Source organism: Bradyrhizobium sp. 482_C4_N1_8 (assembly GCF_052075965.1).
Lineage (GTDB): Bacteria > Pseudomonadota > Alphaproteobacteria > Rhizobiales > Xanthobacteraceae > Bradyrhizobium > Bradyrhizobium barranii.
Genome location: NZ_CP197231.1, coordinates 902,725 through 1,352,427 on the forward strand (window position 1 = coordinate 902,725; position 449,703 = coordinate 1,352,427).

Here is a 449,703-nt window from a genome sequence, read left to right on the forward strand (position 1 = left end):
CGGCCTCGGTGGTCAGCACGCGCTTTGCGTGTTTGAGAAACGCGCGGCCGGAATTGTCGAGATTGTCCGAGTGCTGGTCGTGGCTGAGCAGGACGGCATCGATCGGGCCGATCGCGTCGGCCTTCAGTGCGGGGCCGATCGTCTTTTCCAGCGTCACATGCGGCAGCTGGTAGGCGCCGGGCGCATCGAAGGTCGGGTCAGTGAGCAGGCGGAAGCCGTCGATCTCGATCAGCGCGGTAGGGCCGCCGATCAGGGTGATGGAAATGGGCATCAGAAAGCTCCTCTTACGCAACGGGCTTTGCGGGGCGCGTCACCAGGTAAATTCCGAGCGCGACCGGGATGATGCCGAGCAGGTCGCGGGCCTCGACATGCTCACCGAGCACGATGTAGGCGAACAGCATGCCGAGCGGCGGCATCAGGAAATGATAGGCGCTCGCAGCCGTTGCGCCACACACTTTCAGGAGATGAAACCAGAGCCAGTAGGCGAGGATCGAGCCGCCGAGCACGAGGAACGCGAAGGCGCCGACCAGGCCCGGGGTGAAATCAATTGCGTGGACGTCGGCGAAGGTGAACGCGACCGGCGTCAGCACGATGCCGGCGGCGAGGTTCTGCACGCCGTTGCCGATCCACAGGCTTCCCTTCGGCGCGAGCAGCTTGAACAGAATCGTGCCGGCGACGATGGAGGCGAGCGAGGCCAGGGTGAAGACGATGCCGTGCAGGGAGTCTGTGCCGACCGACAGGCGATGCCAGACGATCAGGGTGACGCCGGTGATGCCGAGCAGGAGACCGCCCGCCTTGCGCCAAGTCATGCCTTCGCCAAGCAGCAACGCAGCGAGCGCCGCCGTGAATACTGGATTGGCCGAGACGATCAGGCCGCCGAGGCCGGCGGAGACCGATTGCAGGCCGGTGTAGCCGAGCCCGAGATAGAGTGCGTTGTTGGCGATGCCGAGCACGGCAAAGATCGCGGCATCGCGCCAGGACAATGACCAGCCATCACCGCGGATCAGCGTCGCACCGAGGATCAAAATGCCGGCAAGCGAGAAGCGCGCGGCGAGCAGGATCAGCGGCGGGCAATGGGTGACGCCGATCTTGCCGGCGACGAAGGCATAGCTCCAGAGCAGGCAAAACAGTCCGATGGCGAGCGGCAGCGTGTTGAACCGGCTGGGGGCTGCGGGAAGCGAGGTGGCGAGCGACATGAGGGCATTCTCCTGAGCCCTCGATCTAGGGAGACGGCTTGTCATTTGGAAATTAAATGATTAACTTCCAATCAGTGGATTTTCGAATGGAGGCGGCCATGCTCGACCTGGAGCTCCTGCGCAGCTTCGTCTCGGTGGTCGAGGCCGGCGGCTTCACCCGCGCCGGCGAGCGCGTCCACCGCACGCAATCGACCGTCAGCCAGCAGATCAAGCGGCTGGAGGAGGACGTCGGCCAGGTGCTCTTGCACCGTGACGGCAAGGACGTGCGCCCCACTGAGGCCGGCGAACGGCTGCTGTCCTACGCGCGACGGCTGCTCACGCTCGCCGAGGAGGCGCGCGACGTGCTGCGCGAGCCCGACAGCGAGGGCGCGATCCGGCTCGGCATCCCCGAGGATTTTGCGGCGTACCGGCTGGCAAAACTGCTCGGCGCCTTCTCGCGCTCACATCCGGGTCTGCGAATGGACGTGCGCGCCGACCAGAGCAAGAACCTGTCCCGCGACCTCGAACGCGGCGAGCTCGACCTCGCCTTGTTCAAGCGTGAGGCCGGCGCGAAAGGCGCTATCGCGGTGTGGCCGGAGCGGGTGCACTGGGTCACGAGCAAGAGCCATCCGGTCGACGTCAACGCCTCGTCCGTGCCGCTGATCGGATTTCCGCTCGGCTGTCTCTATCGCGCCGGCGCCATCCACGCGCTGGAAAGCGCGGGCCGCGCCTGGCACATGTCCTATTCGTCATCGAGTCTCGCGGGCATCCAGGCTGCGGTCGCAGCCGGCATGGGCTTAAGCATCCTGTCGGAGATGTCGATCCAGTCCGACCACCGCGTGCTGACCGCCAAGGACGGCTTTGAGCCGATCAACCGGACCGAAGTGGCGCTGATGGCCTCGCCCGGTGCCAGCCCCGCAACGCTGCGGCTGGCGGATCGGCTCGCGGAGTTCTGCGACAATGTACAGGCCAAGGCGGCGTGATCACGCCGCGGCAATCACCGTGAGCTCCGGCCACAACGCCTTCCATCGCGCGGCCTTCACCGCGTAACTCGCCGCAGAGAAGTTCGGGCCCGGATTGGGCCGCGCGATCAATCCGGCTATGTCGTCGAAGCCGCGCGGCGCGTAGACCTCGTAGCCGTCGCCTCCGTGCCTCACACCGACTTGCGTGTTCTGGGTGAGGAAACGGTCGATGCCGTCGGTCGAGCAGGTGAGAGGCGGATAGGGCAGGCCGTGCTTGCCGGGATACCAAAGGTGCACGCGCGCCTGGTTGCGGGTCTCGATCTTGACGCCGAGATGCGCGAGCCGCGCATGCAGCGTGCGGATCACGGTGTCCTCCGCCTCCCATGAGGTGTCTGGATCGAAATAGAACACGTCGTAATCGGCGATGCCATGATCGACCGCGCGGTCCGTGAGTACGTTCCACGCCGTCTGCACCAGGCACCCCGACACCAGCCACGCATCGGGAAGCGCGAGCGAGGCGAGCTCGCCGATGATTGCAACATTGACTGGGTTCTTCAGCGCCAGCGTGAGGAAGCGGTCGCGATCCATCGCGGCCATCATTCACGCGCCGGCATCGTACGCCGCTCGTGCGGTCTTCGAGGCGAGGCCGCGCCAGCGCCGCCGCAGGAACGGCTCGACGATCGCGCGCTTCGCCTTGGACAGGCGGATCAGCACGATCGGATAGTCGGCGTAGTGATCGGTGAAATAAAAGATTCTTGGCTGGCTCTCGACCAGCATGGCGCGCTCGTCGATTGGAACGTCGGGCACGACGAGGCTGTCGCCGTCCTCCTTCAGCCGCGCCAGCATCTTCTTGCGCACTTTCAGCGCGGGCGTGCCGTAGGAGGTGCCGTCCTCGACCTCCGGCCACGTCAGTGCAAATTTTCTGACGTCGTCGAAGGTCATTTGATCAAGACCTTGGGATCAGCTCAGTGCACGGCGGTGAAGAACCGCGCGAGCCGGAAGCCGGAGAGCCAGGTCCACACCGGCTGGCCGCGCATGCCGAGATCCCAGGAGCCGAGCACGGCATCCGCGCGTCCGACCAGATTGTCGATCGGCAGCAGACCGACGCCGCCGGAGCGCAGGGGCACGCGGCTGTCGGCGGAATTGTCGCGGTTATCGCCGAGCACGAAGAGGTGGCCGGGCGGCACCGTCACTTCAGGCGTGTTGTCGAGCGGACCGTTGTCGCGCATCTTGAAGATCAGATGCGACACGCCGTTCGGCAGGGTCTCGATGTAGCGGTAGGCCGGCTCGCTGCCGCCATTGTCGTCTTCGGCGGCGCCGACGCCATCCGGCTTCAGCTCGGCGGGACGGTCGTTGATGAAGAGCTGGCCCTGCCGCATCTGGATGCGGTCTCCGGGCAGACCCACGACGCGCTTGACCCAGGCCTGCGAGCGATCGCCGGGCCAGCGGAACACGACGACGTCGCCCTGCTTCGGCGTCTCCGCGAAGACGCGGCCGCTTTCGGGCAGGTTGATCTGGATCGGCAGCGACGAGGTGCCGTAGCCATAGGGGAATTTCGAGGCGAGCAGCGCATCGCCGATCAGGAGCGTCGGCTCCATCGAACCCGACGGTACATAGAACGGCTCGGCGAGTGCGCCCTTGGCGATGAACACGGCGGCGACGATGCCGGCGAGCTGCATCAGCTGACCAGCCCAGCCGCTGCTCTTCCGCTTGGCGGTGACAGTTACCTTCTCAACGCTCATGCGCCCGTTCCACCAACTGTAATACGTTCCATCAGAAGCGACGGCTGGCCGACGCCGACGGGCACGCCCTGACCGTTCTTGCCGCAGGTGCCGATGCCGGTATCCAGCGCGAGATCGTTGCCGATCATGCGGATGCGATGCAGGTCGGTCGGCCCGTTGCCGATCAGCATGGCGCCCTTCAGCGGCGCGCCAATCTTGCCGTTCTCGATCTTGTAGGCCTCGGTGCACTGGAACACGTATTTGCCCGAGGTGATGTCGACCTGGCCGCCGCCGAAATTCGCGGCGAAGACGCCGTTCTTCACGGAGGCGAGGATCTCGGCCGGATCGCGGTCGCCCGCGAGCATGTAGGTGTTGGTCATGCGCGGCATCGGCACATGGGCGTAGCCCTGGCGGCGGCCGTTGCCGGTCGGCTTCATGTTCATCAGGCGCGCGTTCTGGCGGTCCTGCATGTAGCCGACCAGAATGCCGTCCTCGATCAGCACGGTGCGGTTGGTCGGCGTGCCCTCGTCGTCGATCGACAGCGAGCCGCGGCGCGAGGCAATGGTGCCGTCGTCGATCACGGTGACGCCCTTGGCCGCAACCTGCTGGCCCATCAGGCCGGCAAAGGCCGACGTCTTCTTGCGGTTGAAATCGCCTTCGAGGCCATGGCCGACCGCCTCATGCAGCATCACGCCGGGCCAGCCGGCCCCAAGCACGACGTCCATCTCGCCGGCGGGGGCGGGAATCGATTCCAGATTGACCAGGGCTTCGCGCAGCGCGCCGTCGGCGGCGTCGCGCCAGTTCTTGCTCTCGATGAATTCGGCATAGCCGGCGCGGCCGCCATAACCCTTGCTGCCGCTCTCCTGGCGGTCGCCCTGACCGGCGACGACGGAGACGTTGACGCGCACCAGCGGGCGGATGTCGCGATAGCTCTCGCCATCGGGCCGCAGGATCTCGACGACCTGCCAGGTTGCGCCGAGGCTGACGCTGACCTGCCGCACCCGCGGATCCTTGTCGCGTAAGTAAGCGTCGATCTCGGCGAGCAGCTTCACCTTGGTCTCGAAGCCCGGCGCATCCAGCGGATTGTCGTCGGCGTAGAGCCGCACATTGGTATGCGCCGGCGGGGCCGCGAAGCTGCCCGAATAGCCGCCGCGCACGGCAGCGACCGCGTCGGCGGCGCGAATCAGCGCCGGCAGCGACACGTCGGAGGAATGGGCATAGCCGACCGCATCGTCCTTGACGGCGCGCAGGCCAAAGCCCTGCGAGGTGTCATAGGTCGCCTGCTTCAGCCGCCCATTGTCGAACATCAGCGCTTCGGTCTGGCTGTATTCCAGGAACAATTCGCCGTCGTCGGCACCGGCAAGCCCGCGTGCGACCTCGTTGCGGACCTGATCGCGGTCGAGATTGGCGCGGTCGAGCAGGGAGGTGGTGGCTGGATTGGTCATGCGTCCGTCCATTATCGGAAGATGTAGGGCAAGATAATGGTTTCCCGGCGGTTCCGCGAGGGTGCCAGGTGCCACATTACGAAACGATAGGATTCGCCGCGCGCGGACGCGCCTGCCGCCTTATGGCAGCTTGTCATAGCCCTCGCCGAGCCCGTTCAGGCTGAGCGGGAAGCCGATGCCTTCTTCCGGGGTCTCGAAGATGATGAAGGTCGCGGTCTTGGCGGTGCGGAGCTGGCCGAGCAGCTTGTCGTCCATGACGACCTCGGCGACGCAGCCATTGGGCAGACAGCGGACGAAGCCGGCGCGGCCGACGTCCTGGTTGTCGAGCTTCAACCCGAGGCCGGATGGCAGCAGCACGCCGAGTGGGGCGACCACCCGCATCAGCCGGCTCTTCTGGTCGGCGGTCTTGAGCACGATCACGGTGAGGCCGGCATTGGAGCGGTCTTCGGCCACCACGCTCTGGATCAGGGCGCATTGCTCGGTCTGGGCGCCGGGCGGGGTGTCGCAGCGGATCTGCCAGTCGCCATGGACGGAGCGCACCGCGCCCTGCGCATGGGCGAGGCCCGGCAGCGCCATGACGACAATCACCACCAGCAGGGCCGCCAGCATCGTGAGGCCGCTCGCCTGCCTTGCCATGCTTCTCGAAAACCCCATCGGGTCGGTCCCTCTGCTCGCCTGGGTCGCTCGCGCCTGGCGGACTGATACGGGAATGACGGCGTCTTGAAGGCGATTCGCAAGCAAATTCCGCGCCGCCCACACCGCCATCGCCCGCACGAATCAGGTTCCTGCGCGGCTGTCTGCCAGTGCCTACCGCGGGCAATGCCGCTGTCAAGCCGCGGCATCCCGGGAAACGGTATTTTTCTCTGATGTTACTAGGAAATATCTTGCGGGTGATGGCTGACAGGCGGGGCTCAAGACTGCATTGCGATAGATCAAGAATTATGGTTTGAGAGGCTTGATTTCGGCGTTCTAGCGATCTGGCCCCAATTCCTCTTAGAGGTATTCTTGCGCGGCGGTTTGTCAGACGGGCGGATCGAATAAGCGTTTCCCGGAAATAGGGGGATGCACTTGGGGTGATTTCGTTAGGGGAGCGCGAACGGCATGAGGATGTCGATGGGCCATGTGGGCCGGCACTTGCTGGGATTGGCCGTGGCGGGTCTGACGCTGGCGACGGGCGGTGCGGCATATGCCGAGCTCGGGCAGCCGGCGCCGTGGGAATGGACGCTCCAGCAATCCGCCTCGCCGGTGATGGACAACATCGTCTGGTTCCACAACTTTCTGTTCGTGCTGATCACGCTGATCACGCTGTTCGTTCTGGCGTTGCTGGTGATCGTGGTCATGAAGTTCAACGCGAAGGCCAATCCGGTGCCGTCGCGGACCACGCACAACACGCTGATCGAGGTGGCGTGGACGCTCGTTCCGGTGCTGATCCTGGTCGGTATCTCGGTGCCGTCGTTCCGCCTGCTGTTCCTCGAGCTCGACGTGCCGAAGGCGGATTTGACCATCAAGGCCACCGGCAAGCAGTGGTACTGGTCCTATGCCTATCCTGATAACGGCAAGTTCGAGTTCGACTCGCTGATGGCCCAGGACAAGCAGCCCCGCCTGCTCGGCGTCGACAACGAGATGGTGGTGCCGGTCAACAAGGTGATTCGTGTCCAGGTCACCGGCGCGGACGTCATCCACGCCTTTGCGCTGCCGGCTTTCGGCGTCAAGATCGACGCCATTCCGGGGCGGCTGAACGAGACCTGGTTCAAGGCCACCAAGACCGGCATGTTCTACGGCCAGTGCTCGGAGCTCTGCGGCAAGGACCACGCCTTCATGCCGATCGCGATTCGCGTCGTGGAGGACAAGGACTTCGCCTCCTGGGTCGAAACGGCGAAGAAGAAATATGCGAGCGGCGGCACCAGCACTTTCGCCTCGGCGGCCGGCCCGACGCAGTAAGCGCCGGGCGAAGGCTCGAGGGACAGAAAGCGACATAAAGGGCGGGACCGCAGAAGGTCCGAACGGGACGCAAGGCAGGATTTGAAAATGGCAACGAGCGCAGCGGCACACGGCGATCACGCGCAAGACCACGGACATGACGAGCACGCCCATCCGACCGGATGGCGGCGCTATGTCTATTCGACCAACCACAAGGACATCGGTACGATGTACCTGATCTTCGCGGTCATCGCCGGCGTCATCGGTGCCGCCATGTCGATCGCGATCCGTGCCGAGCTGATGTATCCGGGCGTGCAGATCTTCCACGAGACGCACACCTATAATGTGTTCGTGACCTCTCACGGCCTGATCATGATCTTCTTCATGGTCATGCCCGCAATGATCGGCGGCTTCGGCAACTGGTTCGTGCCGCTGATGATCGGCGCGCCCGACATGGCGTTCCCGCGCATGAACAACATCTCGTTCTGGCTGCTGCCGGCCTCCTTCGCGCTGCTGCTGATGTCGACCTTCGTCGAGGGCGAGCCGGGTGCCAACGGCGTCGGCGCCGGCTGGACCATGTATGTGCCGCTGTCGAGCTCCGGCCATCCGGGCCCGGCCGTCGACTTCGCGATCCTGTCGCTGCATCTGGCGGGCGCCTCGTCGATCCTCGGCGCCATCAACTTCATCACCACGATCTTCAACATGCGCGCGCCGGGCATGACCCTGCACAAGATGCCGCTGTTCGTGTGGTCGATCCTGGTGACGGTGTTCCTGCTGCTGTTGTCGCTGCCGGTGCTCGCCGGTGCGATCACCATGCTGCTCACCGACCGCAATTTCGGCACGACGTTCTTCGCGCCCGACGGCGGCGGCGACCCCGTGCTGTTCCAGCATCTGTTCTGGTTCTTCGGTCACCCCGAGGTGTACATCCTGATCCTGCCCGCCTTCGGCATGGTCAGCCAGATCGTCTCGACCTTCTCGCGCAAGCCCGTGTTCGGCTATCTCGGCATGGCCTACGCCATGGTCGCGATCGGCGGCATCGGCTTCGTGGTCTGGGCGCACCACATGTACACGGTCGGCATGTCCTCGGCGACGCAGGCCTATTTCGTCGCCGCGACGATGGTCATCGCGGTTCCGACCGGCGTGAAGATCTTCTCGTGGATCGCCACGATGTGGGGCGGCTCGATCGAGTTCCGTGCGCCGATGATCTGGGCGGTGGGCTTCATCTTCCTGTTCACTGTCGGCGGTGTCACCGGCGTCGTGCTGGCGAATGCCGGCGTCGACCGCGTGCTCCAGGAGACCTACTACGTCGTTGCGCACTTCCATTACGTGCTGTCGCTCGGTGCGGTGTTCGGGATCTTTGCCGGCTGGTACTACTGGTTCCCGAAGATGTCGGGCTACATGTACAATGAGACGCTGGCGAAGGCGCACTTCTGGGTCACCTTCATCGGTGTGAACCTTGTGTTCTTCCCGCAGCACTTCCTCGGCCTGTCGGGCATGCCGCGCCGCTACGTCGACTATCCCGACGCGTTCGCCGGCTGGAACCTGGTCTCCTCGGTCGGCTCCTACATCTCCGGCTTCGGCGTGCTGATCTTCCTCTACTGCGTGTTCGACGCCTTCGCGAAAAAGGTGCCGGCCGGCGACAATCCGTGGGGTGCGGGCGCGACCACGCTGGAATGGACGCTGCCTTCGCCGCCGCCCTTCCATCAGTTTGAAGTGCTGCCCCGCGTGCAGTAAACCAACGCTCGCGGCGCCCGTGACGGGCGCCGCGGCTCTTTAGCGAAGCGAGTCAAAACTAGTGTCCGTCCTCGACCATAACGCCATCGACATCGATCCCCGCATCTCGGAAGCGGAGGTGGGCGACTACATTGCGCTGCTCAAGCCGCGGGTGATGTCGCTGGTGATCTTCACCGCGCTGGTCGGACTGGCGATGGCGCCCGGGCATTTCCACCCGGTGCTGGCCATCACCTCGCTGCTCTGCATCGCAGTCGGTGCCGGCGCTTCCGGAGCGCTCAACATGGCGCTCGAGGGCGATATCGACGCCAAGATGTCGCGCACGGCAAACCGGCCGATTCCGCGCGGCCGCATCACCCGTCCCGAGGCGATGGCGTTCGGCATGACGCTCGCCTTCTTCTCGGTGATGACGCTCGGCATCCTCGTCAACTGGATCGCCGGCGCGCTGCTCGCCTTCACCATCTTCTTCTACGTCGTGATCTACACGATGATCCTGAAGCGCCGGACCGCACAGAACATCGTAATCGGAGGCGCCGCTGGTGCGCTACCGCCGGTGGTGGCGTGGGCCGCGGTCACGGGCACCGTCGACGTCGAGCCGCTGCTGCTGTTCGCCATCATCTTCTTCTGGACGCCGCCGCACTTCTGGGCGCTGGCGCTGTTCCGCTCCGACGACTATGCGCGTGCCGGCATTCCGATGCTGCCCAACGTCGCCGGTCCCGACGCGACGCGGCTTCAGATCCTGCTCTACACCATCGTGCTGATCGCGGTCGCCGCCGCCCCGTGGGCGCTCGGCTATTTCGACGCCATCTACGGCATCGTCTCGCTGATCCTCGGCGCCGGCATGCTTGTGCTCGCGATCAACGTCTATATGCGCCGCGAGCGCAGCCAATCGCTGCGCGCGACCCGCAAGCTGTTCGCCTTCTCCATCCTTTATCTGTTCGCACTGTTTGCGACCCTGCTGGCCGAAGTCGTGTTCCGGGCGCTTGCTCCGATGGTAGGGGGCGCATGATCGCTGGAATGGCCGACAAACCTGAGATGAATGGAATCGTCCTCACGGAGGCGCAGAAGAAGAGCCGCCGCCAGCGCTCGATCGCGATCGCGCTCGCGCTCGGCGTGCTCGTGGTGCTGTTCTTCGCCGTCACCATCGTCAAGGGACCGGCAGTACTCGTCCGGCCGATGTAGGAAACATGGATCGAGAGCCCACCATATCGCGGGATCAGAGCCGGACGGCCAAGCAGGGGCGTGGGCCTTCCAAGGGTCTTGGCCGCGACGTGCTGGTCGCCTCGATCTGCGGAGGCGTGGTGGCGCTGATGGTCGGTGCCTCCTACGCGGCGGTGCCGTTCTACAACTGGTTCTGCCGCGCCACCGGCTTCAACGGCACGACGCAGGTTGCGACCTCGGCGCCGGCCACCGGGCCGATCGCACGGAAGATCGCGGTGCGCTTCGATTCCAACGTCGCGCCCGGCCTGCCCTGGAAGTTCGAGCCGGAGCAGAGCGAGATCGAGGTCAATATCGGCCAGGTCGTGACGGTCTTTTACACCGTGACCAACCAGGCCGCGCGCACCACCGCGGGCCAGGCGGCCTACAACGTCGCGCCCCTGACGGTCGGCTCCTACTTCCAGAAGATCAACTGCTTCTGCTTCACCGAACAGACCATGGCGCCCGGCGAGAAGCGCGAGATGCCGGTCGTATTCTACGTCGATCCGTCGATCGCCGACGATCATGAGAACGACGGGCTGAACACGATCACGTTGTCCTACACGTTCTATCCGGTGCGCGATCCCGTGGTGAAGCCGCTGGCGTCGGGTGAAGACGACAAACGCAAGGGAAATCTCTGACCGCCGGGCTCACGTCGCGGGGGTTGGACACAAGGGGATAAGTGCCGGACAGGCACGGGATTGAGGAGAGAGACCGCAAATGGCAACGGCGCACACCAAGCATCACGACTACCACCTGGTGGATCCCTCCCCGTGGCCGGTCGTCGGCTCCATCTCGGCCTTCATCATGGCGGTCGGCGCGATCACCTGGATGCACCACATGTTCTCGGCCGCGCCGATCATCTTCGGTGCCGGCACCGTCGGCGTGATCTACACCATGGTGAGCTGGTGGGGCGATGTGATCAGGGAAGCCCAGTACAAGGGCGATCACACCCGCGTCGTGCAGCTGCATCACCGCTACGGCATGATCCTGTTCATCGCCTCCGAGGTGATGTTCTTCGTCGCCTGGTTCTGGGCCTATTTCAACGCGGCGCTGTTCCCGGCCGACGCCGTCCACGCCACACGCGACGCCGTGTTCGGCTGCGGTCTCGGCACCGCGGCTGGCGCCTGCGCCGTGCCCGGCACCTGGCCGCCGCATGGCATCGAGACCTTCGATCCCTGGCATCTGCCGCTCCTGAACACGCTGATCCTGCTGACGTCGGGCACCACCGTGACCTGGGCGCACCACGCGTTGCTCGAGAATGATCGCCAGGGCCTGAAATACGGCCTGATCCTCACCGTCGTGCTCGGCGCGCTCTTCACCTGCGTGCAGGCCTATGAGTACAGCCACGCGGCGTTCTCGTTCGGCGGCAATGTCTATGGCGCGACCTTCTTCATGGCGACCGGCTTCCACGGTTTTCATGTGCTGGTCGGCACCATCTTCCTGCTGGTCTGCCTGTTCCGCGCCTATGCCGGCCACTTCACCCCGACACAGCACCTCGGCTTCGAGTTCGCCGCCTGGTACTGGCACTTCGTCGACGTGGTCTGGCTGTTCCTGTTCCTCTGCATCTATGTGTGGGGACACGGCGCCGAGACCATGGCCCACGGCGCGCACTGAGCCGCATTGGACCGATCAGAAGGGGCGGCCGCAGGGCCGCCCTTTCGCTTTTGGGCCGCCGGAAGCTTCGGCGGAAACTGTGATTGAGCGTTTTCGAGCGAAGCGGATACCGGTTCGCGTGAAGAAAACGCGTCAAAACAAGAATCTAGAGCTTCGGTTCTGATTCAATCAGAACCGATAATGTTCTAGAGTCCGTGATCATGAACGATACCACCGGCCCATCCGAGCCCGAGACGACCGTCCTGCAAAGCGCGCTGCGCGGGCTTGCCTGCAAGTGCCCGCGCTGCGGCAAGGGCAAGCTCTATGCGGGCTTCCTGACGCTCGCGCCCAGCTGCGACCGCTGCGGCCTCGACTATGCCTTCATCGACACCGGCGACGGTCCTGCGATCTTCATCATCATGCTGGCCGGCGGGATCGTCGTTGCGTGCGCGCTGATCGTCGAGGTCAAATACCAGCCGCCGTACTGGCTGCATGCCGCGCTGTGGCTGCCGCTGATCCTCGCGACCACGCTCTTGCCGCTGCGCGCGATGAAGTCGCTGTTGATCGCGCTGCAATTCCACCACAAGGCGGCGCCGGGCCGGCTGGTCGACCGCGCGAAATGAACGAGACCGCGCGCAAGCCCCGCGTGGCCGGCTTCGCGCTGTTCACGCTTTTCCTGGCCGCCGTCTTGGTCGCGCTCGGCGTCTGGCAATTGCAGCGCCGCGTCGCGAAACATCAGTTGATCGCCGCATTGACCGAGCGTCTCGCGGCGGCACCTGTTGCGTTGCCGCCGCCGTCGCAATGGAGCACGCTGACGCCGGAGCGGGACGAATTCCGTCGGGTCACATTTTCGGCGACCTACGAGTCCCGTCTGGATGCGATGGTCTACAGTTCCGGCTCCGCCATCCGCTCCGACATTTCCGGCCCCGGCACCTGGGCTTTCCTTCCCGCACGGCTGCCTGGCGGCGATATGGTCGCGGTCAACGCGGGCTTCGTGCCGAACACCCAACAGGACCGCGCCCTGCAGGATCGGGCGGTCGCGCGACTCATTACCAACAAGCCGGCGATGTTGACCGGCTACGTCCGTTTCCCCGAAACAGCCAGCGTGCTGATGCCTGACGCTGAGCGTGACAAACGGCTGTGGTTCACCCGCGATCATCTCGCCATGTCCCGGGCGCTCGGCTGGGGCACGGTCGCGCCGTTCTACATCGACCTGGAGCGGCCGGTGCCGGAGAACGGCATTCCGCGTCCCGGCCCGCTCGACGTGCATCTGAAGGACGATCATCTGCAATACGCCATCACCTGGTTCGCGCTCGCCGGCGCGGTGCTGATCGCATTCGGCGTCTGGGCGAGGGGACGGCGGCACCCGACCTGAAATTTTTCGTAGGTTCCTGGAGGGAACCCGGTATCGCCCGGGGTTTATTATTCAGGACATATTCACGAGGGTGGTCCTAAGCCGCACGCAAATTTTTCGCGGCAGACAGGATTTTGGTGTGAGCGATTTCGACCAGATGGGAATTGTCGTCGACTGGGTGGACGCCTGCCGGAAGGGCGACCTCGCGACGCTCCTCGATCTCTATGCGGACGACGCCCGGGTCGAATGCATGTGCAACGGCAAGCGACATTATCGCGGGCGGCGCGAGCTCGAAACCTATTGGGGACCGCGGCTCAGCACCTTCTCGTCGGCAGGCTTCGGTCTTGAGGAGATCAATCCAGTGCCGCATGGCATCGATCTCGAATATTCCGTCGCGGGCTCGCTGCGTATCCACGCCTCGTTTCGCTTCAGTCCCGAAGGCAAGATCTACAGTACCCTGTGCGAGCCGGCGCGGCAGTCCCCGCATGCCGATGGTGTGTGCTAGCCGGCCGCCGGCACGTCTCGCGCCGTCTCGACCGGCAGGCGACAGCGCACATAGGTTCGCTGGTCCGCGCGCAGCAGCGACAGCGATCCGCTGAGCGCGCGCACGCGCTCGTGCATGCCCGTCAGGCCGCGGCCGAAGACGTTGTCGGCGGGAAAGCCGCCGCCGTCGTCGGAGATCTCAATCGTGAGCACCTCGCCGGCCATGGTCGCCAGCACATGGGCATTGTTCGCCCCGGCGTGGCGCAGCACGTTGGTCAGCGCCTCCTGGATCAGGCGATAGACGGTCTGCGCCAGCGGTCGGTCGATCTCGTTCAGACCCGGATCGATCGTGGCCGTCAGGCTGATATGCGGCGCCTGCCTGCGAAAGTTCTGGAGCAGCGTCTGCACGCTGGTCTCGAGCCCCAATTCCTCGATGTAGAGCGGCCGCAGCCGGTCGAGGATGCGGCGGTTGGTCTGCTGGAGCGCCTCGACAGAGCGCATCACCTCCTGCGCCGGGTTGCCGAGATTTCCCGAGGTCTCGCTCAGCGCGATCGTGCTGGCGCGGATGCCGAACAATAGCGGTCCGAGCTCGTCGTGCAGCTCGCGCGCGAGATCGCGCCGCTCGTCGTCCTGGAGCGACACCAGGCGGTGCAGCAGGTCGCGATTATCCTGACTCAATTGCGCGAGCGTCATCGCCAGCGCATTGGCTTCCTCGCAGCTCTGCCGGATCTCCTGCGGTCCTGCGACCGGGATAGGCGTTGCATAATCGCCGCGCCGGATTCGCGTGAGGCCTGCGCCGAGATCTTGCAGGGGACGCAGCACCGATCCCGCAAAGAGATAGGCAATGGTCCCAGTCAGCATCATCAGCACGGCGATGAGGCTCGTCAGCGCCAGGAAGCCGATCCATTTCTCGAACAGATCGGCTGACAGGTCCGGCATGAACACGATGTCGCCGACACGCCTGCCGTCGATGATGACGGGAGATGCGGCGTCCATCTCCGGGATGGCGATCAGGTCCACGAACCAATGCGGCACGCCATGCAGATCACGCAGGCTGTCCTTTGGAGAGGGGGCGGGACCTGCTTCCACTGAACGGAATTGAATATCCGAGGAGTTGTCCAAAGAATGGACAAATGCGTCGAGTATCTTCCGCGGGTCGTCCGAGGCCTTCAGGCTGTTGTTGAGTGCCTCGGCGACCGTCCGGGTCGAGCGTCGGCCCGGCTCATTCTCGTCGGCAAGCTGCCCCGCCGCGAAGCTCTGGAGCAGCACGCCGCCCATGACCAGCGCGGCAAGGAAGCTCAAGCCGAGCGGAAGAAACAATTGTGTTCTGAATGAGAGCCGCTGCCACATTAGGTCAATTCTAACGCGCATTGGCGGGATTTGCTCTTTCCATTTGTTCCCGTCGGTCTATGAGTCGAAAAACAAGAGAGCGCGCGATGCAAGATACCGCCAAGCCGGCGACCCGAGTTCTGATCGTCGACGACCATCCCGTGGTGCTGTCAGGATGCCGCACCCTTTTCGCGTCCGACCACTCGATCCGTATCGACGAGGCGACCGACGCCAAATCCGGGCATCGCGCCTATATCAGCAAGCGGCCCGACGTCACCGTCATCGACATCAGCCTGCCCGACGTCTCCGGCTTCGAGCTGATGCGGCGGATCCGCAAGGACGACCCTGATGCCAAGATCATCATGTTCAGCATGAACGACGATCCGGCCTTCGTGGTGCGGGCGGTCGAGCTTGGCGCGCAGGGATATGTCTCCAAGGGCGACGATCCCCGGATTCTGCTCAAGGCGGTGCGCAAGGTGGTCGCCGGCGACAATTTCATCTCGCCGCAACTCGCGGAGGCGGTCACGTTCTCCGGTGCAGCGATCAAGGCCAATCCGGCCTCGCAGATGACGCCGCGGGAGCTCGAAATTCTCCGCCTGCTCGGCCGTGGCGACAAGATCGTCGAGGTCGCCGAGGCGCTCGGCATCTCCTACAAGACGGTCGCCAACACCACGTCCCTGCTCAAGCAGAAGCTCGGCGCCAAGAACCATTCCGACCTGATCAGGATCGCGGTGGAAATCGGGATGAGCTGACGCCCGGGGCATTGGCGGCCCGGGGGCACCGGCGGCCCGCGCACTGGCGCCCGGCACCGAACCGGCTGCTCCAGGATGCAGCCGGTCCGGCCGGGCGGATCGGGTCTCGGCGCGTACCGGGCAATGCATGGACAGCGCCGACACCATCCGCCGACACAATGGGCCGGCGTGATATTCGTTCCTGAACCACCCGAAATTGCGGGAAAAAGAAGCAATGGCGTGCGGGCGCTCGCAGGAATGCCTTTGCGAAACGCGAACCGCGCCGGGAAAAATAGGAACATTTTCTTGCCCCCGCCGTTTTGGCTCTTGACGATTTCGTGACGGGCGCCGAGAACTTGGCCGACAGTTTTGGCGGGCCGGCAACCCGCACGAGGCAAACCGGGTCTGCACATATCAACGACAGACCTTCCAAGAGAGGGCTGCGGCATCGCCGCAGCCCTTTTTCGTTGAGCGGGGCACAGGCGGGAAGCGGTTTCCCGATGCCGCAAAACACTTTATGGTGGCCTAACGCCTCTGGCCGTTAACAAGTAGTTTCATGAAATCAAAGGCTTATGGATCTGGCTCAAGGCCGGCCGGCCTTTGGAGGGCAGTTTGACTCGCTATATCTCGACCCGGGGCGAGGCCCCAGAACTCGGCTTCTGCGACGTGATGCTGACTGGGCTTGCCCGTGACGGCGGCCTGTATGTGCCGGTGACGTGGCCGCAGCTCTCGACCGAGGCCATCGCTGGCTTCTTCGGCCGCCCCTATTGGGAGGTCGCGGTCGACGTGATCCGTCCGTTCGCCGGCGGCGAGATTTCGGATGCCGAGCTCGGCCGCATGGCGAACGAGGCCTATGCCACCTTCCGCCATCCGGCGGTGGTGCCGCTGCGCCAGATGACGCCGCATCAATTCGTGCTGGAGCTGTTCCACGGCCCGACGCTCGCCTTCAAGGACGTGGCGATGCAGCTGATCTCGCGGCTGATGGACCACGTGCTCGCCAAGCGCGGCCAGCGCACCACCATCGTGGTCGCGACCTCCGGCGACACCGGTGGCGCCGCGGTCGACGCGTTCGCGGGCCTGGAGAATGTCGATCTCATCGTGCTGTTCCCGCACGGCCGCATCTCCGAAGTGCAGCAGCGGATGATGACGACCACGGGCGCGGCCAACGTCCATGCGCTCGCCATCGAGGGCAATTTCGACGACTGCCAGGCGCTCGTGAAGGGGATGTTCAACAACCATCGCTTCCGCGATGCGACCTCGCTCTCCGGCGTCAACTCCATCAACTGGGCGCGTATCGTCGCCCAGGTGGTCTACTACTTCACCTCCGCCGTCGCCGCCGGCGCGCCGGCACGCACGGTGGATTTCGTCGTGCCGACCGGAAATTTCGGCGACATCTTTGCCGGTTATGTCGCCAAGCGGATGGGGCTGCCGGTGCGCACGCTGCGCATCGCCGCCAACGTCAACGACATCCTGGCGCGCACGCTCAAGACCGGGATCTACGAGGTGCGCGAGGTGCACGCCACCGCGTCGCCATCGATGGACATCCAGATCTCCTCGAATTTCGAGCGGCTGCTGTTCGAGGCCGGCCGGCGCGATGCGGCCGGCGTGCGCCGTCTGATGGACTCGCTGAAGCAGTCGGGGCGCTTCGTGTTGCCTGACGCGATGCTGGCCGCAATCCGTGAAGAATTCGACGCCGGCCGGGCCGACGAGACCGAAACCGCAGCCGCGATCCGCGCCGCCTGGCGCGAGGCGGGTGAGCTGGTCGATCCCCATACCGCGGTCGCACTCGCGGTCGCCGACCGCGACACCACCGACACGACGGTGCCCAGCATCGTGCTCTCCACCGCCCATCCGGCCAAATTCCCCGATGCGGTCGAGGCAGCCTGCGGCCAGCGGCCGCAATTGCCCGCCTGGCTCGACGGTCTCATGACCAAATCCGAACACATGAAGGTGATGAAGAACGATCAGGCCGAGGTCGAGCGGTTCGTGCTGTCCGTAAGCCGGGCCGCAAAACAGGGAGTTGCCGGATGAGTGTCGAGATGTCCAAGCTTGCCTCCGGCCTGACCGTCGTCACCGACGAGATGCCCCATCTCGAGACCGCGGCGCTCGGCGTCTGGGCCGGCGTTGGCGGGCGCGACGAGAAGCCGAACGAGCACGGCATCTCGCATCTGCTCGAGCACATGGCGTTCAAGGGCACGACCAAGCGCTCCTCGCGCGAGATCGTCGAGGAGATCGAGGCGGTCGGCGGCGACCTCAATGCCGGCACCTCGACCGAGACCACGTCCTATTATGCGCGGGTGCTGAAGGCCGACGTGCCGCTCGCGCTCGACGTGCTCGCCGACATCCTTGCCAATCCCGCATTCGAGCCCGACGAGCTCGAGCGCGAGAAGAACGTCATCGTGCAGGAAATCGGTGCCGCGCAGGACACGCCCGACGACGTCGTGTTCGAGCATCTCAACGAGCTCTGCTATCCCGACCAGCCGATGGGCCGCTCGCTGCTCGGCACCGCCAAGACCCTGCGCGCCTTCAACCGCGACATGCTGCGCGGTTATCTGTCGACGCATTATCGCGGCCCCGACATGGTGGTGGCGGCAGCCGGCGCGGTCAATCACAAGCAGGTCGTCGCCGAGGTCGAGAGGCGCTTTGCGAGTTTCGAGGGGACGCCGGGTCCGAAGCCGCAAGCCGCTCAGTTCGGCAAAGGCGGCGCCAAGGTGGTGCATCGCGAGCTCGAGCAGGCGCATCTGACGCTGGCGCTGGAAGGCGTGCCGCAGAGCGATCTGTCGTTGTTCTCGCTCCAGGTCTTCACCAACATCCTCGGCGGCGGGATGTCGTCGCGGCTGTTCCAGGAAGTGCGCGAGAAGCGCGGCCTCTGCTACTCCATCTACTCGTTCCACGCGCCCTATACCGACACGGGCTTCTTCGGCCTGTACACCGGCACCGATCCGGCCGACGCACCGGAGATGATGGAGGTCGTGGTCGACATCATGAATGATTCGGTGGAGACGCTGACCGAGGCCGAGATCGCGCGGGCCAAGGCGCAGATGAAGGCGGGCCTCCTGATGGCGCTGGAGAGCTGCTCGTCCCGCGCCGAGCAGCTGGCCCGGCATGTGCTGGCCTATGGCCGGCCGCAGACGGTCGAGGAGCTGGTGGCCCGGATCGACGCCGTCAGCGTCGAATCGACCCGGGATGCGGCGCGTGCGCTGCTTTCGCGGAGCCGCCCTGCAGTTGTCGCATTGGGCAGTGGCAGGGGTCTGGACACGGCGGTATCTTTTGCGGAAGGATTGACCCGGGCACGTGCCAAGGCGCGGCTGCACTAGGAGCCGCGCACGGGCTGATCTGCCCCGGGAAGCATCACCATGGCCCTGTTTCGCCTGCCATCCAGTGGACCCGCCGCCCTCGCGCCGCGCGGCAACGGCCTGTTGCTGCGCGCGCCGCAGATGTCGGACTTCATACAGTGGGCGCATTTGCGCGAGTCCAGCCGCGACTATCTCACGCCCTGGGAGCCGATCTGGCCGTCGGATGACCTGACCCGGTCCGGCTTCCGCCGCCGCCTGCGGCGCTATTCCGAGGACATCGCCGCGGACCGCTCCTATCCCTTCCTGATCTTCCGTGAGCTCGATGGCGCCATGGTCGGCGGCATCACGCTCGCCAATGTCCGCCGCGGTATCGTCCAAGCCGGCACCATCGGCTACTGGGTCGGCAAGCCTCATGCCCATCGCGGCTACATGACGGCGGCGCTGCGGGTGCTGCTGCCGACGCTGTTCGGCGAGCTCAATCTGCACCGGGTCGAGGCCGCCTGCATCCCAACCAATGCGCCGTCGATCCGGGTGCTGGAGAAGTGCGGCTTCTCCCGCGAGGGCCTGGCGCGCCGCTATCTCTGCATCAACGGGGTCTGGCAGGACCACCTGCTGTTCGGCCTGCTGCACGAGGATTTCCGCGGCTGAGCTGCCGCTCGTGCTGCCAAAGTCTCCTTGTTTGCTGCCTTGGGTTCGCCGATTTTGGCGATATAAACCGCTGGCCGGCCGGCGATCGGCTGGAGGATGGTCATGGAGTATGGGCGTTGATGGTGAAGAAGCTTCGGTCATCGCGGAATGCGTTGCGGCGGGGTACGGGGATCGCGCTGGCGTTGTCGGTTGCGCTCGCCGCCGTCTCGCCGGTGGCGGCCCAGTCGCTCACCGACCGCTTCAAGAGCCTGTTCGGCGGCAAGTCCGACGAGCCGGCCCAGCCCAAGCCGGCGCCCGCGCCCGGCCAGCCGGCGGCCGATGACGACGTCGATTGTCCGCAGGTCACGGTGCGCGCCGGGGCCTCGACCTACGCGGTCGGCGCCGCCGGCAAGCCGGCCGTCGGCAATGAGATCCGCTTCCAGGCCACGATCACCAAGATGGCGCGTGAATGTACCCGGAATGGCGGCGATATCACGGCCCGGATCGGCATCCAGGGCCGTGTCATCGCCGGTCCCGCCGGTGCGCCTGCGACCGTCGAGGTGCCCTTGCGCATTGCCGTGGTGCAGGGCGGCGTCGGCGAGAAGGTGATCGCCTCGAAGGCGTACCGGACCACGGTCGAGATGTCGGAGGGCGGCAGCGTGCCCTTCACCTTCATCGCCGAGGATCTGGCCTATCCCGTGCCCTCGGCCAAGATCGCCGATTCCTACATCTTCTATGTCGGCTTTGACCCGCAGGCGCTCTCGCCCGAGCCGAAGGCAAGGCCGAAGAAGAAATAGGGCAAGATCTCGCGGCAATCTCAACTGTCATTGCCCGCGAAGGCGGGCAATCCAGTATTCCGAGACAGCGAGGCTAGAATCGAGATGCCGCGGCGTACTGGATCACCCGCCTTCGCGGGTGATGACATCCGATGTGTTGCTACAGACATCGTCAAACAAAAAAGCCGGCGCTCGCGCGCCGGCTTTTTGATTGGTGAAAGGCAAAGCCCCTCAGTTCAGCTTCTGCCGAACCTCGTTGATGCCCTTGGCGAGCAGGTCGTCGGCGACCTGGCCCTTGACCGACTGCGACAGGATCGTGGAGGCGGCCTGGACGGCGGCTTCCGCGGCTGCGGCGCGGACATCGGCCACCGCCTGGGCCTCGGCGAGCGCGATCTTGCTCTCCGCGGTCTTGGTGCGGCGGGCGACGAAGTCTTCCATCTTCGCCTTGGCCTCGGTCGCGATGCGCTCGGCTTCGGACTTGGCGTTGGCGATGATGTCCGCAGCCTCGCGCTCGGCCGTGGCACTGCGCGCCTTGTAGTCGGCGAGCACCTTGGCCGCTTCCTGCTTGAGGCGCGTCGCGTCGTCGAGCTCGGCCTTGATGCGGTCGGCGCGGTGGTCGAGCGCAGTCGTCACCTTCTTGAAGACCCCGAGATAGCCGAACAGGACCATCAGGATCACGAAGGCGATGGCGACCCAGGTTTCAGGATCGAAGAACATATCGACTAACCCTTCAAGGACGCGTCAACGGCAGTGCTGACCGAGGCTGCGTCCGGAACGATACCGGTGAGCTGCTGCACGATCTGGCCTGCCGCATCGGCCGCGATGCCGCGGACGTTGCTCATGGCCGTCTTGCGGGTCGAGGCGATGGTCTTTTCCGCCTCGGCGAGCTTGACCGCCAGTTGCTCTTCAAGCGCCTTGCGCTCGGCTTCCGCCTGCGCATTCGCCTTGTCGCGGGATTCGTTGCCGATCGCCTGCGCGCGCGAACGTGCCGAAGCAAGCTCACCCTCATAGGCCTTCAGCGCCGCGTCGGACTGGTCCTTCAGCTTCTGCGCTTCGGCGAGGTCACCCTCGATCTTGTTTTGACGTGCCTCGATCGCACCGCCGACGCGCGGCAGAGCGAGCTTGGACACGATCACGTAAAGCGCGACGAAGAAGATCGCGAGCGACACCAGCTGTGAAGCGTAGTTGCTGCTCTCGAACGGCGGAAAACCGCCACCGTGACCGCCTTCGGACTCGGTGTGGGCGCCCGCCGCCGGACTTTTCGCCCCGCCATGACTCTCAGCCATGGATTACTCCTGTTGCCGTCATGCGCGCCGCTTCGGTCGAAGCGGCGCGAAACATCGTCCTCAGAGCGGAACGAACAGCAGCAGCAGCGCGATCAGCAGCGAGAAAATGCCAAGCGCTTCGGTCACGGCGAAGCCGAAGATCAGGTTGCCGAACTGGCCCTGAGCGGCCGACGGATTGCGAACGGCTGCGGCAAGGTAGTTGCCGAAGATCACGCCCACGCCGACGCCCGCGCCGCCCATGCCGATGCATGCGATGCCCGCGCCGATAAGTTTTGCTGCTGCCGGATCCATTTTAGACTCCTTGGAAGAAAGATTGGGTTGTGGGTGGAAATTCCCCGGACCGCTCAGTGTCCCGGATGAATGGCGTCGTTCAGGTAGATGCAGGTCAGGATCGCAAACACATAGGCCTGCAGGAACGCGACCAGAATCTCGAGAGCGTACAGCGCGACCGTGAGCGCCAGCGGCAGCACGCCGCCGACCCAGCCGAGCGCGCCGAGCGAGAAGCCGAGCATGGCGACGAAGCCCGCGAAAACCTTGAGCGCGATGTGGCCGGCCAGCATGTTGGCGAACAGACGGACGCTGTGGGAGACCGGCCGCAGGAAGAACGACAGGATCTCGATGAACATCACCAGCGGCAGGATGTAGCCGGGGACGCCGTGAGGCACGAAGATCGAGAAGAATTTCAGGCCGTTCTTGGCGACGCCGTAGATCAGCACGGTGAAGAAGACCAAAAGCGCGAGCGCGGCGGTCACGATCAGATGGCTCGAGATCGTGAAGGTATAGGGGATGATGCCGACCAGGTTCGAGACGCAGATGAACATGAACAGCGAGAAGATCAGCGGGAAGAACTTCATGCCTTCCGCGCCGGCCGTCGAACGGATGGTCGAGGCGACGAATTCGTAGGAGATCTCGGCGACCGACTGGAGGCGCCCGGGAACCAGCTGCGTGCCACTGGCAAGCATCAGGAACGAGATGATCGCCACCGCCACCAGCATGTAGAGCGACGAATTGGTGAAGGCGATCGTGTGATTGCCGATATGGCCGATCGTGAAGAGAGGCTCGATGTTGAACTGGTGGATCGGATCGATTTTCATCAGCGCGGCATCTCTTGGTCTGCCGGGCAATGCCGGCGGGTCTCGGTCTGCCGGCCGGGCCGGCCCGTACCGGCATGGCCGGCACGATCATTCCTCTGTTGGTGCGGATCGCTTAAGAATCACCGCGCCTGTTTTGACCCGCGCCTGCCGTTCTCACCACATTCACCACGCCGGCCACGAAGCCCAGCAGCAGGAACACGATAAATCCGAAAGGCGACGTCGACAGCAAGCGGTCGAAACCCCAGCCAATCCCCGCTCCGACAACGACCCCGGCGACCAACTCGGAGGATAACCGGAAACCAAGCGCCATCGCCGAAGCTCTGGCCGCTCTGTCTTCACCGTCACCTGCGGGTTGCTCGGTCTTGATTCGTCGGTCCCGGAATTCGGACAACCGCTGATCAAGATTTCCGAGCCGTTCGGAAAGCGCAGCTTCCTCGGACGATCTATCGCGATCCCCATTCTCGCCGTGTCCCGTGCCCTGTGTCATGCAACGAAGACCCGAAACGCCGCGGCTGAATGGAAATTACGCCCACCACCCTCAAAAGCCGCGCGGACCATACTGATGGCCCATAATCAAGTCAAGCCAAGTCACGATTGCGTCGCGTTCTATTATGTATCTGATTTACTTGATGATATTGGCACGCACGGCAACGCTGCACACAGCGTGACGCCGCACCGCAGCAGCTCTCTTCATGATCGGCGAATGCGACCACCATTTCGTCCTGCCGGCGGGATCAAAGGGATTGCCGCGATCGTTGATATCGGTGGCGCGTTTTGGGCGGCAGATCGCCTCGCCGGGGTGTAGAATTGAAGAGAAGCCACAGAAGCGCCATGGCGGAGAGCGCGATGAGACCAGCAAATTCATCCACAGCATCATGGCTTGCAGCGGCGGTATTCGCCGCGATGATGACCATCGGCGGCGGCCTCGTTGCCGCACAGTCCGCGCCCGACAGCGAAAACGGCCGCTACAGCATGACGCCCATCCCCGAAGGAGTGCTGCGGCTCGACACCCGCACCGGCACGGTATCGACCTGCACCAAGAACGGCGCGGGCTGGGCCTGTTACGCGGTGCCCGACGAACGCACCGCGCTCGACGCCGAGATCGGCCGGCTCCAGGCCGAAGTCGAGAAGCTGAAGGGGCAGATCGCGGCGGGGCCGACCGTGTCGGGCAAGATCGACGAGGCGATGCCGAAATCCGATCCGCTCAAGAAGGACCCGAAGGTCGCCGAGGGGGACCGCAAGATCGAGATTCCGCTGCCCAGCGACCAGGATGTCGATCGGGTGATGTCGTTCCTGGAAAAGGCCTGGCGCCGGCTGATCGACATGGCCAACCGCGTGCAGAAGGACGTCTCGGGGAAGATCTAGCGCATGACGAGATGCCGTAGGGTGGGCAAAGGTGCGAAGCGCCGTGCCCACCACCTTGACCTCGTTGCGTCGATTGGTGGGCACGCTTCGCTTTGCCCACCCTACGGTGGCATTCCGAGTTGAGAGATCTTTCATGACATCAGGCAAATCCGTCACGCGCTCGGCGCCATCGTCGGTGCAAGTCACCACCGTCGCATCGTCACTGCTGACCGTGCAGACGCCCGGCCGCGGCTTCACCGATCTCACCAGCGAAGCCGCGAAGTTCATCAATGAGGTTCAGGCGCGCGATGGCGCGCTGACGCTGTTCATCCGGCACACCTCGGCGTCGCTGACGATCCAGGAGAACGCCGATCCGTCCGTGCTCGTCGATCTCACCACGGCACTGTCGCGGCTCGCGCCTGAGAACGCCGGCTGGACCCACTACACCGAGGGACCGGACGACATGCCGGCGCACGTCAAGACCATGCTGACGCAGACCTCGCTTCAGGTCCCGGTCCTGAACGGCAAAGTCGCGCTCGGCACCTGGCAGGCGATCTACCTGATCGAGCATCGCAAGCGCCCGCACCGGCGCGAGGTCGTGCTGCAATTCATCGGTAGCAATCAGTAGGCCCCAAAACAAAACCGGCCGCGGAGACCGCGGCCGGTTCGTATTGTCGGTCGCTGCTGTCGATCAGGTCGCCTTGATGTCGACGTCCTTGGTCTCGGGCAGGAAGAAGAAGCCGATCACGACGGTAATCGATGCGAAGATGACCGGATACCAGAGACCCGCATAGATATCGCCGGTCGAGGCCACGATCGCGAACGCGGTCGCTGGCAGCAGGCCGCCGAACCAGCCGTTACCAATATGGTAGGGCAGCGACATCGAGGTGTAGCGAATGCGGGTCGGGAACAGTTCGACCAGCATCGCGGCGATCGGGCCGTACACCATGGTGACGAAGATCACCAGGATGAACAGCAGCCCGACGGTCGCGGCCACCTGCGGACGGAAGATGTCGAACGGATGCGACATCTTCACGATGCCCGCATCGCCCGGCTTCGGATAGCCGGCTGCCTGCACTGCGGCGAGCAGCGCGGGATTGCCGTCCTTGGCGTTGGCGTAGGCGATGTCCTTGCCGTTGACCACCACCTTCACGCCGGAGCCGGCCGGGCCGGAAGAGGTCGAGTACTTGACCGACGCGCCCGACAGGTAGGCGCGTGCGGTGTCGCAGGGCGCGCTGAAGACGCGGGTGCCGACCGGGTTGAACAGGTCGCCGCAACCCGCGGGATCCGCCACCACGTCGACCTTGACCGACTCGATCGCCTTTTCCAGCGCCGGGTTGGCGTTGGTGGTGATCATCTTGAAGATCGGGAAGAAGGTCAGCGCCGCGATCAGACAGCCGCCGAGGATAATCGGCTTGCGGCCGATCTTGTCGGAGAGCACGCCGAACACGATGAAGAAGCCGGTGCCGAGCAGCAGCGACCAGGCGATCAGCAGGTTGGCGGTATAGCCGTCGACCTTCAGGATCGATTGCAGGAAGAACAGCGCGTAGAACTGGCCGGTGTACCAGACCACGCCCTGGCCCATCACGCCGCCGAGCAGCGCGAGCAGAACGAGCTTGCCGTTCTGCCAGTTGCCGAAGGCTTCCGTCAGCGGCGCCTTCGAGCTCTTCCCCTCGTCCTTCATCTTCTGGAAGATCGGGGATTCGCTGAGGCGGAGCCGGATCCAGACCGAGATGCCGAGCAGCAGCACCGAGACCAGGAACGGGATGCGCCAGCCCCAGGCCGCGAAATCGGCTTCGCCGATCGCGCTGCGGGTGAACAGGATCACCAGCAGGGACAGGAACAGGCCGAGCGTGGCCGTCGTCTGAATGAACGAGGTGTAATAGCCGCGCTTGCCGTTCGGCGCGTGCTCCGCGACATAGGTCGCCGCACCGCCATATTCACCGCCGAGCGCCAGGCCCTGGGCGAGGCGCAGCGCGATCAGGATGATCGGGGCCGCGATGCCGATGGTCGCCGCATTGGGCAGCAGGCCGACGATGAAGGTCGACAGACCCATGATCAGGATGGTGACGAGGAAGGTGTATTTGCGGCCGACGATGTCGCCGACGCGCCCGAACACGATGGCGCCGAACGGACGGACGAGGAAGCCCGCGGCGAAGGCCAGCAGCGCGAAGATGTCGCGGGTTGCCGGCGGATAGGCCGAGAAGAACTGCGCGCCGATGATGCCGGCCAGCGAACCGTAGAGGTAGAAGTCGTACCACTCGAAGACGGTACCGAGCGAGGAGGCGAGAATGACGAACCGTTCGTCCTTCGTCATTCCTCCCGCGCCCGCTTGAGACACAGCCATTGTCGACATGTTGAGTCGCTCCCCGAAATGCGTTTCCTCGCGCCCCGGATACCCGGTCATGCCGGATCAACCCAGGTCTTGGCTCCAAGGTAACATCGGCGTGAAACCCGCCCCAATACGACTTTCGGCCTTGCGCACTGACGCGCACCTGACGCCGCGGACCTTTCAATCCGGCACGATCGTGCTCGACCATGGGTTAACCCCGTTCCCGCAAAGGGATAATGCCCACTTGCATGCCACGGCCGGTCGGGAAAGAATTGACCAAGGCCCCGGGCCGGCCTACTGGCCCGGTGTGAATGCCAGCAAGAGAACGATGAGCGCTCCTTCGACCCATCTTGTCATTGCCGATGACCATCCCCTGTTCCGCGACGCGTTGCGGCAAGCGGTGGCGGGCGTCCTGACCTCGGCCAGGATCGACGAGGCGGGATCGTTCGAGGATCTCACCAAGCTGCTGGAACAGACATCCGACGTCGATCTGGTCCTGCTCGACCTCTCGATGCCCGGGATCTCCGGCTTTTCCGGGCTGATCTATCTGCGCGCGCAGTACCCGGCCATCCCGGTGGTGATCGTCTCGGCCTCCGACGACAGCGCCACGATTCGCCGCTCGCTCGATTTCGGCGCCTCCGGCTTCATCCCGAAGCGATTCGGCGTCGAGACCTTGCGCGACGCGATCCTCAAGGTGATGGAGGGGGACGTCTGGGTTCCCACCGACACCGATCTATCGGCCGCCGCCGATCCCGACATGACGCGCCTGCGCGACCGCCTGGTGACGCTGACGCCGCAACAGGTCCGGGTCTTGATGATGCTGTCGGAAGGGCTGCTCAACAAGCAGATCGCCTACGAGCTCGGCGTCTCCGAAGCCACCATCAAGGCGCATGTCTCGGCGATCCTGCAAAAGCTCGGCGTCGAGAGCCGCACCCAGGCGGTAATTGCCGCGGCGAAGATCGCCGGCGGGCAGTGGAAGCAGGGCACCCCGACGGGATCGTAAACCGCGATCGGGTCAGTCGCCTTTTTCGCGCGTCGGCTTGGGCAGGATATCCGGCTGTACCGATTCCAAAATGCTCTTGACGTCGCCGTGCCTTGCAAGGGCGTCGAAGACGTCGGGTACGTCGGTCGACACCGAAAACGACTTGGCCAAGCGAAACACCTTGCCGAGCTTGATCGCATTGGCCGGCAGATCGAGGCTAGCGCTCATGTCAGTGACGATTTCCCTTGCCTTCTCCGGCAGGTCGCTCGCGGCAACGTCATCGTTCAGGAACACCTGAACTGACGAAGGCTGGCCGGGCTTGGTGGCTTGGCGCAATCGATTGACGACAGCCTTACCTTCCCATTCGGGCGAAGGCTTTGTCTTGTCGGTCATGGCCGGCTCCTGTGCGGGAATCCCTGGCGGCCTGGCCAATATAGCGCTTATTGCGGCCGGCTTTTAGCTGGCCGCAACAAGAATTGCCGTGGAGTCAGGCGGGACGGCGCTTCGAAGGGCTCTTCTTGCGCGCGGGGCGCCGCGATGCGGCAACCTTCGGCCGGCGTGCCATCTTCTTGGCGACGCTGCGCGGTGGATGCGACGACGAGCGCCCCCTCGCAGAGCGCTTTTTCGCGGGCGTGCGCCGCCGGGGCGCGACGCTCACCTGCGCGGCGGGGAGCTGCGACCCGGTCAGGAGCTCGTAGGCCCTGACGGCATCGGGCACCCCATGGTTCGCGCGGGCCTCTTCCATCGCCTCGGGGCGCGCGCAGGATCCGATGATGGCGGCTTCGAGCTGGTCCGCCGTTGCAGTCGGCCTCGCTTGCAGCAGAAGGGCTGCAAGACCCGCGACGTGGGGCGTCGCCATCGACGTCCCATTCATGGTCTCGTACTTTTTGCCGGGAACGCAGGACGTGATCGCGACCCCCGGTGCGACGATCGCCGGGCACAATGGGCTGATCGCGCGATTGAAGCTCTGGCTGCTGGAGAAATCAGGCACGACGTCGTGCACGTCGATCGCGCCGATCGACAACACGTTCGCGTAATTGCCCGGCGAGCGGCTGGTCCGGGGGCCCTCATTGCCGGACGCAATGACCGGCAGAACGTTGGCGGCGCGCAAGGCATCGATCACACTCTGGAATGCCGGCGTGAAGCCGCGTAGTCCGAGCGACATGCTCAGGACTCGGGCGCCTTCGCCGATCACCCAGTCCATGCCGGCCAGGATGCGTTCGATCACCTGCCCGCGCTCGATCACCATCGCGCTCGCGAGCTGGGCATCCGGTGCGACGCCGAAGCGACCCTTGCTGACCGGCCGGCCGACGATCGTGCCCGCGGTGTGAGTGCCGTGTACGCCGCTGTCGCGGGCCGGTGCGTTCGGAACCTGATCTCCCGCCAGGTCGAACTCGGCAAACTTCTTGATGGCTCCGGCCAATGCCGGATGCTTGCCGTCGACGCCGGTATCGAGGTGACCAACCACCACGCCTTGGCCGGTGAAACCCGCCTGCCAAAGGCGTTCCACGTTCAAGCGCTTGATGCCCCAGGTCGGACCGACCCCGGTCTTGATTGGACGGGCTTCGACCGGTTTGATCAGGCTGATCTCCGGAGCCTTGTCGACCTTGCCCACTTGCGGATCAGCCTGGAGCGAAACGAGGCCGCTGGCATCCACGCTGCCGACTGCGAGTCCAAGGTTGGGGTAGATGCGCACGCGGCGCTCGGCCAGGCTCTCCGCTCCTCTGATTTGGCGGCCGGCGGAGCGCGTTGCCGCCGCCACGAGACTCTGTGTCTGGGCAGTGTCCGGCGCGATGAAATGATCCTGCATCGCGATCTCGGACGTGGCGGCGGCCGACGCCCTGTCCTTCATTGTGACAATCACTTTGACATAGCCAATCGCGGCCAGTGTATCCTCGAGGCTGGACCCTGCCATTGTCGTGGCTCCGGATGATTGAAATGGACGTGCTAAAGGCAATCAACTGAATAGGTTCAACATGCGATAAAATGCTCGCAGTGGTTGATGCTAGTTCATTTCCCGGGAGTTGCAACGAGAGAGGATGTCGCAGGGACACGCGGCGCGACCCTCGAACATTGAGATACCGTTTCGGCCGGCGCCTGGCCGCCGGTGCGCTTCCTAGAGAGTCTCCAACAACTTGCTGGCGATCCCGATATCCGAGGTCCGTGACCCGTCGGAGAAACCTCCGAGCGCCGATCGAAGCAACCTCTTCGCGTCCGCGCGCTGGCCGCGCCCGGCGATCAATTTCGCGAGATCGATCGCCGCTCGCAACTCCCAGGCTTTCGCATCGGTGCGGCGGCTCAGGTCAAGCGATTGCCTGAAGTGGTTCTCAGCCTCATCGGTGGCCGGCTCCGGCAGTGTCAGCGACACATTACCCTTCATGCGCAACAGCTCGGGCATGTAGAGATGATCGCCGCCTTGCTCGACGAGGCCGATCGCGTCGTCGATCAGGCGCGCACTCCGCTCGATCTGCCCGAGCGCCAACAAGCCATGCACGAGCGCGATGTTGAACGTCGTGGTGAGCAGCTCGTAGCCGGCGTCGTGGAGCTCGCGCAGACAGGCCCGTATCGTCTCGACGCCGCCAGCGGCGTCGCCGCGCCGGATCGCCAGCTCGCCTTTGACGCCGCGGCCGACCGCGAGATAAGGGCCCATCGAGCGCGTTTCGGCATGTGCGATGAAGCGGTCGAGGTTCTCTTCCGCGCCGTCGAGATCCCCGCTCCAGAGATCGATCGAGACCGCCCAGATCAGTGCGATGCAGAGCGTGATCGGATGGTCCATCTGCGCGGCCTCGGTGACCGTCTGCTGCGCCAGTTGCCGCGCATCCGCCGGCCGGCCCTGCAACCAAAGCTCGCGCGCGAGCGAGATGCCGGCCCGGTTGCGGTGATCGAAGCCGTGGACAGTGCTGATCCGCTCCGTACCCGGCCCGTGCCAGGCGGCCTCCAGCATGCTCAGGGCGTCGCGATGCTCGCCGGCCAGATGCAAGGAGACACCCAGCAGCGAATGGGCGAGGGCGATGGAGGCGGCGTCGCCGAGCGTCTCGGCGACCGTGAGGCTCTGCTGCGCATAACCGAGCGCGGCGTCGAACTGTCCCATCCGCTCGTGGAAGATGTGCATGCGGCCGAGCAGCTGGAGCTGGTTCGCCGCGTCGCCGCGAGCCTCGGCGATCGCCAGGCTCCTGCTCAGGGCGCCACGCGCAGCTTCGCTGCCGCCACGCGTGAACATCAAGGTCAATCCGAGGGCGGCCTGGATGTGCATTTCCTCAGCGCTGCCGCGCGAGGACGGATCGATCGCAAGCAGCGCCCGTTCCGACCAGCGCCGGCATTCGATCAGCAGCGACATCGCGAGAAAGATCGGAGCCGCCGCGGCGGCGAGCGCAATGCCGATGCCGACATCGCCGTCCGTGCCGAAGCACCAGTCCAGCGCGGCGCGCACGTTGTGAAGCGCGGAGAAATGGATCGCGCGTTCGTCGGCGCTCGGCACCGTCGCCCATGTCGTGCCGGCCTGCTCCAGCCATCGCCGGTAGTGGGTTGCGTGGCGGGCGGCAAGCGCGGTCTCGTTCGGCTCGATCTCGAGCAGATAGGCGCGCGTCGTGTCGAGCAGACGGTAGCGCATCATGGCGCCGACCGGTCGCGGCGCGACCATCGACTTGGCGACCAGGCTGTCGATGGCATCGAACAGGCGCGAGCGGTCGACGCGCTCGTCCGGCACGATTTCGAGCGCGGCGTCGATGGTGAAGTGACCGGCGAAGACGGCAAGCCGGCGCAGCACGAGGCGCTCGGTGTCGGACAGGAGCCCGTAGCTCCAGTCCAGCGTCGCTTGCAACGTCTTCTGCCGCGGCGGCGCGGTGCGCTGGCCCTGCCAGAGCAGATTGAGGCGTTCGTCGAGCAGTGCGGCCGTCTGCTCCAGTCCGTAGGCCTCGATCCGGCCGGCGGCGAGCTCGATCGCCAGCGCCATGCCGTCGAGCTTGCGGCAGATCCCTGCGACGATCGCGGCATTGACGTCATCGAGCGCGATCTGCGCGCCGCCGGCCATGGCACGTTCGAGGAAGAGCTGAAGCGCGGGATAGGTCTGCGCGGCAGCCGCGGTCAGCCCGGGATTGTCAGGCGGAACGGCGAGCGGCGCCAACCGGTAGACCTGCTCGCCCTCGACACGCAGGGCCTCGCGGCTCGTGGCGAGGATATGGACATGGGGTGCGGCGTGAAAGATTTCGGCTGCCAGCGGCGCCGCGGCGGCGATGACATGCTCGCAATTATCCAGGATCAGCAGCATCCGCTTGTCGCCGAGATGCGCGAGCAGTGCCGGCAGCGGATCGTCGGTCTGCGCCGGCAAGCCCAGCATCAGCAGGATCGAGGTGATCACGAGATCGGGATCGCTGAGCGCGGCGAGGTCGACGAAATGCGCGGCATCGGAGAAAGTCTCGAGCAGGTCGTGCGCGATCGCCACCGCAACGGCGGTCTTGCCGACGCCGCCCGGGCCGACGATCGTGACGAAGTGCGAGCCGATGAGCTTGTCGGAGACGGCGGCGACCGCATCGTCGCGCCCGACCATCCGTTGCAGCCGGTTCGGCAGCTTGACGGGCGGTAATTCCGTTCGCTGCGCGGGACGCCGCTCTGCCGCGATTTCCGCCTTGGAGATCGGCGCCACGAAGCAATAGCCGCGGCCAGAGAGCGTGGTGATGTAGCGGGCGCCGTCCTTGCCGTCGCCGAGCGCCTTGCGCAGGGCTGCGACGTGAAAGCGCAGATTGGCTTCCTCGACGGTCAGGCCGGGCCACACCAGCGCCATCAGGTCCCATTTGCTGACGACCTCGTTCGGCCGCGACATCAGCGCGATCAGCGTGTCGAAGGCCTTCGCGCCGAGCGGCAGCGCGACGCCGTCGCGCATCACGAGCCTTTCATGCGATGTCACGGTGAATGGCCCGAACGATTGGGTTCCCGTTGCGGTGCCGGCCGGCTCGGTCATGGCGAAATGTTGTCCTTTCAAACGGACCGGATAGCCAGATGATCGCAATCGGGCAAGGCCGCACCTGCATCGGCATCAGACCGCTGATGCAGGCCTCGTGGCGGGGCTGCGCGCCGGGGCCTCACAACTTCTCACAAGTCCAAACGGGTGTCCTGCCGCGGCCGCTGCTAGTCAGTTTCCCGACGGCAAGGAGACCTTCATGACGCAGGCGGCAAAACTGCTCTACACGGCCAGCACCCACACCAGCGGCGGACGACACGACGGCATATCGCGCAGTTCCGACGGCCGCCTCGACGTCAAGCTGTCGCCGCCGGGCGGCACTGGCATCGGCACCAATCCCGAGCAATTGTTCGCGGCCGGCTGGTCGGCCTGCTTCGAAGGCGCGATGGAGATCGCGGCGCGCAAGCGCAAGATCGAGCTTCCCCGGAAATGCGCGATCGATGCGGAGATCGATCTCGTGCTCGACGAGGGCGCCTATTCGCTCAGCGCACGCCTCAACGTCAGCCTGCCGGGCCTCGATCGCGAGATCGCGCGCGGCATCGTCGATGAGGCGCACCAGACCTGCCCCTATTCCAAGGCCGTCCGCGGCAATATCGACGTCACGGTCGCGCTGATCTGACGGACATCACCAACCATCCACAAGGTAGCACCACCATGAAACAGATCATCGACCAGCACCGCCGCAAATTTTTCGGCGTCGCCGCGGGAACCGTCGCCGTCGGTTTCGGCGTGATCGACCTCGCCCGTGCCGAAACGGACGCGCCGAAGTCGTCCGCATCGAATGCGTCGTTCGGTCCGATCAAGCAGATCGACGCCGGCGTCCTCAATGTCGGCTATGCGGAAGCAGGTCCCTCGAACGGCCCCGTGGCGATCCTGCTGCACGGCTGGCCTTACGACATTCACGCGTTCGTCGATGTCGCGCCGATCCTGGCAAAGGCCGGCTATCGCGTGATCATCCCTTACTTGCGCGGTTATGGCACCACGCACTTCCTCTCCAGCGAGACGCTGCGCAACGGCGAGCCCGCCGCCATGGCCGTCGACATCATCGCGCTGATGGACAAGCTCGACATCAAGAAGGCTGTTATCGCCGGCTTCGACTGGGGCGCGCGCACCGCCGATATCATCGCTGCGTTGTGGCCGGATCGCTGCCGCGCGCTGGTGTCGGTCAGCGGCTATCTGATCTCCAGCCAGGCCGCGGGCAACGCGCCGCTGCCGCCGTCGGCCGAGCTGCAATGGTGGTACCAGTTCTATTTCGCGACCGAGCGCGGCCGCGCCGGATACGAGAAGTACACGCATGATTTCGCAAAACTGATCTGGAAGCTCGCCTCGCCGCAATGGAAGTTCGATGACACGACCTTTAACCGGAGCGCGGCGGCGCTGGACAACAAGGATCATGTCGCCATCACGATCCACAATTACCGCTGGCGGCTCGGGCTCGCCCAGGGCGAAGCCAAATACGAGGAGCTCGAGAAGAAGCTCGCCGCAGCTCCGGTGATCAGCGTCCCGACGATCACGATGGAGGGCGACGCCAACGGTGCGCCGCATCCCGACCCCAGCGCCTATGCCAAGAGGTTCTCAGGCCGGTACGACTTCCGCCTGATCACCGGCGGCATCGGCCACAATCTGCCGCAGGAAGCGCCGCAAGCCTTCGCCAAGGCCGTCATCGACGCCGACGGCGCCTGAGCGTTCATTCGATGCCTCGGTCCAGCGCGGCTGGACCGAGGCTATGCCGCGATCCCAGCATGAAGGAACGTCATGACGTCCATCAAACCCGACAAGAAAAAGCGCTCTTATGCGACGGCTATCACGCTTGCCGCGCTCCTTCTCGTCGTTCTCCTGACTTGCGTGCCCTATCTGGTCTCGATTGCCCTTGCCGAGGGGCCGACACAAGGCAACACGGCAGACGCTTCCCCGATCTTCGGCGTCACGATTCCTGCGGGTTACAAGCAGTGGGAGCTGATTGCGCCGGCCGAAGAGGCGGCACCGCTCGACGAGCTTCGCGCCGTTGTCGGCAACCAGACCGCGATCGATGCTTATCAGGCCGGAAAACTTCCGTTCCCGGATGGCACCATTCTGGTCAAGCGCGCCTGGAAACGGAAACAGTCGCCGGAATTCGCATCCGCAACGATCCCCGGCGCGGCCACCACGGTGCAGGTGATGGTCAAGGATTCCAGGAAATATGCGTCCACCGGCGGTTGGGGCTTTGGCCGTTTCATCAATGGCAAGCCGGTCGACGAGGCACAGCACCGCACCTGCTTCGGCTGTCACGACGCCCGCGCCAAGAGCCACGATTACGTTTTCACCCGGCTTGCGCCTTGAGCGGTCAGGAGCCCACCGTGTCAAAGATCTGGTTCATCAGCGGCAGCTCGCGCGGGCTCGGACGCGCCATCACGGAAGCCGCGCTTGCGGCGGGCGACCGGGTGGTTGCCACTGCCAGGAATCTCGGTCCGCTCGAACCGCTGCGGGAACGCTTTGAGGAAAGACTGCGGCTCGCAACGCTCGACGTGACTGACGAGGCGGCCGCGCAAGGGGCCATCGGCCTCGCCGTGGAGGCGTTCGGCGGCGTCGATGTGGTCGTGAACAATGCCGGCTATGGCGATCTCGGATCGGTCGAGGACACGAGCCTGGCCTCGTTCCGTCAGCAGATCGAGGTCAATCTGCTCGGCACCATCATCGTCACCAAGGCGGCGATTCCCGTGCTGCGCCGGCAGCGCCGCGGGCATATCGTGCAATTCTCATCCGTCGGCGGACGGATCGGAGCTCCCGCACGCGCGGCCTATTCGGCCGCGAAATGGGGCATCGAGGGCTTTTCGGAATCGCTGGCGCGCGAGATGGCGTTGATCGGCGTGCACGTGACGATCGTCGAACCCGGCGGCTTCCGTACGGGCTTTGCGCAGTCAGCGCATGCGACCGGCGAAGGGCGTGCGGAGTACGATGCCGTCGTTGGCGCGGCCGTCAGGATGCAGCGCGATTATGATGGCCGCCAGCCGGGCGATCCGGCGAAAGCCGCCGCCGCCGTGCTGGAGCTGGTCGACATGGACAGCCCACCGCTGCGGATCGCGCTCGGCAGCGACGCCGTGAACGCCATCGCTGCGACGGACCGGCAACGGCTCGACGAGCTCGAGAGGTGGCGCGCGCTCAGCGTCTCGACCGACTACTGACCGCGTCTTACTCCGCCGCCACCATCTGCTGCGTGCGCCACTGTCCCAGCAGGGCGCGGAGCGAGGCCGGCTTCACCGGCTTGTTGAGCACCGCGACATTTTCCTCGCGCGCGGCGACCTGCACTGCGGGGCTGCGGTCGGCGGTGATCAGGATCGCAGGGATGCCGTCGCCGAAGCGGCGGCGGATGTCGCGGATGGCGGCAATGCCGTTGCCGCGGTCGAGGTGATAATCGACCAGCAGGCCGGTGACGCGGCGTCCCGCGCCTTCGATCGCGGCGATCGCGCCCTCGGGGTCGGCGACCGCGATGACCTCGGCGTCCCAGGCCTTGAGCAGCGTGCGCATGCCGTCGAGGATCGCTGCGTCGTTCTCGATGCAGACGATGAGGGCGCCCGAGATCGGCCTCCGCGCCAGCGGCGTCGCGCTGGTGACGGCAGCGGTGTGGGTGATCGCCTTGGCTGTCGGCACCGTCACGGAGAAGACCGAGCCGCCGCTCTTGTTGCCGTCGATGGCGATGCCGTGCTTGAGCACGCGTGCAAGACGCTCGACGATCGAGAGGCCGAGTCCAAGGCCGCGGGCGATCCGCGCGCCCTGTTCGAGGCGGTGGAATTCCTTGAAGATCTCGCCGCGCTTGACCGGCGGGATGCCGACGCCGGTGTCGTAGACGCAGATTTTCAGCGAAGGGCCCTGGCGGCGGCAGCCGACCAGCACGCGTCCGCGCGGGGTGTATTTGATCGCGTTGGAGATCAGGTTCTGGAGCAGGCGCCGCAGCAACAGCCGATCGGACTCGACCGGCAGCGAGCAGGGCACGAAGGCGAGCTCGAGGTTCTTGGCGCGTGCGATCGGCGCAAACTCGATCTCCAGCGAGCGCATCAAATCGGCCATCTTGAAGCTCGAGATCGAGGTCGTCATCGCGCCGGCGTCCAGCCGCGATATGTCGAGCAGTGCGCCGAGGATCTCCTCGATCGCCTGGAGCGATTCGTCGATGTTCTCGACCAGCCGCGTCTCCTCGCCGTTGTGCTGGCGCTCGACCAGGCTGGTGACATAGAGCCGCGCCGCGTTCAGCGGCTGGAGGATGTCGTGGCTGGCTGCCGCCAGGAAGCGCGTCTTGGAGATGCTGGCGTCCTCGGCCGCGCTCTTGGCCAGCGCCAGCTCGGAATTCAGCCGGGTCAGCTCCTCGGTGCGGTCGCGCACCCGCTTTTCGAGCGTCGCGTTGGCGCGCTCCAGCGCTTCGGCGGCCTCGAACGTGGGGGTGACATCGGTGAAGGTGATGACGAAGCCGCCGCCGGGCATGCGGTTGGTCAAGATCTCGATCACCATGTGGCGGTCGGGCAGGCGCTCGAGATAAGGCTCGCTGTCGGTGGTGTAAGCCGCGAGCCGCCGCTCCAGCATGGCTTCGCGCTCGACCGGATTGTCCGGCTCGCTCACACCCATGAATTCCAGGATTTCACGCAATGGCGTGCCGAACTGGATGAAATGCGGCGGCACGTTCAGGAGATCGCCGAACTGCCGGTTGGAGCAGATCAGCTGCAGATCGGCGTCGAACACGGCGATGCCCTGGCGGACATGGTTGAGCGCGGTCTGGAGGATCTCGCGATTGAAATGCAGCGCCGCGTGGGAATCGTCGAGCAGTTTCAGCGCCGCTTTCGCCGAGACCGTCCGCTTGCGCAGCAGCAGCGACATCACGAGCCGCGAGGAGGCCGCGCCGATCGAAGAGGCGATCAGGTGCTCGGCGTGCTGCAGCAGCTCGAAATCGGCGGGCGCACCGGATTCCAGGCGCGCATTGCGCCGCACCGAAAATGCCTCGAAGGAGTGCCGGGCGCGGTCGGGCCCGAGATATTGCGCGACCGTGGTCTGGATGTCCTGCACCGTGACGGTGGTGCGCCAGCGGCGGAAGTTCGGGGAGATCGGCGCGAGCGTGTTGGGTACGAACAGATCGGCTTGCACCAGCTCGATCGAGGACGGCCGCCGCGCCAGCGACAGCAGCACATAGGTCAGGATGTTGAGCGACAGCGACCAGATTACGCCGTGCATCAGCGGCGGCAGGTCGGCGCCGAACAGCGCCTGCGGCCGCAGTGCCTCGATGCCGAACGGGCCGTGCTGGAGCAGCAGGATGCCCGCCGTCGAGGAATCCATGAAGCTCGGGATGAACAGGGTGTAGAGCCACACCGCGAAGCCGACCAGCATGCCGCCGATGGCGCCGCGCGCGGTGGCGCGCCGCCACAACAGCCCGCCGAAGAAGCTCGGCGCGAGCTGGGCGATGGCGGCAAAGGAGAGCAGGCCGATCGCCGCAAGCTGGGTGTTGCCGAGCGCGCGGTAGTAGAAATAGGCCATCACCATGATGGCGAAGATCGCAAGCCGGCGCGAGCGCAGCAGGAAGTCGCTGAAATCGGCGCCGCCGGTGCGCCCCTCCGGCCGCCGCTGCAGCACCAGGGGCACCACGAGGTCGTTCGAGACCATGATGGAGAGCGCGACGCATTCGACGATCACCATCGCGGTCGCCGCCGACAGCCCCCCGACGAAGACGGCGACGCTGAGAAGTCCCGCGCCGCCCTCCATCGGCAGCGCCAGCACATACATGTCCGGTTCGACCGCGCCGAACGGAAAGGTGACGAGGCCGGCGAGCGCGATCGGGATCACGAACAAATTGATGGCGACGAGATAGAACGGGAACAGCCAGCGCGCGCGGCTGACCTCGGCATCCGAGGAGTTTTCGACCACGCTGACGTGGAACTGGCGGGGCAGCAGCATGATCGCGCAGAGCGACAGCAGCGTCATGGTGAGGAAGTTGCCGATCGACGGCGAATAGTTGATGGCGCGCACCGCCTCCGGCGTCCTCATCGCGCGCTCGATCAATTCGTGTGGCGAGAACATCCAGAAGGTGACGAAGATGCCGGCGGCGAGGAAGGCGATCAGCTTGATGATGGATTCGGTTGCGACCGCCAGCATCAGGCCGTGCTGATGCTCGGTGGCGTCGGTCTGCCGCGTGCCGAACAGCACGGCGAAGGCGGCCATCGCCAGCGTCACCATCAGCGCCATGTCGCCGAGGATCGGGATGTGGGAGAACGCCTGGTCCTCGCTCAGGATCGTTTCGAGCGAGGAGGCGACCGCCTTGAGCTGGAGCGCGATGTAGGGCACCGAGCCGATGATCGCGATCAGCGCCACCGTTGCCGCCACCGCCTGGCTCTTGCCGTAGCGCGCGCCGATGAAGTCGGCGATCGAGGTGATGTTGTGCGCCTTCGCGAGCTGGATCACGCGGCGCAGGACGCCCGCGCCGAGCCCGATCATCAGGATCGGGCCGACATAGATGGCGAGGAAGTCGGTCGAGGCGCGGGTGGCGAAGCCGACCGAGCCGAAGAAGGTCCAGGAGGTGCAATAGATCGCGAGCGACAGCGGATAGATCAGCCCGGACGCGCGGCCGCGCCCGGCCGGCGAGCGGCGGTCGCCGTGGCTCGCCACCAGGAACAGGAAGCCGATATAGCCGAAGGCGGCAGCGATCACGCCCCAGTCGTGCAGCATGGCGAGCGCGCTTCTCCCTGGGCGCGAGGGCGCCCGTACTCATTTTCCCTGCAAATCTAGCGCGTTGGGCGGGCGCAAGCGACAGCGAAATGCCCTACCGGGGCGGGAATTGGGGTTGTCGTTAAGGTGCGGGCGAACGCGGATCCCGCTTACCCTCCCCTGGAGGGGGAGGGTCGATCGCGCGCAGCGCGAGCGGGGTGGGGTGATCTTTCCACACGAGCAGCGTCAGAGGTGGAGAGACTGTCACCCCACCCCGTCTCCCATTTCGCTGCGCTCAATGTGAGCCGACCCTCCCCCTCCAGGGGAGGGTGGAGAAACGCCTACTCCGCCGCCAGCGACTTTTGCTTGAGCGGCAGACCGAGGCGGTCCCACACCTGCAGGAGCGCTTCGGCGAGCTGATCGATCAAGCCGTCGTCGTGATAGGGCGAGGGCGTGATGCGCAGGCGTTCGGTGCCCTTGGCCACCGTCGGATAGTTGATCGGCTGAATGTAGATGCCGTGCTGTTCCAGCAGCAGGTCGGATGCCTGTTTGCACTTCTCGGCATCGCCGATGAACAGCGGCACGATATGGGTGTCGCTCGACATCACAGGCAGGCCGGCGGCGTTGAGGATCGCCTTGACGCGGGCGGCGCGGTCCTGGTGGCGCTCGCGCTCCCAGTTCGAGGTCTTCAGATGCTTGATCGCGGCGGTCGCGGCCGAGCAGATCGCCGGCGGCAGCGCGGTGGTGAAGATGAAGCCCGGCGCGTAGGAGCGCACGGCGTCGATGATCTGGCCGTTGGCGGCGATATAGCCGCCGAGGCAGCCGAACGCCTTGGCCAGCGTACCTTCGAGAATGTCGATGCGATGCATGACGCCGTCACGCTCGGCGATGCCGCCGCCGCGCGGGCCGTACATGCCGACGGCATGGACCTCGTCGACATAGGTCATCGCGCCATATTTCTCGGCGAGATCGCAGATCTTGGCGAGCGGGGCGACGTCGCCGTCCATCGAATAGAGGCTTTCGCAGGCGATCAGCTTCGGCCGGTTCGGACCTGCGGCCTTCAACTTCTCTTCGAGGTCGGCGAGGTCGTTGTGGCGGAACACGACGCGCTCGCAGCCGGACTGGCGGATGCCCTCGATCATCGAATTGTGGTTGAGCTCGTCCGACAGGATCAGGCAGTTCGGAATGAGCTTCGCGATGGTCGCGATGCCGGTCTGGTTCGAGACATAGCCCGAGGTGAACAGCAGCGACGCTTCCTTGCCGTGGAGATCGGCGAGCTCGGCCTCGAGCTGCACCAGCGGATGATGGGTGCCGGCGATGTTGCGGGTGCCGCCTGCGCCGGTGCCGACGCGGGTCGCGGTTTCGACCATGGCGCCGACCACCTTCGGGTGCTGGCCCATGCCGAGATAATCGTTGGAGCACCAGATCACGACGTCGCGTTTGCCCTTCGGCGAGTGCCAGAGCGCATGCGGGAACCGGCCGGCGATGCGTTCGAGATCGGCGAACACGCGGTAGCGCCGCTCGGTGTGGAGACGATCGAGGGCGGTATTGAAGAACTGGGCGTAATCCATCGGCAAAACCTAAGACGGAACTGACCAAAAAGGGCGCATCTTCTTAGAGCTTTTCCAGCTCTAGAGTCTATGCGCTATCCCACATTTGGGCATGGGGAGCATTTGGGCAAAATGCCCTATCGTGCGATTTGAAACTTGATCCCGATCAAGTTCGCGCGAGAGGCAATGTTGCTTTGCACCATTGGCGGCGGTGCGGGTCTACCCGGCCTTGGCCTTCCTGCGCGGCTCGCTCCGCGCGTCCTTGACGGCGGCCACCGGCTTTAACCAATCCGAATTGCGCAAGGCATGCGCCACACAATCATGGATGTGGGTGTGCAGCACCTTGTTCGCGCCCTTGGCGTCGCGCTTCAGCGCCAGCTCTTTCAGCTCGCGATGCTCGGAAGCCGCCATCTCGCCGCGGAACACCACGGCGATCATCTGGTAGCGCAGATAGCGGTCATAGACCGCGGCATGCGCATCGAGCAGCACCTTCGAGCCGCAGGCCGCGACGAGCGCGCGATGAAACTGGAAATCGCACTGTTTCCAGCTCTCCGCATCGGATCGCTCGCCTGACAGTAGCAACCGCTCCATCGCCGCGAGCTTGTGATGCGCCGAGACGATGTGCGCTTCCCAGTCGAGATCGCCGGCCGCGAACGACTTCTCGATCATGTGGCTCTCGAGCAGCTCGCGCAGCTCCGCGATCTCCTGGAATTCGGTCGCCGAGATCGGCGCGACCTCGAAGCCGCGCTGGCCTTCGGCGACGACAAAACCTTCCGAGCACAGCCGGTTCAGCGTCTCGCGCAGCGTCGAGATGCTGGTGCCATAGGCGCCGCTCATCCGCTCGAGCTTCAGCTTCTGCCCCGGCGTCAGCTTGCCGAAGATCAGGTCGGTGCGGATGCGGCGATAGGCGCTGTCGCCCACCGTCTCGGCGGTCGTGTCGGGAAGGGTGTCCATGCCTCATCCTAGCGCTTTGGACTTGCGTTTTGCCAAATTTCGTAACTTTATCAAGCGTTTCTTGTAACATCATATAAAATCAAAAATATAGGTTGATTTATAATTCGTCATATAAGACGTTCCCGCCCCTAAGAACGAGATCAACAGGGGAGGGGGCGATGCCCGTTCGGTTCAAAGGTCTGGCTTTGGTGGCGGCGATCGGCGCGGTCGCCTTGGGCACGATGGGGCCGGCCTCGGCGCAGGCCATTCAGGAGCGCACCATCCGCTGGGGGCACCTCAACAACACCGACCATCCCGTCAGCAAAGGCGTGCAGAAATTCGCCGAGATCGTCGCGGCCAAGAGCGGCGGCAAGCTCAGGGTGCGCGAATATCCGGCCAACCAGCTGGGGAGCGAGATGCAGCAGCAATCGGCGCTGCGCGCCGGCACCCAGGAGATGCAGTCGCCGGCGACGACGTCGCTGGTCGGCATCGTCAAGGATTACGGCCTGATCGATTTCCCCTTCATCGTCTCGACGCCGCAGCAGGCCGACGCCCTGCTCGATGGTCCGCTCGGCGCGGCGCTGCTGGCAAAGCTGCCCGAGAAGGGGCTGGTTGGTCTCGCTTATTGGGATCTCGGCTTCCGCAACGTCACCAACAGCAAGCGTGCCATCACCAAGGGCGAGGACCTCGGCGGCATCAAGATCCGTGTGATCCCGAACCCGGTCTATCTGGAGACCTTCAAGGCCTTCAACGCCAACCCGGTGCCGATGAGTTTCTCGGAGCTCTACAGCGCGCTGGAGACGGGCACCGTCGACGGCCAGGAGAACCCGTTCTCCGTGATCCTGTCGAACAAGTTCTTCGAGGTGCAGAAATATCTCAGCGTCACCAATCATACCTATTCGACCAATATCATCCTGATCAGCAAGAAATTCTGGGACGGTCTTTCGCCCGACGAGCAGAAGATTTTGCAGGACGCGGCGATCGAGGCACGCGACTACCAGCGCAAGGTCAGCCGCGAGCAGGCCGCTGCCGCGATCGACGAGCTCAAGGCCAAGGGCATGGCCGTCAACGAGATCGCACCCGCCGAGCTCGATCGCATGCGCGAGAAGACCAAGCCGATCGCGGAAAAATTCTCGGCCGACTACGACCCCGCCATCGTCAAGCTGTTCAACAGTGAACTCGACCGCGTGCACGCGCTGAAGCCGTAAGCCGACGCGCAGCAGGACGGACATGATGAAAACGATGGTCGACGCCTATTTCTGGCTGCTCCGCGCGGTGATCGCGGTGCTGCTCGCCGCCATGGTGGTGCTGGTGTTCGGCAACGTCGTGCTGCGCTACGGCTTCAATTCCGGGATTGCGATCTCGGAAGAGCTGTCGCGCTGGCTGTTCGTGTGGATGGTGTTTCTGGGTGCGATCATCGGCCTGAAGGAGCATGCCCATCTCGGCGTCGATAGCCTCGTCAAGGTGCTGTCGCCGTTCGGCCGCAAGGTCTGCTACGGCCTCAGCCACGCGCTGATGCTCTATGCCTCCGTGCTGCTGACGGAGGGCTCCTGGAAGCAGACGGTGCTGAACTGGGATACGGTGGCGCCCGCCTCGGGGCTCTCGGTCGGCCTGTTCTACGCTGCCGGGATCGTGTTCGGCGCCTCCTCCTGCGTGATCATCGTGCACGAGCTCTATCGGCTCGTGACCGGGCAGGTCGCCGATGCCGATCTGATCGCCATCAGCGAGTCCGAGGAGCTCCCGCATTCTCCTGGCGCCGCGAGCGGAAAGCAGCAGGCATGACTGTCGCCGTCTTCACCTTCTCGCTGCTCGGCGCCATGGCGATCGGGATGCCGATTGCGTTTGCGCTGATCATCTGTGGCATCGCGCTGATGACCTATCTGGCGATGTTCGATTCCCAGATCATCGCGCAGAACGTTATCAACGGCGTCGATTCCTTCCCGCTGATGGCGGTGCCGTTCTTCATCCTCGCCGGCGAAGTCATGAACACCGGCGGGCTGGCGCGCCGCATCCTCAACTTCGCGATCGCGCTGGTCGGCCATTTCCGCGGCGGGCTCGGCTATGTCGCGATCCTGACGTCATGCATTCTGGCCTCACTCTCGGGCTCGGCGGTCGCGGACGCCGCGGCGCTCGGTGCGCTCCTGGTGCCGATGATGGCCGCCGCCGGCCACAATCGCGCCAGTGCGGCTGGCCTCGTCGCTGCCGGCGGGATCATCGCGCCCGTCATTCCTCCGTCGATCGGTTTCGTCATTTTCGGCGTCGCCGCCAATGTCTCGATCTCGAAGCTGTTTCTGGCCGGCATCGTGCCGGGCCTGCTGCTCGGCGTCGGCCTGTGCTTTGCCTGGTGGTGGGTGGTGCGCAAGGAGAATCCGGCGCGCCTGCCGCGCAAGAGTTTCACTGAGATCTGGCGCGCGCTGATCGACGGCTTCTGGGCCCTGATGCTGCCGATGATCATCATTTTCGGCCTGCGCTTCGGCATCTTCACGCCGACGGAAGCGGCCGTCGTCGTCGCCGTCTACTCGCTGGTGGTGGCGATGGGCGTCTATCGCGAGCTCAGGCCGGCACAATTGCCGGCGCTGCTGGTCTCGACCGCGCAGACCACGGCTGTCGTGATGTTCCTCGTCGCCGCGGCGCTGGTATCGTCCTGGCTGATCACGGTTGCCGAGATCTCCGACCAGATCGTGGCGCTCGTGCAACCGTTCGCGGGCAACAAGACCCTCCTCACCTTCGTTCTGATGATCATCGTCGTCATCGTCGGCACCGCGCTGGACATGACGCCGACGATCCTGATCCTGACGCCGATCCTGATGCCGATCGTCAAGCAGGCCGGCATCGACCCCGTCTATTTCGGCGTGCTCTTCATCATCAACAACGCGATCGGCCTGATCACGCCGCCGGTCGGCGTCGTGCTCAACGTCGTCTGTGGCGTTGCCCGCGTCTCGATGGATGATCTGATCCGGGGCGTCTGGCCCTTCATGATCGCGCAGCTCGTCGTGCTAGCCTTGCTGACGCTGTTTCCCGTTCTCGTCACCGGCCCGGCCAAATGGTTCGGTGGCTAACTTCTAGAAGGACCTGTCCATGAAGCGCGTGATGATCCTCAACGGTCCCAACCTCAACATGCTCGGCATCCGCGAGCCGCACATCTACGGCACGACCACGCTCGACCAGGTCAACGCAAGCTGCGAGGAAGCGGCTGCCAAGCTCGGGCTCAAGCTCGCCTTCCACCAGTCCAACCATGAAGGCGTGCTGGTCGATCTGATCCAGTCGGCGCGGCAGGATGCCGATGCGATCGTCATCAATCCGGCCGGTCTTTCCTTCACCTCGGTCTCGATCATGGACGCGATCAAGACATTCGAAGGCCCGGTGCTGGAGGTCCACATCTCCAACATCCATGCCCGCGACGAATATCACCGGCATTCGAAGATCTCGTTCGTGGCAACCGGTGTGATCTGCGGGCTCGGCCCGTTCGGCTACGTCGCGGCGATGCACGCGATCGCAAATATGAAGTGAGCCGCTTCCACAAACTCGTCATGCCCGGGCTTGTCCCGGGCATCCGCGAACTCGTTTCTTCTCGAAAGAACGTGGATGGCCGGGACAAGCCCGGCCATGACGCCGTGGCTCACGTCGTCCGGAACTGGAGCACGCCGTCTTTCGTCTCCGCCGTCAGCCGGCCCTCGACGATCATGTAATTGACGTGCGCAACGAGTTCGCCGGCGGCAAAGCCCATCTGGTGCTCGTCAAGCACGTGCTTGTTGAACACGACAGGCACCAGGGCGCGCGAGGTCTGCGGCACCTCGCTGCAGGCTTCCGCGATCAGGCGGCAGCGCTCCTCGTGGTGATCGGCGAGCTGCTTGATGCGGGTCTTCAGACCATAGAACGGCACGCCGTGGCCGGGCAGCACCAGCAGATCGTAGGGCAGGGTGGTGGTGAGGCTCGCGAGCGAGGCCAGATATTCGCCGAGCGAGTTCTGGTCGGGCTCGACCGCCCAGACGCTGACATTGGGCGAGATCTTGCTCAGCACCTGGTCGGCGGAGAGGAACAGCTTGTCGTCGGCGCAATACAGCATCGCCTGGTCGAGCGCGTGCCCGCCGCCGGTGATCACCTTGAAGCGGCGCGTGCCGATCACGACCTCGTCGCCATGCGAGATGCGGCGGTAGGACGGCGGCAGCACCGAGACGCGCTTGAGATAATCCTGGCCGCGGCCGAGCAGCTTTTCGGTGAGCGACTCGTCCATGCCGTGGCGGCGGAAGAACAGCCGCTGGGCTTCGCGCCGCTCCTCGGTGCCGCGGTTCTGGTGGTAGACCGATTGCAGATATTCGACCTGCGTCATCACCAGCGGGCAGTTGAACCGCTCGACGATCCAGCCCGCGAGGCCGACGTGATCGGGGTGCGAATGCGTGACGATCAGGCGCGTGATGTTGACGCCCTTCAGCGGCCCCTCGAACAGTCTGGTCCAGGCCTCGATCGTCTCCTCGTTGCCGAAGCCGGCATCGATCATGGCATAGCCGTCGCCGTCGGCGAGCAGGTAGATGTTCACGTGGTTGAGGCGGAACGGCAGTTTCAGCCGCGCCCACAACACGCCGGGACGCACCTCGACGATCTCTTCGGGGCCGGGATGCTGTTCCCAGGGATAGCGCAGGGCCTCGGCCGAGGACTGCACGGTGTCGGTTTTCGGGTTCATGCTACCGGCTTAAACCCGCCGGGCGCGGGGCGCCAGCCGAAAAAGGCCGGGCCGTGGTCTCCGCATGGCGGTCATACCAGCAGTTTTCCGTAACCCGGATTACGCCGCGCGCCATCCGGGCTACGGGCCGGCGGCTTACGCCGCCCGCATGTTGTTGAGGAACGCGTCGATCTCTCCGCGCAGCATGTCGGCTTCGCGGCGGAGCGCGTCGGAGGCGCCAAGCACTTGGCTCGCCGCCGCGCCGGCTTCCGCGGACGCCGTGGAGACGCCGATGATGTTGCTCGAGACCTCGCTGGTGCCGCCGGCGGCATGCTGGATGTTGCGGGCGATTTCGCGGGTGGCTGCGCCCTGTTCCTCGACCGCGGCGGCGATCGTCGTCGTCACGTCGTTGATCTCGCCGATGATCCGGCCGATGCCCTGGATGGCGCCGACCGCCGAGGTGGTGACTTGTTGCATGCTGGCGATCTGGGTGCGGATCTCTTCCGTCGCCTTGGCGGTCTGGCTCGCGAGGCTCTTCACCTCGGAGGCGACCACTGCGAAGCCGCGGCCGGCTTCGCCCGCGCGCGCCGCCTCGATGGTGGCGTTGAGCGCGAGCAGGTTGGTCTGAGACGCAATCGTCTGGATCAGGTCGACCACGACGCTGATGCGGCTCGCACTGTCGGCAAGGCTCTGCACCGTGGTGTCGGTGGCGCCGGCCTCGTCGACCGCCTTCCTGGCGATCGCGGCCGAGGTGACGACCTGCTTGCTGATCTCCTCGATCGAGGACGACAGCTGCTCGGTGCCTGATGACACGGTCTGCACGTTGACCGAGGTTTCCTCCGCGGCGGAGGCAACCGCGTTCACCAGTGCGTTGGACTGGTCGGCGGTGTTCGACATGCTCTGCGCGGTGGACTGCATCGAATTGGCCGACTGCGCGAGATTGTCGAGCGCGTTGCGTACCGCGCCCTCGAACTCGGCGATCTTCGCTTCCATGCGCGCGGCACGCTCGGCCTTGGCGACACGGTCCTTGTCCTGCTCGCTCGACATCGCGCGGGCCTCGATCATGCTCTCGCGGAACACCTGCAGCGTGTTCGCCATCACCGAGATTTCGTCATTGTGGTGCTTCGAGCGGTAGATCTCGGTCTCGAGGTCGCCGTTCGCGAGCAGCTGCATCGACTGATGCAGCGCGCCGATCCGCCGCAGGATGTTGCGGCCGACATAGAGCCAGACGAACAGCGCCGAGCCGACCAGCATCAGCGCGCCCAGCGCCAGCATCGCGGTGGTGGCGAGCGAGATCTCCTGGCGCGCCTGGAAGGTCGACGCGTTGGTCTCCTTCTGCACGCCGTCGACGAGCTGCTGCACGCTGATGCCGAGACCGACATTGAGCTTGCGGGTCTCGTCCAGAATGGTCTGGCCGTAGTCGATGGCGTCGAGCTCCTTCTGGCGGATCTTGAACACGCCGGTCTTGCCCTCGCCGAAGGCGAACAGCTTCTGCACGGCGTCGCGCACCGTCTGCATCGAGGGCATGTTCGGGAGATCCTCGAGGTTCGACTTGACGCGGTCGCGCGTCGCCTTGAACTCCTTCTCGATCGCTTCCAGCGTGTCGCTATTGTTGGCCGACAGCGCCGCCATCATGTCGGCGGCCATGAGATTGCCGTTGGCGGAGATTGTCGCGACCTGGGAGACGGTGCGGGCGGCCTCAGTCGCATCATCGGCGGAAACTTCCGCCGCGCCGAGGATCGCGTTCAAGCGTGTCTGTGCGTCCAGCATCGCAGGACCGGCCGCGCCGACGAAGGTGAGCTGCGCGTTGCGCAGCGCCTCATACTGCTTGTCATGCAGCGCGCCGGTCTCGAGCCGCTCGCGCGCGGCCGACACCAGGCTCTGGGTCGCCTCGTCGATGCTCTTGGCGGTGTCGCGCAGCGCGGTTGCGATCTGCTTGTCGGCGCCGAGCTCGATGATCTCGCCGAGCTTGGCCATGGCGAGCTGCTGGATGTCCTTCACGCTCTTGGTGCGTTCCTTCAGCGCCTCGTCGGAGGGCGATGCCAGCAGGCCCGGGCCTTGCGCCGCGAGCGTCGCGCTTTGCGAGGCAAGCTGCAGGCTGGCGGAGAGGCGCGGGATGTCGCGGCCGCTCAGATCCATCATGGTCGCGCCGAGGTGATTGAACACGAAGCCGGCGCCGGCTGCGATGACGAGGCCCATGCCGGCGATCAATGCGAAGGCGGCGAACAGGCTGCCGCGCACGCCCCACCTTGGCATCTTGAAACGAGGCTTGAGACGGCCAAGGACACGGCCAGGACCCAGACGGATCGCCATCGAAATTCCCCCACGCGTGATCTTTATATTTTCGCCGCGGAGTATCCCTGGGTCGGGTTAAAAAATCGCAAGTTGCACAATCGGTTGCGCCTGTTCCGCACAGCGAAAAAAGAAAGGGCCGGCAGAATTGCCGGCCCTTGATTGCGAAGAGATTTTTGAGGCGCGATCAGTAGCGCGCGACCGCCGAATTGGCCCAGTTGAAGCGGTAGTTGACGCCCGCCTTGAAGGTGTGGTCGTCGGTCGTGAAGTTGCCGGTGCCCACCAGCGGGCCCGCGGTGAAGTGTGCGTCGCCGAAATTGTAGTACTGGTACTCGGCCTTGGCCGACCAGTTCGGGGCGAACATGTATTCGAGGCCGGCGCCGACGGTGTAGCCGTTGCGGTGATCGCCATCGATGATGAAGCCGGTCGGCACGCCGCCAATCGTCACCTTCTCGTTGTTGTCCGAATAGGCGTAGCCGCCCTTCACGTAGAGCAGGCCCGGACCCCAGGTGTAGCCGACGCGGCCGGTGATCGAGCCGAGGCCACGCTGGTCGTTGCTGTAGGCGACGCCGCCCGGGAACGCCGCACCGACGCTGCCGGAGAGCCAGGAATACTGGCCTTCGACGCCGACCAGGAAGTTCGGGTTGAACTGCCAGTCAGCACCGACCTGCACGCCGCCGAGGAAACGGCCGTTGCCGTTGTTGCCGGTGGAGAGGCCGTTGAAATTGTTGTCGCTGGAGAACGCGCCGCCGACATGGCCGCCGACATAGAAGCCCGTCCAGTTGTAGATCGGCGCGGCATAGGCCGGCGCAGGCGCCTTGTAATAGTTGCGGTTGCCGAGATCGGCGCCGACGGCCGGCGCGGCAGCGCCCACCACGAGCAGCCCAACGGTCGCAAACAAAATCTTCTTCATCGTCTTGAACTCCAGCACTTTGGTCCCCGGCAGACGCGCTGTCCGCGCCGTCGTTGGTTTTGCAGATAGCTCGCTTTTGACGAAAATGCTGTCACATCCGTGGCACAGCGACAGCCAACCTAACTTATTGGGCTGTAAATGATTTTCGTGCTTAATGGCGGCTTAAGAAGTGGTGAAGGAAGGCTTAACGTCGCACGTCTCGGGTAACTTGCGCATGTCTCTCGTTAACCAAGCCGCCGCCGTACCTCATCGCGCATCTGCGCGCGGAAGGCCGCGCGCCTTGCAGGCCGGTCTTCCTCGCGGACGTCGTGGCGATCGAAGACGTCGAACTTCTCCATGATCGGATAGCGCTCGCTCGCCATCGCCAGCACGCGCAGCACCTTGGTTGCGGACGGCGTCGGCCCGCTCACTTCCCAGCGCCGGATGGTGTCGGCGCCGCCCTTCTCCGGCAGTCCGCAAAGCTTGGCCATGTCGGCCGCGGTGAGCTTGCGCTCGAGGGCATCGGAAAGGTCGTTGCGGAGCTGCTTCAGTTCGGGGCCGGTCATGCTGCTTGCGTCCAGGGAAGTCACTGAAGGCAATGCACTAGCGCTGATTCGGGTCCATCCGAAGGCGAGTGGTCGTGATAGTGTGTCCATGCCGGTCGAGCGTCAGCGAGGCGAAATCGCATGCCTGTGTTCAAGCTGCCCCTGTCGGGGGATGTCGTCCAGTCCATTTATCCGTCGTTCTTCAGTCCCACCGGCGGCCAGTTCGGTCTCGTCAACATCACGGTGGGGCAATCCTCGGCGCCAGATGTCGAGAAGGACGTGCTGTCGGATGTCGCCGGTTACGGCAAGCAGATCGGACAGATCGCGGACGCGCTGCTGGCCGTGGTCGAGCATCTGGAGTCGCGGCCCGACCACGCGCTCGCTGACGATCCGGCGATCGTCGCCTTCAAGGCGCTGATGCACTCCGTCGCGACAGTCAAGGAGCGACATGGCCGCAAGGCATGTCGTCCGAAGCGACGATGACCACGGCAGCGGTGTCCGGGTCAGGCACATTCGGGCGTGCACGAAGTTATGAACGGGTACCCATGGAAATTCCGCGTTGAATGAACACATGGCACAATGGGCTCGCAGCCAATGAAGGGAACCGCCATGACAAGCATCAAACCCGCCATTGCCGCACTCATCACTGTCGGACTGCTTGCCGCGCCTTTTGCAGCCGAAGCGAAGAAGGCCCGGCCGAGCCGGCATCACTACAGCACGAGCGTGGTGGCCCCGACCTATGGCGCCGCCGCATTGCCGGTCGCGCAGCCCAGGACCTCTTACGGGTCGTCCGGACAGACGGTCGGGACAGTCACGGCGCCCTCGATCGGATCGTACAATTGGCCGTCGGTCGGCGTGACCAATTCGGTGCCGACCTGGAGCAACACCACGAGATAGAGAACACGCCGCCAGGCGCGCCGGCGACTGTCAACGCACACCCGGCGCGAGGCCTGAGAGCAGGCAGAGCGCGACCAGCAATGTCGCGACCGACAGCATCGTCGTGACCGAGACGGTGGCCGCGACCAGCTTCTCCTCGACCTTGTGCTCGTGCGCCAGCACATAGACGGTCTTCGCCGTCGGCACGGCCGCGCATATGACGGCGGCGACCGTGTAGAGCGGGTTGAGGCCAGTGACCACGCAAAGTCCGTAGACGATCAGCGGCATCACCACCAGCTTCACGGTCGCGAGCGCGAACGATGCTTTCAGGTTGGATCGCAGGCCGTCGACCGACAGGCCAAGCCCGATGGCAAACAGTGCGCAGGGCGTGAGCGCGGCGGCAATGATGTTCAGATAGGCCGCGACGGGCGCCGGAATCGGCAAGCCCGTGATCGCCCAGACGAGACCGATCAGCGTCGACAGCACCATCGGATTGAGCAGGATCTGCTTCACCAGCCCGGCGGAATGGGCAGGGCTGCGCACGTCCCTTTCCAGCAGGATGACCGTGAGCGGAAACATCACGCCGGCGACGAACACCGTCGCCACCGCGGCGGGCAAGACGGCGGGCTGGCCGTAGATCGCGTGCAGGATCGGGAGCGCCACGAAGCCGGTATTGGTCATGGCCGCCGCCATGCCATGGATCGTGCTGCTGGCGAGGTCGTGCTTGCCGTCCGCACGGACCGCCAGGAAGACCAGCGCGAAGCAGAGGAGGGAGCCGCCGCCGAACGCGAGCAGGAAGCGCCATTCCAGCAGGTTGCGCGCCGGCTCCTGGGCGATCGTGACGATCAGCAGCGCCGGCATCGCCACGTTGTAGGCAAAATGCACCAGCGCGTCCGCAAGCGAGCGGGAGAGATAACCGAGTTCGCCGGCAAGCCAGCCGGTGACGATGATTGCGAACACGGGAAGAACGAGGCTGGCGACCTCCATCCGGCGTCCCCCTCTGCCAAGCAGCGTCGCCATTCTAGCCTGGCGATGCATGCTCGTCACGGTTCAACTGGATGGCGCCGTCCTCGACCAGACGGCCTGTGGCCTCAGGCGCCCCTGCCGGTCTGTTGACCGAACACGCAGCGCCATCCAGCCAGGCGTTCGGCCGGATGCTGGTTCATCCATTCGGCGAGCTGCGGCGCGCCCATCAGGCAGGACTGCATCGAGACGTTGGCGAAGTCCGAGGTGGTGACGATCTGCTCGTGACAATTTGCCGGAGAGGAGAGGCTGCAGAGCACAGCGATGATCTTGATCACGCCAGATTTCCTGCGTCGCCGTTGGCCGCGCGACCGATCGTCGCCTTGCCCTGCGGCTCGCCGCTCGGATCAGCCGGCGGAAAAATGCTGTCGTAGATCGCGCGTGCCTCCTGAATGAGGCGAACGCGCTCGCGCTCGGATTTCGAGATAAACTGAATAACCTGGCCCATATCGGCTCCAATGGATCGGAAGTCCATCATCAGATGATGGAAATCATTCCATGCGAATCTGGGGTGTCGGCCTCTGTTTCGCATCTGTGCGGCCGGTCACGAGGGATAAAAAGCCCGTGAGTGTTCCGTCGCCCGAAGAGGAGCGGAATACCTTGGCTGATGCGCTGGCCTGACGTTGCCGGCGCGCGCTGCTTGCGTCCCGGGACCGCTGCAAGCAAGGCACGACATGCGAGCATCCTCCGTGCGGCGGCGAGCCAATGCGCCGGGAGTGCGCCCGTGCGCCCCTGTTCGGCTGGAGCTGCTCGTCGCGCTATCGTGATGGAGCGCCAGGCCCTGCAGTGTGATCGTATTGCGGCACATTTTCACGCGCGTGGAGTTGTAAGATTGCTCAGTGCACGAGTGGTTCGACGAGCGAACGGCCGACGCGACTGAGACACCGCGCCCGAAAGGATTAGCCATGACAGGAACGAGACGCTCGATTGCGGTACTTATCGCGGTCGGATTTGCGGCATCGCCATTCGCTGCAGGCGCGCAGACGTCTGCGGCGGGCACCCAAGGCAACACGGGCGGTCTTTCCGGAGCGCCAGCAACGCAAGGCACGACCTATGGAAGCTCCGGACAGACCGTCGGGACCGTCACGGCGCCGTCGGTCGGAACGTCTAATCAACCATCGGTCGGCGTGACCAACTCAGTCCCCACCTGGAAGAACACCAACCCTCCGGGCAAGTAGCAACCGCGATCGGCCGACTCACGCCGCCGGCGCGGGCTCTTTCCGCCCGGGCACCGCCGCCAGCAGTTCGCGCGTATAGGCGTGCTCCGGCGCGGCGAACAGTTGTGCGGTCGGCTTCAATTCGACGATGGCGCCGCGCTGCATCACCGCGATGCGGTCGCAGATTTGCGCCGCGACGCGCAGATCGTGGGTGATGAACAGCATCGAGAGGCCAAGGCGCGCCTTGAGGTCTTCGAGCAGTCGCAACACCTGCGCCTGCACGGAGACGTCGAGCGCGGAGACGGCTTCGTCGGCGACGATGATCTCGGGTTCGAGCGCGAGCGCGCGCGCAATGCCGATGCGCTGACGCTGGCCGCCGGAGAATTCATGCGGGTAGCGGTCGAGCGCGCCGGCGTCCAGTCCGACCATCTTGAGGAGATCGCGGGCGCGGTCGAACGCCACTTTCGGATCGATGCCGGCTGCGATCGGACCGTCGGCGATGATGTGCCCGACCTTGCGGCGCGGATTGAGCGAGGCGAACGGATCCTGAAAGATCATCTGGATGCGATGGCGCTCGGCGCGGAGCGCCTTGCCCGACAGCGAGGTGAGATCGGTCTCGCCGATCCGCACCGTGCCGCGGTCGGCTTCGATCAGTCGCATCACCAGACGCGCTACCGACGATTTGCCGGAGCCGGATTCGCCGACGAGGCCGAGCGTCTCGCCCTTGAGGATGTTGAAGTTGACTTCGCGCGCGGCATCGACGCGGCGGTCGTCGCGAAACCAACCGCCTGATGTGACGTAGGTCTTGTCCAGCCCGATCACCTCGACGGCCCTGGCCTGGTCATCGAGCGGCTCGCGCGCCGGCGGGTCCATCGACGGCACGGCGGCGAGCAGCGCCTTGGTGTAGTCATGCTGCGGATTGTTGAAGACGGAGCTAGCGGGGCCTTCCTCGACGACCTTGCCATGCCTGAGCACCACGACCTGGTCGGCGATGTCGGCGACCACGCCGAAATCATGGGTGATGAACATCACCGCCATGTTGCGGTTGCGCTGGAGGTTGCGGATCAGTTTCAGGATCTGCGCCTGCGTGGTGACGTCGAGCGCGGTGGTGGGCTCGTCCGCGACCAGCACTGCGGGCTCGAGCGCGAGCGCCATCGCGATCATGGCGCGCTGGCGCTGGCCGCCGGAGAGTTGGTGCGGATAGGCGCGGACAATGCGCTCGGGGTCGGGCAGGCCGACCTCGCGCGCCAGCGATAGGGCCTTGGCGCGCCGCTCCTTCGGCGTCAGCAGGCCGTGGGCCTCGAACATCTCCGCCATCTGGTCGCCGATCCGCATCAACGGATTGAGCGCGGTCATCGGCTCCTGAAAAATCATCGCGAGGCGGCGGCCGCGCAGATCGCGCCAGCCGTCGTCGTCGAGCTTGAGCAGGTCGCGGCCTTCGAACTGGATCTCGCCGGAGGTGACGGTGACCGTATCAGGCAGAAGGCCCATCAGCGCATGCGCGCACATCGACTTGCCGGAGCCGGATTCGCCGACGACGCAGACGATCTTGCCGGGCCGCAAATCCAGCGAAACGCCGTCGACCGCGAACGGACGCTCGGCGCCCTTGGGCAGCGCGATCCGCAGATTCTTGATCGAGACGGCGGGCGGGGCGGTCATCATCAGCGGCCCTCCCGCGACAGGCGCGGATTGAGCGCGTCGTTGAGGCCTTCGCCGATCAGGTTCAGCCCGAGCACCGAGATCAGAATGGCGACGCCGGGAAACACGGTGATCCACCAGGCCTGGCGGATCACGGTGCGGCCGGCGCCGACCATGTAGCCCCAGGAAATCAGATTGGGATCGCCGAGCCCGAGGAACGCCAGCGAGGATTCCAGCAGGATGGCGGTCGCCACCATCAGCGAGGCCAGCACGATCACCGGCGACAGCGCGTTGGGCAGGATCTCGCGCAGGATGATCCAGGTGTTGCTCTGGCCCGTGACCACCGCGGCCTGGACATATTCGCGCGTGCGCAGCGACAGCACCTCGCCGCGCACGAGGCGGGCGACCGGCGGCCAGCTCACCACCGCGATCGAGGCCACGATCGAATAGATCGAGGGCCGGAGGATCGCGACCAGCACGATCGCGAGCGCAAAGCTCGGAATGGTCTGGAAGAACTCGGTGAAGCGCATCAGGGCGTCGTCGACCTTGCCGCCGAAATAGCCGGCCATGGCGCCAATGGGAACGCCGACGACCAGCGCGACCAGCGTTGAGACGAGACCCACCAGCAGCGAGACGCGCGCGCCAAAGATCATGCCGGCGAACACGTCGCGGCCGAGCGCGTCGGTGCCGAGTGGCACGGTCGAGAGCGTGAAGGGCGGCAGGAACGGCCGCTGCACCATGCGCCAGGGTGAATTCGGGAACAGCATCGGCCCGAACACCGCGATCGAGATCGCAAGGACAAGGATGACGAGCCCGACGACGCCGCTCGGGCTCTTCAGCATCGATTTCCAGAACTGTTTCATGAAGCGAATTCGATGCGCGGGTCGACCAGGCGGTAGACGAGGTCGGTGATGAGGTTGAAGATCAGCACCATGGCGGAGCAGATCACGAAGACGCCGAGCAGGAGGTTGTAGTCGCGCTGGAGCAGCGCGTCGTACATCAGACGCCCGATGCCGGGCCAGGCGAATACGGTCTCGGTGATGACGGCGCCGCCGATCAGCGTGCCGGAATGCACACCGGCCAGCGTCACGACCGGCAGCAGCGCGTTGCGCAGCACGTGGCGACGCTGGATCACGGCATCGGAAAGGCCCTTGGCGCGCGCGGTCTTGACGAAGTCGAGGCGCTTCACCTCCAGCATCGAAGCGCGCGTCATGCGGGTATAGGTCGCCATGAAGAACAGGCCGAGCGTCATCGCCGGCATGATCAGGTGCTTTGCGACGTCGACTGCGTGGGCAATGCCGGTGAGGTTGGCGCCGACGGTCTCGTAGCCGAAGCTCGGCAGCCAATCCATGGTGACCGAGAACAGGAGGATTCCCATCAGCGCCACCCAGAAGATCGGCATGGCGTAGAAGATCAGCGCGAACACGGTGATGGCCGTGTCGAGGAAGGTTCCGGCAAAGCGCGCGGCGAAGGTGCCGAAGAGAACGCCGAGCATGAGCGAGATCGCGAATGCGGTCAGTGTCAGCAGCAGCGTCGCCGGCAGCCGCTCGCCGATCAGCTTCACGACCGGCGCCTGCTGGCGGAAGGAGAAGCCGAGGTCGAGCGTGACGACGCCCTTGACGTAGATGAAGAGCTGCTCGGGCAGCGGCTTGTCGAGGCCGAACTTTTCCCGGAGCTGCTTGACGAAGACCTGGTCACTGGCACCGGCCTCGCCCGCCATCACGACCGCGGGGTCGCCGGGCGCAAGCCGGATCAGGCAGAAATTGAGAACGACGATCGCGAGCAGGACGATCACGCCCTTCACGATACGCTGAGCGACGAAGGAGAGCATATTAGAGAGTCATCTCTTGTAGCGTGACCTGGAGCCACGGAGACACTGGGCTCCCTCGCCCCGCTCTTGTCCGCCGAAGCCTCGACGAAGGCGGATGCGGGGAGAGGGTTGGGGTGAGGGGGACTCTCCGCGGGGACGGTGATAGTTGGACTCGCGGAGACTCCCCCTCACCCGAATGTGCGCTATGCGCACATTCGACCTCTCCCCGCGAGCGGGGAGAGGTGAAGAGGGCAGTCATCACTTGTCCAGCCATGCGTCCTTGAAGCCGTCATTGACGCCGATCCCCGTGGTGATCAGGTTCTTGACCTTGCAGCGGGTGATGGTCGGGAATTGCAGTTCGAGCATCCAGGCCACCGGCACGTCCTCGACCAGGATTTTTTGCGCCTTCTCGTAGATCTCCTTGCGCTTCGAGTCCGGCGTCGCGGTCGCGCCGTCGGCGAACAGCTTGTCGATCTCCGGGTTGGAGTAGCCCTCGACGTTGTTGAAGACCTGCCCCTTGGCGATGTTGCTGGAGATATAATTGCGGCCGACGCCGAGCGCGGGATCGCCATACTGGTAGAGATAGGTGAAGGCGATGTCGTAGTCCCAGTCGCCGATCTTCTGGTTGCCGCCGGCAACGTCGGTGGCGATCGTCTCGATGTTCATGCCGACGTCCTGGAGGTTCTGCTTCACGGCTTCACCCCAGCGCTGCCAGGTTTCGCCATAGGCGAGCGGCAGCAGGCGGATCTTCTCGCCCTTGTAGCCGGCTTCCTTCAGCAGCGCCTTGGCCTTGGCCGGATCGTAAGGGTATTTCGGCACGTCGTCGGTGTAGAACCTTATGGTCGAGGCGGACGGGCCTGTCGCCACCTTGCCGAGCCCGTTCCAGATCACGTCCTTGGCGAAATCGCGGTCGATCGCGAACATGATCGCCTGCCGCACCCGCTTGTCGGCGAGCGGACCCTGGCGGTTGTTGAGCCATAGCCAGGCGAGCGGCGAGAAGAACTCCCAGCCGGCGCCGGTGACGCAGGTGTCCTTCAGCTTGGACAGCCGCGGCACGTCGAAATTCTCGACCGAGCCGCCGGGCAGCACGTCGACCTTGCCGGTCTCGTACGCCACCGAGCGCGCGGCGGCGTCGGGAATGATCTGCCAGTAGATCTCGTCGAGATAGGGCTTGCCCTTTTCGTGGTAGTTCGGGTTCTTGACCAGGCGGATGAACGAGCCCTTCTGCCACTCCTTGAACATGAAGGGGCCGGTGCCGACCGGCGCGTTGTTGTAGGGGTTGGTCTTCCAGTCGGTGCCTTCATAGAGATGCTTCGGCACCATCGGCATCGAGCCGACCTCGAAGATGCCGAGGAACGGTCCGAACGGCTGCTTCAGCGTGAACACCACCGTATAGTCGTCCGGCGTCTCGATCTTGTCGACCTGCGCCAGATTGGTGCGGGCACGCGCATGCGTCTGCTTCAGCATCTCCATCGAGAACAGGACGTCGGCGGCGGTGAAGGGCTTGCCGTCATGCCAGGTCACGCCCTTCTTGAGCTTGAAGGTGTAGGTCTTGGCGTCCTCGCTGACGCTCCAGCTTTCGGCAAGCTCCGGCAGCGGCTCGAGCTTGGGGCTGTAGCGCAGCAGGCCCTCGAAGATGTTGCCCGAGACCATTTGAGTCGGGCCGTTCTGGACCTGCGCAAGCATCAGGCCGGGCGGCTCGGGCTGGATCACGGCGTTGATCACGCCCCCCGTCCTCGGCTCTTGCGCCAGCGCCGAGGCCGTGAGGCCGCAAGCCAGGAGGGCACCAAGCAACACTCGTTTTGGCATGTCGTATCTTTCTCAAGCGAGACCGGCCGAGAACGCTTCGCACGTCATGGCGCGCAAAGCTCCGGCCGGCCCATCCCAGTCCCCATCCGGTATCGAGGCTCACACAGTCTCATTCGGGGCCGCAAGATGAAAGTCTCGACAGTGTTCGCACAAAAAATGTACAGCGCGTCCTGTTTTCACTTGATTCATTGTCTTGTCACGGAGACAAGTCGGCCATGGACAATGCCAGCCGCTCCGAACGATCCCGTAACGCCGCACTCGAAGCGGCCATCGCGATCATCGCGCGCGCCGGGCCGGGCCGGCTGACGCTGGATGCGATCGCGCGCGAGAGCGGACTCAGCAAGGGCGGCGTGATGCATCAGTTCCGCACCAAAGAAGCGGTGCTGAAGGCGTTGCTCGACCGGCAGATGGCGCATTTCGAGGAGTTCGCCACCAGCACCATGGCAAAGGTGAGCGCGACCTCCGCGAATCCCAATCTGGCGACCCAGCTCGCGACCGTGCGCGAAGCGGCCACCTCGCCGAATTCTGCCGCGCTGGCGCTGGTTGCGGCCATGGTCGAGAATCCGAGCCTGATGGCGCTGCCGCGCGAGCGCGAGATGGAGAGGATGGCGGCGATCAGGGAAGAGGCCACTGATCCTGATCTCGCGATGCTGCGCTGGGCCGGCGCGATGGGACTCCTGCTGAGCTCGTTGTTCGGCATGTCACCGCTCAGCAAGGACGAGCACCAGCGGCTGTTCGCGCGTCTGCTCGACGACGCGCAGTGGACCGGCCTCGCGCAGCCGGGCGCCAAGCGCACCGCCAAATCCGGCGCGCCTTCGGCGGCAAAGGCCGCAACGCCGCGCAAGCGCGCCTGATTCATCGTTAACGATTTCCCGCCGATCGCTGCCCAAAGCCGCGCCTGCGGCCAAATGTGCCATGCCCGCGTTTTTGAACTTTACAAACCGTCTAGTCGGTTTTATAAATCGACACACTGAGACGACTCAAGGCTTCCGAGATGGCCCCGGACGAAGCCTTGGGTTGGCACTGGTGAGCGCCGCAGCCGCGTCTGGTCCCGTACGCGGCTGCGGTCGCCACTGCCTGGGCAGCAAGCCGCTAGAGGAGTCTGGAATGAATCGCTCGATCGCCCTGCGCGGTCTGGGAACGCTGCTGCTCGGCGCAGCCGTCGCGGGCTGCGCCACCGTCGCGCCCGTGCCGTATTCCGGGATGGCGTCCTCAGCCTACATGGCTCCGGACAAGTCGGACGCCTCCGGCCGCGTGCCCTACCGCTATTCCACGCCGGTCGACTGGCGCGCTTATAACAAAGTCATCCTCGAACCGGTCGTGGTCTATCGCGGCAGGGATCACCAGTTCGGCGACATGTCCGACAAGGACAAGGCGACGCTTGCCGCCTACATGCAGAACCGTTTCGCCGAGGGTCTGCGCGGCCGCTTCGCGCTGGTGCGCGAGCGTGGGCCGGAGACGCTGCGGATCAGGCTGACACTCACCGGCGCCGTCGCCAACACGCCGGTGCTCGGCACGCTCTCCCGCTTCGACGTCGCCGGCGCCGTCTACAACGGCGTGCAGGCCGCGCGCGACGGCGAAGGCACCATGACCGGCTCGGTCATCTACGGCGTCGAGATCTTCGACGCCGCCGCCGCGCGCCTGCTCTCCGCCTACGTCACCAAGCAATACCCGGCTGCCTACGACATCAAGGCCACCGCCGGCGCGCTCGCCGCCGCCACCGCTGGCCTCGACAAGGGCGCCGACGCGCTGATGGCGCAATTGAACTGACGCCGCGACCCATCCAACGAAAGGTGCCGCAGATGAACATTGTCCTTCGCTTCGTGCTGCGCGTTGCGATCACGATCCTGATGATGGTGTTTGGCGGCCGCGCCGGCGCCGCGGCGCCGCCCGACCCCAGCGGCACCTGGCTCGTCCAGGACGGCCGCGCGCGCATCAGGCTCGAGCGCTGCGGGCCGTCGCGCGACCGCATCTGCGGCTTCATCGTCTGGATGAAGGAACCGGCCGACAAGCGCGGCCAGCCCTATCGCGACAAGGAGAATCCCGATCCCGACAAACGCGCCCGCGCGCTGCTCGGCCATCAGCTCATCATGGGTTTGCAGGCGACGCCGGAGGGACAGTTTGCCGGCGAGATCTACAATGCCGAGGACGGCAAATCCTATTCGGTCTCGCTGTGGCGCGACTCCGCCGATCGCCTCAAGCTCAGGGGTTGCCTGATCAAGTTCCTGTGCCAGACCCAGACCTGGCAGCAGACCCTCGACGTGCTGCCCGGCCAGCTCGTCGGCCTCACCGGCGATCTCAACGGCCCCCGCGCCGACAAGGAATGGGCCGCCGTGCCGGCACCGAAGCCGATACAGGCCAAAGCCAAGTAGCGGATTGCTTCTCTAACCATTCACGTGGTTTCCGGTACGCCGACGGCTGCACTCGCAATGACGACGTGATGGCGGTCGCATATTGCGCGCCTTCGAGATTTGACCGGTTGTTCGCCAAAAGCTATCCTTCCGTCCCGCTGGGTCGTCCAATCTGAATTTGCACGCGCGAATTCCTCGTTCCGGGGGCGCACCTATGGAATGGTCAGCCAAGCCCTCTCGTGCCGATCGGCCCTTCGGCAGTTGGGCCGACGATCTCGCTGCGGCCTTTGTCCGGCTCGAGCCGCGTAAAATCGCCGACCGTCCCTTCGAAGGTTCGATCGCGCGTACCGACGCTGCGTCGGTCCAGATTTCGCTGGTGAAAGCCACAGGGCACTGCGTTCTCCGGCTGCGGCCCCATATTGCGCGAAGCACGGACGATCTCTGCTTCGTCAATCTCCAGCTCGAGGGTCTGGGCCGCACGACGCAGCGGGGACACGAGCAGGTCTGTGCGCCCGGCGACCTCGCGGTCGCCGATACGACCGAGCCGTTCGAGATTGCCAACGGCCGCGACTTCCGCCTCTTTTGCTTTGCCGTGCCGCGGCGGCACCTGCCAAAGAGCTTTACGGATTCTCCGCGGCTTGCGTTGTCGAGGACGGAAAATGGCCGCGCGTTGTCGCGCACGCTCGCGGGCTATGCCGAGCTTTGCCTGGCAGCACCCGCCGTTGCGGCAAGCAGCGGCACGCATGTGGTCGAGCTGATCGCGCATGCACCGGAGATGCTGGGTGAAATGCCGGTTGCGCGCGTGAATGCGCCCGTGCTGCTGTCGATGATGCTCGACCATATCGACCGCCACAGCGACGATCCCGGTCTCGATGCCGAATTGCTTGCCCGGAAGTTCCGCTGCTCGGAGCGCTATGTGCACCGGTTGTTCGTCGCGACCGGCCGCTCCGTCGGCGAGCATGTCGGCGATCGGCGGATCCTGATCTGCGCCCGCGACCTGCTCGACGCGCAGCATCGTCACAAGACCATCTCCACGATCGCGTATGAGGCCGGCTTTTCCGACATCTCGCACTTCAACCGCCTCTTCAAGCGCAGCCACGGCCTCGCCCCGCGCGAATTTCGCAGGACGAAGGGGAAGGGCGAGTAGTTCACCTCCAGCCAAGAATTAGGTCGCTGCCGACCAAGATTTTCCGCCCTCGCTCGGCTCACCCTGGTGACCTGCCGGAGCGAGGGAGATGTTCGATGGCGATTGATTTCACGCTTTCACCTGCGCAGCGCGCGTTGCAGCTTCAATCGCGAAAATTCGCGGCGGAGGTCTTGGCCGGCGCCGGCAAGGCCGAGTTGCTGGCGACGCCGGAAGAGCGCTTCCTCGCGACGAAGCCGACCTATGAGGCGATGGTCGCTGCCGGTTATCTGCGCAAATGCATTCCGGCGCCGGCGGGCGGCGACAATGCCGGACTCATCGACATGGCGATCCTGGCGGAAGAATTCTACGCCGTGAATCCGAGCGTGACGCTGACCATGCTCGGCACGGTGCTCGGTCTGCTGCCAATTCTGCTTGGTGGCACCGCGGAGCAATGCGCCCGCCTGCTTGCACCGTTCCTGAAGACGAGCGGCGCTCCGCTTGCGGGCTTCTGCTCCTCGGAACCCGGCGGCAGCGCCAATGCTGCCGCACCGCCGCCGGGCGAGGGCGTGCGCACCACCGCAAAACGCGAGCTCGGCAATTGGATCATCAACGGCCGCAAGAAATGGGTGTCGTCCGCCACCGGGTGGGATCGCAATGGCGCCGACGTGTTGTGCGTGGTGTGCCGGACCAATCCCGCCGCGCCACCGGAGCAGGGTGTCTCCATCATTGCGGTCGAAGGCCCGGTGCATGGCATCGTGTTCGAACGCGCCATTGATTCGATCGGCCACCGCGCTCACCTCGTGCCGGAATTCAGCCTGCGTGCCGTCACCGCGCCGCACGGCAATCTGCTCGGGCAGGAGGGGGGCGGCTTGATGCTGGCGTCCGCCGCCTTCACCGGCACGGCGGCGCTGGTCGGCATCTTCGGCGTCGCCATGATGCGGGCCGCCTTCGACTTCGCACTGCATTTTGCCCGCACCGAGAAACGCGGCGGGGTACAGGCGATCATCGAGCATCAGGCGGTCGGCTATGCACTCGCCGATGCCAAGACCACTATCGAAGCCGCGCGCTACCTGAGCTGGCGGGCCTGCCATGCGCTCGATACGCAATCACCGGGCGCCGACGAGCTCGCGATCCAGGCCAAAATCTTCGGCTCCGAAGCCGCGGTGCGGGTCATCACCGACCTGATGCGCGTGGTCGGCATCGACAGCTATGATCACGCGGCGCCGTTCGGCCGCTTGTTGCAGGACGCGTTGGCGCTGCCGATCTTCGACGGTGGCAACATGGGCATTCGGCGGCGCCAGCTCCACGCGATGCTGATGCGGCCCGATTACGATCCACTGACCGCGTGCGGAGGAGCCTGAGACGACGCGTCGTATCTGCATCCGCCCTTTGCCCATTTGCGGGGAGAGGGAGTTCTCTACCCCAACCCCGCGCGCCGGAACCCTTCCAGATAGTGCTCGCGATCGGCGTCACTGGCCCAGGGCAGCTGCGTTGCGATCCAGTGCAGCGAGATGTTGGGCTGGGTACGGCGGAGTTCGCCCAGCGCCATCTCGGCCAGCGCGCCGTCGCCGGTCATGCCGGCGGACACCGCGAGCACGCGGTAGGCACCGGTGAGGTCGCCGCGATGGCGGATCGCCTCGCGCGCCAGCGCGATCGCTTCGTCGTAATGCCGTTCGGTGAAGCGCGCATAGCCGGCAATGCCGTAATAGATCGCCAGCGACGGATCGCGCGGCGAGAGCCGGATCGCCCTCTGCGCCGCATCGAACGATTCCCCGGAACGACCGGCGTAGGACAGCGCCAGGGCGTAATAGCCCTGCGCCAGCGAGAAGTTCGGGTTGAGCGCGAGCGCCTGCTCGAACTCGGACAGCGCGTCGGAAAGCCTGCGCGTCGAGAAGAAGACGCTGCCGAGCGCGGCATGGGCCCAGGCATCCTCGTGGTCATGACGCACCGCGGCGAGCGCGGCGGCCTCCGCGATCGGCACCGTCGTGGCAAGCTCCGCCCAGCCGAGATGGACGCCGAACATGTGGCTTGCCGCCAGCACCGACAGCGCCTGACCGTAGTTCGAGTCGATCGAAATGGCGCGTTCGAGCAATGCCTGCGCAGCCTTGTGGTCCTGCTGCGTCACTCGCCAGTAATGCGACAGCGCGCGCATCAGCAGGTCCCAGGCATCGAGGCTCGCGGGCGGCTTGCGGTCGGCGCGAAAATTCTCGGCCGCATGGATCTGCGGCTCGATCGCCGCGACGATCGCGTTGGTGATGTCGTCCTGCACGGCGAAGACGTCGACAAGCTCGCGGTCGTAGCGCTCGGCCCAGAGATGGCTGCCGGTGGTGGCGTCGTTGAGCTGCGCGGTGATGCGCACACGGTTGTCGACCTTGCGCACGCTGCCTTCGACGATGTAGCGGACGCCGAGCTCCTCGGCGATCTGCCTGATATGAACCGAGCGCCCTTTGTAGGTGAAGGACGAATTGCGGGCGATCACCATGAACCAGCGCTGCTTCGACAGCGCGGTGAGAATGTCCTCGCTGATCCCGTCGCCGAAATATTCCTGCGCGGGATCGCCGCTCATGTTCTCGAAGGCGAGCACTGCGATCGCCGGGCGGTCCGTCACGGCGCGCACCGGGGCAGGGCCGGGTTCCACCGGCGCAAGCGTCGCTGCCACATCTTCCCGGACTTCGCCGACGAAGCGAAAGCCCTTGCGCGGGATCGTCTTGATCAGCCGCTGCGTCGCGCCGTCGTCGCCAAGCGCCTTGCGCGCGGCATTGATTCGGCTGTTCAGGGCGGAATCCGAGACGATGCGGTCGCTCCAGATCTGGCTGATCAGGTCATCCTTGCTGACCACACGGGCGCGTTGCGCGACCAGATAGAGCAGCAGATCGAACACCTGCGGCTGCAGCGGCACGGCTGCGCCGCTGCACGTCAGTTCCCGCAGGTCGCCGTCGAGCACGTTGTTTTCAAAGAGAAATCGCACGTTTCTGTCGTCTCAAGCAAAAATCAAAGTGGTCTCAGGCGAAAATCAACCGTCCGTGAAAGTCAGGGGGTGTCCGATCCGGCATGGTGCGAACACTAAACAGTGCCGATGCCTCGGCACAACGGAGCGTTCTATGACCCAACTTGATCACCAGCTTCATTCCATCGGCCCGGAGGTTGCGGGCTCACGCATTTTCAAATTCATCGGCTTTCTGTACGGAATTGCGGCATATCTCGTGTTTTTCGTCACCATTCTCTACGCCATCGGCTTCGTCATGGGGCTGGTGGTGCCGAAGACCATCGACACCGGAACCGACACGCCGACGGCCGAAGCCGTCATCATCAATCTACTGCTGATGACGCTGTTCGCCGTTCAGCACAGCGTGATGGCGCGCAAGCAGTTCAAGGCGTGGTGGACGCAGTTCGTCCCCAAGCCGGTCGAGCGCTCGACCTACGTGCTGTTCGCGAGCCTGTCATTGCTGCTCCTGTTCTGGCAGTGGCGTCCAATGCCTGCGGTCGTATGGGATGTCGGAAACCCGGATCTCGCCGTGACGCTGGTCACGCTGTCCCTCGCGGGCTGGGTGCTGGTGTTCGCCTCGACCTTCATCATCAATCACTTCGAATTGTTCGGATTGCACCAGGTGACCAACCATCTCGTGGGCAATGAGGCGGCGCCGCCGCGCTTCAAGACGCCGTTGTTCTACAAGTTCGTTCGTCATCCGATCTATCTCGGCTTCATCATCGCGTTCTGGGCGGCGCCGGTCATGACGGCGGGCCATCTGCTGTTCGCGGCCGTGACCACGCTCTACATCTTCGTCGGCATCGCGCTGGAGGAGCACGACCTCGTCGATCTCTTCGGCGACGAATACCGGCAGTACAAACAACGGGTGTCGATGCTTATTCCCTGGCGCAGATCGGTATAGCCGTAGCATCTTTCCGCCGCGTCCACCGAAAGGAGGACGCGCGGCGGAACCGAAGCGCGTAACGGACGTTGCCGGCCTCCAGCCCTCAACGTCCCTCGGGGTGATTCCCTCCGCTCCGACGCCTCTCCCCGCATCCGCCTTTGCCGGTTTATCGGCGAGCCGGAGCGGGGAGAGGAATTTCAACCTTCATCCAACGGAGACGACCCAATGAAACATGTCGGAAACTGCTTCTGTGGCGCGGTCACAATCGAGGTCACAGGCGAGCCGGCGGCGATGGGCTATTGTCATTGCCGCTCCTGCCGCTCGTGGTCGGGCGGACCGGTGAATGCCTTCAGCCTGTGGAAGCCGGAAGCCGTGCGCATCACCGAAGGCGCCCAGAACGTCGAGACCTTTGCCAAGACGCCGCTCAGCCAGCGCAAATATTGCAAGAAGTGCGGCGGTCATCTCATGACCAACCACCCGCCGCTCGACCTGATCGACGTCTTCACCGCCACCATCCCCACGCTCGCATTCACACCCGGTGTTCACGTCAACTACGCCGAGACGGTGCTGCCGATGCGCGATGGCCTGCCGAAACTGAAGGACTTTCCGGCCGAGTTCGGCGGCAGCGGCGAGATGATGCAGGAGTAGGGTGCACTTACCCTCCCCTGGAGGGGGAGGGTCGATCGCGCGAAGCGCGAGCGGGGTGGGGGATCTCTCCACGCAGGCAGTGTTCATTGTGGAGAGACCGTCACCCCACCCCGTCTCTCATCTTCGCTGCGCTCAGATGCGAGCCGACCCACGGGCGAGCTACGCTCGTCCCGGACCCCTCCAGGGGAGGGTAAACAGCATCACCTCATTCCCGCGCGCCGAAACCCCTGCAGATAGTGCTCGCGATCCTCTGCCCGCCGCATCGGCAGCTCGCGCGTGAGCCAGGCCAGCGAGATGCCGGGCTGGGTGCGTTGCAGGCCCCGCAGCGCGTACGCCGCGAGTTGAGGATCGCCCAACATGCCGGCGGCGGCCGTCAGCACGCGATGGGCGCCGACGAAATCGGCGCGCTGCCGCATCGATTCCCGCGCCATCTGCACGGCGCCCTCATAGTTGCGGCCGATGAACTGGGCATAGGCGGCTACGCCGCAATAGATCGCCGCGAGCGGATCGCGCGGGCTCAGCCGCAGCGCGCGGCGAGCGGCGGCATCGCCGTCTCGCCATCTCCCGGCGTAGCACAGCGTCACGCCGTAGAAAGCGTGCGCCATCGCAAAATTCGGATTGAGTTGCAGCGTCAGCTCGAACTCAGCCAGCGCGTCGTCGAAGCGGCGGCGGAACAAATAAGTATAAGCCAGACCGTGATGGGCCCAGGCGTCCTCGCGATCGGCTTCCACCGCCGCGAGCGCCGCGCGTTCGGCGACCGGCACGGTCATGGCCATGTCGGCCCAGCCCATATGCGCGCCGAAGATATGGCTGGTCGCGAGCAGGCCCAGCGCCTTGCCATAGGCGGGATCGATCGCGGTCGCCTGTTCCAGCAGTCCTTGTGCGGCGGCGTTGTCCTCGCGCGTGATGCGCCAATAATGCGACAGCGCACGCATCACGAGGTCCCAGGCGTCGAGGCTGCCCGGTGGCTTCTGCTGGGCACGAAAGCTTTCGGCGGTATAGAGCTGCGGCTCGATCGCGGCGACGATCGCCTCGGTGATCTCGTCCTGCACGGCGAAGATGTCGGCAAGCTCGCGGTCGTAGCGCTCGGCCCAGAGATGGCTGCCGGTCGAGACGTCGTTGAGCTGCGCCGAGATGCGCAGGCGATCGCCGCTGCGCCGCACGCTGCCTTCGAGCACATAGCGTACGCCGAGCTCGCGCGCGACTTCGTGCATGTGAACGGCGCGGCCCTTGTAGACGAAGGAAGAGTTGCGGGCGACGACGAAGAACCAGCGCAGCTTCGACAGCGCCGTGATGATGTCCTCGCTGATGCCGTCGGAGAAATAGTCCTGCTCGCGGTCGCCGCTCATATTGGTGAAGGGCAGCACGGCGATCGCGGGACGGTCGGGCAGCGCGAGCGCCGCCTGCGGCGCCTGGGCGACACGGCCCGGCTCCGGCAAGGCCGCGCCGCGCTGCGTCTGGACAGCGCCGACGAAACGAAAGCCCTTGCGCGCGATGGTGCGGATCAGCGCCTGGTTGGCTCCGCTGTCGCCGATCGCCTTGCGCGCCGCGTTGATCCGGCTGGTCAGGGTGGATTCGGAGACGCTGCGCCCGTGCCAGATCTTGTCGATCAGCTCATCCTTGCTGACCACCCGGTCGCGGTTCTCCATGAGGTGGACGACGAGGTCGAAGACCTGCGGCTCCACGGCCACGGGAACCTGCTCGCGGCTCAGCTCGCGCCGGTCGGTGTCGAGAAGGTGGTCCCGGAACATAAACTGCACGTCGAAAACTCAACCCTCGCAATGACATCAGGCAATGATGAAATCAGAATGGATTTCGACTCTAAGACTGTGAGTCCGCTGAGCGGCCTGCCGGGTTCACCACGATCGCGTGATGGCTGCTATGCCGTTTTCGGATAGGAATGCAACTTGAATGAGAATGTGGCGGGTCTGGTGCGCGGGCTGCGCACATAGCCCGATCTTGCCGCGCTCACAATTTATCCCGTCCCCCTGAAGTGGCCGCCTTGTCACGGCCCTCGAAGGGCGACGGCCCGGCTGCATCGCGGCCGCTCATCACTTCGAGGCGCTTCGTGCGCCGCCGCGCGTCGCACGCTTCGCATCTCAGGATGACGGGGTGATGGAGCGATGCGCCGTCGTAATGTCGTCGTACGGCATCGAATGTGTGGCGAGCCATGAATGTCCATTGCCGAACAGCGCGGCCCGCGTAAGCTGCTCTCACACAAACGCAAACCATAAAGAAACGCCCATGCCCGCTTTTCCCGCCTCGACGACCGTGCTCGATTCCATGCTGTTCCGCGACGCCTTCGGCACGCCCGAGATGCGCGAAGTGTTTTCCGATGTCGCGCTGGTCGGACGCTATGCCGAGGTCGAGGTGGCGCTGGCGAAGGCGGAGGCGAAGTGCGGCGTGATCCCGCAGGAAGCCGCCGACCAGATCGCGGCGCGGACCGACGTCGCCGCATTCGATTTCGATCTGCTGCGACAGGAGACCGACATCGTCGGCTATCCGATCCTGCCGCTGGTGCATCAGATGGTGAAACAGTGCGGCGAGGCCGGCCGCTACGTGCATTGGGGCGCAACCACGCAGGACATCATGGATACCGCGGTGGTGCTGCAATTGCGCGCCGCGCTCGGGATCGTCGAGCGCGACATCGCCGAGCTGCGAAACATCCTCGCGGACCTCTCGAAGCGCTACCGCGACACGCCGATGGCCGGCCGCACCCATCTCCAGCAGGCGCTGCCGGTGACGTTCGGCTACAAGACCGCGATCTGGCTCGCGATGTTCGACCGCCACGCCGAGCGGCTCGTGCAATTGAAGCCGCGCGTGCTGGTCGGACAGTTCGCCGGCGCCGCCGGAACGCTGGCCTCGCTCGGCGGCAAGGGGTTCGAGGTGCAGGAGGCGCTCTGCGTCGAGCTCGAGCTCGGCGTTCCCGCCTCGACCTGGCACGTCGCGCGCGACGGCTTTGCCGAGGCCGTGAACTTCCTCGCGCTCGTCACAGGCTCGCTCGGCAAGATCGCGCTCGACATCATGATCATGGCCTCGACCGAGTTCGCCGAGGTCTACGAGCCCTTCGTCAAGGGCCGCGGCGCCTCCTCGACCATGCCGCAGAAGCGCAACCCGATCTCCTCGGAGCTGATGCTCGCGGCGTCCAAGGCGGTGCGCCAGCATGCCGGTCTGATGCTGGATGCGATGGTGCAGGATTTCGAGCGCGCCACCGGGCCCTGGCATGCCGAATGGATGGCGATCCCGGAAAGCTTCGTGCTGACCGCCGGCGCGCTGCACCAGGCGAAGTTCGCGCTCGCAGGCCTCATCGTCGATGAAAGGAAGATGAACGACAATCTCGCCATCAGCCGCGGCCAGATCGTGGCCGAAGCGGTCATGATGGGGCTGGCGCCGCAGATCGGGCGGCAGGAGGCGCATGACGTGGTCTATGATGCCTGCCGGCTCGCCAATGAGAAGGGTCTGACATTGGCGGACGCGCTCTCGTCCGACCCCCGCGTCTCCGTCAGGATCGACCGTGCCACGATCGAAGCGCTGACTTCACCGAAAAATTACCTCGGCCTTGCGCCTGCCATGGTCGACCGGGTGCTGAAATCGGCAACGCGTTGAAAACCAAAATGCGCGAAACTCCGTATCTCTCCGTGTCGCAAGGCGCTCGCGCACTTGCGCCTTGCGATGCTAGACTTAGATTGAACGAGAGAGCTTCGGCAGAGGACCCCGCATGATTGATCACCGCAATTCCGCCGTTCCCATCGATCCCGTGAAACTCGACCGGTTGGCCGAGGTGGCGGTGAAGGTGGGCCTGGGCTTGCGGCCGGGACAGGATCTGCTCTTGACGGCGCCCGCGATCGCGCTGCCGCTGGTGCGGCGGATCGCCGTGCACGCCTACAAGGCCGGCGCCGGTATCGTGACGCCGATCCTGTCGGATGAGGAGATGACGCTGGCGCGCTACCGCCACGGCCAGGACAACAGCTTCGATCGTGCCGCCAACTGGCTCTATGAGGGCATGGCCAAGGCGTTCTCCGACAACACCGCGCGGCTCGCCATCGTCGGCGACAATCCGATGCTGCTGTCCGGCGAAGATCCTTCCAAGGTGGCGCGCGCCAGCAAGGCCAATTCGATAGCCTATCAGCCGGCGCTGGAAAAAATCGTCAATTTCGACACCAACTGGAACATCATCGCCTATCCGAGCCCGTCATGGGCCAAGCAGGTCTTCCCTGATGATCCCGAGGACATTGCGATCGGCAAGCTGGCAGACGCGATCTTCGCGGCCTCCCGCGTCGACCGCGAGGATGCGATGGGCAATTGGGCGAGCCACAACGCGGTGCTGCGCGAGCGCACCAACTGGCTCAACGGCCAGCGCTTTCGCGCGCTGCAATATTCAGGTCCCGGCATCGACCTCTCCATCGGGCTGGCCGACGGACATGAATGGGAGGGCGGCGCCTCGCTGTCCAAGAACGGCATCAGTTGCAACGCCAATATCCCGACCGAAGAGGTTTTCACAACGCCGCATTGCCGGCGCGTCTTTGGCCATGTCGTGAGCTCGAAGCCGCTGTCCTACCAGGGCACGCTGATCGACAACATCGCGGTGCGCTTCGAGGACGGCAGGATCGTCGACGCAAAGGCCTCGCGCGGCGCGGAGGTGCTGAACAAGGTGCTCGACACCGACGAAGGCGCGCGGCGTCTCGGCGAGGTGGCGCTGGTGCCGCATTCCTCGCCGATCTCGCAGAGCGGGCTGTTGTTCTACAACACGCTGTTCGACGAGAACGCGGCCTCGCACATCGCGCTCGGCCAGTGCTATTCGAAGTGCTTCGTCAACGGCGCGCAGCTGACGCCGCAGCAGATCGCCGCGCAAGGCGGCAACCAGAGCCTGATCCATATCGACTGGATGATCGGTTCTGCCGAGACCGACATCGACGGCATTCTCGCCGACGGCAGCAAGGTGCCGGTGTTCCGCAAGGGCGAGTGGGCGAAGTAGTCCGCCGCTGCTCGTCATGCCCGGGCTTGTCCCGGGCATCCACGTTCTTTGTGCCGCTAGGCGTGGATGGCCGGGACAAGCCCGGCCATGACGATGATGGTGGAAGGTTCAAGCCCCAGCGCTGGCGTCACGCGCTCTCACGCCGCCGCGTTGCGCAGCATCCGGTTGTTGTCGATGCTGAAGCGGTTGAACAGCGTCGTGAACGGGCTGCCGTCGGTGGCCCGCACGATGACGTCGGACGTGGCGACCGCCTCGTAAAGCGCTTCGATGGGATCGTCCGCATCGGGCAGGTCGAGGCTGCCGCGAATTTCCTCGCGGGCCGCGTTGACGTCATCCTCCTGGTCGAGTGTCGCCTCAAGCGCATCCGCCGCGCGCCGCATCTCTGCGAGATCGCCGCCGGCGGAGAATTTGAGGATGTCCAGCCAGTAGGGGTGGGCGACAAAGAGCTGGATGAAGGCCTCGAACGTGCCGGCGATAATTCCTGCGCGGCCCTCCGATGAGACGTAGAGCACATTCCGCGATGGCAGCAGCACGAAGGTGCCGCCGCAGCCGTCGCTGCCGATCTGCCGGGGGTTTTCGACGCCGTCGATGGTGAACCAGGGCTCATCTTCGGTTGCGAAGGAAACATCGAGGCTGCCGAGCCAGGCGACGACCTCGCCTTGGGCTGTCAGAACCTCCGGGGTGAGGGGCATCGGTGCGGGCTCCTTCGCTGGTCACTTTCGCGCACTTTGTCGCACCCCAGAAAAGATGGGTTCATGTGCGCGAATTTGCAGGCAAATCCCGACGTTAACCTCGTCGCGCCTGCAACTTGCGGCTGATTGTCGGCGCCTGCGTAAGAAAGAATTAAAAACCGGCTACTAGCGTTCCAACATCTTTGGAAACAATCCGGGCCCAGACCCGGCCATACATATTTTATTCCCTGGGGAAGCAGATGTCGCCGTCATTGATTGAAATCAGTAGTTGCAACGTGGATCTCGAGCTGCGGCCGATCGAGCCGTCCTGGATTATCGAAGGCAATCCGGTGTCGCGCTCGCACATCCTGTCGACCAGCGCCGACGGCACCGCCTCGACCATCATCTGGCACTGCACCGAAGGGCGCTTCAACTGGTACTACGACATCGACGAGACGATCATGATCATGGAAGGATCGATCGTGCTCGAAAGCGACGGCATGCCGCCGAAGCGTTACGGCCCGGGCGACGTCATTTTCTTCCGCGACGGCGCGCATGCCAAATGGCATGTCGAAGGCCACGTCAAGAAGATCGCCTTCTGCCGCAAGACCAATCCCGTGATGATCGGATTCCTGATCCGCGTCGTCAACAAGCTCAAGCGGATGTTCGTCTCCGCCGGCGAGCGCCGCCCCGCCTCGCTGTTGGGGGCTGGCTAGAGTTCAAGCATTTTCAAGGACGCTTCCCAGCGGCCACGACGGAAGAGGGGCCGGGACCAACATCCCGGCCCCTCTTCTCGTCATGACGGCAGTTCGAGCCGGTAGACATCGCTCGCCGTCTGCGAGAACAGCGCCGTCTTCTCGGCCTCGCTCAAGGGCGCCGCGATACGCTTGAACGCGTTGAAGATCACCTGGTAGCTGCACTGGCCCTTGTCCGGCGGGAAATTGCTCTCGAACATCGCGCGCTTGGGGCCGAACGCCTCGATGCAGGTCTCGACATAGGGCCGCCAGGCCGCGGCAAGCTCCTCGGATGACGGGGGCTTCGCGCGCAGATGGAAGTCATAGCCGAGCAGGCACATCGCGAGCCCGCCGAGCTTCACCGAGACGTTCTCGCACTTCGCGATCTCCTGGATCGAGGCGCGCCATTGCGGAAACACCTCTTCGCGCCGCCCGGCGAAGCGACCGACGCCGGCCGGGCCGCCGCAATGGTCGAGCACGATCCTGGTGTCGGGAAAGGCGCGCGCGAGCTCGGTCAGCTCGCCGATCTGCGGGTGAAACAGCCAGGCATCGAAGCTCAGGTTCAGCGGTGCGAGGCAGGCAAAGCCTTTGCGGAAAGTAGGATCCCGCAACAACCCCTTCGGCCGATTGGCATACATGCCGGCGACGACAGGGTCTTCGTCCCAGGCCGAGGAATGCCTGATGCCGCGGAAGCGGCCGTTGCCCGCCGCGATCTCGGCTTCCAGCACCGGCTTGGCGGCATCGCCGAGCAACAGGTTCACGTGGCTGACGATGCCGGCGCAGATCGCGGCCGTGCCGTAGCCGCCGCTTGCGCTCATGGCGGCGACGCCGTTGGCGAACTCGACTTCGCCGACCGGCCGGAATGCCTCGGGCCCGTGCGCGCGATACATCGAACGGCAGTCGACATAGACGGTGGCGATGATGTTGTGCCCGGAGGCGATATCGGCCGCCATCTCCTCGATCAGATAGCGCTGCCCGCGATCCCAGAGATGGTGATGAGGATCGACGATCGGCCGCAAGGGATCGATGATCTCCTCCTGATATTGCGCGAGCCAGTCCTCGCGCGGCTCGACGAATAGCCCGCTCGTGTTGGCGGGCACACCGCTTGCAGCCATCGGCATTCGCTCCCTTTATTTTTTGTGGGGGGAGCCTAGCACCTCGTCTTCGCATCCAGCTGCGCGTGCTGCGCAACCGCACCCGTCATCGCGAGCACAGCGGCGCCGTCGTTAGCCCTTGCGCCGCTTCGCCCTCACATCGACCACAAGCCGCCAATCGGCGGCGGCTGCCGGCTTCACTTCGCCGAGCCAATGGAAGGAATCATCGGTAATCTTTGTGAAACTCCAGCGTGTCAGGTCGCCCGCATCGGTCGTACCTTCCTGCACGATGTCCGCGCCGCGCGGGCGGCCGATCTGCTGGCGGAACACGCTACGACCGGGATCGAACCAGGAAATCCGCCATGCGGAAATGGAGGGGTCGTAGACCCGTAGCGTCGTGCCGTACCAATTGCCGGCGATCGGAAACGCCGGCGCAGCCGCTGGGCGAGGGATAATCCAGACATCCTGAACGGCGCGGCCTTCCAGCACCCAGCCGAAATGGATTTCGCCGGGCGCGGTGTGCGTGGTTCCATCGGGGCCATGAGCGGTGATCCCGGCATCCCAGTCGCCGACGAAGCGGCCATAGAGCTGGAGCGCCGCCGCGTGCTCGGGGTTCGGTCCGTCCGCGTACAAAAGTCTGGCAAAGTCTGTCATGTCGATCTCCCGTCGCGAGGAGATCAGCACGACCGAACGGCAATCGACTTGGAGAAAATTGCGCGTCACACGCCGTCGAGGATGATCACCGTCGGCGTCGTCGGCAGCGCGTCCCGCGACATCCGGAAGGAGCGCTCGCTGCGCCGGTCGATCTCGAACTGCCGGCCGATGAGGTGCATGAACTCGTCGAGCGGGGTGGCGAAGCGATGCATCGGCAGCACCACAGAGGCGCGCAGCCGCTTGGTGATCTCGGAGACGCCGTCGAGCGACATGGTGTAGGTGCCGTCGATCGGCACCATCACGATGTCGAGCCGCCCGATCTGGGCGAAATGGGTTTCGTCGAGCTTGTGGTGGAGATGGCCGAGATGGCCGATGCAGAGGCCGGCGACCTCGAAGATGAAGATCGAATTGCCGTCGCGGATCATGTCGGTGCCGGAATCGTCACCGAAATAGCGGCGGATGTCGGTTGTGACGTTGCGGATGAAGGTGTCGCCGATGCGCTCCGACACGACGGCCGGCTTGCCGTCCTCGCCCCAGCCATGCAGCACATGGGGAATGCGCTTGTCGGGAAGTAAAGAGTAGTGGGTGCTGTGCGCCCGGTTCATGGTGACGATATCGGGCAGACGTCCGACCTGGTAGGCGCCGCTGTAGTCGGTCGCGATGCGCAGGCCGCCCGGCGTGTCGATGAAATAGGTGGAATGGCCGGCATAGGTGATCTGGACTTCAGCCGAGCCTGCGGCCTGCCGGAAGGCGGCCGGTATTGCGCGGGGCGCGCCGTTTGCCATCGCCAGGCATTCGCTCCGCTGAGGTGGCTGCTGGGCGAGAGCAGGAGAGAGGAATGCGCCGAACAGCGCCAGAGCCGCTGAAACCAGTCGCCGCATGAATCCGTCCCCGATGACTTCGGAAGAAGTCTAGCGTGCAATGCAGCGCGTGGCCAATAGGCCGCGATCAACAGCGCGTCAGTGTCGCAGCCCTACTCACGGCGTTTAGTTGCGCCTTGGGCTGAACTTCCAGGTGATGGCGATGAGGCCCGCGGTGATCAGGCCGCTGATGAGGCCGGCAAGCGGCAGCGCGAGCAGCAGCGCCGCGCTGGCGGCCCAGCCGATCGAGGAGAAGGCTTCGGCAAAGGTTGCGAGCCGCGACGAGGTCTGGCGGCGGCGGAATTGGCTGCGCCGGGCCTGCACCCGGAACCAGAGCTGGATCGCAGTCGCGGACGCCGCGCTGATGATGACAGCCGCGGCACTGACCGCGGCCTGGAACGGTGAGGCGAAAGCGAGTGCCGCGATCAGCGGGCAGAAGATGGCGGCGATGGCGATCAGCACGACCTCGATCTTGGCGCGGATGACGCTGGACGGCGTCAGCGGTGCGGTCGCAACCAGGTCGGGCGCGTCCTCGCCCGAGATCGTCAGCCAGGCGAGCCCGCCCGCGAGCTGTCCTGCCGCCATCACGATGACGGGTGTGATCAGCGTCAGCGCAGCGGAGCTGTCGGCAAAGTTGCGCCAGAGCAGCAGCGCCGGCGGCACCAGATAGAGCAGCTGCATCAGCGTCTGCGAGATCAGCCAGGGATCGCGCCAGAGCAGCGAAAATTCCTTGCGCCGCAGCGCCTGTTGCCGCGATCCGCCGCGGAACGGGCGCTGTTTCGCGGCCTTGCTGCCGGAGGCGCCGTAAGCGGCGGCATCGATCGCGGTGTCGGCAAAGCGGTGCGAGAACATCGCCATGACGCTGCCGAGCAGCACGAGCCCGAGCGCCAGGAGCAGCAGCAGCGCCTCGCTGTCGCCCATGGTCGCCCGCGCCGGCCACCACCAGATGCTGTCGACGTCGGGCGCGTAGGCGGCGAAGCTGCTCGAGGTCAGGATGGTGAAGCGCGACAGCGTGCCATAGGACATGATCGCGGCGACCTGGAGCGCGATCACGAAGCCGGCGCCGATCATCGCGGCGAGGACCTGGGCGACGAAGCGCGTGCGCGCCGGGCCGATCAGGCGGAACAGCAGGATGGTGACGGCGATCGCGATCGCCGCGGCCGAGAGGCCCATGGCGATGACGACGCCGAACGCCGCAAGCCAGCGCGCGCCGCCGCCGATCACCAGCACGTCGATGAACGGCGTCGAGAACAGCAGCGCCATCACGGTGACGGCCAGTGCGATCGCGGCGATGCGCACCGAGAACAGATTGGCCAGCGTCGCGGGCGAGGACATCATCAGGTCGAGATCGGCGCGGGCGTAAAACACCCGCGTCACCGATTCGATCGCCTGAGACAGCATCAGCGTCCAGGCCAGAAAGATCGTCGCCGAGATCACGATCAGCGAGGATTTGTCGAGCGGCAGCTGCAGGTCGGCGAAACGGCCGATCACAGCCCAGGCCGGTACGTGTAGGAGGGCCGCGAAGAACAGCAGGCCGATCATTGCAGCGCGCGCCCGCTTGCGCCGCCCGCCGGTCATCATGGCGAACCATTCGCGCCAGGCGAGCCGGAGCTCGTGGCGGGCAAACCAGGAGAGCGCGGTTGCCGAGCTCATGCGGCTTCCGGAAGCGTCACCAGCGCGATGAAGAGATCTTCCAGGCTGGTGTCGGCATGGCCGTTCTGCTGGCGCAGCTCGGTCAGCGTGCCCTCGGCGACCAGACGGCCCGAGGCGATCACGCCGATGCGGTCGGCCATGCGTTCGGCCACCTCGAGAATATGCGTGGTCATGATGACCGTGCAGCCGGCGCGGACGCGCTCGCTCAGCAGCCCCTTCACGTGGCGGGCGGAAACGGCGTCGAGGCCGGTCAGCGGTTCGTCGAGGATGATGAGGCGGGGATCGTGCACCAGCGCGCCGGCGAGAGCGACCTTCTGGCGCATGCCCTTGGAAAAGCCTTCGCAGCGTTCGTGCCGGTGCGGCTCGAGCCCGAGCGAGGTCAGTAGGTCCTGCGCGACCGGTTCCGAGGCCGACGGCGCGATGCCCCAGAGCCCGGCGACGAATTCGAGGTACTCAAGCGGCGTCAGCTTGTCGTAGATCATGGGCTCGTCGGAGACCCACGCCATCAGCTGCTTGGCGGCGACGGGATTTGCGAGCGCATCGATGCCGAAGATCGAGACCGCGCCGGCATCGGGCCGCAACAGGCCCGCAACCATGCGCAAAGTGGTGGTCTTGCCGGCGCCGTTGGGGCCGACCAGCGCATAGAATTCGCCGGCGTGAATGGTGAGATCGAGGCTGTCGACCGCCAGACGGTCAAAACGCTTCGTTAACCCCAGGACTTCCAGCGCCGATCTGTCCGGCTTCATGACGGCCACACCATCCGGTTTTGCATCGCTCGCGACCATGATCCCAAGATGTTTCGGCACCGTGAATATACGGCCCCCAAATTCCGCCATCCGGTTGCTACTAATGGCAAGTCACCGTTTGTTGACAGCGCTGGACGGTTCAGGCTGAATTGCTGCCGGGACAAATGGCGCTAACGCGGCGAAACGACCGCGTAGCGACTGGACACAAGATGCAGCAAGGCGGTCGCGAAGAGCCGCTGTTGTATCGGGAGGTTGCGCGGCGATGCTGGATTTCGTTCAGCAGCTGGTCAGCGGTGTTGCGCTCGGTTGCGTCTACGGCCTGATCGCGCTCGGCTTCGTGCTCGTCTACAAGGCCACCGAGGTCGTCAATTTCGCCCAGGGCGATTTGATGATGCTGGGCGGCTTCTTCGCCTTCACCTTCATCGGCATGATGGGACTGAACTACTGGATCGGCTTTGCCGGTGCGGTGGCGGCCATGGCGCTGTTCGGCATGCTGGCGGAGCGCGTGGTGGTGCGGCCGATCCTCGGCTATCCGCAATTCTCCATCATCATGGCCACCATCGGCCTCGGCTATTTCCTGCGCTCGGTCGCCGGGATGATCTGGGGTACCGACGATCTGAAGATCGAGACGCCGTTCAGCCACGGCGTGCTGCGCGTCGGCTCGCTGGTGCTGGCCTATGACAAGCTCTCGGTGATCGCCGCGACGATGATCCTGTGCGCGCTGCTCTGGCTGTTTTTCAACAAGACCACGCTCGGCACCGCGATGCGCGCCAGTTCCGAGAACATGCTGGCGGCCTATTACATGGGCATCCCGGTCAAGCGCGTGGTGTCGGTCGTCTGGGCGATCAGCGCGGCGGTCGCGACCTGCGCCGGCGTGCTGCTGGCGCCGATCACGTTCATCCATTCCAATGTCGGCCTCGTGCTCGGCCTCAAGGCGTTTCCCGCCGCAGTCCTCGGCGGCTTTGGCTCGATCCCCGGCGCGGTCGTCGGCGGCGTGCTGATCGGCGTGATCGAGAGCATGGCCGGCTTCTATCTGGCGGAGGGCTGGAAGGACGTCGCGCCCTATCTCGTGCTGCTCGCCGTACTTCTCTTGAAGCCTGAAGGCCTGTTCGGCCTTCACGTCCGCAAGAAGGTCTGAACGCCATGCGCTTCCTGTTCAAGACCGACTATGAGGACGACATCAAGCTGTTCCCGCATTCCGGCTACGTCGTCTCCTACGGCATCCTGCTCGCGCTGCTGCTGATCGCGCCCTATGTGCTCTCCAGCTATCTGATGAGCCAGCTCGTCTTCGTCTGCATCTACGCGACGGTTGGCGTCGGCCTTCTGATCCTGACCGGTTTTACCGGGCAAGCCTCGCTCGGCCACGCCGCGTTCCTCGCGATCGGCGCTTACACGGCGGCATACTTGCAGAAATATAACGTGCCGTTCCCGGTCTATTTCCTCGCTGCCGGTGCCCTGACCGGGTTGATCGGCGCGATGGTCGGCTTTCCCGCCCTGCGTCTGACCGGCATCTACCTCGTCATCGCCACCATCTCCTTTGCCCTGATCGTCGAGGAGATCCTGGCCCGCTGGGAGAGCGTCACCAACGGCAACGAGGGCATGCGGGTCAAGACCCTGTCGCTGCTCGGCGTCACGGTCCCGCGCGACAGCCCGACTTTCTATTTCCTCTGCCTGGCCGTGCTGGTGTTGACCATCGTCGGCACGCTCAATCTGCTGCGCTCGCCGACGGGGCGCGCCTTCGTCGCGATCCGCGACAGCGAGACCGCGGCGCGCAGCATGGGCGTCAACGTCGCGCTGTACAAGGTGAAGTCCTTTGCGATCTCGGCGGCGATCACCGGCTTTGCCGGCGTGCTGTTCGCGCACAAGCTCTCCTTCATCTCGCCGGAGATGTTCACGCTCCAGCTCTCGATCGAGTTCATCATCGTGATCCTGATCGGCGGCACCTTCAGCCTGCACGGCGCGGTGCTGGGCGCGATCTTCATCGTGATGATCGACCCGTTCCTGACCTATCTGAAGGACGACCTGCCCGGCATCATCGCCGGCATTGCCGCGACGTTCGGGGCGGGTCCGGCGACTGCGGGCAATATCCAGTCGAAAGTCGCGGCGTTCGCCTCGCTCAACGGATTGAAGGGTGCGATCTACGGCATCATCATCGTGCTGTTCGTGCTGTTCGAGCCGCTCGGGCTCTACGGCCGCTGGCTCAAGATCAAGCTCTTCTTCCAGCTGTTTCCGCTCTACAAGCGCGCCACCTTCAAGCGTCAGAAGATCTACGTGAAGTCGGAGCGCAACCGATGAGCTACTTTCGCGCGGAGAACCTGTCGCTGCATTTCGGAGGGCTGAAGGCGGTCGATGCGGTATCCTTCGCGGTCGAGAAGGGCGAGATCCTCTCGATCATCGGACCGAACGGTGCCGGCAAGAGCTCGATCTTCAACCTGATCTCGCGGATCTACCGGCCGACCACGGGCCGCATCTTCTTCGAAGACCAGGACATCACGGAGCAGCCGCCCTACGACATCGCCAGGCTCGGCATCGCGCGAACCTTCCAGAACATCGAGCTGTTCGAGAACGCGACCGTGCTCTCCAACCTCCTGGTCGGCCGCCACCGTCACTCGACCACCCGGCTCTGGCAGGAGCTGCTGTTCCTGCCGAGCGTGCGGGCGAACGAGAAGGTGCATCGCCGCAGGGTCGAGCAGGTGATCGAGTTCCTCGATCTCGAACCCTATCGCGACAAGCTGATCTCCGGCCTGCCCTATGGCGTGCGCAAGGTGATCGAGCTCGCACGCGCGCTGTGCTCGGAGCCGAAACTGATCCTGCTCGACGAGCCGTCCTCCGGCCTGAATGTCGAGGAGACCGGCGACATGTCTTTCTGGATCCGCGACATGAAGAACGAGCTCGGCGTCACCGTGCTGATGGTCGAGCACGACATGTCGCTGGTCAACCGCGTCTCCGATCGCGTCATCGCGCTGAACTATGGCCGGGTGCTGGCGATGGGGTCGCCCGCCGAGGTGCAGCAGCATCCCGATGTCGTCGCCGCGTATCTGGGAGCCTGACGCATGGACGCCGCCGTCACGCCCGACATCATCCTGAAGCTATCCAACATCGAGAGCTATTACGGGCCGATCATGGCGATCCGCGGCATCTCGCTGGAGGTGCCGCGCGGCCGCATCGTCACCCTGCTAGGCGCCAACGGCGCCGGCAAGACCACGGTGCTGAAGACGATCTCGGGCATTCTGGATCCGCAGAAGGGCACGATCGAATTCATGGGCAGGTCGATCCAGCGCATGGAGGCGGACCGGATCGTGCGGCTCGGCCTCAGCCATGTGCCGGAGGGGCGCGAGGTATTCCCGTTCCTCTCGGTGCGCGAGAACCTGATGATGGGGGCGTATCCGCGCCGGGATCGTGATGGCGTCGCGGAGGATCTGGAGCGCGTCTACGGCTATTTCCCGCGGCTGAAGGAGCGCATCAACCAGCCGGCCGGCCAGCTTTCCGGCGGCGAGCAGCAGATGCTCGCGATCGGGCGCGCGCTGATGAACCGGCCGACCTTGCTGCTGCTCGACGAGCCCTCGCTCGGCCTGTCGCCGCTGCTGGTGAAGGAGATTTTCACCATCATCCGCCGCGTCAACGAGGAGCAGGGCATGTCGATCCTGCTGGTCGAGCAGAATGCCAAGGTGGCGCTGGAGACGGCGCATTACGGCTACGTGCTGGAGATCGGCCGCGTCGTGATGAACGACACCTGCGACCGCTTGATGCATTCCCAGGACATTCAGGAATTCTACCTTGGTGCCAAGGAGGCGGGCGCACGAGGCGAGCGGCGCTGGAAAAAGAAGAAGACTTGGCGCTGAAGATTTGGCGCTAGGAGAAGGCGTTAAATGGATTGGCCCATCCGCAACAACAGACCGCCGGCAAGGCAGGCAGCGGAGGGGAGAGCGACAAGGAGGAGACGCGCATGGCCCGACCGGCGGTGCTGACGGTCGCTGATACGATCGCGAAGAGCTTCTTGCGCGCCGCCGAGACGCGGGGCGACAGGCCGGCTATTCGCGAGAAGAAATTCGGCATCTGGCAGCCGACCAGCTGGCGCGAGTGGCTGGAGATCTCGAAGGAGATCGCCTACGCGCTTCGCGCCTCCGGCTTTCTGCCCGGCGACGTCGCCTCCATCATCGCCAATGCCGTGCCGGAATGGGTTCATGCCGACATGGGGATTTTGTGCGCCGGCGGTGTTTCCTCTGGAATCTATCCGACCGATGCATCGTCCCAGGTCGAATATCTGGTCAACGATTCCCGGACCAGGGTGATCTTTGCAGAGGACGAGGAGCAGCTCGACAAGGTGCTCGCCTGCCGCGCGCGCTGTCCGTCCCTGCAAAAGATCATCGTGTTCGACATGGAGGGCCTCAGCGGCTTCTCCGACGACATGGTGATGTCGCTCGACGAGTTCCGTGCGCTCGGCCGCAACCACATGGTCGGCCGCGAGGAGCTGTGGCAGGAGATGATCGACAGCCGCAGCGCGGACGACCTTGTCATCCTCGTCTACACCTCGGGCACCACCGGTCCGCCCAAGGGCGCGATGCACGCGAACCGCAGCGTCACGCATCAGATGCGGCATGCCAACGATTTCATCTCGGCGCGGGAGGACGAAGACCGGCTGATCTTCCTTCCGCTCTGCCACGTCGCCGAGCGGGTCGCCGGCTACTACATCTCGGTCGCACTCGGCTCGGTGATGAATTTCGCCGAGAGCCCGGAGACGGTGCCGGACAATCTGCGCGAGGTGCAGCCGACCGTCTTCTTTGCGGTGCCTCGCGTCTGGGAGAAGTTCTATTCCGCGATCACCATCGCGCTGAAGGACGCGACGCCGCTGCAGCAATGGGTCTATCGCCGCGCCATCAAGGTCGGCTATCGCATGGTCGATTGCCGGATCGAGGGCAGGGCGCCGCCGCTCTCGCTGCGCATCGCCAACGGCATCGCCTACCGGCTCGCGTTCCGCAACATCCGCCGCATGATCGGGCTCGACCGCTGCCGCATCGCGTTCACCGGCGCTGCGCCGATCGCGCCGGAGTTGATCCGCTGGTATCTCGCGCTCGGCATCGACATGCACGAGGTCTACGGCCAGACCGAGAATTGCGGCGTCGCGACCATGATGCCGGCGGAACGCATCAAGTTCGGCTCGGTCGGCACTGCCGTGTCCTGGGGCGAGGTCGCGCTGTCGCCCGATGGCGAGATCCTGATCAAGGGCGACTTCCTGTTCATGGGCTATCTGAATCAGCCCGAGAAGACCGCCGAGACCATCGACCATCGCGGCTGGCTGCACACCGGCGACGTCGGCACCATCGACAACGAAGGCTTTGTCCGCATCACCGACCGGATGAAGGACATCATCATCACCTCCGGCGGAAAGAACGTTACGCCGTCCGAGATCGAGAACCAGCTCAAATTCTCGCCCTACATCTCGGATGCCGTGGTGATCGGCGACAAGCGGCCCTATCTGACCTGCCTCGTGATGATCGACCAGGAGAATGTCGAGAAATTCGCCCAGGACCACGACATCCCCTTCACCAATTATGCGAGCCTGTGCCGCGCGGCGGAGATCCAGGACCTGATCTGGCGCGAGATCGAACGGGTCAACGGCAATTTCGCCCGCGTCGAGACCATCAAGAGATTTTACCTGATCGAGCGCCAGCTGACCCCGGAGGACGAGGAGCTGACGCCGACCATGAAGCTGAAGCGCGGCTTCGTGAACAAGCGCTACGCTGCCGAGATCGAGGCGATGTATCGCCAGCGCGCGGTGGCGTGACGAGCCTGCCAGTTCGAGAAAGCGAAGGAGCTGTGGCCCCCGCCCTTCGCACCATACGGGCCCAAAGGAGAGGAGACGTCAATGTCGAAATCGTTCAGTACGTTCGGCCTTGCTGTGAGCGCCGTGGTGCTCACCTGTCTGCCGGCCGCGGCGCAAACCAAGGTCACCAACGATGGCATCTCGGCATCCGAGATCGTCATCGGCACCCATCAGGACCTGTCGGGGCCGATCAAGGGCTGGGGCGTGCCGGTCTCGAACGGCATGAAGATGGCGGTCGAGGAGATCAACGCGGCGGGCGGTGTCCAGGGCCGCAAGATCAAGCTGGTCGTCGAGGACTCGGGCTACGATCCGAAGAAAGCGGTGCTGGCTTCGCAAAAGCTGATCGAGCGCGACAAGATTTTCGCGATGGTGGGTCCAATGGGATCGCCGACCGTGCTCGCTGCGCAGGATATCTTGCTCGACGCCGGCGTGCTTCAGCTCTTCCCGCTGACGGCGGCCGAGTTCACCTTCAAGTTCGATCCGGCCAAGCCGCAGGAGAGGCTGAAGTTCAACAACCTCCTGCCCTATGTCGAGAGCACGCGCGCAGCGCTCAAATACATGATAGAGGCAAAGAATTTCAAGAAGCCGTGCATCCTGCATCAGGACGACGAGTACGGCAAAAACGTGCTCGACGGCTTCAACCAGCAGCTCACCGCCATGAAGCTGCAGCCGGCCTCGATCACGAGCTACAAGCGCGGCGCCTCCGATTTCAGCGCGCAGGTCGCCAAGATGAAGTCCGACGGTTGCGACCTCGTCGTGCTCGGCGCGGTCCTCCGTGAGCCGATCGGCACGATGGGTGAAGCGAAGAAGCTCGGATGGGACGTCACCTTCCTCGGCGCCACGCCCGTTAACGTGCTCGAAGTGCCGGCGCTCGGCAAGGAAGTGGTGGAAGGCTTGTATTCCGCCTCGAACTTCGAAATTCCCTACGAAGACACCGCGAAGGGAAAGGTGAAGGACTGGCTCGTCAATTACAAGAAGATGTTCAACGCCGACGCCAACACCCAGGCGATCATCGGCTACAATGCGGTGATGACGTTCGCGCATTATGCCAACAAGGCTGGCAAGGATCTCACTGGCCAGAAGATGCTCGACGCGCTGGAGTCCGGCGACAAGTTCCAGGATATCTTTAATTCGCCGCCGACGGTGTTCTCGAAGACCAACCATCTCGCCACCACCGTCACCCAGGTGCAGCAAGTGAAGAACGGCCGCTGGGTGCTGGTGAAGGATAATCTGATGTTTTGATGGCTTCGCTCTTGCGGCGCTGACGGTGCACCCTCTCCCCTTGTGGGAGAGGCTGGCTTCGCGTGAGCGAAGCCGGGTTCGGGGTCTCTATCCTCATGAATGGTCGTGCGAGTGGAGAGAACCCCTCATCCGGCGCGCACGATGTGCGCGCCACCTTCTCCCACAAGGGGAGAAGGAAGAAAGCACGCCACGGGGAGAACCTACGATCCCCCGCCCGCCGTCCCCGAATTCACCGGCGCGAGCTCGTCTTCCCGGCAGCGCCAGCCGTCGGCGGCTTTGACGAAAGCGAAGGTCCGCTGGATTCTCAGGCGGCGCGTGACGTTGAAGGCTTCGCCGGATCGCTCCTTGCTGCCGAGGCCGGGCTGTGGACGGCCCGTCCTGGGGTCCCAGCAGGTGCCGGTGCAGGTGGATGCGACCTTGCTGCACATGGTGAAGGGCGCCAGCACGACCATCTCGATCTCGCCCGTGACCTGCGCCTCCTGGTCGGTCACCTGGCTGTCGAGCGCGTAGACGCGGTTGATGCGGAGGAAATTGCCGCACGAATTGGCGGCGTGAATCCGGGCGGCGCAGAAATCGACGGCATCGGTGTCGGGCGAGCGGGCCGCGACCTGCCGGCCGAACACTTTCTTCGGATCGCCCTTGGCGGCGGCGATCTCCTCGGTCTTGCGCTTCAGATGGTCGGCGAGACAATCTTCCGCGGACGAAAGCTCGGCAAGCGGCACGTTCTCCTTGCCGACGAGATTGCACTTGCGATCGCGCTCCCTCGTCCATCGGCCGTATTCGGCGAAGGCAAAGCGGGCCGCGGTCGGATCCAGCCTGCCGATCAGGCCCAGCACCTGGCTGTTGAGCTCGGTTTCGGTGAGCGCCAGCGACGGGTCCGCGCAGATCAGCGCGCCCGCGGCCGTGTTGGCCGCGAGACAGTCGAAATCGGGATCACGCACGATTGCGGCGCGCTCTTCGGTGACCTTGAGAAGGCACGCCTTCACGCGGTCGAAATCGTCGGTGCGGATTGCGGTCTGGCCGACGATGCCGCAGCCGAGGTTGCGCTGTCGGATCCAAATCGCATTCTCCTCGATCGCGGGCAGGCGATCGGGCAGGCGGGCGAGCCGCGCCTCGATCGCCGTGCCGAGCTTCTCGGCGGCGGCGGCCAGCTCGGCGTCACCGCAGATCAATTGATTGCCGGGATCGCGGATCTGCTGGCAGTTGTTTCGGGCAAATAGCGGCAGCCTGTCGGCGATGGAGCGGTCGGACGGGCCCGATTGCGCGGAGCCTGGTGCCGCCGGCAACACCAGCAGCGCAAGCACAGACAGCACGATGAACCGCATTCCAGTCGCCCCCGCAAAGGCGCCATGCTAGCGCCCCGGATCGCGCGGCGAAACGGCTTTGTGGCGTGACGGTTTACGTGAGACCCGTAGCCCGGATGGAGCGAAGCGTAATCCGGGAGCGGTGCGCGTCGTGAAAGTCCCGGATTTCGCTTCGCTCCATCCGGGCTACAAGAAAATCAGTGCGCCTCGGGTGCGGCCATCGACAACCGCACCGGTTCGTCGACATATTTCATCACGGCGGATTGGTAGAGCACGAACAGCGGCTGGTAGGTCTGGGCCGCGTCGTCCTCGACCATCGCCATGCGGCGGTTGTCGAGCATCAGCCAGTGGCCGCCGAGCTTTGCTGCGGCAACCGCATGCTCTTCGCCGGCCCTGACGTCACGCACCACGACGATGCGGAGGTCCTCATTGGCAACGCCGGCGAGCCGCAGCGCGGCCAGCTTGGCGATGGCATAGTCTTCGCAATCGCCGGCGCCCCGCGCGAAGGTCGCGAGCGGCGAGCTCCAGACGTCGTCGGCGCCGTCATTGGCGGCCCGGATGGCAAGATTGATGGCGCGATTGGTCTCACCCAGCTTCGCGCGGCCGTCGCGGCTGCGGGCCTGGTCGACGATGGCGATCAGCTTGAGCGCCGCGGGCGACGCGCAATTGTCCCGGTCGCCGTCGCACAGCGCGAGCTGCACCATGTCGTCGTCGAGCTTCTGCTTCAGCGCGAACCATTTCTGCTGGAGGCTGCCGGACGAGATGGCGAAGGCGAACACGCCGAACGGCTCGGCGGATCTGCGCACGAGGACGCCGGCTCCAGGCGACAGCAGCGTGCCGGCGCGGAGCTCGGCGGCCGATCCGAGCAGGATCAATCCGCACAGCACAAGGACAGCGCGCCAGGCGCGCGAGCGAGCAGCGGTCTCCATCTGACATCCCCTTCCGGCTTCGCCAGGTCCCCCTCGACCTGGTCGTGCCGGGCTTTGTTGCTTTCGCGGAGATAGTGCGAGACGGGCCGTTTTGTTCTGCTTAACGCGCCCGGCAGGGGTCCCAAAACCGTGGGACAGGCTGAAACGGGCCTGTGCAAATTGCGTAAAATTTTACGATTCGCCGGCTAGGAGGGCTCCGTCGCCGCGAAATGGAACCAATTGCAGGGAGAAGTTGCGGGAGGGCTGATTCTACCGCTTATGGCTAACAGCCCGTTATTTCACGGGTTCTGTTAGTTGGGTCACAGATTCTGCCCCGTATTTGTCGCAGGATGCTGCGGGGTACTACGAACAAAAGATGACACAAGTATCCGTCGTTCGATAGGGGCGACTGATTACTTTGGATGACTGGGAATGCGTGAAAATAAGCCGAAAACCGACCTCGGAATATTTGAAGAATTACTTCGGCTTCTCTGTGAAGGCGCCGCTATTGGGGACTCCTCCAGCCAAGTGATGGGAATCACACAAGCAATAGATGGTTTCGCTAAGGACTTGGTAATGCTATTCAAGCTTAGGCGGTCGTTACTTACTTAGATTTTAACTCTTTTTTGCGGTGCCCCCCGGTTGAATTACGCTGGCAAATTTGACGCCACGATTCCCCTTGATGGCGAGGGTTCCCGCTCGGCCGCGGACGTTCATATCGATTCCTTTACGGCCAAGACTTTTATCGCCAAGCCTTTTGTCGCGAAGGCGCACGGTCACGTGCCCGACGGCACGTTCGTTGTTCCCGATGCTAACCTGATCTTCAATGGCGAGTTCAAGCGCGCAGGTCTCGACCTCGTGCTGTCCCACGAGGGGCATGAGTTCGTCATTCACGATTATTTCAAGGGCGACAAGCGCGCAGCGATCGCCTCGCCCGATGGCGCCCATCTCACCGGCGACGTCGTCAACGCGCTCACGGGCCATGTGCAGGTTGCGCAGGCCGCGCCCGGCATCGCCGCCGCGCAGGTCATCGGCCACGTCACAAAACTCTCCGGCAGCGCGACCGCGGTTCGCAACGGCGTCTCGGTCACGCTGAACAACGGCGATAACGTCGAGAAGGGCGATGTGGTCTCGACCGGCGCGGATTCGACGCTCGGCATCACCTTCATCGACGGCACCGTGTTCGGCCTGTCCTCCAATGCGCGGATGGTGCTGAACGAGATGGTCTACGACCCCAACGGGTCGAGCAATTCCTCGCTGCTGAGCCTGGTTGCGGGCACCATCACCTTCGTCGCGGGCGAGACCGCCAAGCACGGCGACATGAAGATCGACACGCCGGTCGCCACCATGGGCATCCGCGGCACGGCGGTGCTGACCCAGATCAACTTCGTCGTTCCCGCCGGCGGCGGCGATCCGCAGCCGCAGGCGAGCTTCCAGGTGCTGGTCGAGCCGAACGGCACGACCGGCTCCTACATCCTGTTCGACAAGGTCACGCTGCTGCCGATCGCGACGGTCAACCAGGCCGGCCAGATGATCCAGATCAGCGGCGGCAACGTCTCGATCACCAACGGGCTGCTGTCGCCGGACGTCCAGAGGCTGATCACAGACGTGTTCACGCTGAAGTTCACCGACAACAACACCAACACCAAGCTGACCACGAACTTCACCGACACGATCACGCAGACCAGCGACGGCCTGGTCATCAAGACGCCGGCCGGCTACATCGCGACCGCGCTCTTCACCAACCTCGGTCAGCAGGGACCGCAGGGGCCCAGCGATCACACGACGCCTTTCAACCGTTACCCCGGCAAGCCTCTGTCTCAGAGCCTCGATCTCAACGGCAATGTGAAGACGGCGTTTGTGCTGACCGAGCGCGCGGACACGACCGGCGACACCACGCATTCCGACACGATCTCCGGCCGCATCACCTTCATCGACCAGAACCTGGGCGACAGGCCCACGGTGAGCGTGAACCTCGCCGACGCGCCGAACTACGTCTACAAGAGCGCCGGCCAGGACGTCACCGGCTCGCTCACCGCGCTCCAGAAGCAGGACATCGCGGCGACGCAGATCCAGATCAACGTCGTCGCCGACGGCGGCAACAACAACAACGGCTCGGCGGTCTGGACCTACACGATCCCCGACCACGTCTTCGACTTCCTCGCGGCCGGCGAAACGTTGACGCTGACCTACATGGTCCGCGTCGACAACAATTTCTCGGTCAGCCCCGAGACCGCCTTCATCCCCATCACGATCACGATCACCGGCACCAACGACAAGCCGGTGATCACCACCAGCGTTCCGGTCATCATCTTTGAAGGCGGCACCAGCGTGCCGGGTGGCCCGCTCACCAGCGATGTGCCGACGACGGGCACGCTGAACTTCGGCGACGTCGATCTCACCGACAAGCATACGGTGTCGGTGGCGCTGACCAGCGCGACCCTGCCTGATGGCACCGTTCCGCCGGGCCCGCTCGCGGCGTTCCAGAGCGCGATGTCGGTCGCGATCGCGGCGGGCGCCGACAGCACCGGAGACGGCACCGGCACCATCAACTGGTCGCTGGCCGATCTGCCGGTCTATCTCGCCGACTTCATCCCGAAAGGTGAGGTCCTGACGCTGGTCTACACCGTGACGCTGACGGATTCGCAAGGCGCGACCTCGAAGCAGACCATCACCGTCACGATCACCGGCACCGATGCGCCCGCGGTGGTGTGGATCGCGACCGACAAGGCCGGCGCTCCCTCCGGCGGCTTCTGGAAGGACGCGGCGAACTGGGCAACCGGCACGGTCCCGACCATCAATGACGATGTCATCGTCATCACCGATCAGCTGCACGGCCTGACGCCGTCCTATCCGGTGACGATCGACACTGCGGCCTACGCCAAGTCGCTGACGATGAACGATTTCGGTGGCCCGCCGCCGAAAGTGATCGTCCAGAGCTCGCTGACGATATCAGGCGCGCTCAACATGGGTGCCGATTCGATCCTCACGACCGCCGCGACCGGAACGATGTCGGTCGGCGGCAAGGCCGAGATTCTGGGCACGAGCGTGCTCACCAATGCCGGCTATCTGACGCTCGCGGGCGGCGGCGATTTCGCCAGCGGCACCAAGATCACCAATTCCGGCACGATCGAGCTGTCCGGCGGCACGCTGAAGACGCTCGCCACGATCCACAACGCCAGCGGCTTGCTGAGGGCCGATGCCGGCTCGACGCTGATCGTCGACACCGCGACGGTCGATGGCGGCACCGTCAGCATTTTGGGCACGCTGGAGCTCGACGGCACCAGCCTGATCGAGAACGGCACGCTGAACAATTCCGGCACAGTCAACGTCAAGGGCACGGTCGAGTTCGCCCACGAGACCGTGTCCAACACCGCGACCGGTGTGATCGAGGTGCTGGCCAACGGCTGGCTGACGATCCATCAGGGCTCCAGCGTTACCAATGCCGGCCAGATCACGGTCGACGCCAGCGGCAAGCTGATCGTCAGCAATGCGACCATCGGAGGAGCTGGTGCGGTGATCGACACCGGTGGCGGTGATGACGAGGGAGGCCCCGTCCTCAACGCCGGCATTCGCGGCGCCGGCACGATTACCAACAACGGTGAGATTGATCTGACCGGCGATGCCGTCCTGAGCGGCGGCATTCTGAAAAACAATACCGTCTTCAAGGTGAGCGGTGCGCGCAATGCGCTCAGCGATGAGACCGTCACCAATGCCGGCATCATCGAAGTGCTCGCCAACGGCGCGCTCGCGATCGAGCAGGGCTCGACCGTCGACAATTCGAGCGGCGACGTCATCGTCGACGGCAGTGCCGCACTGACGCTGGACTATGCCACGATCAGCGGCGGCGCCATCAGGGGCGCCGGCACGATCGACGTCACCGGCGCCAGCAAGATCGACAACGCCGCCACGCTCAGCGTCAGCGCGGTGACGGTCGAGAGCGGCGCCACGCTGACGCTGGACGACGCGACCGTTTCGGGCACCGCGATCGTCAATCACGGCACCGTCAATGTCGATGCGAGCAAGAATCTGACGTTGAACGGTGCGAGCCTGGCCGGCGGCACGCTCACCATCGCCGGCACGCTGGAATCGACCGGCGCGAGCGCGATCGACAACGCCGACGTCGGCAATACCGGCACGATCTCGGTCACCAGCGGCACGCTGACGATCGATCCCGGCATCCTTCACGGCATCACCAATCACGGTCTAATCGAGGCAGTGACCGGCGGCACGCTGAAGCTGACGACCGTCACCGTCGCCAACACCGGCGGCACGATCTCGGTCGACGGGACCTCGAAGCTCTATCTGTCCGACGTCTCGATCAACGGCGGCAGCCTCGGCAATGCCGGCAATCTCTACAGCGTCTCCGGCCTCAACACGATCACGGGTGGCGTCACCAACACCGGCACCATCGAAGTCCAGAGCGGCACGCTCAACCTGTCCGGCGGCATCACCGGTGTCGGCGCGCTGATCATCGACAATAACACGACGCTGGAGCTCGGTGGTGCGGATGCGCAGACCGTCAGCTTCGCCGGCGGCACCAATACGCTCAAGCTCGACAAGACGAGCCATGCCTTTACCGGCACTATCGCCGGTCAGGCGACGACCGGCGGTACTTTCACGGTCACCGGCGATGCCGGCATCAATTCGGGCAAGGGCGACGCGCTCGACTTCACCGCTTCGGGCGGGACGATCGGCAGTCGCGGCAACATCGTCCTGGCCCCGAGCGGTACGCTGACCGGTGCGACCAACGGCATTGTCGTCACTCAGAACGGCATCGGCGACATCTCGCTGACGACATCGGGCGACATCACCGGCCAGACCGGCAACGGCATCGTGCTGCACGACGGTGCGAACGGTGCAGGCGATATCACGGCGACCATCGGCGGCGGCGTTTCCGGTGCGGTCGGCCTCGACATCGTCTCCCATGGCAACGGCGCAGTCACCGTCACCAACAACGGGCACATCTCCGGCACGACCTCGTTCGGCATCAATGTCGACCAGGACGATGCGGGCGCGGTCGGCTCGACGCACATCACCAATACCGGCTCCGTGGTCGGCGCCGATGGTTTTGCTGCGATCTCCATCCAGGAGAACGGCACCGGCGCTGCATTTATCACCAACTCCGGCACCATCGGGCCAGCCGATGCCGGCAGCGTGACCTCATCGACCTATGCGATCGTCGAGACTGGCGGCGAGATCACGATCAACAACGCCGGCCACATCAACGGCAACATCTCGGTCGCCACCGCCACGTTCAATAACGAGACGGGCGGTACCTGGACGGTCGCCGGCAGCGGCGTGTTCGGCGATGCGTCCTCGATCGTCAACCACGGCGACATCGATCTGCACGGGGCCTCCATTTCCGGGGCCGATCTGACCATCGAAAATTATGGCGACATCGACAGCTGGGGCACTGCGTCGATCACGGGCGACATCACCAACACCGGCACCGGCTCGATCGAGGTTCACACCGGGACGCTGACGCTGTTTGGCTCGCTGTCGGGCTCGGCCACGGGCGCGGTCGTCGTCGATGCCGGCGCGACGCTCGAGGTCAAGGGTGCGGTATCGCAAACGATCACGCTTGCCGGTGACGGCGCCGAGCTGGAGATCGATACGAAGGATTTCGGCGGCTCGATCGCGGAGCTGTCCGCGAACGACAAGATCGACCTGACGATGATCAAGTGGGGGCCTGGCACCAGCGCGGTTTATGTCCCGGATGCCGACCACCCCGCGAACGGCGGCGTGCTGACGGTCACCGGCGACGATGGCAAGAGCATCAGCCTCACCCTGATCGGAGACTATCGCGACGCGCACTTCGCGGGCAGCGATGAGGGTGGCCACACGCTGATCACGATCCATGCGGACGACGATGCGCCGACATTCACCACCACGGATGTGGCGCAGCTGACCGCAAGCTTCTCCGAGCAGCCCGATACCACCGGTTCGTCCTCGACGATCGACCCGTCGCCGGCCGCAACCGGCTCGATCGACTTCAAGGACATCGACCTGACCGACCGTCCGACGGTGACGAAGGTCGACCAGGACGTGACCTGGCTCGACGGCGCCACCGACCTCACCGCGTCGCTCACGCCCGACGAGACCGCCGCGTTGAAGAACGCGCTGACGTATCAGCTGACCGGCAAGAACAACGGTACCGTCACCTGGCACTATTCGATCGCCGACAACGCGCTCGATTTCCTCGGCCAGGACCAGACGGCGAAGGTCGTGTCCACCATCACGCTCGATGATGGCCGGGGCGAGACCACCACGACCGACGTCACCATCACGATCACCGGCAAGAACGACGCGCCGACGCTCGACAGCGCGACGCTGGCCGCCGTCGCCGGCAACGACAGCGATCCGGCTGGCAGCAAGATCCGCGATCTCTTCACGAACAAGTTCCATGACGCCGACACTGGCGCGACCTTCAAGGCCATCGCGGTGACGTCGGACGCCGCGACCGTTGACCAGGGCGTCTGGCAGTACAAGGTTGGCGGCTGCTGGGTCGATGTCGACTCGGTCGGTGATGCGAATGCGCTCGTGCTGAGCTCCGCTACGCTGATCCGGTTTGTGCCTGCAGACGGATTCAGCGGCGAGCCTGGCGCGCTGGGCGTCCACGCTCTCGACGACACCTATACAGGCGCCATCACCACCGCTGGCTCGACGGCGACGATCGATCTCACGGCGACGGGCACCGGCGGCACCGCGTCGATCTCGCACGACATCACCACCATCGGCACGAGCGTGACGCCTGCCATCGGTCCAGTCATCAATACCGAGAGCTTCCACGTCGAGCACATCCGCGAGAACAGCAACGATATCATCACCGATCTGGTGGTCACCGATACCGATTCTGGCGCGGCGACGGACATTTTCACCGTCACGGTGTCGACCTCGCATCCGGATACCAGCAGCGTCAGTGCATATCCGACGACGGGCTCGCTCGAGCAGATCAACACCGGCCTCGCAGAAGGTGCCGGCATCACCTACGACCCGACAGGCGCCAGCACCGAGCAGTATCCGCAGCCGCCCGCGACGGACAAGATCAAGGTGACCGTTGCCGACTCGACCGGTCATTCCGACACCGTGAACTTCATCTTCGTCGAGGGCGCCAGCAGCCAGGGCATCCGCCTGGAGGGCACCGACGGCAAGGACGTGATCTTCGCCACCGAGTCGAGCGACACGCTTATCGGCGGCGGCGCCAAGGACCAGTTCGTGTTCGCGCCGACGTCGTCGCAGTCCGCGGTCCAGCACAGCGTCGACGATTTCGAGGTCGGCCTCGACAAGATCGACCTGCGGCAGTTCGGCAGCATCAGCTCGCTGCACGACGTCAATATCGCTCCGCAATCGGGCGACGCCCTGATCACGCTGGACAACCACGAGACGATCCTGCTGAAGAACGTGATCGCGGCAAATCTGAAGGCCAGCGATTTCATCTTCCACATCACCTGATCGCCGCCCGGGCCTCCTGGCGGCCGGCTCGCAGCTTGACCGCGGCAAAAAATCCTTAATCCTCGACCGCCGGGGAATAGCCAATCGCTCGCGGACGCTCCATGATCGGTGCGCCGGGCGCGATACAGGTCAGGAAGTCCGACTGAAATGAAGCGTCTCAAGATCCTGCGGCGGTGGTTTGCGCGGAAGCTCGGCTTCGCGCGGCTGATGTGCCTTGCGCTGCTGGTCGTCTTTGCCGGCGCTCGTGTCTGGGATCCGCCGCCGATCCAGGAATTGCGGCTGCGCACCTTCGACATGTTCCAGCTGATCGATCCCCGCCACAAGGCGGCGCGGCCGGTCACCATCGTCGACATCGACGACAAGAGCCTCGCCAAGCTCGGCCAGTGGCCATGGCCGCGCACGCGGATCGCGGACCTGATCCAGAACCTCACCGGTAACGGCGCGGTGACGATCGGCTTCGACATGGTGTTCTCCGAAGCCGACCGGCTCAACCCGGATCTGGTCGCGAGCCAGATGCGCGATCTCGACGACGCCACCCGCGCCAGGCTGCGCGAGCTCCCGACCAACGACCAGATCCTCGCCGACGCGATCAAGCGCTCGCACGTGGTGCTGGGCGAAACCGGGCAGCCGGCGATCTCGTCCGAGATCGACAAGTCGTTGCCCTTCACCGGCGTCGCGACGGTCGGCGAAGCGGATGCCGAACGTTTCCTGTTCGAATTCCCCGGCCTGTTGCGTAACGTGTCCGTCATCGAGAAGGTCGCGGCCGGCCGCGGCCTGTTCTCGATCAAGACCGAGCGCGACGGCCTGATCCGCCGCGTGCCGTTGATCATGCGCGCCCAGGGCAACATCATGCCCTCGCTCAGCCTCGAGATTTTACGCGTCGTCACGGGAACGCCGACGCTGCTGGTCCGGACCGACAAGACCGGCATCAGGGCCGTGCGCCTCAAGGGCGTGGAGATTCCGACCGACAAGAACGGCCAGCTCTGGGTGCACTACGCCCGCCAGGATCCCTCGATCTACATCTCGGCGGCCGACGTGCTCGACAACACCGCGCCGCCGAACAAGATCGCCGGCAAGCTGGTGCTGGTCGGCACCTCGGCGGTCGGGCTGAACGACATCAAGACCACGCCGGTGTCATCGACCATGCCGGGTGTCGAGATCCATGCCCAGGTGCTGGAGAGCGTGCTCAGCGGCGCGGTGATCTCGCAGCCGAACTATGCGCTCGGCGTCGAGCTGATCGCCGCGCTCGTGATCGGCCTGCTCGTCATCATCTTCACGCCCAATCTCGGCCCTGTCCGTCTGGGGCTCGCGGGCGCGATGTTCGCCGCCATCCTGGTCGGCGTGTCCTGGTTCTTCTACGCGCAGTACCGCTACCTCATCGACTTCACCTATCCGCTGCTCTCGACCACCGCGATCTATCTGACACTGATCTTCGCGAGCTTCGTGCGCGAGCAGCGTCAGCGCGTGCAGATCCGCGGCATGTTCGCGCAATACATGTCGCCCGTCCTGGTCGAGCAGCTCGCGCAGTCGCCCGAAAAGCTGGTGCTCGGCGGCGAGGAGCGCGAGATGACGATCATGTTTTCCGATGTGCGCGGCTTCACCACGATCTCGGAGAGCTACAAGCAGGATCCGCAAGGCCTGATCGCGCTGATGAACCGCTTCCTGACGCCGTTGACAGACGTCATCATCGATCAGAAGGGCTACATCGACAAGTACATGGGCGACGCCATCATGGCGTTCTGGAACGCGCCGCTCGACGATGCCGAGCACGAGGTCAACGCCTGCGAGGCCGCGATCCAGATGCTGGAGCAGATCGACGCGGTCAACAAGGAGCGCGAGCAGGAGGCCGCCGACGGCGGTCACGTCTACATCCCGCTCAATGTCGGCATCGGCCTCAACACCGGCATCGGCGTCGTCGGCAACATGGGCTCCGACCTAAAGAAGAACTATTCGGTGCTCGGCGACAGCGTGAACCTCGCCTCGCGCCTGGAAGGCCAGTCGAAGGAATACGGCTTTCCCATCATCGTCGGCTCCAGGACCGCGCTCGCCGCCAAGGACAAGTTCGCGATCCTCGAGCTCGACTTCATCATGGTCAAGGGCAAGACCGAGCCCGAGGTGATCTACGCCATCGCCGGCCGCGAGGACGTGATGCATTCGGGCGCTTTCCAGCGCCTGCGCAACGTCACCATCGAGATGCTCGGCTGCTACCGCGGCCGCGACTGGCAGGGCGCGCTGGAAGCGATCGAGCGCGGCCGCCGCAGCGAGGATGCCGACACGCTGGAAAAGCTGTTCAAGCTGTACGAGGCGCGAATCAAGGAATTCCAGATCAATCCGCCGGCGGAAGGATGGAACGGCGCGTATGCGCTGCTGACGAAGTAGCGGTGTGAGTGCGTGGCCATCGCTGGTGCTGCACTGAAAGTGTCGTCCCCGCGTACGCGGGGACCCATACCCCCAGGGAGATGTTATCGCGCGAGCCGGTAACTCCGAGTCTTCGCCAAACCACTCCCTGCGGTTATGGGTCCCGGGCTCGCGACTACGTCGCGCCCCGGGACGACAGCGGTGTTTGGCGCGGTAGCGTCCGTCTGCTCTTCGCCACCAACATCAACTCCCGTAGGGTGGGCAAAGGCGCGCTAGCGCCGTGCCCACCATCTTACTCCGCGTATAGAGGTGGTGGGCACGCTTACGCTTTGCCCACCCTACGACACCGGCGTTTGCCGCCTTCACTCCGTCCCGATCGTCGTCAGATCCTGGAACCAGTGCTGCGCCTGCACGAACTGCTTGATCTTCGGCGACAGCGCGTGCGGGTTGGTGTCGTGGACGACCCAGACCAGCACGGCATCGTCGACGATCAGCGCGTGGGCCTGCGCGATCAGATCGTCCTGCTTGGCGGTGTCGAACGTCTGCTTGGCCTCGCTGATCAGCGCGTCAACCTTCGGGTTCTTGTAGCCGCCCCAGTTCACGCCGACCGGCGCGATCTGGTCGGAGGCGAAGAAGCGGACGATGGCGTAGAGCGGGTCCGAGGTGACATAGGCGATGTTGTTGGCGGTGATGCCGGCGTTCATCTCGTCGGCCGCGCCCTTGCGCCAATGCGTATATAATGTCTCGAGCTCGACCACCTTGAAGTCGATGTCGATGCCGATTTCCTTGAAGCTTTGCTGCAGGAATTCGTTCATCGGCAGGGACAGCATCTGGCCGGTGCCGCCCTGGGCGATGATGAAGGTGGCCTTCAGCGGCTTCGCCTTGGAGTAGCCGGCCTCTTCGACCAGCTTCTTGGCCGCGGCCAGATCATATTTCAGCTCGAAGGTCGGTTTGCCGAACCACGGGCTCGACGGGTCGACCTGGCCCTTGGCGGGTTTTGCAAGCCCGTTCATCAGACCAACGACTTCGTCACGGTTGATCGCGAGATTCAGCGCCTTGCGCAGGCGGATGTCGGTCCAGGGCGAGCCCGGCAGCACGCTGAGGTGATAGTTCCAGACGTGCGGCGTGACGTTGTCGACGATCTTCATGCCGGCGGCTTTCAGCTGCGGTACGGCGTCCGGCGCCGGCGTCTCGATCAGGTCGACTTGGCCTGCGAGCAGCGCATTGGTGCGCGTCAGCGCTTCCGGCATCGGCACCAGCACGATCTTGTCGGCCTTTGGAATGCGCTTCTTGTTCCAGTAGTCCGGATTCTTCGTGAGCTCGGCAAGCTCGCGCGGCACCAGCTTGGTCAATTTGAACGGACCGGTGCCGGAAGGCTGGCTCGCGAACTTGTCCCAATCCTTGCCGAGCTTCTCGTACTGCGCCGGGCTCGAGACCAGGAACCACAGCATCTGATAGGGGAAGAAGGAATCGACCGTCTTGGTCGTGATCTCCACCGTGAAATCGTCGATCTTGGCGTAGCTCGCGACCGAAGGCAGGCGGGTCTTCACCTGCGCGCTCTGCCGCTTGTCGAATTGCGGCGCCTTGTCGTTGAGCACCTTGTCCAGATTCCAGATCACCGCGTCGGCGTTGAACTCGCTGCCGTCGTGAAACTTCACGCCCTTGCGCAAAGCAAACCGCCATTTGGTCTTGTCGGCATCATCCACCTTCCATTCGGTGGCGAGCCCGGGCACCAGCTTGCCGGGGCGGTCGGCGACGTCCATCTCCCAGGCGACCAGCGGATCGTAGATGGTGTACGCCGTGAACTGATAGGCGCCGGCGCCGCGATCGGGCTGGCCCGTCGTCAGCGGGATGTCCGCCATCGAGATGCCGTAGCGCACCACCGTTTCGGCGCGTGCCGTGATCGCGGATAACGCCAGCGCAAGCACGGCGAGACAGGTCGATAGTCGGATACGCATGGCCCAAGGCTCCCAGGAGATTTCAGAGCCAAACTTGCAATCTTGATGCCAGAATAGGCAGGACGGTGGCTTTGCCGACACGTGATCACACAGACTTGTCGTCGCAGGGGCAATTTGCAGAAAAAGTTTCCCCATTGGCATAGCCATTGCATACGTTTGCATCAAAATTAGTCATTGAAAGCCGGAAGAGGACTGAGACGATGCTTATGAAGACAACCACCCGCGCGGCGCTGATTGCTGCGCTGGCTCTGACGACTGCGGCCGCGTGGCCGAGCGTGGCAAGCGCCGAAACCGTGCTGCGCATCGGCATGACCGCTGCCGATATTCCGCGCACATTGGGCCAGCCCGATCAGGGTTTTGAAGGCAACCGCTTCACCGGCCTCACCATGTACGACGCGCTCACGGGCTGGGACCTGTCCTCGGCCGACAAGGCGAGCGTGGTAATCCCGGGCCTTGCCACCGAGTGGAAGGTCGACGATGCCGACAAGACCAAGTGGATCTTCAAGCTGCGCCCCGGCGTCACCTTCCATGACGGCTCGCCGTTCAACGCCGATGCCGTGGTGTGGAACGTCGAGAAGGTGCTGAAGCAGGATGCGCCGCAGTTCGACGCCAGCCAGGTCGGCGTGACCGCGTCGCGCATGCCGACGCTGGCCTCCGCGAAGAAGATCGACGACATGACGGTCGAGCTCACCACCAAGGAGCCCGACAGCTTCCTGCCGATCAACCTCACCAACCTGTTCATGGCGAGCCCGGCGAAGTGGCAGCATTTCTACGACAAGGCGGAAGGCGCCGACGCCAAGGCGAAGTCGCAGGCCGCGTGGACCGCGTTCGCCAAGGACGCCGCGGGCACCGGCCCGTGGAAGATGGCGAGCTTCACGCCGCGCGAGCGCCTCGAGCTGGTGAAGAACGCGGCCTATTGGGACAAGGCGCGCGTGCCCAAGGTCGACAAGATGGTGCTCCTGCCGATGCCGGAAGCAAACGCGCGCACCGCGGCGCTGCTCTCGGGGCAGGTCGATTGGGTCGAGGCGCCGGCGCCCGACGCGTTGCCCGAGCTCAAGCAGCGCGGTTTCAAGCTCTACGCCAACGAGCAGCCGCATGTCTGGCCGTGGCAGTTCTCGCGCGTCGAAGGCTCGCCCTGGAATGACATCCGCGTCCGCAAGGCCGCCAACCTCTGCGTCGATCGCGAGGGTCTCAAGGACGGCCTGCTCGCGGGCCTGATGGTGCCGGCGACCGGCACCTTCGAGCCCGGCCATCCCTGGCGCGGCAAGCCGACCTTCGAGATCAAGTACGACAAGGCGGCTGCGCAAAAGTTGATGCAGGAGGCCGGCTTCGGTCCGTCAAAGAAGCTGACGGTGAAGATCCAGACCTCGGCGTCGGGCTCCGGCCAGATGCAGCCGCTGCCGATGAACGAATATCTCCAGCAGGCGCTCGCCGAATGCTATTTCGACGTGAAGCTCGACGTCATCGAGTGGAACACGCTGTTCACCAACTGGCGCCGCGGCGCCAAGGACCCCAGCGCCAACGGCTCGAACGCGACCAACGTCACCTACGCGGCGATGGACCCGTTCTTCGCGCTGGTGCGCTTCCTCCAGTCCGGCATGGCGCCGCCGGTCTCGAACAATTGGGGCTTCATCCACGAGCCCAAGTTCGACGAGCTGGTGAAGAAGGCACGGCAGACGTTTGATCCAGCCGCGCGCGACGCTGCGCTCGCCGAGCTGCACGCGGCCTCCGTCGACGATGCAGCCTTCCTCTACGTCGCCCACGACGTCGGCCCCCGCGCCATCAGCCCGAAGGTGACGGGCGTCGTGCAGCCCAAGAGCTGGTTCATCGACTTCTCGCTGGTGTCGATGCAGTAGTTCGCGCCACACGCTCAGTGCACCCTCTCCCCTTGTGGGAGAGGGCGGCTTCGCGGCAGCGAAGCCGGGTGAGGGGTCTCTCTCCGCGAGCGACCCTCTCTCTCATTCGATAACGCTGTATCTGCGGATAGATACCCCTCATCCGGCGCGCTGATCGCGCGCCACCTTCTCCCACAAGGGGAGAAGGAAGAAAGAAGACCAGTGCTCGCCTATATCGCTCGCCGCATCGTCTATGTCATTCCGATCGTCATCAGCGTGGCGCTGGTGTGCTTTCTGCTCGTGCACATCACGCCGGGCGATCCGCTGGTCGCCGTGCTGCCGGCCGACGCCTCGCAGGAGCTCGCGGCGCAGCTCCGCGCCGCCTATGGTTTCGACCGTCCGCTGCCGGTGCAGTTCGGCCTGTGGCTGCTGCGTGCCCTTCATGGCGATCTCGGCAATTCCATCGCGACGGGGCGTCCCGTGCTCGCCGAGGTCATGCGCGCGGTCAGCAACACCGTCACGCTCGCGATTGCGGCCGCCATCATCGGCTTCACGATGGGCATCCTGCTCGGCCTGATCGCCGGCTATTTCCGCGAGACCTGGATCGACAAGGTCGCGACCTCCTTCGCCATCGCCGGCGTCTCCGTGCCGCATTACTGGCTCGGCATGGTGCTCGTCATCATCTTCTCGGTGCAGCTGAACTGGCTGCCCGCGGTCGGCGCCGGGCCGAACGGCTCCAACTCCTGGGCCTGGGACTGGGCGCATCTGAAATATCTCGTGCTGCCGGCGATCACGACCTCGGTGATTCCGATGGGCATCGTCACCCGCACCGTGCGCGCGCTCACCGGCGACATCCTCAGCCAGGACTTTGTCGAGGCGCTGCGCGCAAAGGGCCTGCACGAAACCGGCGTGTTTCGCCACGTCATCAAGAACGCCGCGCCCACCGCGCTCGCGGTGATGGGGCTTCAGCTCGGCTACATGCTCGGCGGCTCGATCCTGATCGAGACCGTGTTCTCCTGGCCGGGGTCGGGCTTCCTGCTCAATTCGGCGATCTTCCAGCGCGACCTGCCGCTGCTGCAGGGCACGATCCTGATCCTGGCGCTGTTCTTCGTCTTCCTCAATCTGCTGGTCGACATCGCGCAAGCCGCGATCGACCCGCGCATCAAGCGGGGCTAGCCGATGAGCGAGCTTCCGTTGTCAGCGACCGCCGACGCCGCGCTCCAGGCCGCGCCCGCGACCAAGGCGCGCGGCTATTGGGCGACCGTCGGCCGCCGCATCGCCCGCGACAAGGTCAGCATGGCCTGCGCGCTGGTGCTGCTGCTGATTTTCCTCTCCGCGGTGCTCGCGCCGTGGCTCGGACTTGAAGATCCCTACAAGGGTTCGATGATCCGCCGCCTCCGCCACATCGGCACAGCAGGCTACCCGCTCGGCACCGACGAGCTCGGCCGCGACATGCTGGCGCGGCTGATCTATGGCGGCCGGCTGTCACTCGTTATCGGCATCCTGCCCGTGATCCTCGCCTTCTGCATCGGCACGTCGCTCGGCCTCGTCGCTGGCTATGTCGGCGGCAAGCTCAACACCGCGATCATGCGCACGATCGACGTGTTCTACGCCTTTCCCTCCGTGCTGCTCGCCATCGCGATCTCCGGCGCGCTCGGTGCCGGCATCCTCAATTCCATCGTGTCCCTGACCGTTGTGTTCGTGCCGCAGATCACACGTGTTGCCGAAAGCGTGACCACCGGCGTGCGCAACATGGACTTCGTCGAAGCGGCGCGTGCGTCCGGCGCGGGGCCCTTCACCATCATGCGTGTGCACATCCTCGGCAACGTCTTGGGCGCGATCTTCGTCTATGCGACCAGTCTCATTTCGGTCTCGATGATCCTGGCCGCAGGTCTCTCCTTCCTCGGCCTCGGCACAAAACCGCCGGAGCCGGAATGGGGACTGATGCTGAACACGCTCCGCACCGCGATCTACGTCAATCCCTGGGTCGCGGCATTGCCGGGCGCGATGATCTTTGCGGTCTCGATCTGCTTCAACCTGCTCTCGGACGGCCTGCGCAGCGCCATGGACATTAGGAACTAGGCCATGAGCGAGAGCAACACATCCGTTGAAATGCTGGAGCCGGTCGAGGACGTTGGCGGCGTCGCGCAACCGCTGCTCCAGGTCAACGGCCTGACCAAGCATTTCCCGGTGCGCGGCGGGCTGTTCGCCGCGAAACGCACCGTGCGCGCGGTCGACAACGTCTCCTTCTCGGTCGCGAAGGGCGAGACCGTCGGCATCGTCGGCGAATCCGGCTGCGGCAAGTCGACCACCGCGCGGCTGCTGATGCATCTGATGCCGCGCGATACCGGGGACATCATCTATGACGGCATGACCGTCGGCCAGGCGCTGTCGTTGCGCGAGCTGCGCCGCGGCATGCAGATGGTGTTCCAGGATTCCTATGCCTCGCTCAATCCGCGCCTGACGATCGAGGAATCGATCGCGTTCGGCCCGAAAGTGCACGGCATGGCCGATGGCACGGCGCGGGCGCTGGCGCGCGAGCTGCTCGGCAAGGTGGGCCTGCGGCCGGAAAACTTCGCCAACCGCTATCCGCACGAGATCTCCGGCGGCCAGCGCCAGCGCGTCAACATCGCGCGTGCGCTGGCGCTGTCGCCGCGGCTGGTGATCCTCGACGAAGCCGTTTCGGCGCTCGACAAATCCGTCGAGGCACAGGTGCTGAATTTGCTCGCCGATCTCAAGCGCGAGTTCGGCCTGACCTATCTCTTCATCAGCCACGACCTCAACGTCGTCCACTACATCAGCGATCGCGTGCTGGTGATGTATCTCGGCGAGGTCGTCGAGCTCGGCCCGGTCGACCAGGTCTGGGACAACCCTGCGCATCCCTATACGCGTGCGCTCCTTGCCGCGATGCCGTCGTCGGACCCGGATCGTCGCACCGAGAAGCCGCCGATCACCGGCGATCCGCCCAATCCGATCGATCCGCCGCCGGGTTGCCGCTTCCACACCCGCTGCGCGTTTGCGGAGCCGCTCTGCGCAAATGCAGCACCAAAGCTCACCGCGCTCGATACAATGGGCCACGAAGCCGCGTGCTACATGGCGATACCGGGATCAGGCCATAGCCGCGCGCCCGCAGAGGAAACAGCATGACAAGACCGACACCCAAAGAGATCAAGCCGATCGCGCAGATCGCCGGCGTCCCTGTTGATGACGAGATCGCGACGCGTATCTCCAATTCCATCGGACCGGCCTTCGAAGGCTTTGCGGCCATCGCCGGCACGCTGCCGTTCGATCTCGAGCCCGCGCTCTATCCGATCGCGCAGACGCAGAAGGTGTCGAAATGAGCCGTGAGCCTGCATTGATGACGCTCACCGAGGTCGCGCGCGCGATCGCGATGAAGCAGGTGTCCTCGCATGAGGTGACGCGTGCGCTGCTGCACCGCATCGCGCAGTGGCAGCCGCATCTGAACGCCTTCATGTCGGTTGAAGCCGAGTCCGCGTTGAAGGCTGCCGATGCCGCGGATGCCGAGCTCGCCAAGGGCAATGTCCGCGGTCCGCTGCACGGCGTGCCGCTCGCGCACAAGGACATGTATTACGACGCAGGCCACGTCTCGACCTGCGGCTCGCTGATCCGCCGCGACTTCGTGCCGACCGTCACGTCCACGGCCTTGCAGCGGCTGAAGGATGCCGGCCAGGTCCGCCTCGGCACGCTGCATCTGGCCGAATTCGCCTATGGCCCGACCGGCCACAACGCCCATTATGGCCCGGTGCGCAATCCCTGGAACGTCGCGCACATCACCGGCGGCTCCTCGTCGGGCTCGGGCTCGTCGGTCGCGGCGCGCCTGACGTTTGCGGCGCTCGGCTCCGACACCGGTGGTTCGATCCGCATGCCCGCGCATTTCTGCGGCGTCACCGGGCTGAAGACCACCGTCGGTCGCGTCAGCCGCGCCGGCGCGATGCCGCTGTCGCAATCGCTCGACACCGTCGGTCCGCTCGCCCGCACCGCCGAGGATTGCGCGCTGCTGCTGGCGCTGATGGCCGGTCCCGATCCCGCGGATTCGACCACCAGTCATGAGCCGCTGTCCGACTATGTCGGCGCCACCAAGGGGTCGCTCAAGGGCCTGAAGATCGGCGTGCCCGCGTCCTTCTATGTCGACGATCTCGACGGCGAGGTCGCGCGCGTGCTGGACGAGACCATCGCGGTGCTCAAGCGCGAGGGCGCCGACATCGTCACAGTCGAGCTGCCGGACCAGCGGCAATTGTCTGCGGCAAGCCAGCTCGTGCTCGCGGCCGAAGCGGCCGCCTTCCACAAGCGCTGGATGATCGAGCGTCCGCAGGACTATGGCCCGCAGGTCCTGATGCGGCTTCAGAACGGTCTCGCCGTTCCCGCCATCACCTATCTCGAAGCCATGCGCTGGCGCGGCCCCGCACTCGCCGCGCACAATGCGGCCACCGCTGGTGTCGATGCGGTCATCGCGCCGGCATCGCCGGTGCCGGCGCCGACGATCGAGGAGAGCGACGTCGGCGGCGGCCCGAACGCGCCGGCGATGGTGCAGCGGCTGACGCTGTTCACCCGCCCGGTGAATTTTCTGGGCCTGCCGTCGCTCACCATTCCCTCCGGCTTCACGAAAAGCGGCCTGCCGGTTGGCATGCAGCTGATCGGCCGCTCCTTCGATGAAGCGACCTTGCTCACCATCGGCGCCGCCTTCCAGCGCGTCACCGACTATCACGATAGGTTGCCGAAACTGCCGTCATGACAAAGCTCGTCGACATCTCAGGCCTCAACATCCGCTTCACCGGGGAGCGCACGGTCTATGCCGTGAACGATCTCAGTCTCTCGCTCGGTGACGGCGAGGTGCTGGGCCTGCTCGGCGAGTCCGGTTCCGGCAAGAGCGTGACCCTGCGTGCGCTGATGCGGCTGCTGCCGAAGAAGCGCACGCAGATTTCGGGCAAGGTCAACGTGATGGGCCGCGACGTGCTCGCCATGAACGACGAGGAGCTGTCGTCGTTCCGCGGCCAGACCGTGTCGATGATCTTTCAGGAGCCCGCGCTCGCGCTCGATCCGGTCTACACCATCGGCGCGCAGATCGCCGAAAGCGTCGTGCGCCACGAAGGCAAGAGCCTTGCGGAAGGGCGGGCGAGGGCGCTCGAAATGCTCGAGGTCGTGCGCATTCCCTCGGCCAGGCGGCGGCTGGATGCCTATCCGCACGAGATGTCCGGCGGCATGCGCCAGCGCGCGATGATCGCGCTGGCGCTCGCCTGCCGTCCCAAGATCTTGCTGGCGGATGAGCCGACCACCGCGCTCGATGCCACCGTGCAGATCCAGATCCTGCTGTTGCTGCGCGAGCTTCAGCGCGAGTTCGGCATGTCCGTCATCTTCGTCACCCACGACATAGGTGTTGCGATCGAGATCTGCGACCGTGTCGCGGTGATGTATGCTGGCCAGATCGTGGAGCAGGGGACGCTCCGCGACATCGTCCGCACGCCGGTGCACCCCTACGCCAAGGGCTTGCTCGCCTCCACCATCCACGGCGCCAAGCGCGGCGCCCGGCTGGAGACCATCCCCGGCACCCCGCCCTCGCTGGCCGAAAAGCCGAACAACTGCTCCTTCGCCCCCCGCTGCACGGTCGCCCAGCCGCGGTGTCTGGAGCAATTGCCTGCGAATGTGGAGGTCGGACCGGGCCGGGCGGCGAGGTGCGTGCTGGCGGAGCCGGTGACGGCGTCGTAGTTCGTTCTCCAGCCGTACTACATCCCCGCGCAACACTGCGCTCCCTCCCCCTTGCGGGGGAGGGCGGGGGAGAGGGGTAGCCACAAACTCAGACCTCGCCCGTGGCCACCCCTCTCCCAGGCCCTCCTCCGCAAGGGGGAGGGAATGAGAGAGCGGCGCGTCCCTCACTTCAAATCGCGCACTTCTTCAGAATCCCTCTACGACAACACCGACTTGTCACAGTTCACCTCGCACCGCCGGCCAACTGCACTCCTACTGTGCATGGGGTTGTTTTCGACATTTTTATCCGAACCGACCATTCAGACCCCATTCATCCCGGTTCCGGTTCCATGCCCCCGTTCATGGAGAGGGACTTCAACTTATGTACATTTCTGGCCAAGGCCTCATCGTCATCCTGTTCGTCGGCCTCGTCGCCGGCTGGCTCGCCGGCAAGGTGGTGCGCGGCAGCGGGTTCGGCATCATTGGCGACATCGTGATCGGCATCGCCGGCGCGTTTGTCGCAAGCTTCCTGTTCCCGAAGCTCGGCATCCATCTCGGCACCGGCCTCGTGTCCGAGATCATCTATTCCGCCATCGGCGCCATCATCCTGCTCCTGGTGGTGCGGCTGGTGCGCGGCGGCGGCCGGCTCTAGCGTCACATTGGCTCGGTGAGCCAGAACTTTCGCCTCTCCCCCGCTGGGGAGAGGCCGCGATGTCTGCTATAAAAAGCCGCAAAGACTGTGAAATACCGGACTTGCGTGCGAGGCCGTCAGGGGTAGAGGTGGCCTATCAGGGACCTGGATTAATTCGGCCGCGTTCGTCGCGGGGGAATACGATGTTAATCCGGGTCGCGTACCCCTGAACGACCTAGGAAATCAGGGGCGTTGCCCCTTACCCGAAAGAGATCAGACTGATGGCAGCCGTACCCGGCGTCCGCCGTTCAGAGCTCGGTGACGCCTTGCGTGCGTGTCGCACGGCGTTCGTCGGCGTCGGCTTGATGAGCTGCATGATCAACCTGCTCTATCTGACTGGGTCGATCTTCATGCTGGAGGTCTACGACCGGGTTCTGCCGAGCCGCAGCGTTCCGACTCTCGTCGGCCTGATCATCATCGCCAGCTTCCTCTATATGGCGCAGGGCATGCTCGACATGATCCGAAACCGGATCCTGGGGCGGATCGGCACGGCGCTCGATGAAGCCCTCAACAAGCGCGTGTTCGACACCGTCGTGCGCCTGCCGCTCCTGGTCGGCAGCCGCAACGAGGGCCTGCAGCCGCTGCGCGACCTCGACAATGTCCGCTCGTTCCTCGGCGGCATGGGTCCGAGCGCGTTCTTCGACCTGCCCTGGCTGCCGCTGTACCTGGCCATCTGCTTCGCCTTCCACGTCATGATCGGCCTCACCGCTCTGGTCGGCGCCATCATCCTGGTCGGGCTGACGCTGGTCACCGAATTCATGTCCCGCCAGCCGGCCAAGGACGCGATGGGCCTTGCCGCCCAGCGCAACGATCTCGCCGCCTCCAGCCGACGCAACGCCGAAGTCATGGTGTCGATGGGCATGACCGGCCGGATGAACCAGCGCTGGAGCGAAGCCAACGAAAAATACCTCGACGGCAATCAGCGTGCGAGCGACGTCGCCGGCGGTCTCGGTGCGGTCGCAAAAGTGCTGCGCATGATGCTGCAATCGGCCGTGCTCGCGGTCGGCGCCTATCTCGTCATCCACCAGGAGGCGACCGCAGGCATCATCATCGCCGGCTCGATCCTCTCCGCCCGCGCCCTCGCGCCGGTCGATCTCGCCATTGCGCACTGGAAATCCTTTGTCGCGGCACGTCAGAGCTGGCAGCGCCTCACGCGCCTGCTGGAGCAGATGCCGCCGCAGACGATGCCGACCCAGTTGCAGGCGCCCACCAGTCGTCTGTCGGTCGAAGGCATCGCCATGGTGCCGCCAGGCGATCAGCGCCTCATCGTGCAGGACGTCACCTTCGCGCTCACCGCCGGCAATGGCCTCGGCGTGATCGGGCCGAGCGGCTCCGGCAAATCGTCGCTGATCCGCGCGCTGGTCGGCGTCTGGCATCCGGTCCGTGGCAAGGTGCGGCTCGACGGCGCGGCGCTCGACCAGTGGGCCTCCGACATGCTCGGCCGCCACATCGGCTATCTGCCGCAGGACGTCGAATTGTTCGGCGGCACCATCGCGCAGAACATCAGCCGTTTCGATCCCGAAGCGACCTCTGACGGCATCATTTCCGCGGCGAAGGAAGCCGGCGTGCACGAGATGATCATCAAGATGCGCGAGGGCTACAACACCCAGGTCGGTGAGCAGGGCACCGCGCTCTCCGCGGGCCAGGCGCAGCGCGTGGCGCTGGCGCGTGCGCTCTACGGCAGCCCGTTCCTGATCGTGCTCGACGAGCCCAATTCCAATCTCGACACCGAAGGCGACGAGGCGCTGACCCGCGCGATCCGCAGCGCGCGCGAGCGCGGCGCCATCGTCATCGTGGTGGCGCATCGCCCGATCGGCGTCGAGGCGGTCGACCAGATCCTGGTGCTGCGCGACGGCCGTATGCAGGCGTTTGGGCCGAAGGAGCAGGTGCTTGCCCAGGTGCTTCAGCCGCGCGTGACGCCGCCGGCACCGATCAAGATCGTCAGCGAAGGCGGAGTGCCCAAGTCATGAGCACGATGGCTATCGGCGGCGGAAAGCCCGCCGCGAAGAGGACCGTGCGGGATTCCATCAGGTTTCATCTGATGCTCGGGCTGGCCATCGTGCTGGCCCTCGTCATCGGTCTCGGCGGCTGGGCGTCGACGGTGCAGATCTCGGGGGCCCTGATCGCGCCGGGCCAGGTCGTGGTCGAATCCAACGTCAAGAAGGTGCAACATCCGACCGGCGGCGTGGTCGGCGAGCTGCGTGCCCGCGACGGCGACGTGGTCAAGGCCGGCGATATCGTGGTGCGGCTCGACGACACGGTCACCAAGGCGAACCTCGCCATCGTCACCAAGAATCTCGACGCCGCGCTGGCGCGCACGGCGCGGCTCCAGGCCGAGCAGCGCGGTGTCGACAAGATCGAGTTTCCGCAATCGCTCCTCGATCGCGGCAACGATCCCGACGTCAAGAACCTGCTCTCCGCCGAAACCAAGTTGTTCGACGTCCGCGTCAATGGCCGCGCCGGGCAGAAGGCGCAGCTCCGCGAGCGTGTCCAGCAGCTCAACGAGGAGATCGAAGGACTCTCCGCGCAGGAAAAGGCCAAGGACAGGGAGATCGTCCTGGTGCAGCAGGAGCTGGTCGGTGTCCGCGATCTCTATGAGAAGCACCTGGTGCAGATCTCCCGCCTCACCACGCTGGAACGCGACAGCGCCCGCCTCAACGGCGAGCGCGCGCAATACATCGCCTCGCGCGCGCAGGCCAAGGGCAAGATCACCGAGACCGAGCTACAGATCATCCAGGTCGACAAGGACATGGTGAGCGAGGTCTCCAAGGATCTGCGCGAGACCAACGACAAGATCGGTGAAATGATCGAGCGCAAGGTCGCCGCCGAAGACCAGCTCCGCCGTGTCGACATCCGCGCGCCGCAGGACGGCATGGTGCTGCAATCGACCGTGCATACCGTCGGTGGCGTCGTCACCGCCGGCGACGCGCTGATGCTGATCGTGCCGCAGGCCGACGATCTCCAGGTCGAGGCCAAGGTCAATCCTGTCGATATCGACAAGCTCCAGATCGGCCAGAAGACGCTGCTTCGCCTGTCTGCGTTCAACCAGCGCACCACGCCGGAGCTCAACGGCGTCGTCAGCCGCGTGTCGCCCGACGTCACCACCGACCAGCGCACCGGGCAGAGCTACTACACCATCCGCGTATCGATGCCCGCGGAAGAGGTCGCCAAGCTCGGCGACTCCAAGCTGATCCCCGGCATGCCGGCGGAAGCCTTCGTCCAGACCGGCGACCGCACCATGCTGTCCTATCTGATGAAGCCGCTGCACGACCAGCTGATGCGGGCCTTCCGCGAGAAGTGACGCGCGAAAGCGCGTCGTCCCGGAGCGCGCCGCACACTCGCTGTCATCGCCCGGCTTGACCGGGCGATCCAGTATTCCAGAGGCGGCTGTGATCGAACCGGGACGCCGCGGCGTACTGGATGCCCCGGTCAAGCCGGGGCATGACAGTGGAGCGTGTGGTCCGCAAACCGCCCTTCGCTGACGATTGCCATCGTTCTTTGCTATAGTTCGACTCATGCCCAGCAACCCGGCGGTCGAACAATGCAGTCCCCACCCTCCATCGCCACCAAATCCTTCACCGACGCCGTCCTCGCCGTCGCCCGCCTCGAGGAAATCTACGAGCGCAACACGAAATTCCTGCGCGACCGGTTCGAGGCCTATGTCAACGGCGAGGCGATCACGACGCGGGTGCGGGCCTATTATCCCTTCGTCCGCGTCACCACCGCGACGTATGCGCGGCTGGACTCGCGTCTCGCCTACGGCTTCGTCGCCGGCCCCGGCGTGCACGAGACCAGCGTCACGCGGCCGGATCTGTTCCGCGCCTATCTCACCGAGCAGATCGGATTGTTGATCCAGAACCACGGCGTTCCCGTCGAGATCGGCGAATCCGCCGAGTCGATCCCGATCCACTTCGCCTATCGCCGCGACATCAATATCGAAGCCGCAATCACCACCAGCGAGAATTCCCTTGTGACGCGATCGCTGCGCGATGCGTTCGACGTGCCTGATCTCGCCACCATGGACGATTCGATCGCCGACGGCACTTTCGAGCTTCAGCCGGGCGCGCCCGAGCCGTTGTCATTGTTTCGCGCCGCCCGTGTCGATTATTCGTTGCGGCGGCTCTACCACTACACCGGAACCGATCCGGAGCATTTCCAGAATTTCGTGATCTTCACCAACTACCAGTTCTATGTCGATGCCTTCGCGCAGCTCTGCCAGCAGCGGCTGCAGTCCGGCGAGGCCGGCCTCGAAGCCTTCGTCGCGCCCGGCAATGTGAGCACGGGCAGCGGCGGCGCAACCAGCGGGGTGGCGCCTGCCCGCGCGCCGCAGATGCCGGCTTTCCATCTGGTCGCGCCTGGCTATCGCGGCATCACCCTGATCAACATCGGCACCGGCCCGTCGAACGCGCGCAACGTCACCGACCACGTTGCTGTGCTGCGCCCGCATGCCTGGCTGATGCTCGGCCATTGCGCAGGCCTGCGCAACACGCAGCGGCTCGGCGACTATGTGCTCGCCCACGGCTATGTGCGCGAGGACCACGTGCTCGACCGCGAGCTGCCGCTCTGGGTGCCGATCCCGGCATTGGCCGAGATGCAGGTCGCGCTCGAACAGGCGGTCGAGGACGTCACCGGGCTCGAAGGTTTCGAGCTGAAGCGCCTGATGCGCACGGGCACCGTCGCGAGCGTCGACAACCGCAACTGGGAGATCTCGGGGCCCGAGGTGATCCGCCGCATGTCGCAGTCGCGCGCGGTCGCGCTCGACATGGAATCGGCCGCGATCGCCGCCAACGGCTACCGCTTCCGCGTTCCCTACGGCACGCTGCTGTGCGTCTCCGACAAGCCGCTGCATGGCGAGATCAAGCTCGCGGGCATGGCCAGCGAATTCTACCGCCGCCGCGTCGGCCAGCATCTCGAGATCGGCCTGAAGGCGCTGGAGCGGCTCAAGCAGCAGGAATCGGAACGGCTGCATTCGCGAAAGCTGCGAAGCTTCGCCGAGGTCGCGTTCCAGTAAAGGACAACGTGACTGTCGTACGAACGCTGACGTCTCTGTGAGCACAGTGTCCCGGAATATCGCGGCCGACGCAGGGTTATCACGTCGTCCGGGGTCGCTTGAACAGGACAGGAGGCAGACATGATCACAGCGATGATCAGGCTCGTCACGCTCGGTACATTTGCGGCAGTACTGTTGAGCTCGCCGGCCTTTGCCGCCGGCGGCGGCGGTGGTGGTGGTGGCGGGGGCGGCATCAGCTCCACTGATCCCTATGCCGGAGCCTACGCGGATCAGAGGCTGCAGCCGCAGCCAGTCTACCCGAAGCGCTGGGGCACCAAGGCAACACACAAAGGCAGGAAGCCGAACAACCAGTCCAGTATCGGCGATCCCGCCTTCGCGGCCGGCTACCGCGTGGCTTATGACACCATCTACGAGCGAAACGACTATGCGACCGCGATCGAGCAACTAAAATCGCTCGGCCATGACGACCATCCGAACGTCGCCAACCTCATCGGTTATTCCTACCGCAAGCTCGGCGACTACGAGCAGTCGCAGGTCTGGTACGAGCGCGCGTTGAAGGCAGATCCGAACCACGTATTGACGTGGCAGTATTACGGGTTGTGGCAGCTCGAGCGGGGTAACCGCGAGCAGGCGCTCTATCATCTCAACCGGATCGCTGCCATCTGCGGGACGGATTGTGAGGAGTATCGATCGCTGGCCGCGGCACTCGACAAGCCGACCGGCACGGCGCTCGCCTACTGACGTCGGAGCCGGGCCGACCGACGGAAGCTCGCTGTTGATGAACATCGCATGACAGCGATGCCTCCTGGCGCGGGTGGTGACAAAGCGTCAGATTTTCAGCATTGTCCCGTTCGGGGGCGCGAACGGGACAATTGGATGCCGCTGTCGCGCGACAGGATCATCGGCCACGACCTCGAACGGTTGGCCTTCCGCTTCACGATGATGCGTGAGGATGAGGTCGTGCATTGCCAGATCAGCGATGCCGCGATGGACGAGCTCGCGGGCATGCAGGGCACCGAGAGCAGCGCGCGCCAGGCGCAATTCCTATCCCTGCGTGAGACCATCGAGCGGCTCGCGTCGGATATCTATGACGAAGCGCCGCGGGTCCAGGGATATGTGGTGCGGATCTTCATGCGGCATCTGGCAAGATAGCAGGGCATGCGTGCAACTCGCCACGGCTGCGAAAGGATTCATTAAGGGCAGCCTGTAGTTGCAATGGATGACGGTGACCCGGCGTGAGATGATCTCTCGCGGTAGCCCACACCAAAACTCTCACATGACCAGAAGATCAATCCTGCTGCTCCTCGTCGTCGCCCTGCTGGCCGGAAACCTGGCATATGCGAGCCTCTCCGGGCCGAGCGCGTTTGCGCGCGATTTCGATCAGAACATCGCGCGCTTCCCTTTGGCCGCGTCGATTGCCCGCAGCGATCCCGCGCTCAGGGCGGTCTTCCTTCGGGAGACCGAAGAGGCCTTCAACGAGGGCGGATGGCCCGCCGCCAATGGTGCACTCAACATGATCCTGGCGAGCGAGATGGAAGTCTATGCCGACGACGAGCACATCAATGCCCTGGACCGGGCGGAGCTGGCGACCCTCCTGAAGCTCGCGAGCAACCCGTTGGCTTGCAAGTCCTATCTGTTGGCCGGTTCCCAGCGCGGTGAGTTTACGGACGCAGCGCAAGAGGTTGCGGATCTTGGTGCGGCACATGGGGCGGCGATCGCAAACGGCTTCGAACGCAGGATGAAGGGTGTTGCCCGGACGCAGGCGAGCGACGCTGAAATCGCAGCGGTCGAAACGCAATTGCGTCTGGGGCCATTCGCGGAGCTCACCCGGCAGGAGCTTGGCGCCCAGTCGAGATACCTCGGCGGCAACGCTGCTCTGATGTGCAGCGCGGCGACCAAGAAGCAGCTCAATCTGCTTTCAATGGACAGTGCCGACTCGGCCTCCGCCTCGCGCAAGCGGAGAGCCGGGGAGTACGATATCGATATCGTAGAGGTTCGCGCGAAGCTCTGCCGCGAGCCCGGCAACGGCTTGTCCTGCTCTTAGACCGGCGCGGCGCCGGGCCGAGGGCCGCGTTACGGCTTGGCGCTTTCGGCGAAATGCTTGCGAAAGAACGCGACGACATCTGCGTGAAGCCGTCGGTGGAAATCGACGCGATCGAAATCCGGCGCATCGGTGCAGACGGCGGGCGCCTCCCGGGCGTCCTTTGGGGTGCAGGTCGCGAGGAAGGAAAAATGCCGGGCATTGTCCACGAAATGGTAGTCCGGCTTGATCGGAAGCCTTTGATTGATCGCTGCCGCACAGCATCCGGATAGACCATCGGCATTCTGCGCGGGGTCAGAACTCCACAATTGAACCGGCACTGCTATTGCTTTCAGATTCTCCTCGGGGAAGACGAACACCGGATAGGGATCGATGATGACCGCGGCCTTGACGCGCTTATCATGGGTCGTCGGCTGATCAGGAAGCTCGCCGCTTTCGAGTTGCTTGCACGCCCTCAGGCTGGAGGTCTCGCAATTCGGCAATCCCTTGCGCAGATCGGGATCGCCGCCGATGACGACAAGGCCGGTGTAGCCGCCAAACGAAAACCCGTAGAGCCCGATGCGCTGAGGATCGATGCGGGATGTGTCCGACCACCCGTCGAGCATATAGTCGATCAGCCGGCTCATGTCCGTGGGGCGCTCGACGAGAACCGAAAGACTGTCGGTGCGGCTGGTGTCACGCATGGTGTCGCCGGGATGATTGAGCGCCGCCACGACGAACCCGGCATCGGCCAAAGCCGCGGCGGTGTCATGGTGACCGCCGAACCATCCACGGCGGCCGTGCGACATCACGATGAGTGGAAGCTTTTCTCCGGTGACCGGACATGCGGGCACGGCGAAGAAGGTGGCGCCACGCGCATCCATCTCGCGAGGTGGCTCTGCACACGGAGTCCAGACCAGCAATCGGATTGCCGGTCCCGCCGGACCGGCAGGAATGTCGAAGTTTCTGACCCCGGCGGCTTGCGCCGTCGTTATCCCAAGGACGAGCAGGGTCGCGAAGACGAACGCAGGAAGTTGCATCATTGCTCCTATCGCGCCTGGGCGGTGACGCGCTTGCTCATGCGCCGGCACGACGGTCAGTCCGGCTGGAGATCGGGAGCGCGTGCGGTTCCCATGTGAGGGCGTTCACCCCTCCAGCTTCCTCAGCAACAGCTTCAGCGCCGTGGCAGCAAACATCTGCATGTTCGCAAACCGGTCGTTGTTGCCCGTCTCCAGCGTGATCACCTCCGCCGCGGGTCCCGAAACCGCCATGCAGCTGTGGCCGGCGGCATCGCCATAGCGGTTGCCGGTGGGGCCGGCGGCGCCGGTTTCGGACAGGCCCCAGTCGCAGCCGAAGCGGCTGCGCATCTGTTCGGCCAGCAGCTTTGCATAAGGCTCCGACGAGGAACGAAAGCCCTTCATTCCTTCGTCCGAAATATCCATCAGCACGCGCCTGGCATCGCGGGTGTAGACCACCGCGCCGCCGAGGAAATAGGCGGAGGCGCCGGGCACCGCGAGCAGGCTGGCCGAGATCAGGCCGCCGGTCGAGGATTCAGCCACTGCAATGGTCTGTTTGCGCGCGATTAGTCGGGCCGCAACCTGTTCCGCAATGCCGACGAGCTCTTTCATCCCTTTAACCTCTCAGTCCTCGCAACGGAGCTGTGCCTTCCTAGCATATGACAGCGGCCTTGGCCGAGTTGCGGACGACAGGCAGGCCTGCTTGAATGGTGGACAAGACAAAACGTGACGAGGAAACGTGAAGGAGACGTGATGGCGTCCCTGATCGCCGGCGGGGTGGACTGCGACGTGCATCCGGCCGTGCCGCATCTGACCAGCCTGCTGCCGTACCTCAACGACTATTGGCGCGATCAGGTGACGACGCGCGGCATGGTCGACCTTGTCTCACAATCCTATCCGCAGAACTCGCCGATCGTGGCGCGTCCCGATTGGCGGCCGGAAACCGGCAAGCCCGGCGCAAGCCTGGAGGACATGCAGCGCCATCTGCTCGATCCCTTCCAGCTTACGCACGCCATCTGCAATCCACTCTACGGCGTGCAGATGGTGTTTTCGGAAGATTTGCAGGCCGCCTTCTGCCGCGCGTTGAACGAGTGGCTGGTGAAGGAATGGCTCGATCGCGATTCACGGCTGCGTGGTTCGATCGTGATCCCCACGCAAAATGTCGAGAAAGCCGTCGCCGAGATCGAGCGCTGCGCACAGGACCGCCGCTTCGTACAGGTGCTGATGCTGGTCATGGGCGACACGCCGCTCGGCAAGCGCGCGCTGTGGCCGATCTACGAAGCGGCGGAACGGCTCCAGCTGCCCGTCGGGATTCACGCCGGTTCCGCCTATCACAATCCGCCGACTGCCGTGGGCTGGGGTTCCTATCACATCGAGGATTATGTCGGTCAGGCCCAAGCGTTCCAGACTCAGCTCACCAGTCTGATCGTCGAGGGCGTGTTCGCCAAATATCCGCGGCTGAAAATGGTGATGCTCGAATCCGGCGTCTCCTGGATCTCCCCTTTTCTCTGGCGCCTGCACAAGTTCTGGCGCGGGGTGCGAATGGAGACGCCATGGGTCGATCGCGCGCCGCTCGACATTGTGCGCAGCAACATCCGGTTCTCTTTACAGCCATTTGATGCGCCGCCGGAACCTGAGACATTAATTCGCCTGTTTGATCATATGCAGTCCGACGAATTGGTTCTATTCTCCACGGACTATCCGCACTGGCAATTCGACGGCCAGGACGCGCTGCCCGAGGGCCTCACCCCCGATCTCGTGCGCAAGATCATGATCGAAAATCCGCATGCGACCTATCCCCGCCTGACTTAGCCCGCTGCCAAAGGAGGCAAGGCGATGAATGTCCAATTCCGCGAGAGCACCGAAGCCGCTTCCCCACTGACCGTCAAAACCGCAATCGCGGACTGCGACATCCATCCGGCACGCGCCACCCGCACCGAGCTCTATCCTTATCTGGCGAAACGCTGGCAGCATCATCTCGAAGTCTACGGCGTCCATGCCTATCAGGGCATGATGGAAGGCCCGCCCTATCCGAAGGCCCAGCCCAACGCATCGCGTCGCGACGCCTATCCGCCGGAAGGCGGGCCGCAGGGCTCTTCGTTGTCCTTCATGCGGAAGCAGCTGCTCGATCCCAACAACGTGGAACTCGGCGTGCTCAATCCGCTCAACACCGGGCAGGGCATCCGCAATCACGAGCTCTCGGCGGCGCTGTGCTCGGCGATCAACGACTGGCAGATCGACAAATGGACCAGCAAGGACAAGCGTCTGAAGGCGTCCATTGTCGTCGGCAATGAGGACGGCCTGTCGGCCGCCGCCGAAATCCGCGAGCGCGCCGGCGACAAGAATTTCGTGCAGGTCCTCCTGCTCAGCCGCAATGTCGAGCCGCTCGGTCAACGCCGTTACTGGCCGATCTATCAGGCCGCGGAAGAGGCGGGGCTTCCCGTCGGCGTGCACGCTTTCGGCTTCGGCGGCAATCCGATCACGCCGTCCGGCTGGCCTTCCTATTACATCGAGGAGATGGTGGGCCACTCGCAGTGCCAGCAATCGGCGCTGGCGAGCCTTGTCTTGGAAGGTGTGTTCGAGCGCTTTCCGAAGCTGAAGATGGTGATGATCGAGGCCGGCTTCGGCTGGGCCCCGTCGCTCGCCTGGCGGCTCGACAAGGTCTGGCACCGGCTGCGCAGCGAAGTGCCGCATGTGAAGCGGCCGCCGTCGGAATATATCCGCGAGCAGGTGTGGTGGACCACGCAGCCGATGGAGGACCCGGAGCGGCGCGAGGATCTGTTCGACGTCATCAAATGGATCGGCTGGGACCGACTGCTGTTCGCGACCGACTATCCGCATTGGGACTATGACGAGCCGTCGCGCGTGCTGCCGGCGGGCGTCAGCGACGCCAACCGCGAAGCGTTCTATCTCGGCAATGCGCGCAAGCTCTATGGGATAGCCGCATGATCCGGAAAAGTGTGAAGCGGTTTTCCGATCAGATCATGCGGAAGACATAAGCATGGCGCGGCACGTGATTGCGGCGGTGGATGAGCTTCCGCCGGGCACGCGAAAATTTCTGGAGATCGACGGACGGCCGATCGCGGTCTTCAACATCAAGGGCGAGTATTTCGGCCTGATGAACCGCTGCCCGCATCAGGGCGCCGCGCTGTGCGAGGGCCCGCTGATCGGGCTCGCGCAATCAAAGGATCCCGGCGAGATCGAATACACCAAGCTCGGCGAGATCATCCGCTGCCCCTGGCACGGTTGGGAGTTCGACATCCGCACCGGCCAGTCCTATTGCGACCCCCGCCGCTTCCGCGTGAAGGCCTATCCGGCGCATGTCGAGCCGGGTGCGAGCGTGGTGAAGGGCCCGTATGTCGCCGAGACCATCCCGGTGAAGGTCGAGAGCGATTACGTGGTGGTGGAGCTTTAGGTTACTGTCATTCCGGGGCGATGCGAAGCATCGAGCCCGGAATCCATCGTGCCGCAAGAATGTTGGGAGAAATGGATTCCGGGTTCGCCTCTTCGAGGCGCCCCGGAATGACCATCAGTGGCTCACCGCCGGCGCCGCTTCACCGGTCGCATCGTACGTCGTCACCGCTTGGCGGCCACCGCGATAGACGATGGATGCGGCAATGATGCCAAGCGCAGCGGCGAACATCAGCCAGAAGCCGGGTGAGGCTTTGTTGCCGGTGTAGTCGATCAGCAAGGTCGAGGCGAATGGCGTGAACGTGCCGAACAGCGCAGCGGCGAGCGCGAAGGCCAGCGAGAAGCAGGTGGTGCGGACATGCGCCGGCACGATCTCGACGAGAGCACCGAGCATGGTGCCGCTGTACATGCCGAAATAGAACGAGAACAACATCTCGACCGCGAGCAGTTTGCCGAAAGTCGGCGCGGCGACCAGCCAGGACAGTGCCGGGTAGGCGGTGACGAGCGCCAGGCCGGCGATGGCGAGCAGTACCGGCTTGCGGCCGATGCGATCGGACAGCGCGCCGCCGACGGGATTCCAGAAGAAGTTGGTCACGGCGACGAGCAGCGTCACCAGCAGTGCGTCCTGCGTCGAGAGCTTCAGCACCGTCTTGCCGAAGGTCGGCGTGTACACGGTGACGAAGTAGAATGTCGTCGTGGTCAGGACCGCGATCATCATGCCGAGGATGACGATGCGCCAGTTGGCGAGCGCGGAGGCGAACACCTCGTTTGCCGTCGGGTGCTTCTTCATGGCGAGGAAGGCCGGCGTTTCCTCGAGCGTCCGCCGCAGCATGAAGATCAGGGGAATGATGAGGCAACCGACGAAGAAGGGAATGCGCCAGCCCCAGGCGGTCACGACGTCCGCCGGCATCACCTCGGACAGGATGAAGCCGAGGATCGAGGCCACGAAGATCGCGACCTGCTGGCTCGACGACTGGAACGAGGTGTAGAAGCCGCGATTGCCGGGCGTGGAGATTTCCGCGAGATAGACCGAGACGCCGCCGAGCTCGACGCCGGCGGAGAAGCCCTGCAGCAGGCGGCCGATCAGCACGATGACGGGCGCGGCGATGCCGATGGTCGCATAGCTCGGGCAGAAAGCGATCACGACGGTGCCGATCGCCATGATGCCGAGCGTGACGATCAGGCCCTGGCGGCGGCCGATGCGGTCGATGTAGGCGCCGAGCACGATCGCGCCGACGGGGCGCATCAAGGCGCCGAGCCAGAACACGCCGAAAGTGTTGAGCAGCGACGCCGTCTCGTTGGTGGAGGGGAAGAACGCCTTGCCGATCGCGGCGGCATAGAAGCCGAACAGGAAGAAATCGAACTGCTCGAGAAAATTGCCTGATGTGGCGCGCAGGATCGCGCCGATGCGCGACTTGATCTCGGGCGGATTGGTTGCTGGTCCAGCCATGACGTTACTCCCCTGGAAGGCGCGGCCGGACCGGAACTCATTCCACGGCAAGGCAGCAGATTGCCTGCTGCGACAATCTGTCCTACCCCTCTCGCGCGGGGCGCGGCGAGTCAATCGATTTCACCGCGGAAGCTGATGATTTTTCAGGCTTTATTCTGCGTTGCAGCGATCATCCACTCGCGGAACGCGGCCAGCTTCGGCGCCTCGCGCCGGCCCTCCGGCGCGACCAGGTAGAAGCCCGCATCGGCCGGCAGCGCGATCTTGAAGGGCACCACGAGCCGGCCCTTGGCGATGTCGTCCTGGACGTAGGAGGTCCGGCCCATCGCCACGCCGATGCCGTCGATTGCGGCCTGGATGGTCATGAAGATCATGTCGAAGGTGATGCCGGGCTGCCTGGCGATGTCGCCCGGAAGGCCGGCCGCCGTCAGCCATAGCCGCCAGTCATCGCTGTTGGCATTGGAGGTGTGCAGCAGCGGATAGCCTTTGAGATCCTCAGGCTGGCGCAGCGGCTTGTCGCCGCGCAGCAGCGACGGACTGCACACCGGAAACAGCTCGTCCGCCATCAGCCAGTCGGCGCGCAGGCCCGGCCATTGACCGCGGCCATAGCGAATCGCGGCATCGACATTGTCGCGCTGGAAATCGACGAGGCTGGTCGAGGTGGTGATGCGGACGTCGATGCCGGGGTGCTGCTCCTGGAAATCGGTCAGCCGCGGCAGCAGCCATTTCGCAGCGAGCGATGCCAGCGTCGAGACGGTCAGCACCTTGTCGTCGTCCTTGCGCAGCAGCCGGTCGGTCGCAAGGCGGAGGTCATTGAAGGCGGCGCGGACGCCCGGCAAATAGTCGCGCGCTTCCGGCGTCAGCGCCAGCGCGCGGTTCTGCCGGACGAACAGGCGGATGCCGAGCTCCTCCTCGAGCCGCCGGATCTGATGGCTGATCGCGGTCTGGGTCACGTTCAGCTCGGACGCGGCCAGCGTGAAGCTGAGATGGCGCGCGGCGGCCTCAAAGGCCCGCAATCCGTTCAGGGAGGGCAATCTGGCAGTCATCTGGCAGCAGGATGCATGACGTTATTTCATGCGAAGGGGTACAAATTGTCGTTTGTCGCAACGCGGTAGCAAGCAGATATTAGCGGTCAAGTTAGCTCGAGGAGCTGAAAATGTCTACTTTGACCCACAATTCGATGACAAATCATCATGCACCCGGCCTGATCCAGCAGATCGGCGAGACGCTTCACGTCTGGCACGAGCGCTACCGGACCCGCCGCGAACTGACCCACTGGACGGCCCGCGATCTCCACGACGTCGGCCTGTCCTGGACCGACATCGCCTACGAGGCTGACAAACCCTTCTGGCGGGCCTGATTGGCCGCCAGGCCGGCGCCGCCTGATCACAGGGGCGCCGGCGGTCCCTCTTTCCGCAGGGCTCGTGTCATGAGCACTCTTCGCCTCGAAGATCTGAAGCAATATTCGGACGTGCTGCGCACCCGGCAGGGTGAGGCGATCAACATCCGCTTCGTCGAGCCGCGCGACACCGAGGAGCTTCAGCACTATTTCCGCTCGCTCTCGACCCGCTCCCGCTACAACCGCTTCTTCGGTGCGATCAGCGAATTGCCAAAGGGCCTGCTGAGCGAATTCCTCGATGTCGGCGCGCGCGAACGCTTCACTGTTGTCGCGACGAAGATGGTCGACGGCTTCGAGACCATCGTCGCCGAGGCGCGCTACGCCTTCCATGCCGAGACCTCCACACTCGAGTTCGGCCTGTCGGTCGACGACCGCTGGCAGGGCCACGGCATCGCCACTGCGCTGATGAAGAATCTCGAGTGCCGCGCGGCTGCGCTCGGTGCCGAGCACATGTTCGGCGACACGCTACGCTCCAACGAGACCATGATCTCGCTCGCCCGCAAATCCGGTTTCGCTTTCGTCAATCATCCCGACGACTGGAAGCTGGTGCGCTTCGATAAGGAGATCAACGTCGCACCGAAAGATATTCCCTGCGCGAGCTGGCGCCTCGCCGCCCTTTCCCGTCAGGCCGACAGCCCCTCAGCCTCGGCCTGACACCACTCCGAGCCCGGCCTGGTCATCCAGAGCCGGGCCTTTTTTTGCCTTCGCTCAAGCGCCGTCATTGGTGAAGTCGGTCGAGGTCGCGACCGATCGCCATCCCGCCAGCTCCCGCGCAACGAAGAGGTTCTTTGCCTCGATCCGCTCCACCGTGTCGCTGCCGAGCGGCAGGCGCAGCGGCGGGTTCTTGGCATCGACCAGCGTCAGGAAGGCCTGCGCCAGCTTGCGCGGATCGCCGCGCTGGCCGTGGTTGAATTCGGCGGCGTGAGCGCGGGTCTTGCCGACACTCTCGTGATAGTCGTCGATCACCTGCGCGGTGCGCGACAGCGAGGTGTCGTCGAGGAAGTCGGTGCGGAAGAAGCCCGGCTCGACCACGGTGACCTTGATGCCGAGCGGCGCCACTTCGCCGGCCAGCGCTTCGCTGATTCCCTCGACCGCGAACTTGGTCGCGCCATAGACGCCCCAGCCGGGATAACCGGTGTAACCGCCGACCGACGAGATGTTGATGACGTGGCCGGAACGCTGGCGGCGCATATGCGGCAGCACCGCGCGGGTGACGCCGAGCAGGCCGAATACATTCGTGCCGAACAGCTTTTGCGTCTCAGCGCCGCTGGCCTCCTCGATCGCGCCGAGCAGGCCGTAGCCGGCATTGTTGACCAGGATATCGATGCGCCCGAAGCGCTTCACAGCCTGGCCCGCCGCCTCATGCGCCTCGGCCTCGCTGGTGACGTCGAGCCGGGTCGCGAGCAGGCGCTCGTGGCTGCCGAGGCGCGCGGTGACAGTGGACGGATCGCGCGCGGTCGCGACCACCGCATCGCCGGCCTTCAAGGCGGCCTCGGCGATCAAAGCGCCAAATCCGCGGGATGCTCCTGTGATGAACCAGACACGCATGATGTTGCCCTTTCCATTTTGGCCCCGACGATGTGCGGAAGCCGATGGGCAAGGTGTAGCGGCTCGCCATAGCTGAGATAATCTGCTATATATTCCGCAAGCTCTTGAGCCAAATTCATTAATGCGGATTGACCCGTCCGACCTCGCGACCTTCCTCGCCATTGCCCGCCACCGCAGTTTTCGCGCGGCGGCGACCGAGCTCGGCGTGACGCCATCGGCGCTGTCCCACGCTTTGCGCAATGTCGAAGAGCGGCTCGGTCTGCGCCTCGTCAACCGCACCACCCGGAGCGTCGCGCTCACCGAGGCCGGCGAACGTCTGTTTGCCCGCATCACGCCGGCCTTTCGCGATATCGACGACGCGCTCGAGGACCTCAACAATTTCCGCGGCAAGCCCGCCGGCACGCTGCGCTTCACCGCCGCCCGCCAGTCCGCGCAGCTGGTACTGCTGCCGATCGTGACGCGTTTCCTGAAATCATTCCCCGACGTCAGCGTCGAAATCGTCATCAACGACGCCCTGATCGACATGGTCGCGGCCGGCTTCGATGCCGGCGTGCGTTTCGGCGAGACCATTGCCGCCGACATGATTGCGGTCCCGATCGGCCCGCGGCACCGTTTTGCCGTGGTCGGCACGCCCGGGTTCTTCAAATCGCGCAAGCCGCCCACCACGCCGCGCGACCTGAAAGGCCTGCCCTGCATCCGCTACCGTTTCACCTCAGGCGCGCTCTATCATTGGGAATTCGAGCGCGGCGGCATCGAGCTCGCGATCGACGTCGCGGGACCGCTGACGATGAACGACCAGGATCTGATGGTCGATGCGGCGCTCGACGGCGCTGGGCTTGCCTACGTGTTTGAGGCGCAGGTCGAAGCGCTGCTCGCCAAGCGTAAGCTGGTTCGCGTGCTCGCCGACTGGTGCCCGGCCTATCCCGGCTTCTTCCTGTACTATCCAAGCCGTCGCCAATTGCCCGCAGCGCTGCGCGCATTCGTGGATTTTGCGAGGGCGCCCGCCAAGTAGTGAGCTGCGTAGCCCGGATGGAGCGAAGCGCAATCCGGGATTCGTGCCACGTGCGCCAGCGGCCCCGGATTACGCTCCGCTCCATCCGGGCTACGGACCTACTACGAGGACGGAGGAGCGAACCTTACTCCTCCGCAATCCAGATACCCCGGTCGCTCAAAGCGGTCAGTACGGCCTCGATGTCTTCCGGTTCCAGCCTGGTGGACGGCATCAGTTCGTTCAGTTGATCGAACGTGACATACCCAGTCTTCTCCGCCAGCAGCGCGGCTTTCCGCACAATCTCAGACCAATCCATTCAGCCCTCCTGAAAATGGGGTACCTACTCTATGGAATGATCTGATGGTCTTGGCTGCGTAGCCCTACTTCCCCGTAAACACCGCCTTGCGCTTCTCGATGAAGGCCTGCACGGCTTCCCTGTGATCAGCAGTCGTGGTCAGGCGGATCAGCCGTCCGGCTTCGTGGTCGCGAGCGGTCTCGAAATCGAACAACAGCGCCTCGTCGAGATTGTCCTTCATGTAGCGCAGCGCCTGACGCGGGCCTTCGGCGAGCGACTTGGCCAGCGCAAAGGCCTCGTCTTGCAGCCTGTCGTCGGGTACGACGCGGTTGACGAGGCCGATGGCCTCTGCGCGCGCGGCGTCGACGCGATCACCGGTGAACAGCAGTTCGCGGGCCCGCGCGGTGCCGACCAGCCGGGTCAAGAGCCAGGCGATGCCGTAGTCGCCGCTCAGCGCGATGCGGGCGTAGCCGGTGGCGACGAAGGCCGATTGCGCGGCGATGCGGATGTCGCAGGCCATGGCAATGGCGAGCCCGGCGCCGACCGCGGGGCCGGGCAGGGCGGCGATGGTCGGCTTGCGTACCGACACCAGCGCGCCGGTGAGCAGCCGCTGCCGCTCCTGGAGGTCGGCGACCTTGTCGTCAAACGACATCTCGAGCTTCTTGGGATCGCGATGCGCGCCCATGCCCTTGACGTTGCCGCCGGCACAGAAGGCCGCGCCCGCGCCGGTGATCAGAAGCGCGCCGACTTCGGGGCTCTCGCCGCAGGTGCGGATCATCGTCCGCAGCGCCGGCGTCAAGGTGTCCGACAGCGCGTTGCGCGCCTCCGGCCGGTTCAGCGTGATCACCGCGACGCGGTCGCGGATGACGCAGAGGAGTTCGTTGGTGCCGGTATCGATGGTGGTTTCGGTGGTCATATTTCCCGCCCTTGTCGGGTGGGCAAAGCGTAGCGTGCCCACCATCTGTTTGTTCATTCATGGCGGTGGGCACGGCGCTATGCGCCTTTGCCCACCCTACGACAGCTCAACTCAAAACTTCTCCACCCAGGGCCGCAGCTCCAGCTCCCAGCTCCAGGCGCTGCGCGGCTGTTGCAGCACGTTCCAGTAGCTCTCCGCGATCGCGTCGGGATCGAGCATCGAATCCGGCTTGTCGGCGGGTTCGGTCCGCGCCGCGCTGCGGATGCCGCCGTCGATCACGAAATGCGCGATGTGGATGCCCTGCGGCGAGAGCTCGCGCGCCAGGCTCTGCGCCAGCCCTCGCAGCGCGAACTTGCCCATCGCGAACGAGGCCGACTGTGCATACCCCTTGACGCTCGCCGAGGCGCCGGTGAACAGGATCGCGCCGTGCTTGTTCGGCAGCATGCGCTTGGCCGCCTGCTGCGCCACCAGGAAGCCGCCATAGGCGCTGATCGCGATCGCCTGCGCGACATCGGCCGGAACGAGATCGACGAACGGCCCGCGCGTGCGGCCGCTGGCGTTGTAGACGACGAGCTCGGGCGTGCCGAGCTCGCGTTCGACCAGGCCGAACAGCCGCTCGACCTCCTCAGGTTCGGTGGCGTTGCAGGCATAGGCCTTGGCGCCGGTCTCGCTACAGAGCGCGCCTAATTTCTCGATCTTGCGCGCGGCCAGCGCGACGCGGATGCCTTGCGCAGACAGCAGCCGAGCAAGCGAGGCGCTCAGGCCTTCGCCCGCGCCAACGATGAGGGCGATCTTGTATTTCGGATGTTCCATGGCGTGATCTCTCGGAGACGGGAAGCCGCTGATCTATGCATCCGCCGCGCGGACAACCAGCCGGGTCGGTCATAATTCCGCAGAGCGAATTGCTCCTTCACGGCGATCATGCCTCCCTGACAATTTGCGGCTTTATCCGACTTTGCGACTGGAGCATGATCGACATCATCCCAAGCGGCAAGCGATAAGAATTGCCGTCGGGCGGGAACGAAGAGGACGATCATGCACAAGCCGGTCACAGGTGAGCCAAAAAGTGTCGCGGCCGCACCATCCGGTCTGCTGGCGCCCGATACATCAGGCATGAATTTCTATCGCGCCGATCCGGCGCTGACTGATCTGTTGCGTATCCATCTGCCGGATACGCTGTTCCGCCACATCGAGCCGCATCTCAATCGCCTCGGCGAGCTCGCCGGTGGCCATCTCGACGATTGCGCGCGGCTCGCCGACCGGCACACGCCGGTGCTGCACCAGCGCGACAAGTTCGGCCGCGACATGCAATGGATCGAATATCACCCGGCCTATCGCGAGCTGGAGAATGCCGCGTTCGGCGAGTTCGGCATCCACGCGCTTTCGATCCGCAAGGGCATCATGGGCTGGCCCGACAAATATCCCGTCGTGGCCAAGCACGCCTTCACCTTCCTGTTCAACCAGACCGAATTCGGCATGGGCTGCCCGATCAACGTCACCGACGGCTGCGCAAAGCTCTTGGCGAATTTCGGCAGCGAGGCGCTGAAGGCGAAATATCTCGACGGCCTGACCCAGACCGACATGAGCAAGCTGACCCAGGGCGGCCAGTTCATGACCGAGAAGGAGGGTGGCTCCGATGTCGGTACACTGACCACGCGCGCCGTGCAGGAGGGCGACCATTGGCGCCTCCATGGCGAAAAATGGTTCTGCTCGAACGCCGATGCCAAGGTCGTGATGCTGCTGGCGCGCCCCGAAGGCGCTGGCCCCGGCACGCGCGGCGTCGGCCTGTTCCTGATGCCGCGCTTCCTCGACGACGGTTCGCAGAACCATTACCGGATCGTGCGCCTGAAGGACAAGCTCGGCACGCGCTCGATGGCCTCGGGCGAGATCAAGCTCGAAGGCGCGATCGCCTATGCGGTCGGCAAGCTCGACCGCGGCTTCGTGCAGATGGCCGAGATGGTGAACTCGTCGCGGCTCTCCAATGGCGTCAAATCCACCGCGCTGATGCGCCGCGCCTATCATGATGCGATGACGGTCGCCAAGAACCGCGTGGTGTTCGGCAAGCGCATCATCGACCTGCCGCTGGGACGGCGGCAGATGCTGAAGATCATGCTGCCGGTCGAGCAGGCGCTGTCGATGAGTTTTCTGACCGCCGACGCACTCGACCGCGCCGAGGCTGGCAGTCAGGATGCTGCGGCGCTGCTGCGCATCCTCACGCCGACGCTGAAATTCCGTGCGACGCGCGATGCGCGCAAGGTTTGCGGCGATGCGCTCGAGATGCGCGGCGGTATCGGTTATATCGAGGAATTTGCCACGCCCCGCCTGCTGCGCGACGCCCATCTCGGCTCCGTCTGGGAAGGCACCGGCAACATCGTCGCCATCGATGCGCTCCGGCGCGCGGTCGGCCGCCACGGCGCCGAATCCGCGCTATCAGCCGATCTGCATGCGCGGCTCGATGATAGCGTGTCGGTCCCGCAGGCCTGGCGCGACAATTTGCGCGGTCTCGTCGATCGCGCCGTCGGCTTCGCGCGCGAGGTCGCGGGCAATTCCGAGAACGAGGCCGATGCGCGCCGCGCGACGAGCTTGCTCTATCACGTCGCGAGCGCGGTCGCGCTCGCCTGGGAAGCGCATCGCATCCACGAAATGCGCGGCGATGCGCGCCGGCTGCTGCTGTCGCGGCTGGTGATCGACCATCGCGTGGCGCCGAGCGATCCGTTCCGGCTGACGGAAAATGCCGCGCAAGCGAAGATCGCAGCGCTGCTGCTCGGGGATCGCGACGCCGGCATGAGCGAGGTTGGCGAACTGGTTCTGGCAGCGTAGGCTGCACTCCACGCTCAAACCAAAAGAAGCGATAGGGAGTGCTCGATGAAGGCCGCCGTCCTTTATGAAGTCAATCAGCCGCTGGTCATCGAGGATGTCAGCCTGCCGAAGCCGGGCCCACGCGAGGTTTTGATCCGCACGGCGGTCGCCGGCCTCTGTCACTCCGATCTGCACTTCATGGAAGGCCTGTATCCGCATCCGCTGCCCGCGGTGCTCGGGCACGAGTCCGCCGGCATCGTCGAGCAGGTCGGCTCCGACGTCACCTATGTGAAGCCGGGCGATCACGTCGTGACGTGCCTGTCGGTGTTCTGCGGCACCTGCGACAACTGTACCACGGGCCGCACCGTGCTCTGCACCGACACCACCGTAAAGCTGTTGCCGGGCGCCTCCAACCGGATGCAATGGTCGAAGCCCGAGAAGTTGCACCAGTTCCTCAACCTCTCGTCGTTCGCCGAGCAGATGCTGGTGCACGAGAACGCCATCGTCAAAATCCGCAAGGAGATGCCGCTCGATCTCGCCGCGCTGATCGGCTGCGGCGTCATCACCGGCTACGGCGCGGTCGTGAACACGGCGAAGGTGACGGCCGGCGAGACCGTGGCCGTGATCGGCTGTGGCGGTGTCGGCATGGCCGCGATCAACGGCGCGCAGATCGCCGGCGCCGGGCGCATCATCGCCATCGACACCAATCCGGCAAAGCTGCAGCTTGCGACCAAGCTGGGCGCGACCGACATCATCAATCCCACCGACGGCGACGTCGTGAAGCAGGTGCGCGACCTCACCAATGGCGGCGTGCATCATTCCTTCGAGGTGCTCGGCCGCAAGGAGACCGCGGAGCAGGCTTTTGGCATGCTGGCGTCCGGCGGCACGGCCACCATCGTCGGCATGATCCCGTTCGGTCAGAAGATCGAGCTGCACGGCTTCGACTTCCTGCGCGAGCGCAGGATCCAGGGCTCGTCGATGGGCTCCAACCATTTTCGCGTGGACATGCCGAGGCTGGTTGATTTCTACCTGCGCGGCCGGCTGCACCTCGAGGATTGGATCTCGGCCAAGCTGAAGCTCAGCGAGATCAACGAGGGCTTTGCCAACATGAAGGCCGGCAAGACGCTGCGCAGCGTGATTGTGTTTGATAGCTAGCAACCGCAATGACGGTGTCATCGCCCGCGAAAGCGGGCGATCCAGTACTCCGCGGCGGAAGCTGTGTGAACCGACTATTGCCGCGGCGTACTGGATGCCCCGGTCAAGCCGGGGCATGACAGCGGAGTGTGAGGATGGCTGACCTCAACTCACCGCGACACGTGCGCTGATACCGCGAGCCACGTCCCGTTCTTCTTCGTCCAGCAATCGGTGTACCGCCCCGTCGCCTGCCGGCCGTCGGCGGTGGTGTAGCTGGTGGCAGCGTGGATGATGGCAAAATCGCCCATGATGCGGATGATGACATCATGCGCATGCAGATTGCGGATTGCGATCGGCCGTGCCGTCTGCTCCAGGAAGGCGGCGCGGTCGACCAATGTCTTGTCGGGATTGGAGCAAAAGAACTCCGGCGCGAGGATTTCGTCGAAGCGTTTAACGTCGCAGTTTTGCACGGACGCGACATAGTCGTGGTTGAGCGCGGTGAGCTGGTCGAGGTCTTGGCTCATGACGTTTCTCTCCCTCTATGTTATTTTACTCCGTCATTGCGAGCGTAGCGAAGCAATCCAGAAATGTCTCCGCGGATGCAGTCTGGATTGCTTCGTCGCAAGGGCTCCTCGCAATGACGGGAGGCACTAGTCATTGAACAAAGGGGGCGGCACGAACCCGCCGAATTCGCGCTCGATCAGCTCGGCGAGCTTGAGCGGCGTGCGGTCTTCCAGCCACGGGCCGACGATCTGCACGCCGATGGGCAGTCCATCAGGCGCAAAGCCCGTCGGAATCGCGGTCGAGGGCAGACCGGGGAGCGTCGCGATGCCCGGCCAGGCGAGCTGGTCGGGATAGACGTGCTCCTTGCCGTCGATCTTGATCCGGCGCTTTTCCTGCTCTGGCGAATGGTCGTGCGGATAGGCCGCCGTCGGCATCACCGGGCAGATCACCGCGTCGAACGACTTGAACAGCTCGCGCCATTGCGCGCGAAGGCGGGTGCGCCCGCCGTTGGCCGCCTGCCAGTCGCGATGGTTGAGCGCGATACCGCGCAGCCGTTCCGCGGCCAAGCTGTTGTCACCCTCTGGCAACGCCGCTGCTGCCGCTTTCGCGCCAGCATAGATGTCGGGCGCGAAAGTCGAGCCGAGGAACGACATCAGCATGCGCATATAGAGCCGCGTGGAGGCCGCGAAATCCGGCAGCAGCGGGCTGTTGCGCTCGATTTTGACGCCAGCCTTGGCGAGATTGTCGGCCAGCCGGTTGATGGTGCCGCGCACCGCCGTGTCGGTCGGCATCACCGGATCGGTGTCGATCACCAGCACGCGGAAATCCCTGAACGCCGTGTGCCGCGCCGCCGGCAGCTCGAGCCGGTAGGCGAGGCCAGCGTCGATCGGATCGGGCCCGGCCATCACGTCGAGCACAAGCGAAAGATCGGCGGCGCTACGCGCCATCGGGCCGATCACCGAGAGGTCACGCTCGAACGGCAAAGGCGGCAGCGGCGGCGGCGTGTGGCCGCGCATGGCGACGAGACTGAAGGTCGGCTTGTGCGCATAGATGCCGCAATGGAAGGCCGGCACACGCAGCGAGCCGCCGATGTCGGAGCCGATCGACAGCGGGCCATAGCCCGCGGCGAGCGCGGCAGACGAGCCGCCAGACGAACCACCGGGTGTGCGGCCGAGATCGTAGGGGTTGTTGGTGGTGCCGTAGATGTCATTGTAGCTCTGCCAGTCGCCGAGCCCGAGCGGCACGTTGGTCTTGCCGACGATGACGGTGCCGGCGTCCTTCACCCGCGTGATTGGCAGTGCGTCTTCCTTCGCGACAAAATCCTTCTGCGCGGGAATGCCCCAGGTCGTGGGCAGGCCGGCGACGTTGTAGGATTCCTTCACGGTGATTGGGAGGCCGAGCAGCGGCTTCCGCTCGCCGCGCGCCCGCGCCGCGTCCGCGTCCCGCGCGGCGCTCAGCGCGCGGTCGAAATCCCGGACGCAGATCGCGTTGACCTTGCCGTCGTGACGTTCGATGCGATCAATCGCATCCTGCGTGAGCTCGACCGCGGAGACCTTCTTTGCGGTCAACGCGGCCGACAGCTCGACCGCGCTCTTGTAACTCCATTCCGTTTTCGCCACGACATGCTCCTGCGCTTCCCTGATGGGATGATGCGCAGTTTGACCGAATGCCGCAACCGCCGTTTGATCGCGATTGATATGTGGCTAGCTGTCATCGCGGGAAGGTCCAGCAACAAGTCGGCCGTCATCGCCCGCGAAGGCGGGCGATCCAGTATTCCAGAGACCCGCATTGGAGAACTCGCTCTCACCACATCCGCCGCGGCGTACTGGGCGGATTCAATCGGTCGTCGCAACACTCGGAGGTTTGAGGTTGCGATGAACATTGTAAGGCGCCGATCGGCGCAATCAGGACGAGCCCCATTGCCATCGCCAGGACGGCCGTCTGTTGCAGGACGCAATGAACAGAATAAATTTTGGCGGGCGATTGCCGCGGGGCTAAGTAGCGAAGATGCTGCGCTGGAAGCCGGATTGTCACAACCTGTCGGAGGCAGATTATTCCGAAAGGCGGGCGGCATGCCACCAGCGATGTTCAGATCTTCGGCAAATGCGCTCTCCGGGCGGTACCTCTCGTTGGTTGAGCGCGAGGAGATCGCACTGCTCAAGGTGCAGGGCCATTCCATACAGGAGATTGGACGTCGCCTGGGGCGGGCTGCTTCGACAGTCTCCCGTGAACTGCGGCGCAACGCGGCCACCCGCGGCGGCGGGTTGGAGTATCGGGCAACAACTGCCCAATGGCATGCGGATCGATCCGCCCGCCGGCCCAAGCCGACCAAGCTTGCGCTCAATGCAACCTTGCGCACTTATGTGCAGGAGAGACTTGCTGGCGACGTCGTAGCCCCGAGCGGCGCTCCCGTTCTTGGTCCCGTCGTTCCGTGGAAGGGGCGCCGGCATGGCCCGCGCAAGGATCGGCGATGGGCCAAAGCCTGGAGCCCCGAGCAGATTGCCCGACGCTTGCCGATCGACTTCCCGGACGACAAGACGATGCGCATCAGCCACGAAGCTATCTATCAAGCTCTCTTCGTCCAGGGCCGTGGGGCGCTACGCCGCGAGCTGACGGCCTGCTTGCGAACAGGGCGTGTATTACGGATGCCCAGAGCGCGCGTACGCAGGCGAGGCAAGGGTTTTGTCTCCCCGGAGATCATGATCAGTGAGCGCCCTGCTGAAGCTGCCGATCGAGCAGTGCCGGGACATTGGGAGGGAGACCTCATCCTCGGTCTTGGCAGCTCGGCAATCGGCACGCTGGTCGAGCGCACGACGCGCTTCACGATGCTATTGCACCTTCCCCGGTTGGCGGGGCATGGCGAAGCTCCGCGCGTGAAGAACGGACCTGCGCTCGCGGGACACGGGGCCGAAGCCGTGCGCGATGCGATCACGCGCACCGTCATCACCTTACCCGAAGAACTGCGTCGATCGCTGACTTGGGATCAGGGAGCCGAAATGGCTCAGCACGATCGTCTCAAGATCGATGCGGGTATCCAGGTCTACTTCTGCGACCCGCAAAGCCCTTGGCAGCGCGGCACTAACGAGAACACCAACGGATTGCTGCGGCAGTACTTTCCGAAAGGCACAGACCTGAGCATCCACAGCGCCGACGAAATATCCGCTGTGGCAGCGGCCCTCAATGCCCGACCGAGAAAGACACTAGGCTGGAAAACGCCAGCGGAGGCGCTTGACGAACTGCTGTCATGAGTGAAATTAATTGGTGTTGCGACGACCGATTGAATCCGCCCTGGATGCCCCACCTTCGCGGGGCATGACACCGAGGTAGCTACGCCGCCCCGATCAATATCCCCACCGCGAGCACGATGGCGCCGCCGAGCACGATTTGGAACACGGCCTGGAGGAACGGGGTGTCCATGTAGCGCGCGCGGATGAAGGCGATTGCCCACAATTCGAAGAACACGACGACGCCGGCGATTCCCGTCGCGATCCAGAATGCGTTCGGCCAGCTGTCTGGGACGAGATAAGGCAGGGTGTGGCCGAGCCCGCCGAGCGTCGTCATCGTGCCGCAGGTGATGCCGCGCAGCCATGGCGAGCCGCGTCCCGTGAGCGAGCCGTCATCGGACAGCGCCTCCGCAAAGCCCATGCTGATGCCGGCGCCGATCGAGGCGGCGAGGCCGACCAGAAACGTCTGCCAGTTCTGGTGGGTGGCGAAAGCCGCGGCGAACAGCGGCGCCAGCGTCGAGACCGATCCGTCCATCAGGCCGGCGAGGCCCGGCTGCACATATTGCAGCACGAACATGCGCCGTCGCGTGCGGTCTTCCTCGGCGCGCACGTCGGGCTTCAAAATCTCGTCGGTGAGCGCGACGGCGCGGTTCTCGTGATGCTTTTCCTCCTCGGCGAGATCGCCGAGCAGGCGGCGCACGCCGACATCCTCGGCCTGCTCGGCGGCCCGCGCGTAGAAGCGCTCGGCCTCGAGCTCCATGGTCTCGACCTCTTTCCGGATGGTGTCGAGCGGCAGGTTTTTCGTCAGCCAGATCGGCCGCCGGCGCAGAAAGCCTTTGACGTTCTCGCGGCGGATCGGCGGCAGGTGCTGGCCGAAGCGTTCCTCATAGAGTTTCAGCAGCCGATGCCGGTGGCCGCGTTCCTCCTCGGCCATCTCCTCGAAAATCTTCGACGTGTCCGGGTAACGCTCGCGCAAGTCCTCGGCGAAGGTCATGTAAATGCGGCTGTCCTCCTCCTCGGAGGAGATCGCGACCGCAAGCACCTCGCGCTCGGTCAGTTCGGCAAAAGTCTTCACGGCGGACCTGTTTAATAGTTTAGAATTATTCTAAACTATATAAGGCGCCGGGGTTCCCGGGTCAAATCAGGCGACTTTTGCGAGGAACTCGAGCAGCAAGCGGCTCACCTCGGCCGGCTGTTCCTGCTGCACCCAATGGCCGGCGCCGTCGACGAGATGGCAGCCGAGCATCTTCGTGCAGCCGCGCCCCTGCATCGCTTCGAACACGCCGGGGCGCTGATAGGTGCCCCAATCCTGCTTGCCCGAGATGAAGCAGGTGGGCACGTCAATGCTGCGGCCCGCAAACAGCTGCATCTCGCTGTTGAGCATGCCCGAGGTGCCGTAGCGGTACCATTGCAAGCCCCCCTGGAATCCGGTGCGGCCGTATTCGGCGCTGTAATAGGCGAGGTCGCTGTCCGGCAGCCATTGGTTGGCGGCGATCGCGGCCGGCGAGGGCATCTCCTTCGCAACCGTCTCCGCCATCGTCTCGCCGGCGTCCATCACGTAGTAGGTCGGCAGTTTTGCGAGTTCGCCCGCGGACCACGACGTCAGCGGATATGGCTTGTTGTCGGTCCAGTCCGCACTCTTCTGGTGATAGTAGGCGCGCAGGAAATCGTGCACGCCCTGCGGCGCGTGCTGCATGTCGGCGTTGGCCGGGCGCGTCGCGTAATACCATTGATAGTGTTTGCGCGGGCGCGGCAGCGCGGCGAGCTCGCGATGCACGGGGTCTTCTGCTGGCGGCTTTGCCGGACTGTCGACGGTGCCAAACGGCATCGGCGGCGCTCCGCCGAACGGCGCGCTCATCAGCGTCACCGAGCGAAACACGTCGGGCCGGATCAGGGCGCACCAGGCCGCAACCGGGCTGCCGAAATCATGCCCGGCGAGATCGACCTGCCTGTAGCCGAACGCCGACACCAGGGCGAGCGCGTCGCGCACGAGGTTGAGGAGCGAGAACGGCGTGAGATCGCCGTCGTAATCCGCGGTCCATCCCGTGGTGCGGCCATAGCCGCGCTGGTCCGGCGCGATCACGTGATAACCGGCCGAGGCCAGCGCCGGCATCACCTTGCGCCAGGAGAAGGCGAGCTCAGGAAAGCCGTGCAGCAAGAGGATGCAGGGCCGCCCCTTGGTCTCGAAGCCGGCTTCGAGCACGTGCATGCGCAAGCCGTTGATGCCGTCGACATAGCGCGAGCGGATGCCGGCGGGGAGAGGGACGTCGGGGAGGTCGGCCATTTTTTGTTTCCTCGTCATGGCCGGGCTTGTCCCGGCCATCCACGTTTTTGTTGCCGTTGATTGTAAGAACGTGGATGCCCGGGACAAGCCCGGGCATGACGGAAGCCGGGCGATTGCCGCGCGCTACACCGCCGCACACACGAACGCGCTGCCCTTGCGCCTGATCTTCCCGACCGACGGCGAGGGGAAATGCGCGGTGCAGCACAGCGTGTCGGTGTCGCAATAGCGCTCGAGAAAGCTGCGGCGCGTTTTCGCCGCCGCGGCCGGGTCGACGTCGAACTTGATCGACAGCTCCGGATAGAGCGTCTGCAGCGGCGAATGCATGAGGTCGCCGGAGAACACGGCGTCGTCCTTGCCGCGGCCCATCGTGATGGCGATATGGCCGGGCGTATGTCCCGGCGTCGGCAGGATGCGGACGTGATCGCCGATCTGGTGATCGTTGCCGACCAGCTCGTGGCGCCTGGCCTCGACCACCGGCAGCACGCTGTCAGCGAAAGGCGGGATCTCCGCCTTCGCGTTCTGCTCGGACCAGTGATCGAATTCCTGCTTGGCAAAGAGGTAGCGCGCCTTGGGGAAGGTCGGCACCCAGCGGCCGTTCTCGAGCCGCGTGTTCCAGCCGACGTGATCGACATGCAGATGCGTGCACATCACGAAATCGATGTCGTCGACCGCGAACCCGGCGGCGTTGAGTCCGCGCAAGTACGTATCGTCGGTCTTCATGTTCCATTTCGGCCGCTGCGGGCGCGGCTTGTCGTTGCCGATGCAGCTGTCGATCAGGATGGTGTGATGCGGCGTCTTCACAACATAGGACTGGAAGCACAGCAGCAGCACGTCCTGCTCGTCCAGCGCCTTGGCCTGCCGCATCCATGCCCGGTTCTCGGCTAGGACCTCAGGCGTCAGTCCCGGCAGCATCTCCAGCGCCGGCACGAACGAGGTTTCCTGCTCGATGACGCGATGGATGGTGAGATCGCCGACGGTGAATTTCAGGCTCATGCTCGCTTCCCTTGCACTCACCGTGCATCGCGCACGGATGGAATGACGATGTTGGAGAGGATGTCGATCGCGGCCAGCCCTTCCTTCGGCTGGCCGTATTGGGCAGCGGTGGTCATCATGACGAGATCAAGCTCGGGCACGATGAAGATGCGCTGGCCGCCCCAGCCGAAGGCAGCAACCCATTTGATTTCCTTGTCACCGGCGAGCGAGCGGCCCATCCACCATTGATAGCCGTAGAACATCGTGCTGCCGAAATAGCCGATCGCCTGGAAGCGCGGCGTGGTAGATTGTGCGATCCAGTCGGCCGAGACGATCTGCCGGCCGTTCCACTGGCCGCGATTGAGCACGAGCTGGCCGATCTTCGTCGCATCGCGCGGCCGCAAGCGAAGGCCCGCGGCCGCTGCAATCTTGCCGTTCTTATAGGCTTTCCACTCCAAATCGCTGATCCCGAGCGGCTGGAACAGCACCTCGCGAGCAAATGCCTCCAGCGGCTTGCCCGAGACGCGTTCGAGGATGTTGCCGAGCAGTTCAGTCCCGCCGCCATTATAAGTCCACAGCACGTCGGGCGGCGCAGCGACTGGCTTTGCGAGCACATAGCCGATCGGATCGGCCTCAAAGGTGAGATGCGGCTCGTCGTTTTTCGGATCGGTCCAGGACCGTGCCTCGTCCCATTCAATGCCGGAGGACATCGTTAGCAGATGGCGCAGCGTGATGGCCTCCCAGCCCGCCTGCTTCGCCGCCTGATGGTCGGGGAAGAATTTGAGCACGGGCTCGTCGACGCCTTCGATCAGCTTGCGATCGATCGCGATGCCGACGAGCAGCGAAGCGACACTCTTCGATGCCGAACGCATGTCATGCTTCGTCGTCGCGGTAAATTCGTGCTGGCCGTCCGGTTGTCCCCAGGGTTGGTCGTAGCCGGGAAAATACTGCTCGAAGACGAGCTTGCCGTGGCGCACGACGACAACCGAATGGACCGAGGTCGCGCGTTGATCGAGCCGTGCAGCGATGCTGCAGAGCCGCATGCCTTCCATGCCAACGCTGTCGGGCGACGCAGTCGTCCACCCGTCGTCGATTGACGACGGCGATCCACAGGCGAGGTTTTGTCGTCCAGTCGCCATGCCGTCGGCCTGCACGGAAGTGGCTGAGACGGTCAACGCGAGCACGAGGCTCGCGCCGAGAATGCTGAGGCGGGGGAAGCGATCGCGCATCGTCCTTCTCCCCGCAGCCTAGTTTACGCCGCTGGAGGCACCGAGATCTTGACCGAGGGGCGCTCCAGCATCTTCTGGTGGAAGGCGTCGAGTTTCGGATAGGCCTTGCGCCAGCCGCAATCGGCGAAGCGGAAGTCGGCATAGCCGAGCACGCAGACGAGGCCGATCTGCGAGATGTCGAACGGGCCGTTCAAAACTTCGGGCATGTTCTCGAAGCGCGCCATGCCGGTCCAGGCCCGGTTCCAATGGTCGTCCGACCATGCCTGCCATTGCAGGCCCTGCGGCCGCACCATCTTCTCGTAGCGGCACAGCAGCATGGAATCGAGCATGCCGTTGATCAGGGAGTGATCGGTCTTGGCCTTCCAGCGCCGCGGGCCGTAATCGGGGATCAGGCTGCCGCCGGCCATCTCGTTGAGATATTCGACGATCACGTAGGAATCCAGAATGACGTCGCCGTCATTGGTGATCAGCACCGGCAGCTTCTTCAGCGGCGTGATGCGCGAATAATCCTCATTGACCGTGCCCGGCGCGACGGTCGCGGGCGTGAGCTCGATCTTGTCGATCAGCCCGAGCTCGATCGCGGCGATACGCACCTTGCGGGCGAAGGGCGAGGCGGCAGAGAAGGAGAGTTTCATGGGAAAATGTCCTACGCGGTGACCGGCAGTTGGTTATCGTCATTGCGAGCGAAGCGAAGCAATCCAGCCTGTCTCCGTGGAAATAGTCTGGATTGCTTCGTCGCTTCGCTCCTCGCAATGACGGGGAGAGGGCGGAGGCCTTACGCCGCCACAATCTCCTGGCGCTGCTCGCCGAGGCCTTCGATGCCGAGCGTGACGACATCGCCGACATTGAGGAAGGTCGGCGGCTTCATGCCGAGACCGACGCCGGGCGGGGTGCCGGTGGTGATGATGTCGCCCGGCAGCAAGGTCATGAACTGTGACACGTAGGAGACGCATTTGGCCATGGAGAAGATCATGGTCTGGGTCGAGCCGGTCTGGCGGCGCTGGCCGTTGACGTCGAGCCACATCGACAGGTTCTGCACGTCCTTGATCTCGTCCTTGGTGGCGAGCCACGGGCCGACCGGGCCGAAGGTGTCGTGCGACTTGCCCTTGGTCCACTGGCCCAGGCGCTCGGTCTGGAAGGCGCGCTCGGAGACGTCGTTGCAGACGCAATAGCCGGCGACGTAGTTCAGCGCATCGGCTTCCGAGACATACTTGGCGCGGGTGCCGATGATGGCGGCGATCTCGACTTCCCAGTCGAGCTTGGTCGAGCCGCGCGGCTTTTCGACCGCATCGTTCGGGCCGGACAGCGAGGTGTTGGCCTTCATGAAGATGATCGGCTCGGTCGGGATCGCGGCGCCGGTTTCCTTGGCGTGGTCGCTGTAGTTGAGGCCGATGGCGACGAATTTCGAGATGCCGGTGACGGGCGCGCCGAAGCGCGGCTTGCCGGAGACGGCGGGCAGGGAGGCCGGGTCAAGGCCCGCCAGCTTCTTCAGGGATTCCGGCGAATAGGCCTCGCCGGTCAGGTCCTTCACATGCGCCGACAGGTCGCGCAATTGGCCGGATTTGTCGATCAGGCCGGGCTTTTCCACACCCTTTTCGCCATAACGAACAAGCTTCATTCTCGTTTCTCCCTGGAGATGGAACGATCGGTTAAATAGCTTCATGGAACAGGGCGGCGGGAAATTCAACCGCTCAAAACGGGGCGCATTGCAGCCCTTCCTTTGTAGGGTGGGCAAAGGCGCGGAGCGCCGTGCCCACCAATTCTTTTTGATGGCCCGGTATGGTGGGCACGCGGAGCCTGTCATCGGGCGCGCATTCGCGCGACCCGGTGGCTTTGCCCACCCTACGATTGCAGCGCCACAAATTTGAACGCATCCCCGTCCCGCTTGATGTGCCCGGCCGAGAAATGGCCGCCGATCACCAGCGTCGGGGTATCGGCAAAGCGCGAGAACACCTTGTGCCGCGACGCGGCCGATTGGGCGGTATCGGTGTCGACGACCGAGCACCAGTCGAGATGCGCCATCTGGCAGGGGTGATGGGCGACGTCGCCGCTGAGCAACCCTTGTTCGCCGCCGGACTCGATCAGGACGCTCATATGCCCGGGGCTGTGGCCGGGGGTCGGGATCACGCTGATCTCCTCGCAGAGCCGGTGATCGCTCGGGATCAACTCGGCCAGGCCCGCATCGACGACCGGCTTCACGGAATCGTTGAACACCGCGACCTTGTCCGGCTCGGCCGTATAGTCGCGCCAATATTCATACTCGGTCTTGCCGAACAGGTAGCGCGCCCTGGGGAAAGTCGGCACCCATTTGCCATCGACGAGCTTTGTATTCCAGCCGACATGGTCGACATGCAAATGCGTGCACAGCACGGTGTCGATGCTGTCAGGGGGAAAGCCCGCCGCCGTCATGGTCTCCAGAAACGGCGTGCTGCGGTTATTCCAGACCGGGACACCGCGGCCCTGCTTGTCGTTGCCAAGGCCAGTGTCGACCACGATGCGGCGCGTCGGCGTCTCCACCACCAGCGAGTGGATCGACATTTTCAGCCGGCCCTCCTCGGTGGCGAAATGCGGGATCAGCCAAGGCAGCTTCTGGATCTCGTCATTGGTCGCGGCCGGCAGGATGAAGCGGGTCGAGCCGACCGTCTCCATTTCCACGATCTTGGTGATTTTGACCTTGCCCACGGTCCACGGCATGCGGCGATCCCAATTTTCTTGCTTTCGCGAAAGATGCGGCCTTCCGCCGTCGAACGCAATGGATCATCTGTCGCGATGTTGCGTTATCGGGGGAACCCCGAGACAGCCAGAGAGAGCGACGATGCCAGAGCTTGCCATTTCCGCCGAGAAGGTCGCCTTCATCATCGAGAAGGCCCGCGAATTCGACGTCAAGGAGGCGGCGTCCGACCCCGACTCGGGGTCCAATCCCTCTGATGATGACGAGATCGACGTGCTCGAGGACACCAATTCCGACCCGGTCGCAGCCGAACTGTCCGGTTTCATCCGCGCGCTGAACGAGGACGAGCAGCTCGACCTCGTCACGCTGATGTGGCTTGGCCGCGGCGATGGCGAAGTGGAGGAGTGGGACGATCTGCGTGCCCGCGCCGCCGAGGCGCGCGGTGAATACAAGAACCCGCGTCGCGAAACGGTGCAATACCTGCTGGGTGAGCCGATGCTGGGCGATCTGCTCGCCGATGGCATGGACGAGCTCGGCATCGACTGGACCGACGAGCGGACCACGCCGGTATCCTAAGTCGTCACCGCGCGCAGTCGACGATCACGGTGCCGAGCTTGTCACCCTTCTCGACCGCGAGATGCGCCTGCGCAGTATCCGACAGCGCGAACTGCGCCGCGACGTTGTGAATGCGCGGCCCTGCCGCCAGCCATTTCGTGATATCGGCCTGGGCCGCCGCAAGCAGCGCGGGCGGTAGCGCGAACAAGACGAGCGAGCGGAGCGTGATGCACTTCTCCATCAGTTCGCGCATCGGCACCGTGGGTGTGCGGTTGCCGTTGGTGGCGTAGACGGCGATCGTCGAATTGAGCGCCATCAGCTTCAACGTCGTCGCGACGTTGCCGCCGAAATCGACATCGGCCACGCGATCGACACCACGTCCGCCGGTGAACGCCATAGCCTTGGCGACGACGTCCTCGTCCCTGTAATTGACCACGAGATCGGCGCCCGCGCGCCGGGCTTGCTCGCCCTTCATCGCCGAGCTGACTGTCGCGATCACCTGCGCGCCGCCCCATTTGGCGAGCTGCACGGCATAATGGCCAACCGCGCCGGCGCCGCCGGTGACAAGCACGGTCTTGCCGACGATCGGCCCATCCGCAAACAGGCTGCACCATGCGGTCATCGCGGGGATGCCGAGCGTTGCGCCTTCCGCAAAGGAAAGATGATCCGGCAGCGGCGTCACCAGCTGCTCGGCGAGCGCGATATATTCGGCCGCCGTGCCGAAGGCGCGGCCGTTGCGCTGGCCGTTGAACAGCCAGACCCGGTCGCCGACCCTGAAGCGCGTTACGCCGTCGCCGATCTGGTCGACGAAACCCGCGCCGTCGCTGTTCGGAATGAGGCGCGAAAATTCCATCGCGCGATAGCTGCCGCCGCGCCGGCCGACATCGGCCGGATTGACGCCGGAGGCCTCCAGGCGAATGCGAACTTCGCCTGGGCCAGCGACCGGCGTCGCCATCTCACCATAGGTGAGGACATCCGCCGCCGGTCCTGTTTGCTCGTACCAGACTGCTCTCACAGCGTTCCGGGGAAGGCGCCGCCGTCGAGCAAGATGTTCTGGCCCGTGATGAAGCCGGCCTTGGCGCCGCAGAGGAAGGCGCAGGCATAGCCGAACTCGTCGGGCTGGCCGAAGCGGCCGGCGGGGTTGAGCTTGGCGCGCTCGGCCAGGATCTGCTCCGGCGTCGTGCCGCGCTTGTCGGCCTCGGCCTTTGCGGTGCCGGTCAAGCGGTCGGTCTCGAACGGGCCCGGCAACAGGCCGTTGATGGTGACGTTGTTGATCACGGTCTTGCGCGACAGGCCGGCGATGAAGCCGGTGAGGCCGGCGCGCGCGCCGTTGGAGAGACCGAGGATGTCGATCGGCGCCTTCACCGCCGCCGAGGTGATGTTGACGATGCGGCCGAACTTGCGCGCCATCATGCCGTCGACGGTCGACTTGATCAGCTCGATGGGCGTGAGCATGTTGGCGTCGATCGCCTTGATCCAGTCGTCGCGGGTCCAGTTGCGGAAATCGCCGGGCGGCGGGCCGCCGGCATTGTTGATCAAGATGTCCGGCTCTGGGCAGGCCTTCAGCACGGCCTCGCGGCCGGCAGGCGTCGTGATGTCGCCGACGATTTCGGTGACCTTCACGCCCGGATAGGCCTTGCGGATGTCGTCGGCCGTCTTCTTCAGGGCTTCGGCGCCGCGCGCGGTCAGCGTGATGTCAACGCCGGCTTCCGCCAGCGAGATGGCGCAGGCGCGGCCGAGGCCCTTGCTGGATGCGCAGACGATGGCGCGGCGACCTTTGATCCCAAGATCCACTGTTTCACTCCCGTAATGTCAGGCAGGTTTTAGACGGGCCGCACTCTAGCCAATCGTGGCGCCGCTGATAAGGGAGGGGGCCGCGTCAAAATGCATGGCGCGGTCGCGCGGCGATGCAAATGTGCGGGCATGATCCCGAAAAGTGTGCAGCGGTTTTCCGAAAAGATCATGCCCAGACAATAAGCTAGATGCGCCGTTCCTGCTTGAGGCGGTCGATCGCGGCCGCGGCCTCCGGCGGCAATGTCTTGAAGCCCATCTTGCCGGCCGCCGAGAACAGCGGCCGCAGATGCGAACCGGCGAGGAACGGCGGCTGGCGGTTGGCCGGCACGATCTGGTCGAACACCAGCACCAGCGTGGTGGCGACGAGGCCGACCCTGACGGCGCCGAGTGCGGCGCCGGCGAGCCGGTCGCCGATCCCGGCTTCGCGTATCGTGTCGTTCAGCGCGAGGCGGCCGATATAACCAAGGAGCATGCCGACGACCACGAAGATGCCGAAGAACCAGATCCAGTTTTGCAGCAGCGGCGCGTTCGGATTGGTCGCGACCTGCGGCACGATCAACGGCATCAGCGCGACGGCGATGGGAGCGGCCAGGAGATAGGCGAGAATGGTCATTGCGCTGCCGAGCAGGCCGGTCCTGAAACCGAAGCCGATCGCGACGGCGAGTGCCGCATAGACCGCGAGATCGAAACTGTTCATGAGCGTCAGGCCTGCCTCGATGGAACGCTTGCGTCGTTGGAACGAATGAACGCCGGACCGATCATTCCGGTTTCAGATCGTTAAAATCGTCTGTATTGGTGGCTCCAAAGCTCAGGGAAAACACTCAAGGCAAGCGTCATGTCAGACTTATTCGACGTCAGTCAAGAAACCATCCTAGTGACGGGCGCGAGCCAGGGGCTGGGGCGGCAATTTGCCCGGGTTCTGGCGGACCATGGCGCGGCCGTCGCGCTCGCCGCGCGGCAGACCGACAAGCTGAAGAGCCTGGAGGAGGAGATCCGCGGCAAGGGCGGCCGCGCTGCCGCGGTCGCGCTCGACGTCACGGACATGTCATCGATCGCCAAGGCCGTGGATGCCACGGAAGCCGCGCTCGGTCCGATCACGGTGCTGATCAACAATGCCGGCATCGCCATCGAGAAGCTCGCGACCGAGCAGACCGAATCCGATTGGGACGCCGTGATCGGCGCCAATTTGAAAGGCGCTTATTTCCTCGCGACCGAAGTCGCGCGCCGCATGATCGCGCGCAAGCAGGAAGGCAACATCGTCAACATCGCTTCCGTGCTCGGCACCGGTGTGCTGAAGGCGGTGTCGCCCTATGCGATCTCCAAGGCCGGCATCCTCCAGGCGACCAGGGCGATGGCGCTGGAGCTCGCAGGCCAGAACATCCGCGTCAACGCGCTGGCGCCCGGCTATATCGACACGGAAATGAATCACGCCTTCTGGTCGACGCCCGCGGGCGAGCGATTGGCCAAACGCATCCCGCAGCGCCGCGTCGGCGCCGAGTCCGATCTCGATGGCGCGATCCTGCTGCTGGCCTCGAAGGCGTCGCGGTACATGACGGGGAGTGTCATCACCGTCGATGGTGGTTTCCTGCTGAATTGAGCCCCGCCGTCGTCCCGGGGCGCGCGTAGCGCGAGCCCGGGACCCATATCCCCAGGGAGATGTTTGGCGAAGACTCGGAGTTGCCATCTCGCCCCACAACATCTCCCTGTGATTATGGATCCCCTCGGTCGCGGGGACGACGGCGGAGAATTGGGTGGCGGCGTTGCGCTAACTCGCACGCACCTCCGCCCTGATCATATCCGCCGCCTTCTCCCCGATCATGATGGTCGGCGCGTTGGTGTTGCCACCGATCAAGGTCGGCATGATCGAGGCGTCGACGACGCGCAAGCCCTCGATGCCATGCACCTTCAGCTTCGGATCGACCACCGACATCGCATCGGTGCCCATCTTGCAGGTGCCGACGGGGTGATAGACGGTGTCGACGCGATTGCGCAGGATGGCGCGGATGTCGTCGTCCGTTCTCACATCGGACGTGAACATGTCCTTCTTCTGCAACGCGCGCAGCGCGGGCGTCTCCATCAGCCGCCGCGTGGTCTTGAAGCCCGCGACCATCGACTCGAGATCTTCCGCCTCGCCCAGAAAGTTCGGATCGATCATGGGTGCAGCGAGCGGATCGGCGCTTTTCAGCCATACGCTGCCGCGGCTCTTCGGTCTGAGCAGGCAGACATGGCACGAGAAGCCCGCTTCCTTGTGCTTCTTGCGGCCGTGGTCGTCGAGCATCGCGATGACGAAGTGCAGCTGGATGTCTGGCACGGCGAGGTCGGGCCTGGTCTTCAGGAAGCCGCCACACTCGGCGAAATTGGTGGTCATCAGGCCGCGTCGCTCCCGGCGATACCGCTGGATGGCGCGGAGCAGGGATGGCAACCGGCCGAGCGATGAATGAACGAAATGCGGATAGTCGGAGGCGTAGACGAACACGAAATCCGGATGGTCCTGCAGATTGCGCCCGACGCCCGGCAAATGATGTTCGGCGCCAATGCCGTGCGCGGCAAGCGCATCGCCATCGCCGACACCCGACAGCATCAATAGCTGCGGCGACTGGAAGGCGCCGCCGGCGAGGATCACCTCGCGGCGGGCGCGCAGCTGCTTGGTCTGCTTGCCCTGCACATATTCGATGCCGACCGCGCGCCCGCCTTCGAACAGGATCTTCGTGGCCTGCGCCCCGGTCTCGACGCGCAGATTCGCGCGCTTGTCCATGTAGGGCTGCACATAGGCGCGCGCCGCGCTCCAGCGCTCGCCCTTGTGCTGCGTCACCTGGTAGCTGCCGAGCCCTTCATGGTCCTCGGCGTTGAAGTCCTCGCGGATGCGGAACTGCGCCTCGCGCGCGGCCTGGTGGAAGACGTCATGGATCGGATTGTCCGAGCGCAGTCTGTTGACATGCAGCGGGCCGTCCTTGCCGTGATACTCGCCGTCGAAATCGGAATTGTTCTCCGAGCACTTGAAATAGGGCAGCACGTGGGCGTACGACCAGCCGGCATTGCCGAGCGAGGCCCAGTGGTCGTAGTCCGATTTGTGGCCGCGGATGTAGACCATGGCGTTGATCGCCGAGGAGCCGCCGAGGCCTTTGCCGCGCGGTTGATAGCCGATGCGGCCGTTCAATCCCTTCTGCGGCACGGTATCGAAGGCCCAGTTGGCCGCGCTGTATGGCAAAGCGAGCCCGAATGGCGTGGTGATCCGCCAATTGTCGTTCCGTCCGCCGGCATCGAGCAGCGCCACGGATGTCGCCGCATCCTCCGACAGCCGCCCCGCCACCGCGCAGCCGCCGGAGCCCGCGCCCACGACGACGAAGTCGAATGTGTCAGTCACTGATGTTCCCCCCTCTGCATTTTCTTCTCGTCATTGCGAGCGAAGCGAAGCAATCCAGACTGTCCCCGCGGCGGGATTCTGGATTGCTTCGCTTCGCTCGCAATGACTGAAAGCTACGACATGAACCGCATCAACTTCTCCAGCCGCGCGATCTTGCCGCCGTAGGGCGGATAGAGATCGGCGAGGCGGTTGAACTTGGAGCGATAAAACACCGGCTTCAGTTTGCTGAACGTGCGAAAACCCCATTCGCCGTGATAGGCGCCGGTGCCGGACGCGCCGACGCCGCCCATCGGCTGGTTGGCTTGCGCGAAGTGGAACAGGCAGTCGTTGACGGTGACGCCGCCGGAGATCGTGCGCGACAGCACCTCGTCGCGGGCGGCGCGATCCTTGCCGAACCAGTAGAGCGCGAGCGGCCGGTCGCGGGCGTTGACGAAAGCGATCGCCTCCGCCGGATCGCGATAGCCCAGCACCGGCAGAACGGGGCCGAAAATCTCTTCCTGCATCACCGCCATCGCCTCGGTCGCGCCGACGATCAGCGTCGGCGGGAACTTGCGGTGTGCTTTCCAGTTCGGATCGTCCGCTTTCGCCGGTTGCAGGATTTTTGCGCCGCGCTGCGCAGCATCTGCCACGAGTCCTTCAAGCCGCGCATAATGCCGGTCGGAGATGACGGAGGTGTAGTCCTTGTTGGCGGGATCGGTGCCGAACATGCGCCGCATCTGCGCGCGCACTTTTTCGGCGAAGGCCTGCAACGAGCGCTCGGGCACCAGCACATAGTCCGGCGCGATGCAGGTCTGCCCGGCATTGAGCAGCTTTCCGTAGGCAATGCGCTCGGCCGCCTCCTCGAGATCGGCGGAGGCGTCGATGATCGCCGGCGACTTGCCGCCAAGCTCGAGCGTTACGGGCGTGAGATTGCGCCCGGCGGCCTCCGCGACCAGCCGGCCGACCCGGGTCGAGCCGGTGAACACCAGATGATCGAAGGGGAGGTGTGCGAAGGCTTTTGCGATTTCGTCCTCGACGCCTGTCACCAGTAGCTCGGTGGCATCGAATTTCGCGGCCACCGACTCCTTCAGCAGCACTGAGAAGTGCGGCGAGAGTTCGCTCGGCTTGATCATGACACGGTTGCCGGCGGCGATCGCGCCGATCGCGGGCGCAAGCGTGAGCTGGAGCGGATAATTCCAGGGCGCGATGATGCCGACGACGCCGAGCGGCTGCGGGATCAGCCGGTTGCGCGCGGGCAGGAATTGCAGCGCGGTGGCCACTCGCTGCGGCGCCATCCAGCTCTTCAGGTGCTTGGTCGCATGCCGGATCTCGGAGAACACCAGCATCGTCTCGGCAATAGTGGTCTCGACGGCCGAGCGGTGGCCGAAATCGGCCGAGATTGCCTGCCGGAATCGCTCCTCGTTGTCGGCGACCACGGTGCGCAGCCGCGCCAGCCGGTCGAGCCGCTCGGCCAGGTCGGGCGCCGGCTCGGCCCGCGCCCGCGCGACCATGGCCTCGAAGGCATCCTTCAGCGCCGGGAGTGGCGCGCTCGCCAAGGGGCGGTCCAAGGTATGGTCCATGGGTGGTCTCCCCTGAAAACGACGTTTGCCCCCGGTTTTGTTGCCCGCAAGCTGGCCCTTTGTGGAACTTCTGGCAAGAGCGCACCAAACGGGCCGGAAATCGGCCCAACTCACTGTCATAAAGTCGAAAAAAACGTCCCCGCGGCCCTTTCCAAAGGCAGCCCGGGTTGGTACATACGCCTCGCACCCGAGGGGCTTTGCCCCGGGGTTGCCTTCCAAGGAAGCCTTTGGGACGCGAGAGCAAGCCACGCGAATAGCGCCGGCCCTCATTCATCGTCCCCGGCATTTCGGCGAAGGCGCGCAAAGGTTTAACGCGGGGTGGAGCAGCCCGGTAGCTCGTCAGGCTCATAACCTGAAGGTCATAGGTTCAAATCCTATCCCCGCAACCAAGTTCGGACTTTTACCGGTTCCGATACGAAAATGGCCCGCATCACGCGGGCCATTTTTGTTTTGGTGGGGCGGGCGCCTACCGTCTCAGGTCACGACGAGTCCCTCGGTCAGTGCGGCCTTCCTCAGATAGGTAAGCGAACCACGCCGAACTTCGCCGGTTGGGCCGGGCGTCGCGGCAATTGCGATCTCTATTCACCACTCAATTGAGTGCGCCATCACCAGAATTCTCATCAGTGCCTTCCAGGGGACCGGCCGCGAACGGAATGAGCAACAGTCCGAGCAGCGCCACGCAAGCGAGGAGGGCCCAGGCTTCGTTGGCGCTGAGCGCGAACGCGGCCTTTTCGACCATGGGACGCAGATAGGCTTCAACCGTGGCATCGGAGACCTGCGGAGGGCGGTGGGTAAACAGCGTGACGTCAAGCCCGATCGCCTGAGCCGCAGTCACATCGCCCGCAATCAGGCGCTCGCGCAAAGCGTCGGCGTGCCCGCCGGTGCGCCCGTAAAGGATCGTATCGATCAGCGCGATGCCGATTGCGCCCCCAAGGTTTCGCATCAGGTTGAACAGGCCGCTTGCGTCGGGTACCCGTGATGCGGTCAGCGAACCCAACGCCAGCCGGGTCGGAGGCAGCAGGCAAAACATGATCGCAACGCCGCGCAAGACTTGCGGCCAGAACATTTCTTGAAAGTCGGCGACACGGCTCTCGAATGCACTGCAACCCAGCCCGATCGCGAACAGACCAAACCCCGCCGCCGACAACCAGCGGGGATCAAACCTGCTTTCCAGCAGGCCCGCAATCGGCGCGGTGGCAAGCTGCGCAACGCCGGTGACGAGCATGATCGTGCCGATTTCAAATGCGTCATGATGTCGAACATAGGCGAGGAAGACCGGCATGAGATAGACCGAGCCGAACAATCCAACTCCGAGGAAGAAGCTCAATGCGCAACCGATTGCAAACGAGCGCGATCTAAAGGTTGACAGTTCGACCACCGGATGCGCGGCCCTGAGTGTTCGGATGGCGAAGACGGTTGCCGCGGCAGCACTCAAGACGATCAGGATGGAGCAGAATGGAGAAAGCCACCCGCGTTGCGGGCCTTCCTTCAGACCGATCTCCAGGCATGCAAGCGAAACCGCAAGAAGTCCGAGAGACGGCACGTCGAGTGTAGCCAGATCAGAAAGCCGGGGTCGTTCGCGCGGCAGCAGCATTGGCGTGGCGAGTGCGGCGACCACCCCAGGAGCGACATTGATCAGAAACAGCCAATGCCAGGACCAGGTGTCGGTGATCCAGCCACCGACCACCGGCCCGACCGTGGGCGCCAGCACGGCCATGATGCCGGCCATGGTGGTGGCAACGGGATGCAAACGGATCGGAAACAGCAGAAAGACAGCGGAAAAAACCGCCGGAATCAGCACGCCGCCAGCGAAACCCTGAAGCACGCGGAAGCTGACAAGCGTCGTAAAACTGCTGCTGAATGCGCAGCCGATGGAGGCAAGGGTAAAGAGGCTGATCGCAATAACGAACAGCCATCGCAGCGTCAGAACGCGCGTAAGCCACCCGGTCAGTGGAATGGCGATGATCTCGGCGATCAGATACGCGGTTTGAATCCAGCTCATCGCCTCTCGCGATATGGCGAGTGTACTCTGGATCGTGGGTAGCGAAGTGGCGACGACCTGAATGTCGAGGATCGCCATGAACATGCCGAGGCACATCAGGACGAAGCCAAGCCACGTAGCTGCACTCGGCTCGGTAACCCGTTCAGTCATTATGCGCCACGCATAATGTCTCACGGGATGCGGCGAGGGCGAGGTTTTCGGCCCGTATGCGGATCGCGAGAACCGCGGCGTTGAGGATGGTGAAGACGATGGCCAGCAGCGGCAAACCCAGAACCAAAGGGAGCACGGCGATCTCGCCGGCAACCACGGCATAGTTGGGATGCGACAGAAATCGATAGGGTCCCGCTGACACGAGCGGCTGTTCGGGCAGAACAATAATCCGCGTCGTCCATCGTGAGCCGAGCGTCCAGATGATCCAGAAGCGAAGGCACTGAAGGATAAGATAGCCGGCCAGGGCAACGACATTCACCGGTTGGTCGCGGCCGAACACCCACAGCGACAACAGCCAGACGGCATGAACCGTGATGATCAACGGATAATGCCGGGGTGCCACCTCGACGGCGCCGCGGGCCAGGAGCTTTCGAGTGTTCGCGCGCGAAATGACGAGTTCGCCGACGCGCTGCAGCGTGATGGCGCCGAGAATGAGTTCAGCAAACGTCACGCAGTGTGCCGTAGCGTGACACAGCTCGCGGTGAAGCCGGGTCCGAGCGCCGTCAACAGTGAGCGCGCCGGCAGCCCTTTCGCGCGAGCCTGCTCAAGCACGAACAATACAGTGGGTGACGACATGTTACCAAAGTCGGCGATAATCTGTCGTTCATGGGAGAGCGTTCCTTGGTCGAGCGCGAGCGCGCCTTCCAATGCGCAGATAACTTTCGCGCCGCCGGGATGGCAGATGAAGCGGTCAATGTCTTCCACCGAAAGACGCATTCTGGAGAGAATTTCGGTCACGGCGGAGTTGAAATGCCTCGTGACGAAGTCAGGTATGGTGCGGCGAAAGATGACGCCGAATCCTTCCGGATCGACACTCCATCCCATGATGCCAAGCGTATCCGGCCAAAGGTGTTCGCCGGCAGCCTCGATCTGCGTCGCACCGCCATCGCCCGCGCGCAACACGATTGCAGCAGCACCGTCGCCAAACAGGCTGACGGCGACGATGTTGGCTTTGGTAAGTTCGTCCAGGCGAAGTGCGAGTGAGCAGAGCTCGATCGTGACCAGCAGCACGTTGGTGCCAGGGCGCGCTTGGGCGAGGCGCGACGCAATCGATAGACCAGAAACCCCGCCCGCACAGCCAAGACCAAACACCGGTACACGCATCGTATCGGACCGGAAGCCCATCCGGCGAGCAACGCGCGCCTCGAGACTTGGTGTCGCGATTCCCGTGGAAGAGACGGTCACGACAGTGTCGACATCGCCGCCAGCAAGTTGTGCGCTCGCCAGCGCCTTCTCGGCGACATCGACAAATAGCGCTTCAGCTCCCTCGAGAAAGGCCTCGGTGCGTTCGGGCCAGCCTCGTCGTTCGAGATACCAGTCGAACGGCTTGACGCCGTGACGCTTGACTATGCCGGTATTCGAGAAAATGCTTGAGAACCGTTCGAATTCGGGAAAGCGGGCGCCGAAGACATCCCATGCCGCCGTTAGCACGTCCTCTTGCAAAAACACGTGGGGAGGCACCGACGTCGCCAGGGAGACCAGCGCAGCCGGGGGCATCGGGGATCCTGGTGTTGCTGTCATCAGCATAAGAAACATCGGCGCGGTGCAAATATTTCGACGCTTGTAAGAAATGATCTAGCCGGACATGTCACTAAAACTTGAATAGCGTTACGACTTCCCAGGTTTGGATTCGACATGCAGAGGTTGTCACTTCCGCCCAGCGAGGCATTCGAGCGCCATCAGAATCTGACCATGGTCCATCAAACTGTTGCCAACGCGATCGTTGACGCCGTCGCGCACTCCATGAAGCGAGCTGTCCAATGACCGAGGTCGAGCTTGTCAACGTGTTCACCCACACGGGGCGCGGCGGCAACCCCTGTCCAATTGTCATCGATGCATCGAACCTGACTGCTGCAGGGATGCAGTCGGTGGCCCGGCGCTTCGGGCATGAGTCGGGCTTCGTCCTGCCGGCTCCCAGCGGCGACGCCGACTATGCCTTCCGGTTCTGGGTTCCGCGACACGAGATGGAGATGTGCGGTCACGCGACCATCGGCGCGCTCTGGGTCCTCGCGACCAAGGGGCGCTTGCCGGGCGAACAGGTCCGCATCGAGACGCGCAGCGGATCGGTGACGGGTTATGTCGATCGTGTGGACTCGGGCGAACCGTCCGTCGAGATCAGCCAGCCCGTCGGCAAGGTCGTTGATCTCTCGCGTGCCGAAGAGGAGGACGTTCTGTCGACGCTCAAGCTGTCGCGCCGCGATCTGCTGGATATGCCGGTGCAGAACGCCGTCACGTCGCGCGTGAAGACGCTCATCCCGATCAAGGGCGTCCGCGAGCTCAACGAGCTGGTGCCGGACCCGGCGCGGATCGAGGCGTGCTGCGGGCGGATCGGGTCCACCGGACTTTACCCCTACGCCATCGAACATCAGGGCGAACGGCGCTTCGAGGCGCGACAGTTTCCGCAGTCATCAGGCTACCCGGAAGATGCTGCCACCGGCATTGCCGCCGCGGCGCTCGCGTTCGGACTGCTCAAGAACGGCCTGGTCGAGCGCAACAGCGCGCGGATCACCATCATGCAGGGCCGGGCGATGGGGTCGTTGTCCGAGATCCGGGTGCGGCTCGGCTTCGCCGACAGCCGGCCTGTGGGGTGCCTGCTTGGAGGCTCCGTCACGCGCGCGGAGCAACATGTCTTGCAGCCCTAGCAGGTCGGCGCAGAGACGGCGCGCTAGACCTGGGCCTTCAGCGCTGTAGCCAGAAGATCGATCATGGCGCGAACGCCGGGCAACACGCCGCGCCGGGACGGAAGCTCGGGCCATTTTTGTTTTGGGATACGCCCGGTGGAAACATCAGTGGATACCTTGCGCGCTCCACAAATCTGTCGTGCGCGAATGCCCTCAGTCCGGAAAGCTCAGGATCATTTTCAGCAGCTTTGGAAACCGCGCGTTGATATCCTCTTCGCGCAAAACGTTGCGGTGCTGGACGCCTTGCTTTGACGTCCGGATCAGGCCGGCCTCCCGCAGGATCCGAAAATGGTTCGACAGGGTCGACTTCGCCATGTCAGGGCAAGGCGCCGCCTCGGTGCACGACATGCAATCGTTTTGCGCGGCCAGGCTTTTGACGATGCGCAGCCGCATTGGATCCGCGAGAGCTCCAAGCACCCCGGCGAGTGTAATCTCGTCCCGCGATGGGTGAACGAACTGCACCATGCTCAAAATATAGCACGTCCCTTGAATTCATTCAATAGTTCACTAGTATTGAACTATTGAATATCGGCATCCCGCCGAACAACGGAAGACATGCGATGACCAAGAGACTCGAAGGCAAAGTTGCGCTCGTGACCGGCGCATCCAAAGGCATTGGCGCCGAAATCTCCGCCCGGCTTGCGGCTGAGGGTGCGGCGGTTGCCGTCAATTACAGCGCCAGCAAAGAGGCCGCCGACCGCGTGGTCGCCGCCATCATCGCCAAGGGTGGCAAAGCCGTCGCCGTGCACGGCAACCTGGCCGATGCCAAAAACGTGAAAAGCGTCGTCGCGGAGACCGTGAAGGCGTTCGGTGCGATCGACATCCTCGTCAACAATGCGGGCATCTACGAGTTCGCGCCGCTCGAGGCCATCACGCCTGAGCATTTCCACAAGCATTTCGACCTCAATGTGCTCGGGCTTCTGTTGATCTCGGGGGAAGCGGTGCAGCACTTCAATCCCAATGGGGGCAGCATCATCAACATCAGCTCGGGCGTATCGACCATCGCGCCGGCGAACACCGCCGTTTACACTGCGACCAAAGCCTCGGTGGATGCGATCTCCTCCGTGCTGTCGAAGGAACTCGCGCCGCGCAAGATCCGCGTCAACGCCGTCAATCCGGGCATGATCGCCACCGAAGGCGTCGTGTCCGCCGGCCTGCACGAGGGCGACATGCGCAACTGGATCGAATCCACCACCCCGCTTGGCCGCATCGGCAAGGTTGAGGAGATCGCTGCCGCGGTGGCTTTCTTCGCTTCGGACGAAGCGTCCTACGTCACGGGCGAGACACTCCACGTCACCGGCGGCCTTCGCTGACGCGTGACGTACCCTGGCGGCCCGACATCGCTGAAGGGCGTCGTCCCGGCATGGTCGGTGGTGGTGTATCCCGCAACCAGGTTCGGACTTTACCGGTCTCGATGAGAAAATGGCTCGCATCAAGCGAGCCATTTTTATTCTGCGGGTGAGAGTCCTGATGTCACCGCGAGCCACGCAGTGAGCCAGCGGTGCCGTCGGATCCGAGCTTTACGGCTTGTCGTCGGCCTCTTCGCTTTCCGAAAGCGCCCGATAGCGCACGAGATCGGGATCACCATCCATGTAGAGCCCAATGAAGCCCCGATAGCCGAAGTCGTCGCGGAGAAGCACGAGCAGCCGATCCAGATCCTTGTAGGTACGATCTTCCTTGTCGCCCCAGGTTCGCAGCGGCAGGAATTCGCGTCGCCAGCTCGGCCGAACATAGGCCAGGTGCTCCGCCATACCCTCGATCGTCTTGGTGATGATGAGGACATTGCGCAGGTGCCCGCCATTTTGCAGCTCCTGCTTGATTTCCCCTTCCTGTAACCCTTTCGCCAAGGGTCGCTCCCGCAAATTGATCGCCCAAAGGACGAAGACCACAACGGGGGCAGACTTCCTTGCACCGACCAATCCGCAGTCGCTTTCCGACGTGCGGTCCGGAAGATTCGGACCGAGTCGAACTGCTCCATGGCGAAAGCTGCCTCCGACCCTGTGTCTATCAGCGAAAGGGGTTGCCTTGCGAGCCGGCAATGAGGTGACGCGCACAGCAAGCGCTTCGATCGCTGCTGCATTCACACGTCGGCGGCATCGACGTTCTCCCGGCGATGCGAACGAAAAATCGATGTAACATCAGCTACATCGATAGGGTTGCGAACGCGACGAGATGCTCCAGGCTCGCGGTCGACCCCGATGCATCTTCCTCTAGGCCACTCCGCCACCCGGCTCTTGCAGGTGGCGGAAGGCGGCGGGCACGTTGACGGAGTTGTGCGCCCAATCGAACAGGCTGTACTCGCCGTAGTGCGCCATGGCGACCGCCTCGAGCGTGGCCTCGATCGATCGACCTTCTGCGATCGCCGTGCGCACGGCGCTGTCGAGCTCGCGAAGATAGCGAAGCGGGAATTCGATGTCCGCGGGACGCATCGGCCGGCCGTGGCCTGGAATGATGGTTGCGTCTTCCGGCAGGAAGTCGCGCACGCGCGCAAGGGTCGTCATCGTCTCCTTGTGCCGCCCTTCGAGGAGCCACGGAAGCGCCGGAGACGGTGCTTGGATCATGTTACCGACCCAAAGCACCTTCGCGTCTGGCGCCCATATGACCAAATCGCCTGGCGTCTGCGCGAACCCAAAGTGACGGACCTCGACGATGCGGCTGCCCAGATCGACGCTGATCATGTCGGGGACGGTGATGTCAGCGGCGCGTGCCTGCACGCGTTCGATGCCCTTCCCCTTACCCATGAGGCTGATCATGAAACGGCGATCGTCCTCGAAGCTTTCTTCCATGTAGCGCTTGGTCGCCGGATGCTGAATCACGACAGTGCTGTCGGGAAACAGGTAATTCCCGTAGGCGTGGTCGCCATGATAGCTGGTGTTGACGAGGAAGCGGATCGGCTTCGACGTCACTTGCCGTACGAGCCCGATAAGCTGCGAGGCGAGATCGCCATTCAGCATTGACTCGACGACGAGTACGCTGCGTTCGCCGATCACGAAGCCGGCCGTGGTGGCGACGTGGTCTTTCTCGAACACGTCGTCAGGCATGACCGCGAAAACGCCGGGGGCCAGTTCGTTCGATGTGAGGTTCACCCGAGCCGCATCCCAGGGCGGCGCTGCTTCTTGCTCACCGTCCTGCGTCATCGGATGGGCCTCCTGTTTGAATGATGCCAGACAACCGCCCTTTGCGGACGCCGTTACTTCGCTGCTGCGCGGGCGGCCTGTTCGATTGCGTCGGCCACGACTTCAGGGTTGGAGACGGGGACGGCGTGCGAAGCGTTCACCTCGATGACGGTGGAGTGGGCGCGATCGGCTTCGAACTTGTATTCATCGACCGGAATGGCGCGATCCTGCAGCGGCCTGACTTGCCAGCTCGGCTTGCTCGTCCATGCCGCGGATGTCAGCGGTTCGGTTAGGGCCGCCAGGTTCATGGGGCGTTGGCCGGCGAGCATCAGGGCGGCCACGCTCGCGGGCACGTCGGCGGCAACGTTGCTGTGAAACTTGTCGGGCTGGTAGAGGAGATACGTGCCGCTGGTACCGTCGGGCAGGGTGTAAGTGGTCGGCTCGACGGACGTGGGGAATGTGCTGCCGGGGTACCGTTCGAGCAAATGGGTTGCGGCCTCTCCGACCGCGGGCATGATGGAGGCCGCGTAGACAAGGCCCTTGACCTTGGGGTCGTCCCCGGCCTGCGTGATGACGGCCCCGCCATAGGAGTGGGCCGCCAGGATCACGGGCCCCTGGATCTTGTCCAACAGGCTGCGCAGGTACGCGGTGTCGATTGCCGGGCCCAGCAGCGGATTGCCGAAGGCGACGACCGGGTAGCCGTCGCGCTGCAGCCTCTCAATCACTCCATTCCAGATCGACGCGTCTTCGAAGGCCCCGTGCACAAGGACGACAGTGGGCTTGGGCGATTCCTGGTTCATCGTGAGTCCTTTTTCAGGAGAATTAGGGGGAGGTCGCTTCGCTGAAGTGTTCGTTAAGTCGCGTCGCCCAAGCTCATCATCTGCCTTGCAACGAAGAGCCTCGGTAAGACGCTCTATTTCTGGGCGATGACGTGAAGCCGGTGCACCTTGGGAGCTTCGGAAAACAGCTCGCCTGCCTTCGCGAACAGCGCCTTTGCAAGTTCGCCGTTCAAATGCGCGTCTCGTCCAACTTCGTCATTGAACGTGTCGATGATTCCGTAGCGTCCCGGCTCCTCTTCCTTGAGCCCGTACCACGCCGCTATTCCGGCCTCTGCCTTCGCCATCGCGGCGCCCTGCTTCAGGAAAGCTTCGACTTCCGCTTCCTTGCCCCGATTGGCTTTCAACTCGACGAAGAAGGCGAACTTGGCCATGCCATTGATCCTTTCGGTTGCATCCGACTATTGTGCGTCTCTATATAAAATGCGTTTTTATAAAAACACATCAAAGAACGCGTGGGATTGGTTCGCTTTGTCGTGATCGAAGAAAATAATATAGCCGCGTAATTTCAGATACTTGGTGCAAGTCATATTTTCGATAGCGAGTCGTCATCCAGAATGAATTTGAAAATTCATAAGAACTGTATCAGAAGTCTTTTTATGAAATCACCGGTGGTCTCGACCATCACGGCCTTGCCGTCTTCACGGGTCGTGCGGTGAGATGAGCGGTGCCGAAGCGATGATGAGATCGTTGCGGTCACACCCCCGACGACGACTTAGGACCTGCTCGGAGCCTTACCGAGAGGTGGAAGCAAGTGTTGCGCGGTGTGAGGCGATAGCTGCTCGATGGCCGCTCGAAGGTGGGCCGCAGCCTTCGAATGCTCGGGCCCATCGAGCATGCGCAATGCTTCCAGCATGAGCGACAACGCCACCGAGGCATCGGAGATCGCGTCCGTCATGATCGTTCCTTTCGATGCGTGCACGATCTTCAGAGCGTCGGCCCTCGGCATCGACGTCGCGGGACGCGCTCACATCATCAGTTCGGTGTCCTTGATGTCGGCGATGGGGCCGAGGATCGCAGGGTCAAATTCATCCAGAGAGCTGCGGTCCAACAGACGCTTGGGCAGGTCGGGGTTCGCCAAGGCCCCGCGGCCTATCGTGACGACATCGGCGCCATCGTCGAGCGCAGCCACCGCCTGCTCGATGTTGTGCAGGCTGCCATTGGCGAAAATCGTCGCTTTGGGGGCGTAGCGCTTGGCGAGGCGCATCAATGACGGGCCGTCCTCGGCGAAAGCAGGCTTCCACGCCTCAAACTCGGTCACATGGACGAAGTCGGCGCCGGCATCGCCGAGGCTGCCGAAGATGATTTCGGCGTCACGCTCCGCACCCGCCCATTTGTGATGATAGTCGTTCACCTTGCCTTGCGAGATACGGACGCCGACCGGCACCGCGCTCCCGACCTTCGCGCGCACCGCCTTGAAGGTTTCCACGATTAGCCGCACGCGGTTCTCCGTGGCGCCGCCCCAGCGATCGGTTCTGCTGTTGGCGTAGTCGGTCAGGAACTGGTCGAGCAAGTAGCCGTTGGCGCCGTGAATCTCGATGGCGTCGAACCCGGCGACCTGGATCGCTCGCGCAGCCGAGCCCGCGAAGCCGGCGATGGCGTCGGCGATCTGCTCTTCCGTGATGGCTGCCGGCAGTACGTAGCGGTCCTTTCCGTGATAGAATGTCATCTGCTCGCCCTTTGGCTGAATGGCAGACGGGCCCACCGTGCTGTCGCGAAAGCGATTGCCTTGACTGATCGCTCCCGCATGCATCATCTGGGCAATGGCCACCGCTCCGTGCGACTTGATGCCGTTGACGACCGGCTTCCAGGCCATGGCCTGCACTTCGTCGGTCATGCCGGGCTGATGGACGTAGCCCTGCGAGAACGCCTGGTCTGTGTAGATGCCTTCGGTGATGATCGTTCCAAACCCGCCTCGCGCGAACCGCTCGTAGTATCGCGTCATGGTTTCGGTGGCCCGGCCGTCCTGGGTCGCCGTGATGCGCGTCATTGGCGCAACAGCAAGACGGTTCTTCGCGGTACGGCCGTTTATATCGATCGGCGTGAAAAGCGCCTTCGCTTCGCTGTCCATCATTTTTGAATCTCCAGAGCCTTTACCTTCGGGAGTGGCCTCCCTTGCTGGAGATCGATTTAAATCTCGCCGTGAGCCGACAGAAGCCCGGCTGGAAGCTAAGCACTTTATCGATTATCGTTATAAAATGGATTTCGCGGATGTGGCCCTGTTTCGCAGCATCGTGACCGCCGGCAGCCTGTCCGCTGCGGCGCGAGAGATGGGCACGACGCCAATGTTGGTCAGTCGAAGGCTCGCAGCGCTCGAAGCCGAGCTGGGCGCACGCCTGTTTCATCGGACGACGCGCTCGCTATCGCTCACCCCTGAGGGCGAGGCCTTTTTGCCTCACGCCGCCGCCCTGATAGCCGCCCGCGATTCAGCATTCGAGTCCGTGTCGTCCGCCGGCTCGGGGCTCTCAGGTGTGCTCAAGGTCACCGCGCCGAACGTCATCGGCCATGCGGTCATCGTACCCGTCGTGGCCAAGCTGATCGCGGACAACCCGGCGCTTCGGGTCAATCTTGTCCTGAGCGACGATCGCGTCGACATCGCTTCGGTGGGTCTCGACGTTGCGATCCGCGTGGCGCCGATGAAGCCTTCCGACATGATCGCGACAAGACTCGCCGACAATCCCTACATCCTCTGCGCATCGCCAGCCTATATCGCTCGCTTCGGCGAGCCGGCAACGCTGGGCGATCTGGTGAGCCACCCCTGCATCAAGCTTCATGCGATGGAGACCTGGCCGTTCGTACGTGGAGGCGAATTGGAGCAGATCCGGATCGCCGGCCCGCTGTCGGCCAGCACAGTCGACGCTGTTCGAGCGGCTTGTCTTGCGGGCGTGGGGGTCGCCATGATGACCTATTGGGATGTTTACGAGCAGATTGAACGCGGAGAGTTGAAGCGCATCGTTCTGGCGGATGCCGCGCCGGTTGAGCTTGGGATATGGGCGGTTTTCCTGACTCGCGCGCAAATGCCCGTCCGGGTAAGAGCGTTCATTGATGCTCTGCGAAAACGGCTGCTTGCGGGCACACTGCCGTGATCGTCGCGACGTGCAATCGCCGGCGAGCGGGAAAGCTCGCCGGCGACGCGTCGCTGGGCAGAATGCCACCTGTTACCGCGTCAGGCGAACCAGATCCTGCCTTAGCAGATAGAAGGAGACCGCGAGCAGCACGACGTCCTTCATCAGGAAGGGCACGTTGCCCGTCATCGCGGGGAAGCCTCCCGCGGCGACGTCCCAGCCCTCCGGCATGAAGGGAATGATGGTGACGGTCGCGATGAAGGTGCCGGTCGAGCCGAGGGCGCCGAGCACACCAAGCCGGTGGCTCCAGAAGCCCGAGAGCAGCAGCGCGCCGAAGGTCCATTCAGAAACGCCGAGGAAATAGCTGGCGCCGGCATGGCCGAACACGGGATAGAGCCACCAGATCAACGGGCCGTTGCTGATGAACGGGACCAACCGTTCGAACTCGTACGGAAACCACTTCTGGTAACCGAAGAAGAAGAACATGATCACCATCGAGGCGCGGACGACATGGTAGTCGAGATCTTCCGCGAGCAGGCCGGATCCCTGCAGGGCGCGGACGAGAGGATTTTGGGCGGTGTGGGTGTTGGCAAGCGTGGTCATGGTCGTGATCCCTGATGTGAGATGAGCGACGTGGCGGCCGTCGCGTTAGGCGACCGCCGGGAAGTCGATCTCGGTATCGTTGATGCGGTTGAAGACGTTGGTGAACACGGTGGTGGCAAAGGCGAGGCTGATGTCGACGAGCTGCGCGTCGCTGTAGCCGGCGGCCTTAATCGCGACGAAATCCTTGTGGCTGACGGTGCCGCTGGTGCGCGCAAGCTTGTCGACGAAAGCGACCAGCGCATCGCGCTGGGCATCACCGGTGGGCCGGCCATCGCGGATCTGCTTCACAATCTCCGGCGCCAGGCCGACGAGCTTTGCGAGATGGCTGTGGGCGGCGACACAATAGTCACAGCCGGCGGCTTCGCTGATGACGAGCTTGATGATCTCCTTGTCGGACTTGGTCAGTCCGCCGGAGGCGAGCACAGTGTCGGCAGCGAGCACGGCCTTGAGCGCAGCGGGGCCATGGGCGGCGATGGCCGCAAAGGTGTTCGGCACGCTGCCGATCGCCTTCTTGATCTGGGCATAGACCTGGCCGGAGGGGCCGGCGTCAGTTTCGAGGTTCGGGACGGAAAGTCGGGACATGATGGCACTCCGTGTTGGGGTGGTGAACGATTGCGGAGTGACAGTAGGGTCGTGGCATGAGATGTTGAATGCTTGATATGCTTGTATATATGCTCAATCGTCTCAAATGACATACCGAGAGAGGAATACGATGGATTGGCTGAGCCGGCTGTTCGAGATGATGCCGGTGCGCGGCCGTCTGGACCTGCGCTGCTCCTACGGCGCGCCCTGGCGGATCGAGCAGGGGCCGGGCGAGGTCAACGAGATCCCGTACCATGCGGTGCTCGCAGGCTCGGCGGTGCTGGACGATCCGGCGGGAGGCCGGCCGTTGCTACTGGAGGCCGGCGACATTCTGCTGCTGCCGCGCAACCCCCGGCACGTGATGCACGACGGCAGCGGAGCTGCGCCGCTGAAGGCCCGCAACCGCGCCTCACTCAACTTCACGATCAGCGAGAATCCCGGCTCGGACGCGCGGCTCGATCTGCTGTGCGGACATTTTTCGATCGCCCCGCCGCACGACCGGCTGCTGCGCAACTATCTGCCGCCGGTGCTGATCGTGAGGGCCGGCGCGCAGGCCGGAGAGCGGGATACGGCGGGGCAGCTCGCAGGCCTCGTTGCCTTGATGCGCGGCGAGACCGCAGACGATCAGCTGGGTGGCCGCGCGATGCTGAACGCGTTGTCGACGGCGATGTTCGCGCTCGTACTGCGCCTCGCCAGCGAGACCGGGGACGCGCCACGCGGGCTGCTTGCGCTCGCAGGTCACCCGCGCCTCGCGCCGGTCGTCGCGGCCATGTTCAATGCGCCCGCGCGCGCATGGACGCTGCCCGAGCTCGCGCAGCTCGCCAACATGTCGCGTGCGACACTCGCCCGTCAATTCCAGGAGAAGGTCGGACGTTCGCCGAGCGAGCTGCTGACCGACATCCGCATGACGCTGGCAACGAACGAACTGAGGAAATCCTCGCTCTCGACCGGAGCGGTGGCTGAAGCGGTCGGATATCTGTCCGAGGCGGCATTCCAGCGGGCTTTCAAGAGCCACATGGGCATCACTCCCGCGCAATGGCGAAAGGCTGCGCAGTCGCCTGCGACGATTGACGAGCTGGAGCTGGCGAAGAGCGCCGAGGCGGCATCGGGTGTCGAGAATGCCTAGGCCGGCGCGCGTGAGGTGGCCGGGCTAGCTCAACATCCGCGGCAGATGATGAGCTTGCGATCCAGCATCTGATCGCGCTGCTGCTGCTCGCGCTCCCAGGCCGACAGGGCATCTGATTGAGGCGCGTCGGCCCGGCTCGGCTGACGGTGGCCGACCGGAGCGAGCCAGGGCAGGCGCGACGTCGGCTCGACCGAGGCGAAACGCGCGGCGGCCCGCGACGGCAGATCGGGGAGGACGTCGCGAGAGCTGTTCCGGTCGGAAGCATGTGCGGGCGACAGCAGGCCGATCAGGAGAAGGCCCGCAAAAGTGGAGCGGATCGAGCGTGTCTGGTTCGAACGATGGGACATTGTGGCGCTCCCGTAGCGGAGGCTCGGGATGAGCGGCTCCGTTGAGGGCCACAATAGTCGTGGACGCGAAAGGCTGAATGCTGCGCGATCTCGAAGATATGCTCGTTCGTCTCACGAGCGTCGATGGAGGGGACTGGTTGCAGCTTCAGCGGGCTGGCCACCAGGCGTTGGCTCGGCGACCACCTCGGCGATGTCAAGATTACGATCGGGGCCGTGTGGAACCACTAATTGGCCGGGTTCGAGACGCAGCTGCGTGCCATCGAGATGGACCGTCACGATGTCCGGCTCGAACGATACAAAACTGGAGATGCGCCGGACTTCGGGATAGGCGTCGGGATACGACCATGCCGCCTGGCGCGCGTCTCCGATGGAGTAATAGCTGCAGAGGCCCTTGTACGGGCAGAAGGTCTGGAGCTTGACCGGAGTGAGGGCAGACTCATCGATGTCGGCACGAGGAACATACCAACGCGGTGCAAAGCCGGACTCATAAAGGACCAGCGGCCGCCTTGTATCGGCTATGACCTGGCCCTGGTGGTTGACCACCAGGTTACGAGAGGTCTGGCGGATGTCGATGCGGTGATAGGGATCGGCGGCATGGCCCACGATGCGTTCGTCTTCCTCGTAGAAGGCATCCATGGCCCGCCAGGCAAAAGCGATCAGACCCTGCAAATCGCCTGCATGGGCGGGCAGGTCGGTGTGCCGCCATGCTCCGCGCGCCGCGATGTGTTGCTCGTCGACCCGAACGCTGTACCAGGACGTCGGCCCAAGATCGGCGTGTTGAGTGATGTGCTCGGTGGGTTCCAGCACATGTGGGGAAACATCGGCCTCCGGGAAATAGGCGACGGGATAACGGCCCGGTTCGAAAAGCAGGAGCACCCGCTCGCTATCGGCGATCCAGCTTCCCCCAAAGCGCACGCGGATGCGGCGGCGTAACGGTTCGACGTACAGGAGTCGCTTGGGCAGCGGCTCGGGGACGAGAAAGCGGCCGATTGCTCCCGTTGAAAGCGGGCCTTGTTGCCAGGACAGTCCCAATTGATCTCTCCCTGCAGCACGCCGTCGATGGCGGATCTGTTCCGGCCCGTGCTTGGCTTCGCCGGCGCGATCCGATGGCTATATTTCGTCCGCGGCCCGGCCTTGGTTACAGGTCATCCCACCAATTTTGCGGCGTGATGACGCCAGCCGAGATGATTCAACCAACCGTAAAGCCGTCATCGATCGGAACAGTGAACTGGAAGACGGCGCCGCGCGGTTCGTTTGCGGTCGCCCAGAGCCTGCCGCCATGCGCCACGATGATCGAACGGCATATCGACAGTCCGACACCGAGGCCGCCCGATTTGGTCGTGTAGAAGGGTTCGAACAGCCGCGCGAGGCTCTCCGCAGACAAGCCCGGTCCCGAATCCGTGATCGATACGCGTATGCTCTCGGCATCTGCTCTCGCGGTCTGGATCAACAGCTCGCGCTTGCCCCCCGTTGTCTCGCTCATGGCCTCGATGGCGTTCAGGATCAGGTTGAGCGTGACCTGCTGCAGCTCGACGCGATCCCCGATGACCTTGGGCAGACGATCGGCGAATATCGTCTGGATCGACACATCGTGCCGCGCTGCTTCAGCCTGCGTGAGTTCGATGACTTGGCCGATGACGCTGTTGATCGCCAGGGAATCCCGTTTGGGCGGTGATTTTTTGACGAGATCCCGGATTCGCTCAATGACCTCGCTGGAGCGGATGCCGTTCTCGATGGCGCGTGTCAGCGCCCTGCGCGTCTGCTCCAGTGCCGGTGGTTGGTGATCGAGCCAGCTCAAGGCCGCTTGCGCGCTGGCGATGACGGCGGTGTTCGGCTGATTGACCTCGTGGGCGATCGACGCCGTCAGCTGTCCCATCACCGCCACGCGGTTGGCGTGGGCCAGCTCCATCTGAGCCACGCGGTAACGCTGCTCGTTCTCGCGTGCCTCGGTTTCGGCGCGCTTGCGCTCGCTGAGATCCAGCACGAAGGCAACGCCTTGCTCCTGCTCGTCGTCGAACAAGGCTCCGCCGGTCAGCACCGGCACCCGGCTGCCGTCCTTGCGGAAGAACGCCTTTTCGAACGGGTGGACAACCCGCGTCGCCTTCAATTCGGCCCGGGCGCGGTCGGTGCGCTCCTGCCATTCGGGCGGCGTCAGATCTGCCCAGCGCAACCGGCCCGCGGCGAGATCCTCGCGATCATATCCCATGGTCTTCAGGAACGCGTCGTTGGCATCGAGGATGTCGGGGGTGTGATCGAAGATGAAGATCCCGATGATGTTGGCCTCGACCAGCCGGCGGATCCGCGACTCCCGCTCCTGAAGCTCCCGGTACAGACGGGCATTGTCGAGCGAGGTCGCAGCCTCGGATGCGAGAAACTTGAGGATCGCGATCCGGGCGGGTGTGAAGACGCGCGAGGCGAGATTGTTCTCCAGATACAGAAATGCCACCGCCCTGCCTTGCTTGACGAGCGGCACGCACAAGGCTGATCGGACGTGCTTCTTCTGGATGTATTCGTCGCCGCCGAACGCGCTGCTCGTCGAGGCATCGTCGAGCACGACGCTTTCCTGGGTGCGAGCCGTGTAAAGGACGATCGACATCGGGACTTCAGCGGCGGAGATCGGTGAATCGGCGAGATCGAGAGCGATCAAACCGCCGCCTGTCACCGCGTCCGCCCGAATTCTCAGCTCGGAACCCCTCGGTAAAATCAGCACGCCACGTTCCGCACCCGCGTGCTCGATGGCCGAACGAAGCAGGGTCTCCGTGAGCTTCTCCAGCACGATCTCGCCTGAAACAGCCTCCGACACCTTGAGAACCGTCGCAAGGTCCAGCTGCTCGACAGGTGCTCCGATCGTCCCTGCGGCGCTGAGCGCGGATCCTCTCTCCCGCAGGTTCGGATGGAGTTTCTCGAGCTGGCTCACCTTCGCCTCGGCGCCCCAGCGCGCGTAGCAATCGCGCGCTTTTGTCAGGTAGGACAAGACAACCGTTCGAATGCCGCGCGCCTCGTAGAACCCTGCTGCGCGTTCCGCAGCGATCGCCTCGATCTGCGCGAATCCGGATTCTTGCGCCAATCGGATCGATTCCTCGTAGAGCTGTTCCGCCTCGAGTTCGCGGCCTTCGATGCGCGCAAGTTCCGCCGCGACGAGCTTCTGCCGGGCAGCGTAATTCGCGGGGCAGCGGTTGGACCAGACTGTCAGCTTGCGGTGGTGTTCCCGGAGGTCGCCGAGGCGCCGCTCGCGATCCTCGGGGCGTGATGCGTGATAAGCCCCGGCATGAGCGAGTGCCGTGTAGAACCGGTATTCGGTGAAATCCGAATAAGAGCGGACGCACCATGAGAGCGCTTCTGCGCGTGCGGCGAGGGCAATCGCGACATCGTCACGTCCGGCAATGACTTCGATCTGAATTTGCGTCGCGTAGTAGAAGAAGGCGCTTATCGGTTCGCTCGCATCCGAGGGCTGAAGCGCCGCGGGGCTCTCGAAGTCATTCCGGCCATCGCGCCCCATAAGGCTCTGCGCCAGATCTCGTTGCCTGATGAGGCCCTCCGCAGCCAATCGGACGCCCAGACCCTCGGCGAATGCCAGGGACCGCTCGGCGCGCGAGCAGACGTCCGTGAGCGGATCGCCGCAGAAGAGATCCACCGATATCAGTCCGCGATGCGAATACGCCGCGAATGCCAGATCTCCGGTCGTCAAGCAGATCGCAAGAGCGCGCCGAATGAACGGCCGTCCCGATCGGATCGGGAGAATCCATGGGGTCACGTGAAGGCCGAATACCAAAAGCGCCCGGCCGCTCAGCCCTGTCTGCGGCTGCCTGTCAGCAAGGGCTGCGCCAAATTGCGATAGCCGGAATCCAAGTTCAGCATCGGTTGAATTGCTCGCGAGCACGCCGAATATGGCGGTCAGCGGGTAGCACGCTTCAGGGCTGGTCCCGTGCTGGAGCGTCAGTCGAGTGGCCTCCAAGAGCATGGTGTCGGAGAGGTTGCGATCGGTGAGAAACGCAGGCGTGAGGAGGTCGGCCAGGACGCCCATGGTCGCACGATGATCCGGATCGGTCATCGGCGGTAGCGCATGAAGCTGCTCGTCGGACAGCTTTTCGGTCAAGCTCCGCAGGCGTCGCCGATCCTCGTCCACCTCGCTGCGGCTGGGATGAGGAGACCAGTCAATCCCGGTTCTGCGCAAAAATGCGAGGCAAACGTCGACCGCGCGCTCGAGCTGTCCCGCGGTGGTGTATAGCTGCGCCTGGAGTCTGGCGACCTCGGCGCTCGCCTGAATGTCCGAACAGCTCTGCGACAGGACCGTCAATTCCGCTTCCGCCGTGTTCAGCTCGCCGAGCAGGAATTTGCATTCGGCGTGGAGCAGGCCGATCGCGAAGGCGTCCCGGCTGCACCGCGGATGCCCTTCCTCCCCGAGCAGTTCGCGGGCGATTTCAAGGTAGGTTGCCGCCGCGTGGTAGGCCGTTGCATTTCGCGCGCGCCGGCCCGCGGCGAGATTGACGGCAATGACCTGTTCGCGTTCAGCGCCGTTGGTCAGAGCGGCGATGCCGCGGTTCAGCTGGTTGGCAACGATATAGACGCGCTCGTTGGTTTCGTCGGGCGTCAGCTGCGCTGCCAGGACCAGACCGATCCGAAGGTGCAGGGCCGTTCGCCTGTCCTGGTCCGGTTGAAGCGCATAAGCGGCCTCTTGCACGCGATCGTGGACGAACGCGTAAGAGCTCTTGAGGCGTCGGACCAGTTCGAGACGCGTCGCGTCTCGCAGATCCGCGTGCAGCGTCTGCTCCGATGCTCCGTGCACGAGGCAGAGCGTTGCGATCTCGGCGCTGTTGCCCAGGCAGGCCAGCTCCAGCAGGGCCCGACGTGTCTCGTCGCGCAAACCGCTCAGCTTGCCGACCATGAGGCGCGCGACGTTTTCGGCGTAGCTTTTTTCCTTGATGCGTTCGAGATCCCAGCGCCACTGTCGCTTGTCATGATCGAAGGTCAGTAGGTTTTCTTCGGCCAGTGCCCGCAGAAACTGCGTGAGAAAGAACGGATTCCCGTTCGTCTTCTCGTATATCAGCTGCGCCAGGGGCATGGCGTATGCCGGCTCGCAGTGAAGTGCATCCGCGGTGAGTTCCTCGACGGCAGCGCGGGTGAGGGGTGCCAGGTCGATTTCCCGCACCCGTTTACGGGAGGCGCGAATTTCGACGAGCCGTTGTGCCAGCGGATGTTTGACGTCGACATCCTTGCGTCGAAAGGCGGCGATGAGAAGCAGATTTTGCAGGTCGGATCTGTTCAGAAGAAACGCGATCAGATCAAGTGTGGCCACGTCGAGCCACTGCAGGTCGTCGAAGAAAAGCACGAGCGGATGGTGAGGTTTGGCGAAGATGCCAATGAAGCGTCGAACGACGAGTTGGAAGCGTCGCTGTGCGTCTTGCGGGGGAGCCTCCGGGACAGGCGGTTGATCCCCGATCACCAGCCGCAGCTCCGGTACGAGATCCACCATCAGCTGACCGAGCTGGCCCAGCGCTTCGTGCAGTGCGTTACGCCAGGGTGCCAGATCGGCATCGCTCTTGGCGAGGAGGCCTCGGATAAGGCCTTGGAGCGCATGCGCGAGCGTCGCGTAAGGCATATCGCGCTTGTGCTGATCGAACTTGCCGGAGGCGAAGAACCCTCCCAACGGGACCAAGGCCTTGTGCATTTCGTCGACGAAAGCGGACTTGCCGATACCGGAGGGGCCGGACACCAGGATCAACTCGGGCGTGCCGCTCCGGGTGACGCGATCGAACGAGGTGAGCAACGCCTCGATCTCGTGCTCCCTGCCGTAGAGCCGTTCGGGAATCAGCAGGCGGTTCGGTGTATCGGTTTGGGCCAGGACGAAATCATCGATTCGTCCCTGCGCTTCCCATTCGGCGAGTGACCGTTCCAGGTCGCTCTTGAGACCGGCTGCGGTCTGGTAGCGGTCCTCGGCCGTCTTGGCGAGGAGCTTCATGATGATCGCCGACACGGCATAAGGCACGCCATTGACTCGTTCGGCGGGCGGAACGGCACGTCTCGCGATGTGGCTGTGCACCCATTCCATCGGACTGGCCGCGGTGAACGGCAGTGCGCCCGTCAGCATCCGGTAGAACGTCACGCCGATTGCGTACAGATCGCTGCGGGAATCGACGGACCGATTCATGCGGCCGGTCTGCTCGGGCGCCATGTAGGCCAGCGTGCCCGCCATGGTCTCCGGTGGTTCGAGCTGCTGTCGCTCGCGCGGCAGGCGAGATGCGAGGCCGAATCCGGTGATCCTGACCTCGTCTGCCCCGGTCACCAGAAGATTGGCCGGCTTCAAATCCTTGTGGACCAGGCCCTGCCGATGCAGCTGGTCGACGGCGGTGGTGATGCCGAGAGCCAATCGCAAGAAATGGTCCAGCTTCATCGGCGCGCCGAGCAACTGCTCGAGCGGCTCGCTGCCGGGATCTTCCAATATCAGCAAGGTTCGACCACCGTCGCGAATCAGCTCCAGCGGCCGTACGGCCCAGGTCCCATCGAGCTCGTCGCGCAAGGCGTATTCATGGGCGAGCCGGTCGAGGACCGCGGCCGGCGGATGTTCCGTCGCCGCCCTTACGGTCAGGACACTGTTGACATCGCCATCGGCGCCCCGGCGCCATTCGCGACAAAAGACGCGCTCGCCGTCGTCCCATGACGCTTTGAGACCGGCATTGCCGTTCGTGGATACCCGCGAGGATACGTGCATCTGCCGGACTCCGGAACTAGCCGGCCAGTCGATTGAAAAGGAGGGAAAGGTGCTCACCTGTCCCGTCCGGGAACGTACTCCCAACGCCAATCCCCAACAATAGCCGGGATCGGAGCCATGGCATGAGCCACATTCGGATTTCGGGGCGTGGCTCAACCAACCGCAAAGCCGTCATCGATCGGCACGGTGAACTGGAAGACGGCTCCGCGCTGCTGGCTTCAGGCTGTTCACTCTGCGAATAACCTGGCTGAAGTTCAGACCCTCCAGCTTTGAGCGTGGGGGAATTGCGGGATTCTTCGAAAGGTCATTCAGCGAGGACAGTTTCAAGATCTGTAAGCCGTCGCCGCAAACCTACGCTCAAATGGAGAATGAACTTGGCGTCCCCTCGCAGCTCTGCATGATCGCCTGCCACGCCTGGGATACGCGTAGCGCCGTGGCGGCCGGCTGGGAAGCTGCGTTCATCGGGCGGCCCGGCACGCTGATCCTGCTCTTCCAGTGCCAACCGGCACTATTGCATCGCTTCCTGTCGAACAATCCCGTTCTGAGCCGGTGACACGTCGGCTGCTGCCCGGAGGAGGTCACGCTTGAGCAGATAGACGGAAGCCGCAAGCAGTACGACATCCTTCATGAGGAAGAGGAACGGCAACGTGGCCGCAGGAAATCCGCCGGCCGGCGCGGGCCAGGCATCGGGGAAAAACGGAATGATCGTCACGGTGGCGACATAGGTCGCGCATGAACCCAGCGATCCCAAAATCGCCACTCTTCTGCTCCAGAAGCCGAGCAGAAGAAGCAATCCAAACAACAATTCCGCTGAACCCAGGAAGTAGGCCGCGCCGCGCACGCCAAACACCGGATACAGCCAGAAGATCAGCGGACCATTGCTGATGAACGGAATCAACGCGTGCGCTTCGTAGTCGAACCATTTCTGGCAGCTGAAGACGAAGAAGACGACGATCATCGCCACACGCGTGACATGGTAGTCAAAATCGCCTCTGACCAGATCGAGCTCGGACAGCTTCTTTATGAGATGGTCCATCTGATGTCGTCTCATCCTCGAGGTCGCGGATTGGCGCCAAGGGCGGCGTCGACGTCTGTCGCGATCTGAACGGTAGCCAAGCTTCGAAGGGCGCGCTGTGCGCGGGTTATTGTGCATTTCTCAAACTTGCGCTGTTCGGCCGCAGGCGACCGGGATCGGCGTGGCCTGACATCGCGTCGCCCTCGGTGGCTCGCTCTTGGCGCCGCAAACCCATACCAAAGTATGGGTCTGTGCATCACAATCGCGAGATTGTCGGAGGCACCCACCGAACGCATGCTCGAGGCCGACATGCGCAACCGATCCTGGCGCAGCTACTGGATTTTCCTCAGTTGGGGAGACCGAACATGTGCCTCTCGCGAACAAGCATCGAACGTCACGACAGCAGCCGCCTGGTCAACTGGAGAGCGGCTTGCGCTTCAATCGCCCGTGTTGCGATCGCGTTTCGATGATGATCGCGTCTTGCGAGGGTAAGTCAGGTGAAGGTCCCTTACGTAGGTGTCGTCGATGACGACGAGGCCCTGTGCCTGTCTTTGGTGGATCTGATGCGATCGATCGGCTACCGCTCCGAGCCGTTTGACAGGGCCGAAGCGCTGCTGAGCTACGCCGGCCGGTTCAGCTTCGACTGCATCATTGCCGACGTTCACATGCCTGGAATGGGTGGGCTCAACCTCGTTCGCGAGCTCCAGCAGCAGAAGGTCGGAGCGCCGGTGATTCTCATTACCGCGCTTCCTCACAAGCAGCTGGACGCCGAAGCGGCCTCGATCGGCGCATTCTGCCTTCTCAGAAAGCCGTTCGAAACGAGCGCGCTGCTTGAGTGTCTCGACAGGAGCCTTCGAAGATGAAAGCGCTCTCGGCTGACGACATCACGTCCTCTATGGCGACGCAATCGTCTGGCGGCGACGATCCGGGGCGTGCACGCCCCCGGGGGGATATGGATTCGCCGCGACATGATCGCCGGAGGGCGGCCCGTTGGGAGAGATGGAACGATTGTTCGGAGCGATGGGGCCGGCTTCTGCTTGCGGCGCGAGCAGGGGATGGAGACGCATATGAGCGATTGCTGCGGGAGCTGGATCTGTGGCTTCGGGCTTACTACGCGCGCCGGCTTCCCTATCCCGCCGCCGACGATGCGAGGCAGGAGGTGCTCCTGGCCATTCACGCGAAACGCCACACGTTCGCGGCCTCGAAGCCCTTCGGCGCCTGGGTTACGGCGATTGCCCGCTACAAATGGGTCGATCGCGTGCGCGATGCGTCTCGCTACAGCGCGCTCGCGCTCGACGAAGACATCGCAATCGAGGATCACGAAGGTGCCGCGATCAGCGCTGCTGCGCTGGACCAGCTGCTTGGCCGGTTGAAGCCTGCGCAAGAGACCGTGATCCGCCTCGTGAAGCTTAATGGTCTGAGCATCGCGCGAGCGGCCGGTGCGACCGGACAGTCGGCGGCCCTGGTCAAGATCAATATCCATCGCGGCCTGAAGAAATTGTCCACATTGGTATCCTGACGTCATTGCGGCCGCGGGCCGGGCCGACCGAGACGTCGTGCGAAGGAAAGCCGAAATTGCTTCAACTCCAGAACGAAATGCGATCTACGGTGGCCGACCTGACGGCGGCGTTCCGCTATGACATCATGGAAGGGCTGAGCCTCGCGCCAAAGGCAATTCCGGCGAGATGGCTTTATGACCGCCGCGGATCGGCTCTGTTTGAAGCCATCACGCTGCTGCCCGAATACTACCCGACACGAACCGAGCGATCGATCCTTGCGTCCGCAGCATCGGAAATCGCCGCGCTCGCGGGGCCGGGCCGCGCAGTCATAGAATTCGGCTCAGGCTCGTCGGCAAAGACGCGACTGTTGCTGGCAGAGACGGAGCCTTCTGCCTATGTGCCGATCGACATCTCGGGCGAATTCCTCCGGGAGGTTGCGGTAGGCTTGTCGCATGCATTCCCGGGACTGCCGATCTATCCAACCGAGGCCGATTTCACCTATCCCTTTGCGCTGCCGGACGAGATTGCCTCGACTGCGCGCCTCGGCTTCTTTCCGGGGTCGACGATCGGAAACCTCACTGTGCCTGCGGCGGTCGACCTGTTGCGGGCGATGGCGGTGACCCTGGGTGCCGGATCGATGCTGCTGATCGGCATCGACCGTATCAAGGATCAGGATGTTCTGCTGCCAGCATATGACGACGCGCAAGGGCTGACGGCCGCATTCAATCTCAACCTCTTGCACCGGATCAACCGCGAGCTGGGCGGCTCGATTCCCCTGGGCGCGTTTCGCCATTTGGCGCGCTGGAATGATGCGGAGGCGCGTATCGAGATGCATCTGGAAGCCACGCGCGACGTCCGCTTCGAGGTCGACGGTCGCGTCTTCTCGTTGTCGAAGGGCGAGACCATCCACACGGAGAACAGCCTCAAATACGGGCGGAGGGATGCCTTCGTCCTGCTGCAGGCCGGCGGATGGCATCCCGTCGCCGATTGGACTGACGACAGCGGGCTCTTCTCGGTCATTCTCGCGGAGCAAAGGCCCGCGCCGGCGGCACCCTAGGATGAATCGGGGCGCAGACGGAATCATTTCCAACAATATCGCCTCAATCGGCGCAATCCACGAACAGCGAGGCTCGTACACATGCTGCATAATGTGCGCGTCATCACGGCAATCAACTGCGTTGAGGCGCGACCATGCAACTCCGTTCATCCCTCATCCTGAGCTTCGCCGCCATTCCTCTAACCGCCCTGGCAGATCCGCTCCCGGCGCCGTCGCCGAAAGCGCCGAGCCCGGCTGAGACCGTCCAGGTGCAGCCGCGCGGCAATGAATTCATGCCGAATTCAGTCGCCGAGGATGCGTTGCAGAAGCGCATTACCGACTTCAACCGGAAACTGGAAGGTCTGGACGCAGATCTCGACAAGAAGCTGAAAATCTGCCGCGGATGTTGATCGAAATCCGGTTCAGCAAACAGCGATAGGTCTGCACATGAGGCACACTGTCACCGGTTCGTTCCACGACGGCGGAAGCGGGTGCGCGCACTTTGAGCGGATCGCCCCGATCCGGGATGACGAGCTCGAGCTTGTCGTCAGGGAATTGCAGCATCGCATGCGCAATATCCTCAGCATCGTTCTGTGCTTCGTGAACAACACCGATGCGAATACGACCGCCGATTTTCGCGAGGCGCTCTCGGCACGGATCGCGACCCTGTCCGACGCCTACAGGATGATCGAATCCGCGGGAGAGCAGCGCGTGTCTCTCGCGGCGATGCTGGAGCGAACGCTCAAGCCGCACGCGATGTTTCACAGAGGCCGCATTCTGCTCGCGGGGCCGGACCTCACACTGGAGCCGCACATCGCCTTGGCGCTGCACGTCATCATTCACGAGCTGGTTACCAACGCGAGCAAGTACGGCGCGCTGACATCGACGGCAGGAGCCGTCGAGGTGATCTGGGAAAGCCCGCCCTATCTCGGCGGACAAGGTCTTGCGATCCAGTGGCGCGAGCGCGGCGGACCGATTGTGACCAAGCCAGTACGCAAGGGCTTTGGCACGCAACTGATCGCAAGGGCCCTGCCGGGCGCGCAGGTCGATCTCGACTTCGCACCCGACGGCCTTGTCTGCCGGCTTCTGATCGATCTCGGTCAGGCGCTGACCGCGCAAGGGCCTGTCAGTTAGGATCAGGAGGATCGGCACCATGAGTACATTGGCGAGAGCCCAGCGCAAATCGTTCGCAAGCAGGCTGCCGATATCGGGGCTGCTTGCGGGAGACCTCGATTACCACATCGTCCGGGCGTCGATGGTGATCCTGTTCTTCTTCTTCGGCTACCAGAAATGGTGGGCGTACGAGGCGGACCGCCTGGACCCCTTCATCAGCAACGGTCCGCTGATCTGGTGGCTCTATCCCGCGTTCGGCCATCAAGGCGCCAGCTGGTTCCTCGGCGTCGCCGAATGGACCTTTGGTGCTTTGATATTCGCGGGCTTCTGGAGCAAGCGGCTCGGCATTCTGGGCGCCCTTGGATCGACCGGTACCTTCATCGCAACAGTCACGATCATTCCGTTTATGCCGGACGGTTGGGACGCTGCTGCAGGCGGCTTTCCGGCGATGACGGGTAACGTTCCGTTCCTGATGAAGGATGTCGTGCTGCTTGCGGTATCGTTGTATCTGCTGAAGCAAGATGCGGCCCGTGTCCTGAGACCTGAGGCTTGAGATACATGGCAAGGCAGATGCAGATCATGGCCAGCGCGAGAATGGGATAGTGCAACGAGACGGCCGCCGCGGCGAGGAAGCCGAACAGGGTGGTCAAGGATCGCATCCGCATCATCATGCGCGCCTTGTCCGGGATCGCCTCGATCGCCGGCCGGTCGACGGCTTCCCAGCACAGCAGCAGATAGGTCGCGTTCACCAGGGCGAATACGCCGGCGTAGACGGTGACGGGCAGCGGCGCCAGCTTTGAGCTCGCGATCCAGGCTGTCGAGAACGGCAGCAGCGATACGGAAAACAGATGAGCGAAGTTTCCCCAGATCAATCGGGGCGTCGCCGCGCTGGCATAGTGCAGAAGATGGTGATGGTTCACCCAGACGATGGCGATGAAGAGATAGCTGACTGCGTAGCCGATGACGGTCGGCCAGAGTTCGAACAGAGCATTGAGGCTCGGAGCGTGCGGCGGGCGCAGGTCCAGGGCGAGAATTGTAATAACGACTGCAAAAACCGCGTCCGAGAGGGCATTCAGGCGTTTTGTCTTCGGAGAGTCCGCGGTCATCATTCCTGTTTCCTTGCCGATGCAGGCCTGCGCGGCAGTGTCTCGACGCCCCGATCGGGCCTGAACAGCAGGCGAGTCATGCCGACGGCCAGCGGGGCGCACTGCCGCTGCTCCGCACTTTCGTAGACATTCGGAGCAAACGTCGCATCGGTTACAGCTGCTTCGAAAAAAATCGGGGCAATGCGCAACGACGTGCACGGCGCGGGCTCGTGAACCGCGGCTCTCGCGACCAAACTTGGCAACGTTCGCAAGTCCCGTTACATGTTGCGGCGTACTGACGCGCTCTCGTCCCACCCCTCGATACGCAAGCGGCGGGGTGATGCGTCGAGACGTCTGGAAATGATTTTCACGACGAGACATCTCAGTATGAGGCTTGATAACGAGACGCACGAACTCGATCTGGTCGCAAAGGCGTTTCAGATTATCTCGAGAGAAATCAGCTATCAGGGATTGGCCAAGGCTCTCCTCATGGAGGCGCTGAGCTACTCCGGGGCCAGTCGGGGGGCGATCCTGCTCAGCGGGCAAAGAGAGCTGCTTGCCAAGGCCGATGCGAGCTTCCCGCGCGAGAGGGCGAACTTCCTTGCCTCCTTCCCGCCGCACGCCGAATTCCGCCTGCCGAGCGACCTTGCCGAAGAGGTGCTCGATCGAAAGCAAACGGTCGTGAGGCAAGCCGGCGCGGAGAGCTCCGCACTGATCGATCCCGCGAACCCGCCGTCTGGAAAGATAGCGCAGCTGTGCCTGCCGTTGATTCACCAGCACTGGGCGATCGGCGTTCTCTATCTCGAAGCGGATGGAGATGCGGAGATCTTCACGCCGCGATGCGTCTGGGTGACATCCATGCTGGCCAATCAGGCCGCCGTCTCATTCGAATCCGTCCGCCTGTTCGAGGCGCTGCGCGAGACCAATATGTGGATGGTCAGAGGGCAGCAGATCGGCGGGATGGGCAGCTATCGCTGGAACACGCGGACCCTGCTCTCGCGCGGATCGCGCGAATGTTACCGCATCCTGGATATCGACCTGGACGTGAACCCCGTGCCCTTCGAGGTGTTCAGGAGCCGGGTCCATCCCGAGGATTATCCCGCGCTGGAGCAAGACCTCACCGAGGCGATCAGCACGAAGTCGCCATTCACCCACGAGTACCGCGTGATCCACCGGGACGGCAAGACGTTGCATGTCGTCGCCGTTGGGCAATTCGATGAGGGGCCCACGGGAGACCTCGAGCTGGAAGGCATCATCACGGATGTCTCGCAACGGAAGGCGGCGGAGCAGGCTCTCGCCGACGCGCGAAACGAGCTTGCGCGTGCGACGGGTCTGACGTCCCTTGGCGAGCTCGCCGGCTCGATCATTCACGAGATCGACCAGCCGCTGACGGGCATGATCATGAGCGCGGAAGCTTGCCTCCGGTGGCTCGCCCGGGATCCCGTTCAGGCCGCGGAGGCCCGCAAATCGGTCGCACGCATCATCAGACAGGCACGTCGAGCTGCGGAGGTTGTGACCGGGGTCCGCTCTCTCGTGCGGGGCACGCAGGTCCATTTTGCCGAGTTCGATATCAACGATGCGGTTGCGGAGGTTCTGCTTCTGTCGAACAGGGAAATCGAGCGAGCCGGGGTCATCGTCCGTACCGACTTCGATCGATCATCGCCGCGTGTCGAAGCAGACCGTGTTCAGGTCCAGCAGGTCGCCCTCAACCTCGTGCGCAACGCGATCGAGGCCATGGCCGGGGTCGAGGACGGGAACCGCATTTTGGCCCTCTCTTCGGGGGTCGCCGATGGTATGATTTCCGTGGCAATCGCGGATACGGGGGGCGGCATCAGCCCGGCTGATAGAGAGCGGGTCTTCGAGACGCTCTACACGACGAAGGGAGCGGGACTCGGTCTGGGACTGTCGATCTGCCGCAAGATAGTGAAACTCCACGGAGGACAGCTATGGGTGGAAGAAAACGGGAGGTGCGGAGCGAAGTTCACCTTCGCTCTCCCGCTTCGCCAGGCGGTTCAGACGTCGGAAAGCCGGTAGACATGCCTCCTTCCGGCGTTGTTCATATCGTCGACGATGACCGCGCGGTTCGCGAGTCCCTTGGCGATCTGCTCGAGTCCCTGCACTACAAGGTCGCCCTGTACGGATCAGCCTCGGATTTCCTCAAGGTCGAACTGTCGGATGCCCCTGCGTGCCTGGTGCTCGATGTCAGATTGCCCGGCACGAGTGGCTTGGAGCTGCAGGAGTACCTGACGAAAATCAATGTCGGAATCCCGGTGATCCTGATGACCGCCTTTGGCGACATTCCCATGTCGGTAAGAGGCATGAAGCTGGGGGCGGTCGATTTTCTCACCAAGCCGATACGGGATCAGGACCTTCTCGATGCGATCACGGCCGCGATCCGAAAGGACATCGATCGGCGCGACGACAGCGCGCACCTGACGCAGTTGCAGGAGAAGTTTGCACTCCTGACCACGCGCGAGCGGCAAGTGATGACGCTGGTGGCATCCGGTCTGATGAACAAGCAGGTCGCCAGCGAGCTCTCGATCAGCGAAGCGACAGTCAAGATGCATCGTGGCAGCGTGATGCGGAAGCTCGGGGCAAAAACCGCGGCAATGCTCGTCCGAATGGCAGAAGCGCTCCAACTCCAGGGCTGAAGCTTCGGGACTGGCATCTCGTGCTGAATCATCTCGGCGCCTTCAATGCACGCGACCCATACCTAAGTATGGGCCGGAACAGCACAAGCGTGAGATTGTCCGCGGGGGCGATGAAAAGCATGTTGCCCCTGTGCGGTGCTGTCAGCCGGCGTTGGCAGCGCGTCTTGACCGGAGAGGTAACGTCACGTGCAGCTTGCGGCTTCAACGCCCGTATCCAGGCGACCAGGGCATCTCCTCCGTGCAGAAATTCGTTGACGATTGGACGCGGCCATCCGGAGCACAGAACAGGGCGACGACGATGGGGATGTACGTATCAAATTCGAGTGAGAGCACGCCACGGATGGCGGTCTCCGCTTCGCCAATCCGGCCGGTGGACGAGACGCTGTCTTCTAGGCCGTCCGACGCAGCGCTTCATCCGACGGTCAGCATAACGCCTTCCGAGCCGGTGAAGCGCCTTGGGATAGGCTGGCGCTGGTGGTTTTCGGAGAGCGTTCACCTCCCGGTCGGCAACAGGATTGAATTTCGCTTTCAGGGGTCGAGACATCTCCTGGCGTTGTACAACGAGGGAGCGCGGAAAAGCGGTGAGACCTCCATCGATGGCCTCTGCTCGTCGAAGCTGCGCGGCTCCGAGCACAGGCTGACCTTTGTCCCGGCGGGACGCGCCTATCGGGAATGGCATGAGACTGCCTCGTCTGCGCAGGTGACCTTCCTCTACTTCGATCCCGCCGCGCTTCACAAGTCCGACGACAGCGCGGCCGGGCTCGCGCCGAGAATATACTTCGAGGATCCGCTGGTCTGGGAAACCGCCTCCAAATTGAAGAAGGCGATCGAGAGCGCCGAGACGAATTGCGCGCCCTACCTCGAAGCGCTCTGCGGCGTGCTCGCCCACGAGCTTTCCAGGTCTGATCACGATGTTGTTCGCGAACCGGCAGCGGTCAGTCGTGGAGGTCTCGCGGGTTGGCAGAAGCGTGTCGTGGTCGAGTACGTCGAGGGGCATCTGGGAGAACAGGTCTGCCTCCTCAAGCTCGCCGAGCTCGTCAGGCTCAGCGTTCACCACTTCTGCCGCGCTTTCAAGAAGTCGTTCGGAATCCCGGCCTACCAGTATCAGGTGCAGCGACGCATGGAGTTCGCCAAGCTGCGGCTGGCGGATCGCGCGGTATCGATTACGGACATCGCACTCAGCCTGGGCTATGCGCAAACGAGCTCCTTCAGCTCCGCCTTTCGCAAAGCGACGGGTTGGACTCCTACGGACTATCGCAGGGGGTTCGAATGAATAGATCCGAGGCACGATAGATCGGGCAGAGCAGGCGACAGGCAGCCTCGTACGGGCAGAAATCCCCGGGAAGTCTGTAACCGGATCGCCCCGAGCCACGAAATGTCCAGGTGAGACCGCCTCGGATCGGCTGCCATCGGAACATCGATTTCACCGGGCGCAACAGGTGTCGAGGGAGGGACCGCAGATGACGAGCATTCGATACCGCAAGGCGGACGTGGACGGACTGAACGTATTTTACCGGGAGGCTGGCCGGGCTGACGCGCCCGCCTTGCTGCTGCTGCACGGATTTCCGACGGCCGGCCACATGTTCCGCGAGTTGATCCCGGCACTCTCGGATCGCTTCCGACTGGTGGCGCCGGATCTGCCCGGGTTCGGCCAGTCCGACATGCCGGCTCGCGAAAGCTTTGCATATACGTTTGCCGCGTTGGCGCAGGTGATCGAACGGTTCACAGAAGTCATCGGACTCGCCCGTTTCTCGCTCTACGTCTTCGACTATGGCGCGCCGACGGGCTTTCGGATGGCTCTTCGGCATCCCGAGCGCATCGTTTCCATCATCTCGCAGAATGGCAATGCCTATGAGGAGGGATTGAGCGATGGCTGGAGCCCGATCCGGGCTTACTGGCAAGATGCATCGCAAGCGAATCGGGCGGTGCTGCGATCATTCCTTTCGCCGGAGACGACGGTCTGGCAATACACCTACGGGGTGCCTGACACCTCCCTGATCTCCCCTGATGGCTTCACGCTGGACAACCATTATCTCGAGCGCCCAGGCGCGGACGAGATCCAGCTCGATCTCTTCGGCGACTACAGGACCAACGTCGCCATGTATCCGGAATTCCAGGCCTACTTCCGCAAGCACAAGCCGCCCTTCCTGGCGGTCTGGGGCAAGAACGATCCCTTTTTCCTGCCGGCGGGCGCGACGGCGTTTCAGCGCGACATGCCGGGCGCCGAAGTGCGCTTCTTCGACACAGGGCACTTTGCGCTCGAGACTCACGCGCGGGAGATCGCAGCTTCGATCGGTGATTTTCTTGGCCAGCTGAATTCGAATGGGTAACCGCCGCTTCCCTCGCCGCGAGAAACGTCGGGAGAGCCATCATGCGCGCCATCGTTCTTGAAAAATTCGGTGGCTTGGACAGCCTCGTCTATCGAGACGTTCCGGAGCCGGAGCCGCAGCTCGGTCATGCCGTCATCGAGGTCAAGGGATTCGGCAAGTCGTGCCCGGGCGGAGAATTTCCGGTGGGCGCCAAGGTGGCCGCATTGATGGGCGGTCTCGGTCGAACCATCAACGGCAGCTACGCCGAATACACGCGTGCGCCGGTCTCGAACGTCGCATCGATCGATGCGGATTTGCCCTGGGCCGAGCTCGCAGCGATCCCCGAAACCTTCGCGACGGCATGGACCTGTCTCTTCCGAAATCTCGATCTCGCGAAAGGTCAGGTTCTCGTCATTCGCGGAGCGACGTCCTCGTTCGGTCAGGCCGCACTCAAGCTTGCGGTCAATGCCGGCGCGCGGGTCATCGCGACGACGCGCAGCCGGGAACGCTTTGCCCTGCTGGAGAAGCTCGGAGCCGCGCGCTGCGAAATCGAACGGCGCGATCTCTCGAAGCATCTGCCCGAGGCGAAGCAGGTCGACGCAGTCTTGGACCTCGTCGGCAACAGCGTCGTGCTCGACACTCTCGCCATGCTTCGCCGCGGCGGCCGCTCCTGTCTCGCCGGCTGGCTCGGCGGGCTTGATCCGATTCCGGATTTCAACCCGCTGCTGCAGATGCCGAGCGGCGTCTACCTGACCTTCTTCGGCAGCTTCGTGTTCGGCACGCCCGGGTTCCCGCTCTCCGACGTGCCGCTGCGGGAAATCGCCGCCGATGCGGCGGCCGGCCGGCTGGACGTCAAGCCGGCGCGGGTCTTTCGCTTCGACGAGATTCGCGAGGCGCATCGCGTCATGGAGGCGAACGAGGCAGTCGGAAAGATGGTCGTTGTTCGCGACTGATATTTGCAAGCTTGGTATTCGGGAGGGTTCATATGTCGAAATCAGTCGCCATCGTGACGGGGGCGAGCCAGGGAATCGGCCGGGCGACCGCGGTACGCCTGGCGCGCGATTTCTCGGCGCTTGCCCTGGTCGCGCGAAACCGCGCCAATCTCGAGGACACCGCAAGGGCGGTCCGGGCCGCCGGCGCCGGGGTGCTGGTGATCGATGCCGATCTGGCCGAACCTCGTGCCGCTCAATCTGTCGTCGACCAGACCTTGGCGGCGTTCGGCCGGATCGATGCCCTGCTCAATATCGCAGGCGCGGTACCTCAGGTCGATCTGTTCGAGACGACGGAAGCACAGTGGGACGCCGGACTGGCGTTGAAGCTGCATGGCGCCCGGCGGCTCACGATCGCCGCCTGGCCGTCGCTCATGGCCGCGCAGGGGGCGGTGGTGTTGATGTCGGGAAACTCGGCCTCTTTCCCCAAGGCGCCCTATGCCGCGGTCGGCACCATCAACGCTGCAATCGTCGCCTTGGCAAAGGCGTTCTCCGACAAGGGAATCAGCGATGGCGTCCAGGTCAACAGCGTCCTGCCGGGGCCGGTGATGACGGGCCGCCGCCGCTCCTACCTCGAGCACTGGGCGCCCCTGCACAACATGACCGTCGAGGAAGCCACGGCGAAGTTTCCCAAGGACGCCGGGATCGCGCGTTACGGTGAGCCGGAAGAGATTGCCGAGTTGATGGCGTTCCTCGTATCGCCCGGCGCGCGCTGGATGACCGGCTCGGCATTGCGGATGGACGGCGGCGAGGTGAAATCGATATAATCGGTTTTCACCCGAAGGCCGTCCGCGGAAGTGGCCCACTTGCAAAAGCGTTCGATGCGCGCAAGCATGGAGTAAGGGCTCTTTCGCTCTTCGCGAGCGCTGAGGAATAGCGGCAAAACCGTCATGCAGTTTGACACCAAGATCGCGGTCGTGGTCCGCACCGACCTTGAGCCGTGGCAGAAGCTGAACGTGGCCTCTTTCCTCGCCAGCGGGATCGCGGCGGCTTTTCCGGCCTGCATCGGCGACCCCTACGAAGACGGCTCCGGGACGAAATATCTGCCGTTGATCGGCCAGCCCATCCTGATCTATGGCGCCGACCGCGCGGCGCTATCTCGCGCGCTCGATCGCGCACTGACGCGCGGAGTGACGCCGGGGCTCTATACCGAGGACATGTTCAGGACCGCTCACGACGCCGCCAACCGCGAGGTCGTGAAGGCCGTTTCCCGCACAGACCTGAATCTGGTTGGAATTTCGATGCGCGCCGAGCGCAAGGTGATCGACAAGATCGTCGACGGGTTGAAATTTCACGGCTGACGCTTCCCGATCTGCCCCGGCCGTCCTTTTCAGTCTTCGCCAGATCTGGCTCTGAGGAGCTCGTCGCGGCGCCTGATCAGAATCTCGAGCCGCGCGGCCTGATCGTCAATTCGCTGGCCGACGAGCTCTTCGCTCATCGCGGCGACATGTGAGGCCGACTGTTCAATCAGCTCGCGAAGCTTCGCCGCCGTGGCGGCAATCTGGCGCTCGATTTCAGCGAGGTGGATGTCTTCACCGTGCATGGCGGGTCTTTGATTTCGGGGCTTGGCGGGCGATCGGGCGCGGCATTCAGAAGTACAGGTGCCGGGCACCGTGCATTTCAAGGACACATCCCCTCTGAGTGCGCGTCGCCTTCATCAGATCGCTTCCGCAATCGGCGCATTTGACGAGCGCCTCCAGCGGCCCGCCGTCGACGGCGAGAGAGCCAAGGCAGGACACGGTGTTGCATGCCGCGCACCGGATCTTCGTCAGGGTGATGTCAAAGGCAAAGGCTTCTTGAAGCAAATGTGTGCCGGGGTCACCGCCAAGAATGAGGTCGGCGATGTTGTCTGCCATGGCGATCATGCTCCTGTTGGCCCGAAACGCTCGGTTCTTATGGCGAGAGGGTCGAAGCCGAGCTTCACGAGCATGCTCGAGATGCCCTCGACAAACCCGGTGGGACCGCAAATGAAGAACGTGGGATTCTGCTCGCGCGTAAAGCTGTTCTCTGCGAGCAGCGCCTCGTTGACCCGTCCCCGATGTCCGTTCCAGTCGCTCGGATGCTCGCGGGTGAGCGCATAGACCAGGCGGAGGTCGCGATCGCCGCGAGCCATCGTAGCGAGTTCATCCCGATACACGATTTCGGCAAGGCTGCGTGCCGAATAGATCAATGATGCCGGTATGCGTGCGAGCGACCTCCTGCGGTGGCGCAACATGGCCATCAAAGGCGTAATCCCGGTACCGCCCGCGACCAGGCAAATCGGTCCACCGCGCGTTTGACTCCAGATGAAATGCAGCCCAATGGGCCCCCGAAATTCGAGAGCATCACCAACCTGCAATTCGTCGAGGAGATAGGACGACACCTCACCGTCCTCGACCCGTTCCACGGTGAGAGCGAGCAGCTTTTCTTCCGGAGGCGATGCGATCGAGTAACTTCGTTCGGCCTGATAGCCGTCATCGGCGGTGAGACGGATGTCGACGTGCTGGCCGGGCCAGTGCCCGGACCAGTTGGCCGGCTGCAGGATGATGCTCTTCACCCGGCTTGTCTCAGTCACGATGGCCTGCACGCGACCGGTCTGCCACGCGATGCTGGGCTGCTGCAGAGGCGCATCAGTCGCCGTCATAGCGCTGCTCCCGCCAGGGATCGCCATAATTGTGATAACCACGCGATTCCCAGAACCCGGGCTCGTCCTTGGGCATGAAGCGGAGCCTTCGCAGCCACTTTGCGCTCTTCCAGAAGTAGAGATGCGGCACCAGGAGTCGCGCGGGGCCGCCGTGCGCCGGGGCGAGCGGCAGGCCCTCATAGCGGGTCGCGATCATCGCCTTTCCCGCGACCAGGTCGGTCACCGGAAGGTTCGTCGTGTATCCGCCGTCGCAATGCGCCATGACATAGGCGTTCGGCGGCTCGCTCAGCCCGACCACCTTGAGAAGGTCGTCGAAGCTGACGCCCTGCCAGACCGTGCTGAGCTTGGTCCATTTGGTGACGCAGTGAATGTCGACCGCGATCGTGGTCTGGGGCAGTGCCTCGAATTCGTCCCAGGTCCATTTCCCCAGCAACGATCCGCCGAGTTGAAGCGCAATCTTCCAGTCGGCGACACGGATATCCGGCGTGGGTCCGGCGGACAGCACCGGGAAGTCGGTCGTCAGATACTGACCCGGCGGCAGCCGGGCGGCTTCGGGTGCCTGTCGCCTGGATTTGAAGCCGCGAGAAACGGGAGGTCGGTCCATGGAAGCGTGCCCTTGTGCGGTGACGCGCGGGATGTGCCAACGCGCGTCGGCGTAACCTGCAGCCCACGTCAGCGCACATGAACCCTGATCGATGCCTTGTCGATGGCCGTCGCGGTGAATGCATCAAGATTGCGAAAGACGAAGCAATCACGGCTGCGCAGGCAAGAACTGTTTCAATGTCAAATGCGGCTTCGTCCTGAAGTGGTTCAGAAGGAGGAGACGATGTCGAGCGTGAGCCGGTCCTTGCATTCCGACGAACTCGCTTACCTCACCGCGCACGAACTGGCAGCTCGCATCCGGCGACGTGATCTGTCGCCGGTTGACGTGGTCGATGCGTTCATCCGGCGCATCGAAGCGCGCAACCCGAGCCTGAATGCGCTGGTTTATCTCGATTTCGACGGCGCCCGCACGAGGGCGAAAGAGGCCGAGCGCGCGTTGGTCGCAGGCGAGTCGTGGGGCCCACTGCACGGCATTCCGTCGGCGCTCAAGGATCTGTTCGACTTCAAGCCGGGCTGGCCTGCGAGCCTGGGCGGCATCCGCGCGCTCAAGCACCACGTCGTGAACGGTTACTGCGTGTTCTGCGAGCGCATGGAGAAGCGTGGGGGGGCCGTGTTCCTCGGCAAGACCAACAGCCCTCTCATGGGATTCCGGGGCACCTGCGACAACTACCTGTTTGGTCCCACGCGCAACCCGTTCAATCTTGCCAAGAACACGGGCGGCTCATCCGGAGGAAGCGCCGCGGCGGTCGCCGATGGACTGCTACCCATTGCAGAAGGCACGGATGCCGGCGGCTCGATACGAATCCCATCGGCCTGGTGTGGGGTCTATGGCTACAAGGCGTCGTTCGGACGCGTGCCGTTCCTCGTGCGTCCCAACGCGTTCGGCGTGGCCGACTCTCCGTTCCTGTTCGAAGGGCCCATCACGCGGACGGTCGAAGATGCCGCAATTGCGTTGAACGTACTTGCCGGCCCTGATCCGCGAGATCCCTTCAGCCTGATCGAGCCGCCCGTCGACTTCACCGCGGCGACCCGTCGTTCGATCCGTGGCCTCAAGATTGCCTATAGTCCGGATCTGGACGTCTTTCCGGTCGACGGAAAAGTCGCGGCGACGGTCCGCCGCGCGGTACAGGCGTTCGAGGAAGCCGGCGCTCATGTGGAGGAAGTGAAGCTCGGCATCGTTCGCTCGCAACGGGAGCTGAGCGACGTCTGGTCGCGTCTCTACATGCTTCTGAACCTGCAGGCGATCGAGAACATGAAGCGCGACGGCATCGATCTGTTCGGCAAGCATCGCGACGACTTTCCGCCTGAATACATGGATTGGGTCGAGAAGACCAATCGCGTGTCGGGGCTCGATTTCTTCCGCGACCAGGCTGTCCGGTCGGAGGTCTACGATGCCTTCCAGAACGTCCTTGAAAGATTCGATCTATTGGTCACGCCGACCGTCGCGTGCCCGCCGGTCGACAACGCCAGCGACGGCAACACGGCTGGGCCGAAGTCGATCAATGGTGTCGAGATAGATCCTCTGATCGGATGGGCCCTGACCTACTTCGTCAACTTTACGGGCCATCCGGCAGCCTCAATTCCAGCAGGTCTGTCCGACGGGCTTCCGGTCGGGATGCAGATCATAGGTCGGCGAAACGCCGACTTCGACGTGCTGGCGGCGAGCGCGGCTTTCGAGCGGCTTCGTCCCTGGCAGGACAACTACCGGATCTGCCGCGAGCGCCCCCTGAGAACAGCCCCGCTTTCAGACCTCACCCGCTGACCTTGCACCCTCTCGGTCGCTTCCATGGCCGTCCGCGCCGCGATCGCGGCGCCGATTGGGGCCGCGCGTCCTGCTTCCGCAGCGTCAACCTCTTCACCGATCGCAGGTTCGGCACGGAATGCATCAAGATGGCCAAAGCGGAAGCAATCCCCAGCGCGCAGGATCCTCCGCGACTGGCTAAGTCATCTCTCGACAGGTCAATTGTGCCGGCGCCTCGCGCGTTCGGCCGCAGTCGCGGGAGAAGACAATGCGCGTGGGAGTCCAGGCAGCAGCGGCGGTCATCGTAGGCAGTGCGGTCGCAACGATTCTGTTCTTCGGATCGCTTAGGGATAGCAATGCCCAGAGCAATACGCGCTATCTGCCGGAATACACCGCGGACGGGCAGTTGCTCCTGCCGAAGAATTTCCACGAGTGGGTCTATGTCGGCTCGCCGCTGACGCCGAACGCCCTCAACGGCGGACAGGCGAACTTCCCGGAATTCCACAACGTCTATATCGAGCCGGGCTCGTACGCGATCTACAAGAAGACCAGCGAATTCCCCGAAGGGACGATCCTGTTCAAGGAGCTGCAGCTGACGTTGCCGCAGGAGAACGCCGACGGCTCGCGAACGGAAGCGTCGGGACGGGGCTACTTCCCGGGCAAGTGGAACGGCGCCGACGTGACCGTCAAGGATTCGAAGCGCTTCGCCGACACCAACGGGTGGGGCTATTTCAACTTCAATCACCACGAACCGAAGGCGCCGACGGCCAAGGTGAAGTCGAAGGACGAGTGCGCCTACTGCCATATCGCCAACGCCAAGAAGGATGAGGTCTGGACCCAGTTCTATCCGCTGCTGGACAACAAGGACGCGCGGTGACCGCGTAATCGGCGGAAGATCGGCATGAAAATCCTCAAAGCCGCCTGTGTCGCCGTCGTCGTGATCCTCGGGATCGCGGCCGCGGTCAGGCAGTCACAGCTGCCGGCGAACGCGGCGGATGGCGTTTCGACCGGTGCGAGTGTCGCCGACCGCGACGGGCATCTGCACGTGCCCGATGACTATCGTACGACCTATCAGCTCCTCGGAAGCTGGGCGATTGCGGCAGACGACACTCACGGCTCGAAGGAGCTTCACGTCGTGTACGCCTCGCCCGGAGTGATCGACGCCTATCGGAAGGACAAGCGCTTCCCGGACGGTGCGGTGCTGGTCAAGGAAGTGTTCAAGGCGGCAACCTCTGAAATGACGACCGGTACCGTCAGCCGCGCCGATGCTTTGAAGGGATGGTTCGTCATGGTGAAGGACACCGCGAACCGTCACCCGGAGAGCGCGTTGTGGGGCGACGGCTGGGGATGGTCCTGGTTCGACGCGGGCGATCACTCGAAAACGACGACGACGAATTACAGGGCGCAATGCCAGGCGTGCCATGTACCCGTGCGGGCGTCCGACTGGGTTTACGTCGATGGATACCCTCCGCTGAAGCCATAGCAATGGTGCAGGTCACCGAAAGTCATTCGATTTACCAAAGCCAATCATCAAAGGAGCGAGAGATGGCTAAAGAAGCGACGGCGAGCGAGATGGGAATGTCGAAGGGGCAGACTGGCCATCTCTATATCCAGACCAATGAGATCGATAACGCCATTATTCACTACACGCGGCAGGCGGACGGCAAGCTGGCCGAGGTCGCGCGTATCAAGACGGGCGGCGCCGGCTCCGGTGAATTCAAGCCGATCAGCGGCCAGGACAGCGCGCCCAACTCTTACGAGGGTGCAGGAAGCGTCATCATTACATCCGATCGGCGCTTTCTGTTTGCGACCAATGGCGGAGACAATTCCGTTTCGAGCTTCCGCCTGGAGAGCGACGGTCGTCTCACGCTGCTCGACGTGAAGTCGACCGGCAACCCGGTCGAGGGCAGGAGTGGCACGGCCAAATCGCTGGCTTTCGCTCCGTCGACGCGCACCCTCTTCGTGCTGCACGCGTTCGGACCGGATCATCTTCGGCTGATGTCGGTCGATGCCGAAGGCATGCTCAAGACGCGGCCCGAGCGATACACGGTGAATACGTACAGCAAGCGGAACCGTGTCTCCACCATGGTCGTGGTCTCGCCCAACGAGGAGCTCGTGCTTGTCGGCACCACTTTCGATGAGCCGATCGCGCTCACCGGCTTGTATCCCGACGGCTCGCCGATTCTCTGGGTCCAGCGCGCCGGCGGCGCGTTGCACTCGATTGCGTCGAATGCACCGGATCCGGACGGCCTTGCCGTGTTCGCCCTGCAAAAGGACGGCTCGCTCGGCACGGCCAGGTTCTACGATGCGAAGGGCGGTTCTCCGTTCTACATCGCGTTCCTGAATCAGCGTCCGAATACGTTCGTGATCGGCTATGCCGTCGGCGACGGATGCTCCATCTGCACCATCGAGAAGAACGGCTCGATCAAGATCGGCCCGCTCGTCAAGATCGACACCAGCGCGGGCCTGCCGTCCGAGCTGTGCTGGCTGGCCGTCGCTCCCGATGATCGCACGATCTACGCAACGAACTTCGGCTACAGCAACATCAGCAGCTACCGCATCAATGGTGGCGGCCTGGAGATTGCGTGCGATCCGGCGTGCCCGAAGGTTCCCGGCGACGGCACCGCGAGGGGATTGAACGGGACCGTGACGAGCGGTCCCAGCGATAGCTGGATCTCGCCGGACGGCGCCTATCTCTATCAGATCTACGGCAACGCCTCGAAGCTGGTCAGCTACAGCACCCAGCCGGACGGTTCGCTGAAGGAGATCGGCAGCGTCAAGATCCCGTACAACGGCTCCCAGGGTCTTGCGGGTTTCTGATCCCGGTTTCGCGACATGAGGTCCGGGCGTGGTCGGCATTGCCGTTCCACGCCCGGCCTCTCCCTCGCCGATATGCGAGACACACACGGTCAATCATGAGCCCCGAGACGGATGTTTGAAGCAATTCACGAGCGCTCTCGCGGGACATCCGCGGCTCATCCCGGCCAACCGGGAGAAGGGCAGAGCGCCACGGAAAAATTCGATCTGCAGCGCGCTGCCGGGGAAGCTCGCGTGGTGTTCTCCGGCGCCGCAAACGGCACGGAGATCATCAACGTCTATCAGAAGTTTCCGATGGCCGTTGCCTTCCCGAATGTCGACGATCGTCGGCGCAAGGAGGCGGTCCTCATCAATACCTCGGGCGGTGTCGCAGGCGGCGACGAGATCAGGATCGAGGTGGTCGCTCAAGGGAATGCGTCGGTCGCGGTGACCACGCAGGCCGCGGAGAAGGTCTATCGGGCGCTGGATCGGCCTGCGCGAATCCGGACGCGGTTAAGGGCTGAGGGAAATGCCCGGCTTGCGTGGCTTCCGCAAGAGACGATCGTCTTCAACCAGGCGCGCATCGCGCGGCAGACCGAGATCGATGTGAACTCGGGTACCGAATTGATTGCCCTCGAGTGGCTGGTTCTTGGCCGCATCGAAAGCGGCGAGGAGGTTCTTGCCGGACATATCCTGGACAGTTGGCGCGTCAGGGTCGACGGCCGTCTGGTGTGGGCGGATGGCTTCCTCGCCTCAGACCAGGCGCTCCCGCAGCTTCGGAAGACGGCGCTGCTCTCGAACTGGAAGGCGATCGCGACAATGATCTATTTCGGTCCGGGTCTCGAGGCCCGGCTCGAGAGATTGCGCGAGATCGGTGCTTCGCTGGAATGCGCGTGCGGCGTCACGATCGTGGGCGCGATCATCGTGGTCCGGGTCGCCGCGATTGCAAGCGTGGACCTCAGGCGAGGTCTGCGCCGCTTCCTCGATCAACTCGACCATGAGCTCGGATCCGGTCCCTTCGGAGTGCCGAAGATGTGGTCCTGTTAGCAGCGCGGCCAGGTGGGAGGAGCATCTTGAATCTGACGCCACGGGAACGAGACAAGCTGATGATAGCCCTCGCCGCGATCGTTGCGCGCGGCCGGCTCGCGCGAGGCGTCAAGCTGAATTATCCCGAAAGCATCGCATTGATTTCGGATGCCATCATGGAAGGCGCCCGCGACGGACGATCGGTCGCGGATCTGATGTCCGAAGGTGGCCGGCTGCTGCGCCGCGACCAGGTCATGGAGGGCATCCCGGAAATGATCCGCGAGATCCAGGTCGAGGCAACGTTTCCGGACGGGACCAAGCTTGTCCCGGTGCACAACCCGATCCGATAGGAGCCGATGATGCGCATCATCCCGATTTGCGTCGCTGCGTTGAGCCTGCTTGCGGCGCCGGCCTTCGCTCATCCCATTCCGGGCGCGGGCAGTTCGTTCGACGCCGGTCTCGTCCATCCGTTCAGCGGCGCCGATCATCTGATTGCGGTCACGTTGGTGGGAACGTGGAGCGCGCTCGTGGGCGGATCCGCGAGAGCCGTGTGGCCGCTGACCTTTCTGATCGCGATGCTGGGCGGCTTCGCCGCGGCAAGCGCAGGACTTGAGCTGGGATTTGTGGAGGCGGCGATCAGCCTCTCGGTGGTGGCGCTGGCAGCGTTCGTTGCGTTCGAATTCAGGATGCCCGTCATGCTGGGCGCGGCGGCCGTCGGCCTGTTCGCGTTCTTCCATGGTCACGCCCACGGAACTGAAGCCGCCGCGATGCTTGTCCCCTATGTGATCGGCTTCACGACGGCGACCGCCGCTCTTCTCCTGACCGGCATGGTCATCGGGTTCTCAGGAGGAAACGCGACCAGACGAAGCTTGCTTCGCGCGGCGGGCGTATGCGCTGGCCTTGTCGGGCTGCTGCTGCTTGGAGGCGTGGCATGATTCCCGGGGAGGTCATTCCGGCTGACGGCGACATCGTCCTGAACGGGGACCGGACCGGACCATCGATTGCCGTAGCCAACACCGGCGACCGGCCGGTCCAGGTGGGCAGCCATTATCACTTCGCCGAAGTGAACGCCGTACTCGCGTTCGATCGATCCCTTGCCCGTGGGTGCCGCCTCGATATCCCGGCCGGGACGGCCGTGCGATTCGAGCCGGGTCAGTCGCGCGAGGTCTCATTGATCCCGTTTGCCGGAGCGCGGCGCATCTACGGCTTCAGCGGCGGCGTGATGGGACCTCTGGAATCAGGAAACGATGCGTCCGGCGCCAACGAATAAGGTCAGGAAGACATGTCCCACACGATGAGCCGCGCTGCCTATGCGCAGATGTTCGGCCCCACGGTCGGCGACAGGGTGCGCCTGGCGGATACTGACCTGTTCATCGAGCCCGAGAGGGACCTCACCATCTATGGCGAGGAGGTCAAGTTCGGCGGCGGCAAGGTCATTCGCGACGGCATGGGACAATCGCAGCTCACGCGCGCGCAGGGCGCGGTCGATACGGTCATTACCAATGCGCTGATCCTCGATCACTGGGGAATCGTCAAGGCCGACATCGCGATCAGGGACGGGCTCATTGCCGCCATCGGCAAGGCGGGCAATCCCGACGTACAGCCGGGTGTATCGATCATCATTGGGCCGGGGACGGAAATCATCGCGGGCGAGGGCAAGATCATCACCGCCGGCGGAATGGATACGCACATTCATTTCATCTGCCCTCAGCAGATCGACGAGGCGCTTTTCTCGGGCGTCACGACCATGATGGGTGGCGGCACCGGACCTGCCGCTGGGACGACGGCGACGACCTGTACGCCGGGGCCATGGCACATCCATCGGATGCTCGAGGCGCTGGATGGGTTCCCGATGAACTTCGGCATTTTCGGCAAGGGCAATGCGAGCCTACCCGCGGGCCTGGTCGAGCAGATCGAAGCCGGCGCGTGTGGCCTGAAGCTGCACGAGGACTGGGGCGCAACGCCCGCATCGATCGACTGCTGCCTCTCTGTCGCGGACGACATGGACGTGCAAGTCATGATCCACACCGATTCCCTGAACGAAGGCGGGTTCGTCGAGCGCACGATCGCCGCGTTCAAGGGCAGGACGATCCATGCGGCCCATACGGAAGGGGCCGGCGGCGGGCACGCGCCTGATATCATCAAGGTCTGCGGCGAGAGCAACGTCATTCCGGCCTCGACAAATCCGACGCGTCCCTACACCGCGAACACGCTCGACGAAGCACTCGACATGCTGATGGTGACCCACCATCTGGACCGTCGCATTCCGGAGGATGTCGCCTTCGCGGAAAGCCGCATCCGAAAGGAGACGATTGCCGCAGAGGATATCCTGCACGATCTCGGCGCGTTCTCGATCGTGTCGTCGGATAGCCAGGCGATGGGGCGCGTCGGCGAGGTGATCACGCGGACGTGGCAGACCGCCGACAAGATGAAGAAGCAGTTCGGGCGGTTGCCGGAGGAGACCGGGCAGAACGATAATTTCAGGGCGCGGCGCTACGTCGCAAAATACACGATCAATCCGGCCATCGTGCAGGGAATGTCACGCCATGTCGGTTCGGTCGAGGTCGGGAAGCTCGCGGACATCGTCGTCTGGGATCCGGCGTTCTTCGGGATCAAGCCCGACATGGTCTTGAAATCCGGCATGATCGTCGCCGCGATCATGGGCGACCCCAATGCGTCGATACCGACGCCTCAGCCGGAATATTACCGGCCGATGTTCGGTGCCTTCGGCCGTTCTCCCGGCAGAAATTCTGTGACCTTCGTCAGTCAGGCCTCGCTCGAAACGACGAGACAATTGGGCCTGGCCAAGCAACTCCTGCCGGTCTCGAACACGCGATCGATCGGCAAGCATTCCATGATCCTCAACGACGCGCTGCCCCGCATGGAGGTCGATGCCGAAACCTACGAGGTGCGGGCCGACGGACGGCTGCTCACGTGTCCGCCGGTGAATGTGGTCCCGATGGCGCAGCGCTATTTCATGTACTGACGCGTTGCCGGCATGGTGGTGCGATGACAGACCAGAGTTATGGACATACGGCGCTGGCGTTCCTGAGGCTGCAGAGCTGGCTCTCGCCGTCGTTCCCGAACGGGGCCTACAGCTACTCGCACGGACTGGAGTGGGCGGTGGAGGCCGGCTATGTCTCCGATCGGCGCAGCCTGATCGATTGGCTCGAGGCCGACCTTTGCTACGGCTCGGGCCGGAACGAAGCCATCTTCTTCAGCGAAGCCTACCGATGCGTGGCCGAGGGCGCCGAGGACCAGCTCCCGGATCTGGCCGAACTCGCAGCCGCTTCCCGCGGCACATCCGAATTCGTGCTCGAATCCGCCCAGCAATCGTCTGCGTGCCTTACGACCCTTCGCAGTGTCTGGCCGGATCGAATTCTGGACATCTTCTCAGATCCGAAATGTCCGCCGGTGCTGGCCGTCCTGCTCGGAGCGCGAGCGGCGCGCGAGCGGATTGCCGTCGACATCGCGCTGCCGGCATTCCTGCACAGCTATGTCGCCAATCTGGTGAGCGCGGGCGTGCGATTGGTGCCTCTCGGTCAGACCGACGGTCAGCTTGCCATCGCGGCGCTCGAGCTGCCGATCCTGTCGCGCAGTGAAGTCGCAAGCCGTGAGACGGTCGACGATCTCGGTTCGGCGGGCCTGATGGTTGAGCTCGCGTCCATCGCACACGAGCTCCAATATACGAGGTTGTTTCGGTCATGAAGACGATTGAACACGAGAGCAGGTCTCTCCGCACACCCGGCATTGCGGCAACCAACGGGCCGCTGCGCGTCGGAATCGGCGGTCCGGTCGGTTCCGGAAAGACGGCGCTGGTCGAGGCGCTGTGCAAGCACCTGCGCGATTTCTATGAGATCTACGTCATCACCAACGACATCTACACCAAGGAGGATCAGCTCATTCTGACCCGCGCGCAGGCATTGGCGGCGGAGCGCATCATGGGGGTGGAGACGGGTGGCTGTCCGCATACGGCCATACGGGAGGACGCCTCGATGAACCTGGCGGCGATCCACGACATGAACCTGAAGTTTCCGGACGCGGAGCTTTGCTTCGTCGAGTCGGGTGGCGACAATCTCGCCGCCACCTTCAGCCCGGAGCTTGCGGACCTGACCGTCTACGTCATCGACGTCGCCGCCGGAGAGAAGATCCCGCGCAAGGGAGGGCCGGGGATCATGCGATCCGATCTGCTGGTGATCAACAAGATCGATCTGGCTCCCATGGTGGGCGCGAATCTGGAGATCATGGAAGCGGACGCGCGGCGGATGCGAGGCGCGCGACCGTTCATCTTCTCCAATCTGAAGAGTGGCCAAGGTGTCGATGAGATTGCGGGCTTCATTCTGCAGAAGGGCGGGTTGTCCGCCGCGGCGCTGTCTGGAGGTGCCGATCGATGACGGATGATGACCAGGAGTTTGCCGGCGATCTGGCCAGGCTGCGCCGCAGCATCGACAATCTGGATGCGGCGATGGTGCACCTGCTCGCAGAGCGCTTTCGCTGTACGGACGCGATCGGAGAGCTCAAGGCCAGGCATGGACTGGAATCCCGGGATCCCAGACGTGAAGCGGCGCAATTGAAACGGCTTCGCATCCTCGCCGCACAGAGCGGGCTCGATCCGGATTTTACCCGGAAGCTGCATGCCCTGGTCGTTCGAGAAGTCATCACCAATCATGAGGCGGTGAAGTTCGAGTCGGGAGCCGGCTAGAGCGACGAATATCATCGCAAGCCTGCTCCGGCGAAACGAGGTCCAGCCGAGAGCCGCCATCCCTGGGAGCCACATTTGTCGAATGATCTGCGCAGCTGCGCCGCCGCTCTGGCGATCGTAGCGAGCTTCTGGACGCACCCCGCGATCGCGGACGAACCCGGAAACGCCGACTATGCGGCGCTGAACAAGGCGATCGTCGATGGCAAGGAATTTCGCATGCTCGTCGACCTTTCAGCCTGTCAAGTTCACGGCACGGGCGCGGCGGGACCTCCGGTCAAGGCCAGCATGCGGTTTGACGGATACATGATCCAGCCTGACGGGACGATCGCTTTCGCAACGACCCATTTCACGGTGAGACCGGACAAGGCGGTCAGGGAATTCCTGTCGTTCAGGGTGCACCCAAACGGCAGGATCGAGGCGCGCACGATGGTCCTGGATGCCGTCAATGACGCCGTTCTCAAGGATACGGCATTCGATTGCGAGATTGGAAAAGGCGCGACATTCCACTGGTGATGCGCGGTCGTTACGCGGACTGGTCGACCAGGCTGCCGGGCTGCTGGCCCTTCTTCTCCAGCTGCTTTTCGATGGCGTCCCGGATCTTCTGCTCCACCGCCGCTTTCTGGTCCGGGGTCATGTTGGCGAGGTCGGCCTCGCTGAGATTCATGCTCTTCAGAATGGCAGCCCGCATACGGTCGAAGGGATTCATCTTCGCGTATTTCAGGAATTCCTGCACGACGCTGCTGTCGCCCGATGCGCCATCTTCGTTGGCTTGCGAGGGCCCACCATTGTCGGTCACCGGCGGCTTCGATGCACCGGTCGTTGAGCCGGCTTTTGCAGGCTGGTAGCCGAAGATTGATGCTCCTGGCGTGACTTGCATGTTCGGCCCCTCGAGACGATCGCGAAGGGCAAGCAACGTGCGTGCCAGATGTTTTCGTTGGATTTCCCGATGTTTCCGGGCTCGCGCTCATCGGCAGCTTGAAAAAATTGCCGGTGCGGCGGTGTCGCCGGCAAAGTTTGCCCGGTCGCCTGCGCGAATCGCGTCGTCGCGCGTGCCGTCGGCACCGATCAGGTTGCCTTCACTCCGGCGCTCTCCGTGCGTCGCCAAAGGCCGAGCCTGAACCATAGCAGCCTGGCAGCGGTCGATGGCCATCGCACCTCCCACGCCGGGCGCCGCGGTTTGTCCAGGCGCTCGGCAATCAGGAATGCACTGGTCGCGGCCATCGCCGCCAAATGCCCGCCTTGCGTCGCCAACGGAACGAGCATCAGCGCCCAGCAGGCTCCGCAACACCAGATACCCTGGGTGACGCCATATCCGAGAGCAGCCAGGTCGGCCCTGATCCCATACGCCGCCAGCGGCGGCTGGTCGTGGCAGTGGTTCAGGCAGATCTGTTTCACGGGGGAGAATTGCCAGACTAGGACGAGCGATCCCGCCAATGCGATCGTGACGATCGATGATGATTGCATCAGTTGCAGCGCCAGCACGGCCAGTACGATGGGAACGCCACAGGCAGCCCAGATGGACCAGTATCCGATCATGAAGAGCGCCATCGACCGCATGCGTCGACGCGGCAGGCTTCGCGCACGCACGTGCCCAAGAGCGCCCGCGAGCATCGGCGTCATCATCGCCGCTACCATCAGCATCCATTCGCCGGTGAGTGTTGTCGGCGAATAGAACGTCATGGCAAGGGCGAGCTGATCGAGCGACAGTGCCGGCCAGACATCGCTGTTGCAGAAGGCGACGAGCCTGCGCTGGTCCGACAACGCCACGACGGCCGCCCACGCGGCGGCTGCCGCGACGGTGAGCGGAATACGGATTTGCAGACGCTCGTAGGCCGCGGGCGTCATGAGCGGCCGTCAATCGCCCTGTCGGACGATGCTGATGCGGCCGACACTCACGTCGGCCGACTGCTGCACCGGCGCGACGGCCTGGAGACGAACGCCGACCTTTGCGAGATCGGCAGTGCCCGAACCGGCGAACTCCGAATAGGGCTTGGTGATGTTCAGCGCGTACGACAAGCCGTCTCCCGCGTGCCCGGTATCGCTCTCCGTCGCCTTGGTGATGCCGAAGAGCCCGATGCTCCCGACCTGCCGCTCGAAGGACGGCGCGCCGTCCTTCCCCGCAAACTGCAGATAGACCTGCAGCACGGTGGCGTCGGAATATCCGCGCACATTCTCCAGATTGAGAAAGACCTGCTCCGCGCGCGCCCCGGGCGCGGGGCCGGCAGCCAGCCTGGCGGCAACTTTCGTATGCGTACGCGCATCGAGTTGCACGGAGGTCTCGGCACCTTTCCCTGCGACGGGAAGCGATTGGGCATTGGCGCCAAGCACCTCAACTGTTGCTCCAGTCGATCTCGCCATCGCGACCGCTCCGGATGATGTCGCTGTCCTGCCGGCGACGGCCGCCAACGGCGCGCCTGCCGGCGAGAAATCGCTGTAAGTATAGCCCACCCCGGCAAAGTCCGACATCTGTTCCGGCGTGTACTCCCACGGCGAGCCGTCGGGGAGAGGAACGACAAATTTATGCTGGCCGAGGCTGGCAGGTCCCTTCTTCCAGCTGGCTTCTTCCGGATCCGTGTTCTGGGAATCGCTCTGCCTCCAGCTTTGCCACAGCCGATCGATATTCGCGTGGTGCAGCCAGAAGATGGGATCCAGGCCGGCCGTCACCGGTGACGACATCAGTCCCGGCAATGGCCTCGTGCTCGCCTCCGGGAACATCTTCTCGCCGCCGACAAGGCCGTGAACCTGGTCGTGCGGTTGACTTTCGATGTCGCCATGCTTGGTGCCGCCGTGCTCGAAGCCGGTGTCGATGCCACCGAAGCCGCGGTCGCCGCCACTTGCCACACCGGTGAACTCGTGAACGTCCATCGCGTCCAGGTTCACGGCGTCGAGCGGGACGAAGACCTTGCCGGGCTGCGAGGGATCGCCGGGTCCCCACCGCTGTTCAATGAAGAGGGGATTGTTGCCGGTGCCGTCCGGCCAGTCCGGGCTGCCGAATGCCGGCGGCAAGCCATCCTGACCGGGTTTGAAGTAGTTCCAGTAAGGCAAGGTCCAGTCAGGCGGCCCACCGAGCGTCACGACGGTCGAGCGAATGAGCTTCTCAAACCCGATCAGATAGCCGCGGTGCCATGGCAGAAAATACCAGCTGCCGTGCTGACATTGCTGCCAGAACTCGTCGAAGTCGGCCTGGGCAGGAACTTGCTCGGCAGGCGCCTTGTAGCCGTAGAACTCCCACAGGCCCTGATGATAGCCGTGCATGCCGGCCCAGAAGCGCCAGCTGGTTCGATCGTTGAGCGGCTTCGGCCTCAATGCGCCAACCGCGCGCGCGTACCAGAGAATCGGATCCGCCCAGTCGCCGCCAAGCTCCCACACGTTCTGTCGAACCAGCATGCCGTTCTCCTTGTCGCTTGACTGCGGCGCCGGCCGGCCGAGAGAACGGGCAGGCGGCTCCGCCGGATTGATCTTCCTCTCATCCACCAGCTCGCCTTGAGAGCCGGCATCTTGGGTCACTCGGACTTCGACCGAGGACGCCCTGCAATCGCCGCGGCCAGGAAAATAGACGAAAAATCTATGGTTGTGTAGTAGCGAATTCTAACCGTTAGCGCGAGCGGTCCTTGATCGGCCAGGCTCGGCCGCCGGAAATGCCTGCAACGACAGGAGAATAGCGGCGCATGAACGTGCGAGCTCACGGCCGGCAGCAATCTGCGACAAAACGCCGTTGATCCCGGTCGGCCGCGCGCGCATCCTCAGAACGTCGTGATCGGCTTGCCGTCCGCCCCCACGAGACTCGACGGCGCCTCGCCGAACACCAGCCCCTCCGGCTGAAACTTGATCGTCTTGCCGCCCTCGACGAAGTCGGCAAAATTGCGCGGCGTGGCCGAGTGCACGCCGTTGGTCAGGAAGTCGTCGATCTCGTAGCAGGTGTCGGGCTTGCCGCCGGAGCCTTCGCCCAAGAATTTCTGGAAGGTCTGGCTCGTCACCTTCGCCTTCTTGCGCGCCGACCAGTTGGTGTAGCGGCGATAGAGCTTCGGCAGGATCACGGGGCCCTTGTCGGTCGCGAGCACGTCGGTCTCGTTCTTCCTGGGTTCGCGCAGGTCGAAGTCGAAGGCGGGAATCGTCTTGGCGAGATGCTTCCAGACCGGCAGCTTCTGCGCGCGTGCGGGCTTCGCGAGCGCGAGGAAGGCCTTGATCTCGTCGTCGTTCATCGAAGAGTAGAAGGTTGGATAGGCAAAGCCCTGCTCGACCAGCCAGTGATTGATGTCGATGGTCTTGCCGGCGACCGTCACCTCGATGTCGCCGACCAGCCGGCCATAGGTGTCGAACACCTCGTTCGGCGCATCGACATGGGTGAACACCCGGCAGGCGAGCGTGGGCTCGCCGGCGCTGCTGAGGAAGTCATGCAGCGCCTTGCTCGTCGTCGCGCCAAGAAACTGCCGGTAGGGGTGTGTGACCTCGTGATAGGCCTGCCGCTTGGCGTCGCTCAGGCCCTTCTTCTCGGCGGCCGAGAGCGGCGAGGGCTGATAATGCAGCTCCGGCGCGTCGATGCCCTGAAGGCGAATGGTGAGCTTGCCGTTCTTGATCGGCGCCGTCGCGGTCCGGCCCTTGACCTTGGCGCCCTCGAAGACGTGGGTCGGCTGGAAAGGCACCGAGTCGTTGTTGCGGAAGCGGATCGCGTCTGGGGCGACATTCACCACGACCTTGGTGGTGTCGGCGTCCGACCGGCCCTCCGGCCAGAACTGGCCGACATCGATGGTGCCTAAGACCTCTAGCAGTCCAACGGGCATCGGGCGCTCCTGTCAAACGAACGCGGCGACTGCTTCAAGCAGGCGACTCGCACGCGCACGGCGGAAGCGGATCATTTTCGTGCGACAGGTCCATGACAGGGCGCGGCCGCGAGACAATGCAACGCGGCCTTCGAGCGGAGAGGGCGGGGCATGATTGGTCCGTCGTGCAACGCATGCTGTGGCGACGACGGACCATCTTCGATTGGTGCGGAAGCCTCCGCGCTGCTGCTCCCGCTCGGAATCAGGGGCGGTACGGACAGACCATCGTCAGGTGGAGCAGCGTCGGCGCCTGGTCCTCACCGTTGTCGTACTCCCACTCCAGCCGGATCTCGTGCCGGTCGGCATAGGCGTCGCTCGCCGCGTGAGTGATGATATTGGTCTTCATCGGGATCGGCGGCTCGGAATTGAAGCACTTCCGCACGCAGGCATCGAGCAGCGCGCATCGCGTCAGCGGGATCACGCCGGGCTCGTCCTTGGACAGCGGGACCGTATTCAACTGCGTGGTGAGGTCGACGCGAGCTCGTCCCTTCTCCTTGTGCCAGTACGCCGCGCTCCCGTCCGGCCATTTGTCCGCCGGCGTCAGGATCAGATGGTACTGGCCGTACTCCAGGGTCGGCACGTGGATGTCCGGCGACGCCTTGAGGATGTCCACGCTCCTCTGCATGTTTTCCAGAGGGAAATAATTGTCGTTCATCAAATCTTTGAATGAAGCCCCGGTGTAAGTTCTCGACCCCATCGTCTTTTCCCTCAATATGTCCTTGGCTTTGTGAAAATACATACAGCTCCGCGACGCCGGTTAGTTTTGCCACCCCGGCTTCGCCGAATATATGCCCCATCTTTGCTGGGATTGCATAGGCTACCACTCAGGACTGTGTTTCGTCCAGATCGCCAACCGCACCGTGCTCCGCTAACGGCGATGGGCAAGTCCGATTGCTAAGCGGTTCTTGATAGGTATTCTTACCACGAGTTGCTCGCGGGCGCTGGACGACAGCGACGCCGCGATCCTTGAAGGCGCAGGAATGCATTGCTTCGCGTGCCAGTCGGCGATTGATTCGGACGATAGCTGGTGCTCCAAGTGTGGGGCGGCGGTACGTCGGCGTGCTGATCCCGACAGCGAGCGGCGGTTTGTGACAATTCTCCGAGCCGACGTCATCGACTCCACGGGGCTTGTTGCCGAATTGGAGCCGGAGGAGGCCGTCTCACGCCTGGAGCCAGCGCTGGCGGCCATGAGGGGCGCGGTACGCCAGTTTGGCGGCATCGTCAGCAAGGAGTTGGGGGACGGCTTGGCCGCTGTCTTTGGTGCCCCGATCGCCGACGACAACCATGCTCCGCTGGCCTGCCATGCGGCCATCGAGCTTGTCCGGCGGGTCGGCAGTCTTGGCGATCCCGGACTTCAGGTTCGGGTCGGCCTCCATTCGGGGCACGTCGTCGCCTATATGGTCGCCAGCGAGTTTTCCAAGGTCTACGAGATCGGAGGAGCCGCTCAGCATCTTGCCGCGAGGCTGGAGGCCGCGGCCGAAGCCAATCAGATCTACGTGTCGGAAGCCTGCCAGAAACTCGCGGATGGACATGTCCGATTCGAAGCCTTGGGCCGCAAGGTGCTGCGCGGTTTCAACGAGCCGCTGCCGGTCTACCGTGTCGTCGGAGCGAGCGACCTTTCAAGCTGGCGGGTGCGACGAGCGCGGAGCGTTTCGCGGTTTGTCGATCGCACGACTGAGCGGGCCCTGTTGGGACGTGCCGCTGAGAGGTCCAGTGCAAGCCGGCAGACGGTCCTGCTGATCGGCGATGCAGGCATCGGAAAATCGCGGCTCGCGCATGAGTTCGCCCAGGAGCTCAAGGCCGATGGCTGGCGGCTGATTGACGCCGAGTGTAGTCCGAACCTTCAGGGCGTGCCGTTCAGCGCGCTCAAGCGCACCATACTTTCGATCATCGAAGTTGCCGCCAGAGATTCGGATAGTCTGGTCGACATCCGAAAGGAGTTGCCGGCAATCCATCAGCTCGCGATCGATTCCATATTGGATATTCCGGTCGCGGATCATCGCTGGAGTGAGCTGGAGCCTTACGCGCGCGCGCGTGCCATTTCCGATGCAAGTTGCGCCATCGTGCAAAGCCTGGCCTTTCAACAGCGTACGGTTCTTCTCATCGAGGACCTGCACTGGATCGACCGAGCCAGCGATGCGGTTGTTGCTGCAATTGCGTCGTTACAGAGTCCCAACCTGATAGTTTTTCTCACGAGCAGGCCGAACGGCATGCCCGAGTGGATCGCACGCTGCCATGCGGAAGTGATTGCAATGCGCCCTCTGGATGACGATTCGGGATTGGCCATGTTGGCCGATATGCTCGGACCGTCGGCGATGAACACCGATTTGAAGAACCGGATCATTTCTCATACTGCCAACGTTCCTCTATTTCTCGAGGAAGTCTGCCGTGGACTGAAAGATAGTGGCACGCTTCGCGGTCAGTGGGGTGACCTTGCGCTCGTTCGACCTATTGACGAGCTCGGCATCCCTACCAGCATTCAGGGGGTGATTGCGGCGCGGCTCGATCGTGTCTCGAGGCAGGAGCGCTCGGTTCTCCAAATAGCGGCGGCGCTGGGGCCGCGCTCAAGCGTGATGATGCTGCGGAACGTCGCCGCGCTGCCCGAAGACATTCTCCAGGATTGCCTCGGAGCGCTCGACCGAGCCGAGATCCTCGTCAGGATCGATAGTGAACTTGAGGACTCGATCGAGTTCCAGCACGAGATGGTCCGCCAAGTGACCTACGAGTCGATGGTCGAAAAGGTGCGCGAAAATATACATGGGCGAATACTTGCGGCCTTCGAAAGCGACGAGACATGGAGCGACGGTCCTGACACGCTTTGCTACCACGCAATGCGCGCGAAGGATTGGCTGAAAGCGTTCGGGTACGGGAGAGGTGCCGCGCAGAAATGTCTTGTGCGCTCGGCGTATGCCGATGCGGTCGACTATTTCGGGATCGCGATGAGTTCGCTCGACAAGATGCCGATGACTCTCTCGCGGGAGGCAGATGCAATTGACCTCCGGATGGAGGCGCGAATGGCATTCATCTGGTCCGGTCAGGTTGCCGAGTGGATCGATCTCGGAAAGGAGGCCGAACGCCGGGCTAGTGGAATTGACGACATCGGAAGAAAGGTCGCCGCCATGACCGTCATGGCGGGTGGACAGAATTTCTACGGAACGCCAACTGAAGCGGTTGCGCTCGGCCAGGAGGTCGTTGGCCTCGCCGAGAAGTCAGGCAACCCGGGTTGGCGCAACCTTGCACAATACAATCTGGGACAGGCCTATTTTCTCGCCGGTCGATATCGCGAAGCGGAGCAGACGTTGGCGCAAGGCCGCGCTAATCTCATGGGGCCGGACGCAAGCGCGCCCTTCGGAACTCCCCCAAAATACACGCTCCTCCTCTGCTGCATGATGAAGAGCTTCACGCACACCGTCATGGGCGAACTCGACACCGCCGGCCAGCTCCAGCAACAAGCCGCCGCGATCGCGGAGGAGACGGGCCGTCCCTACGACCGCGTCGCCGCCGCCTATAGCGGCGGCTGGCTGATGCTCGGCCGCAACGAGCCGGCCGCGGCCGCTGCCATTCTCGAAGACGGGTTCGTGCTGGCGCAGAAGCACGGCATCCGGCTGTTCGTGCCGGTGCTCGCCTGTCATCTCGGCATCGCCTATCTGGAGCAGGGGCTGTTCGACCGGGCGCGCGGCATGCTGGCCGAGGCGCGCGAGGAGGCGAAGGCGGTCGGCTATACCTCGGCGGTGCTGCGCAGCTCGATCTATCTTGCGCTCGCAACCTTCCGCCTCGGCGACGTCCAGGCCGCGCAGAACATGCTGCGCGAGGCGCGCAACACCGCTCGCCAGCAGGGGTTTTCCGGCCTCGAGGCCGAGGCCCTGCTCGGCGAGGCCGTGGTGACGCCGCCGACGGATGCGGCGAACAAGGCCGCGATCATCGTCGCCTTGCGCGCGGCCATCGCGATCGCCTCCGAGAGCGGCGCGCTGCCGCTCCAGCACAAGGCCGAGGCGATGCTGACCGAGATGCTTGCCCGGGGCGGCGAGCTGACCTGACCCTGCTCCCTCCCTGGCGTGCGATCGTACCGCCGGGCTGATTTTTTGCCCGACGGGCCGTTTGAGTTTCGCAGGCAAAGCAAGGACTTAAGAGACCGTCTCTACTGTGCATGGGGTTGTTTTCGACATTTTACAGGGAGGACCACCACCTCCAGCCGGCGCCGTTCAAGGTCTCATGACTTGCCGGACGCGGTCTGTGCGCCCCGATGACGAAGCCCCTTGCACGGACGCCAAGGTCGGCTACCGTCGGCACTAGCCGCAGGGCCAGGTGACTTTTGATTTACATTTTTTAGCATCCGATCTTTCGGCGCCGCGACGGCGCGACGCCCACCGGACGAGGCGGGGCCATGAGCACACGGGACCAGTCAGCTTTGTTGGCGCCGGTCGAGCGCGATTTGCGGCTCGATCTCTTCCGCGGCGTCGGGTTGTGGATGATCTTCCTCGATCACATCCCGCACGACGTCGTGGCCTGGCTGACCTTGCGCAACTACGGCTTCAGTGACGCCGCCGAGTTCTTCGTCTTCATCTCCGGCTATCTGGTCGGCTGGATCTACGGGCCGATCGTCGCCGGCGGCTGGTTTCTCGCCGCGCTGAAGCGGCTGTGGCGGCGCGCGGGCGAGATGTACGTTGCCCACATCATGCTGTTCCTGTTGTTCACGGCGCAGATCGCGCGCACGGTCAGGAGGTTCGACAACCCGATGTATGCAGACGAGTTCAACGTTCACAATTTTCTCGACCATCCGGACATCCTGATAGGTCAGGCGCTCTCGCTGCGCTACAAGCCGGTCAATCTCGACGTGCTGCCGCTCTACATCACGCTGGTGCTCGCCGCGCCCTTCATCGTGTGGGGCCTGGTGCGCCGGCCGAACCTGACGCTGGCTGCCTCCGTGGTGTTGTATGTGTTGGCGCGCCGGTTCGACTGGAACATCGCCTCCTATCCGCCGGGCACGACCTGGTACTTCAACCCGTTCTGCTGGCAGCTGATGTTCGTGTTCGCCGCCTGGTGTGGCGTCGGCCAGATCGACAAGATCGCAACATGGGTGTGGTCGAAGGCGGCGATGACGCTGGCGGCGGCCTGGCTCGCCTTCGCGCTCCTGATCGTGATGACCTGGCACATCCCTGCGCTCGAGGCGCTGATCCCGAAATGGATGATCAAGGCGATCTACCCGATCGACAAGACCGACCTCGACATGCTGCGCTTCACGCACTTTCTGGCGCTGGCGGTCTGGGTGATCTATTTTATCCCGCGCCACTGGAAGGCGTTGCATTCGAAATGGGTGCACCCGGTCATCCTCTGCGGCCAGCATTCGCTACCGATCTTTTGCCTCAGCGTGTTCCTGTCGTTCTCGGCGCATTGGATCCTGATGCAATTCACCAGGGGCGTCTGGGAGCAACTCGCCGTCTCGTTCGCCGGCTTCGTCATCATGTTCGGGGCGGCGTGGCTGCTCGACCGCGCCGAGCGGGTGCCGAGCCTCTTCGTCAAGGTGACGGATGTCGACGACGAGCGGGAGGCCGCCGCCGAAGGCGCGCCGGTAACGATCATCGGCGCGGCTCCGGCTCGCCGCTGAGAGCACATCGCGTCGCCGGGACGATTTTTCGGGAGAGATGCATGTCGAGATTTTTGTTGACGATTGCCGGCGCCCTCCTGCTCCTCGTCTGCAACGCGTCGGCGCAAGGGCCGTCGCCCGAGGCGATGGATGCTGCACGAAAACTCGTCGCCACGCTGAAGATCGCAGATCAGTATCGCGCGGCGCTCCCGCAGCTCCTGCTCAAGCTGAGACCCGTGGTCGCACAGGACCGGCCTGAGATCGAGCGCGATTATGACGCAATGACGGCGCCGGGCTCCGACATCTACGCGCCGTTCTTTGCCTCGATGATCGACCAGATCGCCGCGCTCTATGCCCAAAACTTCACCGTCGACGAGCTGCGCCAGATCGAAGCGTTCTATGCCCAGCCTGCTGGCCGGAAGTTTATGGAAAAGTCCGATGCGCTGGCGCAGGCGAGCGCGCAGATCGGCCAGGACGTCAACCAGAAGGCCGCAGATGAACTAAAGCTACGCCTCATCGAGGCGCTGCGCCAGAAAGCGCACAAGCCGTAGACCGTCATGCTCAGTGAATCGCGGCGTACATGATCCTCTCCTCCGTCGCCTCCAATGCGGAGAATTCCTCCACGACCTTGCCCTGGCGCGAGACCAGGATGCGGTCGGAGAGCGCCATGATCTCGGGCAGGTAGGATGAGATGACCACGACCGCCTTGCCCTCGTCGGCGAGCTGGTTGATCAACTCGTGGATCTCGACGATGGCGCCGACGTCGACGCCGCGCGTGGGTTCGTCGAAGATGATCAGATCGGGCTCCTGAACCAGCGATTTGGCGATCACGACCTTCTGCTGATTGCCGCCGGAAAGCTCGACCACCTTGCCGTCGTTGCCGATCGCGCGAACCTTGAGCCGTTCGATCCAGGTCCTGCCGATCGCCTCGTTCTCTCGCCGCGACAGCATCATGCGGCCCTTGGGAAATTTCGACAGAAGGCCGAGATAGATGTTGCGTGCGATCGAGGACGTCTCGAAGAAGCCTTCGACCTTGCGGTCTTCAGTCACATAGGCGATGCCGGCCTGCACCGCCGGCGCCGGCACCCGGTAGCGCACCGGCTTGTCGTGCAGCAGGATCTCGCCGCCATGGAAGAAGTCGCGCTTCAGCACGCCGGAGACGATCTTGAACGTTTCGGTGCGGCCGGCCCCGACGAGGCCGAACACGCCGGTGATCTGTCCCGCGAACACCGACAGCGAATTGTTCTTCACCATCGGTGCCATCTTCAGGTTCTGCACGGTGAGCACGCGCGCGCCGGGCGGCCGCACGCTGCTCTTTCGCGCACCGTAGAGCGTGTTGGAGAGGTCGCGCCCGACCATGGCCTGCACGATCGCCGCGCGGTCGAAGTTGGTGGCATCGTCGGTGACGACGTGCTTGCCGTCGCGCAGAACCGTGATGCGGTCGGCGAGCAACAAGGCTTCTTCCAGGGCGTGCGAGATGAAGACGATCGAGACCCCGCGCTTCTTGAGATCGCGGACGAGGTCAAAGAAGTATTTCTTCTCTTCCGGCGTCAGCGACGCCGTCGGCTCGTCGAAGATGATGACTTTGGCGCGGTGCAAAACCGCGCGCGCGATCTCCACCATCTGCTTCTTGGCGGCGCCGAGGCCGCCGACGGTGGCGGTCGGCGTGACGTCGAAATTGAGCGATTGCAGGAACTGCTGCGCAGCGATGTAGATGCCGCGCAGGCGGTTATAGAATTTCTCCTGCCCGAGAAACAGATTCTGCGCGACCGTCATGGTCGGTACCAGGCTGTTTTCCTGGAACACCATGGCGATGCCGAGATTGCGCGCCTCCAGCGGTGTCCGTGGTGCGACGTCGGCGCCGTCGACCGTCATGGTCCCTGACGTCAGCGTCACCACGCCGGCCATCACCTTGGTCAGTGTCGATTTGCCGGCGCCGTTCTCGCCGACCAGCGCGTGGATCTCGCCGCGGCGGAGGTCGAAGTCGACCCCGTCGATGGCGGGCACGCCGGCGTAAAGTTTTGTGGCCTTGCGCAGCGAGAGTGCGATGTCGCTCATGAGCGGAACTCCTCGGCAAGACCGGACAGCGGCAGTCGCAGCACGCGGCCCGGTCCCTTGGCGATCAGGACGAGATCGCCGCCCATCTCGATCGCCGCAACGATACCGTGATTGGCGCCGTCGACCCGGCTGTGCAGCGAATAGAGCGGCTGGCCATCTGCATCGAGTCGGATGACGAGGCCATAGGAGCGCGGCGGCGCCCACGGCTTGATCACGCCCATGGTCTTGATGTGTGCACCCTGCATCGGCTCCTTGAACGAGAAGCCCGAGCGCAGGCGCGGCGCAACCCAATACGCCGGATCGATCTCGGCCATCATTCGCTTACGGTAGGCTGGTTCGCGCAGCACGAACTCGATCAGCTGGGTGCGCGCGGTGAAGGCGGTGAGCCAGTAGCCGCCGCCCGCCGCCTTCGACAGCCGCGACGGATAGACGGGCAAGTGAGCAAGGACGGTTCGCGGCGATGTGCCCGGTGCCACAAGGACGAGGCGGTGGCGCCAACTCTCGCTGACCAGCACGCCATTGCCATACGCGCAGGCGCCGAAGGCGTGGCCCAGCCCTTGCGCGAGGGGCGTCACGCTCCTGCTGCCGGGATCGAGCCTGAACACCCGGCCGCTCCGATTGAGCTCCATCAAATCGCGTGCCCAGTCATCGACGCCGCATGTCGCCGAGCCGTCCGTCGCGATCAGCGTGTTGTCGCTCGCGAGCGTCAGTGCGTTGACGGCATTGAACGCGCTATCTGCAAACGTCACGCTTGGCTGCTCGGCCGAGGGGCTTGCGTAGAGCCGCACCTCGCGTCCCCCGAGCGCAACCGCAAGGCCGCCGCCGGGGAGGGCACACAATGCCGAGATCGGCCGCTCGAAGTTGCGGACCTCCGATGCCGTGCCGTCATTCAGAGACATCAGCCGCTGGCCCGCCGCGATGAAGAGGTTGCTTCCGTCGGTGGCGAGATCCTCCGGCGCCTCGCATGTCAGCAAGGTTTCGGCGGATTCCAGCTTCTGGTTGGGCTTCAATGCGCCGTCGAAGGACGGTACGGTGATGGTGGCGTCGCCGCGCCCGAGAAAGCGGTTGGCGAACTCCCTGACGGCCGCGATCACGATTGCTTCCCCCATCGCTTGTCGTACTGGACGAAGTTCGGATCGGCATTGTCGAGCTTGTAGCGGCCGATCCGGTTGTTGAGGATGCCGCCGAGATAGAGATAGCCGCGATGCTCGCGCATCGAGGTGATCATCGGATGGTTTTCGCCGCGCAGGTCCCAGAACGATTCGACGATCTTGCCCTGCTCGTTGAACTTGACCACGCAGCCGGTGTTGATGTTGGGGAACAGCCATTCGTCCACCGGCACGCGCTTGCCCATGCGGCGGCGGAAGCCGGGCATCTTCCAGGCGAGGTCGAGCGAGGGGCTGCGCATGCCGACCAGCGCCAGCCAGTAATTGCCGTCGGAGGCGAGGTTGATGTTATCGGGGTAGCCCGGCAGATTGTCCATGACGACCTCGACCTTGCCCTTCTTTGACCCTGCGAACCAATAGCGCTTGATCGAGCAGCCGAAGGTTTCGGCGAACAGGATCGACTGGCCGTCGCTGGCGACGCAGATGCCGTTGGGGAATTTGAGGCCGCGCAGCTCCGTGCGCGTCACGCCGGTCTTGGTGTCATAAGAGATGATGCGGCCGTTGCCGCGCGCTTCGAGACCGTCGATCGGCCATTCGTCCATCTCGTAGCGCACGGTGGCTTCCGAGAAGAAGATCAGGCCGTCGTCGGTGATGTCGAGATCGTCGGCGAGCCGCAGGCGGCTGTCGTCATTGACCGAACGCATGCTGCGATTGGTCTCGTCGGTCGCCTTTTCCACCGTGCCGTCAGGCTTGATGCGATAGAGCCCCATGCCGCCGATGCAGACGTAGAGATTGTCCTCGCGGTCGAAGGCCATGCCGAGTGGTTGGCCGCCGATATGGGCGAACACCTCCATCTTCTGATAGTCGGGCGCGAGGAAGCGCATGATGTCGCCGTGGCGCGAACCCGCATAGAGATTGTCGTGGCGGTCGAGGATGACGTCCTCCGGCGCCTCGATGCGGCCGAGGCCGATCGACTCGACATTGCGCAGCTTGTCGTTCTGCTCGAACGGGCCGCCTTGCCCGATCTCGGTCGGCGGCGGTGGCGGCAGCGCGTGATAGGTGGGGGCCACGTAGACCTTGCTGATGATGCGGGTTCGGTTCTTCTGCCAGCGGATGTCGACCATGGCAGCAACGAGCAGGATGCCGGCAAGCGCCATCCGGTTGACGCCACCGCGCGCGTTCATGGTGGTCAGACCATTGGTGATCAGGAGCACGATCAGCACCCCGACCGCCGATTTGGCGACCGAGCCCTTGCCGCCGCCGAGCGTGATGCCGCCGAGCACTGTCGCGGTCAGCACGATCACCTCCAGGCCAACGCCGATGTCGCCGCCGACGGTGCCAAGCCGGGACGCGAAGAACAGCGCGCCAATGCTGGTCAGCACGCCGCTTGCGACGTAGCAAAGCGCGATGGTGCGGCGGACGGGAATGCCGGAATTGTAAGCTGAACGACGCGAGCCGCCGATCGCGGTGATGTGCCAGCCCGGGCGCAGCCGGGTCATGAAGATATGGCCGAAGATGGCGATGACGATATAGACGAGCGCCACGGTCGGAATGCCGAAGATGCTGCCGCTGCCGATGAAATCCCAGGACGGAATGTCGGGGAAGGCCGACGCGATCGCGTTGGAGTAACGCTGGATCAGGAGATCGTAGGCCGAGCGGTAGATGATCAGGGTGATCAGCGTGGTGATGAAGGCCCGCAGTCGCAAATATCCGATCAGGATGCCGTTGACGGCGCCGAGCAGCGCACCGGAAAGCAGGGTGGCCGCCACCACCGCCGGGACCGGCCAGCCCAGGACGTCGAGAAGATAGAGGGCACAGAAATCGGTCAGCGCGAAGATCGAACCGACGGAGAGGTCGATGCCGCCGACGATGACCACCAGCGCCAGCCCGAGCGCAATGAAGCCGATCTCTCCAGCCTGGCGCGCGGTGTCGGCAAGGCTCGCCGGCGACAGGAAATTGTCGATGGACCGGCTGAGCGCGAGGCCGACGATCAGGAGGAGGATGACCGGGATAGCTGTCTCGGTCCATCGCTTGGACAGGATTTCACCGAGGAGATGATCGGGCCAGTAGCGGTAACGCAGGCTTGTCAGAGTGTCGCGCATCGGCATTCCGGGACCTTGCAAGTTTCGAGACTACGTCCCGGACGTGAGATCGTCCGGGACGCCAGGGTCTTGCGTCGCGACAATTATTTCTTGAGGTCGCTGAGATTCCAGCAGGCCATCTGGCTATCGGCGTTCTCCTTGGTGATCGGAATCAGCGTCGTGTATTCCGAGCCCTTGACGGAGCCGGGCTTGACGCCCGACGACAGCAGCCACTTGATGGTGCCGGCCATCTGCGCGGCCTGGGTCGGCACGTCGTAGCTCATGTTGAGATCGAACGCGCCCGACTTCACCAGTTCGCACGCGCCCTTGCGCTCGCCGCCGCCCGAAGTTGCCACGAACACCTTGCCGGTGAGGCCGGCCTCCTTGACGGCCGCTGCCGTGCCGATGTCCATGCCATCCCAGAAGCCGACGATGCCGCAGAGATCGGGATTCTGCTTCAGCACCGTTTGGGTGATCGCCTTGGCCTTGGCGGCGTCCCAATCGGCGGCCTGGCTCGACACCACCTTGATTTCAGGATGCTTGGCGAGCACGTTCTCGACGCCCTTCAGCGTATAGGCGCTCGCGGCGGCCGACAGCGCACCCTGGATGATCGCGATCTTGTTGGACTTGCCCTCGCAGGCCTTGACCACGCCTTCGGTTTGGCGTTCGCCGATCTCGACCCAATTGGCGCCGACGAAGGCCGAGCTGCGATAGGCAGAGCCCATGTTGATCTGGATGACGTAGATGCCTTCGTTCTCGGCGCGCTGCAGCAGCTTGGCGTAGGTCTGCACGTCCGGATTATGAACCACCATCACCGCCGGCTTCTCCGAGATCAGCGAGGTGACCGCCTGGGCGCCGGCGTTGGTATTCCAGTTGGCGTCGCGGATCACGAACTTGACGCCGAACGGCTCGAGCTCCTTCTTCAGTCCGGCATACCAGCCCTCCGTGAGGTCGAAGTTCATGGCGACCGGCACATAGGCCACGGTCTTGCCGGCCAGCGCCTCCTTGAACGGCTTCTGGAACGGCTCATCCAGACCCTGCTGGGCGAGGGCCGGCGCGGTCATTGCCGCAAGACCCAGTGCGGCAACAATTGCCTTTGTCGGGTTGCCGAAATGCTTCATTGCTTCCTCCTTGGTTGTGGTTGTCGTTATTGTTGGATCGCTCAGATGTCGCCCTGTTGTGCCGTTTCCTCGTTGCGCGGATTCAGGAAGGAATCCGTGATGACGGCGAGCAGCAGCACCACGCCCTTGATGAGATTCTGCCCGGCGTAGGAGATGTCCATGATGGTCATACCGTTGAGCATCGTTCCGATAACGAGCGTGCCGATGACGACGTTGAGCACGCCGCCACGGCCGCCTGATAGCCCGATGCCGCCAAGCACGACGACCAGGATGACGTCATAGATGAGCGTCGAGTTGAAGATGCGGGTCGGCATCGAGTTGACGGATGCCGCCATCACGAGGCCGGCAAAGCAGCCGATCAGGGCGGTGATCACATATTGCAGGACGATGATCGGGCGAGAGGGAATGCCGGTGACACGCGCGGCATAGGGGTTGTCACCGATCGCATAGATATAGGCGCCCCAGCGCGTCTGGCGCAGCAGGAACGCGACCACGATGCAGGCAATTGCGAACATCCAGATCGACGTCGGAATGCCGAGAATGGTGCCTTGTCCGAGCCGCTCGAAGCCGTCCATGCCCGGGCTCCATTGCACGACGTCGAGCTGGAACAGCGCGGTCTGCCCGAGCCCGGCCAGCAACAGGCCCGTTGCCAGCGTCGCAAACAGCGAAGGGACTTCGGCATAGGCGATCAGCCAGCCGTTGACGAGGCCAAAGGCAATCGTGAGCAGGACGGCGGTCAGCAGCGAGGCCGGTAGCGAATGACCGTTCTGCACCATCTGGAGCACCAGTCCCGGCGGCACCGCAAGGGCCGCGATCAGCGAGATGTCGATGCCGCGTCCGATCACGACGATTGCCATGGCAAGGCCGAGGATGCCGAGCACTGCCACGTTCTGGAGCAGCGTCAGCATGTTGTCCGGCGTCAGAAAGCCGCGCAGGAAGATCGAAAACACAAGGAACAGCAGCGCGAAGACTGCGAAGACGATCTCTTGCTGATTGAAACGAAAGCGCTTCATCCCCGTCTTGCCTTTCTTCGACCCGGCTGTTGCGCGACCGTCAGGACGATCGGTTCTCGATGCGATAGGTTTGTGGAAGCGTTGCAAGGCTTTCGACGAGCATCTTTGTTCGATCCAGATCACCGGAATGGACCGAGATGCTGACGACTGTGTTGAGCTTCTCGTCTTTCCCGACGACGATATCCGCCGCGGTGTCGGGGCCGAAGATGCGATCGATCTCGGTCCTGACCTTTTCCCGGACGGCGAGATCGCGAAGCGTGGGCTTGAAGATCTTCCCGACGGCGGTAACCGGAAGAGCTTCAAGCAGGACGACGCGCTTCGGCCTCGCAGGAGGCTCATTGACGTTGTGTTCGAGATGCTCGCGCAATTGCGCCAGATCGATTGTCTGTCCGGGGGAGGGCACCGCGAAGAGAACTGGAACCTCTCCCGCGTAGGCGTCGGGCATGCCGACGGCCGAGCTCATCTGGACACCGGGGAAGGCGTTCGCGACGTCCTCGATTGCGGCAGGGTCGATGTTGTGACCGCTTCGTACGATGAGGTCCTTCTCGCGCCCCGTCAGCACGAGGCGTTGATCCGGGGTGAGATAGCCGACGTCGCCGGTGACGATCCAGTGGTCGTCGGTGAGAACGCCCTTGTCGTGCTGGGGATCGACGTATCCGGGAAACACCTGCGGTCCCCTCACGAGGACAAGACCGCTGGTGAGAGGCGGACACTCTGTCTTCAGTTCGGCATCGGCCAGAGCGACGATTTTGGTCTTTGCGAACGGCGCCCTGAAGCCGACGCTGCCTTGCACAGGAGTGCCACGGCCGGGATTGAATGCGATCGCTGCCGCGGTTTCTGTCATCCCGTAGGTCTCGAACAAGGTAATCCCGGTCCGCGCCTGAAACCTGTCGCTGACAGCCTTGGGAGCCACGGCCCCGCCGGTGAGCGCCATGCGAACGGTGCTGACATCGGAGGACCCGATCGGCACCTCGGCAAGAGCGGCAATCGAAGTCGGCACTCCGCTCACGATGGTCGCGCGAAACCGCTCCACCGTGTGCCAGTAGTCGCGAATCGCATCGGGACTTCTGAGGCTGTACGGCGAGGGAATGATCACATGACCGCCGGCAGCGAGAATCGACAGGCCGAGCGTCATGGTGCCGCCGACGTGAAACAGCGGAAAACCGTTCACGGCGGCGTCCAGCTCATCCAGTCCGTGGACCTGCGCAAAGCTCCAGGCCGCATGGATCTGGTTGCCATGTGTCAGCCGAACCAGCTTAGGTCGTCCGGTGGTCCCGCCGGTGTGGAAGAGGGCGCAGATCGCATTGCGATCGGTCGAAGGTGCGAAGTCCAGTGTGCCGAGCGCGCTCGCGGCCGTCTCATTGAAGTTTAGAGATCCTCCAGGCAGCGGACCGTTCGCGCCCATCACAAAAATGGTCTTCAGCGACGGGACGCGTTTCGCGACGTTGGCCGCCTTGGCCCAGATCGCGCGATCGGCCGCTTCGGCCGGGATCACCAGCACAGTCGCGTTCTGCGCCTCGAGCAGGTCGGCGATTGCGTCTTCGTTCAGGAGATAGTTGATCGAGCTGGCGACGCCCGCGACCTGGGCGCCGAGCAATGCGGGAAACAGTGGCGGCAGGATCGGACAGAGGAACGCGGCGGTCCCGCCACTCTCGCCGATCCCGTGCGACCGGAACAGATTGGCCGCGCGGATGATCTCCGCAAGCAATTGCCGGTGCGTCAGCGTCGCGTCGCCCGGCTCGCGCGAGCCTTTGGTCAGCACCGTCAGTGCAGGCCGATCGGGATGCAGGTGCGCCGTGGCTTCGAAGAGATCGAGCAGATTGCGGGCAGGGATGAGCGAATCGTAAGGCCGCTGCTCCAACGCCTCGATATCGGCGATGGTTTTGACCGGTTGCGTGAACCGGGTTGTGACTTGCGATGACAAGGCGCTGCTCACGGGCATCGCCATTCGGGCGGCACGGCAAGCTGTGCAGCAGTTGACTGGACCTGACGCAAGCGAACGTTTCCCGCCTATTTTGTGGACTGCTTTTTGTTCTTCATAGGCCACATGCCGGAGCGCGGCTTGCTCCGGAGCGCAAAGCTTTTGCTTCTCCGCGCAAACGGTCTTGCGTGTAGGCGGCGGCCCTCTAGAATCTCGATGCGTGGCCAGCTTGTGCGATGCACAAACGACGTTCATCATGGCGGCGCAACGGATGGGCGGACGATGAACCTGGTGTTTTCGACAGACGATCTGGAGCCGTCCAAACGCTACGCCGCGTGGCAAGGCGCGATCTGCGACGTCTACGTCCATGTCGACGTGAATGCCGAGGAGCGGTCCGACTATCACGGCTTCATCCGCGAGGCACGGTTCGGCGCGGTGACGATGACCGACGTCCTGCTGTCGGAGCAGCGCATCTCGCGCCGCGAGCGGCATATCGCGAAGCTCGACAAGGATTGCTACTATGTCGAATTCGTCCAGCAGGGCCGGGTCAACGTGCTCCAGGCCGGCCAGACCCTGCTGTCGAATCCCGGCGTGAGCGCGATCTTCTCGGCCTCCGAAGCCTATGATCTCGAATGCGTCGGCAAGGTGCGATCGCTCTATCTCGAGATTCCGCGCGCGGAATTCTCGGCGCGCTTCAGCGAGGGGCGGCTGCCGGTCGTCACTACGATGGCCACGAGCCGCGGCCTTGGCCGGATTGCCGCCGAGTTCTGTGCGACGCTCGCCGCGGAAGGCGCGCCGCTGGACGAGACCGCGAGAACGCGACTGGGCGGTGAGCTGATGGACGTGCTGGCGCTCGCGCTCGACATGGGCGAGCGCGACGAATTCTCCGAGGATGCGAGCGCTGCGCAGGCCCGCCTGCGCTCGGTCAAGGCCTGGATCGAGGCGCACCTCACTGATGCGGATCTGTCGCTGGAGAAGATTGCGAAGAGCAATGGCGTCTCGCTCAGGCATCTGCATTATCTCTTTCGGCTGACCGATGTCTCGGTGTCCGAATGGATTTTGGATCGCCGGCTGCAGCGCTGCTACGACGTGCTGACGCGGCCGGAACTGCGGTCGCTGTCGATTACCGAAGTTGCCTATCAGCTGGGCTTCAGCAGCTCGTCCTATTTCAGCACGGCGTTCCGCAGGAAGTTCGGCCACAGCCCATCGGATTTGCGGCGCCGCTAGAGGACCTGCACCGCGCGAGGCGATGCAGGTCGGTCGTCAGCGTTACTTCACCAGCGGGCAGCCGCCGTCCTTCAGCGGCCGGAACGCCTGGTCGGCCGGCACTTCGGCGAGCAGCTTGTAATAGTCCCACGGGCCCTTGGATTCCTCGGGCTTCTTCACCTGGAACAGGAACATGCTGTGCACCATGCGGCCGTCCTCGCGCAGGATGCCGTTGTCGGTGAAGGCATCCTTCACCGGCAGCTCGCGCATCTTGGCCATCACGGTCTTGGTGTCCTTGGTGCCGGCGGCCTGCACGGCCTTGAGGTAGTGCAGCGTGGCGCTGTAGGTCGCGGCCTGGTTCATCGTCGGCATGCGCTTGATGCGCTCCTGGAAACGCTTGCCGAAGGCGCGGGTCTTGTCATTGAGGTCCCAGTAATAGGCCTCGGTGATGATCAGGCCCTGCGCGAGCTTGAGCCCCAGGCTGTGCACGTCGGAGATGAACATCACGATCGCAGCCAGGTTCTGGCCGCCGGCGACGATGCCGAACTCGCCGGCCTGCTTGATCGCGTTGATGGTGTCGCCGCCGCCGTTGGCGAGCCCGATGATCTTGGCCTTGGAGGCCTGGGCCTGAAGCAGGAAGGACGAGAAATCGGCCGTGTTGAGCGGATGCTTGACGCTGCCGAGCACCTTGCCGCCGGCTGCCTTCACCACATCGCCGGTGTCGCGCTCGATCGAATGACCGAACACGTAGTCCGCGGTGAGGAAGAACCAGCTGTCGCCGCCGTTCTTGACGATGGCGCTGCCGACGGTGTGGGCGTTGGAATAGGTGTCATAGGTCCAGTGCGCGGTGTAGGGCGAGCAGGATTTGCCGGTGATGTCGGAGCTTGCCGCATCGGTCACGATCATCACCTTCTCGTACTGCTTCGACAGCTCCATCACCGCGAGCGCGGTGGCGGAAGTGGGCAGGTCGATGATCATGTCGACGCCCTCGGTCTCCCACCACTTTCGCGCGATGGTGGAGGCGACGTCGGGCTTGTTGAGCACGTCGGCTGCGACCATCTCGATCGGCTTGCCGAACATCTGGCCGCCAAAATCCTCGATCGCCATCTTGGTGGCTTCGACATTCCCCTGGCCGCCGATGTCGGAATAGACCGAGGAGAAGTCGGAGAGCACGCCGATCTTGAGCGGGGTCTGCTGGGCGGAGGCGGGGACGATCAGGGCAGCCGACAGCAAGCCGGCCGCAGACACGAGTGCTGCGATAGGTCTCATGGATACGTTTCCTCTTGTACGGGACTATTCTGTCCCTTTGTCCGACAAAGTTAGAGCGAGGTTCCCAAGGAGTCAATTTGCTGCATCTGCGGCATGAATGACGCAGTTTGACGCGTCTTCGGGGCGATCCTATAGTTTGTCGGACAAACGCCATTGGGGGTTACCGTGCCGATTTCGCCGCTCTTCCGTCCGATCGATGTCGCGCCGGCCTATCAGAAAGTCGCCGACGCCATCGAGCGCGAGATCGTCAATGGGCGCATCAAGCCCGGCGATCCCATCGGCACCGAGCATGATCTGGTGCGCCAGTTCGGTGTCAACCGCTCGACCATTCGCGAAGGCATCCGCGTGCTTGAGGAGGGCGGCTTGATCAGCCGCGATTCCTCGCGCCGTCTGCACGCCTGCCTGCCGCGCTACACCAAGCTCGCAAGCCGCCTCAGCCGCGCACTGGTGCTGCACGAGGTCACGTTCCGCGAGCTCTACGAGGCCTCGATGACGCTGGAGGTGGCGAGCATCGAAGGCGCGGTGGAGCGCGCGACCGAAGAGAACCTCGCCGAGCTCACCGGCAATCTCGTGCGCAGCGAGGCCGTGGTCGGCGATCCCGCCACGCTTGCCGAATGCGATGCCGAATTCCACGTGCTGGTCGCCAAGGCCTCGCAGAACCGCGTGCTCCAGCTCGCACGCGAGCCGGCGGCGCAGCTGTTCTATCCGACCACAGAGATGATCGTGACCGGCGTTGCCGAAGGCGGCCCACGCCTCGTCGCCGCGCATCGCCATCTGATCGACGCAATCCGCCGCCGCGACCGCGAGGCGGGCGTGCTCTGGACGCGCCGGCACTTGCAGGACTGGCGGCGCGGTTTCGAGAAAATCGCCTCGCTCGATCGGTCGGTCGAGCACATGTACATGGAGCACGCCCAGGCGGCCCGGCGCAGATAGGCGCCTGATGAAGACGCAAGATTTCAGCCAAGAAATCCAACAAACAAAGACGTTACACGGAGGAACACATGACCGGCGACATCGCGGCTACCATCTCGAAAGCGCGCGAGCATTCCATCGGCGATCTCTTGCGCCGCTCGGCAGTCCGCGAGCCGAACAAGCTCGCAGTGAGCTGCGGCCATGTCAGCTGGACGTTTGCCGAGATGGACGCGATCTGCAACCGGCTCGGACGCGGCCTGCTCGGTCTCGGCGTCAGCAAGGGCGATCGCGTTGCCGTGCTCTCACGCAATTCGCACGCGTTTGCGGCGTTGCGCTTCGCGCTGGCGCGGATCGGTGCGGTGCTGGTGCCGATCAATTTCATGCTCAACCCGGATGAGATCAATTTCATCCTGAAAAGCTCCGGCGCGAAGCTGCTTGCGACCGGCCCCGATTTCGTCGAGCCGGCAAAGGCCGCAAGCGCCAGGGATTGCGAGGTCGAGAAGATGATCTGGCTGCCGGGCGAGGATCCGGCATCCGCGCCCGCGGGCCTCACCAATTTCGACGATCTCCTCAGCCCCGACGGGTCGTTCCTGGAGGCCTCCGTCGACAGCCGCGATCTCGCACAGATCGTCTACACCAGCGGCACGGAATCGCTGCCCAAGGGCGCGATGCTGACCCATGAAGCCGTGATGTGGCAGTACGTGAGCTGCATCATCGACGGCGGCATGAGCGCGGACGACAAGTTCCTGCACGCGCTGCCGCTCTATCACTGCGCCCAGCTCGACGTCTTCCTGGGGCCGCAGATCTATCTCGGTGCCTCCGGCGTGATCACGGGCAAACCGACCGCCGACAATATCCTGGCGCTGATCCAGGCGCACAAGATCACGTCCTTCTTCGCGCCGCCGACGATCTGGATCGCGATGCTGCGCTCGCCGAACTTCGACAAGACCGATCTGTCGACGCTTCAGAAGGGCTATTATGGCGCCTCGATCATGCCGGTGGAGGTGCTGCTCGAACTTCAGCGCCGCCTGCCCAATGTCAAATTCTGGAATTTCTACGGCCAGACCGAGATCGCGCCACTCGCGACCGTGCTGCGGCCCGAGGACCAGCTGCGCAAGGCCGGTTCGGCCGGCAAGCCCGTGCTCAACGTCGAGACGCGCGTGGTCAACACGGCGATGGAAGACGTGAAAGTCGCCGAGGTCGGGGAGATCGTGCACCGCTCGCCGCATCTTCTCTCCGGCTATTATAATGACCCCGTGAAGACCGCGGCGGCCTTCACCGGCGGCTGGTTTCACTCCGGCGATCTCGCCACCGTCGATGCCGAGGGCCACATCACTGTGGTCGACCGCGTCAAGGACATGATCAAGACCGGTGGCGAGAATGTCGCGAGTCGCGAGGTCGAGGAGATGGTCTACCGCATCCCTGCGGTCTCCGAGGTTGCCGTGGTTGGCCTGCCCGATCCGCGCTGGATCGAGGCGGTGACCGCGATCGTCGTGGTCAAGACCGGCGAGACGCTGGAGGAGGACGCCGTCATCAAGCACTGCGCCGGCCAGATGGCGCATTTCAAGGTGCCCAAGCGCGTCATCTTCGTCGACAGCCTGCCGAAGAACCCGAGCGGCAAGCTGCTCAAGCGCGAATTGCGCCAACGCTTCGTCGGCGGCGAGACGCTCGACAAGGCGATCCAGAAGAATTTTGGGGCGTAAGCACGGAGCGGTCGCCATGAAGGTCTGGCAGGTCGAGCGCGACTGGTCGATCGAGGGGCTGGAGCTGGTCGATCTGCCCGAGCCCACGCCTGGCCCCGGCCAGGTCGCGGTGCGGATGAAGGCGGCATCGCTCAACTATCGTGATCTGCTCACGGTGCAGGGCAAGGGCGGCGTCTCACGATTGCCGCTGATCCCGTTCTCGGATGGTGCCGGCGAAGTCATCGCGGTCGGCGACGGCGTTGCCCGCGTCGCGGTTGGCGATCGCGTCTGTCCGATGTTCTTCCAGTCCTGGATCGACGGAAAGGTATCGGCGACCAGCCGCCGCTATGCGCTCGGCGGCACGCGGCCGGGCGTGTTGCAGGAGGTGATGCTGCTCGATGCCGAGGGCGTCAGCCGCATTCCATCGCACCTTTCATTCCTGGAAGCGGCGACGCTGCCCTGCGCCGGCCTCACGGCGTGGCGCGCGCAGTTCGAAGAGGCCAAGGTGAAACCTGGTGACACCGTGCTGGTGCAGGGCACCGGCGGTGTCTCGATCTTCGCGCTGCAATTCGCAAAGCTCGCCGGCGCGAGCGTGATCGTGACGTCGTCGAGCGACGAGAAGCTCGAACGTGCCAAAACGCTCGGCGCCGACCACACCATCAATTATCGTACGGTGCCGGAATGGGGCAAGGCGGCGGCCGACTGGACCGGCGTCGGCGTCGACCACGTCGTCGAGGTCGGCGGCAAGGATACCTTTGCACAGTCGCTCGAGGCTATCAGGGTCGGTGGCAACATTCTGGTGATCGGCGTGCTCACCGGCTTCTCGCAGCAGATCGCGATACCGAGCCTGTTCTCCAAGAACCTGCACGTCATCGGCTTGTCAGTCGGCAGCCGTCGGATGTTCGAGGGGATGACGGCCGCGATCGGCCGCAATGGCATGAAGCCGGTCATCGACCGTGCGTTCGGCTTCGATGCCGTGCCGGACGCGTTGCGGCTGATGCAGCAGGGCGGTCACTTCGGCAAGATCGTGGTTGAGTTTCCTTAGCCCATCTCGCCAGAAAGCTTCCTGACGTCGTCGGGCGTCCGTCCGAAGCGGCGGCGGAATGCGCGATGGAAGTAGGAGACGTCGTGAAAGCCGGCGAGGTGCGCGATCTCGATGATCTTGCGCGCGCGCAGGTTTGGATTTCGAAGCAGCCGCTCGGCGCGCAGCAGCCGCTGCTCCAGCACGAAGCCGCTATAGGTGATGCCGGCCTGCTCGAACATCAACTGAATCGTGCGCGGGCTGATCCGGTGCGCGGCTGAAAGGACGGTGAGCGACAGCGCGGGGTTGTCGAGCTGGGCCAGGATGTCGGATTTGAGGGTTTCGAGACGCGCCGCCGCAAGGCCGCGCATGCGAGCTTGCTCGGCGACATCGCCGCGCGCTCCGATCATCAGCACGGAGAGGTCGAACAAATGCTGCGAGACCGCATCGAGCTCCGCGGGCGCGAGCTTGTCGGCATAAGTGTGCGCGAGATCATAATATCGCAGGAACATCGAGGTGATCGGATTGGCGCCGGGGATCGACTGCGCGATCAGGTCCTCGGCATTCGGGCACGCGCGCAGCAGCGCCTTGCGCGGCAGTAGCGCGGTCTGGAAGTTGCCGTGCGTCGTCTGGGTGATATGGGCGCCCTTGATCGAGGGGTCGCCGATCGTGACGTCGCCGGCGGCGACCTCCAGCGGACGTCGTCCCATGGCCCCGCTCAGCGCCGAATTCGGCGACATCGTGATCACCAATTCGTCGTTCGTCCCCAGCGATACGAAGGACATCGGCGTGCCGAACGAGGCCGAGAGTCGGAGGCGCGGAAGAATAGCCGGCGAAATGGTCCGGTGAACACGTCCTTCCCCGATCGGAACGAAATCGACGTCGGCGACCTGGCGGCAAAACTGCTCGCGCCATCTTTCATAGGCCTGGCCATTCGGGTCGCCATCGAATGAGAGTTGAGGCTGGATCATCGATCGGGAAGGGCAGGTTAGTTGGCGATTTACGGCAGGTTGTATCGTCGGGCCGGTGCTCCGCAACCGCAAAAGCGCCGGATTGCGTGATAAGCCACTCGCGATGACGCGCTGTGACCGCGACCTGGTGCCGCAGCCCGGTGTGCCGAGATGAAAAAGCGCGAGCGCGAGCGCCAGCACGAGCAGCGCCCGGTGCTTGAGCAGCATGGTGAACGCATCCGGCGCGCTGTCGGGATCATCCTCCTTGCAGCCGCGCGCGGCGCGATCGTCGATCGTCGATCGCCTTTGCGGGGATCATCAGCACGCAGGCGATCGCGATGGCGCCGAACATGGCCGCCAGCGCGAACACGGCGACATAGCCGAACGTGTAGTCGAGATAGCCCGACAGAGGCGGGGAGGGGAGCGCGATGCCATCGGGACGTTGAGCGACTGCCGGCGCAAATGGTCTTGCACAAGCAGGGCTGACAAGACGGGCTGACATGACCGGCCAATGGCGCCGGGGCGGACCGGAAAGTAACATGTGCTAGCCGGGTTGGTTCCTCCGCACTTGCGATGGGAGGGCCACGGCGTCATCTCGTGGGTGTCCCCTTCTTCTTCTGGATCACGGCCATGCCCCTCTGGACCTGCGAAACCTGCGGCGCGCAATTTTCAGACAGCGGAAATCCGCCCGCATCCTGTCCGATCTGCGAGGACGAGCGGCAGTTCGTGAACTGGAAGGGCCAAACCTTCCTCACACGCGAAGCGTTGGCGGAACGGCACCGCCTTGCCTGGCGGGACGATTTCGGCCTCACCGGCGTCGGGTCCGAGCCGAGCTTCGCCATCGGCCAGCGCGCGCTGTTGGTGCCGCTCGGCGACGGCTGTCTGATGTGGGACTGCGTCCCGCTAGCGACGTCGGAAGCTATCGCGCATGTGCGCTCGCTTGGCGGGCTGAAGGCGATCGCGATCTCGCATCCACACTTCTACGGCGCGTTTGCCGACTGGAGCGAGGCGTTCGGCGGCGTGCCGGTCTATCTCCATGCTGATGACCGCCAGTGGGTGATGCGGCCGCATCCCGCCATCGTGCACTGGACCGGCGATCAGCAGCGCATCTCCGACGATGTGCTGCTGCTGCGCACCGGCGGTCATTTCGCGGGCGCCACCATGCTGCACCATGCGCGCGGTGCGGATGCCGAGGGCGCGCTGCTCACGGGCGACATCGCGCAGGTGGCGATGGACCGCCGCTTCGTCAGCTTCATGTACTCCTATCCGAACTACATGCCACTCAACGCCGCCGCGGTGCGGCGGATCGCAGCCGCTGTGGAGCCGCTCGCCTTTGACCGCATCTACGGCGCCTGGTGGGGCCGCAACATCGCCTCCGGTGCCAAGGCCGCATTCGCGGCGTCCGTGCAGCGATACATTGCGGCCATCGCCTGACGCGCGACGACCAAACCCCCCTTGTTCTGATCTAATAACTGTACTATAAGTACAGATATTAAGCGCGACGCAACGATGCGTTTGCCGGTCCGGCACGAACAATGCATCGTTGTCTCGGCGGGCGCATGTTGCGGCCGCGTGAGCGGGAGTTGGACGCATGACCGGGCAGCGCGACTACGAGATTTTTGAGGCCGGCGACGTCATGCTTCAATCCGGCGCCGTCTTCCCCGCGATGAAGCTCGCCTACAAGACCTACGGCACCCTCAGCCCGGCCAGGGACAACGTTATCCTCTACCCGACCTCGTTCAGCGCCCAACACTACGACACGGAATGGCTGATCGGGCCCGATGGCGTGCTCGACCCTACGCGCTACTTCATCATCATCCCGAACCTGTTCGGCAACGGCCTGTCGTCCTCGCCGTCGAATTCCGGCGAGGCGCCATTCCCGCAAATCACCTATCACGACGCCATCGCGGTCCAGCACCGGCTGCTGACCGAGCGCTTCGGCATCACAAAGCTGGCGCTGGTCTATGGCTGGTCGATGGGCGGCATGCAGACCTATCATTGGGCGGCGCTGCATCCCGACATGGTCGCGCGGGCCGCGGTGGTCTGCGGCAGTGCGCGCTGCGCGCCCTATAATTACGTCTTCCTCGAAAGCGTGAAGGCTGCGCTGACCGGTGATCCCGCCTTCCGCGACGGCCGCTTCGTCGAGAAGCCCGTTGCCGGCTATCGCGCCATGGGGCGCGTCTATGCCGGCTGGGCGATGTCGCACGGCTTCTATCGCGACGAGCTCTGGCGCGAGGCGGGCTTCACCTCGCTGGAGGATTATCTGGTCCGGAATTGGGACGCGACCTTTGCCCGGCGTGATGCCAACGATCTCCTCGCGCAGGCCGGGATCTGGCAGCGCGGTGACATCAGTCGTTGCGCTTCATTCGGCGGCGACCTCGATCGGGCGCTGGCCGCGATCAAGGCGCACATGCTGCTGATGCCGGGTGCGACCGACCGCTATTTCGACGTCCGCGACAACGAGGACGAGCTGGGCAGGCTGGTCAACGCAAAATCGGCGGTGCTGCATCCGATCCCGTCGCTGCACGGCCATCGCGCCGGCAACCCCGTCAACAATCCGCGCGACCAGGCCTTCCTCAAGGCCGAGGTCGCAGAGCTTCTCAGCAAATAGGGCGAGTCCTCGATCATGACTGACGCGACCGTTTCAGAGCCCGGCCATCGTCTGAAGCCGCTGACACCGGCGATGCTGCGCGAATTGTCGGTGCGCTCGAACCTCAGGGGGGCCGCGAAAAGTCTCAGCCATTACGGTCTGGTAGTGCTGGTCGGCGCGCTGGTCTGGAAGGTCTCTTCAGCCTGGGGCGTGTTATGGGCGCTGCCGCTGATGGCGGTGCAGGGCTATTTCGTCGCCTTCCTGTTCATGGCGCTGCACGAGACCGCGCACAAGACCGCGTTCAGGAGCCGTGGCCTCAACCTTGCGGTCGGCTATCCCTCGGCCTTCATCATCGGACAACCTTACGAATATTACTGCCTGTTTCACTGGGACCATCATCGCTACACCCAGGATCCGGACAAGGACCCGGAGCTGATCGTCGGCGTGAAGCCGACATCCGACACGCAGCTCGCGCTCGCCTATAGCGGCCTGCTTCAGGTCGCCGGCCGCCTCCAGTTGATGCTCGGCCACGCCGTCACCGGCAAGGTCACCGTGCCCTGGATTCCCGAAAACAAGCGCGCCACCATCGTGCGCGAGGCGCGCGCCTATGCCGGGCTCTATGCGCTGTTGCTCGCGCTCTCGCTGTGGTTTTCCTCGGCGTTGCTGCTCTGGGTCTGGATTGTCCCGCTGATCATCGGGCAGTCCTTCCTGCGGCCCTATCTCTATGCCGAGCACACCGGCTGCGACCGCACCCGCAGCGCCTTCCAGAACACGCGCACCACCTACACCAGCGCGATCGTCAAATGGTTCGCGTGGAATATGCCCTACCACGTCGAGCACCACGCCTATCCCTCGATCCCGTTTCACGCGCTGCCGAAGCTGAACGAGATCGTCGACGACGAGATCGTCCATCGCGGCCGCGGCTACATCAGGACGACGCGCGAGACCTGGGCCTGGTTTCGCCGGCATCGGCAGATTGGTTAACCCAATGCAAAACTCCGGCCGCGATGCGACCGGAGCTTTGTCGAGGACGTCAGATATCAGTAGATCCCGTAGGCGCAGACATTCACGACGCGGACGCGCAGGCCATGGCGGGTCCGGACGACGCGCTCCTGGTAGCAATTGCTGACGCCGGTGTTGACGTAGACGCCGCCAAAGCCCCAGCCGGGACCCCAGTGATGATGGAAGCCGTGGGCCGAAGCCGCGGTGGGCGCGAGAGCGGCAGCACCGAGCGAACCAGCAGCGATCAGACCAAGAGCAAGCTTACGAAACATTTTCATTCTCCAGTGTGGCGCTAAGGCCGTTGTTGTGTCCCTGCTTCTCCGTCGGGCCGAGACGCGAACGCGTTCAGGGCGCGAGGCAGGAATCGTGTTTCAGGAATGTTTCGTGGGCTTCGGTGAAATGCGCCGCTGTCAGGCTTTTCGCGCCGCTGCGCGATAGCGCGCAGCCATCGCCTGCGTCATCTCCGCCATCTTCTCGCGAGATCGGCGGGCTCCAGCACTTCGGCCTCGGACCCAAGCCGCAGCAATTCGGATGCCGCGTGCCATGACGTCTTGCCGGTCGGCACGCGCGCGATGCGCCAGCCGTCCGCATCCGTGGTCTCTTCAAGTTGCGTGCGCGCCTTGACGTAAGGCTGGCTCAGCGCGTCGAGCAGTTTGACGCCGAACGGCGACAGCCGCACGATCGCGACATTGGGATGCATCTCGGCTTCGAGGCGAAGCGTCGCAGCCTGCCAATAGGCGGCGAGATCGAACGCGGCGGGACGATCGAAGCGATCGTCGAGCGCGGTGCAGTCCAGCACGCGCGCGATGCGATAGGTGCGCGTGCTGCCGTCGACGTGACCGGCGAGATACCAGCTGCCGCCCTTCAGCACGAGCCCGAGCGGTGCGACGCGGCGCTGCTTCTCCGCGCGCCAGCTCTGGTAGCGGATCCTGATCAGCGTCCCGCGCAGAGCCGCGCCGGCAATGGTGCGCAGATGTTTGGGTTCTTCCGTCTCGCCGAACCAGCCGGGGGCGTCCAGGTGAAAACGCTCCTGCATCCGCCCGGCATCTTCGCGAAGGTTGGCCGGGAGTGCCGCCATCAGCTTGTTCTGCGCGGCGATCATCGCCGCGTCCAGCCCGAGCGCCGCGGCCGGTCCCGGCAGTCCCGCAAGGAACAGGGCCTCCGCCTCGTTCTGCGACAGGCCGTTCAAACGCACGCGATAACCGTCGAGCAGGCGATAGCCGCCCTCCGCGCCGCGGTCGGCATAAACGGGGACGCCGGACGCCGCGAGCGCGTCGATGTCGCGATAGATCGTGCGCACCGAGACCTCGCAGGCTTCCGCAAGCTCGGGCGCAGTGACCTGCCCCCTGGCCTGGAGGGTGGTGAGGATCGACAGCATTCTGCTCGCGCGCATGATCCCTTAAACCATACCTGACACAGGATGTCAGGTATGGTCCGCTACAAGCGCCATCGCCAGCCGGCCAGATGGAGACCTGTTATGACCGATCAAAACCGCATCACCCTGTATTATTCGCCGCAAAGCCGCGCCACCGGCACGCGGGTGCTGCTGGAGGAGCTGGGCGCGCCCTACGATCTCCACGTCCTCAACATGAAGGCCGGCGAGCAGCGCCACGGCGCCTATCTCGCCATCAATCCGCTCGGCAAGGTGCCGGCGGTCCGCCACGGCGAGGCGCTGGTGACCGAGCAGGTCGCGATCACCATCTATCTCGCCGATCTGTTTCCGCAGGCGGGACTGACGCCCGCGCTGAACGATCCGCTGCGCGGTCCTTACCTGCGCTGGATCGCCTATTACGGCGCATCGTTCGAGCCGGCCCTGATCGACAAGTTCATGCAGCGCGAGCCGGCACCGATCATGCAGTCACCCTATGCCGATTACGACACCATGCTGGGCGCGCTCGAGGCGCAACTGTCGAAGGGTCCGTATCTGCTCGGCGAGCGCATGACGGCCGCCGATATCTTGTGGGGTGTCGCGTTCAGCTGGACGATGATGTTCGGCATCGTGCCGAAAAAAGATGTATTCGTTCGTTATGCCGAACGGATGACGAACCGGCCTGCGTTCCAGCGGATCAATGCCGCCGACGACGAGATGGCGGCGCAGCATGCCGCGGCTGCGGGTGGTTGAATGTTCCAGGGTTGCAGATGGCAAAGTCGATGCACACGACCAACTGCTTCAACACCTTCATCCGGGTGGCTGAAGACTGTCCCGCGCATACTGGCGAGGAGCCGCCGCTGCGCGCGGGAAAGCCGACGGTGGCGTGCCTGCAATACGAGATGATCGCCAAGGCACCCTACAAGCACACCTCCGACGACGTGATCTTCGCGACGTCTGCGCCGGGACGTGAGCTCGATGTGACGGCGACGAAGACGGAGAAGCATGCGGCCCGTGAAGCGTTTTTCTCCCGGGGCCAGGCGTGCATGAGGGCGTCGAGCCTGGGCAAGCGCTTCGGCTGGGGCGTTCATGCCGACAGTGAGGGCCGGATCGCGATTTACGCCGTCGACAGCAAACGCTACCAAGTGCTCGTCCGCGATCCCAAGCTCACGCAGGTGCGCGCGATGCGGTCGCAGCGGGCGTGATCAGAATTTTGGCGGCCGTTTTTTCGCGAACGCCTTGATGCCTTCCTTGATCTCGTCGCCGCGCATGCTGTCGCGGTGGCGCTGGTCGGCGGCGGCTTCATCCAGCTCTCCGCGGGCGAATTCATTGATGGCGCGCTTCATGCCGCGCATCGCCTGCGGGGCGTTGCCGGCGAGAACGCTCGCGAGCTTGTCAACCTCTTCATCGAGCGTTTCCTCCGGCACCATGGCCGTGAGGTATCCGATCCGCAGCATCTCCGGCGCGCTGATTTTCTGCGCGGTGAGGAACAGCTTCTTCGCATTGTCGACGCCGAGCCGCGTCACGTAACGCTTGATGCCGCTTCTGTAGTAGTGCAGCCCGAGCCGCGCCGCCGGCATGAACATCTCGGCGGTGTCGACGCCGATGCGGAAATCGCAGGCGAGCGCGAGGTCGGTCGAGCCGCCATAGACGCCGCCATTGAGCCGGCAGATCGTCGGCACGCCGAGATCCTCCAACCGGTTGACGACGACCTCGAACGCCGAGCCCGCGCTCTGCTGCTCGTTGGCGCTGACCGCGCGCTCGGCAACCGAGTTGAGGTCATAGCCCGCGGAGAAGGCCCGCCCCGTGCCGGTCAGCACCAGCACGCGGATATCAGGATCGGCCTCGATCCGGTCGAAAAGTCTGACCAGCTCGCCGAGATCCTCGGCCTGGAGCCGGTTGAGATGTTTGGGCCGGTTGAGGCGGATGGTGGCGCGTGCGCCGTCACGTTCGAGCACGGGGCCTGAGGCTGCGTCGGCTGTGTCCGACATTCTTGTCTCCATTTATTTGTTTTCGAGTGTGCGGCGCTTGGCTTCCGCATCGATGGTCTCGGCGAGATCGGGGTGCCGCGCCATCAGCACGCGGAAATCGACGAGGTCGAGCACCAGCAGCCGCGACACCTTCGTGGTCGAGACATTGGCGCCGCGCTTGTTGTTGCCGAGCAGCGCCATCTCGCCGAAGAACGCGCCCTCGCCGAGCTGGACCTTCTTGCCGGGCAGGTCGACCTCGACCTCGCCGGCGGCGATGAAATACATGCAGTCGCCCTGCGTGCCCTTGCGGATGATCATGGTCCGCGCGGGCAGCTCCATGGTGCGCAGCATGTGGGTGACGTCGGCGATGGCAGCAGGGCCGAGCGCTGCGAAAAACGGCACCTTGCTGACGGATTCCCAGGTCTTGAGGAAATTGTCGCGCCGGGTCTCGGCGGCAAAGCCGGTCGCCAGAATACCAGTCCACAGCCCGAACACGCCGAGGCCGGAGATCATCACCATGGCCGCCACGATGCGCCCGAGCGGCGTCACCGGCACGACGTCGCCATAGCCCGTCGTCGTCAGCGTGACGACAGCCCACCACAGCGCGGCGGGGACGCTGCCGAAAGTCTGCGGCTGCACGTCCCGCTCCAGGAAATATTCGGCGACGGAAGCGAGGAACACCACCATCAGGAAGATCACGAGCACGCTGACCAGCGGGCCCGATTCCAGCACCAGCACCCGGCGCAGCTGCCGCAGGCCCGGAATGCCCGGCACCACCTTCAACACCCAGAGCACGCTGAGCAGCCACGCCGTCTTCGGCTCGATGCCGATCAGGAGCGCGGCCGGCACCGCCAGCGCGCCCAGAGCATCGACCACTCCGGCCGAGGAGGTCATGTAGAGCGACAGGCGCCCCGTCTGTGCCATGTGGCGCAGCCGGACCACCCATTCGAACACGAAATAGACGAGGCAGGCCCACAGCAGGGCGTCGACCCAGCGGTGCGCCGTCTCATAGGCCGGGTTGACCGTCAGCAGCACCATGCTGACCACGCCGAGCCCGACCGCCACATAGGCCGCCTTGGTCATGTTGCGGCCGGCCGTGGCGGCCACGAACTGGGCCAATGCGGGGATCAGCGGCTTGGACATGCGGGAAGGCGGGCTCGGTCGTGTCTCTTGCGGTCCCGGCTGGGACGCCGCCGCCAAAGTGCCCGCCCGGGCAGGAGCCGTCAACGACGGGCAGGGGGCTGCCCGCAGCATCGTCGGACAGGCACGCGGCAAGCCCGATGCCGTGGTGGATCCGGGGCGCTACCTGAAATGCGGCGGCTCGTCGTAGCCGCGGCGGCTGCTGAAAAAAGCAACATCATCAGGCCGATGCCGACGACGATGGCGAAACCCGCTCCCAGCGCCAACGCCACATAGCCTTCCGTCGGGATCGGCTCGCCCTCGATCGCCATTGCGGAATAGGCGAAATATCCAGCCGCTACCAGCATGCCCAGAAGGATTATGACGAGGAGTGTACGCATCGCGCGTGCTCCGGTTGTATCCGGGAGCAAACGGTTGTGGATGGGGGACGGTTCCCGGTTTCAGCCCGGGGATTCGCGGCAAGGCGCCGCTGCGAGACCCGTCAAACCGATAGGTCAGGCACTCTGAGCTGTCTTCACCACGACGATCTTGCTCTCGTCCTGCTGGGGAGGGGCCGTATCCTGGGCGACCTTGTCGGCCTCGCCGCAGTGGCGTTTGAGATAGTCGCGGCGCATGCCGATCTCGTCGCGGACGAACTCGTAGCCGAGCTTGAACGTGTCGAGCCCGTCGGTACTGATCGTGCCGTCCCTGAGACCTATGACCGCGCCGCGCAGAATGCCCTCCAGCTCGTCCTGGAGACATTCGAGCTGGTCCAGCGAATGCGCGTGCTCGATGCGTTCGCCGATGTCGAGGACGGCGGTGGAAAGCTCGCCAGCCTTCTCCGGCGCGATGCGGGTGATCTTGGCGTAGATCGCGGCGAAGATCGAGCCGATCACGCTGAGCGCGGCGGCGCCCAGATACATCAGGTCGCTGTACTTATCCATGAACGACTTGGTGTCGTCGTTGATGTAGTCGGCCGCCCCCTGATGCGCCATCACGTAGGCATCCTTCTCGACGGAGGCCGGCTCGATTCTGCTGGCGAAGCCGTTGTCGAGCCCGAGCGCGGATTTGTTCTCATAGACGACGCGCGCGAGCTCGCCCGCCGTGCTCGCCGACATCCTTGATTGCGCGACCAGCAGCCATTCGAGCCCGATCGTGTCGAGGTCGTCGTCGGGAATTTCCGGCGATGCGGACAGCGTGCCCGCAGTCAGCGTTTCACTGGAAATGCCGGGAATCTTGCGCGCGAGCGCCTTGGCCTCGTCGATCGCGTTCAGCGTGAAGCCGCCGCGCTTGGCGACCTGCTCATAGGCCTTGTCCCGCACCGCCCTGGAGGCATGGACGATGGCGATCACCGCGCCGAAGCCGCTCGCCGGCGCAAACAGCTTGTCGAGCGTTGCACCCTGCGGCGCCATCTGGATCCTGGCGGCATCCGGACCGTCGGGGATGTCGAGGATGCTACGGACGAAGGCGAGCGAGGATTCGTTCTCGGCGAGGACGGCAACTTTCTTCTTCTTCAACTCGGCGAGCGACTTGATCTTCTTGTTGCCGGGACCGAGCAGCAGCACCAGATCGTGCTCGAGGATCGCGAGCGTGCGCGCCCGCAGCGGCACCTTGGTGTCGGTGCGAAGGACGGCGAGGTCGGCCTGCTTGCGGTCGAACTGTGCGAGCGCCTTGGCATTGTCTGCGTTGTTGACGATCTTGATCCGGAAGCGCGAGGCGTTGTTCTTCAGCAAAGTGGCGAGCTTGGCGGCGAACAGCGCTTCGTCGCTGTTGGGGGTGCCGACGGCAAAGGTCAGCGTCTCCGAATTGTGCAGCATGGCGCGGCCGCCCCAGACGGTGGCGAGCGACAGCAGCAGCGTCAGCACGACGTAGAGAAAGACCTGCTGCTGATTGGTTTTGATCACCTTGGGGCGCCGCGGCGGCGGTTCGGTCGGTGACGAGGTTGGGCCTTCAGTACTCATGGCAGCACTCCGGCCCTATTCCTGAGTGGCGGGCGGCTCGCGGATGCGATCGCGGCGGGCGCCCTGCAATTCCTAAACGTCTGAAAAAAGAACGATATTCTCTGCCGACAATGATAGCGCGCCGGTACCGGAATGCAAAATTCGAGCCGGAGGTAACCTTACTCGATCTGGCCGCGGCGATTGGTCATCCTATCACCAGTTAGCCACAGTTGGCGATTTTCCAGTTCCCCCCGGCTGCATTCCGTCGCGGGAGATGTCATAAATCACACGTCCCGGCGATTTGACCGGTCCAAAAAGAAGTTGCGCTGAACGCTCCGGTCTTTCTTGTCACGTCAATGAGGGCGTCAGCTTGTCGTTTCCACCCATGTCATCGGCGGTTCCGGTCGAAGCGCTCATTGGCTGGATGTTGCTGCTCACCTTCAAGCACATCATCGCCGATTTCGTGCTCCAGACCGCCTGGATGGCGCACGGCAAGGACCAGAAGCACGGCTGGGCTTTGCCGCTTCTGGTGCATTGCCTGATTCACCTCGCGGTTGCGCTGCCGCTGATCCTGTTGGTGGCGCCGCGATTCTGGTTCGTCGCGTTCATCGACTTCGCGATCCACATCACCATCGACCGCGCCAAGGGGTTCGTCTCCGCCAATTTCGGTGTCGACCTGGCGCATCCCTGGTTCTGGACCCTGATCGGCGTCGACCAGGCCCTGCATCATTTGACCGGCTTCGGCCTTTCCATCTTCATGGCGGCGAACTGAGGCCGGCGGGCCTGCGGATAGTCGTCGATCGGCATTCACAAGAGGTCGTCATGCCCGGGCTTGTCCCGCCTGCGCGGCCGAAGCCGCTTCGGCGCGGCGAAGGCCCGGGCATCCACGTTCTTCGTGCCGCGTGGCCAGCCGTGGATGGCCGGGACAAAGGCGAGCGGAAGCGACGCCGTCCTTCGGACGGCTATGCCCAGCCATGACGCCGTGGAGGCATTGGCGTCCCGACTTTTCGGCTCAGATGTGGTGGCCTGACCCCCATTCGGTCGCCTCCGATTCGCGACGAGGGCGCAAGGACCCCGGGTGACTACCGGGCGGCGTGGTTAACCTTTCATTAGAGAATTGCGCTGCATCTTCGGCAACGAGGAGAACCGCAATGTTTTCAAGCCGCGACGCCTATGAAAGCGATTTCTGCCCGGTCCGCGACGAGCTCCTTGGCGAGATGTATCGCGCCAGCGAGAGTGGCCTGCCGAGGCTGGTTGAGAGTGTTTCCCCTGACGCGCGCGCCAGGCTGGCGCTGTTCTGCTATCGCCGCAGCCATCTGCACTCGCTGGCGGTCGCGATCGCGGCCAGCTGCAACGAGCGTGACCTGATCGACAATGGCGGCCGCGTCGGCTCGACGCTCTACGCGCTGTCGCGCGAAAGCACGGTCAAATCGTCGCCGTCGCTGTCGGGGGGCCGCAAGCCGATCACGCTGTCGACCAAGCCGCTCTCGGTGCTTGCACCGCTTGAGGACGGGTTCGACGACGAGGTCAGCGAGGCCGTTCCAGCTGTAGCCGTTCCAGCCTAAGCGACCTCGATTACCGGCAGTCCGAATTTCCGCCGCGCCATCGCGCATTCGGCGTCTCCCGGCATGCAGGTGCGGCACACCTCCGGCCGGACCTCGTAAATGCCGCAGGCCGTCTGCTTTCCGATCTCCCCCCGCAACGCCGAACAGCGATCGCCCTCGCAGCGCATGCCGGATTGGCGCGCGTTGACGAGCGTCTCGGGGATTGCGGCAAGCTCCTCGTCGCTCTCGATCGAGAAGCGCGGCCAGTTCTCCGAATAGCCACAGCAGGCGCCGCAGCTCTGGCACCAGCTCGACAGATCGACGGGGGAATTCTCTTCCATCGCGCTCACGTGTCCTTTGGCGGGCCCCAGACCAGGCTCTGCCGCCATCTTGCGCGCAGCACGTCGCGCCGCTCCGGATATTTATCGTCGAGATAGTTCGCATCCACGACGCGGTCGGTGCGGAAGCTGCGGAAGTCGCCGCGCAGCTCGCACCAGGCCGCAAGCAGGCGCACGGCTTCGAGATAGCCGACCGAGATCGGCCAGATCATGCGCTCGCTGGGGCGGCCCTGCTCGTCGCGGTAGCGCAGCATGATCTTCCTGCCTTCGTGGATCTGGGTGCGCGTGCGCGCCATGTCGAGGCGATCCGGCTCCCTGTTCCAGCTCGGCCGCGCGCGGCTTGCCGGCTCCAGCACGAAGGGACGCAAGCGCTCAGGCACGGTGTCGGCGATCTTGGCCATCAAATCTTCGGCCGCGCGTGCCAGCGCGGAATCGGCATGGCCCGCGACCCATTGCGCGCCCAGCACCGCCGCCTCGATCTCGTCGGGTGTCAGCATCAAGGGCGGCAGGTCGAAACCCTTCTCCAGGATGTAGCCCATGCCGGCTTCGCCGCGGATCGGCACGCGCTGGCCGATCAAGGTTGCGATGTCGCGATAGATGGTGCGCTTCGAGGTCTCGAGCTCGGCCGCGATCGCGTCCGCGGTCAGCGGCTTACGCGTGCGCCTCAGCACCTGGATGATCTGAAACAGCCGGTCGGCGCGTCTCATGGCAATTCTCTTATCGGGGACGGATCAGAAAATGGCGCGCTGCTGCTGACAGGATGTTGGCAGCAGGGGGTGTCTATACCGGGACAACACATCGACTGAAGAGGATTTGTCCATGATCATTCCAACCCATTTTGGCCCGGCGATTCCGATGTCGCGGGCACAGGTCTGGTCCGCCAGGGCACTCGGCCGCCTCGTTTCGTTCGATCTCATGGCCGTCGACCTCCGATTTGCTCTTGCAAGCGTGATGGCACGCTTGCTGACCCAGGCTGCGGACGCGCTGGCCCGCCATGTCGTTCGTAGTGTCATGGCCCGCGCCTGGCGGGGGGCCCGTTTCGCAGAAGATATCACGGCTGCTGCCACCATGGTGGCAGCAGCCGGTCACTAGGTTCCCTCAAAGTTTCGCAAGTCCAAATTTCGCAAGCCCAAATTTCGCAGGTCCAGGAGAGAGTTCGCATGATCACGCTTTATGGCTTTGGCGCCGGCTTCGGCCTGCCGGAAATCAGCCCCTTCGTCACCAAGACCGAGGTCCAGCTCAAGATGGCGGGACTGCCCTACCGGAAGGAGCGGGCGATGCCGCCGGCCTCGCCCAAGGGGCAGCTGCCGTTCATCGACGATGGCGGCGAGGCGGTGGCCGATTCCACCTTCATCCGCGCCCATATCGAGCGCCGCTATGGTTTCGATTTCGATGCCGGGCTGTCGCTGGCCGAGCGGGCGCAGGCCTGGGCGTTCGAGCGCATGATCGAGCATCACGTCTACTGGGCGCTGGTCGGGGCGCGCTGGGTCGATCCGGTCAACTTCGCCAAGGGGCCCGCGCATTTCTTCGACGGCGCGCCGGAGCACAATCGCGAAAAGTTGCGCGAGGATGCGCAATTCCGTGTCGCCGAGAACTATCTGCTCTCCGGCCTCGGCCGCCACGCGCCCGATGACGATGTCGATCTCGCGGTACGTTCGCTGTTCGCGCTCTCGGTCCAGCTCGGCGACAAGGCCTACCTGATGGGCAACAAGCCCTGCGGTGTCGATGCCACCGCCTTCGGCGCGCTCGCCGGAATCCTGACGCCCTTCTTCGAATCCGGCCTGCGTCAGCGCGCCGAGGGATTTGCGAACCTCACCGCCTATGTCGACCGCATGATGGACGATTATTATCCGGAGTTCGCCTGGACCCCGCTGCGGCAGGCGGCCTGAGGCCTGATGAGATGAGACTCGCCTAGCGCCCCGACGGAGGTGCGTTCCCTCCCCCCTTGCGGGGGAGGGCTAGGGAGAGGGGTGGTCCAGGAAAAGGTACCCGTTGTTGATGATGCATCGAGGGCGGGTGCACGACGGAAAGAATTCCCGTGTGGCACCCCTCTCCCTGCCCCTCCCCCGCAAGGGGGGAGGGAACGGAGAGAGCGCTGCTGTAGGCCGACTCGATTCGACTTCGCACTCGCCAATCTCAAACCCAAAACAAAAGAGCCGGCCCAACGGGCCGGCTCTCGTCGTCTCAAAACTCTTGCCGCGCCTTACCTCACGAGCGTGTACTTGCCGTTCTTCACCGTGAGCAGGATGCGCGAGCGCTCGTCGAGGCCGTAGCGGTCCTTTTCGGTGAAGTTGTAGACGCCCTGGCTCGCCGCCAGCTCCTTCTCGGACAGCAGCGCCTGGCGGATCGCTTCGCGGAATTCCGGCGTGCCGGGCTTTGCGGTTTTCAGCGCCGTCGGAATGATGCGCTTGAGGATCTCGAACGCATCATAGGAATGACCGGCGAACTGGCTGCGGCTGTTCGGGCCGTACTTGGCCTCATAGGCGGTGTTGAGCGCGAGGCCCGGCTTCTTGGTGGCGGCTTCGTCGGGCTGGTCCTCGGGGTCCATGACGGGACCGGAGGCCATCAGCACGCCTTCCGCTGCTTTGCCGGCGATGCGGATGAAGTCCATGCTGGCGGCGCCATGGGTCTGGTAGATCAGGCCCTGATAGCCGCGCTCGCGCAGCTCGGTCTGCGGCAGCGCGGCCGCGGTACCGGAAGCGCCGACCAGGATCGCATCGGGGTTGGCGGCGACGAGCTTTAGCACCTGTCCGGTCACTGACGTATCAGGGCGGGCGAAGCGCTCCTCATCGGCGATGGTGATGCCCATCGGCACGGCCTGGGCCTTCAGGTCGTTGAACCAGAGGTCGCCATAGGAGTCGGAATAGCCGATATAGCCGACGGTCTTCACGCCCTTCGACTTCATGTGGTCGTACAGCACCTTGCCCACGATCGGGATCGGCTGCGGCATCGCCACCGACCACTTCATGCGCTCAGGCGTGATCGGGAACGGCGCCAGGCCGAAATGCGGAATGCCGGCCTCGTTGGCGACGTTGGAGACCGCGATGGTCGGCGGCGTCAGCGCCGAGCCCATGATGATGTCGGCCTTGGATTCGGTCACGAAGCGGCGGGCGTTGGTGGTCGCCGTGGTGGGATCGCCGCCGTCGTCGAGCACGATCACCTTCAGCGGCACGCCGCCGATCTCCTTCGGCACGAATTCCAGCGCGTTGCGCTCGGGAATGCCGAGCGCTGCGCCGGGGCCGGTCGTGGTGGTGGTGATGCCGATGGTGATTTCGCTGGTCTGGGCCAGCGCAGGCAGAGCCGGCAGGGCAAGCGTCGCCGCGGCGATGGCGGCGGTCAGGTAAAAGCGTTTCATCTATTCCTCCCTTGACGTGTTTCTTTGAAAGCAGAAATCGGGGGGTAATTCAGCCCCCTCTTTTGGTGATGCGGCGATTTAGCTCCAGACCCAGCTCCCCGTGAATTTGGCTACCATTTCCGCTGGAAACGGTGCCGATTTCAGCTTGTCGGGGTTAACGGGATCGCGGCCGACCAGGACGCGGGTCTCAAAACCCTCGAGCGCGAGCGCCTCGCCCTTGTAGACGCTGTGCTTCACCTCGAAGCTCGAGCGCTTGATGCTCTCGATCCTCGTTTCGATGGTGATCCAGTCGCCATAGGTCGAGGGGATGTAGAACTTGGCCCGCGTATCGACCATGGGGATACCCACTAGGCCGTATTTGCGGACCAGGTCCTGCTTGGAGAAGCCGGCGACCTCGAACAGGGTCGAGGTCGAATCGTCGAACATCGCGAAATAGCGCGGGTAATAGACGATGTTGGCGGGGTCGCAGTCGCCCCACTGGATCTGGACGTCGCGCCGGTTCACGAACATGCGATGACCCTGCTTTCGTTGCGCCTTACTTCGGCGCCATGCGCAGCGAGCCGTCGAGGCGCACCACTTCGCCGTTCAGGTACGAGTTCTCGACCATGTGCAGCGCGAGCGCGGCGAACTCGTCGGCGTGGCCGAGCCGGCGCGGGAACGGGATCGCGGCGGCGAGCGAGTCCTGGGCTTCCTGCGGCAGGTTGGCGAGCAGCGGCGTCAGGAACAGGCCGGGCGCGATGGTCAGCACGCGGACGCCGAACTGCGCGAGCTCGCGCGCGATCGGCAGCGTCATGCCGACGATGCCGCCCTTGGAGGCGGAATAGGCCGACTGGCCGATCTGGCCGTCATAGGCGGCAACGGACGCCGTATTGATGATGACGCCGCGCTCGCCGGTCGCCTGCGGCTCGAGCTTGGACATCTCGGTCGCGGCGAGGCGCAGCATGTTGAAGGTGCCGATGAGGTTGACCTTGATCACCTTGTCGAAATCGGCAAGGGCCATCGGCCCGTCGCGGCCGACCACGCGCTTGGCGACGCCGATGCCGGCGCAATTGACCAGCACGCGCGCGGGTCCATGCGCCTTGGTCGCCTGCGTGATCGCAGCCTCGGCCGAGGCGGCATCGGAGACGTCGCAGGTCACGGCGACGCCCTTGAGCTCGGCGGCGACGGTCTCCGCAAGCTTGGCATTGAGGTCGAACACCGCGACCTTGGCGCCCTGCGCCGCCAGCTTTCGCGCGGTCGCAGCGCCCAGTCCCGATGCACCGCCGGTAACGATGACTGCCTGATCCTTCAACAACATGGCGTTCTCCTGTAGCGATGGTTTCTTAGCCGACCGATATCACACGGTCCGATGGATTGGCAGCGTAGAGCTCCTCGATCAGCGCGTCGCGATGCTCGAGCACCGCGCGCTGGTTGATCGAGCCCTTGTCGGTGACCTCGCCCTTGTCGATCGACAGCGGCGTGTCCAGCAGGATCGCGCGCGTGATCCGCGTCGAGGAACCGGTGGCCGAAGCCAGAAAGCGTGTCAGGCGCTCGCGGAAGGCTTCACGCACCAGCCGGTCCCGGGCCGTGACGGTGAGATCGTCGGCCGGCAGCGTCGGGTTGATCAGCCGGCAGCCGTCGAGATCGAGCAGCACCAGCGCGGAGATTTCGTCGCGGTTGATGCCGGCGATGACGACGTCGCGCACCAGCGGCGCGCAGGCCGCGACGAAGCGCGCGCGCAGCGGGCCGACGCTGACCCAGGTTCCGCTGCCGAGCTTGAAGTCTTCGCTGACACGGCCGTCGAAATCGAAGCCGGCGTTGAGATCATCGGGGTCGACGGGCTTGAGCGCGTCGCCCATCTTGTAAAATCCTTCCTCGTCGAAGGATTTTGCGGTGATGTCGGGCTGGCGCCAATAGCCGGGCATTACGTTCGGCCCCTTGGCGCGCACTTCCATCTTGCCGTTGTTCGGCACCAGCTTGGCGTCATTGCCCGATACGGGCAACCCGACATGGCCGGAGCGGCTGGTGCGCGGATTGACCGACATGAAGAACGGCGCGGTCTCGGTGGCGCCAAGGCCCGTCAGCATCGGCACGCGGTAGCCCTTCTCCTTCACCGCGAGCTCGTCGAGGCTGTTCCAGACGAATGGCGACAGCGCGGCGCCCGAGAAGAACATCGCGTGCAGCCGGTCGAAGAACTTTGCGCGCAGGCCCTGGTCGTCGCGCAAATACGGCAGCAGCGATTCATAGCCCTTGGGGACGTTGAAATAGACCGTCGGCGAAATCTCCTGGAGATTGCGCACGGTCTCCTCGATGCCGCCCGGCACCGGCTTGCCGGCGTCGAGATACATCGAGCCGCCATTGTAGAGCGTCAGCCCGATATTGTGGTTGCCGCCAAAGGTGTGATTCCAGGGCAGCCAGTCGATGATGACCGGGGGCTCGTCCTTGAGGAAGGCGAGAGTCTCGCGCAGCATCACCTGGTTGGCGCAGATCATGCGCTGGGTGTTGATGACGGCCTTGGGGTTGCCGGTCGAGCCCGACGTCAGCAAAAACTTCGCGATCGTGTCGGGGCCGATTTTGTCGTGTATCGCGTCGAGATCGCCGTGGAGCGGCGTCGCCATGAGGTCGGCGAGCAGGGTGACGTCGCGGCCCGGCACGCTGCCCCAGGACGCGGCGATCTCGGTGCCGAGCGAGACATTGGCGGTGAGCGCGTCCGCGAACTTGCCGGCGTCCTCGGCGAAGACGAGGCCGGGCGTCAGCAGCTTCATCAGGTAAGAGAGCTTGCCGTAATCCTTCGACACCAGCGAATAGGCCGGCGACACCGGGCAGAACGGAATTCCGGCATAGAACGCGCCGAACGCCAGCAGCGCGTGGTCGATCGAATTGCCTGAGAGGATGACGACCGGCCGCTCCGCCGACAGGCCGCGCGCAATCAGGCCGGACGCAATGTGCCGGCTTGCGGCGAGCAGCTCGGCGTAAGTGATCTTGCGCCAGCCGCGACCGCCTTCGCGCTCGGCCATGAAGACGCGGTCCGGCGTCGTCGTCGCCCAGTGATGCAGGCGGTCGGTGAGGCGGACCGGATAGTCGCCGAGCGGCTGTTTGGGCCGCAGGTAAATCGTGCCGTCGTCGCGCCGCTCGATGTTGACGACGGGATCGCCGAACGAAATGGGCCGCAGCGGGGAAGTGCTCGCGCCGCGCTCCATGCTGGAAGAGGACGGCTGTCCGCTCATGACTTCGGCTTCACCTTTGCGGTCTTGTGTTCGAGGAATTCGCGGATCCTGCGTTTTGCCTCTTTGTCGCTCTGCGCAACTGTTGCCATCAGCGATTCCATCAACAGGCCGGCCTGCGGATTGGCCTCCGCGATCATCGGCAGCGCCTGGAGTACGGCGAAGTTCGTCAGCGGCGCGTTGGAGGCGACCTTGGTCGCAAGCTCCAGCGCCTTGCCGAGCCCGTTGCCGGCCTCCGTCACATATTGCGTAAAGCCGTAGGAGGCGCCTTCGGTCGCGCTATAGACGCGGCCGGTCAGCATCATGTCCATCATCCTGGCAACGCCGATCAGCCGCGGCAGCCGCACCGAGCCGCCGCCGCCGACGAAGATGCCGCGCTGCCCTTCCGGCAGGGCGAAATAGGTCGAGGGCTCGGCGACGCGGATATGGGCGGCGCAGGCCAGCTCCAGCCCGCCGCCGATCACCGCGCCCCGGAGCGCAGCGATCACGGGCACGCGGCTGTACTGGATGCGGTCGAACACCCGGTGCCACATCTGGGAATGGAGGAGGCCGCCGGTCGCGTCGTGGTCCTGAAGCTCGGAGAGGTCGAGGCCGGAGGAGAAATGATCGCCGATGCCGTGGATGACGACCGCGCCGATATCCTCGGGCAGGGAGGCAAAGCACTCGCCGATTTCGAGGATAATGCCGTCATTGAGCGCATTGCGCTTGGCCGGCCGGTTCAGGCCCACGGTCAGAACCCGGTCCGCCCGCTCGATCCTCAAAAGCCCGGAGGCGCCCGCGTCAGCGGTCTCGGCGTTTCCCTGTGTCATTTGCGTCCTTGTCAGAATAGTTATGTTGTATAACGAATTCTGGGGGAGTCAAGGAGGGACGGTGCGGTCCCTGAGGATGTAGCAAGTCAGGTGGGTAAGATCCCTACGCCAAACCCGGTGTCGTCCCTGCGCAGGCAGGGACCCATAACCCCAGGGAGTTGTTTGGCGAAGACTCGCCGTTCGGTACTCCTGCCGGTCGCAATTGATAGATCACGCGGTATGGGTCCCTGCGTTCGCAGGGACGACGGCGGAGCGTGTGGTCACACCACCTGATGCACGTCGATCACCACGCGGTCCGCATGGCGTGCGGCTGAGCCGACAAAAATGTGCTCCATCAGCCAGCGATATTTTTCGTGCCCCGTCTCGAACTTCGGGACCGTGCGGAAATAGATCAGTTTCGGATCGACCGGCTCACCGCGCTTGAGCTTTTGCAGCAGCTCGACCGGGCCGAAGCGCATGCCCTTGTTCTCGACATAGACGATAGCGCCGTCATCCGTCTCGAAGGCGTATTTCGCTTCGAGATCGATCAGCTCGTTGGGCCGGATGGTCTGGAAGTCGGCGCCGAACGGCAGCACCTTCCCGGTGATCGCGCCCGTCACCTCGCCGCCGATAATCGGGATGATGCGGCGAACGCCGATGCCGGTCTCGCCGGCCGTGATGACGTCGCCGATTTTTGCGGTGACGGTGAAGACGTATTTGGTCTCGAGCGCCGGTGTGGTCATCGCTTCTCTCCGATCTATTGCGCCAAGCGCAGTGCTCTTCCTTCTCCCCTTGTGGGAGAAGGTGGCGCGAAGCGCCGGATGAGGGGTTGTCTCCGCAAACGCAGGTGTGCGGGCGGAGAGATACCCCTCACCCGTCTCGCCGCTATCGCGGCGAGCCACCCTCTCCCACAAGGGGAGAGGGGACAACAGCGCGTCGCGCCGTAGGCGTTCACTAGTGCGCCATCATCCGTGTCGGCAGCCAGGTCGCCAGCAGCGGGAACGCGATCAAAATCACCAGCCGCACCAGATCCGTCGCCACGAACGGGATCACGCCCTTGAAGATGGTGGAGAAGGAGACGTCCTTCACCACGCTCTTGATGACAAAGACGTTCATCCCGACCGGCGGGTGGATCAGGCCGAGCTCGACGGTCATCACGATGATGACGCCGAACCAGATCGGATCAAACCCGAGATGCGTGATGACGGGGAAAATGATCGGCACGGTGAGGATGATCATCGCCATGGCGTCCATCAGGCAGCCGAGCACGAGATACATCACCATGATCAGCGCCAGCACGCCGTAGGGGCCGAGGCCGAGACCGGTGAGGAATTCGGTGACCTTCTGCGGCGTCTGCGTCACCGTGAGGAAGTAGCCGAAGATCAGCGCGCCGATCAGCACGGTGAACACCGCGGCCGCGGTGCGCGTCGCCTGCAGCAGCGAGGCCAAGATCTTCTCGCGATCGAGCCGTCCGGTGACAACGCCGATGATGAAGGCGCCCGCGGCGCCGACGCCGCCGGCTTCCGTCGGCGTGAAGCGCGGCAGGAAGGGCAGGCCGTAGAGGCCGCCGATCACGAAGACGAACAGCAAGACCGGCGCCCAGATGTCCTTCAGGCCCGCAAAGCGCTCGCGCCACGGCAGCACCTTGCCCTTGGGCAGGAAGTCCGGGCGGAAATGACCGATCAGGAAGATCGTGATCATGTACATGGTCATCGCCAGGAGGCCCGGAATGATGCCGGCGATGAAGAGCTTTCCGATGTCCTGCTCGGTGATGATGCCGTAGACCGCGAGCACGGTGGACGGCGGCAGCATCGCGCCGAGCGTGCCGCCGGCGGCGATCACGCCAGTGGCGAACGACTGCGGATAGCCGAAGCGGCGCATCTCGGGGTAGGCGACGGCGGAGAAGGTCGCGGCGGTCGCGACGGAGGAGCCGCAGATCGCGGCAAAGCCGCCGCAGGCGCCGACGGTGGCAATGCCGAGCCCGCCGCGCAGATGCCCGACGAAACCGTTGGCGGCGCGGAACAGCTCGCGGCTCATGCCGGAATTGCTGACGAAGGAGCCCATCAGCAGGAACATGGGGATGACGCCGAAGGTGTAGTCGGTGACCGTGCGCATCGAGGTCTGGCCGACCAGCTTCAGCGCCGCCGTCCCGTTGACGAGATAGGCGAAGCCGGACACGCCGACGAGGCCCATCGCCATGCCGACGGGCACGCGCAGCAGCATCAGGACAAACAGGGAAACGAAGCCGATTAAGGCGACGGCATCGGTGCTCATGATTACTCCGTCGCCTTCAATTTGGGATCGTGCATATCTTCGGGATGGAAGATCAGGCGGTAGGTGCGGATCGCGATCAGCAGCACGGCCGCGGCATCACCGATCCACGCGACCGCGAAGAACGGCCAGGTCGGCATGTGCATGTCGAAGGTCTGGACGTTGTCGTTGTAGGTGCCGCGCACCTTGTCGAACAGCGTCCAGGTCTGCACGGTGACGACGAACAGCAGCACCAGGGTCGCGAACACGTCGATCCAGCGCTGATAGCGCGGCCCGACATTGCCCCAGACGAGGTCGACCGTGATGTGGGTGCCGCGATAGGACGTCGCCGCGATGCCCCAGAAAATGAGAATGCCGAGCAGCATGCGGCCGATATCGAACGAGTCGGGGATCGAGTAGTTCAGCGTGTTGCGCAGCAGCACCGACAGGAAGATGTCGAGCGCGACGATGCCGACGAAGCCGGCCGCGATCCATTCGATCGTGTCGATGATGCGGTCCATCCAGGAGCGCTTCATGGGAGGTGTCACGTCGTGTGCTGTCATTGTTTGATCTCGGTCTCGCCGCGCACTTCACCTCGCCCCGCTTGCGGGGAGAGGTCGAATTCGAGCGCCGCTCGAATTCGGGTGAGGGGGACTCTCCGCGAATCGAGCTGTCACCGTCTCTGCGGAGGCAGCCCCCCAACCCTCTCCCCGTAAGAACGGGGAGAGGGGAAGAAGAGAGCCGGCCGCGGCCGCAGCTTGGCGCTACTCCGCCAGCGCGTTGTACTTCTTCAGCGACGCCTTCAGCTCGCTAAGCGCCGCGTCGGGATCGGCGCCGGCCTTCTTGGCGCCTTCGCCCCAGGTCTTGACCAAGGGATCGGCGGCCTTCTTCCAGGCGGCGGTCTGCTCCGGCGTCAGCTTGTAGACCTCGTGGCCGGCTTCCGCCTTCACCTTGTCGACGCCGGCGTCCTCGAACTTGCCCCAGTGCTCGCCGACCACGCCGGCCATCTCGGTCGAGCAGTTCTTGTCGATCGCGGCCTTCTGCTTGTCGGACATCGCGTTGTACTTGTCCTTGTTGATCACGAACACGAAGGTCGTGGTGTAGAGCGGCGCCTCCATGTCGTACTTGGTCACCTTGTCGATGCCGAACAGCACGAGGGAGCCCCAGGGGAAGGTGACGCCGTCGGCGACGCCGCGCTCGATGATGTCGCGCACTTCGGGCGCGGAGGACTGCACATTGGTGCCGCCGAGCGAGGTGACGAAATTCGCCATGGTGGCGTGCGCGGGGCGGATCTTCAGGCCCTTCACGTCCTCCGGCACCACGATCTTCTTCGTCTTGGAATGGAACGACGAAGGCGAGTGGACGAAGGCGAGGCAGTATTTGACGTCCTTCATCTCCTTCTCGGCATATTTGCGGTACCAGGCGTCCAGCCCCATCGAGCCGCCCTTGGCGTCCGAGATCAGGAACGGCAATTCGCCGGCGCCGACGATCGGGAAGCGGCCGGGCTGATAGCCGGGATTGACGTAGGTGACGTCGGCGATGCCGTCGCGTGCCATGTCGTAATGGTCAAACGCCTTGCCGAGCTGCTGGGCGGGAAACACCTTGCCCGTGATGGTGCCGCCGGAATCCTTATTCACCGCGGCCACCCAGTCTTCCAGGGACTTCTGCAGCGGATGCGAGGCCGGCACCCAGTGCGAGATCTTCAAATCGAAGGTCTTGTCCTGCGCGAACGCGGGGCTCACGCTTGCTGCCAGCAGCAACGCCAGACAGGCTTTCCTCATCGGTCGTCTCTCCCTGTTTCGACGGCGGGCTTCGATGGCCCGGTCTCATTAATTAACATGTTATCTAATTTGCCGGCGCGTTCAAGCCGGAACTGGCGCGGCGCGCCGCCGCGTCATCTACGTCAGCCATGTTGCATGGATTTGTCGCTGCCCGGGCGCACTCCCCTTTTGCCCAACGATTATATGATATAATTATCTTGCGCGGACCGACGCGACAAGCGAGCCGCGGCGAAAACCTACAGGATCGGGAGGAGCAAGTATTGCGGACAAAAGTCGCAATCATCGGGGCCGGGCCGGCCGGATTGTTGCTTGGGCAACTGCTGCACCAATACGGCATCGACAATGTGATTCTGGAGCGGCAGAGCCCGGACTACGTGCTCGGCCGCATCCGCGCGGGCCTCCTGGAGGAGGGAACCGTCGCGCTGCTCGACCAGATTGGCGCCAGCGCGCGGGCGCATGCCGAGGGCCTGGTGCATGAAGGCATCGAGCTCGCCTTTTCCGGGCGCCGTCACCGCATCGACATGAAGGCCGCGACCGGCAAGACGGTCATGATCTATGGCCAGACCGAGGTCACGCTCGACCTGATGAATGCGCGCAAGGCCGCGGGTCTCACCTCGGTCTACGAGGCCAAGGACGTGCAGCCGCATGATTTCGACGGCAGTCGGCCGCGCGTCACCTATGTCAAGGACGGGGTCACCCACACGATCGATTGCGACTTCGTCGCCGGCTGCGATGGCTTTCACGGCGTCAGCCGCGCCAGCGTCCCGGCCACAGCGATCGAGGAGTTCGAGCGGGTCTATCCGTTCGGCTGGCTCGGCATTCTGTCCGAGACGCCCCCTGTCAGCCACGAGCTGATCTATTCCAATCACGCTCGCGGCTTCGCGCTCTGCACCATGCGCTCGACACACCGTAGCCGCTACTATGTGCAGTGCTCGCTCGACGACCATGTCGACCAGTGGCCGGACGACCGCTTCTGGGACGAATTGAAGCGCCGGCTCGACCAGGAGGCGGCCGACAGTCTGGTCACGGGCCCCTCGATCGAGAAGAGCATTGCGCCGCTGCGCAGCTTCGTCGCCGAGCCGATGCGGTTCGGCAAGATGTTCCTGTGCGGCGACGCCGCCCACATCGTGCCGCCGACCGGCGCGAAGGGGCTGAACTTAGCTGCCAGCGATGCGCATTATCTGTCGAACGCACTCCGCGAATTCTACGACGAGAAATCCAACGCCGGCATCGACGCCTATTCCGCCACGGCGCTGGCGCGGGTCTGGAAAGCGGTGCGCTTCTCCTGGTGGATGACCTCGATGCTGCACAAATTCCCCGACACCGGCACCATCGGCGGGCGCATCCAGCTCGCCGAGCTCGACTACGTCACGCAGTCGCAGGCCGCGATGACGTCGCTGTCGGAGAACTATGTGGGGCTGCCGTTTTAGGAGGGTGGTCGATGCCGTAGATGCCGTAGGGTGGGCAAAGCGTAGCGTGCCCACCAGCTTTTGCGTTTGCTACGAGATGGTGGGCACGGCGCTATGCGCCTTTGCCCACCCTACGGCATCGCGTGCTTTCTCCACATCGTCATTGCGAGCGAAGCGAAGCAATCCAGACTGTTTCCGCGGAGAAAGTCTGGATTGCTTCGTCGCTTCGCTCCTCGCAATGACGGGAGTGCCCATTTCAAACACCCGCGCAAATTCCGTTTAAAACTTTGTAGGCAGTGAAACTGTCATCCACATCGCGTTCAATGGCGCCAACCAGCAACGCGAGACACGCTATGACCGACACCGACATCCCTGACGGCTTCGAGCCGCTTTCCCGCAAGAGTCCGCTCACCGAGCCGTGGGAGCCGCTCTACGCGAAGAAAACCGACAAGGCCGTGATCATCGGCCTGCGCCTCGCCAGGCCGCACACCAACGGCCGCGGCCTGATCCATGGCGGCCTCATCGCCGCACTCGCGGACAACGCCATGGGCTATAGCTGCGCGCAGATGACGAACTGGACCACCTCGTTCGTCACGATCTCGCTCACGGTCGATTTTGTCGGCTCTGCCGAGATCGGCCAGTGGCTTGCGATCGAGAGCGACGTGATCAGGACCGGCAAGACGATCTGTTTCGCGCAGAGTCTCGCAAAGGCCGATGACGTCGTGATCGCACGCGCCAGCGGGACGTTCCGCGTGGTGCCGAAGAAAGGGTAAGGCTCTCGTGCCCCGGACGCGGTGCGGCGCGAAGTGCCGCTCCGCAGAGCCGGGGCCCATCCACCCGCAGCCCTTGCTCTGGCCTTCTGGGTCCCGGCTCTGCGCAGCAACGCTACGCGTTGCAGCGCGTCCGGGACACGAGACCTCACCCAAACCGCCACTCCGCCGTCTCCACCACGAGATCGACGAACGCCCGCACCTTGGCCGAGAGCAGGCGCGAGGTCGGATAGACGATGTGGATCGGCAGCGCCGGCTGCTCGTATTTCGCCAGCACGATTTTGAGCCGCCCGCGCTTCAGGCCCTCCGCGGCCTGATAGGCCAGCACCCGCGTGATGCCCCCGCCGGCTTCTGCATATTGCAGGGCGGCGTCGGCGCTGTTGCTGGTAAAACGTGGCGTCGGCGTCCACTCGATATCGCGGCCGTCCTGCACGAAGTGCCAATTGGCGTAGGGGCCGAACGCGATGGTCTGGTGCGCGAGCAATTCCTGTGGCGTCTTCGGCTCGCCGTGGCGCTTCAGGTAGCCCGGCGTCGCCACCGTGATCCGCCGCATCTCGCCGACCTGGCGTGCGACCAGCCAAGAATCGGCGAGATGGCCGATCCGCACCGCGGCATCGACCGCGTCCTCGACGAGATTGACGAGGTTGTCCGAGAGCCTGAGCTCGGCCGTGACCTCCGGATAGCGCTTGAGATAATCGGTCATGACCGGCGAGACATGCAGCCGCCCGAAGCCGAGGGGCGCCGACACCACCAGACGGCCGCTCGGCCGGTTGCGCTCCTCGCGCGCGGAGCCGTCGGCCTCCTCGACATCGGCGAGGATGCGCCGCGCGCGCTCCAGATAGCGCGTGCCGACATCGGTCAATCTCACCTGCCGGGTGGTGCGCTGCAGCAGCCGCGCGCCGAGATGCTCCTCCAGCGCTGCGATCAACCGCGTTACCGCCGAAGGCGACAGCCGCAGCTTTCGCGCCGCCGGCGCAAAACCGCGCAGATCGGCGACGGTGACGAAGACGTGCATGGCTTCGAGGCGGTCCATGGTATTATTGCATATATTGCAATGATGAAGTGTCAAGCGGCCAGATTGTTTTGCCCGCCGGAAGGTCCACCTTAGACAGCGAAAGACGCAGGGATGCGCCGGGATTTCAGGAGATGTTCCGATGACGGCAACTCACACCTACGCCAGCGACGTGGCGTTCACGCCGGCGGTGAAATCGATCCAGACACGAAAGGGATCACGCGAAGGCTATGCTCATGCCGAGCAGCGCGGATGGCGCACCGAGGTCGACGAGAACCTTGCGGCGTTCCTGGCTGACGCCAACAGCTTTTATTTCGCGACCGCGTCGGGCGATGGCCAGCCCTACATCCAGCACCGCGGCGGCCCCAAGGGGTTTTTGAAGGTGCTGGACAAGCAGACGCTGGCTTTCACGGACTACGCCGGCAACCGGCAATACATTACGCAGGGAAACCTGTCCGAGAATCCCAAGGCCTATATCTTCGTGATGGACTACGCCCATCGCCGCCGCGTCAAGATCTGGGGCGAGGCGCGCGTCGTCGAGGACGACGAGGCGCTGACGACGTCGCTGATGCCCAAGGGGTACCGCGCGCGCCCTGAGCAGGTGATCCTGTTCAAGATCGCAGCGTGGGACACCAACTGCCCGCAGCACATTCCGCAGAAGTTCGATGCGCCGGATGTCGCGGCAGCGCTGGCGGCGAGGGATGCGAGGATCGCGGAGCTGGAAGCGGAGGTCGCGGCGTTGAAGGGAAAAGCGAGTCTGCCTTCAAGCGAAAGCTAGTGCGGCTCGCACGGTACACCCTCTCCCCCTGTGGGAGAGGGTGGCTCGCGGCGTAGCCGCGAGACGGGTGAGGGGTGCCTCTCCGCAGGCGATGGTCCCACGTTGTCATTCGTGGAGAGAACCCCTCATCCGGCGTGCTTACGCGCGCCACCTTCTCCAACGAGGGAAAAGGAAGAGGAGCCAGCCAAGAAATCAGATCACACTCGCGCCTTCGTGCTGGAAGCCGAGATAGCTTGCCGCGACGCGCTCGTTCGCCGCGACATCGCTCGCCTTGCCGCTGAGCACGAACTCGCCGAGCTCCATGACATAGGCCTGGTCCGCGATCTTCAGTGCGGCCTGTGCGTTCTGCTCGACCAGCAGTACGGAGACGCCGCTGGCGCGGAGCTCAGTGACGATGCGGAAGATGTCGGCGACGATGATCGGGGCGAGGCCGAGGCTCGGCTCGTCCAGCATCAAGAGCTTGGGCTCGCCCATCAGCGCACGGCCCATCGCGAGCATCTGCTGCTCGCCGCCGGAGAGGGTGCCCGCCAACTGCTTGCGCCGCTCCTTCAGCCGGGGAAACAGCGTGTAGACGCGCTCCATCGAGGTTTTCGCCTTGCTTCGCTCGATGCGGAAGGCACCCAGCTCCAGATTGTCCTCGACATTCATGGTCACGAACAATTCGCGGTGCTCGGGGACGAGGCCGAGCCCCATCGCGACGCGGTCCTCGATGTCGAGCCGTGACAGATCCTGCCCGGCGAAGGCGACGCGGCCCTTCAGCGGCAAGATGCCCATGATGGCGGAGAGCAGCGTGGTCTTGCCGGCGCCATTGGCCCCGACGATGGTGACGATCTGGTTGGCGCCGACCTCGAGCGAGACCGAACGCACGGCCTCGACCTTGCCATAGGCGACATGTGCGTCGGCGACGGACAACAGCGCGCTCATGCCGCCACTCCGAGATAGGCCTTGATCACTTCGGGATTGGTCTTGATCGTGGCGGGCGTGCCTTCCGCGATCTTGGTGCCGAAATCGAGCACCACGATGCGGTCGGCGAGATTCATCACGAAGCCCATGTCGTGCTCCACCAAGAGCACACTCATGCCGCCGTCGCGCAATTCGCGGAGCAGCGCGGCAAGGCGCTGCTTCTCCATGTGGCGCAGGCCGGCGGCAGGCTCGTCGAGCAGCAGCAGCATCGGATCGACGCACAGCGCCCTTGCGATCTCGACGATGCGCTGCTGGCCGAGCGAGAGCGAGCCTGCGAGCTGATGCATCTGCTCGGCGAGGCCCACGCGCTCGATCTGGCGGGCGGCCTCCGCGAGCAGCCTCGCCTCATCGGCGCGGTCGAGCCGCAGCATCGAGGAGATCGGTCCCGAATGGCCGCGCAGGTGCGCGCCGATCGCGACATTCTCCAGCACGGTCATATCAGGGACGAGCTTCACATGCTGGAAGGTGCGGGAGATGCCGAGCTTGACGATCTCCTGCGGTGGCGCCCTGTCGACCTTCTTGCCGAGCACCGAGATCGAGCCCGATGTCGCCGACAGCACGCCGGTGATCAGGTTGAACGTCGTGCTCTTGCCGGCGCCGTTCGGTCCGATCAACGCGACGATCTCGCGGGCCTGCACGTCGAAGGAGACGTTGTTGACCGCGATCACGCCACCGAACTGCTTTCGCGCCTTCTCGACCTGGAGCAGGACGCCGGACTGGCCGGCCGCGCGGGTGCGCTGCTCCAGTTTCAGCGAGGTGTCCGGCTTCTTGCCACTGGTGCGCTCGGGCAGGAACGACATCAGCCAGGGCCAGACGCCGCCGGGCGCAAGCTGGAGCAGCGCCACCAGCATGATGCCGAACACGATGGTCTCGACCTGTCCGGAGCCCGGCAGGATCAGCGGCAAATAGCTTTGCAGCACCTCCTTCAGGACCACGACGATCGCCGCGCCCAGCACGCCGCCCCAGACATAGCCGGCGCCGCCGACCACCGCGATGAAGAGATATTCGATGCCGGCCTGCGCGCCGAACGGCGTCGGGTTCACCGCGCGCTGGAGATGCGCGTAGAGCCAGCCGGAGAGGCCGGCGAGCACCGCGGCGTGGATGAACACCAGGAGCTTCGCGCGCGGCGTGTGCACGCCGAACGCTTCGGCTGCGACGTGTCCGCGGCGCAGCGCGCGGATGGCGCGGCCGGTGCGGGAATCCAGCAGGTTCATCGTGAGCAGGGCCGAGAGGATCACGGCAACCCAGATCGCGTAATAGATCGAGCCGGGCGAGAGCATCTTGAACGAGCCGATCGACAGCGGCGGGATCGCCGAGATGCCGTCGTTTCTTCCCAGGAATTCCAGCTTGCTGAAGAGATAGAACAGGCCCAGCCCCCAGGCGAGCGTGCCGAGCGGCAGATAGTGCCCGGAGAGACGGACGGTCACCAGCCCGAGCAGCACCGCCAACGATCCGCTGACCAACAGCGACAGCGGCAAGGTCAGCCACGGCGACAGGCCATAGGCCGTCGACAGCACCGCGGTGGTGTAGGCGCCGAACCCGACGAAAGCCGCCTGGCCAAACGAGGTCAGGCCGCCGACGCCGGTGAGCAGCACGAGGCCCATCGCGACGAGGGCGGCAAGGCCGATATTGTCGAGCAGCACGATCCAGAACGGCGGCATGCCCGGGAGATGCGGGATCGCCGCCATGAGAAGCGCGAAGAGGAGGATGGGAAGCCGGCTCTGCATGCGCGTCAGTCCTTCTCTTCCTCGACCGCGGGCGCGGCGAGCGAGCGCAGCAGCAGCACGGGGATCAGCAGCATGAAGACGATCACTTCCTTGTAGTTGGAGGCGTAGAAGGACGAGAACGCCTCGACGATGCCGACGACCAGCGCCGCGACGGCGGTGAGCGGATAGCTGACGAGGCCGCCGATGATCGCGGCAACGAAGCCCTTGAGGCCGATCAGGAACCCAGAGTCGTAATAGAGCGTCGTGATCGGCACGATCATGATGCCCGACAGCGCGCCGATGACGGAGGCCAGCAGGAAGGCGATCTGCCCTGACAGCGTGGTGCGGATGCCGGCAAGGCGGGCGCCGAGCCGGTTCACGGCGGTCGCGCGCAGCGCCTTGCCGTAGAGCGTCAGCCCGAAGAACAGCCAGAGCCCGATGATGAAGGCGACGGTGATACCGTAGACGGTGATGCTCTGGCCGGTGAAGCGCAGTGCGCCGGCCGTGAAGGAGCCGGACAGCACGGCAGGCCCGCGCTGGCCTTCGGCGCCGAAGAACAGCAGGCCCAGTCCCTGCAGCGCGAGGTGGACGCCCACCGATGCGATCAGCAGCACCAGCACGGAGGTGTGCGCCAGCGGCTGGAACGCGATGCGGTAGAGGTAGAGGCCGATCATCGCCACGATCACCAGCGACAGCGCGATGCAGACCGCCACCGGCGGCTTCTGGGCGGCGAAGTAGATGGTCAGCGCCAGCACGATGGCCGGCAGCACGACGTTGGTGACGAGGCTGCGCACGATCAGGCGGCCGTGCAGCGCCTTGCGCGCCACGAACAGGTCGAACACGAAGGCGCCGATGCCCAGCGCCAACGCGAGCTTTGCCGTGCCCGGCATCTGGCCCGCGGCCAGCGAGGCATAGGTCAGCGCGCCGTAGGTGACGAATTCGCCCTGGGGAATGAGGATGACGCGCGTGACGGCGAACACCAGCACCAGCGCCAGGCCGAGCAGCGCGTAGATCGCGCCATTGGTGATGCCGTCCTGTACCAGGAACAGCATGATGGTGGTATTCAAGACCGGACGCTCCCCCTCAAAGATCGGGACCGGGCTCCGCAATTGCGGTGGACGGTCCGCTCACAGCCATTGAAACGCTGACGATATTTGATATGGTCCATAACAATTATCAAATATAACTTCAAGGGTGGGGCGGACGACCCGCCCCGAATTTAGCGGGATCACGAGCACGAGGCGATGACCGTTTCCAAAACCGCTGAAAAGTCTTCTGAAAAGCCCGGCGACGCGGCCAAGGGCCGCAAGGACGCGGCCGAGGCCCAGCCTGAAGCCCTCCAGCTTGGCGAGCTCTCCGAACAGCTCGGCTACGTGCTGAAGCGGGCGCAGCTCAAGGTGTTCGAGAACTTTTTGCGCTGCATGGCCTCGCTCCAGCTCACGCCCGCGCAGTTCTCCGTGCTGCTGCTGGTCGAGAAGAATCCGGGCCGTAACCAGACCGAGATTGCCTCGACCCTCGGCATCCTGCGCCCGAACTTCGTGGCGATGCTCGACAATCTGGAGAGCCGCGACCTTTGCGCGCGGATCCGCTCCACCAACGACCGCCGCTCGCACATCCTGGTGCTGACCGACAAGGGTAAGGCCGTGCTGACCCGGGCGAAAAAGCTCGTCGCCACCAAGCACGAGTCCCGGCTGAACGAGCTGCTCGGGCAGGCCAATCGCGAAGCCCTGATCGGGATGCTCTCGAAGATCGCGAACGAGTTTTGAGGCCCGGCTGTCATCGCCCGGCTTGACCGGGCGATCCAGTACTCCGAGACGTTTGTGATCGAACCGATAGGCCGCGGCGTACTGGATTCCCCGCCTTCGCGGGGAATGACAGCGAGACCTGGGCAGGCGCCTCAATCCACCAAAATCACCCGGATATCGTTCACGTTCGTCAGTGTCGGTCCCGGCATCAGCAGATCGCCGGTCGCCTCGAAGAACGTCGTCGCGTCGTTGTTGTCCAGATACGCCTGCGGCTGAAGCGCCAGCGCCTTCATCTTCGCGAACGTTGCAGCATCAATCAGCGCGCCGGCGGGATCGGTGGGATGGCCGGCGCCTCCATCGGCGCCGTCGGTGTCGCCGGCGAGGGCGGAAATGTCAGGCGTGTCCTTCAGCAGGCCGGCGAGCGCCAGCGCATATTCCTGGTTGGGGCCGCCGCGCCCATTGCCGCGCACGGTAACGGTGAGTTCGCCGCCGGAGAGGATCGCGAGGCGCTTGCCTTGCGCGCGCGCCTGAAGCGCGAGCCTGGCGTGATCGGCGGCGACCTCGCGCGCCTCGCCTTCGAGATCGGCGCCGAGATCGATGGTCTCGTAGCCCGCTTCCTTGGCGAGCTTCACCGCGGCGTCGAGCGATTGCTTGGGCCGCGCGATCAGCTCGAAATGCGCGCGGGCAAAGGCGGCATCATCAGGCTTGGCACTTTCGTTGGCGGGGTCGTCGAGCGCGCGGCGGACGGCGTCGTCGATGGCGAGCTTGTACTTCGCGACGATCGCGCGCGCATCCGCCAGGGTGGTCGGATCGGGCACGGTGGGGCCGGAGGCGATGGCGGACGGATCGTCGTGCGGCACGTCGGAGATCGCGAGCGTCACGATCTCGGCGGCATTCTTGCCGGCGCGCGCCAGCCGGCCGCCCTTGATCCGCGACAAATGTTTCCGGACCGTGTTCATCTCGCCGATCGGCGCGCCCGAGCGGAGCAGCGCCTTGTTGACCGCCTGCTTCTGCGCGAAGCTGATGCCGTCCACCGGCGCGATCCAGTTCGCCGAGCCGCCGCCGGTGAGCAGCACCAGCAGCAGATCGTCGGGCCCGGCCTCGCTCGCGAGCGCGAGCGTATCGGCGGCGCCCTTCAGGCCGGCCTCGTCGGGCACGGGATGGCCGGCCTCGACCACGCGGATGCGGCGCGTCGGCACGCCGTAGCCGTGGCGCGTGGTGGCGATGCCGACGAGGCGCTCCGGCGCGAGCTTGAGCGTGTCGAGATAATGCCGTTCGGCGGCCGCGGCCATCGCACCCGCGCCCTTGCCGGCGGCGAGGCAGATCACGCGCCCTTTAGGTGCGGGCCGCAGATGCGGCGCCAGAATCGTGCTGGGATGGGCGGCGGCAACGGCGGCGTCGTAAAGCGCGCGGAGCAGGGGACGTCGGTCGGTCATGGCGAAGGCCTTCAGCGAACTGAAATGATGGCGACAAAATCGCCGGCTCCCTGCCTACCGCATCAGGCGCCAAAGCGTAAGCGGGCTTTACCATCATTCGATTGTGCAATCGCGTGATCATAATCCGCGCGCAAGCAAAAGCCCCCTGCGATGGCTGCGCAGGGGGCTCTCTGTCGTTTGGGGTTAGCCGCCGACGTCGGCGCTGATCACGTCTCCGAACAGCTCCCACTTCTCGCCCTTGAACTTCTCGAGTTGAAGCTGGCTGATCGGCGCGAAATCGGTCGGCGAGGTGTTGACCTTCACGCCCGGCAGCAGCGCCTCGGTGCGGAAGTCCTTCACGTTCGCCGCCTGCTTCATGATGTTCTCGCGCGTGAGATTGTCACCGCACTGCTTCAAGACCTGGACCAGTGTCTGCGCCACGGCATAGCCGACGATCGTGCCCTTATCGAGCTTGTCGCCCTCGGGGAAGTATTTGGTCATGAACGCCAGAAACTCCTTCATGCCGGGATCGTTGTTCCACGCGGGATCCGACACGTCCTTGAGATAGTCGGCCGAGATGATGTCCTGACCGTTCTCGAAGCCGGCCGGCTTCATCACGCTGCCGACGGAGGCCGAGACGTTGTTGAGGAAGTGCAGCGGCTTCCAGCCGATCTCGGCATTCTTCTTGATCGCTTGCGCGGCGAATTTCGGCGTCGTGATGTTCATGAAGACGTCGGCGCCGGTCGACTTCAGCTTGACGATGTGATTGTCGATGGTCGGCTCGGAGGTCTCGTAGCTCTCTTCGATGACGATCATCGAGGCGGCCTTGGACCCTAAGCCGTCCTTGAGGCCCTTGAGATAGTCCTTGCCGTAATCGTCGTTCTGGTAAAGCACCGCGATCTTGGCGTCCGGCTTGTTCTTGAGCAGCCACTTCGCATAGATCTGCGTCTCGCTCTGGTAATTGGGCTGCCAGCCCATCGTCCAGGGGAAGTTCTGCGGATCGTTCCACTTGGTGGCGCCGGTCGCGACGAACAGCTGCGGCACCTTCTTCGAGTTCATGTATTTGTGGATCGCCGAGTTCGGCGGCGTGCCGAGCGAGTTGAAGATGAACAGCACCTCGTCGCTCTCGACCAGCTTGCGGGCCTGCTCCACCGTCTTCGGCGGCGAGTAGGCGTCGTCATAGGAGATGTAATTGATCTTGCGGCCGTTGATGCCGCCCTCGTCGTTGATCTTCTTGAAATAGGCGGCTTCGGTCCGCCCGATGATGCCGTAGGCGGAGGCCGGTCCGCTGTAGGGCATGATGTTGCCGATCTTGATTTCGGTGTCGGTCGCGCCGGTATCGTATTTCTTCTGGGCCGATGCAGTGGAGGCCGAGGCCGCAATGAGCGCAAGCGCCAGTGACGCGGCCGCAAGTTTGCCGGTGACAGCGGGCATTCCTATCTCCCTATTTTCTTGGTGTGTGTGCGTCCCTTTTCTTGGCTTGATGATTTTTGGCGGCGCGGAGGCAATTCAATACGATTTACCGGGAGCCTTCAACAGAAAGCCCCCGCGGCTGTGTCGCAGGGGCTGCTCCTTTAGTAGTCAAGGACCGGCGCGCGCTGGTGTGCGACTGCGAGACGGCGCCGCTGTCTTGAGTTGATTAAACAGCCGGTGGCGATTTTGAGTTGCGCGACTTCAGTGGCCGAGCTCACTCGAGATGATGTCGCCGAACAGCTCCCATTTCCTGCCCTTGAACCGCATCATCTGGAGCTGCTCGATCGGGGCGAAATTATCGGCCGAGGTGTTGATCTTGATGCCGGGCAGCAGCGTGTCGGGCTCGAAATCCTTCAAGGAAGCGGCCTGCTTCATGACGTTCTCATGGGTGAGCTCGTCGCCGCACATCTGCAGCACCTTCACCATGGTCTGGGCCGCGGCATAGCCGAACACCACGCCGGCATCGAGCTTGTTGGCCTTGGGGTCGTACTGCGCGAGGAAATTATAGAACTTCTTCATGCCGTCATCGGCATTCCATTGCGGGTCGGAGCCGTCCTTGGTGTAGCTCGCCGACAGGATGCCTTGCGAGATCTCCAGGCCCGCGGGCTCGAGCACGCCGCCGACCGACGCCGAGACGTTGGAGATGATGTGGACCGGATGCCAGTTGATCTCGGCCGCCTTCTTGATCGCCTGCGCCGCGAATTTCGGCGTGGTGATGCTGAGGAAGACGTCGGCGCCCGAGGCCTTCAGCTTCACGACGTGCTCGTCGATCGCGGGCTCCGACGTGTCGTAGCCGTCTTCGAGCACGATCATCGACGCCTTGGCCCCTAAGCCGTCCTTCAGCCCTCTCAGATAGTCCTTGCCGAAATCGTCGTTCTGGTAGAGCACGCCGATCTTCGCGTCCGGCTTCTCCTTCATGATGTATTTGGCGTAGATGCGCGCCTCGCTGGCGTAGCTCGGCTGCCAGCCCATGGTCCACGGATATTGCTTCGGATCGTTCCACTTGGAGGCGCCGCTCGCCACGAACAGCTGCGGCACCTTCTTCTCGTTCATGTATTTGCGGATGGCGCCGTTGGTGGAGGTGCCGAGCGAGCCGAAGATCAGCAGCACGCCGTCGCTCTCGACCAGCTTGCGCGCCTGCTCCACCGTCTTCGGCGGCGAATAGCCGTCGTCGTAGGAGATGAACTTGATCTTGCGGCCGTTGATGCCGCCCTCGGCATTGATCTTGTTGAAATAGGCTTCCTCGGCCTTGCCGATCGCGGCGTAGGCGGACGCCGGCCCGCTATAGGGCATGATGTTGCCGATCTTGATCTCGGTATCGGAAGCGCCGCTGTCGTATTTCTTTTGCGCCAGTGCCGGGCTGCTCATCGCAGTGCACAACGCGAGCGCGGCCGAAACGGCCGCAACCTGAAATCGAACGACAGTCATCTTTCTCCACCCGGAATGGATCGGCGCCGCATTGAACAAGATTGACGCCTGACGTCAACAAAAAGCCCCCGCGGTCGCCCGCGGGGGCTTTGTCAGATTTGACTAGACTTGAACTGACCAGACTTGGACTATTGCGTCAGCGTCACTCGGAAGCGACGTCGCCGCTGATGATCTCGCCGAACAGTTCCCACTTCTCGCCCTTGAAGCGCTGCATCTGGAGCTGCGATATCGGGGCGAAGTCGGTGGCGCTGGTGTTGATCTTGACGCCGGGCAGCAGCGTGTCCGGTGCAAAATCCTTCAAGGAAGCGGCCTGCTTCATCAGGTTGGCGCGGGTGAGGTCGTCACCGCACATCTCCAGCGTCTTGACCAGGGTCGACGCCGCGCCATAGCCGTAGACCATGCCGGTGTCGGTCTTGTCGGCGCCGGGCATGTACTTGTCGACGAACTCGTTCCACTTCTTCATGCCGGGATCGTTGTTCCACTGCGGGTCGGTGGAATCCTTGGCATAGGCCGCCGACAGCACGTCCTGCGAGGCCTCGAAGCCGGCCGGCTTCATCACGCTGCCGACCGAGATCGACACGTTGGTGAGGATCTGGAGCGGCTTCCAGCTGAGCTCGGCGGTCTTCTTGATGGTCTGGGCCGCGAACTTCGGCGTCGCGTAGATCAGCAGCACGTCGGGATTGGCGGCCTTGATCTTGACGATGTGGCCGTCGATCGACGGCTCGGAGACCTCGTAGCTCTCTTCCATGATGATCATGGACGCGCCCTTGGCGCCGAGACCGTCCTTGGTGCCCTTGAGGTAGTCTTTGCCGAAATCGTCGTTCTGGTAGAGGATCGCGACCTTGGCGTTCGGCTTTTCCTTCATCAGCCATTTCGCGTAGATCTGCGCTTCGCTCTGGTAGGAGGGCTGCCAGCCGATGGTCCAGGGGAAGTTCTTCGCGTCGTTCCACTTGGTGGCGCCGGTGGCGACGAACAGCTGCGGGATCTTCTTGGCGTTCAGGTACTTCTGGATCGCGGTGTTCGAGGGCGTGCCGAGCGGATTGTACACGGCCAGCACTTCGTCGCTCTCGACCAGCTTGCGGACCTGCTCGACGGCCTTCGGCGGCGAATAGGCGTCGTCATAGGTGACGAAGTTGATCTTGCGGCCGTTGATGCCGCCCTTGTCGTTGATCATCTTGAAATAGGCTTCTTCGGTCTTGCCGATGATGCCATAGGCAGACGCCGGACCGCTGTACGGCATGATGTTGCCGATCTTGATCTCGGTATCGGACGCGCCGGTGTCGTATTTCTTCTGGGCAAGTGCTGCGCCGGAGGTGAGGGTCGCGACCGCCGTTACGAGTGCGGTGGTTCGCAGTATTCTTCCGAAAAGCAATTGGGTCTCCTTGGTTAAAACAACAGTCTGGATGGACGTTTCAGTTCTTCCTGAGCCGACCGGCGAGTTGCTGGCCCAGGATCGCGACTTGCCTTGCGCCATGCGGCACGAGGTAGATGACGAGGAACAGGAGCACGCCGAACACCGCGCCGGAGAGGCCCTTGGAGATGCCCTCCGCGATGTTCGGTACGAAAATGATGAAGGCAGCGCCGACGATCGAGCCGGGCAGCCAGCCGACGCCGCCGACGACCATGCCGAGGAACAGCGAGATTGCGAGCGTGATGGTGTAGCTGTCGGGCGCGACGAACTGCACCGCAATGGCGCCAAGCGAGCCGGCGATGCCGGTGATGGCGGCGGAGACGCCGAAGGCCAGCGTCTTGTACAGCGCGACGTCGACGCCCATCGCGGAGGCCGCGATCTCGTTGTCGCGGATCGCCATGAAGGCGCGGCCCGAGCGGGAGCGCAGCAGGTTCACCGAGAAGATGTAGATCGCAATCACGACCACGAGCGTGAAGTAGTACAGCCACATGTCCTGCGACATCGGCAGCCCGAACGGCGCATCCGGCTTGGTGACGACGAGGCCCTGCACGCCGCCGGTCCAGTGCTCGAGGAAGTTCAGCTTGAGGAGCTGCGGCATGGCGGTGGCGAGCGCGAAGGTCGCAAGCGCGAGGTAGACGCCGGAGAGCCGCAGCGCCGGCTGCCCGAACAGGAAGCCGAAGCCGAAACAGACGACGCCGGCGATCGGCAGCGTCAGCGCGTAATTGACGTTGAAGTGCTCCATCAGCACCGCTGTCGTATAGGCACCGACCGCGTAGAACGCGCTCTGGCCGAGCGAGAACTGGCCGCTTCCGCCGGTCAGGATGTTCAGCGCCAGCACCGCGAGCCCGTAGATCAGGAGCATCGTCATCTGGAAGATGATGAAGTTCTTGACGAAAACGGGTGCGATCAGCAGTGCCGCGAGCACCACCAGCGAGGTGCCGGTGCCCAGCGTCATGGCCCGCTTCGGAACAGCCTCGACCGCCTCGTGGCCTTCTGCAACGACTTCTTCTGCAGCGCTCATGATCAAACTCGCTTGACGATGTGCCGGCCGAACAGGCCAGCGGGTTTGACGACCAGGACGGAGATGATCAGCGCGAGCGCGATCGGGAGCTTCAGCTCATTGCCGACGCCGGGGATGTAGGTGCCGGCGAGGTTCTCGAAGATCCCGACCAGGAAGCCGCCGACCACGGCGCCGAACGGGCTGGTGAGACCGCCGAGCACCGCGGCGGCAAAGCCGTAGATCAGCACGCCGCCCATCATGTTGGGCTCGAGGAACACGACGGGGGCGATCAGCATGCCGGCGATCGCGCCGATCGCGGTCGCCATGCCCCAGCCGAGCGCGATCATCCAGCTCGTGTTGATGCCGACGAGGCGGGCCGATTCAGGCACCGAGGCGGCCGCGCGCATGGCCAGGCCGATGCGCGTGTACTGGAAGAAGAAGTAGAGGCCGAGCAGCAGCAGCACCGTGACGCCGATCATGCCGGCCTGGTGGGTCGAGATCAGCTGGCTGCCCAGGAACGGCGCGGAGCCGAACGGGGTCGGGTACTGCTTGATGGTGAAGTCCCAGATCAGGCCGGCCGAGGAGTTGATGATTGCGAACAGGGCGATGAAGCCGGCGACGTTGGTCAGCACCGGCGCTTTCGCCAGCGGCTTGAACAGGATGCGCTCGATCGCGATGCCGGCGACGAAGGAGAGCGCCAGCGTGAGGATGAAGGCGGCCCAGTAAGGCACGCCCCATTGCATCAGCTGCCAGGAGATGAAGGTCGAGAACATCGCCATCTCGCCCTGCGCGAAGTTGAGATGGTCGATCGCCTGGTAGATCATGACCACGGCGAGCGCCATGCAGGCGTAGATCGCGCCCGTGGCGATGCCGGCCAGCACTTGGTTGGTGAACAGCTCCATCGTGCCGGCTCCTCAGTAACCCAGATAGGATTTGCGGATTTCTTCGTTGTTCGCGATGTCCTTGGCATTGCCCGACATCACGATGCGTCCGGTCTCGATCACATAGGCCTGGTCGGCGAGCTCGAGCGCGAGCTGGGCGTTCTGCTCGACCACCAGGATCGACACCTTGTCCTCGCGGTTGATCTTGCCGAGGATGCCGAACAGGTCGCGCACGACCAGCGGCGCCAGTCCGAAGGACGGCTCGTCGAGCAGCATCAGGCGCGGCCGCAGCATCAGCGCACGGGCGACCGCGAGCATCTGCTGCTCGCCGCCCGAGAGCGTGCCGGCCTGCTGGGTGTGGCGCTGCTTCAGCACCGGGAAATGCGCGTACATGCGCTCGATGTCGGAAACGATGCCGGCGCTGTCCTTGCGGGTGATGGCCCCGAGCTGGAGGTTCTCCTCGACCGTCATGGTCGTGAAGGTGCCGCGGCCCTGCGGCACGTGGGCGATGCCGAACCGCACGATGCTCTCGGTGGAGCGGTTGCTGAGCGGCTTGCCTTCGAACTCGATCGCGCCGGTGGAACGCACCATGTTGCAGATCGCGCGCAGGGTGGTGGTCTTGCCGGCGCCATTGGCGCCGAGCAGCGTCGTCAACGATCCTTCGTTGAGCGAGAAGGACAGGCCATGGAGCGCCTGGACCTGGCCGTAATAGGCGCGCAGGTCCTTGACGTTGAGCAGCGTCGTCATTGGTCCTTGCTCCCGAGATAGGCCTTGATGACGTCGGGGTCCGCCTGCACCTGGGCCGGCGTGCCTTCCGCGAGCTTCTTGCCGAAATTCAGCGCGACGACGTGGTCGGCGATCGACATCACGAGGCCCATGTGGTGCTCGACCAGCAGCACGGTCATGTGGCGGTCGTCGCGGATGCGGCGGATGAGGTCGCCGAGCAGATAGACTTCCTCGTGGTTGAGGCCGCCGGCCGGCTCGTCGAGCAGCAGGATCTTCGGGTCGGCCGCGAGCGCGCGCGCCAGCTCGACGCGTTTCTGCGTGCCGAAGGGCAGGCCGGACACGATGGTGTGGGCGACGTCCTCGAGCTTGAGATAGGCGAGGATCTCCTGCACCTTCTTGTTGACCTCGGTCTCGCTGCGCCGGACCCAGGCGAGCCGAAGCGAGTCGCTGATGATGTCGCTGGAGGTCTTCGAATGGGCGCCGACGCGGACGTTGTCCATCACCGAGAGGTTCGGAAACAGCGCCACGTTCTGGAAGGTGCGGCCGATGCCGATCTCGGCGATCCGGTGCGGAGGCCGCGACAGGATGCTCACGCCTTCCATCAGGATGTCGCCCGACGACGGCTGATAGAGCCGCGAGAGGCAGTTGAAGAGCGTGGTCTTGCCGGCGCCGTTGGGGCCGATCAATCCGAGGATCTGACCCTTGTGCATGTCAAAGGACACGCCGTTGAGCGCGATGATGCCGCCGAACACGACGCTGACGTCGCGAACCGCGAGCAGGGGCGATGTCCCCTGCGCGAGCTGTGCCTGCGTCATCTCGTCTCGCCCACACACGTCAGTGGGCGAAGGGGCGATGCGAACCGCTCCCGGTGATGACAAAGGCTATCTGAACCCCTCGGCCACACGCGCAACTTTTCCTCCTGATTTCAGCTTTTTGCTGACTTCTTTTTTGGATTGCGGCATCAGTCCCCCGAGTGCCGCTTCAATGTTCCTTACCATCGCCAGCAGACGCGGTCCAATGTCGTTGATCAAACGCTCTTCCGTGAAGCGGAATGCGGGCGCGCCGCAATTGAATGCGTAAGGTCCGGTTCCGTCGTTGAGCTTGAGCGCGACGCCGGCGGCACCGATGTCGTCGTGCCAGTCGCCGACGGACATCGCGAAACCGTATTTCGCAACGGTCTCGCCGGAACGTTCCAATCCGTCGCGCATCTTCGGCCACCGGCTGCCGTAATGTTCGCGCAGGATGCGGGACACCTCGGCGCGCCCCTCGTCATCGAGCGCCCAGAAATAGGCACGGCCCATCGCGCTGGTTGCAATCGGCACGCGGGAGCCGACGTCAAGTTGAACGCCGACCGTCTCGCTGCCGCGACTTTGCCCGAAATAGATCATGCTGTGACGGTCGCGGCCGCCGATCGCGACGGCGCCGCCGGTCGCGCGCATCAATTCCTCGCGAAATGGCTCGGACAAATGCCGAACGCCGAGATTGGATAACGCCGCATAGCCGAGCGCCATCGCGGCGGGCGCGAGCTGATACTTCTCGAAACGGGGAACCGGTGTCAGATAACCGAGCTTCGTCAACGTGTAGGTCAGGCGCGAAACGGTCGGCTTGGGCAGGTTCGTCCGCGCGGCGATCTCCTGGTTGCCGAGAAGTCCGTCGCTGGGTTGGAATGCGCGCAAAACATCTAGTCCGCGGGAAAGCGCGACGACGAAATTCCGATCGGTCGCAGTCTTCTTGCCTGTACGCTTCATCCCTGATCTGCTTCTTGCGCGGAGTCGTTGACAACGTCCGTGCTTCAAAATAACCCTGCCGTCAAGATGCGGAATTAAATTCCGCACCGCGAAATCGAACAAAAGTAAATCCCCACCAAGGAGGGAAGCCGTGAGCGAAGTGGTCAAGCTTGAGCGTCATGACGAAGTCGGGATCGTCACGGTCAACAGTCCTCCGGTCAATGCGCTGAGTGCCGCAGTGCGTGGCGGTATTCTCGAATGCATCAAGGCCGCGATCGCCGATCCCGCGATCAAGGGCATCGTCCTGACCTGCGCCGGCCGCACCTTTATCGCCGGTGCCGACATCACCGAGTTCGGCAAGCCGCCGAAGCCGCCCGCCCTCAACGACGTCCTCGCCGAGATCGAGAACTCGCCCAAGCCGGTCGTCGCCGCGATCCATGGCACCGCGCTCGGCGGTGGCCTCGAGGTCGCGCTGGCCTGTCATTTCCGCGTGGCCGTGAAGGAAGCCAAGCTCGGGCTGCCCGAGGTGAAGCTCGGCCTGCTGCCGGGCGCCGGCGGCACCCAGCGCCTGCCGCGCGCGGTCGGGCCGGAACTCGCGGTCAAGATGATCGTCGGCGGCGATCCGATCGGTGCCGCCGAAGCGCTCAAGAACGGCCTGATCGAGGAGATCGTCGAAGGTCCGGCCTCCGGCGGCGAGGCCTTCGTGCGCAAGCTGCTCGCCGAGAAGCGCCCTCTGCGGCGCTTGCGCGACGACGATTCCAAGCTCGCGGCGGCCAAGGCCGACCGCTCGATCTTCACCAATGCGGTCGCCGCCATGACCAAGAAGTCGCGCGGCCTGGAGGCGCCGTTCGCCGCCGCCGACGCCGTCGGCTACGCCATCGACCTGCCGTTCGACGAGGGGCTGAAGAAGGAGCGCGAGGGCTTCCTCAAGCTCGTCTCCAGCGACCAGTCCAAGGCGCAGCGTTATGCTTTCTTCGCCGAGCGCGAGGCCAGCAAGATCGCCGGCGTCCCTGAAGGCACCAAGTCGCGGCCCGTGAACCGCGTCGCCATCCTCGGTGCCGGCACCATGGGCGGCGGCATTGCGATGTCCTTTGCCAATGCCGGCGTGCCCGTCACCCTGATCGAGACCGGCGAGGAGCAGCTCAAGCGCGGCATGGGCATCATGCAGAAGAACTGGGAAGCGACCGCCGCGCGCGGCGGCATCCCGGCCGACGCGCCCGCCAAGCGCATGGCGCTGATCAACGGCGTCGTCGGCATCGAGAACGTCGGTGATGCTGACCTGGTGATCGAGGCCGTGTTCGAGACCATGGCGGTGAAGAAGGAAGTGTTCGGCAAGCTCGACCAATACGTCAAGCCCGGCGCCGTGCTCGCCTCCAACACCTCCTACCTCAACATCGACGAGATCGCGAAGTCGACCAAGCGGCCGCAGGACGTGCTCGGCATGCACTTCTTCTCGCCCGCCAACGTCATGAAGCTGTGCGAGATCGTGCGCGCCGACAAGACCGCGCCGGATGCGCTGGTCACCGCCGTGACCATCGCGCGAAAGATCGCGAAGGTGCCGGCCGTGGTCGGCGTCTGCGACGGCTTCGTCGGCAACCGCATGCTGGCGCAGCGTGGCAAGCAGTCCGAGAAGCTGCTGTTCGAAGGTGCCCTGCCGCAGCAGGTCGACGCCGTGGTCACCAAATTCGGCATGCCGATGGGACCGTTCGCGATGGGCGATCTCGCCGGCCTCGACATCGGCTGGCGCTCGCGCAAGGACCGCGGCATCAAGTCGGAGATCGCGGATGCGCTCTGCGAAGCCGGCCGCTTCGGCCAGAAGACCGGCAAGGGCTACTACAAGTATGAAGCAGGCAGTCGCTCGGCGCTGCCCGATCCGGAGGTCGAAAAGCTGATCGACGAGACGCTGCTCCGTCTCGGCCGCAAGAAGCGTGTCGTCAGCGACGAGGAGATCCTCGAGCGCATGATGTACCCGATGATCAACGAGGGCGCGAAGATCCTCGAAGAGGGCATCGCGGCGCGTCCTTCCGACATCGACGTGGTCTGGCTCTACGGCTACGGCTGGCCGATCTACCGCGGCGGCCCGATGTTCTGGGCCGACACCGTCGGCCTCAAGCACATCGCCGATCGTCTCTCCTTCTACGCCAAGGAGACCAACGATCCGAGCCTCGAGCCCGCGCCGCTGCTGAAGAAGCTCGCGGCCGAAGGCAAGACGTTCGCGTCGCTGGCCGCGGCGTCGAAAGCGGCGTGATGGCCGCTTCATCTCAACCCTCGTCATTCCGGGATGCGCCGCAAGGCGCAGGCCCGGAATCCATAACCCCAGCTGGTGGTTGTGGATTTCGGGCTCGCGACTTTGTCGCGCCCCGGAATGACGGTCTCTGTTAGTTGCTCGCTCAACCAATCAAGAATAATGCCCCATCCCGGCGAACAGTTTTATCCCGAGGGCGTGCGTTGGGACGACACCATCGTCCAGGGCTCGCTGCCTGACCTGCTGTCGAAAGCCGCCGCCGATTTCGGCCCGCGCACCGCGCTGGAATTCCGCGATCGTCCGATCAGCTATACCGAGCTCGCCGCCATGGCCGAGCGTGCCGCGGCTGCCTTCCTGCGCGCCGGCTGCGGCAAGAACAGTTCCGTGGCGCTGTTCCTCGGCAACACGCCGGACCATCCGGTCAATTTCTTCGGCGCGCTCAAGGCCGGTGCCCGCGTCGCGCATCTCTCCCCGCTCGACGGCGAGATCGCGCTGACGCACAAGGTCTCGGATTCCGGCTCGCGCCTGCTCGTCACCTCCAACCTCGCGGCGCTGCTGCCGAACGCGCTGAAGTTCCTGGAGAAGGGCCTGATCGATCGCCTGGTCGTCTGCGAGGACGACGATTGGGGCAAGGTCGGCACGCCACAGGCGCCGATCCCCGACGATCCCCGCATCGTCACCTTCAAGAGCTTCGTCGAGGGCGCCACCGCGCCGGCTGAGTGGCCGTCCGTGACGGCGGACGACGTCGCGCTGCTGCAATATACCGGCGGCACCACCGGCCTGCCCAAGGGCGCGATGCTCACCCACGGCAATCTCACCTCGGCAGTGTCGATCTACGATGTCTGGGGCAAGCCGTCGCGTGCGGCGCGCGGCGACGTCGTCGAGCGCGTGATCTGCGTGCTGCCGCTGTTCCACATCTATGCGCTCACCGTCGTGCTGCTGTCGTCGCTCAGCCGCGGCAATCTGATCTCGCTCCACCAGCGTTTTGATGTCGAGGCGGTGATGCGCGACATCGAAATCAAGCGCGCGACGTACTTCCCGGGCGTCCCGACGATGTGGATCGCGATCGCGGCGCTGCCTGATCTCGACAAGCGCGACTTCTCCTCGCTCGCCGTCATCGGCTCCGGCGGCGCGCCGCTGCCGGTGGAGATCGCGAACTTCTTCGAGCGCAAGGTCGGCAAGAAGCTGCGCAGCGGCTGGGGCATGACCGAGACCTGCTCGCCCGGCACCGGCCACCCGCCGACGGGACCGGACAAGCCGGGGTCGATCGGCCTGATGCTGCCCGGCATCGAGATGGACGTGGTCTCGCTGGATGATCCGACAAAAGTTCTGCCGCCGGGCGAAGTCGGCGAAATCCGCATCAAGGGCCCGAACGTCACCAAGGGCTACTGGAACAAGGCGAAGGAGTCCGCGGAGTCGTTTTCGGACGGCCGCTTCCTCACCGGCGACATCGGCTATGTCGACACCGACGGTTATTTCTTCCTGGTCGACCGCAAGAAGGACATGATCATCTCCGGCGGCTTCAACGTCTATCCGCAGATGATCGAGCAGGCGATCTACACCATTCCGGGCGTGCACGAGGTGATCGTGCTCGGCATTCCCGACCAGTATCGCGGCGAGGCCGCCAAGGCCTTCATCAAGCTCAAGCCGGACGCCAAGCCGTTCTCGCTCGACGAGCTGCGCGCGCAGCTTGCCGGCAAGGTCGGCAAGCACGAGCTGCCGGCAGCAGTCGAGTTCGTCGACGATCTGCCGCGCACGCCGGTCGGAAAATTGTCGCGCCACGAATTGCGCCAGCAGCAGAAACCAGCACAATCCACCCAACACCCATCAGGAGGTCGCTCTTGACCGACGCCGTCATCGTTTCCACCGCCCGCACCCCGATCGGCAAGGCCTATCGCGGCATGCTCAACGCCACCGAGGGTGCGACGCTGCTCGGCCACGCCATCGGCGAGGCAGTCGCTCGCGCCAAGGTCGATCCGAAGGAGGTCGAGGACGTCGTGATGGGCGCGGCGCTGCAGCAGGGCGCGACCGGCGGCAACATCGCGCGCAAGGCGCTGCTCCGCGCAGGTCTCCCCGTGACCGTCGCCGGCACCACCATCGACCGGCAATGCGCCTCGGGCCTCCAGGCCATCGCGCTTGCCGCGCGCTCGGTGATCTTCGACGGCGTCGAGATCGCGGTCGGCGGCGGCGGCGAGTCGATCAGCCTCGTGCAGAACGACAAGATGAACGGCTTCCACGCCCAGGATCCGGCGCTGCTCAAGATCAAGGGCGAGGTCTACATGCCCATGATCGACACCGCCGAGGTCGTCGCCAAGCGCTACGGCATCTCGCGCGAGAAGCAGGACGAATATTCGCTGGAGAGCCAGCGCCGCACCGCCGCGGCCCAGCAGGGCGGCAAGTTCAAGGACGAACTGGCGCCGATCACGACGCAGATGGCGGTCACCGACAAGGCGACCGGCGCCGTGTCGATGAAGGAAGTGACCTTGTCGCAGGACGAAGGCCCGCGCCCCGAGACCACGGCTGAAGGCCTTGCCGGCCTCAAGCCCGTGCGCGGCGAAGGCTTTTCGATCACCGCGGGCAATGCCAGCCAGCTCTCCGACGGCGCCAGCGCCTCCGTCATCATGAGCGACAAGGAAGCCTCCAAGCGCGGCCTCAAGCCACTCGGCATCTTCCGCGGCTTCGTCTCCGCCGGCTGCGAGCCGGACGAGATGGGCATCGGCCCGGTCTTCGCCGTGCCGCGCCTGCTCAAGCGCCACGGCCTCACCGTCGACGACATCGGCCTCTGGGAGCTGAACGAAGCCTTCGCGGTGCAGGTGCTCTATTGCCGAGACAAGCTCGGCATCGACCCCGAGAAGATCAACGTCGACGGCGGCGCGATCTCGGTCGGCCATCCCTACGGCATGTCGGGCGCGCGCCTGACCGGTCACGCCCTGATCGAAGGCCGCCGCCGCAAGGCCAAGTATGCGGTCGTCACCATGTGCGTCGGCGGCGGCATGGGCGCGGCCGGGCTGTTCGAGGTGTTGCAGTAATTTCACCGTCGTCCTGACGGCGACGAAACAAAGAAGCTCACAGGAGGATCCGATGGATCTCGCATTCACTAGGGAAGAGCAGGCGTTTCGCGAGGAAGTGCGTTCATTCTTCCGCGACAACGTGCCGCCGGATACGCGGCGCAAGCTGGTCGAGGGCCGTCACCTCTCGAAGGACGAGATGGTGACGTGGTGGCGCATCCTCAACAAGAAGGGCTGGGGCGTCAGCCACTGGCCGAAGCAGTATGGCGGGACGGGGTGGACCTCCGTGCAGCACTACATCTTCAACGAGGAGCTGCAGTCCTATCCGGCGCCGCAGCCGCTCGCCTTCGGCGTCAGCATGGTCGGCCCCGTGATCTACACCTTCGGCAACGAAGAGCAGAAGAAGCAGTATCTGCCGCGCATCGCCAATGTCGACGACTGGTGGTGCCAGGGCTTCTCCGAGCCCGGCTCCGGCTCCGATCTCGCCTCGCTCAAGACCAAGGCCGAGCGCAAGGGTGACAAGTGGATCATCAACGGCCAGAAGACCTGGACCACGCTCGCCCAGCACGCCGACATGATCTTCTGCCTCTGCCGCACCGACCCCTCCGCCAAGAAGCAGATGGGCATCTCCTTCATCGTGTTCTCGATGAAGTCGAAGGGCGTCACCGTGCGTCCGATCCAGACCATCGACGGCGGCGTCGAGGTCAACGAAGTGTTCTTCGACGACGTCGAGGTGCCCTACGAGAACCTGATCGGCGAGGAGAACAAGGGCTGGGACTACGCCAAATTCCTGCTCGGCAATGAGCGCACCGGCATTGCCCGGGTCGGCGTCTCCAAGGAGCGGCTGCGCCGCATCCGCGACTTGGCCGGCAAGGTCGAATCCGGCGGCAAGCCGATCATCCAGGACGCCGCGTTCCGCGAGAAGCTGGCGGCCTGCGAGATCGAGCTGAAGGCGCTCGAGCTGACGCAGCTCCGCGTCGTCGCCGACGAGGGCAAGCACGGCAAGGGCAAGCCTAATCCGGCGTCCTCGGTGCTGAAGATCAAGGGCTCCGAGATCCAGCAGACCACCACCGAGCTCTTGATGGAAGTGATCGGCCCGTTCGCAGCACCCTACGACGTGCACGGCGACGACGGCTCGAACGAAGCCATGGAGTGGACCGCCCAGATCGCACCGAGCTACTTCAACAACCGCAAGGTCTCGATCTACGGCGGCTCCAACGAGATCCAGCGCAACATCATCGCCAAGGCGGTGCTGGGGCTCTAGGCGTCATTCCGGGGCGCGCGCAGCGCGAGCCCGGAATCCATAACCACGATCGGGAGTATGGATCCCGGGCTCGCGCTACGCGCGCCCCGGGATGACGAAACCAAAAAATTCCGGGTACGAGGAACCAAAGAAATGGATTTTGATCTGAACGAGGAGCAACGGCTTCTCAAGGAAAGCATCGACGGCCTGCTGACCGATTCCTATGATTTCGAGAGCCGCAAGAAGTACATGAAGGAGAAGGGCGGCTGGAGCCAGGCCGTCTGGGGCAAGCTCGCCGAGCAGGGCCTGCTCGGCCTGCCCTTCGCGGAGGCCGATGGCGGCTTCGGCGGCGGCGGTGTCGAGACCATGATCGTGATGGAAGCGCTCGGCAAGGCGCTGGTGCTTGAGCCGTATCTGGCAACGGTTGTGATCGGCGGCGGCTTCCTGCGCCACGCCGGCTCCGATGCGCAGAAGGCCGCGCACGTGTCCGGGATCATCGACGGCAGCAAGACGCTGGCGTTCGCCCAGCTCGAGAAGAACTCGCGTTACGACCTGTTCGACGTCGCCACGACGGCGAAGAAGAAGGGTGACGGCTGGGTGATCGACGGCGAGAAATTCGTCGTGCTCAACGGCGAGAACGCGGAAACTCTCATTGTCACCGCCCGCACCAAGGGCGACCGCCGCGACAAGTCCGGCATCGGCGTGTTCCTGGTGCCGGCGGGCGCCAAGGGCGTGACGAAGAAGTCGTACCCGACGCAGGACGGCCTGCACGCCGCCGACATCACCTTCACCGGCGTCGAGGTCGGCGCGGATGCGGTGCTCGGCAATCCCGACGACTCGCTCGCGCTGATCGAGCGTGTCGTCGACGAAGCCCGCATTGCGCTCTGTGCCGAGGCGGTCGGCCTGATGGACGAGTCGCTCAAGACCACCGTCGAGTATATCAAGACGCGCAAGCAGTTCGGCGTCGCGATCGGCTCGTTCCAGTCGTTGCAGCACCGCGCTTCCGACATGTTCGTCGCCGCCGAGCAGGCGCGATCAATGTCGATGTTCGCGACCATGGCGGGTGATTTCGAGGACGCCAAGGAGCGTTCCAACGCGATCGCCGCGGCCAAGGTGCAGATCGGCAAGTCGCTGAAGTTCGTCGGACAGCAGGCGATCCAGCTCCACGGCGGCATCGGCATGACCATGGAGGCGAAGATCGGCCACTACTTCAAGCGCCTCACCATGATCGAGAACAGCTTTGGTGACACCGACTACCACCAGCGCCGCGTCGCGGATGGGAGCGGGTTGATCTGAGTTGATCTAGGCCACGCGAAGACTGTCATGCCCCGGCTTGACCGGGGCATCCAGTACTCCGCGGCGGCAGTTCGTTCACGCAACTCAGCCGCCGAGTACTGGATCGCCCGATCAAGTCGGGCGATGACATCGAGTAAATGGAATCAGCGGAGCCCAACAACAATGAAAAACACCCCGTTCGATCTCACCGGCAAGGTCGCAATCGTCACCGGCTCCAGCCGCGGCATCGGCCGCTCCTCCGCCGAGTTGCTCGCCAAGTTAGGCGCCAAGGTCGTGGTCTCTTCGCGCAAAGCCGACGCCTGCAAGGAAGTCGCCGACGGCATCATCGCAGCCGGCGGCGATGCCATCGTCATTCCCTGCAACATCGCGCGCAAGGCCGAGGTCGAGGCGCTGATCTCGGGCACGATCAAGCACTACGGCAAGATCGACATCCTCGTCTGCAACGCCGCGGTGAATCCGTATTACGGCCCGCTGCTCGACATCACCGACGAGGCCTTCGACAAGATCATGGGCAGCAACGTCAAGAGCAACATCTGGCTCTCCGCGCTGGCGATCCCGCAAATGGCGGAGCGCGGCAACGGCTCCGTCGTCATCATCTCCTCGATCGGGGGGCTGCGCGGCTCGACCGTGATCGGCGCCTACGGCATCTCCAAGGCCGCCGACTTCGCGCTGTGCCGCTCGCTCGCCGGCGAATGGGGCCCGAAAGGCGTCCGCGTCAACTGCATCGCGCCCGGCCTGGTCAAGACCGATTTCGCCCGCGCGCTGTGGGAAGACGAAGCCAACCTCAAGCGCCGCACCGCCACCACGCCCCTTCGCCGCATCGGCGAACCCGACGAAATCGCCGGCGCCGTCGCCTATCTCGCCTCCGACGCGTCCAGCTTCATGACCGGCCAGACCATCGTGATCGACGGCGGCGTGACGACGGCAGCGGTGTAGGGATTCTTCCCTCTCCCCTTGTGGGAGAGGGTGGCTCGCCGCATAGCGGCGAGACGGGTGAGGGGTTTCTCTCCATGTGCAACCCTCTTACCGCTGAATTCGCTGAAGCATACCCCTCATCCGGCGCGCTTTGCGCGCCACCTTCTCCCACAAGGGGAGAAGGGGAGGCGGCCGTGTCCGCTCATCCAATCTTGACCTTCCCGCCCTAATCCGCTCCCTTTGGCGCGACACAATGACCCCCTCTCAGGGAAACGCCAGGGTAAGCTCCATGTCTTTCGTCCTCGCCATCGACCAGGGCACCACCTCGTCGCGCGCCATCGTTTTTCGCAGTGACATCTCGATTGCCGCCCGCGCGCAGCAGGAGTTTCCGCAGCATTTTCCGGCCTCGGGCTGGGTCGAGCATGAGCCGGAGGACATCTGGACCTCGACCGTCATGGTCTGCCGAGACGCGATCGAGCAGGCCGGCATCGGGCCTAAGGACATCGCCGCGATCGGCATCACGAACCAGCGTGAGACCACCGTGGTGTGGGACCGCGCCACCGGCCAGGCCGTGCACCGCGCCATCGTCTGGCAGGACCGCCGCACCGCTGACATCTGCGCGAAACTCAAGGCCGGCGGCCGCGAGCCCGTGATCTCGCAGAAGACCGGCCTGATCATCGATCCCTATTTCTCCGGCACCAAGGTCGCCTGGATTCTCGACCACGTCCCCGGCGCGCGGGCGCGTGCCGCGCGCGGCGAATTGATGTTCGGCACCGTCGACTGCTATCTGCTCTGGCGCCTCACCGGCGGCAAGGTGCACGCCACCGACGCCACCAACGCCTCGCGCACGCTGCTGTTCAACATCCACACCGGCCAGTGGGACGACGAGCTCTTGGAGATCATCGGCGTGCCGCGCTCGATGCTGCCCGAGGTGAAGGATTCCTCCGCCCGCTTCGGCGAGAGCACGCCGGACCTGTTCGGCGGCGCGATCGCGATCTCAGGCATCGCGGGCGACCAGCAGGCCGCGACCATCGGCCAGGCCTGCTTCCGCCCGGGCATGATGAAGTCGACCTACGGCACCGGCTGTTTTGCCCTGCTCAACACCGGGACCACGCCGGTCGTCTCCAAGAACAAGCTGCTCACCACCGTCGCCTATCAGCTCGACGGCAAGCGCACCTACGCGCTCGAAGGCTCGATCTTCGTCGCGGGTTCTGCGGTGCAGTGGCTGCGCGACGGCCTCGGCATCATCAAGCACGCCGCCGAGACCGGACCGCTCGCCGACCAGTCCGATTCCATGCAGAGCGTCTATCTGGTCCCCGCCTTCGTCGGCATGGGGGCGCCCTACTGGAATCCACGGGTGCGCGGCGCGCTGTTCGGCCTCACCCGCAACACCGGTCCGGCCGAGCTCGCCCACGCCGCGCTGGAGAGCGTGTGTTACCAGACTTTCGACCTCTGGGCCGCGATGCGCGCGGACTGGCCGAGCTCGGAAGTCGCGAGCGTCGTGCTGCGCGTCGACGGTGGCATGACCGCGTCCGACTGGACCATGCAGCGCCTCGCCGATCTCTTGGACGCACCGGTCGATCGCCCCGTGATCCAGGAGACCACCGCGTTGGGCGCCGCCTATCTCGCCGGCCTCCAGGCGGGCGTCTATCCCGAGCCGACAAAGTTCGCCGACAATTGGCGCCTCGAGCACCGCTTCAAGCCGAACATGAGCCAGGCGACGCGCGAGCGGAAGCTCGCCGGCTGGGCGCGTGCGGTGAAGGGCGTGCTCGCGAGCGACGAGGGAGAGGGATAGGCGGATGTCGTAGCCCGGATGGAGCGAAGCGCAATCCGGGGTTTTCTCCACGAGTAAGATTCCCGGATTACGCTTCGCTCCATCCGGGCTACGGACTAAAATAACAACAACGGGAGAAGACAATGAACACGGATCTCAACCGGGTCATCCAAAAGCTCTGCGGCGCAGCGATCTGCGCCGTGCTGCTCACCTCGACGGCCATCGCGCGCGACAAGCCGAATCCGCTCGGCAGCGCGCGGCAGCTCAAGACCGACGTCGCGGGCCTCGACGCCCCCGCCCAGATCCTGGTCGACGTCTGGGGCATTCCGCACATCTACGCCGGCAACGAGCACGACCTGTTCTTCCTGCAAGGTTTCAACGCCGCGCGCGACCGGCTCTGGCAGATCGATCTCTGGCGCAAGCGCGGGCTTGGCTTGCTCGCCAAGGATTTCGGCCCGGCCTATGCCGAGCAGGACAAGGCGCTGCGGCTGTTCCTCTATCGCGGCGACATGAATGCGGAGTGGGCGGCCTACGGTCCCAAGGCGAAGACCTATGCGGACGCGTTTGTCGCCGGCGTCAATGCCTATGTCGCCGATGTGCGTGCGGGAAAGCGCCCGCTGCCGATCGAGTTCAGGATCGCCGGCACCATGCCTGATCCGTGGACGGCGGATGACGTCGTCCGCATCCGCAGCCACGGCCTGACGCGCAATGTCGCCTCCGAGGTCAAGCGCTCGCTGGTCGCCTGCGCGGCCGGCCTGGATGCCGATCGTTTTCGGGTCAAGCTCGAGCCGGCATGGACCACGAAAGTCCCCGATGGTCTCGACCCCTGCAGCGTGCCGAAGGCCGTGCTCGCGGCCTACGATCTCGCGACGCGCCCGGTGGCCTTCGCGGCACCGAAGGACAAGCAGGCCGCACTCGCCCATGATCCCGACAAATACCTCACCGAGGCCGACCAGCAGCGCGACACCATCGGCTCCAACAATTGGGTGATCGCGGCCTCGCGCACGGCGACGGGCCGCCCGATCCTCGCCAACGATCCGCATCGCGAGCACAGTGTGCCCTCGCTGCGCTACATCGTCGGCCTCAATGCGCCGGGCCTCTCCGTGATCGGTGCCGGCGAGCCGGCGCTGCCCGGCATCTCGATCGGCCACAACGGCACCATCGCCTTCGGCCTCACCATCTTCAACGTCGACCAGGAAGACCTCTACGTCTACGAGCTCAATCCGCAAAACCCCAACCAGTACCGCTACGGCAATGGCTGGGAGGACATGCGCATCGTCCACGAAACCGAGCAGGTCAAGGGTGAGGCCGATCGCGACCTCGAGCTGAAATTCACCCGGCACGGTCCCGTCATCTTCGTCGACGATGCGAACAAGCGCGCCTTTGCCGTCCGCTCGATCTGGTTCGAGCCCGGCACCTCCGCCTATTTCGGGTCCTCCGACTACATGACCGCGAAGGACTGGAACGGCTTCCTCGCCGCCATGCGGCGCTGGGGCGCGCCATCGGAGAACCAGGTCTATGCCGACACCCGCGGCAATATCGGCTGGGTTGCCGCCGGCAAGACGCCGCGGCGCGCCAACTTCGACGGCCTGATGCCGGTGCCCGGCGACGGCCGCTATGAGTGGCAGGGCTTTCTCTCGCTCGACGAATTGCCGAAGGCCTATCAGCCCAAGCAGGGCTTTCTCGCCACCGCCAACCAGATGAACCTGCCGGCCGATTACCCGATAGCCGAACGCAAGGTCGGCTTCGAATGGTCCGACAGCGCGCGCTGGCAACGCATCACCGAGGTGCTCGCGGCCAACAGCAAGGTGACGCTCGCCGACGCCATGGATTTGCAGAACGACGACACCGCGATGCTCGGGCGGCGCCTCGTCAAGCTGTTGCAGCCGCTCACCTCCGACGATCCCAATGTGAAGAAGGGTCTCGATCTGCTCAAGCCGTGGGACGCGCGCGATGCCGCCGACAGCGCGGCGGCTGCCGTGTTCGAGGTCTGGATCGCCAATCATCTTGGGCCGGTGCTGCTGAAGACCACGGCTCCCAAGGCCGCCGATCTGATCGCGCCGGAGGCGTCGAGCATTTCGGCGTTGGTCGCCTATCTGGAATCTCCCGATGCCTCGTTCGGCGCCGATCCCGCTGCCGCGCGCGACCAGATCCTGCGCGACAGCCTCGGCGCCGCAGTGGCCGACGTCGCGGGCAAGCTCGGGCCGGATGCCTCGACCTGGCGCTGGGGCCGGCTGCATGTCGCGAAGTTCGACCATGCCTTGATGCCGCTCGCCGACAAGGCCACCGCCGCGCAGCTCTCGGTCGGCCCGCTCGCCTATGGCGGTGCCGCCAATGTGCCGCGCGCGGCCACCTACCGCCGCGCCGATTACCAGCTGTTCGCCGGCGCATCGTTCCGCATGGTGCTCGACGTCGGCAATTGGGATGCGAGCCGCACCATCAACACGCCCGGCCAATCCGGCGATCCCTTCAGCGCCCATTATCGCGACCTCGCTCCGCTCTGGGCCACGGGCCAATATGTCCCGCTGCTCTACAGCCGCCCGGCCGTCGAAGCCGCGACCGCGGAAGCGATCATTTTGACGCCGCGATGAGCGACTTGTTGGCTGGAGAGTGCCGGAAGAGCGCGGCCTGCATGGTCCGGGACGCCCGCTTAGGCGGGCTCCTCACCATGAGGGTCTGATATCCCGCCGCCAAACGCGACCTCATCCTGAGGGCCCGCCGTAAGCGGGCGTCTCGAAGGATGGGCCGCAAGCGAGCTGTTCGTCATGTCTTTCTGAGAGGCCCCATGCTCATCCCTGACGGCTATTCCGACATCCCCGCCGGCAAGATCGCCGCGGTCGTCACCCACCTGGAGATGACCGCACCTCCCGCGCGCCGCGACGATCCTCCAGGCGCGTGGTCCTTGCGCAAGGTCGACGCGCCCGCGCTTCATTGGTATCGCGATCTCCACCGCCGCGTGGGCGAAGAGTGGCTGTGGTTTTCGCGGATGCGCATGAACGACGCGGAGCTCGCCGCGATCATCCACGCAGCGGGTGTCGAGGTCTACACACTGGTCGCGGACGGCCGCGATGAAGGCTTGCTCGAACTAGATTTCCGCGAGCCCGGCCAGTGCGAGTTGGTCTATTTCGGCGTCACCGCGAAGCTGATCGGCACCGGCTCCGCCCGCTTCCTGATGAACCGCGCGCTGGAGCGCGCATGGTCTGGCGACGTACGCCGTGTCTGGGTGCACACCTGCACCTTCGACCATCCGTCGGCGATCGCGTTCTATCAGCGCTCGGGATTTCGTGCGTTCCGCCGCCAGATCGAAATCGCCAACGATCCGCGCCTCGATGGCACGGCGTCGCGGACGGCGGCGAAGCATGTGCCGATCATCGAGTGATGTTCGTGGCCCGTAGCCCGGATGGAGCGAAGCGCAATCCGGGTTTTTCTCGCACGCTGACAGAATCCCGGATTACGCTGCGCTCCATCCGGGCTACACGCCCTCAATAATTATACCGCACGCCGAAACTGAACCCCTGCGCAAGCAGGTTCGTCGTGTTGAGCACCGGCGCGGGCCGGTTCGGCCCGCCGCCGGCCGGCGGTGGCGCGAGGTTCGGATTGACGGTGGTGTCGATCAGCCCGCCGGCGCGCTGTACGCCGGTCCAGTACATCACGTCGTAGCCGGTGATCAGCCGCCAGCCGGGCGCAACCTGATATCCCGCCTTCAACGACAGCTCCGGCACCACGGCGAAGCGGGTTTGGTCGTAATGGCCTATATTGCTCGACAGCGCGAGGAAGCCGCCGGGGGCCGTAGTGGTGACGCCGGCCACGGTCGAGGCGGTCGAGCCCGAAATGTCGGCACTGTTGAGATTGGCGCCGAGCGCCACCTTGCCGCGCCACTCCAGCGACCACGGGCCATTGCGCCAGTCGCCGGTGAGGCCGAGATCGAGGCCGTGGAAATTGCTCGACGCCTTGAAATTGTCGGTGGGGCTGAAGGTGCCGAAGGCAAGAATGGTCGCAGTATTGGAGATCGTCAGCGTGTCGGTCGACCGCAGATAGCGATAGCCAACCAGCGCGCTGACGCGCTGTCCGCTCCACGCGCCGAGATCCCAGCGATAGAGCGCGCCGGCGCCGAGCAGGCGCGAGGTTTCGCTCGCGCTGGCACTGCCGGTGGCCAGCCCCGGAAATCCCGCGATCAGCGCGTCGGGAAATCCCGTCAGCGCATTGGTGAAGGGCCGTGCCAGGATCGGATTGGCATTGGTGTCGGTCGCAAATCCGGTCGAGAGATTCTCCAGCCCGAAGAACGAGGCTTCGATGCCGCGGCTGCGCTGCGGATCGAACCAGTAGCCGGCGGTGATGCGCCCGCCCGAACGCCAGTCGTTGTTCACACTGGAATTGCCGAACAGCACGGTCGTCGTGGGCTGGCCGAGCACGCCGACAACTCCCAGCGGCGTGCCGACCGGGCTCGTGGTCACCAGCGCCGGCAGCTTGTCGCCCGTCACGCTCCAGGCAAGGTAGTCGGCCTCGGCCCAGAACGGATTGAAGTCGGCAGGTTTGGGCGGCGCCTTCATCGGCAGATCGGCTGCTGACGTGACGTCGGGCACGATCGCCGTAAGAGCCAGGCCGACCGCTGCCGCTCTCAATGCCCGCCGATTCATTTGGCTTCCCTCTGGGTCCGCGGAATGAACCATGCGACAATTTGTTCGGCAAGCTGGAGTTGAGGCGGTGCCGAGACGAAAATGTGTAGCTGTTGCCGTTGGGCACCGCTCGCTGGCTGTGTCGTTCGATAATAGCCTTGTGAAGAAGGTGAATGGCCGGCTTCGAGCCCCGGCACTGACTAGTGAGCGAGAACCATGTTCCTGATTGGCCAATACGATTCTCCCTTCGTCCGCCGTGTCGCGATCGCGCTGCGGCTCTACGGCCTCGCCTTTGAGCACCGGCCATGGTCCACCTTCGGCGACGCCGACAAGATCGCGCCGTATAATCCGCTGCGCCGCGTGCCGACCCTGGTGCTCGACGACGGCGAGGCGCTGATCGAGAGCACGATCATTCTCGATTATCTCGATGAGCTCGTCGGGCCTGAAAAGGCGATGCTGCCGCGCGGCGGCGCCGAGCGACGGAAGCACCTGCGGATCTGCGCGCTCGCCACCGGCCTTGGCGACAAGGCGGTGAGCCTGCTCTATGAGCGCGTGCTGCGGAAGGAGCAGCTTGCGCTCTGGGTCGAGCGCTGCCAGGCGCAGATCGGCGACGTGCTCGGCGTGCTGGAGGCCGAGCGCGCCGGGGGGACGACGGCGTATTGGCTGGGCGACCGGATCGGCCACGCCGACATTGCGGTTGCCTGCGTCGTGCGCTTCACCCGCGAAGCGCATCCGCTTCTGTTCGAGCCATCGCGCTATCCGGCGCTGTCGGCGCACGCCGAACGCTGCGAGGCGCTGGCACCGTTCAAGGAGATCGTGCAGCCGCTGGCCCCGCCGAAAGGGTGAAAGCGCGGCGTCCTATCTCCTGTTGCAGGGCTTGATCTCGCCCGCCGCGGACTTCAGGACGATCGGATTCGGCGACAGCCTTATGCCAAAGAACAATTGAGAGCCGGACACCTTGTCGTCCGATCCCTGGTGGGCGTCCAGCTCGAGCTTCGCCGCGATCTCGGATGTCAGCTTGGCCCGCTCCTCCATCGAAATGGTGTTGTGATATTTGATCTCGTAGACGACGTCGGCCTCCAGCACGGACCGCGTCTGGCAGACGACTCCGCCGCTCGAAAGGTTCAGGGCGATCGCGTCCTCGCATTCGGCCTTCAGCAATGCATTGCGGGTCGATATCAGCGACTCGTCGGAGATCAGGAGAATGTTGGCGTTCTCGAGCTTGAGGTGAATTGAATCAACTTGCTGCATTCCGGCGACCGCCGACAGCTTGTCCCTGACCTGCGCGGACACGTCGAGATTCTTCTCGAGCGACTGCTTCAGGTCCCGGTCCACGGTCGGTGATTTCCGGATCTTGTCGGCCAGCAGCGCGGGGTCGATATCGCAGGTCGGATGCAGCTCCAGCCGGCCATTGCTCAGATATTCGATCGTGTTGATGGTGCCGGGACCGCCGAACGTGCTCGGCGGGACCACCTCGAAATATCCGGTCTCGGAGAGGATGGCCGCAATCGTCTGTTTCTTTCGCGGGTATCCGACCCAGGCTGCAACCATCACCAGGCCGGTCGCGACAAAGACGAGGCTACCAAGCCAAAGCCATTTGCGACTTGCTACTTTCGCGGGCAGCACAACTGGTTTCGTTCGCCGCATGGCACGTAGCCTTTCGGACAGTCAGCCGCGGCAATCGTGGGCAGCACGACAAGGGCGATCGCGGCGACGAACAGTGCAATGAACTGCGTCATATGCTCGATCCCAAGCAAACCATCGGTTTGAAGGTAGTAGACCGATAGAGTAGCGAATCAAGGTTGAGCGGACAAGTGAACGAGTTCACACCGCCCGGTTCCTGCGCGAAATTGCCGGTGAGCCGAATTCCGGACCGCGACTCGTCCTGGTGGTGTGTCAGAAAGGAGCAGGCCGCTCTTTGCGTCGCGCACTGCCGGTTGTTGCGAGGCGCAGGCGCCGTCCAGGGAGATCGTGCAGCCGGCGCTGCCGAAAGAGTGAGGTCTCTACCCTCCCCTGGAGGGGGAGGGTCGTTCGCGCGAAGCGCGAGCGGGGTGGGGTGACCTCTCAACACGGGTAGTGTTCACGCGGAGAGACCGTCACCCACCTCGGTCCGCATTCCGGTTCGCTGCATGCGAAATCCCCCTCCAGGGGAGGATGGGGACGCGCGCGTGGCATCCATCGGCACGGCAGGCGATGATGGAATATTACCGGTGTTTTGCCCGACGGAGCAAGCCGTTTCGGCAAGACCGAAATTCTTCAAGCCTTTCAACCCCACCTCTACTGTGCATGGGGTTGTTTTTCACTTTTTTAGTCTTGGGAAGCGAAGGCGGGGCCTACCCCGCCCCCGCGCGCTTCTTCTGCCAGACGAGATGCACCGCGCAGGTGCAGCCGGGCGGATGCGAGGCGAGGTCCTTCGACGTCTCGTCGTTTGCGGGTGTCGCCGCGAAGGCCTTGTCGGTCTGCTGCGACGGGATGTAGTTCAGCACCGGCGCGAGCCAGCGCTCGGTTTCCGCCACCGTCATGCCCTTGCGTGCGGCATAGTCCTCGACCTGGTCACGCTCGATCTTGCCGACGCCGAAATAATAGCTCTCGGGGTTCGCGAAATAGAGCCCCGACACGGAAGAGCCCGGCCACATCGCAAAGCTCTCGGTCAGCTTCACGCCGGCAGTCGCCTCCGCATCGAGCAGCTCGAACAGCGTCGCCTTCTCCGTGTGATCGGGCTGCGCGGGATAGCCCGGCGCTGGGCGGATGCCCTGGTACTTCTCGAGGATCAGATCGTCGCAGGAGAGTGCTTCGTCCGGTGCATAAGCCCAGAACTCGCGGCGCGCGCGGGCGTGCATGCGTTCCGCAAAGGCCTCGGCGAGGCGGTCGGCCAGCGCCTTGCACAGGATCGAGGAGTAGTCGTCATTGGCCATCTTGAAGCGGTCGGCGACCACGTCCTCGCCGATGCCGGCCGTGACGACGAAGCCGCCGACATAATCGGGGACGCCGGCGGGCGCGACGAAGTCGGCGAGCGCGGCGTTGAACCGGCCCTCGCGCTTCTCGAGCTGCTGGCGCAGCGTGTGCAGCGTCGCGATCTGCTTGGTCCGGCTTTCGTCGGCATAGAGCACGATGTCGTCGCCTTGCGCATTCGCCGGCCAGAAGCCGACGGTGGCGCGCGCCCTGAACCACTTTTCCTTGACGATCAGATCGAGCATCTTGCGCGCGTCGTCGTAGAGCGAGCGTGCGACTTCGCCGACCTTGGAATCGTCAAGGATGGCGGGGAAGCGGCCGGCAAGCTCCCAGGTCTGGAAGAACGGCGTCCAGTCGATATAGGGCACGAGCTCGGCGAGATCGTATTCGTCAAAGCTGCGGATGCCCAAGAAGGTCGGCTTCACCGGCTTGTTCTTGGCAAAGTCGACCGGCACGCGGTTGGCGCGCGCGGCCGCGAGCTTCAGGCGCTTCTTGTCCGCCTGCGCGCGCAGATGCGCGTCCGAGATTTTTGCGTATTCGGCACGCACTTCGGCGGCATAAGCCTCGCGCTTCTCTGGCGAGAGCAGCGAGCAGGCGACGCCGACGGCGCGGCTGGCGTCGTTGACGTGGACGACGGGACCGGCGCGGTAGCTCGGGTCGATCTTGACCGCCGTGTGCACGCGGCTCGTGGTGGCGCCGCCGATCAGCAGCGGCAGCTTCAAACCTTCGCGCTGCAATTCGCCGGCGAAGAACGCCATCTCGTCGAGCGAGGGCGTGATCAGGCCTGATAGCCCGACGATGTCGGCCTTCTCCGCCTTCACGGTCTCGACGATCTTGGCCGCCGGCACCATCACGCCGAGGTCGATGACCTCGAAATTGTTGCACTGGAGCACGATGCCGACGATGTTCTTGCCGATGTCGTGGACGTCGCCCTTGACGGTCGCGAGCACGATCTTGCCGGCGGACGAGGAGCCTTCGGTGCCGATGCCGTTGGCGAGGTTGCGCGCCTTCTCTTCCTCCATGAACGGCATCAGCCACGCCACCGCTTGCTTCATCACGCGCGCGGACTTCACCACCTGCGGCAGGAACATCTTGCCGTCGCCGAAGAGGTCGCCGACCACGTTCATGCCGGCCATCAAGGGGCCCTCGATCACGTCGAGCGGACGCTTGGATGCCTTGCGGGCCTCCTCGGTGTCCACTTCGATGAATTCGGTGATGCCGTGGACCAGCGAATGCGACAGCCGCTTCGCCACCGGCCATTCGCGCCAGGCGAGGTCGGCTTCCTTGGTCTGGGTCTTGTTGCCGCGGAATTTCTCCGCGAGCGCCAGCAGGCGCTCGGACGCGCCGGGGTCGCGATTGAGGATGACGTCCTCGCACACCTGGCGCAGCTCGGCATCGATGTCGTCATAGACGATCATCTGCCCGGCATTGACGATGCCCATGTCCATGCCCGCCTTGATGGCGTGATACAGGAACACCGAGTGCATCGCCTCGCGCACCGGCTCGTTGCCGCGGAACGAGAACGACAGATTGGAGACGCCGCCAGAAATATGCGCGTGCGGCAGGTTTTGGCGGATCCAGCGCGTCGCCTCGATGAAGTCGACGCCGTAATTGTTGTGCTCCTCGATGCCGGTCGCGATCGCGAAGATGTTCGGATCGAAGATGATGTCCTCAGGCGGGAAGCCGACGCGGTCCACCAGGATGTCATAGGCGCGCTTGCAGATCTCGGTCTTGCGCGCGAACGTGTCGGCCTGGCCGACCTCATCGAACGCCATCACCACCACGGCTGCGCCATGGCGCCGGGCGATCTTCGCCTCGTGAATGAACTTCTCCTCGCCTTCCTTCATCGAGATCGAGTTGACGACCGGCTTGCCCTGCACGCATTTCAGGCCGGCCTCGATCACCGAGAATTTCGAGGAATCGACCATCACGGGGACCCGAGCGATGTCGGGCTCGGCGGCGACGAGATTGAGGAAGGTCACCATCGCGGCTTCCGAATCCAGAAGCCCTTCGTCCATGTTGACGTCGATGATCTGCGCGCCGTTCTCGACCTGGTCGCGGGCGACCTGCAGCGCGGCGGTGTAGTCGCCGGCGGTGATCAGCTTGCGGAAGCGAGCGGAGCCGGTGACGTTGGTGCGCTCGCCGACGTTCACGAACGGGATGGCGTCCGTCAGGATGAATGGCTCGAGGCCGGAGAGCCTTAAGCGAGGTTCGATTTCCGGCACGATACGCGGCTTGTGCGGGGCGACGGCCGCCGCAATCGCCGCGATATGGTCCGGCGTGGTGCCGCAGCAGCCGCCGACGATGTTGACGAGGCCATCGCGCGCGAATTCGCCGACCAGGCGCGCCATGTACTCCGGGGTCTCGTCGTACTGACCGAATTCGTTGGGCAGGCCGGCGTTCGGATAGGCACACACCAAGGTGTCGGCGACGCGGCCGATGTCGGCGATGTGGGCGCGCAGATCTTCCGCACCGAGCGCGCAGTTGAAGCCGATGGTGACGGGTTTTGCGTGCCGCACCGAATTCCAGAACGCTTCCGGCATCTGGCCCGACAGCAGGCGGCCCGATTTGTCGGTGATGGTGCCCGACACCATCACGGGCACGTCGATGCCGCGCTCTTCGGTGATTTCCGCGATCGCATAGAGCGCCGCCTTGGCGTTCAGCGTGTCGAAGATGGTCTCGACCAGCAGCAGATCGACACCGCCGTCGAGCATGCCGTTGATCTGCTCGCCATAGGATTTGCGCAAATCGTCGAACGTGACGGCCCGGTAGCCGGGATTGGAAACGTCGGGCGAGATCGAGGCGGTGCGGTTGGTCGGGCCGATGGCCCCCGCAACGAAGCGCGGCTTGCCGTCCTCGGCCTCGATGCGACGAGCGGCATTGCCGGCGAGGCGGGCGCCTTCGCGCGCCATCTCGTAGACGATGTCGGTGAGGTCGTAATCGGCCTGCGCGATCGAGGTCGTCGAGAAAGTGTTGGTCGCGACGATGTCGGCGCCGGCGCGCAAATAGGCGGCGTGGATGTCCTCGATCGCCTGCGGCTGGGTCAGGATCAACAGATCGTTGTTGCCGCGCAGGTCGCGATGGAAATCCTTGAAGCGCTCGCCGCGGAAGGCGGCCTCGTCGAACTGGAGGTTCTGGATCATCGTGCCCATGGCGCCGTCGAGCACGAGGATGCGCTCGCGGGCGGCATTGAGCAGGGCAGTTCGCTTGGGAGAAACGGGAGTGGTCATTTTATCTTAAGCCGCCTTCTGCGCGCTCTTGGCGCGGATGCCGAGCAAATGGCTGATCGCGAACACGAGATCGGCGCGGTTCATGGTGTAGAAATGGAAGGTGTCGACGCCGCGCTTCGCCAGCTTCTGCACCTGGCCGGCGGCAACGGTCGCGGCCACCAGCTTGCGGGTCTCGGCGTCGTCGTCGAGGCCGTCGAATTTCTCCGCCAGCCAATCCGGCACGGAGGTGCCGGCGCGGGTGACGAAATTGCGGGCCTGCTTGAAATTGTGCATGGGCATGATGCCGGGCACGATCGGGATGTCGATGCCTCGGGCACGGACGCGGTCGAGGTAGCGGAAGTAGAGGTCGTTATCGAAGAACACCTGCGTGATCGCGCGCGTCGCACCCGCATCGACCTTGGCCTTCAGCGTGTCGATGTCGGCGTCGAAGTCGCGCGCTTCAGGGTGCTTCTCGGGATAGGCGGATACGGACACTTCGATGTCGCCGTGCCGCTTCTTGATGCCCGCAACGAGGTCGGCGGAACTCTGGTAGCCGTCGGGATGGCTGGAATAGGGCGTGCCGATGCCGCCGGCGGGATCGCCGCGCAGGCCGACGATGTGGCGGACGCCGACCTCGTGATAGCGATCGACGATCTCGTCGATCTCCCCGCGCGAGGCGCCGACGCAGGTCAAATGCGCGGCCGGCAGCAGCGCGGTCTCCTTGAGGATGCGGGTGATGGTCGAATGGGTGCGCTCGCGGGTCGAGCCGCCGGCCCCATAGGTCACGGAGACGAATTTCGGGTCGAGCGGAGCGAGCCGGTTGATGGTCTCCCAGAGATTGCGCTCCATCTCTTCCGTCTTGGGCGGAAAGAACTCGAAGGAGATTGCAGGCCGCTTCGAGGTGAGGTGCCCGTTTTGGAGGTGCCCGTCTTGCCCTTCGGCTCGGGCAGGCGTCGTCAGATCAGTCATGGCACCACTCACTCCAGGGGCTCGTCCGGCTTTCGGCGGCCGGCAGTCAGGTCTCGATTGGATGCGGGCAAGATAAGCCAAAGCGGTCGCACTCGACAGCCCATCGGTGATGGGAAGTCGCCCACTTTCACCGGTAACGGTGGAAATATTGAACGGATGAGGGTGCGAGTGGGAAGTACGCGGATATGACAAAATGTTATATAAATCAACAAATTGCAACGGTTTTGGCGGCGGGCGGGAGCAAATAGGGGGTGTGGGCAGTGTGAAGATGGTGTTGCCGCGACAAATCTCGTCCCATCGCCTCAACTGGCGCTGCCGTGCGGGTTCGCGGCCCGCACACGCCAGACCTGCGCAGTCTGCCCATTGCCGCCGCGCCGGCCTTCACTACCTTAGCGCGCCATGATCCCGCTCTCAGTCCTCGACCTCTCCGTCGTCACCACAGGTACAAGACCCGCCGCGGCGCTGCGCAACAGCATCGATCTGGCGCGCCATGTCGATGGGCTTGGCTATGTCCGCTACTGGCTCGCCGAGCATCACAACCTCGCCTCGGTGGCGAGCCCGGCGCCCGACGTGATGATCGGGCAGATCGCGGCGGTGACGAAGCACATCCGCGTCGGCTCCGGCGGGGTGATGCTGCCCAACCACGCCCCGCTCGTGGTGGCCGAGCGCTTCAAGATGCTGGAGGCGCTGTTTCCCGGCCGCATCGATCTCGGTCTCGGCCGCGCCCCCGGTACCGACGGCGCCACGGCCTACGCCCTGCGCAGCCGTCTCGACCGCCGCGAGGGCGACGACTTCCTGGAGCGGCTGCACGAACTGATTCTGTGGGAGACCCGCGAATTTCCCGCAGGGCACCCCTACAACAACGTCGTCGCGATGCCCGACGACACCAAGCTGCCGCCGATCTGGCTGCTCGGCTCCAGCGACTATTCCTCGGAGCTCGCTGCGCAAGTCGGCATGGGTTTCGCCTTCGCCCATCACTTCGCGTCCCATGACGCGATCGATGCGATGGTGCATTACCGCAACCGTTTCCAGCCCTCGGCCTGGAGCGCGAGCCCGCGCGCGATCCTCGCGGTCGCCGTGATCGCGGCCGACACGGATGAGGAGGCCGAAAAGCTCGCCACCTCGTTCGATCTCAACCGCCTGCGCCGCGACCGCGGGCAATATCTGCCGCTGCCGAGTGTCGAGGAGGCGCTGGCCTATCCCTATACGGACGCCGAGCGCATTTCGATCTCGCGCAACCGTTCACGCCTCTTCGTTGGCAATCCGGCGACGGTGCAGAAGAAGCTGCAGCCGTTGATCGATGCGAGCAAACCGGACGAGTTGATGGTGATTACGGCCGTGTACGATCACGACGCGCGTAAGAAGTCGTATTCGCTGCTGGCCGAGGCGTTCGGACTGAAAGCGGCCGCGTAAAGCTCTCGTGCCCCGGACGCGGCGCAGCGCGAAGCGGTGCGCTGCAGAGCCGGGGCCCATCGCGCTCCGGGTATCGCCGCCCCTGGATCCCGGCTCGCGCTTCGCGCGTCCGGGACACGCAATCAATCCTGTTGCGTTTCGCTGAACGTCGCGCGGAAGGGGTGTCCCGGATACACGCCGACGATGCGGAATTCGCGCGAGAAGAATTTCAGCTCCTCGATCGCGAACGCCAGTCCCTTGTCTTCAGGGTGGCCGTCGACGTCGGCATAAAACTGTGTGGCGAAGAAATTGCCGTCGACCATGTAGCTTTCGAGCTTGGTCATGTTGACGCCGTTGGTGGCAAAGCCGCCGAGCGCCTTGTAGAGCGCAGCGGGCAAGTTGCGCACACGAAATACAAAAGTCGTGACCAGCGGCCCCGAGCCCTGCGCCGCCCATTTCGGCTCGCGCGCCAGCACCACGAAGCGCGTGGTGTTGTGCGCCTCGTCCTCGATGTCCTCGGCCAGGATGTCGAGGCCGTAGATCTTTGCCGCAAGCCGCGAGGCGATCGCGGCGACGGCCTTGTCGTTGCGCTCGGAGATGTCGCGGGCGCTGCCGGCGGTGTCGGCGTGCACGATCGGCTTGATGCCGAGCTTGCGGATGATGCGCCGGCACTGGCCGAGCGCATGCACGTGGCTCTCGACGCTCTTGATGTCCTCGAGCTTCGTCCCCTTCACCGCCATCAGCTGATGGCGGACCGGTAGAAACCATTCGCCGATGATGAAGAGGCCGGAGGCCGGCAGCAGATGATGGATGTCGGCGACGCGCCCCGCGACCGAATTCTCGATCGGGATCATGCCGAGATCGGCCTCGCCCGACGAGATCGCCGACAGCGCGTCCTCGAAGGTGGCGCAGGGCATCGGCTCGGCGTCGGGATAGGCCTCGACGATGGCGATGTGGGAATTTGCCCCAGGTTCGCCCTGGAATGCGATTTTCAGCTTGCTCATGATCGGCCTTGTAACAGCGGCTCAGGATTTGGAAAGGATGCTGCGCGCGGTCTCGAGGTCCGCCGGCGTATCGACCCCGCGGGGCACGGTATCGACGATGGTGAAGTCGATCCGCATCCCGGCCTCCAGCGCCCGGAGCTGCTCGAGCTTCTCCTGCAATTCCAGCGGGGACGGCGGCAGTGAGACGTAGCGCTCCAGCGCGGCGCGGCGATAGGCGTAGAGGCCGATATGGTGGTAGCGCGGTCCGTCGCCGGTCGGCGCGGTCGCGCGGGTGAAATAAAGCGCGCGCATGCGCCGGCCGCCGAGCGAGGTTCCGATCGCCTTCACGACGCTCGGCGCGAGGTCCTCCTCCTGGGTGTGGATCTGCGAGGCCAGCGTCGCGATGTCCACGGCCGGATCTTGCAGCGGCGGCAGCACCTCGCGGATGTTGTCGATCGTGATGGTCGGGAAATCGCCCTGGAGATTGACCACGATCTCGGCCTTGCCTGAGGGATCGAGCTTCTGCATCGCCTCGTGGATGCGGTCCGAGCCAGAGGGGTGCTCCGGGCGGGTCATCACGGCTTCGCCGCCATGGGCGGTGACCACGGAGGCGATCTCGTCCGTATCGGTCGCGACCGCGACCCGGCCGATGCCGGCGGCCTCTGCCCGCCGCATCACATGCACGATCATCGGCAGGCCCGCGATGTCTGCGAGCGGCTTGCCGGGCAGGCGGGTGGCGGCCATGCGGGCCGGGATCAGCACCAGGATGCGGGGATCGATCATCGGGTCAAGGGCCTGGAAACGAGAGGTTTTCCGCGTCGAGAAATGGGGTGGGGACGGGCTGAAAGCCGGGTCGCTTATACGGGTTGCCAGACCCCGGGCAAACCGATATCTCAATGGCAAAACTCGGGGAAACAACAAGGAACGTTTGATTCTCCCGAGGCTCGTCCTGGCGGCCGCTCGGCCGCTATTTCCTTACTGTGGTGTGGGGCCTGGCCGGAAATGGACTCTTTCGAACTCAATAAGATTCTCGGTGCCGTGCTGGGCACCTGTCTCATCCTGCTGGTGACGAGCTTCGCCGCCCAGGCGCTGTTCACGCCGAAGCCGCTCGAGAAGCCGGGTTTCGAGATTGCCGTGAAGGAAGACGCCGGCCACGGCAAGGAAGGTGGCGCCGCTGCTGCGCCCTCCGAGCCGATCGAAAAGCTGCTCCAGACCGCTTCCGTCGAAAAGGGCGCTTCGGCTGCCAAGAAATGCGGCGCCTGCCACACCTTCGAGAAGGGCGGCCCGAATCGCGTCGGTCCGAACCTCTATGGCGTCGTCGGCGAAGCCAGGGGCGAGGGCCGCAACGGCTTCAACTTCTCGGCCGCCATGAAGGCCAAGGGCGGCACCTGGTCGTTCGACGACCTCAACAAGTTCATTGCCAATCCGAAGGGCTTCATCCCGGGCACCGCGATGGGCTTCGCCGGCATCCCGAAGGACTCCGAGCGCGCCGACGTCATCGCCTATCTGAATTCGCTGTCAGAGCATCCTCAGCCGATCCCGACGGCGTCGAAGTAAGGCCGTCAAAAACCGATCTTGAATGTGCGGCCAGGCTGAAAAGCCTGGCCGTTCGCTTATCCGGGCCTCGCGGTGAGTTTATCGGGGCGTTTGGCCGCATCCGACAGGCCGCCGGGACTTCCAACATGAGGAAAAAGCAACATATTCCGTCGAAACCTCGCCTATATTGAGCACTTAAAGGGGTAACCTCCTTCAAGACCAGGAATGTTGATTTGGCCATTACCCGACGCGATCTCCTGCTCACCGGCACTGCCGCCGTAGCGCTCCCCGCCCTCGGTTCCGTAGGGGGCCTTCCCGTCATCGGCACGGCCGCGGCGCAATCCGCCAGTGAGGCGCCCTGGCGCCACGCGCTGTCGCTGTTCGGACAGGTCAAATATCCCGCCGACTTCAAGCGCTTCGATTACGTCAATCCGGAAGCGCCCAAAGGCGGTGTCGCGCGCCAGATCGCCGTCGGCACTTTCGATAATTTCAATATCGTAGTGGCGGGAGTGAAGGGGCAGGTCGCCGGTGCCGTCGCGTTCATCTACGAATCCCTCACGACGACCTCGCTCGACGAAGTCTCGACCGAATACGGCGCGCTGGCCGAGGCCGTCAGCCACCCGGCCGACTTTTCCTTCGTCACCTATCGTTTGCGGCCGCAGGCCAAATGGCATGACGGCAAGCCGGTCACTGCGGACGACGTGATCTTCTCGCTGGATGCCTTCAAGAAGCATCACCCGATGTACTCGGCCTATTACAGCCATGTGGTGAAGGCCGAGAAGGTCGGTGAGCGCGAGGTGAAGTTCGTGTTCGACGCACCGGGCAACCGCGAGCTGCCGCAGATCGTCGGGCAGCTCACGGTTTTGCCGAAGCATTGGTGGGAGGGGACCGACGCGCAAGGCCGCAAGCGCGATGTCTCCGCGACCACGCTCGAAATACCGCTCGGTTCCGGTCCCTACAAGGTCAAGGAATTCGTGGCGGGACGGTCGATCGCGCTGGAGCGCGTCAAGGATTATTGGGGGCGCGATTTCGCCACCAATGTGGGCCGCAACAATTTCGACGAGATGCGCTACGAGTATTTCCGCGATGCCACCGTGGCGATCGAGGCTTTCAAGGCCGATCAGGTGGACTGGCGCACCGAGAACAGTGCGAAGAACTGGGCGACAGCCTACGACTTCCCGGCCGTGACCGAAAAGCGGGTGATCCTCGAGGAGTTCGCCAATCGCAGCTCGGGTGTGATGCAGGCTTTCGTGCCGAACCTGCGCCGCGCCAAATTCAAAGATCCTCGCGTCCGTCGCGCGCTCAACTATGCGTTCGACTTCGAGGAGATGAACAAGCAGATCTTCTACGGTCAGTACAAGCGCGTCAGCAGCTATTTCGACGGTATCGACGAGCTCATGGCGACCGGGTTGCCGCAAGGCAAGGAGCTCGAGATCCTCGAGACCGTTCGCGCCGATGTTCCGCCTGAAGTCTTCACGACGGCCTATACCAATCCGGTCGGCGGCAGTCCGGAAGCCGTGCGCGACAATCTTCGCGAGGCGCTGCGCCTGTTCAAGGAGGCCGGTTACGAGGTGCGCGACCGCAAGCTGGTCGATGTCAAGACCGGTGCGCAGTTCACCCTGGAGCTGCTGAATCAGGATCCGAGCTTCGAGCGGGTCACGCTGTTCTACAAGCCGTCGCTGGAACGACTCGGCATCGCGGTCAGCGTGCGCACGGTCGACCCGACTCAATACGAGAACAGGACTCGGGACTGGGATTTCGACGTCGTCACCAACTCATGGGGCGAGTCGCAGTCGCCGGGCAACGAGCAGCGCGAGTTCTGGTCGTCCAAGACGGCCGACATCGCTGGTTCGCGCAATATTGCCGGCATCAAGAATCCGGCGATTGACAAGCTGATCGAGAGGCTGATCTACGCCACGGGTCGCGACGATCTCGTCGCGGCAACCAAAGCGCTCGACCGCGTGCTGCTGTGGAATAACTACGTCGTTCCGCAATGGACCTATTCGAAGATCCGCACCGCGCGCTGGGATCGCTTCGGCCGACCGGCGGAATTGCCCAAATACGGTCAGTCCGGCTTCCCGTTCATCTGGTGGTACGACGCAGACAAGGCGGCACGGATCGCAAAGAAGTCGTGAAGGACATCCCCCGCATGACGCAGATGTCACGCCGCCATGTGCTGGTCTTGGGTGTCGGTAGCGCCGTCGGCGTGTCCCTCGGCGCACCGCTGCTACATGGCGCGCGCGCATCCGAAGCGGGGACCGAGGCGCACGGCATCTCGGCCTTCGGCGATCTCAAATATGCCGCCGATTTCCACCATTTCGGCTACGTCAATGTCGACGCGCCGAAGGGCGGCGCGTTCTCGCTCATTCCCTCGGTGCGGGCCTACAACCAGTCCTACTTCACGTTCTCTTCGCTCAACGCTTACATCCTGAAGGGCGAAGGTGCGCAGGGTATGGACATGACCTTCGCGCCGTTGATGGCGCGGGCCAATGACGAGCCCGACGCGATGTACGGGCTTGCGGCGAAATCGGTGCGAATCTCGCCGGACAAGCTGACCTACACCTTCACGATACGGCCCGAGGCCCGCTTCCACGACGGCTCCCGGCTCACCGCGCATGACGTCGCCTTCTCGCTCAACACGCTGAAGGAGAAGGGCCATCCGCTGATCGTCGTGCAGCTCCGCGATTTCGTGAAGGCCGAGGCGCTGGACGACGCCACCGTGGCCGTCACCTTCGCGCCGAACCGCGCGCGCGACGTGCCGCTCTATGTCGCAAGCCTGCCGATCTTCTCGAAGGCCTATTATGCCACGCGCGCCTTCGATGAATCGACGCTCGATACGCCGCTGGGCTCCGGCCCGTACAAGGTCGGCAGGTTCGAGGTGAACCGCTATGTCGAATATGAGCGCGTCAAGGACTGGTGGGGCGCCGACCTGCCGGTCTGCCGCGGCAGCTACAATTTCGACACGGTGCGCTACGAATTCTACCGCGACCGCGACGTTGCCTTCGAAGGCTTCACCGGCAAGAACTATCTGTTCCGCGAGGAGCTCACCTCGCGCATCTGGGCCACACGCTATGATTTCCCGGCGATCAAGGACGGCCGGGTCAAGCGCGAGCAGCTGCCGGACGAGACCCCGTCGGGTGCGCAGGGCTGGTTCATCAACATCCGCCGCGACAAGTTCAAGGATCCGCGCGTGCGGGAGGCGCTGACCTACGCCTTCGACTTCGAATGGACCAACAAGTCGATCATGTACGGCGCCTATGCGCGCACGCACTCGCCATTCCAGAACTCCGACATGATGGTATCAGGCCCGCCTTCGCCCGAAGAGCTCGCGCTGCTCGAGCCCTTCCGCGGCAAGGTGCCTGACGAAGTGTTCGGCCAGCCTTTCGTGCCGCCGGTGTCGGACGGATCGGGACAGGACCGCAGCCTGCTGCGCAAGGCGGGCGAGCTGCTCAACGAGGCGGGCTACGTCGTCAAGGATCGCAAGCGGGTGCTGCCCAATGGCGAGCCTTTCACGATCGAGTTCCTGAACGACGAGCAGTCGATCCAGCCGCATCACGGGCCGTACCTGAAGAACCTCGCAACGCTCGGCATCGACGCCACGTTTCGCCTGGTCGATGCCGTGCAGTACCGCGCGCGGCTCGAGGATTTCGATTTCGACATGACGATCCAACGCTTCTCGATGTCGGCGACGCCCGGCGACGCCATGCGGGCGTTCTTCTCCTCCCAGGCGGCCAAGACCAAAGGCTCCTACAATCTCGCCGGCATCTCCGATCCGATCATCGACGCGCTGATCGAGAAGATCATTGCCGCCCAGACCAGGGCGGAGCTGACCACGGCCTGCCGCGCCTTCGATCGCGTGTTCCGGGCCGGGCGCTACTGGGTGCCTCAGTGGTACGCAAACTTTCATCGCGTGGCCTATTGGGACCAGTTCAGCCATCCCGACAAGCCGGCGAAATATGCGCAAGGCGTCGGTGCGCCGGAGAACTGGTGGTTCGATGCCGCCAAGGCGACCAAGCTCGAGCAGGCGAAATAATCATGAGCGCCTATATCGCCCGCCGCATCCTCCTGATGATCCCGACCCTGCTCGGGATCCTCTTCGTCTCCTTCGTCGTCGTGCAATTCGCGCCGGGCGGCCCGGTCGAGCGCGTCATCGCGCAGCTCTCGGGCGCCGACACCGGCGGCAGCTCGCGCATCTCGGGCGGCGGTGATTTCGCTCAGCGCGCGCCCGGTCAGCTGGGCGCTGGTGGCGACGCCATCAATTCGAAATATCGCGGCGCGCAGGGCCTGGACCCTGACTTCATCAAGAAGCTGGAGAAGCAATTCGGCTTCGACAAGCCGGCCCCCGAACGCTTCGCGCTGATGGTGTGGAATTTCGCCCGCTTCGATTTCGGCAACAGCTATTTTCGCGATGTCAGCGTGCTCCAGCTGATCAAGGAAAAGCTCCCGGTCTCGATCTCGCTTGGCATCTGGCTGACGCTGCTAACCTACCTGATCTCGATTCCGCTCGGCATCCGGAAGGCAGTCAAGGACGGAACGCGCTTCGATACCTGGACGTCGAGCGTGCTCGTGCTCGGCTACGCGATTCCCGGCTTCCTGTTCGCGATCCTCCTGATCATCCTGTTCGCCGGGGGCTCGTTCTTCAACTGGTTCCCATTGCGCGGACTGACGTCAGACGGCTGGTCGCAATTTCCCTGGTACTGGAAGATCATCGATTACTTCTGGCATTTGACGCTGCCGCTGATCGCCATGGGGCTCGGCGCGTTCACCACCATGACGTTCCTGACCAAGAACTCGTTTCTGGATGAGATCCGCAAGCAATACGTGATGACCGCGCGCGCAAAGGGCTGCAGCGAGAATCGGGTGCTCTATGGCCACGTCTTCCGCAACGCGATGCTCATCGTGATCGCGGGCTTTCCCAGCACCTTCATTCACGCTTTCTTCTCGGGCTCGCTTCTGATCGAGACCATCTTCTCACTGGATGGGCTCGGACTGCTCAGTTTCGAGAGCGTTCTCAACCGCGACTATCCCGTGGTGTTCGGCACGCTCTTCATCTTTTCGCTTGTCGGCCTCGTGATCAACCTCATCTCTGACCTGACCTACATGTGGATCGATCCGCGGATCGATTTCGAGGCACGGGAGGTCTGATGACACTGACCGCCCCGACCCCGATCGAAACCACCGCAAAGTCGCCGCTCGGCGATGCCGTGCCGATCACACGCAAGCCGTTCGTGCCATCTCCGCTCAACCGGCGGCGCTGGCAGAATTTTAGGGCGAACCGGCGCGGTTACTGGTCGTTCTGGATCTTCATGATCCTGTTCGTGGTGTCGCTGTTTGCCGAGCTGATCGCCAATGACCGGCCATTCCTGATCAAGTACGACGGCCATCTCTACTGGCCGGCCTTCGTCACCTATTCCGAGACGACCTTCGGTGGCGACTTCGAGACGGCGGCCGACTACCGCGATCCCTATTTGCAGAAGCTGATCAAGGACAAGGGTGGCAGCATCGTCTGGCCGCTGATCCGCTATTCCTACGACACCCACAATCTCGACCTGCCGACGCCGGCGCCGTCGCCGCCGACCTGGATGCTGACGGAGGCGCAGTGCAAGCCTGTCGTCGAGAAGAAGGGCCTCAAGAGCTGCCGCGACCTCGAATACAACTGGCTCGGCACCGACGATCAGGGCCGCGACGTGGTTGCGCGCCTGATCTACGGTTTCCGTATCTCGGTGCTGTTCGGCCTGTGCCTGACCATTGTCTCCTCCGTCGTCGGCATCGCGGCCGGCGCGGTGCAGGGCTATTTCGGCGGCTGGGTCGATCTGTTGTTCCAGCGTTTCATCGAGATATGGACTGCGATCCCTTCGCTCTACCTCTTGCTGATCCTCTCGTCGGTGCTCGTGCCTGGCTTCTTCGTGCTGCTCGGCATCCTGCTCCTGTTTTCCTGGGTGTCGCTGGTCGGGCTCGTGCGCGCGGAGTTCCTGCGCGGGCGCAATTTCGAGTACATCCAGGCCGCGCGCGCCCTCGGCGTGTCGAACGCCGTGATCATGTTCAAGCATCTGCTGCCGAACGCGATGGTCGCGACGATGACGTTCCTTCCGTTCATCGTCTCCTCGTCGGTCATGACGCTCACGGCCCTCGATTTCCTCGGCTTCGGGTTGCCGCCCGGCTCGCCGTCGCTCGGCGAACTGCTGTCGCAGGGCAAGTCCAACGTGCAGGCGCCCTGGCTTGGTTTCTCCGGCTTCTTCTCGGTCGCGATCATGCTGTCGCTCTTGATCTTCATCGGCGAAGCCGTGCGCGACGCCTTCGATCCGCGCAAGACGTTCAAGTGAGGGCGTGATGGACGCGATCAACCAGCCCCTGCTTGCCGTCCGCGACCTCTCGGTGGCCTTCCACCAGGGCGGCGCCACCACGCTCGCGGTCGACAAGGTCTCGTTCCAGATCAAGCGCGGCGAATGCGTCGCACTGGTCGGCGAGTCCGGTTCCGGCAAGTCGGTCAGCGCGCTCTCGATCCTGAAGCTCCTGCCCTATCCGAATGCCTCGCATCCCTCGGGCAGCATCCGCTTCAAGGGGCGGGAGCTGATCGACCAGTCCGAGCAGCAGATGCGGGAGATTCGCGGCAGCGATATCTCCATCATCTTCCAGGAACCGATGACCTCGCTCAATCCGTTGCACACGATCGAGGCGCAGATTGGCGAGATCATCCAGCTCCACAATCCGACCAGCAATGCCGAGGCGCGCAAGCGGACGCTGGAACTGCTGACGCAGGTCGGCATTCCCGAGCCTGAAACGCGGCTCAACAGCTATCCGCACCAGCTCTCCGGTGGTCAGCGCCAGCGCGTGATGATCGCGATGGCGCTCGCCAACGAGCCGGACCTCTTGATCGCGGACGAGCCGACCACGGCGCTCGACGTCACCGTGCAGGCGCAGATCCTGACGCTGCTCGCGGAAATTCGCTCACGGCTCGGCATGAGCCTGCTGTTCATCACCCACGATCTCGGCATCGTGCGCCGCATCGCCGACCAAGTCTGTGTCATGAAGGGCGGTGAGATCGTCGAGCAGGGGCCGGTCGAGCAGGTCTTCAGGACCCCGAACCATCCCTATACGCGCGACCTGCTCGCGGCGGAGCCGAAGCCCGATCCGGCGCCGCCGCAGCCGAATGCACCGGTGGTGATGTCCGCCGATGATTTGAAGGTCTGGTTTCCGATCAAGCGCGGCCTGATGCGCAAGACGGTCGGCCACATCAAGGCGGTCGACGGCGTCAGCATTGCCGTACGCAAGGGCGAGACGCTCGGCGTTGTCGGCGAGTCCGGCTCGGGCAAGACCACGCTCGGGCTCGCCCTGATGCGGCTGATTTCCTCGAACGGGCGCATCGTGTTCCTCGGCAAAGATATCCAGGGCCTGCGCTTCAAGGAGATGCGCCCCTTCCGGCGCGACATGCAGATCGTGTTCCAGGATCCGTTCGGCTCGCTCAGCCCGCGCATGTCGGTTGCCGACATCATCGCCGAGGGCCTCACCGTGCACCAGCCAAAGCTGTCGCGCGAGGAGCGTGAGGAGCGCGTCGTCAAGGCACTCGAGGACGTCGGGTTGAAGGCGGACACCCGCTATCGCTATCCGCATGAATTTTCCGGCGGCCAGCGCCAGCGCATCAGCATCGCGCGCGCGGTGGTGCTGGAGCCGGATTTCGTCGTGCTGGACGAGCCGACCAGCGCACTCGACATGCTGATTCAAGCGCAGATGGTCGACCTCTTGCGGGAACTCCAGCGCAGGCGCGATCTCACCTACATGTTCATCTCGCACGATTTGCGCGTCGTCGCCTCGCTCGCCAGCCATCTCATCGTGATGCGCGGCGGCAAGGTGGTCGAGGAGGGACAGGCCGCCGAACTGTTCAAGAGCCCGAAGACGGATTACACGCGCGCGCTCTTCGCGGCGGCGTTCCGGCTGGAGACGGCGGGGAACGGGGCGGTGGCGACCTAGTCTTCAGTCGGATGGGTAGAGCGAAGCGAAACCCATCGCATCGCAGCGCGTGGTGAGAACGATGGGTTTCGCTGCGCTCTACCCATCCCACGAAGTCGTGCTACAGCCGCTTGATCGTGACGATTTCGCTGCCTGCTGCCTTGATCCGCGCGATCGCCGGTTCGGTCGCCTCGATCGCGGTTGCCATGTGATGGGCGTTGGCGTGAACCATGGTGCTGCCATCGCGGACGATGGCGACATGTCCCTTCCAGAAAATGAGATCGCCGCGTTGCAGCTTGGTCCGCTCATGCGGCTCCAGCGCGCGGCCGAGCCCTGCCTGTTGCATGTCGCTGTCGCGCGGGCAGCCGATGCCTGCTGCTGTCAGCGAGACCTGCACGAGTCCGGAGCAATCGATACCGAGGCTGCTCTTGCCGCCCCAGAGATAGGGCGTGCCGACGAAGCGCTCGGCGACCGCGACGAAGTCCGGCTCGCGATGATCGAGCCGGGCGAGATGGGCCTTCGGCAGATATTGTCCGTCGCGCGTCACGGCGAAGCTGCCGTCCTCGCGCACCACCGCAATCTTCGAGCCCAGCGCGAGCGTGCCGGCCGGCGGCAGCTTGATCGAGGGACCGGGGAAGGCGAATGTCCGGAGCGCGCTCACCTTGTGGGTCGGGGCGGCCGATGGCTTCATCAGCGCTGCATCAGGCAGCCAGCCGACATAACCATCGCCACCAAGCTGGCCCCAGGCCCAGCCCTCGCCATTGCGATCGTAGACCGTGACGCGTTCGCCGCGCAGCGCCTCCGTCATCAGCATCGCGTTCGACGACGGCTGCTCGCGCACGGGTGCGATCGCCTCGAAGACCTCGAATTCCTCGCCCGTGACGAAGCGGTCGGCTTGCACCTTGCCTTCGAGATATTTCGCGGCGAGGTCGCCGCGCGCCGGTGTCAGCCTTGGATCGTGTGCTGGATCATGCATAGCGCTCGCTCAGTAATGTGTAGATGGCGCGCGCGGCCTGGCATTCGCCGCCTTCGGGCCGCGCCGGCTTCGCCGACGGGGTCCAGCCGTAAATATCCACATGAAGCCAGCTCTTTGCCTGCTCGACGAACCGTTGCAAGAACAGCGCGCAGGTGATCGAGCCGGCAAAGCCGCCGGAGGGTGCGTTGGTGATGGTGGCGGTCTTGGAGTCCAGCCACGCATCGTAAGGCGGCCACAGCGGCATGCGCCACAACGGATCGTTCTCCTTCGCCGCGCAACGCGCGACGTCGGCGGCCAGCGTCTCATCATTGGTGTAAAAGGGCGGTAAATCCGGCCCCAGCGCGACGCGCGCCGCGCCAGTCAGCGTGCCCAAATCGATCAGAAGGTCCGGCTTTTCCTCGTCGGCCAGCGCCAGCGCGTCGGCGAGCACGAGCCGGCCCTCCGCGTCGGTGTTGCCGATCTCGACCGTGATGCCCTTGCGCGAGGTGAAGATGTCGAGCGGCCGGAAGGCATTGCTGGAGACGGCATTTTCGACCGCCGGAATCAGCACGCGCAGGCGGACCTTGAGCTTCGCATCCATCACCATGCGCGCGAGCGCCAGCACGTTGGCGGCACCGCCCATGTCCTTCTTCATGATCAGCATGCCGCTCGACGGCTTGAGGTCGAGCCCGCCGGTGTCGAAGCAGACGCCCTTGCCGACCAGCGTCACCTTGGGATCGGCCGGATCGCCCCAGACGATGTCGATCAGCCGCGGCGCGCGGTCGGAGGCCATGCCGACGGCGTGGATCAGTGGAAAATTCGTCCTCAGATCCTCGCCGATGGTGCAGGCAAAGCTCGCACCGAATTCCGTGGCGAGCGCTTGCGCGGCCGCGGCGAGCTCTTCCGGGCCCATGTCGTTAGCCGGCGTGTTGATGAGATCGCGCGCCAGCATCGCGGCATCCGCCATGCGATTGATCTCGGCCGCGTCGACGCCATCGGGCGGTACCAGCCGGACGGCGGGGCGGTCAGCCTTGCGGTAGCGGGCGAAGCGGTAGCTGCCGAGTGCAAAGGCGAGCGACGCCAACCGCGCATCGTGGGGGGCATTGGCAAAGTGATAGATGCCCGGCGGCAGCAGGCCAGGCAGGGCGCCCGGCCGGAACAGGTCGCGTGATCTCGCGCCCTCGTCCTCGAGTCCGAACAGCACTTGCGCGATCGCTCCGTCCGGGGCGGGCAGCGCGAGATAGCCACCCGGCTTGGCGGCAAAGGCGCTCGCGGCGGCGAACTGGCGCTGCACCGGCGGCAATTTCTCGGCGACCTGATCCCAGCTCGACTTGGTGACGAAGGTGATCGGGATGGCGGTGGGCGATGTCTCGAAGACAGAAGGCATTGGCGGGTCCGGATCGTCAGATCAAGCAGGTCATGCGAACGGACGAGACTTCGCAGAGTTTCGCCGCGGCTGCAATCGGCTTTGCTGTCACCGTTCAGCGACCCGCTACTCGCCGCAAGGGGCCCATGCTAGGTTCCGGCAACGGCCGCCGGATCGACTGGGAAAGTGTGCAGGAGATGACCGGCGGCCGAAGACGAGGCCTGCCGGGAGGAAACTGCAATGGAATTTGTGTGGAGCGTGGTCACATTCATCGGCCAGGTCGTCGAGGCGATTTTTGGTTATGTCGAGCATCATCACTGGATCTTCGCATTCCTTGCCGGCGGTTACGTCTTCTATCTCCACGACCGCTCCGTCCACGCGCGGTTCGATGCGCTCGACAAGCGCATCGACGAAATCCGCAAGCGGCTTGCCATCGAATATTGATCGGGTGAGCGAAACCATCGCCGGGCGGATCTCGTACCCATGCTGAGAACTGCCGTTCACGAGCGCGCGGCCGCGGGGCTTTACTAGCGCCGCGGTTGTGGCATTATTGATGGATATTTTAGATTGTGCCGTGCGGTTCTGCCGAGCGCAACAACGCGGCGGGCCGGCTTGATATCCGGCCAAACCTGTTCGTCGAAAGCATTCTTCTCATCGTTTGGGCGGCGCAGCATTCGCAAATGAGCGGCGCAAAATGGATAGAGCGTTCGTTATTGCGCAGATTTCCGACCTGCATCTGGACGGGTCAGGCCGGCTGCTGGCGACGACCGAGGCGCTCGGTGCCGCAATCCGCCAGGCGATGGCGGACTTCGCGGACGTTCCCGATCGCATTCTGCTGATCACGGGTGATCTCGTGGACGACCCGACGCCGCGCGCGCTGGACGAAGCGCTCGCCGTCATCGCGTCCTTCCGGCAGACCGGACTGTTCACCGACATCCAGGCGGTCGCGGGCAATCACGACGTCAAGCGCCCGAGCCAGCGCGCGGGCCGCCACGACGTCTATGATTATTTGCATCTGCCGCGGAGCTCGAAGAGCGTCTATTACCGCCAGGCCGGCCTCGATCTGGTGCTGCTGGACTCCAACCGCGCGAGCCTCTCGACGCTCGCGAGCGGCCATGTCGACGAGAGCGCCTACAGCGCGCTTGTCGCGGATTCCGCCCGGCTGAGCGTCGAGCTCGCGGGCAGCATGGGATCCGTGGGGCGCGCCGACTATGCCGAGCCGGCGGAAAACCTGGTGCGCGTACTGGCGTTGCATCATCATCCGCTGCCGCAGGCGACCGGCGAAGGAAAGCGGTTTCTCGGCGTCCCCGACGAACCGCTGATGTATCTCGCGGCGCCCGCAACGTTCCTCGAAGCGGCGACGTCGCTCAACGTCAATCTGGTCCTGCACGGACACCGGCATGTCGAGGGGCTCACCCGCTATTCGATTCCGGATCCGCGTGCCACGCGGAGCGAAAGCGGCGAAGCCTTCTGGCGTACGATCTACGTGCTCTCCTGTCCGTCCTCGACCGGGCAGGCCGGTGACGATGCCGGCTTCAACATCATTCATTTTGGCGCATCGTCCCAGGCCGGCCGCACGGAGCACCAGTTCGCGATCACGCGCTATTCGCGGCCGCGCAACGACGGCACCTTCGGGCTGCTCGACTCGAACCTGCCGGACGGCGTCATCAGGTTGCCGGCAGGACGGGATTTTTCGCGTGATCCCGCCGTCCAGTCGGCCATCGAGATCGCCTCATGTGCGATGCTGAAGCGTGATCAAGTCGCCGCACAGGCTCGCCGGCTCCTGATGCGCCGCGCTTTCTATGCCGACAGCGAGGTGGACTGGCCGAGCGCGCTCCACGCCTATCTCGTGACCTCATGGGCCTGGGCCGATATCGAGGGCAAGTTCGCGAGATCGGAGCGCAGGGATGACGCCGGGGCGCTGGCCGCGGTGAAGTTGCTGCTGCGCCGCCTGATCGAGCACTGCGCCGATGTGCTCGGCATTGACGATGTTCAGCTCGACGAGCTGCTTGCGAAGCGGCTGGTCAACCGCGACGACTTCCGGCGCGAATGGCCCGGGATGCCGAGCGCGGGCGTCGATGTTGCCCAGGCGCGGCGGCTGCAATTGCTGCTGCACGACCTGAACGAGCCGGTGAGGGTGCTCGGTCTCGAGCTGGCCCTCGGTGGCGAGCCGCCGCCGCAGACACCGCCGTGAGGGGCAGCCAGGCTGACGTTAACCGGCCGTTAGGGTTAACAGTCTATTGCTGGCGCGTTCGGCTCGATCAATCGGCTCGTGAGTCAAAAGCGTCATGCGTCAACGGTTCAGTCTTGCCCGGCTTCTCGCGTCCACTTCGCTGGTGGCGGCAGTGGCCATGGGCCTCGGCGGCTGCACGGCCATGTCGAAACTCTCCGACGTCACAGGCTCTGTCGGGCCGCGGACGGAAGCCGCCCCCGCCGATCCCGCGCGCGCCGTCGACGTCTATGGCGAGCGCTACCGTGCCAATCCCAAGGACGCCGACGCGGCGCTCGGCTACGGCCAGGCCTTGCGCGCCAACGGCCAGCGCGCCCAGGCCGCCGCCGTGCTCGAGCAGGCGACCATCGCCAATCCCGGCAACAAGGCGCTGCTCGCGCAGTATGGCCGCGCGCTCGCCGACAACGGCAATTTTCAGCAAGCCTTCGATGTGCTGTCGAAGGCGCACTCGCCCGACAATCCGGACTGGCGCCTGCTCTCGGTGCAGGGCACCGCGCTCGATCAGATGGGCCGCCACGACGAGGCGCGTTCCTATTATGCGAGCGCGCTGAGGATCGCACCAGGCGATCCCGGCGTGCTCTCCAATCTCGGCCTGTCCTACATGTTGTCGAAGGACCTGCCGAAGGCCGAAGAGGCGTTGCGGCAGGCCTACGCCTCGCCGCGCGCCAGTACCCGGGTGCGGCAGAATCTCGGCCTCGTCATCGGTCTCCAGGGCCGTTTCGCCGAAGCCGAGACGATCGTGAAGGCCGACCTGCCGCCCGACCAGGCCGCGGCCAATGTCGCTTACCTCAAGGAAATGCTGAGCCGCAGCGACGCTCCGCGCGGCGCACCGAAGCGGACGCCGGTCGCCTCGCTCAGCCAGCCCGATTGATCAGAACCTGATCTTGCAATCCTGAAGCTGCCGGCGGACCGCGCGCGGTCCGCGTCTCGACGTCAGTGCAGCTCGCTGATCTTGATGCCGGTCGGTCCGAGAATGACGACGAACAGCACCGGCAGGAAGAACAGGATCATCGGCACCGTCAACTTCGGCGGCAGCGCGGCGGCCTTCTTCTCGGCCTCGTTCATGCGCATGTCGCGGTTTTCCTGCGCCATGACGCGCAAGGAATGCCCGAGCGGGGTGCCGTAGCGCTCCGCCTGCTGAAGCGCGAGACACACCGACTTGACGCCCTCGAGCCCGGTGCGCCGCGCCAGGTTCTCATAGGCGACCTTGCGATCCTGCAAATAGGACAGCTCGGCCGTGGTCAGGGTGAACTCCTCGGACAGCGCGATCGACTGGCCAACGATTTCGGTAGCGACCTTCCGGAACGCCATTTCGACCGACATGCCGGATTCGATACAGATCAGGAGCAGGTCGAGCGCATCGGGGAAGGCGCGCTTGATCGATAGCTGGCGCTTGGAGATCGCATTCTTGAGGAACAGCATGGGCGCCTGAAGGCCGAGATAGGCCGCGCCGATGCAGATGCCGATCTTGATCGGCATCGACTGCTGCATATGCGCGATCAGGAACACGTAGATGATCGAGCCGACGAACAGCACGAGCGGAGCCACCATGCGGGCGAAGAGGAAGGTGATGTAGGGCGCCTGGCCGCGATAGCCCGCCATGATGAGCTTGTCGCGCGCGGCTTCCTGCGCGAGCCATTTGGTGAGGTTGAAGTCCTCGACGACCCGGGAGACGACCTGCTTCGGCGTTTGGCGCAGCGAGACCTTCTCGCTCTTGTTGAGGCGCTCGCGCTCGCGCTGGCGGATGCGCTCGCGCTCACTCGCCACCGCCTTCATGCGCTTGGCGAGGCCTTCGCCGGCGAAAAGCGGCATCACCAGCGTATAGACGGTGGCGCTGGCGGCGATGGCCGCCAGCAGCATGGTCATGAAGCGGACATCATGCAGTTTCGAAACGAGGAATTCGACCATACGGCACCGTTAGAAATCGAAATTGATCATCTTCTTCATCACCATGATGCCAATCGACATCCAGACGACGCAGCCGACCAGCATGAGCTGGCCGGTCGGATGGGTCCAAAGCAGCGAGATGTAGTGCGGAGTCGTGAGATAGACGAGGAACATCACGATCGGCGGCAGCGAGCCGATGATGCCGGCCGAGGCCTTGGCCTCCATCGACATCGCCTGGATCTTTTCCTTCATCTTCTTGCGGTCGCGCAGCACCTTGGAGAGGTTGCCGAGCGCTTCGGAGAGGTTGCCGCCGGATTTTTGCTGGATCGAGATGACGATGCCGAAGAAGTTGGCTTCCGGCAGCGGCATGCGCTCGTACAGACGCGAGCAGGCCTCGCCGAGCGGCATGCCGATCGCCTGGGTCTCGATGATGGCCAGGAACTCGCTGCGCAGCGGCTCAGGCGAGTCGGCGGCGACGACCTTGATCGATTCGAACAGTGGCAGGCCCGCCTTGATGCCGCGAACGATCACGTCGACCGCATCGGGCAGCGCCGCCAGGAATTTGTTTTCGCGTCGCTTCTTCAGGAAGCCCAGCGCCCAGCGCGGCAGGCCGAAGCCGCCGGCGAAGGCAAGGCCCGCGGCGCCAAGCAGGCCGCCGCCAACGAACATGGCGGCCGCGAACAGCACTCCCGCCACGACGGCGGACACGATCCAGAATTTCTGTGGCGTCCAGTCGAGCCCTGCCTGCGACAGGCGAACACCGAGCGGAACGCTCTTCTCCTGCTGGCGCCGCGCCTCGAGATCCTTGAGCGACGTCTCGACCTGCTCGCGGCGCGACCGCTGGCTCTTTTCGGTCTGCTTGGCCGCGGGCGCATCGGCGCGCGCGATCGAGGCACGGCGGTTTTCCGCCTTCCGTTCTCCGGACAGGAGCGGATAAAGGAACACCCAGGCGATGCCGCCGACGGCGGCGGTGGCTAGGAAGGCGAGGGCAAGGACCTGCATGTTCATGGCTGCGCCGATCTGCTCATGTCTTCGGCGCGACTTCCGCCGCATCGAGCGCGGCGGCAAGGCGCTTCTCGTCGCCGTAATAGCGCGCACGCTCCCAGAATTTCGGGCGGCCGATGCCGGTCGAGCGGTGCCGGCCGATGATCTTGCCGTTGGCGTCCTCGCCGACCATGTCGTAGAGGAAGATGTCCTGGGTGATGATGGTGTCGCCTTCCATGCCCATCACCTCGGTGATGTGCGTGATGCGGCGCGAGCCGTCGCGCAGGCGCGCGGCCTGGACGATGACGTCGATCGAAGCGCAGATCATCTCGCGGATGGTGCGCGAGGGCAGTGAGAAGCCGCCCATCGTGATCATGGATTCGCAGCGCGACAGTGCTTCGCGCGGATTGTTGGCGTGGAGCGTGCCCATCGAGCCGTCATGACCGGTGTTCATGGCCTGGAGCAGGTCGAACGCCTCGGGTCCGCGGACTTCGCCGACGATGATGCGTTCGGGGCGCATACGCAGGCAGTTGCGCACCAATTCGCGCATGGTGACCTGGCCTTCGCCCTCGATGTTGGGCGGACGGGTTTCGAGTCGCACCACGTGCGGCTGCTGGAGCTGGAGCTCGGCCGCGTCCTCGCAGGTGATGATGCGCTCGTCGTGCTCGATGTAGTTGGTCAGGCAGTTGAGCAGCGTGGTCTTGCCGGAGCCGGTGCCGCCGGAGATCAGCACGTTGCAGCGGACGCGGCCGATGATCTGGAGGATTTCCGCGCCCTCCGGCGAGATCGCGCCGAACCTGACCAGCTGATCCAGCGTCAGCTTGTCCTTCCTGAATTTTCGAATGGTGAGCGTGGGCCCGTCGATCGACAGCGGCGGCACGATGGCGTTGACGCGGGAGCCGTCGGCGAGGCGCGCGTCGCAGATCGGCGAGGATTCGTCGACGCGCCGGCCGACCTGGCTGACGATGCGCTGGCAGATGTTGAGGAGCTGCTGGTTGTCGCGGAAGCGGATACCGGTGCGCTGGATCTTGCCGGCGACCTCGATGTAGACGGTGTCGGCGCCGTTGACCATGATGTCGGCGATGTCGTCGCGCGACAGCAGAGGCTCCAGCGGGCCGTAGCCGAGAACGTCGTTGCAGATATCGTCGAGCAGCTCTTCCTGCTCGGCGATCGACATCACGATGTTCTTGATCGCGATGATCTCGTTGACGATGTCGCGGATTTCCTCGCGCGCGGACTCGGAGTCGAGCTTGGCGAGCTGGGCGAGGTCGATGGCCTCGATCAGCGCACCGAAGATCGTTGCCTTGACCTCGTAGTAATTGTCCGAGCGGCGGGATTCCATGGCCGGCGCCGGCCGCGCGGGGGCAAGCGGCGGCGAGGCGACGGCCGGCGGGGGCGGCGCGCGCGACACCGCGGGCGCCGGAGCCTGGGCAGGCTCTGGCGACACGGCGCCGGGCTTGGGAGCCCGAGTATCGGTGTCTGTTCCGCTACGCTTACCGAACACTTAACAACTCCATGCGGCGGCTTATTTTCCCCGCAACTTGTCAATCAGGGGTGAAAGCAAGGAAGACTTTTGCTTCTTCGTCTCGCTGCGGCCGGTCAGGCGCTGGGCGATTTGAAGGAACATTTCGATCGACTTGTGGTTGGCGGAGATCTCCGCGATCATCTGGCCGTTGTTGGCGGCCGAGCCGAAGATCTGCGGTTCGAACGGGATCGAGACGACCGGCTGGCTCTCGATCGCCTTGGCGAACTCGGCGGCGGCAATTTCGGGCCGTTTCGGGACGCCGACCTGGTTCAGGCAGTAGAGCGGAGGCCGATCGTTGGGCCGCGAGGCCTTCAGCAGATCGAACAGGTTCTTGGTGTTGCGCAGATTGGCGAGATCAGGCGCTGCCACAATCAGGATGTCGTCCGCCCCGATCAGGGCGCGCTTGGTCCAGCCCGACCATTGATGCGGAACGTCGAGCACGATGCACGGCATGGTGGAGCGCAGCGTGTCGAACACGGCATCGAAGGCGTCGGTGCCGAAATCATAGACCCGGTCGAGCGTCGCCGGCGCCGCCAGCAGGCTGAGATGGTCGGTGCATTTCGACAGCAGGCGGTCGATGAAGGCGGTGTCGACGCGATCCGGCGAGAACACGGCATCCGCAATACCTTGCGGCGGGTCCTGGTTGTAGTCGAGCCCGGCGGTGCCGAAGGCGAGGTCGAGATCGGCGACGACCGAGTCCATTGCGAGGTCGCGCGCGATCGCCCACGCGACGTTGTGGGAGATGGTGGACGCGCCGACGCCGCCCTTGGCGCCGACCACGGCAATGATGCGGCCGACCGCCTTGGCTTCGGGCGCCGAGAACAGGTTGCAGATCGAGCGCACGACGTCGATCGCGCCGACCGGCGCGAGCACGTAGTCGCTGACGCCGCGGCGCACCAGCTCGCGGTAGAGCGTGACGTCGTTGATGCGGCCGATCACGACCACGCGGGTGCCGGCGTCGCAGACCGTGGCGAGATGGTCGAGGCCGGTCAGAAGATCGTTGCGGCCGTCGCTCTCGAGCACGATCACGTTCGGCGTCGGCGCCGAGCGGTAGGCTTCGATCGCGGCCGCCATGCCGCCCATCTGGATCTTCAGATGGGCCTTGCCGAGACGACGGTCTTCGCCGGCCGACTGCACCGCGGCAGCGGTCTCGACGGTCTCGCAGAAAGCCTGGACCGACACGCGCGGTGAGGGAGCAATATGCTCCTCGACCGGCGTCGGCGCCTCGGACTGCTCTTGTTGAGTCTGGCGAGCGTAGCTGATCATTTGCCGGTGTCGCTGAGTTTGGCCTTTTCGGCCTCAGGATAGGTGGTCGCCGTCGTCGTTCCCTTGCGATACTTCTCGAAGGCCGTGGTGCGACGCGCCGTATAGGACGGCGTTTCAGGCCGCGGCTGCTCGAGGTCCGACGGATTGTCGATCATCGCCGCCATGTTGCGCTGATAGGCGCAGCCGTAATTGTAATAGTCCTTGTTCTCGAACCAGCTCTTGTTCTTCATCGAGGGGCCGATGTCGTCCGGCCACAGGCCACAGGGACCGGCGATCGCGGCGATCTTGGAATAGGTGAGCCGGATCGGCGGCAGGAAGCGCCTGTCTTCCGGCTGGTAGGGGCGAATGTTGACGCCCCGCGGCGGAACGCCCGCGCCCGCCAGCATCGCCTGGATCTCGCGCATCGTGTCCGCGACCGGACGCGCGTTGGGCGTACCGGACGGCACGTCGATGCGGATGGCGCCGGTGCCTTCGTGCAGCCAGGCCGAGGCGACGCCCATCACGTCGGCGCGCTGGGCGGCGGTCAATCCGCCGCGGGCGTGGCCGACGAAGACGACGATCGAGCGGTTCTGCTCCTCGATCGCGATCGGATGGCGCTGCTTGTAATCGTCGGGGATGGAGGCCGTGACCGCTTCGTTGTGCTGGCAGCCGCCGAGGGCGAGCGCCAAGCCGACGAGCGCGCCACCGAAACGGATGGCGCGTTTGCGAATCTGGGGTGGTGCTGTGATCATCGTGAAATCCCCGTTCCGCCTCAGTCGGTAATGAAGCCGTAGGTGCCGCGGTAGTTCTTGGCCGGTTCGGTCCGGCCGGGCACGCCGTAGATGCGGTTGATATTGCCGAGCAGCTCGGCCTGCGGGTCTGCAGGCGCGGCGAAGCCGTCATCCGGCCGCGACAGGTCCTTTGGCGACGCGGCGCGAACGACATAAGGTGTCACGATCACCACCAGCTCGGTCGCGTTGTTGACGAAGTCACGGCTGCGGAACAGCGTACCGAGGATCGGGAGCTGCATCAGTCCCGGCAACCCGCTGACCGCCTGCTTGGTCTGCTGCTGGATCAGGCCGGCCATGGCCATCGCGCCGCCGGAGGGAATTTCGAGCGAGGTTTCGGCGCGGCGGGTCTTGATCGAGGGCACCGTCAGCGAGTTCACCGAGTTCGAGGTCACAGCCTGCGACAGCGTGATCGAATTTTCGTTCGACAGTTCCGAGACCTCGGTCATCACGCGCAGGCTGATCTTGCCCTCGCTCAGCACGATGGGGGTGAAGTTGAGCGAGATACCGAACTTCTTGAAGCTGATCTGGGTGGTACAGACATGCGTGGTGGGATCGCACGCATAGCCCGCCGGTACCGGGAATTCGCCGCCGGCGATGAAGGTCGCGGACTCACCGGAGATCGCGGTCAGGTTCGGCTCGGCCAGCGTCCGGATCACGCCGGCGCTCTCCATCGCGCGCAGGGTCGCCTGCACCGACGGCGTCGCGCCGAACTTCGTGGTCAGGGCGTTGCCGTCCACCAGGTTCTTGCCAAGAGCCGTGAAGGGGTTGGAGTTGGTGAAGCTCACCACCGAGGTGCCGTAGTTCAGGTTCGCCGTGAGATCGATGCCAAGCTGCTTGATGATGGTGCGCGCGACTTCGGCGACGGTCACCTTCAGCATGACCTGGTCGCGGCCGCGGACCACGATCGAGTTCACCACCTTTTCGGCACCGCCGGCGAGGCGCGCGGCGAGATCATTGGCCTGCTGCGCTTCCAGCGGGTTCGCCGCCGAGCCTGTCAGGACGACACCGTCGCCGAGGCCGTCGATCTGGATGTCGGAATTGGGCAGGACCTGCTTGAGCGCTGCGCGCAGGCCGTTGAGGTCGCGCTTGACCGCGATGTCATAGGCCGCGATCTGCTGGCCGGCGGAATCGAAGAACACAATGTTGGTCTGGCCGACCGAGGCGCCGATGATGTAGGCGCGCTGCGACGAGCGGACCACCGCATTGGCGATCTTGGGATCGGCGACGAGCACGTCCTTGATGTCGCGCGGCAGGTCGATCACGATCGACTTGCCGACGCCGAGCGAGAGGAAGCGTGCGTTCATCTGACCGTCGGCCGCGACCTGCGCCACGGGGCGGTAGTCGGCGGCGATCGCCGGGGTGAGCACCGGGTTGAGCGTCAGCGCGAAGGCGGCCGAAAACGACAGGGCGCGGACCATTGAGGTTCGCATCGTCGCCAAATCTGCCCTGCATTTCATATCGACAGTCCTCATCGTGCCTTCGCCGTCGCGCTTGGGATGCCGTAGCGAATGATCGAAACGCCATCGCGCTTCGCGGAATCATCGAGCGTGATCTCGCTCATCTTGACGTCGGCGATGCTGCGCAGCGCGAGCGACAGCGTGCCGCTCTGCCGGGCCGCGGAGAGCGTCGCCGTCTGCGCGGGATTGAGCTCGAGCGTGACGGTCTTGCCCACCACGGCGTTCTGGCCGTCCTTTTCCTTCGGCGCCTGGTCGATGGCCAGCACGCGGACGTTGGCCAGGATGATCTCGGACGTGACGATGTCCTGGGCGCCGGCGCCCTGGTCGGCGTTCTTGAGGCGGCGCGTCAGAAGCACGTCGACGCGGTCGTTGGGCAGGATGAAGCCGCCCGCGCCGGTCTCCGGCGAGATCTCGGTCGAGATCGCGCGCATGCCGGTCGGCAGGATCGCCGCCATGAAGCCGGAGCCTTCGGCCCTGACCAGCTTCTGGTCGCGGATCGGCTCACCCTGGATGAAGGGCGCGCGGGCGATCGAGCCGATGACCTGGGTTGCGCCCTCGGGGCGCTCGTTGCGGCGGATGAAGGTGGAGCTCGCGGTCGCAGCCGGCCAAGTCTGCCATTGCACGTCTTCCGGCTTCACGGTCTGGCCGAGGCCGATGTCGTTCTTGGCGACCAGGACGTCGACGGTCGGAAGCTGTGCGACCGGAGCCGCCGGTGGCGGCGCAGAGTCCGAGCCGCTCGCCAGGTACGCGGCGACACCGCCGGCGCAGATGGCGACCGTCAGGACGACAATGCGTGCCCTATTCATACGCTTCACTTTCCACAAAACGCCGCGACGCAGCCGCCGCCGTAATCGGCAGTTGACCAGCTATTCGTCAAAGCATGGTTAATGAGGCGTATCTAAATCGGCTTAACGCCGGCTTACCCGGTGGGTTCAGCGCAGTGCGAGGTGAGCGAGGTCGATCGCCTTCACCCATTCGGTCTCCGGATAGACCATCAGCGCGCCGAGCGTGAGCGCGATGCCGTAAGGAATGCCGCTCTCCTTGTCGTGCAGCCGCGCCAGCCAGGCCTGGCCCGCCAGCCCGTAAGGCAATGGCCATTGCCGGAACTGGAGCAGGAGCAGCGTCAGCGCTCCGCCGAACAGCGAGGCGTAGAGCAGGAAATCCATCAATTGCGCGAAGCCGAACCAGAGCGCGACCGAAGCCGCGACCTTGGCGTCGCCGCCGCCCATCCAGCCCATCGCAAAGCAGCCGAAGGCCACGACGAGGAGCAGTGCGCCGGCGCCGACATGGCTCAGCATCTCGTAAGGTGCCATGCCACCAGCGAACGCGAGCACGAAGAAGCCCGCGATCAGCGCCAGCGACACGCGGTTCGAGATGGTCATCGTGAAGAGATCGCTCGCGGCGGCGAAGGCCATCAGGGCCGGGAAGAGCAGAAGGCGCGCAAGGTCGAGGATCATGGGCGGCGTCTTGAGCTTGGGTTCATCGCGGGATCGGGGTGTCGCCGCATGCTAGCCGGCAGTGCTAAACAAACCGACAACGGCGGCAGCGGCGCTGCGAGCAGGGACCTGCCGGAGGCGCACTCACCAGATGCTGGCAATGCGCGCGGCGAGGACGGCCGTCGCGAGCAGCAGCGCAAGGCAAACCCAGTACGCTGGCGAAGAGGTCTCGGCCGCCTCCGCCTCGCTCGCCGCAACCGCGGCTTTCGTTCTGTACTCGCGCAACGCCACTGGAACTCGCCGCATTCAGAAAAACAAAGGCCCCGGAAGTCCGGGGCTTTTGCCGTCGTTGGTCGGTCGCTTACTTCAGCGAGGAGCTGATCGAGCCGAACTTGGTGTTCAGCGAGCTGCCGAGGTTGTTGACGACGGTGATGATGGCCAGTGCGATGCCGGCGGCAATCAGGCCGTATTCGATGGCGGTGGCGCCGGATTCATCCTTCGCGAAACGCGCAATCAGGTTCTTCATGAACTAAACTCCGTCTGGGGTGTGATCGCCTCGTTCGGCGCTGTGCTTGACGCGATAAACATGAGATCCGAGCTCTTTCGGTAGAGTTAATTCGATCGGGCAAACCCGCTTCCAGCCCGATGCTTTTGCCCAGAGTGAATTTGGCCTTAAGGATGCAATCGAAATTCTTCCTGTTCCAAATGCGCCCCAAGCGCGCCGTGGACTTCACCCTCCCTTAAATTTCGGGGAGTAGGCCTAAGCGGGATCAGAAGTTTGGAAGAGAGGCGACGATGTCGAGCCTGCCCATGCAAGTCGCCTTGATGCTCGGCGAGACCATCCAGAAGATGGTCCCCGTCACCTTCGTGCTCGCGGCGGTCTTCACCGTGCTCGAGCATTTCTGGGCCTGCAATCCCGGCGCGCCGTGGTGGCGCAAGCGCGAGATCCTCACCGACATCTGCTACTGGTTCTTCGTTCCGGTGTTCGCCCGCACCATGCGGATCGGACTCCTGATCGTCGGTGCCGGCGCCATCTTCAACATCCACGACGCCGACGACCTGATCGCCTTCTACGACAATGGCCATGGCCCGCTGGCGCAGTTGCCGCTGTGGGTACAGGCCATACTGTTCCTGGTGCTGTCTGACTTCATGCTGTACTGGCTGCACCGGCTGTTCCACGACGGCGGATTCTGGAAGTACCACGCCATCCATCATTCGTCGGAGGAGATCGGGTGGATTTCCGCAGCCCGCTTCCATCCCGTCAATCTCATGCTCGGGACGATCGGCGTCGACGTCGTGCTGCTGATGGCCGGCATCTCCCCGAACGTCATGATCTGGCTCGGTCCGTTCACTACCTTCCATTCGGCGTTCGTGCACGCCAACCTGAACTGGACCTTCGGGCCGTTCAAATATGTGCTGGCGACGCCGGTGTTCCACCGCTGGCACCACACCGCGCTCGAAGAGGGCGGTGACACCAATTTTGCCGGGACGTTTCCGATCTGGGACGTGCTGTTCGGCACCTTCCGCATGCCGGAGGGGAAACTGCCGCAGGACTACGGCAAGGACGAAGCGACCATGCCGAAGGAGATCGGGGGCCAGCTCGCCTATCCGTTCCGCCAGTAAGGGATCTTCCGAGGCAGCAAAGCGCCAGTCCGTTCAAACAATAGTCGGCGAGTTTGCGGAACGTTCACGAATTAAGGGCAGGTTAGCCGGGTCGGGCACCGGCTCCGCTGTGTATCGAATCGCTTCTGCCGGTTTGTGACGTCCCGGGGGTAAGAGTATGCGTAAAGAGTTGCTGCGCCGTCATGCGCGCGTTTGTCTTCTGGTTGCGGCTGCGGTGCTGGCATCGCCGGCCGCCAGCCTTGCCGAGGCGACCGCCGACACCATCGCCGTCAATGTCGACCAGGCCAAGCTGGTCCGGCTGCCCGGCAAGGTGGCGACCATCGTGGTCGGCAATCCCCTGATCGCCGACGTCACGCTCCAGCCCGGCGGCATGATCGTCGTGACCGGGAAGGGCTATGGTGCCACCAATTTCATCGCACTTGATCGGGGCGGTGAGATCCTGGTCGACCGTCAGATCCAGGTCGAAGGTCCGAGCGACCGGCTCGTCACCGTCTATCGCGGGGTCGAGCGCGAGTCCTACAGCTGCATGCCGCTGTGCCAGCGCCGCGTGACGCTCGGCGACAGCGACAACTATTTCAACAACACGATGAGCCAGGCCGGTTCGTTGAGCAACAACGCCAGCGGCAATGCCGGCGCGGCCGCCAAAACGAACTAGCAAGACGAGCTCGCAAGACGAACTGGCAAGACCGACGCGTTGTCCAGCGTCCACGACAGCGCGGATGCGGCCGGTACGATCTGCTGAGTCCATCCGCTCTTTCGGACATAAAAAAAAGGCCGTGCGTTGCGCACGGCCTTTTCCTTTTGCTTGCTCGCTAGAGCCGTCCGGGCCAAAGGCCCGTGGGCTCAACCGGCGGCGCGGAGGTTGTCCGCTGCCGACTTGCCGGAACGACGGTCGGCCACGATCTCGTAAGAGACCTTCTGACCTTCACGCAGCGTGCCGAGACCGGCGCGCTCGACGGCGCTGATGTGTACGAAGACGTCCTGGCCGCCATCGTCGGGCTGGATGAAGCCAAAGCCCTTGGTCGCGTTAAACCACTTCACGGTTCCCATGCTCACGGGGTAGTTCCTTCTCAGATGTGCAGTGTCGAAGCCTACTTTCGCAGGCGGGTTAGATCGAGTTTCTGGAAGGGTCGTCAGCGTGTCTGAACCGGCTGTACCGGTGGATGCCAATGTCGTCCGGCCGAAAATCGATGAGTGATTTTATTGGAATTAAGGCACCAAAACAATCCTGACGTGCACGATTTTTTGATCCGCCGCGATCGACACGGCGGATCAGCATACAGGTCAGAATTTTACTTTCGCAGCCGAGATGCCGGAAGCGGATCAACGGCGGCGGAACTGGCCACCGCGCTGTCCGGGACGGGGAGGCCCGCCCACGCCACTCGGACGTTCGTCCTTGTGGCGGAAAATCAGCCGGCCCTTCTCGAGGTCGTAGGGCGACATTTCCACGGTCACGCGGTCACCCGCCAGCGTCTTGATGCGGTTCTTCTTCATCTTGCCGGCGGTGTAGGCGACGATCTCGTGCCCGGCGTCGAGCTGCACGCGGTAGCGCGCGTCGGGGAGGATTTCGGTGACCAGTCCTTCGAACTGGATCAGCTCTTCCTTAGCCATGAATTTCTCCAGGTCGTGGACGGCTAGTGCGAATAGGGTTTGCGGGTCGGTTGGCCCATCGGCCGACTCTCGCGGCGTAAAAAGGCCACGCCTTGTATCCCATCGGGCTTGCCGGCGCTATGCGCGGAACGCTGTTCCGGGCGCTCGGTTGGGGAAGAATGCGTCTTACCACCGGACCGTTGGCGGCGAGACCCCTTCGAGACCTTCTGGCTACCACCGGGACGTCCGTCAACATGCCTTCCGTCACCGTGCCGACCTTCGCCGGGCCTTCCGTCGCCATGCTTGGCGGCGCTATGGTGGCGTCCGTCGGCATGCCTTTCGTCGGTGCGTCGTCCGTCAGTGTGACGTCCCTCACCATGCCTTGCGCCTTGCGGACGCTGGCCCGGGCGGCCCGGCCGGCCCTGTCGTTGCTGCGGCGGGGGCGGACCCGCATCGCGGCGCCCGGCATCGGTGCGGTGATCCTCACGCGATAGCGTTACCTTGATCAGCCGCTCGATGTCGCGGAGATAGCTGAGTTCCTCGCCGCCGGCGACCAGCGAGATCGCGGTGCCGTCGGCGCCGGCGCGCGCGGTGCGGCCGATGCGGTGCACATAGGTCTCCGGCACGTTCGGCAGGTCGAAATTGATGACGTGGCTGATGCCGTCGACATCGATACCGCGGGCGGCGATGTCGGTGGCGACCAGGGTGCGGATCTCGCCCGAACGGAACTGGGCGAGCGTCCGCTCGCGATGGTTCTGCGACTTGTTGCCATGGATGGCGCTGGCGGCGATGCCAGCCTTCTCAAGCGTCTTCACGACCTTGTCGGCACCATGCTTGGTGCGGGTGAAGACCAGCGCGCGATTGACCGGCTCGTCCTTCAGGAGCTTGGTCAGGAAGGCGGGCTTGGCGGAGAAATCGACCTGGATGATGCGCTGGTTGATCCGCTCGGCGGTCGAGGACACCGGGGTGACCGCAACGCGGGCGGGGTCCCGCAGCATCGCGTCGGCGAGCTCGGCTATATCCTTCGGCATGGTGGCCGAGAAGAACAGCGTCTGCCGCTTGATCGGCAGCTTGGCGACGATTTTACGGATGTCGTTGATGAAGCCCATGTCGAGCATGCGGTCGGCCTCGTCGAGCACGAGGAATTCGACGCTTCCAAGCTTCAGCCCGTTGCTCTGTACGAGGTCGAGCAGCCGGCCGGGGGTCGCCACCAAGACCTCGAGGCCAGGCATCAGCGCGCGAACCTGGCGGCCCATCGGCACGCCGCCGATGGCGAGCGTCGAGGACAGCCGGATGTGGCGGCCGTAGGCGTTGAAACTGTCGAGGATCTGGCCGGACAGCTCGCGGGTGGGCGAGAGCACCAGCACGCGGCAGGTCTTCGGCTGCGGCTTGATGCGGTTCTCGAGCAGGCGGTGCAGGATCGGCAGCGCGAAGGACGCGGTCTTGCCGGTGCCGGTCTGGGCGATGCCGACGACGTCGCGGCCGGTCAGTGCCGTGGGAATCGTCTGGGCCTGGATGGGGGTGGGGGTGACGTAATTCTCTTCGGCGAGAGCACGCGCGATGGGTTCGGCAAGGCCGAAGTCCTGAAAGGAAGTCAAAAGATGGGTTCTTTCCATGTCGAAAGCGAGCGCCCGGCGCAATCAGCGGGGCACGCGCAATAAGGGTGTCGAATGGACACCTGCGTGTTTGGGGTGTCGGATGGCTTGATGGGATGGGGCAAGCCAGAGGCCCGGAAAGGGCTTAAGAACACGCGGCTCGCTACGACCCCTTGATTCGCAAGAGGTCTCGAACCTCCATATGGAACATTCAGGGGGCGGTTTCAAGGCAACGCGGCCTCAAACCGTGATTGCAGTGCAGAAATAGTTATGCCGGAAATTTAGACAGGGTTATTGTTTTGCTTAAAAAATAACCTGTCTGCCGCATTGGCATACATTTTATTCGCCCAAGATTTGGGCAATCGGACTGCGGCGAAAGTTGGATTGCAGCAAAATTATATAATCTGACCAATAGGTTGGCATGTGCCCAGCCCATGGCATGGTTCTTGCGATTCCATTAATCGCAGGCGGCCGTGGGGCCGTTTCGCAGCGTCTTTTTCACGTCTGCGTCAGGGAGATGATACATCCATGCTTAACAAATCCACTCACGATATAGCGGCGTCATTTAGCCGCCGTGGCGTTCTCGCCGCGACCGCCGGACTGATGATGGGTCTGGCTTCATTGACTGGCGCCAAGGCCGCGGACGACACCATCAAGGTCGGCGTCCTTCATTCTCTCTCCGGCACCATGGCCATCAGCGAAACCACGCTGAAGGACACCATCCTCTTCCTCATCGACGAGCAGAACAAGAAGGGCGGCGTCAACGGCAAGAAGCTCGAAGCCGTCGTGGTCGATCCTGCCTCGAACTGGCCGCTGTTCGCTGAAAAGGCGCGCGAGCTGATCACCAAGGACAAGGTCGCGGTCGTGTTCGGCTGCTGGACCTCGGTGTCGCGCAAGTCCGTGCTCCCGGTCTTCAAGGAGCTGAACAGCATCCTGTTCTACCCCGTGCAGTACGAGGGCGAGGAGAGCGAGCGCAACGTGTTCTACACGGGTGCTGCGCCGAACCAGCAGGCGATCCCCGCCGTCGACTATCTGATGAAGGACGAGAAGGTGAAGCGCTGGGTGCTCGCGGGCACCGACTACGTCTATCCGCGCACCACCAACAAGATCCTGGAGGCCTACCTGAAGTCGAAGGGTGTCGCCCAGGAAGACATCATGATCAACTACACGCCGTTCGGTCATTCCGACTGGCAGACGATCGTGGCCGACATCAAGAAGTTCGGCTCGGCCGGCAAGAAGACCGCGGTGGTTTCGACCATCAACGGCGACGCCAACGTTCCCTTCTACAAGGAGCTCGGCAACCAGGGCATCAAGGCCAAGGACATCCCGGTGGTCGCGTTCTCGGTGGGTGAGGAAGAGCTCGCCGGCATCGACACCAAGCCGCTGCTCGGTCATCTCGCCGCCTGGAACTACTTCCAGTCGATCAAGTCGCCCGAGAACGAGAAGTTCATCAAGGCCTGGCAGACCTACACCAAGAACCCGAAGCGCGTGACCAACGATCCGATGGAAGCGCACGTCATCGGTTTCGACATGTGGGTCAAGGCGGTCGAGAAGGTGAAGTCGACCGATCCGGACAAGGTGATCGACGCGCTGCCCGGCATCGAAGCCAAGAACCTGACCGGCGGCACCTCCAAGATGCTTCCGAACCATCACATCACCAAGCCGGTGTTCATTGGCGAAATCAAAGCCAACGGCCAGTTCGACGTGGTGTGGAAGACCCCGGGTCTTGTCGCAGGCGACGCCTGGTCGAAGGAGCTCGATGGCTCCAAGGACCTGGTCGGCGACTGGGTCGGCAAGAAGTGCGGCAACTTCAACACCAAGACCAACAAGTGCCTCGGCTCGGGCTCCTGATCCCGATCTGTCGGTTCATTGCACGACGGGAGGAGGCGGCTATTCCGCCGCCTTCTCCCCACTTCTGCCGGGGTGATTCAAAGTGCCAACCAATTTGTCCGCTCGTCTCTGTACCTTCGTCCTCTCGTTGTTCCTGATCGCGTTCGCACTGCCGGCCTTTGCCGGTCCGTTCGAGGATGCGGTCGCCAAATTCGCCAATGACGATTTCTCCGACACCGATGAGGCGATCGGCGTGGTCGCGAGCAGCGGCAACAAGCTGGCTTTCCCCATCATCAGCGCGCTCCAGGACGGTCGCCTCATGGCCGACCCTGATAGCAAGAAGGTTTACGTCACCGGTGCCGACGGCAAGTCGATCGATGCTGCGACCGGCGAGCCCGTCGCCAGCGTTCCCGACAGCGCCAGCGCGGTGCGCCTCAACAACCGCCTGCGCCGCAGCGTCGACGCTGCGATCGGCAGCCTGACGCTCCAGTCGCCGGATGTCGGAACGCGCCTCCAGGCGGCGCAATCCGTCTTCAAGTCGCACGAGGAGACCGCGCTCGAGCCGGTCGATGCCGCGCTCGCCAAGGAAACCAGCAAATCGGTCAAGGCCGCACTCGGCGATGCCCGCGCCGCGATCCTGCTGTTCAAGTCCGATGCCACCGAGGTCGAGAAGCTCGAGGCGGTCGCGACCCTCAAGGCGCGCGGCGACCAGGAGGCGATGGCGCTGCTGACAGGCATGGGCGATCAGCCGGCCTCGGTGACCAAGGCCGCTGCGAGCGCAATCAGCTCGATCCAGTCTTCGCTCGCGGTCTGGTCCACGGTGCAGAATGCCTGGTACGGCCTCTCACTCGGTTCGGTGCTGCTGCTCGCCGCGATCGGCCTCGCCATCACCTTCGGCGTGATGGGCGTCATCAACATGGCGCATGGCGAGATGGTGATGATCGGCGCCTACACCACCTTCGTGGTGCAGGAGGTGATCCGCACCCGCTATCCCAGCCTGTTCGACTATTCCTTGCTGATCGCCGTGCCGCTCGCCTTCCTCGTCGCCGGCGGCATCGGCGTGCTGATCGAGCGCAGCATCATCCGTTTCCTCTATGGCCGTCCGCTGGAGACGCTGCTGGCAACCTGGGGCCTGTCGCTGGTGCTGCAGCAGGCGGTGCGCACCATGTTCGGCCCGACCAACCGCGAGGTCGGCAATCCCTCCTGGATGAGCGGCGCGTTCGAGCTCGGCCAGATCACCATCACCTACAACCGGCTCTGGATCCTCGTCTTCACGCTCGCGGTGTTCGCGATCCTGCTCGCGATGCTGCGCTACACCGCGCTCGGCCTCGAGATGCGCGCGGTGACGCAGAACCGCCGCATGGCGGCCTCGATGGGCATCGCCACCTCGCGCGTCGACGCGCTGACCTTCGGTCTCGGCTCCGGTATTGCCGGCATCGCAGGCGTAGCGCTGTCGCAGATCGACAATGTCAGCCCCAATCTCGGCCAGAGCTACATCATCGACAGCTTCATGGTCGTGGTGTTCGGCGGCGTCGGCAATCTCTGGGGCACGCTGGTCGGCGCCTTCACACTCGGCATCGCCAACAAGTTCCTGGAGCCGGTCGCCGGCGCCGTGCTCGGCAAGATCGCGATCCTCGTTCTCATCATCCTGTTCATTCAAAAGCGGCCGCGCGGCCTGTTCGCGCTCAAGGGCCGTGCGGTGGAAGCATGACCCCTCACATGCTGACCCGATCGCTGGACCGCGGCGCGACGATCTTTCTCGCCATCGTCGCGGTCTGCGGCATCCTCATCCCGCTCTCAAACCTGCTGCTGCCCGCGGGCTCGTTCCTGCAGGTGCCGACCTATCTGGTCGCGCTCTGGGGCAAATATGTCTGCTACGCGATCCTCGCGCTTTCGATCGATCTGATCTGGGGCTATTGCGGCATCCTCTCGCTCGGCCACGGCGCCTTCTTCGCGCTCGGCGGCTACGCGATGGGCATGTACCTGATGCGGCAGATCGGCACCCGCGGCGTCTACGGCAACCCGATCCTGCCCGACTTCATGGTGTTCCTGAACTATTCGAAGCTGCCCTGGTACTGGTACGGCTTCGACATGTTCTGGTTTGCGGCGCTGATGGTGCTGTTCGTGCCGGGCCTGCTCGCCTTCTGCTTCGGCTGGCTCGCCTTCCGCTCCCGCGTCACCGGCGTGTACCTGTCGATCATCACGCAGGCGATGACCTATGCGCTGCTGCTTGCCTTCTTCCGCAATGATTTCGGCTTCGGCGGCAACAACGGCCTGACCGACTTCAAGGACATCCTCGGCTTCAACGTCCAGGCCGAGGGCACCCGTGCCGCGCTGTTTGCGCTGAGCTGCCTGGCGCTCATCCTGAGCTTCCTGATCTGCCGCTCCGTCGTGTCCTCCAAGCTCGGCAAGGTTCTGATCGCAATTCGCGACGCGGAATCGCGCAGCCGGTTCCTCGGGTACCGCGTCGAATCCTACAAGCTGTTCGTGTTCACGTTGTCGGCCTGCATGGCCGGCGTTGCCGGTGCGCTCTACGTGCCCCAGGTCGGCATCATCAACCCGAGCGAATTCGCACCCGGCAATTCGATCGAGGCGGTGATCTGGGTTGCGGTCGGCGGGCGCGGTACGCTGATCGGCGCGGCACTCGGCGCCGTCGTCGTTAACTATGCAAAAACGTTCTTCACCTCGGGCATGCTCGCGCCCTACTGGCTGTTCATGCTGGGCGCGCTGTTCATCCTGGTGACGCTGCTGCTGCCGAAGGGCATCGTCGGCACCTTCAATGCCTGGTGGGAGTCGTCCAAAGAAAAACGCACCGCAGCCAGCGCGAGCGCCGCGGCCGAAGATGGCGTCACCGAACCCAAGATGGCGGAGTAGGCGCAATGAACGTGATGGATACACGCGCGACCTCCGCGATGCTCTATCTCGACGGCGTGCACGTCTCGTTCGACGGCTTCCACGCCATCAACAATCTGTCGCTGACGCTCGCGCCCGGCGAGATGCGCGCCATCATCGGCCCGAACGGTGCCGGCAAGACCACGATGATGGACATCATCACCGGCAAGACCAAGCCCGACGAGGGCACGGTGCTGTTCGACGGCGTCACCGATTTGACGCGTCTGGACGAGACCCGCATCGCCGAGCTCGGCATCGGCCGCAAATTCCAGAAGCCGACCGTGTTCGAGAGCCAGACCGTGCAGGACAACCTCCTGCTCGCGCTCAATGTCGACCACAGCGTCAAGGGCACGCTGTTCTGGCGCGGCAGCAGGGCGGAGTCCGAGCGCATCGACAAGGTGCTGGAGACGATCCGCCTCACCGATGCCCGCAACCGGCTCGCCGGCAGCCTCAGCCACGGTCAGAAGCAGTGGCTCGAGATCGGCATGCTGCTGGCGCAGGATCCGAAGCTGCTGCTCGTCGACGAGCCCGTCGCGGGCATGACTGACGTCGAGACCCATCTCACCGCCGAGCTGCTGAAAGAAATCAACAAGACCCACACCGTGATGGTCGTCGAGCACGACATGACGTTCGTGCGCGAGCTCGGCGTCAAGGTCACCTGCCTGCATGAAGGCACCGTGCTTGCGGAAGGAACCATCGACCAGGTCTCGTCCAACGAGCGGGTCATCGAAGTCTATCTGGGGCGCTGAGCGATGCTTGAGGTCAAGGACATCAACCTGTTCTACGGCGCGGCGCAGGCGCTGCGCGGCGTCTCCATCGCCGCGGAGCCCGGCAAGGTCACCTGCGTGCTCGGGCGCAACGGCGTCGGCAAGACCTCGCTCCTGCGCGCCATGGTCGGGCAGTACCCGATCTCTTCGGGCGCGATCGTGCTCGACGGCAGCGACATCACGGGCCTCAAGCCCTATGAGCGGGCGCGCAAGGGCATCGGCTTCGTGCCGCAGGGCCGCGAGATATTTCCGCTGCTGACGGTCGAGGAGAACCTCAAGACCGGCTTCGGTCCGCTCAAGCGCGAGGACAGGCACATTCCGGACGACGTGTTCTCGCTGTTCCCGGTGCTGCAATCGATGCTCGGCCGGCGCGGCGGCGACCTCTCCGGCGGCCAACAGCAGCAGCTCGCGATCGGCCGCGCGCTGGTGATGCGGCCGAAATTGCTGCTGCTCGACGAGCCGACCGAAGGCATCCAGCCGTCGATCATCAAGGACATCGGTCGCGCCATCTCGTATCTGCGTAACCTCGGCAACATCGCCATCGTACTGGTCGAACAATATCTCGACTTTGCCTGCGAACTCGGCGACAGTTTCGCGGTGATGGATCGCGGCGCGGTGAAATTCTCCTGCGACCGATCCAATCTCGATCCGGCCGAAATCAGCCGCCAGATGGCGCTGTAATCCGAAAATTTCTGCCGCGGCCGGCTGGGGAGACGGATGCGCAGCGACGCTTTGACGACATCTTCGGTATTCGAGGCGAACCGCGCCCGCGGCGCGGTGCGCTTCGACGTCCATGCCCGCGATGGGGTGACGCGGCGGGGCGTCTTGCATGAGTCCGGCTCCCTGCGCGTGCGCTTTCCCTCGCCGGAGGGCGAGGGGCTCTCCGGCGTGTTCGTCAACACGGCTGGCGGCGTTGCCGGCGGAGACAGTTTTGACATCGAGATCGCGGCAGGTCAGGGCTCGCGCCTGACATTGACCACCGCTGCGGCCGAGAAGGTCTATCGTGCGCCCGGGGCGGCGGCGCAGCTCAATATCGCCTTGAAGGTCGCCGCGGGCGCGCACCTCGGCTGGTTGCCCCAGGAGACGATCCTGTTCGATCGTGCCCGGGTCCATCGTCGCTTCGACATCGAGCTGGACGAGGCCGCCTCGCTTCTGCTTTGCGAAATCGTCGTGTTTGGCCGCACCGCCATGGGCGAGCGGATGGAGCAGGGCGAGTTCATTGATCGCTGGCGGCTGCGTCGTGGTGGCAAGCTGGTGTTCGCCGAAACCGTCAGGCTCGACGGCAATATCGGTGCAAAACTAGGGCGATCGGCGGTGGCCAAGGGCGGTGCCGCGATCGGCACGGCGCTGATCGTTCCCGGCGACGAGCCGCTGATCGAGCGTATCCGCGAGGCCTCGGAGTCATTCGCCGGCGAGGTCGGAATCTCCGCCTGGAATGGCTTTGCAATGGCGCGGTTCTGTGCCCAAGATGCCGCGCGCTTGCGCGCCGATATGATGGCGGTGCTGGCGCGGACCGGCGCGGCGCTGCCGCGGCTGTGGCTGAGTTGATGGCTGCTGAATTGATGCATTGAACGGAAGAGATGCTGCATGAACCTGTCTCCCCGCGAAAAGGACAAGCTCCTGATCTCGATGGCGGCGATCGTCGCCCGCCGCCGGCTGGATCGCGGCGTCAAGCTCAACCATCCCGAGGCGATCGCGATCATCTCCGACTTCATCCTCGAAGGCGCGCGCGACGGCCGTACCGTCGCCGAGCTGATGCAATCCGGCGCGCAGGTTCTCACCCGCGACCAGGTGATGCCGGGCATTCCCGAAATGATCCACGACATCCAGGTCGAGGCGACCTTTCCGGACGGCACCAAGCTCGTCACCGTGCACGAGCCGATCAGGTAGGAGCGAGAGCATGATTCCCGGCGAACTCTTCATCCAGGAAGGCGAGATCGAGCTCAATGCCGGCCGCAAGACCGTGACGCTGACGGTGGCCAACACCGGCGACCGCCCGATCCAGGTCGGCTCGCACTACCATTTCTTCGAGACCAACCCGGCGCTGAAATTCGACCGCAAGAAAGCCCGCGGCATGCGCCTCGACATCGCCGCCGGCACCGCCGTCCGCTTCGAGCCCGGCCAGACCCGCGACGTCCAGCTCGTCGCCGTGGCCGGCAAGAAGACCATCTACGGTTTTCGCGGCGACGTGATGGGGAAGCTGTGAGTCCATGCTCCCCGCCGTCCGCCTCGTCTCCGAAGCTGCTGAGCTGGCCGCGCGCCGGCACAACGGCATGGCGCGCAAGGGGCGGGGGAACGAGCCTTACATCACCCATCTCGCGGAGGTCGCGAACCTGCTGGCGACGGCGACCGATGGCGCGGATGCCGAGCTGGTCGCGGCCGGGTGGCTGCACGACGTGATCGAGGACACCGACACCACTCGCGAGGAGCTCGCACAGAAATTCTCTGATCGCGTCGCCTCTCTCGTCGTTGAATGCACTGACGACATGAGCCTGCCCAAACCAGAGCGGCGACGCCGGCAGATCGTCGATGCGCCGAAGAAATCTGCCGGAGCAAAACTCATCAAGATCGCCGACAAGATCAGCAACATCGGCGCGCGCATTCATTCCGACCCGTCCGCCGAAGAGCGCGACGATCTCGCCGACTACACGGGCTGGGCTGAGCAGGTCGTCGCCGGATGCCGTGGCGGCAATTCGTGGCTCGATGCAAAATTCGACGATGCCGTAAGCGCAGCGAGGGCTTCGCTGTGAACAACCAAAAATTCAAACGCAAACGGGGCTTGTGATGTCCGTCAAAATAAAGCGTTCCGTCTATGCCGACATGTTCGGCCCGACCACCGGCGACAAGGTGCGGTTGGCCGACACCGATCTCATCATCGAGGTCGAGAAGGATTTCACCACCTACGGCGAGGAGGTGAAGTTCGGCGGCGGCAAGGTGATCCGCGACGGCATGGGCCAGTCGCAGGTCACCAACAAGCAGGGTGCGGCCGACACCGTCATCACCAATGCCCTGATCGTCGACCACTGGGGCATCGTGAAGGCCGACGTTGCGATCAAGGACGGCATGATTTCGGCGATCGGCAAGGCTGGTAATCCCGACATCCAGCCGGGCGTCACCATCATCGTCGGCCCCGGCACCGACGTGATCGCGGGCGAAGGAAAAATCCTCACCGCCGGCGGCTTCGACAGCCACATCCATTTCATCTGTCCGCAGCAGATCGAGCACGCGCTGATGTCTGGCGTCACCTCGATGCTCGGCGGCGGCACCGGTCCCTCGCACGGCACGTTCGCCACCACCTGCACGCCGGGACCGTGGCACATGGGGCGGATGATCCAGTCGTTCGACGCCTTCCCGGTCAATCTCGGCATCTCCGGCAAGGGTAACGCGTCGCGGCCCGCCGCCCTGGTCGAGATGATCAAGGGCGGCGCCTGCGCGCTGAAGCTGCACGAGGACTGGGGCACCACGCCGGCTGCGATCGACAACTGCCTGTCGGTGGCCGACGATTACGACGTCCAGGTCATGCTGCATTCCGACACGCTGAACGAATCCGGCTTCGTCGAGGATACGATCAAGGCCTTCAAGGGCCGTACCATCCACGCCTTCCACACCGAGGGCGCCGGCGGCGGTCACGCCCCCGACATCATCAAGGTCGCGGGGCTGAAGAATGTGCTGCCGTCCTCGACCAACCCGACGCGGCCCTTCACCCGCAACACCATCGACGAGCATCTGGACATGCTGATGGTGTGCCACCATCTCGATCCCTCGATCGCGGAAGACCTCGCGTTTGCGGAGAGCCGCATCCGCAAGGAGACCATCGCGGCCGAGGATATCCTGCACGATCTCGGCGCGCTCTCGATGATGTCCTCGGACTCGCAGGCCATGGGCCGACTCGGCGAGGTCATCATCCGGACGTGGCAGACCGCGGACAAGATGAAGAAGCAGCGCGGGTCGCTCGACCAGGACAAAGGCAAGGACAACGACAACTTCCGCGTCAAGCGCTACATCGCCAAGTACACGATCAATCCTGCGATCGCGCACGGCGTGTCGAAGCTGATCGGATCGGTCGAGAAGGGCAAGCTCGCCGACCTCGTGCTGTGGTCGCCGGCCTTCTTCGGCGTCAAGCCGGACTGTATCATCAAGGGCGGCTCGATCGTCGCCGCCCCCATGGGCGATCCCAACGCCTCGATCCCGACGCCGCAGCCGGTGCACTATCAGCCGATGTTCGGTGCCTTCGGCAAGGCGCGCACCGCGTCGTCCGTGGTGTTCACCTCGAAGGCGGCGGTCACCGGCGGCCTCGCGCGAAAGCTCGGCATCGACAAGAAGCTCTATGCGGTGCAGAACACCCGCGGAAAGATCTCGAAGAAGAGCATGATCCACAACGACGCCACGCCCAATATCGAGGTCGATCCCGAGACCTACGAGGTGCGCGCCGACGGCGAACTGCTGACCTGCGCGCCCGCCGAGGTGCTGCCGATGGCGCAGCGATATTTCATGTACTGAAATAGCGTCTGGATGCATGTCCCCGGCGCATGTCCCGATTGCATGTCTTGTTGCATGTCCTGGGGCGGCTTTTCCGGTTTTGCGTTCGACCCCGCCTGGTCTAAGGTCCCGCCCGGTATCTTACCTTAGAAGAAAAGCCGGGAGGATTTCTCGTGATTTACGTCGTTGCCACCTTGACCATCAAGCCCGAGACGCGCGCCGAATTCATTGCGGCCGCCACCGCCTGCATCAAGGAGACGCGGAAGGAGCCCGGCAACATCGCCTATGATTTGCACGAGAGCGTCACCGATCCCGCCAAGATGGTGTTCGTCGAGCAGTGGGAGAGCGCCGAGGCGCTGGTGCCGCATCGCGCCATGGAGCACATGAAGACGTTCGGCCGCGTCGCGGTGAAGTGTTTTACGGCGCCGCCGAAGATTGAAGTGATCACGCCCGAGAAGGTCGAGACACGGTAACGGGGTAAAAGCATGATCCGGGCGACGCAGGTTAAGGGACAGCACGGCTTCACGGAGACGCCGGCGGATACGGTGGTGCTCGATTTCGACGACCGGCACCGCCGCCGCATGGCGATGACGGGGACGCGGGGCCTCGAATTCCTGCTCGACCTGGAGAATGCCGTCGCACTGCGCGGCGGTGATGCGTTGGTGCTGGAGGACGGCAGGCTGGTCGAAGTGGTCGCGGCGCCCGAGCCGCTGCTGGAGATCCGCGGCCGCGATCCGCACCACCTCATTCGCGTCGGCTGGCATCTCGGCAATCGCCATTTGCCGACGCAGATCATGGCCAAGAGCCTGCGCATCCGCCGCGACCATGTCATCGAGGCCATGGTGAAGGGTCTCGGCGCGCGCGTGATCGAGATCGAGGCGCCGTTCGATCCCGAGGGCGGCGCTTACGCCGACGGCGGCCACGCACATGGTCACGATGATCACGGGCATCACGATCACGACCATCATCACCATGATCATGGTCACGATCACCACGACCACCATGATCATGCCGCGCATGACCATGGCCACGACCATCACCACGACGAGCATTGCGACCACCCCGACCACCACCACGGCCACAAGCATGCTCATGACCACAAATGAGCCGGTGAGTGCCGGTGACCTCGCCGAGCGCGAGGCGGCGGCGCTGTACCGGCTGATGACGTGGCTGTCGCCAGCCTTTCCGGTCGGCGGCTTCTCCTATTCCAGCGGCATCGAATGGGCGGTCGAGGCGGGCGACATCGCTGACACCGCGACGCTGGCCGACTGGCTCGACGCCATGCTGGGCGATGGTTCCGGCTTTTGCGATGCGACGTTCCTGGTCCACGCCTATCGCGCCACTGAATTGGGCGAGGACACCACCTTGAACGATATCGCGGAGCTCGCCGCCGCCTTCGTGCCGTCGCGCGAGCGGCAGCTCGAGACGACCTCGCAGGGCCGCGCCTTCATCGACATCTCCCGCGCCGCGTGGGATGCCGACGGGCTGAATGCCATGGTGGCGGCATGTCGCACGGCACTGATCTATCCTGTCGCCGTCGGCGTGGTTGCCGCGGTGCACGGCGTGCCGCTGGCGCCGACGCTGCACGCCTTCCTGCATGCGCTGGTCTCGAACTGGATTTCGGCGGCGAGCCGCCTCATTCCGCTCGGCCAGACCGACAGCCAGCGGGTGCTGGTGAAGCTGGAAGCCGCCGTTGCCGCGACCGCCAATCGTGCGTTGAATGCGAACTTGGATGACCTCGGCAGCGCGACCTTCCGCGCCGATCTCGCCAGCCTGCGGCACGAGACGCAATATACGCGGCTGTTTCGCTCGTGAGCGGTGCGGCCTTTAATCCATCGAGAGAGAGCGAGTGACATGTCGAAATCTCACGGCCCCTTGCGCGTCGGAATAGGCGGCCCGGTCGGATCGGGCAAGACCGCGCTGATGGACCTGCTCTGCAAGACCATGCGCGAGCGCTATGACATTGCGGCGATCACCAACGACATCTACACCAAATGGGATGCGGAATTCCTGGTGCGCTCGGGCTCGCTGACGCCGGACCGCATCGCCGGCGTCGAGACCGGCGGCTGCCCGCACACCGCGATCCGCGAGGACGCTTCGATGAACCTGGCCGCGGTCGCCGACATGCGCGCAAAATTCCCCGGGCTCGACCTCGTGCTGATCGAGTCCGGCGGCGACAATCTGGCTGCCACTTTTTCCCCGGAGCTCGCCGACCTCACCATCTACGTCATCGACGTGGCGGCCGGCGACAAGATCCCGTCCAAGGGCGGCCCCGGTATCACCCGCTCCGACCTCCTGGTCATCAACAAGATCGACCTCGCGCCCCATGTCGGCGCCTCCCTGGAGAAGATGGAGACGGACGCCAGGCGCATGCGCGGCGCGCGCCCCTTCGTCATGACCAACCTGAAAAAGAGCGAGGGGCTCGACCAGATCGTCGGCTTCATCGAGGCCAAAGGCGGCCTGAAACGGGCGGGCTGACGGCGCGACGACGTGGCGCAGGCGTTTTCCGCCGTTAACGTCTGGGGCAAAAGCCGCATCCGCGGAACAAATTTCGGACACGGCGATTAACTACCTCCGGTGCCCGGAGCAAAGCCTTCATGGCCAGACCATCGGCCGGGCGAATTAAGCTTTTCAGGCGACCGAAGTTGCGTACTGATGCCTCCTCCTTCATTATCTCCGTTACTGGGGTCCACTCTGTTTCGGCACATGGCCGTTCGAGCGGCGTTGATATGCTCCGTGTTTATTGCCGACCTGCTGTTTTCGCCTGAGTAGTCGAAGTGGTCCGGCTGGGTTTTATCATCGGTTTCATCGCCCTGCTCGGAGCCCTGCTCTCCGGGCTCGCGGCCTATCGCGTCCACGACCAGGAGCTGGCACTGGACCGGATCGCGCTGGCGCGCGCGATCGACGTCCACGCGAGCCTGGTCCAGGACCGGCTGACCGAGCGCGAGCTGCTCGCGCGTGTCGCCTCAGGCTTGTTCCGTGCGCCGTCGGTCATCAAGCCGAACATGCTGGAGCCGCTGCGCTCGGCCATCTACGCCTTCAAGACCGATTTCGTGGTCGCCGGGTGGGTCGCCCGGCTGAAGCCGAACGAGCTTCTCCCGGCGGAGGACGCGATCGCGAGCGCCGGCTTCCCCAATCCGCAGATTCGCACGTATGACGACAAGCCGATCGATCTTGCGAAGGTCACCCAGCCGATCGACGTGCTGATGGACCTCGAACCGCGCAGCAACGAGACCAAGGCGCTGCCCGGCCGCAGCTACGAGCAGGATCAGGTGCGCAGCGCCATGCTGACGCGTGCGCGTGTCGAGAAGAGGTCGGTCGCCTCGGACCCGGTTCAGTTGCTGCGTGGCGGCGGGCCCATCGGCATCATCGTGGCCGCGCCCGTCATTCCCGAGGGCGCGACCGAGCCGGCCGGCTTCGTCACGTTTTCCTACGAGCTCGCCTCCCTGATGCTGACCAATGACGACATGTCGTTGTTCTCGGTCGCGCTGAAGGATCCGCGCAGGGAAGGTGGCGAGCTCGTTGCCAACGACCAGGGCGTGGTCTCGTCACGCATGACGGCAGCGGACGGGCCGGCGCCGTCGGCGACGCGCACGGTGAGCTTTGGCGGCCGCGACTGGCATCTCGGCTACTACGCCAAGACCAATTCGGCGCGGCGCGCTGAGCAGACGGCGATCATCGTGGCGGCGATCGGTTTTGCCATCACCGCGATGGTGTGCGGCCTGTTCGGCTATGTCGCCTACAACAATCTGCGGCTCAGCCGGGAAATCCAGGTGCGGATCGGCTTCGAGCGCCGGCTGACCGCCGTCATCGACGAGCTCAACCACCGGGTCAAGAACATCCTGGCGGTGATCCAGTCGATCGTGACGCGCACGCTGCGCCACGGCTCGGACATCGACGTTGCGCGTGAACTGCTGATCGGCCGCATCCACGCCATGTCCAACGTGGTCTCGCTGCTCAGCGAGAGCCAGTGGCAGGGCGTCAAGCTGAAGGGCCTGTTCGAGGCGCGCGCCATCCCGCATGCCGATCGCATCGCCGTCACCGGCCCCGACATCGCGGTCAGCGCGCGCGCCGCGCAGAGCCTGTCGCTCCTGTTCTTCGAGCTCGCCTCGCACTCCGACGAAGGTCTGTCGCTGGTCGGAAAGCATCCGCACATCACCGCGAATTGGACGGTGACGGGCGAGGGGACCGACGAGGTCTTCCATTTCCGCTGGGAGGAGTTCAACACCAGCGAGGCGACGCGCCGCCCGGATTCCGATTTCGGTCTGATCCTGCTCGACCGTGTCGCGCCCGAAGCGCTCGGCGGCACCGCCAAGCGCTACTTCACCGACGCCTCCTACGTCTATGAATTGACGGCGCCGATGGAGACGGTGGTCGACATGTCCGAGCGCGACCGCACGGACAAGATCTCGGCGCCGGTCAGGCCGGTGCGATAGAGGTCGAGCTTCAGATTGTTGCTTTGAGCATGATCTTTTCGGAAAACCGCTTCGCACTTTTCCGGATCATGCTCTAACCCTTCGGCCGCAGCACCAGGTCGACCAGATTGCGCGCGTAGGCCGGCGTGATCGGTGCAATGCCGAAGACGTAGCGGTAGAACAGGCTGCCATAGATGGCGTCGTAGAGATACTCGGGCGCTCCCTCCGCCAGGATGCTGCCATCCGTCTGGCCAGCGGCGATCATCTCGACCAGTGCGTCGCGGCGGAATTGCAGGTAGCGGGCATAGAACAGCTCCGCCGAGCCGGTCTTGGAAATGCATTCGGAGACGACGGCGAGCTGCACCTTGCCGAACTCGCCCTGGAGCGCCTCGGCATAGGCCGCGGCATGGCGGCGTGCGCGCGCCGCGGGGCTGCCGGAGCTCGCAGGCGGCAGCGGCAGCATCTGCGCGGCATGATGAAGGAAGGCGTCGATCAGCAGCGCTTCCCGCGACGGCCACCATTTGTAGATCGTCATCTTGGAGACGCTGGAGTGGCGTGCGACGGCGTCGATGGAGGTGGCGGCAAGGCCGGTGGCGGCCATCAGCGCATAGGCGCTTTCGAGAATGGCGTTGGTGGTCTCGATCGATCGCGGCCGGCCGCGCCGGGGCGCGCTGTCAGCCTCATCACCCCCGCCCTTTGCCATCGCCACGCCCGGTCCCCTCACGCAGAGGCTCCCCGCATAGCGCAGCCACAGGTCTCGGCCTAGCAGAATCGCACGATTATTTGGCTCGAGCGAAGTGGGTACCGGTTCGCGTGAAGAAAACGCGTCAAGACAGGAATCTAGAGCTCCGTTCCGATTAGATCGGAACGGAGCTCTAGGCCTGCTGCCGCAGGGCGGCCGGAAGGTCCTGCCGCCTCGACCACGAGATGTAATAGGCCACAGCCGTCATCGCCGCGAAGCCAACGAGGCTTACCGCGATCTGCATCACCACGAGGTTCGGTCCGGTGATCAGGATGAGATGGCCGGCGAAGGACAGGAACACGGCAACGCAGAACACCGCGAGCCATTCCTCGCCGCATGTGATCACCGCCTGAAGCGGCCGCAACTTCAGGCCGGGGTGGTCGGCCGGAATGAGATGGGTCGCGAGGAAGGCGAGCGCGAGGAAATGGATCACGCGATAGGGCGCGAGGTTTTCCTTGTCTGTCGGCGCGATGCTGTTGACGACGACGTCCGGCAAATAGACGGCCAGCGCGGGCGAATGCCGCATCAAGGTGACCGCCATCGCGAAGATGAGATAGGCACCCGCGAGGATCCGCAGCCAGGACATGCCGTGCAACGCGCGTCCGGAGGCGCCTGTTACGGCGAACCAGCCGCCGAGGACCATCAGCATCTGCCAGCACAGCGGATTGAAGGTCCAGTCCTGGTCCGGATAGACCCGGAAATTCCAGTCGAACCAGCGCGCCGCAACGTACAGCGCGACCGATGCCGCCAGCGTCAGGTTCGGCCGCCGCAACAAACCCCATAGCGCAAACGGAAAGAACGCCATCAGCGGGATCATCAGTTGCAGGAGGTCGAGGTTCAGCGGCTCTTCCTGGAGCACGAGGCCGCGGACCAGGATGCGCAGCGGATGATCGAGAATGCCCGAGATGTTGTATTCGTGGATGATCTCCGGCGCCATCGATTGCGAGGCGACATAGGCGATGGTGTCGATATAGATCACGAAGAGCACGACATAGGCAGCGTAGAGCCGCCAGACGCGGCGGAAGATGCGCGTCGCCGCGACGACGTAGCCGCGCTCCAGCGCCATCCTGCCGTGAATGATGGCGACGCCATAACCCACCACGAACACGAACAGGTCAGCGGCGCCGCTGAAGCCGAAATTTCGCAGCGTCAGGAGATTAACGACGTTGTTCGGGATGTGGTCGACGAACACCGACCAGTTGGCAATGCCGAGCGTCAAATACAATCTGGCATCGTGATGGAATGCGGCGAGGTTCGCCTTGACGGACGGTTTCATCGCGGAAAATGACTTTTGGAATCACGGGCGCTGCTTTTAGCGGCAACCGCCCGCCTATCCGAGTAGCGTTTGCGTGAGGGGGGCTGGAATTGTCCAATCTGGCGCAAAATTGCGCATGATCGCCGGATGGAATTCCCGCAAGCTCGCCCGTTCTGCCGACGACGAAATTATCTTAGCGCTTCGACCGCTATTCGGCCGGTTCAGCCGAGGCTTCGTCGGATGCGCCGGCGCGGCTCGCCATGATTCCGAGGGCGACGCCGCCGATCGCCAGGATCGGCAGCAGCCGCTTGATTCCGATGGCGCGAACGATCTGGAGGCCCGTCGCGAGCAGCATGGGGTCGGCGAGCATGCTCGAAGCGGCCGACTTCGCGGCGCGCTCGGCGGCGATCCGGGCGCGCTTCCGCATCTCCCGCTTGTAGCCCCAATAGCTCCCCGCCGCGGCAAGCGTCAGCAGGAAGAAGATGCCGGCGCCGGCGAGGCAGGCCTGCACCGGTCCATAGGTCTGAAGGACCGAGATGAAGGCGGCCGCGCAGAGAAAGCCCGTGGTGATGAAGAGCGCGAGTGCCGCGCCCGCGGCGAGCGATGTCAGGCGGACGGTCGCGCCCGTCGATGCGCTGATGCCGTCGATGATGCGCTGTAACATGGCCTTGCTCCTCAGATCCCCGCAAGCCGGCAGCGACGGCGCGACAGCGCCGCCGTAACAACGTCAAGGTCCTGCGCCCACGCTACCGGCGCCAGGCGACACCGATCAGGAAGCCGATGCCGAGCGCGAGTCCGACGGTCGCGAGCGGCCGCTGCGTGATGGCATCTTCCAGCGTTTCCTCGATCGAGCCGTAGGCGTCTTGCGCAGCTTCCATCATGGCGCTGCCGCGATCCGACATGTCGTCGACCGCGGAATCCACGCTCTCGCGGGCCTGGCGATAGCCGCGGCGGGCCTGCTTGCTGGTGGAATTGGCAAAGGTGTTGAGCGCGTCGGTGATCTGATCGGTGAGGGCGGCGATATCGCTTTTCACGGCTGCTACATCCTTCTCGAGGCGTTCTCTGGTGGCTTTGTCGGTCCAGTCTCTCATCCCGGTTTCGCCATTGGTTGACATCAGGAGCTCCAAAGCTGTTGGCGGCTGAGATAGCCGGAAAACGTTTCGTGCCCGGGTAAGTTCCGTTCGGGAAACCGGTCATGCCTGCGGCAGCTGCGGCGAATTCTCCGGCAGCAGATGCTCCTTCAGGATCAGCCCGACGATCAGGAGCGGCGACGACAGGAATGCGCCCATCGGCCCCCACAGCCAGGTCCAGAAGGCCAGCGCGATGAAGACGGCAAGCGCGTTCAGGGAAAGCCTGCGCCCGATGATGGTCGGCGTGACGAAGTGTCCTTCCAGGAAGGTGATGCCGCCGAAGGCGAGCCCCGCCATCAGTCCGCCGCCGATGGTCGGGAAGGCGACGAGCCCCACCACGACCAGGATGACGAACATCGCGACCGGTCCGATGATCGGGATGAAGTTGAGCGCCGCCGCAAGCGCGCCGAGCCCGGCCGGATTGGGCATGCCGGTGACGGCGCAGATGAGACCGGTTGCGATACCCACGCCGACATTGATCAGCGTCACCGTCAAAAGATAGTTGCCGAGATGGACCTCGATCTCGTTGAGGATCCGCAGCGTGCGCAGCCGCGAATCGCGATCGCCGAAATTCATGATCAGCGCCCGCCGCAGGTCGCGCCAGCTCGCGATGAACAGGATCAGCGTGGCGAAGAACAGCAGGAATTCGGCGAAGGTCGGCGACAGGAATTCCAGCGTCGGTTGCACCCATTCGGTTTTCGGCAGCGGAAGGCTAGGCAGCCCCTCCGAGCCGCCCACCATCGTCTGCAATTCCTTCCACAGCGCCAGCGGCCGGTCGAAGACGTGCATCTTCTCCTTCAACTGCGCGCCCAATTCCGGCAGGCGCGAGCTCCACTCCATCGCTGGCACGGCAATCAGCGCGACGACGAAGGCGACCACCGTCGTCACCGCGATCACGATCAGCACGGCGCCGAAGGCGCGCGGCACATGCCGCCGCTCGAGAAAGCTCGCGGCCGGCGACAACATGGTGCCGGCGACGACCGCCATCACGACCGGGAGGAAGAATGCCCTGGCGACGTAGAGCACGGCGACCACGGCAATCAGGAACAGACCGGCGAGCGCAAAGGCGACGAACTCGGTGCGGCGGATCACCGGCGGCAGCTCGACATGGCTGTCGGGAAGCGGGGCGCCCTCGTTATTGCCGGAAATCAGACGTTCAGTGGGAAGGACGCGCACAATATCTCCTCCCGCACGGAAGCCTCCGCGCGCCCATTGTTGGCAGTAGAACGTCCGGGCGGACGTTCCGGTTCCATCGCGGTTTCGTGAAGTTTTGCTCGCTTGACTGTGACCTCGCCGCCGCAGCGAGCGGTGGAACTTGAGTCGGTCCAGCTGCGTTTGTTGGGAGCCGCATCACCTGATGCACATCCAATGGGGCAGCACATGACAAGGTTCTCTCCAGTCCGTCGCCGCTTCTCGCTGCGCGCCACCACCGCCATTGCCTTCGCGACAGCATTGCTGACCGTGCCCTTCGCGGCACAGGCCCAGACGCTCGGCTACGCGCCGATGCAGCCGCAGGGATATCCGCAGGACCCGAGCTATTCGCGGGGTTATGTCAACGCGGCGCCGCAGGCCGCCGACGAGGATGCCGCGCTGCCCGACCGGCTGCGCAAGCAGATCGTCAGCTTCGACCGGAACGAGCCGGCCGGGACCATCGTCATCGATACCGGCAACACTTACCTCTATTACGTGCTCGGCAATGGCCGCGCGATCCGTTACGGCGTCGGCGTCGGCCGACAAGGTTTCACCTGGGCCGGCGTGCAGAGCGTCAGTCGCAAGGCCGAGTGGCCGGACTGGCATCCGCCGGCCGAGATGATCGCGCGTCAGCCTTATCTGCCGCGCTTCGTCGCCGGCGGTCCCGGCAATCCGCTCGGCGCTCGCGCGATGTATCTCGGCTCGAGCGAATACCGCATCCATGGCACGAACGATCCCACCACGATCGGCAAGTTCGTGTCCTCCGGTTGCATTCGCATGACCAACGAGGACGTCACGGACCTGTTCAGCCGCGTCAATGTCGGCGCCAAGGTGGTGGTGCTGCCGAAGAACGCGCCGCTGATGGCCAAGGGATACGACAAGGGCGGCGACCCCGTACGCAAGCGCCCGCCGGTGACGACGCTGCCTTCGGGACGGCAGGCGCTGAACATCACGACGTCGGCAGTGAACTGAGAGTTGAGCGAGGTCATATGAAGAGACGTTCGATCGGCAAACTGGCCGGTGGCGCGGCGGCGTGCTTCGCCGTCGCCTCGCTCGGCCTCGCGTTGACGCCGTCGGCGCATGCGGAAGACTTCTTCTCGGCGCTGTTCGGCGGCTTCCGCGCGCGCTCCGCGCCGGAGATCCGCATGCCGTTCCCGACCGATGACATGCCGCGCTACGACACGCCGCGCCAGCGGGCCTCTTATGGCGGCGGCATCGCCTATTGCGTGCGCGGTTGCGATGGCCGCTACTTCCCGGCGCAAGGAAACGACGCCGAAAGCAAGGCGAAATCCTGCAAGAGCTTCTGCCCGACGTCCGAAACCTCGCTGGTCTATGGCAGCAACATCGACGACGCCACGACGGACAAGGGAAAATCCTATTCCGACCTGCCCAACGCGTTCCGCTTCCGCAACGAGATCGTCGCGGGCTGCACGTGCAACGGCAAGGATCCGGTCGGACTTGCCCAGGTCAAGGTCGAGGACGATCCGACCTTGCGCAAGGGTGACATCGTCGCGGGCAGCGATGGCCTGGTGGTCGCCAACCGCAACGCCAACGACCGCCGTGGCGTCGCGATGAATTTTTCGCCGCTGCCGGAGTCGGTGCGCGCCAGGTTCCGCCAGGTGCCGGTGGTCGCGAAGGAGTAGGGGCGGTGCGGCCTCAAGTGGGTTGCGGCGCTAGCGCCTCGATCTCCACTGTCGTCCCGGACAAGCGGAGCGCAGATCCGGGATCCATAACTACAGGAAGCGGTTTGACGAAGGCACGTGGTTAGCAGCTCGCGCGACAACTTCTCCCTGTGGTTATGGGTCCCGGCGTTCGCCGGGACGACACTGAAGGTGTAGCGGCAGCTTTCTATCCAATCCGCAGTCCTACGCCGCGCGGATTTTCCCCAGGAAGTCGCTGACCTGCTGGCCGAGCTGGCGGCTCTGGGTTTCCAGCGTTTCCGAGGCCTGCTTGACGTTGTCCGCCGCACCGGCGGCAGCATCCGCGTCGGCCTTCACGCCGGTGATGTTGTCCGACACGTTCCTGGTGCCCTGCGCCGCAAATTGCGTGCTGCGCGTGATCTCCTGGGTCGCCGCGCCCTGCTCCTGTACGGCGGCGGCGATCGCGGTGGCGACCTCGTTCACTTCGCCGATGATGCCACCGATGGTCTGGATCGCGTTGATGGCGTCGCTCGCCACCCTCTGGATGTCGGCGATCTGCCCGGAGATTTCCTCGGTGGCTTTGGCGGTCTGGCTCGCCAGCGATTTCACCTCGGAGGCCACGACCGCGAAACCGCGCCCGGCTTCGCCCGCACGTGCGGCCTCGATCGTCGCGTTGAGCGCGAGCAGATTGGTCTGCGCCGCGATGGTGTTGATCAGGCCGACGACCTCGCCGATGCGTCCTGCGGACTGCGCCAGCCCTTGCACCGTGCCGTCGGTCTCGCGGGCCTGGTTGACGGCGCGGCTGGCAATGCCCGCGGCGTGCGCCGCCTGCTGGCTGATGTCGTTGATCGAGGCGGAGAGCTCCTCGGCGGCGGCGGCGACGCTGTCGACGCTCATGGAGGCGTCGTTGGAGGCCTTGCCGGCGACCTGGACGCGGTCGTTGGTCTGGCGCGACACCGCGGAGAGATCACCCGAGGTCTTGCGCATCTCGCCGGACGCCTCGCTCAGTTCGCCGAGCGTCTTGCGCACCGCGCCCTCGAACTCGCCGACATAGGTCTCGACGGCGCGCTGGCGCGCGGCCGCGCCGACATTGCGCTCGCGCTCCTGCGCCTCGATCTTGAGCTTCTCGGTCGCCTGCTGCTTGAAGGTTTCCAGCGCGCCGGCAAGCGCGCCGATCTCGTCCTGGCGGTCGAGATAGCCGCTGTCGACGGCGAGGTCGCCGCCGGCGACCTTGAGCATGGCGTCGCGGATGGTGTTGAGGGGATGGATGACGCGGCGGCTGACCAGCATGACCGCGCCGACGGCGAGGCCGATGGCGAGCGCCAGGAGTGCAAGCTGCACGATCAGCGCGCGCTGTGCGGTACTGCGCTGCTCCTGCGTGTAGCTCCGGGCGGCGTCGAGCGCGGCTTCGGCCACCGCGACCGCACTGGCCATACGGCCGACCGTGAGCGGGCTCCACTGGTTGGCCGTCAGCTCGGCCTTCTCACCCTTGACCAGGGTGTCCGCGAGACGGTCGCGCAGGGTGAGATATTGCGGCTCGAAATAAGCGGTCTTGGCCGTGGTCATGGCCGAGGCGAGCGCGGGCGGCAATTGCATGCCCGAGGTCGACAATTCCAGCGCTTTCCACATCGCGGCCGTACCGCCGACAAATTGGGTATAGTTGTAGCGGCCCTCCGGCGAGATCTTGCCGGCCGCAAGTCCGGTCGAGACGATCAGTGAGGCCTCGCCCGCGGTGTTGCGGAGCAGCCAGGCGCTCTGCTTGATCGACAGCAGCTGGTCGATCACGGCATCCTGGTGGTTGACGGTGGCGGCGAGGACGCCCGAGAGCTTGTCGAGCACGTCGAGCAGCCCCTGCGTCGTCTCCATGTATTCCTTGGTCAGGCCGGCGCGGCGCTGGTCCTTCGGTTTGGCAACATCCTCCCAGAACTGCTTCTGCTCTTCGCCCAGCAGCTTGTAGAGCCGCGCGAGCTCAGGCACCAGCGCGCCCGATTGCGGGAAGTCGATGCTCGGCAGCAGCTCGAGCGCGCGGGCCATCGCCGGCATCTGGGCATCGCGCAGCGCGCGCAGATATCTCTCGATCTCGGAGTCCATCGGCTCGGTCGCGTTCAGCAGCCGGGACGTGGTCGAGCGGTCGGTGCGCAGATTGTGCATCGCCTTGAACAGATCGGCGGAGGCGTCGGCGATCTGCGAGATGCGGTTAGCGGTCTTGAGGCGGTCCCAGGAGGCGTAGGCGGTGAGCGAGAGCGCAATCACCACGCAGACCGAGGTGATGGCGATCACCGCCTTCAGCAGCGCGGACACGGTCAGACGATTCAGCATCGAAGCCTCCTAAAATTCCCATTGCAAAGTTCGTCGAGACGCCCCGGCAACATCAAAACGGAGGGGCAGGCAGATCGGCAATCGCATGCCGTTTGCGGCGCATCACCCAAACGGTTTCTGCATCTGAAACGAAAAGGGTAAAGTTTTAGGCAGGCCGGCTGATCGTAGAAGTACGTATTTACTAGAAGTTGCAGTGGGTTGCCGTGATGGAACCTGCGCTGGAGATAGGCGTTAGAACACCGTAGCAATTTGCCTGAAGGGGGGTCCTTGCGATGCTGGTCGGCGTACTCGTCACCTTTCTCGTCGTCATTCTCGTGCTCTATCTCATCAACATGCTGCCCATGGACGGTCGCGCCAAGCAAATCGCGCGTGTGGTCGTCATCATCATCGGCGTCGTGTCGCTGCTGAAATATCTGACGGTGTTTTAGCGGGGTAGGGCGTGTAGCCCGGATGGAGCGCAGCGAAATCCGGGGGCCTGCCCCAAGCAACGCCGGTCCCGGATTGCGCTTCGCTCCATCCGGGCTACGGCCCGAAAACAAAAAAGCCCCGGCGCGAGCCGGGGCTTTGGTGTTTGAATGACCGGGCTCTAGCCCGCAGCCTTGGCCTCGCGGCGGCGGGCGGTGAGGATGTACTCGGTGTAGCCGTTCGGCTGCTCGCGCCCCTTGAAGATCAGGTCGCAGGCCGCCTTGAACGCGACACCGTCGAAGGCGGGCGCCATCGGCTTGTAGATCGCATCGCCGGCGTTCTGCTTGTCGACCACGACGGCCATGCGCTTGAGCGATTCCATCACCTGCGCCTCGGTGATCACGCCCTGATGCAGCCAGTTGGCGAGATGCTGGCTGGAGATGCGCAAGGTGGCGCGGTCTTCCATCAGGCCGACATCGTGGATATCAGGCACCTTGGAGCAGCCGACGCCCTGGTCGATCCAGCGCACGACATAGCCGAGGATGCCCTGGCAGTTGTTGTCGATCTCCTGCTTGACGTCGTCGGGCGCCCAGTTCGACTTCGACACCGGAATGGTGAGGATGTCGGACAGCTTCGCGCGCGGACCGCCCTTGGTCAGCTCCTGCTGACGCGCGGTGACGTTGACCTGGTGATAGTGCAGGGCGTGCAGCGTTGCCGCCGTCGGCGAGGGCACCCAGGCGGTGGTGGCGCCGGCCTGCGGATGCGCCAGCTTCTGTTGCAGCATGTCCGCCATCTTGTCGGGCGCGGCCCACATGCCCTTGCCGATCTGGGCATGGCCGGGCAGGCCGTCGATCAGGCCCATGTCGACGTTCCAGTCCTCATAGGCCTTGATCCAGGCCTGCGCCTTCATCTCGTTCTTGCGGATCATCGGACCCGCTTCCATCGAGGTGTGGATCTCGTCGCCGGTGCGGTCGAGGAAGCCGGTGTTGATGAACATGATGCGCTTGGAGGCGCGTTGGATGCAGGCCTTGAGGTTGACGGTGGTGCGCCGCTCCTCGTCCATGATGCCGACCTTGAGCGTGTTCTCGGGCAGCGACAGCATCTTCTCGACGCGGTCAAAAATCTCGCAGGTCAGCGACACCTCATCCGGGCCGTGCATCTTCGGCTTGACGATATAGGCAGATCCGGTGCGGCTGTTCTTGACCTTGGAGTTGCCCTTGATGTCGTGAATCGCAAGAAGCCCCGAGACGGCGGCGTCGAGCAGGCCTTCCGGAATTTCCTCGTCCTTCTCGTCCAGCACCGCGTCGGTGAACATGTGGTGACCGCAATTGCGCATCAGCAGCAGGCTGCGGCCATGCAGCTTCACTTCGCCCTTGCCGTCCGGCGTCTTGTAGCTGCGGTCACTGTTGAGCGAACGGGTCAGCGTCTTGCCGCCCTTCTCGAAATCGGCCGAGAGCGTGCCGTTCATCAGGCCAAGCGTGTTGCGATAGACCAGCACCTTGTCCTCGGCATCGACCGCGGCGACCGAGTCTTCCATGTCGAGGATGGTCGAGACCGCGGACTCCATGATCATATCGGCGACGCCGGCGGGATCGTCCTTGCCGATCACGCTGCTGCGGTCGATCTTGACCTCGACGTGCAGGCCGTTGTTGGCGAGCAGCACCGCGGACGGCGCGGCGGCATCACCCTGGAAGCCCGCGAATTGCGCGGCGTTCTTCAGCGCGGTGGCATTGCCGCTCTTCAGCTTCACCGCGAGCTGGCCCGCGACGACGCTATAGGCGGTGACGTCGGTGTGGCTGCCGGTCGCCAGCGGCACGGCGGCATCGAGGAACGCCTTGGCCTTGGCGATCACCTTGTCGCCGCGCGCCTTGTTGTAACCTTTGCCGCTCTCGGCAGCGTCGTGCGGGATCGCGTCGGTGCCGTAGAAGGCGTCATAGAGCGAGCCCCAGCGCGCGTTCGCCGCGTTCAGCGCATAGCGTGCGTTGGTGAGAGGCACGACGAGCTGCGGGCCGCAGATCTTGCCGATTTCTTCATCGACATTGGCGGTCTCGACCTTCTGCGTCGCCGGCTCCGGGACGAGATAGCCGATCTCCTTCAGGAACGCGGTATAGGCATCGAGGTCGAACGCCTTGCCCTTGTTGGCGCGGTGCCAGTCGTCGATCTTGGCCTGCAGCGTGTCGCGCACCGCCAGCAGCGCGCGGTTCTTCGGCCCCAGATCCTTGATGATGGCGGCGACCCCGGCCCAGAACGCATCCGGCGCGATCCCCGTTTTCGGGGCCGCTTCCTTGGCGATGAAGTCAAACAGGACGGGAGCGATCTTCAATCCGTGGGCGTCGACGCGTTTCATGATGGGCTTTCTTGTTGGAAATGGCTGTTTTTTGGCTGCTTTTGACCCGCCAGCAGCAAAATGCGCCCATAAGGGGCAGCTTTCAGGGCCTATTAGCCCCAAAATCGGGGCCGTGAGAAGGCCTCCAAAAGTTGTCAAAATGTCAAGGCGAGGTGTGGGTCTGGCTCGTTTTACAAACGCTTCAGCCCGGCTTAGCGCCACGCGCACAGATGCGCTCCCTCCCCCCTTGCGGGGGAGGGCGGGGGAGAGGGGTAGCCCAGGAAAAGGTGTGCCTGAATTCGACGGAGCGGAGTGCTCGCGCTGATGGAGAGAGTCCCCGTGTGGACCCCTCTCCCTAGCCCTTCCCCGCAAGGGGGGAGGGAACGCAGTAGAGCGTGGGGACAGAGCGCGGCGTCTCTCGTGGAGAGCGCGCGCTCAAATATTCGCGGCGAGGTCCACGAGCTCGTCGAACAGCACGCCGGTGGTCTTCAGCATCCGTTCGATCTCGTCCGCGGCGTCGGCAACCGTGCGGGCCGACGTGTCGATCACGAGCTCGGCAGCCTCGGGTCGCTCGTAGTCGTTGCCGATGCCGGTGAACGACGCCAGCGCGCCGGCGCGGGCCTTCTTGTAATGGCCCTTGGGATCGCGATCCTCGCAGACCTCTGCCGGCGTCGCGACATGGATCTCGCGGAACGCGGTGTCGGCGATGCGGCGCGCGGTGGCGCGGTCCTCGCGTGCCGGCGAGACGGCGGCGACGATCGCGATGTGGCCGTTGCGGGCGAGATGGGTCGCGACTTCGGCGAGGCGGCGGATGTTCTCGCTGCGGTCGGCGGCGGAGAATCCGAGATCGTTGTTGAGCCCGGCGCGCAGCGTGTCGCCGTCGAGCAGGATCGGCGAGCCGCCATTGGTGAACAGCCGACGTTCCAGCGCCTTCGCCAGCGTCGACTTGCCGGACGCCGGCAGGCCGGTGAGCCAGACCACGGCGCCGTTGTGGCGGTAGCGCGCGGAGCGTTCGTCGGGCCGCAGCGCCGATTCCACCGGCACGATGTCGACCGGCACGGCGCGCTGGCCGGCATCGACCGACAGCACGAGACCACCGCCGGCGATGCGCCCCGAGACTTCGATCACGAGACGGCCGGTGCGCGGATTCTCGGTGTAGGGATCGGCGGCAATTGGGCTCGAAAGAGAAATGTCGATCTCGCCGACATGGTTGCGGCCGATCGCCTTGTTCTCGACGCTCGACAGCTCGCCGGGATCGACCGCCTTCTCGATGGCGACGACGGTGGCGCGGCTTTCCTTCGGGCCGCAGCGGACCAGCAGCTGGTCGCCCTTGGCGAGCGGCTTGTCGTGCAGCCAGAAGATGCGCGCGCGCAGACGGCGCGTCTCGCGCGGTGCGGAGCCGACATGCGCGACGATGTCGCCGCGCTCGATGAACAATTCGCGGTCGAGCGTGATGCCGACCGAGCGCCCCGCGCCCTGCCGTCCGGCGACCGGCGTTACCGGCCAGCTTTCGACCGTCTTGATCCTGGCGATCTTGCCGGCCGGCATGATCACGATCTCGTCGCCGGCAATGAGACTGCCGGATTCGATGCGGCCCGCCACGATGCGGCGGTCGTCGAACTTGTAGATCGCCTGCACCGGCAGGCGCAGGGCGAGGGCTTCCAGCGGACGCGCCGGCTCGAGCTGGTCCAGCGCCTCGACCACGGTCGGACCCTTGTACCAGCCGATGCGGTCGGTGCGCTCCGCGACGCCGTCGCCATCGCGGGCCGAGATCGGGATCACCGCCGTCGGCGTCACGCCGAGGCCGTTGAGATGCGCCGAAATCTCGTCGCTGATTTCTTTGAAGCGCTCGGCGCTGAAATCGACGCGGTCCATCTTGTTGACGACGATCGCGACCTGCTTCACGCCGAGCAGGTGCAGCAGATAGCCGTGCCGCCGGGTCTGGTCACGCACGCCTTCGAGCGCGTCGATGATCAGCACCGCGCCGTCCGCCTGCGACGCACCGGTGATCATGTTGCGCAGGAATTCGGCATGGCCGGGCGCGTCGATCAGCACGATGTCGCGCGAATTGGTGCGGAAGCGGATCTGCGTGGTGTCGATGGTGATACCCTGATCGCGCTCGGTCTGGAGCGCGTCGAGCAGGAACGACCATTCGAACGGCATGCCGCGCCGCGCGCTGACGGCTTTCAGCATCTCGAGCTTGCCGTCGGGCAGGCTGCCGGTCTCGTGCAGCAGGCGCCCGACCAGCGTCGACTTGCCGTGGTCGACATGGCCGACGATCACGATACGGACCTGCGGACGCGTGGTGCCGTTCGGAGTGGCGGGCGAAGCGGGGGTGACGATCATGTTCATAGCCGCGTTGCGTCCTTGAATCAGAGATAGCCGGCGACGCGCAGACGCTCGAAGGCGTCCTCGGTCTCGTGGTCGAGCGCACGGCCGGCGCGCTCCGGCACCTTGGTCTGCTCGAGCTCGACCAGGATCTCGTCGATGGTCGACGCGGTCGACGCGACCGGATTGGTGATGTCCTGATCGCCCAGCGAGCGATAGCGCTTGCCGTCCTTGGCGAGATACAGCGGGATGATCGGAATGTTCTCGCGCTTGGTGTAGGCCCAGATGTCGGCCTCGGTCCAATGCAGGATCGGATGGATGCGCAAATGCGCGCCTTGCGGCGGCGAGGCGTTGAAATGGTCCCAGAACTCCGGCGGCTGATCGCGCACGTCCCAATTGCCTTCGAGCCCGCGCGGCGAGAACACGCGCTCCTTGGCGCGCGTCGCCTCTTCGTCGCGGCGGATGCCGGCGATCAGGCCGTCAAAGCCGAATTTGGCGAGCGCCATCTTCAGACCTTCGGTCTTGCGCGCAGCGGAACGGGCCGCCGGCGGCAGCGTTGGGTCGACGGCATCGATCGGCGGGCAGGGTTCGACGCGCAGGTCGAGCTCCCACTCTTTCCCGTAGTGATCGCGGAAGCGATACATCTCCGGAAACTTCTTGCCGGTATCGACGTGGAGGGCCGGGAACGGCAGCCGGCCGAAGAACGCCTTGCGCGCCAGCCAGATCATGACGTTGGAGTCCTTGCCGAGCGACCACAGCAGGGCGATCTTCTTCAGGCGGCCGAAGGCCTCGCGGAAAATGTAGATGCTCTGCGCCTCAAGCTGGTCCAAATGGTCCATGCTGGGGGCGGTCAGCCCGACGGGAATTTGCTCGGAAACGGGAGCCCGGAAGTCCCGTCCATCTGCACCGGAATCGGTCCTGAGAAGATGCATCTCTGCCACTTTGCGTTTGGAGGCGAATTTTCTATAGTTGCGGTGCAGAAGAGAAGAAAAAATTTTCTCTTTGCGCGCTCGAAACGACACATATATAGAAAATAATTCCAGTCAACCCCGGATGTGGGGGAAGCGAGTATCGCATGCGGTTCTTGCCGGTGTTCCTCGATCTCAAGGCCGGTCCGGTGGTCCTCATCGGCGCGGGTGAGCTTTTGCGCGCTAAGCTGCGCGTGCTCGCCGCTGCCGGTGCGCGCATCCGCGTGCATGCGATCGACGGCAATCAGGACCTGAGCCTCAGCTCCGAAGACGCGGCGCGGATTGAAATCGCGACTGGCGATCCGCTCACCGCCGATCTCTCGGGCGTCATTGCCATCGTTTGCGCCGGCGCGGGCGATGTCGGCGTTGCCATGTCGGTCCGCGCCAAGGCGCTCGGCCTGCCCGTCAACGTCATGGACGATCTCGAACATTCCAGCTTCATCTTCCCGGCGATCGTCGATCGCGGCGATGTCGTAGTCGCGGTCGGCACCGGCGGCACCTCGCCGGTGGTGGCGCGGCGCGTGCGCGAGAAGATCGAGGCGCTGCTGCCGGCCCGCATCGGCGAGCTTGCCGAGTTCATCGGCGGCTTCCGCAAATCCATCAACGAGCGCATCGCCGAGTTTCCGCTGCGCCGCCGCTTCTGGGAGCGCGTCATCGACGGTCCGATCGGCGCGTCTGTGCTCGCGGGCCGCAAGGGCGAGGCCGACGCCGCGATCAGGGCGATCTCCGATCCGTCCGCATTCGCGCGTGCCGACAAGCCGGAAGGCTCGGTCGCGCTGGTCGGCGCCGGGCCCGGCGATCCTGATCTTCTCACCATCAAGGCGCTGCGCGCGCTCCAGGATGCCGACATCGTCTTTCATGACGAACTGGTCTCGGGCGAAATTCTCGACCGCATCCGCCGCGACACCACGCGCGTTCCGGTCGGCCGGCGCGTCGGCAAGCCCGGCATCGGCCAGGACGCCATCAACAAGCGCATGATCGAGGCCGCGCAATCCGGCCAGCGCGTGGTGCGGCTGAAGGGCGGCGACCCCTTGGTGTTCGGCCGCGGCGGCGAAGAGGTCGAAGCGCTGCGCGCGGCCGGCGTCGCCTATTCGATCATTCCCGGCATCACGGCAGGGCTCGGCGGCGCCTCCGATTTCGAGGTGCCACTCACCTATCGTCATGAGGCGACCCGCATCACCTTCCTCACCGCGCACAAGGCGCGCGATGCCGAGAACGTGGACTGGTCGACGCTGACCGACACCAAAATGACCGTCGTGGTCTACATGGGCATGACCGCGGCCCCGGCGATCCGCGAAGGCTTGTTCGCGGCCGGCCGTTCGCCGGAGACGCCGGTCGGCGTATTCTCCCGCGTCACGCGGCCGGATGCACAAGGCGCGATCGGCACGCTGCGCGACCTGCCCGAGCTCGTGCGGCGGACCCATGGCGGTCCCGCCATCCTCATCATCGGCGACGTGGTCCGGCATGCCGGCTCGCTTCGCCGCGAAACACCCAAACAAATCATCTCTGACCTCCTGGATGCTGCCGAATGACCTCTCCCTTGCAAAAGAAACTTAAAATCAGCGATTCCTCCGTCGTGACCGCTAACCGTACCTGGGATGGCGTCGTCGTCTACCGCACCGCTGCCAAGGGCTGGTCGGCTGACCTCGCAGACGCCGCGATCGTGCGAAACTCCGATGAGGCGAAAGCGTTGCTCGCCGAGGCCGTGGCCGATGACGTCGGCGCGATTGGTCCCTATATCGCTCCGGTCCAGATCGGCGAGGACGGCAAGATCGTGCCCGGAAATCTGCGCGAGCAGATCCGCCGCGATGGCGTGACCATCGACTTGCCGGTTTAATCGCAGGTCGGGCTGTAAGGCACTTTAATCATGTACGCTTACGACGAAATCGATCGCACGCTGGTCAACGAGCGCGTCTCGGAATTCCGCGACCAGGTGCAACGCCGTCTCTCGGGCGAGTTGACCGAGGACGAATTCAAGATGCTGCGCTTGCAGAACGGCGTCTATCTGCAACTGCACGCCTACATGTTCCGCGTCGCGATTCCCTACGGAACGCTGGCGTCGAACCAGTTGCGGCAGCTTGCCCATGTCGCGCGCAAATATGACCGCGGCTACGGCCATTTCACCACGCGCCAGAACATCCAGTTCAACTGGATCAAGCTTTCGGACCTGCCGGATGCGCTGGCCGATCTCGCCGAGGTCGGCATCCACGCGATGCAGACCTCCGGCAACAACATGCGCAACGTCACCTCGGATCAGTGGGCCGGCGTCGCGCCGGGCGAGATCGAGGATCCCCGCATCTGGTCGGAGCTGATCCGCCAGCACACTACGCTGCATCCGGAGTTCTCGTTCCTGCCGCGCAAGTTCAAGATCGCGATCACCGCTTCGGATCACGACCGCGCTGCGATCAAGGTCCACGACATCGGCCTGCGGCTGATCAAGAACGAGAAGGGCGAAACCGGCTTCGAGGTGCTGGTCGGCGGCGGTCTCGGCCGCACGCCGTTCATCGGCAAGACCATCAAGCACTTCGTCCACGGCCGCGATCTCCTGAGCTATATCGAGGCGATCCTGCGCGTCTACAACCAGTACGGCCGCCGCGACAATATCTACAAGGCGCGCATCAAGATCCTGGTGCACGAGCTCGGCATCGAGAAGTTCTCCCGCGAGGTCGAGGAGGAGTGGCAGCATATCCGCAACTCCTCGCTTCAGATCGACGACGAGGTGATCGAGGACATCCGCTCGCGCTTCATCTATCCGGCTTACGAGAAGCTGCCGCACATGCCGGACGAGCTGCGCCAGGCAGCGGCCGATCCCGATTTCGAGGCGTGGCGCAAGAACTCGGTCGCCGCGCACAAGAACCCGGGCTACTCCATCGTCACGATCTCGCTGAAGCCGATCGGCGCGCCTCCGGGCGATGCCACGGCCGAGCAGATAAATGCGCTGGCCGATCTCGCCGACAAATATTCCTTCGGCGAGATCCGCGTCGGTCATGAGCAGAATTTGGCGCTGCCGCATGTTGCCAAGCGCGACCTGCCGGCGCTGTGGAAGGCGCTCGACAAGCTTGGGCTGGCGACGCCGAACGTCAACCTGATCACCGACATCATCGCCTGCCCGGGGCTCGACTATTGCTCGTTGGCCAATGCGCGCTCGATCCCGATCGCGCAGGAGCTGACGCGGCGCTTTGCCAACCATGAGCTCGCCAATCTGATCGGGCGGCTGCATATCAACATCTCCGGCTGCATCAATGCCTGCGGCCATCATCATGTCGGTCATATCGGCATTCTCGGTGTCGAGAAGAACGGCGAGGAGGTCTACCAGATCACCATCGGCGGCCGTGCCGACGAGAGCGCCGCGCTTGGCAATCTGATCGGCCCCGGCGTCAAGTTTGACGAGGTCGCTGACGTCGTCGAGGACATCGTGGAAGCCTATCTGGCGCTGCGCGAGCGGCCCGAGGAGCTGTTCGTCGACACGGTGAAGCGCCTCGGCGTCGAACCCTTCAAGGAGCGCGTCTATGCCACTCGTTAACGGCGGAAAAATCGCCGACGACAGCTTCGTCAAGCTTGCCGTCGACACGCCGCTGCCCGAGGGCGGCGACATCCTGGTGCCGGCCGAGCGCTTCCTCAGCGATGCGGACGCGCTGCTCAAGCGCGGCGGCAAGGTCGGCGTGATCTGGCCGAACAATCGCGATATCGCCGAGCTCGTGCCCTATCTCGGCAAGATCGCCGTCGTCGCATTGGTGTTCCCGAGCTTCCGCGATGGCCGCGCCTACAGCCAGGCGCGCCTGCTGCGCGAGCGCTATAATTATCGCGGCGATTTGCGTGCCACCGGCCAGGTGCTGCGCGATCAGTTCGTGTTCATGCTGCGTGCCGGCTTCGATTCCTTCGAGGTCAAGAAGCAGGCCGACGCGGAAGCCTTCATGCAGACCGCGAAGCGCTATTCGGTGTTCTATCAGCCGACCGGCGACGGCCGCATCACCGCGCTGCACCGGCGGATGCAGCTGCGTCACTCCGAAGGTGTCGGCACGTGAACGCAATCGCGCCCCAGGTCGCTTCGGTGTCCGCGTCCGCGCTGCCCTCGGCGGAGGAGCTCGATCGCGCGTTGCGCGATGCCTCGCCTGCGGAAGTCATTGCCGCGGCGTTGAAGGCGGTTGGGCGCGAGAAGCTTGCGCTGGTGTCGTCCTTCGGCACGGAATCGGCGACGCTGCTGAAGGTCATGGCCGACGTCGATCCGGCGATCCCCGTGATCTTCCTCGACACCGGCTGGCTGTTCGAGGAGACGCTGGCCTATCGCGACACGCTGATCGCGGAACTCGGCTTGAAGGACGTCCGCTCGATCAAGCCTGTCGAGGAGACGCTGTCGCGCGAAGATCCCGACCGCGACCTCTGGTTCTCCGATCCAGACGCCTGCTGCCGCATCCGCAAGGTCGAGCCGCTGGCGCGTGCACTGAAGCCGTTCGATGCGTGGCTCAATGGCCGCAAGCGCTTTCAGGGCAATGCGCGCACCGACATTCCGGTGGTCGAGGATGATGGCGCGCGGTTGAAGTTCAACCCCTTTGCCAATGTCTCGCGCGAGGAACTCGAAGCCATCTTCGTCCGCGCCAAATTGCCGCGTCATCCGTTGGTGGAGTCCGGTTTCCTGTCGGTTGGGTGTATGCCTTGCACCAGCAGAACGGCCGAGGGCGAGGATGCACGCGCCGGTCGCTGGCGCGGCCGAGCCAAGACAGAATGCGGCATCCACACGATGAAGACTTCGTAGCACAGTCGAGCTGTCCGGCTACGAACAAGAAAATCCGGTTCCGTTGACTTGAGAGCGTTTCGCCCCGAGTTATGCCCGCGTGCCATCGATGACGATGACGTCGTCGAGGTAAATGGAGATGGACATGATGCGCCGTATCGTTCCGCTCGCGGCAGGGCTGCTCTTGACTGGATTGTTGGCAAGCTCGGCTCTCGCCGCTGACATCAATCTCTTGAACGTGTCGTACGATCCGACGCGTGAGCTCTATGCCGAGTTCAACAAGGCGTTCGCGAATGCCTATCAAAAGGAAACCGGCAAGAGCGTCGAGATCAAGCAGTCGCATGGCGGCAGCGGCTCGCAGGCGCGTGCCGTGATCGACGGATTGCAGGCCGATGTGGTGACGCTCGCGCTCGCCTATGACATCGACGCCGTCGCGAACAAGGGCCTCACCGCGACCGACTGGCAGAAGCGTTTGCCGCAGAATTCATCGCCCTATACCTCGACCATCGTGTTTCTGGTGCGCAAGGGCAATCCGAAGGGCATCAAGGACTGGGACGATCTGCTCAAGACCGGTGTCTCGGTGATCACGCCGAACCCGAAGACCTCCGGCGGGGCGCGCTGGAATTATCTCGCCGCCTGGGGCTTTGCCCAAAAGAAATACGGCTCGGCCGACAAGGCCAAGGACTTCATCGGAAAGCTCTACCAGCAGGTGCCGGTGCTCGATACCGGTGCGCGCGGCGCCACCGTGACCTTCGTCGAGCGCGGCGTCGGCGACGTGCTGCTGGCCTGGGAGAACGAGGCCTATCTCGCCCTGAAGGAGTTTGGTGCGCAGAAGTTCGAGATCGTGGCGCCGCCGCAATCGATCCTCGCCGAGCCGCCGGTCGCGATCGTCGACAAGGTTGCCGATAAAAAAGGCACCCGCAACGCGGCCGATGCCTACCTCCAGTATTGGTATACCAAGGAAGGTCAAGAAATCGCCGCGCGCAATTTCTACCGTCCGCGCGACGCCGAGATCGCCAAGAAGTACGAAAACTCCTTCGCCAAGGTCGAACTGTTCACGATCGACGACGTTTTCGGCGGCTGGACCAAGGCGCAGAAGGAACATTTTGCCGACGGCGGCGTCTTTGATCAGATCTACAAGAACTGATCGGGCGCCGTCTTAGGAGTAGCAGGGGGCCTGGTGAGCGCAGTTGCAGCACGACGACGGACATTGCCGGGCTTCGGTCTCACGATGGGACTGACGCTTTCCTGGCTCTCCATCATCATTCTGATTCCGCTGGCCGGGCTGTTCCTGAAATCGCTGGAGCTGAGCCCCGAGCAATTCTGGAACATCCTGTCCAGCCGCCGCACCCTCAACGCCTTGCGCGTCTCCTTCGGCCTCGCCTTTGCGGCGGCCTGCGTCAATCTCGTCATGGGCAGCATCATCGTCTGGGCGCTGGTGCGTTACCGCTTCCCCGGGCGCCGGCTGTTCGACGCCATCGTCGACGTGCCGTTCGCGCTGCCGACGGCGGTCGCCGGCGTGGCGCTGACGGCGCTGTTTGCCGAGACGGGCTGGCTGGGTGCGCCGCTCGCAGCGCTCGGTATCAAGGTGGCATTCACGCCGATCGGCATCTTCGTCGCCATGATCTTCATCGGCATCCCCTTCGTGGTGCGCACCGTGCAGCCGGTGCTCCAGGACCTCGACCCCGAGATCGAGGAGGCCGCCGGCAGCCTCGGCGCCAGCCGCTGGCAGACCATCATCCGCGTGATCCTGCCCTCGCTCGGACCGGCGCTGCTCACCGGCCTCGCGCTCGCCTTCGCCCGCGCGGTCGGCGAATACGGCTCGGTGATCTTCATCGCCGGCAATCTGCCTAATGTCTCCGAGATCGCGCCGCTCCTGATCGTGATCCGGCTGTCCGAATTCCGCTATGCCGACGCGACCGCTATCGCGGTGGTCATGCTCGTCGTCTCCTTCGTCATCATCTTCGCCGTCAACCGGCTCCAGCGCTGGGCGCAGAGCCGGATCCCGGCGCGCTGAGGGCAGATCATGACGATGCAGATCGCAGATTCCGTCTCGCTGCCTTCGACCGATGCGCGCGCGCGTGCCCACGCGGCCGCCGCCCGGGACAGCCTCCGCACCGAGCCGCCCGCAATACGTATCGCCATCATTGCGCTGGCGGTGGTCTTCCTCAGCGTCTTCGTCGTGCTGCCGCTGGTTCTGGTGTTCGCGCAGGCCTTTTCGAGAGGCGTTCTCGCTTATCTGTCCGCGCTCGCCGAGCCGGAGGCGCTGGCTGCGATCAAGCTGACGCTGCTGGTCGCGGCGATCTCGGTCGGCCTCAATCTCGTATTCGGCCTCGTCGCGGCATGGGCCATCGCCAAGTTCGAGTTTAGCGGCAAGACCTTCCTGATCACGCTGATCGACCTGCCGTTCTCGGTGAGCCCGGTGATCTCGGGCCTCGTCTTCGTGCTGCTGTTCGGCGCGCAGGGATATTTCGGCAGCTGGCTTAGGGATCACGATATCCAGATCCTGTTCGCGGTGCCCGGCATCGCGCTCGCCACCACCTTCGTGACCTTCCCGTTCGTGGCGCGCGCGCTGATCCCCCTGATGCAGGAGCAGGGCACGCAGGAGGAGGAGGCCGCGATCTCGCTCGGCGCCTCCGGCCTGCAGACCTTCTTCCGCGTCACCCTGCCCAACATCAAATGGGGCGTGCTCTACGGCGTCCTGCTCTGCAACGCGCGCGCGATGGGCGAATTCGGCGCCGTGTCGGTGGTATCCGGACACATCCGCGGCGAGACCAACACCATGCCGCTGCTGGTCGAGATTCTCTACAACGAGTACCAGTTCGTCGCTGCGTTTGCGATCGCCTCGCTGCTGGCGATGCTGGCCCTGATCACGTTGATCGCCAAGACCGTTCTCGAACGTCACCTCGACGAAGGACACGACGCAAGTGACCATTGAAGTCAGGAATCTCGTCAAGCAGTTCGGCAGCTTCAAAGCCCTCGACGGCGTCGATCTCAAGGTCGACAATGGCGAGCTGCTGGCGCTGCTCGGTCCGTCCGGTTCCGGCAAGACCACGCTGCTGCGCATCATCGCCGGCCTCGACTGGCCCGATTCCGGCGAGGTTTCCTTCAATGGCGAGGATGCGCTGGCGCGGGGCGCGCGCGAACGGAACGTCGGCTTCGTGTTCCAGCACTACGCGCTGTTCCGCCACATGACGGTGTTCGAGAACGTCGCCTTCGGCCTGCGCGTGCAGCCGCGCGCCAGCCGTAAGGACGAGTCCACCATTCGTGCGCGCGTCAAGGAGCTGCTCGATCTCGTGCAGCTCGACTGGCTCGCCGACCGCTATCCGAGCCAGCTCTCCGGCGGCCAGCGCCAGCGCATCGCACTCGCCCGCGCGCTCGCGATCGAGCCGCGCATCCTCCTGCTCGACGAGCCCTTCGGCGCGCTCGATGCCAAGGTGCGCAAGGAGCTGCGCCGATGGCTGCGCTCGCTGCACCAGGAGATCAACGTCACCTCGATCTTCGTCACCCACGACCAGGAGGAGGCGCTCGAAGTCGCCAACCGCGTCGTGGTGATGGACAAGGGTAGGATCGAGCAGATCGGCTCGCCCGACGACGTCTATGAAAGCCCGGCGACCGCCTTCGTCCACGGCTTCATCGGCGAATCCATCGAGCTGCCGGTCCAGGTCGAAGGCGGCGTCATCAGGCTCGGCGACCGCCCACTCAATCTTGCAGCAGACGGCTTGGTGTCTGGCGCGTCAAAACTGTTCGTGCGGCGACATGATATGCTGGTCGGCCCGCCCGGAAGCGGTGCCTTCGAGGGCGCTGTGCAGCACGTCCGGAATTTCGGCCCCGTGCAGCGGGCCGAGGTGGCGCTATCCGGCGGCGAGACCATCGAGATCGACGCCCCCCGCGACAGGGAACTGCGCGCCGGCGACACGATCGGCCTCGAACCGCGCCGCTACCGGATATTTGCGGGCTAGTAGGCGCCTCGGCCGAAAGCTCAAATCTTCCTCAATATTCACCTTTCAGCCACGGTTGGTATGCAACAACGGCCCCTCATTTGGGGGCCCCTGAACATGCGCGCTGCGGCCGCAATACTCATCACTTTGCTTCTCGCCGGCTGCGCCGGCAACGAAGCACCGGTCCAGCAGCCGTCGATGTATGCCGACATGTCGGTCCCGGGCACCAAGCTCGATGCGCAGGCGGCAGCGATCATGATCTCGCAATACCGCCAGAACAACGCCCTCGGCACCGTCGTGATCGACCCCGATCTGATGCGGCTCGCCGAATCCCAGTCCCAGGCCATGGCGGCGGCCAACAAGATGGACCATGATGTCCGCGCCCCGCTGGCCAAGCGCCTCAGCGCGGGCGGCTATCCGGCGACGGTGGCGGTCGAGAACGTTTCGGCGGGCTATCATACGCTGGCGGAAGCGTTTTCCGGCTGGCGCGACTCGCCTCCGCACCGGGCCAACATGCTCAAGAGCGGTGTCACAAAACTGGGCATCGCGGCGGGCTATGCTCCCGGCACCAAATACAAGGTGTTCTGGACCATGATCCTGGCCTCGACCGACCCCCGATAAGCCAGACTTGATCCCGGGATGCATTGACGCCGCGGCGGACTGTCGCCACGGTGGCTCGCCTTTTGCTATTGTTCCCAGATGACAGATCATAGCCCGGAAGTCGCAACAGTCCCCGCGAAGGCGCAGCGCGTCCTGGTCCTCCAGGGCGGTGGGGCGCTCGGCTCCTATCAGGCCGGCGCCTACCAGTCGCTGTGCCATTTCGACTTCGAGCCGGAATGGGTCGCCGGCATCTCGATCGGCGCGGTCAACGCCGCCATCATCGCCGGCAACGAGGGACAGACCCGCGTCAAGCGGCTCAAGGAATTCTGGGAGATGGTGTCGGCGCCGGTGCCGTGGAAGCCGATCGGCAAGAGCGATCACAGCCGCGAGCTGTTCAATTCGACCAGTGCCGCATTGATCGCGACCTTCGGCGTGCCCGGTTTCTTCACGCCGCGCATTCCGCCCGCGCCGCTCTGGCCGCCCGGCACCAAGCAGGCCGAGAGTTATTACGACACCGCGCCGCTGAAGAAGACGCTGGAGCGCCTGGTCGATTTTGATCGCATCAACGATCTGAAGACGCGCCTGTCGGTCGGCGCCGTCGGCGTCACCTCGGGCAACTTCAAATATTTCGACAATTACGAGTTCAAGAAGCTCGGCAAGACCATCGGCCCCGAGCACATCATGGCCTCCGGCGCGCTGCCGCCGGGATTTCCGTCCGTCGTGATCGAAGGCGAGCACTATTGGGACGGCGGCATCGCCTCCAACACGCCGCTCGACTACGTGCTCGATGCCGAGGTCGCTCGCGACATGCTGATCTTCCAGGTCGATCTGTTCAGCGCCCGCGGCGATCTGCCGAATTCGCTGCTCGAGGCGACCGAGCGCGAGAAGGACATCCGCTTCTCCAGCCGCACGCGGATGAACACCGACAAGAACAAGCAGATCCACAACGCCCGCCGGGCCGTGCGCGATCTGATTTCCAAATTGCCCGATTATCTGAAGAATGATCCTTCCGTGGAATTCCTCGCGAAGGTATCGCGCGAAAGCACCGTCACCGTGGTGCATCTGATCTATCGCAGCAAGAACTACGAATCCTCGTCGAAGGATTACGACTTCTCGCATGTCGCCATGGTCGAGCACTGGGAAGCCGGCGTGCGCGACGTGCATCTGTCGATGCGCCACAAGGACTGGCTCGAGCGGCCGCAGTCCGGCGAGACCATGGTGACCTACGATCTCACGGGGGACGTCACCGCGCCCCCGCCAAAAAGGAGCGAATAACATGGGTAGTCTGTCAGGCAAGAACGCCGTCGTGACCGGTTCGACCAGCGGCATCGGGCTCGCCTATGCGCGCGCCTTCGCCGCCGCCGGCGCCAATGTCGTCATCAACGGCTTCGGCTCGCCGGAGGACATCGAGAAGGAACGCGCCAAGATCGAGTCCGACTTCGGCGTGAAGGCGGTGTATTCGCCGGCCGACATGACCAAGCCCGCCGAGATCGCCGGGATGATCGCGCTCGGCGAGAAGTCGTTCGGCTCGGTCGACATCCTCGTCAACAATGCCGGCATCCAGTTCGTCTCGCCGATCGAGGAATTCCCGGTTGAGAAATGGGACCAGATCATCGCGATCAACCTGTCCTCGGCTTTCCATGCCATCCGCGCGGCGGTGCCCGGCATGAAGAAGAAGGGCTGGGGCCGTATCATCAACACGGCGTCGGCGCACTCGCTGGTCGCCTCGCCCTTCAAGTCCGCCTATGTGTCGGCCAAGCACGGCATCGCCGGCCTGACCAAGACCGTGGCGCTCGAGGTCGCGACCCACAAGATCACCTGCAACTGCATCAGCCCCGGCTATGTCTGGACGCCGCTGGTGGAGAAGCAGATCCCCGACACGATGAAGGCGCGCAACCTCACGCGCGAGCAGGTCATCAACGACGTGCTGCTCGACGCGCAGCCGACCAAGGAGTTCGTCACCTCCGAGCAGGTCGCAGCCCTCGCGCTGTTCCTGTGCGGCGACGATGCCGCGCAGATCACCGGCACCAACCTGTCGATCGACGGCGGCTGGACGGCGGAGTAAGGCTCCAGCCGTAGGGTGGGCAAAGGCGCGTCAGCGCCGTGCCCACCATCCTCCCGCGATTGAGGAGAAACGGTGGGCACGCTTCGCTTTGCCCACCCTACGATCCCGCCCTTGGTCGTCGCCCGGTCAAGCCGGGCGATGACAGCTAGGGCGGGTGGTTGGCCTAATGCGTCCAGGCCAGCGCCGTCACGATCGCGGACGACAGGTTCAGCTCCGCGAACATGATCTTGCTGGCGACCACGAACAGCACGCAGGCAAGCGTCAGGCGCAGCACCGTCTCGGGGACGCGCGTCGCACTGAGACTGCCGACGATGATGCCGGGCAGCGAGCCCAGCAGCAGCACGCCCATCAGGGCCCAATCCACATCGCCGAGCGCCCAATGTCCGGCCCCGGCAACCAGCGTCAGCGGCACCGCATGCGCGATGTCCGAGCCGACGATGGTCGCCATCGGCAGGCGCGGATAGAGCAGCAGCAGCACGGTGACGCCGACCGCGCCGGCACCGACCGACGAGATCGACACCAGCACGCCGAGCACGATGCCGGTGACGACGGTCGCGATCGCCGTGGTACGATCGTCGACACGTTCCAGCCGGCCGCGATAGCGCTCCATGAGGGCCTTGCGGAAGATCAGCGATGTCGCGGTCAGCAGCAATGCAAAGCACAGCACCAGATTGACCAGGCTGCGCTCGGAATCGCTCCTGAGGTCGAGCTTCCACAGCACGAGCAGCGTCAGCGCGCTCGCCGGGATGCTGCCGCAGGCGAGCCGCAGCACGGCGGGCCAGTGCACGCTCCGCGACCAGCCATGCACCACGCTGCCGCCGGTCTTGGTGGCGGCGGCATAGAGCAGGTCGGTGCCGACGGCGGTGGAGGGGTGGATGCCGAACAGCAGGATCAGCAGCGGCGTCATCAGCGAGCCGCCACCCACGCCGGTCATCCCGACAAGCAGGCCGACGCCAAATCCGGAGGCGACATAGAGCGGATCAATCATGTCTGGGGAATCTTAGGTTTATCTCGTCGGTTGAGCAATATGACGTAGAATAAAATTTCCCTGAAACGCAATCGCTTCGGTTGAATAAGAAAAATCTTGCGACAGACGGTGGGCGGGGAGGGGGTTTCAGTCGCCGCCGCGCAAGGCGCGAAACAGCCATTCTCCAGGCCGGCAACCCGGGTGGCAGCGCCTATTTGCCAAACGCCAGCACGTGCAGGCCGAGCCGCTGGCGCACGATCCAGAACAGCAGCACCGTCTCGAATGTCAGCGAGATCGAGGTCGCGGCCGCGGCGCCGTGACCGCCGAAGCGTGGCACCAGCGCGATGCAGAGCACGAGGTTCATCACGAACGCCAGCGCATAGGCCAGCGCACAGATCTTCTGCTGGCCGAGCATGTTGAGCAGGCGCTCGACCGGTCCAATCGCGGCGCGCACCACGAGGCCGATCGCGGCGACGAACATGATGTCGTAGCCGACCGTGAATTGCGGGCCGAACAGCCAGAGCAGCGGCTTGCCGAGCGCAAGCAGCACGATGGTCGCTGCCAGCGACGGCCAGAACGTCCAGTTGATGGCATGCGCGACATAGGCCGACAGGCGCGCCTTGTCGCCGAGCGCGTTGTATTCGGCGAAGCGGTGCGCTGTGGTCGCCGACATCGCGTAGTGGATGAACGAGACCAGGGCGAGCGTCTTCACCACCGCGAAATAGACACCGACCTCGTCCGATGGGCGGAACTGCTGAAGCACCAGCACGTCGGTATAGGACAGCAGCAGGTAGAAGCTCTCGACCAGCAGGATCGGCAGCGAGACGGCGAGCCAGCCGCCGATGTCGTAGGTCTTGGGGCCCGGCTCGATGTGATCGGCGAGCTTGCGGTTCAGCACCACCATCTGCCCGGTCATCGCGATCCACACCGCGCCGGCGCTCGCGACCATCGCGGCGACCGCGCCGAGATGATAGCCGAGCAGGAAGGCAGCGGCCGTGATGCCGATGATCAGCGCCTGGCGGATGATGAATTGCGGCATCAGACCGAGCTGCATCCAGTCATGCGAGCGCGCGATGCCGTCCTGGGTGTTGGCGACGACGAAGGCGGGCAGCGTCATGCAGCCGATATAGAGCGGCAGCACCTCGGCCGGATCGATCCAGGGCGAGAGCAGCTTGACGATTCCGGCGAGCCCCAGCGACACCAGCGTGGACGCGGCAAAGGTCAGCCAGCGGCTGCCGGAGAGAAAGCCGCGCAGCAGCGCATGCTCGCCGCTGGTGCGATATTCGGGAATGATCTTTTGCGCGGAGGCCGAGATGCCGAAGTCCATCATGCTGCCGAGCAGCAACACCCAGGTCCAGACATAGACATAGATGCCGTAGTCGGACGTCCCCATCCAGCGCGCGAGCAGAACTTGCGAGAAATAGGCGAGGCCCGCGCTGATCACCCGGATGATGAAGATGGTGCCGGCCAACCGCCGCGTCAGCGACGCTTCGTTCGACCCGCCCATCAGCTTCGCGCGCAGCCGCGCGATGAGGCCGGCAGGTCCGGTCGTTGCGGGTTCTGCATCCATCACGGCCAATTCGAGATCCCCAGGGCGTCCGTATCAGGCGTCCCGCATGCTGCGGCAGGCCTGATGCGGTAGCCCTTGGGGATTAGCAACCATTCGTTAAGATTGGGTTGGGTGAGGCATGCTGCCGCTCCAGCCACCAGCGACGTCCCCGCCTAGTGCGCAATTGCGCACGGGGGGCGGGGACCCATAACCCCAGGGAGAAATTGTTGCGCTGGCTGGTAACTCCGAGTCCTCGCCAAACCACTCCCTGTGGCTATGGGTCCCGGGCTCGCGCTGCGCGCGCCCCGGGACGACAGCTGAATATGGGGCGCTGGCAGCGCAACTCAGCTCCGGCTCACTCCAGATTCGTATTGAACTCGTACGACTTCTCGGGCGCGACGAGCGTGAACTTCAACGCCGCTCCGTCGGGCTTGGCGCCCGGTGGCAGTCCATCGAGCTCGAAGGAAAATCGTTGCACGCCGGGTGGGCTGCGCTCGACCGGCGCCGGAATCGGCAACGCCCAATCGAGCGTTGGCCCTTCCACGAACAAATTGACGCCGCGGCTGTCAGGCACGACCACGTCGACCACGACATTCTTGGGACCGTCACGTTTGACGTCGCGGATGGTCAGCGGATTGGGATCACCGATCGTGGCAGGCTTCGGCACGGTGTCGAGCGCAGCACGCAGATTAGCGTCCTCGGTCGAGGCGACGTTGTTGAAGCCGAGCTCGACATTGGCCTCGACGGGAACGCAGAGCTTCTCGCACACGGCGTAGTTGATCTCGGCGCGCAGCGTCACCGGCTTGTCGGGCGCCTTGGGCACGATGCGCAGAGGCAGCACGACCTGGCCGTGATAGCCGATCGAATGCCCGCCCGCACCGTCATCGAATTTCAGCGGCGCCGGCCACATCACCGTCACCGCTTCGACATTGTCCGATTTGGAGAAATCGAACCGCGGCGGAACGCCGGAATCGCCGGGGATGCGCCAGTAGGTCTTCCATCCCTGCTGGAGCTGGAAGGCGATACCGCCGAGCAGGACGGCGCCGCTGCGCGATCCCGCCAGCAATCGCACTGCGGAATGGCCGTCGCGCTGCCAGGGCGAAGCGTCGTCGGCGCGCGCTGCGAGCGTCATCGACGACGCAAGCAGGGTTGTTGCGACGCCAAACGCCGCATGCAGGGGAACTCTTGTCAGCATGGCACGTCTTTACAGGGTCGCCCCTGGGCAAACCATTGAATTGCTTGTGATGGATGCACCTGAATCAAGTCTATGCAAGCCTTGATTTGACAGCAGCCCGGCCCGACATCAGGATAGGAATCGAAACCGGAGTGCTTCACCGATGGCTCCCACAGGCAAAAGGACGGGCGAAAGCACCCGCAGCGCGGCCCCCGCGCTTCCCAGCTCGGCCGGCTATCTCGACGGCCAGCTCCTGATCGCGATGCCCGTGATGGGCGATGAGCGCTTCGAGCGCTCGGTGATCTATCTCTGTGCGCATTCCGCCGAGGGCGCGATGGGCATCATCGTCAATCATCCCGCCGGCAGCATCGACTTCCCCGAGCTGTTGCAGCAGCTCGGCATCATCAAGAAGGGCGAGCACATCAAGCTGCCGGAGAACGCCGAAAGCATGAAGGTGCTGCGTGGCGGGCCGGTCGATACCGGCCGCGGCTTCGTGCTGCATTCCAGCGATTTCTACATCGAGAACGCGACGCTCCGGATCGACGACGGCGTCTGCCTCACCGCGACCGTCGACATCCTGCGGGCGATCGCCAACGGCTCCGGCCCGAAGCACGCCATCCTCGCGCTTGGTTATGCCGGCTGGGCGCCGGGCCAGCTCGAGACCGAAATCCAGAGCAATGGCTGGCTGCATTGCGATGCGGATTCGGATTTGATCTTCGGCGACGATGTCGACGAGAAGTACGGACGTGCGCTGCGCAAGATCGGCATCGATCCCGGCATGCTCTCGAACGATGCGGGACACGCGTAGCTGTGTAGCAGCTGCTGCGACGGTTTGCGGTGTCCTGCGCCACCCTCCGCTGTCGTGCCCCGGCTTGACCGGGGCATCCAGTACGCCGCGGCCTATCGATTCCATCACAACCGTCTCGGAGTACTGGATCGCCCGGTCAAGCCGGGCGATGACCACGTCCAGCGGGGTGTGCCGCCTACTCCGCCGCCTGCTGCTGTACCGTCGGCTCTGTCCCCGCCACCGTCGCGCGGCGCATGTCGCGGGGTTGGGACTGGTCGTAGCGGCGGACGCGATGCATGGTCTGGCGGTTGTCCCACATCACGAGATCATGCAGCTTCCATTTGTGGACGTAGACGAACTCGCCTTGCGTCGCATGCTCGTTCAGATCGCGCAGCAGCAGCCGGCCTTCGGGGACGCTCATGCTGACGATCTTGCCGGCATGCGATGAGAGGTACAGCGACTTGCGGCGATGCACCGGATGGGTGCGCACCAGGCGTTGCAGCACCGGCTTGAACATCTGCTTTTCGTCGTCGGTGTACTCGGTGAAGCCGAGCGATCCGCGCGAATACATCAGCGAGTGCTCGCAGACGAGATCCTCGATCTCGGCCTTGGTGTCGTCATCGAGCGCGTCATAGGCCGCGCGCATGTCGGCGAACTCGGTATTGCCGCCCTTCGGGTTCACCACCCGCGCCGACAGCAGCGAGAATTTTGCGGGGATCGGGCGAAACGAGCTGTCGGAATGCCACAGGCAGTTGCCGAGGTTGAACAGATGCGCGCGACTGTCCTTCGCCAGCGGCTTGCCATCCTTGCCGAGATTGGAGACGTCGTTGAGGCCCGATTGCAGCCGGTAGTCCTTTTCCTTGGTCACGGTGCCGCCGCGCGCGTCCTCGCGCTGGCCGAAATTCAGCGCGAAGGCCATCTGCTGCTCGTCGGTGATGTCCTGGTCGTGGAAGACCAGCACCGCATATTTGTCCATGGCTGCCTCGACCTCGCGCGCCTCGGCCTCGGTGAGAGGCTTTCGCAGGTCGAGGCCGGAAACCTCGCCGGCAAAATGTTTCTGAAGCTGCCGGATGGCGATCGTCATGGTGTTTCTCCCGCGAACCGCGAGCGGTTGGTCCCGCTCTGCCGGTGAAAAAGCTACTCCCGCGACCGGCGTTGTCAACGCTCGGCGCGCATATCTCTTAAGCGTCATGGCTCTCACGCGTTGCGCGCCATCAAGCCGCCGTCGACAGGGATCACCGCGCCGGTGAGGAAAGACGCCGCAGGCAGGCACAGGCTCAGCGTCATATGCGCGACCTCCTCGGGGTCGCCGTAACGGCCGAGTGCAGTGCGGCGCTTGGCGTAGATCGTCTTGTGCTCTTCGGAGATGCGGTCGGTGATGGCGGTGCGGATCGGGCCCGGGCAGATGCAGTTGACGGTGATGCCCTCGCGGCCGAGCTCGACGGCGAGCGAGCGCGTGAGGCTCGCCACGCCGCCCTTCGCCGCCGAATAGGGGCTGTGCAACGCGGTGGCGCCGAGCGCCTCGGTCGAGGCGATGTTGACGATGCGCGGGCTCTTCGACTTGCGCAGGTGCGGCAGCGCGGCGCGGATGATGCGCGGATGCGCCGTCAGCATCACGGCGATCCCCTTGGCCCAAGCGTCTTCGTAAGCCTCGTCGTCGATCGCGACGCGCACGGAGATGCCGGCATTGTTGACGATGATGTCGAGCCCGCCGAAATGCGCCGCGACATCGCCAACCACGCGCTTGATCTCGCCGCCATCGGCGACATCGAGCTTCCACGCCTTCGCGGATCCGGCGTTCGCGGCAATCTCCTTGGCAACGGACAGCGCGCCCTGCTCGTCAAAGTCGGTGACGGCGACGTTCGCGCCTTCAGCGGCGAACACGCGCGCGGTCGCGCGCCCCATGCCGCTCGCCGCACCCGTGACGAGAACGGTCAGGCCCTTCACCGACCGGCTGAGCTCCTTGAATTCGGACATGCCGTTTCCTCGCGTCTCTTGTTTCTTGTTATGAGATGGACAAGGCTGGCATCGATCCGCAGACAGGTCAAACAAGCAAAACAAAAGGGGAGGCCGCGATGGCGAACGAGCTCGATTTCTCAGGCAAGCAGGTGCTGGTGGTCGGCGGTTCCAGCGGTATCGGCAACGGCATCGCGCAAGCCTTTCGCGCCAGGGGCGCGCAAGTTGCAGTCTGCGGCACGCGTGCTCATCCTGCGGAATATTCGGCGCTAGAAGGCTCCGATCTCACGGGTCTTTCCTATGCGCAGCTCGACGTCGGCAACACCGGCGCGGTGGAAGCGTTCAAGCCGTCCTTCGACCGTCTCGATGTGCTCGTGCTCGCGCAGGGCGCGGTGCTCTATCGCCGCGGCGAGTTCGAGATGGCCGGCTTCCGCAAGGTCGTCGAGGTCAATCTGATGAGCCTGATGGCCTGCGCGACGCGGTTTCACTCCATGCTGCGCGATAGCAAGGGCGCGCTGATCATGGTGTCCTCGACCGCAGCCTATCATTCCACCATGGGCAATCCCGCCTACAACGCCTCGAAGACCGGCGCAGTCGGACTGACGCGGACGCTGGGCGAGGCCTGGGCCGAGGATGGCATCCGCGTCAACGGTATCGCGCCCGGCCTCGTCGACACCAAGATGACGAAGGTGACCACCGACAATCCCAAGCGGCTCGAAGGCGCGCTGTCACGCATTCCGCTGCGGCGATTGGGCACGCCGGCTGACATGGCGGGCGCGGCGCTGTTCCTCGCCTCGCCGCTGTCGTCCTACATCATTGGCCAGACGCTGGTGGTCGATGGCGGGCTCATCCTGTAGCCCGGATGGAGCGACATGTCTGCCGTAGCCCGAAGAGCGCAGGCGGAAGCGTAGTCCGGACTACACACTTTCGCAGAAGCTTGGAACTGCGCTGCTCCTGATCGGTTACCTCGGCTGACCCCCGAGGAGGAGCAACATGGACAAGGATCGGATCGTCGGATCGGCCAAGGAATTCGCTGGGCGCGCAGAAGGCGCCGTCGGTGATCTCGCTGGCGATGCGCAGACACAGGCGTCAGGCAAGGCGCGGGAAGCCGCCGGCACCGTGCAGAATCTCTACGGCCAGGCCAAGGATGCCGTGCGCGACGCCGGTGAGACTGCGGCCGGCTACGCCAAGGACGCCTACGACAAGCCGGCCGAGACCTTGCGCGACGGTTCGCAGGCGATTGCCAAGAAGGTGCAGGACAATCCGCTCGGTGCGCTGCTGATCGCCGGCGGTATCGGCTTCGCACTCGCGCTCCTGATGTCGCGTCCCGCCCGTCGCCCGCCGCCGCGCTGGCGCTATTACGGCTGAGCCACCGCCCGAATTTTTCGTGCCCCGGACGCAATGCGGCCTAGGCGATGCGTAGCATCGTCCGGTAACGCCGCTTTGCTGAGCCGGGGCCCATTCTTTGGTGAATGTCGCAGTGCTGGGTCCCGGCTCTGCGCTGCAGCGTTACACGCTGCAGCGCGTCCGGGACACGAGATCTCAATTCAGAAAAACTACCGGAACATCTCCGCCGATCGCCCGACGTTACCAGGCGGGCGCGGGATCGCGGGATTGGGATTACGCGGCGCCGGTGCGAATTGACGCGGCGGTGGCTGCGGAGAGCCGAAGCCGAAGAAATCGCGGAATGCCGGCGTTGCCTGGGCCGGCTGCTGCGGCTGCTGCTGTACCGGCGGCTTCTTCGGCGCGAGCCTTGGCGGCGCGATCGCGGCGGCTGCACCCGGTGTGCTGGGAGTGGCGCTGCCGTCGGGCGTCGTCGCAGCCATCGGCGTATCACCCTTGGCCTGCTCGCGGCCGACTTCGCGGCGCGGCCAGGCATAATCATCGGCACGGCCGGCGGGCGCGGCCAGCGGCTCACCCTTCACCATCGTCTTCGCGGCGAGCGCATCGACGGCAGCGGGACGCGAACCCGGTCCGCCCAGCAATTGATCGGCCGAGATCGAGGCCGCAACCAGCGGCACGATCGGTCCCGCCAGCGGCCGCGGCGCGGGCTTGCCGGGCTCGGCGCTGGTGTCGGGGGTCGCAGGCTCGCTCGGCAGCGCAATCGGGCCGGAGCGTCCGGCGAGCAGGCGCGTGATCTCGCGCTCGACATAGTGGGCGAGCTTGCGTGCGCCAGGTTTCGTGAAATAGACGCCGTCATAGCTGCGGAGCTGGCGGATCTGGCCCTCGAAGTCCGGGCCCTTCTGGAGGAAGCGGCCGGCTTCGTCGACAAAGCCGTCCCAGACATCGACATAGGTGATGCCGGCCTTGGCCGCGCCTTCGCGATAGAGCGAATCCAGGAACAGCATGTCCGCGGTGCCCTTGGGGCCGCGGATCGCGGGCAGGCCGACCCAGAGCACCGGAACGCCCTTGGACTTGAGAACGTTGGCCAGCTCCTCGATCTTCTTGCCGTAGAGTTCGACCCAGCGCTCGTCGCGGAATTCGTAGAGGCCGTTCGGGTTGCGCGCGGTCTTCTCCGGCGCTGCGACCGCCGGCGTGTCGGCGTTGTCGGCATCGTCCTGCGGCAGGTCGGTGTCGGCGGGCTTGTCGTCCGGCTTGGCGGCCGTGTCGGGTTTAGCATCGCCCGGCTTGGCCGGTGGCTTGGCGCGCGCGCCCTTGTCGTTCTTCTTGTCCTTGTCCGTCGCCTTGTCGGGCGCGGCCTCGCGGATCGAGATGCGGTCGTTGAGGCCGAGCATGACGACGATCACATCAGGCTTCTCGGTCTCGAGGATGCCCTTCGCTGCCGCCGCCCAGTCCGCGGGCTCACCCTTCGGCTGGTACTTGATCAGGCCGGACGTGGTCTTGTGCTTGCGGATCACGCCCATGTCGGGCTGCTCGGTGTAGGCGTCTTCGAGGCCGTAGGCGAGCCAGTCGGCCATGGCGTCGCCGATCACCAGCACGTTCTTGTCGGGCGTGGTGTCGCGCTTGGCTGGTGCCGGCGCACGCGAAAAGTCCTGGCGCGGCGCCTGCGGCTGTTGCTGCTGGAATGGTGCGAAGAAGTCGCCGCCGAACCAGCCGCCGCCTCCACCGTTCCGCGGTGGCGGGGCCTGCCGCTGCGGCGGGCCGCCGAAGCCGGGGAAGTTGAAGAACTGCGCCGAGGCGGGTCCCGCGATGGAGACCAGAATCGCAAGCGCCGTCCCCAGCGCGATCAGCGGGCCGGTCTCGGTCAGCGCCTTGAATAGGGACTTCTTCGACATGCGATCTCAGGCACGCGCAATGGGGATCGGGACAGGCTCGATATAATAGCGGAATCAGGCGCCAAACGGGCAGATTCTCTTTGCGGATTCTTCTGCCATACACCGGGGAACAGCCATCCCCGTCAAGGCGATCGGGCAAAATCCCTGTTCAGGGTTACTTTCGGCGCGATTTTACCGCCCGCGGAGGCGATCCAGCACGTCCGAGGAGGCAAATCCGTCGGCGGGGACCCCGATCGAGGCCTGGAAATTGCGCAGCGCCTCCCGGGTCTGGCCGCCGAACTGGCCGTCCGGGGTGCCCTTGTAGAAGCCGCGCTGGGCCAGCAGCTGCTGAAGTTCCAGCCGTTCGGTGCGGGACAGCTCGCGCTCCTGGCGCGGCCAGGGCTGCACGAAGGGCTGGCCGCCGCGCAGCCGGTCGGCGAAATGGCCGATCGCCAGCGCATAAGCCTCGGCCGGGTTGTACTTCATGATGACGCGGTAATTCTGCAGCATCAGGAAGCCCGGGCCCTGCGCCCCGGCGGGCGCCAGCAGATAGGCTTTCTCGGCCGGATGCGGGAAGGGCTGGTTGGCCGGGCGCTTGAGCCCGAGCTTCTCCCACTGCGCCATCGTCATCGCCTTGGCGCGATCGGCCAGCATGTAGTTGAAGCCTTGGGGCACCACGACCTCGTAGCCCCAGGTCTGGCCGGCCTGCCAGCCGTCCTTCTTCAGATTGTTGGCGGTCGAGGCGATCAGATCGGTGGGATTGTCGACGACGTCGCGCCGTCCGTCGCCATCGCCATCCACGGCAAAGCGCTTGAACGCAGTCGGCATGAACTGGGTCGGGCCGAAGGCGCCGGCCCAGGAGCCGCGCATCTGCTCAGGCCTGAGATCGCCGCGGTTGAGGATCTCCAGCGCGGAGAGAAACTCGTCCTTGAAATAGGCCTGGCGGCGGCCGATGCAGGCGAGCGTCGCGGTCGACTGCAGCACGCTGCGGTCGCCCATCTGCGTCGAGTAATTGGACTCGATGCCCCAGATCGAGGCGATGATGTAGCGGTCGACGCCGGTAGCCTTTTCCGTGGCGTCGAACTGCGCTTTGTATTTGGCGAGGACCTCGCGGCCCTTGGCGAGACGGTTGTCGTTCACGAGGATGTCGAGATAGTCCCAGATCGACTTGGTGAACTCCGGCTGCGAATCCATCAGGTCCATGATGCGCAGATCAGGCGACAGCCCGGCCGTGAAGCGCTGGAAATTCTCCTGCGTGATGTTGCGCCGTGCGGCATCGGGCCACATCCCCGCGACGCAATTGTTGAAGTTGGAGGCGGCCTCGCGGATCGCGGCGGCCGTCATCAACGGGTGGCCGGAGGCGCCGTCCTCGCCGGTCCATGGCAAGGCGCCGCCGGGGCCGGGCGCCGGCTGAGAGGGCGCTGGATTCGAGCCGGCGAAAATACCGCCGAACAGGTTCGACAAGCCGTTCTGCGCCTGGGCGTGCGCGCTGACAGGCAGCAGCACAGCGGCCGCAAGCATCATTGCGCCGGTCACAAATCCAGCACGTTTCGCCAGCGCTGCCACTGATTGCATCATACCCTACCTGTCCGGCCGAAAATCCGCCTTCAGGAGGCCCGGTACCGGTTGCCAATAGCTTAACAAAGGTGAAATTTTGGTGTCGGCCTTTTTCTCAACTCTGTGAGCGCGAGGCCCCACATCCGCCTTTGTTAGCGGCTGCAAACAAGCTAGCAAGATACCATTGCTCCCTTCACGTCCTCAGGTATTCGATCTGTCCCATGAAAATTCGCAAAGCCGTATTCCCCGTCGCCGGCCTCGGCACCCGCGTCCTGCCCGCCACCAAGGCGATGCCGAAGGAAATGCTGACCATCGTCGACAAGCCGCTGATCCAGTACGTCTATGACGAGGCGAGGGAAGCCGGCATCGAGCACTTCATCTTCGTCACCGGCCGCAACAAAAACGTCATCGAAGATCATTTCGACAAGATGTTCGAGCTCGACGCGACGCTCGCCGCGCGCGGCAAGAAGGCCGAGCAGGACATCCTGGCGCAGAACCAGCCGGAGGCCGGCGCCGTCAGCTTCACCCGCCAGCAGGCGCCGCTCGGTCTCGGCCACGCGGTCTGGTGCGCGCGCGACATCGTCGGCAACGAGCCGTTCGCGGTGGTGCTGCCCGATGAGCTCGTGCTCAATACGACCGGCTGCCTCAAGCAGATGATCGAGACGGCTTCAACGCTCGGCGAAAAATCCAACGTCATCGCGGTCGAGGCGGTGCCCGACCATCTCACCCACCAATACGGCATCTGCGGCGTCGGCAAGCGCACCGGCAAGATGTTCGAGGTCGACGGCATGGTCGAGAAGCCGGCCAAGGGCACCGCGCCCTCCAACCTCTCCATCACCGGCCGCTACATTCTCCAGCCGGAGATCTTCAAGATCCTGGAGACCCAGGAGCGCGGCGCCGGCGGCGAGATCCAGCTCACCGACGCCATGATCGGCCTCGCCAAGTCGCAGAAATTCTACGGCGTCGAGTTCGAGGGCGAGCGCCATGATTGCGGCTCCAAGCCCGGCTTCCTCCGCGCCAACATCGCCTACGGCCTGAAGCGGCCGGAACTGCGCGATGGGCTGATCGCGGAGATGAAGAAATATCTGGGGCGGTAGCGCTCCACTCGTCATTGCGAGGAGCGAAGCGACGAAGCAATCCAGGCTGCCTCCGCGGAGACAGTCTGGATTCCTTCGCTTCGCTCGCAATGACGGAGGGGGCCCCTCAAGCCACCAGCGACAGCTTCGGAAGGCTCGCGACCACGGACTGGTTGCGGCCGCCGGCTTTCGCCGCATAGAGCGCCTTGTCGGCGGCGGCGACCAGGACCGGCCAGTCCAGGCCGGTGGTAGGAACCAGGCCTGCAATCCCGCAGGAGACCGTCGACATCGCCTGGTCGTCGGACCAGCCCTGCACCTTGCCGCGGATCGTCTCGGCGACATTGAAGGCCTCGGCGGCCGAGGTGTTCGGCAGCAGCACCGCGAATTCCTCGCCGCCATAGCGCGCGGCGCAGTCGCCGGAGCGCCGCACCGAATCGGAAATGCAGATGGCGATGCCGACCAGCACCTGGTCGCCGGCCTGATGGCCGAACGTGTCGTTGTAGGCCTTGAAGTGATCGGCATCGATCATCAGCAGCGCGACCGGCGTCTTCTGGCGCGTCGCGCGGCGCCATTCGACGTCGATGACCTGGTCGAACTTGCGGCGGTTCTTCAGGCCGGTGAGCGCATCCGTCGTCGCCATCTCCTCGAGCTTGCGCTCGGCATCGGCGCGCCGGCCGATCTCGCGGGCGAGCACCAGCGTCGAGGCCAGCATGAACAGGATGAGCGCCAGGACCACGGCGCCGATGCGGTAGGCTTCCTTCTGCCAGAGCTCGAACACGGCGGCGAGCGGCTTGCCTGCCACCACGAACAGCGGACCCGGGCCGGTGCTGCGGACGTAGAGGCGCGGCGTCGCGTCCACCGGACCCTGGCCCGCATAGGACCCGCCGGCCTTGAGATTGTCGGCCTTCCAGCTCTGCCGCGTCCCGAGATTCTTGCCGATGACGTCGAGATCGAACGGCCGCCGCATCATGATGGTGCGATCGCGCGTCAGCACGGTGATGGTATCGTCGGGATCGAGGTTCAGGCGCTCGAACAATTCGTGGAAATAGCTGAAACGGATCGAGCCGGTGACGACCCCCAAGAAGCCGCCGTCGGTATCGCTGATGCGCCGGCTCAGCACGATGGAATAGGCGCCGCGGAAAAGCATCGGACGGCTGATGAAGAGGCCGGCGTCGGGATCGTCGCGATGAACCCTGAAGTAGTCCTCCTCGCTCCGGTTCTCCGGCAGGGGATCGAGCGTGGAGGCGTCGATGGTCAGCCTGCCCTCGGCATCGAACACCTGGATGGCGCCGAAGTGCCGCGCCGTGGTGGCGTGATCGAACAGGATCAGGTGACGGATCGGCTTCGAGACCGCGTTGATCTCCGGCAGCAGCATGTTGCTGGCGACCGCCTTCAGGGAGAGATCGTAGATCTCGATGTTGCGGCTGATATCTGCTTCGATGGAGGTGGCCAGATTGTCCAGCGTCTGGCGCGCGAGGGCCTCCTCGCCGCGGCGCATGTCCAGCATGACGTTGACGCAAATGGCGGAAAAGCCGATCACCGTCACGACGGACGATATGATCAGCAGCTTCGCCGAAATCCGCCACGGCCGGCGGGTCGTGACGTCGCGCCATCCAGACTGCATCGAGTGCTCCCGACACTAGTGGATGCGCCCGAAATCTTGCGTAGTGTTTAAGCCGGGACGGCGCTGCCACAATGAGTTAAGAATTGGTTTCCGCGGGCATCGCTTTTGGGCAGCGGAGCTGGGACGAGAGGACGATTGTGAACGATTACGACGCGCTGCGGGATTACCTGATGCGGCAGAAGCAAACGGAATTCGTGCTGAGTTTCGAGCAGATCGAGGAGATCATCGGCTCGGCCCTGCCGCGGGCGGCGAATCGCGCCTCATGGTGGGACAGCCTCCGCAGCCCCGACATCCAGATGCCCCAGCGCGAAGCCTGCCTCGCCGCGGGGTTCGTCGCGACGCGGATGCCGGACGGCCAGAGCGTGCGGTTCACCAAGAAGAAGCAGCGCAGGTGAGCTGACGCTGCATGATTCTGCGCTGGCTAAGGGGGATTTTTGGCGCAGCCCTGATTGCAACAGGCGTGCTGTTCGCGCTCGCCTTCGAGGCCCGCTACTGGCGCTGGCGCGACTGCTTCAACGAGCTCGGCCGCTGTTACGACCCGGTAACGCAGGATGTTTATCTCGAACAGGCGGGAATGGTCTGGGGCGGTCTTGCCGCGATCTCGCTGGTGGTGGGGTTTTGTTTGGTCGCGGGGCTACGACGCAAGCCAGGGTAGGTCAGCTGGACGCGGTGCGCCGCAAGCGCGAGACGGGGGGCGTTAGCCCAAGTGTAGAACCACGGCCTTCATTGGCGATTATGGGGCCAGCGTTCGTCATGGGCTCGTATCAGGCATCTGGTCGTCTGCCGGTCGCAGGCGCGCACGCATGTGTTCTGGCGCCCTCGAACGTCACCGGCCCCGCCGGTGTAGTCGGCGCATGTGCCAAGGCAATTTGCGCCTCGGTCCTCGCATCGTGCGGCTGTCACTGCTTCGGCCGATGAGGCGAGGAACACTCCGGTGCCGATGAGGGCGATCGCGTAGAAAAGGTGCTGAGTCATCCGTGACTCCTGAGAAAGACGCGTGGTCCGCTCATTCTGAGAACGACAGCTGCGAGCCCAGTGACCTCGATGACGAAGCCGTTCTGGGTCGAATGCTGCGTGCCATCTTTCATGGTGGGTCGAGCAGGGCCCATTGATCTGGATCAAGCCCGGCATAAGCGCGCCGGTGCGGCACCCCGCTCGCTTTGCGAGCGACCCTTTCCGGGAGGAGAGCGGAAGAAGATAAGCGCTAGCTCGCCGCTTCCAGCCGCACTTCGGTGAGCAGACGCATCGCCGCGTCCGCGTCCATGGGCTCGCCGAAGGCGAAGCCCTGCGCGTATTCGCAGCCCATCTGGTAGAGCTCGACCGCGTCGGAATCGGTCTCGGCGCCTTCCGCGACCACGTCCATGCCGAGATCATGCGCGAGCGCGATGATCGACTTCAGGATCACCGGACGGGTGCCGCGGTTGGTGGTGCGCACGAACGACTGGTCGATCTTGATGGTGTCGAACGGGAAGCGCTGGAGATAGGCCAGCGACGAATGGCCGGTGCCGAAATCGTCGAGCGACAGCCCGGTGCCGAGCTCGCGGATGCGCGTCAGCATCTGGGCTGCGTGCTCCGGGTTCTCCATCACCAGCGATTCCGTCAATTCCAGCTTCAGCGTGCCGCGCGCCACCGAGGAGCGCGACAGCACGGTGCGGATGTCGTGGATAAGATCGTGGCGCAGCAATTGCCGCGAGGAGACGTTGACGGAGGCGAAGATCGGCTCGCGCGAGCGCATCGCGCGTTGCCACACCGAAAGCTGCTTTGCGGTCTGGTCGAGCACGAACATGCCGAGGTCGACGATCAGGCCGGTCTCTTCCGCGATGCTGATGAATTCCGACGGCGCCATGCGTCCGAGCTTCGGATGATCCCAGCGCACCAGCGCCTCGAAGCCGGCGATCGAACGATCCTCCAGCCGCACGATCGGCTGGTACAGGATCGTGAGCTCCTGCCGCTCGATGGCGCGGCGCAGCTCGCTCTCCAGCGTCAGGCGGTCGGTCTTTCGCGCGCGCATCGCCGGCTTGTAGACGTCGATGCGGTCGCCGCCGATCCGCTTGGAATGATACATCGCAAGCTCGGCGTCCTTGATGATCTCGTCCGTCAACTGGGTCTGCGGATCGGACAGCGCGAGCCCGATCGAGGCGGTGAGAAAAATCTCGCGGTCGTTGAAGGCGATCGGGGCGCGGATGGTCTTGCGGATGGTCTCGGCGAAGGCGGTGATGCGGGCAGGGTCCTGCTCCGAGAGCAGGATCAGGCCGAACTGGTCGCCGGCAAGCCGCGCCAGCGTGTCCTGCGGCTTCAGGATGCGGGTGAGGCGGCGGGCCAGCGTCAGCAGGATCGAGTCGCCGACCGCGATGCCGACGGAATCGTTGACCTGCTTGAAGCGGTCGAGGTCGATCACCATCAGCGTCGGCCGCAGCGTCGGCATGGTCTTGGCGAAATGCGCGACCGCGCCGAGCCGGTCCATGAACAGTTTGCGGTTGGGCAGGCCGGTGAGGTTGTCATGCACGGAATCGTGCAGCAGACGCTCCTCCGCGTTGCGCAGCTCGGTGACGTCGGTCAGCGTGCCGACCACGCGCGAGACCTCGCCGTCCGAGCCGACCACCGGGCGCGCCTTCAGCGCGAACCACATGAAATGACCGTCCGGCGTGCGCAGCCGGAAATCCTGCACCAGGCGGCCGCGGCGCTGGTCGAGCACGCTGTCGAGCGCGGCGCGGAACCGGTCCTGGTCGAGCGGATGCAGCACCTCAAGCCATGAGGCGGCCGGGCCTTCCAGCGTGCCGCGCTTGAGGCCGAGCAGGGCTTCGGTCTCGGGGCTGGTGAACACCTTGTCGGCGGAGACGTCCCAGTCCCAGATCAGATCGCCGGAGCCGGCCAGCGCCAGCGCGCGCCGCTCGATGTCGGAGACGACGCCGGTGGTGGCGCTGCCGCCGGCAAAGGCGTGCTGCATCACCGTAAAGCCGATCAGCATCACGATCAGCACGAGGCCGCCGAGCAGAGCCGGGCCGACGATGTCGTTGGTGACGGAGCCCGCGACCGTCATGCCGGCCGCGACCACCCAGACCACCAGCAGGAACCAGGTCGGGATCAAGAGCACCGCGCGGTCGAAGCCGTGGGTGGAGAGGTAGACGATCAGCGCAAAGCCAGCAAAGGCGATCAGCACCAGCGACATGCGGGCGATGCCGGAAGCCACCGCCGGGTCGAACAAGGCGAGCGCCACCAGCGAACCCAGGAAGGCGAGCCAGAGCACCGTAATGTGCGAATAGCGCACGTGCCATCGACTGAGGTTGAGATAGGCGAACAGGAACACCAGCAGCGTCGCCGCCAATATCGCTTCGCCCGCCGCGCGCCAGATGCGCTCGGCGTTGTTCGACATGTCGAGCACCTTGCCCCAGAAGCCGAAATCGACGCCGATATAGACCAGCACCGCCCAGGCCAGCGCCGCGGCGGCCGGGAACATGATGCTGCCCTTCACCACGAACAGGATGGTGAGCACGAGCGCCAAAAGCCCGGAGATGCCGATCACGATGCCCTGGTACAGCGTGAAGGAGTTGACCTTGTCCTTGTAGGACTCGGGCTCCCACAGATAGAGCTGCGGCAGCTTGTCGGTGCGCAGTTCCGCGACAAAGGTGACGACGGCGCCGGGATCGAGCGTGATGCGGAACACGTCGGCCGTCGCGCTCTCCTGGCGCTCCGGGCGGTCGCCGATCGAGGGCGTGATGGTCGCGATGCGCGACAGCCCGAGGTCGGGCCACAGCAGGCCCGACGAGACGATGCGGTAATGCGGGGCGACGATCAGGCGGTCGAGCTGGTCGTCGGTGTTGTTGGCGAGCGCGAACACCACCCAGTTCTGGCCGCCCTCGCGGGCGCGCACCTCGATGCGGCGGACGATGCCGTCGGTGCCGGGTGCGGTGGAGACCTGGATGCGATCGGCGTCACTGCGCTGATGCTCGAGCACGCCGGTGAGGTCGATCGCGGGCGCGTCGCCGCGGACGCTGACGGCATCCAGCGCGCGCGCCTGGGATGCGGCGACGAGAATCATGAGGCCCAGCGCTATGGGCGCGAGGCACCTGATCAGACGCAAGGTCGGTTCTCCGCGTTCGACGCAAACTCTTCAGTGCAAGATGGTCAGTGCAAGGCGTTTTCCGAACGGAACAAGATGGTTCGGCGCGTCGCGATAGATGCCACGAAAGCGAGGAAAATCAAAGGGTTTCCGCCTTGCCTGATGGGCCGTTGGCCTAGACCTCCAACACAATTTTGCCAATATGTGCCGAGGTCTCCATGCGCCGGTGCGCATCGGATGCCTTTTCCAGCGGGAAACTGCTGTCCATCAGCGGCTTGACGCGGCCTTCGCGCAACAGCGGCATCACTTTCGCCTCGATTGCGGCCACCATGGCCGCCTTGTCCGCATTACTACGGGGGCGCAGGGTCGAGCCGGTATGGGTCAGGCGCTTCACCATCACCTTGGCGATGTTGACGCTGACCTTGGGGCCGTTGAGGGTTGCGATCTGCACGATGCGGCCGTCGACCGCCGCGGCATCATAGTTGCGGTCGACATACTCGCCGGCCACCATGTCGAGGATCAGGTTGACGCCGGCCTTGTCGGTCTCTTCCTTGACCACGGCGACGAAGTCCTCGGTCTTGTAGTTGATGGCGCGGTCGGCCCCGAGCTTGAGGCAGGCATCGATCTTGTCCTGCGAGCCGACGGTGACGAACACTTTCGCGCCGAACGCTTTCGCGAGCTGGATCGCCATGGTGCCGATGCCGGACGAGCCGCCATGGATCAGCAGCGTCTCGCCGGCCTTCAGGCCGCCGCGCTCGAACACATTGTGCCAGACCGTCATCAGGGTTTCCGGCAGCGCGCCGGCTTCCCTGATCGACAGCGCCGGCGGCACGCTCATCGCCTGGGCGTCCTGCGCGATGCAGTACTGCGCATAGCCGCCGCCGGCGACCAGCGACATCACCTTGTCGCCGATCTTGTGCCGTTTGGCGTTGCTGCCGACCGCCACCACTTCGCCCGCGATCTCGAGCCCCGGCAGGTCGCTGGCGCCGGGCGGCGGCGGATAGGCGCCGGAGCGCTGCGCCACGTCGGGCCGGTTGACGCCCGCGGCCTGCACCTTGACCAGGATCTCGTCGGGACCGGGCTGCGGAACGGCACGTTGTTCCGGCACCAGCACCTCCGGTCCACCGGGCTTGGAGATGGCGACCACGGTCATTTGCGCGGGCAGCTTGTCCATGATGTGTCCTTGGATGAATGAATTCGGCGGATGGCATATCGCCTTTTTCCGCCGAAGTGAAACGACATTAAGGCCCGAACCGCGCCGCCAGATGGCTTGCTCTTTCGGGAGAGATTTTTTCGACCAGTGGACCGATCGGCGCGACCGCTGTGCCGGCGCCGCCGTCGAGCAAGTCCGCGATTTGGCCACCGGGCCAGCGTGGCGCGGCATCTTCGCTACCGAAGGCGTGCAGCACATTTTCCGACAGGCTGGGCACGATACTCCACGCCAGCACGGCGCAGGTGCGGACCAGATTGAGGGCTGTTCGCGTCACGATCGCCGCGCGAAGCCGATCGGACTTGATGGCTGTCCACGGCGCGGCATGCTGCAGGTAAGCGTTCGCCACATCCCAGATCGCACGCGTTGCGGCGGCCGCGGTACGAAACTCGAGCGCCTCGTGATGGCGTCGCAGCGTCGCGATACGCTGCTCCAGTTCCCGTGCGAGCAGGTGCTCGGCCTCGTCAGGAGCGCCGCCTTCCGGAATCCGGCCGTCGAAGGCCCGATGGGCGAAGCTGACAATGCGATTGACGAGGTTGCCGAAGATGTCGGCGAGATCCTTGTTCACGTCGGCGACGAACCTGGCAACGTTGAAATCGGAGTCGGCGCTTTCGGGCGCGTTGGCGATCAGCCACCAGCGCCAGAGATCGGCGGGCAATTCCTCCAGAGCCTGGTCGGTAAAGATGCCCCGATTGCGGCTGGTCGAGAACTTGCCGCCCTCGTAATTGAGCCAGTGGAATCCCTTGATCACGTCCGCGCTCTTCCAGGGCTCGTTCGAGCCGATCAGCGTCGCCGGGAAGCTCACGGTGTGGAATGGGATGTTGTCCTTGCCGAGGAACTGGACGTAGCGGACGTCATCGGCCTGCCACCACCATTTTCGCCAGTCGCGGCCCGGCGCGGCGGCGGCCCATTCCTGGGTGGCGGCGATGTAACCGATCGGCGCGTCGAACCAGACATAGAAGACCTTGTCGGCGAATCCCTGTCGCGGAACCGGGATACCCCAGGCCAGATCGCGCGTGATACAGCGATCGCGCAGATCGGCTGTCAGCCAGCCTTTCGCGGTCGACACCACGAAGGAGGGCCAGCCGGAACGGTTATTGATCCACGCGCTCAACGCTTCGACAAGCTGCGACTGGCGCAGGAACAGATGGCGGCTTTCGCGGACCTCCAGCGCCCGGTCGCCCGACAGCGCGGATCGCGGGTCGATCAGTTCGGGCGGATCGAGCAGCGCGCCACACTGGTCACATTGATCACCGCGCGCGGACGGGTCGCCGCAATGCGGGCAGGTGCCGAGCACGTAGCGGTCCGGCAAGAAACGGCCGTCCGTGGGTGACCAGACCTGCGGCAACTTACGTTCCTCGATCAATCCGGCATCGTCGAGCCTGCGATAGAAGTGCTGCGTCAGAGCGCTGTTCTGTGGCGAGCTGGTTCGCCCGAAATGGTCGAAGGAGAGGCCGAAGCGTCGGTAGATGTCGGCCTGGATTGCGTGCTGCGCATCGCAGAAAGTGCGGACATCCTGTCCGGCGCGAACGGCGCCGAGCTCAGCCGGCGTGCCGTGCTCGTCGGTGGCGCAGATGAAGAGCACGTCGTCGCCGATCTGTCGCCTGAAGCGGGCATGGACATCGGCGGGGAGGAGCGAGCCTATGAGATTGCCGAGATGCTTGACGCCGTTCACGTAGGGAAGGGCGCTGGTGATGAGAATTTTGGTCATGACTGCGGTCTTTCGCGTTTGGTGATGCCGACCGACGAAAAATCAAAAGCCCTCCCGCATGATCGGAAGGGCTTGGGGTCGGCTCATGCCTCACGCGCGTGGACGCGCGCTTATCCCGTCCGATCAGCCTCCTTGCGGTCGGGCCGGGGCATTCGCGTCAGGTGTTGCGCGCTCGCGAAAGTCACTGCAAATTCTCCTTGTGCAGGAGCGGTACCATTTCGGCTCGGAAAACGCCAGATCGGCGTCTTTCAGGACAGGACTGCCCGGGAGGACACATGGCCATCGAGGACGACGACAAGCCGCGCAAGAAGGTCAGCCATGAAATCGGACAGGATCTCTCGCTCTTGTCAGTGGAGGAACTGACGGAACGCGTGGCGCTGCTCAACACCGAGATCGCAAGGCTCGAGGAAGCCGCCACCAAGAAGCGCGCCTCGCGCGATGCGGCGGATAGTTTTTTCAAGAAGTAGAGCCCAGCGCTCACCTCTTGTGTCCCGGACGCGGTGCAGCGCGTAGCGCTGCTCCGCAGAGCCGGGACCCATGCTTCGCGCAAAACTATCTCGCGTCGTCATTCCGGGGCGGCGCGCAGCGCCGAGCCCGGAATCCATAACCACGGGCAGTTGAAACGGGCAGGCTGAGCCGGGCCACCGCATCCGCCTGTGGCTATGGATTCTCAGATGCGCAATTGCGCATCAAAGCTCGCGACTTCGTGGCGCCCCGGAATGACGAGTGCCGAGTTTGTTCCGCCGCCCCCTCGGCCAGTGACCGACATGGCTAACGAACTCTCAAAAAATTAGCTCGTTTACTTCCAATTAAGCTTTCGGGTTTATGACTGGAGCTGTCCTCGTTTGGACACCGAGTGGCTCCTGTCCACTCTGTTTGACGCCTCCCTGTTATCAACTTTCAAAGCCGCCGGTCTCCGGCGGCTCTTTTTTTGCCTTTTTGGGTCCCGTTCCGGTTGAATTCCGAGGAAAGACGCGCGGAAACCATATCCGCGCTTGCCGCTGGACTCCGCGTCCCGCCCGCGCAATGATTTGTTCATCATAACCCGGCGCCAAAGCCGGACAGTCAGACAGTTGCGTAAGGGGCGTTAACCATGGAACGTTTGCAAGCCGAAGGTGCTCTCGTTCAACTCAGCGAGCGGTTCACCAATTCTGCGGCGTTCGGCGTCCTGTTCCGTGAGGGCATGGACCTGGTGGAAGAGACCGCCGCCTATCTCGATGGCGCCGGCCGCACCGAGGCCAAGGCGCTCGATCGCGCCGTCAGCCTCACCTATGCGACCGAGAGCATGCGCCTGACCACCCGCCTGATGCAGCTTGCCTCGTGGCTGCTGCTGCACCGCGCGGTGAAGGAAGGCGAGATGACGCTGAGCCAGGCCAATCGCGAGAAGACCAAGGTCAAGCTCAGCGCCGCCGATCCCGGCCCGTCCGATACCGTCGAGAAGCTGCCCTCGCAGCTCCAGGATCTGATCCATCGCTCGATGAGCCTTCAGACCCGCGTGCGCCGCCTCGACACCACCATCCACACCCCGCCGGTCGAATACGTGGCGATCGGCAACCCGCTGGTGCCGCAGCTCAACGCGCTGAAGGCCGCGTTCGAGCGGTAAGCACCCAAGTGCCGTAGTCACAGGTCTCGTAGGGTGGGCAAAGGCGCAAAGCGCCGTGCCCACCACTTTGCTTTCCGGATCGTAGAAGGAATGGTGGGCACGCTTCTCTTTGCCCACCCTACAGGTCTCGCCACAAACAAAAACGCCCCCGGTCTGACCGGGGGCGTTTTTCGTGTCCAGCCTTGCGGGCGGGATCAATCCTTTTTGAGAAAGCCCGAAAACTTCTTCTGGAAGCGCGAGACGCGGCCGCCGCGATCCATCAGCTGGGCGTTGCCGCCGGTCCAGGCCGGGTGCGACTTCGGGTCGATGTCGAGATTCAGCGTGTCGCCTTCCTTGCCCCAGGTGGAGCGGGTCAGGTACTCGGTTCCGTCGGTCATCACGACCTTAATCGTATGATAATTCGGATGAATTTCGGCTTTCATGGCAATTCCTCGGCGCCCGGCGCCTGTCTTGAGTGGCTATCGAATGACGGATTTGGCGGGGTCTATACCCCACAGGCCCCTTTAAAACAAGCCATTGTGGGCAAAGGAGAACCGGGCCGTCCCCTAAGGGACATCCCGGATTTGCCACTCCCCCCGCAGCGGCCTATGTGGAGCTAATATGTCTCCTTGGGTCCGATCTCATGAGCGCTGTGGAACGGCTTGACGACCAGTACCGCGACGAGCGCGCCGGGCCTGAGGCCCCGTCGATCGAAGCCGAGTTGATCGAGACGCCGGCGAAGAGCCGCGCCAAGCTGCGGCCGTTGCTGGCACTCGCGCCCTATGTGGCGCGCTATCGCGGCCGCGCGGCGCTCGCCTTCGTCGCGCTCACGGTCGCGGCGCTGACCACGCTGCTGGTGCCCATCGCTGTGAGGCGGATGATCGATTTCGGCCTGACGCCGGAAGGCATCGCGCTGATCAACAGCTACTTCTCGGTGATGATCGCGGTGGTCGCCGTGCTCGCGCTTGCCAGCGCCTCGCGATACTACCTCGTGATGACGATCGGCGAGCGCATCGTCGCCGACCTGCGGCGCGACGTCTTCGCGCATCTGCTCTCGCTCTCGCCGGCCTTCTTCGATTCCGCGCGCAGCGGTGAGCTGGTGTCTCGGCTCACGGCCGACACCACCCAGATCAAGTCCGCGGTCGGTGCCTCCGTCTCGATCGCGCTGCGCAATCTCATGATGTTCTTCGGTGCGGCGGCGATGATGGTGATCACCAGCCCGCGCCTCTCCGGCTTCGTGCTGCTCGCCATTCCCCTGATCGTGCTGCCGCTGGTCGCGTTCGGGCGCTGGGTGCGGCGTCTGTCGCGCAATGCGCAGGACACGCTCGCCGAAGCCTCCGCCTATGCGGGCGAGCTGGTCAGCGCCATCCGCACTGTGCAGGCCTATACCAGCGAAGGGCTAGCCGAGAAGCGTTTTGGCGGCGAGGTCGAGCAGGCCTATGAAGCCGCGCGCACCTCCACGCAGGCCCGCGCCGTGCTCACCGCCATCATCATCTTCATCGTGTTCGCAAGCGTGGTCGCGATCCTCTGGATCGGCTCGCATGACGTCCTGATCGGTACGATCTCGCCGGGTCGGCTCGGCCAGTTCGTGCTCTATGCGGCCTTCGCCGCGGCTGGCCTCGGCCAGCTCAGCGAGGTCTGGGGCGAGGTCTCGGCCGCCTCCGGCGCCGCCGAGCGCCTGTTCGAGATCCTGCATGTGCAGCCCGAGATCACCGCGCCGGCGTCCCCGCGCGCGTTGCCGGTGCCGGCGCGCGGCGAGGTCGGCTTCGACCAGGTCAGCTTCGCTTATCCGGCGCGGCCTCACGTCAATGTGCTCGATGCCGTGTCGTTCACCGTGCGCCCCGGCGAGAAGGTCGCGATCGTCGGCCCCTCAGGCGCCGGCAAGAGCACCATCTTTCATCTCCTGCTGCGCTTCTACGACCCGCGGGGCGGCGCGATCTCCCTCGACGGCGTGCCGGTCAAATCCGCGGACCCGCGCGATTTCCGCTTGCGCATCGCGCTGGTGCCGCAGGAATCCAACGTGTTTGCCGCGAGCGCCCGCGAGAACATCCGCTTCGGCCGGCCCGATGCGACCGATGCCGAGGTCGAGCGTGCCGCCGAGCTCGCGCATGCCGCCGAGTTCATTCGCCGCCTGCCCGAAGGTTTCGAGACCCCGCTCGGCGAGCGCGGCGTCACGCTCTCCGGCGGCCAGCGCCAGCGCATCGCCATCGCGCGCGCGATCCTGCGCGATGCGCCGCTCTTGCTGCTCGATGAAGCCACCTCCGCGCTCGATGCCGAAAGCGAGACGCTGGTCCAGACCGCGCTGGAAGAGCTGATGCGCCACCGCACCACGCTGGTGATCGCACATCGTCTCGCCACCGTGCTGTCCTGCGACCGCATCCTGGTGATGGACCAGGGCAAGATCGTCGAGCAGGGCACGCATGCCGAGCTCGTTGCTGCGAACGGGCTCTACGCGAGGCTGGCGAGGCTGCAGTTCGAGGGCGCGTGAGGCGTCCCGCCTGTTGCCTCATTCACGGTGTCATCGCCCGCGAAAGCGGGCGATCCAGTATTCCAGAGACAGCAGTGAGATTCGGAGAAGTCGCGGCGTACTGGATGCCCCGGTCCCGGCTCCGCCAAGGCTACGCCGAGGCCCACACGAGCGCTCGGCACGCCGAAGCTTCAGCGAAGGCGGCAAGCCGGGGCATGACAGCTGAGGGGGGTCGGCAGCAAACCTCGTCACGCCCGCCAAGTCATCTTCAGCACTGGCCGTCCCGAGGTCGGGTTCAAATCCTCGCCGGCATGCGCGAAGCCGTTGCGCTCGTAGAATCGGATGGCGCGGGCATTGTCCTTGTTGACGAGCAGCGTGACGCCTGACGGTGACAGGCGCTTGGCCTCATCCACCAGCAGCCTGGCCGCATCCGAGCCCCAGTGCGCGGGATCGACCACGAGCTGGTCGAGATAGCCTTCGCCGTCGATGGTGACGAAGCCGGTCAGCACGCCGTCCGCTTCGGCGACGACGATCGAGGCTTTCGGCACCAGATCCTTGCGCCAGCGCTCGCCCCACCAGTCCAGCCGCGCGGCGAAATCGATCTGCGGATAGGCCTGCTGCCAGGTGCGATGCCAGAGGTCGATCGCGGCGGCTTCGTCCTCGGGGTGGTAGGGGCGGAGGTGGAGGGCGCTCACTACCGCTCCGTCAGCTTCAGCTCGATGCGGCGGTTGCGCTTGTAGGCTTCTTCCGTGTTGGCGGCGTCGAGCGGCTGGAATTCGCCGAAGCCGGCGGCGACGAGGCGCTGGGCGGGCACACCAAGCGAGATCAGATACTGCACCACCGAGATCGAGCGCGCCGCGGACAGGTCCCAGTTCGATTTGAAGTTCGCACCGCTGACCGGGCGCACGTCGGTGTGGCCGTCGACGCGCAGCACCCAGGGGATTTCGTTCGGGATCTTCTTGTCGAGATCGATCAGCGCGGTCGCCAATGTGTCGAGCTCGGCGCGGCCCTCGGGCAGCAAGGTCGCCTGGCCGGTGTCGAAGAACACTTCGGACTGGAACACGAAGCGGTCGCCGACGATGCGGATGTCAGGGCGGTTGCCGAGGATGGTGCGCAGGCGGCCGAAGAACTCCGAGCGATAACGCGACAATTCCTGCACGCGCTGCGCCAAGGCAACATTCAGGCGAGACCCGAGATCGGCGATGCGGTTCTGCGATTCCTTGTCGCGCTTCTCGCTGGCGTCGAGCGCCTCTTCCAGCGCCGCCAGTTGCCGCCGCAGCGCGCTGATCTGCTGGTTCAGCACCTCGATCTGCGCCAGCGCCCGCGCCGACACCGCCTTCTCCGAGTCCAGCGCCTTGCCGAGCTCGGTGGACTTGCCTTGGGCGTCGTTGCCGGCGGCGGCGAGGCCGTCATAGAGCCCCTTGATGCGATCGCGCTCGGTCTCGGCCAAGGCGAGGCCCGCTTTCAATTGCGAGACCTGGTCGTCCAGCGTGAGCTTGCCGAGCTTCTCCAGCGACAAGAGCTCGTTGAGCTGGGCGATCTTGGCGTTGAGTTGCTCCAGCGCCTTGTCCTTGCCGGTGACCTCCTGCGACAGGAAGAACTGCACGACCAGGAACACCGACAGCAGGAACACGATCGACAGCACCAGCGTCGACAGCGCGTCGACGAATCCGGGCCAGTAGTTGAAGCCGGCTTCGCTGCGGCGGCCGCGGGCTAGAGCCATGTCGTCGATCTCCACTCTCGTGTCCCGGACGCGCTGCAGCGTGAAACGCTGCTGCGCAGAGCCGGGACCCATTTGTCTCGGTGAAGGCTCTGGGCTCCGGCTCAGCGATGCACCACTTCGTGCTGCATCGCGTCCGGGGCACGAAACCTTCGTCGTGTCCTCAACCCTTCTCAGGCTGGCGCGCGATGCGCTCCAGCAGGCGGCGGATCTCGCGGTTCTGCTCGCCCTGGCCGTCGGCCCATTCGCGGATCATCTGCTGCTCGGTCCGCATGTGCGAGACCAGCGCCTGGATGGCTTCGGCAAGGCTCGCCATTGCCGCCGTGGTGCCGCGGCTGGCGCTGCCTTCCTCGAGCACGGAGCGTAAGCGCTCGACGGCGGCCTGGAGCTCGCCGCTGGCAACGCCGCCGCCGCCACCGGCTGCGACCGCAACCTCGCCGTGGCCATATTCGCGCACGGTGGTGGCGAGCCAGTCTTCGAGGTCGGTGTAGAAGCGGTTCTGGGCCTGGCTCGATTGCAGATCGAGGAAGCCGAGGATCAGCGAGCCGGCGAGGCCGAACAGCGAGCTCGAGAACGAGATGCCCATGCCGCCGAGCGGGGCGGCGAGGCCCTCCTTCAGCGTGTCGAACAGGGCGCCGGAATCGCCCCCGACCTTGAGCCCGTCGATCACCTTGCCGACCGAGCCGACCGTCTCGATCAGGCCCCAGAAGGTGCCGAGCAGACCGAGGAAGACCAGCAGGCCGGTCATGTAGCGGGAGATGTCCCGGGCCTCGTCCAGGCGGGTCGCGATCGAATCGAGCAGGTGCCGCATGGTGGTCTGGGTGATCGTCATCCGCCCGGTGCGCTCGCCGCCGAGGATCATGGCCATCGGCGCCAGCAGTTTCGGGTGCCGGGACGGCGCCAGGCCGGGATCGGCGATGCGGAAATTGTTGACCCAGGAGACTTCGGGGTAGAGCCGGATCACCTGCCGGAAAGCCAGGATGATGCCGATGAACAGCACGCCGCCGATCAGGGCATTGAGGCCGGGATTGGCGAAGAAGGCCAGGATGATCTGCTTGTAGAGCACCACGCCGACCAGGGTGCACAGCACCAGAAAGACCAGCATCCGCACCAGGAAAACGCTGGGTGAGGATAGCTTGGTATATTCGATATCAATGGGGGAGCGGTGCGAGGCGCCTGGCGGCATGGCCGGTATCATCCGTTACGAACTTGCTTGCGGGGCGCACTATGGCACAGCGGTAGCCCAAAAAAAGCGCCGGATGTGCCGATTTCGTGGAGAGCTCCCGGAACCCAAAGCTGAAACCGCGCTTTGATAGAGGCGTAATTTGCAAAACTTCGGCATTCCGCAGGCTTAGGTCGGATTTTTGCATGGTGACGAATCCTGGGGAGTGGCAGTCATCGCGCTCTTGCTCGCGGTCCGGATGGCGCTCGCCTGGGTGGCGCGGCAGCATCTGCGGGGCGGTCGATGCTGTCTTGATCTCAGAGCCCGCCGGGCGGGTGGCAACGCCCGAACCTGTCCGTTCCTTTCGCAGCCGCCACAACGAGACCTGATCAACGGAGTGATCGCATGAGCGTCGTTTCCGCGATCTTCGGGACTGCCGAACGCGTGCCGCTGCCGGACGTCGTGATCCGCGCCGCGATCCAGCGCCTGTGCTCGCGCACGGCGACGCGCATGGCCGCGCTGGGTGCGGCCGACGATGCCGCCTTCGCCGGGCGGATGATCCTGCGGCCGATCGCCGGGGACGCGGGTGCCGTCAATGCCGGGCATGACGAGGTGCCCGCGGCGTTCTTTGCGGAGGTGCTCGGGCCCAACCGCAACTACTCGTCCTGCTTCTACAAGTCCGATGCGAGCACGCTGCAGGAGGCGGAGGAGGAGGCGCTGCGCCAGACCGTCGAGCACGCCGGTCTCGCCGACGGCCAGACCATCCTCGAGCTCGGCTGCGGCTGGGGCTCGCTGTCGCTGTGGATGGCGCGGCGGTTCCCGCACGCGAAGGTGACGGCGGTGTCGAACTCGCAGGCCCAGCGCGCCCATGTCGAGGAGCAGGCGCGGCTGCGCGGGCTGTTGAACCTGCGCGTGGTCGCGGCGGACATGAACGTGTTCGCGCCCGATGGGCAGTTCGACCGCATCGTCTCGGTCGAGATGTTCGAGCAGATGATGAACTGGCGCAAGCTGATGACGCGCGTGCGGTCCTGGCTCGCGCCTGACGGGCGCTTCTTCATGCACATCGTCACCCATCGTTCCGGCTCTCATCTGTTCGACCGTGCCAATCGCGAGGACTGGATCGCGCAGCATGTCTTCATGGATGGATTGATGCCGAGCCATCACCTCGTCAGGCAATTCGGCGACGTCTTCAGGATCGAGAAGGAATGGTGCTGGAGCGGAACGCACTATCGGCGCACCGCGAACGACTGGCTCGCTAATTTCGATGCGCATCGCGACACGATCGAAGCGTCCCTGCGCAGCGTCCATGGCGAGGAGACCGCTTTGTGGATGCGACGCTGGCGCTGGTTCTTCCTCGCGACATCAGGGCTGTTCGGCTACGCCGATGGCAGCGAATGGGGTGTCAGCCACTACCGGATGAAGGCGGGTTAGGGCGCGTACACGTCAATTTCGCGCCGAAGATCAGGGAAGGGTATGAGGTTCGCGGCGCCCCTGATAGGCGCGATAGCGGACCTCGCCAGAGGTCCGGGTTGGGTCCAAAAGGCGGGTGAATGTGATGAGGCTGCGCGGCGCCAACACATCTGAATGCCTCAGGAAAGCCATTGTGACCCACTGACCCCTGGTCAATGACATAACGTCTTTTCCCTTTCCGGCCCGGGTTTGATCTAGCGCAAAGCGCTGAAATGTTTTCACGCTAATGTAATTTTTTCTCAATGACTTCATTGGAGGCTGCAATGATCATTGAGCGCTTGTCCCGAGAACATCGCAATATCGAGACACTGCTCGCCGTCCTCGAGCGCGAGCTGGAAATTTTCGATCGCGGGGACCGCCCTGACTACGAAGTTATTCGCGCGGTTATCAGCTATTTCGAACTCTATCCCGAGATGTACCATCATCCTCTTGAGGAGCTGGTCTTCGCCAAGCTAAAACGTCGCGATCCCGCTGCGGCTGCAAAGATCGGTAACCTCACACTTGAGCACCAGAAGGGGACCGAGCGTTTGCGCCGCGTCGCTCAAGCGGTCGATTACGTCCTCGCGGATCGTGAAATCCTGCGGCAAAATGTGGAAGGTCGTTCGCGATTTCATAGAGAGCGAGCGGCGTCACATCATGATGGAAGATCGTGATTTCTTTCCTGCCGCCCTCAAGGCTTTAGAGCCTCAGGATTGGACCGAGATCGCTTCTGCTTCAATCAATCATGAGGACCCGCTGTTTAGCGAGGCTGCCGAAGAAACCTTTGACACGCTACGAGCACGGATCTTGCAGTTAGAGCAGGAGGCTGAAGCCGGCCGACATTAGTCGAGCGAGCGTTGCTCTCGCGGGTGACGTCGGCTTCGGATCACGCGCATAACGCTTTGATCGTCTTTATGGGTACACACCCTCGTAACGATCCGTTGCGATCTTCTGTCGCAGCTCGCGGTGATGGAACCCGACTCACAATCCGGTGAGTCCCGAAAAGCGCCCTGAACTCAGCACGATAGCTCATGTGGCATTGAGCCGCCCGCGCAATGCGTTGCGTCGCAGCAAGTACCTTCTATCTTGACGGCATCAGCCGCATGGAATCGCCCAGAACGGGCTCGCGCGGAGCATGATTTCAGTTTCAACAACATCGGGGCACTTAACTTCATGTCAGGACTTCGCGCGCGATCGGCATGCGTTGCAATCATGCTCGCGGCCCTTACGCCGCTGCTCGCGGGCTGCGACGAATCCGTCTCTGCGGTGTCCGCTGCCCAGCCCGCCGATCCTGACGTCAGCATCGTCATCGTCAAGCCTCAGCCGCGCGCCGTGGTGCGCGAGCTGCCGGGCCGCATCGCGCCGACGCGCGTCTCCGACGTGCGGCCGCGCATCTCCGGCATCGTCGTCGAGCGCCTGTTCCGTCAGGGCAGCGAGGTGAAGGCGGGCGATGCGCTCTATCGCATCGATCCGCGTCCGTTCGAGGTCGAGGTGATGGCCACCGAGGCGGCCGTCGCCAAGGCCGAGGCCGGGTTGATGCAGGCCAGGCAGCAGGCGCACCGCATCGCCACCCTCACCAAGGATCGCGCTGCCCCGGAAGCCGAGAACGAGAAGGCGATCGCGGCCGAGCGTCAGGCCCATGCCGAGGTCGAAGGCCGCAAGGCCGAACTCGCGCGCGCCAAACTTAATCTCGACTATGCCACCGTGCGCGCGCCGATCGACGGCGTCGTCGGTGCGGCGCTGGTCAGCGAGGGTGCGCTCGCGGTGCAGAACGAGACCAACCTCGCCAGCATCCAGCAGCTCGATCCGATCTATGCCGACTTCACCCAGTCGGTGACCGAGCTCAACCAGCTCCGCCGCGCCTTCGAGAGCGGCGACCTCGAGCGCATCGCGGCCGATGCCGCCAAGGTGCGCCTCGTGCTCGACGACAACACCCTTTATTCGCTCGACGGCAAGCTGCTGTTCTCCGATGCCAAGGTCGATGCCCATACCGGCCAGGTGACCTTGCGCGGCGAATTCCGCAATCCCAAGCGCGAGCTGCTGCCGGGCATGTATGTCCGCGTCCGCATCGACCAGGGACTCGACAGCGACGCGATCGCGGTGCCGCAGCAGGCGATCCAGCGCAATGGCGGCGGCGGCAGCGAGGTGTTCGTCGTCAAGGACGACAACCACATCGCCGTGCAACCGGTCCGCACCGGGTCGGTGCAGGACGGACTCTGGTTCGTGACCGAGGGCCTGAAGGCCGGCGACAAGGTCGTGGTCGAAGGCTTCCAGAAGTTCGCGGCCGGCGACAAGGTGAAGCCGCAATCCTGGTCGGAAGCGGACGCCACCGCGGACAATCGGCACGCCCAGAAGCTGACGCGGTAACGCGCCATGGCGAGTTTCTTCATCGACAGGCCGATCTTCGCCTGGGTGGTCGCGCTGTTCATCTGCTTGATCGGCGCGATCGCGGTTCCGCTGCTGCCGATCGCGCAATATCCGATCATCGCGCCGCCCTCGATCTCGATCTCGACCAGCTATCCCGGCGCCTCGCCCGAAAACCTCTACAACAGCGTCACCCGGCTGATCGAGGAGGAGCTCAACGGCGCCTCCGGCATCCTCAATTTCGAATCGACCAGCGACTCGCTCGGCCAGGTCGAGATCATCGCCAATTTCCAGCCGGGCACCGATACCAGCGCCGCCTCCGTCGAGGTGCAGAACCGCATCAAGCGCGTCGAAGCGCGGCTGCCGCGCGCGGTGATCCAGCAGGGCATCCTGATCGAGGAAGCCTCGAGCGCCGTGCTCCAGATCATTACGTTGAACTCGACCGACGGCAGCCTCGACGAAGTCGGCCTCGGCGACTTCATGATCCGCAACGTGCTCGGCGAGATCCGCCGCATCCCCGGCGTCGGCCGCGCCACGCTCTATTCGACCGAGCGCAGCTTGCGCGTCTGGGTCGATCCGGCAAAGCTGGTCGGCTACGGGCTGACCGCGGACGACGTCAACAAGGCGATCGCCGCGCAGAACGCACAGGTCGCTTCGGGCAGCATCGGCGCCGAGCCGTCGACCTCGAGCCAGCGCACCTCCTCGCTGGTGCTGGTCAAGGGCCAGCTCTCGTCCCCCGACGAATTCGGTTCCATCATCCTGCGCGCCAATGCCGACGGTTCGACCGTGCGGTTGCGCGACGTCGCACGCATCGAGGTCGGCGGCCTCAGCTACCAGTTCAACACGCGCCTGAACGGCAAGCCGACCGCGGGCCTCTCCGTGCTGATGTCGCCGACCGGCAACGCGCTGGCGACCGCGAGCGCGGTCGAGGAGAAGATGAAGGAGCTGTCGCGCTTCTTCCCGGCCAACATCTCCTACGAGATCCCCTACAACATCACGCCCGTGGTCGAGGCCTCGATCAAGAAGGTGCTGACGACGCTGGTCGAGGCCGTGGTGCTGGTGTTCGTGGTGATGTTCCTGTTCCTGCAGAACATCCGCTACACCATCATTCCGACCATCGTGGTGCCCGTGGCGCTGCTGGGCGCGTGTACCACGCTGCTGCTCGCCGGCTATTCCATCAACATGCTCTCGATGTTCGGCATGGTGCTCGCGGTCGGCATCCTCGTCGACGACGCCATCGTCGTGGTCGAGAACGTCGAGCGCATCATGTCCGAGGAAGGCCTGCCGCCGAAGGAAGCGACGCGGAAGGCGATGGCGCAGATATCGGGCGCCATCATCGGCATCACGCTGGTGCTGATGGCGGTGTTCGTGCCGATGGCGTTCTTCCCCGGCTCGGTCGGCATCATCTACCGCCAGTTCTCGGTGACCATGGTCGCTGCGATCGGCTTCTCCGCCTTCCTCGCGCTGTCGCTGACGCCGGCGCTGTGCGCGACGATTCTGAAGCCCGTCGCGGCCGGCCACGGCCATGCGAAGCGGGGCGTGTTCGGCTGGTTCAACCGCATGCTCGAAGGCGGCAAGGAGGGCTATTCCCGCACAGTCGGCTTCTCGCTGAAGCGGACCGGCCGCCTGATGCTGGTCTATGTCGCGCTGCTGGTTGGTCTCTCCTGGGCCTTCGTCAGCCTGCCCGGCGGCTTCCTGCCGATCGACGACCAGGGCTTCGTCACCACCGACGTGCAGACGCCGTCGGATTCGTCGTATCCCCGCACCGAGGCCGTCATCGAGAAGGTCGAGAAATATCTCGCCGAGCGGCCGGGTGTGAAGGATGTCACCTTCCTCACCGGCTTCAGCTTCTCCGGGCAGGGCATGAACACCGCGCAAGCCTTCATCACGCTGAAGGACTGGTCGGAGCGCGGGCCGAAGGACTCCGCCGCCGCGATCGTCAACGACATCAACCGCGATCTGTCGTCGTCGATCCGCGATGCAAAGATCTCTGCGCTCCAGCCGCCGCCGATCGACAATCTCGGCAACTCCTCGGGCTTCTCGTTCCGCCTCCAGGACCGCGGCCAGAAAGGCTATCCGGCATTGATGCGCGCCGCCGACCAGCTGATCGCGGAGGCCAATGCGAGCCCGGTGCTTCAGAAGGTCTATATCGAGGGCCTGCCCGAGGCCGGCGTGGTCAATCTCGTGATCGACCGCGAGAAGGCCGGCGCCTTCGGCGTCACCTTCGAGGACATCAACAACACGATCTCGACCAATCTCGGCTCGAACTACATCAACGACTTCCCGAACCGCGGCCGCATGCAGCGCGTCGTGGTGCAGGCCGATGCCCGCGACCGCATGCGGACCGAGGACATCCTCAACTACAACGTCAAGAACAGTCGTGGCCAGCTTGTGCCGTTCTCCTCTTTCGCCACGGTCGAATGGGCGCGCGGCCCGACGCAGATCGCGGGCTTCAATTATTATCCCGCAGTGCGCATCTCCGGCGAGGCGAAACCCGGCTTCACCTCGGGCGACGCGATCGCCGAGATGGAGCGGCTTGCCAGCAAATTGCCGCGCGGCTTCGGCTATGAATGGACCGGACAGTCGCTCCAGGAAAAGCTGTCGGGGTCGCAGGCGCCGTTCCTGCTGGCGCTGTCGGTGTTCGTGGTGTTCCTGTGTCTTGCCGCGCTCTACGAGAGCTGGACCATTCCGCTCGCGGTGCTGCTCACGGTGCCGCTCGGCATCGTCGGCGCGGTGGCCGCGGCGATGCTGCGCGGCCTGCCCAACGACGTCTATTTCACCGTCGGCCTGATCACCATCATCGGCCTCGCGGCAAAGGACGCGATCCTGATCATCGAGTTCGCTAAGGATCTGCGGAAAGAAGGCAAGCCGCTGGTGGAAGCCACCATCGAGGCCTGCCGTCTGCGCTTCCGCCCGATTCTGATGACCGGCCTTGCCTTCATCTGCGGCGTGCTGCCGATGGCGATCGCGCATGGCGCCGGCGGCGCCAGCCAGCAAGCGCTCGGCAGCATCGTGATGGGTGGCATGATCGCGGTGGTGATCCTGGCGCTGCTGATGGTGCCGGTGTTCTTCGTCTCGGTACAGCGCGTGCTGGCCGGGGACAGGGAGCCGAAGGCCGCGAAGGCCGGCGAGACGTATGGGCCGCCCGCGCCGGCGAAGCCATAAGGCGAGCTGTCATGCCCCGCGCAGGCGGGGCATCCAGTACGCCGCGGCCCTTCCGTATCCAACAAACGTCTCTGGAATACGGGATCACCCGCTCCAGTACGCAAGTGCGCACAAGGCGGGTGATGACGGCGGAGTGTGAAGCGTAGGGTTCGCCCTAAGCCTACTTCCGCAAAATCTTCACCAGCTCCCCGTGCACGAACTCGTTGCCGCACACGACGTGGCCGGTCACCAGCGCGTCGCCCGGCGTTGAGATGTCGCTCACCGTGCCGCCGGCCTCACGCACCATGATCATGCCGGCGGCGATGTCCCAGGATTGCAGATTGCGCTCCCAGTAGCCGTCGAGGCGGCCGGCGGCGACGAAGGCCAGGTCGAGGGAGGCGGCGCCGAAACGGCGGAGGCCTGCGACGCGGTCCTGGATCGCGGTCATCTCGCGGCGGAATTCCTCGTGGTCGCCGCGGCCGATATGGGGCAGGCCGCAGGCCACCACGCATTCGTTGAGCTGGCGGCGGCCGGCGACGCGCAGGCGCTGGTCGTTGAGGAAGGCGCCCTTGCCGCGCTCGGCGATGTAGAGCTCGTCATTGGCGGGGTTGTAGATCACGCCCGCAATGATCGTGCCCTCGCGCACGAGGCCGATCGAGATCGCGAATTGCGGGATTCCGTGCAGGAAGTTGGTGGTGCCGTCGAGCGGGTCGACGATCCAGGTGTGGCTCTTGTCGCTGCCTTCGCGGGTGCCGCCTTCCTCGCCGATGAAGCCGTAGCCGGGGCGGGCCTTGGCGAGGTCCTGGTAGAGGATCTCCTCGGCGCGCTTGTCGGCGAGCGAGACGAAATTGGCCGGCCCCTTCAGCGAGACCTGGAGATGCTCGATCTCGCCGAGATCGCGCTTGAGGCTGCGGCCGGCGCGGCGCGCGGCCTTGACCATGACGTTGATAGTGGCGGAATACAGCATGTGCTCTGGTCTTGATCGGGGGAAATGGCGCGAAATCGCGCCTGTTTGAAGGATGGGGTGCCCTGCGAGGGCCTTTGCGTCAAGTCATTTGGTCCCGAGCCATTTTCTGGCGGCGGCCTCGGCCTTGCCCCGGTCCTCGGCCGGCAGGTCGGACAATTGCTTGTCGAGCTCCGGATCGCCCTTGCCGGAGGTTTTCGCCACCAGGTGCCATTTAAAGCCCTCGACCTTGTCCACGGACGTGCCCATGCCGTTGATCAGCACCCAGGCCAGGCGGTTCTGCGCGATCGCGCTGCCCTGGCGGGAGGCCTTGCGGAGCAACGCGACGGCGGCCGGCTGGTTCTTCACCGTGCCGGTGCCGTTGAACATGGCGATGGCATATTCGACCTCGGCATCGACATTGTCCGCCAGTGAAGCCGCCTGGAGCAGCCGCACCGCGCGTTCCGGGTCCTTCGGCACGCCGGTGCCTTCCTTGTAGAAGGTCGCCAGCGCGTATTGCGCCTCTGGCAGGCCGGCATCGGCGGCCTGACGCAGCAGCTCGGCGGACCGCTTGACGTCCTGCGGCAGGGTCTGGCCGTCGAGGTAAAGCAGCGCGAGGTTATAGGCCGCCTTGGGCTCGCCGAGCTTGGCGGCGGACGCCATCAGCTTCACCGCCTCGCTTTTGTCGACCGAGCCGCCGCGGCCGGAAATTCGCAGCATGGCGAGCGCGAACATCGCCTCGCGGTCGCCGGCATCGGAGGCGCGCTTGTACCATTCCAGCGCCTTGGCGTAGTCGCGGCGGATGCCCATGGCGTTGGAATAGAGCTCGCCGAGCATGGTCATCGCCTTGGGATCGCCTGCTTGTGCGCGGGCGGTGGCGAGATCGAACGCCGTCTTGTACTGGCCGCGCTGATAGGCGCCGAACACCAGATCGACATTGGGATTGTCGGTTGCCGGTGCGGGGATCACGGTTGCGGGCAGCGCCGGCTTGGGCGAGGCGGCCGGCTTGGGCGAGGCCGAAGGTTTTGGCGCCGGCGCGGCCTCCTTCTTCTTGGCGGCCGGAGGCGGCTTGGGCTTCTGTTTCTCAGGCACAGCGCCAGGCGTGGCCACCGGCGGCGTGATCTGGAGCTGCGCGGCCGCGGGCGCCGTCAGCAGCAGCGTGGCCAGGATGGTGATGCGCGGGAGCTTCATGTCGGGCGCTAGCCGTGCTCCTGACCCGCAAGCGCAGCCGCATGGGCCTTCTTGATCTCAGCGTCGACCTCGATCAGCGCGGCCTTGGGACCGCGCGGATCGGACCAGACGAAATCGCCGACCAGCACGAAATCGGCGCCGCTGGCGGCGAAGTCGTGCGCCTCTTCGAGCGAGGTGGCAAAGCCGACGCAGGGCGGCTCGAACAGCTCGGCCCACCAGTCCAGCCGCTCGGCGATCGCCTGGGACGACGGGCGTTGGCCCTTTGCATCAGGTTCGCCGAACAGCACGTAGTCCGCGCCTATCTCGCCCGCATCCATGGAATGGTGCCGCGTCGTCAGCCCGCCGACGCCGGCGATGCGATCGGGCTTGAGCGATGGCAGCGCCTCTTTCAGCGCGGCGATGCCGGGCAGGTGCGCGCCGTCGGCGCCGCCACGTGCGACCAGTTCGGCATGACCTTCAACGAGCAGCGCGGCGCCCGCCTTCTGGACCGGTGGGGCCAGCGCCTTGATGCGCGTGATCATGGTGCGCTGGTCGGTCTCCTTCAGCCGCAGCAGCACGGCCGCGACGTCGGCGGCAGCGAGCAGGCCCGGCAGCTCGGCGACGAGCGCAGCGGGATCATCGACGGCAGGCGTCGCGAGATAGAGACGCGGCGCCGGGCGCGGCGGAGGCGATTTGTTCGACAAGATCTAGGCTGCTTTCTTTTCCAGGCTGCTTTGCCATTCGCCCTTGGACGCCAGACCATTCATCCGGGCGCGATGGCTGAATGCACTTTGGCCGGCTGCGACATTCTCGGCCTTGCCGGACCAGGCCTTCTGCGGCGCGGCCTGCAGCGCGCGGCCGTAGGAGAAGGTCAGGCCCCAGGGCAGCGGCCCGAGCTTATGCATGGCGTTGAGATGCGCAGTCGCCTCTTCGTCCGACTGGCCGCCGGAGAGGAAGGCGATTCCGGGCACGGCCGCGGGCACGCAGGCCTTCAGCAGCCGAATTGTCTTCTCCGCGACTTCCTCGACGGGAGCCTGCTTCGCGCACTTCTTGCCCGAGATCGCCATGTTCGGCTTCAGCACCATGCCTTCGAGCGCAACGCGCTGCACGCGCAATTCCTGGAAGGTCTTGTTGAGCACGCGGGTCGTCACTTCATAGCAGCGGTCGATGTCGTGATCGCCGTCCATCAGCACCTCAGGCTCGACGATCGGCACGATCTGCGCGGCCTGGCACAGCGCTGCGTAGCGGGCCAGCGCATGGGCGTTGGCGCCGATCGCGGTCATCGACGGAATGCCGCTGCCGATATCGATCACCGCGCGCCATTTGGCGAAGCGCGCGCCGCGCTCGTAATATTTCTTCAGGCGTTCGGCGAGCTTGTCGAGCCCGACGGTGACGAGCTCGCCCGGGCACATCGGCAGGGCTTGCGTGCCCTCGTCGACCTTGATGCCGGGGATGGCGCCGCTCTGTTCGATCAGCTTGACCAGTGGCGTGCCGTCCTTCGCGTCTTGCCAGATCGTCTCGTCATAGAGGATCACGCCGGAGATGTACTGGCTCATGGCCTCCCTGGAGCGGAACAGCATCTCGCGATAGTCGCGGCGATTGCCTTCCGTCGATTCCACCCCGATCGCGTCAAATCGCTTCTTGATGGTGCCGGAGGATTCGTCGGCGGCAAGGATGCCCTTGCCGGGCGCGACCATGGCGGTCGCGATCCTGTTGAGCTCAGTCAGATTCATCGAGAGGTCCTCCCAAAACGATGCTGCCCTTGCCTGTGAAAATAGACCGTTCTCGGGCAATTGCCGAGTTAACGTTCGTCGCAGGGTAAAGGGGCGGGAGGTCAGTTGGGCGAAAAAGAGCGGGCTGGGCGCCCCTTCACCTCGCCCCGCCTGCGGGGAGAGGTCGGATTTTGCGCGTAGCGTAAAATCCGGGTGAGGGGGTACAGGTCTATCGATAGGGCACAATTCGCGGAGCGAGCCCCTCACCCCGACCCTCTCCCCGCGAAGAGCGGGGAGAGGGAGGGATAGATCACGCCACCTTCGGATCGAGTTCGCCCTTGGCGTAGCGCTTGGCCATCTCGGCGGGGGTCAGGACCTTCTTGAACTTGGAGGCCTGGCCTGCGGTATTGAACTCCTGGAGCCGCTGCTTGCACAGCTTGGTCATCGCTTCCATCGCCGGCTTCAGGTACTTGCGCGGGTCGAACTCTTCCGGGTGCTCCTTGAACACCTTGCGGATCTGGCCGGTCATGGCCATGCGGTTGTCGGTGTCGATGTTGATCTTGCGCACGCCGTTCTTGATGCCGCGCTGGATCTCGGCGACCGGAACGCCCCAGGTCGGCTTCATCTTGCCGCCGAACTCGTTGATGATGTCCTGGAGGTCCTGCGGCACCGACGAGGAGCCGTGCATCACGAGATGCGTGTTCGGCAGCTTGCGGTGGATCTCCTCGATCACCTTCATGGCGAGGATGTCGCCGTCGGGCTTGCGGGTGAATTTGTAGGCGCCATGCGAGGTGCCCATCGCGATCGCGAGCGCGTCCACCTTGGTCTCCTGAACGAACTTCACGGCCTCGTCCGGATTGGTCAGGAGCTGGTCGTGGCTCAGCTTGCCTTCGGCGCCGTGGCCGTCTTCCTTGTCGCCCATGCCTGTTTCGAGCGAGCCGAGCACGCCGAGCTCACCCTCGACCGAGATGCCGCCGAGATGGGCCATGTCGGTCACGGTCTTGGTGACGCCGACATTGTAGGTCCAGTCGGCCGGGCTCTTGCCGTCGGCCTTGAGCGAGCCGTCCATCATGACCGAGGTGAAGCCGGCCTGGATCGCGGTCATGCAGGTCGCGGCCTCGTTGCCGTGGTCGAGATGCACGCAGACCGGAATGTGCGGATAGATCTCGGTCACCGCGTCCATCATGTGCTTGAGCATGATGTCGTTGGCGTAGGAGCGCGCACCGCGCGAGGCCTGGATGATGACGGGCGCGTCGACCGTGTTGGCGGCGTCCATGATCGCCAGCGCCTGCTCCATGTTGTTGATGTTGAAGGCCGGTACGCCGTAATCGTTCTCCGCTGCATGGTCGAGCAATTGACGTAACGTGATCCGAGCCATCTGTCTTTTTCTCCGGTTTGGGCCTGCAAGGCCGACTTAAAAGGCCGACTGATTACTTGGTGCGCAGAACTTCGACGCCGGGAAGGGGCTTGCCTTCCATCCATTCAAGGAATGCGCCACCGGCGGTCGAGACATAGGTGAATTGACCGGCCACATGGGCCTGGTTGAGGGCCGCGACCGTGTCGCCGCCGCCCGCGATCGAGATCAGCTTCTTGGCCTTGGTGCGCTCGGCGGCGTGCTTGGCGGCCGACACCGTTCCGCGGTCGAACGGCTGCATCTCGAAGGCGCCGAGCGGTCCGTTCCAGACCAGCGTGGCGGCGTCGTCGATGGCGGCGTGGACACGCGCGATCGATTGCGGGCCGACGTCGAGGATCATGCCGTCGGCCGGGATCGCATCGAGCCCGTAGGCATGCGAGGGCGCGTTCGCCGCGAAATGATAGGCGACGGTGGCGTCGACCGGCAGGATGATCGCGCAATTGGCGGCTTCCGCCTTCTCCATGATGCGGATCGCCGTCGCGGCGAGATCCTTCTCGGCCAGCGACTTGCCGATCCCAACGCCCTGGGCGTGCAGGAAGGTGTTGGCCATGCCGCCGCCGATCACGAGCGCGTCGACCTTGGTGACGAGGTTTTCGAGCAGATCGATCTTGGTCGAGACCTTGGCGCCGCCGATGATCGCGATGACGGGCTTGGTCGGCGAGCCCAGCGCCTTCTCCAGCGCGACGAGCTCGGCCTGCATGGTGCGGCCGGCATAGGCCGGCAGCTTGTGGCCGAGGCCTTCGGTCGTGGCATGGGCGCGGTGCGCGGCCGAGAAGGCGTCATTGACCCAGATGTCGCCGAGTTTTGCCAACTCCGCGACGAAGGCGGGATCGTTCTTTTCCTCTTCCTTGTGGAAGCGGGTATTTTCCAGGCACAGGATGTCACCATCCTTCAACGCAGCCACGGCCGTGGCCGCGGGCTCGCCGACACAGTCGTCGGCGAAGGCGACGGGCCTGTTCACGACTTTCGACAGCGCTTCGGCAACCGGCTTGAGCGACTCCTTGGGGTCGCGTCCCTTCGGCCGGCCGAAATGCGCGAGCAGGATGACCTTGCCGCCCTTGTCCGAGATTTCGGTGATGGTCGGCGCAACGCGCTCGAGCCGGGTCGCGTCGCTGACGCGCCCGTTGTCCATGGGCACGTTGAGATCGACGCGCAGCAGCACGCGCTTGCCCTTCACATCGACGTCGTCGAGGGTGCGGAATTTGTTGGTCATCGGACACTCTCTTGTCCCGGGCGCATAGCGGCGCGGAGTGCCGCCGTGCAGAGCCGGGACCTACGCTGGAGGGACATGGGTCCCGGATCTGCGACGCAGCGTTTCACGCTGCATCGCATCCGGGACACGAGAGCGGAGTTAGATCACCTTCGCGAACGCGACGGCGGTGTCCGCCATGCGGTTCGAGAAGCCCCACTCGTTGTCGTACCAGGACATCACACGCACCAGCGTGCCGTTCTGCACCTTGGTCTGGTCCTCGTGGAAGGTCGAGGAGTGCGGATCGTGGTTGAAGTCGATCGAGACGTTCGGCTGATTGGTGTAGCCGAGAATGCCCTTGAGCTGCTGCTCGGAGGCCCGCTTCATCGCCGCGTTGATTTCCTTGGCGTCGGTGGCGCGCTTGGCGACGATCTTGAGGTCGATGACCGAGACGTTCGGGGACGGCACGCGGATCGAGACGCCGTCGAGCTTGCCCTTGAGTTCCGGGAGCACGAGGCCGATTGCCTTCGCCGCGCCGGTCGAGGTCGGGATCATCGACATCGCCGCCGCACGGCCGCGGTAGAGATCCTTGTGCAGCGTGTCCAGCGTCGGCTGGTCGCCGGTGTAGGCGTGGATCGTGGTCATGAAGCCGGTCTCGATGCCGACCAGGTCGTTCAGCACCTTGGCGACCGGCGCGAGGCAGTTGGTGGTGCAGGAGCCGTTGGAGACGACCAGGTGATCCTTGGTGAGCGTGTCGTGGTTGACGCCGTAGACGATGGTGGCGTCGGCGCCGTCGGCGGGCGCGGAGATCAGCACGCGCTTGGCGCCGGCGGTGAGATGCGCGGAGGCCTTGTCCTTCGCGGTGAAGATGCCGGTGCATTCCATCGCGATGTCGACGCCGAGATCCTTCCAGGGCAGTTTCGAGGGATCGCGCTCGGCGGTCACCTTGATCTTGCCGCCGCCGAGGTTGATGGAGTCGCCATCGACGGTCACGGTGCCGGGGAAGCGGCCATGGACGCTGTCGAAGCGAAGGAGATGCGCGTTGGTCTCGACCGGGCCGAGGTCGTTGATGCCGACGACCTCAATGTCCTTGCGGCCGGACTCGGCAATAGCCCGCAGGATGTTGCGGCCGATGCGGCCAAAACCGTTAATTCCGACGCGGACTGCCATGTTTCATCTCCTTATGACCGTTCAATGACGTGTTCGATAACCCCGATCATCCCGCACAACGCGCTTAGCGCGCCTGCGAGGGTTTTTTAGGGCGGACGCCCGGTTCGGCCGGGCGATGCTTGATCATATGAGAGACTACGTAGTCCTTTTTTTTGGCAAGCTCAACTCTCAGCTAACGCGCTTCAGCACAGCGTTAACCGCAGCCTCGGCGGTAATGCCGAAATGCTTGTAAAGATCCTTCGCCGGCGCGCTCGCGCCGAACGAATGCATGCCGATAAAATCGCCATCCTGGCCGATCACGGCGTCCCAGCCCCAGCGCACTGCGGCCTCGATCGCGACCTTCACCGGCGCGTTGCCGATGATCTCGGCACGCTTGGCTTCTGGTTGCGCTAACAAAAGCTCGAGCGAGGGCACCGAGACCACCCGTGACGCGATGCCGCGCTCGGCGAGCTGCTTCTGGGCGGCGACCGCGATCTCGACCTCGGAGCCGGAAGCGAACAGCGTTGCCTTGGCTTCGCCCTGGGCGGCGACCAGCTCGTAGGCGCCGGCCGCGCAGGGAATGTCGTTCGGCGCATTGGTGCGGAGCTGCGGCAGGTTCTGACGCGTCAGCGCCAGCACGGTCGGGCCGTCGATACGATTGAGCGCAAGCTCCCAGCACTCGGCGACCTCGATGGAGTCGGCGGGGCGGAACACGCGCATGTTCGGAATGGCGCGAAGTGCGGCGAGATGCTCGACCGGCTGGTGGGTCGGGCCGTCTTCGCCGAGGCCGATGGAGTCGTGCGTCATCACGTAGACGACGCCGGCGCCCATCAACGCGGCAAGGCGCATCGCGGGTCGCGCATAGTCGGTGAACACCAGGAAGGTCGCGCCGTTCGGCGCGAAGCCGCCATGCAGGAAGATGCCGTTCATCGCAGCCGCCATGCCGTGCTCGCGGATGCCGTAATGGATGAAGCGGCCTTTTGGCGTCTTGGCCGAGAAAGCTGTGGCCGACTTCGCCTTGTTGTTGTTGGAGCCGGTGAGGTCGGCCGAGCCGGCGAGGAATTCCATCGGCATCGCGCCGGCAATGACTTCGATCACCGCTTCCGAGGATTTGCGGGTCGCCGCGGTCATCGGCTTTTCCAGCAGCTCCTTCTTGTAGGCGCGCACGGCCTTCGCGAGCGAGGCCGGACGCTCGTGGCGCAGACGGCGCTCGAACTCGGCGCGCTTGCGGCTGCCGAGCTCGCCGAGCCGTCCCTCCCATTCCTGCCGTGCCGCCGCGCCGCGGCTGCCGGCTGCGCGCCAGGCCTTAAGCACGTCATCCGGCACCGAGAACGGCTCGAGCGAGATGCCGAGATTTTCCTTGGCGGCCTTGAGCTCGTCGGCGCCGAGCGCCTCGCCATGCGCCTTCGCGGTGCCGGCCTTGTGCGGCGCGCCGAAGCCGATGGTGGTGCGGCAGGCGATCAGCGTCGGCTTGTTGGATTTTTGCGCGCGGGTGATCGCAGCGGCGATGGCGGCCTGGTCATGGCCGTCGATCTTTTCGGCGGCCCAGCCCGCGGACTTGAAGCGCTTCACCTGGTCGACGGAATCGGAGATCGAGGTCGGGCCGTCGATCGAGATGCCGTTGTCGTCGTAGAGCACGATCAGCTTGCCGAGCTTCCAGTGCCCGGCCATCGCGATCGCTTCCTGCGACACGCCTTCCATCAGGTCGCCGTCGGAGGCGAGCACATAGGTGTGGTGGTCGACGATCTTCTTGCCGAACTCGGCGGCCAGCATCTTCTCGGCGAGCGCCATGCCGACCGCGGTCGAGATGCCCTGGCCGAGCGGGCCGGTGGTGGTCTCGATGCCCTTGGTGTGGAAGTTCTCGGGATGGCCCGGGGTCAAGCCGCCGAGCTGGCGGAACTGCTTGAGCTGATCCAGCGTCATGTCGGCATTGCCGGTCAGATACAGCAGCGAATAGAGCAGCATCGAACCGTGGCCGGCCGAGAGCACGAAGCGGTCGCGGTCGGGCCAGTCGGTGGCAGTGGCGTCGAATTTCAGGAATTGCGTGAACAGCACCGTGGCGACGTCGGCGGCGCCCATCGGCAGGCCGGGATGGCCCGATTTCGCCTTCTCGACAGCGTCCATCGAGAGGCCACGGATCGCGTTGGCCATGCGGTTGTGGTCGACTTGCGTCATGTCTGAAATCCGTCTGAAATGAGGCGCTTGGCGGTGGTGCGGGCCGCGTGGGGGGAGCCTGGCGGCCACGGAAGGTTGGGCTGGGATAGCACCTCGGTTCCGGGAGTCCAAGGCAATCAAACGTCGGTTTGGCCGTAAAAGTTGCTTAGCAGTGCATAGTTTCGCGGCGGCGTTGCGCTCCGCTAGCTTGCCACGTAAATTTCTGCTTCTAACCGTTTGCCGAACCGAGTCTTTTGCCGGACGGCAAGCCCCACGGGCAAGGCCACAGGTTCCGCCGCTGACTGCATGAACGATCGCGTTTCAAACAGCTCTGCCATGACGGAGTCCTCGGCCGTCGAGATCGAGATCGCGACCCGCAGACTCATGGCGGCGCTCGACGCGCTCGAAAGCGCGGTGGAGCGGCGGCGCGATGCCGATCGCGACGAGAACGAGCTCGCGGCGCGAATCCAGGCACTGGGCGCGGATCGCTCGCGGCTTGCCGATGAGCTCGACGGCGCGCTGGTGAAGGCGCGCAAGCTCGAGCGCACCAATCGCGAAATCTCCGATCGGCTGGATTCCGCAATCGTCACGATACGCTCGGTGCTCGATACCGGAGAGGACGGATGAGCCACATCAACGTCACCATCAACGGCCGGCAATACCGCATGGCCTGCGAGGAGGGCCAGGAGGTGCGGCTGCTCAAGCTCGCCGAAAGCCTGGAGACGCGAATTCAGTCGCTGCGCGGAAAATTCGGCGAGATCGGTGATGCCAGGCTCACCGTGATGGCGGCGCTGACCGTCTGCGACGAGCTGGTCGACGTTGGCAACCGCGTCCGCACCATGGAGCAGGAGCTGACTGAGCTCAGGGATTTCCGCAATGCCGCCGTCGAGCGCGCCCGGATGACCCAGACCGCCGTGGTGAATGCGCTCAACGCCGCCGCCGAGCGCATCGAGAAGTCGACCCAGGTCCTGAACCGGACGGTGGGCAACGGGATCGCGATCGGCTGATTTTGGGCGGACCGCCCGTTGGGCTGGCGGTTCGTCAGTATCGTTGTTACATTGCGCGGGCGAGGCTGCGACGTGCGTCAGGAGCCATATATCCCCGGGGCCTTATCGATCCTTTAGGGAACTGTCCCTGGCCGGGCCCGTGGGCTCGGACATATGGTGCCCACCTACTTTCGTAGGGAACTCCGGGATCGAGTGCTTCAACGGCGTTCGCGGCTTCGCACTTTTTTTGCTTGGTTTGTGCTTGTCGAAACGACTGCGGCCAGCTCGGTAGATGTCATGCTCCGGCTTGCCCGGCGCATTCAGTACGCCGCAGCCTTTGTGTGAATCACCACCGCCTCTGGAATACTGGATCACCCGCCCCGGTGCGCAAGGGCGCACAAGGTGGGTGATGACGTGGGGGACCAAAGCGCATGTCCAATTCGAAAGCCGAACTCCGTGCCAAAGCCCTCGCGGCGCGCGATGCGCTGAGCGAGAAGAAGCGCACCGCCGCCGCCGCAAAGCTCGCCAAGCGCGGGCTGCCGTTCCCGCTCCTGCCCGGCAGCATCGTCTCCGGCTATTCCCCGATCCGCAGCGAGATCGATCCGCTGCCGCTGATGAAGGCGCTCGCCGAGGCGGGCGCAAGGCTCGCGCTGCCCTGCGTCACCGCCCGCGGCCAGTCGCTGATCTTCCGCATCTTCCATCCGAACGACCGCCTGATGCTCGGCCCGCTCGGCATTCCCGAGCCGTCGCCGGCCGCGGCCGAAGTCATCCCCGACATCATGCTGACGCCGCTCGCGGCCTTCGACCGTCTCGGCCATCGCATCGGCTATGGCGCGGGGCACTACGACCACACCTTCGCGCATCTGCGCAAGACCAAGCAGATCGTCGGCATCGGGCTTGCTTTTGCAGCGCAGGAGATCAAGGCGGTTCCGGCACTATCGCACGACGTCGCGCTGGATTATGTGCTAACGGAATCGGACGTGTTCGATTTCCGGAGTTCTGAAGTTGCGCATTCTCTTCGTGGGTGATGTCGTCGGCCGTAGCGGCCGCAACGCCATCGCCGAATATCTGCCCGGCATGGTCAAGGACTGGTCGCTCGATTTTGTCGTCGTCAACGGCGAGAATTCCGCCGGCGGCTTCGGCATCACGGAAGCGATCTATCAGGAGTTTCTCGATGCCGGGGCCGATGCGGTGACGCTCGGCAATCATTCCTGGGACCAGCGTGAAGCCCTGGTGTTCATCGAGCGCGCCGAACGCCTGGTGCGGCCCACGAACTACCCGCGCGGCACGCCCGGCCGCGGCGCCGCGCTGGTGGAGACCAAGAACGGCAAGCACGCGCTCGTCGTCAACGCGCTCGGCCGGGTCTTCATGACCCCGTTCGACGATCCCTTCGCCGCGCTCGAGCGCGAGCTTGGTGCCTGTCCGCTCGGCGTTGCCGCCGACGCCATCGTCGTCGACTTCCATTGCGAGGCGACCAGCGAGAAGCAGGGCATCGGCTTCTTCTGCGACGGCCGCGCCAGCCTCGTCGTCGGCACCCACACCCATGTGCCGACCGCCGACCACCAGATCCTGTCGGGCGGCACGGCCTACATGACCGACGCCGGCATGACCGGCGATTACGATTCCATCATCGGCATGCAGAAGGAAGAACCGCTGCGGCGCTTCACGTCGGGGATTCCCTCCGGCCGGTTCGAGCCGGCGGCTGGCGTTGCAACGCTCAGCGGCGTTGCGGTCGAGACGGATGATGCCACGGGCCTTGCGCTAAAGATTGCGCCGGTGCGCGTCGGCGGCCGGCTGGAGCCGGCGACGCCGAAGTTCTGGTTGAGCTGAAGTCTCACGGTATTGGCCACCCTCCCCTGGAGGGGGAGGGTCGCTACGCATGAAGCGAAGCGGAATGCGTAGCGGGGTGGGGTGACGGTCCTTCCGCGACGAACAGTGCCCGCGTGGAGAGATCACCCCACCCCGCTCGCGCTTCGCGCGATCGACCCTCCCCCTCCAGGGGAGGGTAAGAGCAGCGTCGCTCATTTCGACGCGCCTCACGCTGCGGCGCGAACCGCCTGCCAGAGCTCAAGCACGTCCGCCCGCAAGATCCCGCGCGTGATGAAGACGATGCGCGAGCGGCGATCGCTGTCGGGCCAGCCGCTGAGCGCGACCGGCGGATGGAAGACGTGATGCACGCCATGGATCACGATCGGCGTCGGTTCGTCACGGAGATTGAGGATCCCCTTCACCCGCAGCAGATCCTGGCCGCGCGCGTTGCGTAAATGCGCAAGCCAGTGCGTCACGGCCATCCAGTCGAGCGGCTCGTCGAACGCCAGCATGAAGCTCGCGATCGACGCATCGTGATCATGATGGTCATGATCATGGTGCGCGTGATGATCGTGATGCGCATGGCCGGCGTGCGCATCTGGTTCCGCGAAGGCCCGCTTGTTGAGCCAGCGCTCAACGTCTATCCTTTTCAGCTCGGGATCGATCAGGCCGGCGCCGAATAGCTGCGCGGGATCGATCTCGCCGTGACTGACGTTTTCGATTCTGGCGCCGGGATTGAGCCGCCGCAGGCGCAGCTCAAGCGCGGCGATGTCCTCGACCAGGTCGCTCTTGGTGATCAACAGCCGGTCGGCCAACGCCACCTGTTTCACCGCCTCATACTGCCGGTCGAGCTGATGCGGCGCGTTGACCGCATCGACCGTGGTCACGACCGTGTCGAGCCGCAGGAAGTGCGAGACGAGCGGATTGTTGAGCAGAAGCTGCACGATCGGCGCGGGGTCGGCGAGCCCGGTGGTCTCGACCAGGATACGGCGGAACGGCGGAATCTCGCCGCGGTCCCGCTTCACCAGAAGGTCTCGCAGCGTCTGCTCCAGGTCGCTGCGGATGGTGCAGCAGATGCATCCGCTCGCAAGCACGGCGACTTCGCCGTCGACGCGTTCGACCAGGAGATGGTCGAGGCTGACTTCGCCGTACTCGTTGATGATGACGGCGCTGTCTTTCATGCCGTCGTGGCGCAGCAAGCGATTGAGCAGCGTGGTCTTGCCGCTGCCGAGAAAGCCGGTGATCAGCGAGACCGGAAGTCGCTGCGCGGATTTATCGCTTTCGAACAGGCCCATGGGAAGCTCTCGCGTCGGCCGTCTTATTTTTGTCGCTGGACAACAGCGTAGCGGAGGAGGAGGCTAGCGGAAACAATTTTAGAGTCAGACATTGTTCTGACCACAACCTGGGAGGGTGGAATGTCTAACGAGATCAATAACGTAGATCAAGACGGCGGCGGCTCCACGACGGATCGCCGGACCCTGCTCCGCACCGCGGGCATCGCCGGCGTTGCTGGAGCCGCGCTCGCCGGCTCGATGCACGGCAAGTTCGCGCTTGCACCGATCAGTGAGGCCCAGGCGCAGACTGCAACCTCCATGCCCAAGGGCACCGACAAGCCCTGGTGGCCATCGAAATGGGGTAAGGATGACGAGTCCGGCGCATCCAACCACATCACCCCGGCGAAGGTCCTCGACGCGGCGAAATGGATCAAGGACGGCAAGATCTACAAGATCGGCCGCGTCTACGAAGCCGCCATGCCGCTGTTTGGTGCGCGTATATTCGCACTGCGCATTCCCGGCAGCCCGACCGGCGGCCCGTTCGGTGACAATAAGATGGTCTATCACGACGAATTCCTGGCCACCGAGATCGGCCAGACCGGTACGCAGTTCGACGGCCTCGGCCATATTGGAGTCCAGCTCGGCAAGGACGGCGACAAGAGCGAGATGCGATTCTACAATGGCTTCACAGCTGCAGAAATTAGCGACGCATACGGGCTCAAGAAGCTTGGCATCGAGAAGCTTAAGCCGATCTTCACCCGCGCGCATCTGCTCGACATGGTCGCGCTCAAGGGCGGCATGATGGATGCGGGGCAGGAGATCACCTCGGCTGACATCAAGGCGGCGCTGGCGAAGCAGAACATCCCCGAGAGCGACATCAAGCCTGGCGACGCGATCATGTTCCACACCGGCTGGGGCTCGCTGTGGATGAAGAACAATGATCGCTTCAACAGTGGCGAGCCGGGCATCGGCCTCGATGCTGCGAAGTGGGTGGTCGAAAAGGATCTTGCGCTGACCGGCGCCGACACCTGGGCGGTCGAGGTGGTGCCCAATCCCGACAAGTCGCTCGCTTTCGTGGTCCACGCCGAGCTGCAGACCAAGCACGGCATCCACAACCACGAGAACCTGATCTTCGACGATCTGATCGCCGAGAAGAAGTATCAGTTCGTCTATTCGTTCACCCCGGCGCCCATCAAGGGCGCGACGGGAAGCAACGGATGTCCGATTGCGATTACGTGACGATACGCATCGGCGCGGGCGGGTGACGCGTCCGCGCCGATGTTATGGTTGAGCTGAAAGCGGCGCCACATCCTCGGTGTCGTCCCCGCCTAGTGCGCAATTGCGCACGGGGGCGGGGATCCATAACCCCAGGGAGTAGTGCGGGGCACAGCTCCCACACCGAATCTTCGCCAAACCCCGCCCTGTGGGTATGGGTCCCGGATCTGCGCTTCGCTTGTCCGGGACGACGGCGGAGATTGGCGCGCGATCACGCGTCAATCTCGTCGTACACTACTCCGCCGTCTGCTCCCGCAGCTCCGCGACATCCTTCGCCGTCAGCTTCGAGCCCTTGGTGCCGAACCGTGCCGTGACGTAGTTCGCCACCGCCGCGATCTCGTCGTCGCTATACGCATCGCCGAACGCCGGCATCGAGAGCGCGCCGTCGGGCGTATGCCGCTTGGTGCCCGACAGCACGATCTGCGCGACGTTGGTGGCGGCGGGGTCGTTGACGGCCCAGGTGCCGGTCAGCGTCGCCATCGGCGAGACCGGGCTCTCGCCGCTCCAGCCGTGGCAGCTGGCGCAGGCGCTGGCGAACACCATCTTGCCGCGTGCGTCGGCCGTGACGCCGTCCTTGTGCGAGGCGGGCGCGGCCGGTGCCGTGGTGGCAGGCAGGTCGGGCGAGGCCACCCGCGGCACGCTGCGCAGATAGGCGACGACCGCGCGGATGTCTTCGGGAGCGAACTGGCTGAAGCTGTGATCGACCGCTTCGCCCATCGGACCCGAGGCCGAGCCGTGGCCCGGCGCGTGGCCGAGCGAGAGATACGAGATCAGATCCTCGTCGCGCCAATTGCCGAGGCCGGTGGCCTTGTCGGAGGAGATGTTGAAAGCGCGCCAGCCGGCCGTGATCGCGCCGCCGAACTTCTTGCGGTTGTCGAGCGCAAAGCCGAGATTGCGCGGCGTGTGGCACTCGCCGCAATGCGCCAGCGCTTCGGCGAGATACGCACCTCTGTTCCACTCCGGGCTCTTCGAGGTATCCGGCGTAAAGCGCGTGTCCGGATTGAACACGGCCGACCAGAAGATCATCGCCCAGCGCTGGTTGAACGGGAACGACAGCGTGTTGTCGGGCGCTTTCGCGCGCACTGCCGGCAGGCTGAACAGATACGCCTTCACCGCCAGCACGTCCTCGTCCGTCATGTAGGTGTAGGACGTGTAGGGCATGGCCGGATAGAGCCGCGCGCCGTCATGACGCGTGCCGCGCTGGACCGCGTTGAGGAAATCCTGGTCGCTGTAATTGCCGATGCCGGTGTCCTTGTCCGGCGTGATGTTGGTCGAATAGGGCGTGCCGAACGGCAGCTTGAAGCCGAGCCCGCCGGAATATTCCTTCTCGCCGGGCTTGGTGTGGCAGACCATGCAGTCGGCCGCCTTCGCGAGATACTCGCCGCGCTCGACCACACTCGCTTTCTCCAGCTTGGCCGGCACGCCGGTCGGCTTGCCGGCGCGATAATCCGCCAGCGCCACTTTGGTGCCGCCGGCGAAGTCGAGCGGACCGGGCCCACGGATGATCCAGACGCCGAGCGCCGCCACGACGATGGCGATCACGACCAGGCTTGTGAGGATACGCATCTTGCCGCTCATGCCTTCTTCCCCGCAGCCAGAAGTTTCCGGTCGATCGGCAGGCGCCGCAGCGCCACGCCGGTTGCGGCGTAAATCGCGTTGCGCAGGGCCGGTGGTCCGGCATTGACGCCGGCTTCGCCGATGCCGCCGGGCGCTTCGCCGCTCTTGACGACGATGACCTCGATCTTCGGCGTCTCGTTGATGCGCATCATGCGGTAGTCGTGGAAGTTCGACTGCTGCACGCGGCCCTTGTCGATGGTGATCTCGCCATAGAGCGCGGCGGTGAGGCCGAAGATCAGCCCGCCCTCGATCTGCGCCTTGATCGTATCGGGGTTGACCGCAATGCCGGTGTCCACCACCGAGGTGATGCGGCGCAGGGTGATCTCGCCGATGTCGTCGATCTCGGCTTCCACCACAGTTGCGAGGAAGCTCGCAAACGATGGCTGCAGGCAGACGCCACGGCCAACGCGGGCCGGCAGCCGTTGGCCCCAGCCGGATTTCTCCGCGGCAAGGTTGAGCACCGCGAGCGCACGCGGAGTCTTGGTCAGCATCGACCTTCGGAATTCGACCGGATCCTTGCCGGCCTTGCGCGCAAGTTCGTCCAGCGCGCATTCGAACGCGAACACATTGTTGTTCGGGCCGACACCGCGCCAGAAGCCGGTCGGCACAACCGGTGGCTCGGCACGGACATATTCGACGTGGAAGTTGGGAAAGTCGTAGGGCGTCTCCACGGCGGCGTCGACCGCGTCGATATCGACGCCCTTCTGGAACGCTGGCGGCAGCCAGCGGGCAATCACCGCAGAACCTGCGATCTTGTACTTCCAGGCCGCCACCTTGCCATCGACCAGGGTCGCATTGACCTGGTCGCGATAGACCGGGCGGTAGACGTCGTGCTGGATGTCCTCCTCGCGGGTCCATATCACCTTGACGGGATAGTCGACCTGCTTGGCGATCTTGACCGCCGCAACCACCATATCGGGTTCGAGCTTGCGGCCGAAACCGCCGCCGAGCAGGTGCTGGTTGACGATCACCTTCTCGACGGGAAGGCCGGCGGCCTTCGCCGCCTCCGACTGCACGCGCGTCATGATTTGTGTGCCGGTCCAGATCTCGCAGGCATCCGGCCTGACGTGAACGGTGGCGTTGATCGGCTCCATCGAGGCATGCGCGAGGAACGGCAGTTCGAAGCTCGCCTCGAACTTGTCTCCGCTGGCAAGCCCCTTGGCGATGTCGCCGACGGATTTCGCGATCGCGCCATCCTTCTCGCTGGCCTTGCGTAAATCGTCCCAGATGTCCTTGGTGGAGATCTTGGCGTTCGGTCCTTCGTTCCACTCGATCTTGAGCGCTTCGAGACCTTTCTTGGCCGCCCACATGTGATCGCCGATCACGGCGACGGCGTCGTCGAGCACGACGACCTTGCGCACGCCGGCGACTTTCATCGCTGCGCTGTCATCGACCTTGCCGACCTTGCCGCCGAACACCGGGCAATTGGCGATCGCGGCAATCTTCATGTTGGGCAGGATCGCGTCGATGCCGTAGACGACTTTGCCGTTGACCTTGTCCGGTGTATCCAGCCGCTTCAGCGGTTGGCCTATGAGGACGAAGTCCTTGGGGTCCTTGACCGGGACATCCTTCGGCGGTGTCTGGCTCTGTGCCGCCAGCGCGAGCTCACCATAGCCGAGCTTGCGGCCGCTTGCCGCATGGATGACTTCGCCCTTGGACGTCGTGCAACTCGCGGGCTCGACCTGCCATTGCGCGGCGGCGGCCTGCACCAGCATCGCGCGCGCGCTGGCACCCGCTTCGCGTAGCGGCTTCCACCAGGCGCGGATCGACGTCGAACCACCCGTCGCCTGCAGTCCGAAGGCGGGATTGGCGTAGAACTTGTCGTTTGGCGGCGCGTGCAACGCCCCGACCTTTGCCCAATCGGCGTCGAGCTCTTCGGCCAGAACCATCGAGATCGAGGTGTAGATGCCCTGACCCATCTCCACCTGCGGCATGATCAGCGTGGTCTGGCCGGTCTCGTCGATACGGATGAAGGCGTTGGGCGCGAACTTGCCGTCGGTCGTATCCTTCGGCTGCTCCGGCTCGTTGACGGCGGCCCGTAGGGGCAGGTGAAAGGCGAGCAGGAAACCGGTCGCAAGACCGCTGGTCAGAAGCGTGCGGCGGGAGAGGCTGTTGTGTGCATTCATGGCGGACCTCACGACTGACGGCCGTTGGCGGCCTGCTTGATGGCCTCGCGGATGCGGACATAGGTGCCGCAGCGGCAGATGTTGCCAGCCATCGCGGCGTCGATGTCGGAATCATCCGGATGAGAGGTGGTTGCCAGTAGAGCGGCGGCCGCCATGATCTGGCCGGATTGGCAATACCCGCACTGGACCACCTCGAGATCGAGCCAGGCTTTCTGCACCTTCGCGCCTGCGAGCGTATTGCCGACATGTTCGATGGTGGTGATGGCGCGGTTCGCAACCGCGCTGACCGGCAGGACACAGGAGCGCACGGCCTTGCCGTCGACATGCACCGTGCAGGCACCGCATTGCGCGATGCCGCAGCCGAATTTCGTGCCCGTCATTCCGAGGATGTCGCGCAGCACCCACAGCAGCGGCATTTCCGGCGGCGCGTCGAACGATTTCGTTTCGCCGTTGATGGTGAGAGTTGTTGCCATATGCATCCCCTTGCTCGCTTGATCGCTTGCGGCGATCTCGTCGGCGAATTCGTGCGCGACAATAATCATACTGATGCGAAACGATGAAGCGCCAGAATATCCGGCGATGCATATTTGCGTTGCCGACGCGTCAGGCCATGACGTTCACGAATTTGTGCGGCGATCGCTGCAGCGGAATTGGGCCAATTGATATGATAATCGTCATGTTGTGACGCATTTTCGTCGCATGCATCGTTGATCGCCGCAGATGATCGTGCGAATGCGGAAATTCATGCGATGACGAAATTCGTGCGATTGGGAAAGTCGGGCCGTGGCACGTCCTTGCTCGCGGCCATCCTTCGAGACGCCCGCCTGCGGCGGGCCCTCAGGATGAGGACTGAGTGTGCGGCCGTCGTTTTGACGAGCACCGATGCCGCTTAGCCTCATCCTGAGGAGACCGCGAAGCGGTCGTCTCGAAGGACGAGGCGCGCGCTCAGGTCGTGCAAAATGCCATACGCGATAGCTCCACTTTGCGGGAGTGGGCTGCTGCGCTGGCAGATGCAGACTGACCCGGGTGAGGGGTTTGTCTGCACGTATGGGTGATTTCGGAATAGTAGTATTATGCGCCTGTTTTGCCCGACGCGTCAAACTGCGTCCTGGCCTGCCGGCGTAAGTCCTTGATTCCCCTGGCCCCCGCTACTGTGCATGGGGTTGTTTTTCAGGTTTTTGATTCAGGGGGCCGCCGGAGCGACCCTCAGCTCTGCCGAAAACCCATCCGGAAGGCGCCCCAGTGCTTGCCGCGGATCACGATCGGCGAGGACAGGTCCTTCATCAGCACGAACTGTCCGCCGCCCATGTCGCGGCGATAGGTCTGGAGCAGGAACGGTTTTGTGTTGGCCGCGACCTTCTTCACCGCGCGATCGCTGAACAGGCGGCGGTTGCGGCAATTGGCGTTGTTCCAGACGGGGTCCTTGCCCTGCGGCAGGCGGTAGTTCGGGTTGTGGGTCGGCAGATAGCCGCCCTTGGCCCAGGCGACGCAGAACACGATGCGGGAATCGGACTTCTGGATTGGGTCCTGGATGGCGGGCAGCACGCGGTCGGTGAAGTCGACGTAGTTGGTCTTGTATTGCTTGGGATCGGTGCCGGGGGTTTCCCGGTAGTTCTCGTCCATGAGCTGGTCGAGCGTGATCTCGCCGCGGTCGATTGCGGCCTCGAACTCGTCCGAGATCCGCTTTGCGGTCTCGACGACGACGCGGATCAGCGGCGCATCCGATGTCTCCACGCCGCTGTCGGCGATCATTGCGATCAGCGCTTCGGAGGTGTCGAGCAGTTTTGTCACGCGCTGATCGGCGTTCTTGAGATCGCGCGAGGACAGGTCGACGCCCTTGGCGAGCTCGTTGAGCTCGCTGATGACCGTGTCGCAATGGCCGAGATTGGAGGTCGCGGCGCGCGTGACGCTGTCAATCTCCGCTTCCACCGAGGCAAAACCCTGCTGGACCCGCGAGATGATGCCGGAGATCTGCTGGGCGCCTTCGCCGGCAGTCTTAGCGCGTTGCGAAGCGTCGCTGCTCTCGCCGATCAGGCCTTCGATCTGGCCGTCGAGATCGCGCACGGTGTCGGAGATCTGATGCGTGGCCGCACGGGTAGCCTCCGCGAGATTCTTGACCTCGCTTGCGACCACCGCAAAACCACGGCCGGCATTGCCGGCGCGGGCCGCCTCGATGGTGGCGTTGAGCGCGAGCAAATTGGTCTGCTTCGCGATCGCCTCGATCGAGCCGGACACTTTTGCCACCTGCGCCAGCGCCGAGCCGACCGCGCTCAGGCGCGCCTCGATCCGCTCCACGGCTGCGACGAGCTCGGAGATGTGGCTGACCGCGGTGTCGACCGCGCCGCGCGACTGCGCGATCTCGCCGACCGCCGCCGATGCGGTCGATTGCACCGCCTGCGATGCGTTGGCGATATCGTGATTGGCCGAGACCATGGTCTCGGCCGTCTCCTGGAGGTGATGGAACCGTTCGGACTGGTTCGCGACGCGGTTTGCGACCTCCTGGACGTTGCCGGCGATGTCGGCGAGCTCGACGCCGAGGCCGCCGATGCGGTCGGCGAGCTGGTCGATCAGACGTTCGGCAAGTGTCCGGTTGGAGCCGGTGTCCAGGACTGCAAATTGTGCGACGGACATGTTTTGAGAGTCCTCCAGTCAGAGCCGTTCGCCGGCTCTCCGCGGCATTCCCATTCCAATTCCAGCCTTAAAGGATGATTCGCGGCCGGCGTCTTGCCTGAGCGTGCACTACAGCTTGTAAGCCGTGCGGAATCCGCCCCAGTGCCGGCCCTGGACGCGGATCGGGACGTCGATCTCGCGCATCATCACGGTGTTGCCGTTGCCCATGTCGCGGGCATAGCTCTGGACCAGGTACGAGCGCAGGTTGCGCGCGGCGGCGAGCCCTGCCGGATCGTTGAAGATCCGCCGGTTGCGGCTGTTGGCAGTGTTCCAGGCGGTGTCGCCCGGCCGCTGCGGATGCGAATAGATCTTGTTGTGCACCGGCAGGAAGCCGTTGCGGTCGACCATGGCGCAGAATGCCATGCGCGGTTCCTTGGCGAGAAAGGCTTCCTGGAACGGCGGCAGCGTGCGGTCGGCCCAGTCCAGATATTTCGTGCGGTATTGCTGCGGATTGGTGCCGGCGATTTCCGCATAATCGGTGTCGAAGAGGTCGTCGATCTTGACCTCGCCGCGTGCAACCGCCTGCTCGAAAATCCGGGTCACCGCCGTGCCGGCTTCCATGGCGCGGGTGACGAACTCGGTGTTCTCCTCGTGGATCGACCAGAGCCTGTCTTCGATCTTCTCGCTGAGATCGGCGTTGGGGCTGACGAACTGCGCGCGGGCGCCGGTCTTGGACTGCTCGATCACGCGCAGGCGGCAGGCGCCGACGCCTTCGAGGGTGCCGTCGACGACGGCCTGCGTGGCAAGCTTCGCCGCCTCCGCGCCGCCGATCAGCACGCCGTCCATCGCGATCTCGTAGACCTGCAACACGCCGCGCGCGGCTTCGAACTTGAGATGGCAGGGCAGCCGCTCGGTCTTGCGGCGGTCGTCGTGCTCGCTCTGGCGCAGCAGCACGGCACAGCGCGATTTCAGCTTGCGCGCGAAGGTGGTGACGGCCTTGCCGGCGCTGGCGACGTTCTCGCCGTGGGTCTCGGCCGCCTTGGTCGCGGCATCGATCTCGGCCGCGCTCTCGCCGACCGAGATGACGAACTGCGACGCGCTGGCCGCGTTGCCGGAGACCTCGCTGGTGGTGGCATTCTGCTCGGCCACCGCGCCGTTGACGGTATCGAACACCGGGCGGATCGCCTCGATCGCCTGCGCGATGCGATGCACGGCGTCGGCCGAGCCGGCGGCGTCGCGCTGAAGCGCGTCGATCTTCCTGGTGATCTCCTCCGTCGCGCCCTGGGTCTGCACCGCGAGCGCCTTCACTTCGGTGGCGACGACCGCAAAGCCCTTGCCGGCCGCACCCGCACGCGCGGCCTCGATGGTCGAGTTGAGCGCGAGCAGCGTCGTCTGCCGCGCGATCTGCGCGATCAGATTGACGACATTGCCGATGGCGGCGGAGGATTCGCGCAGGCGGTCGACATTGGCGCGGGCTTCCTGCGCCGCGGCGCTGGCTTCGTCGGCGAGCTTGCCGGCCTCGCGCACCTGCGCGCCGATGCCTTGCGCGGACTGGGTGAACTTGTCGGCGGCATGGGCGAAGGTCGAGGCGTTCGACTGCGCGGCATTGGTCCGACCGGTGAGGGCGTCGGTGCGCTCGCGAATGTCCGCGAGCGTTGCCGCGGTCGCCTCCGCGCCGCCGGCCACCGAATTGGCGGCGCGCTCGAGCTGGCGGATCATGGCGCCGAGCTCGAGTTCCAGCAGTTCCAGGATTTCCCTGGCGGAATCGCCCTCGGCCGACAGGGCGGGCGCGGGATCGGCCGGCGACGGCGCGGCCTGTGGGGGTGCCACGGGCGTGGACAAGTCGGGCAGACGCTTCCGAAACAATGCGAACGCCATCAGGTCACTCTTGTCGGGGAACGGGCGGTTGCTATTTTCGCAAGCCGGAATGAAATCAGGGTTAACGGTGCCTGACTCCTAGGCACGGGACACTACGGTATTACCTTAAAGTCGTAGAGCCTCTTTCATTCCGGTGGGTTGGCGGCCTATAAGGCCGCGCTTCCCACGCTCACCTTTGGCGCACGATTCCTTACGAGACACGCATGGCCGGACATTCCCAATTCAAGAACATCATGCACCGCAAGGGGCGGCAGGATGCCCAGAAGTCGAAGCTGTTCGGCAAGCTGGCGCGGGAAATCACCGTCGCGGCCAAGCTGGGCACCCCCGACCCCAACATGAACCCGCGCCTGCGTGCCGCCATCATCGCGGCGCGCCAGGAGAACATGCCGAAGGACAATATCGAGCGCGCCGTCAAGAAGGCGCTCGGCAATGAGGGCGAGAACTATGACGAGATCCGCTACGAGGGTTACGGCCCCGGCGGCGTCGCCGTCATCGTCGAGGCGCTGACCGACAACCGCAACCGCGCCGCCTCCGACATCCGCTCCTTCTTCACCAAGTCGGGCGGCAATCTCGGCGAAACCGGCTCGGTCTCCTTCATGTTCGACCGCACCGGCATCATCGAATACGACCGCAGCGTCGCCTCCGACGACGCGGTGCTGGATGCCGCGATCGAGGCCGGCGCCGACGACGTGGTATCGGGCGAAGGTGGACACGAGATCTACGCCTCGACCGAAGGCTATCGCGACGTCGCCAAGGCGCTGGAAGCCAAGTTCGGCGAGCCGCGCAAGGCCGCTCTGATCTGGAAGCCGCAGAATACGGTCGCGGTCGACGACGAGACCGGCGAGAAGCTTTTGAAGCTGATGGACCTGCTCAACGAGCACGACGACGTCCAGCACGTCTACGCCAATTTCGAGGTGTCGGACGCGCTGATGGCGAAGATTGGCGGCTGAGGTCGCCACCAGCCCCGGATTCCGCTGTCGTCGCCCGGCTTGACCGGGCGACCCAGTATTCCAGAGACGTCTGAGGGAAACGGAGAAGCCGCGGCGTACTGGATACCCCGCTTTCGCGGGGTATGACGTCGGAGGGTGCTGCGGGCAGCGCGGCGATCTCCGACGAGCCCCACTTCCCCTGTTACTTCCGTTCTGTTTCTGTTTCCCCCACCGCAGCCAGCCGCTATCACTGGCCCATGACTGCGCTCCCGATTCGTGGCCCCGTTCGCATCATCGGCATCGACCCCGGCCTGCGCCGCACCGGCTGGGGCGTGATCGAGGCCGAGGGCAATCGTTTGATCTACGTCGCCTGCGGCTCGGTGGAACCACCGGACGATCTGCCGCTGGCGAGCCGGCTGCTCGCGATCCATGAGGGGCTTGCCGCCGTCCTGTCCGGTCACAAGCCGATGGAAGCCGCGGTCGAGCAGACCTTTGTGAACAAGGACGGCGTCGCGACGCTGAAGCTCGGCCAGGCCCGCGGCGTCGCCATGCTGGCGCCCGCGATGTTCGGCATTACCGTCGCCGAATACGCGCCGAACCAGGTCAAGAAGACGGTGGTCGGCGCCGGCCACGCCGACAAGCACCAGATCGCGATGATGCTGAAGATCTTGCTGCCGAAAGCCGAGCCGCCGTCAGCGGACGCCGCCGACGCGCTCGCCATCGCGATCACCCACGCCCATCACCGCCAGAGCACGGCGCTCAGGCTGAAGGTGGTGGGGATATGATCAATCGTCATGCATCGCCGGCGTCATGCCCGGGCTTGTCCCGGGCATCCACGTTCTTTCTCGTCGATGTCAAAGGCGTGGATGGCCGGGTCAAGCCCGGCCATGACGAGAGAGAAGTGCCTGCCGTAGCTGAGGTCCCGAGATGATCGGCAAGCTCAAGGGCCTGATCGATTCCTACGGCGAGGATTATGTGCTCCTCGACGTCGGCGGGGTCGGCTATCAGGTGCATTGCTCGGCCCGCACGCTGCAGCATCTGCCCTCGCCCGGCGAGGCCGCGGTGCTGTCGATCGAGACTTATGTCCGCGAGGACCAGATAAAGCTGTTCGGTTTCCGCACCGATCAGGAGCGCGAATGGTTTCGCCTGCTCCAGACCGTGCAGGGCGTCGGCGCCAAGGTCGCGCTCGCCGTGCTCGGCACGCTGGCGCCTTCCGATCTCGCCAACGCGATCGCGCTGCGCGACAAGGCCGCGGTGGCACGCACGCCGGGCGTCGGCCCCAAGGTTGCCGAGCGCATCGTTACCGAGCTGAAGGACAAGGCGCCAGCCTTCGCCAATGTCGATCCCGCCGTCGTCCATCTCGCCGGCGCCGTCGACGACCAGCGCGCGCCGCGCCCGGTGGCGGACGCGATCTCTGCGCTGGTCAATCTCGGCTACGGCCAGCCGCAGGCGGCTGCGGCCATCGCATCGGCATCGCGCAGCGCGGGCGAGAGCGCCGAGACCGCGCAACTCATCCGGCTAGGCCTGAAGGAGCTGTCGAAGTGAGCGCGGCCCACGCCAATCCCGTCGCCGCCCTGCTTCGTCGCCTTTCGCGCGTGGCCGGTATCGTCGTGATTTTCTCCATTGTCGGGCCGCTGACGACCGCCGCGTTGGTTGCTGTGACGGTAACGGCGCTCGGCGCCGCGGTGCTGCAGATGTTTCTCGTGTTCCTCGAACTGGAAGCACTGCGTGCTCTGGTTTCGATCGCGGTCGTGCTGTTGGCCATCGTCACGATTCTCGCCTCGTTCCTTCCTGCAGTCGTCGCCGGCCTGATATTTGCGTTGGCGGCGGTCTACGCCGATCTCAACATGATCTGGATGGCGTGGCTCGCCGCGGCCGTGGGCGCGGCCGGCTTCGTCATGGTTGGCATGTTCGTCGTGCCCTCCGAAACCTCGGCGGTGATCGTGCCGAGTGTCCGTTCCGCGCCCGAGGCGCTGAAGCTTTCGGCGATGCTCGCCGTCGTCGCCGTCATTCCGGCCAGCCTGTGCTGGTGGCTCGCGAAACCGCTGCATCGTGTTATCCTGCCCGCATGACCACTCCCCCACGCATCGTCACGCCCGAGCGCCGCTCCGATGACGTCGGCGACACCGCGCTACGCCCGCAGTCGCTGTCCGATTTCGTCGGCCAGCAGCAGGCGCGCAAGAACCTCTCGATCTTCATCGAGGCGGCACGCAAGCGCGGCGAGGCGCTCGATCACGTGCTGTTCGTAGGCCCGCCCGGCCTCGGCAAGACCACGCTGGCGCAGATCGTCGCCAAGGAGCTCGGCGTCGGCTTTCGCGCGACCTCGGGTCCGGTGATCGCCAAGGCCGGCGATCTCGCCGCGCTCCTCACCAACCTCGAAGAGCGCGACGTGCTCTTCATCGACGAGATCCATCGGCTCAGCCCGGCGGTGGAAGAGGTGCTCTATCCCGCGATGGAGGACTTTCAGCTCGACCTGATCATCGGCGAGGGCCCGGCGGCACGCTCGGTGAAGATCGAGCTGTCGAAATTCACGCTCGTCGGCGCCACCACGCGCGCCGGCCTCCTCACCAATCCCTTGCGCGATCGCTTCGGCATCCCGGTCCGCCTCAACTTCTATACGATCGAAGAGCTGGAAAGCATCGTCACCCGCGGCGCGCGCGTGCTCAATGTCGGCATGAGCGCCGACGGTGCCAACGAGATCGCGCGCCGCGCCCGCGGCACGCCGCGCATCGCCGGCCGCCTGCTGCGGCGCGTGCGCGATTTCGCCTCCGCCGCCGATGCCGCCTCGATCGACCGCAAGATCGCCGATCATGCGCTGAGCGCGCTCGAGGTCGACGCCGCGGGCCTCGACGCCATGGACCGCCGCTACCTCACGACCATCGCGCAGAACTATGGTGGCGGCCCGGTTGGCGTCGAGACGATGGCCGCCGCCTTGTCCGAGCCGCGCGATGCGATCGAGGACATCATCGAGCCTTATCTCATTCAGTGCGGCTATCTCCAGCGCACTCCGCGCGGCCGTCTGCTCACCTCGCACGCCTTCCGCCATCTCGGCATCGCCGAGCCCTCGCGCGATGCCGCGGCACAGTTCGGCCTGTTCGGCTCGGACGAGAGCGACGACTAATTGCGGTGATGTAAGGTGCGTCGGTTGTCATGAACTTCCGGTAACCTTTGTGCAAACGGTCTGCACGCAAATGCAGGCCGTCTGCACGAGCGGACCCCAATTCCGCTCCAATCGGACCGCATCACAAAGCTGCATCACCATCGGGCTTCCATGATCACGCGTCGTCATCTCATTCGATCCATCGGCGGCCTGTCCGCGCTAAGCGTCTCGACCGCGGCCTATGGCGTCGGCATTGAGCCGCTGCGGCTCCGCGTCACCCGTTATCACCCGACCCCGCGGCAATGGCCGGCGGATTTTCCGCTCAAGATCGCCATCGTCAACGACATTCATGCCTGCGATCCCTGGATGTCGCTGGAGCGGATCGAGGGCATCGTCGATCGCACCAATGCGCTCAACGCCGATGTCATCGTGTTGCTCGGCGACTATGTTGCGGGTGTTCACCAGGTCACGCGCATCATTCCGTCGAGCGAATGGGCCAAGGTGCTCGCGGGCCTCAAGGCACCGCTCGGCGTCCATGCCGTCATGGGCAATCACGACTATTGGGTGGACAGGGCCGTGCAGCAGGCCGGGCACGGGCCGACAGCCGCCCATCGCGCGCTGGAGGCGGCCGGCATTCCCGTCTACGAGAACGACGTCGTGCGTCTCACCAAGGACGGACGCTCCTTCTGGCTCGCGGGCCTCGGCGACCAGCTCGCCTACTATCCCGCGAAGCGCTATGGCCGCGTGCATCGGCTTGGCGCCGACGATCTCGCGGGCACGCTGGCGAAGGTCACCGACGATGCGCCGGTTATCCTGCTCGCGCATGAGCCAAATATCGCGCCGCTCGTACCCGCGCGCGTCGCGCTGCAACTGTCCGGCCATACCCATGGCGGCCAGGTCCGCCTGTTCGGCTGGTCGCCGGCTGTTTCGCCTCAGCACGGCGTGCAGCTCGCCTATGGTCACTTCCGGCTGAAATGCGACGTCATCGTCTCCGGCGGCCTCGGCTGCAGCATCATGCCGGTCCGCGTCGGCGTGCCGCCTGAAATCGTCGAAGTGACGCTGGGAAGGACGCCGGCCGTGGCATAACCTGCGCTTGCGCGGCCGGCTGTTTTTGCGCAAAACGGGTCGGTTGCAAAAAGCGAAGAGGCTCGCGACGTGACAGCCCATCTCGACGGCGAGATCCGCGACGGCCGCCATCACATGCAGGTCCGCGTCTACTACGAGGACACGGATTTTTCCGGCATCGTCTATCACGCCAATTATCTCCGCTACATGGAGCGCGGGCGCACCAATCATCTGCGGCTGATGGGCGCCGAGCAGCAGGCGCTGTTCGACCAGGTCGAAACGGAGGGCGCGGGCTTTGCCTTCGTGGTGCGCTCGATGCATCTGGACTTTCTGAAGCCCGCGCGGATGGACGACGTGCTCGACGTCGTGACGTGGCCGGTTGCGGTGAAGGGCGCCTCCATCATGCTGGCGCAGGAGGTGCGGCGGGCTGAGGACGTGCTGGTGAAAGCCGAGGTGCGCGTCGCCTTCATCAGCGGCGGCCGCGCTCAGCCGATCCCGAAATCGATCCGCGCCCTGATGAAGGCCGATCTGATTTCCTGATCGCCCGATAAGTGATCGGCCGATAGGTGATGGCCTATCGACTCCGCCAATTGCGGCGATAAATTGCGGCCCGGACCAACCGATGAGGCCACCATGTCGCGCCCGCCGCTTCCACCCTTCACCCGTGAGACCGCCGCGCAAAAGGCGCGCATGGCCGAGGACGCGTGGAATTCGCGCGATCCGGTGAAAGTCTCGCTCGCCTATACCGAGGACAGCCGCTGGCGCAATCGCTCGGAGGTGTTCCAGGGCCGGGAGGCCATCGTCGCGTTCCTCACCCGCAAATGGGAGAAGGAGCGGGAGTATCGCCTGATCAAGGACCTATGGGCCTTCGACGGCAATCACATCGCGGTGCGCTTCCAGTACGAATGGCATGACGCCAGCGGCCAGTGGTATCGCTCCTACGGCAACGAGCAGTGGGAGTTCGACGAGCACGGGCTGATGCGGCGCCGCGAGGCGTCGATCAACGATATCGCGATTGCCGAGAAGGACCGCCGGTTTCACTGGCCGGCGCCGGGACCGCGGCCGGCGGATGTGCCGGGGCTGGGGACGGATCCGTTCTGAGGTTTGCGGAGATAGTGCAGCGAGCTCGCTGCACCCTCTCCCCTTGTGGGCCTGTTGCGTAATTCGTCAATTGTGATTCCCTAGGGCAAAGCCTTGGAGGGTAGCGATGGCGGTCAAGCGGACGGGACAGCCGAGCTTTGTGGAAGCACTGATGCCGAAGGGAGCCGGCGCCAATGCGGCGCTGGATCGGCTGGCCGGCCTGGTCAAGTGGTACCGGTTCGAGAAGCTGATCGGCCATTTGCGGGATGAAGGGAGCCCCGGTCGTCCAGGCTATCCGGTGCTGGTGCTGTTTCGTGCTGTGCTGTTGCAGTCGCTGTATGGTCTTCGGAGCGCGAACTCGAGGAAGCGCTGGGCGACCGGTTGTCGTTCAAGCGCTTCGTCGGTTTGAGCCTTGAGGATGCGACGCCCGACCATACGGTCCTGAACCGCTTCCGGAACCAGCTCGTTGAACAAGGCCTGCTGGAGAAGCTGTTTGGCGAATTGGATCGTCAGCTTGAGAATGCTGGCGTGATCCTCAAGCGCGGCACGATGCTGGATGCGACCTTGATCCAGGCAGTCTCGGCTCCGCCCAAGGCGGATCGCCCCTCAAACGACCCTGATGCCCGGTTTGCCAAACGGCAGGGCAAAAGCGGCTCGACCTTCGGTTACAAGGCTCATGTGGGTGTGGACGAAGGATCCGGCTTGATCCGCGCGGTACTGACCACACCGGCCAACATCAACGACACGACACCGGCGGACGCTTTGATTCGCGGCGATGAAGCCGTGGTCTGGGCCGATGCGGCTTACGACACCCATGCCCGACGGGCCCGGCTGAAGGCGGAAGGCAAGAAGCCCCGCATCGCTCGTCGGCCCAACAGACATCACCCGGAACTGCCGCCCAGGCTCAAACGCTACAACCTCCTCATCGCGCGCCGACGAGCCCAGGTCGAAACCACCTTCGCTACTCTCAAACGCCGCATGCGGCTGACCTGCATCCGCTACGTCGGTCTGATCAAGGCGACCGGGCAAGTCCTGCTCGCCTCGATCGCCTTCAACATGAGGCGGTGGGCCACGATCGCCGCGTGAGCTGCCCGCTCAGGGCGACAACTACAGATCTTGGCAGGCAATTGCCGGGACCAGGGCACTCGCTCCTGACGTCTTCAGCCTCAAGAGCCGATAACGCAACAGGCCCCTTGTGGGAGAGGGTGGCTCGCCGCGCAGCGGCGAGACGGGTGAGGGGGTCTCCCTCCGCGAGTCCGACTCTTATTGAGTGCGCTGAGGCAACCCCTCATCCGGCGCTTCGCGCCACCTTCTCCCGCAAGGGGAGAAGGGAAGAGGTGCGCGTGGCGAGGACCTTGAATTAAGGCGCCGCGCGCCTCGCCAAAAACCGCGTGATTGCCCCACCCAGCTTCGCGTTGTCCATCGGCTCCGCCAGCGACTCCCTCGCGGTCGCAACGACATCCTCCGGCGCCTTGCCGTCGCGGAGCTCGCAGCACACTTGCGCAAACTCCACGTCGAATTCCGGATGCGGCTGCACGGTCAGCGTGGTGCCGTTGGCGTAGAGCAGGCCCGCATGCGGGGTGAATTCGGACGAGAGGATCGTCAGCGCATCGCTGGGCGGCTCGACCACCTGGTCCTGATGCGAGGCGGCGATCGCAACGGCTTTGCCGTCGACGACGCCGTTCTCCGGCAGCACCTGATAGACGTGGCGGCCGATGCCCCAGCCCTTCTCCGACTTCTGCACGGTGCCGCCGAGCGCCTGCGCGATCAGCTGATGGCCGAAGCAGACACCGACCATCGGCGTCTTGTTGGCGTAAGCCGTGCGCACGAAATCTTCCAGCGGCGCGATCCAGTCGAGCCCGTCATAGACACCGGCGGCAGCACCGGTGATCAGCACGGCCTCGAGCTTGCTCGGGTCGGGGAGTGCGTCGCCATTGGGGATGCTGACGACGTCCACCGTGGCGGTCGGATCCTCGGCGCGGACCATGCGCTCGAACATGTCGGGAAACGAGCCGTGCTGCTCGCGGTACTTCTGCGGGACCTGTCCGGTCTCGATGATGGTGATGCGTGCCATGTGCCCCCCGGGTGAAAAGGTTGCGAAGCTCAGTCGCTTTCTGCCCCATGTTGCTGGTGTGGCGCTGTGCGTGCCAGCTGTGCGCTCTCTTTCCGGACCTCGTTGAGAAACGCCTTGGCCAGGCGCGACAGCGGCTCGGATTCTGACCATAGCATATAGGCAACCGCGTGCGTCGTGGGCGTGAACGGCCGCACCACGAGGCCGCTGCCGCCGTTCTGCCGCGGCGAGAACGGATCGACCACGGCGGCGCCGACGCCGGCCGCGGCGAGCACGCAAGCCGTGTTGCAGTAGCGCACCTCGACGGTCGGCTGGAACGGCGCGCCGGCGCGGGCAAAGCTGTCGCGCACGGCCTCACCGAGCCGCGTGCCGCGCTCGAGCCCGATGAAGGGCATGCCGGAGAGATCTGCGGCCGAGATCACGGGCTTGTCGGCAAGCGGATGCCGCGGCGGCAGCACGCACACCATCTCGCCGGTGTGCACCACCTCATGCGCGATGCCGGGATGATGCGTCAGCCCGAGCGCGAAGCCGAGCTCGGCAACGCGGCTGAGCACCCCCTCGATGATGCCCTCATAGCGCCGCACGTCGAAGAACACCCGCGTCTCCGGGCGGCGGCGAAGGAAGCTTGAGAGCGCCGACGGGATGATGCTGTAGGCCAGCGGCGGCGTCGCGACGAGCGCCAGATGGCCGGAGCGGTTCTCGCGCAGATCGCGGACGCGGTTCTCGAGCTTGGCGTGCAGCGCGAAGATGGCTTCGCTCTCCTTGTAGAGCGCCATCGCCTCCGCGGTCGGAAACAGCCGGTTGTTGACGCGCTCGAACAGCGCAAAGCCCGCCTGCGCCTCCATCGTCTTCAGCGCGTTGCTGACCGCGGGCTGTGACAGCGCCAGTTCGTCCGCCGCCGCCACCGTGGTGCGATGGCGGATGACGGCACGCAGGATCTCGAGCTGACGCAGGTTCATATCACTGCCAATTATACTCTGGGCCAAAACATCATAGCAGAACGAATTGATTTTGCAGCCCCGCTTCCGCGTAATGGTCGCGGATTTGCACGTCGCATCAAGTTCATTCGCCCATTGAGGCAGCACTGCGCACATATTGGAGGCAATCTTGGTTCGTGTCCTTCGCGCCGCCGCCGCACAGATGGGGCCGACGCAAAAAGCCGATACGCGCGAGCATACGCTGGCGCGAATGCTCGACATGCTGGAGGAGGCCGCCGGCCACGGCGCCAGCCTCGTGGTGTTTCCCGAGCTTGCCTTCACCACCTTCTTCCCGCGCTGGCTGCTCGAAGGCGACGCGCTCGACCACTATTTCGAGCGCGGCATGCCGAACCCGGCCGTGGCAAAACTGTTCGACCGTGCGCGCGCGCTGCGCGTCGGCTTCTATGTCGGCTATGCGGAGCTGACGCCGGACGGTCGACGTTATAATTGCGCCATCCTGGTCGATCGCGACGGCGAGATCCTCGGCCGCTATCGCAAGGTGCATCTGCCGGGTTCGGTCGAGCCGCGCGAAGGCGCGCGCTACCAGCAACTCGAGAAGCGCTATTTCGAATATGGCGACCTCGGCTTTCCCGCTTTCCGCGCCGGATCGGCCTGGGCCCACGCCATCATGGGCATGATGATCTGCAACGACCGCCGCTGGCCGGAATCCTGGCGCGTGCTCGGCCTGCAAGGCGTTGAACTCGTCTGCATCGGCTACAATTCGGCCGCCTATGATCCCAATGGCGGCGTCACTGAAGACGCGTCCTTGCGCACCTTCCACTCGACGCTGGTGACGCAGGCCAACGCCTACATGAACGCGACCTGGGCGATCTCGGTGGCGAAGGCGGGCGAGGAGGACGGCTCCGGGTTGATCGGCGGCTCCTGCATCGTCGATCCCAATGGCCGCATCGTTGCGCAAGCCCAGACTTTGGCCGACGAGGTGATCATCGCCGACATCGATCTCGATCTCTGCCGCCAGGGCAAGGACAAGATGTTCAACTTCGCCGCCCACCGGCGGCCGGAGCAATACAGGGTGATCACCGAACGCGCTGGCGTCATCGAGCCGGCCGTTCTCGACGCGGACTGACTGGCACGGCGCTGGCAAAGGACTCAAAGCAAAACGTTGGCAAAGGAGCTGACATGATACGCCTCTCGCTCTCTCTCGGTCTCGCAGTACTGGCTACCGTAACGTCGGCGCAAGCGGCGGAGCTTCCCGCGGAGATCAAGCAGGCGGGCGCGTTGAAGCTCACGGTCAACTCCACCTACGCGCCGATGGAGTACCGCGATCCCGCCACCAACGAGCTCGTCGGGCTCGACGTCGATCTGGCCAACGAACTTGCGAAGCGGCTTGGCGTAAAAATCGTCTGGAGCGAGACGCCGTTCGCCGAGCTGATCCCGTCGCTCCAGACCAGGCGCGCGGACTTCATCATCTCCGGCATCTCCGACCGCGCCTCACGGCGCGAGACCGCCGCTTTCGTCGACTACCTCGCGACCGGCCCGCAGTTCTTCGTGATGGCGGACAATGCGGCCAAGGACGCGACCGATCTCTGCGGCAAGAAGGTCGGCACCACCCGCAGCACCAGCTTCCCGGTCGAGATCGAGAAGTGGAGCAAGCAGAACTGCGAGCCGGCCGGCAAGCCGGCCATTCAGTACGTCCCCGGCGAGAACTCGATCGACGTCCGCAACCAGCTCAAGCAGGGCCGCATCGACGCCGCAGTGCAGGGCAGCGAGACGCTGCCTTACGCGCAGACGCAGGAGCCCGGCAAATATCGCGTCGTCGGCGAGCCCTTCGCCAAAGGCTACCAGGGCATCATGTTCCGCAAGGACGATGCGGCTTTGCGCGAGGTGGTGACGGAGAAGCTCACGGCGATGATCGCCGACGGCACCTACAAGGCCGTTCTCGACAAATGGGGCCTGGGGGCCAACGCGGTGGCCCAGCCCATGCTGAATGCGGCGCCGCAATGAAGCCGGTGCCGGCACTCGCGGAGGGTTTCCCTGATCTGTCGGGGATGCGGGTCGCGCGCGAGCCGCACTGGTTTCGCTGGCTCAGCGCGGCGCTGATCGTCCTCGTGCTGGCGGTGATCGTGCGCGCCTTCGCCGGCGGTCAGATCGAATGGTCCTATGTCAGCCGCTTCCTGACCGCAAAAGTCATTCTCGAAGGCATCGTCAACACGATGGTGATGGCGGTGCTGGCGATGGCGCTCGGCATTGTCCTCGGCGTCGTCGTCGCGGTCATGCGGCTGTCGCCCAATCCGGTGCTGAAGACGGTCGCGGCCGGCTACACCTGGCTGTTCCGTGGCACGCCGCTGATCCTGCAACTGCTGTTGTGGTTCAACCTCGCGCTGGTGTTTCCGACCATCGGCATTCCCGGCCTGTGGTCTGCGCGCGCGGTCGACGTCATGACGCCGTTCCTTGCCGCGCTGCTCGGGCTCGGCATCAACCAGGGCGCCTATACGTCCGAGGTGATGCGTGCCGGCATGCTGTCGGTCGACATCGGGCAATACGAGGCGGCACAGGCGATCGGCATGGGGCGGCTGCGCGCGCTGCGCCGGATCATCCTGCCGCAGGCGATGCGCGTCGTGATCCCGCCGCTCGGCAACGAGTTCATCGGCATGGTGAAGGCGACCTCGCTCGCGAGCGTCATCCAGTATCCGGAACTGCTGCACAACGCCGAAAACATCTACTACGCCAATTCGCGCGTGATCGAGCTGCTGATCGTTGCCGGGCTCTGGTACCTGCTCGTGGTCTCGATCCTGACGCCGCTCCAGATGCTGCTCGAACGCCGTTTTGCCCGCGGCACATTGCGGCTGGCGCGATGACAAACCCCCTCGTCGCGATCCGCACCGTCAGCAAGAGCTTTGGAGAGTTCCAGGCTCTCAGAAGCGTCTCGCTCGACGTCTGGCCCGGCGAGGTGATGTGTTTGATCGGCGCCTCCGGCTCCGGCAAGACCACGCTGCTCCGCTGCATCAACCAGCTTGCCGCGATCGATGCCGGCGGCATCTGGCTCGACGGCGAGCTGCTTGGCGTGCGCGAGCAAAGCGGCAAGCTCTACCGTCTCAGCGAGCGGGAGATCGGGCGGCAGCGGCTGAAGACTGGCATGGTGTTCCAGCGCTTCAACCTGTTTCCGCACAAGACCGCGCTGGAGAATATCATCGAAGGTCCACTTCAGGTGCAGGGGCGCAAGTCCGACGAGGTGCGCGCGGAGGCGCTCGAACTGCTCCGGCGCGTCGGATTGTCCGCCAAGGCGGACTGGTATCCCGCGCAGCTCTCCGGCGGCCAGCAGCAGCGCGTGGCGATTGCGCGTGCGCTCGCCATGAAGCCGATGCTGATGCTGTTCGACGAGCCGACCAGCGCGCTCGATCCGGAACTCGTCGGCGAGGTTCTCGCGGTCATAAAGGAGCTGGCGAAGAGCGGCATGACCATGATGGTGGTGACGCACGAGCTCGGCTTCGCGCGCGAGGTCGCCGACCGCGTCGTCTACATGGACCAGGGCGCGATCGTCGAGCAGGGGCGCGCCTCGGACGTATTGGGTGCGCCGCGCGAGGAGCGCACCAGGGCATTTCTTTCGGCGGTGATCTGAGATGGGGGCGTGTTGATGAAGAGACTTTGGGTTGCGGCGGCGCTTTTCGGCGTCATGACCGTTTCGGCATTGGCGATCGAGCTGCCGGCGGAGATCGCCAAGCGCGGCAGCCTCAAGGTGGCGCTGGTGCCGAACTATCCGCCGATGGAATTCCGCGATCCCGCTACCAACGCGCTATCCGGCTTCGACATCGATCTCGGCGAAGCCATCGGCCGCAAGCTCGGCGTCAAGATCGAATGGCAGGAGACGAGCTTTGCCGAGTTCATGCCGTCGATCTCGACCGGGCGGGTGGACGCCATCCTGTCCGGTTTCACGGACTACGCGAGCCGTCACGACATCGCGTCCTTCGTCGATTATCTCAGGAGCGGTCCGCAGTTCTTCGTGCAGCAGTCGCGCAAGGCGGAGTTCAAGGACGCGGCATCGCTCTGCGGCAAGAAGGTCGGCGCCAGCCGCCGCACCATGTTCCCGGCGCAGATCGCGGCGTGGAGCGAGAAGAATTGCGGCAGCAATCCGATCCAGTTCATCGGCACCGACGGCTCGGCCGACGCCCGCACCCAGCTGAGGCAGGGCCGCATCGATGCCGCGGCCCAGGGCAACGAGACGCTGCCCTACATTATGGATCTCGAACCCGGCGCCTATGCGCCCGTGGGCGAGCCCATCGCGCAGCAATTCACCGGCATCGCCCTGCCGGTCAAGGAAAAGGCACTGCAGCAGGCCATTCTCGAAGCGGTCGATGCGCTGATCGCCGACGGCACCTACAAGACCCTGCTTGCCAAGTGGAAACTGAACGACAACGGATTAGAGAAGGCGACCATCAATGCTGGACAGTAAGGCACTCAAGAGCATCCCGCTCGTTCCGGCCAACACCGCCGATCCCGCGCCGGAATATCCCTGGCCGAAACCCTACACTTCGGCGATGTTCCTCTCCTTCGACGTCGACGCGGAGAGTGCGTGGACCAGCAAGGACGCGGTGCACGCGCAGCGGCTCATCACCATGAGCTATGGCGGCTATGAGGCGCGCGTCGGCACGCCGAAGCTGTTGGAGCTGCTCGACCAGCTCGATCTCAAGGCGACCTTCTTCGTCACGGGATGGTCGGTCGACGCGCATCCGGCGATGGCCGAGTCGATCCTCAAGGCCGGCCACGAGATCGGCCATCACGGCTATCACCATCTGCTGCCCGATCCCGGCGATCCCTGGATCGAGGAGGAGCTGGAGCGCGGCTTCGAGGCGCTGAAGCGCCGGCTCGGCGTCAGGCCGACCGGCTATCGCGCGCCCTATGGCGAGTTCACCGAGGAGCTGCGCGCAGCACTCGTACGTCACGGCATCGTCTACACGTCGTCGTTCCGCGACGACGTGCGGCCTTATCGCCATCGTCTGGCCGACGGCAAGCCCGGCACGATCGAGCTGCCGGTCACAGCGAGTTATGACGACTGGATGCACGGCCTCTCCGCCCGCTTCAGCCCGCGCTCGATCTTCCCCAAGGAGCATGTGCTCTCGATCTGGAAGGACGAGCTCGACGAAACCAGGGACTGGGGCGCCATGGTGACGACCGTGCTGCATCCGCAATGTAGCGGCCGCCCGATGCGGCTGCGCCTGTTGCGCGAGTTCCTGACCTACGCAAAGTCGTGCCCGGATGTCTGGATCACAACCGGCGAGAAGATCGCGGAAAACTTCCTGCGCCACGAAGCCGGTAGTCGCTGAGCAGCACCATGACCCGTCGTCGCATCCTCGTCATCAACCCCAACTCCTCGGCGTCGGTGACGGCGGCGATCGACGAGGCGGTCGCGCCGCTGCGCATTGCCGGCGGGCCTGACATCGAGGTGGTTGGCCTCGCCGAAGGACCGCCGGGCATCAGCTCGCAGCGCGATGCCGATAGCGTGGTCATGCCGCTGGTCAACCGCGTCACGCGTGACGATGCGGATGCCTTCGTGCTCGCCTGCTTCAGCGATCCCGGCCTGCATGCGGTGCGTGAGGCCGCCGGCGGACGCCCGGTGCTGGGCATCGCCGAATGCGGAATCTTTCGCGCGCTGATGCTGGGCGAACGCTTCGGCATCATCGCGCTGTCGCCGTCGAGCATCCGCCGCCAGCAACGCATGGCGCGGGTGATGGGCGTCGATAGCCGTTACGCCGGAAGCTGGTCGGTCGGCGCGAGTGCGGCGGAAACGGCAGGCGCCGATATCCGCGGCCGCTTGGTCGATGCCGGCCGCGCGCTGGTCACTCAATGCCGCGCCGATGTCGTGGTGATGGGGTGCGCCGGCATGGCCTCGCACCGCGCGGCGATCGCGGATGCGATCGGTGTGCCCGTGATCGAGCCGGCGCAGCAGGCGGTCGCCGCTGCAATCGGCGCGGTGTTGTTGAACACGTAAGATCCTTCAGGAGCCTTTTGTCATGCCGATCTCCCGCCGCTCGCTCCTCAAGGCTGCCGCAGCAATGCCGGCGCTGTCGCTGCCGGGCATCGTCCGCGCCGAAGCGCAGAGCACCTTGCGCTTCATTCCCGTCATCGACCTCGCCTTCGTCGACCCCATCTATTCGACCGCGCAGGTGTCGCGAAACCATGGTTTCATGGTCTACGACACGCTCTACGGCATGAGCTCCTCGCTCCAGGTCTCGCCGCAGATGCTGTCGGGCCACGCCATCTCCGCTGACTTGCTGCAGTGGGACCTCAGCTTGCGCGATGGCCTGTTCTGGCACGATGGCGAACGTGTGCTGGCCCGCGACTGCGTCGCCAGCATCCGCCGCTGGGCGGCGCGCGACGGCTTTGGCGGCGAGCTGCTGGAGGCGACCGCCGAGCTCTCGGCCGCCGACGACCGCACCATCCGCTTCCGCCTCAAGCGTCCGTTCCCGCTGCTGCCGCAGGCGCTCGGCAAAGCGGCGATCAATCCCTGCTTCATGATGCCGGAGCGGCTGGCGAGCCAGGACCCGTTCAAGCCGCTGACCGAGGTGATCGGCAGTGGCCCGTTCCGCTATCTCGCCGACGAGCGCGTGCAGGGTGCCCGCAACGCCTATGCCAAATTCGAGCGCTACCAGCCGCGCACCGACGGCAAACCGGATTGGACCGCGGGTCCGAAGATCGTGCATTACGACCGCGTGGTCTGGACCACCACGCCCGATGCCGGCACCGGCGTCGCCGCGCTCCAGACCGGCGAGCAGGACTGGCAGGAGACCACGCCGCACGATCTGCTGCCGATCATCAAGGCCGCCGGCGATATCGAGACGCGCATCCTTGACCCCAGAGGCTACGCCTGCATGCTGCGCCTCAATCATCTGCAGCCGCCCTTCGACAATCCTGCCGTGCGCCGCGCGCTGCTGGGTGCGATCGATCAATCCGCGTTCATGACGGCCGTGGCCGGTACCGATCCGGCGTTCCAGGTCTCGCCGATCGGCTATTTCGCGCCTGATACCCCGATGGCGAGCGACGTCGGCCTCGACGTGTTCCGCGGGCCGCGCGACTACGCCAAGGTCAAGGCCGAGCTGAAGGCCGCGGGCTACAATGGCGAGAAGATCGTAGTGCTGGTCCCCACCAACTCGCTGGCGCAGAAGCCGCTGGGCGAGATCGCGGTCGACAGCTTGCGCAAGGCCGGCATGAACGTCGAATATGCCGGGCTCGATTTCGCCGTCGTGTTGCAGCGCCAGCTCAAGAAGGACCCGATCGGGCAGGGCGGCTGGAGCGCCGCGGTCGGCAACTGGCAGGGCATCGACTGGCTCAATCCGGCCGGCAACACCAACATCCGCGGCGAAGGCAAGGTCGCCGGCTGGTACGCGAGCGAGAGGATGGGGCCCTTGCGCAGCCAGTGGCTGGCCGCCTCCGAGCTTGCCGAGCAGCAGCGCATCTGCCGCGAAATCCAGACGGTCGCGTTCGACGAAATCCCCTATATTCCGATCGGCCTGTACAAGCAGCCGACCGCCTATCGCAAAGCCATCACCGGCATTCTCGACGGCACCGCCGTCTTCTGGAACGTGCGCCCCGCATGAGCACCACAGCAATTTTCGGCAGCTATGTGCTGTCACGGAAAGACGGCGCGCAGGACGTGTTGCGCGACCATTGGGTCCTGATCGAAGGCAAAAAGATTGCCGCGGTCACGCGCGACAGGCCGCGCGCGGACGAGATCTACGATCGCCCCGGCCGCTTCGTGCTGCCCGGTCTCTTGAATCTGCACAATCACTGCTTCTCCGAAGCGGTGGCGCGCAGCCATACCGAGGACGGCAACGGCCGCAAGAACAACCAGAGCATTGTCTATACGGTGCTCTTGCCGCTGACCAAGCGCGGTGCCGATATCCTGTCGGCGGAAGAGCGCATCGCGGTCGCGCGGCTCGGCATCCTCCAGCTCCTCAAGGGCGGCGCCACCACCGTGATGGAGCCGTTCCGCAATTCGATCCCGGAGATGTTCGATGCCGCCGAAGAGATGGGCATCCGCTTCTATGGCGCGCCGTATCTGTTCTCGACGTCGGACGCCAAGGCGGGACCTGACGGTGTGGTGCATTATTCCGGCGACGACGGCACCGCCGACATGGCAACGTGGGACGCGCTCTATCAGCGCTGGAATAATCGCGGCGACGGCCGCATCAGTCTTGCGATGAGCCCGCACGCCACGGACACCTGTGGCCCCGATCTGCTGAAGGCCTGCGCCGCACGGGCGCGCGAGCTTGGCGTGCCCATCACGACGCACATGGCGCAGAGCCGTGCCGAGGTCGAGACCATCGGCAAGCGCTATGGCGGCCGCACGCCGGCGCAATATCTGGACTGGCTCGGCCTGCTCGCGCCCGACCTGATGGCCGCGCACTGCATGTTCAGCACCGACGACGATCTCAAGCTGATGGCCGCGCGCGGTATGACCGTGCTGAATTGCCCGCGCGTGTTCGCGCGCGCCGGCGTCACCGCGGCGTTCAGCCGCTTCGCCGAGCACGGCGTGCGCACCGTGGTCGGCACCGACGGCTACAACATGGACCTGCTCGGCGAGCTCAATGCGGCGTCGCTGATCTCCAAGGTCACCTCAGCCCGCGCCGATGTCGCGAGCTCGCCGGAGCTGATCGAAGCGAATACGGCAGTCGCCGCCGACGTCATCAATCGGCCTGATCTCGGCCGGATCGAGCCCGGCGCGACCGCCGATCTCACCGTCGTCGATCTCACCCATCCGCATCTTCAACCGCTGTTCGACCCACGCCGCGCGCTGATCGCGCTCGCCAACCGCGCCAACATCGATCAGGTCATGGTGGACGGCCGCATGCTGGTCGATGAGGGTGGCTATCTCGGCGCCGATGAAGCGGCGATCACGGCGGCGGGCAGTGCGGCGATCGGCAAGATCTGGGACCTGCCGGAGGCGCAGGCCGCGTTCAACGGCTGAGCGTTGCGTCGTCCTCGAATTCAACGAGCGCCTTGCGCATGGTCTCGACGAGATCGAGCGCCACCGGCGAGGGGCTGCGCTGCGCCGGAAAAACGGCGGAGAATTCGAAGTCGATGCGCGGCAGGAAGCGGCGCACGACGACGCCGCGGGTGGAAAATTCCTGCGCGGTGAAGGGATCGCAGATCGCGACGCCTAATCCCGACGACACCATGCCGCACATGATCTCCGACAGCGTGGTCTCGACCCTGAGCACACGGCGGACGTCGTGGCGATGGAAGACCTGGTCGACGAGATGCCGGCTCGACGATCCCGCCGACAGCGAGATGAACGTCTCGCCCTCGAAATCGCGCGGCTCCAGAACTTGCTTCTCCGCGAGGCGATGACCGGTCGGCAGCACCGCGACGCGCGCCAAAGCGGGCAGCCGCTGGCTCGGCAGGCCGGAATGGGCGATCGGCACCTCGGCAAAGCCGATGTCGCATTGATTGTTGAGCACCCAATCGACCACGATCGGCGAGATCACGCCGAAGAAGGCGAGGTTGAGGTTGGGCCGTTCTTTCAGGAAATGTCCGGCGAGCCGCGGCAGATAGCCGTTCGACAGCGCCGGCAGCGCGGCGATGCGCAGCGAGCCGGTGCGGCGGCCACGGATTTCCTCGGCGGCCGCCGTGATGCGTTCGAGCCCGACGAAGGAACGCTCCACCTCGGTATAGAGCGCCATCGCCGCGGCGGTCGGCACGAGGCCAGTGCCGCGCCGCTCGAACAGCTCCATTTTCAGCAGCGCCTGGAGGTCGCGCAGCAGCCGGCTGACCGCCGGCTGCGTCACGGTCATCAGCGCCGCCGCCTCAGTCACGCTGCCCGTCAGCATCGTCGCGCGGAAGGCCTCCACCTGCCGCGGATTGATCCGCGCCATCCCCAATTCCATCCATAACATTTATGCATGCAGAGGGTGCCATTATTCATTGGACGATGGAAGCTCGGGTTTGCGATCTTTTTCATCAGGACTGGAGACAGCCCGCTTTTTCGGCAGATTGGAGGGGTTCAAACCTCCGAATCGCGCCAAAACCTACCGAACAGGGGCCGGAGCCCTGTCCGGAGAGGGTTGGCGCGGAAGGAAATGCGGAAGGCGCCTCAGTCAGAGATTTTTCGGCACGTCACCTCATCCCGGTATTGGAGATCGGTCCATATGAAGACTCTCAGCCTTCTGACCGCGGTCAGCATCGCAGCGCTCATCGCCGTCCCGTCTGCCGCCTCGGCCCAGCAGAAAACGCTCTATGTCGCCGGTTACGGTGGCTCGTTCGAGAAGACCATCCGCGACGAGGTGATCCCGGCCTTCGAGAAGGAGAACGGGGTCAAGGTCGAGTACGTCGCCGGCAATTCCACCGATACGCTGGCCAAGCTTCAGGCGCAGAAGGGCAACCAGCAGATCGACGTTGCCATCGTCGACGACGGCCCGATGTACCAGGCGATCCAGCTCGGCTTCTGCGGCAAGCTCGAAGGCTTGCCGGCCGCCGATCTCTATGACACCGCCCGCTTCAAGGACGATCGCGCCGTTGCGATCGGCATCGTCGCGACTGGCCTGATGTACAACACCAAGGTGTTCGCCGAGAAAGGCTGGGCGCCACCCACTTCGTGGAACGATCTGAAGGACACGAAATACGCCAAGCAGCTCGTGATCCCGCCGATCAACAACACCTACGGCCTCGAAGCGCTGGTGATGCTGTCGAAGATGAACGGCGGCGGCGAGACCAACGTCGATTCCGGCTTCAAGATCTTCAAGGAGCAGATCAATCCGAACGTGCTGGCCTATGAGCCGTCGCCGGGCAAGATGACCGAGCTGTTCCAGTCCGGCCAGGCCGTGATCGCGGTGTGGGGCACGGGCCGCGTGCAGAGCTTCGCCAACACCGGCTTCCCCGTCGACTTCGTCTATCCGAAGGAAGGCGCGGCGACGCTGCTGACGACGGCGTGTCCGATCACCAAGCCGAATGCCTCGCCGCTTGCATCGAACTTCGTCAAGATGCTGCTCGATCCAAAAATCCAGCTCGTGATGCTGAAGGACTACGGCTACGGCCCGGTGCTGAAATCACTGGTGGTACCGCCGGAGCTCGGCAAGATGGCGCCGATCGGCGAGCGCGCGGCAAAGCTCTATAATCCGGACTGGACTGTGATCAACGAGAAGCGCGAGGAGTGGACCAAGCGCTGGAATCGCGAGGTCGAGCGTTGATCTGATCGTTGCGGAGACAGCGCATGGCCTATCTCGAGCTCGATCGGGTCGCAAAACAGTTCGGCGCGCAGACTGTGGTCGAAGACTTCAGTCTGTCGGTGGGGAAGGGGGAGTTCATCTCCTTCCTCGGCCCGTCCGGCTGCGGCAAAACCACGACCCTGCAGATGATCGCGGGTTTCCTCGATCCCACACGCGGCGCGATCCGCCTGGAGGGCAAGGACCTGACCGCGATCCATCCCGCGAAGCGCGGGCTCGGCATCGTGTTCCAGAGCTACGCGCTGTTTCCGCACATGACGGCGGCGGAGAACGTCGCGTTCGGCCTCGAGATGCGCAACGTGCCGCGCGCCGAAAGAGCCGAGCGCGTCCGCGCCGCGCTCGCGATGGTCGGGCTTGCCGGTTTTGAGGACCGCCATCCGCGCCGCATGTCCGGCGGTCAGCAGCAGCGCGTGGCGCTGGCGCGCGCGCTGGTGATCAAGCCGAGCGTGCTCTTGCTCGACGAGCCGCTGTCGAATCTCGACGCCAAACTGCGCGAGGAGATGCAGATCGAGCTGCGCCAGATCCAGCGCACCATCGGCACCACGACGATCCTGGTCACCCACGACCAGAACGAGGCGATGTCGCTGTCCGACCGCATCGTGGTGATGAGCCAGGGCCGCATCGAGCAGATCGGCTCGCCGCAGGAGACCTATGAGAAGCCGTCCTCGGCCTTCGTCTCGCAGTTCCTCGGCAAGACCAACGACTTTGCGGCGACGATTGATCGGACCGCGACGCCGGTGCGGCTGGTGGCTGGCTCCTGGAACGCGCCGGCGCCGGCCGGGCTCAGTGGCCCCGTCACTGTCAGCATTCGCCCTGAACGGATCGGCTTTGGCGATACGGGGCTCAGCGCAAAGATCGTCACGCGCATCTTCCAGGGCAATCACTGGCTGTTCCAGTGCGACAGCGAATGCGGGCCCGCGATCGTGATCCGCCAGAATGACGGGACGGCGCCGCCGGCTGAGGGCGAGGCGGTTCGCCTCGTCTGGCGGCCCGAGGACATGAGCGTGCGCGCGAGGGCCGGCGCATGAGCACGGCCGCTGACGAGCGCAACGCGCGTGCGCCATGGGCGCTGACGGCGCCCGCCTTGATGCTGTTCGTCGGCGTGCTGCTGATTCCGCTGGCGATGACGGTGATGCTGTCGTTCCACGACTGGGGTCAGTACAAGGGCATCGAGCCGGTCTTCATCCTCAAAAACTGGCACGAGATCGCGACCGATCCCTATTATGCCGAAATGTTCTGGCGGACGTTTCGCATCGCGATCCTGACAACGCTGCTCACCGCGTTGCTCGGCGCACCCGAAGCCTACATCCTCAACCGCATGAGCGGCCGCTGGAAGAGCTTTTTCCTGCTGATCATCCTCGGGCCGCTCTTGATCTCCGTGGTGGCGCGGACGCTCGGCTGGGCGCTGCTGTTCGGCGGCAACAACGGCCTCGTCAACAAGCTCCTGATGTCGCTCGGAGTGATCCGCTCGCCCATTCCCTTCATGTTCACCGAGACAGGGATGGTGGTTGCGCTCGCCCATGTGATGATGCCGTTCATGGTGCTGTCGGTGTGGGCCGCGCTCCAGCGGCTCAATCCGCAGATCGAGAACGCCGCGATGTCGCTCGGTGCGGGGCCGGTGACCATCATTCGCCGCATCATCATGCCGCAGATCATGCCGGGCGTGCTGTCGGGCGCGATCATCGTGTTTTCGCTCTCCGCCAGTGCCTTCGCGACGCCCGCGATCATCGGCGGCCGCCGGCTCAAGGTCGCGGCGACGCTGGCCTACGACGAATTCCTCAACACGCTGAACTGGCCGCTCGGTGCAGCGGTCGCAACGCTGCTGCTGGTCGCGCTGGTGCTGATCGTCGTCGGCAGCAACGCGCTGATCGAGCGCCGCTACGCGGAGGTGTTCCGATGAGCCGGAACGGCCCGCTCGCGTTGATCTTCCACACCATCTTCGTCATCGTCATGGTCGCGCCGATCCTGGTGGTATGCCTCGTTGCTTTCACGCCCGAAGGCTTCCTGTCGCTGCCGACCAACCGCTTTTCGCTGCGCTGGTTCAGGGCGATCGCCAACTATCCCGAGTTCATCCATGCCTTCTGGGTGAGCCTGGGGCTCGGTGCGCTCTCATCCTTCGTGGCGCTGCTGTTCGCGGTGCCGGCAGCGCTCGCGATCGCGCGTTATCGCTTCCGCGGCCGCGATGCGCTCGCGGCGCTGTTCCTGTCGCCGCTGATGATCCCGCATGTCGTGCTCGGCATCGCCTTCCTGCGCTTCTTCACCTCGGCCGGCCTCGGCGGCAGCTTTGCCGCGCTGATCATCGCGCATGTCATCATCGTGTTTCCGTTCGCGCTGCGGCTGACGCTGGCGGCGGCGACCGGCATGGACCTCTCGGTCGAGATGGCGGCAGTCTCGCTCGGCGCCAACGGCTGGACGCTGTTTCGCCGCGTGACGCTGCCGCTGATCCTGCCCGGCGTCATCAGCGGTTGGGCGCTCGCTTTCATCCAGTCCTTCGACGATCTCACCATGACCGTCTTCCTCGCGGCGCCCGGCACCGAGACGTTGCCGGTGCGCATGTTCCTTTATATCCAGGACAACATCGATCCGCTGGTCACGTCGGTCTCGGCCTGCGTGATCGCGATCACCATGACAGCCCTCATTCTGCTCGACCGCTTCTACGGACTCGACCGTGTGCTCGCCGGCAAGGGCGATACGGGACGATAGGAGAAATTTATGTCAGGAGACTACGACGTCGCTGTGGTCGGCGGCGGACTGCTCGGCTCCGCCATTGCCTGGGGCCTCGGCCGGCTCGGCAAGAGCGTGGCCGTGCTCGACGAAGGCGACATCACCAAGCGCGCCTCGCGCGCGAATTTTGCGCTGGTCTGGGTTCAGAGCAAAGGGCTCGGCATGCCGGCCTATACTGTCTGGACCGTGCAGGCGTCACAAGCGTGGAGCCAGCTTGCTTCCGAACTCAAGCAACAGACCGGCCTGGATGTCTCGCTTCAACAGAACGGTGGCTTCCATCTGACGCTCGGCGACGACGAATTCGGCCAGCGCACCGAGCTGGTGAAGCGCATGCACAACCAGACCGGTGCTGCCGATTACAAGATGGAGATGCTCTCCGCCTCCGAGGTGAAGAAGGCGCTGCCGCTGATTGGTCCGGAGGTGTCCGGCGGGAGCTATTGTCCGCTCGACGGCCACGTCAATTCGCTGCGGACCTTCCGCGCCTTCCACACCGGCTTCAAGGCATTCGGCATCGACTATTTTCCGGAGCGCCCGGTCTCGGCGATCAGCAAGAGTGGTGGCGAATTCCGCCTGACCACGCCGAAGGGCGAACTGCACGCCGCCAAGATCGTGCTCGCGGCCGGCAATGCCAACCAGACGCTTGCGCCGATGGTCGGCCTCTACGCGCCGATGGGCCCGACCCGCGGCCAGATCGTGGTGACCGAGCGCACCATGCCGTTCCTGCCGCATCCGCTGACCACGATCCGCCAGACCGACGAGGGCACGGTGATGATTGGCGACAGCAAGGAGGACGAGCTCGACGATCGCGCGCTGAAGCATTCCGTCAGCGCTGTGATGGCCGATCGCGCGCAAAGGATGTTTCCGCATCTGTCGCGGCTCAACGTGGTCAGGAGCTGGGCCGGCATCCGCGTCATGCCGCAGGACGGCTTTCCGATCTACGACCAGTCGGAGACGCATCCCGGCGCCTTCGTCGCCTGCTGCCATTCCGGCGTGACGCTCGCCTCCAACCACGCTTTCGAGATCGCGCGCATGGTCGCAGCTGGCGCGCTCGAGCCGGAGCTGGTCGGCGCGTTTTCGGCCAGCCGTTTCGGCGCCGCCGGTGCTGCGAACAACAGCGGCTATTAGAGATATCTAAAGGAGCCAAGAGGCATCCCATGTTTAGACGATCCGAACAGGACAAGCGACCGCAGGTCCAGATCTTCGTGGATGGCACAGCCATCGCGGCGCGCCAGGGCGACACCGTCTCTGCCGCGCTGCTGGCCTCCGGCTGTGATGCGCGCCGTTCCACCGCAGTGAGCGGCGCGCCGCGTCTGCCCTATTGCATGATGGGCGTGTGCTTCGACTGCCTCGTCACCATCGACGGCGTCGGTAACCGCCAGGGCTGCCTGGTGCCCGTCGCCGAGGGCATGCAGATCGAGATTCAGAAGGGCAAGCGGGAGATCGGAAAATGACTGTGGCTCCCAAGCGCGAAGCCTATGACGTCGTGGTGATCGGCGCCGGGCCCGCCGGCCTCGCGGCCGCTGCGACGTCCGCCGAAGCCGGCCTGTCGACGCTGCTGCTCGACGAGAACATCGGCCCCGGCGGCCAGGTGTTTCGCGCCATTTCGTCCACGCCCGTGACCGACCGCGACCAGCTCGGCGCCGACTATTGGGTCGGTGCCGACCTCGTTCAGTCGCTCCGCGCGAGCCGCGCCGAGATTATCCATCGCGCCACCGTCTGGAGCCTCGACCGCAACCTCGAGATCGCCGTATCGATCGGCGGTGCATCCGCTTTCCTCAAGGCGCAGCGCGTGATCCTCGCGACCGGCGCGCTGGAGCGGCCGTTCCCGATTCCCGGCTGGACCTTGCCGGGCGTGATGACCGCGGGCGCCGCGCAGACGATGCTGAAATCATCGGCGCTGGTGCCTGACGGACGCACGGTGATCGCGGGGCAGGGGCCTCTGCTCTGGCTGCTCGCCGCGCAGATCTTGCGGCTGGGCGGCCGCATCGATCGCATCCTCGACACCACCGAGCGCGGCAATTACTTCGCCGCGTTGCCGCACGCCTTCGCCTTCCTGACCTCGCCCTATTTCACCAAGGGCCTGTCGATGATGCGCGAAGTGAAGGCCAAGGTGCAGGTCGTCTCCGGCGTCACCGAGCTCTCGGCATCCGGTGATGGCCAGCTCGCGAATGTGAGCTATATCGCCGGCGGCAAGCGTGAGACCATTCCTGCTGACCTGTTGCTGCTGCATCAGGGCGTCGTGCCCAACGTCAATCTGGCGATGTCGGCCGGAATCGAGCATCGCTGGGATGATCTGCAATTGTGCTGGTCGCCGGTGCTGGATGCGAGCGGCAATTCGTCGGTCGCGGGCATCGCGATCGCTGGTGACGGCGCCGGCATCGGTGGTGCCAATGCGGCCGTGGTCCGTGGCCGCATCGCGGCGCGCGCGGCGGTGGAGGCATTGGCGCCTGCGGTTGCGACAAAACTTGCGCCGATGGCGACGCTCCGCGCCGATCTCGCCAAGGCCGAGCGCGGCCGCGTCTTCCTCGACACGCTGTTCCGCCCCGCGCCCCAGTTCCGCATTCCCACGGGCGACACCATCGTGTGCCGCTGCGAGGAAGTCACCGCGAAGGACATTCTCGATGCCGTCGCCATCGGCGCGACCGGACCGAACCAGCTCAAGGCCTATCGCCGCACCGGCATGGGGCCGTGCCAGGGCCGGCTCTGCGGCCTCACCGTGACCGAGCTGATGGCGCAGGCGCGGGGCAAGACGGCACAGGAGATCGGCTACTACCGGCTGCGCGCGCCGGTCAAGCCGATCACGCTCGCCGAGCTCGCCGCCGTCCCGAAGAGCGAGGCGGACATCAAGGCGGTGGTGCGCGGATGACCCAAAACGTGGATGCGATCGTCGTCGGCGGCGGCATCCACGGATGCTCGACCGCGCTGCATCTGTGCCTCGCCGGCATGAAGCCGGTGCTGATCGAGAAAGACTACGCCGGCCGCCATGCTTCCGGCGTCAATGCCGGCGGCGTTCGCCAGCTCGCGAGGCACGTGCCCGAAATCCCGCTCTCGATCCGCTCGATGGGGATCTGGGAGAAGATTACCGATCTCCTCGACGACGATTGCAGCTTTGAGAGTTACGGTCAGGTTCTCGTCGCGGAGAACGAGGAGGAGCTCGCGGTCTGCCGCGCGCGTGTCGCTGAGCTGAATGCGCTTGGCTTCACCCATGAGGAGCTGATCGACGCGACTGAATTGCGGCGACTGGTGCCGGCCGTGGCTGAGACTTGCCCCGGCGGGGTCGTGTCGCGCCGCGATGGTGCCGCCAATCCGGCGCAGACGACGACGGCGTTCCGGCGCAAGGCCGAGCAGTTAGGTGCGACCGTGCGCGAAGGCGTTGCCGCCAGCAATATCCGGTACAGCGACGGTCTCTGGCACGTCGACGTCGGCACTGAGACCTTTGCCGCGCCGGTGCTCGTCAATGCCGCCGGCGCCTGGGCCGGGAACATCGCCGCCGCGCTCGGCGAGCCCGTTCCGGTCGAGACCGTGGCGCCGATGCTGATGATCACCTCGCGCGTGCCGCACTTCATCGACCCCGTCGTGATCCTGCGCGGGCGCAAACTGTCCTTCAAGCAATTCTCCAACGGCACCGTGCTGATCGGCGGCGGCCATCTGGCCACGCCCTATCAGGATCGCAACGAGACGGTGCTGGACTGGAAGAGCCTCGCGATCAGCGCGCGCACCGTGTTCGAGCTGTTCCCGGTGATGCGCAGCGCGACGATCGTCCGCGCCTGGGCCGGCATCGAGGCGAAGATGAAGGACGATATCCCCGTGTTCGGACCGAGCAGCCGCCACAAGGGCCTCTATCACCAGTTCGGCTTCTCGCTGCACGGCTTCCAGCTCGGCCCCGGCGCGGGTGCCGTGATGGCCGAGCTGATCGTCAATGGCGGCACCCAGACCCGCATCGGCGATCTCGGCATCGACCGCTTCCATCCTTCCACGCTCTAAGAAGAGGACATCATGAGCATCACCCGCAGCATCCGCACGCCCATCATGCACCGCGCCGTCGAGGCCAACGGCTTCGTCTTCGTCGGTGGCACCATCGCCGACGACACTTCCGTGTCCATGGGCGACCAGACCCGCAACATCCTCGGCAAGATCGCCGGCTATCTGAAGGAAGCCGGTACCGACAAGTCGCGCGTCGTCAGCACCTCGATCTTCGTCACGGATCTTTCCAAGAAGAAGGAGATGGACGCGGTCTGGACTGAATTCTTCGGTGACAACCTGCCGACGCGCGCCACGGTCGGCGTTGCCGATCTCGGCGGCGGTGCATTGATCGAGGTGGTGGTCACTGCGCTCAAGGGCTGATTGCGCTCTTCTCACGGGCTCGTGAAGAGAGCCGTCGATCCGAACATGACGAAGATGTAATGGTCTGGATTAGCTGCGGCGCTTTGACGCGCCGCAGTTTCCGTTTATCAGTAGGGGACTCGGCTGGAATGCCCAATGTCCTCGCAGAACAATAACAACAAGCTCGCGATCAAATTTCGCTGCCCCGGAGAACTCGAAGGCCTGCTGCCGCAGCCGGTGCCGGCGAATCTCGGCGTTCCCGACTGGCTCAAGGCGATGCCGACCACGGCCTTCAGTGCCCTCAATCAGCAGGATGACGAGACGGTCAAGCGCTGCCCGCCGTTCATCGACGCGATGACATGCGGTTTCCTGATCCCGCTAATCTGCGATATCAGGGTCGAGGATGGCGAGATCAGCTGGGACAACGACATCCCGCCCGGCGGTGAGATCGATTTTCCGCGCTCGCCGATCAGCTTTCACGATCAGGGCCAGCTCACCGGCTCGCCGCTGTTCGAGGCCGATCGCTTCGTCATCAAGTTTCACAATCTCTGGACCATCGAGGCGCCGGAAGGCTATTCGCTGTTCTTCACCCATCCGGTCAATCGCTTCGACCTGCCGTTCATCACGCTGAGCGGCCTCGTCGATTGCGATCGCTATCGCGACAGCTGGATCCACTTTCCGGCGCATTGGCACAATACGGGCTTTCGCGGCGTGCTGCCCAAGGGCACACCGATCGCGCAATGCATTCCGGTCAAGCGTGAGGATTGGACGCGGCAGACCTCGGCCTTCACCGAGGATGAAGCGCAGAAGGTCCACGCCCTGCGCGCCGCGCTGAAGCGCGAGCCGGGTCTGTACCGGCGGAAATTCAGGGCGTAGCCCGCTCGGGCCTGGCTCCCAGGAATTTCGCCGCGGCGCTCGGGCGGAAGAAGAAGCGGCCGTGCGACGAGGCGGCGAGTGTGAGGGCGGCGCGGCTGAGCATCTGCGGCCGTCCGCCATACACGGACCGCAGCGCCGCCTCGCCGCCATCGCGTTCGCCCATCTCCATCAGGCAGATCGCGAGATTGGCGCGGGAGAGAGCGTCGTCCGGGCGAAGCCCGAGCGCGTGACGGTAGGTGTCGGCGGCCTCGGCATAAGCGCCGTCGAGAAGCTCGGCCCAGGCAAGTTCGGTCAGGATATCGGTGCGTCCCGGCCCGATCGCGCGCGCCGCGGTCAGCACGGTACGCGCTTTGGCGCGATTGTTATTCCGGACATGCATGCGGCCAAGGTCGAGTTGCAGATCGACGCTGGCCGGGGCGAGCGCGAGGGCTTGCTCGATCATCCCGACCGCCTCGCCAACCTCGCCGGCGTTCGCAAGCTGGCCCGCCAGCTCCTGGAACGCGGGCAGATAGGGCGGACGGCGCGCTGTGGTTCGCCGCAGTTGCGCCAGTCCATCGCTTCTGCGCCGCGCGGCACACAGCACATGGCCGAGCAGCGTCTCGATTTCGGGATCGCTATTGCGCTTCGCGGCTTTCTCCAGCGGCGCAATCGCTTCCTCCGCACGCTCCTGGCCGAGCAGGGCATGGGCGAGGATCAGCACGGCATTCCGGTCGGTGCGATTTGATTTCAGGGCTTCGGTCGCAAGCTGCCTTGCAATGTCGAACTGCTTTGCACGTAGCGCCAGAAAGGCTTGCTGAAGCAGTTGGGCGAGGGGGCTATTCGGCTTGCCGCTCAAGAGATGGCCTCTTGGTTGAGACACGTTGTTTTTTGCCCCTTACCGCATGCCCCATGCAGCGTCCATCAACAGCTTCGTGATGCTTTGCTGATCGGCCCGGACGCGTCGCACGGAATGCACCTTGATCTCGGCGCCCGACGGGATTATCAGCGAGACATCAATCAGGAGTTTCGCATCCATGGATTTCACCCCGACCGCAACGCCCATCCGCCTTGCTCACGGGGAATTCCATGCCTGCATCGATTATTCTGTCGAACCTCTCGCTGTCCACGCCTGACGGCCGTCCTCTCCTTTCCGACCTCAACCTGACATTTGGTGCCGAACGGGCTGGTCTCGTCGGCCGCAACGGCGTCGGCAAGACAACGCTGCTTGCTGCGATCACCGGAGAGCACATTCCCCAAGCGGGACGCGTTCTCGTGAGCGGAACCGTGGGAATGCTCCGCCAGGACGTCCAGCTTCCTGCGGGCGCCGCGGTGATCGATCTGTTCGGCGCGCGCGCAGCGCTGGAGCTGCTTCGCCGTGCCGAGCGGGGCGATGCATTCGCCGACGAAGTCACCGACGTCGATTGGACGCTCGAAGCGCGGCTTGCGTCCGCGCTCGCGCGTGTCGGGTTCGATCCTGATACCGACACGGAGCTGGATCGTTTGTCGGGCGGGCAGGTCACGCGGATCCGTCTGGCCGCGCTGGTCTTCGCCGAGCCGGACTTCCTGCTGCTCGATGAGCCCACCAACAATCTCGATCGGGATGGACGTAAGTCAGTGGTCGATCTGCTCGCAGGCTGGCGGGGCGGGGCGATCGTCGTCAGTCACGACCGCGACCTGCTCGAGACCATGGATGCCATCGTCGAGATGACATCGCTCGGGGCAAGACGGTACGGCGGCAATTGGAGCAGTTACCGCGAGCAGAAGGCCATCGAGCTCGCTGCCGTCAGGCACGACCTTGCGCATGCCGAGAAGCATCTCGCCGAGATCGACGGCAAGGCGCAGGAGGCAGCGGAACGCAAGGCGCGCAAGGACAGCGGCGGCAGGAAGAAGCGCGCCAAGGGCGACATGCCGCGCATTCTCGCCGGTGCACGCAAGGACCGCAGCGAGGACAGCGGCGGAAAGACCGCGCAGATCGCCGAGCGGCGGCGCGCGGAGGCGATCGAGGCTGTCGACACGGCTCGCCGCCGCGTCGAGATTCGCCAGCCGCTGTCGGTCAAGCTGCCCCCGACCGGCCTGCCGGCGGGCAGGGAGGTGGTATGGCTCGATCGCGTCAACGCCGGCTATCAGCCGGAGCAGCCGGTCCTGCGCGATCTCTCACTCACGCTCGTCGGCCCGGAGCGCGTCGGGGTCGTCGGGCCGAATGGTTCCGGCAAGACAACGTTGCTCAAGCTCGTCACAGGCGAGTTGCGCCCGTTCGCGGGCACCGTGCGGGTCAGGCCGGACTTCGCGCTGTTCGACCAGAAGGTCAGCCTGCTCGATCCCGCGATCTCCATCCTGGACAATTTCGGGCGTCTCAATCCGAAAGCGAGCGCGAACGAGTGCCATGCTGCCCTGGCCCGGTTCGCGTTTCGCGCCGATGCCGCCGCGCAGATCGTGGGGAGCCTGAGTGGCGGACAGCTGTTTCGTGCGGGCCTCGCCTGCGTTCTAGGCGGGGCGGCGCCGCCGTCCCTGCTCATCCTGGACGAGCCGACCAATCATCTCGACATCGAGTCCATCGAAGCCATCGAGGCAGGCTTGAGGGCCTATGACGGCGCGCTGCTCGTGGTCAGTCACGACGAGGCGTTCCTGCAGGCGATCGATATCACGCGCAGGGTCGAGCTGGTCGCCAACACTGCTCTCTAAGGCCCGACAACAAGAACCCGACGCCCTGCCCCCAGCGGGGCTGCGTGGCGCGGCCTACGAGGCCGCGCTGCCGCCCGGTTCGAGCGCCTCGCCCATCTCCAGCGGATGAGCCATGGTCTCGTGCAGAGCCTCGCGATCGAGCTCGCCTTCGGAGATGCTGATGACGACGCAGGCGATACCGTTGCCGATCAGGTTGGTCAGCGCGCGGCACTCGCTCATGAACTTGTCGATCCCGACCAGGATCGCGATCGACTGGATCGGGATGTCGGGAACGATCGAGAGCGTCGCGGCAAGCGTGATGAACCCGGCGCCGGTCACGCCCGAGGCGCCCTTCGAGGTGATCATGGCGATGCCGAGAATGCCGAGCTCCTGCCAGATCGTCAGATGGGTGTTGGTCGCCTGCGCCAGGAACAGCGTCGCCAGCGTCATGTAGATGTTGGTGCCGTCGAGGTTGAAGCTGTAGCCGGTCGGAATGACGAGGCCGACCACCGAGCGCGAGGCGCCGAGATGCTCCATCTTCTGGATCATCTGCGGCAGCACCGTTTCCGACGAGGAGGTGCCGAGCACGATCAAGAGTTCGTCCTTGATGTAGGCGATGAAGCGCAGGATCGAGAAGCCGGAGAGCCGCGCGATCGAGCCCAGCACGATCAACACGAACAGGATGCTGGTGAGATAGAACGTGCCGATCAGGGCCGCGAGGTTGAGCAGCGAGCCGAGGCCGTAGGCGCCGACGGTGAACGCCATCGCGCCGAACGCGCCGATCGGCGCGACGCGCACGATGATGCGGATGATGCCGAAGAACATTTTCGCGGCCTTGTCGATCGCCTCCGCGATCGGCTCGCCGGCCTTGCCGAGGAAGGCGATGGCGAAGCCCGACAGGATCGAGATCAGCAGCACCTGAAGCAGGTCGCCGCGCGCGATCGCGCCCACATAGCTGTCGGGAATGATCGCCATCAGATGGGCGACGATACCCTCTTCCTTGGCCTTGGTGACGTAGGTCGCCACCGATTTCGGGTCGATCGTGGCGGGATCGATGTTGAAGCCGTGCCCGGGCTGGAGAATCTCGCCGACCAGCAGGCCGATGGCGAGCGCGACGGTCGAGACCGTCTCGAAATAGATCAGCGACTTCAGCCCGACCCGGCCGACGCGCTTGAGGTCGCCCATCGAGGAAATGCCGTGCACCACGGTGCAGAAGATCACAGGCGCGATCATCATCTTGATCAGCGCGATGAAGCCGTCGCCGAGCGGCTTCAGCTCCTTGCCGAGATCAGGATAGAAATAGCCGATGAGCACCCCGAGTGCGATCGCGATCAGGACCTGGATGTAGAGGATCTTGTACCAGGGTTGATGCCGGCGATGGACGGCTGGCTGGATCGCGACTTGTGTCATAGTGTGTGCCCCGGAACGCATTGATTTTTGATTCTGCATGATCTGGATTTTGCAAGCTTTGAATCTTGCATGACTCGCATCATGTGATGGTCGCCGCAGAAGCGACAATCACATTTTTGTCGGATCGCACGAAGATCGGTCGCTGCACCGCAACGGGGGGAATATGACAACCACGATGGGCTCGGACGAGCAGCCGCAGAGCTATTTTCCGCGCTGGAAATTCAAGGCCTCGGGCGTGATCATGCCGGAGGAACGGCTGTCATGGGGCCAGACCGTCGTCTCCGGTCTCCAGCATTGCGTAGCGATGTCGGGCTCGACGATCATCGCGCCGTTGCTGATGGGGTTCGATCCCAATGTTGCGGTCCTGTTCTCCGGCATCGGCACGCTGATCTTCTTCGTCATCGTCGCCGGGCGCGTGCCGAGCTATCTCGGCTCGAGCTTCGCGTTCATCGCCGTCGTCATCGCCGCCACCGGCTATGCCGGGCAGGGGCCGAATCCAAATCTCTCCGTCGCGCTCGGCGGCATCGTTGGCGCCGGCGTGCTCTACGGCGTGATCGCGCTGATCGTGATGTGGTCCGGCGTTGGCTGGGTCGAGCGCCTGATGCCGCCGGCCGTCACCGGGGCCGTGGTCGCCGCGATCGGCCTCAATCTCGCGCCCGTGGCGGTCAAGGCGGTGAGCGTCAACGCGTTCGACACCTGGATCGGGCTCGCGACGGTTCTGATCATCGGCGTGGTGGCCGTTGCCGCTCCAGGCCTGTGGCGCCGCCTGCCGATCATCCTCGGTGCGATCGGCGGATATCTCCTGTACCTGCTGTTCGCAAACGGCCTCGGCTTCGGCAAGCCGATCGACTTCGCGCAGCTCGCGGCCGCGCCGTGGTTGGGCATGCCAAGCTTTACCACGCCGACCTTCCAGGCCGATGCAATCTTTCTGATCGCGCCGGTTGCGGTCATCCTCGTCGCCGAGAACCTCGGTCACATCAAGGCCGTCGGCGCGATGACGGGCCGGAGCCTCGATGGCTATCTCGGCCGCGCCCTGTTCGCCGACAGCCTCGCGACCATCGTGGCGGCCTGCGGCGGCGGCACCGGCGTCACCACCTATGCCGAGAACATCGGCGTCATGGCGGCGACGAAGGTCTATTCGACACTGTTGTTTGCATTCGCGGCCACGGTCTCGATCCTGCTCGGCTTCTCGCCGAAGTTCGGCGCACTGATCCTGTCGATTCCCGGCCCCGTCATCGGCGGCCTCTCGATCGTGCTGTTCGGATTGATCGCCGCGATGGCCGGACGGATCTGGGTCGAGAACAAGGTGGATTTCGCCAATCCTGCGAACCTGATCACCGTCGCCGTGGCGCTGACCGCGGGCGCCGGCGACCTCACGTTCAAATTCGGCGCGTTTACGATCGGCGGGATCGGCACGGCGACCTTCGGCGCCATCATTCTCTACCAGATCCTGACCTCGCCGCTCGCGCGCCGCGCCGGGTGAATCCCTGCGATGCGCAAGCGGGATGGAACAAAACGCCGGTTCCGTCCATGATGAAGCATCCCCGGAGAAAGTTCATGCCGCAGACCGATCGCTCGACCCCGTTTTCCTCCCGCCTCGTCGGCCAATACGCGCTGGTGACCGGTGCCTCGCAAGGCATCGGCCGCGCCATCGCCATTCGGCTCGCGCAGGAGGGCGCGACCGTCGCCATCAACTATGTCGATCACCCCGAGAGGGCCGAGGAGACGCTCGCGCTCGCAAGGACAGGATCGGCTGACCGCGGCCACGGCAAGCTCGATCATGTCGTCGTCAGGGCCGATGTCAGCAATGAGCAGGAAGTCGCCGCGATGTTCGAGACAGTGCTTTCGCGCTGGAAGCGGCTCGACTGCCTCGTCAACAATGCCGGCTTCCAGCGGGAGTCGCCGAGCGAGGAGCTCGACATCGACACCTACCGCCGCATCATCGACGTCAATCTCAACGGCGCCGTGCTCTGCGCGCAGAAGGCGCTCGCGCACTTCGTCGCGCGCGGCGGAGGCGGCAGCATTATCAATTGCTCCAGCGTCCACCAGATCATTCCGAAGCCCGGCTATCTCGCTTACTCGATCAGCAAGGGCGGCATCGCCAATCTGACACGCACGCTGGCGCTGGAATTCGCCGGCCGCGGCATTCGCGTCAATGCGGTCGGCCCCGGTGCGATCGACACGCCGATCAACGCGGCCTGGACGGGTGATCCCGCCAAGCGCGGCGTCGTCACCAGCCACATTCCGCTGGGACGGGTCGGCACCCCGGAAGAGATCGCCGCCGTGTTCGCCTTCCTCGCCTCGGATGACGCCAGTTACATTACGGGCCAGACCATTTACGCCTGCGGAGGCCTGACGCTGTTCCCCGAGTTTCGCGAGAACTGGGCGAGCTAGAAACGTGGATTCACGACCGAAACCACGAACTCATCATCCCATGCCGAACGCTTCAAAAATCTGCTGCGAGCAGGTCGTAGGAGCCCCGGCTGCCGCGGACATACTTCCTGGCCGCAGCCGCACATATCAAGTCGCGGTTGGAATCGAACGCGATCAGAAATCCCGATTCGCTGGAACGGGTGCCCGGTTGAATCCGCTTCAATGCGTCTTCGTCGATGAAGAACGAGGCCTCGATGGCGCTGTCGTGTCCCCAGAACCGCACGGCATGCCGCGTCCGATCATACGAGCGGCTGTGATTTGGAAAGTCGATCATGGTTCAGGCCGATCAGGTTGCAGGTGCCGCGCGCCGGCCTTTTCGCCGTTTGAGTCGGAGCTCGCCGGGTGGCCGACGCTCGACCCGCGTACGTCAGGAACACGGACGTTCCGTCCAGACGAAGACGCGCCGGTTGCGCCTCTCTCAAATGAAGATTTGGCAACAGGGCAGCAATCCGATTCAATGCCGATCGCGACAAATAGTTTCTTGATAAGCCTCGCTATTCGGCGAAGGGATCACTAGATACAGTTTATCACCGCGCGCCCCTCGGCTGTCATCGGTGACTGAGAGCATTGCGCTCCCGCCAGAACCAACAGGCGGTCAGTATGTCGGATTCCCCTAGATTCAGCCTTCGCGAGTGGCTCGTACCTCCGGTCTTGCTACCGGTTTTCTTCGTGGTGTTGATCGCCGCAGCGATGCTCATACAATGGTAGCCGGTCTTGGCGTGCCTTCGCCATCGGCTCAAGCGAGCAGCTCGTCAGAATCGATCCCGGCCTCTTTGGCTTGCGAGTTGAGCGCCAGGGCGATCAACGCCCTCGACCTTGCCCGCAAGATGCCGTCGGGAGACAAGCGCACGGTGGCAATGCGCCGGGCAGCGATTCTCGGAAATGCCGCTGAAATCCTCACGTATTTCTCGGCGGCGAAGGATCGCTGTTGAAGGAGCCCGCATGTTTAAATTTCTGCAGTCTCGTGCAAAAGCGGCCGCGTATGGCGAACTGGCGAGGAATTCGCCCGGCAAAGCCGATACGCGCAAATTCGAACAACTGCAGGATAGCCACACATCGCGCGCGGACAACGAGCAGATGCTCGCGGACCAATACGTGGATGCAGTCAATGCCGGGGGGACGGAGCGACTGCGCGGCGCAGCCCTCGCGGCGGAGGAAGAGCGCGTTTTGCGCTGTCTCGGTGCGGCCGTCATCATGCAATGGAATTCATTGCCGACGACGCTCCAGCGGGAGATCTTCGATACCGCCGGATCGGTTGGGACATTGCTGGATACGGCGGCGCTCCGTGGGCAGATTGCCCGGTTTCTTCACAAGCATAGGCACGACGCCGATCCCGCCAAGATCTGACATGTTCAGGGGCTGAGCGAGAGGCGCGGTTCGCGAAGCATATGGACGCAAACAACAGGAGGATCCAGATGGCACTGACAAAATTCCGTATCGATGAACAGCCGCATGCCATGGACGGTCTGCGGCTTCTTGCCCAGGAAGGCACGAGAGAAGTCGAGGCGTTCGTCAGTCGCAAGGTGATGGACGTTTGGGCCGAATCGATCGAGCACAGTGGCGGACGTCAGAGTTTGTTCCGGAAGCAATACAGCGCGCTTGGGAAACGGAACTTTGCCGCGCTTGAGCGCATCGTGAGCGCCAAATACCAGCGGGGCACCGCGTTCAACCGTCAGCATCCGTTTGTCGAGGTGTTGTTCTCGGACATCGCGGAAAGCGGGGAGACCTTGAATCTCAGCGAACTGGTGCGCGAGCCGTTGCCGCCGGCATTTCACCGGCGCGCCTGATCCGATTGGAACGCCGCCCGGTAGCGGTCACTGGTTTGCCAATGTGCCCCGTCATGAAGATGGGAGGCGTGGAGGCTCTGGCCGACCTGCTCGGGCTGACGCAGGCCAAAAACTGATCGCCGGCTTCGAGCTGCTGGCGCGGGAGTGATCTGGCAAAACGACACGGCGTGAACTACATCTGCGCCATGGCAAACCCTCCACAGGCAAACCGTTCGCTCGAAGATTTCGTCGGCCGGCACGAACGTTTGTTCGTGCTGACCGGCGCCGGCTGCAGCACCAATTCGGGCATTCCCGATTATCGCGACAGCCACGGCAACTGGAAGCGGACCCAGCCGGTCAATTTTCAGGCC

At 64.5% G+C, this 449,703-nt stretch carries 420 protein-coding genes, 1 tRNA gene, 1 other RNA gene and 4 pseudogenes (2 of these 426 cut by a window edge); 232 read left to right on the plus strand and 194 right to left on the minus strand.

Features of this window, described 5'->3' with window-relative positions; genetic code table 11:
• On the minus strand, positions 1–271 hold the beginning of the coding sequence (locus AB7Z56_RS04205; RefSeq protein ID WP_063980760.1) for an MBL fold metallo-hydrolase. The gene continues 503 nt to the left of window position 1, outside the view; 271 of the gene's 774 nt are visible here — the first part of the coding sequence; it begins with the start codon at positions 269–271; its stop codon lies beyond the left edge, outside the window.
• A gap of 13 nt (positions 272–284) precedes the next feature.
• On the minus strand, positions 285–1,196 hold the full coding sequence (locus tag AB7Z56_RS04210; protein ID WP_063980761.1) for a DMT family transporter: 912 nt from the start codon (positions 1,194–1,196) through the stop codon (positions 285–287).
• A gap of 98 nt (positions 1,197–1,294) precedes the next feature.
• Here AB7Z56_RS04210 and AB7Z56_RS04215 point away from each other — a divergent pair, with 98 nt between their 5' ends.
• Complete coding sequence (locus AB7Z56_RS04215) at positions 1,295–2,158, plus strand: LysR family transcriptional regulator (RefSeq protein WP_063986047.1); 864 nt, start codon at positions 1,295–1,297, stop codon at positions 2,156–2,158.
• Here the strand turns inward: AB7Z56_RS04215 and AB7Z56_RS04220 are convergent, their stop codons facing one another.
• From AB7Z56_RS04220 to AB7Z56_RS04240, 5 genes are all read right to left on the minus strand, one after another.
• Positions 2,159–2,725: a nucleotidyltransferase family protein gene (locus AB7Z56_RS04220; protein ID WP_063986048.1), complete on the minus strand. Its 567-nt coding sequence runs from the start codon at positions 2,723–2,725 to the stop codon at positions 2,159–2,161.
• Positions 2,726–2,737: 12 nt separating this feature from the next.
• Positions 2,738–3,079: an MmcQ/YjbR family DNA-binding protein gene (locus tag AB7Z56_RS04225; RefSeq protein WP_231143820.1), complete on the minus strand. Its 342-nt coding sequence runs from the start codon at positions 3,077–3,079 to the stop codon at positions 2,738–2,740.
• A 23-nt stretch (positions 3,080–3,102) separates the two neighbouring features.
• Complete coding sequence (lepB, locus tag AB7Z56_RS04230; RefSeq protein ID WP_063980763.1) at positions 3,103–3,879, minus strand: signal peptidase I; 777 nt, start codon at positions 3,877–3,879, stop codon at positions 3,103–3,105.
• Entirely contained in the window at positions 3,876–5,303 is a 1,428-nt protein-coding gene (gene tldD / locus AB7Z56_RS04235) for a metalloprotease TldD (protein WP_063986049.1), read from the minus strand. Before tldD ends, lepB begins: the two co-directional genes overlap by 4 nt.
• Before the next feature lie 120 nt (positions 5,304–5,423).
• Entirely contained in the window at positions 5,424–5,957 is a 534-nt protein-coding gene (locus tag AB7Z56_RS04240) for an invasion associated locus B family protein (protein WP_063986050.1), read from the minus strand.
• Positions 5,958–6,404: 447 nt separating this feature from the next.
• Between AB7Z56_RS04240 and coxB the strand changes: the two genes are divergently transcribed.
• From coxB to AB7Z56_RS04285, 9 genes are all read left to right on the plus strand, one after another.
• A complete protein-coding gene (gene coxB / locus AB7Z56_RS04245) occupies positions 6,405–7,244 on the plus strand; it encodes a cytochrome c oxidase subunit II (RefSeq protein WP_063980764.1) in 840 nt (279 codons plus the stop codon).
• A gap of 87 nt (positions 7,245–7,331) precedes the next feature.
• Positions 7,332–8,957 (plus strand): cytochrome c oxidase subunit I, encoded by a 1,626-nt coding sequence (gene ctaD / locus AB7Z56_RS04250; RefSeq protein WP_063980765.1) that lies wholly within the window; start codon positions 7,332–7,334, stop codon positions 8,955–8,957.
• A 61-nt stretch (positions 8,958–9,018) separates the two neighbouring features.
• Complete coding sequence (locus tag AB7Z56_RS04255; protein ID WP_028151627.1) at positions 9,019–9,963, plus strand: heme o synthase; 945 nt, start codon at positions 9,019–9,021, stop codon at positions 9,961–9,963.
• A complete protein-coding gene (locus tag AB7Z56_RS04260) occupies positions 9,960–10,136 on the plus strand; it encodes a hypothetical protein (RefSeq protein ID WP_014498510.1) in 177 nt (58 codons plus the stop codon). The genes AB7Z56_RS04255 and AB7Z56_RS04260 overlap by 4 nt, the downstream gene beginning before the upstream one ends.
• 5 nt (positions 10,137–10,141) lie before the next feature.
• Entirely contained in the window at positions 10,142–10,792 is a 651-nt protein-coding gene (locus AB7Z56_RS04265; protein ID WP_063980766.1) for a cytochrome c oxidase assembly protein, read from the plus strand.
• A gap of 79 nt (positions 10,793–10,871) precedes the next feature.
• Positions 10,872–11,768, plus strand: coding sequence for a cytochrome c oxidase subunit 3 (locus tag AB7Z56_RS04270; RefSeq protein WP_231143822.1), 897 nt, complete (start codon positions 10,872–10,874; stop codon positions 11,766–11,768).
• A 200-nt stretch (positions 11,769–11,968) separates the two neighbouring features.
• Complete coding sequence (locus AB7Z56_RS04275; protein ID WP_063980767.1) at positions 11,969–12,370, plus strand: DUF983 domain-containing protein; 402 nt, start codon at positions 11,969–11,971, stop codon at positions 12,368–12,370.
• On the plus strand, positions 12,367–13,122 hold the full coding sequence (locus tag AB7Z56_RS04280) for an SURF1 family protein (RefSeq protein WP_063980768.1): 756 nt from the start codon (positions 12,367–12,369) through the stop codon (positions 13,120–13,122). The genes AB7Z56_RS04275 and AB7Z56_RS04280 overlap by 4 nt, the downstream gene beginning before the upstream one ends.
• 118 nt (positions 13,123–13,240) lie before the next feature.
• A complete protein-coding gene (locus AB7Z56_RS04285; RefSeq protein WP_063980769.1) occupies positions 13,241–13,606 on the plus strand; it encodes a nuclear transport factor 2 family protein in 366 nt (121 codons plus the stop codon).
• Here AB7Z56_RS04285 and AB7Z56_RS04290 read toward each other — a convergent pair.
• Entirely contained in the window at positions 13,603–14,934 is a 1,332-nt protein-coding gene (locus AB7Z56_RS04290) for a histidine kinase (RefSeq protein WP_063980770.1), read from the minus strand. The genes AB7Z56_RS04285 and AB7Z56_RS04290 overlap by 4 nt on opposite strands.
• Before the next feature lie 86 nt (positions 14,935–15,020).
• On the opposite strand from AB7Z56_RS04290, the gene AB7Z56_RS04295 reads away from it, so the two are divergent.
• From AB7Z56_RS04295 to AB7Z56_RS04315, 5 genes are all read left to right on the plus strand, one after another.
• Positions 15,021–15,665, plus strand: coding sequence for a response regulator transcription factor (locus tag AB7Z56_RS04295; protein ID WP_014498503.1), 645 nt, complete (start codon positions 15,021–15,023; stop codon positions 15,663–15,665).
• Between the two features lie 591 nt (positions 15,666–16,256).
• Positions 16,257–17,675, plus strand: a complete 1,419-nt coding sequence (gene thrC, locus AB7Z56_RS04300) for a threonine synthase (protein ID WP_014498502.1) — start codon at positions 16,257–16,259, stop codon at positions 17,673–17,675.
• The gene (locus AB7Z56_RS04305; protein WP_063980771.1) at positions 17,672–18,961 is read left to right on the plus strand and encodes a M16 family metallopeptidase; all 1,290 of its coding nucleotides are present in this window, start codon (positions 17,672–17,674) and stop codon (positions 18,959–18,961) included. The genes thrC and AB7Z56_RS04305 overlap by 4 nt, the downstream gene beginning before the upstream one ends.
• Positions 18,962–19,000: 39 nt before the next feature.
• Positions 19,001–19,588, plus strand: coding sequence for a GNAT family N-acetyltransferase (locus AB7Z56_RS04310; protein ID WP_014498500.1), 588 nt, complete (start codon positions 19,001–19,003; stop codon positions 19,586–19,588).
• Between the two features lie 119 nt (positions 19,589–19,707).
• Positions 19,708–20,364, plus strand: a complete 657-nt coding sequence (locus AB7Z56_RS04315) for a hypothetical protein (RefSeq protein ID WP_063980773.1) — start codon at positions 19,708–19,710, stop codon at positions 20,362–20,364.
• 210 nt (positions 20,365–20,574) lie between these two features.
• Here AB7Z56_RS04315 and AB7Z56_RS04320 read toward each other — a convergent pair whose 3' ends face one another.
• The 5 genes from AB7Z56_RS04320 to AB7Z56_RS04340 all read right to left on the minus strand — a co-directional run bounded on the left by AB7Z56_RS04320 (position 20,575) and on the right by AB7Z56_RS04340 (position 23,210).
• Positions 20,575–21,060 (minus strand): F0F1 ATP synthase subunit B family protein, encoded by a 486-nt coding sequence (locus AB7Z56_RS04320; RefSeq protein ID WP_085402617.1) that lies wholly within the window; start codon positions 21,058–21,060, stop codon positions 20,575–20,577.
• Between the two features lie 5 nt (positions 21,061–21,065).
• The gene (locus AB7Z56_RS04325) at positions 21,066–21,629 is read right to left on the minus strand and encodes a F0F1 ATP synthase subunit B family protein (protein ID WP_063980775.1); all 564 of its coding nucleotides are present in this window, start codon (positions 21,627–21,629) and stop codon (positions 21,066–21,068) included.
• A 60-nt stretch (positions 21,630–21,689) separates the two neighbouring features.
• Entirely contained in the window at positions 21,690–21,920 is a 231-nt protein-coding gene (locus AB7Z56_RS04330; protein ID WP_007599451.1) for a F0F1 ATP synthase subunit C, read from the minus strand.
• Positions 21,921–21,973: 53 nt separating this feature from the next.
• Entirely contained in the window at positions 21,974–22,723 is a 750-nt protein-coding gene (locus AB7Z56_RS04335; protein WP_063980776.1) for a F0F1 ATP synthase subunit A, read from the minus strand.
• 112 nt (positions 22,724–22,835) lie between these two features.
• Positions 22,836–23,210, minus strand: coding sequence for an AtpZ/AtpI family protein (locus tag AB7Z56_RS04340; protein ID WP_063980777.1), 375 nt, complete (start codon positions 23,208–23,210; stop codon positions 22,836–22,838).
• A 75-nt stretch (positions 23,211–23,285) separates the two neighbouring features.
• On the opposite strand from AB7Z56_RS04340, the gene AB7Z56_RS04345 reads away from it, so the two are divergent.
• From AB7Z56_RS04345 to AB7Z56_RS04355, 3 genes are all read left to right on the plus strand, one after another.
• Positions 23,286–23,528 (plus strand): hypothetical protein, encoded by a 243-nt coding sequence (locus tag AB7Z56_RS04345; protein ID WP_166076733.1) that lies wholly within the window; start codon positions 23,286–23,288, stop codon positions 23,526–23,528.
• 41 nt (positions 23,529–23,569) lie between these two features.
• Positions 23,570–24,088: a hypothetical protein gene (locus AB7Z56_RS04350; protein WP_063986051.1), complete on the plus strand. Its 519-nt coding sequence runs from the start codon at positions 23,570–23,572 to the stop codon at positions 24,086–24,088.
• Positions 24,089–24,221: 133 nt separating this feature from the next.
• Entirely contained in the window at positions 24,222–24,695 is a 474-nt protein-coding gene (locus AB7Z56_RS04355; RefSeq protein ID WP_063980778.1) for a secondary thiamine-phosphate synthase enzyme YjbQ, read from the plus strand.
• 63 nt (positions 24,696–24,758) lie between these two features.
• On the opposite strand, the gene AB7Z56_RS04360 is transcribed toward AB7Z56_RS04355, so the two are convergent.
• A complete protein-coding gene (locus tag AB7Z56_RS04360; protein ID WP_175627402.1) occupies positions 24,759–26,384 on the minus strand; it encodes an MFS transporter in 1,626 nt (541 codons plus the stop codon).
• 343 nt (positions 26,385–26,727) lie between these two features.
• Between AB7Z56_RS04360 and AB7Z56_RS04365 the strand changes: the two genes are divergently transcribed.
• The gene (locus tag AB7Z56_RS04365; RefSeq protein WP_014498490.1) at positions 26,728–27,402 is read left to right on the plus strand and encodes a response regulator; all 675 of its coding nucleotides are present in this window, start codon (positions 26,728–26,730) and stop codon (positions 27,400–27,402) included.
• A 12-nt stretch (positions 27,403–27,414) separates the two neighbouring features.
• Here the strand turns inward: AB7Z56_RS04365 and AB7Z56_RS04370 are convergent, their stop codons facing one another.
• The 3 genes from AB7Z56_RS04370 to AB7Z56_RS04380 form a co-directional block, all read right to left on the minus strand.
• Positions 27,415–27,774 (minus strand): hypothetical protein, encoded by a 360-nt coding sequence (locus AB7Z56_RS04370; protein ID WP_028148705.1) that lies wholly within the window; start codon positions 27,772–27,774, stop codon positions 27,415–27,417.
• A 94-nt stretch (positions 27,775–27,868) separates the two neighbouring features.
• Positions 27,869–28,996: a S8 family peptidase gene (locus AB7Z56_RS04375; RefSeq protein WP_245328527.1), complete on the minus strand. Its 1,128-nt coding sequence runs from the start codon at positions 28,994–28,996 to the stop codon at positions 27,869–27,871.
• Between the two features lie 501 nt (positions 28,997–29,497).
• Positions 29,498–32,338 carry an ATP-binding protein gene (locus AB7Z56_RS04380; RefSeq protein WP_063980780.1) on the minus strand — a complete coding sequence of 947 codons (2,841 nt, stop codon included), beginning with the start codon at positions 32,336–32,338 and terminating at the stop codon, positions 29,498–29,500.
• 199 nt (positions 32,339–32,537) lie between these two features.
• Between AB7Z56_RS04380 and AB7Z56_RS04385 the strand changes: the two genes are divergently transcribed.
• From AB7Z56_RS04385 to AB7Z56_RS04400, 4 genes are all read left to right on the plus strand, one after another.
• Positions 32,538–32,957, plus strand: a complete 420-nt coding sequence (locus AB7Z56_RS04385) for an organic hydroperoxide resistance protein (protein ID WP_063980781.1) — start codon at positions 32,538–32,540, stop codon at positions 32,955–32,957.
• Positions 32,958–32,992: 35 nt separating this feature from the next.
• Entirely contained in the window at positions 32,993–34,021 is a 1,029-nt protein-coding gene (locus AB7Z56_RS04390) for an alpha/beta fold hydrolase (protein ID WP_063980782.1), read from the plus strand.
• 72 nt (positions 34,022–34,093) lie between these two features.
• Complete coding sequence (locus AB7Z56_RS04395; protein WP_063980783.1) at positions 34,094–34,657, plus strand: cytochrome P460 family protein; 564 nt, start codon at positions 34,094–34,096, stop codon at positions 34,655–34,657.
• A gap of 17 nt (positions 34,658–34,674) precedes the next feature.
• Positions 34,675–35,499: an SDR family NAD(P)-dependent oxidoreductase gene (locus AB7Z56_RS04400; protein WP_063986053.1), complete on the plus strand. Its 825-nt coding sequence runs from the start codon at positions 34,675–34,677 to the stop codon at positions 35,497–35,499.
• Between the two features lie 7 nt (positions 35,500–35,506).
• Here the strand turns inward: AB7Z56_RS04400 and AB7Z56_RS04405 are convergent, their stop codons facing one another.
• The 3 genes from AB7Z56_RS04405 to AB7Z56_RS04415 all read right to left on the minus strand — a co-directional run bounded on the left by AB7Z56_RS04405 (position 35,507) and on the right by AB7Z56_RS04415 (position 41,499).
• The gene (locus tag AB7Z56_RS04405) at positions 35,507–39,016 is read right to left on the minus strand and encodes a PAS domain-containing hybrid sensor histidine kinase/response regulator (RefSeq protein WP_441256168.1); all 3,510 of its coding nucleotides are present in this window, start codon (positions 39,014–39,016) and stop codon (positions 35,507–35,509) included.
• Between the two features lie 320 nt (positions 39,017–39,336).
• Positions 39,337–40,566, minus strand: a complete 1,230-nt coding sequence (gene hemA, locus AB7Z56_RS04410) for a 5-aminolevulinate synthase (protein WP_028148697.1) — start codon at positions 40,564–40,566, stop codon at positions 39,337–39,339.
• A 198-nt stretch (positions 40,567–40,764) separates the two neighbouring features.
• Entirely contained in the window at positions 40,765–41,499 is a 735-nt protein-coding gene (locus AB7Z56_RS04415) for a GntR family transcriptional regulator (protein WP_063980784.1), read from the minus strand.
• A gap of 158 nt (positions 41,500–41,657) precedes the next feature.
• Here AB7Z56_RS04415 and AB7Z56_RS04420 point away from each other — a divergent pair, with 158 nt between their 5' ends.
• The 4 genes from AB7Z56_RS04420 to aroQ are packed head-to-tail and all read left to right on the plus strand — an operon-like array spanning position 41,658 to position 44,988.
• Positions 41,658–42,686, plus strand: a complete 1,029-nt coding sequence (locus AB7Z56_RS04420) for a TRAP transporter substrate-binding protein (protein ID WP_063980785.1) — start codon at positions 41,658–41,660, stop codon at positions 42,684–42,686.
• Between the two features lie 25 nt (positions 42,687–42,711).
• A complete protein-coding gene (locus AB7Z56_RS04425) occupies positions 42,712–43,260 on the plus strand; it encodes a TRAP transporter small permease (protein WP_063986054.1) in 549 nt (182 codons plus the stop codon).
• Positions 43,257–44,537 carry a TRAP transporter large permease gene (locus AB7Z56_RS04430; RefSeq protein WP_063980786.1) on the plus strand — a complete coding sequence of 427 codons (1,281 nt, stop codon included), beginning with the start codon at positions 43,257–43,259 and terminating at the stop codon, positions 44,535–44,537. The genes AB7Z56_RS04425 and AB7Z56_RS04430 overlap by 4 nt, the downstream gene beginning before the upstream one ends.
• A gap of 19 nt (positions 44,538–44,556) precedes the next feature.
• Entirely contained in the window at positions 44,557–44,988 is a 432-nt protein-coding gene (gene aroQ / locus AB7Z56_RS04435; RefSeq protein ID WP_063980787.1) for a type II 3-dehydroquinate dehydratase, read from the plus strand.
• Between the two features lie 109 nt (positions 44,989–45,097).
• Here the strand turns inward: aroQ and AB7Z56_RS04440 are convergent, their stop codons facing one another.
• The 4 genes from AB7Z56_RS04440 to AB7Z56_RS04455 all read right to left on the minus strand — a co-directional run bounded on the left by AB7Z56_RS04440 (position 45,098) and on the right by AB7Z56_RS04455 (position 49,888).
• Entirely contained in the window at positions 45,098–46,159 is a 1,062-nt protein-coding gene (locus tag AB7Z56_RS04440) for an MBL fold metallo-hydrolase (RefSeq protein ID WP_231143827.1), read from the minus strand.
• Positions 46,160–46,294: 135 nt separating this feature from the next.
• A complete protein-coding gene (locus AB7Z56_RS04445) occupies positions 46,295–48,451 on the minus strand; it encodes a methyl-accepting chemotaxis protein (RefSeq protein WP_441256169.1) in 2,157 nt (718 codons plus the stop codon).
• 166 nt (positions 48,452–48,617) lie between these two features.
• The gene (locus AB7Z56_RS04450) at positions 48,618–49,343 is read right to left on the minus strand and encodes an outer membrane protein (protein ID WP_063986055.1); all 726 of its coding nucleotides are present in this window, start codon (positions 49,341–49,343) and stop codon (positions 48,618–48,620) included.
• Between the two features lie 224 nt (positions 49,344–49,567).
• Positions 49,568–49,888, minus strand: coding sequence for a hypothetical protein (locus AB7Z56_RS04455; RefSeq protein ID WP_063980790.1), 321 nt, complete (start codon positions 49,886–49,888; stop codon positions 49,568–49,570).
• Between the two features lie 120 nt (positions 49,889–50,008).
• Between AB7Z56_RS04455 and AB7Z56_RS04460 the strand changes: the two genes are divergently transcribed.
• Both AB7Z56_RS04460 and AB7Z56_RS04465 read left to right on the plus strand, forming a co-directional pair.
• Complete coding sequence (locus tag AB7Z56_RS04460; RefSeq protein WP_063980791.1) at positions 50,009–50,350, plus strand: hypothetical protein; 342 nt, start codon at positions 50,009–50,011, stop codon at positions 50,348–50,350.
• Between the two features lie 126 nt (positions 50,351–50,476).
• A complete protein-coding gene (locus AB7Z56_RS04465) occupies positions 50,477–50,764 on the plus strand; it encodes a hypothetical protein (RefSeq protein WP_063986056.1) in 288 nt (95 codons plus the stop codon).
• 30 nt (positions 50,765–50,794) lie between these two features.
• Here the strand turns inward: AB7Z56_RS04465 and AB7Z56_RS04470 are convergent, their stop codons facing one another.
• From AB7Z56_RS04470 to AB7Z56_RS04480, 3 genes are all read right to left on the minus strand, one after another.
• Positions 50,795–51,730, minus strand: coding sequence for an AEC family transporter (locus AB7Z56_RS04470; RefSeq protein ID WP_441256170.1), 936 nt, complete (start codon positions 51,728–51,730; stop codon positions 50,795–50,797).
• Between the two features lie 104 nt (positions 51,731–51,834).
• The gene (locus AB7Z56_RS04475) at positions 51,835–52,044 is read right to left on the minus strand and encodes a hypothetical protein (RefSeq protein WP_028148688.1); all 210 of its coding nucleotides are present in this window, start codon (positions 52,042–52,044) and stop codon (positions 51,835–51,837) included.
• Positions 52,041–52,214: a hypothetical protein gene (locus AB7Z56_RS04480; RefSeq protein WP_187387912.1), complete on the minus strand. Its 174-nt coding sequence runs from the start codon at positions 52,212–52,214 to the stop codon at positions 52,041–52,043. Before AB7Z56_RS04480 ends, AB7Z56_RS04475 begins: the two co-directional genes overlap by 4 nt.
• Before the next feature lie 457 nt (positions 52,215–52,671).
• Between AB7Z56_RS04480 and AB7Z56_RS04485 the strand changes: the two genes are divergently transcribed.
• Entirely contained in the window at positions 52,672–52,944 is a 273-nt protein-coding gene (locus AB7Z56_RS04485; protein ID WP_084794951.1) for a hypothetical protein, read from the plus strand.
• An 18-nt stretch (positions 52,945–52,962) separates the two neighbouring features.
• On the opposite strand, the gene AB7Z56_RS04490 is transcribed toward AB7Z56_RS04485, so the two are convergent.
• The 4 genes from AB7Z56_RS04490 to AB7Z56_RS04505 form a co-directional block, all read right to left on the minus strand.
• Positions 52,963–54,582, minus strand: coding sequence for an ABC transporter ATP-binding protein (locus AB7Z56_RS04490; RefSeq protein ID WP_063986057.1), 1,620 nt, complete (start codon positions 54,580–54,582; stop codon positions 52,963–52,965).
• 2 nt (positions 54,583–54,584) lie between these two features.
• Positions 54,585–55,424 (minus strand): ABC transporter permease, encoded by an 840-nt coding sequence (locus AB7Z56_RS04495; RefSeq protein ID WP_441256171.1) that lies wholly within the window; start codon positions 55,422–55,424, stop codon positions 54,585–54,587.
• Entirely contained in the window at positions 55,421–56,392 is a 972-nt protein-coding gene (locus AB7Z56_RS04500) for an ABC transporter permease (RefSeq protein WP_063980795.1), read from the minus strand. Before AB7Z56_RS04500 ends, AB7Z56_RS04495 begins: the two co-directional genes overlap by 4 nt.
• Positions 56,393–56,629: 237 nt before the next feature.
• Positions 56,630–58,180 (minus strand): ABC transporter substrate-binding protein, encoded by a 1,551-nt coding sequence (locus AB7Z56_RS04505; protein WP_063980796.1) that lies wholly within the window; start codon positions 58,178–58,180, stop codon positions 56,630–56,632.
• Between the two features lie 215 nt (positions 58,181–58,395).
• Between AB7Z56_RS04505 and AB7Z56_RS04510 the strand changes: the two genes are divergently transcribed.
• From AB7Z56_RS04510 to AB7Z56_RS04530, 5 genes are all read left to right on the plus strand, one after another.
• Positions 58,396–59,034: a TetR/AcrR family transcriptional regulator gene (locus tag AB7Z56_RS04510; protein WP_063980797.1), complete on the plus strand. Its 639-nt coding sequence runs from the start codon at positions 58,396–58,398 to the stop codon at positions 59,032–59,034.
• 253 nt (positions 59,035–59,287) lie between these two features.
• Complete coding sequence (locus tag AB7Z56_RS04515; RefSeq protein ID WP_063980798.1) at positions 59,288–59,950, plus strand: DUF3313 domain-containing protein; 663 nt, start codon at positions 59,288–59,290, stop codon at positions 59,948–59,950.
• Positions 59,951–59,982: 32 nt separating this feature from the next.
• Complete coding sequence (locus AB7Z56_RS04520; protein ID WP_063986058.1) at positions 59,983–60,552, plus strand: DUF2147 domain-containing protein; 570 nt, start codon at positions 59,983–59,985, stop codon at positions 60,550–60,552.
• A 193-nt stretch (positions 60,553–60,745) separates the two neighbouring features.
• Complete coding sequence (locus AB7Z56_RS04525) at positions 60,746–61,678, plus strand: helix-turn-helix domain-containing protein (RefSeq protein WP_063980799.1); 933 nt, start codon at positions 60,746–60,748, stop codon at positions 61,676–61,678.
• A 95-nt stretch (positions 61,679–61,773) separates the two neighbouring features.
• Positions 61,774–63,018: an acyl-CoA dehydrogenase family protein gene (locus AB7Z56_RS04530; protein ID WP_063980800.1), complete on the plus strand. Its 1,245-nt coding sequence runs from the start codon at positions 61,774–61,776 to the stop codon at positions 63,016–63,018.
• Between the two features lie 56 nt (positions 63,019–63,074).
• On the opposite strand, the gene AB7Z56_RS04535 is transcribed toward AB7Z56_RS04530, so the two are convergent.
• Positions 63,075–64,625 carry a winged helix-turn-helix domain-containing tetratricopeptide repeat protein gene (locus AB7Z56_RS04535; protein ID WP_208089065.1) on the minus strand — a complete coding sequence of 517 codons (1,551 nt, stop codon included), beginning with the start codon at positions 64,623–64,625 and terminating at the stop codon, positions 63,075–63,077.
• A 133-nt stretch (positions 64,626–64,758) separates the two neighbouring features.
• Between AB7Z56_RS04535 and mddA the strand changes: the two genes are divergently transcribed.
• Both mddA and AB7Z56_RS04545 read left to right on the plus strand, forming a co-directional pair.
• On the plus strand, positions 64,759–65,547 hold the full coding sequence (gene mddA, locus AB7Z56_RS04540) for a methanethiol S-methyltransferase (protein WP_063980801.1): 789 nt from the start codon (positions 64,759–64,761) through the stop codon (positions 65,545–65,547).
• Positions 65,548–65,754: 207 nt separating this feature from the next.
• Entirely contained in the window at positions 65,755–66,177 is a 423-nt protein-coding gene (locus tag AB7Z56_RS04545; protein WP_028148676.1) for a GFA family protein, read from the plus strand.
• 200 nt (positions 66,178–66,377) lie between these two features.
• On the opposite strand, the gene AB7Z56_RS04550 is transcribed toward AB7Z56_RS04545, so the two are convergent.
• Positions 66,378–67,937 carry a winged helix-turn-helix domain-containing protein gene (locus AB7Z56_RS04550; RefSeq protein WP_063980802.1) on the minus strand — a complete coding sequence of 520 codons (1,560 nt, stop codon included), beginning with the start codon at positions 67,935–67,937 and terminating at the stop codon, positions 66,378–66,380.
• Positions 67,938–68,421: 484 nt separating this feature from the next.
• On the opposite strand from AB7Z56_RS04550, the gene pcaB reads away from it, so the two are divergent.
• Positions 68,422–69,783, plus strand: a complete 1,362-nt coding sequence (pcaB, locus tag AB7Z56_RS04555) for a 3-carboxy-cis,cis-muconate cycloisomerase (RefSeq protein WP_063980803.1) — start codon at positions 68,422–68,424, stop codon at positions 69,781–69,783.
• 112 nt (positions 69,784–69,895) lie between these two features.
• The gene (locus tag AB7Z56_RS04560) at positions 69,896–71,152 is read left to right on the plus strand and encodes an aminopeptidase (RefSeq protein ID WP_063980804.1); all 1,257 of its coding nucleotides are present in this window, start codon (positions 69,896–69,898) and stop codon (positions 71,150–71,152) included.
• A 137-nt stretch (positions 71,153–71,289) separates the two neighbouring features.
• Here the strand turns inward: AB7Z56_RS04560 and AB7Z56_RS04565 are convergent, their stop codons facing one another.
• Positions 71,290–71,844, minus strand: a complete 555-nt coding sequence (locus tag AB7Z56_RS04565) for a hypothetical protein (RefSeq protein ID WP_063980805.1) — start codon at positions 71,842–71,844, stop codon at positions 71,290–71,292.
• A gap of 239 nt (positions 71,845–72,083) precedes the next feature.
• On the opposite strand from AB7Z56_RS04565, the gene AB7Z56_RS04570 reads away from it, so the two are divergent.
• Positions 72,084–72,539 carry a cupin domain-containing protein gene (locus tag AB7Z56_RS04570; RefSeq protein WP_063980806.1) on the plus strand — a complete coding sequence of 152 codons (456 nt, stop codon included), beginning with the start codon at positions 72,084–72,086 and terminating at the stop codon, positions 72,537–72,539.
• 80 nt (positions 72,540–72,619) lie between these two features.
• Here the strand turns inward: AB7Z56_RS04570 and AB7Z56_RS04575 are convergent, their stop codons facing one another.
• From AB7Z56_RS04575 to AB7Z56_RS04595, 5 genes are all read right to left on the minus strand, one after another.
• Positions 72,620–73,672 carry an amidohydrolase family protein gene (locus AB7Z56_RS04575; protein ID WP_063980807.1) on the minus strand — a complete coding sequence of 351 codons (1,053 nt, stop codon included), beginning with the start codon at positions 73,670–73,672 and terminating at the stop codon, positions 72,620–72,622.
• Between the two features lie 111 nt (positions 73,673–73,783).
• Positions 73,784–74,305, minus strand: coding sequence for a hypothetical protein (locus AB7Z56_RS04580; protein WP_063986059.1), 522 nt, complete (start codon positions 74,303–74,305; stop codon positions 73,784–73,786).
• A gap of 65 nt (positions 74,306–74,370) precedes the next feature.
• On the minus strand, positions 74,371–75,186 hold the full coding sequence (locus tag AB7Z56_RS04585; RefSeq protein WP_063980808.1) for an MBL fold metallo-hydrolase: 816 nt from the start codon (positions 75,184–75,186) through the stop codon (positions 74,371–74,373).
• A gap of 105 nt (positions 75,187–75,291) precedes the next feature.
• A complete protein-coding gene (locus tag AB7Z56_RS04590) occupies positions 75,292–76,818 on the minus strand; it encodes a hypothetical protein (RefSeq protein WP_063980809.1) in 1,527 nt (508 codons plus the stop codon).
• Positions 76,815–77,564 carry an ABC transporter ATP-binding protein gene (locus tag AB7Z56_RS04595; protein ID WP_063986060.1) on the minus strand — a complete coding sequence of 250 codons (750 nt, stop codon included), beginning with the start codon at positions 77,562–77,564 and terminating at the stop codon, positions 76,815–76,817. The genes AB7Z56_RS04590 and AB7Z56_RS04595 overlap by 4 nt, the downstream gene beginning before the upstream one ends.
• A gap of 262 nt (positions 77,565–77,826) precedes the next feature.
• Here AB7Z56_RS04595 and AB7Z56_RS04600 point away from each other — a divergent pair, with 262 nt between their 5' ends.
• The 6 genes from AB7Z56_RS04600 to AB7Z56_RS04625 all read left to right on the plus strand — a co-directional run bounded on the left by AB7Z56_RS04600 (position 77,827) and on the right by AB7Z56_RS04625 (position 84,630).
• Positions 77,827–78,702, plus strand: a complete 876-nt coding sequence (locus AB7Z56_RS04600) for a branched-chain amino acid ABC transporter permease (RefSeq protein ID WP_014498442.1) — start codon at positions 77,827–77,829, stop codon at positions 78,700–78,702.
• A 5-nt stretch (positions 78,703–78,707) separates the two neighbouring features.
• Positions 78,708–79,859, plus strand: a complete 1,152-nt coding sequence (locus AB7Z56_RS04605) for a branched-chain amino acid ABC transporter permease (RefSeq protein ID WP_028148665.1) — start codon at positions 78,708–78,710, stop codon at positions 79,857–79,859.
• A complete protein-coding gene (locus tag AB7Z56_RS04610; protein WP_063980810.1) occupies positions 79,856–80,614 on the plus strand; it encodes an ABC transporter ATP-binding protein in 759 nt (252 codons plus the stop codon). Before AB7Z56_RS04605 ends, AB7Z56_RS04610 begins: the two co-directional genes overlap by 4 nt.
• 3 nt (positions 80,615–80,617) lie before the next feature.
• Positions 80,618–81,406: an ABC transporter ATP-binding protein gene (locus tag AB7Z56_RS04615; RefSeq protein ID WP_063980811.1), complete on the plus strand. Its 789-nt coding sequence runs from the start codon at positions 80,618–80,620 to the stop codon at positions 81,404–81,406.
• Positions 81,407–81,510: 104 nt separating this feature from the next.
• A complete protein-coding gene (locus tag AB7Z56_RS04620) occupies positions 81,511–83,349 on the plus strand; it encodes an AMP-dependent synthetase/ligase (RefSeq protein ID WP_063986061.1) in 1,839 nt (612 codons plus the stop codon).
• 81 nt (positions 83,350–83,430) lie between these two features.
• On the plus strand, positions 83,431–84,630 hold the full coding sequence (locus AB7Z56_RS04625; protein WP_063980812.1) for an ABC transporter substrate-binding protein: 1,200 nt from the start codon (positions 83,431–83,433) through the stop codon (positions 84,628–84,630).
• Positions 84,631–84,830: 200 nt separating this feature from the next.
• On the opposite strand, the gene AB7Z56_RS04630 is transcribed toward AB7Z56_RS04625, so the two are convergent.
• Together AB7Z56_RS04630 and AB7Z56_RS04635 are read right to left on the minus strand one after the other, a co-directional pair.
• The gene (locus tag AB7Z56_RS04630; protein ID WP_063980813.1) at positions 84,831–85,955 is read right to left on the minus strand and encodes a lysozyme inhibitor LprI family protein; all 1,125 of its coding nucleotides are present in this window, start codon (positions 85,953–85,955) and stop codon (positions 84,831–84,833) included.
• A 176-nt stretch (positions 85,956–86,131) separates the two neighbouring features.
• Positions 86,132–86,863, minus strand: a complete 732-nt coding sequence (locus AB7Z56_RS04635; RefSeq protein WP_063980814.1) for a transglutaminase-like cysteine peptidase — start codon at positions 86,861–86,863, stop codon at positions 86,132–86,134.
• 621 nt (positions 86,864–87,484) lie between these two features.
• Between AB7Z56_RS04635 and AB7Z56_RS04640 the strand changes: the two genes are divergently transcribed.
• Together AB7Z56_RS04640 and AB7Z56_RS04645 are read left to right on the plus strand one after the other, a co-directional pair.
• Positions 87,485–94,297 carry a VCBS domain-containing protein gene (locus tag AB7Z56_RS04640; protein ID WP_063980815.1) on the plus strand — a complete coding sequence of 2,271 codons (6,813 nt, stop codon included), beginning with the start codon at positions 87,485–87,487 and terminating at the stop codon, positions 94,295–94,297.
• 147 nt (positions 94,298–94,444) lie between these two features.
• Positions 94,445–96,676: a CHASE2 domain-containing protein gene (locus AB7Z56_RS04645; RefSeq protein ID WP_063980816.1), complete on the plus strand. Its 2,232-nt coding sequence runs from the start codon at positions 94,445–94,447 to the stop codon at positions 96,674–96,676.
• Between the two features lie 341 nt (positions 96,677–97,017).
• On the opposite strand, the gene AB7Z56_RS04650 is transcribed toward AB7Z56_RS04645, so the two are convergent.
• Positions 97,018–98,613 carry an ABC transporter substrate-binding protein gene (locus AB7Z56_RS04650; protein WP_063980817.1) on the minus strand — a complete coding sequence of 532 codons (1,596 nt, stop codon included), beginning with the start codon at positions 98,611–98,613 and terminating at the stop codon, positions 97,018–97,020.
• A gap of 200 nt (positions 98,614–98,813) precedes the next feature.
• On the opposite strand from AB7Z56_RS04650, the gene AB7Z56_RS04655 reads away from it, so the two are divergent.
• The 14 genes from AB7Z56_RS04655 to AB7Z56_RS04720 all read left to right on the plus strand — a co-directional run bounded on the left by AB7Z56_RS04655 (position 98,814) and on the right by AB7Z56_RS04720 (position 113,897).
• Entirely contained in the window at positions 98,814–100,469 is a 1,656-nt protein-coding gene (locus tag AB7Z56_RS04655; protein WP_063980818.1) for an ABC transporter substrate-binding protein, read from the plus strand.
• Between the two features lie 201 nt (positions 100,470–100,670).
• Positions 100,671–101,624, plus strand: a complete 954-nt coding sequence (locus tag AB7Z56_RS04660; RefSeq protein WP_014498430.1) for an ABC transporter permease — start codon at positions 100,671–100,673, stop codon at positions 101,622–101,624.
• A gap of 3 nt (positions 101,625–101,627) precedes the next feature.
• Positions 101,628–102,530, plus strand: a complete 903-nt coding sequence (locus AB7Z56_RS04665) for an ABC transporter permease (protein WP_014498429.1) — start codon at positions 101,628–101,630, stop codon at positions 102,528–102,530.
• A 3-nt stretch (positions 102,531–102,533) separates the two neighbouring features.
• On the plus strand, positions 102,534–103,595 hold the full coding sequence (locus AB7Z56_RS04670) for an ABC transporter ATP-binding protein (protein WP_063980819.1): 1,062 nt from the start codon (positions 102,534–102,536) through the stop codon (positions 103,593–103,595).
• Positions 103,592–103,789, plus strand: coding sequence for a hypothetical protein (locus AB7Z56_RS04675; protein WP_018321359.1), 198 nt, complete (start codon positions 103,592–103,594; stop codon positions 103,787–103,789). The genes AB7Z56_RS04670 and AB7Z56_RS04675 overlap by 4 nt, the downstream gene beginning before the upstream one ends.
• Positions 103,786–105,201, plus strand: coding sequence for an Asp-tRNA(Asn)/Glu-tRNA(Gln) amidotransferase GatCAB subunit A (locus tag AB7Z56_RS04680; protein ID WP_063980820.1), 1,416 nt, complete (start codon positions 103,786–103,788; stop codon positions 105,199–105,201). Before AB7Z56_RS04675 ends, AB7Z56_RS04680 begins: the two co-directional genes overlap by 4 nt.
• Entirely contained in the window at positions 105,198–106,172 is a 975-nt protein-coding gene (locus AB7Z56_RS04685; protein ID WP_063980821.1) for an ABC transporter ATP-binding protein, read from the plus strand. Before AB7Z56_RS04680 ends, AB7Z56_RS04685 begins: the two co-directional genes overlap by 4 nt.
• Positions 106,173–106,533: 361 nt before the next feature.
• Positions 106,534–106,803, plus strand: coding sequence for a GlsB/YeaQ/YmgE family stress response membrane protein (locus AB7Z56_RS04690; RefSeq protein WP_063980822.1), 270 nt, complete (start codon positions 106,534–106,536; stop codon positions 106,801–106,803).
• Between the two features lie 260 nt (positions 106,804–107,063).
• The gene (locus tag AB7Z56_RS04695) at positions 107,064–108,812 is read left to right on the plus strand and encodes a type I secretion system permease/ATPase (RefSeq protein WP_063980823.1); all 1,749 of its coding nucleotides are present in this window, start codon (positions 107,064–107,066) and stop codon (positions 108,810–108,812) included.
• Positions 108,809–110,143: an HlyD family type I secretion periplasmic adaptor subunit gene (locus tag AB7Z56_RS04700; protein ID WP_063980824.1), complete on the plus strand. Its 1,335-nt coding sequence runs from the start codon at positions 108,809–108,811 to the stop codon at positions 110,141–110,143. Before AB7Z56_RS04695 ends, AB7Z56_RS04700 begins: the two co-directional genes overlap by 4 nt.
• Before the next feature lie 240 nt (positions 110,144–110,383).
• A complete protein-coding gene (locus AB7Z56_RS04705; RefSeq protein ID WP_063980825.1) occupies positions 110,384–111,853 on the plus strand; it encodes an AMP nucleosidase in 1,470 nt (489 codons plus the stop codon).
• A gap of 120 nt (positions 111,854–111,973) precedes the next feature.
• Positions 111,974–112,594 carry a tetratricopeptide repeat protein gene (locus tag AB7Z56_RS04710; protein ID WP_063980826.1) on the plus strand — a complete coding sequence of 207 codons (621 nt, stop codon included), beginning with the start codon at positions 111,974–111,976 and terminating at the stop codon, positions 112,592–112,594.
• 135 nt (positions 112,595–112,729) lie between these two features.
• Positions 112,730–113,005 carry a DUF1488 family protein gene (locus AB7Z56_RS04715; RefSeq protein WP_063980827.1) on the plus strand — a complete coding sequence of 92 codons (276 nt, stop codon included), beginning with the start codon at positions 112,730–112,732 and terminating at the stop codon, positions 113,003–113,005.
• 67 nt (positions 113,006–113,072) lie between these two features.
• Positions 113,073–113,897: a hypothetical protein gene (locus AB7Z56_RS04720; RefSeq protein WP_187387913.1), complete on the plus strand. Its 825-nt coding sequence runs from the start codon at positions 113,073–113,075 to the stop codon at positions 113,895–113,897.
• 29 nt (positions 113,898–113,926) lie between these two features.
• Here AB7Z56_RS04720 and AB7Z56_RS04725 read toward each other — a convergent pair whose 3' ends face one another.
• Together AB7Z56_RS04725 and AB7Z56_RS04730 are read right to left on the minus strand one after the other, a co-directional pair.
• The gene (locus tag AB7Z56_RS04725) at positions 113,927–114,913 is read right to left on the minus strand and encodes an alpha/beta hydrolase family protein (RefSeq protein WP_063986062.1); all 987 of its coding nucleotides are present in this window, start codon (positions 114,911–114,913) and stop codon (positions 113,927–113,929) included.
• Positions 114,914–115,018: 105 nt separating this feature from the next.
• The gene (locus AB7Z56_RS04730; protein ID WP_063980829.1) at positions 115,019–115,501 is read right to left on the minus strand and encodes a CinA family protein; all 483 of its coding nucleotides are present in this window, start codon (positions 115,499–115,501) and stop codon (positions 115,019–115,021) included.
• Between the two features lie 141 nt (positions 115,502–115,642).
• Between AB7Z56_RS04730 and AB7Z56_RS04735 the strand changes: the two genes are divergently transcribed.
• Genes AB7Z56_RS04735 through AB7Z56_RS04745 form a run of 3 tightly spaced genes read left to right on the plus strand, consistent with a single transcriptional unit; the run spans position 115,643 to position 118,304 of the window.
• Positions 115,643–116,701 carry an amidohydrolase family protein gene (locus tag AB7Z56_RS04735; RefSeq protein ID WP_063980830.1) on the plus strand — a complete coding sequence of 353 codons (1,059 nt, stop codon included), beginning with the start codon at positions 115,643–115,645 and terminating at the stop codon, positions 116,699–116,701.
• A 24-nt stretch (positions 116,702–116,725) separates the two neighbouring features.
• Complete coding sequence (locus AB7Z56_RS04740; RefSeq protein ID WP_063980831.1) at positions 116,726–117,838, plus strand: amidohydrolase family protein; 1,113 nt, start codon at positions 116,726–116,728, stop codon at positions 117,836–117,838.
• Positions 117,839–117,890: 52 nt separating this feature from the next.
• Positions 117,891–118,304 carry a Rieske (2Fe-2S) protein gene (locus tag AB7Z56_RS04745; RefSeq protein ID WP_028149261.1) on the plus strand — a complete coding sequence of 138 codons (414 nt, stop codon included), beginning with the start codon at positions 117,891–117,893 and terminating at the stop codon, positions 118,302–118,304.
• Positions 118,305–118,418: 114 nt separating this feature from the next.
• Here the strand turns inward: AB7Z56_RS04745 and AB7Z56_RS04750 are convergent, their stop codons facing one another.
• Entirely contained in the window at positions 118,419–119,750 is a 1,332-nt protein-coding gene (locus AB7Z56_RS04750) for an MFS transporter (protein ID WP_063980833.1), read from the minus strand.
• 143 nt (positions 119,751–119,893) lie between these two features.
• Positions 119,894–120,793, minus strand: coding sequence for a transcriptional regulator GcvA (locus tag AB7Z56_RS04755; RefSeq protein WP_063980834.1), 900 nt, complete (start codon positions 120,791–120,793; stop codon positions 119,894–119,896).
• A gap of 110 nt (positions 120,794–120,903) precedes the next feature.
• On the opposite strand from AB7Z56_RS04755, the gene AB7Z56_RS04760 reads away from it, so the two are divergent.
• Together AB7Z56_RS04760 and AB7Z56_RS04765 are read left to right on the plus strand one after the other, a co-directional pair.
• Complete coding sequence (locus tag AB7Z56_RS04760; RefSeq protein ID WP_063980835.1) at positions 120,904–121,107, plus strand: DUF1127 domain-containing protein; 204 nt, start codon at positions 120,904–120,906, stop codon at positions 121,105–121,107.
• Between the two features lie 69 nt (positions 121,108–121,176).
• The gene (locus tag AB7Z56_RS04765; protein ID WP_063980836.1) at positions 121,177–121,800 is read left to right on the plus strand and encodes a GNAT family N-acetyltransferase; all 624 of its coding nucleotides are present in this window, start codon (positions 121,177–121,179) and stop codon (positions 121,798–121,800) included.
• Positions 121,801–121,854: 54 nt separating this feature from the next.
• On the opposite strand, the gene AB7Z56_RS04770 is transcribed toward AB7Z56_RS04765, so the two are convergent.
• On the minus strand, positions 121,855–122,694 hold the full coding sequence (locus AB7Z56_RS04770) for an oxidoreductase (RefSeq protein WP_063980837.1): 840 nt from the start codon (positions 122,692–122,694) through the stop codon (positions 121,855–121,857).
• 121 nt (positions 122,695–122,815) lie between these two features.
• On the opposite strand from AB7Z56_RS04770, the gene AB7Z56_RS04775 reads away from it, so the two are divergent.
• Positions 122,816–123,706 carry a LysR family transcriptional regulator gene (locus AB7Z56_RS04775; RefSeq protein ID WP_063980838.1) on the plus strand — a complete coding sequence of 297 codons (891 nt, stop codon included), beginning with the start codon at positions 122,816–122,818 and terminating at the stop codon, positions 123,704–123,706.
• A 124-nt stretch (positions 123,707–123,830) separates the two neighbouring features.
• Here AB7Z56_RS04775 and AB7Z56_RS04780 read toward each other — a convergent pair whose 3' ends face one another.
• From AB7Z56_RS04780 to AB7Z56_RS04790, 3 genes are all read right to left on the minus strand, one after another.
• The gene (locus AB7Z56_RS04780) at positions 123,831–124,001 is read right to left on the minus strand and encodes an RNA polymerase sigma factor region1.1 domain-containing protein (RefSeq protein ID WP_063980839.1); all 171 of its coding nucleotides are present in this window, start codon (positions 123,999–124,001) and stop codon (positions 123,831–123,833) included.
• A 64-nt stretch (positions 124,002–124,065) separates the two neighbouring features.
• Positions 124,066–124,896: an enoyl-CoA hydratase gene (locus tag AB7Z56_RS04785; protein ID WP_063980840.1), complete on the minus strand. Its 831-nt coding sequence runs from the start codon at positions 124,894–124,896 to the stop codon at positions 124,066–124,068.
• Between the two features lie 111 nt (positions 124,897–125,007).
• A complete protein-coding gene (locus AB7Z56_RS04790) occupies positions 125,008–125,709 on the minus strand; it encodes an SDR family NAD(P)-dependent oxidoreductase (protein WP_063980841.1) in 702 nt (233 codons plus the stop codon).
• Between the two features lie 222 nt (positions 125,710–125,931).
• Here AB7Z56_RS04790 and AB7Z56_RS04795 point away from each other — a divergent pair, with 222 nt between their 5' ends.
• On the plus strand, positions 125,932–127,716 hold the full coding sequence (locus AB7Z56_RS04795; RefSeq protein ID WP_063980842.1) for an acyl-CoA dehydrogenase family protein: 1,785 nt from the start codon (positions 125,932–125,934) through the stop codon (positions 127,714–127,716).
• A gap of 45 nt (positions 127,717–127,761) precedes the next feature.
• Entirely contained in the window at positions 127,762–128,850 is a 1,089-nt protein-coding gene (locus AB7Z56_RS04800) for a Zn-dependent alcohol dehydrogenase (protein ID WP_063980843.1), read from the plus strand.
• A gap of 149 nt (positions 128,851–128,999) precedes the next feature.
• Here AB7Z56_RS04800 and AB7Z56_RS04805 read toward each other — a convergent pair whose 3' ends face one another.
• Positions 129,000–129,353 carry a nuclear transport factor 2 family protein gene (locus AB7Z56_RS04805; RefSeq protein ID WP_063980844.1) on the minus strand — a complete coding sequence of 118 codons (354 nt, stop codon included), beginning with the start codon at positions 129,351–129,353 and terminating at the stop codon, positions 129,000–129,002.
• A gap of 126 nt (positions 129,354–129,479) precedes the next feature.
• Positions 129,480–130,952: an amidase gene (locus AB7Z56_RS04810; RefSeq protein ID WP_063980845.1), complete on the minus strand. Its 1,473-nt coding sequence runs from the start codon at positions 130,950–130,952 to the stop codon at positions 129,480–129,482.
• A 255-nt stretch (positions 130,953–131,207) separates the two neighbouring features.
• Here AB7Z56_RS04810 and AB7Z56_RS04815 point away from each other — a divergent pair, with 255 nt between their 5' ends.
• Positions 131,208–132,581 (plus strand): IS30 family transposase, encoded by a 1,374-nt coding sequence (locus AB7Z56_RS04815; RefSeq protein WP_354266075.1) that lies wholly within the window; start codon positions 131,208–131,210, stop codon positions 132,579–132,581.
• A gap of 79 nt (positions 132,582–132,660) precedes the next feature.
• On the opposite strand, the gene mbfA is transcribed toward AB7Z56_RS04815, so the two are convergent.
• From mbfA to AB7Z56_RS04850, 7 genes are all read right to left on the minus strand, one after another.
• Entirely contained in the window at positions 132,661–133,632 is a 972-nt protein-coding gene (gene mbfA, locus AB7Z56_RS04820; RefSeq protein WP_063980847.1) for an iron exporter MbfA, read from the minus strand.
• A 66-nt stretch (positions 133,633–133,698) separates the two neighbouring features.
• On the minus strand, positions 133,699–134,841 hold the full coding sequence (locus AB7Z56_RS04825; RefSeq protein ID WP_063980848.1) for an alpha/beta hydrolase: 1,143 nt from the start codon (positions 134,839–134,841) through the stop codon (positions 133,699–133,701).
• A 123-nt stretch (positions 134,842–134,964) separates the two neighbouring features.
• A complete protein-coding gene (locus AB7Z56_RS04830; protein ID WP_063980849.1) occupies positions 134,965–135,834 on the minus strand; it encodes an MBL fold metallo-hydrolase in 870 nt (289 codons plus the stop codon).
• Positions 135,835–135,851: 17 nt separating this feature from the next.
• Positions 135,852–137,042, minus strand: a complete 1,191-nt coding sequence (locus tag AB7Z56_RS04835; protein WP_063980850.1) for a serine hydrolase domain-containing protein — start codon at positions 137,040–137,042, stop codon at positions 135,852–135,854.
• Positions 137,043–137,065: 23 nt separating this feature from the next.
• Positions 137,066–137,677, minus strand: a complete 612-nt coding sequence (locus AB7Z56_RS04840; RefSeq protein WP_063980851.1) for a glutathione S-transferase family protein — start codon at positions 137,675–137,677, stop codon at positions 137,066–137,068.
• Positions 137,678–137,817: 140 nt separating this feature from the next.
• Entirely contained in the window at positions 137,818–138,660 is an 843-nt protein-coding gene (locus tag AB7Z56_RS04845; RefSeq protein ID WP_063980852.1) for a fumarylacetoacetate hydrolase family protein, read from the minus strand.
• Positions 138,661–138,884: 224 nt separating this feature from the next.
• On the minus strand, positions 138,885–139,736 hold the full coding sequence (locus tag AB7Z56_RS04850) for an MBL fold metallo-hydrolase (RefSeq protein WP_063980853.1): 852 nt from the start codon (positions 139,734–139,736) through the stop codon (positions 138,885–138,887).
• A 121-nt stretch (positions 139,737–139,857) separates the two neighbouring features.
• On the opposite strand from AB7Z56_RS04850, the gene AB7Z56_RS04855 reads away from it, so the two are divergent.
• Positions 139,858–140,289, plus strand: a complete 432-nt coding sequence (locus AB7Z56_RS04855) for a DUF3775 domain-containing protein (protein WP_038933620.1) — start codon at positions 139,858–139,860, stop codon at positions 140,287–140,289.
• 4 nt (positions 140,290–140,293) lie between these two features.
• Here AB7Z56_RS04855 and AB7Z56_RS04860 read toward each other — a convergent pair whose 3' ends face one another.
• The 3 genes from AB7Z56_RS04860 to AB7Z56_RS04870 form a co-directional block, all read right to left on the minus strand.
• Positions 140,294–141,283, minus strand: coding sequence for an NADPH:quinone reductase (locus AB7Z56_RS04860; protein WP_283017980.1), 990 nt, complete (start codon positions 141,281–141,283; stop codon positions 140,294–140,296).
• The gene (locus tag AB7Z56_RS04865; protein ID WP_231143834.1) at positions 141,280–142,062 is read right to left on the minus strand and encodes an SDR family oxidoreductase; all 783 of its coding nucleotides are present in this window, start codon (positions 142,060–142,062) and stop codon (positions 141,280–141,282) included. The genes AB7Z56_RS04860 and AB7Z56_RS04865 overlap by 4 nt, the downstream gene beginning before the upstream one ends.
• A gap of 184 nt (positions 142,063–142,246) precedes the next feature.
• Complete coding sequence (locus AB7Z56_RS04870) at positions 142,247–142,759, minus strand: CvpA family protein (protein WP_028157265.1); 513 nt, start codon at positions 142,757–142,759, stop codon at positions 142,247–142,249.
• 138 nt (positions 142,760–142,897) lie between these two features.
• On the opposite strand from AB7Z56_RS04870, the gene AB7Z56_RS04875 reads away from it, so the two are divergent.
• Entirely contained in the window at positions 142,898–143,659 is a 762-nt protein-coding gene (locus AB7Z56_RS04875; RefSeq protein ID WP_063980856.1) for an SDR family oxidoreductase, read from the plus strand.
• Between the two features lie 168 nt (positions 143,660–143,827).
• On the opposite strand, the gene AB7Z56_RS04880 is transcribed toward AB7Z56_RS04875, so the two are convergent.
• On the minus strand, positions 143,828–145,426 hold the full coding sequence (locus AB7Z56_RS04880) for a GMC family oxidoreductase (RefSeq protein ID WP_063980857.1): 1,599 nt from the start codon (positions 145,424–145,426) through the stop codon (positions 143,828–143,830).
• Between the two features lie 113 nt (positions 145,427–145,539).
• Positions 145,540–146,985: a coniferyl aldehyde dehydrogenase gene (locus tag AB7Z56_RS04885; RefSeq protein ID WP_063980858.1), complete on the minus strand. Its 1,446-nt coding sequence runs from the start codon at positions 146,983–146,985 to the stop codon at positions 145,540–145,542.
• Positions 146,986–147,297: 312 nt separating this feature from the next.
• On the opposite strand from AB7Z56_RS04885, the gene AB7Z56_RS04890 reads away from it, so the two are divergent.
• A tRNA-Met gene (locus tag AB7Z56_RS04890) sits at positions 147,298–147,374 on the plus strand.
• Positions 147,375–147,574: 200 nt separating this feature from the next.
• Here AB7Z56_RS04890 and AB7Z56_RS04895 read toward each other — a convergent pair.
• Genes AB7Z56_RS04895 through AB7Z56_RS04905 form a run of 3 tightly spaced genes read right to left on the minus strand, consistent with a single transcriptional unit; the run spans position 147,575 to position 150,694 of the window.
• Positions 147,575–149,137 carry a DHA2 family efflux MFS transporter permease subunit gene (locus tag AB7Z56_RS04895; RefSeq protein ID WP_231143836.1) on the minus strand — a complete coding sequence of 521 codons (1,563 nt, stop codon included), beginning with the start codon at positions 149,135–149,137 and terminating at the stop codon, positions 147,575–147,577.
• Positions 149,130–149,648 (minus strand): isoprenylcysteine carboxyl methyltransferase family protein, encoded by a 519-nt coding sequence (locus tag AB7Z56_RS04900; protein WP_063980860.1) that lies wholly within the window; start codon positions 149,646–149,648, stop codon positions 149,130–149,132. The genes AB7Z56_RS04895 and AB7Z56_RS04900 overlap by 8 nt, the downstream gene beginning before the upstream one ends.
• Positions 149,645–150,694 (minus strand): type III polyketide synthase, encoded by a 1,050-nt coding sequence (locus tag AB7Z56_RS04905; RefSeq protein WP_063986063.1) that lies wholly within the window; start codon positions 150,692–150,694, stop codon positions 149,645–149,647. Before AB7Z56_RS04905 ends, AB7Z56_RS04900 begins: the two co-directional genes overlap by 4 nt.
• 263 nt (positions 150,695–150,957) lie before the next feature.
• Between AB7Z56_RS04905 and AB7Z56_RS04910 the strand changes: the two genes are divergently transcribed.
• Positions 150,958–151,839, plus strand: coding sequence for a PhzF family phenazine biosynthesis protein (locus AB7Z56_RS04910; RefSeq protein WP_063980861.1), 882 nt, complete (start codon positions 150,958–150,960; stop codon positions 151,837–151,839).
• A gap of 192 nt (positions 151,840–152,031) precedes the next feature.
• Here AB7Z56_RS04910 and AB7Z56_RS04915 read toward each other — a convergent pair whose 3' ends face one another.
• A complete protein-coding gene (locus tag AB7Z56_RS04915; protein WP_028148917.1) occupies positions 152,032–152,343 on the minus strand; it encodes an ArsR/SmtB family transcription factor in 312 nt (103 codons plus the stop codon).
• Between the two features lie 95 nt (positions 152,344–152,438).
• Between AB7Z56_RS04915 and AB7Z56_RS04920 the strand changes: the two genes are divergently transcribed.
• On the plus strand, positions 152,439–153,191 hold the full coding sequence (locus AB7Z56_RS04920) for an SDR family NAD(P)-dependent oxidoreductase (RefSeq protein ID WP_063986064.1): 753 nt from the start codon (positions 152,439–152,441) through the stop codon (positions 153,189–153,191).
• A 207-nt stretch (positions 153,192–153,398) separates the two neighbouring features.
• Here the strand turns inward: AB7Z56_RS04920 and AB7Z56_RS04925 are convergent, their stop codons facing one another.
• From AB7Z56_RS04925 to AB7Z56_RS04945, 5 genes are all read right to left on the minus strand, one after another.
• Positions 153,399–153,767 carry a hypothetical protein gene (locus AB7Z56_RS04925; RefSeq protein WP_063980863.1) on the minus strand — a complete coding sequence of 123 codons (369 nt, stop codon included), beginning with the start codon at positions 153,765–153,767 and terminating at the stop codon, positions 153,399–153,401.
• 321 nt (positions 153,768–154,088) lie between these two features.
• Positions 154,089–155,015: an MBL fold metallo-hydrolase gene (locus AB7Z56_RS04930; protein WP_231143837.1), complete on the minus strand. Its 927-nt coding sequence runs from the start codon at positions 155,013–155,015 to the stop codon at positions 154,089–154,091.
• A 53-nt stretch (positions 155,016–155,068) separates the two neighbouring features.
• Positions 155,069–155,794 (minus strand): alpha/beta fold hydrolase, encoded by a 726-nt coding sequence (locus AB7Z56_RS04935; protein ID WP_063980865.1) that lies wholly within the window; start codon positions 155,792–155,794, stop codon positions 155,069–155,071.
• A 113-nt stretch (positions 155,795–155,907) separates the two neighbouring features.
• Positions 155,908–156,204 (minus strand): putative quinol monooxygenase, encoded by a 297-nt coding sequence (locus AB7Z56_RS04940; RefSeq protein ID WP_063980866.1) that lies wholly within the window; start codon positions 156,202–156,204, stop codon positions 155,908–155,910.
• Positions 156,205–156,797: 593 nt separating this feature from the next.
• Positions 156,798–157,901 (minus strand): NADH:flavin oxidoreductase, encoded by a 1,104-nt coding sequence (locus AB7Z56_RS04945; protein ID WP_425364320.1) that lies wholly within the window; start codon positions 157,899–157,901, stop codon positions 156,798–156,800.
• On the opposite strand from AB7Z56_RS04945, the gene AB7Z56_RS04950 reads away from it, so the two are divergent.
• Complete coding sequence (locus AB7Z56_RS04950) at positions 157,810–158,916, plus strand: LysR family transcriptional regulator (RefSeq protein ID WP_231143839.1); 1,107 nt, start codon at positions 157,810–157,812, stop codon at positions 158,914–158,916. The two genes, AB7Z56_RS04945 and AB7Z56_RS04950, sit on opposite strands and share 92 nt — an antisense overlap.
• Before the next feature lie 72 nt (positions 158,917–158,988).
• On the opposite strand, the gene AB7Z56_RS04955 is transcribed toward AB7Z56_RS04950, so the two are convergent.
• Together AB7Z56_RS04955 and AB7Z56_RS04960 are read right to left on the minus strand one after the other, a co-directional pair.
• The gene (locus AB7Z56_RS04955) at positions 158,989–159,498 is read right to left on the minus strand and encodes a YkgB family protein (RefSeq protein WP_063980869.1); all 510 of its coding nucleotides are present in this window, start codon (positions 159,496–159,498) and stop codon (positions 158,989–158,991) included.
• Between the two features lie 45 nt (positions 159,499–159,543).
• The gene (locus AB7Z56_RS04960) at positions 159,544–160,080 is read right to left on the minus strand and encodes a carboxymuconolactone decarboxylase family protein (protein ID WP_063980870.1); all 537 of its coding nucleotides are present in this window, start codon (positions 160,078–160,080) and stop codon (positions 159,544–159,546) included.
• Between the two features lie 130 nt (positions 160,081–160,210).
• Here AB7Z56_RS04960 and AB7Z56_RS04965 point away from each other — a divergent pair, with 130 nt between their 5' ends.
• A complete protein-coding gene (locus tag AB7Z56_RS04965) occupies positions 160,211–161,206 on the plus strand; it encodes an AraC family transcriptional regulator (RefSeq protein WP_063980871.1) in 996 nt (331 codons plus the stop codon).
• 29 nt (positions 161,207–161,235) lie between these two features.
• On the opposite strand, the gene AB7Z56_RS04970 is transcribed toward AB7Z56_RS04965, so the two are convergent.
• The 4 genes from AB7Z56_RS04970 to AB7Z56_RS04985 form a co-directional block, all read right to left on the minus strand.
• Entirely contained in the window at positions 161,236–161,553 is a 318-nt protein-coding gene (locus AB7Z56_RS04970; RefSeq protein WP_231143840.1) for a hypothetical protein, read from the minus strand.
• Positions 161,554–161,664: 111 nt separating this feature from the next.
• Positions 161,665–162,585, minus strand: a complete 921-nt coding sequence (locus AB7Z56_RS04975; protein ID WP_063980872.1) for a DUF427 domain-containing protein — start codon at positions 162,583–162,585, stop codon at positions 161,665–161,667.
• Between the two features lie 157 nt (positions 162,586–162,742).
• On the minus strand, positions 162,743–168,262 hold the full coding sequence (locus AB7Z56_RS04980) for a trifunctional serine/threonine-protein kinase/ATP-binding protein/sensor histidine kinase (RefSeq protein WP_063980873.1): 5,520 nt from the start codon (positions 168,260–168,262) through the stop codon (positions 162,743–162,745).
• Positions 168,263–168,770: 508 nt separating this feature from the next.
• Positions 168,771–169,298: a YkgB family protein gene (locus AB7Z56_RS04985; protein ID WP_063980874.1), complete on the minus strand. Its 528-nt coding sequence runs from the start codon at positions 169,296–169,298 to the stop codon at positions 168,771–168,773.
• 476 nt (positions 169,299–169,774) lie between these two features.
• Here AB7Z56_RS04985 and AB7Z56_RS04990 point away from each other — a divergent pair, with 476 nt between their 5' ends.
• From AB7Z56_RS04990 to AB7Z56_RS05015, 6 genes are all read left to right on the plus strand, one after another.
• Entirely contained in the window at positions 169,775–170,140 is a 366-nt protein-coding gene (locus tag AB7Z56_RS04990; protein WP_063980875.1) for a response regulator transcription factor, read from the plus strand.
• Positions 170,137–170,796 (plus strand): sigma-70 family RNA polymerase sigma factor, encoded by a 660-nt coding sequence (locus tag AB7Z56_RS04995; protein ID WP_084794952.1) that lies wholly within the window; start codon positions 170,137–170,139, stop codon positions 170,794–170,796. The genes AB7Z56_RS04990 and AB7Z56_RS04995 overlap by 4 nt, the downstream gene beginning before the upstream one ends.
• A gap of 77 nt (positions 170,797–170,873) precedes the next feature.
• Positions 170,874–171,833: an L-histidine N(alpha)-methyltransferase gene (gene egtD / locus AB7Z56_RS05000; protein ID WP_063980877.1), complete on the plus strand. Its 960-nt coding sequence runs from the start codon at positions 170,874–170,876 to the stop codon at positions 171,831–171,833.
• 134 nt (positions 171,834–171,967) lie between these two features.
• Positions 171,968–172,222 (plus strand): hypothetical protein, encoded by a 255-nt coding sequence (locus AB7Z56_RS05005; RefSeq protein ID WP_063980878.1) that lies wholly within the window; start codon positions 171,968–171,970, stop codon positions 172,220–172,222.
• 37 nt (positions 172,223–172,259) lie between these two features.
• Positions 172,260–172,946: a sensor histidine kinase gene (locus AB7Z56_RS05010; protein ID WP_063980879.1), complete on the plus strand. Its 687-nt coding sequence runs from the start codon at positions 172,260–172,262 to the stop codon at positions 172,944–172,946.
• A 19-nt stretch (positions 172,947–172,965) separates the two neighbouring features.
• Positions 172,966–173,478 carry a YkgB family protein gene (locus AB7Z56_RS05015; RefSeq protein ID WP_084794953.1) on the plus strand — a complete coding sequence of 171 codons (513 nt, stop codon included), beginning with the start codon at positions 172,966–172,968 and terminating at the stop codon, positions 173,476–173,478.
• Positions 173,479–173,761: 283 nt separating this feature from the next.
• Here the strand turns inward: AB7Z56_RS05015 and AB7Z56_RS05020 are convergent.
• Positions 173,762–174,391, minus strand: a pseudogene (locus tag AB7Z56_RS05020) (TMEM175 family protein); the annotation flags it as partial.
• Positions 174,392–174,397: 6 nt separating this feature from the next.
• Here AB7Z56_RS05020 and AB7Z56_RS05025 point away from each other — a divergent pair.
• The 7 genes from AB7Z56_RS05025 to AB7Z56_RS05055 all read left to right on the plus strand — a co-directional run bounded on the left by AB7Z56_RS05025 (position 174,398) and on the right by AB7Z56_RS05055 (position 181,260).
• On the plus strand, positions 174,398–176,044 hold the full coding sequence (locus AB7Z56_RS05025) for an ATP-binding protein (RefSeq protein ID WP_063980881.1): 1,647 nt from the start codon (positions 174,398–174,400) through the stop codon (positions 176,042–176,044).
• A 2-nt stretch (positions 176,045–176,046) separates the two neighbouring features.
• A complete protein-coding gene (locus AB7Z56_RS05030) occupies positions 176,047–176,661 on the plus strand; it encodes a response regulator transcription factor (protein ID WP_063980882.1) in 615 nt (204 codons plus the stop codon).
• A 370-nt stretch (positions 176,662–177,031) separates the two neighbouring features.
• Complete coding sequence (locus AB7Z56_RS05035) at positions 177,032–177,934, plus strand: helix-turn-helix transcriptional regulator (protein ID WP_231143842.1); 903 nt, start codon at positions 177,032–177,034, stop codon at positions 177,932–177,934.
• Positions 177,935–178,121: 187 nt separating this feature from the next.
• Positions 178,122–178,991, plus strand: a complete 870-nt coding sequence (locus AB7Z56_RS05040) for an alpha/beta fold hydrolase (protein WP_063980883.1) — start codon at positions 178,122–178,124, stop codon at positions 178,989–178,991.
• Between the two features lie 41 nt (positions 178,992–179,032).
• Positions 179,033–179,923, plus strand: coding sequence for a zinc-binding dehydrogenase (locus AB7Z56_RS05045; protein WP_063980884.1), 891 nt, complete (start codon positions 179,033–179,035; stop codon positions 179,921–179,923).
• A gap of 32 nt (positions 179,924–179,955) precedes the next feature.
• On the plus strand, positions 179,956–180,726 hold the full coding sequence (locus AB7Z56_RS05050; RefSeq protein WP_063980885.1) for an SDR family oxidoreductase: 771 nt from the start codon (positions 179,956–179,958) through the stop codon (positions 180,724–180,726).
• Between the two features lie 123 nt (positions 180,727–180,849).
• Positions 180,850–181,260, plus strand: a complete 411-nt coding sequence (locus AB7Z56_RS05055) for a DUF2000 family protein (protein ID WP_063980886.1) — start codon at positions 180,850–180,852, stop codon at positions 181,258–181,260.
• Between the two features lie 29 nt (positions 181,261–181,289).
• Here the strand turns inward: AB7Z56_RS05055 and AB7Z56_RS05060 are convergent, their stop codons facing one another.
• From AB7Z56_RS05060 to AB7Z56_RS05075, 4 genes are read right to left on the minus strand one after another with little or no spacing between them, the layout of a single operon-like run.
• Positions 181,290–181,583 (minus strand): hypothetical protein, encoded by a 294-nt coding sequence (locus AB7Z56_RS05060; RefSeq protein ID WP_187387914.1) that lies wholly within the window; start codon positions 181,581–181,583, stop codon positions 181,290–181,292.
• Positions 181,549–181,815: a DUF6510 family protein gene (locus tag AB7Z56_RS05065; RefSeq protein ID WP_224517587.1), complete on the minus strand. Its 267-nt coding sequence runs from the start codon at positions 181,813–181,815 to the stop codon at positions 181,549–181,551. The genes AB7Z56_RS05060 and AB7Z56_RS05065 overlap by 35 nt, the downstream gene beginning before the upstream one ends.
• Positions 181,816–181,820: 5 nt before the next feature.
• A complete protein-coding gene (locus AB7Z56_RS05070; protein ID WP_063980889.1) occupies positions 181,821–182,582 on the minus strand; it encodes a ferredoxin reductase in 762 nt (253 codons plus the stop codon).
• Positions 182,569–183,186, minus strand: a complete 618-nt coding sequence (locus tag AB7Z56_RS05075) for a sulfite oxidase-like oxidoreductase (protein WP_063980890.1) — start codon at positions 183,184–183,186, stop codon at positions 182,569–182,571. Before AB7Z56_RS05075 ends, AB7Z56_RS05070 begins: the two co-directional genes overlap by 14 nt.
• Positions 183,187–183,408: 222 nt before the next feature.
• On the opposite strand from AB7Z56_RS05075, the gene AB7Z56_RS05080 reads away from it, so the two are divergent.
• The 13 genes from AB7Z56_RS05080 (at position 183,409) to AB7Z56_RS05140 (ending at position 193,963) form a co-directional block, all read left to right on the plus strand.
• Positions 183,409–184,947 (plus strand): amidase, encoded by a 1,539-nt coding sequence (locus AB7Z56_RS05080; RefSeq protein ID WP_063986067.1) that lies wholly within the window; start codon positions 183,409–183,411, stop codon positions 184,945–184,947.
• Between the two features lie 247 nt (positions 184,948–185,194).
• Entirely contained in the window at positions 185,195–185,803 is a 609-nt protein-coding gene (locus AB7Z56_RS05085; RefSeq protein WP_063980891.1) for a cytochrome P460 family protein, read from the plus strand.
• Positions 185,804–185,827: 24 nt separating this feature from the next.
• Complete coding sequence (locus AB7Z56_RS05090) at positions 185,828–186,409, plus strand: cytochrome P460 family protein (RefSeq protein WP_063980892.1); 582 nt, start codon at positions 185,828–185,830, stop codon at positions 186,407–186,409.
• Between the two features lie 62 nt (positions 186,410–186,471).
• Entirely contained in the window at positions 186,472–187,746 is a 1,275-nt protein-coding gene (locus tag AB7Z56_RS05095; protein WP_063980893.1) for a beta-propeller fold lactonase family protein, read from the plus strand.
• Positions 187,747–187,977: 231 nt separating this feature from the next.
• Positions 187,978–188,769, plus strand: coding sequence for an urease accessory protein UreD (locus AB7Z56_RS05100; RefSeq protein ID WP_084794955.1), 792 nt, complete (start codon positions 187,978–187,980; stop codon positions 188,767–188,769).
• Positions 188,770–188,795: 26 nt separating this feature from the next.
• Positions 188,796–189,098, plus strand: coding sequence for an urease subunit gamma (locus tag AB7Z56_RS05105; RefSeq protein ID WP_028148889.1), 303 nt, complete (start codon positions 188,796–188,798; stop codon positions 189,096–189,098).
• Positions 189,099–189,107: 9 nt separating this feature from the next.
• Positions 189,108–189,683, plus strand: a complete 576-nt coding sequence (locus AB7Z56_RS05110) for a HupE/UreJ family protein (RefSeq protein WP_231143844.1) — start codon at positions 189,108–189,110, stop codon at positions 189,681–189,683.
• Positions 189,680–190,018 carry an urease subunit beta gene (locus AB7Z56_RS05115; RefSeq protein WP_063980895.1) on the plus strand — a complete coding sequence of 113 codons (339 nt, stop codon included), beginning with the start codon at positions 189,680–189,682 and terminating at the stop codon, positions 190,016–190,018. Before AB7Z56_RS05110 ends, AB7Z56_RS05115 begins: the two co-directional genes overlap by 4 nt.
• Before the next feature lie 12 nt (positions 190,019–190,030).
• Positions 190,031–191,734 (plus strand): urease subunit alpha, encoded by a 1,704-nt coding sequence (ureC, locus tag AB7Z56_RS05120; RefSeq protein WP_231143845.1) that lies wholly within the window; start codon positions 190,031–190,033, stop codon positions 191,732–191,734.
• Positions 191,735–191,757: 23 nt separating this feature from the next.
• Positions 191,758–192,456, plus strand: coding sequence for an urease accessory protein UreF (locus tag AB7Z56_RS05125; RefSeq protein WP_063980897.1), 699 nt, complete (start codon positions 191,758–191,760; stop codon positions 192,454–192,456).
• Positions 192,453–193,142, plus strand: a complete 690-nt coding sequence (gene ureG / locus AB7Z56_RS05130) for an urease accessory protein UreG (RefSeq protein WP_063980898.1) — start codon at positions 192,453–192,455, stop codon at positions 193,140–193,142. Before AB7Z56_RS05125 ends, ureG (AB7Z56_RS05130) begins: the two co-directional genes overlap by 4 nt.
• Entirely contained in the window at positions 193,139–193,450 is a 312-nt protein-coding gene (locus AB7Z56_RS05135) for a chorismate mutase (protein ID WP_063980899.1), read from the plus strand. The genes ureG (AB7Z56_RS05130) and AB7Z56_RS05135 overlap by 4 nt, the downstream gene beginning before the upstream one ends.
• A gap of 75 nt (positions 193,451–193,525) precedes the next feature.
• On the plus strand, positions 193,526–193,963 hold the full coding sequence (locus tag AB7Z56_RS05140; protein WP_084794956.1) for a VirK family protein: 438 nt from the start codon (positions 193,526–193,528) through the stop codon (positions 193,961–193,963).
• A 10-nt stretch (positions 193,964–193,973) separates the two neighbouring features.
• On the opposite strand, the gene AB7Z56_RS05145 is transcribed toward AB7Z56_RS05140, so the two are convergent.
• From AB7Z56_RS05145 to AB7Z56_RS05165, 5 genes are all read right to left on the minus strand, one after another.
• Complete coding sequence (locus AB7Z56_RS05145) at positions 193,974–194,327, minus strand: hypothetical protein (RefSeq protein WP_063980900.1); 354 nt, start codon at positions 194,325–194,327, stop codon at positions 193,974–193,976.
• Positions 194,328–194,515: 188 nt separating this feature from the next.
• On the minus strand, positions 194,516–195,295 hold the full coding sequence (locus AB7Z56_RS05150; RefSeq protein WP_063980901.1) for a DUF2182 domain-containing protein: 780 nt from the start codon (positions 195,293–195,295) through the stop codon (positions 194,516–194,518).
• 9 nt (positions 195,296–195,304) lie between these two features.
• Positions 195,305–196,837 carry a tyrosinase family protein gene (locus AB7Z56_RS05155; RefSeq protein ID WP_247316142.1) on the minus strand — a complete coding sequence of 511 codons (1,533 nt, stop codon included), beginning with the start codon at positions 196,835–196,837 and terminating at the stop codon, positions 195,305–195,307.
• A gap of 356 nt (positions 196,838–197,193) precedes the next feature.
• A complete protein-coding gene (locus AB7Z56_RS05160; RefSeq protein WP_441256172.1) occupies positions 197,194–198,231 on the minus strand; it encodes a thermonuclease family protein in 1,038 nt (345 codons plus the stop codon).
• A gap of 241 nt (positions 198,232–198,472) precedes the next feature.
• Complete coding sequence (locus AB7Z56_RS05165; RefSeq protein WP_028148879.1) at positions 198,473–198,967, minus strand: hypothetical protein; 495 nt, start codon at positions 198,965–198,967, stop codon at positions 198,473–198,475.
• Positions 198,968–199,250: 283 nt separating this feature from the next.
• On the opposite strand from AB7Z56_RS05165, the gene AB7Z56_RS05170 reads away from it, so the two are divergent.
• The 3 genes from AB7Z56_RS05170 to AB7Z56_RS05180 all read left to right on the plus strand — a co-directional run bounded on the left by AB7Z56_RS05170 (position 199,251) and on the right by AB7Z56_RS05180 (position 204,405).
• Positions 199,251–202,307, plus strand: coding sequence for an ATP-binding protein (locus AB7Z56_RS05170; protein WP_283017987.1), 3,057 nt, complete (start codon positions 199,251–199,253; stop codon positions 202,305–202,307).
• Positions 202,308–202,654: 347 nt separating this feature from the next.
• Complete coding sequence (locus AB7Z56_RS05175; protein ID WP_063980903.1) at positions 202,655–203,875, plus strand: OpgC domain-containing protein; 1,221 nt, start codon at positions 202,655–202,657, stop codon at positions 203,873–203,875.
• 41 nt (positions 203,876–203,916) lie between these two features.
• Positions 203,917–204,405, plus strand: a complete 489-nt coding sequence (locus AB7Z56_RS05180) for a DUF2059 domain-containing protein (protein WP_283017988.1) — start codon at positions 203,917–203,919, stop codon at positions 204,403–204,405.
• A 10-nt stretch (positions 204,406–204,415) separates the two neighbouring features.
• Here AB7Z56_RS05180 and AB7Z56_RS05185 read toward each other — a convergent pair whose 3' ends face one another.
• The 6 genes from AB7Z56_RS05185 to AB7Z56_RS05210 all read right to left on the minus strand — a co-directional run bounded on the left by AB7Z56_RS05185 (position 204,416) and on the right by AB7Z56_RS05210 (position 213,523).
• Positions 204,416–205,912 carry a sugar ABC transporter ATP-binding protein gene (locus tag AB7Z56_RS05185; protein ID WP_283017989.1) on the minus strand — a complete coding sequence of 499 codons (1,497 nt, stop codon included), beginning with the start codon at positions 205,910–205,912 and terminating at the stop codon, positions 204,416–204,418.
• The gene (locus tag AB7Z56_RS05190) at positions 205,909–207,006 is read right to left on the minus strand and encodes a hypothetical protein (RefSeq protein WP_063986071.1); all 1,098 of its coding nucleotides are present in this window, start codon (positions 207,004–207,006) and stop codon (positions 205,909–205,911) included. The genes AB7Z56_RS05185 and AB7Z56_RS05190 overlap by 4 nt, the downstream gene beginning before the upstream one ends.
• Positions 207,003–209,126: an ABC transporter permease subunit gene (locus AB7Z56_RS05195; RefSeq protein ID WP_063980906.1), complete on the minus strand. Its 2,124-nt coding sequence runs from the start codon at positions 209,124–209,126 to the stop codon at positions 207,003–207,005. Before AB7Z56_RS05195 ends, AB7Z56_RS05190 begins: the two co-directional genes overlap by 4 nt.
• Positions 209,127–209,203: 77 nt before the next feature.
• On the minus strand, positions 209,204–210,220 hold the full coding sequence (locus AB7Z56_RS05200) for a sugar ABC transporter substrate-binding protein (protein ID WP_063980907.1): 1,017 nt from the start codon (positions 210,218–210,220) through the stop codon (positions 209,204–209,206).
• 41 nt (positions 210,221–210,261) lie between these two features.
• A complete protein-coding gene (locus tag AB7Z56_RS05205) occupies positions 210,262–211,233 on the minus strand; it encodes an ABC transporter permease (RefSeq protein WP_014498319.1) in 972 nt (323 codons plus the stop codon).
• Between the two features lie 40 nt (positions 211,234–211,273).
• The gene (locus tag AB7Z56_RS05210) at positions 211,274–213,523 is read right to left on the minus strand and encodes an AMP-binding protein (protein WP_245328635.1); all 2,250 of its coding nucleotides are present in this window, start codon (positions 213,521–213,523) and stop codon (positions 211,274–211,276) included.
• Between AB7Z56_RS05210 and AB7Z56_RS05215 the strand changes: the two genes are divergently transcribed.
• Entirely contained in the window at positions 213,437–214,381 is a 945-nt protein-coding gene (locus tag AB7Z56_RS05215; protein ID WP_063980908.1) for a helix-turn-helix domain-containing protein, read from the plus strand. The genes AB7Z56_RS05210 and AB7Z56_RS05215 overlap by 87 nt on opposite strands.
• Positions 214,382–214,423: 42 nt before the next feature.
• Here AB7Z56_RS05215 and AB7Z56_RS05220 read toward each other — a convergent pair whose 3' ends face one another.
• Positions 214,424–215,629 carry an ABC transporter substrate-binding protein gene (locus tag AB7Z56_RS05220; RefSeq protein ID WP_085403529.1) on the minus strand — a complete coding sequence of 402 codons (1,206 nt, stop codon included), beginning with the start codon at positions 215,627–215,629 and terminating at the stop codon, positions 214,424–214,426.
• A gap of 165 nt (positions 215,630–215,794) precedes the next feature.
• Here AB7Z56_RS05220 and AB7Z56_RS05225 point away from each other — a divergent pair, with 165 nt between their 5' ends.
• The 3 genes from AB7Z56_RS05225 to AB7Z56_RS05235 all read left to right on the plus strand — a co-directional run bounded on the left by AB7Z56_RS05225 (position 215,795) and on the right by AB7Z56_RS05235 (position 219,268).
• Entirely contained in the window at positions 215,795–216,562 is a 768-nt protein-coding gene (locus AB7Z56_RS05225; protein ID WP_283017990.1) for a FadR/GntR family transcriptional regulator, read from the plus strand.
• A gap of 68 nt (positions 216,563–216,630) precedes the next feature.
• The gene (locus AB7Z56_RS05230; RefSeq protein WP_063980910.1) at positions 216,631–218,244 is read left to right on the plus strand and encodes an acyl-CoA synthetase; all 1,614 of its coding nucleotides are present in this window, start codon (positions 216,631–216,633) and stop codon (positions 218,242–218,244) included.
• Positions 218,245–218,260: 16 nt separating this feature from the next.
• Positions 218,261–219,268 carry a zinc-dependent alcohol dehydrogenase family protein gene (locus tag AB7Z56_RS05235; protein ID WP_063980911.1) on the plus strand — a complete coding sequence of 336 codons (1,008 nt, stop codon included), beginning with the start codon at positions 218,261–218,263 and terminating at the stop codon, positions 219,266–219,268.
• Here the strand turns inward: AB7Z56_RS05235 and AB7Z56_RS05240 are convergent.
• Positions 219,265–219,954, minus strand: a complete 690-nt coding sequence (locus AB7Z56_RS05240; protein WP_245328533.1) for a helix-turn-helix domain-containing protein — start codon at positions 219,952–219,954, stop codon at positions 219,265–219,267. The two genes, AB7Z56_RS05235 and AB7Z56_RS05240, sit on opposite strands and share 4 nt — an antisense overlap.
• On the opposite strand from AB7Z56_RS05240, the gene AB7Z56_RS05245 reads away from it, so the two are divergent.
• Positions 219,953–220,093 (plus strand): hypothetical protein, encoded by a 141-nt coding sequence (locus AB7Z56_RS05245; protein ID WP_245328534.1) that lies wholly within the window; start codon positions 219,953–219,955, stop codon positions 220,091–220,093. The genes AB7Z56_RS05240 and AB7Z56_RS05245 overlap by 2 nt on opposite strands.
• A 357-nt stretch (positions 220,094–220,450) precedes the next feature.
• Here AB7Z56_RS05245 and AB7Z56_RS05250 read toward each other — a convergent pair whose 3' ends face one another.
• Positions 220,451–220,696: a hypothetical protein gene (locus tag AB7Z56_RS05250; protein WP_063980913.1), complete on the minus strand. Its 246-nt coding sequence runs from the start codon at positions 220,694–220,696 to the stop codon at positions 220,451–220,453.
• Positions 220,697–220,824: 128 nt separating this feature from the next.
• Here AB7Z56_RS05250 and AB7Z56_RS05255 point away from each other — a divergent pair, with 128 nt between their 5' ends.
• From AB7Z56_RS05255 to AB7Z56_RS05265, 3 genes are all read left to right on the plus strand, one after another.
• Positions 220,825–221,628, plus strand: a complete 804-nt coding sequence (locus AB7Z56_RS05255) for a hypothetical protein (protein ID WP_063986073.1) — start codon at positions 220,825–220,827, stop codon at positions 221,626–221,628.
• 157 nt (positions 221,629–221,785) lie between these two features.
• Entirely contained in the window at positions 221,786–222,805 is a 1,020-nt protein-coding gene (locus AB7Z56_RS05260) for an alpha/beta fold hydrolase (RefSeq protein WP_063980914.1), read from the plus strand.
• Between the two features lie 15 nt (positions 222,806–222,820).
• Positions 222,821–223,768 (plus strand): fatty acid desaturase, encoded by a 948-nt coding sequence (locus tag AB7Z56_RS05265; protein ID WP_063980915.1) that lies wholly within the window; start codon positions 222,821–222,823, stop codon positions 223,766–223,768.
• Positions 223,769–223,824: 56 nt separating this feature from the next.
• Here AB7Z56_RS05265 and AB7Z56_RS05270 read toward each other — a convergent pair whose 3' ends face one another.
• Together AB7Z56_RS05270 and AB7Z56_RS05275 are read right to left on the minus strand one after the other, a co-directional pair.
• Positions 223,825–224,058 (minus strand): hypothetical protein, encoded by a 234-nt coding sequence (locus AB7Z56_RS05270; protein WP_014498305.1) that lies wholly within the window; start codon positions 224,056–224,058, stop codon positions 223,825–223,827.
• 138 nt (positions 224,059–224,196) lie between these two features.
• Positions 224,197–225,179: pseudogene (locus AB7Z56_RS05275) on the minus strand (helix-turn-helix transcriptional regulator).
• 84 nt (positions 225,180–225,263) lie between these two features.
• On the opposite strand from AB7Z56_RS05275, the gene AB7Z56_RS05280 reads away from it, so the two are divergent.
• Positions 225,264–225,908, plus strand: coding sequence for a glutathione S-transferase family protein (locus AB7Z56_RS05280; protein WP_063980917.1), 645 nt, complete (start codon positions 225,264–225,266; stop codon positions 225,906–225,908).
• A 17-nt stretch (positions 225,909–225,925) separates the two neighbouring features.
• On the plus strand, positions 225,926–226,360 hold the full coding sequence (locus AB7Z56_RS05285) for a DUF6157 family protein (RefSeq protein WP_063980918.1): 435 nt from the start codon (positions 225,926–225,928) through the stop codon (positions 226,358–226,360).
• On the opposite strand, the gene AB7Z56_RS05290 is transcribed toward AB7Z56_RS05285, so the two are convergent.
• From AB7Z56_RS05290 to AB7Z56_RS05305, 4 genes and pseudogenes are all read right to left on the minus strand, one after another.
• On the minus strand, positions 226,361–227,146 hold the full coding sequence (locus AB7Z56_RS05290) for an enoyl-CoA hydratase/isomerase family protein (protein WP_063980919.1): 786 nt from the start codon (positions 227,144–227,146) through the stop codon (positions 226,361–226,363).
• A 12-nt stretch (positions 227,147–227,158) separates the two neighbouring features.
• Positions 227,159–228,268 (minus strand): cyclic nucleotide-gated ion channel, encoded by a 1,110-nt coding sequence (locus tag AB7Z56_RS05295; RefSeq protein WP_063980920.1) that lies wholly within the window; start codon positions 228,266–228,268, stop codon positions 227,159–227,161.
• Between the two features lie 159 nt (positions 228,269–228,427).
• A pseudogene (locus AB7Z56_RS05300) lies at positions 228,428–228,645 on the minus strand (hypothetical protein).
• A gap of 114 nt (positions 228,646–228,759) precedes the next feature.
• Complete coding sequence (locus AB7Z56_RS05305) at positions 228,760–230,205, minus strand: TAXI family TRAP transporter solute-binding subunit (protein ID WP_063980921.1); 1,446 nt, start codon at positions 230,203–230,205, stop codon at positions 228,760–228,762.
• A gap of 403 nt (positions 230,206–230,608) precedes the next feature.
• Between AB7Z56_RS05305 and AB7Z56_RS05310 the strand changes: the two genes are divergently transcribed.
• Together AB7Z56_RS05310 and AB7Z56_RS05315 are read left to right on the plus strand one after the other, a co-directional pair.
• Entirely contained in the window at positions 230,609–230,956 is a 348-nt protein-coding gene (locus AB7Z56_RS05310) for a DUF3307 domain-containing protein (RefSeq protein WP_038933545.1), read from the plus strand.
• A gap of 379 nt (positions 230,957–231,335) precedes the next feature.
• Positions 231,336–231,749, plus strand: coding sequence for a hypothetical protein (locus tag AB7Z56_RS05315; protein WP_028148857.1), 414 nt, complete (start codon positions 231,336–231,338; stop codon positions 231,747–231,749).
• On the opposite strand, the gene AB7Z56_RS05320 is transcribed toward AB7Z56_RS05315, so the two are convergent.
• Complete coding sequence (locus tag AB7Z56_RS05320) at positions 231,746–232,069, minus strand: YkgJ family cysteine cluster protein (protein ID WP_063986074.1); 324 nt, start codon at positions 232,067–232,069, stop codon at positions 231,746–231,748. The genes AB7Z56_RS05315 and AB7Z56_RS05320 overlap by 4 nt on opposite strands.
• 5 nt (positions 232,070–232,074) lie before the next feature.
• Entirely contained in the window at positions 232,075–232,773 is a 699-nt protein-coding gene (locus AB7Z56_RS05325) for a helix-turn-helix transcriptional regulator (RefSeq protein ID WP_063980922.1), read from the minus strand.
• Between the two features lie 112 nt (positions 232,774–232,885).
• On the opposite strand from AB7Z56_RS05325, the gene AB7Z56_RS05330 reads away from it, so the two are divergent.
• Both AB7Z56_RS05330 and AB7Z56_RS05335 read left to right on the plus strand, forming a co-directional pair.
• Positions 232,886–233,158 carry a hypothetical protein gene (locus AB7Z56_RS05330; RefSeq protein ID WP_063980923.1) on the plus strand — a complete coding sequence of 91 codons (273 nt, stop codon included), beginning with the start codon at positions 232,886–232,888 and terminating at the stop codon, positions 233,156–233,158.
• Between the two features lie 68 nt (positions 233,159–233,226).
• Positions 233,227–233,955, plus strand: a complete 729-nt coding sequence (locus AB7Z56_RS05335) for a glutathione S-transferase family protein (protein WP_028157342.1) — start codon at positions 233,227–233,229, stop codon at positions 233,953–233,955.
• A gap of 314 nt (positions 233,956–234,269) precedes the next feature.
• Here the strand turns inward: AB7Z56_RS05335 and AB7Z56_RS05340 are convergent, their stop codons facing one another.
• The 9 genes from AB7Z56_RS05340 to AB7Z56_RS05380 form a co-directional block, all read right to left on the minus strand.
• Positions 234,270–235,421, minus strand: coding sequence for an ABC transporter substrate-binding protein (locus AB7Z56_RS05340; protein WP_028151958.1), 1,152 nt, complete (start codon positions 235,419–235,421; stop codon positions 234,270–234,272).
• 78 nt (positions 235,422–235,499) lie between these two features.
• The gene (locus AB7Z56_RS05345) at positions 235,500–235,931 is read right to left on the minus strand and encodes an acyl-CoA thioesterase (RefSeq protein WP_063980925.1); all 432 of its coding nucleotides are present in this window, start codon (positions 235,929–235,931) and stop codon (positions 235,500–235,502) included.
• A gap of 25 nt (positions 235,932–235,956) precedes the next feature.
• On the minus strand, positions 235,957–236,718 hold the full coding sequence (locus AB7Z56_RS05350; RefSeq protein WP_038933541.1) for a 3-hydroxyacyl-CoA dehydrogenase: 762 nt from the start codon (positions 236,716–236,718) through the stop codon (positions 235,957–235,959).
• Positions 236,719–236,743: 25 nt separating this feature from the next.
• On the minus strand, positions 236,744–238,627 hold the full coding sequence (locus tag AB7Z56_RS05355) for a feruloyl-CoA synthase (protein ID WP_283017991.1): 1,884 nt from the start codon (positions 238,625–238,627) through the stop codon (positions 236,744–236,746).
• Entirely contained in the window at positions 238,624–239,433 is an 810-nt protein-coding gene (locus tag AB7Z56_RS05360) for a crotonase/enoyl-CoA hydratase family protein (protein ID WP_063980927.1), read from the minus strand. Before AB7Z56_RS05360 ends, AB7Z56_RS05355 begins: the two co-directional genes overlap by 4 nt.
• A gap of 260 nt (positions 239,434–239,693) precedes the next feature.
• Positions 239,694–240,155, minus strand: a complete 462-nt coding sequence (locus tag AB7Z56_RS05365) for a DUF3237 domain-containing protein (protein ID WP_063980928.1) — start codon at positions 240,153–240,155, stop codon at positions 239,694–239,696.
• Positions 240,156–240,366: 211 nt separating this feature from the next.
• On the minus strand, positions 240,367–241,686 hold the full coding sequence (locus AB7Z56_RS05370) for a TRAP transporter large permease (RefSeq protein ID WP_028151951.1): 1,320 nt from the start codon (positions 241,684–241,686) through the stop codon (positions 240,367–240,369).
• Between the two features lie 2 nt (positions 241,687–241,688).
• Positions 241,689–242,198, minus strand: coding sequence for a TRAP transporter small permease (locus tag AB7Z56_RS05375; RefSeq protein WP_014498282.1), 510 nt, complete (start codon positions 242,196–242,198; stop codon positions 241,689–241,691).
• 228 nt (positions 242,199–242,426) lie between these two features.
• On the minus strand, positions 242,427–243,443 hold the full coding sequence (locus tag AB7Z56_RS05380) for a TRAP transporter substrate-binding protein (protein ID WP_063980929.1): 1,017 nt from the start codon (positions 243,441–243,443) through the stop codon (positions 242,427–242,429).
• A 260-nt stretch (positions 243,444–243,703) separates the two neighbouring features.
• On the opposite strand from AB7Z56_RS05380, the gene pobA reads away from it, so the two are divergent.
• Complete coding sequence (gene pobA, locus AB7Z56_RS05385) at positions 243,704–244,873, plus strand: 4-hydroxybenzoate 3-monooxygenase (protein ID WP_063980930.1); 1,170 nt, start codon at positions 243,704–243,706, stop codon at positions 244,871–244,873.
• A gap of 332 nt (positions 244,874–245,205) precedes the next feature.
• Positions 245,206–245,625: a PaaI family thioesterase gene (locus AB7Z56_RS05390; protein WP_063980931.1), complete on the plus strand. Its 420-nt coding sequence runs from the start codon at positions 245,206–245,208 to the stop codon at positions 245,623–245,625.
• Positions 245,626–245,770: 145 nt separating this feature from the next.
• On the opposite strand, the gene AB7Z56_RS05395 is transcribed toward AB7Z56_RS05390, so the two are convergent.
• Positions 245,771–246,655: a LysR family transcriptional regulator gene (locus AB7Z56_RS05395; protein WP_063980932.1), complete on the minus strand. Its 885-nt coding sequence runs from the start codon at positions 246,653–246,655 to the stop codon at positions 245,771–245,773.
• A 121-nt stretch (positions 246,656–246,776) separates the two neighbouring features.
• Between AB7Z56_RS05395 and AB7Z56_RS05400 the strand changes: the two genes are divergently transcribed.
• Positions 246,777–247,412: a pyridoxamine 5'-phosphate oxidase family protein gene (locus tag AB7Z56_RS05400; RefSeq protein WP_283017992.1), complete on the plus strand. Its 636-nt coding sequence runs from the start codon at positions 246,777–246,779 to the stop codon at positions 247,410–247,412.
• Positions 247,413–247,604: 192 nt separating this feature from the next.
• Here AB7Z56_RS05400 and AB7Z56_RS05405 read toward each other — a convergent pair whose 3' ends face one another.
• Genes AB7Z56_RS05405 through AB7Z56_RS05415 form a run of 3 tightly spaced genes read right to left on the minus strand, consistent with a single transcriptional unit; the run spans position 247,605 to position 251,148 of the window.
• Positions 247,605–248,336, minus strand: coding sequence for an ABC transporter ATP-binding protein (locus tag AB7Z56_RS05405; RefSeq protein ID WP_063980934.1), 732 nt, complete (start codon positions 248,334–248,336; stop codon positions 247,605–247,607).
• Positions 248,333–250,102: a branched-chain amino acid ABC transporter ATP-binding protein/permease gene (locus tag AB7Z56_RS05410; protein WP_063980935.1), complete on the minus strand. Its 1,770-nt coding sequence runs from the start codon at positions 250,100–250,102 to the stop codon at positions 248,333–248,335. Before AB7Z56_RS05410 ends, AB7Z56_RS05405 begins: the two co-directional genes overlap by 4 nt.
• Before the next feature lie 5 nt (positions 250,103–250,107).
• Positions 250,108–251,148, minus strand: a complete 1,041-nt coding sequence (locus AB7Z56_RS05415) for a branched-chain amino acid ABC transporter permease (RefSeq protein ID WP_063980936.1) — start codon at positions 251,146–251,148, stop codon at positions 250,108–250,110.
• Between the two features lie 177 nt (positions 251,149–251,325).
• Here AB7Z56_RS05415 and AB7Z56_RS05420 point away from each other — a divergent pair, with 177 nt between their 5' ends.
• Positions 251,326–251,847: a MarR family winged helix-turn-helix transcriptional regulator gene (locus AB7Z56_RS05420; protein WP_071916733.1), complete on the plus strand. Its 522-nt coding sequence runs from the start codon at positions 251,326–251,328 to the stop codon at positions 251,845–251,847.
• Positions 251,848–251,978: 131 nt separating this feature from the next.
• Here AB7Z56_RS05420 and AB7Z56_RS05425 read toward each other — a convergent pair whose 3' ends face one another.
• From AB7Z56_RS05425 to AB7Z56_RS05465, 9 genes are all read right to left on the minus strand, one after another.
• Positions 251,979–253,262 (minus strand): glycerate kinase type-2 family protein, encoded by a 1,284-nt coding sequence (locus AB7Z56_RS05425; protein WP_283017993.1) that lies wholly within the window; start codon positions 253,260–253,262, stop codon positions 251,979–251,981.
• A gap of 183 nt (positions 253,263–253,445) precedes the next feature.
• Positions 253,446–254,675 carry an ABC transporter substrate-binding protein gene (locus tag AB7Z56_RS05430; protein WP_063980937.1) on the minus strand — a complete coding sequence of 410 codons (1,230 nt, stop codon included), beginning with the start codon at positions 254,673–254,675 and terminating at the stop codon, positions 253,446–253,448.
• A gap of 240 nt (positions 254,676–254,915) precedes the next feature.
• Positions 254,916–256,142 carry an ABC transporter substrate-binding protein gene (locus tag AB7Z56_RS05435; RefSeq protein WP_063980938.1) on the minus strand — a complete coding sequence of 409 codons (1,227 nt, stop codon included), beginning with the start codon at positions 256,140–256,142 and terminating at the stop codon, positions 254,916–254,918.
• Between the two features lie 142 nt (positions 256,143–256,284).
• Positions 256,285–257,514: an ABC transporter substrate-binding protein gene (locus tag AB7Z56_RS05440; protein WP_063980939.1), complete on the minus strand. Its 1,230-nt coding sequence runs from the start codon at positions 257,512–257,514 to the stop codon at positions 256,285–256,287.
• A 40-nt stretch (positions 257,515–257,554) separates the two neighbouring features.
• On the minus strand, positions 257,555–258,574 hold the full coding sequence (locus tag AB7Z56_RS05445) for a branched-chain amino acid ABC transporter permease (protein WP_028151939.1): 1,020 nt from the start codon (positions 258,572–258,574) through the stop codon (positions 257,555–257,557).
• Between the two features lie 2 nt (positions 258,575–258,576).
• The gene (locus AB7Z56_RS05450; RefSeq protein ID WP_063980940.1) at positions 258,577–259,455 is read right to left on the minus strand and encodes a branched-chain amino acid ABC transporter permease; all 879 of its coding nucleotides are present in this window, start codon (positions 259,453–259,455) and stop codon (positions 258,577–258,579) included.
• Between the two features lie 12 nt (positions 259,456–259,467).
• Positions 259,468–260,181, minus strand: coding sequence for an ABC transporter ATP-binding protein (locus AB7Z56_RS05455; RefSeq protein WP_014498266.1), 714 nt, complete (start codon positions 260,179–260,181; stop codon positions 259,468–259,470).
• Positions 260,178–260,975, minus strand: a complete 798-nt coding sequence (locus AB7Z56_RS05460) for an ABC transporter ATP-binding protein (protein WP_063980941.1) — start codon at positions 260,973–260,975, stop codon at positions 260,178–260,180. Before AB7Z56_RS05460 ends, AB7Z56_RS05455 begins: the two co-directional genes overlap by 4 nt.
• Positions 260,976–261,041: 66 nt before the next feature.
• A complete protein-coding gene (locus tag AB7Z56_RS05465) occupies positions 261,042–261,908 on the minus strand; it encodes an IclR family transcriptional regulator (RefSeq protein WP_063980942.1) in 867 nt (288 codons plus the stop codon).
• Positions 261,909–262,038: 130 nt separating this feature from the next.
• Between AB7Z56_RS05465 and AB7Z56_RS05470 the strand changes: the two genes are divergently transcribed.
• From AB7Z56_RS05470 to AB7Z56_RS05510, 9 genes are all read left to right on the plus strand, one after another.
• Complete coding sequence (locus AB7Z56_RS05470) at positions 262,039–264,135, plus strand: 3-hydroxyacyl-CoA dehydrogenase NAD-binding domain-containing protein (protein ID WP_063980943.1); 2,097 nt, start codon at positions 262,039–262,041, stop codon at positions 264,133–264,135.
• 159 nt (positions 264,136–264,294) lie between these two features.
• Complete coding sequence (gene pimA, locus AB7Z56_RS05475) at positions 264,295–265,977, plus strand: dicarboxylate--CoA ligase PimA (protein ID WP_283017995.1); 1,683 nt, start codon at positions 264,295–264,297, stop codon at positions 265,975–265,977.
• Positions 265,974–267,161 carry an acetyl-CoA C-acyltransferase gene (locus tag AB7Z56_RS05480; protein WP_063980945.1) on the plus strand — a complete coding sequence of 396 codons (1,188 nt, stop codon included), beginning with the start codon at positions 265,974–265,976 and terminating at the stop codon, positions 267,159–267,161. Before pimA ends, AB7Z56_RS05480 begins: the two co-directional genes overlap by 4 nt.
• A 52-nt stretch (positions 267,162–267,213) precedes the next feature.
• Positions 267,214–268,404 carry a pimeloyl-CoA dehydrogenase large subunit gene (gene pimC / locus AB7Z56_RS05485; RefSeq protein ID WP_063980946.1) on the plus strand — a complete coding sequence of 397 codons (1,191 nt, stop codon included), beginning with the start codon at positions 267,214–267,216 and terminating at the stop codon, positions 268,402–268,404.
• A gap of 132 nt (positions 268,405–268,536) precedes the next feature.
• A complete protein-coding gene (gene pimD / locus AB7Z56_RS05490; protein WP_063980947.1) occupies positions 268,537–269,679 on the plus strand; it encodes a pimeloyl-CoA dehydrogenase small subunit in 1,143 nt (380 codons plus the stop codon).
• 162 nt (positions 269,680–269,841) lie between these two features.
• Positions 269,842–270,615: an SDR family NAD(P)-dependent oxidoreductase gene (locus AB7Z56_RS05495; protein WP_039156171.1), complete on the plus strand. Its 774-nt coding sequence runs from the start codon at positions 269,842–269,844 to the stop codon at positions 270,613–270,615.
• 268 nt (positions 270,616–270,883) lie between these two features.
• The gene (gene glpK / locus AB7Z56_RS05500) at positions 270,884–272,389 is read left to right on the plus strand and encodes a glycerol kinase GlpK (RefSeq protein ID WP_063980948.1); all 1,506 of its coding nucleotides are present in this window, start codon (positions 270,884–270,886) and stop codon (positions 272,387–272,389) included.
• 122 nt (positions 272,390–272,511) lie between these two features.
• Complete coding sequence (locus AB7Z56_RS05505; RefSeq protein WP_063980949.1) at positions 272,512–274,959, plus strand: penicillin acylase family protein; 2,448 nt, start codon at positions 272,512–272,514, stop codon at positions 274,957–274,959.
• 194 nt (positions 274,960–275,153) lie between these two features.
• A complete protein-coding gene (locus AB7Z56_RS05510) occupies positions 275,154–275,747 on the plus strand; it encodes a GNAT family N-acetyltransferase (protein WP_063980950.1) in 594 nt (197 codons plus the stop codon).
• 103 nt (positions 275,748–275,850) lie between these two features.
• On the opposite strand, the gene AB7Z56_RS05515 is transcribed toward AB7Z56_RS05510, so the two are convergent.
• On the minus strand, positions 275,851–277,005 hold the full coding sequence (locus tag AB7Z56_RS05515) for a BBP7 family outer membrane beta-barrel protein (protein WP_063980951.1): 1,155 nt from the start codon (positions 277,003–277,005) through the stop codon (positions 275,851–275,853).
• 195 nt (positions 277,006–277,200) lie between these two features.
• On the opposite strand from AB7Z56_RS05515, the gene AB7Z56_RS05520 reads away from it, so the two are divergent.
• Positions 277,201–277,830, plus strand: coding sequence for a glutathione S-transferase family protein (locus AB7Z56_RS05520; RefSeq protein WP_063980952.1), 630 nt, complete (start codon positions 277,201–277,203; stop codon positions 277,828–277,830).
• Between the two features lie 12 nt (positions 277,831–277,842).
• Here the strand turns inward: AB7Z56_RS05520 and AB7Z56_RS05525 are convergent, their stop codons facing one another.
• From AB7Z56_RS05525 to metF, 3 genes are all read right to left on the minus strand, one after another.
• Entirely contained in the window at positions 277,843–278,631 is a 789-nt protein-coding gene (locus AB7Z56_RS05525; RefSeq protein WP_063980953.1) for a hypothetical protein, read from the minus strand.
• 686 nt (positions 278,632–279,317) lie between these two features.
• Positions 279,318–283,166, minus strand: coding sequence for a methionine synthase (gene metH / locus AB7Z56_RS05530; protein WP_354233504.1), 3,849 nt, complete (start codon positions 283,164–283,166; stop codon positions 279,318–279,320).
• A 6-nt stretch (positions 283,167–283,172) separates the two neighbouring features.
• Entirely contained in the window at positions 283,173–284,114 is a 942-nt protein-coding gene (gene metF, locus AB7Z56_RS05535; protein WP_063980955.1) for a methylenetetrahydrofolate reductase [NAD(P)H], read from the minus strand.
• 399 nt (positions 284,115–284,513) lie between these two features.
• On the opposite strand from metF, the gene AB7Z56_RS05540 reads away from it, so the two are divergent.
• Positions 284,514–285,527 carry an LLM class flavin-dependent oxidoreductase gene (locus AB7Z56_RS05540; RefSeq protein WP_063980956.1) on the plus strand — a complete coding sequence of 338 codons (1,014 nt, stop codon included), beginning with the start codon at positions 284,514–284,516 and terminating at the stop codon, positions 285,525–285,527.
• A 122-nt stretch (positions 285,528–285,649) separates the two neighbouring features.
• On the opposite strand, the gene AB7Z56_RS05545 is transcribed toward AB7Z56_RS05540, so the two are convergent.
• On the minus strand, positions 285,650–286,510 hold the full coding sequence (locus AB7Z56_RS05545; RefSeq protein WP_014498246.1) for a prephenate dehydratase: 861 nt from the start codon (positions 286,508–286,510) through the stop codon (positions 285,650–285,652).
• A gap of 21 nt (positions 286,511–286,531) precedes the next feature.
• A complete protein-coding gene (locus AB7Z56_RS05550) occupies positions 286,532–287,272 on the minus strand; it encodes a 3-deoxy-manno-octulosonate cytidylyltransferase (protein ID WP_063980957.1) in 741 nt (246 codons plus the stop codon).
• A gap of 219 nt (positions 287,273–287,491) precedes the next feature.
• Between AB7Z56_RS05550 and AB7Z56_RS05555 the strand changes: the two genes are divergently transcribed.
• The 6 genes from AB7Z56_RS05555 (at position 287,492) to AB7Z56_RS05580 (ending at position 295,993) form a co-directional block, all read left to right on the plus strand.
• On the plus strand, positions 287,492–288,046 hold the full coding sequence (locus tag AB7Z56_RS05555) for a c-type cytochrome (RefSeq protein WP_063980958.1): 555 nt from the start codon (positions 287,492–287,494) through the stop codon (positions 288,044–288,046).
• Between the two features lie 212 nt (positions 288,047–288,258).
• The gene (locus tag AB7Z56_RS05560) at positions 288,259–290,160 is read left to right on the plus strand and encodes an extracellular solute-binding protein (RefSeq protein WP_063980959.1); all 1,902 of its coding nucleotides are present in this window, start codon (positions 288,259–288,261) and stop codon (positions 290,158–290,160) included.
• A gap of 14 nt (positions 290,161–290,174) precedes the next feature.
• Positions 290,175–292,058: an extracellular solute-binding protein gene (locus tag AB7Z56_RS05565; RefSeq protein WP_063986075.1), complete on the plus strand. Its 1,884-nt coding sequence runs from the start codon at positions 290,175–290,177 to the stop codon at positions 292,056–292,058.
• A gap of 2 nt (positions 292,059–292,060) precedes the next feature.
• The gene (locus AB7Z56_RS05570) at positions 292,061–293,170 is read left to right on the plus strand and encodes a microcin C ABC transporter permease YejB (protein WP_028148358.1); all 1,110 of its coding nucleotides are present in this window, start codon (positions 292,061–292,063) and stop codon (positions 293,168–293,170) included.
• On the plus strand, positions 293,170–294,348 hold the full coding sequence (locus tag AB7Z56_RS05575) for an ABC transporter permease (RefSeq protein WP_063980960.1): 1,179 nt from the start codon (positions 293,170–293,172) through the stop codon (positions 294,346–294,348). Before AB7Z56_RS05570 ends, AB7Z56_RS05575 begins: the two co-directional genes overlap by 1 nt.
• A 7-nt stretch (positions 294,349–294,355) precedes the next feature.
• A complete protein-coding gene (locus tag AB7Z56_RS05580) occupies positions 294,356–295,993 on the plus strand; it encodes an ABC transporter ATP-binding protein (protein ID WP_063980961.1) in 1,638 nt (545 codons plus the stop codon).
• A gap of 100 nt (positions 295,994–296,093) precedes the next feature.
• Here AB7Z56_RS05580 and AB7Z56_RS05585 read toward each other — a convergent pair whose 3' ends face one another.
• Both AB7Z56_RS05585 and AB7Z56_RS05590 read right to left on the minus strand, forming a co-directional pair.
• Positions 296,094–296,948, minus strand: coding sequence for a C40 family peptidase (locus tag AB7Z56_RS05585; RefSeq protein ID WP_063980962.1), 855 nt, complete (start codon positions 296,946–296,948; stop codon positions 296,094–296,096).
• The gene (locus AB7Z56_RS05590) at positions 296,941–298,314 is read right to left on the minus strand and encodes a leucyl aminopeptidase family protein (RefSeq protein ID WP_063980963.1); all 1,374 of its coding nucleotides are present in this window, start codon (positions 298,312–298,314) and stop codon (positions 296,941–296,943) included. Before AB7Z56_RS05590 ends, AB7Z56_RS05585 begins: the two co-directional genes overlap by 8 nt.
• A 219-nt stretch (positions 298,315–298,533) precedes the next feature.
• Here AB7Z56_RS05590 and AB7Z56_RS05595 point away from each other — a divergent pair, with 219 nt between their 5' ends.
• From AB7Z56_RS05595 to AB7Z56_RS05605, 3 genes are all read left to right on the plus strand, one after another.
• A complete protein-coding gene (locus AB7Z56_RS05595) occupies positions 298,534–298,737 on the plus strand; it encodes a hypothetical protein (RefSeq protein ID WP_063980964.1) in 204 nt (67 codons plus the stop codon).
• Positions 298,738–298,987: 250 nt separating this feature from the next.
• Positions 298,988–300,487 carry a metallophosphoesterase family protein gene (locus AB7Z56_RS05600; RefSeq protein ID WP_063986076.1) on the plus strand — a complete coding sequence of 500 codons (1,500 nt, stop codon included), beginning with the start codon at positions 298,988–298,990 and terminating at the stop codon, positions 300,485–300,487.
• A gap of 94 nt (positions 300,488–300,581) precedes the next feature.
• A complete protein-coding gene (locus AB7Z56_RS05605) occupies positions 300,582–301,394 on the plus strand; it encodes a tetratricopeptide repeat protein (RefSeq protein ID WP_063980965.1) in 813 nt (270 codons plus the stop codon).
• Positions 301,395–301,456: 62 nt separating this feature from the next.
• Here AB7Z56_RS05605 and AB7Z56_RS05610 read toward each other — a convergent pair whose 3' ends face one another.
• From AB7Z56_RS05610 to AB7Z56_RS05650, 9 genes are all read right to left on the minus strand, one after another.
• Positions 301,457–302,431, minus strand: a complete 975-nt coding sequence (locus AB7Z56_RS05610) for a type II secretion system F family protein (protein WP_063980966.1) — start codon at positions 302,429–302,431, stop codon at positions 301,457–301,459.
• Between the two features lie 9 nt (positions 302,432–302,440).
• Positions 302,441–303,418, minus strand: a complete 978-nt coding sequence (locus AB7Z56_RS05615) for a type II secretion system F family protein (protein WP_063980967.1) — start codon at positions 303,416–303,418, stop codon at positions 302,441–302,443.
• A gap of 16 nt (positions 303,419–303,434) precedes the next feature.
• On the minus strand, positions 303,435–304,898 hold the full coding sequence (locus tag AB7Z56_RS05620) for a CpaF family protein (protein ID WP_071916702.1): 1,464 nt from the start codon (positions 304,896–304,898) through the stop codon (positions 303,435–303,437).
• 21 nt (positions 304,899–304,919) lie between these two features.
• Complete coding sequence (locus tag AB7Z56_RS05625) at positions 304,920–306,185, minus strand: AAA family ATPase (RefSeq protein WP_063980969.1); 1,266 nt, start codon at positions 306,183–306,185, stop codon at positions 304,920–304,922.
• On the minus strand, positions 306,182–306,916 hold the full coding sequence (locus tag AB7Z56_RS05630) for a CpaD family pilus assembly protein (RefSeq protein WP_063980970.1): 735 nt from the start codon (positions 306,914–306,916) through the stop codon (positions 306,182–306,184). The genes AB7Z56_RS05625 and AB7Z56_RS05630 overlap by 4 nt, the downstream gene beginning before the upstream one ends.
• 20 nt (positions 306,917–306,936) lie before the next feature.
• Positions 306,937–308,412, minus strand: a complete 1,476-nt coding sequence (locus tag AB7Z56_RS05635; protein WP_063986077.1) for a type II and III secretion system protein family protein — start codon at positions 308,410–308,412, stop codon at positions 306,937–306,939.
• An 11-nt stretch (positions 308,413–308,423) separates the two neighbouring features.
• Positions 308,424–309,218, minus strand: a complete 795-nt coding sequence (gene cpaB / locus AB7Z56_RS05640) for a Flp pilus assembly protein CpaB (protein ID WP_063980971.1) — start codon at positions 309,216–309,218, stop codon at positions 308,424–308,426.
• A 126-nt stretch (positions 309,219–309,344) separates the two neighbouring features.
• Positions 309,345–309,869, minus strand: coding sequence for an A24 family peptidase (locus tag AB7Z56_RS05645; protein WP_014498226.1), 525 nt, complete (start codon positions 309,867–309,869; stop codon positions 309,345–309,347).
• Positions 309,870–310,209: 340 nt separating this feature from the next.
• Positions 310,210–310,374 (minus strand): Flp family type IVb pilin, encoded by a 165-nt coding sequence (locus AB7Z56_RS05650; RefSeq protein ID WP_014498224.1) that lies wholly within the window; start codon positions 310,372–310,374, stop codon positions 310,210–310,212.
• 269 nt (positions 310,375–310,643) lie between these two features.
• On the opposite strand from AB7Z56_RS05650, the gene AB7Z56_RS05655 reads away from it, so the two are divergent.
• Positions 310,644–311,471: a sterol desaturase family protein gene (locus AB7Z56_RS05655; protein WP_063980972.1), complete on the plus strand. Its 828-nt coding sequence runs from the start codon at positions 310,644–310,646 to the stop codon at positions 311,469–311,471.
• A gap of 157 nt (positions 311,472–311,628) precedes the next feature.
• Complete coding sequence (locus AB7Z56_RS05660; protein WP_063980973.1) at positions 311,629–312,126, plus strand: pilus assembly protein N-terminal domain-containing protein; 498 nt, start codon at positions 311,629–311,631, stop codon at positions 312,124–312,126.
• Positions 312,127–312,314: 188 nt separating this feature from the next.
• Here AB7Z56_RS05660 and AB7Z56_RS05665 read toward each other — a convergent pair whose 3' ends face one another.
• The 3 genes from AB7Z56_RS05665 to AB7Z56_RS05675 all read right to left on the minus strand — a co-directional run bounded on the left by AB7Z56_RS05665 (position 312,315) and on the right by AB7Z56_RS05675 (position 314,677).
• Positions 312,315–312,527, minus strand: a complete 213-nt coding sequence (locus tag AB7Z56_RS05665; RefSeq protein ID WP_028148374.1) for a cold-shock protein — start codon at positions 312,525–312,527, stop codon at positions 312,315–312,317.
• Between the two features lie 267 nt (positions 312,528–312,794).
• A complete protein-coding gene (infA, locus tag AB7Z56_RS05670; RefSeq protein ID WP_008131890.1) occupies positions 312,795–313,082 on the minus strand; it encodes a translation initiation factor IF-1 in 288 nt (95 codons plus the stop codon).
• Positions 313,083–313,105: 23 nt separating this feature from the next.
• Positions 313,106–314,677, minus strand: coding sequence for a DEAD/DEAH box helicase (locus tag AB7Z56_RS05675; protein ID WP_063980974.1), 1,572 nt, complete (start codon positions 314,675–314,677; stop codon positions 313,106–313,108).
• 507 nt (positions 314,678–315,184) lie between these two features.
• On the opposite strand from AB7Z56_RS05675, the gene urtA reads away from it, so the two are divergent.
• From urtA to AB7Z56_RS05750, 15 genes are all read left to right on the plus strand, one after another.
• The gene (urtA, locus tag AB7Z56_RS05680) at positions 315,185–316,507 is read left to right on the plus strand and encodes an urea ABC transporter substrate-binding protein (RefSeq protein ID WP_063980975.1); all 1,323 of its coding nucleotides are present in this window, start codon (positions 315,185–315,187) and stop codon (positions 316,505–316,507) included.
• An 82-nt stretch (positions 316,508–316,589) separates the two neighbouring features.
• Entirely contained in the window at positions 316,590–318,197 is a 1,608-nt protein-coding gene (urtB, locus tag AB7Z56_RS05685) for an urea ABC transporter permease subunit UrtB (protein WP_063980976.1), read from the plus strand.
• On the plus strand, positions 318,194–319,360 hold the full coding sequence (gene urtC, locus AB7Z56_RS05690; RefSeq protein ID WP_063980977.1) for an urea ABC transporter permease subunit UrtC: 1,167 nt from the start codon (positions 318,194–318,196) through the stop codon (positions 319,358–319,360). Before urtB ends, urtC begins: the two co-directional genes overlap by 4 nt.
• Before the next feature lie 5 nt (positions 319,361–319,365).
• Positions 319,366–320,127, plus strand: coding sequence for an urea ABC transporter ATP-binding protein UrtD (gene urtD / locus AB7Z56_RS05695; RefSeq protein ID WP_014498216.1), 762 nt, complete (start codon positions 319,366–319,368; stop codon positions 320,125–320,127).
• Between the two features lie 3 nt (positions 320,128–320,130).
• A complete protein-coding gene (urtE, locus tag AB7Z56_RS05700; protein WP_014498215.1) occupies positions 320,131–320,826 on the plus strand; it encodes an urea ABC transporter ATP-binding subunit UrtE in 696 nt (231 codons plus the stop codon).
• A 36-nt stretch (positions 320,827–320,862) separates the two neighbouring features.
• Entirely contained in the window at positions 320,863–321,693 is an 831-nt protein-coding gene (locus tag AB7Z56_RS05705; protein WP_063980978.1) for an urease accessory protein UreD, read from the plus strand.
• A 39-nt stretch (positions 321,694–321,732) separates the two neighbouring features.
• Positions 321,733–322,035 carry an urease subunit gamma gene (locus AB7Z56_RS05710; RefSeq protein WP_007605424.1) on the plus strand — a complete coding sequence of 101 codons (303 nt, stop codon included), beginning with the start codon at positions 321,733–321,735 and terminating at the stop codon, positions 322,033–322,035.
• A 10-nt stretch (positions 322,036–322,045) separates the two neighbouring features.
• On the plus strand, positions 322,046–322,351 hold the full coding sequence (locus AB7Z56_RS05715) for an urease subunit beta (protein WP_283017997.1): 306 nt from the start codon (positions 322,046–322,048) through the stop codon (positions 322,349–322,351).
• Positions 322,352–322,355: 4 nt separating this feature from the next.
• Positions 322,356–322,895, plus strand: coding sequence for an HD domain-containing protein (locus AB7Z56_RS05720; RefSeq protein WP_283017998.1), 540 nt, complete (start codon positions 322,356–322,358; stop codon positions 322,893–322,895).
• Positions 322,896–322,929: 34 nt separating this feature from the next.
• The gene (gene ureC, locus AB7Z56_RS05725; protein ID WP_071916691.1) at positions 322,930–324,645 is read left to right on the plus strand and encodes an urease subunit alpha; all 1,716 of its coding nucleotides are present in this window, start codon (positions 322,930–322,932) and stop codon (positions 324,643–324,645) included.
• Positions 324,646–324,797: 152 nt separating this feature from the next.
• Complete coding sequence (locus AB7Z56_RS05730) at positions 324,798–325,097, plus strand: putative quinol monooxygenase (RefSeq protein WP_014498210.1); 300 nt, start codon at positions 324,798–324,800, stop codon at positions 325,095–325,097.
• A gap of 12 nt (positions 325,098–325,109) precedes the next feature.
• Entirely contained in the window at positions 325,110–325,730 is a 621-nt protein-coding gene (locus AB7Z56_RS05735; protein ID WP_063980980.1) for an urease accessory protein UreE, read from the plus strand.
• The gene (locus AB7Z56_RS05740) at positions 325,711–326,439 is read left to right on the plus strand and encodes an urease accessory protein UreF (protein ID WP_084794959.1); all 729 of its coding nucleotides are present in this window, start codon (positions 325,711–325,713) and stop codon (positions 326,437–326,439) included. The genes AB7Z56_RS05735 and AB7Z56_RS05740 overlap by 20 nt, the downstream gene beginning before the upstream one ends.
• Before the next feature lie 39 nt (positions 326,440–326,478).
• Positions 326,479–327,102: an urease accessory protein UreG gene (ureG, locus tag AB7Z56_RS05745; RefSeq protein WP_063980981.1), complete on the plus strand. Its 624-nt coding sequence runs from the start codon at positions 326,479–326,481 to the stop codon at positions 327,100–327,102.
• A gap of 299 nt (positions 327,103–327,401) precedes the next feature.
• Positions 327,402–329,060, plus strand: coding sequence for a CHASE domain-containing protein (locus tag AB7Z56_RS05750; protein WP_063980982.1), 1,659 nt, complete (start codon positions 327,402–327,404; stop codon positions 329,058–329,060).
• Between the two features lie 73 nt (positions 329,061–329,133).
• Here the strand turns inward: AB7Z56_RS05750 and AB7Z56_RS05755 are convergent, their stop codons facing one another.
• From AB7Z56_RS05755 to AB7Z56_RS05775, 5 genes are all read right to left on the minus strand, one after another.
• A complete protein-coding gene (locus tag AB7Z56_RS05755; protein ID WP_063980983.1) occupies positions 329,134–329,742 on the minus strand; it encodes a TetR/AcrR family transcriptional regulator in 609 nt (202 codons plus the stop codon).
• Between the two features lie 172 nt (positions 329,743–329,914).
• Positions 329,915–331,057, minus strand: coding sequence for an OpgC domain-containing protein (locus AB7Z56_RS05760; RefSeq protein ID WP_063980984.1), 1,143 nt, complete (start codon positions 331,055–331,057; stop codon positions 329,915–329,917).
• 187 nt (positions 331,058–331,244) lie between these two features.
• Positions 331,245–331,700, minus strand: a complete 456-nt coding sequence (locus AB7Z56_RS05765) for a hypothetical protein (protein WP_028148388.1) — start codon at positions 331,698–331,700, stop codon at positions 331,245–331,247.
• 82 nt (positions 331,701–331,782) lie between these two features.
• On the minus strand, positions 331,783–332,154 hold the full coding sequence (locus AB7Z56_RS05770; RefSeq protein WP_028148389.1) for a DUF883 family protein: 372 nt from the start codon (positions 332,152–332,154) through the stop codon (positions 331,783–331,785).
• 75 nt (positions 332,155–332,229) lie between these two features.
• Positions 332,230–333,342, minus strand: coding sequence for an AI-2E family transporter (locus AB7Z56_RS05775; RefSeq protein ID WP_063980985.1), 1,113 nt, complete (start codon positions 333,340–333,342; stop codon positions 332,230–332,232).
• A gap of 204 nt (positions 333,343–333,546) precedes the next feature.
• Between AB7Z56_RS05775 and AB7Z56_RS05780 the strand changes: the two genes are divergently transcribed.
• Together AB7Z56_RS05780 and AB7Z56_RS05785 are read left to right on the plus strand one after the other, a co-directional pair.
• On the plus strand, positions 333,547–334,329 hold the full coding sequence (locus AB7Z56_RS05780; protein ID WP_063986079.1) for a L,D-transpeptidase: 783 nt from the start codon (positions 333,547–333,549) through the stop codon (positions 334,327–334,329).
• 17 nt (positions 334,330–334,346) lie between these two features.
• Positions 334,347–335,000 carry a DUF2865 domain-containing protein gene (locus AB7Z56_RS05785; RefSeq protein WP_063980986.1) on the plus strand — a complete coding sequence of 218 codons (654 nt, stop codon included), beginning with the start codon at positions 334,347–334,349 and terminating at the stop codon, positions 334,998–335,000.
• 222 nt (positions 335,001–335,222) lie between these two features.
• Here AB7Z56_RS05785 and AB7Z56_RS05790 read toward each other — a convergent pair whose 3' ends face one another.
• Positions 335,223–337,316 carry a methyl-accepting chemotaxis protein gene (locus AB7Z56_RS05790; RefSeq protein WP_063980987.1) on the minus strand — a complete coding sequence of 698 codons (2,094 nt, stop codon included), beginning with the start codon at positions 337,314–337,316 and terminating at the stop codon, positions 335,223–335,225.
• Between the two features lie 272 nt (positions 337,317–337,588).
• Between AB7Z56_RS05790 and AB7Z56_RS05795 the strand changes: the two genes are divergently transcribed.
• Complete coding sequence (locus AB7Z56_RS05795; protein WP_011084288.1) at positions 337,589–337,744, plus strand: Thivi_2564 family membrane protein; 156 nt, start codon at positions 337,589–337,591, stop codon at positions 337,742–337,744.
• 158 nt (positions 337,745–337,902) lie between these two features.
• On the opposite strand, the gene AB7Z56_RS05800 is transcribed toward AB7Z56_RS05795, so the two are convergent.
• The 3 genes from AB7Z56_RS05800 to cysD form a co-directional block, all read right to left on the minus strand.
• The gene (locus tag AB7Z56_RS05800) at positions 337,903–340,068 is read right to left on the minus strand and encodes a malate synthase G (protein WP_063980988.1); all 2,166 of its coding nucleotides are present in this window, start codon (positions 340,066–340,068) and stop codon (positions 337,903–337,905) included.
• Positions 340,069–340,482: 414 nt separating this feature from the next.
• Entirely contained in the window at positions 340,483–342,399 is a 1,917-nt protein-coding gene (gene cysC, locus AB7Z56_RS05805) for an adenylyl-sulfate kinase (protein ID WP_063980989.1), read from the minus strand.
• 20 nt (positions 342,400–342,419) lie between these two features.
• A complete protein-coding gene (gene cysD, locus AB7Z56_RS05810; RefSeq protein ID WP_063980990.1) occupies positions 342,420–343,214 on the minus strand; it encodes a sulfate adenylyltransferase subunit CysD in 795 nt (264 codons plus the stop codon).
• A 236-nt stretch (positions 343,215–343,450) separates the two neighbouring features.
• Between cysD and cysG the strand changes: the two genes are divergently transcribed.
• From cysG to AB7Z56_RS05870, 12 genes are all read left to right on the plus strand, one after another.
• Positions 343,451–344,875, plus strand: a complete 1,425-nt coding sequence (gene cysG / locus AB7Z56_RS05815) for a siroheme synthase CysG (RefSeq protein WP_063980991.1) — start codon at positions 343,451–343,453, stop codon at positions 344,873–344,875.
• Positions 344,872–345,180: a DUF2849 domain-containing protein gene (locus AB7Z56_RS05820; protein ID WP_071916679.1), complete on the plus strand. Its 309-nt coding sequence runs from the start codon at positions 344,872–344,874 to the stop codon at positions 345,178–345,180. The genes cysG and AB7Z56_RS05820 overlap by 4 nt, the downstream gene beginning before the upstream one ends.
• A 30-nt stretch (positions 345,181–345,210) precedes the next feature.
• Positions 345,211–346,866 (plus strand): nitrite/sulfite reductase, encoded by a 1,656-nt coding sequence (locus tag AB7Z56_RS05825; RefSeq protein ID WP_441256173.1) that lies wholly within the window; start codon positions 345,211–345,213, stop codon positions 346,864–346,866.
• Entirely contained in the window at positions 346,853–347,368 is a 516-nt protein-coding gene (locus tag AB7Z56_RS05830) for a DUF934 domain-containing protein (protein ID WP_063980994.1), read from the plus strand. The genes AB7Z56_RS05825 and AB7Z56_RS05830 overlap by 14 nt, the downstream gene beginning before the upstream one ends.
• On the plus strand, positions 347,365–348,096 hold the full coding sequence (locus tag AB7Z56_RS05835) for a phosphoadenylyl-sulfate reductase (RefSeq protein ID WP_063980995.1): 732 nt from the start codon (positions 347,365–347,367) through the stop codon (positions 348,094–348,096). Before AB7Z56_RS05830 ends, AB7Z56_RS05835 begins: the two co-directional genes overlap by 4 nt.
• 124 nt (positions 348,097–348,220) lie before the next feature.
• A complete protein-coding gene (locus tag AB7Z56_RS05840; protein ID WP_028148402.1) occupies positions 348,221–349,222 on the plus strand; it encodes a sulfate ABC transporter substrate-binding protein in 1,002 nt (333 codons plus the stop codon).
• 33 nt (positions 349,223–349,255) lie between these two features.
• Complete coding sequence (cysT, locus tag AB7Z56_RS05845; RefSeq protein WP_071916676.1) at positions 349,256–350,092, plus strand: sulfate ABC transporter permease subunit CysT; 837 nt, start codon at positions 349,256–349,258, stop codon at positions 350,090–350,092.
• Between the two features lie 9 nt (positions 350,093–350,101).
• A complete protein-coding gene (cysW, locus tag AB7Z56_RS05850; RefSeq protein WP_063980996.1) occupies positions 350,102–351,013 on the plus strand; it encodes a sulfate ABC transporter permease subunit CysW in 912 nt (303 codons plus the stop codon).
• Positions 351,003–352,037 (plus strand): sulfate/molybdate ABC transporter ATP-binding protein, encoded by a 1,035-nt coding sequence (locus AB7Z56_RS05855; protein WP_063980997.1) that lies wholly within the window; start codon positions 351,003–351,005, stop codon positions 352,035–352,037. The genes cysW and AB7Z56_RS05855 overlap by 11 nt, the downstream gene beginning before the upstream one ends.
• Positions 352,038–352,133: 96 nt before the next feature.
• Entirely contained in the window at positions 352,134–352,637 is a 504-nt protein-coding gene (locus AB7Z56_RS05860; protein ID WP_063980998.1) for a CAP domain-containing protein, read from the plus strand.
• Positions 352,638–352,715: 78 nt separating this feature from the next.
• On the plus strand, positions 352,716–353,891 hold the full coding sequence (locus AB7Z56_RS05865; RefSeq protein WP_063980999.1) for a DUF3734 domain-containing protein: 1,176 nt from the start codon (positions 352,716–352,718) through the stop codon (positions 353,889–353,891).
• 1 nt (position 353,892) lies between these two features.
• Entirely contained in the window at positions 353,893–354,681 is a 789-nt protein-coding gene (locus tag AB7Z56_RS05870) for a 3-hydroxybutyrate dehydrogenase (protein ID WP_028157423.1), read from the plus strand.
• 163 nt (positions 354,682–354,844) lie between these two features.
• On the opposite strand, the gene AB7Z56_RS05875 is transcribed toward AB7Z56_RS05870, so the two are convergent.
• The 3 genes from AB7Z56_RS05875 to AB7Z56_RS05885 all read right to left on the minus strand — a co-directional run bounded on the left by AB7Z56_RS05875 (position 354,845) and on the right by AB7Z56_RS05885 (position 358,392).
• Positions 354,845–355,669 (minus strand): sulfite exporter TauE/SafE family protein, encoded by an 825-nt coding sequence (locus AB7Z56_RS05875; protein WP_283017999.1) that lies wholly within the window; start codon positions 355,667–355,669, stop codon positions 354,845–354,847.
• A 190-nt stretch (positions 355,670–355,859) separates the two neighbouring features.
• The gene (locus AB7Z56_RS05880; RefSeq protein ID WP_428841268.1) at positions 355,860–357,227 is read right to left on the minus strand and encodes a flippase; all 1,368 of its coding nucleotides are present in this window, start codon (positions 357,225–357,227) and stop codon (positions 355,860–355,862) included.
• Positions 357,228–357,552: 325 nt separating this feature from the next.
• Positions 357,553–358,392 (minus strand): protein-disulfide reductase DsbD domain-containing protein, encoded by an 840-nt coding sequence (locus tag AB7Z56_RS05885; protein ID WP_063981002.1) that lies wholly within the window; start codon positions 358,390–358,392, stop codon positions 357,553–357,555.
• Between the two features lie 142 nt (positions 358,393–358,534).
• Between AB7Z56_RS05885 and AB7Z56_RS05890 the strand changes: the two genes are divergently transcribed.
• Positions 358,535–359,179 (plus strand): YqgE/AlgH family protein, encoded by a 645-nt coding sequence (locus AB7Z56_RS05890; RefSeq protein ID WP_063981003.1) that lies wholly within the window; start codon positions 358,535–358,537, stop codon positions 359,177–359,179.
• Positions 359,180–359,354: 175 nt separating this feature from the next.
• Here the strand turns inward: AB7Z56_RS05890 and AB7Z56_RS05895 are convergent, their stop codons facing one another.
• Together AB7Z56_RS05895 and AB7Z56_RS05900 are read right to left on the minus strand one after the other, a co-directional pair.
• On the minus strand, positions 359,355–360,242 hold the full coding sequence (locus AB7Z56_RS05895; protein ID WP_063981004.1) for a TauD/TfdA dioxygenase family protein: 888 nt from the start codon (positions 360,240–360,242) through the stop codon (positions 359,355–359,357).
• A gap of 113 nt (positions 360,243–360,355) precedes the next feature.
• Positions 360,356–361,135 (minus strand): SDR family NAD(P)-dependent oxidoreductase, encoded by a 780-nt coding sequence (locus tag AB7Z56_RS05900; RefSeq protein ID WP_063981005.1) that lies wholly within the window; start codon positions 361,133–361,135, stop codon positions 360,356–360,358.
• 98 nt (positions 361,136–361,233) lie between these two features.
• On the opposite strand from AB7Z56_RS05900, the gene AB7Z56_RS05905 reads away from it, so the two are divergent.
• Entirely contained in the window at positions 361,234–361,971 is a 738-nt protein-coding gene (locus AB7Z56_RS05905) for an SDR family NAD(P)-dependent oxidoreductase (RefSeq protein WP_063986080.1), read from the plus strand.
• A gap of 136 nt (positions 361,972–362,107) precedes the next feature.
• The gene (locus tag AB7Z56_RS05910) at positions 362,108–362,482 is read left to right on the plus strand and encodes a CsbD family protein (protein WP_063981006.1); all 375 of its coding nucleotides are present in this window, start codon (positions 362,108–362,110) and stop codon (positions 362,480–362,482) included.
• Between the two features lie 188 nt (positions 362,483–362,670).
• Here the strand turns inward: AB7Z56_RS05910 and AB7Z56_RS05915 are convergent, their stop codons facing one another.
• Together AB7Z56_RS05915 and AB7Z56_RS05920 are read right to left on the minus strand one after the other, a co-directional pair.
• Positions 362,671–364,350, minus strand: coding sequence for an SGNH/GDSL hydrolase family protein (locus AB7Z56_RS05915; protein ID WP_063981007.1), 1,680 nt, complete (start codon positions 364,348–364,350; stop codon positions 362,671–362,673).
• A gap of 171 nt (positions 364,351–364,521) precedes the next feature.
• Complete coding sequence (locus tag AB7Z56_RS05920; RefSeq protein ID WP_283018001.1) at positions 364,522–365,907, minus strand: lytic murein transglycosylase; 1,386 nt, start codon at positions 365,905–365,907, stop codon at positions 364,522–364,524.
• Between the two features lie 200 nt (positions 365,908–366,107).
• Between AB7Z56_RS05920 and galU the strand changes: the two genes are divergently transcribed.
• Positions 366,108–366,983 (plus strand): UTP--glucose-1-phosphate uridylyltransferase GalU, encoded by an 876-nt coding sequence (gene galU / locus AB7Z56_RS05925; RefSeq protein ID WP_063981008.1) that lies wholly within the window; start codon positions 366,108–366,110, stop codon positions 366,981–366,983.
• Positions 366,984–367,089: 106 nt separating this feature from the next.
• Here the strand turns inward: galU and AB7Z56_RS05930 are convergent, their stop codons facing one another.
• Positions 367,090–368,586, minus strand: a complete 1,497-nt coding sequence (locus tag AB7Z56_RS05930; RefSeq protein ID WP_063981009.1) for a sensor domain-containing diguanylate cyclase — start codon at positions 368,584–368,586, stop codon at positions 367,090–367,092.
• Between the two features lie 137 nt (positions 368,587–368,723).
• On the opposite strand from AB7Z56_RS05930, the gene AB7Z56_RS05935 reads away from it, so the two are divergent.
• Positions 368,724–368,981, plus strand: a complete 258-nt coding sequence (locus AB7Z56_RS05935) for a DUF7662 domain-containing protein (protein WP_028148420.1) — start codon at positions 368,724–368,726, stop codon at positions 368,979–368,981.
• An 11-nt stretch (positions 368,982–368,992) separates the two neighbouring features.
• Entirely contained in the window at positions 368,993–369,241 is a 249-nt protein-coding gene (locus AB7Z56_RS05940; RefSeq protein ID WP_063981010.1) for a hypothetical protein, read from the plus strand.
• Positions 369,242–369,790: 549 nt separating this feature from the next.
• On the opposite strand, the gene AB7Z56_RS05945 is transcribed toward AB7Z56_RS05940, so the two are convergent.
• The 3 genes from AB7Z56_RS05945 to metG form a co-directional block, all read right to left on the minus strand.
• Positions 369,791–372,667 carry an EAL domain-containing protein gene (locus AB7Z56_RS05945; RefSeq protein WP_071916666.1) on the minus strand — a complete coding sequence of 959 codons (2,877 nt, stop codon included), beginning with the start codon at positions 372,665–372,667 and terminating at the stop codon, positions 369,791–369,793.
• Between the two features lie 154 nt (positions 372,668–372,821).
• Complete coding sequence (locus tag AB7Z56_RS05950) at positions 372,822–373,820, minus strand: NAD(P)H-quinone oxidoreductase (protein ID WP_063981012.1); 999 nt, start codon at positions 373,818–373,820, stop codon at positions 372,822–372,824.
• A 67-nt stretch (positions 373,821–373,887) separates the two neighbouring features.
• A complete protein-coding gene (gene metG, locus AB7Z56_RS05955; protein WP_283018002.1) occupies positions 373,888–375,567 on the minus strand; it encodes a methionine--tRNA ligase in 1,680 nt (559 codons plus the stop codon).
• A gap of 275 nt (positions 375,568–375,842) precedes the next feature.
• Here metG and AB7Z56_RS05960 point away from each other — a divergent pair, with 275 nt between their 5' ends.
• Entirely contained in the window at positions 375,843–376,034 is a 192-nt protein-coding gene (locus tag AB7Z56_RS05960) for a DUF1192 domain-containing protein (RefSeq protein WP_028148424.1), read from the plus strand.
• A gap of 626 nt (positions 376,035–376,660) precedes the next feature.
• Positions 376,661–377,170 carry a protease adaptor protein RcdA gene (gene rcdA, locus AB7Z56_RS05965; RefSeq protein WP_028148425.1) on the plus strand — a complete coding sequence of 170 codons (510 nt, stop codon included), beginning with the start codon at positions 376,661–376,663 and terminating at the stop codon, positions 377,168–377,170.
• Positions 377,171–377,364: 194 nt separating this feature from the next.
• Here the strand turns inward: rcdA and rpmE are convergent, their stop codons facing one another.
• Positions 377,365–377,592, minus strand: coding sequence for a 50S ribosomal protein L31 (gene rpmE / locus AB7Z56_RS05970; RefSeq protein WP_007599895.1), 228 nt, complete (start codon positions 377,590–377,592; stop codon positions 377,365–377,367).
• A 200-nt stretch (positions 377,593–377,792) separates the two neighbouring features.
• Between rpmE and AB7Z56_RS05975 the strand changes: the two genes are divergently transcribed.
• Positions 377,793–379,637, plus strand: coding sequence for an ABC transporter ATP-binding protein/permease (locus AB7Z56_RS05975; protein ID WP_063981014.1), 1,845 nt, complete (start codon positions 377,793–377,795; stop codon positions 379,635–379,637).
• Positions 379,638–379,864: 227 nt separating this feature from the next.
• Here AB7Z56_RS05975 and AB7Z56_RS05980 read toward each other — a convergent pair whose 3' ends face one another.
• The 3 genes from AB7Z56_RS05980 to AB7Z56_RS05990 all read right to left on the minus strand — a co-directional run bounded on the left by AB7Z56_RS05980 (position 379,865) and on the right by AB7Z56_RS05990 (position 382,522).
• Positions 379,865–380,311: a GNAT family N-acetyltransferase gene (locus AB7Z56_RS05980; protein ID WP_063981015.1), complete on the minus strand. Its 447-nt coding sequence runs from the start codon at positions 380,309–380,311 to the stop codon at positions 379,865–379,867.
• Positions 380,311–381,339, minus strand: a complete 1,029-nt coding sequence (locus AB7Z56_RS05985) for a peptidoglycan -binding protein (protein ID WP_063986082.1) — start codon at positions 381,337–381,339, stop codon at positions 380,311–380,313. The genes AB7Z56_RS05980 and AB7Z56_RS05985 overlap by 1 nt, the downstream gene beginning before the upstream one ends.
• A gap of 160 nt (positions 381,340–381,499) precedes the next feature.
• Entirely contained in the window at positions 381,500–382,522 is a 1,023-nt protein-coding gene (locus AB7Z56_RS05990; RefSeq protein WP_063981016.1) for a hypothetical protein, read from the minus strand.
• 381 nt (positions 382,523–382,903) lie between these two features.
• On the opposite strand from AB7Z56_RS05990, the gene AB7Z56_RS05995 reads away from it, so the two are divergent.
• From AB7Z56_RS05995 to AB7Z56_RS06015, 5 genes are all read left to right on the plus strand, one after another.
• Complete coding sequence (locus tag AB7Z56_RS05995; RefSeq protein WP_063981017.1) at positions 382,904–383,929, plus strand: SAM-dependent methyltransferase; 1,026 nt, start codon at positions 382,904–382,906, stop codon at positions 383,927–383,929.
• Positions 383,930–384,231: 302 nt separating this feature from the next.
• On the plus strand, positions 384,232–384,621 hold the full coding sequence (locus AB7Z56_RS06000) for a hemerythrin domain-containing protein (RefSeq protein WP_354124363.1): 390 nt from the start codon (positions 384,232–384,234) through the stop codon (positions 384,619–384,621).
• Entirely contained in the window at positions 384,605–384,793 is a 189-nt protein-coding gene (locus AB7Z56_RS06005) for a hypothetical protein (RefSeq protein ID WP_354124364.1), read from the plus strand. Before AB7Z56_RS06000 ends, AB7Z56_RS06005 begins: the two co-directional genes overlap by 17 nt.
• A gap of 327 nt (positions 384,794–385,120) precedes the next feature.
• Entirely contained in the window at positions 385,121–386,314 is a 1,194-nt protein-coding gene (locus AB7Z56_RS06010) for an efflux RND transporter periplasmic adaptor subunit (protein ID WP_187387919.1), read from the plus strand.
• 6 nt (positions 386,315–386,320) lie between these two features.
• Entirely contained in the window at positions 386,321–389,476 is a 3,156-nt protein-coding gene (locus AB7Z56_RS06015; RefSeq protein ID WP_063981019.1) for a multidrug efflux RND transporter permease subunit, read from the plus strand.
• 160 nt (positions 389,477–389,636) lie between these two features.
• Here the strand turns inward: AB7Z56_RS06015 and AB7Z56_RS06020 are convergent, their stop codons facing one another.
• From AB7Z56_RS06020 to AB7Z56_RS06060, 9 genes are all read right to left on the minus strand, one after another.
• Positions 389,637–390,422 (minus strand): inositol monophosphatase family protein, encoded by a 786-nt coding sequence (locus tag AB7Z56_RS06020; RefSeq protein WP_063981020.1) that lies wholly within the window; start codon positions 390,420–390,422, stop codon positions 389,637–389,639.
• An 84-nt stretch (positions 390,423–390,506) separates the two neighbouring features.
• Positions 390,507–391,589: a tetratricopeptide repeat protein gene (locus AB7Z56_RS06025; RefSeq protein ID WP_063981021.1), complete on the minus strand. Its 1,083-nt coding sequence runs from the start codon at positions 391,587–391,589 to the stop codon at positions 390,507–390,509.
• Positions 391,590–391,597: 8 nt separating this feature from the next.
• Positions 391,598–392,272 (minus strand): thiamine phosphate synthase, encoded by a 675-nt coding sequence (locus tag AB7Z56_RS06030; RefSeq protein ID WP_063981022.1) that lies wholly within the window; start codon positions 392,270–392,272, stop codon positions 391,598–391,600.
• A gap of 3 nt (positions 392,273–392,275) precedes the next feature.
• The gene (locus AB7Z56_RS06035) at positions 392,276–393,301 is read right to left on the minus strand and encodes a class I fructose-bisphosphate aldolase (RefSeq protein WP_063981023.1); all 1,026 of its coding nucleotides are present in this window, start codon (positions 393,299–393,301) and stop codon (positions 392,276–392,278) included.
• A 289-nt stretch (positions 393,302–393,590) separates the two neighbouring features.
• Positions 393,591–394,658, minus strand: coding sequence for a class II fructose-bisphosphate aldolase (fba, locus tag AB7Z56_RS06040; protein ID WP_071916654.1), 1,068 nt, complete (start codon positions 394,656–394,658; stop codon positions 393,591–393,593).
• A 52-nt stretch (positions 394,659–394,710) separates the two neighbouring features.
• Positions 394,711–395,907, minus strand: coding sequence for a phosphoglycerate kinase (locus tag AB7Z56_RS06045; RefSeq protein ID WP_063981025.1), 1,197 nt, complete (start codon positions 395,905–395,907; stop codon positions 394,711–394,713).
• Between the two features lie 138 nt (positions 395,908–396,045).
• Positions 396,046–397,053: a type I glyceraldehyde-3-phosphate dehydrogenase gene (gene gap, locus AB7Z56_RS06050; RefSeq protein ID WP_063981026.1), complete on the minus strand. Its 1,008-nt coding sequence runs from the start codon at positions 397,051–397,053 to the stop codon at positions 396,046–396,048.
• Between the two features lie 168 nt (positions 397,054–397,221).
• Positions 397,222–399,207, minus strand: a complete 1,986-nt coding sequence (tkt, locus tag AB7Z56_RS06055) for a transketolase (protein WP_063981027.1) — start codon at positions 399,205–399,207, stop codon at positions 397,222–397,224.
• 182 nt (positions 399,208–399,389) lie between these two features.
• Positions 399,390–399,524, minus strand: a complete 135-nt coding sequence (locus AB7Z56_RS06060; protein ID WP_256376459.1) for a hypothetical protein — start codon at positions 399,522–399,524, stop codon at positions 399,390–399,392.
• Here AB7Z56_RS06060 and AB7Z56_RS06065 point away from each other — a divergent pair.
• From AB7Z56_RS06065 to AB7Z56_RS06085, 5 genes are all read left to right on the plus strand, one after another.
• Positions 399,493–399,813: a DUF4164 domain-containing protein gene (locus AB7Z56_RS06065; RefSeq protein WP_020608063.1), complete on the plus strand. Its 321-nt coding sequence runs from the start codon at positions 399,493–399,495 to the stop codon at positions 399,811–399,813. The genes AB7Z56_RS06060 and AB7Z56_RS06065 overlap by 32 nt on opposite strands.
• Positions 399,810–400,193, plus strand: coding sequence for a cell division protein ZapA (locus AB7Z56_RS06070; RefSeq protein WP_028150902.1), 384 nt, complete (start codon positions 399,810–399,812; stop codon positions 400,191–400,193). The genes AB7Z56_RS06065 and AB7Z56_RS06070 overlap by 4 nt, the downstream gene beginning before the upstream one ends.
• A 59-nt stretch (positions 400,194–400,252) precedes the next feature.
• A non-coding RNA gene (ssrS, locus tag AB7Z56_RS06075) (6S RNA) lies at positions 400,253–400,413 on the plus strand.
• 190 nt (positions 400,414–400,603) lie between these two features.
• Positions 400,604–401,200, plus strand: coding sequence for a 5-formyltetrahydrofolate cyclo-ligase (locus tag AB7Z56_RS06080; RefSeq protein ID WP_166079786.1), 597 nt, complete (start codon positions 400,604–400,606; stop codon positions 401,198–401,200).
• Positions 401,178–402,002 (plus strand): TIGR00282 family metallophosphoesterase, encoded by an 825-nt coding sequence (locus tag AB7Z56_RS06085; protein WP_028150900.1) that lies wholly within the window; start codon positions 401,178–401,180, stop codon positions 402,000–402,002. Before AB7Z56_RS06080 ends, AB7Z56_RS06085 begins: the two co-directional genes overlap by 23 nt.
• A 206-nt stretch (positions 402,003–402,208) precedes the next feature.
• Here the strand turns inward: AB7Z56_RS06085 and AB7Z56_RS06090 are convergent, their stop codons facing one another.
• Positions 402,209–403,276 carry a CobW family GTP-binding protein gene (locus AB7Z56_RS06090; protein ID WP_354233512.1) on the minus strand — a complete coding sequence of 356 codons (1,068 nt, stop codon included), beginning with the start codon at positions 403,274–403,276 and terminating at the stop codon, positions 402,209–402,211.
• Positions 403,277–403,396: 120 nt separating this feature from the next.
• Here AB7Z56_RS06090 and AB7Z56_RS06095 point away from each other — a divergent pair, with 120 nt between their 5' ends.
• Complete coding sequence (locus AB7Z56_RS06095) at positions 403,397–404,494, plus strand: cyclase family protein (protein WP_063981030.1); 1,098 nt, start codon at positions 403,397–403,399, stop codon at positions 404,492–404,494.
• Positions 404,495–404,764: 270 nt separating this feature from the next.
• On the opposite strand, the gene AB7Z56_RS06100 is transcribed toward AB7Z56_RS06095, so the two are convergent.
• The 5 genes from AB7Z56_RS06100 to AB7Z56_RS06120 all read right to left on the minus strand — a co-directional run bounded on the left by AB7Z56_RS06100 (position 404,765) and on the right by AB7Z56_RS06120 (position 412,761).
• Complete coding sequence (locus AB7Z56_RS06100) at positions 404,765–406,108, minus strand: c-type cytochrome (RefSeq protein ID WP_441256174.1); 1,344 nt, start codon at positions 406,106–406,108, stop codon at positions 404,765–404,767.
• Positions 406,105–408,273, minus strand: coding sequence for a molybdopterin cofactor-binding domain-containing protein (locus AB7Z56_RS06105; RefSeq protein WP_441256175.1), 2,169 nt, complete (start codon positions 408,271–408,273; stop codon positions 406,105–406,107). Before AB7Z56_RS06105 ends, AB7Z56_RS06100 begins: the two co-directional genes overlap by 4 nt.
• 8 nt (positions 408,274–408,281) lie before the next feature.
• Positions 408,282–408,746: a (2Fe-2S)-binding protein gene (locus AB7Z56_RS06110; RefSeq protein ID WP_187387920.1), complete on the minus strand. Its 465-nt coding sequence runs from the start codon at positions 408,744–408,746 to the stop codon at positions 408,282–408,284.
• A 733-nt stretch (positions 408,747–409,479) separates the two neighbouring features.
• The gene (locus AB7Z56_RS06115) at positions 409,480–410,904 is read right to left on the minus strand and encodes a methyl-accepting chemotaxis protein (protein WP_063981033.1); all 1,425 of its coding nucleotides are present in this window, start codon (positions 410,902–410,904) and stop codon (positions 409,480–409,482) included.
• A gap of 108 nt (positions 410,905–411,012) precedes the next feature.
• Positions 411,013–412,761: a methyl-accepting chemotaxis protein gene (locus AB7Z56_RS06120; RefSeq protein WP_283018003.1), complete on the minus strand. Its 1,749-nt coding sequence runs from the start codon at positions 412,759–412,761 to the stop codon at positions 411,013–411,015.
• 203 nt (positions 412,762–412,964) lie between these two features.
• Between AB7Z56_RS06120 and AB7Z56_RS06125 the strand changes: the two genes are divergently transcribed.
• From AB7Z56_RS06125 to AB7Z56_RS06165, 9 genes and pseudogenes are all read left to right on the plus strand, one after another.
• Complete coding sequence (locus tag AB7Z56_RS06125; protein WP_063981035.1) at positions 412,965–413,711, plus strand: YebC/PmpR family DNA-binding transcriptional regulator; 747 nt, start codon at positions 412,965–412,967, stop codon at positions 413,709–413,711.
• Positions 413,712–413,947: 236 nt separating this feature from the next.
• Complete coding sequence (ruvC, locus tag AB7Z56_RS06130) at positions 413,948–414,475, plus strand: crossover junction endodeoxyribonuclease RuvC (RefSeq protein WP_028157463.1); 528 nt, start codon at positions 413,948–413,950, stop codon at positions 414,473–414,475.
• Positions 414,476–414,617: 142 nt separating this feature from the next.
• Positions 414,618–415,235, plus strand: a complete 618-nt coding sequence (gene ruvA, locus AB7Z56_RS06135; protein WP_063981036.1) for a Holliday junction branch migration protein RuvA — start codon at positions 414,618–414,620, stop codon at positions 415,233–415,235.
• Positions 415,232–415,762: a hypothetical protein gene (locus AB7Z56_RS06140; protein ID WP_063981037.1), complete on the plus strand. Its 531-nt coding sequence runs from the start codon at positions 415,232–415,234 to the stop codon at positions 415,760–415,762. The genes ruvA and AB7Z56_RS06140 overlap by 4 nt, the downstream gene beginning before the upstream one ends.
• Positions 415,759–416,811 (plus strand): Holliday junction branch migration DNA helicase RuvB, encoded by a 1,053-nt coding sequence (gene ruvB, locus AB7Z56_RS06145; RefSeq protein WP_063981038.1) that lies wholly within the window; start codon positions 415,759–415,761, stop codon positions 416,809–416,811. The genes AB7Z56_RS06140 and ruvB overlap by 4 nt, the downstream gene beginning before the upstream one ends.
• 150 nt (positions 416,812–416,961) lie before the next feature.
• Positions 416,962–417,876, plus strand: a complete 915-nt coding sequence (locus AB7Z56_RS06150) for a metallophosphoesterase (RefSeq protein WP_283018005.1) — start codon at positions 416,962–416,964, stop codon at positions 417,874–417,876.
• Positions 417,877–417,945: 69 nt separating this feature from the next.
• Positions 417,946–418,395 carry a tol-pal system-associated acyl-CoA thioesterase gene (ybgC, locus tag AB7Z56_RS06155; RefSeq protein WP_084794960.1) on the plus strand — a complete coding sequence of 150 codons (450 nt, stop codon included), beginning with the start codon at positions 417,946–417,948 and terminating at the stop codon, positions 418,393–418,395.
• 93 nt (positions 418,396–418,488) lie between these two features.
• On the plus strand, positions 418,489–418,956 hold the full coding sequence (locus AB7Z56_RS06160; RefSeq protein ID WP_063981040.1) for a nuclear transport factor 2 family protein: 468 nt from the start codon (positions 418,489–418,491) through the stop codon (positions 418,954–418,956).
• 106 nt (positions 418,957–419,062) lie between these two features.
• A pseudogene (locus AB7Z56_RS06165) lies at positions 419,063–420,021 on the plus strand (IS5 family transposase).
• Positions 420,022–420,295: 274 nt separating this feature from the next.
• Here AB7Z56_RS06165 and AB7Z56_RS06170 read toward each other — a convergent pair.
• Together AB7Z56_RS06170 and AB7Z56_RS06175 are read right to left on the minus strand one after the other, a co-directional pair.
• Complete coding sequence (locus tag AB7Z56_RS06170; protein ID WP_063981042.1) at positions 420,296–421,009, minus strand: type 1 glutamine amidotransferase; 714 nt, start codon at positions 421,007–421,009, stop codon at positions 420,296–420,298.
• 29 nt (positions 421,010–421,038) lie between these two features.
• The gene (locus AB7Z56_RS06175; protein WP_063981043.1) at positions 421,039–421,965 is read right to left on the minus strand and encodes a LysR family transcriptional regulator; all 927 of its coding nucleotides are present in this window, start codon (positions 421,963–421,965) and stop codon (positions 421,039–421,041) included.
• Between the two features lie 148 nt (positions 421,966–422,113).
• On the opposite strand from AB7Z56_RS06175, the gene AB7Z56_RS06180 reads away from it, so the two are divergent.
• Genes AB7Z56_RS06180 through AB7Z56_RS06220 form a run of 9 tightly spaced genes read left to right on the plus strand, consistent with a single transcriptional unit; the run spans position 422,114 to position 430,906 of the window.
• Positions 422,114–423,070, plus strand: coding sequence for an N-carbamoyl-D-amino-acid hydrolase (locus tag AB7Z56_RS06180; protein WP_084795331.1), 957 nt, complete (start codon positions 422,114–422,116; stop codon positions 423,068–423,070).
• Between the two features lie 53 nt (positions 423,071–423,123).
• On the plus strand, positions 423,124–423,948 hold the full coding sequence (locus AB7Z56_RS06185; protein ID WP_283017567.1) for an ABC transporter substrate-binding protein: 825 nt from the start codon (positions 423,124–423,126) through the stop codon (positions 423,946–423,948).
• Positions 423,945–424,802: an amino acid ABC transporter permease gene (locus AB7Z56_RS06190; RefSeq protein WP_063981046.1), complete on the plus strand. Its 858-nt coding sequence runs from the start codon at positions 423,945–423,947 to the stop codon at positions 424,800–424,802. The genes AB7Z56_RS06185 and AB7Z56_RS06190 overlap by 4 nt, the downstream gene beginning before the upstream one ends.
• Positions 424,799–425,563 (plus strand): amino acid ABC transporter ATP-binding protein, encoded by a 765-nt coding sequence (locus AB7Z56_RS06195; RefSeq protein ID WP_063981047.1) that lies wholly within the window; start codon positions 424,799–424,801, stop codon positions 425,561–425,563. The genes AB7Z56_RS06190 and AB7Z56_RS06195 overlap by 4 nt, the downstream gene beginning before the upstream one ends.
• A 15-nt stretch (positions 425,564–425,578) precedes the next feature.
• Positions 425,579–426,394, plus strand: coding sequence for an ABC transporter substrate-binding protein (locus AB7Z56_RS06200; protein ID WP_063981048.1), 816 nt, complete (start codon positions 425,579–425,581; stop codon positions 426,392–426,394).
• Positions 426,381–427,265, plus strand: coding sequence for a polysaccharide deacetylase family protein (locus tag AB7Z56_RS06205; protein ID WP_063981049.1), 885 nt, complete (start codon positions 426,381–426,383; stop codon positions 427,263–427,265). Before AB7Z56_RS06200 ends, AB7Z56_RS06205 begins: the two co-directional genes overlap by 14 nt.
• 8 nt (positions 427,266–427,273) lie before the next feature.
• Positions 427,274–427,930, plus strand: coding sequence for an aspartate/glutamate racemase family protein (locus AB7Z56_RS06210; RefSeq protein WP_063981050.1), 657 nt, complete (start codon positions 427,274–427,276; stop codon positions 427,928–427,930).
• A 22-nt stretch (positions 427,931–427,952) separates the two neighbouring features.
• Positions 427,953–429,536 (plus strand): ABC transporter substrate-binding protein, encoded by a 1,584-nt coding sequence (locus tag AB7Z56_RS06215; RefSeq protein WP_063981051.1) that lies wholly within the window; start codon positions 427,953–427,955, stop codon positions 429,534–429,536.
• Positions 429,533–430,906, plus strand: a complete 1,374-nt coding sequence (locus AB7Z56_RS06220; protein ID WP_063981052.1) for an amidohydrolase family protein — start codon at positions 429,533–429,535, stop codon at positions 430,904–430,906. The genes AB7Z56_RS06215 and AB7Z56_RS06220 overlap by 4 nt, the downstream gene beginning before the upstream one ends.
• Here the strand turns inward: AB7Z56_RS06220 and AB7Z56_RS06225 are convergent.
• Complete coding sequence (locus AB7Z56_RS06225; RefSeq protein WP_063981053.1) at positions 430,896–431,813, minus strand: LysR substrate-binding domain-containing protein; 918 nt, start codon at positions 431,811–431,813, stop codon at positions 430,896–430,898. The two genes, AB7Z56_RS06220 and AB7Z56_RS06225, sit on opposite strands and share 11 nt — an antisense overlap.
• A gap of 273 nt (positions 431,814–432,086) precedes the next feature.
• Here AB7Z56_RS06225 and AB7Z56_RS06230 point away from each other — a divergent pair, with 273 nt between their 5' ends.
• The 10 genes from AB7Z56_RS06230 (at position 432,087) to AB7Z56_RS06275 (ending at position 441,083) form a co-directional block, all read left to right on the plus strand.
• Complete coding sequence (locus AB7Z56_RS06230; protein ID WP_063981054.1) at positions 432,087–433,124, plus strand: ABC transporter substrate-binding protein; 1,038 nt, start codon at positions 432,087–432,089, stop codon at positions 433,122–433,124.
• A 23-nt stretch (positions 433,125–433,147) separates the two neighbouring features.
• Positions 433,148–434,188 carry an ABC transporter ATP-binding protein gene (locus tag AB7Z56_RS06235; RefSeq protein WP_063981055.1) on the plus strand — a complete coding sequence of 347 codons (1,041 nt, stop codon included), beginning with the start codon at positions 433,148–433,150 and terminating at the stop codon, positions 434,186–434,188.
• Positions 434,185–435,060, plus strand: coding sequence for an ABC transporter permease (locus tag AB7Z56_RS06240; RefSeq protein WP_063981056.1), 876 nt, complete (start codon positions 434,185–434,187; stop codon positions 435,058–435,060). The genes AB7Z56_RS06235 and AB7Z56_RS06240 overlap by 4 nt, the downstream gene beginning before the upstream one ends.
• Entirely contained in the window at positions 435,057–435,863 is an 807-nt protein-coding gene (locus AB7Z56_RS06245; RefSeq protein ID WP_063981057.1) for an ABC transporter permease, read from the plus strand. The genes AB7Z56_RS06240 and AB7Z56_RS06245 overlap by 4 nt, the downstream gene beginning before the upstream one ends.
• Positions 435,864–435,872: 9 nt before the next feature.
• A complete protein-coding gene (locus AB7Z56_RS06250) occupies positions 435,873–437,009 on the plus strand; it encodes an NAD(P)/FAD-dependent oxidoreductase (protein ID WP_063981058.1) in 1,137 nt (378 codons plus the stop codon).
• A 29-nt stretch (positions 437,010–437,038) separates the two neighbouring features.
• On the plus strand, positions 437,039–437,335 hold the full coding sequence (locus AB7Z56_RS06255; protein ID WP_063981059.1) for a (2Fe-2S)-binding protein: 297 nt from the start codon (positions 437,039–437,041) through the stop codon (positions 437,333–437,335).
• Positions 437,332–438,750 carry an FAD/NAD(P)-dependent oxidoreductase gene (locus AB7Z56_RS06260; RefSeq protein WP_063981060.1) on the plus strand — a complete coding sequence of 473 codons (1,419 nt, stop codon included), beginning with the start codon at positions 437,332–437,334 and terminating at the stop codon, positions 438,748–438,750. Before AB7Z56_RS06255 ends, AB7Z56_RS06260 begins: the two co-directional genes overlap by 4 nt.
• Positions 438,747–439,868, plus strand: coding sequence for an NAD(P)/FAD-dependent oxidoreductase (locus AB7Z56_RS06265; RefSeq protein WP_283017566.1), 1,122 nt, complete (start codon positions 438,747–438,749; stop codon positions 439,866–439,868). The genes AB7Z56_RS06260 and AB7Z56_RS06265 overlap by 4 nt, the downstream gene beginning before the upstream one ends.
• Before the next feature lie 12 nt (positions 439,869–439,880).
• The gene (locus AB7Z56_RS06270; protein WP_063981062.1) at positions 439,881–440,228 is read left to right on the plus strand and encodes a RidA family protein; all 348 of its coding nucleotides are present in this window, start codon (positions 439,881–439,883) and stop codon (positions 440,226–440,228) included.
• Between the two features lie 135 nt (positions 440,229–440,363).
• Positions 440,364–441,083, plus strand: coding sequence for a hypothetical protein (locus AB7Z56_RS06275; protein WP_063981063.1), 720 nt, complete (start codon positions 440,364–440,366; stop codon positions 441,081–441,083).
• Here AB7Z56_RS06275 and AB7Z56_RS06280 read toward each other — a convergent pair.
• Together AB7Z56_RS06280 and AB7Z56_RS06285 are read right to left on the minus strand one after the other, a co-directional pair.
• Positions 441,073–441,918: a tetratricopeptide repeat protein gene (locus AB7Z56_RS06280; protein WP_084794962.1), complete on the minus strand. Its 846-nt coding sequence runs from the start codon at positions 441,916–441,918 to the stop codon at positions 441,073–441,075. The genes AB7Z56_RS06275 and AB7Z56_RS06280 overlap by 11 nt on opposite strands.
• Positions 441,919–441,957: 39 nt before the next feature.
• Positions 441,958–442,125 (minus strand): hypothetical protein, encoded by a 168-nt coding sequence (locus AB7Z56_RS06285; RefSeq protein ID WP_187387921.1) that lies wholly within the window; start codon positions 442,123–442,125, stop codon positions 441,958–441,960.
• Between the two features lie 23 nt (positions 442,126–442,148).
• On the opposite strand from AB7Z56_RS06285, the gene AB7Z56_RS06290 reads away from it, so the two are divergent.
• Entirely contained in the window at positions 442,149–443,744 is a 1,596-nt protein-coding gene (locus tag AB7Z56_RS06290; RefSeq protein WP_063981064.1) for an ABC-F family ATP-binding cassette domain-containing protein, read from the plus strand.
• Positions 443,745–443,798: 54 nt separating this feature from the next.
• Here AB7Z56_RS06290 and AB7Z56_RS06295 read toward each other — a convergent pair whose 3' ends face one another.
• A complete protein-coding gene (locus AB7Z56_RS06295) occupies positions 443,799–445,133 on the minus strand; it encodes a dicarboxylate/amino acid:cation symporter (RefSeq protein ID WP_071909716.1) in 1,335 nt (444 codons plus the stop codon).
• 163 nt (positions 445,134–445,296) lie between these two features.
• On the opposite strand from AB7Z56_RS06295, the gene AB7Z56_RS06300 reads away from it, so the two are divergent.
• Together AB7Z56_RS06300 and AB7Z56_RS06305 are read left to right on the plus strand one after the other, a co-directional pair.
• The gene (locus AB7Z56_RS06300; protein WP_063981066.1) at positions 445,297–446,616 is read left to right on the plus strand and encodes a solute carrier family 23 protein; all 1,320 of its coding nucleotides are present in this window, start codon (positions 445,297–445,299) and stop codon (positions 446,614–446,616) included.
• A gap of 74 nt (positions 446,617–446,690) precedes the next feature.
• Entirely contained in the window at positions 446,691–447,527 is an 837-nt protein-coding gene (locus AB7Z56_RS06305) for an SDR family oxidoreductase (RefSeq protein WP_063986088.1), read from the plus strand.
• A gap of 52 nt (positions 447,528–447,579) precedes the next feature.
• Here AB7Z56_RS06305 and AB7Z56_RS06310 read toward each other — a convergent pair whose 3' ends face one another.
• Entirely contained in the window at positions 447,580–447,840 is a 261-nt protein-coding gene (locus AB7Z56_RS06310; RefSeq protein ID WP_063981067.1) for a DUF1488 domain-containing protein, read from the minus strand.
• Positions 447,841–448,267: 427 nt separating this feature from the next.
• Here AB7Z56_RS06310 and AB7Z56_RS06315 point away from each other — a divergent pair, with 427 nt between their 5' ends.
• The 4 genes from AB7Z56_RS06315 to AB7Z56_RS06330 form a co-directional block, all read left to right on the plus strand.
• The gene (locus AB7Z56_RS06315) at positions 448,268–448,498 is read left to right on the plus strand and encodes a hypothetical protein (RefSeq protein ID WP_084794963.1); all 231 of its coding nucleotides are present in this window, start codon (positions 448,268–448,270) and stop codon (positions 448,496–448,498) included.
• 10 nt (positions 448,499–448,508) lie between these two features.
• Entirely contained in the window at positions 448,509–448,913 is a 405-nt protein-coding gene (locus AB7Z56_RS06320) for a hypothetical protein (RefSeq protein ID WP_441256176.1), read from the plus strand.
• 68 nt (positions 448,914–448,981) lie between these two features.
• Positions 448,982–449,353, plus strand: a complete 372-nt coding sequence (locus AB7Z56_RS06325) for a signal transduction histidine kinase (protein ID WP_187387922.1) — start codon at positions 448,982–448,984, stop codon at positions 449,351–449,353.
• Between the two features lie 185 nt (positions 449,354–449,538).
• On the plus strand, positions 449,539–449,703 hold the 5' portion of the coding sequence (locus AB7Z56_RS06330) for an NAD-dependent protein deacetylase (protein ID WP_028151461.1). The gene runs 657 nt beyond the window's last position; 165 of the gene's 822 nt are visible here — the first part of the coding sequence; its start codon is at positions 449,539–449,541; the stop codon falls past the right edge of the window.

Excerpts from the sequence above, each read along its gene's own strand:
- AB7Z56_RS04210 (WP_063980761.1), bottom strand. The coding sequence starts at position 1,196 with ATGTCGCTCGCCACCTCGCTTCCCGCAGCCCCCAGCCGGTTCAACACG.
- AB7Z56_RS04215 (WP_063986047.1), top strand. The coding sequence starts at position 1,295 with ATGCTCGACCTGGAGCTCCTGCGCAGCTTCGTCTCGGTGGTCGAGGCC.
- AB7Z56_RS04220 (WP_063986048.1), bottom strand. The coding sequence starts at position 2,725 with ATGGATCGCGACCGCTTCCTCACGCTGGCGCTGAAGAACCCAGTCAAT.
- AB7Z56_RS04225 (WP_231143820.1), bottom strand. The coding sequence starts at position 3,079 with ATGACCTTCGACGACGTCAGAAAATTTGCACTGACGTGGCCGGAGGTC.
- lepB (WP_063980763.1), bottom strand. The coding sequence starts at position 3,879 with ATGAGCGTTGAGAAGGTAACTGTCACCGCCAAGCGGAAGAGCAGCGGC.
- tldD (WP_063986049.1), bottom strand. The coding sequence starts at position 5,303 with ATGACCAATCCAGCCACCACCTCCCTGCTCGACCGCGCCAATCTCGAC.
- AB7Z56_RS04240 (WP_063986050.1), bottom strand. The coding sequence starts at position 5,957 with ATGGGGTTTTCGAGAAGCATGGCAAGGCAGGCGAGCGGCCTCACGATG.
- coxB (WP_063980764.1), top strand. The coding sequence starts at position 6,405 with ATGAGGATGTCGATGGGCCATGTGGGCCGGCACTTGCTGGGATTGGCC.
- ctaD (WP_063980765.1), top strand. The coding sequence starts at position 7,332 with ATGGCAACGAGCGCAGCGGCACACGGCGATCACGCGCAAGACCACGGA.
- AB7Z56_RS04260 (WP_014498510.1), top strand. The coding sequence starts at position 9,960 with ATGATCGCTGGAATGGCCGACAAACCTGAGATGAATGGAATCGTCCTC.
- AB7Z56_RS04265 (WP_063980766.1), top strand. The coding sequence starts at position 10,142 with ATGGATCGAGAGCCCACCATATCGCGGGATCAGAGCCGGACGGCCAAG.
- AB7Z56_RS04270 (WP_231143822.1), top strand. The coding sequence starts at position 10,872 with ATGGCAACGGCGCACACCAAGCATCACGACTACCACCTGGTGGATCCC.
- AB7Z56_RS04275 (WP_063980767.1), top strand. The coding sequence starts at position 11,969 with ATGAACGATACCACCGGCCCATCCGAGCCCGAGACGACCGTCCTGCAA.
- AB7Z56_RS04280 (WP_063980768.1), top strand. The coding sequence starts at position 12,367 with ATGAACGAGACCGCGCGCAAGCCCCGCGTGGCCGGCTTCGCGCTGTTC.
- AB7Z56_RS04290 (WP_063980770.1), bottom strand. The coding sequence starts at position 14,934 with ATGTGGCAGCGGCTCTCATTCAGAACACAATTGTTTCTTCCGCTCGGC.
- AB7Z56_RS04295 (WP_014498503.1), top strand. The coding sequence starts at position 15,021 with ATGCAAGATACCGCCAAGCCGGCGACCCGAGTTCTGATCGTCGACGAC.
- AB7Z56_RS04305 (WP_063980771.1), top strand. The coding sequence starts at position 17,672 with ATGAGTGTCGAGATGTCCAAGCTTGCCTCCGGCCTGACCGTCGTCACC.
- AB7Z56_RS04310 (WP_014498500.1), top strand. The coding sequence starts at position 19,001 with ATGGCCCTGTTTCGCCTGCCATCCAGTGGACCCGCCGCCCTCGCGCCG.
- AB7Z56_RS04315 (WP_063980773.1), top strand. The coding sequence starts at position 19,708 with ATGGTGAAGAAGCTTCGGTCATCGCGGAATGCGTTGCGGCGGGGTACG.
- AB7Z56_RS04320 (WP_085402617.1), bottom strand. The coding sequence starts at position 21,060 with ATGTTCTTCGATCCTGAAACCTGGGTCGCCATCGCCTTCGTGATCCTG.
- AB7Z56_RS04325 (WP_063980775.1), bottom strand. The coding sequence starts at position 21,629 with ATGGCTGAGAGTCATGGCGGGGCGAAAAGTCCGGCGGCGGGCGCCCAC.
- AB7Z56_RS04330 (WP_007599451.1), bottom strand. The coding sequence starts at position 21,920 with ATGGATCCGGCAGCAGCAAAACTTATCGGCGCGGGCATCGCATGCATC.
- AB7Z56_RS04335 (WP_063980776.1), bottom strand. The coding sequence starts at position 22,723 with ATGAAAATCGATCCGATCCACCAGTTCAACATCGAGCCTCTCTTCACG.
- AB7Z56_RS04340 (WP_063980777.1), bottom strand. The coding sequence starts at position 23,210 with ATGACACAGGGCACGGGACACGGCGAGAATGGGGATCGCGATAGATCG.
- AB7Z56_RS04345 (WP_166076733.1), top strand. The coding sequence starts at position 23,286 with ATGGCCCATAATCAAGTCAAGCCAAGTCACGATTGCGTCGCGTTCTAT.
- AB7Z56_RS04350 (WP_063986051.1), top strand. The coding sequence starts at position 23,570 with ATGAGACCAGCAAATTCATCCACAGCATCATGGCTTGCAGCGGCGGTA.
- AB7Z56_RS04355 (WP_063980778.1), top strand. The coding sequence starts at position 24,222 with ATGACATCAGGCAAATCCGTCACGCGCTCGGCGCCATCGTCGGTGCAA.
- AB7Z56_RS04360 (WP_175627402.1), bottom strand. The coding sequence starts at position 26,384 with ATGACGAAGGACGAACGGTTCGTCATTCTCGCCTCCTCGCTCGGTACC.
- AB7Z56_RS04365 (WP_014498490.1), top strand. The coding sequence starts at position 26,728 with ATGAGCGCTCCTTCGACCCATCTTGTCATTGCCGATGACCATCCCCTG.
- AB7Z56_RS04370 (WP_028148705.1), bottom strand. The coding sequence starts at position 27,774 with ATGACCGACAAGACAAAGCCTTCGCCCGAATGGGAAGGTAAGGCTGTC.
- AB7Z56_RS04380 (WP_063980780.1), bottom strand. The coding sequence starts at position 32,338 with ATGACCGAGCCGGCCGGCACCGCAACGGGAACCCAATCGTTCGGGCCA.
- AB7Z56_RS04385 (WP_063980781.1), top strand. The coding sequence starts at position 32,538 with ATGACGCAGGCGGCAAAACTGCTCTACACGGCCAGCACCCACACCAGC.
- AB7Z56_RS04390 (WP_063980782.1), top strand. The coding sequence starts at position 32,993 with ATGAAACAGATCATCGACCAGCACCGCCGCAAATTTTTCGGCGTCGCC.
- AB7Z56_RS04395 (WP_063980783.1), top strand. The coding sequence starts at position 34,094 with ATGACGTCCATCAAACCCGACAAGAAAAAGCGCTCTTATGCGACGGCT.
- AB7Z56_RS04405 (WP_441256168.1), bottom strand. The coding sequence starts at position 39,016 with ATGCTGCACGACTGGGGCGTGATCGCTGCCGCCTTCGGCTATATCGGC.
- hemA (WP_028148697.1), bottom strand. The coding sequence starts at position 40,566 with ATGGATTACGCCCAGTTCTTCAATACCGCCCTCGATCGTCTCCACACC.
- AB7Z56_RS04415 (WP_063980784.1), bottom strand. The coding sequence starts at position 41,499 with ATGGACACCCTTCCCGACACGACCGCCGAGACGGTGGGCGACAGCGCC.
- AB7Z56_RS04420 (WP_063980785.1), top strand. The coding sequence starts at position 41,658 with ATGCCCGTTCGGTTCAAAGGTCTGGCTTTGGTGGCGGCGATCGGCGCG.
- AB7Z56_RS04425 (WP_063986054.1), top strand. The coding sequence starts at position 42,712 with ATGAAAACGATGGTCGACGCCTATTTCTGGCTGCTCCGCGCGGTGATC.
- AB7Z56_RS04430 (WP_063980786.1), top strand. The coding sequence starts at position 43,257 with ATGACTGTCGCCGTCTTCACCTTCTCGCTGCTCGGCGCCATGGCGATC.
- aroQ (WP_063980787.1), top strand. The coding sequence starts at position 44,557 with ATGAAGCGCGTGATGATCCTCAACGGTCCCAACCTCAACATGCTCGGC.
- AB7Z56_RS04440 (WP_231143827.1), bottom strand. The coding sequence starts at position 46,159 with ATGAACCCGAAAACCGACACCGTGCAGTCCTCGGCCGAGGCCCTGCGC.
- AB7Z56_RS04445 (WP_441256169.1), bottom strand. The coding sequence starts at position 48,451 with ATGGCGATCCGTCTGGGTCCTGGCCGTGTCCTTGGCCGTCTCAAGCCT.
- AB7Z56_RS04450 (WP_063986055.1), bottom strand. The coding sequence starts at position 49,343 with ATGAAGAAGATTTTGTTTGCGACCGTTGGGCTGCTCGTGGTGGGCGCT.
- AB7Z56_RS04455 (WP_063980790.1), bottom strand. The coding sequence starts at position 49,888 with ATGACCGGCCCCGAACTGAAGCAGCTCCGCAACGACCTTTCCGATGCC.
- AB7Z56_RS04460 (WP_063980791.1), top strand. The coding sequence starts at position 50,009 with ATGCCTGTGTTCAAGCTGCCCCTGTCGGGGGATGTCGTCCAGTCCATT.
- AB7Z56_RS04465 (WP_063986056.1), top strand. The coding sequence starts at position 50,477 with ATGACAAGCATCAAACCCGCCATTGCCGCACTCATCACTGTCGGACTG.
- AB7Z56_RS04470 (WP_441256170.1), bottom strand. The coding sequence starts at position 51,730 with ATGGAGGTCGCCAGCCTCGTTCTTCCCGTGTTCGCAATCATCGTCACC.
- AB7Z56_RS04480 (WP_187387912.1), bottom strand. The coding sequence starts at position 52,214 with ATGGGCCAGGTTATTCAGTTTATCTCGAAATCCGAGCGCGAGCGCGTT.
- AB7Z56_RS04485 (WP_084794951.1), top strand. The coding sequence starts at position 52,672 with ATGACAGGAACGAGACGCTCGATTGCGGTACTTATCGCGGTCGGATTT.
- AB7Z56_RS04490 (WP_063986057.1), bottom strand. The coding sequence starts at position 54,582 with ATGACCGCCCCGCCCGCCGTCTCGATCAAGAATCTGCGGATCGCGCTG.
- AB7Z56_RS04495 (WP_441256171.1), bottom strand. The coding sequence starts at position 55,424 with ATGAAACAGTTCTGGAAATCGATGCTGAAGAGCCCGAGCGGCGTCGTC.
- AB7Z56_RS04500 (WP_063980795.1), bottom strand. The coding sequence starts at position 56,392 with ATGCTCTCCTTCGTCGCTCAGCGTATCGTGAAGGGCGTGATCGTCCTG.
- AB7Z56_RS04505 (WP_063980796.1), bottom strand. The coding sequence starts at position 58,180 with ATGCCAAAACGAGTGTTGCTTGGTGCCCTCCTGGCTTGCGGCCTCACG.
- AB7Z56_RS04510 (WP_063980797.1), top strand. The coding sequence starts at position 58,396 with ATGGACAATGCCAGCCGCTCCGAACGATCCCGTAACGCCGCACTCGAA.
- AB7Z56_RS04515 (WP_063980798.1), top strand. The coding sequence starts at position 59,288 with ATGAATCGCTCGATCGCCCTGCGCGGTCTGGGAACGCTGCTGCTCGGC.
- AB7Z56_RS04520 (WP_063986058.1), top strand. The coding sequence starts at position 59,983 with ATGAACATTGTCCTTCGCTTCGTGCTGCGCGTTGCGATCACGATCCTG.
- AB7Z56_RS04525 (WP_063980799.1), top strand. The coding sequence starts at position 60,746 with ATGGAATGGTCAGCCAAGCCCTCTCGTGCCGATCGGCCCTTCGGCAGT.
- AB7Z56_RS04530 (WP_063980800.1), top strand. The coding sequence starts at position 61,774 with ATGGCGATTGATTTCACGCTTTCACCTGCGCAGCGCGCGTTGCAGCTT.
- mddA (WP_063980801.1), top strand. The coding sequence starts at position 64,759 with ATGACCCAACTTGATCACCAGCTTCATTCCATCGGCCCGGAGGTTGCG.
- AB7Z56_RS04545 (WP_028148676.1), top strand. The coding sequence starts at position 65,755 with ATGAAACATGTCGGAAACTGCTTCTGTGGCGCGGTCACAATCGAGGTC.
- pcaB (WP_063980803.1), top strand. The coding sequence starts at position 68,422 with ATGCCCGCTTTTCCCGCCTCGACGACCGTGCTCGATTCCATGCTGTTC.
- AB7Z56_RS04560 (WP_063980804.1), top strand. The coding sequence starts at position 69,896 with ATGATTGATCACCGCAATTCCGCCGTTCCCATCGATCCCGTGAAACTC.
- AB7Z56_RS04565 (WP_063980805.1), bottom strand. The coding sequence starts at position 71,844 with ATGCCCCTCACCCCGGAGGTTCTGACAGCCCAAGGCGAGGTCGTCGCC.
- AB7Z56_RS04570 (WP_063980806.1), top strand. The coding sequence starts at position 72,084 with ATGTCGCCGTCATTGATTGAAATCAGTAGTTGCAACGTGGATCTCGAG.
- AB7Z56_RS04575 (WP_063980807.1), bottom strand. The coding sequence starts at position 73,672 with ATGGCTGCAAGCGGTGTGCCCGCCAACACGAGCGGGCTATTCGTCGAG.
- AB7Z56_RS04580 (WP_063986059.1), bottom strand. The coding sequence starts at position 74,305 with ATGACAGACTTTGCCAGACTTTTGTACGCGGACGGACCGAACCCCGAG.
- AB7Z56_RS04585 (WP_063980808.1), bottom strand. The coding sequence starts at position 75,186 with ATGCGGCGACTGGTTTCAGCGGCTCTGGCGCTGTTCGGCGCATTCCTC.
- AB7Z56_RS04590 (WP_063980809.1), bottom strand. The coding sequence starts at position 76,818 with ATGAGCTCGGCAACCGCGCTCTCCTGGTTTGCCCGCCACGAGCTCCGG.
- AB7Z56_RS04595 (WP_063986060.1), bottom strand. The coding sequence starts at position 77,564 with ATGAAGCCGGACAGATCGGCGCTGGAAGTCCTGGGGTTAACGAAGCGT.
- AB7Z56_RS04600 (WP_014498442.1), top strand. The coding sequence starts at position 77,827 with ATGCTGGATTTCGTTCAGCAGCTGGTCAGCGGTGTTGCGCTCGGTTGC.
- AB7Z56_RS04605 (WP_028148665.1), top strand. The coding sequence starts at position 78,708 with ATGCGCTTCCTGTTCAAGACCGACTATGAGGACGACATCAAGCTGTTC.
- AB7Z56_RS04610 (WP_063980810.1), top strand. The coding sequence starts at position 79,856 with ATGAGCTACTTTCGCGCGGAGAACCTGTCGCTGCATTTCGGAGGGCTG.
- AB7Z56_RS04615 (WP_063980811.1), top strand. The coding sequence starts at position 80,618 with ATGGACGCCGCCGTCACGCCCGACATCATCCTGAAGCTATCCAACATC.
- AB7Z56_RS04620 (WP_063986061.1), top strand. The coding sequence starts at position 81,511 with ATGGCCCGACCGGCGGTGCTGACGGTCGCTGATACGATCGCGAAGAGC.
- AB7Z56_RS04625 (WP_063980812.1), top strand. The coding sequence starts at position 83,431 with ATGTCGAAATCGTTCAGTACGTTCGGCCTTGCTGTGAGCGCCGTGGTG.
- AB7Z56_RS04630 (WP_063980813.1), bottom strand. The coding sequence starts at position 85,955 with ATGCGGTTCATCGTGCTGTCTGTGCTTGCGCTGCTGGTGTTGCCGGCG.
- AB7Z56_RS04635 (WP_063980814.1), bottom strand. The coding sequence starts at position 86,863 with ATGGAGACCGCTGCTCGCTCGCGCGCCTGGCGCGCTGTCCTTGTGCTG.
- AB7Z56_RS04645 (WP_063980816.1), top strand. The coding sequence starts at position 94,445 with ATGAAGCGTCTCAAGATCCTGCGGCGGTGGTTTGCGCGGAAGCTCGGC.
- AB7Z56_RS04650 (WP_063980817.1), bottom strand. The coding sequence starts at position 98,613 with ATGCGTATCCGACTATCGACCTGTCTCGCCGTGCTTGCGCTGGCGTTA.
- AB7Z56_RS04655 (WP_063980818.1), top strand. The coding sequence starts at position 98,814 with ATGCTTATGAAGACAACCACCCGCGCGGCGCTGATTGCTGCGCTGGCT.
- AB7Z56_RS04665 (WP_014498429.1), top strand. The coding sequence starts at position 101,628 with ATGAGCGAGCTTCCGTTGTCAGCGACCGCCGACGCCGCGCTCCAGGCC.
- AB7Z56_RS04670 (WP_063980819.1), top strand. The coding sequence starts at position 102,534 with ATGAGCGAGAGCAACACATCCGTTGAAATGCTGGAGCCGGTCGAGGAC.
- AB7Z56_RS04675 (WP_018321359.1), top strand. The coding sequence starts at position 103,592 with ATGACAAGACCGACACCCAAAGAGATCAAGCCGATCGCGCAGATCGCC.
- AB7Z56_RS04680 (WP_063980820.1), top strand. The coding sequence starts at position 103,786 with ATGAGCCGTGAGCCTGCATTGATGACGCTCACCGAGGTCGCGCGCGCG.
- AB7Z56_RS04685 (WP_063980821.1), top strand. The coding sequence starts at position 105,198 with ATGACAAAGCTCGTCGACATCTCAGGCCTCAACATCCGCTTCACCGGG.
- AB7Z56_RS04690 (WP_063980822.1), top strand. The coding sequence starts at position 106,534 with ATGTACATTTCTGGCCAAGGCCTCATCGTCATCCTGTTCGTCGGCCTC.
- AB7Z56_RS04695 (WP_063980823.1), top strand. The coding sequence starts at position 107,064 with ATGGCAGCCGTACCCGGCGTCCGCCGTTCAGAGCTCGGTGACGCCTTG.
- AB7Z56_RS04700 (WP_063980824.1), top strand. The coding sequence starts at position 108,809 with ATGAGCACGATGGCTATCGGCGGCGGAAAGCCCGCCGCGAAGAGGACC.
- AB7Z56_RS04705 (WP_063980825.1), top strand. The coding sequence starts at position 110,384 with ATGCAGTCCCCACCCTCCATCGCCACCAAATCCTTCACCGACGCCGTC.
- AB7Z56_RS04710 (WP_063980826.1), top strand. The coding sequence starts at position 111,974 with ATGATCACAGCGATGATCAGGCTCGTCACGCTCGGTACATTTGCGGCA.
- AB7Z56_RS04715 (WP_063980827.1), top strand. The coding sequence starts at position 112,730 with ATGCCGCTGTCGCGCGACAGGATCATCGGCCACGACCTCGAACGGTTG.
- AB7Z56_RS04720 (WP_187387913.1), top strand. The coding sequence starts at position 113,073 with ATGACGGTGACCCGGCGTGAGATGATCTCTCGCGGTAGCCCACACCAA.
- AB7Z56_RS04725 (WP_063986062.1), bottom strand. The coding sequence starts at position 114,913 with ATGCAACTTCCTGCGTTCGTCTTCGCGACCCTGCTCGTCCTTGGGATA.
- AB7Z56_RS04730 (WP_063980829.1), bottom strand. The coding sequence starts at position 115,501 with ATGAAAGAGCTCGTCGGCATTGCGGAACAGGTTGCGGCCCGACTAATC.
- AB7Z56_RS04735 (WP_063980830.1), top strand. The coding sequence starts at position 115,643 with ATGGCGTCCCTGATCGCCGGCGGGGTGGACTGCGACGTGCATCCGGCC.
- AB7Z56_RS04740 (WP_063980831.1), top strand. The coding sequence starts at position 116,726 with ATGAATGTCCAATTCCGCGAGAGCACCGAAGCCGCTTCCCCACTGACC.
- AB7Z56_RS04745 (WP_028149261.1), top strand. The coding sequence starts at position 117,891 with ATGGCGCGGCACGTGATTGCGGCGGTGGATGAGCTTCCGCCGGGCACG.
- AB7Z56_RS04750 (WP_063980833.1), bottom strand. The coding sequence starts at position 119,750 with ATGGCTGGACCAGCAACCAATCCGCCCGAGATCAAGTCGCGCATCGGC.
- AB7Z56_RS04755 (WP_063980834.1), bottom strand. The coding sequence starts at position 120,793 with ATGACTGCCAGATTGCCCTCCCTGAACGGATTGCGGGCCTTTGAGGCC.
- AB7Z56_RS04760 (WP_063980835.1), top strand. The coding sequence starts at position 120,904 with ATGTCTACTTTGACCCACAATTCGATGACAAATCATCATGCACCCGGC.
- AB7Z56_RS04765 (WP_063980836.1), top strand. The coding sequence starts at position 121,177 with ATGAGCACTCTTCGCCTCGAAGATCTGAAGCAATATTCGGACGTGCTG.
- AB7Z56_RS04770 (WP_063980837.1), bottom strand. The coding sequence starts at position 122,694 with ATGCGTGTCTGGTTCATCACAGGAGCATCCCGCGGATTTGGCGCTTTG.
- AB7Z56_RS04775 (WP_063980838.1), top strand. The coding sequence starts at position 122,816 with ATGCGGATTGACCCGTCCGACCTCGCGACCTTCCTCGCCATTGCCCGC.
- AB7Z56_RS04780 (WP_063980839.1), bottom strand. The coding sequence starts at position 124,001 with ATGGATTGGTCTGAGATTGTGCGGAAAGCCGCGCTGCTGGCGGAGAAG.
- AB7Z56_RS04785 (WP_063980840.1), bottom strand. The coding sequence starts at position 124,896 with ATGACCACCGAAACCACCATCGATACCGGCACCAACGAACTCCTCTGC.
- AB7Z56_RS04790 (WP_063980841.1), bottom strand. The coding sequence starts at position 125,709 with ATGGAACATCCGAAATACAAGATCGCCCTCATCGTTGGCGCGGGCGAA.
- AB7Z56_RS04795 (WP_063980842.1), top strand. The coding sequence starts at position 125,932 with ATGCACAAGCCGGTCACAGGTGAGCCAAAAAGTGTCGCGGCCGCACCA.
- AB7Z56_RS04800 (WP_063980843.1), top strand. The coding sequence starts at position 127,762 with ATGAAGGCCGCCGTCCTTTATGAAGTCAATCAGCCGCTGGTCATCGAG.
- AB7Z56_RS04805 (WP_063980844.1), bottom strand. The coding sequence starts at position 129,353 with ATGAGCCAAGACCTCGACCAGCTCACCGCGCTCAACCACGACTATGTC.
- AB7Z56_RS04815 (WP_354266075.1), top strand. The coding sequence starts at position 131,208 with ATGAACATTGTAAGGCGCCGATCGGCGCAATCAGGACGAGCCCCATTG.
- AB7Z56_RS04825 (WP_063980848.1), bottom strand. The coding sequence starts at position 134,841 with ATGGCCGACCTCCCCGACGTCCCTCTCCCCGCCGGCATCCGCTCGCGC.
- AB7Z56_RS04830 (WP_063980849.1), bottom strand. The coding sequence starts at position 135,834 with ATGAGCCTGAAATTCACCGTCGGCGATCTCACCATCCATCGCGTCATC.
- AB7Z56_RS04835 (WP_063980850.1), bottom strand. The coding sequence starts at position 137,042 with ATGCGCGATCGCTTCCCCCGCCTCAGCATTCTCGGCGCGAGCCTCGTG.
- AB7Z56_RS04840 (WP_063980851.1), bottom strand. The coding sequence starts at position 137,677 with ATGAAACTCTCCTTCTCTGCCGCCTCGCCCTTCGCCCGCAAGGTGCGT.
- AB7Z56_RS04845 (WP_063980852.1), bottom strand. The coding sequence starts at position 138,660 with ATGAAGCTTGTTCGTTATGGCGAAAAGGGTGTGGAAAAGCCCGGCCTG.
- AB7Z56_RS04850 (WP_063980853.1), bottom strand. The coding sequence starts at position 139,736 with ATGCCGTGGACCGTGGGCAAGGTCAAAATCACCAAGATCGTGGAAATG.
- AB7Z56_RS04855 (WP_038933620.1), top strand. The coding sequence starts at position 139,858 with ATGCCAGAGCTTGCCATTTCCGCCGAGAAGGTCGCCTTCATCATCGAG.
- AB7Z56_RS04870 (WP_028157265.1), bottom strand. The coding sequence starts at position 142,759 with ATGAACAGTTTCGATCTCGCGGTCTATGCGGCACTCGCCGTCGCGATC.
- AB7Z56_RS04875 (WP_063980856.1), top strand. The coding sequence starts at position 142,898 with ATGTCAGACTTATTCGACGTCAGTCAAGAAACCATCCTAGTGACGGGC.
- AB7Z56_RS04885 (WP_063980858.1), bottom strand. The coding sequence starts at position 146,985 with ATGGACCATACCTTGGACCGCCCCTTGGCGAGCGCGCCACTCCCGGCG.
- AB7Z56_RS04895 (WP_231143836.1), bottom strand. The coding sequence starts at position 149,137 with ATGACTGAACGGGTTACCGAGCCGAGTGCAGCTACGTGGCTTGGCTTC.
- AB7Z56_RS04905 (WP_063986063.1), bottom strand. The coding sequence starts at position 150,694 with ATGCCCCCGGCTGCGCTGGTCTCCCTGGCGACGTCGGTGCCTCCCCAC.
- AB7Z56_RS04910 (WP_063980861.1), top strand. The coding sequence starts at position 150,958 with ATGACCGAGGTCGAGCTTGTCAACGTGTTCACCCACACGGGGCGCGGC.
- AB7Z56_RS04915 (WP_028148917.1), bottom strand. The coding sequence starts at position 152,343 with ATGGTGCAGTTCGTTCACCCATCGCGGGACGAGATTACACTCGCCGGG.
- AB7Z56_RS04920 (WP_063986064.1), top strand. The coding sequence starts at position 152,439 with ATGACCAAGAGACTCGAAGGCAAAGTTGCGCTCGTGACCGGCGCATCC.
- AB7Z56_RS04930 (WP_231143837.1), bottom strand. The coding sequence starts at position 155,015 with ATGACGCAGGACGGTGAGCAAGAAGCAGCGCCGCCCTGGGATGCGGCT.
- AB7Z56_RS04935 (WP_063980865.1), bottom strand. The coding sequence starts at position 155,794 with ATGAACCAGGAATCGCCCAAGCCCACTGTCGTCCTTGTGCACGGGGCC.
- AB7Z56_RS04940 (WP_063980866.1), bottom strand. The coding sequence starts at position 156,204 with ATGGCCAAGTTCGCCTTCTTCGTCGAGTTGAAAGCCAATCGGGGCAAG.
- AB7Z56_RS04950 (WP_231143839.1), top strand. The coding sequence starts at position 157,810 with ATGCGCGTCATTGGCGCAACAGCAAGACGGTTCTTCGCGGTACGGCCG.
- AB7Z56_RS04945 (WP_425364320.1), bottom strand. The coding sequence starts at position 157,901 with ATGGACAGCGAAGCGAAGGCGCTTTTCACGCCGATCGATATAAACGGC.
- AB7Z56_RS04955 (WP_063980869.1), bottom strand. The coding sequence starts at position 159,498 with ATGACCACGCTTGCCAACACCCACACCGCCCAAAATCCTCTCGTCCGC.
- AB7Z56_RS04960 (WP_063980870.1), bottom strand. The coding sequence starts at position 160,080 with ATGTCCCGACTTTCCGTCCCGAACCTCGAAACTGACGCCGGCCCCTCC.
- AB7Z56_RS04965 (WP_063980871.1), top strand. The coding sequence starts at position 160,211 with ATGGATTGGCTGAGCCGGCTGTTCGAGATGATGCCGGTGCGCGGCCGT.
- AB7Z56_RS04970 (WP_231143840.1), bottom strand. The coding sequence starts at position 161,553 with ATGTCCCATCGTTCGAACCAGACACGCTCGATCCGCTCCACTTTTGCG.
- AB7Z56_RS04980 (WP_063980873.1), bottom strand. The coding sequence starts at position 168,262 with ATGCACGTATCCTCGCGGGTATCCACGAACGGCAATGCCGGTCTCAAA.
- AB7Z56_RS04985 (WP_063980874.1), bottom strand. The coding sequence starts at position 169,298 with ATGGACCATCTCATAAAGAAGCTGTCCGAGCTCGATCTGGTCAGAGGC.
- AB7Z56_RS04995 (WP_084794952.1), top strand. The coding sequence starts at position 170,137 with ATGAAAGCGCTCTCGGCTGACGACATCACGTCCTCTATGGCGACGCAA.
- egtD (WP_063980877.1), top strand. The coding sequence starts at position 170,874 with ATGCGATCTACGGTGGCCGACCTGACGGCGGCGTTCCGCTATGACATC.
- AB7Z56_RS05005 (WP_063980878.1), top strand. The coding sequence starts at position 171,968 with ATGCAACTCCGTTCATCCCTCATCCTGAGCTTCGCCGCCATTCCTCTA.
- AB7Z56_RS05010 (WP_063980879.1), top strand. The coding sequence starts at position 172,260 with ATGAGGCACACTGTCACCGGTTCGTTCCACGACGGCGGAAGCGGGTGC.
- AB7Z56_RS05015 (WP_084794953.1), top strand. The coding sequence starts at position 172,966 with ATGAGTACATTGGCGAGAGCCCAGCGCAAATCGTTCGCAAGCAGGCTG.
- AB7Z56_RS05025 (WP_063980881.1), top strand. The coding sequence starts at position 174,398 with ATGAGGCTTGATAACGAGACGCACGAACTCGATCTGGTCGCAAAGGCG.
- AB7Z56_RS05030 (WP_063980882.1), top strand. The coding sequence starts at position 176,047 with ATGCCTCCTTCCGGCGTTGTTCATATCGTCGACGATGACCGCGCGGTT.
- AB7Z56_RS05040 (WP_063980883.1), top strand. The coding sequence starts at position 178,122 with ATGACGAGCATTCGATACCGCAAGGCGGACGTGGACGGACTGAACGTA.
- AB7Z56_RS05045 (WP_063980884.1), top strand. The coding sequence starts at position 179,033 with ATGCGCGCCATCGTTCTTGAAAAATTCGGTGGCTTGGACAGCCTCGTC.
- AB7Z56_RS05050 (WP_063980885.1), top strand. The coding sequence starts at position 179,956 with ATGTCGAAATCAGTCGCCATCGTGACGGGGGCGAGCCAGGGAATCGGC.
- AB7Z56_RS05055 (WP_063980886.1), top strand. The coding sequence starts at position 180,850 with ATGCAGTTTGACACCAAGATCGCGGTCGTGGTCCGCACCGACCTTGAG.
- AB7Z56_RS05065 (WP_224517587.1), bottom strand. The coding sequence starts at position 181,815 with ATGGCAGACAACATCGCCGACCTCATTCTTGGCGGTGACCCCGGCACA.
- AB7Z56_RS05070 (WP_063980889.1), bottom strand. The coding sequence starts at position 182,582 with ATGACGGCGACTGATGCGCCTCTGCAGCAGCCCAGCATCGCGTGGCAG.
- AB7Z56_RS05075 (WP_063980890.1), bottom strand. The coding sequence starts at position 183,186 with ATGGACCGACCTCCCGTTTCTCGCGGCTTCAAATCCAGGCGACAGGCA.
- AB7Z56_RS05080 (WP_063986067.1), top strand. The coding sequence starts at position 183,409 with ATGTCGAGCGTGAGCCGGTCCTTGCATTCCGACGAACTCGCTTACCTC.
- AB7Z56_RS05085 (WP_063980891.1), top strand. The coding sequence starts at position 185,195 with ATGCGCGTGGGAGTCCAGGCAGCAGCGGCGGTCATCGTAGGCAGTGCG.
- AB7Z56_RS05090 (WP_063980892.1), top strand. The coding sequence starts at position 185,828 with ATGAAAATCCTCAAAGCCGCCTGTGTCGCCGTCGTCGTGATCCTCGGG.
- AB7Z56_RS05095 (WP_063980893.1), top strand. The coding sequence starts at position 186,472 with ATGGCTAAAGAAGCGACGGCGAGCGAGATGGGAATGTCGAAGGGGCAG.
- AB7Z56_RS05110 (WP_231143844.1), top strand. The coding sequence starts at position 189,108 with ATGCGCATCATCCCGATTTGCGTCGCTGCGTTGAGCCTGCTTGCGGCG.
- AB7Z56_RS05115 (WP_063980895.1), top strand. The coding sequence starts at position 189,680 with ATGATTCCCGGGGAGGTCATTCCGGCTGACGGCGACATCGTCCTGAAC.
- ureC (WP_231143845.1), top strand. The coding sequence starts at position 190,031 with ATGTCCCACACGATGAGCCGCGCTGCCTATGCGCAGATGTTCGGCCCC.
- AB7Z56_RS05125 (WP_063980897.1), top strand. The coding sequence starts at position 191,758 with ATGACAGACCAGAGTTATGGACATACGGCGCTGGCGTTCCTGAGGCTG.
- ureG (WP_063980898.1), top strand. The coding sequence starts at position 192,453 with ATGAAGACGATTGAACACGAGAGCAGGTCTCTCCGCACACCCGGCATT.
- AB7Z56_RS05135 (WP_063980899.1), top strand. The coding sequence starts at position 193,139 with ATGACGGATGATGACCAGGAGTTTGCCGGCGATCTGGCCAGGCTGCGC.
- AB7Z56_RS05145 (WP_063980900.1), bottom strand. The coding sequence starts at position 194,327 with ATGCAAGTCACGCCAGGAGCATCAATCTTCGGCTACCAGCCTGCAAAA.
- AB7Z56_RS05150 (WP_063980901.1), bottom strand. The coding sequence starts at position 195,295 with ATGACGCCCGCGGCCTACGAGCGTCTGCAAATCCGTATTCCGCTCACC.
- AB7Z56_RS05155 (WP_247316142.1), bottom strand. The coding sequence starts at position 196,837 with ATGCTGGTTCGACAGAACGTGTGGGAGCTTGGCGGCGACTGGGCGGAT.
- AB7Z56_RS05160 (WP_441256172.1), bottom strand. The coding sequence starts at position 198,231 with ATGCCCGTTGGACTGCTAGAGGTCTTAGGCACCATCGATGTCGGCCAG.
- AB7Z56_RS05165 (WP_028148879.1), bottom strand. The coding sequence starts at position 198,967 with ATGGGGTCGAGAACTTACACCGGGGCTTCATTCAAAGATTTGATGAAC.
- AB7Z56_RS05170 (WP_283017987.1), top strand. The coding sequence starts at position 199,251 with ATGCATTGCTTCGCGTGCCAGTCGGCGATTGATTCGGACGATAGCTGG.
- AB7Z56_RS05175 (WP_063980903.1), top strand. The coding sequence starts at position 202,655 with ATGAGCACACGGGACCAGTCAGCTTTGTTGGCGCCGGTCGAGCGCGAT.
- AB7Z56_RS05180 (WP_283017988.1), top strand. The coding sequence starts at position 203,917 with ATGTCGAGATTTTTGTTGACGATTGCCGGCGCCCTCCTGCTCCTCGTC.
- AB7Z56_RS05185 (WP_283017989.1), bottom strand. The coding sequence starts at position 205,912 with ATGAGCGACATCGCACTCTCGCTGCGCAAGGCCACAAAACTTTACGCC.
- AB7Z56_RS05195 (WP_063980906.1), bottom strand. The coding sequence starts at position 209,126 with ATGCCGATGCGCGACACTCTGACAAGCCTGCGTTACCGCTACTGGCCC.
- AB7Z56_RS05200 (WP_063980907.1), bottom strand. The coding sequence starts at position 210,220 with ATGAAGCATTTCGGCAACCCGACAAAGGCAATTGTTGCCGCACTGGGT.
- AB7Z56_RS05205 (WP_014498319.1), bottom strand. The coding sequence starts at position 211,233 with ATGAAGCGCTTTCGTTTCAATCAGCAAGAGATCGTCTTCGCAGTCTTC.
- AB7Z56_RS05215 (WP_063980908.1), top strand. The coding sequence starts at position 213,437 with ATGAACCTGGTGTTTTCGACAGACGATCTGGAGCCGTCCAAACGCTAC.
- AB7Z56_RS05210 (WP_245328635.1), bottom strand. The coding sequence starts at position 213,523 with ATGGACGTAGACGTCGCAGATCGCGCCTTGCCACGCGGCGTAGCGTTT.
- AB7Z56_RS05220 (WP_085403529.1), bottom strand. The coding sequence starts at position 215,629 with ATGAGACCTATCGCAGCACTCGTGTCTGCGGCCGGCTTGCTGTCGGCT.
- AB7Z56_RS05230 (WP_063980910.1), top strand. The coding sequence starts at position 216,631 with ATGACCGGCGACATCGCGGCTACCATCTCGAAAGCGCGCGAGCATTCC.
- AB7Z56_RS05235 (WP_063980911.1), top strand. The coding sequence starts at position 218,261 with ATGAAGGTCTGGCAGGTCGAGCGCGACTGGTCGATCGAGGGGCTGGAG.
- AB7Z56_RS05245 (WP_245328534.1), top strand. The coding sequence starts at position 219,953 with ATGGCCCCGCTCAGCGCCGAATTCGGCGACATCGTGATCACCAATTCG.
- AB7Z56_RS05240 (WP_245328533.1), bottom strand. The coding sequence starts at position 219,954 with ATGGGACGACGTCCGCTGGAGGTCGCCGCCGGCGACGTCACGATCGGC.
- AB7Z56_RS05250 (WP_063980913.1), bottom strand. The coding sequence starts at position 220,696 with ATGTCAGCCCGTCTTGTCAGCCCTGCTTGTGCAAGACCATTTGCGCCG.
- AB7Z56_RS05255 (WP_063986073.1), top strand. The coding sequence starts at position 220,825 with ATGCCCCTCTGGACCTGCGAAACCTGCGGCGCGCAATTTTCAGACAGC.
- AB7Z56_RS05260 (WP_063980914.1), top strand. The coding sequence starts at position 221,786 with ATGACCGGGCAGCGCGACTACGAGATTTTTGAGGCCGGCGACGTCATG.
- AB7Z56_RS05265 (WP_063980915.1), top strand. The coding sequence starts at position 222,821 with ATGACTGACGCGACCGTTTCAGAGCCCGGCCATCGTCTGAAGCCGCTG.
- AB7Z56_RS05270 (WP_014498305.1), bottom strand. The coding sequence starts at position 224,058 with ATGTTTCGTAAGCTTGCTCTTGGTCTGATCGCTGCTGGTTCGCTCGGT.
- AB7Z56_RS05280 (WP_063980917.1), top strand. The coding sequence starts at position 225,264 with ATGACCGATCAAAACCGCATCACCCTGTATTATTCGCCGCAAAGCCGC.
- AB7Z56_RS05285 (WP_063980918.1), top strand. The coding sequence starts at position 225,926 with ATGGCAAAGTCGATGCACACGACCAACTGCTTCAACACCTTCATCCGG.
- AB7Z56_RS05290 (WP_063980919.1), bottom strand. The coding sequence starts at position 227,146 with ATGTCGGACACAGCCGACGCAGCCTCAGGCCCCGTGCTCGAACGTGAC.
- AB7Z56_RS05295 (WP_063980920.1), bottom strand. The coding sequence starts at position 228,268 with ATGTCCAAGCCGCTGATCCCCGCATTGGCCCAGTTCGTGGCCGCCACG.
- AB7Z56_RS05305 (WP_063980921.1), bottom strand. The coding sequence starts at position 230,205 with ATGAGTACTGAAGGCCCAACCTCGTCACCGACCGAACCGCCGCCGCGG.
- AB7Z56_RS05310 (WP_038933545.1), top strand. The coding sequence starts at position 230,609 with ATGTTGCTGCTCACCTTCAAGCACATCATCGCCGATTTCGTGCTCCAG.
- AB7Z56_RS05315 (WP_028148857.1), top strand. The coding sequence starts at position 231,336 with ATGTTTTCAAGCCGCGACGCCTATGAAAGCGATTTCTGCCCGGTCCGC.
- AB7Z56_RS05320 (WP_063986074.1), bottom strand. The coding sequence starts at position 232,069 with ATGGAAGAGAATTCCCCCGTCGATCTGTCGAGCTGGTGCCAGAGCTGC.
- AB7Z56_RS05325 (WP_063980922.1), bottom strand. The coding sequence starts at position 232,773 with ATGAGACGCGCCGACCGGCTGTTTCAGATCATCCAGGTGCTGAGGCGC.
- AB7Z56_RS05330 (WP_063980923.1), top strand. The coding sequence starts at position 232,886 with ATGATCATTCCAACCCATTTTGGCCCGGCGATTCCGATGTCGCGGGCA.
- AB7Z56_RS05335 (WP_028157342.1), top strand. The coding sequence starts at position 233,227 with ATGATCACGCTTTATGGCTTTGGCGCCGGCTTCGGCCTGCCGGAAATC.
- AB7Z56_RS05340 (WP_028151958.1), bottom strand. The coding sequence starts at position 235,421 with ATGAAACGCTTTTACCTGACCGCCGCCATCGCCGCGGCGACGCTTGCC.
- AB7Z56_RS05345 (WP_063980925.1), bottom strand. The coding sequence starts at position 235,931 with ATGTTCGTGAACCGGCGCGACGTCCAGATCCAGTGGGGCGACTGCGAC.
- AB7Z56_RS05350 (WP_038933541.1), bottom strand. The coding sequence starts at position 236,718 with ATGTTGTTGAAGGATCAGGCAGTCATCGTTACCGGCGGTGCATCGGGA.
- AB7Z56_RS05355 (WP_283017991.1), bottom strand. The coding sequence starts at position 238,627 with ATGAGCGGACAGCCGTCCTCTTCCAGCATGGAGCGCGGCGCGAGCACT.
- AB7Z56_RS05360 (WP_063980927.1), bottom strand. The coding sequence starts at position 239,433 with ATGACACAGGGAAACGCCGAGACCGCTGACGCGGGCGCCTCCGGGCTT.
- AB7Z56_RS05365 (WP_063980928.1), bottom strand. The coding sequence starts at position 240,155 with ATGACCACACCGGCGCTCGAGACCAAATACGTCTTCACCGTCACCGCA.
- AB7Z56_RS05370 (WP_028151951.1), bottom strand. The coding sequence starts at position 241,686 with ATGAGCACCGATGCCGTCGCCTTAATCGGCTTCGTTTCCCTGTTTGTC.
- AB7Z56_RS05375 (WP_014498282.1), bottom strand. The coding sequence starts at position 242,198 with ATGAAGCGCTCCTGGATGGACCGCATCATCGACACGATCGAATGGATC.
- AB7Z56_RS05380 (WP_063980929.1), bottom strand. The coding sequence starts at position 243,443 with ATGAGGAAAGCCTGTCTGGCGTTGCTGCTGGCAGCAAGCGTGAGCCCC.
- AB7Z56_RS05390 (WP_063980931.1), top strand. The coding sequence starts at position 245,206 with ATGACCGACACCGACATCCCTGACGGCTTCGAGCCGCTTTCCCGCAAG.
- AB7Z56_RS05395 (WP_063980932.1), bottom strand. The coding sequence starts at position 246,655 with ATGGACCGCCTCGAAGCCATGCACGTCTTCGTCACCGTCGCCGATCTG.
- AB7Z56_RS05400 (WP_283017992.1), top strand. The coding sequence starts at position 246,777 with ATGACGGCAACTCACACCTACGCCAGCGACGTGGCGTTCACGCCGGCG.
- AB7Z56_RS05405 (WP_063980934.1), bottom strand. The coding sequence starts at position 248,336 with ATGAGCGCGCTGTTGTCCGTCGCCGACGCACATGTCGCCTATGGCAAG.
- AB7Z56_RS05410 (WP_063980935.1), bottom strand. The coding sequence starts at position 250,102 with ATGCAGAGCCGGCTTCCCATCCTCCTCTTCGCGCTTCTCATGGCGGCG.
- AB7Z56_RS05420 (WP_071916733.1), top strand. The coding sequence starts at position 251,326 with ATGACCGTTTCCAAAACCGCTGAAAAGTCTTCTGAAAAGCCCGGCGAC.
- AB7Z56_RS05425 (WP_283017993.1), bottom strand. The coding sequence starts at position 253,262 with ATGACCGACCGACGTCCCCTGCTCCGCGCGCTTTACGACGCCGCCGTT.
- AB7Z56_RS05430 (WP_063980937.1), bottom strand. The coding sequence starts at position 254,675 with ATGCCCGCTGTCACCGGCAAACTTGCGGCCGCGTCACTGGCGCTTGCG.
- AB7Z56_RS05435 (WP_063980938.1), bottom strand. The coding sequence starts at position 256,142 with ATGACTGTCGTTCGATTTCAGGTTGCGGCCGTTTCGGCCGCGCTCGCG.
- AB7Z56_RS05445 (WP_028151939.1), bottom strand. The coding sequence starts at position 258,574 with ATGAGCGCTGCAGAAGAAGTCGTTGCAGAAGGCCACGAGGCGGTCGAG.
- AB7Z56_RS05450 (WP_063980940.1), bottom strand. The coding sequence starts at position 259,455 with ATGGAGCTGTTCACCAACCAAGTGCTGGCCGGCATCGCCACGGGCGCG.
- AB7Z56_RS05455 (WP_014498266.1), bottom strand. The coding sequence starts at position 260,181 with ATGACGACGCTGCTCAACGTCAAGGACCTGCGCGCCTATTACGGCCAG.
- AB7Z56_RS05460 (WP_063980941.1), bottom strand. The coding sequence starts at position 260,975 with ATGACGCAGGCACAGCTCGCGCAGGGGACATCGCCCCTGCTCGCGGTT.
- AB7Z56_RS05465 (WP_063980942.1), bottom strand. The coding sequence starts at position 261,908 with ATGAAGCGTACAGGCAAGAAGACTGCGACCGATCGGAATTTCGTCGTC.
- pimA (WP_283017995.1), top strand. The coding sequence starts at position 264,295 with ATGCCCCATCCCGGCGAACAGTTTTATCCCGAGGGCGTGCGTTGGGAC.
- pimC (WP_063980946.1), top strand. The coding sequence starts at position 267,214 with ATGGATCTCGCATTCACTAGGGAAGAGCAGGCGTTTCGCGAGGAAGTG.
- pimD (WP_063980947.1), top strand. The coding sequence starts at position 268,537 with ATGGATTTTGATCTGAACGAGGAGCAACGGCTTCTCAAGGAAAGCATC.
- AB7Z56_RS05495 (WP_039156171.1), top strand. The coding sequence starts at position 269,842 with ATGAAAAACACCCCGTTCGATCTCACCGGCAAGGTCGCAATCGTCACC.
- glpK (WP_063980948.1), top strand. The coding sequence starts at position 270,884 with ATGTCTTTCGTCCTCGCCATCGACCAGGGCACCACCTCGTCGCGCGCC.
- AB7Z56_RS05505 (WP_063980949.1), top strand. The coding sequence starts at position 272,512 with ATGAACACGGATCTCAACCGGGTCATCCAAAAGCTCTGCGGCGCAGCG.
- AB7Z56_RS05510 (WP_063980950.1), top strand. The coding sequence starts at position 275,154 with ATGCTCATCCCTGACGGCTATTCCGACATCCCCGCCGGCAAGATCGCC.
- AB7Z56_RS05515 (WP_063980951.1), bottom strand. The coding sequence starts at position 277,005 with ATGAATCGGCGGGCATTGAGAGCGGCAGCGGTCGGCCTGGCTCTTACG.
- AB7Z56_RS05520 (WP_063980952.1), top strand. The coding sequence starts at position 277,201 with ATGTTCCTGATTGGCCAATACGATTCTCCCTTCGTCCGCCGTGTCGCG.
- AB7Z56_RS05525 (WP_063980953.1), bottom strand. The coding sequence starts at position 278,631 with ATGCGGCGAACGAAACCAGTTGTGCTGCCCGCGAAAGTAGCAAGTCGC.
- metH (WP_354233504.1), bottom strand. The coding sequence starts at position 283,166 with ATGACCACTCCCGTTTCTCCCAAGCGAACTGCCCTGCTCAATGCCGCC.
- metF (WP_063980955.1), bottom strand. The coding sequence starts at position 284,114 with ATGACTGATCTGACGACGCCTGCCCGAGCCGAAGGGCAAGACGGGCAC.
- AB7Z56_RS05540 (WP_063980956.1), top strand. The coding sequence starts at position 284,514 with ATGATCCCGCTCTCAGTCCTCGACCTCTCCGTCGTCACCACAGGTACA.
- AB7Z56_RS05545 (WP_014498246.1), bottom strand. The coding sequence starts at position 286,510 with ATGAGCAAGCTGAAAATCGCATTCCAGGGCGAACCTGGGGCAAATTCC.
- AB7Z56_RS05550 (WP_063980957.1), bottom strand. The coding sequence starts at position 287,272 with ATGATCGATCCCCGCATCCTGGTGCTGATCCCGGCCCGCATGGCCGCC.
- AB7Z56_RS05555 (WP_063980958.1), top strand. The coding sequence starts at position 287,492 with ATGGACTCTTTCGAACTCAATAAGATTCTCGGTGCCGTGCTGGGCACC.
- AB7Z56_RS05565 (WP_063986075.1), top strand. The coding sequence starts at position 290,175 with ATGACGCAGATGTCACGCCGCCATGTGCTGGTCTTGGGTGTCGGTAGC.
- AB7Z56_RS05570 (WP_028148358.1), top strand. The coding sequence starts at position 292,061 with ATGAGCGCCTATATCGCCCGCCGCATCCTCCTGATGATCCCGACCCTG.
- AB7Z56_RS05575 (WP_063980960.1), top strand. The coding sequence starts at position 293,170 with ATGACACTGACCGCCCCGACCCCGATCGAAACCACCGCAAAGTCGCCG.
- AB7Z56_RS05580 (WP_063980961.1), top strand. The coding sequence starts at position 294,356 with ATGGACGCGATCAACCAGCCCCTGCTTGCCGTCCGCGACCTCTCGGTG.
- AB7Z56_RS05585 (WP_063980962.1), bottom strand. The coding sequence starts at position 296,948 with ATGCATGATCCAGCACACGATCCAAGGCTGACACCGGCGCGCGGCGAC.
- AB7Z56_RS05590 (WP_063980963.1), bottom strand. The coding sequence starts at position 298,314 with ATGCCTTCTGTCTTCGAGACATCGCCCACCGCCATCCCGATCACCTTC.
- AB7Z56_RS05595 (WP_063980964.1), top strand. The coding sequence starts at position 298,534 with ATGGAATTTGTGTGGAGCGTGGTCACATTCATCGGCCAGGTCGTCGAG.
- AB7Z56_RS05600 (WP_063986076.1), top strand. The coding sequence starts at position 298,988 with ATGGATAGAGCGTTCGTTATTGCGCAGATTTCCGACCTGCATCTGGAC.
- AB7Z56_RS05605 (WP_063980965.1), top strand. The coding sequence starts at position 300,582 with ATGCGTCAACGGTTCAGTCTTGCCCGGCTTCTCGCGTCCACTTCGCTG.
- AB7Z56_RS05610 (WP_063980966.1), bottom strand. The coding sequence starts at position 302,431 with ATGGTCGAATTCCTCGTTTCGAAACTGCATGATGTCCGCTTCATGACC.
- AB7Z56_RS05615 (WP_063980967.1), bottom strand. The coding sequence starts at position 303,418 with ATGAACATGCAGGTCCTTGCCCTCGCCTTCCTAGCCACCGCCGCCGTC.
- AB7Z56_RS05625 (WP_063980969.1), bottom strand. The coding sequence starts at position 306,185 with ATGATCAGCTACGCTCGCCAGACTCAACAAGAGCAGTCCGAGGCGCCG.
- AB7Z56_RS05630 (WP_063980970.1), bottom strand. The coding sequence starts at position 306,916 with ATGATCACAGCACCACCCCAGATTCGCAAACGCGCCATCCGTTTCGGT.
- AB7Z56_RS05635 (WP_063986077.1), bottom strand. The coding sequence starts at position 308,412 with ATGAAATGCAGGGCAGATTTGGCGACGATGCGAACCTCAATGGTCCGC.
- cpaB (WP_063980971.1), bottom strand. The coding sequence starts at position 309,218 with ATGAATAGGGCACGCATTGTCGTCCTGACGGTCGCCATCTGCGCCGGC.
- AB7Z56_RS05645 (WP_014498226.1), bottom strand. The coding sequence starts at position 309,869 with ATGATCCTCGACCTTGCGCGCCTTCTGCTCTTCCCGGCCCTGATGGCC.
- AB7Z56_RS05650 (WP_014498224.1), bottom strand. The coding sequence starts at position 310,374 with ATGAAGAACCTGATTGCGCGTTTCGCGAAGGATGAATCCGGCGCCACC.
- AB7Z56_RS05655 (WP_063980972.1), top strand. The coding sequence starts at position 310,644 with ATGTCGAGCCTGCCCATGCAAGTCGCCTTGATGCTCGGCGAGACCATC.
- AB7Z56_RS05660 (WP_063980973.1), top strand. The coding sequence starts at position 311,629 with ATGCGTAAAGAGTTGCTGCGCCGTCATGCGCGCGTTTGTCTTCTGGTT.
- infA (WP_008131890.1), bottom strand. The coding sequence starts at position 313,082 with ATGGCTAAGGAAGAGCTGATCCAGTTCGAAGGACTGGTCACCGAAATC.
- AB7Z56_RS05675 (WP_063980974.1), bottom strand. The coding sequence starts at position 314,677 with ATGGAAAGAACCCATCTTTTGACTTCCTTTCAGGACTTCGGCCTTGCC.
- urtA (WP_063980975.1), top strand. The coding sequence starts at position 315,185 with ATGCTTAACAAATCCACTCACGATATAGCGGCGTCATTTAGCCGCCGT.
- urtC (WP_063980977.1), top strand. The coding sequence starts at position 318,194 with ATGACCCCTCACATGCTGACCCGATCGCTGGACCGCGGCGCGACGATC.
- urtD (WP_014498216.1), top strand. The coding sequence starts at position 319,366 with ATGAACGTGATGGATACACGCGCGACCTCCGCGATGCTCTATCTCGAC.
- urtE (WP_014498215.1), top strand. The coding sequence starts at position 320,131 with ATGCTTGAGGTCAAGGACATCAACCTGTTCTACGGCGCGGCGCAGGCG.
- AB7Z56_RS05705 (WP_063980978.1), top strand. The coding sequence starts at position 320,863 with ATGCGCAGCGACGCTTTGACGACATCTTCGGTATTCGAGGCGAACCGC.
- AB7Z56_RS05710 (WP_007605424.1), top strand. The coding sequence starts at position 321,733 with ATGAACCTGTCTCCCCGCGAAAAGGACAAGCTCCTGATCTCGATGGCG.
- AB7Z56_RS05715 (WP_283017997.1), top strand. The coding sequence starts at position 322,046 with ATGATTCCCGGCGAACTCTTCATCCAGGAAGGCGAGATCGAGCTCAAT.
- AB7Z56_RS05720 (WP_283017998.1), top strand. The coding sequence starts at position 322,356 with ATGCTCCCCGCCGTCCGCCTCGTCTCCGAAGCTGCTGAGCTGGCCGCG.
- ureC (WP_071916691.1), top strand. The coding sequence starts at position 322,930 with ATGTCCGTCAAAATAAAGCGTTCCGTCTATGCCGACATGTTCGGCCCG.
- AB7Z56_RS05735 (WP_063980980.1), top strand. The coding sequence starts at position 325,110 with ATGATCCGGGCGACGCAGGTTAAGGGACAGCACGGCTTCACGGAGACG.
- AB7Z56_RS05740 (WP_084794959.1), top strand. The coding sequence starts at position 325,711 with ATGCTCATGACCACAAATGAGCCGGTGAGTGCCGGTGACCTCGCCGAG.
- ureG (WP_063980981.1), top strand. The coding sequence starts at position 326,479 with ATGTCGAAATCTCACGGCCCCTTGCGCGTCGGAATAGGCGGCCCGGTC.
- AB7Z56_RS05755 (WP_063980983.1), bottom strand. The coding sequence starts at position 329,742 with ATGGCAAAGGGCGGGGGTGATGAGGCTGACAGCGCGCCCCGGCGCGGC.
- AB7Z56_RS05760 (WP_063980984.1), bottom strand. The coding sequence starts at position 331,057 with ATGAAACCGTCCGTCAAGGCGAACCTCGCCGCATTCCATCACGATGCC.
- AB7Z56_RS05765 (WP_028148388.1), bottom strand. The coding sequence starts at position 331,700 with ATGTTACAGCGCATCATCGACGGCATCAGCGCATCGACGGGCGCGACC.
- AB7Z56_RS05780 (WP_063986079.1), top strand. The coding sequence starts at position 333,547 with ATGACAAGGTTCTCTCCAGTCCGTCGCCGCTTCTCGCTGCGCGCCACC.
- AB7Z56_RS05785 (WP_063980986.1), top strand. The coding sequence starts at position 334,347 with ATGAAGAGACGTTCGATCGGCAAACTGGCCGGTGGCGCGGCGGCGTGC.
- AB7Z56_RS05790 (WP_063980987.1), bottom strand. The coding sequence starts at position 337,316 with ATGCTGAATCGTCTGACCGTGTCCGCGCTGCTGAAGGCGGTGATCGCC.
- AB7Z56_RS05795 (WP_011084288.1), top strand. The coding sequence starts at position 337,589 with ATGCTGGTCGGCGTACTCGTCACCTTTCTCGTCGTCATTCTCGTGCTC.
- AB7Z56_RS05800 (WP_063980988.1), bottom strand. The coding sequence starts at position 340,068 with ATGAAACGCGTCGACGCCCACGGATTGAAGATCGCTCCCGTCCTGTTT.
- cysC (WP_063980989.1), bottom strand. The coding sequence starts at position 342,399 with ATGAACATGATCGTCACCCCCGCTTCGCCCGCCACTCCGAACGGCACC.
- cysD (WP_063980990.1), bottom strand. The coding sequence starts at position 343,214 with ATGGACCATTTGGACCAGCTTGAGGCGCAGAGCATCTACATTTTCCGC.
- cysG (WP_063980991.1), top strand. The coding sequence starts at position 343,451 with ATGCGGTTCTTGCCGGTGTTCCTCGATCTCAAGGCCGGTCCGGTGGTC.
- AB7Z56_RS05820 (WP_071916679.1), top strand. The coding sequence starts at position 344,872 with ATGACCTCTCCCTTGCAAAAGAAACTTAAAATCAGCGATTCCTCCGTC.
- AB7Z56_RS05825 (WP_441256173.1), top strand. The coding sequence starts at position 345,211 with ATGTACGCTTACGACGAAATCGATCGCACGCTGGTCAACGAGCGCGTC.
- AB7Z56_RS05830 (WP_063980994.1), top strand. The coding sequence starts at position 346,853 with ATGCCACTCGTTAACGGCGGAAAAATCGCCGACGACAGCTTCGTCAAG.
- AB7Z56_RS05840 (WP_028148402.1), top strand. The coding sequence starts at position 348,221 with ATGATGCGCCGTATCGTTCCGCTCGCGGCAGGGCTGCTCTTGACTGGA.
- cysW (WP_063980996.1), top strand. The coding sequence starts at position 350,102 with ATGACGATGCAGATCGCAGATTCCGTCTCGCTGCCTTCGACCGATGCG.
- AB7Z56_RS05860 (WP_063980998.1), top strand. The coding sequence starts at position 352,134 with ATGCGCGCTGCGGCCGCAATACTCATCACTTTGCTTCTCGCCGGCTGC.
- AB7Z56_RS05865 (WP_063980999.1), top strand. The coding sequence starts at position 352,716 with ATGACAGATCATAGCCCGGAAGTCGCAACAGTCCCCGCGAAGGCGCAG.
- AB7Z56_RS05870 (WP_028157423.1), top strand. The coding sequence starts at position 353,893 with ATGGGTAGTCTGTCAGGCAAGAACGCCGTCGTGACCGGTTCGACCAGC.
- AB7Z56_RS05875 (WP_283017999.1), bottom strand. The coding sequence starts at position 355,669 with ATGATTGATCCGCTCTATGTCGCCTCCGGATTTGGCGTCGGCCTGCTT.
- AB7Z56_RS05885 (WP_063981002.1), bottom strand. The coding sequence starts at position 358,392 with ATGCTGACAAGAGTTCCCCTGCATGCGGCGTTTGGCGTCGCAACAACC.
- AB7Z56_RS05890 (WP_063981003.1), top strand. The coding sequence starts at position 358,535 with ATGGCTCCCACAGGCAAAAGGACGGGCGAAAGCACCCGCAGCGCGGCC.
- AB7Z56_RS05895 (WP_063981004.1), bottom strand. The coding sequence starts at position 360,242 with ATGACGATCGCCATCCGGCAGCTTCAGAAACATTTTGCCGGCGAGGTT.
- AB7Z56_RS05900 (WP_063981005.1), bottom strand. The coding sequence starts at position 361,135 with ATGTCCGAATTCAAGGAGCTCAGCCGGTCGGTGAAGGGCCTGACCGTT.
- AB7Z56_RS05905 (WP_063986080.1), top strand. The coding sequence starts at position 361,234 with ATGGCGAACGAGCTCGATTTCTCAGGCAAGCAGGTGCTGGTGGTCGGC.
- AB7Z56_RS05910 (WP_063981006.1), top strand. The coding sequence starts at position 362,108 with ATGGACAAGGATCGGATCGTCGGATCGGCCAAGGAATTCGCTGGGCGC.
- AB7Z56_RS05915 (WP_063981007.1), bottom strand. The coding sequence starts at position 364,350 with ATGTCGAAGAAGTCCCTATTCAAGGCGCTGACCGAGACCGGCCCGCTG.
- AB7Z56_RS05920 (WP_283018001.1), bottom strand. The coding sequence starts at position 365,907 with ATGATGCAATCAGTGGCAGCGCTGGCGAAACGTGCTGGATTTGTGACC.
- galU (WP_063981008.1), top strand. The coding sequence starts at position 366,108 with ATGAAAATTCGCAAAGCCGTATTCCCCGTCGCCGGCCTCGGCACCCGC.
- AB7Z56_RS05930 (WP_063981009.1), bottom strand. The coding sequence starts at position 368,586 with ATGCAGTCTGGATGGCGCGACGTCACGACCCGCCGGCCGTGGCGGATT.
- AB7Z56_RS05940 (WP_063981010.1), top strand. The coding sequence starts at position 368,993 with ATGATTCTGCGCTGGCTAAGGGGGATTTTTGGCGCAGCCCTGATTGCA.
- AB7Z56_RS05950 (WP_063981012.1), bottom strand. The coding sequence starts at position 373,820 with ATGGACAAGCTGCCCGCGCAAATGACCGTGGTCGCCATCTCCAAGCCC.
- metG (WP_283018002.1), bottom strand. The coding sequence starts at position 375,567 with ATGACCAAAATTCTCATCACCAGCGCCCTTCCCTACGTGAACGGCGTC.
- AB7Z56_RS05960 (WP_028148424.1), top strand. The coding sequence starts at position 375,843 with ATGGCCATCGAGGACGACGACAAGCCGCGCAAGAAGGTCAGCCATGAA.
- rcdA (WP_028148425.1), top strand. The coding sequence starts at position 376,661 with ATGGAACGTTTGCAAGCCGAAGGTGCTCTCGTTCAACTCAGCGAGCGG.
- rpmE (WP_007599895.1), bottom strand. The coding sequence starts at position 377,592 with ATGAAAGCCGAAATTCATCCGAATTATCATACGATTAAGGTCGTGATG.
- AB7Z56_RS05975 (WP_063981014.1), top strand. The coding sequence starts at position 377,793 with ATGAGCGCTGTGGAACGGCTTGACGACCAGTACCGCGACGAGCGCGCC.
- AB7Z56_RS05985 (WP_063986082.1), bottom strand. The coding sequence starts at position 381,339 with ATGGCTCTAGCCCGCGGCCGCCGCAGCGAAGCCGGCTTCAACTACTGG.
- AB7Z56_RS05990 (WP_063981016.1), bottom strand. The coding sequence starts at position 382,522 with ATGCCGCCAGGCGCCTCGCACCGCTCCCCCATTGATATCGAATATACC.
- AB7Z56_RS05995 (WP_063981017.1), top strand. The coding sequence starts at position 382,904 with ATGAGCGTCGTTTCCGCGATCTTCGGGACTGCCGAACGCGTGCCGCTG.
- AB7Z56_RS06000 (WP_354124363.1), top strand. The coding sequence starts at position 384,232 with ATGATCATTGAGCGCTTGTCCCGAGAACATCGCAATATCGAGACACTG.
- AB7Z56_RS06005 (WP_354124364.1), top strand. The coding sequence starts at position 384,605 with ATGATGGAAGATCGTGATTTCTTTCCTGCCGCCCTCAAGGCTTTAGAG.
- AB7Z56_RS06010 (WP_187387919.1), top strand. The coding sequence starts at position 385,121 with ATGTCAGGACTTCGCGCGCGATCGGCATGCGTTGCAATCATGCTCGCG.
- AB7Z56_RS06015 (WP_063981019.1), top strand. The coding sequence starts at position 386,321 with ATGGCGAGTTTCTTCATCGACAGGCCGATCTTCGCCTGGGTGGTCGCG.
- AB7Z56_RS06020 (WP_063981020.1), bottom strand. The coding sequence starts at position 390,422 with ATGCTGTATTCCGCCACTATCAACGTCATGGTCAAGGCCGCGCGCCGC.
- AB7Z56_RS06025 (WP_063981021.1), bottom strand. The coding sequence starts at position 391,589 with ATGAAGCTCCCGCGCATCACCATCCTGGCCACGCTGCTGCTGACGGCG.
- AB7Z56_RS06035 (WP_063981023.1), bottom strand. The coding sequence starts at position 393,301 with ATGAATCTGACTGAGCTCAACAGGATCGCGACCGCCATGGTCGCGCCC.
- fba (WP_071916654.1), bottom strand. The coding sequence starts at position 394,658 with ATGGCTCGGATCACGTTACGTCAATTGCTCGACCATGCAGCGGAGAAC.
- AB7Z56_RS06045 (WP_063981025.1), bottom strand. The coding sequence starts at position 395,907 with ATGACCAACAAATTCCGCACCCTCGACGACGTCGATGTGAAGGGCAAG.
- gap (WP_063981026.1), bottom strand. The coding sequence starts at position 397,053 with ATGGCAGTCCGCGTCGGAATTAACGGTTTTGGCCGCATCGGCCGCAAC.
- tkt (WP_063981027.1), bottom strand. The coding sequence starts at position 399,207 with ATGACGCAAGTCGACCACAACCGCATGGCCAACGCGATCCGTGGCCTC.
- AB7Z56_RS06065 (WP_020608063.1), top strand. The coding sequence starts at position 399,493 with ATGAACGATCGCGTTTCAAACAGCTCTGCCATGACGGAGTCCTCGGCC.
- AB7Z56_RS06060 (WP_256376459.1), bottom strand. The coding sequence starts at position 399,524 with ATGGCAGAGCTGTTTGAAACGCGATCGTTCATGCAGTCAGCGGCGGAA.
- AB7Z56_RS06070 (WP_028150902.1), top strand. The coding sequence starts at position 399,810 with ATGAGCCACATCAACGTCACCATCAACGGCCGGCAATACCGCATGGCC.
- AB7Z56_RS06080 (WP_166079786.1), top strand. The coding sequence starts at position 400,604 with ATGTCCAATTCGAAAGCCGAACTCCGTGCCAAAGCCCTCGCGGCGCGC.
- AB7Z56_RS06090 (WP_354233512.1), bottom strand. The coding sequence starts at position 403,276 with ATGGGCCTGTTCGAAAGCGATAAATCCGCGCAGCGACTTCCGGTCTCG.
- AB7Z56_RS06095 (WP_063981030.1), top strand. The coding sequence starts at position 403,397 with ATGTCTAACGAGATCAATAACGTAGATCAAGACGGCGGCGGCTCCACG.
- AB7Z56_RS06100 (WP_441256174.1), bottom strand. The coding sequence starts at position 406,108 with ATGAGCGGCAAGATGCGTATCCTCACAAGCCTGGTCGTGATCGCCATC.
- AB7Z56_RS06105 (WP_441256175.1), bottom strand. The coding sequence starts at position 408,273 with ATGAATGCACACAACAGCCTCTCCCGCCGCACGCTTCTGACCAGCGGT.
- AB7Z56_RS06110 (WP_187387920.1), bottom strand. The coding sequence starts at position 408,746 with ATGGCAACAACTCTCACCATCAACGGCGAAACGAAATCGTTCGACGCG.
- AB7Z56_RS06115 (WP_063981033.1), bottom strand. The coding sequence starts at position 410,904 with ATGTCCGTCGCACAATTTGCAGTCCTGGACACCGGCTCCAACCGGACA.
- AB7Z56_RS06120 (WP_283018003.1), bottom strand. The coding sequence starts at position 412,761 with ATGGCGTTCGCATTGTTTCGGAAGCGTCTGCCCGACTTGTCCACGCCC.
- AB7Z56_RS06125 (WP_063981035.1), top strand. The coding sequence starts at position 412,965 with ATGGCCGGACATTCCCAATTCAAGAACATCATGCACCGCAAGGGGCGG.
- ruvC (WP_028157463.1), top strand. The coding sequence starts at position 413,948 with ATGACTGCGCTCCCGATTCGTGGCCCCGTTCGCATCATCGGCATCGAC.
- ruvA (WP_063981036.1), top strand. The coding sequence starts at position 414,618 with ATGATCGGCAAGCTCAAGGGCCTGATCGATTCCTACGGCGAGGATTAT.
- ruvB (WP_063981038.1), top strand. The coding sequence starts at position 415,759 with ATGACCACTCCCCCACGCATCGTCACGCCCGAGCGCCGCTCCGATGAC.
- AB7Z56_RS06150 (WP_283018005.1), top strand. The coding sequence starts at position 416,962 with ATGATCACGCGTCGTCATCTCATTCGATCCATCGGCGGCCTGTCCGCG.
- AB7Z56_RS06160 (WP_063981040.1), top strand. The coding sequence starts at position 418,489 with ATGTCGCGCCCGCCGCTTCCACCCTTCACCCGTGAGACCGCCGCGCAA.
- AB7Z56_RS06170 (WP_063981042.1), bottom strand. The coding sequence starts at position 421,009 with ATGGCACGCATCACCATCATCGAGACCGGACAGGTCCCGCAGAAGTAC.
- AB7Z56_RS06175 (WP_063981043.1), bottom strand. The coding sequence starts at position 421,965 with ATGAACCTGCGTCAGCTCGAGATCCTGCGTGCCGTCATCCGCCATCGC.
- AB7Z56_RS06185 (WP_283017567.1), top strand. The coding sequence starts at position 423,124 with ATGATACGCCTCTCGCTCTCTCTCGGTCTCGCAGTACTGGCTACCGTA.
- AB7Z56_RS06190 (WP_063981046.1), top strand. The coding sequence starts at position 423,945 with ATGAAGCCGGTGCCGGCACTCGCGGAGGGTTTCCCTGATCTGTCGGGG.
- AB7Z56_RS06195 (WP_063981047.1), top strand. The coding sequence starts at position 424,799 with ATGACAAACCCCCTCGTCGCGATCCGCACCGTCAGCAAGAGCTTTGGA.
- AB7Z56_RS06200 (WP_063981048.1), top strand. The coding sequence starts at position 425,579 with ATGAAGAGACTTTGGGTTGCGGCGGCGCTTTTCGGCGTCATGACCGTT.
- AB7Z56_RS06205 (WP_063981049.1), top strand. The coding sequence starts at position 426,381 with ATGCTGGACAGTAAGGCACTCAAGAGCATCCCGCTCGTTCCGGCCAAC.
- AB7Z56_RS06210 (WP_063981050.1), top strand. The coding sequence starts at position 427,274 with ATGACCCGTCGTCGCATCCTCGTCATCAACCCCAACTCCTCGGCGTCG.
- AB7Z56_RS06215 (WP_063981051.1), top strand. The coding sequence starts at position 427,953 with ATGCCGATCTCCCGCCGCTCGCTCCTCAAGGCTGCCGCAGCAATGCCG.
- AB7Z56_RS06220 (WP_063981052.1), top strand. The coding sequence starts at position 429,533 with ATGAGCACCACAGCAATTTTCGGCAGCTATGTGCTGTCACGGAAAGAC.
- AB7Z56_RS06225 (WP_063981053.1), bottom strand. The coding sequence starts at position 431,813 with ATGGCGCGGATCAATCCGCGGCAGGTGGAGGCCTTCCGCGCGACGATG.
- AB7Z56_RS06230 (WP_063981054.1), top strand. The coding sequence starts at position 432,087 with ATGAAGACTCTCAGCCTTCTGACCGCGGTCAGCATCGCAGCGCTCATC.
- AB7Z56_RS06235 (WP_063981055.1), top strand. The coding sequence starts at position 433,148 with ATGGCCTATCTCGAGCTCGATCGGGTCGCAAAACAGTTCGGCGCGCAG.
- AB7Z56_RS06240 (WP_063981056.1), top strand. The coding sequence starts at position 434,185 with ATGAGCACGGCCGCTGACGAGCGCAACGCGCGTGCGCCATGGGCGCTG.
- AB7Z56_RS06245 (WP_063981057.1), top strand. The coding sequence starts at position 435,057 with ATGAGCCGGAACGGCCCGCTCGCGTTGATCTTCCACACCATCTTCGTC.
- AB7Z56_RS06250 (WP_063981058.1), top strand. The coding sequence starts at position 435,873 with ATGTCAGGAGACTACGACGTCGCTGTGGTCGGCGGCGGACTGCTCGGC.
- AB7Z56_RS06255 (WP_063981059.1), top strand. The coding sequence starts at position 437,039 with ATGTTTAGACGATCCGAACAGGACAAGCGACCGCAGGTCCAGATCTTC.
- AB7Z56_RS06260 (WP_063981060.1), top strand. The coding sequence starts at position 437,332 with ATGACTGTGGCTCCCAAGCGCGAAGCCTATGACGTCGTGGTGATCGGC.
- AB7Z56_RS06265 (WP_283017566.1), top strand. The coding sequence starts at position 438,747 with ATGACCCAAAACGTGGATGCGATCGTCGTCGGCGGCGGCATCCACGGA.
- AB7Z56_RS06270 (WP_063981062.1), top strand. The coding sequence starts at position 439,881 with ATGAGCATCACCCGCAGCATCCGCACGCCCATCATGCACCGCGCCGTC.
- AB7Z56_RS06275 (WP_063981063.1), top strand. The coding sequence starts at position 440,364 with ATGTCCTCGCAGAACAATAACAACAAGCTCGCGATCAAATTTCGCTGC.
- AB7Z56_RS06285 (WP_187387921.1), bottom strand. The coding sequence starts at position 442,125 with ATGGGCGTTGCGGTCGGGGTGAAATCCATGGATGCGAAACTCCTGATT.
- AB7Z56_RS06290 (WP_063981064.1), top strand. The coding sequence starts at position 442,149 with ATGCCTGCATCGATTATTCTGTCGAACCTCTCGCTGTCCACGCCTGAC.
- AB7Z56_RS06295 (WP_071909716.1), bottom strand. The coding sequence starts at position 445,133 with ATGACACAAGTCGCGATCCAGCCAGCCGTCCATCGCCGGCATCAACCC.
- AB7Z56_RS06300 (WP_063981066.1), top strand. The coding sequence starts at position 445,297 with ATGACAACCACGATGGGCTCGGACGAGCAGCCGCAGAGCTATTTTCCG.
- AB7Z56_RS06305 (WP_063986088.1), top strand. The coding sequence starts at position 446,691 with ATGCCGCAGACCGATCGCTCGACCCCGTTTTCCTCCCGCCTCGTCGGC.
- AB7Z56_RS06310 (WP_063981067.1), bottom strand. The coding sequence starts at position 447,840 with ATGATCGACTTTCCAAATCACAGCCGCTCGTATGATCGGACGCGGCAT.
- AB7Z56_RS06315 (WP_084794963.1), top strand. The coding sequence starts at position 448,268 with ATGGTAGCCGGTCTTGGCGTGCCTTCGCCATCGGCTCAAGCGAGCAGC.
- AB7Z56_RS06320 (WP_441256176.1), top strand. The coding sequence starts at position 448,509 with ATGTTTAAATTTCTGCAGTCTCGTGCAAAAGCGGCCGCGTATGGCGAA.
- AB7Z56_RS06325 (WP_187387922.1), top strand. The coding sequence starts at position 448,982 with ATGGCACTGACAAAATTCCGTATCGATGAACAGCCGCATGCCATGGAC.